At 40.9% G+C, this 461373-nt stretch carries 332 protein-coding genes, 5 tRNA genes, 3 rRNA genes, 2 other RNA genes, 2 pseudogenes, 1 CRISPR repeat array and 1 riboswitch (2 of these 346 running past the window's edge); of the genes and pseudogenes, 177 read left to right on the top strand and 167 right to left on the bottom strand.

Annotated features, from left to right (window positions below; all coding sequences use genetic code 11):
- From AC21OG_RS01905 to AC21OG_RS01885, 5 genes are all read left to right on the top strand, one after another.
- Positions 1-1307 carry the 3' portion of an OmpP1/FadL family transporter gene (locus AC21OG_RS01905; RefSeq protein ID WP_487377418.1) on the top strand. The gene continues 67 nt to the left of window position 1, outside the view, so the window shows 1307 of its 1374 coding nt (coding positions 68-1374); its start codon lies beyond the left edge, outside the window; its stop codon occupies positions 1305-1307.
- A gap of 269 nt (positions 1308-1576) precedes the next feature.
- Positions 1577-2977 carry an OmpP1/FadL family transporter gene (locus tag AC21OG_RS01900; protein WP_487377420.1) on the top strand — a complete coding sequence of 467 codons (1401 nt, stop codon included), beginning with the start codon at positions 1577-1579 and terminating at the stop codon, positions 2975-2977.
- 179 nt (positions 2978-3156) lie between these two features.
- Positions 3157-5127 carry a transferrin-binding protein-like solute binding protein gene (locus AC21OG_RS01895; RefSeq protein ID WP_487377422.1) on the top strand — a complete coding sequence of 657 codons (1971 nt, stop codon included), beginning with the start codon at positions 3157-3159 and terminating at the stop codon, positions 5125-5127.
- Between the two features lie 207 nt (positions 5128-5334).
- A complete protein-coding gene (locus tag AC21OG_RS01890) occupies positions 5335-14034 on the top strand; it encodes a transferrin-binding protein-like solute binding protein (RefSeq protein ID WP_491185054.1) in 8700 nt (2899 codons plus the stop codon).
- Positions 14035-14272: 238 nt separating this feature from the next.
- Positions 14273-15826: a surface lipoprotein assembly modifier gene (locus AC21OG_RS01885; protein WP_487377611.1), complete on the top strand. Its 1554-nt coding sequence runs from the start codon at positions 14273-14275 to the stop codon at positions 15824-15826.
- Between the two features lie 93 nt (positions 15827-15919).
- Here AC21OG_RS01885 and putP read toward each other — a convergent pair whose 3' ends face one another.
- The gene (putP, locus tag AC21OG_RS01880) at positions 15920-17416 is read right to left on the bottom strand and encodes a sodium/proline symporter PutP (protein ID WP_487377610.1); all 1497 of its coding nucleotides are present in this window, start codon (positions 17414-17416) and stop codon (positions 15920-15922) included.
- Positions 17417-17818: 402 nt separating this feature from the next.
- Positions 17819-18691 (bottom strand): LysR family transcriptional regulator, encoded by an 873-nt coding sequence (locus AC21OG_RS01875; RefSeq protein ID WP_487377609.1) that lies wholly within the window; start codon positions 18689-18691, stop codon positions 17819-17821.
- A 237-nt stretch (positions 18692-18928) separates the two neighbouring features.
- Here AC21OG_RS01875 and leuC point away from each other — a divergent pair, with 237 nt between their 5' ends.
- From leuC to AC21OG_RS01850, 5 genes are all read left to right on the top strand, one after another.
- The gene (leuC, locus tag AC21OG_RS01870) at positions 18929-20365 is read left to right on the top strand and encodes a 3-isopropylmalate dehydratase large subunit (RefSeq protein ID WP_487377608.1); all 1437 of its coding nucleotides are present in this window, start codon (positions 18929-18931) and stop codon (positions 20363-20365) included.
- 10 nt (positions 20366-20375) lie between these two features.
- The gene (locus AC21OG_RS01865) at positions 20376-20717 is read left to right on the top strand and encodes a hypothetical protein (protein ID WP_487377607.1); all 342 of its coding nucleotides are present in this window, start codon (positions 20376-20378) and stop codon (positions 20715-20717) included.
- A gap of 58 nt (positions 20718-20775) precedes the next feature.
- Positions 20776-21426 (top strand): 3-isopropylmalate dehydratase small subunit, encoded by a 651-nt coding sequence (gene leuD / locus AC21OG_RS01860; RefSeq protein ID WP_487377606.1) that lies wholly within the window; start codon positions 20776-20778, stop codon positions 21424-21426.
- A 127-nt stretch (positions 21427-21553) separates the two neighbouring features.
- Complete coding sequence (gene leuB / locus AC21OG_RS01855; RefSeq protein WP_487377605.1) at positions 21554-22657, top strand: 3-isopropylmalate dehydrogenase; 1104 nt, start codon at positions 21554-21556, stop codon at positions 22655-22657.
- A 40-nt stretch (positions 22658-22697) separates the two neighbouring features.
- Positions 22698-23879 carry a L,D-transpeptidase family protein gene (locus AC21OG_RS01850; protein WP_487377604.1) on the top strand — a complete coding sequence of 394 codons (1182 nt, stop codon included), beginning with the start codon at positions 22698-22700 and terminating at the stop codon, positions 23877-23879.
- Positions 23880-24082: 203 nt separating this feature from the next.
- Here the strand turns inward: AC21OG_RS01850 and infA are convergent, their stop codons facing one another.
- From infA to AC21OG_RS01830, 4 genes are all read right to left on the bottom strand, one after another.
- Positions 24083-24307, bottom strand: coding sequence for a translation initiation factor IF-1 (infA, locus tag AC21OG_RS01845; protein ID WP_350558979.1), 225 nt, complete (start codon positions 24305-24307; stop codon positions 24083-24085).
- Positions 24308-24513: 206 nt separating this feature from the next.
- Positions 24514-25329 (bottom strand): tRNA pseudouridine(38-40) synthase TruA, encoded by an 816-nt coding sequence (gene truA / locus AC21OG_RS01840; RefSeq protein WP_487377620.1) that lies wholly within the window; start codon positions 25327-25329, stop codon positions 24514-24516.
- Between the two features lie 191 nt (positions 25330-25520).
- Entirely contained in the window at positions 25521-26627 is a 1107-nt protein-coding gene (locus AC21OG_RS01835; protein WP_487377603.1) for an asparaginase, read from the bottom strand.
- Positions 26628-26718: 91 nt separating this feature from the next.
- A complete protein-coding gene (locus AC21OG_RS01830) occupies positions 26719-28740 on the bottom strand; it encodes a FimV/HubP family polar landmark protein (protein WP_487377602.1) in 2022 nt (673 codons plus the stop codon).
- A 437-nt stretch (positions 28741-29177) separates the two neighbouring features.
- Here AC21OG_RS01830 and tgt point away from each other — a divergent pair, with 437 nt between their 5' ends.
- Positions 29178-30329 (top strand): tRNA guanosine(34) transglycosylase Tgt, encoded by a 1152-nt coding sequence (gene tgt, locus AC21OG_RS01825; RefSeq protein WP_487377601.1) that lies wholly within the window; start codon positions 29178-29180, stop codon positions 30327-30329.
- 291 nt (positions 30330-30620) lie between these two features.
- Here the strand turns inward: tgt and AC21OG_RS01820 are convergent, their stop codons facing one another.
- Positions 30621-31760 carry a hypothetical protein gene (locus AC21OG_RS01820; protein ID WP_487377600.1) on the bottom strand — a complete coding sequence of 380 codons (1140 nt, stop codon included), beginning with the start codon at positions 31758-31760 and terminating at the stop codon, positions 30621-30623.
- Between the two features lie 574 nt (positions 31761-32334).
- Here AC21OG_RS01820 and AC21OG_RS01815 point away from each other — a divergent pair.
- Positions 32335-33141: a M48 family metallopeptidase gene (locus tag AC21OG_RS01815; protein ID WP_487377599.1), complete on the top strand. Its 807-nt coding sequence runs from the start codon at positions 32335-32337 to the stop codon at positions 33139-33141.
- Positions 33142-33222: 81 nt separating this feature from the next.
- Here AC21OG_RS01815 and AC21OG_RS01810 read toward each other — a convergent pair whose 3' ends face one another.
- From AC21OG_RS01810 to AC21OG_RS01800, 3 genes are all read right to left on the bottom strand, one after another.
- Positions 33223-33396 carry a peptidoglycan-binding protein gene (locus tag AC21OG_RS01810; protein ID WP_487377598.1) on the bottom strand — a complete coding sequence of 58 codons (174 nt, stop codon included), beginning with the start codon at positions 33394-33396 and terminating at the stop codon, positions 33223-33225.
- Between the two features lie 185 nt (positions 33397-33581).
- Positions 33582-34331 (bottom strand): DUF3800 domain-containing protein, encoded by a 750-nt coding sequence (locus tag AC21OG_RS01805; protein ID WP_487377597.1) that lies wholly within the window; start codon positions 34329-34331, stop codon positions 33582-33584.
- A gap of 651 nt (positions 34332-34982) precedes the next feature.
- Entirely contained in the window at positions 34983-35870 is an 888-nt protein-coding gene (locus tag AC21OG_RS01800; RefSeq protein WP_487377596.1) for an N-acetylmuramoyl-L-alanine amidase, read from the bottom strand.
- Positions 35871-36273: 403 nt separating this feature from the next.
- Here AC21OG_RS01800 and AC21OG_RS01795 point away from each other — a divergent pair, with 403 nt between their 5' ends.
- Entirely contained in the window at positions 36274-36720 is a 447-nt protein-coding gene (locus tag AC21OG_RS01795) for a DUF2147 domain-containing protein (RefSeq protein ID WP_487377595.1), read from the top strand.
- A 425-nt stretch (positions 36721-37145) separates the two neighbouring features.
- Here AC21OG_RS01795 and AC21OG_RS01790 read toward each other — a convergent pair whose 3' ends face one another.
- From AC21OG_RS01790 to map, 7 genes are all read right to left on the bottom strand, one after another.
- The gene (locus AC21OG_RS01790) at positions 37146-37688 is read right to left on the bottom strand and encodes a DUF421 domain-containing protein (RefSeq protein ID WP_487377594.1); all 543 of its coding nucleotides are present in this window, start codon (positions 37686-37688) and stop codon (positions 37146-37148) included.
- 30 nt (positions 37689-37718) lie between these two features.
- Positions 37719-39803, bottom strand: a complete 2085-nt coding sequence (locus AC21OG_RS01785) for a D-alanyl-D-alanine carboxypeptidase/D-alanyl-D-alanine-endopeptidase (protein ID WP_487377593.1) — start codon at positions 39801-39803, stop codon at positions 37719-37721.
- A gap of 114 nt (positions 39804-39917) precedes the next feature.
- Positions 39918-40523 (bottom strand): 3'-5' exonuclease, encoded by a 606-nt coding sequence (locus AC21OG_RS01780; RefSeq protein WP_487377592.1) that lies wholly within the window; start codon positions 40521-40523, stop codon positions 39918-39920.
- A gap of 93 nt (positions 40524-40616) precedes the next feature.
- Positions 40617-42650, bottom strand: coding sequence for a DUF294 nucleotidyltransferase-like domain-containing protein (locus AC21OG_RS01775; protein WP_487377590.1), 2034 nt, complete (start codon positions 42648-42650; stop codon positions 40617-40619).
- Positions 42651-42906: 256 nt separating this feature from the next.
- Entirely contained in the window at positions 42907-44124 is a 1218-nt protein-coding gene (gene dapC / locus AC21OG_RS01770; protein ID WP_487377588.1) for a succinyldiaminopimelate transaminase, read from the bottom strand.
- Positions 44125-44180: 56 nt separating this feature from the next.
- A complete protein-coding gene (glnD, locus tag AC21OG_RS01765; protein WP_487377587.1) occupies positions 44181-46874 on the bottom strand; it encodes a [protein-PII] uridylyltransferase in 2694 nt (897 codons plus the stop codon).
- 106 nt (positions 46875-46980) lie between these two features.
- Positions 46981-47778 (bottom strand): type I methionyl aminopeptidase, encoded by a 798-nt coding sequence (gene map / locus AC21OG_RS01760; protein WP_487377585.1) that lies wholly within the window; start codon positions 47776-47778, stop codon positions 46981-46983.
- 617 nt (positions 47779-48395) lie between these two features.
- On the opposite strand from map, the gene rpsB reads away from it, so the two are divergent.
- Both rpsB and tsf read left to right on the top strand, forming a co-directional pair.
- Complete coding sequence (rpsB, locus tag AC21OG_RS01755; RefSeq protein WP_486547346.1) at positions 48396-49232, top strand: 30S ribosomal protein S2; 837 nt, start codon at positions 48396-48398, stop codon at positions 49230-49232.
- Positions 49233-49458: 226 nt separating this feature from the next.
- The gene (tsf, locus tag AC21OG_RS01750; protein WP_486547345.1) at positions 49459-50337 is read left to right on the top strand and encodes a translation elongation factor Ts; all 879 of its coding nucleotides are present in this window, start codon (positions 49459-49461) and stop codon (positions 50335-50337) included.
- A 268-nt stretch (positions 50338-50605) separates the two neighbouring features.
- On the opposite strand, the gene ppc is transcribed toward tsf, so the two are convergent.
- Entirely contained in the window at positions 50606-53446 is a 2841-nt protein-coding gene (gene ppc / locus AC21OG_RS01745; RefSeq protein ID WP_487377583.1) for a phosphoenolpyruvate carboxylase, read from the bottom strand.
- A gap of 234 nt (positions 53447-53680) precedes the next feature.
- Between ppc and AC21OG_RS01740 the strand changes: the two genes are divergently transcribed.
- Positions 53681-54643, top strand: a complete 963-nt coding sequence (locus AC21OG_RS01740) for a DMT family transporter (protein ID WP_487377582.1) — start codon at positions 53681-53683, stop codon at positions 54641-54643.
- Between the two features lie 110 nt (positions 54644-54753).
- Here AC21OG_RS01740 and AC21OG_RS01735 read toward each other — a convergent pair whose 3' ends face one another.
- Positions 54754-56136, bottom strand: a complete 1383-nt coding sequence (locus tag AC21OG_RS01735) for a solute carrier family 23 protein (protein WP_487377580.1) — start codon at positions 56134-56136, stop codon at positions 54754-54756.
- Between the two features lie 433 nt (positions 56137-56569).
- Here AC21OG_RS01735 and AC21OG_RS01730 point away from each other — a divergent pair, with 433 nt between their 5' ends.
- Positions 56570-57859: an oxygenase MpaB family protein gene (locus AC21OG_RS01730; RefSeq protein ID WP_487377578.1), complete on the top strand. Its 1290-nt coding sequence runs from the start codon at positions 56570-56572 to the stop codon at positions 57857-57859.
- A 63-nt stretch (positions 57860-57922) separates the two neighbouring features.
- On the opposite strand, the gene AC21OG_RS01725 is transcribed toward AC21OG_RS01730, so the two are convergent.
- Complete coding sequence (locus AC21OG_RS01725) at positions 57923-58531, bottom strand: protein disulfide oxidoreductase (RefSeq protein WP_487377577.1); 609 nt, start codon at positions 58529-58531, stop codon at positions 57923-57925.
- 17 nt (positions 58532-58548) lie between these two features.
- Positions 58549-60186 (bottom strand): GNAT family N-acetyltransferase, encoded by a 1638-nt coding sequence (locus tag AC21OG_RS01720; protein ID WP_486547339.1) that lies wholly within the window; start codon positions 60184-60186, stop codon positions 58549-58551.
- A 264-nt stretch (positions 60187-60450) separates the two neighbouring features.
- Here AC21OG_RS01720 and AC21OG_RS01715 point away from each other — a divergent pair, with 264 nt between their 5' ends.
- The gene (locus tag AC21OG_RS01715) at positions 60451-61089 is read left to right on the top strand and encodes a BLUF domain-containing protein (RefSeq protein ID WP_487377575.1); all 639 of its coding nucleotides are present in this window, start codon (positions 60451-60453) and stop codon (positions 61087-61089) included.
- A 459-nt stretch (positions 61090-61548) separates the two neighbouring features.
- Here the strand turns inward: AC21OG_RS01715 and AC21OG_RS01710 are convergent, their stop codons facing one another.
- Entirely contained in the window at positions 61549-62964 is a 1416-nt protein-coding gene (locus tag AC21OG_RS01710; protein ID WP_487377619.1) for a D-2-hydroxyglutarate dehydrogenase, read from the bottom strand.
- 922 nt (positions 62965-63886) lie between these two features.
- Between AC21OG_RS01710 and serA the strand changes: the two genes are divergently transcribed.
- Together serA and AC21OG_RS01700 are read left to right on the top strand one after the other, a co-directional pair.
- A complete protein-coding gene (serA, locus tag AC21OG_RS01705) occupies positions 63887-65113 on the top strand; it encodes a phosphoglycerate dehydrogenase (RefSeq protein WP_487377574.1) in 1227 nt (408 codons plus the stop codon).
- A 358-nt stretch (positions 65114-65471) separates the two neighbouring features.
- Positions 65472-66011: a hypothetical protein gene (locus AC21OG_RS01700; RefSeq protein ID WP_487377572.1), complete on the top strand. Its 540-nt coding sequence runs from the start codon at positions 65472-65474 to the stop codon at positions 66009-66011.
- A gap of 339 nt (positions 66012-66350) precedes the next feature.
- Here AC21OG_RS01700 and AC21OG_RS01695 read toward each other — a convergent pair whose 3' ends face one another.
- From AC21OG_RS01695 to gmk, 6 genes are all read right to left on the bottom strand, one after another.
- Positions 66351-67520 carry a cation diffusion facilitator family transporter gene (locus AC21OG_RS01695; protein ID WP_487377571.1) on the bottom strand — a complete coding sequence of 390 codons (1170 nt, stop codon included), beginning with the start codon at positions 67518-67520 and terminating at the stop codon, positions 66351-66353.
- Positions 67521-67613: 93 nt separating this feature from the next.
- A complete protein-coding gene (locus AC21OG_RS01690) occupies positions 67614-70019 on the bottom strand; it encodes a primosomal protein N' (RefSeq protein WP_487377569.1) in 2406 nt (801 codons plus the stop codon).
- 90 nt (positions 70020-70109) lie between these two features.
- Positions 70110-70505 carry a Rid family detoxifying hydrolase gene (locus AC21OG_RS01685; protein WP_486547332.1) on the bottom strand — a complete coding sequence of 132 codons (396 nt, stop codon included), beginning with the start codon at positions 70503-70505 and terminating at the stop codon, positions 70110-70112.
- A 251-nt stretch (positions 70506-70756) separates the two neighbouring features.
- Entirely contained in the window at positions 70757-72940 is a 2184-nt protein-coding gene (locus tag AC21OG_RS01680; RefSeq protein ID WP_487377618.1) for a RelA/SpoT family protein, read from the bottom strand.
- 717 nt (positions 72941-73657) lie between these two features.
- The gene (gene rpoZ / locus AC21OG_RS01675; protein ID WP_486547331.1) at positions 73658-73918 is read right to left on the bottom strand and encodes a DNA-directed RNA polymerase subunit omega; all 261 of its coding nucleotides are present in this window, start codon (positions 73916-73918) and stop codon (positions 73658-73660) included.
- A gap of 135 nt (positions 73919-74053) precedes the next feature.
- The gene (gene gmk, locus AC21OG_RS01670) at positions 74054-74668 is read right to left on the bottom strand and encodes a guanylate kinase (RefSeq protein WP_486547330.1); all 615 of its coding nucleotides are present in this window, start codon (positions 74666-74668) and stop codon (positions 74054-74056) included.
- A 467-nt stretch (positions 74669-75135) separates the two neighbouring features.
- Here gmk and ispH point away from each other — a divergent pair, with 467 nt between their 5' ends.
- The 4 genes from ispH (at position 75136) to AC21OG_RS01650 (ending at position 80547) form a co-directional block, all read left to right on the top strand.
- Positions 75136-76092 carry a 4-hydroxy-3-methylbut-2-enyl diphosphate reductase gene (gene ispH, locus AC21OG_RS01665; protein ID WP_486547329.1) on the top strand — a complete coding sequence of 319 codons (957 nt, stop codon included), beginning with the start codon at positions 75136-75138 and terminating at the stop codon, positions 76090-76092.
- A gap of 129 nt (positions 76093-76221) precedes the next feature.
- Positions 76222-77040: a thioesterase family protein gene (locus AC21OG_RS01660; protein ID WP_487377568.1), complete on the top strand. Its 819-nt coding sequence runs from the start codon at positions 76222-76224 to the stop codon at positions 77038-77040.
- A gap of 394 nt (positions 77041-77434) precedes the next feature.
- Positions 77435-79405, top strand: coding sequence for a molecular chaperone HtpG (gene htpG / locus AC21OG_RS01655; RefSeq protein WP_487377617.1), 1971 nt, complete (start codon positions 77435-77437; stop codon positions 79403-79405).
- Between the two features lie 581 nt (positions 79406-79986).
- A complete protein-coding gene (locus AC21OG_RS01650) occupies positions 79987-80547 on the top strand; it encodes an NADPH-dependent FMN reductase (protein ID WP_487377567.1) in 561 nt (186 codons plus the stop codon).
- Between the two features lie 277 nt (positions 80548-80824).
- Here AC21OG_RS01650 and AC21OG_RS01645 read toward each other — a convergent pair whose 3' ends face one another.
- Positions 80825-81469 carry a DsbA family oxidoreductase gene (locus tag AC21OG_RS01645; RefSeq protein WP_487377566.1) on the bottom strand — a complete coding sequence of 215 codons (645 nt, stop codon included), beginning with the start codon at positions 81467-81469 and terminating at the stop codon, positions 80825-80827.
- 452 nt (positions 81470-81921) lie between these two features.
- On the opposite strand from AC21OG_RS01645, the gene aqpZ reads away from it, so the two are divergent.
- The gene (gene aqpZ / locus AC21OG_RS01640; protein ID WP_487377565.1) at positions 81922-82659 is read left to right on the top strand and encodes an aquaporin Z; all 738 of its coding nucleotides are present in this window, start codon (positions 81922-81924) and stop codon (positions 82657-82659) included.
- A 486-nt stretch (positions 82660-83145) separates the two neighbouring features.
- The gene (locus AC21OG_RS01635) at positions 83146-84846 is read left to right on the top strand and encodes an AMP-binding protein (RefSeq protein WP_487377616.1); all 1701 of its coding nucleotides are present in this window, start codon (positions 83146-83148) and stop codon (positions 84844-84846) included.
- Between the two features lie 268 nt (positions 84847-85114).
- Here AC21OG_RS01635 and AC21OG_RS01630 read toward each other — a convergent pair whose 3' ends face one another.
- The 8 genes from AC21OG_RS01630 to AC21OG_RS01595 all read right to left on the bottom strand — a co-directional run bounded on the left by AC21OG_RS01630 (position 85115) and on the right by AC21OG_RS01595 (position 92955).
- Positions 85115-85633 carry an AmiS/UreI family transporter gene (locus tag AC21OG_RS01630; RefSeq protein WP_486547323.1) on the bottom strand — a complete coding sequence of 173 codons (519 nt, stop codon included), beginning with the start codon at positions 85631-85633 and terminating at the stop codon, positions 85115-85117.
- 354 nt (positions 85634-85987) lie between these two features.
- Complete coding sequence (locus AC21OG_RS01625) at positions 85988-86668, bottom strand: HupE/UreJ family protein (protein WP_487377564.1); 681 nt, start codon at positions 86666-86668, stop codon at positions 85988-85990.
- Positions 86669-86761: 93 nt separating this feature from the next.
- Positions 86762-87415, bottom strand: a complete 654-nt coding sequence (ureG, locus tag AC21OG_RS01620) for an urease accessory protein UreG (protein ID WP_487377563.1) — start codon at positions 87413-87415, stop codon at positions 86762-86764.
- Between the two features lie 187 nt (positions 87416-87602).
- Positions 87603-88457, bottom strand: a complete 855-nt coding sequence (locus AC21OG_RS01615; RefSeq protein ID WP_487377561.1) for an urease accessory protein UreF — start codon at positions 88455-88457, stop codon at positions 87603-87605.
- The gene (gene ureE, locus AC21OG_RS01610; protein ID WP_487377560.1) at positions 88450-89010 is read right to left on the bottom strand and encodes an urease accessory protein UreE; all 561 of its coding nucleotides are present in this window, start codon (positions 89008-89010) and stop codon (positions 88450-88452) included. The genes AC21OG_RS01615 and ureE overlap by 8 nt, the downstream gene beginning before the upstream one ends.
- Before the next feature lie 66 nt (positions 89011-89076).
- On the bottom strand, positions 89077-91353 hold the full coding sequence (gene ureC, locus AC21OG_RS01605; protein ID WP_487377558.1) for an urease subunit alpha: 2277 nt from the start codon (positions 91351-91353) through the stop codon (positions 89077-89079).
- 69 nt (positions 91354-91422) lie between these two features.
- Complete coding sequence (ureA, locus tag AC21OG_RS01600) at positions 91423-91725, bottom strand: urease subunit gamma (RefSeq protein ID WP_486547318.1); 303 nt, start codon at positions 91723-91725, stop codon at positions 91423-91425.
- A 207-nt stretch (positions 91726-91932) separates the two neighbouring features.
- Positions 91933-92955, bottom strand: a complete 1023-nt coding sequence (locus AC21OG_RS01595) for an urease accessory protein UreD (RefSeq protein WP_487377556.1) — start codon at positions 92953-92955, stop codon at positions 91933-91935.
- A 703-nt stretch (positions 92956-93658) separates the two neighbouring features.
- On the opposite strand from AC21OG_RS01595, the gene fghA reads away from it, so the two are divergent.
- The 5 genes from fghA to AC21OG_RS01570 all read left to right on the top strand — a co-directional run bounded on the left by fghA (position 93659) and on the right by AC21OG_RS01570 (position 96853).
- Positions 93659-94522, top strand: coding sequence for an S-formylglutathione hydrolase (gene fghA / locus AC21OG_RS01590; protein WP_487377555.1), 864 nt, complete (start codon positions 93659-93661; stop codon positions 94520-94522).
- 110 nt (positions 94523-94632) lie between these two features.
- On the top strand, positions 94633-95340 hold the full coding sequence (rpe, locus tag AC21OG_RS01585) for a ribulose-phosphate 3-epimerase (protein WP_487377553.1): 708 nt from the start codon (positions 94633-94635) through the stop codon (positions 95338-95340).
- A 42-nt stretch (positions 95341-95382) separates the two neighbouring features.
- Complete coding sequence (locus AC21OG_RS01580) at positions 95383-95892, top strand: hypothetical protein (RefSeq protein ID WP_487377551.1); 510 nt, start codon at positions 95383-95385, stop codon at positions 95890-95892.
- Between the two features lie 181 nt (positions 95893-96073).
- On the top strand, positions 96074-96385 hold the full coding sequence (locus AC21OG_RS01575; protein ID WP_487377549.1) for a hypothetical protein: 312 nt from the start codon (positions 96074-96076) through the stop codon (positions 96383-96385).
- Between the two features lie 135 nt (positions 96386-96520).
- The gene (locus AC21OG_RS01570; RefSeq protein WP_486547312.1) at positions 96521-96853 is read left to right on the top strand and encodes a hypothetical protein; all 333 of its coding nucleotides are present in this window, start codon (positions 96521-96523) and stop codon (positions 96851-96853) included.
- A 133-nt stretch (positions 96854-96986) separates the two neighbouring features.
- Here the strand turns inward: AC21OG_RS01570 and rpmG are convergent, their stop codons facing one another.
- Complete coding sequence (gene rpmG, locus AC21OG_RS01565; RefSeq protein WP_019671862.1) at positions 96987-97142, bottom strand: 50S ribosomal protein L33; 156 nt, start codon at positions 97140-97142, stop codon at positions 96987-96989.
- A 47-nt stretch (positions 97143-97189) separates the two neighbouring features.
- The gene (gene rpmB / locus AC21OG_RS01560) at positions 97190-97426 is read right to left on the bottom strand and encodes a 50S ribosomal protein L28 (protein ID WP_486547311.1); all 237 of its coding nucleotides are present in this window, start codon (positions 97424-97426) and stop codon (positions 97190-97192) included.
- A gap of 676 nt (positions 97427-98102) precedes the next feature.
- Between rpmB and AC21OG_RS01555 the strand changes: the two genes are divergently transcribed.
- Positions 98103-99929: an MFS transporter gene (locus tag AC21OG_RS01555; protein WP_487377547.1), complete on the top strand. Its 1827-nt coding sequence runs from the start codon at positions 98103-98105 to the stop codon at positions 99927-99929.
- A 34-nt stretch (positions 99930-99963) separates the two neighbouring features.
- Here the strand turns inward: AC21OG_RS01555 and AC21OG_RS01550 are convergent, their stop codons facing one another.
- On the bottom strand, positions 99964-100755 hold the full coding sequence (locus AC21OG_RS01550; protein ID WP_487377546.1) for a cytochrome C assembly family protein: 792 nt from the start codon (positions 100753-100755) through the stop codon (positions 99964-99966).
- Between the two features lie 662 nt (positions 100756-101417).
- Here AC21OG_RS01550 and ffh point away from each other — a divergent pair.
- The 3 genes from ffh to AC21OG_RS01535 all read left to right on the top strand — a co-directional run bounded on the left by ffh (position 101418) and on the right by AC21OG_RS01535 (position 103476).
- On the top strand, positions 101418-102971 hold the full coding sequence (gene ffh, locus AC21OG_RS01545) for a signal recognition particle protein (protein WP_487377544.1): 1554 nt from the start codon (positions 101418-101420) through the stop codon (positions 102969-102971).
- 165 nt (positions 102972-103136) lie between these two features.
- Positions 103137-103298 (top strand): DUF2256 domain-containing protein, encoded by a 162-nt coding sequence (locus AC21OG_RS01540; RefSeq protein WP_486543458.1) that lies wholly within the window; start codon positions 103137-103139, stop codon positions 103296-103298.
- A gap of 7 nt (positions 103299-103305) precedes the next feature.
- A complete protein-coding gene (locus AC21OG_RS01535; RefSeq protein WP_487377543.1) occupies positions 103306-103476 on the top strand; it encodes a hypothetical protein in 171 nt (56 codons plus the stop codon).
- Between the two features lie 257 nt (positions 103477-103733).
- On the opposite strand, the gene AC21OG_RS01530 is transcribed toward AC21OG_RS01535, so the two are convergent.
- Positions 103734-104669, bottom strand: a complete 936-nt coding sequence (locus AC21OG_RS01530; protein ID WP_487377542.1) for a bile acid:sodium symporter family protein — start codon at positions 104667-104669, stop codon at positions 103734-103736.
- Positions 104670-105002: 333 nt separating this feature from the next.
- On the opposite strand from AC21OG_RS01530, the gene AC21OG_RS01525 reads away from it, so the two are divergent.
- The 5 genes and pseudogenes from AC21OG_RS01525 (at position 105003) to AC21OG_RS01505 (ending at position 110711) form a co-directional block, all read left to right on the top strand.
- Positions 105003-106184 (top strand): tetratricopeptide repeat protein, encoded by a 1182-nt coding sequence (locus AC21OG_RS01525; RefSeq protein WP_487377540.1) that lies wholly within the window; start codon positions 105003-105005, stop codon positions 106182-106184.
- A gap of 62 nt (positions 106185-106246) precedes the next feature.
- Positions 106247-106747: a hypothetical protein gene (locus tag AC21OG_RS01520; RefSeq protein ID WP_487377539.1), complete on the top strand. Its 501-nt coding sequence runs from the start codon at positions 106247-106249 to the stop codon at positions 106745-106747.
- 182 nt (positions 106748-106929) lie between these two features.
- Complete coding sequence (locus tag AC21OG_RS01515) at positions 106930-107205, top strand: Fic family protein (protein ID WP_487377537.1); 276 nt, start codon at positions 106930-106932, stop codon at positions 107203-107205.
- Positions 107206-107511: 306 nt separating this feature from the next.
- A pseudogene (locus AC21OG_RS01510) lies at positions 107512-108664 on the top strand (IS3 family transposase).
- A 253-nt stretch (positions 108665-108917) separates the two neighbouring features.
- Positions 108918-110711 carry a WG repeat-containing protein gene (locus AC21OG_RS01505; RefSeq protein WP_487377536.1) on the top strand — a complete coding sequence of 598 codons (1794 nt, stop codon included), beginning with the start codon at positions 108918-108920 and terminating at the stop codon, positions 110709-110711.
- Between the two features lie 130 nt (positions 110712-110841).
- Here the strand turns inward: AC21OG_RS01505 and AC21OG_RS01500 are convergent, their stop codons facing one another.
- A complete protein-coding gene (locus tag AC21OG_RS01500; RefSeq protein WP_487377534.1) occupies positions 110842-111033 on the bottom strand; it encodes a hypothetical protein in 192 nt (63 codons plus the stop codon).
- A gap of 277 nt (positions 111034-111310) precedes the next feature.
- Here AC21OG_RS01500 and AC21OG_RS01495 point away from each other — a divergent pair, with 277 nt between their 5' ends.
- Both AC21OG_RS01495 and AC21OG_RS01490 read left to right on the top strand, forming a co-directional pair.
- Entirely contained in the window at positions 111311-113404 is a 2094-nt protein-coding gene (locus AC21OG_RS01495) for a type I restriction-modification system subunit M (RefSeq protein WP_487377533.1), read from the top strand.
- Positions 113405-113436: 32 nt separating this feature from the next.
- Positions 113437-114840, top strand: coding sequence for a restriction endonuclease subunit S (locus AC21OG_RS01490; protein ID WP_487377531.1), 1404 nt, complete (start codon positions 113437-113439; stop codon positions 114838-114840).
- Positions 114841-115108: 268 nt separating this feature from the next.
- Here AC21OG_RS01490 and metH read toward each other — a convergent pair whose 3' ends face one another.
- Positions 115109-118951, bottom strand: a complete 3843-nt coding sequence (gene metH / locus AC21OG_RS01485) for a methionine synthase (RefSeq protein WP_487377529.1) — start codon at positions 118949-118951, stop codon at positions 115109-115111.
- Between the two features lie 636 nt (positions 118952-119587).
- On the bottom strand, positions 119588-121135 hold the full coding sequence (locus AC21OG_RS01480; RefSeq protein ID WP_486547300.1) for an alanine/glycine:cation symporter family protein: 1548 nt from the start codon (positions 121133-121135) through the stop codon (positions 119588-119590).
- Between the two features lie 700 nt (positions 121136-121835).
- Here AC21OG_RS01480 and AC21OG_RS01475 point away from each other — a divergent pair.
- The 4 genes from AC21OG_RS01475 to AC21OG_RS01460 all read left to right on the top strand — a co-directional run bounded on the left by AC21OG_RS01475 (position 121836) and on the right by AC21OG_RS01460 (position 125234).
- Positions 121836-122447: a LemA family protein gene (locus AC21OG_RS01475; protein WP_487377527.1), complete on the top strand. Its 612-nt coding sequence runs from the start codon at positions 121836-121838 to the stop codon at positions 122445-122447.
- An 89-nt stretch (positions 122448-122536) separates the two neighbouring features.
- Positions 122537-123124, top strand: a complete 588-nt coding sequence (locus AC21OG_RS01470; protein WP_487377526.1) for a TPM domain-containing protein — start codon at positions 122537-122539, stop codon at positions 123122-123124.
- A gap of 125 nt (positions 123125-123249) precedes the next feature.
- Positions 123250-124470: a TPM domain-containing protein gene (locus AC21OG_RS01465; protein ID WP_487377524.1), complete on the top strand. Its 1221-nt coding sequence runs from the start codon at positions 123250-123252 to the stop codon at positions 124468-124470.
- A gap of 152 nt (positions 124471-124622) precedes the next feature.
- Complete coding sequence (locus AC21OG_RS01460) at positions 124623-125234, top strand: TPM domain-containing protein (protein ID WP_487377523.1); 612 nt, start codon at positions 124623-124625, stop codon at positions 125232-125234.
- A gap of 244 nt (positions 125235-125478) precedes the next feature.
- Here the strand turns inward: AC21OG_RS01460 and AC21OG_RS01455 are convergent, their stop codons facing one another.
- On the bottom strand, positions 125479-126276 hold the full coding sequence (locus AC21OG_RS01455; RefSeq protein WP_487377521.1) for an SIR2 family NAD-dependent protein deacylase: 798 nt from the start codon (positions 126274-126276) through the stop codon (positions 125479-125481).
- Between the two features lie 308 nt (positions 126277-126584).
- Here AC21OG_RS01455 and AC21OG_RS01450 point away from each other — a divergent pair, with 308 nt between their 5' ends.
- A complete protein-coding gene (locus AC21OG_RS01450; protein ID WP_487377519.1) occupies positions 126585-127064 on the top strand; it encodes a hypothetical protein in 480 nt (159 codons plus the stop codon).
- 6653 nt (positions 127065-133717) lie between these two features.
- Here AC21OG_RS01450 and cas6f read toward each other — a convergent pair.
- The 5 genes from cas6f to AC21OG_RS01425 form a co-directional block, all read right to left on the bottom strand.
- Positions 133718-134335: a type I-F CRISPR-associated endoribonuclease Cas6/Csy4 gene (cas6f, locus tag AC21OG_RS01445; RefSeq protein WP_487377517.1), complete on the bottom strand. Its 618-nt coding sequence runs from the start codon at positions 134333-134335 to the stop codon at positions 133718-133720.
- 3 nt (positions 134336-134338) lie between these two features.
- Complete coding sequence (csy3, locus tag AC21OG_RS01440; RefSeq protein ID WP_487377515.1) at positions 134339-135364, bottom strand: type I-F CRISPR-associated protein Csy3; 1026 nt, start codon at positions 135362-135364, stop codon at positions 134339-134341.
- Positions 135365-135444: 80 nt separating this feature from the next.
- The gene (csy2, locus tag AC21OG_RS01435) at positions 135445-136464 is read right to left on the bottom strand and encodes a type I-F CRISPR-associated protein Csy2 (protein WP_487377513.1); all 1020 of its coding nucleotides are present in this window, start codon (positions 136462-136464) and stop codon (positions 135445-135447) included.
- Positions 136461-137846, bottom strand: a complete 1386-nt coding sequence (gene csy1, locus AC21OG_RS01430; protein WP_487377512.1) for a type I-F CRISPR-associated protein Csy1 — start codon at positions 137844-137846, stop codon at positions 136461-136463. The genes csy2 and csy1 overlap by 4 nt, the downstream gene beginning before the upstream one ends.
- Before the next feature lie 32 nt (positions 137847-137878).
- On the bottom strand, positions 137879-138112 hold the full coding sequence (locus AC21OG_RS01425; RefSeq protein ID WP_487377511.1) for a DUF2188 domain-containing protein: 234 nt from the start codon (positions 138110-138112) through the stop codon (positions 137879-137881).
- 227 nt (positions 138113-138339) lie between these two features.
- Here AC21OG_RS01425 and AC21OG_RS01420 point away from each other — a divergent pair, with 227 nt between their 5' ends.
- Positions 138340-138645 carry a BrnT family toxin gene (locus AC21OG_RS01420; RefSeq protein ID WP_487377510.1) on the top strand — a complete coding sequence of 102 codons (306 nt, stop codon included), beginning with the start codon at positions 138340-138342 and terminating at the stop codon, positions 138643-138645.
- The gene (locus tag AC21OG_RS01415) at positions 138617-138907 is read left to right on the top strand and encodes a hypothetical protein (RefSeq protein WP_487377509.1); all 291 of its coding nucleotides are present in this window, start codon (positions 138617-138619) and stop codon (positions 138905-138907) included. The genes AC21OG_RS01420 and AC21OG_RS01415 overlap by 29 nt, the downstream gene beginning before the upstream one ends.
- A 6-nt stretch (positions 138908-138913) precedes the next feature.
- On the opposite strand, the gene cas3f is transcribed toward AC21OG_RS01415, so the two are convergent.
- The 4 genes from cas3f to AC21OG_RS01395 all read right to left on the bottom strand — a co-directional run bounded on the left by cas3f (position 138914) and on the right by AC21OG_RS01395 (position 145994).
- Positions 138914-142450 (bottom strand): type I-F CRISPR-associated helicase Cas3f, encoded by a 3537-nt coding sequence (gene cas3f, locus AC21OG_RS01410; protein ID WP_487377508.1) that lies wholly within the window; start codon positions 142448-142450, stop codon positions 138914-138916.
- Positions 142451-142459: 9 nt separating this feature from the next.
- Complete coding sequence (locus tag AC21OG_RS01405; protein ID WP_487377507.1) at positions 142460-144268, bottom strand: DUF262 domain-containing protein; 1809 nt, start codon at positions 144266-144268, stop codon at positions 142460-142462.
- 138 nt (positions 144269-144406) lie between these two features.
- Entirely contained in the window at positions 144407-145396 is a 990-nt protein-coding gene (gene cas1f, locus AC21OG_RS01400; RefSeq protein ID WP_487377505.1) for a type I-F CRISPR-associated endonuclease Cas1f, read from the bottom strand.
- A 521-nt stretch (positions 145397-145917) separates the two neighbouring features.
- Positions 145918-145994, bottom strand: a tRNA-Arg gene (locus tag AC21OG_RS01395).
- Between the two features lie 575 nt (positions 145995-146569).
- On the opposite strand from AC21OG_RS01395, the gene AC21OG_RS01390 reads away from it, so the two are divergent.
- From AC21OG_RS01390 to AC21OG_RS01335, 12 genes are all read left to right on the top strand, one after another.
- Positions 146570-147238, top strand: coding sequence for a c-type cytochrome (locus tag AC21OG_RS01390; protein WP_487377503.1), 669 nt, complete (start codon positions 146570-146572; stop codon positions 147236-147238).
- 310 nt (positions 147239-147548) lie between these two features.
- Positions 147549-148526: an ABC transporter ATP-binding protein gene (locus AC21OG_RS01385; protein WP_486547292.1), complete on the top strand. Its 978-nt coding sequence runs from the start codon at positions 147549-147551 to the stop codon at positions 148524-148526.
- A 71-nt stretch (positions 148527-148597) separates the two neighbouring features.
- Positions 148598-149353 carry an ABC transporter permease gene (locus tag AC21OG_RS01380; protein WP_487377615.1) on the top strand — a complete coding sequence of 252 codons (756 nt, stop codon included), beginning with the start codon at positions 148598-148600 and terminating at the stop codon, positions 149351-149353.
- 40 nt (positions 149354-149393) lie between these two features.
- Positions 149394-150362 (top strand): NADPH-dependent 7-cyano-7-deazaguanine reductase, encoded by a 969-nt coding sequence (locus AC21OG_RS01375; RefSeq protein WP_487377501.1) that lies wholly within the window; start codon positions 149394-149396, stop codon positions 150360-150362.
- 1376 nt (positions 150363-151738) lie between these two features.
- The gene (locus tag AC21OG_RS01370) at positions 151739-153454 is read left to right on the top strand and encodes an acetolactate synthase 3 large subunit (protein WP_487377614.1); all 1716 of its coding nucleotides are present in this window, start codon (positions 151739-151741) and stop codon (positions 153452-153454) included.
- Positions 153454-153948, top strand: a complete 495-nt coding sequence (ilvN, locus tag AC21OG_RS01365) for an acetolactate synthase small subunit (RefSeq protein ID WP_486547290.1) — start codon at positions 153454-153456, stop codon at positions 153946-153948. Before AC21OG_RS01370 ends, ilvN begins: the two co-directional genes overlap by 1 nt.
- A 185-nt stretch (positions 153949-154133) precedes the next feature.
- Entirely contained in the window at positions 154134-155150 is a 1017-nt protein-coding gene (gene ilvC, locus AC21OG_RS01360; RefSeq protein ID WP_487377500.1) for a ketol-acid reductoisomerase, read from the top strand.
- Between the two features lie 55 nt (positions 155151-155205).
- The gene (locus AC21OG_RS01355) at positions 155206-155763 is read left to right on the top strand and encodes a hypothetical protein (RefSeq protein ID WP_487377499.1); all 558 of its coding nucleotides are present in this window, start codon (positions 155206-155208) and stop codon (positions 155761-155763) included.
- A gap of 494 nt (positions 155764-156257) precedes the next feature.
- A complete protein-coding gene (locus tag AC21OG_RS01350) occupies positions 156258-156473 on the top strand; it encodes a cold-shock protein (RefSeq protein WP_007394029.1) in 216 nt (71 codons plus the stop codon).
- 619 nt (positions 156474-157092) lie between these two features.
- Complete coding sequence (locus AC21OG_RS01345; RefSeq protein WP_486547287.1) at positions 157093-157842, top strand: electron transfer flavoprotein subunit beta/FixA family protein; 750 nt, start codon at positions 157093-157095, stop codon at positions 157840-157842.
- A gap of 115 nt (positions 157843-157957) precedes the next feature.
- A complete protein-coding gene (locus tag AC21OG_RS01340) occupies positions 157958-158890 on the top strand; it encodes an electron transfer flavoprotein subunit alpha/FixB family protein (RefSeq protein WP_487377498.1) in 933 nt (310 codons plus the stop codon).
- 153 nt (positions 158891-159043) lie between these two features.
- Entirely contained in the window at positions 159044-159649 is a 606-nt protein-coding gene (locus AC21OG_RS01335; protein WP_487377497.1) for a GNAT family N-acetyltransferase, read from the top strand.
- A gap of 109 nt (positions 159650-159758) precedes the next feature.
- On the opposite strand, the gene AC21OG_RS01330 is transcribed toward AC21OG_RS01335, so the two are convergent.
- From AC21OG_RS01330 to trxB, 3 genes are all read right to left on the bottom strand, one after another.
- Positions 159759-160580, bottom strand: a complete 822-nt coding sequence (locus AC21OG_RS01330) for an arginyltransferase (RefSeq protein ID WP_487377496.1) — start codon at positions 160578-160580, stop codon at positions 159759-159761.
- Positions 160581-161414 carry a leucyl/phenylalanyl-tRNA--protein transferase gene (aat, locus tag AC21OG_RS01325; RefSeq protein WP_487377495.1) on the bottom strand — a complete coding sequence of 278 codons (834 nt, stop codon included), beginning with the start codon at positions 161412-161414 and terminating at the stop codon, positions 160581-160583.
- 235 nt (positions 161415-161649) lie between these two features.
- Complete coding sequence (gene trxB, locus AC21OG_RS01320; protein ID WP_487377494.1) at positions 161650-162672, bottom strand: thioredoxin-disulfide reductase; 1023 nt, start codon at positions 162670-162672, stop codon at positions 161650-161652.
- A gap of 418 nt (positions 162673-163090) precedes the next feature.
- Here trxB and AC21OG_RS01315 point away from each other — a divergent pair, with 418 nt between their 5' ends.
- The 3 genes from AC21OG_RS01315 (at position 163091) to AC21OG_RS01305 (ending at position 169216) form a co-directional block, all read left to right on the top strand.
- Positions 163091-166534 (top strand): DNA translocase FtsK, encoded by a 3444-nt coding sequence (locus AC21OG_RS01315; protein ID WP_487377493.1) that lies wholly within the window; start codon positions 163091-163093, stop codon positions 166532-166534.
- A gap of 187 nt (positions 166535-166721) precedes the next feature.
- Complete coding sequence (locus tag AC21OG_RS01310) at positions 166722-167435, top strand: pirin family protein (RefSeq protein WP_486547280.1); 714 nt, start codon at positions 166722-166724, stop codon at positions 167433-167435.
- A gap of 293 nt (positions 167436-167728) precedes the next feature.
- Entirely contained in the window at positions 167729-169216 is a 1488-nt protein-coding gene (locus AC21OG_RS01305) for an amidase (protein ID WP_487377492.1), read from the top strand.
- A 537-nt stretch (positions 169217-169753) separates the two neighbouring features.
- Here the strand turns inward: AC21OG_RS01305 and AC21OG_RS01300 are convergent.
- The 8 genes from AC21OG_RS01300 to AC21OG_RS01265 form a co-directional block, all read right to left on the bottom strand.
- Entirely contained in the window at positions 169754-170302 is a 549-nt protein-coding gene (locus tag AC21OG_RS01300; protein ID WP_487377490.1) for an RNA 2'-phosphotransferase, read from the bottom strand.
- 41 nt (positions 170303-170343) lie between these two features.
- Positions 170344-170784, bottom strand: coding sequence for a DUF6559 family protein (locus tag AC21OG_RS01295; RefSeq protein WP_487377488.1), 441 nt, complete (start codon positions 170782-170784; stop codon positions 170344-170346).
- A 275-nt stretch (positions 170785-171059) separates the two neighbouring features.
- The gene (rtcA, locus tag AC21OG_RS01290) at positions 171060-172214 is read right to left on the bottom strand and encodes an RNA 3'-terminal phosphate cyclase (protein WP_487377487.1); all 1155 of its coding nucleotides are present in this window, start codon (positions 172212-172214) and stop codon (positions 171060-171062) included.
- A gap of 21 nt (positions 172215-172235) precedes the next feature.
- Complete coding sequence (locus AC21OG_RS01285) at positions 172236-173558, bottom strand: AAA family ATPase (RefSeq protein ID WP_487377486.1); 1323 nt, start codon at positions 173556-173558, stop codon at positions 172236-172238.
- A 221-nt stretch (positions 173559-173779) separates the two neighbouring features.
- Positions 173780-174196, bottom strand: a complete 417-nt coding sequence (locus tag AC21OG_RS01280; protein ID WP_487377485.1) for a hypothetical protein — start codon at positions 174194-174196, stop codon at positions 173780-173782.
- A gap of 167 nt (positions 174197-174363) precedes the next feature.
- On the bottom strand, positions 174364-174807 hold the full coding sequence (locus tag AC21OG_RS01275) for a hypothetical protein (protein WP_487377484.1): 444 nt from the start codon (positions 174805-174807) through the stop codon (positions 174364-174366).
- A gap of 367 nt (positions 174808-175174) precedes the next feature.
- Positions 175175-175762 carry a hypothetical protein gene (locus tag AC21OG_RS01270; protein ID WP_487377483.1) on the bottom strand — a complete coding sequence of 196 codons (588 nt, stop codon included), beginning with the start codon at positions 175760-175762 and terminating at the stop codon, positions 175175-175177.
- A 34-nt stretch (positions 175763-175796) separates the two neighbouring features.
- Positions 175797-177032, bottom strand: coding sequence for an RtcB family protein (locus AC21OG_RS01265; protein ID WP_487377481.1), 1236 nt, complete (start codon positions 177030-177032; stop codon positions 175797-175799).
- Between the two features lie 626 nt (positions 177033-177658).
- Between AC21OG_RS01265 and rtcR the strand changes: the two genes are divergently transcribed.
- On the top strand, positions 177659-179359 hold the full coding sequence (gene rtcR, locus AC21OG_RS01260; protein ID WP_487377480.1) for an RNA repair transcriptional activator RtcR: 1701 nt from the start codon (positions 177659-177661) through the stop codon (positions 179357-179359).
- 318 nt (positions 179360-179677) lie between these two features.
- Here the strand turns inward: rtcR and AC21OG_RS01255 are convergent, their stop codons facing one another.
- The 3 genes from AC21OG_RS01255 to AC21OG_RS01245 all read right to left on the bottom strand — a co-directional run bounded on the left by AC21OG_RS01255 (position 179678) and on the right by AC21OG_RS01245 (position 187186).
- A complete protein-coding gene (locus AC21OG_RS01255) occupies positions 179678-180055 on the bottom strand; it encodes a VOC family protein (RefSeq protein ID WP_487377479.1) in 378 nt (125 codons plus the stop codon).
- Between the two features lie 1214 nt (positions 180056-181269).
- Complete coding sequence (locus AC21OG_RS01250; protein WP_487377477.1) at positions 181270-181926, bottom strand: hypothetical protein; 657 nt, start codon at positions 181924-181926, stop codon at positions 181270-181272.
- A 1920-nt stretch (positions 181927-183846) separates the two neighbouring features.
- Positions 183847-185316: a CRISPR direct-repeat array (repeat unit 28 nt; unit sequence TTTCTAAGTCACCTATGCGGTGAGTAAG).
- A gap of 577 nt (positions 185317-185893) precedes the next feature.
- The gene (locus AC21OG_RS01245) at positions 185894-187186 is read right to left on the bottom strand and encodes a BaiN/RdsA family NAD(P)/FAD-dependent oxidoreductase (RefSeq protein WP_487377476.1); all 1293 of its coding nucleotides are present in this window, start codon (positions 187184-187186) and stop codon (positions 185894-185896) included.
- A gap of 586 nt (positions 187187-187772) precedes the next feature.
- Between AC21OG_RS01245 and acs the strand changes: the two genes are divergently transcribed.
- Positions 187773-189719: an acetate--CoA ligase gene (gene acs / locus AC21OG_RS01240; RefSeq protein ID WP_487377475.1), complete on the top strand. Its 1947-nt coding sequence runs from the start codon at positions 187773-187775 to the stop codon at positions 189717-189719.
- Between the two features lie 430 nt (positions 189720-190149).
- Complete coding sequence (locus AC21OG_RS01235; RefSeq protein ID WP_487377473.1) at positions 190150-191391, top strand: NAD(P)/FAD-dependent oxidoreductase; 1242 nt, start codon at positions 190150-190152, stop codon at positions 191389-191391.
- Positions 191392-191463: 72 nt separating this feature from the next.
- On the opposite strand, the gene ribF is transcribed toward AC21OG_RS01235, so the two are convergent.
- On the bottom strand, positions 191464-192636 hold the full coding sequence (gene ribF / locus AC21OG_RS01230) for a bifunctional riboflavin kinase/FMN adenylyltransferase (RefSeq protein WP_487377471.1): 1173 nt from the start codon (positions 192634-192636) through the stop codon (positions 191464-191466).
- A gap of 228 nt (positions 192637-192864) precedes the next feature.
- Between ribF and AC21OG_RS01225 the strand changes: the two genes are divergently transcribed.
- Entirely contained in the window at positions 192865-193461 is a 597-nt protein-coding gene (locus AC21OG_RS01225) for a GNAT family N-acetyltransferase (protein WP_487377470.1), read from the top strand.
- Between the two features lie 124 nt (positions 193462-193585).
- Here AC21OG_RS01225 and AC21OG_RS01220 read toward each other — a convergent pair whose 3' ends face one another.
- Positions 193586-194878 carry a cation:proton antiporter gene (locus AC21OG_RS01220; RefSeq protein ID WP_487377468.1) on the bottom strand — a complete coding sequence of 431 codons (1293 nt, stop codon included), beginning with the start codon at positions 194876-194878 and terminating at the stop codon, positions 193586-193588.
- A gap of 172 nt (positions 194879-195050) precedes the next feature.
- Entirely contained in the window at positions 195051-196757 is a 1707-nt protein-coding gene (locus AC21OG_RS01215) for a YihY/virulence factor BrkB family protein (protein ID WP_487377466.1), read from the bottom strand.
- A 416-nt stretch (positions 196758-197173) separates the two neighbouring features.
- On the opposite strand from AC21OG_RS01215, the gene wrbA reads away from it, so the two are divergent.
- The 4 genes from wrbA to AC21OG_RS01195 all read left to right on the top strand — a co-directional run bounded on the left by wrbA (position 197174) and on the right by AC21OG_RS01195 (position 201933).
- Complete coding sequence (wrbA, locus tag AC21OG_RS01210; RefSeq protein ID WP_487377464.1) at positions 197174-197812, top strand: NAD(P)H:quinone oxidoreductase; 639 nt, start codon at positions 197174-197176, stop codon at positions 197810-197812.
- Positions 197813-197815: 3 nt separating this feature from the next.
- Complete coding sequence (locus AC21OG_RS01205; protein ID WP_487377462.1) at positions 197816-198274, top strand: hypothetical protein; 459 nt, start codon at positions 197816-197818, stop codon at positions 198272-198274.
- A gap of 153 nt (positions 198275-198427) precedes the next feature.
- Entirely contained in the window at positions 198428-199441 is a 1014-nt protein-coding gene (locus tag AC21OG_RS01200; RefSeq protein ID WP_487377461.1) for a TAXI family TRAP transporter solute-binding subunit, read from the top strand.
- A gap of 320 nt (positions 199442-199761) precedes the next feature.
- Complete coding sequence (locus tag AC21OG_RS01195; RefSeq protein ID WP_487377459.1) at positions 199762-201933, top strand: TRAP transporter permease; 2172 nt, start codon at positions 199762-199764, stop codon at positions 201931-201933.
- Between the two features lie 269 nt (positions 201934-202202).
- On the opposite strand, the gene AC21OG_RS01190 is transcribed toward AC21OG_RS01195, so the two are convergent.
- From AC21OG_RS01190 to AC21OG_RS01175, 4 genes are all read right to left on the bottom strand, one after another.
- Positions 202203-202934: a DUF3108 domain-containing protein gene (locus AC21OG_RS01190; protein ID WP_487377457.1), complete on the bottom strand. Its 732-nt coding sequence runs from the start codon at positions 202932-202934 to the stop codon at positions 202203-202205.
- A 429-nt stretch (positions 202935-203363) separates the two neighbouring features.
- Positions 203364-204752, bottom strand: a complete 1389-nt coding sequence (locus tag AC21OG_RS01185; RefSeq protein WP_487377613.1) for an NAD(P)(+) transhydrogenase (Re/Si-specific) subunit beta — start codon at positions 204750-204752, stop codon at positions 203364-203366.
- Between the two features lie 23 nt (positions 204753-204775).
- Positions 204776-205096, bottom strand: a complete 321-nt coding sequence (locus tag AC21OG_RS01180) for a proton-translocating transhydrogenase family protein (RefSeq protein WP_486547372.1) — start codon at positions 205094-205096, stop codon at positions 204776-204778.
- Between the two features lie 143 nt (positions 205097-205239).
- Positions 205240-206373, bottom strand: coding sequence for a Re/Si-specific NAD(P)(+) transhydrogenase subunit alpha (locus AC21OG_RS01175; protein WP_487377455.1), 1134 nt, complete (start codon positions 206371-206373; stop codon positions 205240-205242).
- A 436-nt stretch (positions 206374-206809) separates the two neighbouring features.
- Between AC21OG_RS01175 and yaaA the strand changes: the two genes are divergently transcribed.
- A complete protein-coding gene (gene yaaA / locus AC21OG_RS01170; protein WP_487377453.1) occupies positions 206810-207622 on the top strand; it encodes a peroxide stress protein YaaA in 813 nt (270 codons plus the stop codon).
- A 481-nt stretch (positions 207623-208103) separates the two neighbouring features.
- Here yaaA and groL read toward each other — a convergent pair whose 3' ends face one another.
- On the bottom strand, positions 208104-209753 hold the full coding sequence (gene groL, locus AC21OG_RS01165) for a chaperonin GroEL (protein WP_487377451.1): 1650 nt from the start codon (positions 209751-209753) through the stop codon (positions 208104-208106).
- A 56-nt stretch (positions 209754-209809) separates the two neighbouring features.
- Complete coding sequence (locus tag AC21OG_RS01160) at positions 209810-210100, bottom strand: co-chaperone GroES (protein WP_486547253.1); 291 nt, start codon at positions 210098-210100, stop codon at positions 209810-209812.
- 301 nt (positions 210101-210401) lie between these two features.
- Between AC21OG_RS01160 and AC21OG_RS01155 the strand changes: the two genes are divergently transcribed.
- From AC21OG_RS01155 to AC21OG_RS01140, 4 genes are all read left to right on the top strand, one after another.
- Entirely contained in the window at positions 210402-210995 is a 594-nt protein-coding gene (locus AC21OG_RS01155) for an acyl-CoA thioesterase (protein WP_486547252.1), read from the top strand.
- Positions 210996-211329: 334 nt separating this feature from the next.
- Complete coding sequence (iscX, locus tag AC21OG_RS01150; RefSeq protein WP_007393996.1) at positions 211330-211536, top strand: Fe-S cluster assembly protein IscX; 207 nt, start codon at positions 211330-211332, stop codon at positions 211534-211536.
- A 28-nt stretch (positions 211537-211564) separates the two neighbouring features.
- Positions 211565-212056, top strand: a complete 492-nt coding sequence (locus AC21OG_RS01145; protein WP_487377450.1) for a hypothetical protein — start codon at positions 211565-211567, stop codon at positions 212054-212056.
- A 17-nt stretch (positions 212057-212073) separates the two neighbouring features.
- The gene (locus tag AC21OG_RS01140) at positions 212074-212541 is read left to right on the top strand and encodes a GyrI-like domain-containing protein (RefSeq protein WP_487377448.1); all 468 of its coding nucleotides are present in this window, start codon (positions 212074-212076) and stop codon (positions 212539-212541) included.
- 389 nt (positions 212542-212930) lie between these two features.
- Here AC21OG_RS01140 and AC21OG_RS01135 read toward each other — a convergent pair.
- The 3 genes and pseudogenes from AC21OG_RS01135 to AC21OG_RS01125 all read right to left on the bottom strand — a co-directional run.
- Positions 212931-213086 (bottom strand): annotated as a pseudogene (locus AC21OG_RS01135) (succinyl-diaminopimelate desuccinylase); the annotation flags it as partial.
- A 372-nt stretch (positions 213087-213458) separates the two neighbouring features.
- Positions 213459-214667, bottom strand: coding sequence for a succinyl-diaminopimelate desuccinylase (gene dapE, locus AC21OG_RS01130; RefSeq protein WP_487377445.1), 1209 nt, complete (start codon positions 214665-214667; stop codon positions 213459-213461).
- Between the two features lie 127 nt (positions 214668-214794).
- The gene (locus AC21OG_RS01125) at positions 214795-215643 is read right to left on the bottom strand and encodes a 2OG-Fe(II) oxygenase (RefSeq protein ID WP_487377444.1); all 849 of its coding nucleotides are present in this window, start codon (positions 215641-215643) and stop codon (positions 214795-214797) included.
- A gap of 389 nt (positions 215644-216032) precedes the next feature.
- Between AC21OG_RS01125 and AC21OG_RS01120 the strand changes: the two genes are divergently transcribed.
- From AC21OG_RS01120 to AC21OG_RS01070, 11 genes are all read left to right on the top strand, one after another.
- The gene (locus AC21OG_RS01120) at positions 216033-216908 is read left to right on the top strand and encodes a 23S rRNA (adenine(2030)-N(6))-methyltransferase RlmJ (RefSeq protein WP_487377443.1); all 876 of its coding nucleotides are present in this window, start codon (positions 216033-216035) and stop codon (positions 216906-216908) included.
- A gap of 168 nt (positions 216909-217076) precedes the next feature.
- Complete coding sequence (gene pssA, locus AC21OG_RS01115) at positions 217077-217985, top strand: CDP-diacylglycerol--serine O-phosphatidyltransferase (protein WP_487377441.1); 909 nt, start codon at positions 217077-217079, stop codon at positions 217983-217985.
- Between the two features lie 49 nt (positions 217986-218034).
- Positions 218035-219003: a 1,4-dihydroxy-2-naphthoate octaprenyltransferase gene (gene menA / locus AC21OG_RS01110; RefSeq protein WP_487377439.1), complete on the top strand. Its 969-nt coding sequence runs from the start codon at positions 218035-218037 to the stop codon at positions 219001-219003.
- Between the two features lie 563 nt (positions 219004-219566).
- Positions 219567-221102, top strand: a 16S ribosomal RNA gene (locus AC21OG_RS01105).
- A 254-nt stretch (positions 221103-221356) separates the two neighbouring features.
- Positions 221357-221433 (top strand) — tRNA-Ile (locus tag AC21OG_RS01100).
- A 178-nt stretch (positions 221434-221611) separates the two neighbouring features.
- A tRNA-Ala gene (locus tag AC21OG_RS01095) sits at positions 221612-221687 on the top strand.
- A gap of 376 nt (positions 221688-222063) precedes the next feature.
- Positions 222064-224917 (top strand): 23S ribosomal RNA (locus tag AC21OG_RS01090).
- A gap of 152 nt (positions 224918-225069) precedes the next feature.
- Positions 225070-225183, top strand: a 5S ribosomal RNA gene (gene rrf, locus AC21OG_RS01085).
- The 16S, 23S and 5S rRNA genes sit together here with 2 tRNA genes alongside, the layout of an rRNA operon.
- Positions 225184-226210: 1027 nt before the next feature.
- Complete coding sequence (locus AC21OG_RS01080; protein ID WP_491185053.1) at positions 226211-234184, top strand: YadA-like family protein; 7974 nt, start codon at positions 226211-226213, stop codon at positions 234182-234184.
- A gap of 210 nt (positions 234185-234394) precedes the next feature.
- Positions 234395-235150 carry an OmpA family protein gene (locus AC21OG_RS01075; RefSeq protein ID WP_486547883.1) on the top strand — a complete coding sequence of 252 codons (756 nt, stop codon included), beginning with the start codon at positions 234395-234397 and terminating at the stop codon, positions 235148-235150.
- Between the two features lie 821 nt (positions 235151-235971).
- Positions 235972-236406 (top strand): hypothetical protein, encoded by a 435-nt coding sequence (locus tag AC21OG_RS01070; protein WP_487377139.1) that lies wholly within the window; start codon positions 235972-235974, stop codon positions 236404-236406.
- A gap of 155 nt (positions 236407-236561) precedes the next feature.
- Here AC21OG_RS01070 and AC21OG_RS01065 read toward each other — a convergent pair whose 3' ends face one another.
- Positions 236562-237383, bottom strand: a complete 822-nt coding sequence (locus AC21OG_RS01065; RefSeq protein ID WP_487377138.1) for a carbonic anhydrase — start codon at positions 237381-237383, stop codon at positions 236562-236564.
- A 126-nt stretch (positions 237384-237509) separates the two neighbouring features.
- Between AC21OG_RS01065 and AC21OG_RS01060 the strand changes: the two genes are divergently transcribed.
- Both AC21OG_RS01060 and AC21OG_RS01055 read left to right on the top strand, forming a co-directional pair.
- The gene (locus AC21OG_RS01060; RefSeq protein WP_487377137.1) at positions 237510-237953 is read left to right on the top strand and encodes a GNAT family N-acetyltransferase; all 444 of its coding nucleotides are present in this window, start codon (positions 237510-237512) and stop codon (positions 237951-237953) included.
- 165 nt (positions 237954-238118) lie between these two features.
- The gene (locus AC21OG_RS01055; protein WP_487377135.1) at positions 238119-238529 is read left to right on the top strand and encodes an OsmC family protein; all 411 of its coding nucleotides are present in this window, start codon (positions 238119-238121) and stop codon (positions 238527-238529) included.
- Between the two features lie 196 nt (positions 238530-238725).
- Here AC21OG_RS01055 and AC21OG_RS01050 read toward each other — a convergent pair whose 3' ends face one another.
- The 4 genes from AC21OG_RS01050 to AC21OG_RS01035 all read right to left on the bottom strand — a co-directional run bounded on the left by AC21OG_RS01050 (position 238726) and on the right by AC21OG_RS01035 (position 243612).
- On the bottom strand, positions 238726-240483 hold the full coding sequence (locus AC21OG_RS01050; protein ID WP_487377133.1) for a sugar phosphorylase: 1758 nt from the start codon (positions 240481-240483) through the stop codon (positions 238726-238728).
- Positions 240484-240488: 5 nt separating this feature from the next.
- A complete protein-coding gene (locus AC21OG_RS01045) occupies positions 240489-241712 on the bottom strand; it encodes a glycosyltransferase family protein (RefSeq protein ID WP_487377131.1) in 1224 nt (407 codons plus the stop codon).
- A 168-nt stretch (positions 241713-241880) separates the two neighbouring features.
- The gene (locus AC21OG_RS01040) at positions 241881-242690 is read right to left on the bottom strand and encodes an HAD-IIB family hydrolase (protein ID WP_487377130.1); all 810 of its coding nucleotides are present in this window, start codon (positions 242688-242690) and stop codon (positions 241881-241883) included.
- Positions 242691-242712: 22 nt separating this feature from the next.
- Complete coding sequence (locus AC21OG_RS01035; protein WP_487377128.1) at positions 242713-243612, bottom strand: P-loop NTPase fold protein; 900 nt, start codon at positions 243610-243612, stop codon at positions 242713-242715.
- Positions 243613-244109: 497 nt separating this feature from the next.
- On the opposite strand from AC21OG_RS01035, the gene AC21OG_RS01030 reads away from it, so the two are divergent.
- The 4 genes from AC21OG_RS01030 (at position 244110) to AC21OG_RS01015 (ending at position 246570) form a co-directional block, all read left to right on the top strand.
- Entirely contained in the window at positions 244110-244706 is a 597-nt protein-coding gene (locus AC21OG_RS01030) for a hypothetical protein (protein ID WP_487377126.1), read from the top strand.
- A 39-nt stretch (positions 244707-244745) separates the two neighbouring features.
- Entirely contained in the window at positions 244746-245210 is a 465-nt protein-coding gene (locus AC21OG_RS01025) for a flavodoxin family protein (protein WP_487377124.1), read from the top strand.
- A gap of 35 nt (positions 245211-245245) precedes the next feature.
- Complete coding sequence (locus AC21OG_RS01020) at positions 245246-245896, top strand: DUF938 domain-containing protein (protein ID WP_487377122.1); 651 nt, start codon at positions 245246-245248, stop codon at positions 245894-245896.
- A 428-nt stretch (positions 245897-246324) separates the two neighbouring features.
- Positions 246325-246570: a hypothetical protein gene (locus tag AC21OG_RS01015; RefSeq protein WP_487377120.1), complete on the top strand. Its 246-nt coding sequence runs from the start codon at positions 246325-246327 to the stop codon at positions 246568-246570.
- Here the strand turns inward: AC21OG_RS01015 and creD are convergent.
- Together creD and AC21OG_RS01005 are read right to left on the bottom strand one after the other, a co-directional pair.
- Positions 246567-248186 carry a cell envelope integrity protein CreD gene (gene creD, locus AC21OG_RS01010; RefSeq protein ID WP_487377118.1) on the bottom strand — a complete coding sequence of 540 codons (1620 nt, stop codon included), beginning with the start codon at positions 248184-248186 and terminating at the stop codon, positions 246567-246569. The genes AC21OG_RS01015 and creD overlap by 4 nt on opposite strands.
- Before the next feature lie 248 nt (positions 248187-248434).
- Positions 248435-252631, bottom strand: coding sequence for a two-partner secretion domain-containing protein (locus tag AC21OG_RS01005; RefSeq protein WP_487377116.1), 4197 nt, complete (start codon positions 252629-252631; stop codon positions 248435-248437).
- Between the two features lie 679 nt (positions 252632-253310).
- Between AC21OG_RS01005 and ttcA the strand changes: the two genes are divergently transcribed.
- A complete protein-coding gene (gene ttcA / locus AC21OG_RS01000; protein ID WP_487377114.1) occupies positions 253311-254381 on the top strand; it encodes a tRNA 2-thiocytidine(32) synthetase TtcA in 1071 nt (356 codons plus the stop codon).
- A gap of 82 nt (positions 254382-254463) precedes the next feature.
- On the opposite strand, the gene AC21OG_RS00995 is transcribed toward ttcA, so the two are convergent.
- The 6 genes from AC21OG_RS00995 to ccoN form a co-directional block, all read right to left on the bottom strand.
- Entirely contained in the window at positions 254464-255051 is a 588-nt protein-coding gene (locus tag AC21OG_RS00995; protein ID WP_487377112.1) for a FixH family protein, read from the bottom strand.
- A gap of 116 nt (positions 255052-255167) precedes the next feature.
- Positions 255168-256571, bottom strand: coding sequence for a cytochrome c oxidase accessory protein CcoG (gene ccoG, locus AC21OG_RS00990; protein ID WP_487377110.1), 1404 nt, complete (start codon positions 256569-256571; stop codon positions 255168-255170).
- Between the two features lie 389 nt (positions 256572-256960).
- Positions 256961-258079 (bottom strand): cytochrome-c oxidase, cbb3-type subunit III, encoded by a 1119-nt coding sequence (gene ccoP, locus AC21OG_RS00985; protein ID WP_487377108.1) that lies wholly within the window; start codon positions 258077-258079, stop codon positions 256961-256963.
- On the bottom strand, positions 258076-258258 hold the full coding sequence (locus tag AC21OG_RS00980) for a cbb3-type cytochrome oxidase subunit 3 (protein ID WP_486547866.1): 183 nt from the start codon (positions 258256-258258) through the stop codon (positions 258076-258078). The genes ccoP and AC21OG_RS00980 overlap by 4 nt, the downstream gene beginning before the upstream one ends.
- A complete protein-coding gene (gene ccoO, locus AC21OG_RS00975) occupies positions 258258-258896 on the bottom strand; it encodes a cytochrome-c oxidase, cbb3-type subunit II (protein ID WP_486547865.1) in 639 nt (212 codons plus the stop codon). The genes AC21OG_RS00980 and ccoO overlap by 1 nt, the downstream gene beginning before the upstream one ends.
- 25 nt (positions 258897-258921) lie before the next feature.
- Positions 258922-260412, bottom strand: a complete 1491-nt coding sequence (ccoN, locus tag AC21OG_RS00970; RefSeq protein WP_486547864.1) for a cytochrome-c oxidase, cbb3-type subunit I — start codon at positions 260410-260412, stop codon at positions 258922-258924.
- A gap of 661 nt (positions 260413-261073) precedes the next feature.
- On the opposite strand from ccoN, the gene AC21OG_RS00965 reads away from it, so the two are divergent.
- Positions 261074-261463: an SCP2 sterol-binding domain-containing protein gene (locus AC21OG_RS00965; protein WP_487377105.1), complete on the top strand. Its 390-nt coding sequence runs from the start codon at positions 261074-261076 to the stop codon at positions 261461-261463.
- 246 nt (positions 261464-261709) lie between these two features.
- Here the strand turns inward: AC21OG_RS00965 and AC21OG_RS00960 are convergent, their stop codons facing one another.
- Positions 261710-262267 (bottom strand): hypothetical protein, encoded by a 558-nt coding sequence (locus AC21OG_RS00960; RefSeq protein WP_487377103.1) that lies wholly within the window; start codon positions 262265-262267, stop codon positions 261710-261712.
- Between the two features lie 655 nt (positions 262268-262922).
- Positions 262923-263879 (bottom strand): hypothetical protein, encoded by a 957-nt coding sequence (locus AC21OG_RS00955; RefSeq protein ID WP_486547861.1) that lies wholly within the window; start codon positions 263877-263879, stop codon positions 262923-262925.
- A gap of 802 nt (positions 263880-264681) precedes the next feature.
- Between AC21OG_RS00955 and AC21OG_RS00950 the strand changes: the two genes are divergently transcribed.
- The 6 genes from AC21OG_RS00950 to AC21OG_RS00925 all read left to right on the top strand — a co-directional run bounded on the left by AC21OG_RS00950 (position 264682) and on the right by AC21OG_RS00925 (position 273699).
- Positions 264682-265917, top strand: coding sequence for a lipoprotein-releasing ABC transporter permease subunit (locus AC21OG_RS00950; RefSeq protein WP_486547860.1), 1236 nt, complete (start codon positions 264682-264684; stop codon positions 265915-265917).
- A gap of 186 nt (positions 265918-266103) precedes the next feature.
- Positions 266104-266790 carry a lipoprotein-releasing ABC transporter ATP-binding protein LolD gene (gene lolD, locus AC21OG_RS00945; RefSeq protein ID WP_487377100.1) on the top strand — a complete coding sequence of 229 codons (687 nt, stop codon included), beginning with the start codon at positions 266104-266106 and terminating at the stop codon, positions 266788-266790.
- Between the two features lie 68 nt (positions 266791-266858).
- Entirely contained in the window at positions 266859-270140 is a 3282-nt protein-coding gene (locus AC21OG_RS00940; RefSeq protein ID WP_487377098.1) for a ComEC/Rec2 family competence protein, read from the top strand.
- Positions 270141-270638: 498 nt separating this feature from the next.
- Complete coding sequence (gene sppA, locus AC21OG_RS00935) at positions 270639-271712, top strand: signal peptide peptidase SppA (protein ID WP_487377096.1); 1074 nt, start codon at positions 270639-270641, stop codon at positions 271710-271712.
- Between the two features lie 112 nt (positions 271713-271824).
- Positions 271825-272700, top strand: a complete 876-nt coding sequence (locus AC21OG_RS00930; protein ID WP_487377095.1) for an alpha/beta fold hydrolase — start codon at positions 271825-271827, stop codon at positions 272698-272700.
- Positions 272701-272928: 228 nt separating this feature from the next.
- Positions 272929-273699 carry a CPBP family intramembrane glutamic endopeptidase gene (locus AC21OG_RS00925; RefSeq protein WP_487377094.1) on the top strand — a complete coding sequence of 257 codons (771 nt, stop codon included), beginning with the start codon at positions 272929-272931 and terminating at the stop codon, positions 273697-273699.
- Positions 273700-273855: 156 nt separating this feature from the next.
- On the opposite strand, the gene dusA is transcribed toward AC21OG_RS00925, so the two are convergent.
- The 4 genes from dusA to AC21OG_RS00905 all read right to left on the bottom strand — a co-directional run bounded on the left by dusA (position 273856) and on the right by AC21OG_RS00905 (position 279581).
- Positions 273856-274881, bottom strand: a complete 1026-nt coding sequence (gene dusA / locus AC21OG_RS00920) for a tRNA dihydrouridine(20/20a) synthase DusA (protein WP_487377092.1) — start codon at positions 274879-274881, stop codon at positions 273856-273858.
- Positions 274882-274965: 84 nt separating this feature from the next.
- Positions 274966-276273 carry an MFS transporter gene (locus AC21OG_RS00915; protein WP_486547853.1) on the bottom strand — a complete coding sequence of 436 codons (1308 nt, stop codon included), beginning with the start codon at positions 276271-276273 and terminating at the stop codon, positions 274966-274968.
- A 93-nt stretch (positions 276274-276366) separates the two neighbouring features.
- A complete protein-coding gene (locus tag AC21OG_RS00910; protein WP_487377090.1) occupies positions 276367-278463 on the bottom strand; it encodes a phospholipase D family protein in 2097 nt (698 codons plus the stop codon).
- A 176-nt stretch (positions 278464-278639) separates the two neighbouring features.
- Positions 278640-279581 (bottom strand): NAD(P)-dependent oxidoreductase, encoded by a 942-nt coding sequence (locus tag AC21OG_RS00905; protein ID WP_491185052.1) that lies wholly within the window; start codon positions 279579-279581, stop codon positions 278640-278642.
- A 724-nt stretch (positions 279582-280305) separates the two neighbouring features.
- On the opposite strand from AC21OG_RS00905, the gene AC21OG_RS00900 reads away from it, so the two are divergent.
- The 5 genes from AC21OG_RS00900 (at position 280306) to AC21OG_RS00880 (ending at position 284839) form a co-directional block, all read left to right on the top strand.
- Positions 280306-281490, top strand: a complete 1185-nt coding sequence (locus tag AC21OG_RS00900; protein ID WP_487377155.1) for an O-succinylhomoserine sulfhydrylase — start codon at positions 280306-280308, stop codon at positions 281488-281490.
- A 483-nt stretch (positions 281491-281973) separates the two neighbouring features.
- Complete coding sequence (locus AC21OG_RS00895; protein WP_491185051.1) at positions 281974-282306, top strand: YbaB/EbfC family nucleoid-associated protein; 333 nt, start codon at positions 281974-281976, stop codon at positions 282304-282306.
- Positions 282307-282543: 237 nt separating this feature from the next.
- Positions 282544-283131, top strand: coding sequence for a recombination mediator RecR (recR, locus tag AC21OG_RS00890; RefSeq protein WP_486547850.1), 588 nt, complete (start codon positions 282544-282546; stop codon positions 283129-283131).
- A gap of 106 nt (positions 283132-283237) precedes the next feature.
- On the top strand, positions 283238-284587 hold the full coding sequence (locus tag AC21OG_RS00885; RefSeq protein WP_487377087.1) for a ribonuclease D: 1350 nt from the start codon (positions 283238-283240) through the stop codon (positions 284585-284587).
- Positions 284588-284713: 126 nt separating this feature from the next.
- Positions 284714-284839, top strand: coding sequence for a hypothetical protein (locus AC21OG_RS00880; protein ID WP_486547848.1), 126 nt, complete (start codon positions 284714-284716; stop codon positions 284837-284839).
- Between the two features lie 2 nt (positions 284840-284841).
- Here AC21OG_RS00880 and AC21OG_RS00875 read toward each other — a convergent pair whose 3' ends face one another.
- From AC21OG_RS00875 to gcvT, 5 genes are all read right to left on the bottom strand, one after another.
- On the bottom strand, positions 284842-285447 hold the full coding sequence (locus AC21OG_RS00875; protein WP_491185065.1) for an esterase/lipase family protein: 606 nt from the start codon (positions 285445-285447) through the stop codon (positions 284842-284844).
- Positions 285448-285712: 265 nt separating this feature from the next.
- Positions 285713-288604, bottom strand: a complete 2892-nt coding sequence (gene gcvP, locus AC21OG_RS00870; RefSeq protein ID WP_487377083.1) for an aminomethyl-transferring glycine dehydrogenase — start codon at positions 288602-288604, stop codon at positions 285713-285715.
- Positions 288605-288943: 339 nt separating this feature from the next.
- Positions 288944-289762 (bottom strand): nitroreductase family protein, encoded by an 819-nt coding sequence (locus AC21OG_RS00865; RefSeq protein WP_487377081.1) that lies wholly within the window; start codon positions 289760-289762, stop codon positions 288944-288946.
- Between the two features lie 224 nt (positions 289763-289986).
- Positions 289987-290367, bottom strand: coding sequence for a glycine cleavage system protein GcvH (gene gcvH, locus AC21OG_RS00860; RefSeq protein ID WP_486547844.1), 381 nt, complete (start codon positions 290365-290367; stop codon positions 289987-289989).
- A 179-nt stretch (positions 290368-290546) separates the two neighbouring features.
- Complete coding sequence (gene gcvT, locus AC21OG_RS00855; protein WP_487377080.1) at positions 290547-291692, bottom strand: glycine cleavage system aminomethyltransferase GcvT; 1146 nt, start codon at positions 291690-291692, stop codon at positions 290547-290549.
- Positions 291693-292180: 488 nt separating this feature from the next.
- A riboswitch (glycine riboswitch) is annotated at positions 292181-292352 on the bottom strand.
- 384 nt (positions 292353-292736) lie between these two features.
- Between gcvT and AC21OG_RS00850 the strand changes: the two genes are divergently transcribed.
- From AC21OG_RS00850 to AC21OG_RS00820, 7 genes are all read left to right on the top strand, one after another.
- Positions 292737-293057: a YcgL domain-containing protein gene (locus AC21OG_RS00850; RefSeq protein WP_486547842.1), complete on the top strand. Its 321-nt coding sequence runs from the start codon at positions 292737-292739 to the stop codon at positions 293055-293057.
- A 287-nt stretch (positions 293058-293344) separates the two neighbouring features.
- A complete protein-coding gene (locus AC21OG_RS00845; RefSeq protein WP_486547841.1) occupies positions 293345-293929 on the top strand; it encodes a hypothetical protein in 585 nt (194 codons plus the stop codon).
- Between the two features lie 581 nt (positions 293930-294510).
- Positions 294511-295398, top strand: a complete 888-nt coding sequence (locus tag AC21OG_RS00840; RefSeq protein ID WP_487377079.1) for an AAA family ATPase — start codon at positions 294511-294513, stop codon at positions 295396-295398.
- A gap of 90 nt (positions 295399-295488) precedes the next feature.
- Complete coding sequence (locus AC21OG_RS00835; RefSeq protein WP_486547839.1) at positions 295489-296745, top strand: vWA domain-containing protein; 1257 nt, start codon at positions 295489-295491, stop codon at positions 296743-296745.
- A gap of 207 nt (positions 296746-296952) precedes the next feature.
- Positions 296953-297468: a septum formation family protein gene (locus AC21OG_RS00830; protein ID WP_487377078.1), complete on the top strand. Its 516-nt coding sequence runs from the start codon at positions 296953-296955 to the stop codon at positions 297466-297468.
- A 62-nt stretch (positions 297469-297530) separates the two neighbouring features.
- Positions 297531-298697, top strand: a complete 1167-nt coding sequence (gene nspC, locus AC21OG_RS00825; protein WP_487377077.1) for a carboxynorspermidine decarboxylase — start codon at positions 297531-297533, stop codon at positions 298695-298697.
- 495 nt (positions 298698-299192) lie between these two features.
- Positions 299193-300464 carry a saccharopine dehydrogenase family protein gene (locus AC21OG_RS00820; RefSeq protein ID WP_487377076.1) on the top strand — a complete coding sequence of 424 codons (1272 nt, stop codon included), beginning with the start codon at positions 299193-299195 and terminating at the stop codon, positions 300462-300464.
- Between the two features lie 126 nt (positions 300465-300590).
- On the opposite strand, the gene AC21OG_RS00815 is transcribed toward AC21OG_RS00820, so the two are convergent.
- The 5 genes from AC21OG_RS00815 to metG form a co-directional block, all read right to left on the bottom strand.
- Positions 300591-301385: an ABC transporter ATP-binding protein gene (locus AC21OG_RS00815; protein WP_486547835.1), complete on the bottom strand. Its 795-nt coding sequence runs from the start codon at positions 301383-301385 to the stop codon at positions 300591-300593.
- A gap of 63 nt (positions 301386-301448) precedes the next feature.
- Positions 301449-302348 carry an ABC transporter permease gene (locus tag AC21OG_RS00810; protein WP_487377074.1) on the bottom strand — a complete coding sequence of 300 codons (900 nt, stop codon included), beginning with the start codon at positions 302346-302348 and terminating at the stop codon, positions 301449-301451.
- A 445-nt stretch (positions 302349-302793) separates the two neighbouring features.
- Positions 302794-303822: an ABC transporter substrate-binding protein gene (locus AC21OG_RS00805; RefSeq protein WP_487377073.1), complete on the bottom strand. Its 1029-nt coding sequence runs from the start codon at positions 303820-303822 to the stop codon at positions 302794-302796.
- Between the two features lie 120 nt (positions 303823-303942).
- A complete protein-coding gene (locus tag AC21OG_RS00800; RefSeq protein WP_487377071.1) occupies positions 303943-304962 on the bottom strand; it encodes an ABC transporter substrate-binding protein in 1020 nt (339 codons plus the stop codon).
- Positions 304963-305402: 440 nt separating this feature from the next.
- A complete protein-coding gene (metG, locus tag AC21OG_RS00795) occupies positions 305403-307505 on the bottom strand; it encodes a methionine--tRNA ligase (protein ID WP_487377070.1) in 2103 nt (700 codons plus the stop codon).
- A 309-nt stretch (positions 307506-307814) separates the two neighbouring features.
- Between metG and AC21OG_RS00790 the strand changes: the two genes are divergently transcribed.
- Positions 307815-307937, top strand: a complete 123-nt coding sequence (locus AC21OG_RS00790; protein ID WP_487377068.1) for a hypothetical protein — start codon at positions 307815-307817, stop codon at positions 307935-307937.
- Positions 307938-308163: 226 nt separating this feature from the next.
- Here AC21OG_RS00790 and AC21OG_RS00785 read toward each other — a convergent pair whose 3' ends face one another.
- Positions 308164-310722 carry a TonB-dependent receptor gene (locus tag AC21OG_RS00785; protein ID WP_487377067.1) on the bottom strand — a complete coding sequence of 853 codons (2559 nt, stop codon included), beginning with the start codon at positions 310720-310722 and terminating at the stop codon, positions 308164-308166.
- Between the two features lie 287 nt (positions 310723-311009).
- Between AC21OG_RS00785 and AC21OG_RS00780 the strand changes: the two genes are divergently transcribed.
- Positions 311010-311930, top strand: a complete 921-nt coding sequence (locus tag AC21OG_RS00780) for a hypothetical protein (RefSeq protein ID WP_487377066.1) — start codon at positions 311010-311012, stop codon at positions 311928-311930.
- 128 nt (positions 311931-312058) lie between these two features.
- Here the strand turns inward: AC21OG_RS00780 and AC21OG_RS00775 are convergent, their stop codons facing one another.
- The 4 genes from AC21OG_RS00775 to AC21OG_RS00760 form a co-directional block, all read right to left on the bottom strand.
- Positions 312059-313282, bottom strand: coding sequence for a glycosyltransferase family 2 protein (locus tag AC21OG_RS00775; RefSeq protein ID WP_487377065.1), 1224 nt, complete (start codon positions 313280-313282; stop codon positions 312059-312061).
- Positions 313283-313387: 105 nt separating this feature from the next.
- Positions 313388-314824, bottom strand: coding sequence for a hypothetical protein (locus tag AC21OG_RS00770; RefSeq protein WP_487377064.1), 1437 nt, complete (start codon positions 314822-314824; stop codon positions 313388-313390).
- A gap of 5 nt (positions 314825-314829) precedes the next feature.
- Positions 314830-316245, bottom strand: a complete 1416-nt coding sequence (locus AC21OG_RS00765) for a glycosyltransferase (protein WP_487377063.1) — start codon at positions 316243-316245, stop codon at positions 314830-314832.
- 138 nt (positions 316246-316383) lie between these two features.
- Positions 316384-318405 (bottom strand): glycosyltransferase family 2 protein, encoded by a 2022-nt coding sequence (locus AC21OG_RS00760; RefSeq protein WP_487377062.1) that lies wholly within the window; start codon positions 318403-318405, stop codon positions 316384-316386.
- Positions 318406-319262: 857 nt separating this feature from the next.
- On the opposite strand from AC21OG_RS00760, the gene umuD reads away from it, so the two are divergent.
- From umuD to AC21OG_RS00745, 3 genes are all read left to right on the top strand, one after another.
- Positions 319263-319721, top strand: a complete 459-nt coding sequence (gene umuD / locus AC21OG_RS00755; RefSeq protein WP_487377061.1) for a translesion error-prone DNA polymerase V autoproteolytic subunit — start codon at positions 319263-319265, stop codon at positions 319719-319721.
- 349 nt (positions 319722-320070) lie between these two features.
- A complete protein-coding gene (gene umuC / locus AC21OG_RS00750) occupies positions 320071-321375 on the top strand; it encodes a translesion error-prone DNA polymerase V subunit UmuC (RefSeq protein ID WP_487377060.1) in 1305 nt (434 codons plus the stop codon).
- A gap of 736 nt (positions 321376-322111) precedes the next feature.
- Positions 322112-322465, top strand: coding sequence for a hypothetical protein (locus tag AC21OG_RS00745; protein WP_487377058.1), 354 nt, complete (start codon positions 322112-322114; stop codon positions 322463-322465).
- A gap of 355 nt (positions 322466-322820) precedes the next feature.
- On the opposite strand, the gene AC21OG_RS00740 is transcribed toward AC21OG_RS00745, so the two are convergent.
- Together AC21OG_RS00740 and AC21OG_RS00735 are read right to left on the bottom strand one after the other, a co-directional pair.
- Entirely contained in the window at positions 322821-323642 is an 822-nt protein-coding gene (locus AC21OG_RS00740) for a leucine-rich repeat domain-containing protein (protein WP_487377057.1), read from the bottom strand.
- Between the two features lie 501 nt (positions 323643-324143).
- Positions 324144-324545, bottom strand: coding sequence for a DUF3293 domain-containing protein (locus AC21OG_RS00735; protein ID WP_487377055.1), 402 nt, complete (start codon positions 324543-324545; stop codon positions 324144-324146).
- 466 nt (positions 324546-325011) lie between these two features.
- On the opposite strand from AC21OG_RS00735, the gene AC21OG_RS00730 reads away from it, so the two are divergent.
- Together AC21OG_RS00730 and AC21OG_RS00725 are read left to right on the top strand one after the other, a co-directional pair.
- A complete protein-coding gene (locus AC21OG_RS00730) occupies positions 325012-325848 on the top strand; it encodes a PP2C family protein-serine/threonine phosphatase (protein ID WP_487377054.1) in 837 nt (278 codons plus the stop codon).
- Positions 325849-326052: 204 nt separating this feature from the next.
- Positions 326053-327078 carry a PD-(D/E)XK nuclease family protein gene (locus AC21OG_RS00725; protein WP_487377052.1) on the top strand — a complete coding sequence of 342 codons (1026 nt, stop codon included), beginning with the start codon at positions 326053-326055 and terminating at the stop codon, positions 327076-327078.
- A gap of 693 nt (positions 327079-327771) precedes the next feature.
- Here AC21OG_RS00725 and AC21OG_RS00720 read toward each other — a convergent pair.
- The 6 genes from AC21OG_RS00720 to AC21OG_RS00695 all read right to left on the bottom strand — a co-directional run bounded on the left by AC21OG_RS00720 (position 327772) and on the right by AC21OG_RS00695 (position 334952).
- Positions 327772-329040, bottom strand: a complete 1269-nt coding sequence (locus AC21OG_RS00720; protein WP_487377050.1) for an ABC transporter substrate-binding protein — start codon at positions 329038-329040, stop codon at positions 327772-327774.
- A gap of 236 nt (positions 329041-329276) precedes the next feature.
- Positions 329277-331268: an AMP-dependent synthetase/ligase gene (locus tag AC21OG_RS00715; RefSeq protein ID WP_487377048.1), complete on the bottom strand. Its 1992-nt coding sequence runs from the start codon at positions 331266-331268 to the stop codon at positions 329277-329279.
- Between the two features lie 5 nt (positions 331269-331273).
- Positions 331274-332122: an ABC transporter ATP-binding protein gene (locus AC21OG_RS00710; protein WP_487377046.1), complete on the bottom strand. Its 849-nt coding sequence runs from the start codon at positions 332120-332122 to the stop codon at positions 331274-331276.
- Positions 332122-332889, bottom strand: coding sequence for an ABC transporter ATP-binding protein (locus AC21OG_RS00705; protein WP_486547976.1), 768 nt, complete (start codon positions 332887-332889; stop codon positions 332122-332124). Before AC21OG_RS00705 ends, AC21OG_RS00710 begins: the two co-directional genes overlap by 1 nt.
- Positions 332886-333983: a branched-chain amino acid ABC transporter permease gene (locus tag AC21OG_RS00700; RefSeq protein ID WP_487377044.1), complete on the bottom strand. Its 1098-nt coding sequence runs from the start codon at positions 333981-333983 to the stop codon at positions 332886-332888. The genes AC21OG_RS00705 and AC21OG_RS00700 overlap by 4 nt, the downstream gene beginning before the upstream one ends.
- A gap of 90 nt (positions 333984-334073) precedes the next feature.
- On the bottom strand, positions 334074-334952 hold the full coding sequence (locus AC21OG_RS00695; RefSeq protein ID WP_486547978.1) for a branched-chain amino acid ABC transporter permease: 879 nt from the start codon (positions 334950-334952) through the stop codon (positions 334074-334076).
- 351 nt (positions 334953-335303) lie between these two features.
- Between AC21OG_RS00695 and AC21OG_RS00690 the strand changes: the two genes are divergently transcribed.
- Entirely contained in the window at positions 335304-335396 is a 93-nt protein-coding gene (locus AC21OG_RS00690; protein ID WP_491185064.1) for a helix-turn-helix domain-containing protein, read from the top strand.
- A 236-nt stretch (positions 335397-335632) separates the two neighbouring features.
- On the opposite strand, the gene AC21OG_RS00685 is transcribed toward AC21OG_RS00690, so the two are convergent.
- Positions 335633-335709: transfer RNA gene (locus AC21OG_RS00685), tRNA-Val, on the bottom strand.
- Between the two features lie 388 nt (positions 335710-336097).
- On the opposite strand from AC21OG_RS00685, the gene AC21OG_RS00680 reads away from it, so the two are divergent.
- The 21 genes from AC21OG_RS00680 to AC21OG_RS00580 all read left to right on the top strand — a co-directional run bounded on the left by AC21OG_RS00680 (position 336098) and on the right by AC21OG_RS00580 (position 362318).
- A complete protein-coding gene (locus AC21OG_RS00680; RefSeq protein ID WP_487377042.1) occupies positions 336098-337438 on the top strand; it encodes a short-chain fatty acid transporter in 1341 nt (446 codons plus the stop codon).
- Between the two features lie 310 nt (positions 337439-337748).
- Positions 337749-338450, top strand: a complete 702-nt coding sequence (locus AC21OG_RS00675; protein ID WP_487377041.1) for a CoA transferase subunit A — start codon at positions 337749-337751, stop codon at positions 338448-338450.
- A gap of 168 nt (positions 338451-338618) precedes the next feature.
- On the top strand, positions 338619-339263 hold the full coding sequence (locus tag AC21OG_RS00670) for a CoA transferase subunit B (RefSeq protein WP_487377039.1): 645 nt from the start codon (positions 338619-338621) through the stop codon (positions 339261-339263).
- A 317-nt stretch (positions 339264-339580) separates the two neighbouring features.
- The gene (locus AC21OG_RS00665; protein WP_487377154.1) at positions 339581-340381 is read left to right on the top strand and encodes a 3-hydroxybutyrate dehydrogenase; all 801 of its coding nucleotides are present in this window, start codon (positions 339581-339583) and stop codon (positions 340379-340381) included.
- 296 nt (positions 340382-340677) lie between these two features.
- Positions 340678-341970: an iron-sulfur cluster carrier protein ApbC gene (gene apbC / locus AC21OG_RS00660; protein ID WP_487377038.1), complete on the top strand. Its 1293-nt coding sequence runs from the start codon at positions 340678-340680 to the stop codon at positions 341968-341970.
- A gap of 577 nt (positions 341971-342547) precedes the next feature.
- On the top strand, positions 342548-343123 hold the full coding sequence (gene dcd / locus AC21OG_RS00655; RefSeq protein WP_486546371.1) for a dCTP deaminase: 576 nt from the start codon (positions 342548-342550) through the stop codon (positions 343121-343123).
- 439 nt (positions 343124-343562) lie between these two features.
- Positions 343563-344243 carry an NADH-quinone oxidoreductase subunit A gene (locus AC21OG_RS00650; RefSeq protein ID WP_487377037.1) on the top strand — a complete coding sequence of 227 codons (681 nt, stop codon included), beginning with the start codon at positions 343563-343565 and terminating at the stop codon, positions 344241-344243.
- A gap of 10 nt (positions 344244-344253) precedes the next feature.
- Entirely contained in the window at positions 344254-344922 is a 669-nt protein-coding gene (locus tag AC21OG_RS00645) for a NuoB/complex I 20 kDa subunit family protein (protein ID WP_486546373.1), read from the top strand.
- A 180-nt stretch (positions 344923-345102) separates the two neighbouring features.
- A complete protein-coding gene (nuoC, locus tag AC21OG_RS00640) occupies positions 345103-346893 on the top strand; it encodes an NADH-quinone oxidoreductase subunit C/D (protein WP_486546374.1) in 1791 nt (596 codons plus the stop codon).
- 63 nt (positions 346894-346956) lie between these two features.
- A complete protein-coding gene (locus AC21OG_RS00635) occupies positions 346957-347712 on the top strand; it encodes a hypothetical protein (protein WP_487377035.1) in 756 nt (251 codons plus the stop codon).
- Between the two features lie 150 nt (positions 347713-347862).
- Positions 347863-348372: an NADH-quinone oxidoreductase subunit NuoE gene (gene nuoE, locus AC21OG_RS00630; RefSeq protein ID WP_487377033.1), complete on the top strand. Its 510-nt coding sequence runs from the start codon at positions 347863-347865 to the stop codon at positions 348370-348372.
- Positions 348369-349979: an NADH-quinone oxidoreductase subunit NuoF gene (gene nuoF, locus AC21OG_RS00625; RefSeq protein WP_487377032.1), complete on the top strand. Its 1611-nt coding sequence runs from the start codon at positions 348369-348371 to the stop codon at positions 349977-349979. Before nuoE ends, nuoF begins: the two co-directional genes overlap by 4 nt.
- 16 nt (positions 349980-349995) lie before the next feature.
- On the top strand, positions 349996-353112 hold the full coding sequence (gene nuoG / locus AC21OG_RS00620; protein WP_487377030.1) for an NADH-quinone oxidoreductase subunit NuoG: 3117 nt from the start codon (positions 349996-349998) through the stop codon (positions 353110-353112).
- A 1-nt stretch (position 353113) separates the two neighbouring features.
- Positions 353114-354154, top strand: a complete 1041-nt coding sequence (gene nuoH, locus AC21OG_RS00615; RefSeq protein ID WP_486546377.1) for an NADH-quinone oxidoreductase subunit NuoH — start codon at positions 353114-353116, stop codon at positions 354152-354154.
- 230 nt (positions 354155-354384) lie between these two features.
- The gene (gene nuoI, locus AC21OG_RS00610) at positions 354385-354933 is read left to right on the top strand and encodes an NADH-quinone oxidoreductase subunit NuoI (RefSeq protein WP_486546378.1); all 549 of its coding nucleotides are present in this window, start codon (positions 354385-354387) and stop codon (positions 354931-354933) included.
- Positions 354930-355685, top strand: a complete 756-nt coding sequence (nuoJ, locus tag AC21OG_RS00605; protein ID WP_487377028.1) for an NADH-quinone oxidoreductase subunit J — start codon at positions 354930-354932, stop codon at positions 355683-355685. Before nuoI ends, nuoJ begins: the two co-directional genes overlap by 4 nt.
- Positions 355686-355807: 122 nt before the next feature.
- The gene (gene nuoK, locus AC21OG_RS00600) at positions 355808-356161 is read left to right on the top strand and encodes an NADH-quinone oxidoreductase subunit NuoK (protein ID WP_486546583.1); all 354 of its coding nucleotides are present in this window, start codon (positions 355808-355810) and stop codon (positions 356159-356161) included.
- A 4-nt stretch (positions 356162-356165) separates the two neighbouring features.
- Positions 356166-358040, top strand: a complete 1875-nt coding sequence (gene nuoL / locus AC21OG_RS00595) for an NADH-quinone oxidoreductase subunit L (RefSeq protein WP_487377026.1) — start codon at positions 356166-356168, stop codon at positions 358038-358040.
- Between the two features lies 1 nt (position 358041).
- A complete protein-coding gene (gene nuoM, locus AC21OG_RS00590; protein ID WP_487377025.1) occupies positions 358042-359844 on the top strand; it encodes an NADH-quinone oxidoreductase subunit M in 1803 nt (600 codons plus the stop codon).
- Positions 359844-361319: an NADH-quinone oxidoreductase subunit N gene (locus AC21OG_RS00585; RefSeq protein ID WP_487377024.1), complete on the top strand. Its 1476-nt coding sequence runs from the start codon at positions 359844-359846 to the stop codon at positions 361317-361319. The genes nuoM and AC21OG_RS00585 overlap by 1 nt, the downstream gene beginning before the upstream one ends.
- Positions 361320-361499: 180 nt before the next feature.
- Positions 361500-362318 (top strand): ferredoxin--NADP reductase, encoded by an 819-nt coding sequence (locus AC21OG_RS00580; protein ID WP_487377022.1) that lies wholly within the window; start codon positions 361500-361502, stop codon positions 362316-362318.
- Between the two features lie 253 nt (positions 362319-362571).
- On the opposite strand, the gene AC21OG_RS00575 is transcribed toward AC21OG_RS00580, so the two are convergent.
- From AC21OG_RS00575 to AC21OG_RS00550, 6 genes are all read right to left on the bottom strand, one after another.
- Positions 362572-363348: a hypothetical protein gene (locus AC21OG_RS00575; RefSeq protein WP_487377020.1), complete on the bottom strand. Its 777-nt coding sequence runs from the start codon at positions 363346-363348 to the stop codon at positions 362572-362574.
- A gap of 243 nt (positions 363349-363591) precedes the next feature.
- Positions 363592-364407 (bottom strand): MipA/OmpV family protein, encoded by an 816-nt coding sequence (locus tag AC21OG_RS00570; protein WP_487377019.1) that lies wholly within the window; start codon positions 364405-364407, stop codon positions 363592-363594.
- A gap of 71 nt (positions 364408-364478) precedes the next feature.
- Positions 364479-365225 carry a rhomboid family intramembrane serine protease gene (locus tag AC21OG_RS00565; RefSeq protein WP_487377017.1) on the bottom strand — a complete coding sequence of 249 codons (747 nt, stop codon included), beginning with the start codon at positions 365223-365225 and terminating at the stop codon, positions 364479-364481.
- A 315-nt stretch (positions 365226-365540) separates the two neighbouring features.
- Positions 365541-366752, bottom strand: coding sequence for an alpha-hydroxy acid oxidase (locus AC21OG_RS00560; RefSeq protein WP_487377015.1), 1212 nt, complete (start codon positions 366750-366752; stop codon positions 365541-365543).
- A gap of 321 nt (positions 366753-367073) precedes the next feature.
- On the bottom strand, positions 367074-368837 hold the full coding sequence (locus tag AC21OG_RS00555) for an L-lactate permease (RefSeq protein WP_487377013.1): 1764 nt from the start codon (positions 368835-368837) through the stop codon (positions 367074-367076).
- Positions 368838-369360: 523 nt separating this feature from the next.
- Positions 369361-369699 carry a glutaredoxin family protein gene (locus AC21OG_RS00550; protein ID WP_487377011.1) on the bottom strand — a complete coding sequence of 113 codons (339 nt, stop codon included), beginning with the start codon at positions 369697-369699 and terminating at the stop codon, positions 369361-369363.
- Between the two features lie 327 nt (positions 369700-370026).
- Here AC21OG_RS00550 and mtgA point away from each other — a divergent pair, with 327 nt between their 5' ends.
- From mtgA to AC21OG_RS00525, 5 genes are all read left to right on the top strand, one after another.
- Positions 370027-370704: a monofunctional biosynthetic peptidoglycan transglycosylase gene (gene mtgA / locus AC21OG_RS00545; protein WP_487377009.1), complete on the top strand. Its 678-nt coding sequence runs from the start codon at positions 370027-370029 to the stop codon at positions 370702-370704.
- Between the two features lie 629 nt (positions 370705-371333).
- The gene (ppk1, locus tag AC21OG_RS00540; RefSeq protein ID WP_487377007.1) at positions 371334-373571 is read left to right on the top strand and encodes a polyphosphate kinase 1; all 2238 of its coding nucleotides are present in this window, start codon (positions 371334-371336) and stop codon (positions 373569-373571) included.
- A gap of 364 nt (positions 373572-373935) precedes the next feature.
- The gene (locus tag AC21OG_RS00535; RefSeq protein WP_486546392.1) at positions 373936-374106 is read left to right on the top strand and encodes a hypothetical protein; all 171 of its coding nucleotides are present in this window, start codon (positions 373936-373938) and stop codon (positions 374104-374106) included.
- 202 nt (positions 374107-374308) lie between these two features.
- Complete coding sequence (locus AC21OG_RS00530; RefSeq protein WP_486546393.1) at positions 374309-374635, top strand: hypothetical protein; 327 nt, start codon at positions 374309-374311, stop codon at positions 374633-374635.
- 105 nt (positions 374636-374740) lie between these two features.
- Positions 374741-375091 carry a hypothetical protein gene (locus AC21OG_RS00525; protein ID WP_486546394.1) on the top strand — a complete coding sequence of 117 codons (351 nt, stop codon included), beginning with the start codon at positions 374741-374743 and terminating at the stop codon, positions 375089-375091.
- Positions 375092-375220: 129 nt separating this feature from the next.
- On the opposite strand, the gene AC21OG_RS00520 is transcribed toward AC21OG_RS00525, so the two are convergent.
- Complete coding sequence (locus AC21OG_RS00520) at positions 375221-376030, bottom strand: MiaE family protein (protein WP_487377005.1); 810 nt, start codon at positions 376028-376030, stop codon at positions 375221-375223.
- Between the two features lie 656 nt (positions 376031-376686).
- Between AC21OG_RS00520 and AC21OG_RS00515 the strand changes: the two genes are divergently transcribed.
- The 11 genes from AC21OG_RS00515 (at position 376687) to ispD (ending at position 391704) form a co-directional block, all read left to right on the top strand.
- Positions 376687-378885, top strand: coding sequence for a malate synthase G (locus tag AC21OG_RS00515; RefSeq protein ID WP_487377003.1), 2199 nt, complete (start codon positions 376687-376689; stop codon positions 378883-378885).
- 508 nt (positions 378886-379393) lie between these two features.
- Positions 379394-380431 carry a porin gene (locus AC21OG_RS00510; RefSeq protein ID WP_487377001.1) on the top strand — a complete coding sequence of 346 codons (1038 nt, stop codon included), beginning with the start codon at positions 379394-379396 and terminating at the stop codon, positions 380429-380431.
- Positions 380432-380902: 471 nt separating this feature from the next.
- The gene (locus tag AC21OG_RS00505) at positions 380903-381940 is read left to right on the top strand and encodes a porin (RefSeq protein ID WP_487376999.1); all 1038 of its coding nucleotides are present in this window, start codon (positions 380903-380905) and stop codon (positions 381938-381940) included.
- A gap of 194 nt (positions 381941-382134) precedes the next feature.
- Complete coding sequence (gene pyrG, locus AC21OG_RS00500) at positions 382135-383766, top strand: CTP synthase (RefSeq protein ID WP_487376997.1); 1632 nt, start codon at positions 382135-382137, stop codon at positions 383764-383766.
- A 336-nt stretch (positions 383767-384102) separates the two neighbouring features.
- Positions 384103-384963 (top strand): 3-deoxy-8-phosphooctulonate synthase, encoded by an 861-nt coding sequence (kdsA, locus tag AC21OG_RS00495; RefSeq protein ID WP_487376995.1) that lies wholly within the window; start codon positions 384103-384105, stop codon positions 384961-384963.
- A 164-nt stretch (positions 384964-385127) separates the two neighbouring features.
- Positions 385128-385379 (top strand): hypothetical protein, encoded by a 252-nt coding sequence (locus AC21OG_RS00490; RefSeq protein WP_487376993.1) that lies wholly within the window; start codon positions 385128-385130, stop codon positions 385377-385379.
- A gap of 49 nt (positions 385380-385428) precedes the next feature.
- Positions 385429-385653 carry a heavy-metal-associated domain-containing protein gene (locus tag AC21OG_RS00485; RefSeq protein ID WP_486546402.1) on the top strand — a complete coding sequence of 75 codons (225 nt, stop codon included), beginning with the start codon at positions 385429-385431 and terminating at the stop codon, positions 385651-385653.
- Positions 385654-385991: 338 nt separating this feature from the next.
- On the top strand, positions 385992-388268 hold the full coding sequence (locus AC21OG_RS00480) for a heavy metal translocating P-type ATPase (RefSeq protein WP_487377152.1): 2277 nt from the start codon (positions 385992-385994) through the stop codon (positions 388266-388268).
- Between the two features lie 681 nt (positions 388269-388949).
- On the top strand, positions 388950-390266 hold the full coding sequence (gene eno / locus AC21OG_RS00475) for a phosphopyruvate hydratase (protein WP_487376991.1): 1317 nt from the start codon (positions 388950-388952) through the stop codon (positions 390264-390266).
- 188 nt (positions 390267-390454) lie between these two features.
- Complete coding sequence (locus AC21OG_RS00470; protein ID WP_486546404.1) at positions 390455-390808, top strand: FtsB family cell division protein; 354 nt, start codon at positions 390455-390457, stop codon at positions 390806-390808.
- A 101-nt stretch (positions 390809-390909) separates the two neighbouring features.
- Entirely contained in the window at positions 390910-391704 is a 795-nt protein-coding gene (gene ispD, locus AC21OG_RS00465; RefSeq protein WP_487376989.1) for a 2-C-methyl-D-erythritol 4-phosphate cytidylyltransferase, read from the top strand.
- Between the two features lie 223 nt (positions 391705-391927).
- Here the strand turns inward: ispD and AC21OG_RS00460 are convergent.
- The 3 genes from AC21OG_RS00460 to pyrC all read right to left on the bottom strand — a co-directional run bounded on the left by AC21OG_RS00460 (position 391928) and on the right by pyrC (position 394383).
- Positions 391928-392003 (bottom strand) — tRNA-Glu (locus AC21OG_RS00460).
- A gap of 229 nt (positions 392004-392232) precedes the next feature.
- The gene (gene rnt / locus AC21OG_RS00455) at positions 392233-392940 is read right to left on the bottom strand and encodes a ribonuclease T (RefSeq protein WP_487377151.1); all 708 of its coding nucleotides are present in this window, start codon (positions 392938-392940) and stop codon (positions 392233-392235) included.
- A 360-nt stretch (positions 392941-393300) separates the two neighbouring features.
- Complete coding sequence (gene pyrC, locus AC21OG_RS00450; protein ID WP_487377149.1) at positions 393301-394383, bottom strand: dihydroorotase; 1083 nt, start codon at positions 394381-394383, stop codon at positions 393301-393303.
- A gap of 465 nt (positions 394384-394848) precedes the next feature.
- On the opposite strand from pyrC, the gene AC21OG_RS00445 reads away from it, so the two are divergent.
- Positions 394849-396084 (top strand): argininosuccinate synthase, encoded by a 1236-nt coding sequence (locus AC21OG_RS00445; protein WP_487376987.1) that lies wholly within the window; start codon positions 394849-394851, stop codon positions 396082-396084.
- A 221-nt stretch (positions 396085-396305) separates the two neighbouring features.
- Here the strand turns inward: AC21OG_RS00445 and accC are convergent, their stop codons facing one another.
- The 3 genes from accC to AC21OG_RS00430 all read right to left on the bottom strand — a co-directional run bounded on the left by accC (position 396306) and on the right by AC21OG_RS00430 (position 399679).
- Positions 396306-397655, bottom strand: coding sequence for an acetyl-CoA carboxylase biotin carboxylase subunit (gene accC, locus AC21OG_RS00440; protein WP_486546407.1), 1350 nt, complete (start codon positions 397653-397655; stop codon positions 396306-396308).
- Between the two features lie 15 nt (positions 397656-397670).
- The gene (gene accB, locus AC21OG_RS00435) at positions 397671-398090 is read right to left on the bottom strand and encodes an acetyl-CoA carboxylase biotin carboxyl carrier protein (RefSeq protein WP_486546408.1); all 420 of its coding nucleotides are present in this window, start codon (positions 398088-398090) and stop codon (positions 397671-397673) included.
- A 230-nt stretch (positions 398091-398320) separates the two neighbouring features.
- On the bottom strand, positions 398321-399679 hold the full coding sequence (locus tag AC21OG_RS00430; protein ID WP_487376985.1) for an MATE family efflux transporter: 1359 nt from the start codon (positions 399677-399679) through the stop codon (positions 398321-398323).
- A gap of 223 nt (positions 399680-399902) precedes the next feature.
- Here AC21OG_RS00430 and hemW point away from each other — a divergent pair, with 223 nt between their 5' ends.
- The 4 genes from hemW to AC21OG_RS00410 all read left to right on the top strand — a co-directional run bounded on the left by hemW (position 399903) and on the right by AC21OG_RS00410 (position 405173).
- Entirely contained in the window at positions 399903-401243 is a 1341-nt protein-coding gene (gene hemW / locus AC21OG_RS00425; protein WP_487376983.1) for a radical SAM family heme chaperone HemW, read from the top strand.
- A gap of 60 nt (positions 401244-401303) precedes the next feature.
- Positions 401304-402893 carry a glycerol kinase GlpK gene (glpK, locus tag AC21OG_RS00420; RefSeq protein WP_487376981.1) on the top strand — a complete coding sequence of 530 codons (1590 nt, stop codon included), beginning with the start codon at positions 401304-401306 and terminating at the stop codon, positions 402891-402893.
- A 347-nt stretch (positions 402894-403240) separates the two neighbouring features.
- Positions 403241-404266 (top strand): endonuclease/exonuclease/phosphatase family protein, encoded by a 1026-nt coding sequence (locus AC21OG_RS00415; protein WP_487376979.1) that lies wholly within the window; start codon positions 403241-403243, stop codon positions 404264-404266.
- 217 nt (positions 404267-404483) lie between these two features.
- A complete protein-coding gene (locus AC21OG_RS00410) occupies positions 404484-405173 on the top strand; it encodes a TetR/AcrR family transcriptional regulator (protein ID WP_486546413.1) in 690 nt (229 codons plus the stop codon).
- A 140-nt stretch (positions 405174-405313) separates the two neighbouring features.
- On the opposite strand, the gene AC21OG_RS00405 is transcribed toward AC21OG_RS00410, so the two are convergent.
- The gene (locus tag AC21OG_RS00405) at positions 405314-407287 is read right to left on the bottom strand and encodes a TonB-dependent receptor plug domain-containing protein (RefSeq protein WP_487376977.1); all 1974 of its coding nucleotides are present in this window, start codon (positions 407285-407287) and stop codon (positions 405314-405316) included.
- A 402-nt stretch (positions 407288-407689) separates the two neighbouring features.
- Here AC21OG_RS00405 and AC21OG_RS00400 point away from each other — a divergent pair, with 402 nt between their 5' ends.
- Complete coding sequence (locus tag AC21OG_RS00400; protein ID WP_487376975.1) at positions 407690-409390, top strand: mechanosensitive ion channel family protein; 1701 nt, start codon at positions 407690-407692, stop codon at positions 409388-409390.
- Between the two features lie 133 nt (positions 409391-409523).
- Here AC21OG_RS00400 and AC21OG_RS00395 read toward each other — a convergent pair whose 3' ends face one another.
- From AC21OG_RS00395 to AC21OG_RS00380, 4 genes are all read right to left on the bottom strand, one after another.
- A complete protein-coding gene (locus AC21OG_RS00395) occupies positions 409524-410255 on the bottom strand; it encodes a Smr/MutS family protein (protein ID WP_486546416.1) in 732 nt (243 codons plus the stop codon).
- A gap of 73 nt (positions 410256-410328) precedes the next feature.
- Positions 410329-411183 carry an indole-3-glycerol phosphate synthase TrpC gene (gene trpC / locus AC21OG_RS00390; protein WP_487376973.1) on the bottom strand — a complete coding sequence of 285 codons (855 nt, stop codon included), beginning with the start codon at positions 411181-411183 and terminating at the stop codon, positions 410329-410331.
- Between the two features lie 127 nt (positions 411184-411310).
- Positions 411311-412432: an anthranilate phosphoribosyltransferase gene (gene trpD / locus AC21OG_RS00385; RefSeq protein ID WP_487376971.1), complete on the bottom strand. Its 1122-nt coding sequence runs from the start codon at positions 412430-412432 to the stop codon at positions 411311-411313.
- Positions 412433-412654: 222 nt separating this feature from the next.
- Positions 412655-413410 carry an anthranilate synthase component II gene (locus tag AC21OG_RS00380; protein WP_487376969.1) on the bottom strand — a complete coding sequence of 252 codons (756 nt, stop codon included), beginning with the start codon at positions 413408-413410 and terminating at the stop codon, positions 412655-412657.
- 648 nt (positions 413411-414058) lie between these two features.
- Between AC21OG_RS00380 and glnA the strand changes: the two genes are divergently transcribed.
- Positions 414059-415468, top strand: coding sequence for a type I glutamate--ammonia ligase (glnA, locus tag AC21OG_RS00375; RefSeq protein WP_486546420.1), 1410 nt, complete (start codon positions 414059-414061; stop codon positions 415466-415468).
- A gap of 236 nt (positions 415469-415704) precedes the next feature.
- Here the strand turns inward: glnA and AC21OG_RS00370 are convergent, their stop codons facing one another.
- Entirely contained in the window at positions 415705-416436 is a 732-nt protein-coding gene (locus AC21OG_RS00370) for an SIMPL domain-containing protein (protein ID WP_486546421.1), read from the bottom strand.
- 422 nt (positions 416437-416858) lie between these two features.
- Here AC21OG_RS00370 and ffs point away from each other — a divergent pair.
- Positions 416859-416955, top strand: an RNA gene (ffs, locus tag AC21OG_RS00365) — signal recognition particle sRNA small type.
- A 981-nt stretch (positions 416956-417936) separates the two neighbouring features.
- Here ffs and ssrA read toward each other — a convergent pair.
- The 4 genes from ssrA to rpsF all read right to left on the bottom strand — a co-directional run bounded on the left by ssrA (position 417937) and on the right by rpsF (position 419632).
- Positions 417937-418294: a transfer-messenger RNA gene (gene ssrA / locus AC21OG_RS00360) on the bottom strand.
- Between the two features lie 156 nt (positions 418295-418450).
- Positions 418451-418954, bottom strand: a complete 504-nt coding sequence (rplI, locus tag AC21OG_RS00355) for a 50S ribosomal protein L9 (protein ID WP_487376967.1) — start codon at positions 418952-418954, stop codon at positions 418451-418453.
- 19 nt (positions 418955-418973) lie between these two features.
- Positions 418974-419201 carry a 30S ribosomal protein S18 gene (gene rpsR / locus AC21OG_RS00350; RefSeq protein WP_007395263.1) on the bottom strand — a complete coding sequence of 76 codons (228 nt, stop codon included), beginning with the start codon at positions 419199-419201 and terminating at the stop codon, positions 418974-418976.
- Between the two features lie 26 nt (positions 419202-419227).
- A complete protein-coding gene (gene rpsF / locus AC21OG_RS00345; RefSeq protein WP_486546423.1) occupies positions 419228-419632 on the bottom strand; it encodes a 30S ribosomal protein S6 in 405 nt (134 codons plus the stop codon).
- A 427-nt stretch (positions 419633-420059) separates the two neighbouring features.
- Here rpsF and AC21OG_RS00340 point away from each other — a divergent pair, with 427 nt between their 5' ends.
- Complete coding sequence (locus AC21OG_RS00340; protein ID WP_487376965.1) at positions 420060-420764, top strand: NAD(P)H-binding protein; 705 nt, start codon at positions 420060-420062, stop codon at positions 420762-420764.
- A 126-nt stretch (positions 420765-420890) separates the two neighbouring features.
- Entirely contained in the window at positions 420891-421406 is a 516-nt protein-coding gene (gene rraA, locus AC21OG_RS00335; protein WP_486546587.1) for a ribonuclease E activity regulator RraA, read from the top strand.
- A 178-nt stretch (positions 421407-421584) separates the two neighbouring features.
- On the opposite strand, the gene AC21OG_RS00330 is transcribed toward rraA, so the two are convergent.
- Entirely contained in the window at positions 421585-421722 is a 138-nt protein-coding gene (locus tag AC21OG_RS00330; protein ID WP_487376964.1) for a hypothetical protein, read from the bottom strand.
- Positions 421723-422065: 343 nt separating this feature from the next.
- Between AC21OG_RS00330 and mfd the strand changes: the two genes are divergently transcribed.
- Together mfd and AC21OG_RS00320 are read left to right on the top strand one after the other, a co-directional pair.
- Positions 422066-425788, top strand: a complete 3723-nt coding sequence (gene mfd, locus AC21OG_RS00325) for a transcription-repair coupling factor (RefSeq protein WP_487376962.1) — start codon at positions 422066-422068, stop codon at positions 425786-425788.
- A 620-nt stretch (positions 425789-426408) separates the two neighbouring features.
- Positions 426409-426843 carry an HIT domain-containing protein gene (locus AC21OG_RS00320; RefSeq protein ID WP_487376961.1) on the top strand — a complete coding sequence of 145 codons (435 nt, stop codon included), beginning with the start codon at positions 426409-426411 and terminating at the stop codon, positions 426841-426843.
- 184 nt (positions 426844-427027) lie between these two features.
- Here the strand turns inward: AC21OG_RS00320 and fdx are convergent, their stop codons facing one another.
- From fdx to AC21OG_RS00280, 8 genes are all read right to left on the bottom strand, one after another.
- The gene (gene fdx / locus AC21OG_RS00315; protein WP_486546428.1) at positions 427028-427366 is read right to left on the bottom strand and encodes an ISC system 2Fe-2S type ferredoxin; all 339 of its coding nucleotides are present in this window, start codon (positions 427364-427366) and stop codon (positions 427028-427030) included.
- Between the two features lie 43 nt (positions 427367-427409).
- The gene (gene hscA, locus AC21OG_RS00310; RefSeq protein WP_487376959.1) at positions 427410-429386 is read right to left on the bottom strand and encodes a Fe-S protein assembly chaperone HscA; all 1977 of its coding nucleotides are present in this window, start codon (positions 429384-429386) and stop codon (positions 427410-427412) included.
- 56 nt (positions 429387-429442) lie between these two features.
- The gene (hscB, locus tag AC21OG_RS00305; RefSeq protein ID WP_487376958.1) at positions 429443-430003 is read right to left on the bottom strand and encodes a Fe-S protein assembly co-chaperone HscB; all 561 of its coding nucleotides are present in this window, start codon (positions 430001-430003) and stop codon (positions 429443-429445) included.
- 216 nt (positions 430004-430219) lie between these two features.
- Complete coding sequence (gene iscA, locus AC21OG_RS00300) at positions 430220-430540, bottom strand: iron-sulfur cluster assembly protein IscA (protein ID WP_486546431.1); 321 nt, start codon at positions 430538-430540, stop codon at positions 430220-430222.
- A 241-nt stretch (positions 430541-430781) separates the two neighbouring features.
- Entirely contained in the window at positions 430782-431180 is a 399-nt protein-coding gene (gene iscU, locus AC21OG_RS00295) for a Fe-S cluster assembly scaffold IscU (RefSeq protein WP_486546432.1), read from the bottom strand.
- A 465-nt stretch (positions 431181-431645) separates the two neighbouring features.
- Positions 431646-432863 (bottom strand): IscS subfamily cysteine desulfurase, encoded by a 1218-nt coding sequence (locus AC21OG_RS00290; RefSeq protein ID WP_487377148.1) that lies wholly within the window; start codon positions 432861-432863, stop codon positions 431646-431648.
- Positions 432864-432868: 5 nt separating this feature from the next.
- A complete protein-coding gene (locus AC21OG_RS00285; protein WP_486546433.1) occupies positions 432869-433378 on the bottom strand; it encodes an Rrf2 family transcriptional regulator in 510 nt (169 codons plus the stop codon).
- Positions 433379-434066: 688 nt separating this feature from the next.
- The gene (locus AC21OG_RS00280; protein WP_487376956.1) at positions 434067-434699 is read right to left on the bottom strand and encodes a hypothetical protein; all 633 of its coding nucleotides are present in this window, start codon (positions 434697-434699) and stop codon (positions 434067-434069) included.
- A gap of 701 nt (positions 434700-435400) precedes the next feature.
- Between AC21OG_RS00280 and AC21OG_RS00275 the strand changes: the two genes are divergently transcribed.
- Both AC21OG_RS00275 and AC21OG_RS00270 read left to right on the top strand, forming a co-directional pair.
- Positions 435401-435673: an HU family DNA-binding protein gene (locus AC21OG_RS00275; protein ID WP_486546435.1), complete on the top strand. Its 273-nt coding sequence runs from the start codon at positions 435401-435403 to the stop codon at positions 435671-435673.
- Positions 435674-435866: 193 nt separating this feature from the next.
- Positions 435867-437690 carry a SurA N-terminal domain-containing protein gene (locus AC21OG_RS00270; protein ID WP_491185050.1) on the top strand — a complete coding sequence of 608 codons (1824 nt, stop codon included), beginning with the start codon at positions 435867-435869 and terminating at the stop codon, positions 437688-437690.
- A gap of 285 nt (positions 437691-437975) precedes the next feature.
- On the opposite strand, the gene purH is transcribed toward AC21OG_RS00270, so the two are convergent.
- The 5 genes from purH to mrcB form a co-directional block, all read right to left on the bottom strand.
- Positions 437976-439550 (bottom strand): bifunctional phosphoribosylaminoimidazolecarboxamide formyltransferase/IMP cyclohydrolase, encoded by a 1575-nt coding sequence (gene purH / locus AC21OG_RS00265; RefSeq protein ID WP_486546437.1) that lies wholly within the window; start codon positions 439548-439550, stop codon positions 437976-437978.
- A gap of 68 nt (positions 439551-439618) precedes the next feature.
- The gene (gene fis, locus AC21OG_RS00260) at positions 439619-439930 is read right to left on the bottom strand and encodes a DNA-binding transcriptional regulator Fis (RefSeq protein WP_486546438.1); all 312 of its coding nucleotides are present in this window, start codon (positions 439928-439930) and stop codon (positions 439619-439621) included.
- 180 nt (positions 439931-440110) lie between these two features.
- Entirely contained in the window at positions 440111-441028 is a 918-nt protein-coding gene (gene prmA / locus AC21OG_RS00255) for a 50S ribosomal protein L11 methyltransferase (RefSeq protein WP_487376955.1), read from the bottom strand.
- Positions 441029-441072: 44 nt separating this feature from the next.
- Positions 441073-442014 (bottom strand): tetratricopeptide repeat protein, encoded by a 942-nt coding sequence (locus tag AC21OG_RS00250; RefSeq protein ID WP_487376954.1) that lies wholly within the window; start codon positions 442012-442014, stop codon positions 441073-441075.
- Positions 442015-442363: 349 nt separating this feature from the next.
- Positions 442364-444778 (bottom strand): penicillin-binding protein 1B, encoded by a 2415-nt coding sequence (mrcB, locus tag AC21OG_RS00245; RefSeq protein WP_487377146.1) that lies wholly within the window; start codon positions 444776-444778, stop codon positions 442364-442366.
- Between the two features lie 1037 nt (positions 444779-445815).
- On the opposite strand from mrcB, the gene AC21OG_RS00240 reads away from it, so the two are divergent.
- Positions 445816-448710, top strand: a complete 2895-nt coding sequence (locus AC21OG_RS00240; protein ID WP_487377145.1) for a heavy metal translocating P-type ATPase — start codon at positions 445816-445818, stop codon at positions 448708-448710.
- 293 nt (positions 448711-449003) lie between these two features.
- On the opposite strand, the gene AC21OG_RS00235 is transcribed toward AC21OG_RS00240, so the two are convergent.
- Entirely contained in the window at positions 449004-449726 is a 723-nt protein-coding gene (locus AC21OG_RS00235) for a Bax inhibitor-1/YccA family protein (RefSeq protein ID WP_487376953.1), read from the bottom strand.
- A gap of 818 nt (positions 449727-450544) precedes the next feature.
- Between AC21OG_RS00235 and AC21OG_RS00230 the strand changes: the two genes are divergently transcribed.
- Positions 450545-451438, top strand: a complete 894-nt coding sequence (locus tag AC21OG_RS00230) for an NAD(+) kinase (protein WP_491185092.1) — start codon at positions 450545-450547, stop codon at positions 451436-451438.
- Positions 451439-451691: 253 nt separating this feature from the next.
- A complete protein-coding gene (locus AC21OG_RS00225) occupies positions 451692-451997 on the top strand; it encodes a YeaC family protein (RefSeq protein ID WP_487376951.1) in 306 nt (101 codons plus the stop codon).
- Between the two features lie 305 nt (positions 451998-452302).
- On the opposite strand, the gene AC21OG_RS00220 is transcribed toward AC21OG_RS00225, so the two are convergent.
- The 5 genes from AC21OG_RS00220 to AC21OG_RS00200 all read right to left on the bottom strand — a co-directional run bounded on the left by AC21OG_RS00220 (position 452303) and on the right by AC21OG_RS00200 (position 460392).
- A complete protein-coding gene (locus AC21OG_RS00220; RefSeq protein WP_486546445.1) occupies positions 452303-452677 on the bottom strand; it encodes a HopJ type III effector protein in 375 nt (124 codons plus the stop codon).
- Positions 452678-452763: 86 nt separating this feature from the next.
- Positions 452764-453009: a carbon storage regulator CsrA gene (gene csrA / locus AC21OG_RS00215; RefSeq protein ID WP_486546446.1), complete on the bottom strand. Its 246-nt coding sequence runs from the start codon at positions 453007-453009 to the stop codon at positions 452764-452766.
- A gap of 609 nt (positions 453010-453618) precedes the next feature.
- Positions 453619-454902, bottom strand: a complete 1284-nt coding sequence (locus AC21OG_RS00210; RefSeq protein WP_487376950.1) for an aspartate kinase — start codon at positions 454900-454902, stop codon at positions 453619-453621.
- A 282-nt stretch (positions 454903-455184) separates the two neighbouring features.
- The gene (alaS, locus tag AC21OG_RS00205; protein WP_487376948.1) at positions 455185-457914 is read right to left on the bottom strand and encodes an alanine--tRNA ligase; all 2730 of its coding nucleotides are present in this window, start codon (positions 457912-457914) and stop codon (positions 455185-455187) included.
- 429 nt (positions 457915-458343) lie between these two features.
- On the bottom strand, positions 458344-460392 hold the full coding sequence (locus tag AC21OG_RS00200; RefSeq protein WP_487376947.1) for a DUF389 domain-containing protein: 2049 nt from the start codon (positions 460390-460392) through the stop codon (positions 458344-458346).
- Between the two features lie 366 nt (positions 460393-460758).
- Here AC21OG_RS00200 and AC21OG_RS00195 point away from each other — a divergent pair, with 366 nt between their 5' ends.
- Positions 460759-460947, top strand: a complete 189-nt coding sequence (locus AC21OG_RS00195) for a hypothetical protein (RefSeq protein ID WP_487376945.1) — start codon at positions 460759-460761, stop codon at positions 460945-460947.
- A gap of 386 nt (positions 460948-461333) precedes the next feature.
- Here the strand turns inward: AC21OG_RS00195 and AC21OG_RS00190 are convergent, their stop codons facing one another.
- Positions 461334-461373, bottom strand: the end of a protein-coding gene (locus AC21OG_RS00190) for an MFS transporter (protein ID WP_487376943.1). Its footprint extends 1280 nt past the window's final position; only the last 40 of its 1320 coding nucleotides appear in the window; its start codon lies off the right edge, out of view; it ends in the stop codon at positions 461334-461336.

Raw genomic sequence — 461373 nt, 5'->3', positions numbered from 1 at the left:
CTTCTGCGGCGGGTCTTGATCGCTCTGGTCAAACTATATCTGCCTTCTTACAAGATGGTACTTATGCTGAGACCGTATATACTTATATCGATGCAGATGTAACGGGTAAAGATAAATACGGTAATAAAATTGATGATATTGCTGAAGACTATGATTTTTTCCGCTATGGCGTTAAAACTGATATTAATGACACGTTTAGTGTTGGTGTATTGTATGACGAGCCATGGGGCGCTTCTGCGGACTACGAAGGTGACAATATCTTTGTGGCTAAAGGTGATGCAGATGCTACCGTCAAACATATTTCAGGCGGTAAAATTCCGAGCGTTGCGGCTGGTCAAGCTGCCTATAACAATGTTAGAAACCAAATTGGACAGATCCTCCAAAATGGAGGAACGCCACCAAAAGAATTAATGGATCAAGCCACTCAAATTGGTGCGGTTTTAGGCGCTGCCCAAGTAGAAGCGTCTACCATTGGTCAAGAAACTAAGGTGGAAGTCCGTAGTGAAAGCTTGACCGGTTTACTAGGTGTAAAACTGGGACAAAATAAAAACTTTCAAGTTTACGGTGGCCCTGTTGCACAACGTCTTAAAGCAGATGTTAAATTAAGAGGAATGGGGTATGAAACGGCAAACGGTTATAACCTTAATGTAAACCGTGATACCGATTACGGCTGGATTGCAGGTATACAATATAGCAAACCTGAAATTGCTCTAAAAGCCGCTTTAACGTACCGTTCTGAGATCGATCATGATGTCACAGCAGCTGAAACTATGCCGTTATTAGCCAGAATTAATCAAGAGCCTAATCAAACCACTGATATGAAGATTACAACCCCAGAATCAGTAAACTTTGATTTCCAAACCGGCGTTAACCCAACGACGCTAGCAACAGCAAAAGTACGCTGGGTACCTTGGAGCGATTTTGCTATTACACCACCACTATATAATGAATCAACCAAGCGCGTTTATCCTAAAGGTTTAAATTTAGTTGATTATAAAGATGATCAATGGCAAGTTGAGTTAGGACTTGGCAAGCGTTTAGCTGATAATTTAGCGGTTTCGGGTACCGTTGGATGGGACAGTGGAGCGGGTGATCCTGCAACTTCTTTAGGACCTATTGAAGGTTATTATAGTGTTGGTCTTGGTGCTAAGTATAATTTCGATAAGAACTGGGCGATCTCAGCTGGTGGAAAATACTTAATGTTTGGTGATGCGAAAGGTAAAATTCCTAATGATAATATCGTCAGTGATTTTAAAGATAATGATGGTTATGCACTAGGTTTACAAATTTCTTATCAGGATAATTAGTCTTTTAGAAAGTATTACCCTTTTTTTTAAAAAAACAGCCATTTGGCTGTTTTTTTATTTATTTAAGAAAAACTTAAAACAGTAGTTGCTATAACTAGCGACTTTATTTATGCTTATTACAAGAATTAACATATCATACATATTTGTAATTTAATTTATAAATATTTTAACGTATTAACTCATTTGGTAATGGACTGCCAGATACTCTCGTCATTAAATCTGTTTTAGGACGGATTTTCGGGAGAAATTATATTCATGGAGGATTCCACATGTCGCAAAATTTCCCTATTTCTAGGCTCACCTTAGCACTACTAACTCTTCCCATTGCTTCATTATCGTACGCTTCAGGCATTGATCGCTCGGGTCAAGATATTAAAGGCTTCTTTAATCCAGGGACTTACGCAGAAATTGACTATGCCTATATTGATACCGATGTTTCTGGCCATGACAACGGCGCTAACCCTTATGGTATTACCTCAGATGAAGCAAGCTATAAAAAAGGTGATCCCACTGGAAATGTTACAGATGACCCATATACTTTTATGCGTTATGGTGTAAAAACTGACGTTAATGATAATATAAGTGTCGGTGTATTTTATGACGAGCCTTATGGTGCGGAAGCTGAATATAAGGGCGAGAGTAAGTTTACCTCTCAGCCAGGCACTCAAAGTCTAATCAGTGCTACTGGTGGTCCTAATGGTGGTCCTCTGGTTGTACCGACTGATATTCTTAACTCAGCCACTGCCGACGACCCTGATTATAGTACACATACAAAGGTTCGTTTACATACTGAGTCATGGACAGGCTTAATTGGGTTTAAAACAGATAGTGGTCTCCAGGTATTTGGTGGTCCAGTCCTACAAAAAGCAGAAGCACAAGTGAATCTGCGTGGTCAGGCTTATGGTCCCTTAACCGGATATGAAGCTAATGCTAATAATGATGATGCGTGGGGCTGGGTTGCAGGTTTAGGATATAGTAAGCCTGAGATTGCTTTAAAAGCGAACTTAACTTATCGCTCAGAAATTGATCATGAGACGTCACTATCAGAATTAATGCCTGCACTTGATAATTCCCTTATTAAAAATGTTTATGTTGGTCAGTATAATAACTTACATCCTGATAACCCCATTTCACCTACTCTTGCCGCTAATATTGGGCCTGAAGCTATTACTGAAGCGACGGTTACAACACCAGAGTCCGTTAACTTTAATTTTCAAACTGGCCTAAGTGCGAAGCATCAGTTATTAGGTACTTTGGATGTTCGTTGGATACCTTGGAGCGATTTCAGAATTGATTTACCTCTCTACAATGCTTATTCGAAAGGGGCAGTTGCAGAGGGTTTACCTTTAATAGAATATAAAGATGATCAATGGAGAGTTGATATAGGGTTAGCAAAACGTTTTAATGACAAGCTAGCCGGATCTGTGGTTGTCGGATGGGATTCTGGTACTGGAGATCCAGCAAGCTCTTTAGGTACTGTTGATGGATATTATAGTATTGGCGGCGGTTTAAAATACAATGTCACGCCTGAATGGGCTGTTTCAGCTGGCGGTAAGTATCTTAAGTTTGGTGATGCTACAGGGCAGTTGCCAAATGGTAGTGTTGTGAGTAAGTTTGAAGATAATGATGGTTTTATTGCTGGTGTTAAGCTCTCATATCAAAGCCTGTAATCTCTAATTGATTTGATTTTAAACTTTCAAAAGTTAAGGGCATTAATTAATGTTCTTAATAGCTAAATCTGAAAATATAAAGTTTAGATTGATATGATTTAAGCTTTGTATAGGCAGTTATCATTTAATAATACTTACGTAAATAATGGATTATTCACATCTTTCATGGAGGAAGTCTAATGTTGTCTAATGACAATTCAGTCAATACCAACTCATCTATTCAAAAATTAAATACCCCCTTAAAAGCCAGCGTTGTACTTTTAACATCGGTTATCCTTGCATCTTGTGCCTCTAGCGGCTCTACTTCATATGATATGTCTGATGTGTTTGGTAACTCTGAAACGGTTGGGGATTCAAATCCGACACCAAGTCCTGAACCGAGCCCTGAACCGAATCCTGAGCCAGAACCTGAGCTAGAACCTGAGCCAGAACCTGAGCCAGAACCTGAGCCAGAACCTGAGCCAGAACCTGAGCCAGAACCTGAGCCAGAACCTAATAAAACTGGCGTACAGACCTTAAACGTTAACGCAGGGCTACTTGGTACCTTCAACACGACAACACGTGACTTTGCAGCGGATGACACTAGTGTTCAAGCAAGATCAGATGTGGCATCAGACAACCTACTACCCGCAGTAGAGATCACCACCTCATCAGACAATGATGCCGAAGTAAGTAACGGCTTCAAGCAATACGACGGTGAAGCCCTTATATCAATCACCAGTCCAATCAAAGCAGACTTACCACTAACCTATAGCTCAATCTACAAAGACTATAGCGATGACATGCGTATTGGTCACATTGATGGTTCAGCAGCTTTAGGAGACAGTGCACTACCCGTAAACGGAGCAGCCGTAATAGGTAACGCCACAGTCGCTGAGAACGTACCAACAGAAGGTACAGCAGGATACACAGGTGATGCGACGTATCGCAAGATGGGGATTGGCAATGCCATTGAATTTGGTAGCTCAGTATTCACCGCAGACTTCGTACAAAAGCAAGTTGATGGTAAATTATCATTTGATACAGTTGGAGACATTAATCTAAAAGCGAATATCAATGATAATGAGTTTTCAGGCGCAGCTGCAGATAATGCAGGGTACAATACTGAAGGTTCATTCTATGGTGCAGACGCTAACTTCATAGGCGGCGTTTATGCTGGTAATGGTGCTCAAGGTACTTATGGCGCAGAAAAAGATAATGATGGGCCAACTGATCCAGTACAACCAGTTGATCCAGCAGAGCCGACTGATCCAAATGAACCTGTTAATCCTGATGTAGCACCAGATTCTGAATTAACGGGTTTCCAATCTACCTCATTAAGTAGTGTGGCAAAGAATATTGCAATTGCCAATGTAGTTCTAGATGATGCTATAGGATATGTTGCCATCCGTGATGATAAATCAGACTATACAGAAACCAAGACAGAAAATGGTTCTGAAGTACCAGTTGACAATCGTCAAGGAGATAACTTCCAAAGTTTCGATAATGGTGTCGTTCGAGGAGATATGGTACAACCGACCAGTGTACAAAAACCACTTGAAGTTTCATTGAAGGATGAAGGGAGTGTCACTGTTGAAGCAGGTAAAGAAGCTCTGAACCCGAACTTTAACTATAAGACGGTTTATGAAAGCTTTGATACTCAAGTGCAATTAGGTCATGTTTATGGCGTGATTAATTCAGGTTTCGTCGGTGACTTATCTCGTGTTGCCAACGTGTATGTACAAGGTCACTTAACCAATCAAGCAGATATTGACTACTTAAAGCAAGTAAATGAAGGTAAGGCGCAATACATAGGTAAAGCGACTTATATTGAGAACATTCATTTAGGTGACGGTGTAGGATTTGAACCCGTTAATGGTACTTCAAGTTTTGACGTTGACTTCGTGAATAACTCAGTAGCTGGTGAGCTTGCCTTTGATGGTAACTTCAAATATATGCCTGAAGGTAATAAGATTGTTATTATAGCGACCATTGATGGCAATACATTTGCTGGTAATGTAAATGGTATCGATACTGCCGGTGCCTTCTATGGCGAAGATGCCGCTTTCTTAGGTGGTATTTACCAAGATGCGTCCGTTGAAGGTGGTAAAGGTACAATACCAGGTACTGGCACCACCTTCCAAGGTACCTTTGGCGCTGAAAAGCAGTAATATTATCCAAAGTCCATTAAGTTCTAAATAAAAAGCGCTTTAAAGCGCTTTTTACTATTTGAACCATAACTATTATGTTAGTAAATATTTTTGACTTGTTGACTTTTATAATAATATTTGTAATTATCTAAACCTATTATTAAGATAAGCTTTTTTTATAAATGTTGTCATAATGGATTATCTCATACGCTTCATGGAGGAAGACAAATGTCGTCTCATCATAAAATTATTTCATCAAATTCTATATCTAAATCAAATCAATTAAAAACCCCGTTAAAAGCCAGTGTTGTGCTCTTAACGTCTGTCATTTTGGCCGCTTGTGGAACGAATGGCTCTACAACTAAATCCTATAATGCACCGACTACTGACATACCTAATAGTGGTGACACAGGAGGTGGCGATACAGGCGGCGGTGATACAGGAGGTGGCGATACAGGAGGTGGTGATACAGGCGGCGGTGATACAGGCGGCGGTGATACAGGCGGTGGTGACACAGGCGGTGGCGATACAGGAGGTGGCGATACAGGAGGTGGCGATACAGGAGGTGGCGATACAGGAGGTGGTGACAACAGTGCTGAACTTGAGCAAGCCAAAGCTGAAGCCGCTGCTGCAAAAGCTGAAGCCGCTGCTGCCAAAGAACAAGCCGCTGCTGAAAAAGCAAAAGCTGAGAGTGCACAAGCCGAAGCAGAGAAGGCTAAGTCTGACTTAGCAGACGCACAAGCGGCATTAGCAGAAGCTGAGCAAGCATTAGCAGACGCCTTAGCCGCTGGTGGTGGCAATACAGAAGCATTACAAGCAGAAGTAGATCGCAGAGCCGCCGCCCTTGAAGCCGCACAGAGCTCAGCAACCCAAGCCCAACAAGCCGCAGAAGCAGCAGAAGCCGCAGCCCAAGCTGAAGAAGAGGCCACCCAAGCTGCATTACAAGCAGCAACAGACACAGCAGAAGCGGCAGCGATCAAGAACGCTCCAGAAGCAGACAAATCTGGCGTACAGACCTTAAACGTTAACGCAGGGCCACTTGGTACCTTCAACACAACAACACGTGACTTTGCAGCGGATGACACCAGTGTTCAAGCAAGATCAGATGTGGCATCAGACAATCTACTACCCGCAGTAGAGATTACCACCTCATCAGACAATGATGCCGAAGTAAGTAACGGCTTCAAGCAATACGACGGTGAAGCCCTTATATCAATCACCGCTCCAATCAAAGCAGACTTACCACTAACCTATAGCTCAATCTACAAAGACTATAGCGATGACATGCGTATTGGTCACATTGATGGTTCAGCAGCTTTAGGAGACAGTGCACTACCCGTAAACGGAGCAGCCGTAATAGGTAACGCCACAGTTGCTGAGAACGTACCAACAGAAGGTACAGCAGGATACACAGGTGATGCGACGTATCGCAAGATGGGGATTGGCAATGCCATTGAATTTGGTAGCTCAGTATTCACCGCAGACTTTGTTGCTAAGACACTAGACGGCACCTTAAGCTTTAACCAAGCAGGTAGTATTGGCTTAACCGCAGGTATTAACGGCAACCAATTCTCAGGCAGTGCCGATGACAATGCAGGCTACGCAACCGAAGGTGGATTCTACGGTGGCGATGCCCAGTACCTAGGCGGTGTCTACGAAGGCAATGGCGCTCAAGGAACCTATGGCGCCAAATCTGACACTCAAACCGCAGCAGAGCAAGCAGCAGCAGAAGCGGCAGCGGCAGCAGAGGCCAGTCAAGCAGCACTAGCAGCAGAACAAGCGAGAGCAGAAGAAGCCAAAGCGGCAGCGGACAAAGCCCAAGAAGAAGCAGTCAAAGCACAAGAAGCCTTAGCAAAAGCAGAAGAAGCCTTAGCGAATGCAGGTGAAGGTGGCGACGGTGGACTAGCAGCGGCACTAGCCAGAGCCGCCGCCGCAGAAGAAGCGCAAGCCGCAGCCGAAGAGGCAGCCGCAAAAGCGCAAGAAGCAGAAGCTGCAGCGAAGTCTGCTCAACAATCAGCGGAAGCCGCACTAGTTGCCGCACAAGAAGCTGCAGACAAAGCCATTGGAGAAGCCAAAGCCGAAGCTGACGCCGCTGTAGAAGCTGCACAAGCTGAGGCCGATGCTGCAAAACAGCAAGCCGCAGACGCACAAGCGCAAGTGAGCGCTGCCAAAGCAGAAGCTGAAAAAGCTAAGGAAGACGCTGAGACAGCCATAGCGCAAGCGAACACCAAAGCGGAACAAGCCGAAGCACAAGCTACCGCTGCCCAGCAAGCAGCTCAGACAGCACAAGCACAAGTCGCTGCTGAAAAAGAAAAAGCTGAGAATGCACAGGCCGAAGCAGATCAAGCTAAAGCGGACTTAGCCGACGCACAAGCGGCATTAGCAGAAGCTGAGCAAGCACTAGCAGACGCCTTAGCCGCTGGTGGTGGCAATACAGAAGCATTACAAGCAGAAGTAGATCGCAGAGCCGCCGCCCTTGAAGCCGCACAAAGCTCAGCAACCCAAGCCCAACAAGCCGCAGAAGCAGCAGAAGCCGCAGCCCAAGCTGAAGAAGAGGCCACCCAAGCTGCATTACAAGCAGCAACAGACACAGCAGAAGCGGCAGCGATCAAGAACGCTCCAGAAGCAGACAAATCTGGCGTACAGACCTTAAACGTTAACGCAGGGCCACTTGGTACCTTCAACACAACAACACGTGACTTTGCAGCGGATGACACCAGTGTTCAAGCAAGATCAGATGTGGCATCAGACAATCTACTACCCGCAGTAGAGATTACCACCTCATCAGACAATGATGCCGAAGTAAGTAACGGCTTCAAGCAATACGACGGTGAAGCCCTTATATCAATCACCGCTCCAATCAAAGCAGACTTACCACTAACCTATAGCTCAATCTACAAAGACTATAGCGATGACATGCGTATTGGTCACATTGATGGTTCAGCAGCTTTAGGAGACAGTGCACTACCCGTAAACGGAGCAGCCGTAATAGGTAACGCCACAGTTGCTGAGAACGTACCAACAGAAGGTACAGCAGGATACACAGGTGATGCGACGTATCGCAAGATGGGGATTGGCAATGCCATTGAATTTGGTAGCTCAGTATTCACCGCAGACTTTGTTGCTAAGACACTAGACGGCACCTTAAGCTTTAACCAAGCAGGTAGTATTGGCTTAACCGCAGGTATTAACGGCAACCAATTCTCAGGCAGTGCCGATGACAATGCAGGCTACGCAACCGAAGGTGGATTCTACGGTGGCGATGCCCAGTACCTAGGCGGTGTCTACGAAGGCAATGGCGCTCAAGGAACCTATGGCGCCAAATCTGACACTCAAACCGCAGCAGAGCAAGCAGCAGCAGAAGCGGCAGCGGCAGCAGAGGCCAGTCAAGCAGCACTAGCAGCAGAACAAGCGAGAGCAGAAGAAGCCAAAGCGGCAGCGGACAAAGCCCAAGAAGAAGCAGTCAAAGCACAAGAAGCCTTAGCAAAAGCAGAAGAAGCCTTAGCGAATGCAGGTGAAGGTGGCGACGGTGGACTAGCAGCGGCACTAGCCAGAGCCGCCGCCGCAGAAGAAGCGCAAGCCGCAGCCGAAGAGGCAGCCGCAAAAGCGCAAGAAGCAGAAGCTGCAGCGAAGTCTGCTCAACAATCAGCGGAAGCCGCACTAGTTGCCGCACAAGAAGCTGCAGACAAAGCCATTGGAGAAGCCAAAGCCGAAGCTGACGCCGCTGTAGAAGCTGCACAAGCTGAGGCCGATGCTGCAAAACAGCAAGCCGCAGACGCACAAGCGCAAGTGAGCGCTGCCAAAGCAGAAGCTGAAAAAGCTAAGGAAGACGCTGAGACAGCCATAGCGCAAGCGAACACCAAAGCGGAACAAGCCGAAGCACAAGCTACCGCTGCCCAGCAAGCAGCTCAGACAGCACAAGCACAAGTCGCTGCTGAAAAAGAAAAAGCTGAGAATGCACAGGCCGAAGCAGATCAAGCTAAAGCGGACTTAGCCGACGCACAAGCGGCATTAGCAGAAGCTGAGCAAGCACTAGCAGACGCCTTAGCCGCTGGTGGTGGCAATACAGAAGCATTACAAGCAGAAGTAGATCGCAGAGCCGCCGCCCTTGAAGCCGCACAAAGCTCAGCAACCCAAGCCCAACAAGCCGCAGAAGCAGCAGAAGCCGCAGCCCAAGCTGAAGAAGAAGCAACCCAAGCTGCATTACAAGCAGCAACAGACACAGCAGAAGCGGCAGCGATCAAGAACGCTCCAGAAGCAGACAAATCTGGCGTACAGACCTTAAACGTTAACGCAGGGCCACTTGGTACCTTCAACACAACAACACGTGACTTTGCAGCGGATGACACCAGTGTTCAAGCAAGATCAGATGTGGCATCAGACAATCTACTACCCGCAGTAGAGATTACCACCTCATCAGACAATGATGCCGAAGTAAGTAACGGCTTCAAGCAATACGACGGTGAAGCCCTTATATCAATCACCGCTCCAATCAAAGCAGACTTACCACTAACCTATAGCTCAATCTACAAAGACTATAGCGATGACATGCGTATTGGTCATATTGATGGTTCAGCAGCTTTAGGAGACAGTGCACTACCCGTAAACGGAGCAGCCGTAATAGGTAACGCCACAGTTGCTGAGAACGTACCAACAGAAGGTACAGCAGGATACACAGGTGATGCGACGTATCGCAAGATGGGGATTGGCAATGCCATTGAATTTGGTAGCTCAGTATTCACCGCAGACTTTGTTGCTAAGACACTAGACGGCACCTTAAGCTTTAACCAAGCAGGTAGTATTGGCTTAACCGCAGGTATTAACGGCAACCAATTCTCAGGCAGTGCCGATGACAATGCAGGCTACGCAACCGAAGGTGGATTCTACGGTGGCGATGCCCAGTACCTAGGCGGTGTCTACGAAGGCAATGGCGCTCAAGGAACCTATGGCGCCAAATCTGACACTCAAACCGCAGCAGAGCAAGCAGCAGCAGAAGCGGCAGCGGCAGCAGAGGCCAGTCAAGCAGCACTAGCAGCAGAACAAGCGAGAGCAGAAGAAGCCAAAGCGGCAGCGGACAAAGCCCAAGAAGAAGCAGTCAAAGCACAAGAAGCCTTAGCAAAAGCAGAAGAAGCCTTAGCGAATGCAGGTGAAGGTGGCGACGGTGGACTAGCAGCGGCACTAGCCAGAGCCGCCGCCGCAGAAGAAGCGCAAGCCGCAGCCGAAGAGGCAGCCGCAAAAGCGCAAGAAGCAGAAGCTGCAGCGAAGTCTGCTCAACAATCAGCGGAAGCCGCACTAGTTGCCGCACAAGAAGCTGCAGACAAAGCCATTGGAGAAGCCAAAGCCGAAGCTGATGCCGCTGTAGAAGCCGCACAAGCTGAAGTTGACGATGCTAAAGCTGAAGCAGAGGCCGCTAAAAATGAAGCAGCAGCAGCAAAAGCTGAAGCAGACGCTGCTATAGCCCAAGCCAATGCAAGTGCTGAACAAGCACAGCAACAAGCAGCTGCAGCCCAAGCTGAAGCAGAAGCTGCCAAACAACAAGCCGCTTCTGAAAAAGAAAAAGCTGAGAATGCACAAGCTGAAGCAGACCAAGCTAAAGCGGACTTAGCAGCCGCACAAGCGGCATTAGCAGAAGCTGAGCAGGAGCTGGCTGATGCATTAGCTGCAGGCGGTGGTAATACAGATGCCTTAGAAGCGGCAGTAGCCCGCAAAGAGGAGGCATTACAAGAAGCACTTGCCCAAGTGAGCGCAGCAGAACAAGCATCACAGGAGGCTATAGCAGCAGCAGAAGCCTTAGTTGTCGAAACAGAGCAAGCCGAAGCCGAAGCCGCTACAACAGCAGAAGCGGCCGCTATTAAGAATGCGCCTGAAGCTGATAAATCTGGTGTGCAGACTATCAATGTAGGCGCATCAGTAACAGGTCTCTTAGGTGACTTTATTACAACTACACGTGATTTTGAGATAGCTGACGATAGCCTTCAAGCGCGAGCTGATATAGCTTCTGATGATCTACTACCTGTCGTTGATGTGGTTATAACTGGAGAGGGTGATACCGAACTGGCTAATGGCTTTATGAGTCATGAAGATAATACTGAAATCGCTACAGACTTAGGTGTATTGCCACTGGTGTATACATCAATTTATAAAAACTATAGTGATGATATGCTTATTGGTCATATTGACGGTACTGCTAGTCTAAGCGATACAAAGATTCCTGTTGATGGTACTGCGGTTGTCGGTAACGCCACCGTCGCTGCAAACGTACCAACAGAAGGTACAGCAGGATACACAGGTGATGCGACCTATCGTGAGCTAGGCATAGGTAATGACATAGAATTCGGAACCTCAGTATTCACCGCAGACTTTGTCGCTAAGACACTAGACGGCAGCCTAAGCTTTAACCAAGCAGGTAACATTGGTTTAACCGCAGGTATAGAGGGCAACCAATTCTCAGGCAGTGCCGATGACAATGCAGGCTACGCAACCGAAGGTGGATTCTACGGTGGTGACTCCCAGTACCTAGGCGGTGTCTACGAAGGCAACGGTGCTCAAGGAACCTATGGTGCCAAATCTGACACTCAAACCGCAGCAGAGCAAGCAGCATCAGAAGCGGCAGCGGCAGCAGAGGCCAGTCAAGCAGCACTAGCAGCAGAACAAGCGAGAGTAGAAGAGGCACAAGCTGCGGTAACCAAAGCCCAAGCAGATGCTGATCAAGCCCAAGCGGCCTTAGAAGCTGCACAAGAAGCACTAGCCAATGCAGGTGAAGGTGGAGACGGTGGTCTAGCGGCCGCTATTGAAAGAGCCGAAGCAGCCGAAGCTGCAGAAGCCGCTGCAATAGAAGCCGCTGCGACAGCCAAAGCTGCACAAGAAGCTGCAGAACAAGCACAAGAAGCTGCCGAGCAGGCACAGGTAGCAGCTGAACAAGCTCTTGCAGCTGAGAAGGTTGCAGCTGCTCAAGCTATTGGTGAAGCAAAAGCTGAAGCTGATGCCGCTGTAGAAGCTGCTCAAGCTGAAGTTGACGCCGCTAAAGCTGAAGCTGAAGCTGCTAAAACTGAAGCAGCAGCAGCTCAAGTAGCCACAACTGAGGCCGAGCAAGCTAGAGATGAAGCTATACTTGCTAAGGAAGAAGCAGAAGCTAGGGCTAAAGCTGCAGAAGAAGCTCTTGCAGCTGAGTTAGAGACTCCACCAGCGCCAGTTAATCCTGATACTGCTGCTTCAAATACTATTACTGGTGTTCAGAGTAATAATATTGACGGATATAATGCAGCCAAACGAGGGGACATTGTTAACAATGCTTCAAGTAGCTTTGATGTTCTTACCAGTCGTGTTGATGAACTCGATACTAATTATGCCACTGAACCAGTTGATTTAATTATCCGCAATGAAGCTTCTGATAGTAATTATGGAACAAGTGACAGTGGCTTTAAGTCTCATTCTGGAGAAGTTGTTGTTAAGGGTAAAGGTGAGGCAGGTATAGACTATGATCGTGACATGAGCTATACCTCAGTTTATAACAACTTTAATGAAGAGCTTCAAATTGGTCATGTTTACGGAACTATTGATAGAGCTTTGTATGCTGATGGAAAGCTTTCAACGGTCTATGCACAAGGTAAGTCAACCAGTTCAGCTGATATGGCTTATATGAAAGAGTTGTCCCAATACAATATTGATAATAATATCAATGATGGAAAGGTCAAATATGAAGGTGTTGCTACGTATCTTGAGAATTCAAACATAGATGGTCCTCTTTTAGGTAAGTCTGAGTTTGATGTTGATTTTGTAGATCAGCAGGTAGATGGTGAGTTAACTTTCTCAGGTGCTAGTACTAAAGATATTAAAGCTGAGATATCTGGCAATAAATTTTCTGGCAGTTGGAATGGTGTAGATACTAAAGGTGGATTCTATGGTGATGACGCCGCACTATTAGGTGGTGTGTATAGTGATGATACTGGTAAAGGAACTTATGGTGCTGAAAAATCAACACCGGATCCTGTAGACCCGGTTGATCCTGTAGACCCAGTCGACCCAACAAACCCAACTGATCCAGTTAATCCAGTCGTAGCTCCTGATGAAGAAATGACAGGTTTCCAATCAACTACGTTAAGTAGTAAAGAGAAGACCCTACCCTTTGGTCTTGGTGAGCTTGATAATGCAATAGGCTATGTCGCAATTCGAGATGATAAGTCTGAATTTACGTCAACCACTGTTGAAAATGGAGCAGAAGTTCCAGTAGATAATCGTCAAGGCGATAATTTCAAGAGCTTTAGTGATGGGGTTGTTCGAGGCGATATGGTTCAACCTTCAAGTGTACTTGAACCTATAAAAGTGTCCTTACAAAGATCTGGAGAAATTAAAGTAGATGCTGGTAAAGGGAGTTCTAACCCAACATATGAGTATACTTCAGTGTATGAAAACTTTGACCAGCAGATGCAGATTGGACACGTATATGGAAACTTTAACTCCCTTGTTGGAGATGTTTCTAGAGCGACAAATGTCTATGTTGAAGGGTATCTGACCAATCAAGCTGATATTGACTATTTAAAACAAGTGAATGAGGGTAAAGCACAGTACACCGGTGTAGCAACTTATATCGAGAATATTCATTTGGATGACAATACTAGTACTGCTCCAGTTAATGGTACCTCTAGTTTTGACGTTGACTTTGTCAATAACTCGGTAGCTGGTGAGCTTGCCTTTGATGGTAACTTCAAATATATGCCTGAAGGTAATAAGATTGGCATTGAAGCGACCATTGATGGCAATACATTTGCAGGTAATGTAAATGGTATCGATGCTGCCGGTGGTTTCTATGGTGAAGATGCCGCCTTCTTAGGGGGAATTTACCAAGATGCATCCGTTGAAGGTGGTAAAGGTACTGTTGCAGGTACTGGTACCAAGTTCCAAGGTACCTTTGGCGCTGAAAAGCAGTAATAGCATCCAAAGTTGATTAAGTTTTAAATAAAAAAGCGCCTTAGGGCGCTTTTTTTAAACAATAAAGTTAATATTACTTTATAGTTAATCCGTAATTATTAATAATATATGTTTAAATAAATAAACATATTATTTTAATAACTTAAATGCTAGTTTATAATCACTGACAACTTTTTTAGCATTTCAATCAGTTATAAATACGGAATATTTGACTCAAGTTACCATGTTAAGGATAACCATGACCCAATCTTTTTTTCTTAAAACCCTTAATGCCTCAATTTTAACGGCAGCCGCAGTTTATGCTCCCATGATATATGCTGCTGAACTTAATCCAGAAGAGGTTGAGGAGCTTGCGCAGAATGAAAACGATCTTTCTGAAGAGCTTATCAAACAAGAACGACAAAATATAAACTTAGGCAACACAGTTCCAACCGCTAATGTTTCAAATGCTGAAGCTCAAGAGGCTATTAATGAGCGTAAGCCTTTGCAATCGGCTCAGAGATATAACCTAGAGGCTCTAAAAGCAGATCCTATTTCGTTTACCAAGTTTTTAAATGCAGCCATAGCTGCTCAAGATATGACAACGGTAAAAGAGTTATTACCGCATTATAAAGCGCTCCAGACAAACGATCCTATGTTGATCAGTTTTGCCGATGCGTTGGTATATCGAGGTAATGGTCAACATAAACAGGCCATTGCCATTTATAAGGGTATGTTGGCTGATAATCCAGATTTTCACCCAGTACGCTTAAATCTAGCACAAGCTTTATATGCTGATAAACAGTACGCTGCTGCACATGACCAGCTTCTTAAGCTTCGAGGGGCAGACATACCCGAGCCTGTTATGGCCAATGTTAATAAGTTAATCGAACGTATTCAAATGCAAGAGCAGTGGCGTTTTAATGCATCAATAAGTTATATTCAAGATGATAACTTAAATGGTGTCCCTGAAAAGCCTATCGTCAATGGTCAATTTGGAACAACGAATAAGCCCGAGTCAGGCAAAGGTCTCTTGATATCTACCAGTTCCAATAAGCGTATAAATTTACCACAGAATTACTATGCAGAAGTAGGTGGCAATGCTTCGCTTAAAGGGTACTGGGATAATAGTGATTATAATGATTATCTAGTTACGGCATCTGTAGGACTAGGTTATGATGACGCTAAGAATGATATTTCAATCAGTCCATTTGTTACCAAACGATTCTATAGTGAGGAACCATACAGCTGGCGTAAAGGGGTAACAGTGAGTGGTTCACGTTGGGTGAAACCAAAGTTGAAATTAACAGCAACGGGAATGCTTTCGAATGAAACCATTGACGATGATGAGAAAAACCTTCGTGAAGCAGACGGTGTATTTTTAGGTTTAAATGGGCTATATATCAAAGATGCCAACGAGTACTTCTATGGGGGTATCGGTCATAATATAAACGATGTCGATAAGACAAGCTTTTTAAGCTATGATCGTAATTCAGTTAATGTCGGTTGGGGTAAGGAGTGGAATCAAGGTATTTCAACATTGACTTCCCTAAGTTATGCGGTTAAAGACTATGACAAACCATCTGATGATATCGCTGATTTCTTCTACAGTACTTACAGAATTGAAGGCAGTGATACAAGCCGAGAAGACAAAACAAGGTCAATTGGGTTACAAGTTTGGAAACGTGACTTAACGGTATTAGGCTTAACCCCGCGTCTGGTATTTGATTATGAAAAAACCTCTAGTAACTTCAAATACTATGATGATCGTGATGATAAATCAGCCACTATTTTATTTACCAAGACTTTTTAACGGGTTATTGGTCTGGTTTATCAATTATCAAAAAACCCTCGCATAAGTCATGCGAGGGTTTTTACTAAGCTGTATTATTAGAAACAATATAAACTAGAGATTAGTTTCCATTTCTTCAAACTTAGCTTTAATATGATCATTAGGCTCTGCAGTAGCCAGACTACCAATAACGATAGCAATTGAACTTAAGATAAAGCCTGGAATAATGGCATATAACCAATCGTTTAATGCAACGCCATTAGATGTTTCAAAATCACCATAAATCCAAACGATAACCGTTAAGGCACCTACAATCATACCGGCAAGGGCGCCATTACGGTTCATACGTTTCCACATTAAGCTAATAACCACTAGCGGACCAAACGCGGCACCAAAGCCTGCCCAAGCATTAGACACTAAATCCAAAACTGAGCTGTCAGGGTCTCTTGCTAAGAAAATAGCAATAATAGCAACGAGCACTACTGAAATACGACCGACTAATACCTGACGGGCCTCAGGCGCATCTCTATCAAAAAATAGCTTATAGACATCACGAGTGAGTGAGCTTGAAACCACCAGTAACTGCGAAGAAATAGTACTCATTATGGCTGCTAAAATAGCCGCTAACAAGAAGCCTGATACTAAAGGATGGAATAAGAAATTAGTAAATACTAAGAAAATAGTCTCAGGATCATCTAATGTCATTGCCGTCTTTTGAACATAAGCACGGCCTGCAAAACCTGTCATTAACGCACCGATTAAGCTGACAATCATCCAGCTCATACCAATATTACGAGCAGTAGGCACATCCTTAACAGAGCGAATGGCCATAAAGCGAACAATGATATGCGGTTGACCAAAATAACCTAACCCCCATGCCATAAGCGAGATAATGCCAATAAACGACATACCGCTAAAGATGTTAAGTAATTCTGGGTCGATATTGCGGATTGCAGTTGTCGTTGCACCCACACCACCAAGGTCTGTAAAAGCGACTATCGGTACAATAATCATAGCAAATAACATGATGACACCTTGCACGAAGTCAGTTGTAGATACGGCAAGGAAACCACCAAATAAGGTATAAATCACCACAACGCCGGCAGTTATCCATAAGCCTGAGCTATACGTCATACCTAAAGCACTATCAAATAATTTACCACCACCTGCTAAACTTGCAGCAGTATAAACGGTGAAGAATAAGATAATGACGATCGCTGAGATAACTCTGAGTAGATGAGATTTGTCCTCAAAGCGATTGGCAAAGTAGTCAGGTAAGGTAATCGCGTTATCTGCAATCTCAGTATAGACCCTTAGTCTAGGCGCAACCATTAAATAGTTAGCAAAAGCACCTAACGTCAATCCTAAAGCAATCCATATACTAACCACACCTGAGCTGTACATATAACCTGGTAAACCAAGTAATAACCAACCTGACATATCTGATGCACCTGCAGATAAAGCAGCGACACCTGGACTGAGATTACGACCCCCAAGCATGTAGCCAGATGAGTCGTTTTCAGCTTTAAAGTATGCCCAAATCCCGATTCCAATCATCAATAGGAAGTATAGGCCGAGCGATATAAGCACGCCTGTTGACACTCCATTCATAACAAAATCCTTATATGATTAAAATTTATAAGCACAAAAAAACCATTATGTGACTAATATCATAATGGTTCGTTATTTAGAGCTAAATGTAGAGCTAAAAGATTATTAACAAAAGATAATAGAATGTTTTTATGAACTTATGCTGATATATGTTTCATAAAACAATACAATCTGCATAAAATAATATTGAAAAATTTGAATGCTAATTGAGTTACATACTATTAACTTTTGGCAATATGAGGGCATTATAAAGCATAATCGGGGGAATTACGAATTAGATTATCAATAGTATCTAATGACACCATTAACGTAGAAAAAAGAGGAGTAAAAAGATCACCAATTTAACGGCTTCAGTTAAAAAAGTAACGGTTAAACTAATTAAGTTATCTTTAATGGAATAATCTATATGATGGGCGCTAGCATTTGCATCAATGCGTCGACACTTGCCGAACGGGTCAAACTAGGGTTGATAACCACACCTAAATAACGCTGTAACTCTAAATCTTTAGCCATATCTATGCACGCAAGCTCCTGATTAATCAAGGTTTGGGGCAATACAGACCAGCCTAGTCCGACCGATACTAACATTCTTATAGATTCAAGCGGGTTAGTGGTCATAGTGGCATAAGGCTTTAAGTTTTGTTTGGCAAATTCAGCCAATGTTATTTGACTGGTAAACGTATTTGCCGCTGGTAAAATAGCGGAATAATGTGCCAGTTGCTCTAATGTCACGTTGGTTTTTTGAGCCAATGGTGATAGGGTGCCAGTGACAAAATAAAGAGGATCAGACCATAACGTGTGATAGGTGAGACGCTTATCATACACTGGCGGTAATGTTAAAAATGCAAGCGATAACTCACCATCTAATACTGCCTTATGGGCCGCTTCTGAATCGACGAAATGGACTTCTAATTGTACAGAAGGGTAAGTTTGGATAAACTGCTTTAAAACAGGCGGTAGGTGGTGGAGGCCGATATGGTGACTGGTACCAATAACCAGTTTGCCAGAGATGGTTTGTTGTGAGTTTTGAATATTGATTTTGAAATTATCATAGTCGTCTAGCCACCGCTTAGCATGGGGCAACAGCTCATTTGCGGCAGCAGTCGGCACAATACCGCGACCAAGGGTGTCAAATAAGGTCACCTTGAACTCATCTTCTAGGTTTTTGATACGCTTACTCACCGCTGGCTGAGTAATAAAAAGTTTTTCAGCCGCACCTGAGATACTGCCTGTTTGCATTACAGTGATAAAAGTTGTCAAATTTGTCGTATTCATGGGTAGCCTAAAACTTTATGTTAGTAAAGAGGTGAATTAACATATTATAATTAATAGTTTGCTATATGATAAAAATCATCAATTATTATTATATAACTAAAATGTTATAATCTCAATAAAGAAAATAAAGCAAAAATATTTTTATTAAATATTCGTTATTACTAATATTAGCCCATACGATTTGATTAAGATATGACTTTATTTTATTAACTTTTCTAGCCAGCAAGGGACTATTCCATGTCAGCAACACCATTAAAATCTGCAAAAACTCTATATGACAAACTTTGGGATGCGCATCTCGTGAGTAAACGTGATGATGGTTCAAGCTTAATTTATATTGATCGTCATCTGCTCCATGAGGTCACCAGTCCTCAGGCGTTTGAAGGTCTGGCATTGGCCAATCGCGAGCCATGGCGATTGTCTGCAAATATTGCGACACCGGATCATAATGTACCGACAGTCCGTAAAGAAAGGTTAGAGGGCGTAAGTGGCATTAAAGATGAAGTATCGCGCTTACAGGTAAAAACCTTGGACGATAACTGTGAAAAGTTCAATATCGCAGAATTTACGATTAATGATGCTCGTCAAGGTATTGTGCATGTGGTAGGACCTGAGCAAGGCCTTGTATTGCCCGGTATGACCGTGGTGTGTGGCGACTCACATACTGCAACACATGGTGCATTAGGCTGTTTAGCACATGGTATCGGTACCTCTGAAGTAGAGCATGTATTAGCCACCCAATGCTTGGTACAGAAGAAATCCAAAAATATGTTGATTCGTGTCAATGGCGAGCTTGGTGAAGGGGTGACTGCGAAAGACGTCGTATTGGCCATTATCGCAAAAATAGGTACGGCAGGTGGTACAGGTTATGCGATAGAGTTTGCTGGAGATGTATTTGAGAATATGAGCATGGAAGGTCGTATGACCGTTTGTAATATGGCCATTGAAGCTGGTGCTCGAGTCGGTATGGTGGCGGTTGATCAGACGACTATTGATTATGTTAAAGGTCGCCCATTTGCGCCAACAGGTGAGCAGTGGGAGCAAGCAGTTGCCTATTGGCAAACGCTGCGTTCAGATGAAGACGCTGAGTTTGATGCGATTGTTGAGTTAGATGGCAGTGACATTGCACCGCAAGTATCTTGGGGCACCTCTCCTGAGATGGTAGTTGATGTGACGCAACATGTACCAACTTTGGCCCAAGCAAAAGATGAGGTTCAGGCTGAGGCGTGGGAACGTGCTTATCAGTATATGGGTATTAATGGAGGTCAGCCGATTACAGATATCAAGCTTGACCGTATTTTTATTGGGTCGTGTACTAACTCTCGTATTGAAGATTTGCGTTCAGCAGCGTCCGTTATTAAAGGACGTAAAGTTGCCGATAATGTTAAAGAGGCCATAGTGGTAGCTGGATCTGGACAAGTCAAACAACAGGCTGAAGAAGAGGGCTTGGATAAGGTGTTTATTGAGGCAGGATTTGAATGGCGTGAGCCGGGGTGCTCAATGTGTTTGGCAATGAATGCCGATAAGCTTGAACCACAAGAGCACTGCGCCTCAACGTCAAACCGTAACTTTGAAGGACGTCAAGGTAATGGCGGACGCACGCATTTGGTTAGTCCTGCAATGGCGGCTGCCGCAGCTTTAGCCGGTCACTTTGTGGATGTACGAAGTTTTTAAGAGATAAGAAATGTTAAAAAAAATACTATTTTTACTGACAGCTAACCTTATTTTCATTAGTGTAGCTAATGCCGCTGAGGTTGAAGAGGTATGTATCAAGTATAGAAGTAACTTTGAATGGTCTAAAGCATATCAAGTTAAGGCTACTTTGATAGATGGGTATGAGCTAAACAAGGCTATTGGAGGATACAAATACTCCTCAATTGATAATTTTGCTGTAGTTTTCTGGGGTGAAGGGCAAGCTACAACATTAAAGCTTAGAAATAGTTGGCTGTCCTATTCGTATCAAGATACAGAAGATCAAAATGGAAAAAAATGGCAAATTAAAGAAAGCTCAGGATATTGCTACTAAATTTTTTAACATTATCTAAAATGTTTCAATCTAATGTAATCTATTTTAAGGAATTACGATGCAAGCTTATAACACCCAAACAGGCATTGTCTGTCCACTTGATCGCTCCAATGTCGATACCGACCAAATTATCCCTAAGCAGTTTTTAAAATCCATTAAACGGACAGGTTTTGGCGTTAATTTATTCGATGAATGGCGTTATCTGGATGAAGGTTATCCGGGTCAGGACAACAGTAAACGTCCATTAAACCCAGACTTTGTACTCAATCAGCCACAATATAAAGGCGCAACTATATTGTTAGCACGTGATAACTTCGGTTGTGGTTCGAGTCGAGAACATGCCCCTTGGGCATTATCAGAGTATGGGTTCCGTACTGTGATCGCCCCAAGTTTTGCAGATATCTTTTATAACAACTGTTTTAAAAATGGCATGTTGCCCATTGTATTGCCAGAGGCGCAAATTGATAGTTTATTTGACGCCTGTTTTGCCAATGAAGGCTATGAGCTTACCGCTGATCTTGAGCGTCAAGTGGTCGTAACGCCTGATGGTACTGAATATCCCTTTGAGATTGATGAATTTCGTAAGCATTGCTTGCTCAATGGGTTAGATGATATCGGTCTTACGCTTCAGCAAGAAGAGGCGATCAAGACCTATGAGGAAAAAAGGCGTCAACAAACCCCTTGGATATTTAATGAGGTTAACGCTTAGCTCTTGAACCTTGCATAGTAGCTCCTTAGATAATAGTTAATCAATAAGTAAGTAACTAAGAGTGACTAATTAAAAGTGACTTATTAAAACAATAACTACCTTAAAAACAACTTAGGAAATTGAAAGTATGGCAACTGTATTAACGCTCGCAGGCGATGGCATTGGACCAGAAATTATGACGCAAGCCGTCAATGTGCTTAAAGCGGTTAATGAGAAATTTGATTTAGGACTAACTTTAGAAGAGGGCGATTTAGGCGGTGCCGCTATCGATAGGGCAGGAGTACCGTTACCCGATGATACTTTAGAAAAAGCACGTGCTGCCGATGCCGTCTTGCTAGGTGCGGTGGGTGGCCCTAAGTGGGATGGTATAGAGCGTAGCATTCGCCCTGAACGTGGTCTATTGAAGATCCGCAGTGAATTAGGTTTGTTTGCTAATTTACGCGTTGCAAAGCTGTATCCTCAGCTTGCCAATGCCTCAAGTCTAAAACCTGAGATTATCAAGGGGCTTGATTTACTGATTGTGCGTGAGCTCACGGGGGGCATTTACTTTGGTGAGCCTAGAGGTATTCGCACGTTGGATAATGGCGAGCAACAAGGCTATAACACCATGGTTTATAAGACATCCGAGATTGAGCGCATTGGTAAAGTTGCCTTCGATCTGGCGCAAGTACGTGCCAAAGCCCATGGAACCGCTGCTAAGGTCTGTTCAGTGGATAAAGCTAATGTCCTTGAAGTGACAGAGCTTTGGAAACAGACGATGATTAAGCTACAACAATCCGACTATACTGATGTTGTATTAAGTCATATGTATGCCGATAACGCTTGTATGCAGCTGGTAAAAGACCCTAAGCAATTTGATGTGATGGTCACAGGAAATATGTTTGGGGATATTTTATCTGACGAAGCCGCCATGCTGACCGGCTCTATAGGTATGCTACCGTCGGCCAGCTTAGATGAAAATGGTAAAGGAATGTATGAGCCGTGCCATGGTAGTGCGCCTGATATCGCTGGTCAAGACAAAGCCAATCCCTTAGCCACAATATTGTCTGTCGCAATGATGCTGCGTTATACCTTTAAGCATGAAACGTCTGCGGCAGCTATTGAGCAAGCAGTCAGTTACGTGCTGGATGATGGTCTGCGAACAGGTGATATTATGGATTCGGATGAGTCTGATCTTACCTTAGTAGGATGTCAGCAAATGGGCGCCGCTGTACTTGACAAACTTAGTTAATTTGAAAGGATAAATCATGTATAGTCAGTTGCACTGTCATATGTCGAAAAATAAATTAACAGGACTTGCTGTGGCAATATTGCTGACAGCGACATCGTGTTCAAATTCGTCCTCTACCGAAAATTCAACCAGTGGTTCGAAAACTGAAGCCACACAAACCGCTGCGGAACAAACTGATGTCAATCAGACCGATAATAACTTCGATAATGAATCCAATACGAACAATGGTGAACATACTAAAGTAGCAGACAGTGAAGATCAGGCCAATCAATCTAGCACAGGTAAAATAAATACGACGTCAAACGATGTATTACCAACGCTTCAATACTCAGTGAATAACTTATCTGAAAATGCGAAGAAGGTAAATAATAGTGACTGGCGGTCTGGAAGTGAGATAAACCAAGCCATAGGGACTAAATTACAAGCCTTGCTAAACTGGCACAGTCATGGCGTTGGTGCAGTAGATGGTAAGTGGGGCAAAAATACTCGCAAAGCCATGCAAGCCTTCCAAAAAGCCAAGGGCTTGACTGTGACAAATGACTTAAATCAAGAGACGTGGGATGCACTGAATGAAGACAGATCACTTGTTAATCAGCCTGTGTTGGTGAACTACACGCTGACTGATGACGATGTTAATATTAATATGACAACCATCCCTGCACGTGCTGAGTCGAAGGGCAAGCTTGAGGGTATGTATTATGAAAGTGTGGGGGAGGCCATTGCTGAGAAGTTCCATATGGACTTACAGTATTTAAAACAGTTGAATCCTAATATCAGCTTTGCAGCGGGTGAGACCATTACGGTTTATAACCCTGGTAATCCTAATACCACGCCTGTGAGTCGGGTAGTTGCCGATAAAAATACGCAAACCTTATTTGTTTATGACGCTGATGACAATTTGATCGCAAGTTATCCGACAACAGTGGGTAGCACAGCAACCCCTTCACCCAGTGGTACGCATCAAGTAAAAGTTAAAGTACATGAGCCAAATTATACTTATACCGCAGAGGATGGTAGCCAAACCATAATCCCACCAGGTCCTAATAATCCTGTCGGCTTAGTATGGATTGGACTCACCAAACCATCTTACGGGATACACGGATCGCCAGATCCAGAGCGTATTAGCCGTCAAGCGTCTTCGGGCTGTGTGCGCTTAACTAATTGGGATGCATTGGCATTGTTTGAGGTCATTGATGATGATGCTACTGTGGAGTTCAAATAATAACTTTTGTATTCTAGAACCTATTTTTTTCGGGATAACGGTTTTTGTAAGCTATAGTTTTATAAGACTAAAAAAACCGCTAGCTCAAAGGAGCAGCGGTTTTTTGGCTTAAAAGGTCATAGTTAAAATAATATATGATACTAAGTTATTAGAATATCATAGACTCTATAACAAGCCTGCGTTAACGAGAGGATAAGTATGGGTTAGGTCTTGCCACGATAAGTAATACGACCTTTAGATAAATCATAAGGTGTCATTTCAACTTTAACTTTATCACCCGTTAAGATACGGATATAGTGTTTACGCATCTTACCAGAAATATGGGCAATGATTTCATGACCATTTTCTAGGCGTACTTTAAAAAGTGTGTTAGGAAGGGTGTCGATGACTTCACCTTCGAATTCAATAATCTCGTCTTTTTTTGCCATAAGTATTTAGGTTAACCCTTTGAATAGAATTGTAGTAGGACATAATTATACGCTAACAAAGGGCTTATAGCAAATATAGCCACACTATCACTTGATAAGTTGCACATAGTTTGTTAAGGGTCAAAAGTTGACGGAGTGTTCAAAACGTTTTAATCAAGCCCCTTGCATAACGAGGCATTTATCCATAGAGGTTTAGCCATAGATATCTAGTCAGGTAGGTTTAACCACTGCGGCGTTAATGGTACTGATGGCAGCAAGGCTTGCAAGTGCTCAGGATAATAGGCATTGACAAAGTACAGTCCATCAGGAGAAGCAGTTGGAGGTGCAATCGTGCGATCTTTGGCCTGTAAGATACGAAGATAGTCATCCGGTTGCAGTTCACCTTTACCGATAGCAAACAAGGTTCCCATGAGATTCCTAACCATATGATGCAAAAAACCATCAGCCTGAATATCAAACACAATAAATTGACCGTATTCAAATAAATTAGCATGGTGAATGTTGCGTACAGGCTGTTTAGATTGACAAGCTGCTGCTCTGAAACTGCTAAAGTCATGTTGCCCAACAATATGGCGAGCGGCTTGTTGCATTAAGTCCAATGCCAATGGCTCATGGATATGAGTGACCAAATGATTGAGCATGGCAGGGCGCTGTGGCTGATTTAAAGTAATATAGCGATAGCGCCGGGCAATCGCCCCGAAGCGGGCATGAAACTCGTCAGGCATTGGCTCTATCCAGCGAACCGCAATGTCATCTGGCAAAATGCTATTGGCACCCCGAAGCCAATTATAGACCCCACGCTTTGCCGCCGTTTTGAAGTGAGCCACCATATTTCCGCCATGAACACCGGCGTCCGTCCGTCCAGCCGCCACCACCTCAACGGGCTCGTTGGCTATTTTACTCAGCGCTTCTTCCACGACCTGCTGCACACATAGCACTTCTTGCTGACGTTGCCAACCGCGGTAATTTGCCCCATTAAACTCAATACCCAGTGCAAAAGTTTGTAAAGACTGTTTAGCCATCTGATTAGGCGCCGTTGCCGAGGTCGGCATAGCGTCAGTGTCTAGGATAGAATCATTATCTGTGAGTTTTTCATCCGCTTTGATATCAGGCACCGTTTTTCTCTTTAGATAAGGGTAGTTTTTGTTAAATGGTCTTTAGATAAGGATAGTTTTGTTAAATAGTTTTCAGTTAAGGACAGTCTTTACTCATACTATTTACTGACACTATAACTCCAGCGTTGGCGTCGCCGTGCAGGACTATCATAGGCTAAGCATAACCACAGTAGACGGGCGTAAACCGCAGAAATGGTCAGTCTACCAGCGGACAGCACATGGTGTTCATATTGCCAGCTACCAGCCGCATAGGCATCGCTGACACCGCCAAACGGGCATTGAGTGGTACAGACAATAAGATGCCCATGCTGATAAAGCTGATCTAGTGTTGTCGCTAAGTGCTCATTGTAAGGAATATTACCCGCCCCAAAGCCGATGAGTATGATGCCTGTTGGGGGTAGCGTTAATAAGCTAGATAATTGAGTCGCCAGCCAATCACCCTCGTTCGGCACACAATAGACAGTCGCAACGATCGCTGCTTGAGCATTAGCGACAATGCTTTCTACCTTGGCCTGTGCGTCTTCAATCCATACCTTACGGCGGGCAGGATGCAGCAGTTTGTCATAACTATTTGCAGGATATCCTGCTCGGTGATGACCGGTAAAAGCCATTAAATCATGGCTGTGAATTTTTTGCACGGTTTGCGCCGGCCAAGACTCTCCTGCGAAAGCAATAGAGACACCAGGGTCGCCATGTGCCGCCAGACCAAGGGCATCTGATAAATTCTGCCAAGCATCACTATGCGCATCTAGCCTATAATCGTGAATATCATTGGGGTCAAACAAAGGTTTCATACTGGCCGTCAGTACCAGACACAGATCAGAGCCTGCAAATGCCTCAGCCAAAAATGAACCCAGATAGCTAAGCGTATCGGTCCCAGTAATTAATAGGAACTGCCTATTACCATCGGCATAAGACTCTACAATCAGTTTAAAAAAATGTGCTAGATCTGACGGGGTGAGCTGGCTGCTGTCTTTGACGCACGAGTTAGGAAGTACCGCTACATTAGGCGAAATATTTTGATGAATGTTATCGATAAGTAGGGGTAAAAAGGTTTGCGGTGGTAAAGCTGCTAAAGGTTTGCCATAGCTCCCAAAAGTCCCCCCCGCATAAATGAGTTGCACTTTGCGAGGGGAAGCTTGATCAGAGTTATTAAGTGAGTTTCTAAGAGGTTTGGCTGTGCTAGGTGTTTGCGATGAAGTCATGATAAGTAATTTACAACGTATTATTGCGGACTATGAAAGGGCAGGAAGTCTAAAACCGATCCCTACCTTAACCCTTTCTGGAGCGCATAGTTTAATACAAGCGACTTAATATGTCTTTAGCAATCGACTTTTGTTTATCACTACCATCACCTTCGATAACTTCTTGCACCAAGCGTTTGGCACTGTCGTATTCACCCACTTCTAAATATTGATGAGCTAAGTCCAAAGTCAGCTGAGTGCTGTCTAATTCTTTAACGAAATCAAACGCCTGCATATCATCAGTCAAGGTGGCGTCTTCTTCCATATCCGCGACGACAGGTGCAATCGAGCTGTCTGACTCTGCGCTATCGGCAACTTTTTCTTGTTCTTGTTCCGGTTCACCCCGATCTTCTGAAACGGGGCTGACATCGCTTGCATCTGCAAGATGACTATCCTCAGGCTTAAGTTGCTCAGATATGTCATCTAACTGGCTATTATCAGTATCATTATCTATATCGTCTTTAATATCATTACCTTTTGACTGGCTTAGCTCCTGATCTTTATTAATGGTGTCTTCTTCAACCGTTTTAGCTTTATTAGCCTCTTCATTAGCTAGGTCTTCATTAACAGTATCTTGCATACTGATGTCTTCATTAGCTATGTCTTCTTTAACAGTATCTTGCTTAACTGTTTGCTGACTAAAATCTTCATTGGCAGTATGTTCGGCAGGTTGTTCATCAGTAGCTTTATCTTCTTGATCCGCCTTTGTAATAGCATCATCTTGTGTGCTAGGTTTCGCAGGGACGGATTCCTCTTTGACTGCCTCTAATGTCACACCATTGGACGTATCAGATCTATTGTCTTCGACTATGACTTTAGTTTTTGGTCCACTGGTTTTAAAATCCGTTTCTGTCACTTTAAGGGTTTTGGTTTGAGACGTGGGGTCGGTCTCTGGATTTACTACCGTATCAGCAGTATTAGCCACTTTGTTAGTATCAGTAGTATCAGGCGATTTAGCAGGTAAAACAGGGGTAGAGTCTAAGTTGTCTACCGCTGCTAACGTTTTATACAAAGGGTCTTCAGAGTGACTAGCGGAGGTATTGCTTGTTTCAAGACTATTAGGGTCTTTTATGGTGACGGCACTCTCTGGATCTGCTATTGCAGGTTCAGAAGACTGAGCAGAAGAGGGATGTGATGCGTCCGAGTCTTCCTTGTTGTCCGGGCTGTTAAGGGTGTTTAAATGTTCAGTTTTATCTTTCAGATCATTATTTTTTAGATCATTGTCTTTAAGATCATTGTCTTTAAGATCATTCTCGGGATGCTGAACTTTTTGTTGTAGCGTGACTTCTTTTTCTGGGTCTTCTTTTTCAGGGTCTTCTTGCTTAGAGTCTTCTTTAATAAGCTCTTCTTTCTGAAGGTCTTCTTTTTTAGACTCTACTATGTTTGGTTCTAGTATTTGAGTGTCTTCTTCTTGAGCGTCTTTTTCATGAGTTTTTTCTTTCTCAGCTTGTTCTTCGGTTTCTAGGTTCTTAGCGTCTTCTTTATCTTGTAAAATATCAGCAAGTTCACTCTCACTGATTAGAGGTTGTTCGGCTATTGAGTGCTCAGAGCGAGGCGTAACAGGCTGGCTAGATATCTCTTTCACTTCAGGTGAATCAGAAGCGTCAGTAGTCGGGGCTTCAATTGAAGCCTTGTTATCTAATTCTTTGTTAGCTATGTCTTTATCGACTAAGTCTTTTTTAGGTACCGTTTTAGATAACTCTTTTTCATATAAGTCGTTTTTAGCCAACTCTTTTTTAGATAAATCGTTGGGAACGTCAACGGAATCAGTAGCTGAGACTGACACAGGGGCGTCGTTTGCAAACTGTGCATCCACTATCTCATCGTCATCAAATTCGCTACTATAATGAGTGTCTCGCTCATATTTAGCCTGTGATTCTGCGAGGTTTGACTCTTCAGGCACAGCAAGCTCATCGAGTGCATCTTGCTTATTTAGTCCGTCTGGCGCATCAGGATTAGCCTCTTGCTCAAGACCTTTGCGCTTAACTTGCGACGAGTCACCTCGAAATGCAATATAAAACAACGCAATTAATAGTAGGATAAATATAACGACAATAATAATTCTTAAGCTCATAAACGTATCCTCGCCTGACACCTTGGCTCTTGGCAATGAGTAGATAGACGATGTTATAGAAGTAAAAAAGAAGATAAAAAGTAATGCAACTTGTGACAGGTCACTCTGCTTTTATATCAAAGTAAACTAACGATTACTAGTAAATTTTCAAATAAGCAGCGTTTAGCTTTGATACACAGTGTTATTGTTTTGAGTTATCGGTCTTTTAAGCAAGTACAAATCAAACTCTGTCTCAAAATCCAATAGCCCCCCGATAAGGCGCTGTGAGTGTTATAATTGCTCGCATGTACGACCTAATATAATTGAAATACTCTTTAATTCATAGCGCTTTTACGCTGTGATGTTAAGCAATGCTTTCAATATATGCGTTTGACCCCATTTTATAGTCTAAACCCATTATCTTAAGTCTCTACTTACACAATTTTTGAGTCAATGTTATGCAATTTACCTTACACAAAACCGCAGTGGGCGAATCACGCGCACGTCGCGGCACGGTTAGCTTAGCCCATGGTGAGATCCGAACGCCTGCCTTTATGCCAGTGGGCACTTATGGCACAGTCAAAGGCATGTTACCGCGTGATATCGAGGCCATTGGCGCTGATATCATCTTAGGCAACACCTTTCATTTATGGCTGCGTCCGGGCACTGAGGTTATCGACAAATTTGGCGGTCTACATCAATTTATGAACTGGGATAAACCAATCCTCACTGACTCAGGAGGTTTTCAGGTCTTTAGTCTTGGCGCCATGCGAAAAATCAGCGAAGAAGGGGTTGCTTTCAAATCACCCATTGATGGCGCAAAGGTATTCTTATCGCCCGAAAAGTCTATGCAAATTCAATACTCCTTAAACTCCGATATCGTGATGCAATTTGATGAATGTACCCCCTATCCAGCGACGTATTCTGAAGCACAAAAATCACTGGAGTTATCCTTACGTTGGGGGCAACGCTGCGTCGATGAGCACAGCAAACTCGGCAATAGCAACGCCTTATTTGGTATCGTGCAAGGCAGCATGTATAAGGACTTACGCCAACAGTCGATGCAAGGCTTGCTTGATATTGGCTTTAATGGCTATGCCATAGGTGGTCTATCCGTCGGAGAGCCTAAAGAGGAGATGATCAGCGTCCTCAACTATATGCCAGAGCTGATGCCTGCGGACAAACCCCGTTATTTGATGGGTGTCGGCAAGCCAGAAGACATTTTAGAAGCGGTGCGCCGTGGTGTCGATATGTTTGACTGTGTAATGCCAACTCGCAACGCGCGAAATGGTCATTACTTCGTCACTGGCAACCTTGATAACCAAGGCATCGTGCGTATTCGTAACAGTCAATACCGTGAAGATGTCGGACCTCTAGATCCAGAATGTGATTGCTATTGCTGTAAAAACTTCAGTCGTGCCTATTTATATCACCTCAATAAATGCAAAGAAATGCTCGGCGCGCAGCTCGCTACCATTCATAACTTACGCTACTATCAGCGCTTAATGCAGGGTATTCGTGATGCGATTGATAACGATACCTTTGATGAATTTGTGGCTGATTTTTATCACAAACGCGGTCAAGAAGTGCCCCCTTTAGCGCTTGAGTAATCGTGTAGAGTTAGCCTGATTGTTTTCGAATAAGTCTATAACAGTGGTTTAGTTGTTGGAGCCAATCCCGCTTTCGCTATTATCTTGGTTTACACTGTGGCGTGCGCTACTGGCAAGTGCCGTTCCTGCTGCCACGATACCGCCACTTACCAAGCGCACGCACCACAGTGTTTCACCAAGGATATCCGCTACAATCGGGGCTAAAAAACCTTGTTAAGGCAATGCTCATTACTTTAAAAATATTTAAATGACCGTCTTTCAAATATATGGATGATTTTTATAATACTCTTATTAATCTATCTTGATGGTGCTATCTAAATAACGGGCATCTTTTAATTGACCAGTAAATAGACTTAATTTACCATCTTTGAAGGTATATAAAACATCCATCGAACTGTCAGAAATAATATAACCTTTGTCCCAAGGATTCTTTATCACATCGCCATAGGACGTAAATATATTTTCACCTTTTTTGTTTTGTGGTCTGCATAAGGACGTGTTTGTATAGTAAGTAAATGAGCTACACTGAATTTGATAGATTACTTTGGTCTTATTATTTGGTTTTAACTCAAGTATCCTTCCAGAGTCACTGTCAACCACTATAGCCTGTTGACCATCGAATGCAATGCCTTCGAGATTGTAAAATTGCTGATGAGCAGAAAGGTTACTATTATGCCAATGCGAGACTATCGTTGCAGATTTATTTTTAGGGTTGAAATCAATTTGATAAACATCCTGTTCACCAAGTAAGTACAACATCCCCTCATTTTCTCGAATTGTTGTAATTCGGTCTGCTTCAGCCAAGCGCTCCAACCCTGTTACCTTCGTAATAGTACCTTCTCTATCAATAAATCTGAGTACGTTTTCGAACATACCATCTATAAGAATCCAGCCTTTAACGTCTATAGGCGTAATACTTAACGGGATATCGAAGTCTGCTTGAGATAATTTTACTGACTGGGGTATTTCTATCTGATCTCCGAATGCGTAATTCATTATTCTCAAATCTTGTTCCGCAACCGTCAAACGCTTTCCAGCAAACAAATAAGGCGTGTAATCAGGAGTGACTTGAAGGAGTATTTGATTAGAACCGTCGGCAAGAAGCATATTGCCCGTTTTATATTCCCTTAAATCATTTTTTGGATATACATTCAATTCAACTTTGGTGGTTGTTACTGTGCCATTTTTATCGACTAAGCGCATGCCATATCCATTATTATCGAAAAGTAATAAATGTGCATTATCGGGCGATAGTAACAAGTCTCTAGGGGTATCTAAAACGGCTGTTTTATTATCACCATCGATAGTGTTATCAAAAAAAGCAGTCACAGAAGAGTAACCTTCCTCAAGCGCATCGTTTTGTTTTATTACGGCAAAAGTTGTGGTAGACAGTACCGTTAGTACTAACAGAGTAATGAAACGTTGTAGCATGTTTATTCCTCATTAATTTAAGGTTGTTGTTGCCGAGGGACGAGGCGCGCGCCACTGTATAGAGAAACAGGACGTATGAAGTTGCATATTTGGTAGGGTGGCAAGATTCCAGATGTTGCGGCCAGTTTTTGTTTGTTAGGTCTGTGTATTTAGTTTTGTTTTTAGCTTTGTTTTAAGGTTATGACGGTTTACTGCTTCAATTTTAACTGCTTTCTTGTAGAAACTTCACAATGTTGTTTTATTAACGTTTCGAACTACCATTTAATCACTGTATCCAATCTTGTACCCGATATTTAAATATTTACCTTGTATTTTAAGGGTTGCAAATTTAGACGTAGCTTTAGCTCTATTAAATTGATTATAAAGATTATTTTTGAATAGACAGCTTTAAACTTATATGATAAATTCAGTTTAGTAATTATTTAGATACATTATTTACATATAGGTTACATTTATCGTCAATAAACTTAAACTATTAAATAGTAGTTTTGAAGTCAGTGTCAGTTGCTAAATCGTCTTAATGAGATCGGCATGACTTCAATTGACCACCGCCACAGTTGTATAAGGAAATATGATGACTACGTTTTTTAAACTAAAAAATGCACTTTTATTGTCAGCAGTGATGACGTTAGCAGGCTGTACAACCGTTGCAGATATGGCAGGATATGATACAGCCACGCTAAACAGAAGCGCTGCTAAAAGCTACAGTCAGGTCGTCGCTCAGGCCAGTAATGAAGGGGTTGTTGATAATACTTCACCCACAGCAGTTCGCGTAAAAAAGGTTTTTAATCGCCTAAAACCCTATGCGGAGCGTGCTAATACGACAGGAGTTCCGTTCACTTGGGAGATGACCGTCATCCGCTCACCTGAGTTAAACGCCTGGGCAATGCCAGGTGGAAAAATGGTGGTGTATACCGGTATCGTAGAGAAGTTAAATCTGACGGATGCTGAGATTGCGGCTATTGTAGGGCATGAAATGACCCATGCCTTAGAGGAACACAGTAAAAAAGATGCAGGACAGAAAATCTTAACGAGTTTGGCGGTTCAATTAGGCGGGGCGGCTATCCAACAAAAAACAGGTCTAGATCAACAGTCAGTGGGCTTACTGAGTGACTTAGGTATTGATAAGCCTTTTTCTCGTAGTCAAGAGTCAGAAGCGGATGCCGGTGGTATACGCCTCATGGCACAAGCGGGTTATAACCCAGAAGCAGGCGTGTCTGTGTGGAAGAAAATGGAAGCAGTCAATGGGCGTAGTAATGCCGTGGTGACGTTAATGTCCACCCATCCAAATTCTCAACAGCGTATTGCAAAAATACAAGCACAACTGCCCGAAGTGATGCCCATTTATCAAGCTGCTTCAAAAGCACCTAATGGAAATTAATCTTCAATATCGTAGATAAAATAGTAGTGAGTGACTATAGAAAAAAACAAGGGTCTGTTGATTTATCAATAGACCCTTGTTTTATTTATCATACTTTTTATTGAGTGCGCTTAAGATAGCGTAAGTTTCTAAGTCCAATACTCCATCCGTTTTTTGCAGTCGAAAGTGTAGCTGAAAGGCATAAATAACATCGCGGCTTGGCTTATCCCATTCGTCAGTCGTGTTGATTGCATATCCGTAGTATCGTAGATACAAGGGTGCGTCCCATGTACCCTTTAGAACAGTCTACATTTATTGGTGCGCGGGGCGCACCCTACTGACCGGATCTAAAGTATATTGTCTTAATACTATTAATAGTCTATAATTCATTCATGGACCGGGAGTTCCCAGTCGGTAAAAGGTGCTAACTTAGGTTAGTGCCTTTTATTTTGGAGAACTGTTTAAGGGAAGACCTTAAGTCCATACCCTACATATGCCTTACCTGTATTTTCTCTACCATATTTACAATATAACTTATGCTTGATGACATCAAAAGCCCTGTTATTCTGTTGTGGATTTAAAACATGGTTACCAATAGGGCGAGCTATTAAATCTGCAAATTGTAATCCAGTAGAGTTCACTTTTTTTGAAGCCATTACTAATTCAAAAGGGTAGCACTTATTATGGTGGTTATTACCCTGACAGTAGTCAAAGAAAGCTTGCCTAACCTCATTATCTTCCTTTAAACCGCGTTGTTCAAAAACGATGTGCGTCTTTTTATCCAGTTGACTCTTCTCTCCTAAGAAATTGTACAACCGCTCTAAACCGAACTTAATACCTAAATGATAGGGGTTATGTGGGGTTTCATATCGCTTCGATAACTTAGGTTTATCAATAACACAGGATATGACAATAAAGTTAGTTTGATTTATCAAGGCGGTTAAATCATTCAATAATGACTGCTGCTGCTGACGAGTGATTTTATTAAATTGACCTGTATTTTTTAGAATCTCTCTTTCATGCAATATAATCATATCGTGACCAAAATGCTTGAATTTTAAGTTTTGAACCTCTTTGACAACTGTATTTGTATAGTGTCTTTTATGAAAAATACAGAAGGCTAAAATAAATATTGGGTACTTAGGATTGTAACCTGTCAATCTTGGGTCGCCACTTTCGTCCACGTAAACAATATAGTCACTAAAATCCATTAATCTCTCAAAACTATCTATAAAGGTTTATTATAGTATATTTCTATATTATTAAGTTAAAGAGATTAAATAATGAAAAGCAGATTCATAAGAAAGGAATATTACTCTTAATTGAAAATTATCAAAGCGTCAAAACTCAAATAAAACCTGCCTTAAAAGAACTATTACTGTCAGATATAGAACGTACCGATGGAATAGTACTACCTAACAGAGACAGGCAAAAACCATACGTCGGGACATTTCACAACTTGGCTAAATCTAAATGGTTATTTTTCGAACGGAACAACGATTGCTCTACAGTTGTATAGTGATTCATTTAAAGTGGTGGTGGTTGCCGAGGGACGAGGCGCGCGTCACTGTTTAGAAAAACAAGACGTATGACACTGCATATTTGGTAGGGTGGCAAGATTCCAGATGTTGCGGCCAGTTTTTAGGTTTTTAGCACCTTATCTTTAAGTTTTTGGCCTTTAAGTTTTTTGAAATCTCACGTCCTATTTATTTCCTTTTTTATTTAGCATTTACATGAAGTTATGCCTATTTAGCAAGCTGCTTCAAAGGCTAATAAAGCTTATTAATGAATGAATAGCGATCAAATATCTCTAGATATGACGAACCATACGATCACCCATAAATCTATTCACAAGATTGAGTTTAATGCTCTTTGATATACTTTTTATTGAGTGCCCTTAATATAGCGTAAGTTTCTAAGTCCATTTCTCCATCTATTTTTTGCGGTCGAAAGTGTAGCTGAAAGGCATAAATAACATCGCGGCTCGGCTTATCCCATTCGTCAGTCGTGTTGATTGCATATCCGTAGTCTCTAAATAACTGTTTTATCTGTGGAATAGTTAGGGTGGCAAAAGAACCATCGCTCATAAACTGCTGTTTATCAATTTCGTCATACCAAGCACCGATACCATATTCTTTATATAAGCGCTCCCAAGGAAATTTGGCACCCGGGTCAATCTTGCGTGACGGTGCCATATCTGAGTGACCGATGATGTGGGTCGGCTCTATCTCATATTTATCGCTTAAGTCTTTAATCAATTGAGCCAATTTTTGCACTTGAGTATCGGTAAACGCGACAAAATGCTCAGGCGGATGGTAGCCGTTGTTGTCAGTATTTGTGGCCCGTCGAAATTCTTTTTTGATGCCTTCATTGACAATTTCTATACCGATAGAGGTATCGTTCAACACGCGTCTCCCTGCAAAGGCACCCTTGCCAGCATGCCAAGCACGCTCATGATCGGGGACTAGCTGATAAATGGTATTGTTTTCAGTCAAAGGAATTAAATAATGGGCGCTGACATTTGCAGTGGTGAGCAAGCGAATGGATTCCGCTTCATTCTCAGCAGTGTAATGCAGGACGATAGATGAGATGCGTTGGTTTTTGCCTTGCGCCTGATAAGTTTGGCTATCGATAGCATAGTGCGGTGTGGTGATAGCGGCACAGCTTGTTAACACTAAGCTGAGGCTAAGCCCCGCTAACGCTAATAGAGGTACGGACGGCTTTGGTATTGATTGATATTTTTGGGTCATGTGAAATACTAATTTTACAAGTGAGTGAGGTGAAATAAGGATAGTGAAAGGGTGTATTTTAAGGGTAGAAGGCTGACTAAAATGAGGTAATAAATAAACGACTAGCATTAAATACATAACGGTAATAATAATGCCTTAATGTTACGCAAATGCGTAAATATAATGGATAAACAGTATTTTAAGACCTATTGCATAATAGAGTGTCGACATCCTGAAATTTAAATTGTATGATTAGGCTGTTCGTTGCTACACAAGCTTTGAACCCTGATAAGATCAGGTTGAGTGTTTGGTAAGTCTTAGGACACGTCAAATATTTTAGCCAAGCTTATCAAATCATATTTAGCGATATGGTCACGTTGAATACCTTAAATGGATTTACTTATTTTTTCGATTGGAGTCGATTATGAAACGTTTTACTACTTTACTTGCAACTGCTACCTTAACAGGTTTACTATCTACTGCCGCTATGGCAGCCTCTTTAAACAATACCCAGTGGCAATCAATTGATGACAAAACGGGTGAGAAAAAAGCCGTTATCAAGATGACTGAAAAAAATGGGGTCGTCACGGGTACCATCATTAAAGTGAATGACGCGTCTAAAGCGAAAGAAGTCTGCTCAAAATGCTCAGGGTCCTTAAAAAACAAACCAATCGTCGGCCTGCCAATTCTTACGGGTCTGAAAGCAGACGGTAATAACAAATGGTCAGGTGGTAACTTGGTAGATCCAGAAACTGGTAAAGTGTATGGCGGCAAAGTAACATTGGCATCGAATGGTCAAAGTTTGAAGCTAACTGGTAATATTAAATATACCCCATTAAAGCGTAGCCAAACTTGGACCCGTATTAAATAATGAATGTTTTGATTACTATGATTTAATTATGGTAAATTGATTACCCTAATTACGATAAAAGGTTAGAGAGCTTAAGTTCTCTAACCTTTTTTTGCGCGTTATGTTTAAGATTGGTCTTATGAAGCAATGATAAAACAAGTTAGGTTTTTAAATAACCTGAATTCGGGATAAGATTTTTTGTCAGCCATTGTTTTTATTTGGGTTAAAAAATCCATCCCCAACCCTTCTTTTGGAAAAGGAAGGGAGCTAACCTTTCCAAAGTGAAAAAGGGATGAAGATCATTTGTCTTAAAGGTAAGAAGCATTCCTTTGCAACAGAGCGGTGCCTATTACCTTAAATTTGATGAGTTGATTATCCCGAATTCAGGTTGAAAAGCTAAATCAGTTGAATAGTCTGAGTGCTTAACGGACTAACGAGTTAACAGATTAGGATAAGGCATCAAGGGTATCAGAAGGTTTTAAATTGCCATCTTCGTCAAAGCGATCGTCTGCATCGCGAATAGGCACAACAGTCAGCTTGGCATCACTCTCAAAGATAACAGCGGCAACCTGATCAAAATCATGAATACCTTCACTACGCATGGCGCATTCAATTTCTTGACGGGTCAGGCGCTCTTTGCGCATGGCATCAGGTAAAAATTGGCCTTGATAAAATACCACGCGAGGCTCTGCAATAATAACGTTTGCAAATTCAGCCGAAATAGAAGAGTATTTTGTCACGATATATTGTAAGAACAGTAGTGTCGCAATAGAGGCCATCCCTTCAATGACAGGCACGTTTTTTAATACAATGGTACTGGCGCCGATAGACCCGATCATAACGGTCACTACCCAATCAAAATTATTGAGCTGCGAGGTTGAGCGCTTACCAGAGACTTTGTGAAAGGCGACAATGCACACATAGACAAACACCGCTGTGATGACAATGCGGCTTAAGGTCTCCCAACTGTCAAAAAAAATCATATCCATTAACACATGCCTTTTAAAATAAATGAATATTTATTGCTGAGCTGTCCAGTCTAACATGGTATCAAGCACGTAGCGGGCTTCATACGTATTTAAAGGCTGAGCATTGTCTGAGTTATTGATAATGCCTACCACCACATAGTCTTGACCAGAGTTGCCATGTACATACCCTGCCATCGACGTGACATTATCAAGTGTCCCTGTTTTAATCCAAGCACGACCTATCGCTGCTGAGTTTGGCAAACGATCGGCATGCTGGGCGATTGTACCATCTATACCTGCGACACCCAATGAGTTCACGTAGGTCTGAAAGTCTGGATGTTGATACGCAAACTGGAGTAATTCAGCCAGATTGTCCGCAGTAACGCTACAGTCTCGGCACAGTCCTGAGCCGTTCGTCATAACAGGCGGCTGGGTTTGTAAGTTTTTTTGCCACCAGTGGTTGAGAGTCGCTAAGGCTTTGGTATAGTCTGAATGTGTCTCTTTAATGGGTTTGATGGCGGTGGTATTGTCATAACTACCAGCTTCAAGTGTCTTGACATCAATATATAAGGGTAGCGTTAAGGTCACTTGTTCAGTCATAACGTTATTTGAATAATGGTTAATGTCGTAAATCTGCTGTGATAACGGCAGTGAGGGGTAGCTTATGAACGGTATCGGCGATGACGGTAAACTTGAAAGTGAGTAAACGGTCGGGGTAGTGTCTTGCTCGGTACTCATGTCTAAATAGCTTCCAAACTCAGTCTTTAGGGGGTATTCAGTATTAATAACCCCACCAGATAAGGTGTGGCCTAAGTTTAAAAACTTAACATTACCCGTAATAGAATTGTCTAAATTTAGCCATTTATTCTTCACCACGCCCTTAGCGAATTGCTTGGCATCAGGATAAGCAATATAAAAAGAGTGTGTACCACAAGAGCGTGGTAATTGTTTTCTAAGGCTGAGGCCTTCGTTTTGCCATACAGGCGCTAAAGTGGAACGAATACTTGAACATCTTCCTAAGTTTGTAAGACCAACACTGTTTGGTAGCTGGTAATCAGCAAGCAATGGCTTATAGATAAGCTGAGCCGTATCATTTTGACCAGCATTCAGTAAGGGTATGGCGGTCATCTCTATACTACTAAAGTTGATCAGTAGGCCATCAGGACTGGCATTGTAGGGTCGAAGGGGGTCGTTATCAAACGCAGCAGGATCTTTACTAACGCCTTGAAATACAGAGCTATCCAATATAATGTCGCCTTCTATATGACGAATACCAGCCTTACTAACCTCATACAGTAGTTTGTTTAAACGTTGATGGGTCAGTTTAGGATCGCCACTGCCTCTAATAATCAAGTCGCCATACAAGGTATTACCAGAGATATAGCCTGTATGATATATCTTGGTAAACCATACAAAATCAGGTCCTAGCAAATCCAATGCGATAAAGGTGGGAATCAATTTCATGGTGCTGGCAGGGGTGCGCGGCACATCAGCAAGATGCCGAAAAGGAAAGTCGGCGGCAGCAACACCGCTTAAAGTATTCGTTGACTCGTTAATGTCTAATGAATTTTCTGCTAGGACGGGCTGCGTATCGGTTGATGTTGAGCCTGATGTTTTCGAGCCTGTTGTCTCAGTATCTTGATTAGATATAGATTTGCCAGAAACTGAGGAAGGCGTTGGTTTTACGAGTATTTTAGGCACTTGGCTTGGCGGCTGCTCAGGTGGAATGGCATCTGGATCAGTGATGACATTCTGTTTTTCCTTAGCTACCGCTGGATTGACGATAGCAGACAAGCGGCTAGTAGGGGGACGGTCAATGGTTTGTCCCTTATTAGCTTGATTCGGATTAGCTTGATTAGCGTTGTTGTTCTGGTTGGGCTTGTTTAGATTAGGCTGTGTGCTAACAGGCAGTATCACCAAACTGATATCATCTTGACTAATATGAGCTCGATTCAGGGCATGCTCGATGGGTTCAGGCAGTTGCGAATGAGCCTGTGAGAGAGCACTAAGACTAATACCCAATCCAATAGCGATACGAGTGGTGAGTTGAGATACTTTTTGTAGACGTTTTTTATTAATAGTAAAGGTGTCTTTTGCAATATTGGGGTCAAAAGAATTTAAAAGAGGCGACATCATAGGATTAGCAGTATGGTGATTGAGTTAAAAGGTTGAGGGACCAAATAGAAGCGTTAGATAGACATATTGTAGGATAATACTAAAATTTTACAATCTTTAGATGCAGTTGTTTGATTATTTTAGATGTAAAAACGCCATGGCGGTCATGAGTGCATCATTATAGGCATCGTGGGTGCCAAGATTTGGTATCCTTAACTGATGGCAGATATTGGTAAGATGTTGCGATTGATGGGACACGCCTTGGGTACGATTGCCACTATAGCGGTTGTAAAGATGACGAATATCAATGACATGATTGGGAAGGGGGACGCCCATATAGGTTTTTGCTAAAAGATTTAAAAACTGCATATCCAACTGCGGACAGAACCCGACAATGGGACGATTGCCTATGTAAGGCAATAGAGTATTGAGCATTTGCTCATAGCTTAATCCATTTTCAACATCTATAGGCCGTAATCCATGAATGATAATCGTATCCTTTTTTGGCATCACAGGAGGACGGCAGATGAGATGTTGCGCACTACCAGTATTGATAACGTTACCATTAATATGGACTGCGGCAACAGATAGGATATGGTTTTTCTTCGCATTAAGCCCAGTCATTTCACAATCTATAGCTACCCACTGATTTGGGGGTGGACTTTCAAACATACCCTTGTGCTCAGGGCGGGTTAAGCGTTGAAGATACCAAGCTGACTTTAGCTGATGCACAAGGTTCATAATGTTGGCTCTATAAATAATGACAAGAGATAGTTTGGGTCAGATGGTCAAAATATTACGCCCTACCTTAACACCCAAGCTTATCCTAACCGATCAGGCAACTTCAAGCTGATAACGGTGGCGCAGCTCATTTTTAAAGCTTTTAACCACATTTAAGCACTCCTTAAGTATATCCCGTTCTAGTGCCGATAACGTGGTCGGATCCACTTGTCGAGCTTGCTTATCTTCTGTGGCTAGAGCGATATCGAGACGGCGCGCCATAAAGAATTCAAGTGCTTCATTAAGCGTCTCAGCCCGTTTCTTTGACAGTACATCGGCCCGCACTAAGTGCTCAAGTCGAGCCTTGGTACTTGTTACCTCTACAATATCATTTTCTAATGCCAAGGCACGAATACCATGGACCAAAGGAAATATCCCTGCTTTTTTAAGATCTATGTCTTGTGGCAATGGTTTGCCAATCAGAGGCATAAACTTCTTCCACCACTGATTGACATCGCCAAACTGCAAAGCGGCCTTTGCAAAGCTGCGAATAAACATGGGGTCCGTGCTACGGTGGGCGATCTGTAAATGGCTGCGAAGACTGTCAAGTAGCCGTTCATCTCCGCACACGTAGGCGGCATCGAGTAGTGACGCCAGCCAAATAGCATGCTCTGGTTGCTCTTGTTTAAACCAAGAAGTGACTTGAGCTTTAAAGCGATTTAACGATTGGCGCCACATAGGGTTGGTCATCATAATATTGCCATCGCAAAGCGGATAGCCCATTTCAGCGAGGGTTTGATTAAACGTATCGGCATAGGTGGCCAACTCAGGGTGACTAAAGCCATTTCTGATAATTAAGGCATTATCCTGATCAGTACGCATGATTTGCTCACCTCGACCTTCAGAGCCCATGACGATAATACAGGTATTTTCAAATACCATGTTTGGGACGATAATGCGCCAAAGTTTTGCAAATACTTGAGCATTTAGTGCCTGAACCATGCGGCTTATCACACTGATCTTTATGCCGTTTTTATGTTGCTCGCGGATATATCGCCCAATCTGCTCAACGGGCTCTTTAAGTCTCTCAATGGTATCAGCTTGTTCGATCTGTAGTGTAATTAAATGAGAGTGGTGACTGATAAAAGCCAGTAAATCCGTTTGACCAAGAACGCCAATAACCTGTTGATTGTCATCGATCACGGGCAACCGGTGGACACGGTGGCGAATCATAGTTAATAACGCTTCGCTGACATCTTGGTGATGGTCAATGGTATGCAGCTTAAATTTGGCATAATCACGGCATAGCGTCGTACTCATATCTACCTGATCACTGACAGCACGGCATATATCAGCGTCAGTTAAAATACCCATATTGCTTTGATGCGAGCGGGTAGGGTGACGCTCTATTGTCGGTAGACGCTTCACCAAAACATGCTTTAAGCCTGCCTGAGTCATGGTGGAGGCGGCATCAAATAAGGTTGCATTCTCAGAGACAGTATGAACCTGTAACATACGAATGGCGGATACGGGTTGCAGCATCAACTGCTGAGATTCTGCTTGCGGGTTGCTTAATGCGCCCTTTGAATGGGTGGCGCGTTCTTGCCATGGTGAATAAGTGTGTCCCCGCTTACTATAGGCATGCATTCGCTCAGCAAGTTCACCGCTCAGCAGGTTTTTGATGTCTGGATTTTTAACAATTAATTCATCGATAGCTTCAGGATTAATTTGCAGTAACAAGCTGTCTTCAATGGCTTGATAGTGGTAAGTCGGATTAACATCCTGATTTAAATTAGGCGCTGTATCGTCATTCGATACAGCATGATTGGCGTGATACAGATCATCAATTTGGGGAATGGCAATCCGTTGTGGTAGATAGCTAGCTTGAGAGCTTGATGAATCCAGAGGGGTTTTACGACCATCAAACCAGTCATTGCTATACATGGTAGAGTTAAAGTCGTCTGCCTTATTGCCTTTTAAACTTTGCTGAATACCGCCCTTTAATATCACATAAAAATAGTTAATATCTTCAGGACTTATGACCTCATCTTTAGGCAAATAGCGGATCTGGGTTTGTTTTTTTAGCATCTCTCGCTCATTGGCGCTTAAAACGTCAAAAGGAGGTTGCGTAAAGTCTAGCCTTGTCATAAACCGCTCCATGGTTATGTCATATTGTTTGGGTTAATATAGTTGTAGACAAACTATGGTCAGCGAACTACTAAATGGTTACGGCGCTAACCTCGTTAAGCCTACTCCCGTATTACTTGCTACTTGAACTCGGTTGCCTTGTAACCATTTTAGACTTCTTTGACTATATATTTACAAGCGATAGTTATGCAATTTAAGGCAAAAAAATCCATTTAAAGGTTGTGAATGCCGGTTCTTAAATAGTTCTATAACGCCGTTAATTTAACAAGTCTTTTATTCGTTCAATAGCTTCACGACTTTCCTCAACACTGGCGACTAATGCCAAGCGCACAAAGCCTTTACCAGGATTAAAAGCATTGACGTCTCTTGATAAATAGCGACCTGCCAACGCATTGATATTAAGCTTTTCGTACAAGGCTTTGACAAAAGCTTCATCATCGCGCTCGCCTTGTGCGTCACTAAACTGTTCTGGGGCTTGTACCCATAGATAAAACCCAGCATCAGGCCTGCGTAGCTGTAGGATATCTCCTAATTCACTCATCCACAGATCAAATTTTTGAGCATATAACTCACGATTGTGCGCCACATGATCTTCATCTTGCCAAGCTGCGATAGAGGCTAATTGGTGATGGATCGGCATGGCACAACCTTGATAGGTACGGTACTGCAAATAAGGGGCAAGCAGCTGTGCATCCCCAGCGATAAACCCTGAACGCAGTCCGGGTAGGTTTGAACGCTTTGACAGCGAATGAAAGACAACGCAGTTTTTATAGTCATCACGGCCCATATTGGCACAGGCTTCAAGCAATCCCATTGGCGGCTGATCGAAATACAATTCGCTATAGCATTCATCACTGGCAATAATAAAATCATGCTTATCAGATAGCTCAATTAACGCCTGCCAGTCAGATTCACTAAACACGGCGCCGGTCGGGTTATTGGGACTACACACAAAGACAAGTTGAGTACGCGCCCATACCGCCTCAGGAACAGATTGATAATCACCCTTAAAGTCATTATCCTGCGTACAAGGGACAAAGTAAGGCTCTGCGCCCGCTAGTAGTGCCGCCCCCTCATAAATTTGATAAAAAGGATTGGGCATGACAATTAACGGCTTATTATCTGATGCAGCTGCAGGTTCTATAGCCGCTTGTACAAAACTGAAGATAGCTTCTCGAGTCCCCATGACGGGGAGCACCTGAGTGTCCGCACTGATTTTATTTAGCGAAAAGCGGTTATGTAACCAGGTTGCAATCGCTTGGCGTAGCTCGGGTAGGCCATTCGTACTTGGATAGTTTTGCACCCTACTTAAGTTTCCTGCAAGCTCCTCAAGCACAAAAGCAGGCGGCTCATGCTTAGGCTCACCTATGCCAAGCTTAATAGTCTCATACTTGCTGGCAGGCACTGAGTCAGCCAAAAGTTTGGCCATCTTGGCAAAGGGATAGGGATGGAGAAGCTCTAATTTTGGATTCATAGTGTGCCTATTCAGTGTTTTATTTGTTGTTATGTTTTTTATTAAATATCAATGCCCTAACTCGGCGTGGTCAATATCTGTATCAACGCCTTTTGTAAACGCTCGAGCTTTTCATCGCTGAGCATGCCATCTCCGATATCACTGATATAGAACATATCTTCAGCGCGCTCACCTAAGGTGGTAATGCGAGCCGCATGAACCTCAATGTGTTCATTCAAAAACACTTGTCCAATGCGCGCAAGCAAACCCGGTTGATCCAGCGTGGTTAGGCTCATAACATGCTGTCTACTGGCTTCATTATAGTTAAAATCAATGGTCGTTGGTACATGAAAGTTCTTAAGCTGTCGGGGCAATCGTTTTTGTACCAATTTAGGCGCTTCAGGATTTTTGAAGGCATCGATTAAACGATGCGTCAATTCTTTACGAGATTCCGAGTCAGTGAGCAAAGTTCCATGACGGTCTAGTAGCACATAAGAGTCTAAGGCAAAATCACGAGTGGCAGTAATGATTCGTGCATCAAGGACATCAAGGTTCATTTGGTCAAACACTGCCATAGTGACAGCAAACAGATTGGCTTGGTTTTGGGTATAAATAAAGATTTGTACCGCATCAAGTGTCAACTCACGGTGTTCCCGTAGCACTACCAAAGGTTCACTACTCGCGTCAGAGGCTTTACCGATAGGTGGGTGGTTCAAGATGGCTTCGGTATGCCACATAATCGCTTCTGGAATCTCACGTAAGAAGTACTCGTCGCCAAGCTCATCCCATAACGCCAATACTTCATCACGGTTCATGTGTTGATTGTCCACTTTATCTAGCATCGCAATGGCCTGCTTACGCGTGGTCTCAATCATTTCTTGACGGTTGGTCGGGGCATCTAAGTCAGCTCTTAAAATACGACGCGTCTGAGTGTAGAGCTGTCGCATTAAGCTGGCACGCCAACTGTTCCATAGTTGCGGGTTGGTCGCATTCATGTCCGCCACTGTCAGCACATATAAATGGTTAAGATGAGTGACATTACCCACTAGATTTGCAAATCGAGTTACCACTTCAGGATCAGAGATATCCTGCTTTTGTGCGGTCATTGACATTAATAAATGATAACGCGTCAGCCAACCGATAAGCTTAGCGTCGGCTTCACTCATACCATGAGCTAGACAAAACTCAATCGCATCCTCTTCGCCAAGCAAGCTATGGTCTCCCCCTCGTCCTTTCGCAATATCATGGAAAATGGCCGCCAATACGATGATCTCTTTACGCTCAATACGCTGATAAATAGAGCTTACTAAGGCAAATTCATCTTGATACTTTGGATCGGTAAAGCGGTGCAACATACGTATTAATAATAGAATATGCTCATCGACCGTATAGCGATGGAATAAATCGTATTGCATGAGTCCTATAAGATTGACAAACTGCGGCATATAGTTAGCCAGTACCCCATAGCGTTTCATAATTCGCAAACGATGGAATAAGTAGTTTTGCTCTTTTAAATTATCCAAAAATAGCTTTTTATGCACAGGGTTGTCACGGTAAGGTTGATCGATACCCCGCGCCGCTATTTTTAGAGCACGTAGCGTACGAGTGCGAATCTGTTTGATACCATGCTGACCCATCAATAAAAACATCTCAAGAATCGCCTCAGGATGCTGAGCAAACACATGATGGTGAGCAATGGCGATTTGATCATCACCTATTTTATTAAAGCGGGCGTTGAGTACGGATTTATTCGGTTTTTCAGATTCAGGTAGTCTTGCTTCAATCACCGTTTCATAATAGTGAGAGGTCAACATTTCTGATAACGTCGAAATTTTCATGGCACAACGATAATAATCGCGCATAAATCTTTCTACAGCTGCATTGGGTTCATCGTCAGGCTCTTCGGTATAGCCCATCCGTTCTCCGATATCTCGCTGATAGTCGAACAGTAGCTTATTTTCATTTCGACCAGTTAAATGGTGCAAGTGATGACGGATTTGCCATAAGAACCCTTCAGAATATCTGAGCTCATCGTATTCTTTTTCTGTTAAAAAGTCTTGGGGCACCAGATCATATAGTTTGCTAATTCTAAAATAGCGTTTGGTAATCCAGCCAATGGTATGAATATCCCGTAGTCCACCGGGTGATATTTTTATGTCAGGCTCAAGGTTGTACTCAGTATCATTTTGATGAGTGTGACGCGCTCTTGATTCCGCAATTTTAGCGTCATAGAAGTCTTTTTGTGACCACACTTCTTTGACAATATTATTGGGTATTGTAGACAGTGCTTCATTACCAACCAATAACCGTGCTTCTAATATATTGGTAGCGACCGTGATATCCTCAGCCATTTTTAAGCAGTCAGCCACGCTGCGTACAGCAAGTCCAGGCTCGATGCCGACATCCCATAAGCTTGCGACAAAACTGTCCACCTTTTGCGCGTCACTATCATTAATAGCGTCTTGTGCGAGCAGTAAAATATCAACATCAGAATAAGGGGAGAGTTCGCCTCGTCCATAGCCACCGACAGCAAATAAAGCCAGACCTGTCTCATTCAATCCATGTAGATCAAAAAGCTCAGTCAATAAGCTGTCTATGGCAAAAGATCGAGCGCTAACCAACTGTCGTATATCCACCCCTCTATCAAGCGCTTTAGAGATATCGGCTTCTACTTCTTTCAGCCAGTCAGGAATGCCTAAATTGCGTGAAGGGTTGTTTTTTAAGTCTGGAAGGGGTGGTATTAAAGAGTCGGTGGGGTCATTAATAAACATATTTGGTTCCAAGATATGTAGGATAGTATAGGGTCAAGACTCGCTTACTATAATAGGCGTTTATTTTGCCAAAAAAAAGACTGCCAAGGCAGTCTTTAAATGTGTACTAAGTCGATAAAAAACTTAAATCTTCTTCCGGACGGACTGTAAACACTTCACAGCCATTATCAGTCACCATTAAGGTATGCTCCCACTGTGCCGATAGCTTACGATCTTTTGTGATGGCAGTCCACTGATCAGGTAAGATTTTAGTTTTCCAAGTACCTTGATTGATCATAGGCTCAATGGTAAAGGTCATACCCGACTTAAGCTCTATACCAGTACCCTTGCGTCCATAGTGTAATACTTGTGGCTCATGATGGAAGGTATTACTTATGCCATGTCCACAAAATTCACGAACGATGCTAAAGCGCTCTGGCTCAACCACTTCTTGAATGGCAGCACCAATATCGCCTAGGTGCGCCCCATTTTTGACCACTTTCATACCAGCGTATAAGGCTTTTTGAGCCACATCACAAATACGCTGCGCCATAATTGAGCCTTCACCAATGATCCACATTTTAGAGGTATCACCATAATAGCCGTCTTTAATCACTGTCACATCAATGTTAATAATATCGCCATCTTTTAAGATTTTATTTTCAGATGGAATACCATGACAGACCACATGATTTACCGAGGTACAAATAGATTTAGGAAAGGGGGGTTGTCCATAGTTTAATGGGGCGGGGATAGCGCCGTGATCTAACGTAAACTCATGAGCAATTTGGTTAAGCGTTTCTGTACTGATGCCTTCTTTAACATGGTCATCAAGCATTACCAATAGATCGCTGGCAAGTTTTCCGGCGACACGCATTTTTTCAATGGCCTCTGGGGCCAGTATTAAGTCATTAGTATTCGTCATAAGATATTATTTTATAAGTTAATATTGATAGGTTCAGGGTTAACAAACAAGGGCCTGATACCGTCTGTTTGAATGAATATAGTTAGTAAAGAGCAAGCGTTTAAAAGATTGAGTTAATAGTCGATTAGTATAACATACGCTTCGCTTACTTTTATTTATGGCTATGTTACCGCCTTGTATTTATTATCAATTTATTCTAACGTATGTCAGATTATTTTAAGCATTTTCAAGGAGTTTAATCGAAAATCGATAGCCTTATAAATACTTCACCTCAGGCTTTAATTATGGTAAAATATGTGCCTTATTTTGTTTCTATAACATTCTGTGTAATTAGTGCTTGATTTATGGCGTATTTTTAATAAATCACACTTATAAAAGTAACACATAAGAATCAAAGTAAATATTAACTTAGTTTTTAAACCCATCTTTAACCAATGACACACACATTGCGTCTAAAAATTGCTGGGTGTCCGTCGGCTTGACTAATTTGTTGTCTCAGATTTAGCCTTAACGAGTTTTAATCGTTGTTTAGGCTTTTGAAATAAAGCAAATGCGTGTCGATGGATCGGTAATTTTTGCAGTGTGGAGGCATAACCCAACTTTCAAAGGAAATTTACATGTCAAACAGTCCAACTAAAATGCCAATGCGCGACCTTCTACAAGCTGGCGCTCACTTTGGTCACCAAACCCGTTTTTGGAACCCAAAAATGAACCAATACATTTTTGGCGCCCGTAATAAAATCCATATCATCAACCTTGAGCACACTGTAAAAGCGTTCAACGAAGCGTTAACTTACGTAAACGGCCTAGCCGCTAAAGGCAACAAAGTATTATTTGTTGGTACTAAGCGTGCGGCAAGCGAAGTCATTCGTGAACAAGCGCTACGTGCTGGTCAGCCATACGTTGATCACCGCTGGTTAGGTGGTATGTTGACAAACTGGAAAACACTACGCCAGTCAATCAACCGCTTAAAAGAGCTAGAAAAACAAGCTGAAGACGGTACTTTCGCTAAGCTGACTAAGCGTGAAGCTTTAGAACGTACACGTGCTATGGAAAAGCTTGAGCGCTCTTTAGGTGGTATTAAAAACATGGGTGGCTTACCTGACGCTATCTTTGTAGTGGACGTTGACCACGAAGCGATTGCTATTAAAGAAGCTAAAAACTTAGGTATCCCAGTGATCGGTATCGTTGATACCAACTCAAACCCAGATAATGTTGATTACGTTATCCCCGCTAATGATGATGCTATTCGTGCCGTAACTTTATACGTAACCCGTATGGCAGATGCCATTATCGCGGGTAAAGAATACGCGAAAACTCAAGCGGGTGGCGCGGCTGCTCCAGCTGAAGAAACGCCTGCTACCCAAGACGCTCCTGTTGCGGAAGCTCAAACTGCTGAAACGCAAACAGAAGAAGCGGCTGCCCCTGAAGCACCAGCTGATTCAGCTGAGTAATTAAAGTATTGAATAGTTAAAAGTTATGTGACGTTCCTGAATTAGGTATTTATTTATAGTCATGATTGTTTATATTGAAATAGACTACTTACCTAATTTCACGCGTATTACTTGACTCATAGCGGCATGATGTGGAATCCCTCGTCATGCCCTTGTCATTTTATATCCTTACACTGTTCCATATCTAAATTCTATATCCCATAACAACTCAAATAGAGGAAAAAAAATGTCTAAGATTTCTGCAAAATTAGTAAAAGAACTTCGTGACCGTACTGGCCTTGGTATGATGGAATGTAAAAAAGCATTAGAAGAAACCGCTGGCGATGTAGAAACTGCCATTGATAACCTTCGCAAATCAGGTCAAGCTAAAGCCGCTAAGAAAGCAGGTAATATCGCTGCTGATGGTGCCATTATCATCGCTCAAGAAGGCAATAAAGCCATTCTTTTAGAAGTGAACTGCCAAACTGATTTCGTTGCTAAAGACGACAACTTCACCGCATTTGCTAATAAAGTAGCTGAGCTTGCGCTTGCGAACAACGAAACGGATCCTGCCAACATTGCTGAGCTTGACTATGGTAATGGTCAAACGGTTGAAGAAGCACGTGTATCTTTGGTTCAAAAAATCGGTGAAAACATTCAAGTCCGTCGTGCAAAAATCGTTGAAGGCGACAATCTATCATCTTACCGTCATGGTCTACGTATCGGTGTTGTGGTTTCAACGGAAGGCGGCAACGATGACAGTGGTAAGAACTTAGCAATGCATATCGCAGCGTTCAATCCAGTAGCTGTGAATGACACAGATGTACCAGCCGATATCCTAGCTCGTGAAAAAGATATCGCTGAAGCAAAAGCACGTGAGTCTGGCAAGCCTGACAACATCATTGAAAAAATGATTGAAGGTAGCTTACGTAAATACTTAGACGAAGTGGTATTGGTTCGTCAAGCTTACGTCATGGATAACGACCAAAAAGTGGGTGATGCAATGAAAGCTGACGGCGTTACGGTTAAAGAATTCGTTCGCTTTGAAGTAGGCGAAGGTATCGAGAAAAAACAAGAAGACTTCGCTGCTGAAGTCGCTGCTGCTCAAGCGGCTGCTTCAAAGTAATTGATTAATGTTTAACTCTTAATACTAATTCTAAGCGCTCAATACACTGTTATTTAAGTTATTTAAGTTATTTAAGTTATTTAAGTTATTTAAGTTATTTAAGTTATTTAAGTTATTTAAGTGTTTAGAGCTTTAGACTTTTAAGCGGTTAAAGCCAATCATTAAAAGCCCATCGTTAAATCATTAACGTTGGGCTTTTTGATGTCTTTAATTTGGCTATTTGTTTATTTAGCTATTAATTTATTGAAACGAGACTTAACTTATACACTTAGCCTGTATTACGCAGCCCTGCGGCCAAGGCATTAATACTGCGAATGAGTGGGTCTGTAACATTGATATCGTTATCTTTATTAATAGAATGATCATTATCAGGACGATCACTAATAACAGTACTGTCACGGTTAACCACATTTTCAGAAGCGGTAGCATTATGATGTCGCAGCCGCTTCAACAGCTCAATTTGAATATAGTTAATAGGATCTAAGTAGCCATTTCGCCACTCAAGTGATTCCGCTAAGTCTTGCTGATTGGACAATAAAGTCTGTTGCTCCAGCAATGAATTCAGACCATCGTGGGTTAATTGATGCTCTTTTAAAACAGCGTGCATAATCTTGTCGCGTAAGCTGTCATCATCGCACAAGAAACTATAGGCTTTTGCGATACTCATCTCTGACTTGGTAAATGACATCTCGATATTACTAATAAAAGCCCGGAAAAATGGCCAATGGGCGTTCATTTCTTTCATCATTGCCTCATCCTCTTTGACACTGCTCAGCGCACTACCGACGCCATACCAAGCAGGTAAGGTAAAGCGAGCGAGTGACCAGCCAAATACCCAAGGGATGGCGCGGATGGTGGATTTACTCGGCAGACCTTTTTTGCGATGAGAAGGACGTGAGCCAATATTGAGTAAAGATATTTCTTGCACTGGTGTTGCTTCAGAATAAAACTGGTAAAAGCCTGGCGTATGGTCTGTCAGCGCTCGGTATTGTGTTTCTCCTGCCTCAGCAAGCTTAGCAAATAATTCCTCATACTTTGTTAGCGCATCAGGCTGTTTAACAAATCTTGATGAACTGGCTTTTAATGCACCGGTAATGCCCATGGTCAGCTCATAGACGGCGGTGTCAGGATTGGCATACTTGGCGTACAGCACTTCACCTTGTTCGGTAAACTTGATTTGACCATCAAGCGTACCTGCTGGCTGCGCTGCAATGGATTGATGGGTTGGACCACCACCACGACTGACAGAGCCACCACGGCCATGGAACAAGCGGGTTTTGATGCCATACTTTTTCGCTATGCCAGCAATGGTCTGTTGAGCCTTATAGAGCTGCCAAGCTGAGGTGATAATACCGCCATCTTTTGAGGAGTCGGAATACCCAAGCATAATCTCTTGCAGGTTTCCAGAGTGCGCAAGCATGTCTCTATAGAGCGGGTTGTCTAATACAGTAGGGAGGGTTTTATTGATATTTTTTAGATCTTCAATGGTCTCAAATAAAGGTGCTATCGGTAAAGCTGAGGTTAGATAACCCTCGTCACTAATACCGGATAGACCTGAGAAGCGCATCAGCAATAGGACTTCTAACAGCTGACTGGCATTGTTGGTCATGGAGATAACATAGCTACCAAATGTGTCTTCGCCGATAAGCTTTCGCAGTGTCGCTACGGAGTTCATTAATGCAAGCTGTTCACGTGCTTGATCGCTTAGATTGTCGACATAGATCAGCGGTGTCCCAGTTTTTTGTAGCAGCAGCGTTAGCCAGTGCTGGCGTTCACTTTCATTAAGTGATTTATAATCAGGTAAGTTTGGCGCATTAGCGAAAATCTCAGCAACGACATCACCGTGATACTCGGAATCTTGACGGATATCTAGGGAGGCCAAATGGAAGCCACACGTTTTTACTAAACGTATGGCGTCTAGGAGCAATCCATTAGCATGGGCACTGTCATGTTTTTCAACACTTTGTCGAATGATGCGTAAATCTTCTAGCAGCTGCTTCGGTGACTGGTAAGCAAATGGTTGTGCGTCAGTATCTGAGCCTTTACTTTGGATAAAGTCATTGGTTGCTTTGGTCTTGGCTAGAATAATTGACAATAATCTGCGATAAGGCTCGTTATTATAATCATTAGGATTGTAGTAGAATACTTTTTTATCAAGCTCACTATACTCTTCTATTTTTTGGTAGACTTCAGAAGATATATCGATAATAGTATTACTATGGATCAGCTCACGACGTAGCTTCTTGATCATAACTTGATAATGGCGTAATACCGTATCGGCATGCATGAGAACTGCCATTTCAGTGGTCTCATGCGTGACAAAGGGGTTGCCATCTCTATCACCGCCGATCCAAGAACCAAAGGTCAAAAAAGTAGGTAGCGGATAGTCGCTTAACTCGGGATAGATATGATCAATGGCTTTTTTAAGATTGCGATAAACCTGTGGAATGGCAGTAAATAAGCTGGCATTAAAATAATGCAGACCATTATTAATTTCATCAAATACCAAAGGTTTGCGGGTGCGTATTTCATCCGATGACCATAACAGATCTATAGTTTGTGCCGTTTTTTGTTTGGCTTGCTCGTAGGCGACACTGTCTTCTGGCAGCTGCTTTAGATCATAGGTATATTTATACAGGGTTTGCAGGATATTCATGGTGGTGCGTCGACGCGCTTCTGTCGGATGGGCAGTAAATACCGGTATGAACTTAAGCTGATCTATCAGCTCTTTTATTTGTTCAGGGCTGACGTTGCGCTCACGGCACTCTTGTAAGGTATTACGAAATGAGCCTTCCCAGTATAGTTTTGACTGCTCTCGTAAAACACGGCGCTGATCACGTAAGTAGTTTTCTTCTGTGAGGTTAGCTAAAAAGAAATAGATAGAGAACGCACGAATGACATTCTTCAAAGTTTGGTTGTCCAGCGAGGCGATAAGATCTATCAGTTGTTGCTTATTTTGTTCATTAGGATCGCGTCGTTCTTGTATAAACCCCTGACGCAAGGTTTCAATAGTACGTAACGTTTCCACCCCAGATTGGCGAGAAATGGTCTCTCCCAACAATGAGCCTAATAGTCTAATCTTTGCACGTAAAACATCATTTTTTGGCATAATCGGCTTCCTTGACATCTCTTTAGCTGTTTTGAAAATCAAATCTATCATTTAAAAACCTGTATGGAAATAATACACTAACACATGAACAATTAATGGTCTAAATTTGCACTGATTAACCAAAAGGGCAGTCCGATAAAATAGGGCAGTCTAATAAAGAAAGCCTTTATTTATTTCAACCAATTAAAAAGCTAAGTTCTCTATAGCCTCTTATTAAAAGCGCTAGGTCGTCATATGATAAAAATTAAGGACAACGCCCAATTACCTGCGATAGGGCTGATTATTGGGTGTATTATTTTTGGGCTAGGAAGTCTTATTGTCGCCCATGTGGATGTCGGCGGCTATGCTATGTCATTTTGGCGACTGGCGATATCAGGTATTGTGTTTACCGTATTGGCAATGATTTTTAATCAACGCATGCCAAAGGCAGAGACGCACAAAAAGTCTCAAAAAGCCTTGTTTTATGCGCTACTGTCTGGTGCATTTTTAGGAATAGATTTGGCATTATGGCATGAAAGTATTTATGCAGTAGGGCCAGGTATTTCGACGTTGCTCAATAGTTTGCAGATATTTTTCTTAGCAGCGTTGGGTTTTTTGATGTTCAAAGAGCGTCAAACCATCTTGCAACTTATCAGCCTGGTCATTGCTTTACTAGGCGTGGTATTCATTGCCAGCCCCGAGTTTGCCAATAACAACCATGCGGCTTACGGATTTGTTACGGGCATCGTATCCGCCAGTATGTTGGCGGCCTCAATGACTTTTATTCGCTTGACCCACCAAACCGTTGCCACGCCGATTTTTATTCTAATGCGGCGTATTAGTATTGGCGGTAGTCTTGCGATGTTGATACCCATGCTGATATTTGATGGTGGAAAAATACTACCCAACTCGTTAAGTGAACTTGGCTGGATTATTATATATGGTACGGTGATGCAGTGTTTAGCATGGGGACTAATCGCTTATTCGATTCCGAAGTTGTCTTTAGCGTTAACGGGATTACTGCTGTTAAGTGAGCCGGTCGCCGCTTTAGTAATCGATTACTTTTGGCTAGATAAACCCATCAATACGCTACAATGGACAGGCGCAGCTTTGACTATGTTTGCCATATATTTAGGGTCGCTCAAACCAAAACCGCTGAATCAAACGGCTAAACTGCGCCGCTATCGTTTCTTTGCCCGTTTTTACCGTCGTCGTTAGCGTGCTATGTGGAAATAAATAAAGCCCATTTCAATCAAAATGGGCTTTGTTATTTAGACCCAAAACTTTAATTTGAAACAACGCCCAGAATTAGAGTTTCGATGTTAAGTTTAAGAAACGAGTTTATTACTAGCGATCTCACGATTAAACAGCAGATTTAGAACAATAGCCGCAAGCGTTGCGGTTCCGATACCGCCTAAGTCAAAGCCGCCGATATGTAGACTGAAATTACCCGCCCCCATTATGACAGTAACGGCAGCGATGATGAGATTGCTATTTTTACTAAAGTCAATTTTATTGTCGATCCAGATTTTAACCCCAGCAATGGCAATTAATCCAAATACCACGATAGACGCGCCCCCCAATAAGGCTGCTGGAATACTTTGAATCACTGCCCCAAACTTAGGCGATAGACCAAGGAATATAGCCACCACACCTGCCATAACAAAGATAGTAGTACTGTAGATTTTGGTGACGGCCATTACCCCAATATTTTCAGCATAGGTAGTGACGCCCGTACCGCCAAAACCAGCTGAAAATGTGGTGGCGACACCGTCAGCAAAGAAGGAGCGACCAATATAAGGGGTGACATGAGATTTAGTCATTCCTTCAACGGCTTTGAAGTGGCCTAAGTTTTCAGCGATTAAGATAAAGGCAATGGGCGCAATTAAAATAATAGCATCTAAGCTAAATTCTGGCGTGTGCGTCGTAGGCAAGCCAAACCAAGCCGCTTGTTGTACGGTAGTGAAGTCAATAGGTGTGCCGTAACCCATTATATTTGCGACCATGTAGTAAATAATGTAAGACAGCAAAAGGCCGACAAGTAACAGCAGACGGCGCAGCATACCTCGGGTAAAGATAGCCACACTACTGATCAGCACCACGGTTAAAGTGGCCATCCACGCATCAAATTGGTCAGCAGATATGCCTTGTACCGTAACAGGGGCTAAGTTTAAACCGATTATCATCACGATTGCACCGGTAACAATAGGTGGCATCAGCTTTTCTATCCAATCAGTACCGACTTTCATCACCAAAAGCCCTACCAAAGCGTAAAGCATACCGCACACCATAATAGCGCCAAGAGCAACATTTAAGTTGGTGTTTGGGCCACTGCCTGCATAGGCCGTGACTGCGATTACTGGACCGATGAACGCAAAGCTAGAGCCAAGATAGCTTGGCATACGACCGCCCGTTATTACAAAGAACAGTATGGTACAGATGCCTGACATCAAAATTGCTAAGTTAACATCAAACCCCATCAACAACGGGGCTAACACCGTCGCGCCAAACATCGCAAAGGTATGTTGAATCCCTAGCATGACACTTTTGACAGGCGGTAAATATTCATTGATAGCGACTGGATGGCGATCTAAATCACCCTGAAAAGGCTTCCAGTTTGGAAACCACTTTCCATTACTAAAGTCTGGGTTATACTCATATAAAGGGAGGGGTTCTTTTGCAGAGGGGGTATCGGTATTGTGAGGGTCCATATACTGTCCTTAAGTGTAGGGAGTGAAATATAGTCAGAACATAATAAAATTATTATATGACTATCAGTGAGAGTGGATACCCTCGTTCATGGTATAACTTATTCAAACGTATTATAGACGAATTTATCCGTTTATATGAAGACCGTTGTTAGCTTAACCTGAAAATGTGTCAGTCATAAAATTTATGCTGTGTTTAACCTGACTCGATCTAACTCAAACTAACCTAGTCATATTCAACTGGAGTTACGTGAAGCGTGTAACGTGCTTTAAACCAATGTGAAACCCACGACTTAAAATCAACTGTCATGCAGGCGTGTTATAATTTTTAATCATATTATTCTATACAGACCCAAACATCTCGCTAATATTTATTGAGGATTTATTGAGGGTTTATTGAGATTTATTGGGCCTAGACACCATTAAGAGTACTCCTATGATCAGACACCATGGTCGTACCACGGCGATAGACCACCACGCCGACCTACAGGTTTTAAAGCGTATACGCCAGTTTTTATTGCCAAAAGATTTCACGGTTTCAGAAGACTTATTGAATGAAATGGCTCAAGGGTACGATAGGGGAGACCCTGTTGCAGACAGACTGCTTGCCGCCAATTATAAGTTTGCCAAACCGCTGCAAGCTCATATTATGTCCGAGCACTCACTAGCAGATACTACCAAACCCTTATCAGCGTCATTCAAGACTGAATCTGACATTGTTATAAATGGCGAGGTGATAGACGACAATGCTTTAAACGGCAATGCGTTAGACGATAATGCCAATTATCAACAGCTTGTCGAGCAGTTCTCCTCCCACCCTGAGTGGTTTGATGCAGATTTGGCAGAAATTGGTGCGATTGCTTACCGCCGCTATCCATTGATGCTGATTTGGTTACTTCGAAATGTGGCCTTAATGGCAGGGTATAGTATCCCTGCGTTATCGCTCCCTTTAACCCAGACTGGTGCATTGGTTCACGATGCACTACCTAGGCTGATGCGAACCTATTCTTATATTTTAGCAGTCTCAGAGCATCCTCAGATTAATGGGGCAGATAGTGTGCTAGCGATAGGCAGTGAAGGGTGGCGACAAAGTATTAGCGTCCGCCAGATACATGCCATCGTCCGTCAAAAGCTGCTCAAGCAAGGCTGGGATACTGCCTATTGGGGCACACCAATCAATCAAACTGACATGGTCGCCACCCATTTACAGTTCTCTTTACTAATTATGCGAGGGTTAAGGCTGCTGGGTGCTAGAATTACTCAACAAGAAGCCAAAGGTATCCTGCACTTATGGCATTTAGCCAGTTGGTGGATGGGTATTGATTTAAAGCGGCTGCCCGACACTGAAACCCAGTGCTGGGAGTGGATCTATACTTATTTGGCCACGCAGCATTTAGACTTTGAGGTCGGTAAACCGTTAGCAGATGCGCTGCACAGGTTGCCATCAGAGATTATGGGCGAGGACAATAAAAAAGGCAGATTTGTTGAATTGGTCAATGCCAGTGTCACAAGGACGTTAGTTGGTGATGATATTGGCGATGGACTTGGGCTGCCTAAGTCCAAATTGCGTCATGGGGTATTGGTGAGTGTGCCGATCTTATTTGGTATTGATACATTAAGACGTCATAATGCAAAAGCGGCCATCAAGCTTGAAGCGTTTAGAGCGAAACGTCAAAATAATATGAATTGGTGGTTAAGAGAACACGATAGCTACTATCGTAAATAGCAGACATTACTCATTTGCATAACCCCTGCATTACACCTAAATTCCCCTTGTATGACAGCTACATTACATCAAAGAGGATAACCACAATCTTAGTCTTAAAGACCATTGGGGTTGAATACCTGTTAATCCTTGGGTCATTTCACCCTTTTTTAAGATGACGTATGACGGCGTCACTTGTCCTTGCCAATGACGAAACAGCTCACCGGATTGATCATTGATCGTGGTGAAAGTATACTGATGCTCGGACAAATATCGATGAAGCTCATCATTACTACCCGATTGGATGGCAATGGTGACAATCGGATAATGACCAGACTGTGCCAGCGTATTGATCATAGGTGAGGTCACTTTGCAAACCCCGCACCATGTTCCCCAGAAATAGACCAATACTGGGGAGCGCTGACTCAACTTATCGATATCGACAGGTTGTCCTTGATAGTCTTTAAGCTGTAGGGTAGGGCTGGCGGGCATCACCGGTTGACGCCACCAGTTTATCACCGTATAAATAACCAAAAATAAAACCAGATACTTAAAGACTGAGCCTAACCAAGTCCATGCCCATGCCCATGCCTTTTTTGAGGTTGCAAGCTTTGACGTAGAATTGGGCATAGAATTAGGTTTAGAATTAGGTTTAGAATTAGACTCAAGTTTTTCAACATCACGGTGTGACATAAAATTCAACTATAATATTACATAGGTTTGGTCGCTCTATCATGTAGAGGCACCCCATCTCTCACACTATGAGAGTTGTCTTTAAGCTCTTTTGGCGTACTGTGTTTAACCGACTGTTTGGCTTTTTTCTTCCACTTTAAGGTGAAGATATCCTCACGACGGTCTTTAAGATTATTCACTGAGCCCTCATTGCGCACATGTATTAACTTGTCTAAATCCAAGTCCGAGAAGAACACCATCTCCGTATTGGCAGTGGTTTCAGCCATAATGGCATCATGGGGAAACGCAAAGTCAGAAGGGGAGAATACGGACGATTGGGCGTACTGAATATCTAAGCTTTCTACTTGCGGTAAGTTGCCGACTGAACCACAAATCATGACATAGCACTCGTTTTCAATGGCGCGTGCTTGGGCGCAATGGCGCACGCGTAAGTAGCCATTTTTGGTATCTGTCCAGAAAGGCACGAACAAGATGTCCATGTCTTCTAGCGCTAATAGACGCGCAAGCTCAGGGAATTCAACATCATAGCAAATTAATATACCAATTCGTCCCGCATCGGTATCAAACACCTGTACCTTATTACCGCCTTCAATCACCCATGCACTGCGCTCATGAGGGGTAATATGAATTTTGCGCTGCTCTTCAACGGTGCCATCTCGTCGGCAAAGATAGCTAACGTTATACAATATTTCTTCTTCTTCATCAAATAACGGCATAGATCCGGCAATCACATTGACGTTATAACTGACCGCAAGGTTCGAGATTTCATTTTTAAACCATTCGGTGTAGTCCGCTAAGAAGCGAATGGCAATATTTTGATCAGTTGACTCACACAGACCCATTAATGGCGCGTTAAAAAACTCAGGCAGGCAGGCAAAGTCAGCATTATAATCCGCCATAACATCGACGAAGAATTCGACTTGCTGTAGTAGCTCTTCAGGCGACTCGACCTCGCGCATCTGCCATTGGATACCACCAATACGCACATCGGTTTTACGGGCATTAGGTTTGTAGTCTTGTGGCTCATAATAGATATTTGCCCACTCAAGCAGGGTAGCAAAGCCTTTAGACTGTTTGTCATCAGGTAGGTAGCCGGTCAAAATACGTTTAACGATAAACCCATTGGATAACTGAAAAGACAAAGTAGGATCATAGATTTCACGGGCCTCAACAGCATCGATATATTCGCCGGGCGTCAAGTCCTGATGGTTATAGTATTTAGGGATACGACCACCGGCCAAGATAGCCCGAAAGTTCATTTGGCGGCACAGCTCTTTTCGCGCATCATATAGGCGGCGTCCCAATCGATAGCCTCTATAATCAGGATCTATGAGCGCATCAATACCATATAACGCATCGCCTTCTGGGTCATCTTTGATGATTTCGCTTTGACCGAGTAGGTCATCATAAGTGTGTGGATTTGAAAAGCGTTGATAATTGACCCGCATGGTCAGCACCATACCAATCAGCTTATCGTGGTCAAACAGAGCGATTTGTCCTTCAGGAAAAGAGTCAATTAACGTATTTACGGTGTTTTTTGACCACGCCCCGCCCAAGTTTGCGTACACACGATCCATTAACTGCTTTAGTTGGGGATAGTCTTTTTTTCTAATCTCTGCAATTTTTAAATGAAAGTCTTCGATTTTATCTGTCATATAGTTACCTTTTAATTTGTCTGATGTCACTTAAGCTGCTTTTTTTTCACAAGGTTATTTTTATTAATAAGTTTAGTTTTTCCTAAATTGAATTACTTTTAAACTGATTTACACAAGGTATGGACGGTTACAAGCGTTAAACTATGTAATACAAAGTTACTAAATTTATGCTAGATTGGTAAGACGAATTAGTAAATTCATACTTTGCCTTATCAGTCGTCTACAAATTCACATAAATTACGACCTGTTTTAAGGATTATAACAATGCCTCTATACGAGCATTCCACCGTTGAAACCTTAAGTAAAATCGATGATGATGATTTTATGAGGTTAGTTTATGTGAGTAGTTTAACCTTCAAAAGTCGTATAGATACTAAGATATTTGCACTGGTTGAACAACAAGCACGTCGATACAATCATCAAAATGCGGTAACCGGTATTCTTTGTTATGGTAATGGTCACTTTTTACAATGTATAGAAGGCAAGAAGAAGGTATTGATTCCTTTATTAAGTAATATCTTTGAGGACAAACGTCACAAGCACATTAAGGTAATAATGGTGCAACCAATTAAAGTGCCAAAGTTTGATAATTGGGCATTTCGGATGTTATTCCTTGAGCGCTGGTTATGGTCGCCGACCACCAAAAAGCAAGCCAATAGTCTATCTGAGTTTCTTCCCTTTAAGCCTAATTCATGGAGCCCTGAATATACGGAGAAATTTCTAAACGCAGTGCAAAAAATTGAGACACCACCGTATATCAGAAAATCAGGCATTACTTTAAATGCGATGGGTAATATGATTCAACACGTAGTCGGCCCCCATCAGACCTTTTTATTAGTTCAAGGAATATTAGGAATATTTGTACTATTAGCGCTCGTATATTTACTTCCTATCATTTTTTAAGCCACTCATTTTAGACTGAACGGTTTATTTTTCCTAATCACTTATGTTCTATTTACTTTCTTAGAATGTAACCGTAGTAGCCAATCTCGCTTTACACTTGTATCTGCCAATTTGAGCGAGACGTTGGCTACACCTTGGGGTGTCGCTTGCTTCGCGTCGCCACCCCAAGCCTAGCCACGCCATTCGCTCAACTTAGCAGGATACCGCTGCAATCGAGGCTAAACCGCTCTTTCTTTTCACTATCAGTGTGCTCTCAAGTCAATTGACGACAGGTCAGATCATCTGACAAAAATGCTTAGGTACCTAGGTCTTATTTGAATAGAATAAGCACTTTTAAAATGAGCACTTTTAAAATGAGCACTTTTATAATGAGCACTTTTATAATGACACGGCTTTTTCTAAAGTGTTCTAAAGGAGCTTAAGTCTACCTTAAGTCTGAAAGGCTAAAAGAGACGTCGCTTAAAGATCAAAGATTTTACCACGGTTCATAATTGCATTCGGATCAAACACTTTTTTAAGCTGTTTTAAGTACTCAATCTCAGTCTCGCTACGGGTGTATTGTAAATAGGGCTTTTTGGTCATACCCACCCCATGCTCAGCCGACACCGAGCCGCCGTATTTCTGTACCGTGGCAAACACTAAGTCATTAACGCTTTGGCACTTCTCAAAAAACTCATCTTTCGATAGGTTAGCAGGCTTCAAAATATTGAGGTGCAAATTACCATCACCAATATGACCAAACCAACAAATCTCGAAGTCAGGATAGTGGCTATTGACCACCGCCTCAATGTCTTTTATAAACTCAGGCACGTAGCTGATTAATACCGATACGTCATTTTTATAAGGGGTGAACACGGAAATCGTTTCTGAGATGTATTCGCGTAGCTTCCAAAGCTCAGTGGCTTGAGCAATGCTTTGGCTCATCACCCCGTCCACTATCCAGCCGTTGTCCATACACTGCTCGAACATCGCCATCGCTTTGTCCATAATAGGCTCATATGGAGCTTCAAACTCAAGTAGTGCATAGTATTTAGTCCGCGCCTCAAAAGGCTGCTGTACATGACCCGTGGCCATGAGCTTTTCAATGGCTACCTCATCAAAGAACTCGAATGCCGTCAGATCGATTTGGGATTGAAACGCCGATAGGACATTCATCACATGCTCAAACTCATCCATACCGAATACCATCACCGTTAAGTCTTGTGGCGCACGTTCAAGCTTAATTTGTGCTTTGGTAACGATGCCAAGCGTACCTTCAGCGCCAATAAACAAATGGCGTAGATCATAGCCTGTGGCATTTTTGATCATGCCTCGGTTGAGCTCCAGTATATCGCCTCTACCGGTGACGACGGTTAAGCCCAATACCCAGTTACGGGTCATGCCATATCGAATGACTTTAATACCGCCAGCATTGGTACCGATATTACCACCAATTTGACTTGAGCCTGCAGAAGCAAAGTCAACGGGGTAGTATAAACCTTGTTTTTCAGCAAACTGTTGCAGTTGTTCAGTGACGACGCCAGCTTCGATGTCAACCAGTCTATCAGCAGGATAAAACGTGCCAATCTTATTCATTTTATCTAGGCTAACGACGATTTCCCCATTACTGGCGACAGCACCGGCAGATAGACCAGTACGGCCACCGCTTGGTGTAACTACAATGTTATGTTCATTGGCAAGCTTGATAATGGCCTGAACTTGCTCGGTTGATTTCGGGAACACAATAGCACTAGGCGCTGGCGCAAAGTGTTTGGTCCAGTCTTTGCCCCAATGCGCTAAGCTTTCTGAGTCTGTTTTGATTTGCGTACTATCGAATTGATGCTCAGAGGTTAGGGTGTTGAGTAACGTGTTCAATGCCGCCGGATCTGTCGGCATATCAGCAAGCTTTGGGCTATCAACCTCAGATTGATGAGCGCCATGTGTCCGTTCATGAGCAGTCGCATCAGTAGTTTCAGCCGCGTTAGGGTTCATTTCTGTCATATCGGTCTCTGGATAAGTTAGGTGTACAATGGGGTAAAAAGGGTATTGTATTGCAAAGTGTACTAAGAAATGTTATTAGTCAGATGTTTAAGCCAGTTGATCTATGATAAACGTTCGTCAATATATCTTCAAAGTAAGCGGCTACTAGTTATCAGCTAGAAAAAATCGTCAGTTAAAAAATCGTTAAGTTAAAAAGTCGTCAGGTTGAATAAAAGCTCTTAAGCTAAAAAAAGCGACGTTGAACTAATACCATAACTTTATTTTTGCCAATATAGTCTTAATTGGCAAGGATTTATTCGTAATTTGATCTGACAAGTGCGAACAATATGTTATAAGATAGTCATATTATGACACACCGATAATAGGGAATGTAAGAACCTTTATTCACAACCTATCATTGGCTCTTTTTGCCTAAAATAAGTCACTACTTCGTTAAAATTTGGATTAAATAGAAAGACTATTTAACCAAATGATTCCTCGTATTGACTCATTTTATGCTAAAAATACCATAACTGTAGCTTATGAATACAGGTTCTAATTCAGATTCTACTGTTACATTAGATTATGTTTTTTAGTTTTATTAAAATTTTCAGATGGGTTATTTATTGACGTGATGTTTTGAGTCTTGGTGTTTTGAGAATTGATGTTTTCAGCACGGTTATTAGCACATATTAAGGATTAATCATCTAAACGAACCAAATTGTTTTATAATCTAGCCTTGAACTGGCATTCCTCTACTACCATAAATAGTAATAATACATTTTCATTTTAATGAGTGTCATTTAAATACGCATTCAGAATACATAAGGGTTACGACATGGCATTATCGCTTGATAAAGATAAAATTAAATTTCTTTTGTTAGAAGGGTTGCATGACAATGCCCTCAAAGTACTAAACGATGCAGGCTATACCAATATTGAATATCTATCACATGCTCTTGATCCAGAAGAGTTGGCTGAAAAGATTAAAGATGCGCACTTCATCGGTATTCGCTCGCGTACTCAGTTGACGCGCGATATCCTTGAACAAGCCGATAAATTGATCGCTATTGGTTGTTTCTGTATTGGTACCAATCAAGTCGATCTTGAGGCTGCACGTGAATTTGGTATCCCAGTCTTTAATGCGCCTTATTCAAACACCCGCTCAGTAGCAGAATTGGTATTGGCAGAAGCGATTATGCTATATCGTGGTATTCCTGAGAAAAACGCCGTGGTTCATCGTGGTGGCTGGGGTAAGTCAGCTAAGAACTCGCATGAAGTGCGCGGTAAAGTCATGGGTATCGTTGGATATGGCTCTATCGGCTCACAGCTTTCAGTACTTGCCGAAAGTCTTGGTATGAAAGTCATCTATCATGATGTGGTGACCAAGTTGCCACTGGGTAATGCTGAGCAAGTGGGTAGTTTAGAAGAGCTTCTTAATAAAGCGGATATAGTGACGTTACATGTCCCCGATGTGCCTAGCACCCGCTACATGATGAAAAAAGAGCAGTTTGAGCAGATGAAAGAGGGCAGCTACTTTATTAATGCTGCTCGCGGTACCTGTGTTGAGATTGATGACTTAGCAGCGGCGCTGGAGTCTGGCAAAATATTGGGTGCTGCGGTAGACGTATTCCCGAAAGAGCCAAAATCAGCGGATCAAGAGTTTGAGTCACCATTACGTAAGTTTGATAACGTTATTTTGACGCCACATATCGGTGGTTCAACACAAGAAGCACAGGCCAATATCGGTCTTGAAGTCGCTGAGAAATTTGTTAAATACTCGGATGCCGGTGATACCACGACAGCAGTGAATTTCCCAGAGGTTAGTATCCCTGTGAAAGAAGATTCGCATCGTCTATTACATATTCACAAAAACGTACCCGGTGTGTTATCACAAATTAACACCTCTTTTGCGTCAGCGGGTATCAATATCTTAGCGCAAAGCTTAATGACAGAAGACGATGTGGGCTACTTAGTGATGGATGTGGACAATCGCAACTCGCAAGAAGCCCTTGATAAGCTGCGTGATATTAAAGAAACCATTCGCGTACGTGTATTGTTCTAGAGCCAAGCTTAATAACTTAAACTCTAAAATTTTAACCTAAAAAAAACTGGTAATTTATTTGCCAGTTTTTTTAGGTTTAGTATTTGAGTATATGGGATTCCTGAAGAGGTCTAATAGACTATAAGGGTTATGCAAACGGCAAATATAGGGCCTATTATTTATTCATCCACAAGTTTGTGATATTATAGCGGGCATTATCGTGGGTTTAACTGCTTTTGTTTCAGTCAATATTGAAACATTATCGCATTGCAACTTCCAGCACGATATAAAATAACTCTGGTAAAGCGCATGAGCCTCTTCTCCGACAAGGTTATCTGTGCCGTATAAGATTCTATTTGTCGGAGTTTTGGAGTCTGATATGTCTGTATTACCCCCCTCTACTTCTGATTGTCAAGGCGTACCCGTGCTGGGTTCAAGTGGCGATTCTCAGTCAAAGTCTCAGTCAAAGTCTCAGTCAAATTCTCACTCAATTTCGCTAGCAAAGTCACAAACAAAATCGCAATCCAAGTCTGAGTCAACTTCGTTAGCAAAATCGCAATCAGAATCGCAATCAGAATCGCAATCAGAATCGCAGCCAAATGCTCAGCCGAATTCTAGATTAGTAACCCGCCGTTATACCCCTCGTTGCGCCCTTGCTGAGCATGCTCTCCATCAAATGGTTGCTTTAGACTTAAATGCCAGTCTGATTATTAAAGCAATGGGCTATCCTCGTCAACATACTATTGCTGCCTCTGAGCGCTTGCGTTATGTGTTATCTAGTCCTTATATGGGTTTGGATGGAAGTTATATTGATGCCTATTACGACGCCAAAGGTTTCTTAGAAAAGTTATGTGAGTTGCTTCAGATTGAGTCTGACGTTGTTGATGCTGAAATAGCGTTGCTTTATAAAAGACTATAACCACTTTCTAAAGTGTTTGAGTATATAGACGTTGTCTTTAATTTGGCGTAAATCTGGTGTTAACATGAGTAGAGAGCAACAATCTTCACGTAGTCGATATTCCCTTAACATAGCTATTAAAAGTCTGATCAGAATAGTTATGTCTGGGCTAGGCGGTCTTATTGGTTTTTATCTGATGTTTATATCGACTATGGGACCTTCTTACGCGCCAAATATTTGGGAGGGTCGCTGGGACCTTATTATTAGACTCTCTGAGCTAGTATTAGGCGCAGGTATGATTATTGGTGCTTTTGTCTGGCTGATTTGGCCTTTATTACGATTTATTTATAATAAGCTAAGTTAGTGGTGGTGTGAATGGTCATGATGATGCCCATGATCATGTCCATGATAAGGCTTCGTATCAGAACTGTTTGCAGGCTCGTCTATGGCGCAAACCATAGCATCAAGTCGATTATGAGGATGTTCTACTGACTCCACTTGAATGGTGGTATGGCTAATTCCTAAAGCCTCAAGACTGTGTTCAAGGTCATGAATGAGCTCGCTTGCTTCAGTAATTCGCATATCTCCATCAACGACGACATGACACGAGAGCGCATGTAGACCACTGGTAATAGTCCAAACATGAAGGTCATGCACAGCAATAATTTTGGCATGAGATTCGATGCTACGGGCTACTTCATCGATGGAGATCTCTTCTGGCGTACCTTCCATAAGAATATGAGTAGACGCCTTAACCACCCGAAAACCACTTATTAATATTAAAATAGCGACGATAATTGAGGCTACCGGATCAGCCCACCACCAGTCCATCCACATCATGGCTAAAGCGGCGATTATAGCCGCAACAGATCCTAGCAAATCTCCCAATACGTGCAGATAGGCACTGTGCATATTGAGGTTTTTTTCTGCAGGCTTTGCATGATTCTCAGAATGTTGATGCGACTGGTGGGGTTTAGGATCATGTTCATTATGGTGTGGGTGTGCATGTCCATGGGATGCACCGCTTCGGTGTAACATCCAAGCGACGATTAAGTTCACCATGAGACCCATACTGGCAATGATTAACATGCCCTTTGACGCAATGTCTGGAGGGGAGGTAAAGCGACCGACTGCTTCCCATAATATCATTACTGCAATGATAATTAAGGTTGCCCCATTGGCCCCAGCGACCAATATTTCAAAGCGTTTATAGCCATACGTTTTCTGTTTACTGGCTTGCTTTTCTCCAATTTTAAAAGCCAATAAGGTTGCCCCTAACGCTGCAGCATCCGACAGCATGTGACCTGCATCAGATAATAAAGCCAAGCTATGTGTTAGTACCCCGCCAATGGCTTCCACTAGCATAAATCCAGTAATAATCAGGAAACTAAACATCAGGGTACGACGCTGTTTACTTAGGTCTCTGGCGGTTGGGTCATCATGGAAGTGTGGCGGGTCATGCGCTATCCTTGACCCTTCGTGGTGGTGAGGGTTAAAGCTATTGTTTGAATGTTGCGGTTCTTGAGTCACCTTAATCTCCCTATGTTAGACCATCAAAACACTCGTCCTTTATGACCTAAGACAAGCAAAAGACTTATTTGCTAGTCACTATAGACCACTGACCTACCATCCAATAGGATCAATATCTAACGTTAATTTTAGATATTTGGCCGAAGGCAGTTGTATCACTTGTGGCCACCAAATGTTAAGCACATGATGTAAATCAGGGCGTTGTTTGGCCAATAGTAAAAGCTGACTATGATAGCGGCTGTTTTTCATTTTCATTGGAGCGTCTATAGGCCCTAAAATAGCCAAGTTATGTTGAGGCAGTATGGCGATGGCATCTTGTAATGCCTTGGTGGCGCGCTCTAACGTTTTACCTTCACACCGTATTAATGCGCTATAGGTATAAGGCGGCAGACCCAACATTTTTCGCTCCTTCAACAGCTCTTGAGCAAAAGGTTGGTAGCCTTCACGCACCAATTTTCGCAGTAATGGATTCTCAGGTTGGACCGTTTGGATCAATACCCTACCAGGTTTAGTGCCGCGACCTGAACGTCCCGCAACTTGAACAATGAGCTGAGCTGTATGCTCAGGGGAGCGAAAGTCTGGGGATAAAAATCCTCTATCCGCATTGGGTAAGCAGACTAAGGTCACATTTGGAAAATGATGCCCTTTGGCTACCATCTGCGTACCTACTAATATAGCAGGATCTCCGGTATGAATACGCCGATAAATGTCCTCCCAACTGTCTTTGCGTCGCGTGGTATCCCGATCTATTTGGATAATAGGATAGGTCTTTTTGCTGGTTTGCGGGTTTGCAAACAAGGCATGCAAACTTTCGGTAAGGCGGGTGGTGCCCATACCTACCGCACTTAGATTGACGCTAGCACAGTCGGGACAAATCTTAGGAATGGCGGCTTGCCAGTCACAGTGATGACACTTTAAGTAGCTTGGTTGATAGGTATTTAAGTGACTGTGGTGAACGGTTAGGTGAGCCTCACAGCGGACACAGTCAGCTTGCCAACCACATGCTTCGCATAGCAATATCGGGGCGTAGCCTCGGCGATTCAAAAACACCAACACTTGCTCACCTGCCTCCAAGGTCTCACGAATCTCGCTGATAATACTGTCGGTCAACCCGGTATTTTGTGAACTCTTTAAGTTAGGCAACAGTGAGGGTTGTTTGCCACCACTTGAGGCAGTATTGGTATCCTGAGCCTGAACGGGCAGATCACTGAACTTAGTCGGGTTGTCTCGGGCGTCTACCAGCTGCATTTTAGCAGGCAAAGCTTTGCCGGCACGTTCTGTTAACCTCAGCTCAGTGAGCTTGCCATCTTCTACAAGTTTAAGATGTTCTAATGAAGGCGTTGCCGTTCCTAAAACCACCGGTATGCCGAGTTGAAAACCACGGTATAACGCCACATCGGCGGCATGGTACCGAAGCGTATCTTGCTGCTTATAAGACTGATCATGCGACTCATCAACGATAATCAAACCTAAATCAGCAAATGGATGCAGTATCGAGGATCGTGTACCAATGATGATCTGGGCTCTACCTTGACGGCAATCTTCCCATCCATGTAAGCGCTGAGTATTATTAAGGCCGGAATGAAGGAGCAGAATATTTGCCGCAAAGCGCTCTGCAAATCTTGCTCTGGTTTGAGGGGTCAGCCCAATCTCAGGTACGAGCACCAACACCTGTTTACCTGCCTGCAGTACTGGAAACATGGCCTGTAAATAAACTTCAGTCTTGCCACTACCTGTAACCCCGTTAAGTAAATAGCCTGTATACTTACCCTCTGTTGTGGTAGATACGATGGCATCAACCGCCTGTTGTTGCTGCTTATTTAAGGTAAGCGGCATTTTGGCGATGGTCACCGGTTTTGGGGCAGGCTGTTCTTCTAAAAAGTGCTCGATTACGCCTTTGTCTTCTAACCGCTTTAAAAAGGGCCGCTCCATACCCTCTAATAATAAAGCCTCTTCACTGGCCCCACTAGCCCCATAAAGTTTAAGCATCGCAAACTGTTTCTTTTGCTTATGTGCATTAGCAGGGAAGTCTGAGTCATTGATATGAGGCAGGATGCGCCAATGCGTGATCAATAAATCTAATGGTTTGCCTTGGCGAATCAGTGTTGGCAACATGACAGAAATCACATCACCATAAGGATAATGATAATAACGGGCTAACCACCGTGCTAACGACAGCATTTGTTCGTCCAAAATAGCAGAGCTATCAAGGCTGGATTTTATAGATTTAAGCTTATTGATAGGGACATCGCTGTCATTCATATCAATATGATCGACCACAATACCGATTAAAGTTTGCCGTCCAAAAGGTACTTGAACCCGCCCACCGATTGGCGGTAAATCGGTAGTTAATAGGCTGATATTTTGCTGGGTTTGACTGCTATTAGTAAGACTGCTAATGTGCTTCGCATTAGAGGGTAGGGAGGCACTAGAAGTTTTAGGCGGGAGATAATCAAACTCACGATAGAGAGGAACCGGTAATGCAACACGAATAAGCATCTTGGGGTAACCTCTCTATGACTATAGGATTATAGATAAAATAATACGTATCTAGACGTTTACTTGTTATCTAGCAGTTTTATATGGCCCCTAGTCTTCAATAAATAAAATTGACTCGATTTCAACGACACCGCCTTTGGGTAGTGCAGCCACTTGTACGGCAGCACGAGCAGGGTAGGGTTCAACGAGACGCTCACTGAAAATGTTATTAAGTGCCGCAAAGTCATTTAAGTCGGTTAATGAGACATTGAATTTAATCACATCACTCAGTTTACCACCGGCTGCTTCACAAATCGCTTCAATATTGTCCATAACTTGTGCGGCTTGAGCCTCAAAGCCGTCACGTAGTTGCATGGTATCAGGATCAAAGCCTAATTGACCTGATATATAAACTAAGCTACCCCCATTGGAAGGGATTTTTACCGCTTGTGAATAGGCGCCTACCGCGGCTGGGGCTTTATCGGTATGAATAATTTGCTTTGACATATTGATTTCCTTAATTGTCATTATTTTGCTTTTATTTTTACGATTACTTTTAAAGAATAGTTAAAGGATAGGCATAACCAATATAGTGTTTAACTTTTAAACAATCATTTCTTAAGCACTACTCTCTAAACGCTAATCCTTAACTTATAAATTAAACTCTAACTACTGACTACTAATTTTAAACCGCTAATTGAAAAAACACTATTCAAAAAACACTAATTGAAAAAATTATAATCAGGCCACCTCAAAAGTTATAACCGGTAAAGACGTCTAATACTACCAAAACCAACATGTGGACGTAACGCCTCAATACCTTCTAAAATATGGCTTCGACTACGCACTATGACATGAATTACGGTGGAGTCTGAGCGTATATCAATTTTCTCAATGCCAATACTGAGCTGACGAAGCGTATAAAGTACGTGGGAGACTTGCTCATCGTTTAACGCCAAGTTGATTTTTAAATAGGCCGTAAAATGAGGTCGATCACTCGGATGCTTAATATGCTTTTCAATCTGATCTTCACTGTACCAATTGAGCTGGACTAATTCATAAGGCTTTTCGACATATTTATTGATAATAGAGTAACAGCGATGGCGATGCAGTACCAGTCCATGCATGGTTAAATGACCAATAATCGGATCGCCAAATATAGGTCGACAACAGCCTGCAAAGTGGACTTCAACACCATTGGCATTTGATAACAACTGATTGGGACGATCAAAGCCCGTCTGATGCGCACGTTGGTGAGATTTGGTCACATCATCACTAAATAAGCGTGAGACCACTAATTGAGGCAGGAGTGCCCCAACACTCATATTTTCATACAGTTCATTTATACTGCTGACATTTTGCCATTTTAATAAGTCGTCCCAGTCCGCTTCAGTGACATCATTGAGTGATTTGCCATAAGTTTTTAAGGCACGATCTAACGCTTGTTTGCCATGCTGTTGTTGTTCGGCTTTTGGTAAGTTACTAAACCAACGTTTTAGGGTACGCTGCGCTTTACTAGTCACCACAATACCTAGCCATTCGGCTTTAGGTTTGGCGTCTTGATCCACCTCAATTTCAACCGTTTGTCCAGCCTTTAGGGTGGAGCCAAGCTTAGAGTCTTTACCATTGATTTTTGCGCCAACTGCCACGTTGCCAACTTTTGGACCAACTGCATAGGCAAAGTCTAATGCAGTCGCTCCACGCGGTAGCTCATAAGCACGACCTTTCGGACTGTAACACAAGATTTTTCGTGAGTTTAAGTAAGAAATCAGCTCATCGATGGTTTGAACCAAATCATCAAAATCAGTACCGTTCGTATTATTTTCCTGATTTAAATCAATCAACTCCTTCATATTTCGTAAGGATGCTTTGATGACCGAGCGACTCAGCTCAGAGGCCTGTTCAGCACCAATGACGCCTAAACGAGAAGCTGCCTGCATTTTGCGAGTCAATAAGGTCACTTTAATCGTATCATTGTCCCGCTTATAGGTTAGTGTTAAAGATTGATTGCCTCCAGGTAAGGGATGGCGGATATTATCTTCGACAAAGCTGTCTTGAATTTTATATTTATTAATTAGATATTCCGCCAATAAGTCACAGTCCTCAATAGTATTTGTGACAATTTCAAACGAATAATGACGTAGCAAATCATCAATTTCACCGCGGTTACGGAAGAATTGCCGATACATAATAACTTGATTGTCTAAGACGCGCACGTGACCTGAAATTTTATGCTTATCTAATACATAATTTAGATACTGCTGGATGCTTTCTTTTTGATACTTTCTGCCAAGTCCGTGCTGTAACAGTTTATCCGACATTTTGGTATACATGACGGGATCAAGATTTCGATAACACAAGATCTCCATATAATCGGCAATGTCATTAAGTCCCATTAATCGGGCAAAAGGCACATAAAACTGCAAGGTTTCAGTAGCAGTAGCGCGCTGTTTTTCAGGACGAACCGAGTCTAGGGTCGACATGTTATGCAAACGATCGGCCAACTTTATGATCAAGACTCGCGGGTCATCAAGTGTGGCAGACATAATCTTATGGAAGGTGGCGGCTTTATTTTGTTGCTTGTTATGATGTGACGATTTTAGTTTAGTTACGCCATCGACCAAGTGAGCTACTGTACTGCCAAACCGCTTAGTAATCTCATCAGAGGTGACTTCGGTATCTTCTACGGTATCATGCAAAATGGCGGCGATTATAGTGTCTCGGTCTAGTCTAAAACCCGCTAAAATTTCCGCGACGGCAATAGGGTGAGTGATGTAGGGCTCACCTGATTTTCGTTTGTCTTTAATATGCGCTAAATCGCCATAGGCACAAGCTTCGAGCACATCCTTTTTTTCATTATCATTTAAGTAAGCAACGGCACGCATCAGATTGCGCTGTGCCTCGTCGACTAAATGATGACTGAGTTTTGGTAAATTCTGCATATAGGTGGTTTGATTCAAATGCTCATCATCATGTGAATCTGGGAGGGTAATATAGGGGCTTGAGACAGGGTCTATAATATTATCAGAGTTAGCAATATTATTAATGACATTACCATCTATGTCAGTATTAAAGGGTTTTATCATATTATTTTCAGGGTCGAATGAGGTAACGCTAGCATCTAAGAGAGTTGTCGAATTTTCAATAAAAGGCGGCATAGTTTCATCCTTCAGCTAGCAAACATTAATACATTAAAAAGTAAATTAAATTAGTTGTAAAAACAATCGATTAATAGCCGTTAATCTTAAATTAATTATGAGGCTTATATTTAACTTAATAAAGCAAGAAATTTTAAAGGCAGTCATTTAATTAATCGCAAATATAGTGTGGTGTCAACTCTAAAGATGAGGAAACTGTAACTAAATTTTGAAATGAACCCTTTTTTATGAATACCCCATCCTTTTTAGACTCGATTAGACTCATTAAATGGACTATTAATAACGTTTGTAGTAACGTTTGCACACGTCTTAGATGATAGGTTACCTTAAGAGGTTAATTCTAGATTGGATGTCAATCCTGTTTTAAGTGTGCTGATCATCAAATCAAAGCCTTAGAATAAAAAAACCACGATTTGCAAAATGCTTATCGTGGTCTTTTTGATGAGTTGTTTATTAAGCAAAAAATTCACTTTTTGTCGAAATAACGCTGCTCAACACGTGTTAGAAACCTTGACCGCCACTTAATGCTAAGTCTAATGAATTTGTGGCAAAATGATGCTCTGGTTGATCTAAAATATCTTTAGTTACTAAACCGGCAGCAATTTCACGTAAAGCCAAAACCGTTGGCTTGTCGTTTTCTACCTCTACTAAAGGCTCAGAAACACCTTTAGCCAATTGATGGGCGCGCTTACTGGCAACCAATACCAGCTCAAAGCGGTTGTCTACTGCATGTAAGCAGTCTTCTACGGTTACACGGGCCATAAAATCCTCTTGTTATCACTAAGTGATATGTAATATAAATGACATTTAAAAATTAATAATAGATAGTCAATCGGTCATTATAACAAGGTTAGTCAATAATTTGTTAATTTTATTGAAGGTTAAACGGCCAGCAGTTTAATCTTCAATCAGATCTGCAATGGTGTCGCCGTAGCGGGCTTGTTGACGAGCAAGGGTTTGACGTTTTGCGACAATGATTGCTTTGAGCTCAGATAATGCCGCTTCAAACTGATCATTAATGACTAAATAATCAAAATGGACATGCTGCTTCATTTCGGTCACTGCTCCAGCCAGACGCTTTTCTATCACCTCTTGAGAGTCTTGACCACGTGATGATAGACGTTGGCGAAGAGTGGCTTTATTAGGGGGTAAAATGAAGATCATAGTGACATCGTCATAGCGCTCCTTCACTTGTAACGCCCCTTGCCAGTCAATCTCTAAGATGACATCAATGCCTGACTCTAGCTGTTTATTGACACTTTGCTGTGAGGTGCCATAGTAGTTGTCGAATACTTGTGCGTGCTCTAAAAACTCACCTGCCTGAATGCCTTCTACAAATTGAGCGGTATTAATAAAATGGTAATGCTGACCATCAATTTCTCCTGGGCGAGGCTGGCGGGTAGTGTGCGAAATACTGACAGCCAAGTCATTAGTCGTCGCTATAAGTTGTTTTACCAACGATGTCTTACCAGTGCCTGATGCAGCGGTAATAATAAAAAGTGAACCTTTCATACGGGAAGTTCCTTAACAATAAGGTAATATAAAGATTATGGCGGTCATTAGGGCGTGTCCCTAATTGGTACTTTGAAGATTGATGGGCTAAAAAATGGCTAAATTTCCGCTAATCTTTGCAAATTTTTAGACAATATATCTATATTCTCTGCAAAATTTACTTTGATTAACTAAAATCTATCACATTTTTAGCCTCACCAACCAAATAGGGACACGCCCTAAGAATGATGAAAAAACAATGTTTATTTCGATAAAATAGCCCGTGATTTGCCTGCTATTTTACTAGATATGTTAAAGTAGTTACTAAACAGTTTGACGGTAATTTTAAGTTAGCCAGTTATACCAGTAAGCAAACTATGTCAGCTAAGTGTTGAGTCAGCTAAGTGTTGAGTCAGCTAAGTGTTGAAAGTTAATCAGTGTCATCTGCCCCCTCTTATTTATTCGATTATCTATTGTGAAGGTCTGTTATGCAAATTTATCTTGCCAATCCACGTGGTTTTTGTGCGGGTGTCGATCGAGCTATTGCTATTGTCAATGAAGCATTAGCTCGTTTTGAGCCGCCTATCTATGTCCGTCACGAAGTCGTTCATAACAAGTTTGTGGTATCAGATTTAGCCAATCGTGGTGCGGTCTTTGTTGAAGAGCTTGATGAAGTACCTGATGGGTCAATTGTCATTTTTTCAGCGCATGGCGTATCAAAAGCGGTACAGGATGAAGCTGAGCGCCGCGACTTAACCGTATTTGATGCCACCTGTCCTTTGGTCACTAAAGTACATATCGAAGTGTCTAAATTTGCCCGTGACAAAATGGATGCTATTTTGATTGGGCATCAAGGTCATCCTGAAGTAGAAGGCACAATGGGACGTTTTAGCGCTCAGTATGGTGGTGAGATTCATTTGGTAGAAAATGAGTCAGACGTTGCTAAGCTTGAAGTTAGTGATCCAGATCGTCTGGCTTTCGTTACTCAAACAACCTTATCAATGGATGACACGGCTGTCGTTATTGATGCTCTACGTAAAAAGTTTCCAAATATTCAAGGGCCTCGCAAAGATGATATTTGCTATGCCACTCAAAACCGTCAAGATGCGGTAAAAGATCTCGCCAGTCGTTGTGAAGTCGTGTTGGTCGTCGGATCGCCAAACTCTTCGAACTCAAACCGACTACGAGAGCTTGCAGAACGGATGAATTGTAAAGCTTATTTGATAGACAATGCGGGTGAAATGCAAAAAGAATGGTTTGAAGGGGTTAACGCGGTAGGGGTTACTGCTGGCGCTTCAGCGCCTGAGGTCTTAATCCAAGAGGTGCTGGAACAATTGCAACAGTGGGGCGGTGATTTGCCAGATGAGCTGAAGGGTATAGAAGAGAATGTCACCTTTAGTTTGCCCAAGGAGTTACGCATCCCTGTAAAGCAAGTCAGGTTATGATGCCTTTTTTATGTAATAACCCACAAGACCCTAATAAGATTTTAATAATGATATTTTAATTTGTTAAGATAAAAAAATAAAATTAATCAATCATTTATGAGTGACAAAAGGTAATTTTAAGGATAATTTATGACGGCATACTATCAGTTCATTAGCCGCGAGATTCAGCCAGATAATAGTTGTATTGCACATTATAAACCGACCCCGCATGCAAAAGGCGCTTGGAATGATAATGAGCAACACATGGCGCCAGCGACCGGTATTTTGACTAAAGAAATTATTGCTTATTCTCCACACGATAATTTACGTTTGGCGCGATTGAGCTTGGATATATTGGGAGTGATTCCGTTCCAAGAGTTTACGGTAACCACGCGATGCATACGCCCAGGACGTACTATTGAGCTAATAGAGTCGGTTCTCAGTAGTGGTGGCTGTGATAGTATCGTTGCAAGAGCATGGCGATTATGCACAGGTGATACCTCTGAAGTGGCAGGATTAGAGGATCAAGTGCCCAGTTCTGATCCGAATACTTTGCCGTCGTGGGACGGAATGAGTGGTTGGCCAGGAGGCTTTATTGAAAGCCTGCGTCTAGCCGCCGACCCAAATCGACGAGCGGGTAAAGGCTTGGTATGGTTAACAAATGACTTAGATATGGTCGAAGGTGAGGTGACATCGGACGTTGTACGCCTCATGGGTCTGGTGGACACTGCAAATGGTGTCGTGCCACGAATAGCGCCTAATTTAGATGAGATGCAATGGATATTTCCCAATACAGATTTGCAAATTCATATGCACCGTTTACCTCATGGTAAATGGTTGGGTATTGAAGCGGTTCAGCAATATGGCGCTGATGGTGTTGGTTTGACTAGTGCGGTACTACATGATCTGCAAGGTCCTTTTGGACGTAGTGAGCAGATATTGACGATTCGTCCTATGCCTAAGAAGTAGTCACCACTAGTGTCATATAAGCCTATTATACAGAATTAAAGAGTTTGCATAGATGCTACACATACTAGTATTTTTATACAACGCTGGCTATATTACCGCCGGCGTTTTTTATTACCCTTTTAGCAACTACTATGTCATAAAAATAGTGGCTATCACATAGGGTTTTTTGAACATTTGTCTGAGAGGTAGAGCTAGACATTCAATAAATAACCACCATTCGCCTATAAAGTGTTTAAAGATTGTCATTTGTCTAAGTCCTAAAGTTTTATTCTCCAATAGTGATTTATTGTCTTGAAAAAATAGTGGACTGACCCTATTAGTTAGTTAACCCATTGGTAAGTTAACGCCATAATAATTATGTGAAATTTAAGAGGTTAATATGAGCGATGATAATATGAACAATAAGAACAACCCTACACAGCATGTTTTTGAGGCGGAAGTTGCCCAACTATTGCATCTCGTCACACACTCCCTGTATTCAAATTCAGATATTTTTGTGCGTGAGCTGGTTTCAAATGCATCGGATGCTTGTGACAAATTACGCTTTGAAGCGACCAGTGACGACAGCCTGTATGAAGATGATGGCGAGTTAAAAGTCCGTATTGATATTGATGAAGAGGCGAAAACCATTACCTTTATCGATAACGGTATCGGTATGAATGAAGCAGATACGATTGAAAACTTAGGTACTATCGCTAAGTCTGGTACCAAAGCATTTTTGGAACAGCTATCAGAATCGCAAAAACAAGATGGTCAGTTGATTGGTCAGTTTGGTGTTGGTTTCTATTCAGGATTTATCGTTGCTGATACCATCACCGTAGAGTCTCGTAAAGCGGGCACGCCAGCTGACCAAGGCGTGCGCTGGGTATCAGATGGTACGGGTAAATTTACCACCGAAACCATCACCAAAGACACCCGTGGCACCTCAATCACGCTTCATCTAAAAGAAGAGTTTACCGAAGGCGAGGATAACTATCTTGATCGCAATAAGATCAAACGCTTAGTCAATAAATACTCTGATCATATCAGCCTGCCTATTCAAATGCGAAAAGAAGTCTGGCAAGAAGATGTGGTAGAAGAGGGCGAAGACGATAACGATAAAGTTGACGAGTTTGGCGCGCCAGTGAGCAGTGGCGGTGAAATGGTATTGACCGATGAGTGGGAAACCATTAACAAAGCCAGCGCTCTATGGACCCGTTCGAGCTCAGAGATTGACGATGAAGAGTACATCGATTTTTATAAAAACATCACTTATGACTTTGACGACCCATTAGCTTGGACACATAACCGTGTCGAAGGGCGGGTTCAATATACGCAGCTGTTATATATTCCAAAAAAAGCACCGTTTGATTTATATGCTCGCGAGCAACAGCACGGTCTTAAGCTGTATGTGAAGCGTGTGTTTATCATGGACGATGCTGAGCAGTTATTGCCCATGTACTTACGCTTTGTGAAGGGTGTGATTGATTCGCAAGACCTACCATTAAACGTCTGCCGTGAGATTCTTCAAGAATCACGTGATGTGAAGTCTATCCGTGATGGTAACGCGCGTCGTGTGTTGACGCTTCTTGGCAGTCTTGCTAATAGTGAAGATGCCGACAAGCAAGACAAGTTCAAGCAATTTTACGCTGAGTTTGGTGATGTGATAAAAGAAGGTCTTGGTGAAGATATGGGTAACCAAGAGCGCATTGCTAAGTTGCTGCGTTATACCACCAGTACTCATGAGGGTCTTGAGACCAGCTTTGCTGACTATAAAGAGCGCATGATTGAGGGTCAAAAAGCCATTTATTACCTCACCGCTGACAATTTAGCGGCCGCTAAGAATAGCCCACAGCTTGAGCTGTTTAAGAAAAAAGGCATTGAGGTTATCCTAATGACCAGCCGTGTCGATGAGTGGGCGATGAACTTCCTGACTCAGTTTGATGGAACGCCATTACAGAATATCGCCAAAGGGGCGGTTGACTTAGGTGACTTGCAAGACGAGGAAGAAAAAGAAGAGGCCAAAAAAGCAGAAGAAAGCTTAAAGCCTGTTGTCGATAAGTTAAAAACAACGCTCGGCGGCCGTGCTAAAGATGTTCGGGTGTCCAATCGATTAGTGGATAGTCCTGCTGTCTTAGTAACGCCAGAAGGCGAGCTGTCACCTCAGATGATCCAAATGCTTAAGCAGATGGGTCAAGAAGTGCCAGATACTCAGCCCATTTTAGAGGTCAATCCAAACCATCCTTTGATTCAAAAACTTGAATCTAGTGAGCAGTTTGATGACCTTGCGCAAGTCATTTTCGACCAAGCCTTACTTGCAGACGGCGGTCAACTTGATGACCCTGCGGCTTATCTAAAACGTGTCAATGAGTTATTGTTGAAATAGACTCTTGTTTTAAACAAGGGTAGGGTGCGCCCCGCGCACCAAACATAACAATCTATATTAAAATAAAAGGACTCATAGTTGAGTCCTTTTTTTATGCAATGAATAATACCAATTCTGAAGAAAGTTATGAATCAATGGTGGATGTTGCCGAGGAGCGATTATAGAATGAGTGTTATTTTTACCATAAATTAAAAAGGTGGGTTACGTTCTTTTTGCTCCTTTATGAGTCTTAAAAAATCCAACTACACCCTTGTACATGGGCTATATGTGTCATTAATGTTATATTTTACATATATCTCAAATATAGAGGTAAATTTTGGATTTTTATACACATATAGTATTACATTTTATTATCCAGCTTTAGGTTGGATACGTTTTTTCTGCATCCTTTCCCCAAACGTATTCAAACCTAAAAACCAAAGAACATCACAACAACGCTTTGTATCATTTCATATAATTAATTCTTGGTAATATAACTAAATAGAAATTTTGCTTAGACCTCATGATTGAATTAGGCCATAGGGTTTAAACCGCATTAATTTAAACACTAACAATTAAAAAAAATAAAATAAGGAGTTATGATGCAAGACGTGAAACCTTTGAATATTGCTTTAATAATAGGTAGCTTACGTAAAGAGTCAATAAACCGAGCCTTTGCTGAATACATGGTATCGCAAATGCCTGAGCAGGTTACTGTAACCGAATGTCAAATCGATGATTTACCTTTATACAATGAAAACATTGATACGGATACACCACCAGAAAGTTATACCCGTATTCGCAACCAAGTGGGAGATGCTGATGGATTATTGATTGTCTCGCCAGAGTACAATCGCACTATCCCAGGCGGATTAAAAAATGCGATTGATATTTTATCGCGTCCAAAAGAGGGCTCTGTACTTAACAATATTAAAGTAGCCTTTGTCACTGCTTCACCTGGGACGTATGGTGGTAGAAGTTGCGGCTTTGATTTACGCAAAACCATGCTACCTTTTGCAGCACAAGTTTTATTAGCGCCAGAAATATATCTGAGTCATGCTGGTGATGCCTTAGATGAAAATAACAAGGTTAGCAGTGAACGTACACAAAAGTATTTACAAAAATTTGTTAACGCTTTTGTTGAGTTCTTGGAAGATAAATAGAGCAACTTGCTTTTATTATTACTTAGCTATTATTACTTAGCTATTCTTACTTACCTATTCTTACTTAACTATTCTTAATAGTTACCGGCAATACAGGGTATCTATCGGTAATTAAAACTATAGCCGCGCTTCGCTCTTAGCTGAGAGACAAGGCGCGACCATAGTTTTGTAAGAAATACGCCTTAAAACTGACATATTTATCCCCGTCTAAAGGGCTTCGATATTAAAGCTCATATTTTGCTTTTTTTAATGGTTTAGTAGCTCCTGTTTTAACTATTCACTGTTTTAATTCCTCAATTACCCCAACAAAGTTATCCACGCCTTGAGCACCGGTCACCAAATGACGATTATTAAAGATAATCGCAGGGACGCCCTGTATGCCTTGCTGGGTAAAATATGCCTCCTCCTCACGAACCTCATTTGCATACCGCTGGTCTGTTAGCACTGTTAAAGCCTCATCTTTATCAAGACCAACAGACTCTGCAATTTCAGCCAATATAGCATGATCAGACACATCACGATGTTGGGTAAAGTGAGCAGTAAACAATGCCATTTTCAACTCATGTTGCCGACCTTTATTTGCCGCCCAGTGTAATAATTGATGCGAAGCAAATGTATTGTACATTCGCATATCATCACTAAAGTTCATATCAAATCCCAAGTCTTTAGCGGTTTGGGTGATATGAGCTCGGTTTTGCTGTGACTGCTCAACAGTAATACCGTATTTTTCCATTAAGTGCTCTCGTACATTTTGCCCTTCGCTTGGCATATCTGGATTTAACTCAAACGGATGCCATTGTATCTCACATGAGGTATTAGTCTTATCTAAAGCTTGTTGTAGTTGTAAATATCCAATAAGGCACCAAGGGCACATCACATCAGAGACCATATCGATGCGAAGTGGTTGTTTAACGTCTGTCATAGTGTTTCTCCTCTCTTTCTATTTTTATGTTTATAACCTTTTTGTTTTTTGCTTCATGGTTTGTTTCTAGCTTCATGGGAAAGTTACTTTATTAAAGTCATTTTTAGCCATTGATAATTTCATGGACTAAAATAATTACCTTAATTGTACAAATCAATGTACAATAAGTCGTTTTAAAATAACTTAACTCACTTTAAATAGTTATTAACCAGCATAAGTTTTCAGGTGGTTATTATTTAAAGAGACTTTTTTTGCTTATTTATCATTATCTGCCAAGTTAGATATATTAACTACAGGGAACGTTTATGGTAGGTAATTTTATGGCAAATGGTTTTTATAGCACTTCTTTATGCTATAGGTAAGTTAGTTGATGATAACTGTACGAGTTTCAACGGACAGTATTTAATATAATTTATAAAAGACGCATAGCGTCTTATTATAGGGAAAGTAATATGACAACTTCAAAAAAATTAGCGGCCGAGTTTTTAGGCACAATGTGGTTAGTCCTTGGCGGCTGTGGTAGTGCCGTATTTGCGGCAAACTTTGGGGGTGATGGTAACCCACTCGGTATAGGATTTGTGGGTGTGGCATTAGCCTTCGGTCTGACAGTTTTAACCGGTGCTTATGCGTTTGGGCACATCTCTGGTGGTCATTTTAACCCAGCCGTTAGCATTGGTTTAATGGTCGGTAGGCGTTTTCCGGCCGCACAATTACCAGGCTATATCATTGCTCAAGTACTGGGTGGGGCACTGGGTGCGTTCATTATTTATCTAATCGCAACGGGTCAATCAGGATTTGCCATTGATGCCAGTAGTGCAGGTGCATTTGCGACCAATGGTTTTGGTGATTTTTCTCCAGGTGGCTATAGTATGATGTCAGCCTTGATTGCTGAAGTTGTCTTAACCGCTGTATTCCTTATCATTATTATGGGATCAACCCATCACCGTGCACCCGTTGGTTTTGCGCCAATTGCCATTGGTCTTGGTTTAACCTTGATTCATCTCATCAGTATTCCAATTACCAATACCTCAGTCAACCCAGCCCGTTCAACAGCTGTTGCCATATTCGTTGGCGGTGGCGCGTTGTCACAGCTATGGATGTTTTGGGTAGCTCCGATAATTGGTGCTGCGATTGGCGGTGGTATTTATGCTTGGTTAGGTCATGATGGTCCTGATATCGTCGGTGAATAGTTGTAAATTTGTAAATAGTTAGATATTCACACAGTCTAATATTAAAAAACCTAAGAAAAAGGAGCCTAAATAGGCTCCTTTTTCTATGTGTATTAATTTTATGCGTATTCAACCTAAATTAAATCCTAATGACAGCGCTATTTTAATAAAAGGAATAGGTTAACTCTTCTAACTGACCTAGCTATTTTAACAAGTCTAACTATTCTAATAAGCATAATGAGAGCAAATCAAAATACTAGAGTTTATAGAAGTCTAAAACTAAAATGATATATTTAGTTTCATTTTAGTCTAAATTGTGATTATATATGAATGGCATATCAAGCGTTAGGAATCAAGCGTTCGGTATGGGATTACTCATCATACAATTGAAATAACCACCGCGATAACAAGGATGCGTTAACGCTGAATCATAGAACCTGTATTCACAAGATAACAAGGAGAGTTTAGATGTTTAGAGACCTATTAGAACAACGCTACCCACAAGCCATGTCAAAAAATGCCCCATTGAGCATGAGTCACGATATTGGACCAACAGATACGCCATTAATTGAAGCAACAATAGGCGATTATTTCGATGAGGTCGTTGAGAAATTTCCAGATAAAGAGGCGCTCGTCTCTTGCCATCAAAATAGACGTCTGACTTACAAACAACTGCAACAGCAGTCCAATCAGCTGGCCAGCAGTATGATAAGAATGGGTCTACAAAAGGGCGATCGAGTAGGGATTTGGTCACACAATAATAGCGAGTGGCTGTTAATGCAGTTGGCCACTGCCAAAGCCGGTATTATATTAGTCAATATCAATCCTGCTTACCGTATAACGGAGCTAGAGTATGCGCTCAATAAAGTGGACTGCAAAGTACTCGTCTTTATGCGTCATTTTAAGACCAGTGATTATGTACAAATGGTGCAAGAAATGGCACCAGAGATGTATCATCAACAGTATGAGTGCCTTGAGTTAATTGAGTTGCCCAATTTAAAGCGTCTCATTTGGATAGATGAGCCTGATAGCCAAGAACACTTTGGGTTTATGCAAAAGTTCTCCGACTGGATAGCAGAAGGCGATGCCGATGACCCAAAGTTGTCAGAACGTCAAAGACAGTTGGATGCCAATGACCCGATTAATATTCAGTTTACGAGTGGCACTACAGGCACCCCAAAAGGGGCGACTTTAACGCATAGAAACCTACTGAATAACGCGTATCATTTAGGGGAAGCACTGTGTCTGTCGCCTAAAGATAAACTATGCTTGCCACTGCCTTTATACCACTGTTTTGCGATGGTGCTAGGTAATCTTACGGTATTGTCGCATGCGGGTACTCTCGTATATCCCAGTACCAGCTTTGATCCCTTAAGCGTATTGCAAGCAGTAAGCGAAGAGCGTTGTACCTTGTTACACGGGGTGCCCAGTATGTTTTTGGCTATTTTAAATCATCCAAAATTTTCAGAGTTTGATTTGACCACTCTGCGAAGTGGGGTAACCGGTGGAGCAAGCTGTCCACGAGAGCTGATGCAGCGTATTATAAAAGATATGCATATGCATGAGCTTACCATTGCTTATGGAATGACCGAAACCAGTCCTAAGTCTACGCAAACTCTACCAACCACTGACTTTGAAAAACGCATCTCGACAGTGGGACTGGTACAACCTCATTTGGAGGTGAAAATTGTAGACACGCAGAGTGGAGACACCCTACCGATCGGTGAAGTGGGTGAGGTGATGACTAAAGGCTATGCGGTCATGCAAGGCTACTGGAATGACAACGTCAAAACAGCCGAAGCAATCGTCGATGGCTGGATGCATACCGGTGACCTTGGTAGTATGGATGAGCAGGGTTATATTTCGATAGTAGGTCGCAGCAAGGATATGGTGATACGTGGCGGTGAAAATATTTATCCCATCGAAGTTGAAAACTTCTTATATCGTCATCCTAAAATTGCGGATGTCCAAATAGTCGGCATACCCGATGATCATTACGGAGAGGTATTGGCCGCTTGGATAATTCCGAAAGCTGGTGAAACCATGACTGCAAAAGAGGTCAAAAACTTTTGTTATAATCAAATAGCGCATTTTAAGATTCCCACTTATATCCGTTTTGTTGATCAATATCCTATGACGGTGACGGGCAAAATTCAAAAATACAAAATTGTTGAGACCATGAAAGAAGAGCTTGGACTGTCGGATTAAATTAACAAGGTATAGGCAAGATTAAGGGAACATAAAGGGAAGTCAATTAACGTGTATGGGGAAGGCTAGTGCCATAACTTTACTTCTACTTTTTTATTTCTCTTTTATAAACAGTTCATTAATTTATGAGTAGAGCCCATGCACCTTATAGACATTGGTAATGTAAATAAGGGACATGGGTTTTTTTAGTCGATGTATTTAAGTATCCTTTATTTATTATTATTTTTAGTTATTGTTCTTCTAATAAATTGAATCTAATAAATTGAATCTAATAAATAACGTACAACTCTTGTAGAATGAGTAGCCCCGGTATCCATCCTGTCGCTATGGCACAAAATATAGCGTACATACCCACTTGCTTTTCTATATTCTTAGATAAGCTGAGCATTACGAAGTCTAAAAACCATAGAAGTGCCCAAGCGTACCAGTTGAAGATGCTCCAGCCACTAAAGTTTAGAGTTATTTTAAACGTGGCATTTAATGCGACTGATAACGCCGTAAGACTAACAAACAGACAAAACCAGCCTAATCCTTTTGAATTTGTGTTTAAAAACTGATTGATACCCGTCCATATATAGGTAAAGGCGAACAGGAAAGTAAACGCGCCAGTACTTATTAAATGTAGATCATGAGTATTGTTAAAAACCATATAGGTGGCAATTAGAAAACTTAGTATCCCCACTAGAAAATTAATGACGGGTACTTCTTTATCTTGAATTTTTCCGAGTAGCCAGAGTCCGTTAATCAATAAAACGGCACCCACATAAAGTAAGGTTAAACCTAACATATCAAAGATTCTCCTAATAAAAATAGGATCACTTTATATCCGAATCAGGTCTGCCTATTTATCGCTGTTTAATTTGTGCATTACCATTAGTGAAATACAGCTATGAGATAAAGCTATCAGGCAAAAGCACCTCTAACCAATAGGCTTATCAGCCCACTAGGAAGTCTAAGGTTTGGATAAAATTCACACGTTTAAATTAAACAAATATCATGTCTGTAAGTTTGACAGGTAAGCACAAGCTAAGAAAATAAGTCGATAAGTGTCATACATTGGGATATAAAGCAGTCCTAAAGCATAAAATCAGGACATGTTAATTAAACATGTCCTGATTTTTAAGCGAGCATCCGTAAAATATTAACTAAATAAAACGGCGCATAATCCTACAACGGCCATGAAACGCTGAACGATTAAGCTGTTTTGCACATGAGTACTCAGATAGTTTGCAATGACGTTTCCAAAGGAGTAAAGCGCTAACATAGCGGCGATCATACCGACAAAGAAACCCGTAGTTCCACCGTTAGTAGGGGCTTCAAGCGCATGTGCTGCCCCATGAAACATGGCTAACGCACCAAAACCAACAATAGCCGCATTATATACAGTCTTGAAAGAAGCGTTGCTGTGTCCGCTAAGGGCAGGATTAAAGTAGCGGCTCATAAGGGCTATCGTCAATAACACAATGGATACCACAATACCCGCTTCGACAAATTGACTGTTTAAACTCACACTTAAACTAAGCGCAAATCCCGCTATTAAACCAATAGTTAAGGAGGCAAACCCTTTTTTAAAGCTCTGCATTTGGGTAAATAGCAACCCCATTCCTAGTGCTAACATCAGATGGTCAATGCCGGTCAATGGGTGAATTAAACCTGCCAATAACGATGAGAAAAATGAACCATCTGATACGAATAAACCGTGCCCAGGGTGTGCAAAAGCGAGTGTCGGTAGTAATGAGAGTAGCGTTAATACACTTAAGGTTGCGGATTTAGTCGTTTTATTGGAAAGTTTAATTAAGTTAGCGTTTTTTGTTATCATCATAAATTCCTTAATTAATGAAGTAAGTCGATTTTCTTACTATTAAATATTGACACTAAAATTAATATCATTGTTTACTTATATAGCTACAGCACCCTATGCTGTGCCTATCATGCCTTTGTCTTTGATAAAAGCCACGATCTCATCTAGGCCTTCGCCGGTTTTCATATTGCTAAATACTACAGGTTTATCGCCTCGCATTTTTTTGGCATCACGCGCCATTACCTCAAGAGACGCGCCCACTAAAGGCGCTAAATCTGTCTTGTTAATAATCAGTAAATCAGATTTCATAATACCTGGGCCGCCTTTGCGCGGTATCTTATCGCCTGCTGAGACATCTATCACATATAAGGTTAAGTCTGACAATTCAGGACTGAAAGTTGCGGCTAGATTATCACCTCCCGACTCAATGATAATTAATTCAAGGCCAGAGAATTGGTTTTGTAATTCTGCAATTGCCGATAGGTTAATAGAGGCATCTTCACGAATGGCAGTATGAGGACAGCCACCAGTTTCCACACCGCGAATACGTTCTGCTGGCATGGCGTTATTGCGCGTTAGGAACTCAGAGTCCTCTTTGGTATAAATATCATTGGTAACCACCGCCATATTGATTTCATCTCGTAGGCGTTGGCATAGTCTTAACGTTAATGCCGTCTTACCTGACCCAACAGGACCACCAATGCCAAGACGAAGGGGAGATAAAGTAGTAGTATTGTCAGTATTTTCAGTTTTGGGCGTAAGCGCCATAGTAAGTATCCTTATTCTTCATTTGTATAGTCAGCGAACTACTAAACGGTTAGAGCGTTAACCTCGTTAAGCCTACTCCTGTAGTACTAGCACTTGGTTGCCTTGTAACCATTTTAGACTTCTTTGACTATATTTATAAACAAAATTTTAAGAGTTGTCATAGTAGACAGCTTCAATTATTTTAAGATTACGAGCGAAATAAACGGCTATATTGTCGTTCGTGCTGACAAGACAACATGGCTAAATTCGGTAAATTCGCCGACATATTTAGCTGTTGATAAAAAATGCCTAGTGACCGCTGTGCAAGACCGGTTTTCGAGCCTTTAGTGTCCGAGCCTTCAGTGTTATAACATTGATAAAAGATATTCCGATCACTTGATTGCTTTGAATCATCTATATATTGATGGTAAACGTGACGCACTTCGGCGGCAATGTTAGGACTATATTGGCTCAACTGCTGTTGTAATTGCCAAATAATACGTTGTCCTGCCATTTGTCCAAGGGGTACCGTTTTTACCGCAGCCAATACCATATTTTCAATTTGACCAAAGGCATAAGTAGTCATCGCCTGTTCTGGACTGATTTGCCAATGCGCACTGATGTTCGCAAACAGGGGTAAAAATCCATTGATCACCAGCTGATTAGGAACGTTTAGATCCAATACCTCATCCAGCCATGAGGATAATGAAAGCGCTAACTGGCTCGACTCATACACAAACTCTTTACTCTCACGGCTGGCATGATAGTCCGCGGCTAAGGCATTGGCCAAGTCTTCATCCTCATCGGTTAGGGCAGTCACCATTAACGCCAATAACGGAAGCTCATAACCTAATAAAGCCAGTTCTAGATAGTCCGTCATAAACGATAACGTACTGTCTTCATCATCAATAAGGCCAGCCTCTATAGCAGGCTCAATTCCTTGCGAATAGGTATAGCTACCAATAGGCAAGTTACTCGATGCCAGCATCAGTAGCCGACCGGTGACATCATTTGTGCTATGGTTGTTGTTAACGATATTTTGGTCAATTTCAGGGTCAGTCATGGGAGTGGCTTTCACTATGCGAATGACTATGGGCATCATGTGAATGACTGCCGTGAGAGTGACTGCCATGTGATTGACTGCCATGAGAGTGACCACTCTTATAAGCGCCCGTTTCAGGCTCAAATGGAGCTTGTACTTGCTCTGTCTGTAAACCCAAGTTTTGTAGCATGGACTCGAGAACATGGTCAGGTTCAAAGTAGAGGGCAGTCGGCGTTATCATAAGAGGGACATGGCGATTGCCTAAATGATAAGCGCCTTTCATTAGGTTAAATCCATCGTTAGCGGTGACGCAGACCAACGTTTGGTTGGCCGCTTTTATCTGAATAAGCTTTCCATCAGCGGTAGATAGTATGCAGCCATCTTTTAAGGTTTCAGTACGAGGTAGGTCAATACCTACAGATTCTTGACGTTCAGTCTCTGCTTTAAAACGGCTACGCTGACGGCTGTCAAAGTCTAAACATAGATAATGTTTATCCTGTTTCTGCTCTTCAATTAAAGACCATTGTTCAGGCGTTAAATCATTATCATTAAGGCGTTGCGAATAAATTTTCATAAGGCTTGTTGTCTTTTTGAATTTATTAAGGTCACTAAATTAAGGTATTAAAATAATAAGATGTCATTAAAATAAGAAATAACGCTGTGCCATAGGCAATTGATCGACAGGCTCACAAGTCAATAGCTCACCATCGGCATGCACTTCATAGGTTTCAGGGTTAATTTCCATAACTGGGCAATGGCTATTGAGCTTCATATCACTCTTGCGCACTCGACGAATATTGTGAACCGGTTTAATGACTTTATTAAGCTCAAGCTCGGTAGCAACGCCCTTATCAATTGCAGATTGAGACATAAAGGTAATGCAGGTCTGAGCCACTGTTTTGGGGAAGCTGCCAAACATACTACGATAATGAACGGGCTGCGGCGTCGGAATAGAGGCATTAATATCACCCATTGGCGCTGCCGCTATTAAACCGCCTTTAATAATGCAATCTGGTTTAACGCCAAAAAAAGCAGGAGACCAAAGAATCAGATCTGCCCATTTTCCCACTTCAACCGACCCGACCATATCGGCAATGCCATGCGTGATAGCAGGATTGATAGTGTATTTAGCTATATAGCGCTTAATACGGAAATTATCATTATCCTCACTAAAGTCAGTTTGGGATAGGTTGATATGACCTGCGTCTTGTTCGGTTTGCGCAGAGGCATCTGGTGCCAGATGACCGCGTTGAGCTTTCATTTTATTGGCAGTCTGCCAAGTACGAATAATCACTTCACCCACACGCCCCATTGCTTGAGAGTCACTACTCATCATAGAGATTGCACCCGTATCATGCAAGATATCTTCGGCAGCGATGGTTTCTTTACGAATACGACTTTCGGCAAAGGCCACATCCTCTGCAATCGCTGGGCTCAAATGATGACAAACCATTAACATGTCCAAATGCTCATCAATGGTATTGACGGTAAAAGGACGCGTTGGATTGGTCGAAGATGGCAGAACATGCGGTTGCCCAATGGCTTTTAGGATATCAGGAGCATGTCCACCACCTGCACCTTCGGTATGGAAGGTATGGATGCAGCGGTCTTTAAAGGCGCCAAGTGTGCTTTCTAAATAGCCACTTTCATTTAAGGTATCAGTATGAATGGCGACTTGTACATCGTAGTTATCAGCAACACTTAAGCAGTTATCGATGGCTTGAGGTGTGGTGCCCCAATCTTCATGTAGTTTTAGACCAATGGCACCCGCTTCAATTTGTTCGACAACGGGGTCAGGCAAGCTCACATTACCTTTGCCCAGTAGCCCTATATTCATCGGTATATAATCAGTTGATTTAAGCATACTTTGGATATGGTAAGCACCGGGTGTACACGTAGTGGCAAGCGTACCTTGAGCAGGCCCTGTTCCCCCGCCAAGCATGGTCGTCACACCCGACATCAGCGCTGTTTCGCATTGTTGAGGTGCAATGAAATGTATGTGACTGTCGATACCACCGGCGGTAAGTATTTTACCTTCCCCAGCGATAATCTCAGTTGATGCGCCAATGGGCAGGGTTACATCGGGCTGAATGTCTGGATTACCGGCTTTACCAATGCCGCTGATACGCCCATCTTTAAGCGCCACGTCCGCTTTATAAATACCAGTATAATCAACGATAAGCGCATTGGTGATAACCGTCTCAGCGACGTCAACAGCCATTAATTGAGACTGTCCCATACCATCTCGAATGACTTTACCACCGCCAAATTTGACCTCTTCACCGATATTAATGCTGGAGTCTGAATGTATTGGATTATCATTTGCCAACGTCTTGGCGTCTTCTTCAGAATGTTCTGAGCCACTAATTAATATTGATTCGTCTGTTGAAGATAAAGAGGTGTGTGTAGAGGGGGAGTTGGATGGGTCTCCTGACTTGTTATCTCTTTGTGAGTTTTGATTGCCGTCTATTTGATTGGTCAAATCGTACTCTACTTCAAGCCATAAATCGGTGTCGGCTAACCTTACTTTATCCCCTGTACTTGGACCAAAATGTTCTGCGTAGATGCGGCGGTCGATACGTTTTTGAGAGGTTTTTTGAGTGTGTTCAAGCTTAGCTTCCCCCATTACCTTACCAGCAAAGCCGTATATTTCTTGCTTACCTCCGATAGCGACCAACTCGACTTCGCGCGCTTGTCCTGGCTCAAATCTGACTGCTGTACCGGATAAGATGTTTAGACGATAGCCTTTTGTCGCCTCTCTATCAAAGCTCAAAGCATCGTTTACTTCATAAAAGTGATAGTGAGAACCGATTTGAATAGGGCGGTCACCCGTATTGACAACCTCTATCGTTTGCACGCTACGGCCTGCATTTAAGGCCATCTCTCCTGCTTTTATTTTATATTCGCCCGCTTTCATAATAATCCTTAGTTGTTAATTTATTAAAACCATCATGTATTATGTCTTAGCTATTGTGAGTCTCGTCAGCTACACGATAGGATTATGCACGGTTACCAATTTGGTGCCATCAGGAAACGTTGCTTCAATCTGAACGTCTGGTATCATATCTGGCACGCCTTCCATAACATCATCTGCGGATAGATATGTCGTGCCTTCACTCATAAGCTGTGCCACACTTTTACCATCTCGTGCGCCTTCCATAAGCAGCATACTAATATAGGCTACCGCTTCAGGATAATTGAGCTTAACACCTCGATTTTTACGGCGTTCAGCAACCATACCAGCAGTAAATAGCAATAATTTATCTTTCTCAGTCGGGTTTAGTTGCATGGGTTGATTCCTTGCTTAATTGTTTTTATCAATGTTAGACCCTGTATTTACACCCCAAAATTGGCTATTTTTTCAAAATATCCTAACTTTAGCGGTTAATAACAGGTTCTTAGGTTTAAGAACATAGTTAATGGTATTTGCCATGTGTATATGATTCATTTTATGACATTATTTAACTGCCTACACGTGAATACACAAACTTTTAACTTAAGTATCCCATATTCTCGGTCGATGTGGTTCAAGTTGGTACCAGTTTTTTCGGAGCACTTCACGTACTTTATAAAACGCTTCAAAGCAGGCACGTACATCCACACCCAGATAGCGACAATTAATAGCTTGATAGTTATGGGTACATTCAATAGGAAGGTTGTGCTCATCGATTAACTGTCGTAATTCAGATAGGGTCTCATCCAAATATTGACCGAGCTTTAGGGGATTGGATTGTTGAATGGTAGAAATTACACTTTTGCTGGGTACTGCCCACAATGAACCATGAACATGCTGATTATTTAGACCAAGTGGAGATTGAAACCAACGTGATGCAGCTTGCTGTTGGGTGTTTTCACTGATTAACAAAGACTTATCACGCCATACCTCTAACCGATTGTTATATTGACCATGAGCAAAGGTCTCGTTGTAGGCTTGGCGACCAAATACCGCAATATCCCATGTTATTAAGCTGGCGGTAGGCGCAAGATAAAAGCGGTTACAAGCATGACTGACCGAATAATCGAAGTAGATGCTTTCTTGAGGGAGCCATTCGAGTATCGCATTATCCTCAAGCGTCGCTGTGATATGTTGTTCAGCTTGCACAGAACTCGAGATTGGCAGAGTTTTATTTGGACGGTATTCAACTGGCATGGTTTTTAGCATAGATTGATCAGCAGCAACCGAATCTCGTATGGACTGCCGTTGTCCATACCACTTACCGGCGCCAGGTGTGGTGATAACCGCGTGACTGTTTGATTTTAAGTCAAAATTTAGGCTTAATTTATCCCCATCAGCAATACCAGCAGGGGGATACAGAACGTAGACATGACAAATACCAGACTGATGCCTTGAAGTTAAATCTTTTAAAGTCGATGAATGAGTCTGTTGTACAGTCTCAGGTTCTGGATACAATGGTCGCTGAACCATTAACGCACCTGAATGTAAACGATGGAATAGTCGTGTTTTCTGACGATGCGCTATTGAGTCAAAGCTTAATTGTAATGTGGATTGCCAAGTCAAAAGGAGTCCTAAGCGCCGAACTTATGCGGCGACCATGAGTAAATAATTAATCATTGAATTTAATAATGGGGTACATACTCAATAAACTTATGTGTTAAACATTATATAAAGGCCAAATAAATGATAGTTAAGCCTTGCAAAAATTAGGCCAAATCATCTAAGAATATTGAATTATTGGTATTATTTTATTCCCTTTTATATCTCAATAATTTAACGTACGGGTAGCAAAATTATTCAATAAGTAATCTATCGTAAAAAAAAGCAAAGTTTTGTGAATATTAACATCATTAAAAATAATAACTTATGATAACCCTAAATCTGGTTTTAAGCTAAGATATTGTTTTAAGTTAAGATAATAATGTTTAATAGGTTATTACTTATCTTCTGTTTGAATAAAAATAGCGTATTAAATAACTATTAGCTTATGAGAGCAGATTATTGCGAGAAAAGTGTATTGAATGATGAGGTTTTACTTTTAAAAGTTCAGCCCTATGTTAATCAGCGCTATGTTAAAATTAAGGTCACTAGATTAAGGTCACTAAATTAAGGTCACTAAATTAAGACCACTAGTCTATAAAAAATAATCTACAAAAACTAATCAATATAGCCCCTAGAAAAGTGGCGACTGAAAATAACGCACTACTTAACCTTCAAATTAACCTTCAAACTTGAACCTTAACCAAAAAAATAAAAGGACTAAATTATGTCAAATCTCAAACTTATTAGTAATAACCGCTGCTTTAATGGTGAACAACACTATTACACCCATTATTCTGAAACCACTAAATCTGAGATGCGTTTTAGCATTTATTTGCCCGATGAGGCGTTAGCTCGTAAGACCTGTCCTGCTATTTTATTTCTATCAGGTCTGACCACTAGCCCAGATAATGCAACGCAAAAAGCCCATTACCAAAAGAAGTGTAGTGAGCTTGGCATGATCTTTATAGTGCCGGATACCTCTCCTAAAGGGGACGATATCTCAGATGACGAGCGTTATTATGTTGGTCAGGGAGCAAGCTATTATGTCGATGCCACGCAGTCGCCTTGGGCTGAGAACTTTAAAATGCACACCTATATCATTGAAGAACTTTATGATCTAATCCGCCATAAGTTTCCGATAAGTAGCATTGGTATTTCAGGTCACTCTATGGGTGGTCATGGCTCTATTATGTTTGGATTTAAATATCCTAGTAAGTTTATCAGTGTATCAGCGATTGCTCCTATCAGTGCGAGTAGCCAGTCTGATTGGGGTAAGCCTGCCTTTGCCGAGTACTTTGGTAAAGACTCAAATCAGGGCGAGGGCGCATGGTCTCAATATGATGCGGTCACCGCCGTTGAAAAGGCCGGTAAACAATATCCCAACATCTTGGTAGATCAAGGGGCTGATGATGAGTATTATCAAGATGGCTATCTACGTCCAGAATTGTTACAACAGGCGTGTCAAAAAGTGGGTCAACAGATGACGTTACGCTATCACGGAAACTTTGATCACAGTTATTATTTCGTTCAAACCGTGATTGACGACCACATCGAACACCATTATTACGCCGCTTTAACTAATGGATAACAGGTTAAGTTTTCTAAAAATTTAAAATATAGACCCGTGACCATGGGGTGTTATGCACCTCTTAACGTATCATACATTCTATTTAAATAAGCTTTTCAGACGAGAAATATATGAGCTCACAGCCAACTTTAACGCCTTCTAATTATCTAATTGCACCTTCTATCCTCTCGGCCGACTTTGCGCGTCTTGGTGAAGAGGTCGAAACCGTATTAAAAGCTGGTGCAGATGTCATTCATTTTGATGTGATGGATAATCATTATGTGCCAAACTTGACATTTGGTAGTATGATTTGTAAGGCGCTACGTGATTATGGTATTGACGCCCCAATCGATGTGCATTTAATGGTGACGCCGGTTGACAGTATGATTGAGCAGTTTTTGGAAGCTGGAGCGAACATTATTACCTTTCATCCTGAAGCTACTCGCCATGTGGATAGATCTTTACAGATGATAAAAGATGGCGGTGCGGAGTGTGGATTGGTGCTCAATCCTGCGACGCCGCTACACCACCTCGACTATGTCATGGATAAAGTTGATCAAATATTATTGATGAGCGTTAACCCAGGCTTCGGTGGACAATCATTTATTGAGGGCACACTCGATAAGGTCAAACAAGTACGTCAGCGTATCGATGCCAGTGGTCGCGATATTCGGTTAGAAGTCGACGGTGGGGTGAAGACCAACAATATCAGAGCTATTGCTGAAGCAGGTGCTGATATGTTCGTTGCTGGTTCTGCAATTTTTAATCAGTCAGACTATAAGCAAGTAATTGACCAGATGCGTCATGAGCTAAGCCTGGTGGGTTCAACGCAAGTTTAGCGTTGCCGCCCTTTTTTATAGCGTGCCTATATGAGACACATCATGACCAATAATACTGAAAGCTCCCCTAAGCATGGAACTGGAACCAATGGTACTTTAAACAATGGTACTTTAAACAATAGCACTGTAAATAACGGTACTGCAAACAATAGCATTGATAATAATAGCGCCATACAAGACACCCACTTGCACCACACTAACTTAGACTCTAATAGCTTTAATCTAAATAAGCTTGACCCTGATGAGCTTGACAAAAGTGAGCCAAGTTTAGTACCCAAAAGCCTAACCATTGGCTTGGCGATATTTGCGTTAATATTGAGTCTAGCAGGCTATGTGTTTAGGATTATTGCAGGTCATCCTGTGCAAGAAGTGTTACGTCATGCGGCCGTATTAGTACCACTTTTTGTGATTGTCATACCGTTTGGGTTTTGGGTGGGCGCACTGATTATGAACAGAGTCAAAGGTTTAGCTATCCAGCGCCGTAATGCACTGACACTAGGATGGCTAATATCTTGTGTTACGATGCTGTGGTTTATGGGGACTTATAGTTAGTGGAGTTTAATACGCACTGCTTTAAAAGACGATAGCCAAACCTTTAAAAGAGCTTGCGTAGGATGTTCAATAATTATTCAGACCTAAACATAGGCACCTTTGTTTAAAATATTGACGGGTGCCTTTTAATCCAAAAATTCCCTAATGCTAGCCTATAAATATAGATTCTAAGGAAGTCAACGTGTCACTATTTGATCCCAATTCGTTTTATTATCCTTATCCTAAGGGTATCCCTAAAGGCTTGATTAAGACCTTAGTCATTGGCTGTTTGCTACTTGGACTGGCAGGTCTGAGTAAAGGGGAGGGCTGGCAAGGTTGGTTAATCGTATTTGAAAACTGGCTAATGATGCTGATTATTATACCGACGGCAGTAGCTGTTGTGGCATTGCCCTTTAAATATCGCGACCCAACTTTTGAGCTAAAAAATGCCTATTGGATGGGCATGTTTGTTGCCCTGCTATTCACCCTAGGCAAGCTGCGTTATTTACGTTAACGTCACTGAATTTATCCTGCTCTTAACCATGGTTTGAAACCTCTTGCAACGCATTGCTACAAATTAACCTTGAAATTTGTGCTCAAAGCGTCCATTGTTATTAAATACACAGATGCTAAATGAGGTGAATTAAGCATGGTATTTAATACTGAAAAAGAAAACGTTGAAGTCGACATTGATGTCGAGACTGGCGAGCGTTCTACACGCCGTCGCAAAGGATTTGCTCAAGAAACGGTGCTAGAGCTGATTGAAAATGAAAAAGGTCAAATTATCTTAAGAGATTCCTCAGATGTGGAAGATCCGTTAGTGACCATTAACTTCTCGGAAAAAGTAAAAGATATTTTGGGTAATGAAGCGCAATTCATCGGTCACCGAATGATTCATGCTGCCATTCAAGAAGTGATGCAAAAGCAAGTCAGTCAATGGCATGCCAATGTATATGACGAAGAGCCAGAGCATTACAGTTAATTAATCACAAATAATTAAACACAAATCGCAGAGACAAAAAAAGCGGGTTATCATCAGATAACCCGTTTTTTTTGCTAACTATTCAAATAATTTATTTATAAAATACTGTTTTTAAACAACTGCTTTCAAATAATTATTTGATTTTAGCTTCTTTAAAGATAACGTGCTTACGGACTTTAGGATCAAACTTTTTGATTTCCATTTTGCCAGGCATAGTACGTTTGTTTTTGGTAGTGGTGTAGAAATAACCAGTACCTGCAGTCGATACTAACTTAATCTTGTCTCTCATGATGGTTTCCTATTTGTTTATAAAAAGCGTATTAGTCGGTTAAATGACTATACTTTTTCACCTTTGGCGCGTAAATCAGCAAGCACTTTGTCGATACCGTGCTTATCAATGATACGCATACCTTTAGCAGAAACACGAAGACGGACAAAACGGTTTTCAGATTCTACCCAAAAACGATGGTTATGTAGATTTGGCAAAAAGCGACGACGGGTTCTGTTAAGCGCATGCGAAACATTGTTACCCACCTGAGGGCGCTTTCCTGTCACTTGACATACTCGAGACATGACGGACTCCTAATAAAGTTGTAAGACATTGGTTTGACATGCTAATCATGTTCAAATATAAAATGTCTATACTACTCAAGATAACGAATCACAATGCGGCTATGGACACATAGGACTGCAACTTGAATAAAATGTTAACAGAAAGTTAGCGGTCACACCCTTTAATCGCCACAACAAATAAAGGAAGACCCACACTAAATAATAAAATTCGGTAGCTGAAACGTGATAAATTTTTAAGGGCGTATTTATACCACATAACCGCTTTTTTTTCAAATAAATATTCAGCTATTATCGCACATTTGGTACAAAGTTTTAAGCGAAAAGCAGTCTATTTGTGTACTATTTGATCATTCTACCTCGTTCTCAACTTATTTAAACTCATTGTAGGCTGGTGCTTTTAGCCCAGCAAATTAAAACCTTTAATCAAAAATGCTGGGCTAAAGCCACAGCCTACATTAAGAGTTGAGAATGGGGTGATTCTATAACGCCAAATCAGGAACATGGAAGCGCAGTACCAATCACCTCAAGACTTAGAGCAGTTCAATTTTAAATAGCTACTTTAAACTGCCACCTAAAATATCTACTTTAAATATCTATTATAAACAGCTACTTTTAAATGTTCTTAAGTTAACCCCAATAAGACGAAAAAACGACTCTAATATTCAGGAATAAAGCCATGCAATTCCCCCATCAAAAGACCGAAAATGCAAAACCCGTATCTGGGGAAGGGGTTATTCCAGATACTAAGGATACTGAAGGTACTGAGGGTACTGAGAATATACCTTATACATTGCTTGGGGTATTGTTGACGCTGTATTTTGCCCAAGGTATGCCGTCAGGGTTTATCACTCAAGCGTTACCTGCCATCCTTCGTGACTATGATGTGTCACTGGAAATGATTGGGTTGTCTGGGCTTTTATTGGCACCGTGGGCGCTAAAGTTTTTGTGGGCGCCAGTTGTCGATCGCTATTTCTCGCCTAAATGGGGACGCTCCCGCAGTTGGATAATACCGCTACAGTTATTTTCAGCGGTCATTATGGTGATTGTCGGATTATTTAATCCGTACCAGTTAAGCTCACCTATGATGTTATGGATGATGTATGGCTTGTTGTTTTTATTAGGGTTAACGGGAGCGACTCACGATGTGGCTGCCGATGGTCTAGCGACGCGCTCATTAAGCAGCTTTCGTTATCACTTTCATCATAACTCTGACAATGATTCTCACAATGTCCCTCACAATAATTGCCACAATGACCCTCACTCAGCGCAAAAGGCTAATACAACTCAACTTGATAAAGGGTTAGAGGAAACCAGCAAGTCTAAAGTATCTGACCCAATAGATGTACCGAGTCAGAGTTTTCGTAAACCCGATTCTCCTGATCCCGATTTGCATCCTCAATCCATTTATTGTGAACCCTCACACCCTCAAACTTTTCATCCTCAATCGATGGGTGAGAACGATGACTTCGTTGAAGTGTCACAAAACATTGCACTTGATCAACGACAACAAGACTCAGTACACGCCAATATGTCAGAAGTGCCTAAGCACCCTTATCGGGGCATGGGCAACGCTGTCCAAGTCATTGGCTACCGTTTGGGACTTATTGTTGGCGGGGGTGTATTTTTAATGGTGCTTGGCAGTTGGTCGTGGCGCTACAGCTTTTTTGCTTTGGCAGGACTGATCCTGTTAAACACCTTACCGATTTGGCGTTATGCAGAGAACAAGCGCATTCCTATTAACGTGATTCCTTTAAATAATGGTTTGTCAGAAAACCCAACGCAAACTGCGAAGATTTATGATGATGTAAAGACTGATACCGCAAACGTACCTGAAACTAGGAAATCGGTGAAGCAATACTTGCAGGATCAGTATGGCTACTTTTGGCATAACACCGAGATGCGGGGATGGCTCATGGTGCTGCTAACGTTTAAAGTGGTCGATGGTATCTCTAGTGGCATGGTCAAGCCGATGATGGTAGATATGGGGATATCGACTGCCAGTATCGGGCTGTGGGCGAGTGTACTGGGATCGGTAGCAGCCTTACTAGGGGCAGCAGTGGCAGCTTGGGTACTAAAGCGGTGGCGACATCATACAGCGTTGCTCGCATTTTATGTGTTTCAGGTGTTTACCACTGCGTTATATGTATTAGTCGCCATAGGTTATGAGTACCCAAAGTGGTTAGGGATATTGGCAGTAGAACATACAGTGCCATTTTGGTGGGCGTATGCAGCCAATGGTATTGAACATTTTTCAGCAGCATTGGCGTTGGTAGCGATGCTGACTATGGTGATGCATTATGCCCGTCATGATAAGGCGGGTAGCGACTTTACCACGCAGGTGTGTTTGTTGACTATTTTTAGCGGTGGCAGTCACTTATTAAGTGGCTTTATTGCAGGTCAATTGGGATATACGCTGCATTTCATGCTAAGTGTGGGATTAGGGGTGATTTGTTTGTTGCCCTTATGGTATTGGCGTCAGTGCTTTATTAAAAAGTATAGATAGAATACGGGTGTTTATTGTCTTAAATTATTATGCGTTATAGAATCATCTCTAGCACAAACTTACTACCAATAAAGCCGACTGCTAATAAAATAAAGGCTAGAATTGCCATATTAGCGGCACGACGACCTCGCCATCCTGATCTCCAGTGACCGATGAGTAGGCCGCCAAATAGCAACCAAGACAACAGGCTAAGCACTGTTTTATGGGCGATATGCTGCGCCATTAAGTCATCGACATAGACAAAGCCAACCGCTAAGGCAACCGTTAAGAGACTAAAACCAACCAGTATCATATCAAACAATAGCGATTCCATACTTTGCAAAGAGGGCAGCTTATTGACCCAAAAGCGTTGTTTGGTTTTATGCTTAAGCTCACGAATTTGAAACCGTAATATAATCGCCTGTACCGCCGCCATTAACAGCACACAATAAGCGGCAATGGATAGAATGATATGTAGCTCAAGACCCGTGCTAATATCAGTCAAGGGGGCATAAGGAGCGACGCCAAAGAAGCCTAAGGTTAGCCCAATAATGGCCGTAGGCGCTGCAATGACCCCCAAGCTTAAGATAGGGCGGTATAGACAGAACAGAATATAAAATAGGATAAAATAAAAGCTGGTTAAACTCGCGGTGTTAAACAGGTTGAAATTGAGACCATAAATGGTGAATATATTGGGATATAAAGTGATTCCATGTGCTATAAGGCCCACAAATAGCATCCCTAACGTGAAGCCTTTAGCAATAGGTTTGATACGCACCAGCGCCCAAACCAAGTGACAGCTTACTAGGGTATAGAGGATAAGGGCGATGATGTAAGCGAGAAACACGGTCGGTTGATCCCCAAATATCAAGTAAACAAAAAAACAATACGATGAGTCATACAATCAGACGATACAATTTGCCAGTGCAATGTTTGTTATACTAACTATGTTATTCTATGCGATTATAAATGAATACGTTAGATTGATAGCCCAGTCGTAGCTATTAGTACTGTTATTAGTATAGACACGGTAAGCATTCGGTGATACGCAATTCGATTGCATAGGCATATTAAGATAATACCCTAATTTAACATAGAATGACTCTTATTTGCGATTGCAAAGCGGTAAAAGTTAGTAGTCATTTTATTTAATGACCCTTTTAGCAAGACTTATCCGATTTACTAGCGGTACGACTGTACTATTGCACTAAGTTTAACGCCGTTTTGGCATGTCACTATCCCTTATTGGTATGCCCCCTTAATTGGCATGCCACTTGAAATACGCTATATTAAGCCAAATATTTAAATTATAACCCCTTATTTTATAACCAGTGTTTTAATGAGATACGTTTTATCCGTTAATAAGACAGAATTTAACCATTAATAAGAGCCGTTTTAACAACACAGATGTTAATAAGACAGCTTTAGTTAAACGACAGTTTTAAAACAGTTTTAAAAAAGAAAGCATGTTAGACAAGAATTTCACCAACGTTTTATCGAGACCACTTTATGTTTGATACCTTAACCGAACGACTCTCTGGCAGCCTACGCAAAATCTCAGGATCAGGTCAGCTGACCGAAGACAATATTAAAGATACGCTGCGTGAAGTACGTATGGCGTTACTTGAGGCTGATGTTGCCTTACCGATTACCCGTGATTTCGTCAAGCGGGTCAAAGAGAAGGCATTGGGTCAAGAGGTTCTAAAAGAGTTGGCTCCGGGTCAAGCATTCGTCAAGATTGTCTATGATGAATTAACCGAAATGATGGGCAGTGCCAATCAGCAGCTAGAGATGACAGGTAAGCCGCCTGTGGTTTATTTGCTGGCAGGTCTACAAGGTGCGGGTAAGACCACTACTGCGGGTAAACTTGCTAAGTACTTACAAGAGCGCCATAAGAAAAAAGTCATGCTGGTGTCTGCTGACGTCTATCGTCCCGCTGCGATCAAACAGCTTGAGCAAGTCGCTGGTCAGGTGAATGCTAAATTTGTAAACTCAAGCGCCGATGAAAACCCTATCGACATTGCCAAGCGTGCGATAGAAGAGGCAAAACTACAATATCAAGACATCCTTATCATCGATACCGCCGGTCGTTTGCATATCGATGAGAGGATGATGGAGGAGATCAAAGCGTTAACGGCGGCGGCCAATCCGTCAGAGACACTGTTTGTGGTCGATGCAATGACCGGTCAAGACGCGGCCAATACTGCCAAAGCCTTTAACGATGCGCTACCGCTAACCGGTGTTATCTTAACAAAGACCGATGGTGATGCCCGCGGGGGTGCTGCGCTCTCAGTCCGTGCGATTACTGAAAAGCCAATTAAGTTCCTAGGTCGTGGTGAAAAACTTGATGCCTTAGAAGCGTTCCACCCAGAGCGTATTGCCCAGCGTATTCTAGGCATGGGTGACGTCTTAAGTCTGGTTGAAGAAGTCGAACAAAAGATTGACCGTGATAAAGCGGAAAAAATGGCGAAGAAAATCCAAAAAGGCGGCGACTTTGACCTTGAGGATTTATTAACCCAGTTCCAGCAAATGAAAAATATGGGTGGCATGACTGGCTTCTTGGACAAGCTTCCGGGTATGAGTGGTGCCGGGGTCAAAGAGGCGCTTGAAGAAGCTAAGCCAGAAGAGAAAGTCAAAGAAATGGAGGCGCTCATTAACTCCATGACGCCCTTTGAACGTAAAAATCCTGACAAAATTAACCCAAGTCGTAAGCGTCGTATTGCCGCTGGGTCTGGTAAGCAAATTCAAGACCTAAACCGTCTGCTTAAGCAGCACAAGCAGATGGCGAAGATGATGAAAATGATGTCGAAACCTGAAGGTCTCGGCAAGATGATGAAAGCGGTGCAAGGCTTGACTGGCATGGGCGGCGGCGCATCCGGTGGAGGTGGCCCTCTATTTGGTGGCGGTGGTGCTGCTAAAGGCACAGCTGGCAACAAAGGTGGTATGGGTGGTATGCCACCGTTTGGTTTAGATCCTAACAATATGCCAAGCAAAGAGGATATGGAAAAGCAGTTAAAAGACGTGCAGCAAAGCCTACCTCCAGAGTTTAAGAAGCGCTTTTAAGGTTAGAAGTGACTATATGAACACGATGTAAACCTGATAAAAAGCTAAGTCAGCAATGGCTTAGCTTTTTTTATTATTTAGATAGCGATACTATGGTGACAGTTTTAATCAGCAGTCAGAAAACAGAAAACAGAAGTTAGAAAATAGAGATAGGTAGGAGACGGTATGGCACATAAGAAAAAGAACGTCCGTAAAAAAGAATGTCCCATTTGCCAGCGTGAATTTAGCTGGAGCAAAAAGCTAGATAAAAACTGGGACAGTATGGTGTATTGCTCGGATAGATGCCGACGGGTAAAAACCTATGAGGGTGTTGAGAAGCCAGAGTAGGGGTGTTTTGAAGCTAATCCTGCTATCCGCTTCTATCTTGGCTGACACGGCGGCAGTCGCTAAAGTAAGTGTCATTCCTGCGTTACGATACTGTCACTTACTAAGCGCCTGCATCGCCGTGCTACACCAAGTATATCCGCTACTATCAGGGCTAAACCGCATCTCAAGGCGACGTTAGGCTATAACCGTTTAGCTGTATGGTTTGCTCTTATAAATGGATAAAAAAATGGTGCGCGAGGCGCACCCTACATAAAACAACCTAACATCAGGCTATAATGATTTAGCTTTAAAGAGCGTTGTACAAGCCTTTCTTAAGTTAAGAATTCATCGAGTATGATTCCCCGTAGGGTGCGCCGTGCGCACCAATTCATATAAAACAGTAGTCACAAAATATGCGACAACTTAAACGCTTAAAGACCATTAAATACTAGCCAATCAATCCTTGCCTCTATCTTGACGCACAAAGAAGTTTGCCACCAGCGCACCACTAAAGTTATGCCAAACGCTAAATAGCGCACTTGGTAGGCTAGCCGCAGGATTAAAGTAAGTGGCTGCTAGTGCCGCGCCAAGTCCAGAATTTTGCATACCCACTTCTACCATAATAGCGCGTCTTTGCGCTTCGCTAAAGCCACTTATGCGTGCGATCAAATAGCCTAAGGCGTAACCAATACAGTTATGCAGTGCCACTACAATAAAGACCAAAACGCCGCTGGTTAAGATCGTGTCTCTAGACACCGCTACTACTGCCGCAATAATTATCGCAATACCAACGACTGACACTGTTGGCAAGATATCATTTGCCATTTTAGCCTTGTTACCCAGTAACTTATGAAACAATAACCCCAGTATTATAGGAATAATAACCATCTTAGTGATAGATATCATCATGCTGGCTAGCTCTATCTCGATCAATTGTCCAGCAAAGATTTTAAGTAAAATAGGGGTAAGTATCGGGGCTAGCAGAGTAGAGATTGAAGTAATAGAGACGCTTAAAGCCACATCGCCCTTCGCCAAAAAGGTAATGACATTACTCGACGTACCCCCTGAACAACAACCGACCAGTATCACACCAACGGCAATTAAAGGGTCGAGATTAAAAGCGATGGTTAATAGATATGCGATTAACGGCATTAAAGTAAACTGAGCCAATAAGCCAACCAATACCAGCTTAGGACGTTTAACTATTTCAACGAAGTCGTCTGTCTTAAGCGTCGTTCCCATACCAAACATAATTATGCCCAAAATTGGCACTATGAATTTGGCTAATGATGCAAAAAACTCAGGGAGTATAAAACCTAACACAGCACTAACCAGAGCCCATATTGCAAAGGTTTTCCCTATCCACTGCGAGGCTGCGGCAATTTTACTCAAAATCGACTCCTTTCAAAGTATCAGTCATTATTTTAATCATCGTCTCGTTAAATATAGATAAAATTACCATATATTCAAAGCATAAGTAATAAAATATAGTTATATACAAAGTGAAGGTTGGCTTATTAGTTGCATACAGAGTAGATTTATTTGTTAAGCTATACAAAGACGATAAAGTAACTATCCTAAAAATGCCTAAAAAGGTTTTAAGCAGATCTCGTTTGTCAAAAACACAACGTTTGCATACTTCGCGATAGTTCAATTTTGACTCAGTAACTTAATAAAATCTCCTTGCTTAATAGGTCTAAATAGCCGCATAACCAGAGATAAAGTATGCCCTTTAAAAAAACCTCATCAAACATCAAATCGAATAAAAAGGTATATAAAAGAAAGACTAAAACGTTTAACTATAAAAAAAAGACCCTCTCTGATTTCAAAAAGAAAGCATCATTTAAACCATGGTCTAATTCTTTATCTCAATCGCTATCTCAATCGTTATCTAGGTCGCTATCAAAGCCACTATCAGGTCGCCGGTCTAAAAAGGATCAGGTTGCTAGCGATTTAAACGGCAATCACTTAAAAGCGATTAGCCAAAAGGCAAACGTTAATCCTCAATCGTATTTGTTAATTTTAATGGTTATTTTTGCGTTGTCAGGAGTGGCCTACAAGGCTTATGAAGACTGCGACTGTTTTATAACAGACGATAGAACGGCTGAACCGTTAGACACCCAAGGCAAGTTAAATCTACAGGGCAATAACGGTGAAAAGGTTCACAACGAAGTACACGCATCAATACGAAAACCTACTGAGAGGGATCCTGTACTTGCTCAACAGCACGTGGCGACCCAGCGAATATTCCATTCAGACAGCACAACCGATGTTGATACAGGTGTCGCAACCTTTACAAAGCTTGCCAATGAAGGCGATGTGGGTATGCAATTTGCCCTTGGCATGATGTACAAATCGGGTAGTGGGGTCGAGCAAGACTATGACAAAGCGCTAAACTGGCTGAACAAAGCTGCCGATCAAGGCGATGCAGGTGCGCAACATTTTCTTGGTGTAATGTATGAAGAAGGGAAGGGCGTTCCTCAGGACTATAGTAAGGCAAGGGAGTGGTACTACAAAGCGGCTATGCAAAACGAAGGCATCTCTTTATACAACCTTGGTTTGATGTATTTAGAGGGTAAAGGGGTCGCCCAAAATTATAACCATGCCATTGACTGGTTTGAAAAATCAGACAAGATAGGTTATGTCGGTGCCCAATATAAATTGGGTGAGTTATATGAGCAAGGGTTAGGCGTCCCTCAAAATTATGAGACGGCTATTCACTATTATCAAAAAGCTGCCGATGATGACTACCCAGAAGCCGTCAACAGATTAGCCGAAATGCATGAGAAGGGTATCGGCGTCGCGCAAGATTATACCCTTGCCAAAAAGATGTATCAGAAAACGTGCGATATTCAATATGAAGCAGGATGCGCCAAGGTTGAAGCATTGGTTAATAAGGGATATTAGCGTCTTATCTGTCCGATAGGTTATGAGACCTAATACCAAAAGAAGAATTGGTGATAACTATTATGAGAAAACATTTCATTCATTCCGGCTTTCGAGAAAAGCTTATCGAGCATGTCTTTGTTAGTGAGATGCTGAAACTGTCTTGGAAACAGGGCGATTGTGCGCTAGAGGTTCTAAAACCAGAAGTGGATAACGCAGGCTGTGATATCGTGTTAGAGAACAACAACGTTATGCGCCATATTCAGCTTAAAGCTTCCAAGTTCGGCGCTAAAACATCCCGACAAAAGATACACACCAAGCTTGCCTCTAAACCGTCAGGATGTGTCGTTTGGATTGTATTTGATGAAGACACACTCGAGTTTACTTCGTTTTACTTTTTGGGAAGTGCGGCAGGCAAGCCGTTACTGGATTTGGGCGATGCCAAAATTGCCAAACATACCAAAGGCAATAGTGAGGGCATCAAGAACGAGCGACCCAATATCCGTACTGTAAGTAAAGGGCAATTCACCAAAATCGATTCTATTGAGGCGTTGTATCAAGTGTTGTTTTTTAGTGATCTGTAAGGTGCGGTACTGGCTTTAAATGAAGTGTCTTACTGTATAAACTTGCTTTAAGTGTCATTTATTCCAATATCGAGGAATACAACTCGGTAGTTCGTTTCATTATTTATCGTCAAGTTATCGCAGATATTGCGACAACTGATTTATAAAAGCGGATGTTAAGTAAACAAGGTCTTGTTATTTATATGCTCATGGTGCTTAGTACGCAACCCTCGCAAATTTTGCGACAGTTCAAAAAGTACAAAAACCACCCCTTTACTGATGGTAATAAGCGCAGTGGTGCTTTTTTATTCGTCGATTTTTTGCATCGTAATGGGCGCTTGCTCAATAGCCAAGGTGACATGGTCATTAATAATACAGGGCTTGCGGCATTAACTTTACTGGTGGCGGAGTCTAACCCCGACCAAAAAGAAACCCTGATTAAGCTGATTATCAATATGTTGGCATTGGATGAAGGGTAGGCGTGGTTTTATAAGTAGCTATTCCTGCTATCCGCTACTATCTTGGTTGACACGGCGGCAGTCGCTAAAGTAAGTGTCATTCCTGCGTTACGATACTGTCACTTACTAAGCGCCTGCATCGCCGTGCTACACCAAGTATATCCGCTACTATCAGGGCTAAATCGCACCTAAGGCAAAGTTTGAGTTTTTATAACATTTATCTGTAGGCTGCGTGGGGCGCACCAATTCATTAAGGTAATCACCCCAAAAAATAATAACACGTAAAAGTAGAAACTAACTGCTAAAATACTAGCAGGAGATTTCGACATGAAAAAATCAATATTTACCGACACTCAGATCGTTAATATACTCAAACAGGCAGAACAAGGCGTACCTGTCAGTGACATACTACGTGATGAGCGAGGATAAGTTACTGTCCAGTGGACAGTAACCCGAAGTGCAAGACGAAGAGCTATGCTCGTAGTAATATAAGTCAGAGCACCTTTTACAAATGGAGGAGCAAATACGGCGGTATGGACGCCTCACTGATTACCCGTCTTAAAGAATTAGAGGCTGAGAACGCTCGCTTGAAAAAGATGTACGCCGAAGAACGACTAAAATCAGACATCTTACAGGATGCCATGTCAAAAAAGTGGTAGCGCCCTCTAGGCTCAAAGAGCTTGCTGAGCATTACATCAAAGCCAGAGCCATTAGTGTACGCTTAGCCTGTCTGATATTTAACATTAGCATAACCTGCTATTACTATCAGCCAAAGACAGCGGATGAGAATGAGCAGATAGCCAAACTGTTGATTGAACTGACAAACAACCATAAAAACTGGGGCTTTAAGCTATGTTTTCTATACTTAAGAAATGTATTAGGGTTACCTTACAACCATAAGCGTGTTTATCGTATCTACTGTGAGCTTGAATTAAACCTGAGAATAAAGCCTAAACGTCGTATTAAACGAGACAAACCCAAAAAGCTTGCTGTGCCAACTGATGTCAATCAAAGCTGGAGCATGGACTTTATGCACGATGCTTTAACCGATGGTAGAGCTATTAGGCTCTTTAATGTCATTGATGACTTTAATCGTGAAGCATTAACCATAGAGGTAGACTTCTCATTACCTGCTCAAAGAGTGATACGCAGTTTAAATCAACTTATAGAGTGCCGTGGTAAGCCTAATCAAATCAGGTGTGATAATGGTCCTGAGTATATCAGTAATGACTTGAAAGACTGGGCAACTAAGCAAGGTATCGTTATTGAATATATTGAGCCTGGTAATCCTCAGCAAAACGCCTATGTTGAGCGCTTTAACAAGACAGTACGTTATGATTGGCTTAATCAAGAGTTGTTTGATAGTTTAGATCAAGTGAGACAGCAGGCTGAAGCTTGGCTCAATCACTATAATAACGAGAGACCCAATATGGGTAATGGTGGCTTTACGCCTATTCAGAAACTTAATATGGCAGCTTAGTTCTACTTATTTAGTGTTTTAAATTTGGGGGTATTTCCTAAGGATAATGTTGAATAGCACTTGCAACATAGTTAAACCAACGGGTTGCTTTATTAAAGTTGAAAATAGCACTGTATAGTTACCCAGATAAAAGGTGAAAATTATTAAATCAATAATTTAGATAAACTGATATAGTAAACTTTATCATTCAAACACAATATATTGAATATAACTCTAATTATTAATTCAAAAATACAAAAACTAAGCTGACAATATGATGCAACTTTTAAATAAACCTCTTTGCTTTATAAATAAAATTTATCGAAAAGCCCTTATTGTGCTAACTATTATGCTGCTACCGGAAGCGCAAGCTTTTATGGGTTGTCAGCTAAATAAAGGTTACGAGCTTCCTAAAAACGTATTTTTAACATGGTTTTGTACTTTTACTCATGAATTGGCTTCAGCAGTGCATGAACCCACAAACAAATATGGAGCAGTTAACCGTCAAGGTATTGCCGTAATACCTTTTGAATATGATTCGCCCGTAAGTTTTAGCCAAGGTAGATCGCTCGTTCAAAAAGGTGATAAATGGACAATTATTGACACCAATAACAATGAGATAGCTAAATTCAACTTTCAAGATGCCCAAAATTTTAGCTCCATTGGATTGGGGTTGTTCAAAGAAAATGGCAAGTGGGGCGTCATTAATACTAAAGGTGAAAAGATGGTAGAGCCAAAATTCGACAGCTTCATTTATGATTTTGGCTACCCGAGCCTGAATGAAGAAGTCGTTGCTGTATTCGAATTGGATGGTAAACAAGGTGTAATCAATAAAACGGGCAATATAATTATAGAACCTAAATTTGATGATATTCAGCTTCGTGAAAACGTTATGTTGGTTTATAAAAACGAAAAAATGGGTATTTATGGTTATGATGGACAAATGATTCAACCCGTTGAGTTTGAACCTGGTATAGGATTTTATTCAAACTCAATATGGCCAGATGAAAACGGAATGATTGTTGTCAGAGACGATAAAATGGGTGTCGTAAATCGAAAAGGTAGTATGGTTGTTCCTGTAGAGTTTGATAAGGTTGATGTCATAAGCCATGATCGATTTAAAGTTTCTAAAAATAATAAATATGGAATATACGCCAAGGGCGACCTAGAAGTTCCTATGATGTTCGATGATATCGCTCAAACCTCTAATTATATGACTAGAGTTAAATATCAGGATAAATGGGGGTATTTAGGTAATTTTAATTCACTTATAACTGTCGACTATGATGAGGCCAATGACTTCCACGAAGGACTTGCCGCAGTGGCTAACTCAACTTCCTCTCAAAGCAGTAACGATAACCTATTATGGGGATATATTAATACGTTAGGAGAAGAAGTAATCCCTTTAGAATATGAGGATGTTAGACCATTTAAGGAAGGTTTAGCGCCTGTCAGACTTAAAGGTAAATGGGGCGTTATAGACTTTCAAAATTATAACATCGTACCCTTTAAGTATGATGGTATAGGTCAGTTTGAAAACGGATACGCAATCGTTTCAGAAAGAAAGGTAGAAAAGGCGATGTGTCCAACGGAAACCAATCCTTCATTCTCTTTTGCAGAAGATGCTGAAGAAGAGATAATGCCTGAATTCGATAGTTTGATAGACACGCAGATAGACTGTGAACGCCCTCTTTATATAAATTCTTTAGATAATAGGGAACAGTCAAATATGAAATATGGACTGATAAATACCCAAGGTAAGGTGGTGCTTCCAATAAGGTTTGACAATATTACTCAAGTTTCTGAAGGGATGATAGGTATAAAAAATAAAAATAAGTGGGGATTTATGTCGCAAAATGATGACCTTGTGATGCCCTATCAATTTGATGAGATTTATCCACCTTATGAGAACGGTACCATTCCAACAAACATGTGCACTGATGATGAAAACAATACGATTTCTTGTAGAGCGGATGAGGTGAATACTTATACAAGGCGTATAGATAAGTTCGGTAATATCATCAGAGAAATTTGGGGTAGTAGTGGTGTAGCAGATGAGGTGGAATAGTAGGTTGAGTGCAATAGGCTCAATAAATATGATAAGTGAAATGATAGGTTATAAAAAAGCAGAGTCGCGTTATCAGTCTTTTAGGTAGCGCAGCCGAACCTTGATCAAATAGAGTTGCTGATTAAGCTGATTAGAATATGCTGGGTTTGGATGAATGGTAGGAGTGTGTAGCTAATCCTGGCTTTTCACTACTATCTTGGCTTGCACAGTAGCGGGCGCTAATGGCAGTTGTCGTTCCTGCAAAGCGATAACGCCACTTACTAAGCGCCTGCATCGCCGTGCTACACCAAGTATATCCGCTACTATCAGGGCTGAACCGCATCTCAAGGCAAAGTTATCAGTTCTTAAAAATAGCGGTTCGTCGGTTGTTTATTAAAGGTTTCGAATGACTTTCAGTAGCATGGATGGCAAACCACTATTTAATATTTAGGCTTGTGGGTTTTATTGCGTTACACGCACCTATAGATGGGCTTTGCTGAATTTGATATTGATTACTACTGGATTAATTAATGGTATTCAAAACGAAATCTAGAAACCGTTTATGCTAGAATAAAAATACAAATTTCACTTATATATTTTAACTAAAAGTCAGGTATACAATGAGTCATATAGCGACAATTTTAAAAGATTCACAATATAATCTTACTCAATTTAAAGACAGTCATATTGAGCAATTAGAAAGCAAAATATTTTTTAAAGAGACAAAAGGTGGGGAGAAACCTTATGTAGAGTGTTTAGTTCGCAAAACAGACATTCAGCTAAAACCTGAAGAAATAGTACGACAATTATATTTAATAACGTTACATGAAGATTTTGGCTATCCTTACGAGCGTATGCAAGCAGAGTATCCAGTTGCGTTTGGTCGTGAAACCAAACGTGCTGATATCGTTGTCTTTGATAAAGACCATACCACCTCGGTTTATATTATGGTCGAGATGAAAAAGCCGAAATTAAAAGACGGCAAAGAGCAGCTTAAATCTTACTGTCATGCGACAGGTGCGCCTATTGGCGTCTGGACAAATGGCGAGTCCATTTCTTTCTATAACCGCCGTGACCCTAACTATTTTAAAGATATCCCTCGTATACCAAAAGCAACCGAAACACTGCCAGACGTTTTGACAGAACGTTGGACAATCGAGACATTAGTAAAAGAAGACAAGTTGGTTAATGAACGTAAATCTTTAAAAGATATTATAAGAGAGATGGAAGATGAAGTATTAGCCAATGCTGGTGTAGATGTTTTCGAAGAAGTCTTCCAATTAATTTTTACTAAGTTATATGACGAGTTTACTAGTGCTTCAAGTAAAGAAAGATATTTAGAGTTTCGTAATTATGGAGAAACAGAAACTCAACTAAAAATGAAAATCCAGAGTCTTTTTGATGAAGCAAAAAATAAATGGGAAGGTGTTTTTAGCAAAAGTGCGAAAGTGACTCTTGCGCCCTCACACTTAGCTATCTGTGTGTCTTCGCTTGAACAAGTCAAGTTGTTTAATTCTAATCTAGAAGTGGTAGATGAAGCTTTTGAGTATTTAATTAGTAAATCAAGTAAAGGAGAGAAAGGGCAGTATTTCACCCCACGTTATGTGATTGATATGTGTATCAAAATGCTTGATCCCAAACCTGAAGAGACGATTATTGATACGGCAGCAGGCAGTTGTGGATTCCCTGTACACTCTATTTTCCATGTTTGGAGTAAGCAGTTAGCAGAAGCAGGTATAGAGAAAAGCCATTTATTTACGGCTGAAAAACCTACAGATGCTCAGCAAAAATATGTAAGAGATAAGGTGTTCGCGATTGACTTCGATGAAAAAGCCGTACGTGTAGCTAGAACCCTAAACCTTATTGCAGGCGATGGAGAAACTAACGTTCTACATCTAAATACTCTAGATTATGAGCGATGGGGAGATAAAACAAATGATGATGATTGGCGAGATGTATATAATGAAGGCTGGAAACGCCTAAAAAAATTGCGTGCTACCAAAAGCCAAGACAGAAATTTTAACTTTGATATTGTAATGGCTAACCCTCCTTTTGCAGGTGACATTAAAGAGAGCCGTATTTTATCCAAGTATGAACTTGGGCATAAAGCAGATGGTAAGCAACAAATTAAGGTTGGTCGAGACATTCTATTTATCGAACGCAACCTTGATTTTTTGAAGCCTGGTGGACGTATGGCAGTAGTACTACCACAAGGACGTTTTAATAACTCAAAAGACCAGCATATCCGTGAACTGATTGCTGACCGTTGCCGTATACTGGGTGTAGTAGGTCTACATGGCAATGTATTTAAACCTCATACAGGCGCAAAGACCAGCGTATTGCTAATCCAAAGATGGAATGATGACCCAAAGAAAGGGGCTTTGTGTCCTAAAGTTGATGACTATCCTATTTTCTTTGCGACGATGCAAGAGCCTAGCAAAGACAATAGCGGTGAAAAGATTTTTGTTAAAAAGTCTGATTACCCAAATGCGCCTACCGTTAATAAAGATGCTAGTGAAGACAGCGTTGCAGAGGCAGTCGACACTTATAACACTGGGGTAGAAGATTTAGACGAGTATCTGTTAGATAATCATGGTCATCTGATTGTAAAACACGACTTGTTTAATCATGAAGGATTAACACAAGACGGTATTGCTGAAGCGTTTATTGAGTTTGCGAAAAAGGAGCAATTATCTTTCGTGGGAAAGAACTAAGCCCTTTTGATAAAATTAAGTATGATACTTTATTGAAAGGGTTAGCTGTAGTTGAAAAAAAATTAAGTTATACGTTTGAGAACAAAGACTTCAGACTTGATAGTGCATTCTATACTAATGAACCTTTTATAAACCCTAATCTCCAATATATGAAAATAGGAGAATGCCTAAAGGTGTCGCAGTATGGTATATCTATAGCAATGAATGAGGATGATGTTGGTTATCCTATTTATAGAATGAATGAAATCCACAATATGCTTTGTGATTTTAATGTTAGTAAATGTGCTGATGTAACAGAAGCTGAAGCTGAACCGTTTATATTGAATGACAGGGATGTATTATTCAATCGTACAAATTCGTTTGAGTGGGTTGGAAGAACAGGTATTTATCGAAAGATGAGTAATGAGAAATTCATTTTCGCATCTTATCTAGTGCGTTTTGTACCTGATGAAGACTATCTAACTCCTGAATATTTAGCTACATTTTTGAGTTCTAAATATGGAGTTCAGGATATACGCAGACGCGCTAGACAGTCTATTAATCAAACGAATGTTAACCCTGAAGAAGTTAAACAAATTTATATACCTTTATTATCCTCTTACTTCCAGAAAGAAATAACTGATAGATTTATGACTGCATATGATCTTTTAGTTTTATCTGAGAAAATGTATACCGACGCAGAAAAATTGCTGAGTGTTGAAGTGGGGTTTAGTGACTTAATTATAGATTCTACTAACTATAATATAAAATCACTTAGTAACAGTTTTATTGATACAGGTCGTTTAGATGCAGAATATTACCAGCCAAAATATGAGGACTACATTAAACTAGTTAAGAACTATGACGGTGGTTATGAAATTCTCAATATAGCTTGCATTATAAAGGATAAGAACTTTACTCCTATTGAAGAGGAACTATATTCTTACATAGAATTATCTAATATTGGTAAAACAGGGGACATTAAAGGTGTTACTAAAGCCTTAGGTGAAGAATTACCTTCTAGAGCTAGACGCATAGTACATACTAATGATGTCATCATATCTAGTATTGAAGGTTCATTAGAAAGCTGTGCATTAGTTACTAAGGAATATAATAAATCTCTTTGTTCTACAGGTTTTTATGTTATTTCTTCGAAAGAAATAAACTCTGAAACTTTACTCATACTGTTCAAATCAGAATTAATGCAAAATATTTTAAAAATGAATTGTTCCGGTACTATTCTTCCAGCTATAAATAAACCAGAGTTTGTAAATATACCTATGCCTTTAATAGTAGAAGATATCCAACAAAAAATAGCCGGCCTAGTACAAGAAAGTTTTAAGCTTAAAGCAGAAAGCGAACAGTTACTAGAAGATGCAAAAAAGCTTGTTGAATATGCTATTGAAAATGGGGAAGATAAAGCATTGACTGATTATGGGTTGGGGTTGCTTAGCTAAATAATGTGCTTCACTATGCAGTCTCATTAAATAGTTTTTGTTTTTACAATAAGGTTGCTTCGGAGGAGCGGTTTAGCCCTGATAGTAGCGGGTATACTTGGTGCTGCATAGGGTTGCGGACGCTTAGGAAGGGGTGTTATCGCTGAGTCAGGAACACCCCTTGCTATTAGCGACCGCCCCTGTGCAAGCCAAGATATAAGCGGATAGCAGGATCAGCTACAAAAATCAATCCCGCTTCAAAAATAGGATATATAAATCTAACCAACACCTACGCCAAATTCGGATTTAACCACTTCTCAGCCGTCTTCATATCCCAATCTTTACGCTTGGCGTAGTCCTCTAACTGATCACGGTCAATTTTACCGACATTGAAATACACACTTTCAGGATGCGAGTAATAGAAGCCACTAACCGAAGATGCTGGCCACATCGCATAGCTCTCAGTCAGATAAGTGCCGATGGCGTTTTGGGTATCGAGCCAATCAAATAGCTTACCCTTTTCGGTGTGTTCAGGGCAGGCAGGATAGCCGGGGGCAGGGCGGATGCCGACGTATTTTTCTTTAATCAGCTCTTCATTGGTCAACTGCTCTTCTGGCTGATAGCCCCAGTATTGGGTACGAATCAATTCATGTAAATGCTCAGCAAAGGCTTCTGCAAGGCGGTCACATAATGCCTGAACCATAATGGCGTTGTAGTCATCACCCGCTTCCTTAAAGCTGTCAGATAGCTCTTGAGCACCTTCAATAGAGACGGTAAACCCACCCAAATAGTCGGTGTGATCATCCAAAGGAGAGATAAAGTCTGCCAAGCTAAAGTTCGGTTTGCCACTGGCCCCCTCCTTTGAACGATCAGACTGTTGGCGTAAGTGCTCGAACACATGGGTGGGCTTACCGCCCTCAGTAATGGGCTTATCATACACGGTCACTGTATCAGCTGCGGTACGCTTGGCCGGCATGATTTTAAACACCCCTTTTGCAGTAACTAATCCCTCATCAATAAAGCGTTGGAGTAATTCTTTGGCATTGCCAAATAAGTCTTTGGCCTCGGTGCCTACGACATCATCGTCAAAGATTTTGGGATATTTACCGACCAAGCCCCATGAGATAAAGAAGGGTGTCCAGTCGATATAAGACAGTAGGTTGTCGATAGGGTAGTCGTCTAGGATGACTTGCCCTTGCTGGTTTGGTGTAGGCGGCGTGTAGTCTGCCCAGTCAAACTGAAAGCCTTGTTCAATCGCTTCGGCATAGCTTAATTTGGCCGCTTTAGGTTTGCGGTTTGCCAGACGTTGACGTACTTTTTCATACTCTTCACGGGTCTCTTTAATCAGATCGACTCGGTGTTCTTTTGACAGCAGTTTGGTGACGACACCGACAGAGCGTGAGGCATCGGTGACATAAATCACCGCATCGTTTTGATAATGGGGTTCGATTTTGACCGCGGTATGGGCTTTAGAAGTGGTGGCGCCGCCAATCATTAGCGGCAGGGTCATGCCACGCTCTTGCATTTGTTTGGCGACATATACCATTTCATCAAGGCTCGGGGTAATCAGCCCAGATAAACCAATAATATCGGCTTTTTCCGCTATGGCCGTGTCGAGGATTTTATCGCAAGGCACCATCACCCCAAGGTCGACAACGTCATAGCCGTTACAGCCAAGTACCACGCCGACGATGTTTTTTCCGATATCGTGTACGTCGCCTTTGACGGTCGCCATGACCACCTTACCTTTGACCTCACCTTCCACTTTTTCAGCTTCGATGTAAGGGTTTAAGACCGCCACCGAGCGTTTCATAACACGGGCGGATTTGACCACCTGCGGTAGGAACATTTTACCGGCACCAAATAAGTCACCCACCACATTCATGCCGTCCATCAAGGGCCCTTCGATGACCTCTAACGGTTTGGCATATTTTTGTCGGGCTTCTTCCGTGTCTTCATCAATATAGGTGGTGATACCTTTGACTAAAGCATGCTCGATGCGTTTTTCAACTGACTGCTCACGCCACGATAAGTCAACGGTGCCATCATTCTTTTTGCCGCCAGCCACATAGCCTTCGGCGACGGTCATTAAGCGTTCAGTGGCATCTTGTCCGCTGTCACCTTGATTGCGGTTGAGCATCACATCTTCGATGGCATCACGGGCTTCTTTAGGAATCTCGTCATACACCTCAAGCATAGCAGGGTTGACGATACCCATGGTAAGGCCCGCCTTAATGGCGTGATATAAGAACACGGCATTGATGGCTTCACGAATTGGGTTGCCTCGGAAGCTAAACGAGACGTTTGACACACCCCCTGATACCATCGCATTAGGGAGGTTATCCGTGATCCATTTGGTGGCATTAATAAAGTCAGCACCATAGTTGTTGTGCTCAACGATACCGGTGGCGACCGCGAAAATATTGGGGTCAAAGATGATATCCTCGCTAGGGAACCCAACTTCATCGACTAAAATGTCATAACTGCGCTTACAAATATCGATTTTGCGCTCATACGTATCGGCCTGACCCTCTTCATCAAACGCCATAACAATAACCGCAGCACCATAGCGCATACATAGCTTGGCACGTTCGACAAACTCTTCATACCCTTCTTTTAAGGAGATTGAGTTGACGACCGCTTTACCCTGAGTACGTTTTAAACCTTCCTCTATGATGTCCCATTTTGAGGAGTCAATCATCAGTGGCACACGGCTAATATCAGGCTCGCCTGCGACTAAATTTAAGAAGTGAATCATCGCGCCTTTGGAGTCGAGCATGCCCTCATCCATGTTGATATCGACGATTTGCGCACCGCCTTCCACTTGGTTTAAAGCGACTTCTAATGCTTCGGTAAATTCGCCTGTTTTAATCAAGCGTAAAAACTTTTTAGAACCTGTCACGTTGGTACGCTCGCCAACGTTAACAAACAAGCTGTCTTGATTAATGGTAAAGGGCTCTAATCCAGACAAACGGCAGGCTGGGGGAATGGTTGGGATTTCACGCGGCTTATACTGCTGCATCACATCATGAATGGCTTTGATGTGCTCAGGGCGAGTACCACAACAGCCCCCAACGATATTTAGCAGTCCTGATTTACCGAAGCCATCAAGTAGGGCAGCGGTCTCCTCAGGCGTCTCATCATATTCACCAAATTCGTTTGGCAGACCCGCATTGGGGTGAGCAGAGACATAAGTGTCGGCAATATCCGATAAGGTTTGGATATGTGGCTTAAGGGCATCAGCACCTAGCGCACAGTTAAAACCGACGGATAAAGGCTTGGCATGGCGAATCGAGTTGTAAAACGCTTCAGCAGTCTGTCCTGATAATGTACGCCCAGACGCATCGGTAATGGTACCCGATATCATAATTGGCAACTCAAACCCGATGGTTTCAAAAACGCCTGTCACTGCAAATATAGCGGCTTTAGCATTTAAGGTATCAAAAATGGTCTCGATTAAAACCAAATCAATACCGCCCTCAATCAAGGCATATAATGCTTCGGTATAGTTATCGACCAGTTCATCAAAGGTCACATTTCGAAAGGCAGGATCATTGACATCAGGTGAAAGTGAGCAGGTACGCGATGTGGGGCCAATAACACCTGCCACAAATCTAGGTTTGTCAGGGTTTTCAGCCGTGAATTCATCGGCAACCGAGCGGGCAAGGCGAGCGGCTTCTCGGTTAATCTCTGGGACCAAGTGCTCCATGGCATAATCCGCCATAGAAATCTGGGTAGCATTGAAAGTATTGGTCTCTATAATATCGGCACCAGCAGTCAAATGATCACGGTGAATGCTTTTGATAATATCAGGCTGTGTTAGCACCAATAAGTCATTATTGCCCTGTACATCTTGCGCTATATCAGAAAATCGCTCGCCACGATAATCCGCCTCTTGTAGCTTAAAGGTTTGGATTTGCGTACCCATTGCGCCATCAAGCATCAGGATACGCTTTGCCAATTGCTCAGTAATACGGTCACGAACGGTGAGCTGTTGTTCTTTAAAAGGAAACTCTGAAGGTGGCACTAGATTAAAATTATCAGGATTGTGTTCTTTTTTTTCAGGTGCGTCTGAGTTGGCATTTTGGGTATTGGGCTTTTCGTTATGTTCGGGGTGTGAGCAGGTCGTCATAGCGCATTCTTATACAGTAGGTTAATAGGTCATGCTTAAATTGGTTACTTTAGAGTAGGGGTGATATTCCATTTATTAGGACTTACGTAATTTAAAGATGTTATATATTTGAATGTGTAATGCGACTAGTAAGTATTTATTGAGCCTCTTGAACCAATATAGTGCAAGCGAATAAATAATTAGCAGTCGGCATTATTCAAAATGATGCGTCGGCACTAGTTTAAATGAATCAGTTTAAATGAATCAGTTTAAATGAATAAGTGCTATTTCATTTAAGATTATTTAATTTAAAAACAGTTAGTGTAGCATAATGCTTTCTATAACCTAATGCTTAGCCGGCATAAATGAATCCCATTTCAAAAAATAACCTATCCTTGTTAAACGAGGTCAGGCTCATGGGATCTATTGCTCAAACATAACCCAATCTTAAGGTAATCAAAAAGCCCGATACTCAGTATCGGGCTTTTCTTATATCGAGTCTTATATCAAGGTTTTAACAAAGCCTTAATAAGAGGCTCTTAAAATAACATGGTTTTAAATATTAGGGTCTTAAATTCATAATAGAAACAAGGTCTATTAAATATGACGGATATTATATTTATACCGCATCATTTGAGCTCTATTATTTATAACCCATTATTTTACAACATCGTCACGTTTAACAGCTTCGGCATCACGATGACGCTCTTCCCAGTAAGTGGCACCTTTAATGCCAAACTTAGCAGGATTAAACACAAAGCGCTTAGCCGTAGTACCACCACCCGCTTTTAATTGAGCCTCGTAATCCTTAAGGATATCAAGTGCAGGACGAGCTACGAAGAACACAATGATAATACCAACGATGTTCAACCAAGCCATCAGACCAACACCCACATCGCCAAGTCCCCAGATATAACCTGAAGTGTTTAGCGCACCGTAGGCAACCATGATCATAATGACCACTTTAACGGCGAACAGACCCACTTTACTAATGCCACGTCCCATAAAACGCGTTAAGTACGAAATATTGACTTCGGCAATATAGTAGTAGGCTAGGATAGTCGTAAAGGCGAAGAAGAATACGGCGATAGCGATGAATGAATCACCGAATGTACCATACACTGATTCCATTGCCATTTGAGTGAATGAGGGAGAGCTAATTTCTGTATCAGCGGCAACATTCTGTACAATGAATTGACCATCAGGCAATGTGCCCTGAATGTTATACATACCTGTTGATAAGATCATAAACGCGGTTGCAGAACACACCAGTAAGGTATCGACATAGACTGAAAATGCTTGAACCAAACCTTGCTGAGCAGGGTGATCTACGGCGGCAGCTGAAGCGGCATGTGGGCCAGTACCTTGACCAGCTTCGTTAGAGTAAACACCACGTTTAACACCCCAACCGATAGCAGCACCAAAACCAGCTTGCGCGGTAAAGGCATCACTAATAATCATACCGAATACTTCAGGTACTTTACTAAAGTTGGTGAACATGATGAGTAGCGCTAAAACAATATAGCCTAACGCCATAAAGGGTACCGCGTATTCTGTGAATTTCGCAATACGCTTAATACCACCAAAGATGATGAAACCAAGCACGAGTAAAATAATCGCTAAAGCAATCAAACGCGTTGTACCCACGTCCATGCCCATTAGGGTCATCATTGAGCCTTCACCTGCGACCTGCGCGACAGCATTAACAACACCGTTGGCCTGTACACCGGGTAAGAAGACACCACACGCGATAATAGATGAAATAGCAAATAAAATGCCGTACCACTTTTGACCCAAGGCTTTTTCAAAGTAATAAGCGGGACCACCACGGTACTCACCCGTGAGAACATCACGCTCTTTATAAATCTGACCAAGCGTCGATTCTACATAAGCAGTCGATGCGCCCAGAAAAGCAACGATCCACATCCAGAATACAGCGCCAGGACCACCAAAACCGATGGCAGCCGCCACACCGGCAATGTTACCCATACCAACACGGCCAGCGAGTGAGACCGCTAAGGCCTGAAACGACGAAATACCATCATTATCAGGCTTACCTTTAAATAACAATCTGAACATTTCACCAAATAGGCGAACTTGAACGAAACGGGTTAGAATGGAATAGAATAAACCTGCCCCTAAGCAGAGATAAATGAGAGCGGGGCTCCAAATGATATTGTTTAAAGTACTAACAATGCCTTCCATAGTGTTTTTCCTAGTGTTAACAGATTGAGAGACCTACGTATCACTCAATAGCAATACTAAAATGAGTGTACAGTGGTTATGTCATAGAAAAATCAGAGCAAAAAATATGCCATTTAATCCAAGTAGTTAGATGATAAAACATCTGCACTATTACGAATCAGGAAAAGATGATTGTAAGTTAACTTGGCTAAATGTTACACAAACGTATATCTTAGTAACTGCAATTTGCCATAAAAATCTTTAAATTACCAGATTATTTTTTATCACAAATTAACTTTATTGTGGAAATTTGAGTGTTTGAAAATAAATTTAATAAAAAAAATGAATAAAATCGTGGGTACGATCAGTAATTTTTATAGTTTGGAGTTGTAATTAGGTAACAAAAAATTGTAAACATTGTGCTTTCACCCCATTCCACAGTAAAATCAAAAGCAACTTGCTATCTTTTTAGTATCTTTTTACTTTTCTCTCTTTAATGTCATTTACCTGTTAATGTGGTTTAGCTAAATGGTTTGGTATGGTTCATGTACTCATATCAAATATCCTATCTAGTCATGGGTAAATTGAACTCGTTATTTTGTAGAAAATGAGAGGTTTGCTAAACTCAAGGAATGGTTTGCTAAGCTTAAAGGTATAAAATAAAAGGATAGTGGCATTTTTAAACACATTAATATTTATCTTATGAAAATTTGGAGTAGTCATGTCTCGTAAATCAGTCTTAAAGCCTCTTGTATTATCAATGGTATTAGGTACATCAGCCGTGAGTTTGTCAGGCTGTGGGTATAATAATTTGCAAGCACAAGACGAGCAGGTTACTGCTGCATGGTCGGAAGTGGTTAACCAATATAAACGCCGTGATGATTTGGTGCCCAATTTAGTCGAAGTGGTCAAACAATACGCTGAACACGAACAAGATGTCTTTACTGATGTTGCACAAGCTCGTTCTAAAGCGGGAAGTATCCAATTGACACCTGAAGTATTAAATGATCCACAAGCGATGGAGAACTATCAAGCGGCTCAAGCTGAGATGACAGGGGCTTTGTCTCGGTTAATGGCAGTTTCTGAACGTTATCCAGAGCTTAAAGCCGATCAACGTTTTGCAGATTTGCAAGCACAATTGGAAGGTACTGAGAACCGTATTACTGTCGCTCGTAATCGTTATATTGAAGAAGTTCAAGGCTACAATACTACTGTGCGCCAGTTTCCCACCAATATTACCGCCAAAGTATTTGGTATGGACACTAAGCCTAACTTTAGCGTTGAGAATGAAGAGGCAATATCGACAGCGCCTAAAGTCGACTTTGGCGAATAGTTGCTAGTATTGAAGTTGATTTTGGTGAAGGGGTTTTAGTGTTTAAAAGGCAACGCAATAGGTCTGCTTTGGTTGTCACTGTCTTTATTATGACAGTGACAACACTTATTTTATCGAGTTGTTCTATCAGCAACAGTAACAGTGAATTAAAGGATAGGTTAAAAAGTGATTTAACTTATGAGCAGCTCGTAGACTCTGAGCAACGTGTTTCAACCAATCATTTAATTATACCTGCAAGCTTAGAAGGTCCATTAAGCCCGATAAGCATAGCTGCTAAACTTAAATATCCTGTCAATGACTTTACTGATACCTTAAGTGACAATGACATCAAGAGGCTGAACCATAAAATTCTCAGTATCGATAAAGAGGGTATATTGCAGATAGGCATTGTCATCGTACCTACGACAGGCAGTATAGATATATTTGATTATGCAATGTCAGTGGCGAATAGTTGGCAACTTGGCTCGCCTCAATACAATAATGGATTACTGATATTAGTCGCAAAAAATGATAAAAGACTACACCTATTAACAGGTCTCGATATTGAAGATACATTGACTGATCATAAAGTAAAAGGGGTAATCGACACTGAGATAACCCCTGCTTTTCGTCAGAATGACTACGCATTAGGACTAGAGAAGGGCATTGATACATTAGTCGCTCATATGATTCATTGATATATTTAATAGGTTCTAAGTTTAATAGGTTATAAGTTTATTAAGCCATAAGTTTATTAAGATAAATAATTTAGATCCTAAATGTTAAACACGAATGTTATAAAATTAAGGTGGTAAAAACGAACATGCAGACGTTAAAACACAGCTTGTCAGTACTCACAATATTAGGTGCCAGTCTCCTATCGGTCCCCATGAGTGTTGCTGAGACCAGTGATAATAGCAGTTCGTCATCACCGCAAGCTGTGCAACGCTTTGGCGACCAAAGTGTCGAAGATATGGTCGCCATTGCCAAAGCAGGTCAGCAAAATGAAGCGATAAACGATGCTGTATTGGGTAATGACGCCATTAGGGACAACCTACCCAACTTTGGCGAATCTGATATCGGTGAAGCGGTTGCTGAAGCCGATACCGAAGGAGGCCAGCAAGGATCAAGCGCCGCACCGACAGGTCAACCTCGTCAATCTACAGCGCAAAGTGTCGATAGCGATAAGCTCATTCTGAACTCTCCCGTGGTGGATCAGGCGAAGATTTTCACCCCTCAAGAAAAGCAAATGCTCAGTCAACGATTGCGTCATATCTATGAGCAAGGCTTGGCTCAAGCTGCCCTAGTTACTGTACCATCGACCAATGGCATGGATATTTTCCAATATAGCTTAGAGGTGGCCGATAAATGGAAGCTTGGTAATGCCGATACAGATGATGGTCTATTGATACTGGTCGCGGTTAATGATCGTAAAATGTATATCTTATCAGGATATGGCTTAGAAGGCGTGTTACCTGATGCGGTGTTAAATCGAGTGATTGATGACGAGATTATGCCGTCCTTTAAGCAAGGTGATTATACCGGTGGCCTGATTAAAGGGATCAATCGTATCGAAGAGCGACTGGTCGCTGACCCTGATATTTTAGCCCAGTCTGATGAGCTTGCCAAAGAGCGTAGTCAAGCGCAGTCTGCGGACTCACAAGCGCCTTCATTATTTGGCACATTTTTGATTGCCTTAATTTTTGGCTTATTTTTAACGGCCGTACTCGGTCGTATACTCGGCTCTTTAGTGTCAACTGGCGGCTTTGTCTTATTATCGCTTAGTGGTGGTAGTAGCTTGATAATGACCCTATTTTTAGCGGTATTTTTGTGGTTGTTTTTGATATCGCGCGGTTCTGGCGGTGGTAAAGGTGGCGGCAAAGGCGGTAGAGGGGGGCGTCGACGTGGCGGCGTGGTCTTCTTCCCAGGCGGCGGCTTTGGGGGAGGCGGCGGTGGCGGCTTCGGAGGCGGTGGTTTTGGTGGCGGCGGCTTCGGTGGAGGAGGTGGCGGCTTCGGCGGTGGCGGCGCTGGTGGGTCCTGGTAGTTTTCAATGTTTAATAACTAAATGTTTAATAACTAAATGTTTAATAACGAAATGTTTAATGACTAAATAGTGAGTTAAACGGTCTCTTAGGTAAGTCCAGTTTGGTTTTACGATAGCTAACATGATAAATAAAGGTTGAGGTAAGACGTCTTATGCAGCATACATCGCAAGATCCATCACAGCCACACGCTAAGTCACCTTTTAACACTGATTCTACAACTGCTCATCCCAATGTTGCTGAAGGTCATGATGTGGTGAGTACGCCAAGCTTTGCACGGTGGTGGCGTCAAGCCTTGTTTGTACCTCTCTTGCATAGCCGCTGGGTATCTAATGAGGCCTTAGATCGTTTAACTCAGAAAGTTGCAGATGCTGAAAAGGGACATCGCGGCGAGGTGTTTTTAGTTATAGAAAACCATATCCCGATACACATCGCCTATCATGTTGCCAGTCGCGAGCGTGCAGTCGATCTATTTAGTGCATACCGAGTATGGGATACCGAAGAAAATACGGGCGTATTGGTGTATGTCAATATCTGTGAGCATACCCTTGAGATCGTCGCTGATCGAGGTATTAACGCTCATGTTAGTCCCACTGTTTGGCGAGCCATGTGCGACAAAGCGATTGCTGGCATGGCTAAAGGTAACATTGAGCAAAGTCTGGCCGATCTATTAGATGAGATTGGACAACTCCTCAGACAGCATTATCATTTAGAACATGATCCAGAGGGCAATGAGCTGTCCGATACCGTGGTATTCTTAAAATAGTCATGCGTTAAGAAGGTGTTTACGGCATTGTCTCTATTACGCTAATCTCAACTTAAAGTACAAGCTTTAGATTTTGCAAGGTTTAGCTCCCTTCCTTTCTCAAAGGAAGGGTTGGGGATGGATTTTAGGTAAAAATCCCCCTAAATCCCCCTTTGAGAAAGGGGGACTTGCCACCCTTTTCAGTATTTTTCAATAGATGAACTAAAAGTACTGCTGATAATTCAGTTATTAATATTGCCAGCTATTAAGTTGAGAGTGGGGTATCTATTGTACTCTCAACCAGTCTTGGCAGGATAATGCCAGCTTTACCTGCCAATATCACATCTAGAATAGGGTTTTCAGTGGGGTTTAGATTGACCTCAATAAGACTGGCCCCATTATTTTTTGCCAATTGTGACAAACCTGCTGCGGGATACACCAAGCTTGACGTGCCAATACTGATAAACACATCGCATTGCGCTGTGGCCGTCTCTGCCAATTGCCACTCTTGTTGCGGTAGCATCTCTCCAAACCAGACAATATCTGGACGTACATAAGCGTCGCAGATAGGGCAGTTCAACAGCGCATCATTAGTATAGTCAACCTCTTGATCAAAGGCTGATCCGCAGTCGCTACATTTATTCTTCCATAGATGACCATGTAAGTGGGTCGCGGTACTGCCCGCTTGCTCATGTAAATCATCCACATTTTGGGTGATGAGGGTCACGGTTTTGCCGTGTGTTTCGCCCCATTGTTGAAGCTTTGCGAGTGCAAAATGTGCAGGATTGGGCTTTTTTTCTTTCACCAGATTGCGGCGCCACTGATACCAAGACCACACCATATTAGGGTTATGTTCAAACGCATCAATGCTCGCCAGATCTTCAGCGCGATAGTTCTCCCATAGCCCCGTTTGTTTGTCACGAAAGGTTGGGATGCCACTTTCAGCGGAGATACCAGCACCGGTCAAAATACAAATATTTTTTGACTGTTGCAGTATGGTCTTCGCGTGTTGTAATGCGGTCTCGTTCAAAGCTGTTAAGTTTTGTGTTAAATCATTACTCATAATTCACCTATCATCAAACAATGCTACTATTCTATTTACAAGATAACCCATGCAAAAATAACCTATGTTAAAACATAACCTATCGAAGTAGGCACGTCCAAACCCAATACTTAAATACGACAAATAAAAGCTTGAGTGCGCCTAATCGAGTCTAACAAAGATAGGTTATTTTATAAAAAAGGGTTAAAATCGTTACAAGGACTGTAGTAAGGTCATCAATCAGTGTCAATACCGACGCACATAAGTCGTTCGCTGACAACCATCCGTTTGGGTTCGCCTCTTACTACACATCACTATTTGGAGGATGTATGAATCAGATATTCAGTGGCAGTACATTGCTTGGGGTAGTGTTGCTCATCACTTTCGTGTTGTTTGCTATCGCCTTTTTTATCAAGCCAAAAGCAACAACTGCGAAACCCAATGCAGCCTATCCGAGCAAACCCAATTCTAAAAAGCCCAATCCTAAAAAGCAGAAGGCCAGTTATAAAAAGAACCAAAAAGGCGAGTCCAAAAGGTTCAAGTTTCAAAGCCAATCTGGCGCGTTTAGTAATGCGCCTAAGACGCAACTGGTCAAGCTAAAAAAACAAATTGCCAAGCACTTCCCAGACTTTAATGCCATCTTACGTGAGCAGCACTTAATACTAGAGCGTAATGCCAAAAAAGTTGCGATGCTGACCTTAGATGCCAATGCCGCTCTTGGGCGTCGACGTTTGGGGGAGGTGACCGTGATAAACTTCCACAAGCTACCCAGTATTGAAGAGCTAAGAATTGAGCTTAGCGGTGTTTAATGACAGCTGACTGACGAACAAATAATGAGTGCAACGCCTTAACTTTTGACGCCAATATAGTGAAGCAGTAGCAACTCTCGCTTTACGCTACTATCTGCGAGCGTTGGCAATGCGATTGCTAAGGTTTGCCGTGTCGCTTACTCCGTGCGCCACGTCAATACCTAGCATCGCAGTATGCCAACCCTAGCAGTATATCTGCTGCAATCGAGGCTAAACCGCCCCTCCCGACTCCTATCTCATTCTTAATACGAATGTTTTAAGTCGTCACACTTCCTTAAGTTGTCTTATTTCCTAAGCCGTCCTGTACTGTGATATATCTTTTAAAGCTCATAACAAAAGTATAACTTTAAAATAAGTATTTTTTTGAACCCAACAAAGCAGTGCTTTGTTTTAAGGGTTCTCACCTATTATGGGATTTTCTCTTGTGTGAGCGAGGGTGAGCAAGCGTGTGGGACACGCTTGCCCGAAGCGCAAGACGTAGAGGTATGCTCGAAGTATAAATTGCAGTGGCTGTTTAAATAATTGGTTTTAACGGCTCTCATAAGTCACCTATGCGGTGATGAAGAGCTACCTACCAACGGCATTGATAAAGTCGAATTTCTAAGTCACCTATGCGTTGATATATATTTTAAAACTCATTACGTAAGCATAACTCTCAGAAAATCCCTTTTAAGGGATTTTCTCTTGCGAGCCTAAAATTGCAGTGCAATTTTTTAACGGCTCTCATAAGTCACCTATGCGGTGATGAAGGGTGTGCGTAACTATGACCAAGCTAATGGCAATTTCTAAGTCACCTATGCGGTGATGAAGAATCACATTCTAAATACATTTACATCGTTGACTTTCTAAGTCACCTATGCGGTGATGAAGTTCTTTGTTGCCAGCATCACCCAACGTGGACTTTTCTAAGTCACCTATGCGGTGATATATATTTTAAAACTTATTACGTAAAGCATAACTCTCAGAAAATCCCCTTTAAGGGATTTTCTCTTGCGAGCCTAAAATTGCAGTGCAATTTTTTAACGGCTCTCATAAGTCACCTGTGCGGTGATGAAGGTGCCAACGTAAGCGAGTTATCGCAAACCCAATTTCTAAGTCACCTGTGCGGTGATGAAGATCACACGCTTCTTTGTAGTCAATAATTTGAGTTTCTAAGTCACCCTGTGCGGTGATGAAGCTACAGATAACTGACTTTAGCGACTTGTTGGCTTTCTAAGTCACCTGTGCGGTGATGAAGATGGCCTGCTTGACTGTCCGGCAAATGTTTAGTTTCTAAGTCACCTGTGCGGTGATGAAGGTGCGACCTTGGGTGACCTGACTAATGATGGGTTTCTAAGTCACCTATGCGGTGATGAAGTCATTAGACTACAGCGCATGGCTATCGGGTCATTTCTAAGTCACCTATGCGGTGATGAAGATCACCATTTTACGATTAAAAAAGATGTGAATTTTCTAAGTCACCTATGCGGTGATATATATTTTAAAACTTATTACGTAAAGCATAACTCTCAGAAAATCCCCTTTAAGGGATTTTCTCTTGCGAGCCTAAAATTGCAGTGCAATTTTTTAACGGCTCTCATAAGTCACCTGTGCGGTGATGAAGAGTGTTAATTTGCACCGCACTTACAGCAAACATTTCTAAGTCACCTATGCGGTGATGAAGGTACTAAAAATCTCTCCATTGGACATCAAGACTTTCTAAGTCACCTATGCGGTGATGAAGAAAGCCAGACAAATAGAGCAATCAAACTACCATTTTTAAGTCACCTATGCGGTGATGAAGTCTCAAGATAATGGACAAGTCACCGTGCAAATTTTCTAAGTCACCTATGCGGTGATGAAGGCCTTCATGCTTACACCATTGCGTGTAAGCATTTTCTAAGTCACCTATGCGGTGATGAAGGAGCATTTGCCGCTGTCTGGAACTATTTTAGTTTTCTAAGTCACCTATGCGGTGATGAAGTGTAGTAGTTATAAAACCGTCATTTAACGCTTTTTCTAAGTCACCTATGCGGTGATGAAGGCAGAACAAGCCAAACTTGAAGCAAAACGTAATTTCTAAGTCACCTATGCGGTGATGAAGTCGCGGCGTTTTTGATAACATCAAAGTCAAGATTTCTAAGTCACCTATGCGGTGATGAAGATCTATCGACTCAACATAACTGACCCAGTGCGTTTTCTAAGTCACCTATGCGGTGATGAAGTGGCAGATAGCTACTACTGCATCACCCCAAATTTTCTAAGTCACCTATGCGGTGATGAAGTAACGATCTTGCGCAAGCCGCAGGATTGGACGTTTTCTAAGTCACCTGTGCGGTGGGCAAGAAGCCCTTAGCACTTGCTAGGGGCTTTTTTATTTTCTAAGCCACCTGTGCGGTGGGCAAGTGGATGGCGTCACACCCGACGATAAGTAAAACTTTCTAAGCCACCTGTGCGGTGGGCAAGGTGAAGTTATTACTCTTGGCGTTGATGGTGGATTTCTAAGCCACCTGTGCGGTGGGCAAGTCTCGTCTATGTCATCATTGGCAGGGGCGCTATTTCTAAGCCACCTGTGCGGTGGGCAAGAGGGCACTTTTTCACCCTCAAGTTCGATTTTGTTTCTAAGCCACCTGTGCGGTGGGCAAGATTTATCAGAGGATATGTGCTAGTAGACCACGTTTCTAAGCCACCTGTGCGGTGGGCAAGTTGGTCTCTGTATCAAAATCATCTATTCTAGATTTCTAAGCCACCTGTGCGGTGTGAAAGTGAGACCAATCTTCGTTATCGATATTAAATCGATTTCTAAGCCACCTGTGCGGTGTGAAAGCGGTAATTGTGGCTCGCCGCGTTTCCTTTTGGGCTTTCTAAGCCACCTGTGCGGTGTGAAAGTCGGCGCTAGTCGACTTCTTTGCGGGGCTTTGTTTCTAAGCCACCTGTGCGGTGTGAAAGATTGTCGCGCCATGTGACAAGCTCGTCAAACTTTTCTAAGCCACCTGTGCGGTGTGAAAGTTATGGCAATAGCAGCGTTCACCGGGCCTATTTTTCTAAGCCACCTGTGCGGTGTGAAAGCGGAAATGGCCGAAATAGCCCCGCACGTACTATTTCTAAGCCACCTGTGCGGTGTGAAAGACATAAAAGACTTAACGCCCCAACCTGTACTGTTTCTAAGCCACCTGTGCGGTGTGAAAGACGACTAAGGTAGCACTGTCACGACTTAATGATTTTCTAAGCCACCTGTGCGGTGTGAAAGAAAGCTAGCAGCATCAGTGACGACTATTGACATTTCTAAGCCACCTGTGCGTTGTGAAAGGATCGATCAATCGTATGTCTTCTACCCAGATATTTCTAAGCCACCTGTGCGGTGTGAAAGTTTTGCCTTTAAGCAACCGATACTTTCTAACATTTCTAAGCCACCTGTGCGGTGATGAAGGTTATTACGATACCCGAAGCTAACAGCCTAGATTTCTAAGTCACCTATGCGGTGATGAAGCAGCGGCTTCACTGTGTCCGCCTGATTTGTCTTTTCTAAGTCACCTATGCGGTGATGAAGCAATCAAATAGAAAAGTATAAATCGGTTGAAATTTCTAAGTCACCTATGCGGTGATGAAGCTGTTGATTCTAATGTCGTATAACCGCCAATATTTCTAAGTCACCTATGCGGTGATGAAGTTGTTGTTTTTGATGTGGTTTGATTTGGGGCATTTCTAAGTCACCTATGCGGTGATGAAGTAAACACATCAACAACATCACTCGCTAATCTCTTTCTAAGTCACCTATGCGGTGATGAAGATGAATTTAAGACAATTAGCAGAATTGGACCTATTTCTAAGTCACCTATGCGGTGATGAAGTAGAGCTGCTAGACATTCGCAACATGAATATATTTCTAAGTCACCTATGCGGTGATGAAGGGCGTTTCTAGTGGTCGGCAAGTGCGCAGGTGTTTCTAAGTCACCTATGCGGTGATGAAGTTTACGCTCATCAGCTGTAGCGTCATCTAAATTTTCTAAGTCACCTATGCGGTGATGAAGTTTACGCTCATCAGCTGTAGCGTCATCTAAATTTTCTAAGTCACCTATGCGGTGATGAAGACACGGCAATGAGCTAGACCCTGCTATTGCTTTTTCTAAGTCACCTATGCGGTGATGAAGGCAATTTTATAAAGCTGCCAGTATCACTTGATTTTCTAAGTCACCTATGCGGTGGGCAAGAAGTACAGGACCATACAAAACAGCTTTCAATCATTTCTAAGCCACCTGTGCGGTGGGCAAGGCGACCCCATCGGCCAGAAAGTGGCCTTTTTGTTTCTAAGCCACCTGTGCGGTGGGCAAGAGGGGGTTGCCTGTCGGGTGGTAGAAAGTTACTTTCTAAGCCACCTGTGCGGTGGGCAAGTATTCGCGACGCGCATGTGCATAGAGGGCTTTTTTCTAAGCCACCTGTGCGGTGGGCAAGGTTACAAGGTGTGCAGAGTGTCAAGAGTTTGATTTCTAAGCCACCTGTGCGGTGGGCAAGCGTCTGGACTATTGGATATGGTCATACATCAATTTCTAAGCCACCTGTGCGGTGGGCAAGCAAATTTGCCGTTTGCGTAGTGTTGTATTAATTTTCTAAGCCACCTGTGCGGTGGGCAAGCGTCAAACTTAGCCCACAACGTCAGACTTTTATTTCTAAGCCACCTGTGCGGTGGGCAAGGTTATGGTCATCCTGCGATAACCGGTATCGGTTTTCTAAGCCACCTGTGCGGTGGGCAAGTTGATACCGTAGTTGACGGCGGTAAACCCTTTTTTCTAAGCCACCTGTGCGGTGGGCAAGAGTGCATCAGATCAAGTTTTAATTGAATTAAATTTCTAAGCCACCTGTGCGGTGGGCAAGGTTGAATGTATCGCCTCAAGCTATTACTAACTTTTCTAAGCCACCTGTGCGGTGGGCAAGAAGCTAAGTTTGATTTAGCTTATGACCACTGCTTTCTAAGCCACCTGTGCGGTGGGCAAGACTATAACTGCTGCTCTAATCGTCACGTTTTGTTTCTAAGCCACCTGTGCGGTGGGCAAGATTGGTGGGCAGGTAAAACGGTGAATTTTATTTTTCTAAGCCACCTGTGCGGTGGGCAAGTAATTGAGCTCATGAGTTAGAATCCTCAAAAATTTCTAAGCCACCTGTGCGGTGGGCAAGTCTTGCATGACGCTCAGTGTCCCTTTGAATAGTTTCTAAGCCACCTGTGCGGTGGGCAAGCGAGAATGGAAGTGGCTCAAAGACAATCCAATTTTCTAAGCCACCTGTGCGGTGGGCAAGAAGCGGCCATGATTTGCTGAGTAGAGTTAACATTTCTAAGCCACCTGTGCGGTGGGCAAGACTATGTGAATGATTTAGGTGTTAAACAAGGTTTTCTAAGCCACCTGTGCGGTGGGCAAGGAGTTAGAAGATTTTAAAGCAAATTTGGCTCTTTTCTAAGCCACCTGTGCGGTGGGCAAGTCAAAAAAGCACTTAAAGAAATGTTTGTAAATTTTCTAAGCCACCTGTGCGGTGGGCAAGTATCAAATATTATTCCGTCTATTAAGTTTGATTTTCTAAGCCACCTGTGCGGTGGGCAAGACTGGTGGGTAGGTAAAACGGTGAATTTTATTTTTCTAAGCCACCTGTGCGGTGGGCAAGGACCCCTTTTTGACTAAAGGCTTTAAGCCTCCTTTCTAAGCCACCTGTGCGGTGGGCAAGATGGTAACGAGATTGATGGCGCAGTGATCCAATTTCTAAGCCACCTGTGCGGTGGGCAAGTTTGCCCCTTTGCACCAGCTGAACAGGTGTAATTTCTAAGCCACCTGTGCGGTGGGCAAGTACGATTTGAAAAGAAAAGAGGTGATAGCACATTTCTAAGCCACCTGTGCGGTGGGCAAGGATAAGATATAAACTCTCCTATCTTCGGGTAGTTTCTAAGCCACCTGTGCGGTGGGCAAGAAATACATCGAAGAAGATGGCGGTATTGTCTTTTTCTAAGCCACCTGTGCGGTGGGCAAGTAGCGATCATGGCAACAGTAACTTTGATACTATTTCTAAGCCACCTGTGCGGTGGGCAAGTTTAAAGCGGTAAATGATAGTAGGGTAGCAGATTTCTAAGCCACCTGTGCGGTGGGCAAGTATTGTTGTATGGTATGGGCTTGCGGTGGACATTTCTAAGCCACCTGTGCGGTGGGCAAGCAAAAATAGCTCTACAGTTTTATGATTTTTTTTTTCTAAGCCACCTGTGCGGTGGGCAAGAGGGAGTCGGGGTAGTTACTCAGTATTATCTATTTCTAAGCCACCTGTGCGGTGGGCAAGTGCTAGACTCCCTTTTTGTTTGATAAGCCCAATTTCTAAGCCACCTGTGCGGTGGGCAAGCGTAAGCCTCTTTTGACTGCACCGTCCCCTGTTTTCTAAGCCACCTGTGCGGTGGGCAAGTCTCGTTCCATTTAAAAATTAACGTACCGTTTTTTCTAAGCCACCTGTGCGGTGGGCAAGAGGAATTATACCTCAAAAAAAGTAGTTATACCAAAGCTTAGAGGGCAAAAACCCTATTTTTACCCTCCATTTTTACCCCTGTTATAACTATTTGATTTTATTACAAGTTTTTAAGTAGTTCAAAAAAAGGGTTTTTACATCCTCTTTTTGGGTCACTCGTCATGACCAGTTTAATCACGATTTTACCAGTGCGGGACAGTCACTTTGTCACGCATGCCATTCATACCGTAAGTACTAAACTTTCCCGCTTTTGGTTTATCAGCAGGTTGTTGTAACACTTTAAGTAAGTAAGGTGATTTATTGGTTTCGCTCATTAACCTAATATAAGGCACTGACTTTTCAGGCGCGCGTTTAGCTACTGTTGCCATTGCGTCATCAAATCCAATACTTAGCTTCTCAGCTAGAGATTGCGCTTGTACTTCGACAGGTTTAAAGCGATAACGATGCACGCTGACGTAGCCTTTTATATCACTTGGCACATCTTTAATCGGCTTGATATGCACATAGTCGGTTAAGCGATCTAACCATTTATTCAAATCGAGCTTGGTTAAATCCTCTTTATTGGGTGCAAAAATACGTAGTTTGGTACCGAGCTTAGACGATTTACCATTTTTACTATCAAAATGATAATCAGGAAAACTCACGCCAATCGATTCAATACCGTGTGTATTTTTTACATCAGCTAATGCAATATGAAGCTGGTTATATAGCTTACTCCAAATGAAGTAAGCCGTTATTTCAGGGTCGGGTAGGATAGTGATTTCTTGGTAATGGGTAAGGCTTAACGTTGAATCACTCATCAGTTACTCCTTACCACTAGCACCAAACACGCCGCCACGGATGAGTACACCCATCACATAATGTTGATGATTAATCTCTGGCGCTTCGCCTTTTAATACCCAGTTATCAAATAGGCTATAAAAGTCCATTTTCTCTTTTGGTTGGCGGAATGCAGAGCCTAACGTAGTAACCGCACCATAGGGTTCGATAGCGATAGGAAACTCGTTATCGCCGTAGGCAGGATACCAGGTGTCAATGGTGCGAATGGCGTTGCCAATTTTCTGCGAATGCATACCCGCTTTACCGTTAATTTGATATAGCTCTTTAGATTTTCTCGTGCCTGTATCAAGTACCAATTCTTGAGAAGGATAGACCTCTTGACCGTAGCCCAATTTAGCTAAAGCTTTGATATATAAAATCACAAAAGCATTATCATTTAGGCCTTGTTCAATCAATTTGGCTAATTCTTTAATATCACTATTGTCTGTATCAAAGTTTTTGAGTGATAATGATTTGGCATCAAAGCTAAATTCATGAGATGTGCCATTAATTTCGCACTTAACCTGAACATCAATACTTTCTGAACCCACACGATTGCGCCATAACCAACGTGCATTGGCAATATTAATCGCATAACGACGTGCCAGCTCCCCAACACCATGTGCGTTTAAATAGTCCTGTACAGTAGCTTGCAAGGCTTGCTGATAATCCTGGTCATTACAAACAGATGGCTTACCTGTAAATGGCAATACCTTACAGCTCCAACTTACGACTAACGTATCGCAATCTTCATCAAGTGCGGCAGAGTCAACACGTTGTAGGTTGGCTTTTTCAATTTCTGCATCCAGTTTGGCAGGGTCATTGGTAATTGCATTTTTAAGACGATTACTGATTGTTCCTCGCACTGACTTTTCTTTAATATTCACGGGTTTGGTCTGGCTATTTTTAGAAGCGCTATCCATTTGAGAAAAGAAAGCATCAGAGATATCAAGGTTACGCTCAAATGCCAATACACTTGCGGTTTTTAGTTTAGAGGCTGTTTTACTCATGGTGTTGCTCCTTGCGATGGTGGTTAGTTATTAATTAAAGGTCGTTAAGTTAAATTTAATTTATGGGTGAAAACTCGACGCTAGTTGTCCCTTTGTTGAGTAACTAAGTAGAGGTTGTTGTCTTTGTCGTGCTTGTAGCGCCAAAACGCTTTGATAAGGTCGTATTCGCTTTGAGCACCGCCTAATCGTTGGGGATAGACCCATTTTCCCAGCCCATAAATGGCTTCCACATATTGGCTAGGATATTCAGGATTACGCACATTTTGCATCATGCTAGCGTCGTAAAGCTCTGATATGCCTTGATAGCCAACAGGCATGGGCACAAGCCAGCCATGACCTGTTTTACGTGAGGTGGTTATCCATTTAGTATCACCATTCGGCTTAATTTCAGGAATATGGTGTAGCGTAACCACATCAATTAGGGCATCTAATGGAGTAGCGTCAGGGTTATCTTGTTGTACGGCATCTATAATCTCACTAAATTCTCGCTTAGCTTCCATTAACACAAATGCAGGTAACAGATGCGGAACAACGGCATCAATATCATCAGAGTCAAAATATTGCACAGGGTTAAAGCGGTCAATACCAAACACGCTACCGCCCGCCATACGCTGTTGTTGAATCCATTGCTTGCTTTGCTTAGTTAATAATTCTATGGTCATTTCAGACAGTCGGCTGTCTGCAAAGACTTCAACCACAAAGCTCATGACCAGTCGGCATTTACCCTCTTCAATAATCGAAGCTGTTTTGCCGTCCTTTTTTATAGGATTGCGGGTTTGATTAAAAGTGTAGTTGCTATAGGGTTTGTCACGATAGGTATGCGGTGTGCATTCATAACAAGCGAGTAGTACACCGCCTAAAGACACCTCAGTCAATTCCTCAAAACTTGCCATTTTACGAGACATGGCATGAAAGCCTCCCAAAAATCCTGTAATGGCTGGAAAGCCATAGGTAATTGGACTAGATATCGCATTAGCGCCTTCAATGACCACCTTTTTAAACAATAAGTAGCCAATAGGCGATTTATTTTGGTGGCTATTGTCAATGCCCGTTTTTAGGCGAGAGGGTTGGGTTGGCATATCAAACGATGGTACATTCATAAAAATACTCCTTTTCCTGCTCGCTCATAGGCACTTTTCATAGCTTCAATCTCACGCTCCCACTCATTATGTTCAGGATCGGCAAAGTCTGTGCGTATATCATCAAATTTGGCTTGCATTAAAGCGTTAATCCATCGTGCAAACCTATGAATGATCTCTTTCTCCCATTCATTATTAGGGTCTTCACGTTTTGCCTTCCATTCTTCTTGCTCAGGCAAATCTGCACGTTTAGGATCAAGCCAAAACGCTTCAACATCATCAAGGGCATAATCTATTGTCCAGCCTGCTACTAGTTCGTTACGCATATAATCGGCAAATTCAAACAAGCGATTTAAAATTTCATCCATCGCTTTTTTACGAGCATCTCGAATGCTGACATTGTTTGGTATCGTATCGACTACTTTATACACGTCTTGCAAAATAGGGTTAACCTTATTGGCAAGGGATTTGGAGAATATACTTTCGGCGAACTTAGAGGGCTTAAAGGTGTGCTCAGTGAAATTAATTTGTGGAGGTAGGGAGGGTAGTAGATAATTACGTCCGCCTTGTTTGCTCATTAATAAGCTAACGTTTTGCGGTTTTGTACCGCCCAATTGAACGGTCGCTAAATTATTTAAACTGACATACGGCATTTGCTCGGCATTTTTTTTGAAGCGGTTGTCTCTTGCTAATTTGTTTTCATCTGAGAATTTTAGATGATTAATACGTTGATATATCTCATAAGTAAGTACAGAGGGGTAGAGCGGAATGATATTGATATAATCGATGCCGTCAATGCTATCCGAACTATAAGCATTTAACGCCCATAAGGTTTGTTTGTTGCGTTCATGAGTGGCAGGTTCAGTAATGACATTTTGAAGCGCATTCTTGAATGCTAAGTGGTAGCTTTTAGCTGTATCCTCATCGTCATCAAGCGACCTAATAAAGTCGCTATTATCCGACAAAATAAGATCACGAACTTTTAAACCATCAGAAACGTCAAAATCAAAAAATGACGCTAAGGGTAGGGCGGCTGCATTGCCATTAGCATCAATATAGCTACTATTTATTGAATGCGTGCCGACAAGCGTCTTAGATAAGTAGGTAGAATGCGTAAAGCTAACATTATCACCCTTGGCATCAGGATGAATGCCTTTAGAAATATGAGTGCCAAAGTTAAGCTGTTTAGCCATACGGCTTGAGGCATCTGTTAGCCAAGACGCTTTACTATATTTTTCTTTAGCAATCGATAACGCTTCGTTAAGTTGGCTAATTTTGTCACTGTCATTGTCTTCGATGGCCTTGGCTAGTTGCTTTTGTTCTTTTTCGGTTTTTTTGTCGTATAAACTGTTTAAAAATGCTTGAACAGCATTCTTTGCCAGTTCTGAGGGAATTCTATCCATAGTTAATCTCCTAATTTTATTAAAATATAAAGCTAACGCTTATCTCTAGGAGGACAAGGGTCATTACCATGGCTGTCAGAATTCTGAATTGTACCGTCTTTCTTATGAATGACTAATTCAGATTTTTGGTTATGGCTGATTTCACGAGTAAAACTTACAGCTTCAGCTTTTGTATCGTGATGCTTTATAGCCCGTTTACCACCCCCTTTTTTTGAGTCCCAACCACCCTTTGGGTTCGGTACAACGTGATGAGTTTTTCTGGTCATTTTGATAGTCCTTTCATTGATGATTAGATAAACTAATTTAATATTTTCTTCGAACTAAATACATTAAAACAGACTACTTAAAAGAATGCAACCATGATATAAATATTAATATATTTAAACTAATGATATAATAATAGTACTTCGCATAGAAGTCTTAGAAAATGATATAAATCTTATTCAGTACTCTTTATCACCGCATAGGTGACTTATAAACCACTAGGTAACTTATGTTATTTGAATGGGACGATGCTAAGAACCAATTAAATATTCAAAAACATAAGATTGCCTTTGAAGAGGTAACGGGGGTGTTTTTCGACCCACTATGCCTGAGAAAAATTGACTCTCGTTATGCCAATATTGTTGAAGAAGAGCGTTGGCAAGCATTGGGTACGGTTAACGGTGTAACAATCTTATTCGTAGCCTATACCCATCGTGATGACGACAACCAAGAAGTCATCCGCATTATCAGCGCACGTAAAGCAAATAAAACGGAAAAGAGGGCTTATGAGCATGCAAAAACACGAGGTTACTAACAAGCCGACCTTAACGGCTGAACAAATCGAACGCTTAGCCAAGCTCGACGCTATGCCTGACTCAGAAATTGATTACTCAGACATCCCTGAAAGTACAGATTGGTCAGGGGCTATTAGAGGGCCAGTCGTTTCATCGAGTCAGTCTTTACGCGATCAGATTTTAGAAGCCGATGTTGCTGAATGGTTATCGACTCAAGATGCCGAAACCAAGCGCCATATTAATGAAGTCATTCGACATATTATGGTGTTGCAACAAGTTTAAAATGACCTACAACCTCATGAATCCAAAAAAGGGATGAAATGCCCATCCTCGGTTATTATTCAGCGTATTTCTATCCAGTGATACGGACGAATAAGTAATCGCTAGTGAGCGTAGGCTTTTATCAGGCTGTTTGTCATGTAACTGTTGTAACTCTTCCTCAAGACTTGTCATTAGCCAAGGTTTTATATAGGGGTGAGAAAACTCAAAGTCCCTAACCTGTACCTCTTTATTATGTGGACTGGCGTACTTTAATCCTTTATCAAATACATCTTCACTTAGATACGCATCTATGCCCTCACTCGGAATACTTGTCTCCTCATTGTCATTGACCATTCTTGGAATCAGTAACCAATCGTCTTGCGGTGTACCCGCTCTAAAAGGCGTGATTTGTTGCAAGTGAGTGTGCGCCCGATGCGAATTGGCTTTACCATCCCAGTAAGCATTGACGTAGTTAAGTTCAGGACTATTTAACAATGACCGCATCACTTGATGTTCAAGCTCACTTAGCGTTTCAACCTCTTTATTACTCAACTCAGCTTTGTCAGCTATTTTGGTCTTGTCATGAGATCCAACGATACGAGGTCGAGCATCCACATGGGCGAGTTGCTCAGCCGTGATTAAATTTTCTAAGTTATAACCTTTAGGACCAATATCAGTGGTCTCAAAACCTGGGCGTGTGAATACCAGTGACTTATCGTTGTAGCGTTTGAAAAAGCGTAAGTTATATTGCATCAACAAAATATTGGGCGTGGTAGCGACTTTGTCAGGACGATGTCGCCATACTCGCCCTGCCAATTGAATGATAGAGCGCATGGATGAGGGTTCTACAATTGCCCAGTCGTAATCATGATCTCGCCCTACCTCTGCAACGGGCGTAGCAAGCACCATAAAAATATGGTTAATCGCAGGGTTCGGTTCTAATGTTTGTTTAATCTCAGGTTGGTCAAAAATAGTAACCGATTCATCCGTACGGTCTAGGATACGGTCAAGCTTATTCTCTAAGCTATTACGCAGTATTAATAGTTGCTTGGCGTGATAACAGGTGACATGAATGACAGTATCGTTAGGAACTTGAATACCGTTTGATTGCGATTTATTTGCTAAAAGTAGCTGTTTAGCGATAGAAGTAATGTTATTTACATTAGCAATCCGAACCAATCCTATGCTAACTTTTTGGCTGGAGTTATGATTTTGATTATTTGGGTTTATATTATGGTGATCTGAATGAAGTTTAATGGCCCCATCAACTATGCACTGAGCCAATTCACAGTAAAACTTATCTTCTTTATCTCGGCTGTAAGTTAAGTGTAAAGGTAAAATCTCAGCTTTACGCCGTACAGGTTGGCTCGCTAAATAAGTGGCTCGCTTTTCACTAAAGCCACTATGCCCCTTATAAAAACTTGAGATATCTGTACATTGCTGTGAAGTAATTGACTTCTCATTTTCATCAAACCAAGCACAGACGACTTGAGGTGTCGGTTTATTTTGACTGTAGTTAAATAACTGTCGTCCCGTTAAGTAAGCTTCAAATAACCCTGTAACCATGTCTGGTGTCAGAGTGGCAGAGGATAATAAGACTCTTGTGCCCATTAGCCCTGCTAAGTGCATCAATCGGCTCAGCGCTGGCAAGTCAGCTTGGTCAAAGTCGTCTGGCTCATCCAGTATTAAGTCACTACTTAACAGTCTAAGTAGTGGCGCTATATGTTTACCGCCCCGTTTGCACTCACTAGCCTGAATAATATGGTCAACGGTACAAGTGACGATGGGTGCAAATAGCAAGTCACGGGCTTTGGGACTGGCAATGACAGTACCAAGGTTTAAGTCATCATAATCTTGATAATCGATATCGCTATCGACTATTTCATCTAGCAACTCCTCACTAGACTCACTACCAAAGGCTTGAGAGTCATAACGAGTGTCAAGCTCAGCGTTTATAGCAGTAGCTTGTTTAGTTTCGCTATCAAAATTCATCTCAAATAGCTTTTTATGTGCTGAGCCACCCACTAAAATAGCAAGGTTGTCACCCTTAAGCTTTAAGTTTTTACGAAAGCTTAATCCTGTTTGAAGAGTCAGCACCCGTAATCCTAGGGCAATAGTAAAGCGTGCCCCCTTTTTTGGGTCAGCAAGGGCATACATAATTCGAGCATTACCGATAGTTTTACCTGCGCCAGTTGATGCCATATTCACCCCAAAGAATCCATGCTCTTTGGTAGTATCGGCAAGCACATACGCCATCTTAAAGGCGGTATTTTGCCATTTAAAACGCTTGTGACCTGTAGGTTTGGCGAGCGGATCGTGATTCTTTAAACGGGGCATCTCGCTAGCAATAATAGGCATAATGCGTGCAAAATGAGCGGTAAATGACCCCACGCCTAACAAGTGCTCTTCTAATGATTGCTTGACAGTAGGAGTGTTAGAAGTGCGGTCAGTATTGGCGGCAAGGTGTTTAAACGTGCTATTGATATTAAGACAACGCTTATCATCTGTTTTTAGACTAGAGTAGTTATGATCGCCTACCATTAAACATAGACGTGATAAATGTAATAAAATAGGGTTGCTAATAGATTGGTTGTTTTGATGCCGATACTCGGCTAATGCCATTAAAGTGGTGTCATTAAGTGCTTTTTTGGACCAGCGTTTGATTGTCTTTTGCCAGACAGGGCTATGAATGACTAAGTTGTCGAATTGCCAAAAGTCCTGTAACTGCTTTCGGGTCATGCCACCTTCTTTTGGATCTTCAAAAGACTTAGGATTTTTCACCCAATAATTTATCGGTTTAAGTTGGGTATAAAACTTATTTAGATCGGTTTCAATATCTACTTTACGTTTTGCGCCTTTAAATCGTTCAATATTTTTTGGAGAATAATACACGCTATCAAGTGGAGGTAGTCGATGATGGGTAACGATCAGCCAAGCTACCCATTGAGCCAATGGTGGCATCTTGCCGACTATAGTAGTATCAGGATTTATAGATAGTAATTGCTTTTCGATATCATGATTATCAAACCATTCTGGTAAATTCATCAAGCGATTGAGCCAGTCGCTATCCGTTTCGCAATCTTGTACCATTAACTCGAATAATTTTAGCGATATCCATTCATGACGATAGGGGTCGCCAGATTTACTACCCTTTATAAGTTTATTTTGAAAGCCAATGGTAGATTTACCGATATCATGCAATAGTGCAGCAATAGTGGCAATTATTTGAATACTGCTAGCATAAGCCCAATCGTTTTCCCATTCACTATGTAGGATGTTACGTTTGGTACTATTTACCGCGACAATCCCCACCTCATTAAATTTCCGACGGTTACCCACGATCCAAACCAGTTCAGTCTTCTTACGAGTACGTATCCGATGACAACTTACTGCCGTTGACTTGGTTGCAGACGCCCTAAGCAGTTGCTTGACAGTCGCTAAGCCATCTTCGGTAATCGCTGTTTGCCAAACATTATCGCCAATGCGATTGGCAAAAGCATCCAATATGCGACGAGTACGCTTTAAAGCTTTTTTCTCACATTGAGAGACGAAAGTAACGAGCATGGCCTTGTCCTAAATCAAAGTATCAGCTTGTTTGGTAGTAAACTCTTGGTTTAAAACTTCTGCAATTTTCTGTGCGCGGAGTCGTAAGAACTCTTTACCTTCTTGTTCATTTGAAATAGATATAGCATGTTCTAGAACAATTAAGTTCTGTTGGCAGGCGAACCTTATCGTATCTCCTATCTTTGCTTGAAGTTCAGTCAAATAAGCTTTCGGCAATTGGTCTTTAAATACCTCTCTATTATCAAAATGACTGATAACCACATAGTTTGCAATAGAGTTAAACTCGCTTTTAGTTGTAAAGTTCGTTACTTTCGATTTTGGGTAGAAGTGATGCTTTTCCATATCTTCAAAGTCATGAGACTTAATACTTGTTCCAGTAATATCGCACGTGAATAAACCTCTAATTTTGTCAATGTAAAAAGCATTGATTATGGTTGAAAAACGTGAGCTTGAGGGCATGATTTGAAGAATATTCTCATCTGTAAGGTTTAAAGAATAACTTAAATCAGATGTGGGTAGGTTTTTAACAGCCTTTTTAGATATGTCAAAGATATGTTCTACGGTATCAAGGTTTGATTTATTGAATGGTGTTGAGCTAAGAGTTAAATAGAATGCATACTTTTTGATTTGGTTAGTAAAAGATTTGATTGTAAAAGATTTAGGGTTGGCTAGAAGTACCGCAACGATGTATTCAATGTAGGAGGTTTGACCAATATCATTTAATCCCTCCTTATGAACCCACTGTATAATATCTAGGAAAAGGTCAGAGTTTTCATTCCAGTTGTCAAACCAAAACTCTGGGTTTTTTTCAAGCATAGTAGATTTAAAAATAGCAGGTCTTTGACCTTTTTTTAATAAGTCAGCAACTTCAAATATTCTTACAATTTTACCTAGATTTTCGAAACTTGAGCTATTTTGGTTATAATTCAAGAACCTTTCAATAGCTTTGGAAGACAAATTATTTTGTGATATTTTAGATTGGATATCAAAAGTTAAGTAGTCAGCCAATCCTAGTGAATAGTTAGGATTGTTAGTCTGGAATGACTTGGCATTAATCAAGTCAAATAGGGTAAGTTTTTTGCCCGTTGAATTAACCTTTTCGAAAACACGGATAACAATACCTAATTCAGAGTCTCTTGAGATGACTGTTGCAGGAATGCTATATCCTCCGAGTGAGCCAAATACAGCACTCAAATAATCTGTGTACTTGTCAATATCTTCTTCATTCGCATTGCGAAATTCTCTTAAAAACTTATTAATCACAGAACCAAATCTATTTTCAATAATACTTCTTCCAGAAATAAATCTATTGTTCTGTCTAGTTGGCTTTTCACTTTTATCTTTCGAGATAGGGAAACTACGGCAGAAAATATCCGATGTTTTTGATTTGCTAAATACGTCTTTGACTCCAGCGTCGTTTTCAATATAGTCGTTAGGAAACTCAGCTATTAGTATAGATAGTAAATCAAAATAATACTCATTCTTTGAATCAAGATTTAAGAATAGCTTTGAGATAGACGTTAATCGCTGTTGTCCATCTAAAACATAATATTTAACTTCATCTTCAGGATTAATACTATCCCTATAGTTTGAATGTTCTTTTACCAGACTATGGGAGCCAACTTTTAATGAACCATTTTCAGCCATTATTAATAGTGAAGATATTGGATAACCTCGAATTATAGAATCTCCTAAATCTACAATGTCTTTGTTATTCCAAACGAAGTCACGTTGAAATTTTGGGATTAGATAACTATTTTTGGAGATATTTTTAACAATTTCTTGCAAGCTCACATCTATATTCTGTATGGCGTTCATTGATTAATCCTATAATAAAAGTTTGAATGTTATTTATCTTAATATTTACGCTAGCTAAATCTCAAATATAAGTTGTAATAGTGAAAGCGGGATTGGCTCTTTATTCTAAGTCTATGTTTTAGAGTTAACATTAAACGCCTAGTCCCAATCCGTCTTCAACGCCAACGCCTTAACCACCTCAAACATCTCATCAAGCGCTCCATACTGAGTGAAATAATTGAGGCATTCTTGTCGAAATTCCTGCTCGCTTAAGTTCTCACTGGCACAGATAAACGCCAGCGGTAACACCAACGCATCTTTGACAATATCGGCAATATCAAACACCAATGCGCCGCGGCGAGTCTTGCCATGCATGACCGCAAAGCCATGCGGAATACCGAGTACCCAAGCGGTGGTAGCGCCCAAGCCGTACGCCAAATAGTTGCCGTGATTTAGAAACCCATTGGCTTTATCAATACCCTCATGATCGCGTGTGAAACCACTATATTCTGTATTTTGTGCTGCCAATTTATACAGCGCTTTTGTTAAGCGAGCCTCCAGTTGCAGTAGATGCATAGCACTATCTTGCAACATGATTTGACGTTTATGCTCATCCAGCAAGCTTGCGATATGTGCGTTGTTACTGTCGAAGCCATGCTGTTTGAAGTCCTTGTCACGTCGCCATACTGAGCGTAAAAACTCTATACGAGCGACTTGCATGATTTGAGCCGCTTGTAAGCGTTTGTCATCATCCCACCACCATTGCATCCATCCTTGGATATATTCGGTGGGTCGGTACTCGCTTTGAGGCGTCATCAATTCGACAAACACTTCACGATCATTGCCCATAAATAAAGGCGTGCCACCACCACCGCAAAAGCCTACCAACACACCCGCTTGGGATAGTAGACGCATGGCGGCATTAGTAATGGAGGTGCCTGTACCGAGTAGGAGAGAGGTGGTATTGGCAATAGGGATATTAAAGTAAAGGTTGGCTTTGTCTTCTTCAGTAAGGTATAGCACACGTCCGTCTTTTTGCATCACACGGCAATGTGACAAGTAATAGATATTGGCCCGTTTTGAGTGCAGGATGGTCTTTAAATCGGAGGATGTAAAGCTGTTATCAGTGTAAGCATTGGTCTGTGGCATGTCTTTCCTTAACATAAGTATAGTCGTAGGCAAACTAAAGAGCGACAGCGTTAACCTCACTAAGCCTACTTGCGTAGTACTTGCGCTCGGTTGCCTTGTATCATATTTAGTTGCTGATGACGATAAAGCACGTTTTGGTCACGTTTTAGTGATGCTTTCATCATAAGGAATGCAGAATAAGTAAGCAATACTGAAGATACTGTTAAGCGACAATGAGTGTCGTTTTATGTAGGATTTTGAAAGGGTACTTTGTGAACGTGATGTTAGATAAGAGGGGGGTATAATAAAGGGAGACGAAAGCGAACAGATGAAAACTCTTGGATTCTATGTTTAAATAGATCTATCTTTTAAGTTGTTTGTTTAAACTTTAGATTAAGATATATACAACATTTTAGAAGGGTTACTCGGTAATGATGAGAGTATGCTAGGTAATGACAAGTTACTTTAGGATAATAAGATGCTGATAAATAAAGGCTTGAGAATCTTTGAGGTAATGAAGGGTAATGTTGAAAGTACGATGATGGTGCGCTTGGCGGGAATCGAACCCACGACCCTCGGCTTCGGAGGCCGATACTCTATCCAACTGAGCTACAAGCGCATGTTTATAAAGCTAAAAACGAGCTGATTTAACATGTAGACTACTTGAAATATCAAACTGCTGAACTTTTTTAATAGTACGTCAAAATAGAACGGCCTATTAAGCAAATTGATTAAGTATTCTATTCATCTAAAAAAGCTTGTTGATATTGCTCAATAGATCTATTGAATCAGTAACCTGTTTTAAGCAGGCTAGTTTAGCAAAAATGACCCAAAAAACCAATGGTATCGCTGATTATAAATGACAAGTAAGGAGTAAATTTGATACATTAGCGCCTGACAGATGAAAGATAAGCATAATATTGGTAACTATGACGACAATTATTGTGGCATATAAGAAAGCTGTATATAAGTACTGCAAACAATCATTTGTCGATATAGTCACTATTCAATCATGGCTTTTAGTCCCCTTTTACCCTTATAATATTAGGGAAAAGAATTTTATACTGTTTTAATTGTGATACGCTAAAATAATTCAATCAAACATACTCGACTATTTAAGCTTGCTTAGCCATTATTGCCAAATTAACAGCAACAGAAGCTTAAGTATGTCGCTCTAAAAAGAGATTGTGACGCATGAAAAAAATCGTGATGTTAACCGCCGCCGCTATTCTTGGTTTATCAGGTATATCTTTAAGCCAAGCTGAAGACGTCATTGATCCAGCCGCTGCTACTACTGAGGCAACAGCAGATGCGACCACGCAAGCCACCAGTGACACGAACACTATGGATGTGGCTGCCGGCGCAGAAGCAACAGATGCGGCTGCTGATGGTGCGACAAAAGCCACAGAAGCCACAGAAGATGGTGCCGAGGTAGCAGCTGCGCCAGCTAAGCCGGCTGAACCAGAACCAATCCCTGAAGACACGCCTCAGGTCAAAAAACTTGTCGCTTTATATCCACAACTTGTCGAACGTATCAGCCCCTATGCCAAAGTTTGTTTTGAAGGGGATGAGAACTGTGATATTACCTTAACAGCGTCTGCCGGTGCTTCTGCTGATGGTAAACCACGTGAGGGTAAAGCGGTATTTGATGCGATTTGTCATACCTGTCACGCAGCCGGTATTGCTGGTGCGCCTAAAGTGGGTGATGCTGGTGCTTGGGGTCCTCGTATCGCGAAAGGTAAAGAGACTCTTTATAACCATGCTATCAATGGCTTTAATGCGATGCCAGCTAGAGGTGGTGCCGATATCCCTGATGAAGAAGTTCATAACGCCGTAGACTATATGGTGAGTCAATCAAGCTAATACTTAAGATAGATTAGTATTTATTTTAAGCCATATCTTGACTAATATTGGCTAATAAATACAACCATCTATACCCATCTAGGTCTTACAATGTGATGTAATAAGCCTAGTAAAATAGAGACTAAGCTGTTGATTTTATTAAAACGCTTACCAACCGGTGAGCGTTTTTTTGTGATGTGAATGAAGTCTCGTATAAAGTGAATTCAACATCTCGTCAAACATCAAGATTAGGATAACTGGCTTTAAATATCTTGTTTTACACCCATATAAGGCTTATTGACTTTCATTCGACTAATTTATATGTGATTCTATGACTAATACAACGCCAACGGCAAGTCCTGCCTTACAAGTTCATAACCTCTCTAAAATATACGGCAACGGATTTGCCGCGCTAAAAAATGTCAATCTTACGGTACCTCAAGGGGGCTTCTTTGCACTACTAGGGCCAAATGGTGCCGGGAAATCGACCATGATTGGTATCATAAGCTCTTTGTTTAAGCCTACCGAGGGCAGTGTCAAGATTTTTGGTACTGATTTACTTGAAAATCCGTCTATTGCTAAGCAGTATCTGGGTGTCGTCCCGCAAGAGTTTAACTTTAATCAGTTTGAAAAAGTCGAAGATATTCTGATTACGCAGGCTGGTTACTTTGGGATACCTGCCAAAGACTCGAAGCCACGAGCTAAGAAGTTACTCACGTCATTGGGGCTTTGGGATAAACGTAACAATAAGGCACGTGAGCTATCAGGCGGGATGAAGCGACGATTAATGATTGCCAGAGCATTAATTCATAAGCCAAAGCTGTTAATACTTGATGAGCCGACAGCTGGGGTGGATATTGAGCTGCGCCGATCGATGTGGGAGTTTATGCAGCAAATAAATGAGGAAGAAAATACCACGATTATTTTAACCACTCATTATTTGGAAGAAGCAGAACAATTGTGTCGCTATATCGCTATTTTAGATCATGGCGAAATTCGTATTAATACTGAGATGAAAGAGTTATTGGGTCAATTGTCAATTGAAACCTTCGTATTAGATCTTGAAAAGCCCGTCAGTCATAACATTGAACTTACTGGCGTGACCGGTATAGTGCAAACAGATCCTCAAACTATCGAGGTGACGCTGACAGAAAGTGAGTCGCTAAATAAGGTGTTTGAGCAGTTAAATCAGATGGGTATCGAAGTGGCCAGTATGCGTAATAAAGCCAACCGTTTGGAGGAGCTGTTTATGCGTTTGGTAGAGCAAGGCGTGGCGAATAAAGACAGTATGAGGGAGGCTGGACTATGACTGATATCAATAATCAAACGACTAAGGCTGTTAGGCATCATCATAATGATGGCTTAACCGTCGCACAAAGAATGATCGCCTTTCGGACTATCGTTATTAAGGAAGTGCGTCGTATTCTACGAATTTGGCCACAGACCTTACTGCCCCCTGTCATTACCATGAGCTTGTACTTTGTGATATTTGGTAAGATGATCGGCTCACGAGTCGGGGACATGGGCGGTGTGCCTTATATGCAGTTTATTGTGCCGGGTCTTATCATGATGTCGGTCATTACCAATAGCTACTCGAATGTCGTATCGAGCTTTTTTAGTGCCAAATTCACCTCAAGTATTGAAGAGCTGTTGGTGTCACCAGTGTCCAAGCACTCCATCCTACTGGGCTATGTCAGCGGTGGGGTATTCCGTGGCTTGATGATTGCGCTGATTGTATCAATCGTGGCTCAGTTCTTTACCAGTCTTGGGGTAGAGCACATCTTCGTGATGTTATTTACGGTATTAGGGACGTCTATTTTATTTTCTTTGGGTGGCTTTATTAATGCGGTTTTTGCACGCTCTTTTGATGATATCTCTATTATTCCAAGCTTTGTGTTAACCCCTTTGACTTATTTGGGCGGGGTATTTTACTCATTAGAAAACCTATCGCCATTTTGGCAAAACGTGTCTTTATTAAATCCAATTGTGTATATGGTCAACTCGTTTCGCTTTGGTATTTTGGGCTATTCTGATGTCAATGTATGGTATTCGATGGCAGCAATATTTGTATTTTGTGTGATCTTTTACACTATTGCCTATCGCCTACTTGATAACGGGTCACGTTTACGTTTGTAGTTTAAGTCAGTATTTTGTCAAAATTTGAAAGGAAAATGTCATGAGTATCCATGGTGTCTTAGGGGAAACGACCAGCTATCCCAAAACCTACCAACCAGATACCTTATATGCGATTCCAAGGGCATTGGGTCGTCAACATATTGGATGGCAAGCTGATAAACTTGCCATCGGCGTAGACTGGTGGCATGCGTTTGAGGTATCGTGGTTAACGCCTCAAGGGTTGTCTCAAGTGGCGATTGCGCGCTTTGCTATTCCGGCAAGCTCACCTAACATTGTCGAATCCAAGTCGCTTAAGCTTTATTTAAATAGCTTAAATTTTACAGAGTTTGCCAGTTGGGAAAGTGTGCAGCAGACCATTGCAAAGGACTTATCGGACTGTGTGGGCGCAAAGGTCGATGTTGAGCTCTTCGAGGTAGCACCTTTAGACCAAGAGAGTCATCCATCATGTGATAGCGCCGATTCTGGCTTTCTCGTTTCTCAGCCGCTAGGTCAGTGTCTTGATAATGCCTTACAACATTCTACGGTCAAAATTGAGTTGGTCGAGCATCCTGATGCTACTTTATTAAAAGGTCAACAATTAAAAGACAGCTCATCAACAGGCAACCAATTAAAAGACAGCCCAGTTAAAGAAAGCCTGCAATCAAATATGAATAACCAAATTGAGAGTGCTGACAACATTGTGACGCATCATCAGTATTATTCCAACTTACTGCGCAGCAACTGTCCAGTGACCAATCAGCCCGATTGGGGGACACTTGCTATCGACATGACGACAGCTGAGCCAGTGCATGATGCCAATTTATTACACTATATTTTAAGTTTCCGTCAGCACAATGGCTTTCATGAGCAGTGTGTAGAGCAAATATTTGCGGACCTTAGTCAAGCTTTTAACCCCTCTAAGCTGATGGTCAGAGCATGGTATACGCGCCGTGGTGGCATCGATATTAATCCCTGCAGAGTCAGTGATCCAAGCTTGTTACCTGCGCCAAGCCGTTTGGTACGTCAGTAATAACGCTAACGGCTAATAGCTAGCGTATCTTTTCTATTTTTTGACAGCATGTTATTAAGGTTACGTCTATATTTAGCCTAAGTTTAGTCCACGTGTCGTATATGATTAGTTTACTTGAACAATGGCATTAATCGGTTATATTTTACCCGCTTATTGTCTTTTGTTAACAAGATAAAGCAAGATATATGAGCTGAAATTAGAAATGATGACTATTGGTTAGTTAGTTTATTAAATTTATTTTGTTGACAACGGCGCCAAAACATCCGATTATAGGACTTTGATTAGTCGGTTATCTCACTTACCGAGTTAGGTAGCTATAAAGTTGCCACTATCGCAGGATTACCATCCGCTTTAGGTTGGCCTCTTTAAATGTGATGAATTAGGCAGTATTTTTTATTAACTGCCAATAATTCTGGGACTTATCGGTCTACAGCGACTAAGTAATCAATCTGAAATATTTGTGCATGACAGTTTATGTCACAAGTGGATTCGGATTGCAGGGTATCAAAGTAAGAGTAAAAGGTATCAGATTGAGTCATTTGATCTGTCCCTTTTTTAACCCGATTTGGATGTTTAATGTGACGTTTTGGCGGTTATTTTAGCCAATCAATCCCACACATCGATCTTGTTAACGTCTTAATCCCTATTTTTACTTATCTATTTTCTATCTATTTGTCTAGTGTCCTACATTCTTACTCTTAGTAAGGTTTAGCTTAACTGGATTGACTCATAAAACTTTATATGACGTTACATGGTTAACTCATATTTGTATTTATAGTGAAGCAGTAGCAAAAATAGTATAGTCCTCAAATAGTATTAAAAGTCACTGTAACCGTAAGCGCTCATATCACATGGCTAATGCCTGATGGTATTTTTTGCCATGCCTGAAGGGTTATTAAAAAATATGGCATTAACGAATTAAAAATGTTTAAAATTAGAATTTGTGTGGCATTAAAAGTAGGTAATAACTTACTTATTTATTAATCTAACTGGTTGATGATTCAAGCAATTATCAACTTAATTAGTCATTAAATGAGTTAGTAACCGAGTCGCTACAGCGTTAAAGTCTGATAACGGCTACCTGTACTTTTAACACCACTCGATATATTAGGCGTATACACGAAGTATGCTTTGCTAACCCGCAATTTTTATTAATGTCTTTGGTTTATCAGATCTAAAAATGGTTTATCCGTTTTAAGGTCACACAAACACTAAAGATGAGATAAGAGCCTTAATAACATCCCGCAATACAAAAGGTGATGACAGTGACCCAAACAACCCAAAGCCCTAATATGACAGGGCATACTCAATCAGCGCACGCTGCCATTAATTTTGGTAAGAAGCGTGAACTTTTAGAAAATGGCGAGGGGCCAATAATGCTCTCTGGCGGCGAAATGCTTGTCCAGTCTTTAATTGATGAAGGCGTTGAGTATATTTTTGGTTACCCCGGTGGCGCCGTGTTGCATATATATGATGCAATTTTCAAACAAGACACTATTGAGCATTTGTTGGTGCGTCATGAGCAAGCTGCCGGTCACATGGCGGATGCTTATTCACGGAGAACGGGAAAGCCTGGTGTGGTACTTGCCACGTCAGGTCCAGGCGCGACCAATACAGTGACCGCCATCGCTACAGCATTTATGGACTCTATTCCGATGGTCGTCATTTCAGGTCAGGTACCAAGATACCTTATCGGTGATGATGCGTTTCAAGAGACAGATATGGTCGGGGTATCACGTCCAATCGTGAAACACAGTTTCCAAGTGCGTCATGCTAGTGAGATTCCATCGATAGTTAAAAAAGCGTTTTATATTGCACAGTCTGGTCGTCCAGGTCCGGTTGTGATCGATATTCCTAAAGACACCACAGCCCCGCATGAGAAGTTTGAATACAACTATCCTAAGTCGGTTAATATTCGCTCGTACCAGCCTTCGGTTAAAGGTCACAGTGGTCAGATTAAAAAAGCAGTAGAAGCCCTATTATCTGCTAAGCGTCCTATTTTATATTCAGGCGGTGGTGTTATTTTGGGTAATGCCCATGAAGAGCTGAGACAATTGGCACATCAGTTAAATCTGCCGGTGACCAATACGCTAATGGGATTGGGTGCTTTTCCAGGGTCAGACCGTCAGTTCTTAGGTATGCTAGGTATGCACGGTACTTATGAAGCCAATATGACGATGCACCATGCAGATGTCATTATGGCGGTTGGCGCACGCTTTGATGACCGCGTGACCAACAATGTGCAAAAGTTCTGTCCTAATGCCACTATTATTCATATTGATATTGATCCGGCGTCTATTTCAAAGACTATCATGGCGGATATCCCCATTGTCGGTGATGTCAAGTCCGTGTTGAGTGACATATTGGGCTTGCTTGATGGTGAAGATAAACAGCTCGATCAGCCAGCATTACTTGATTGGTGGTCACAAATTAATGAATGGCGTAAGCGTCATGGTCTACGATATGACACCAATACCGATGAAGGCATTAAGCCGCAAACCGTCGTTGAAAAATTGTATGAGATCACTGAAGGTAAAGCGATTATTACCAGCGATGTGGGACAGCATCAGATGTTTGCTGCCTTATATTACAAATATGATGAACCTCGCCAGTGGCTAAACTCTGGTGGTTTAGGAACAATGGGCGTTGGTCTGCCTTATGCGATGGCCGCCAAATTGGTTGAGCCTGAGCGTGATGTGGTCTGTATTACCGGTGAAGGCTCTATTCAGATGAATATCCAAGAGCTATCTACCTGTTTCCAATATGGGTTGCCGGTTAAGATTTTGTGCATAAATAATGCTCAGCTTGGTATGGTAAAACAATGGCAAGATATGTTGTATGATGGCCGTCATGCCTCGTCTTATATGGAGTCCTTGCCTGATTTTGTTAAGCTTGCTGAAAGTTATGGTCATGTGGGTGTCAAAATCACAGATCCTGACAAGTTAGAGGCGCAGCTTGCTGAAGCACTTGCTATGAAGGATAAGCTGGTATTTATTGACGTCTATGTTGATCGCCACGAGCATGTGTATCCTATGCAAGTAGCCGGTCAGTCTATGCGCGATATGTGGTTATCAAAAGGGGAGCGTACCTAATGCAACAACATCTAATCTCTGTACTAATGGAAAACGAAGCTGGGTCGCTATCACGCCTTGTTGGACTATTTTCACAACGTGGCTACAATATTGAGACGTTGAACGTTGCGCCAACAGAAGATCAGTCTATTTCTCGGTTAACATTGACGACCAATGCAAGCTCCGAAAAGATTGAGCAAATCACGAAACATTTGCACAAGCTTATCGAAGTCGTTAAAGTGATTAACTTAACGGACAATGGTCATGTTGAGCGTGAGTTGATGCTTATTAAAGTACGTGCCACAGGCAGTGCCCGTGATGAAGTGAAGCGCAGTGCAGACATCTTTCGGGCTCAAGTCGTTGACGTGACCTCCAATCTTTACACCATACAGATTGTGGGCGATCAAGAAAAGCTTGACGGGTTTATCGAGGTTATCGGTCGCGATCGTATTTTGGAAGTAGTCCGCTCTGGTGTTATCGGTATCCTTCGTGGAGAGCGTACGCTTAGCGTCTAAACTATAAAAGAGCTTATGTCATAGGTTAAAGCCAGTTTTTTTAACAGGCGACATCATAAAGCCAAGACACTGGATTTATAAAATAGTTTAATAATAAAGTATTTTTCATTAAATTTTTAAGTTAATTATCAACATATATTATTACTAACCACACTCATTAAGAGTATATAAAAAAGGACTAAATTATGAACGTTTATTACGATAAAGATTGTGACTTATCTATCATTCAAGGTAAAAAATTAGCCATTATTGGTTACGGTTCACAAGGTCATGCCCATGCGCTAAACCTAAAAGACTCTGGTGTTGACGTGACGGTTGGTCTACGTGCCGGTTCAGGCTCTTGGAAGAAAGCAGAAAATGCAGGCCTTAATGTGGCAGAAGTGGCAGATGCAGTACAAGCTGCTGATATTGTCATGATCTTAACGCCGGATGAGTTCCAAAAAGCGTTATACGAAGATGTGATTGAGCCAAATATTAAACAAGGTGCAACCCTTGCCTTCGCTCATGGCTTTGCTATCCACTATAACCAAGTGGTGCCGCGTAAAGATTTAGATGTGATCATGGTTGCACCAAAAGCGCCAGGTCATACTGTCCGCTCTGAATTTACCAAAGGCGGTGGTATTCCCGATTTAATCGCTATCTATCAAGATGCCTCTGGTCAAGCGAAGCAAGTTGCCTTATCTTATGCAGCCGGTGTCGGCGGTGGTCGTTCAGGTATTATTGAGACTACGTTCAAAGATGAGACAGAAACTGACTTATTTGGTGAGCAAGCTGTCCTGTGCGGTGGTGCTGTTGAGCTGGTTAAAATGGGCTTTGAGACCTTAACTGAAGCCGGCTATGCGCCAGAAATGGCTTACTTTGAGTGTTTACATGAGCTGAAGCTTATCGTTGACTTAATGTATGAGGGCGGTATCGCTGATATGAACTACTCTATCAGTAACAATGCTGAATATGGTGAATACGTCACTGGTCCTGAAGTGATCAATGAGCAGTCTCGAGAAGCCATGCGCAATGCGTTAAAACGTATCCAGTCTGGTGAATATGCTAAGATGTTTATCTCTGAGGGCGCGACAAATTATCCTTCAATGACAGCTCGTCGTCGTAATAATGCTGATCATGAGATTGAGAAGACAGGTGCTAAGCTTCGCGCAATGATGCCATGGATCGGTAGTAGCAAAATCATTGATAAAGATAAAAACTAATACTGTATAAGGCTCATATAGAGAATTGATAGGTTATACTTACTAAATAAGTTCAATGGCTATCAATAAAGGTCCATGTGTCAACAGACGTGTGGACCTTTTAATTTTGCTTTGTATGGATGCTTGGCATCTGTTCCGTCTTAAAATATACTCAATTGGAAAACGTTATACTATGGATACCCAGTGGCTTACTCAGATTAATCCGCAAACTACCTATGTTTTTTTAAGTGCTGTCGTTGCTGTATTAATAGGAATAGAAGGGCAGATCTTAAGAAGAAACCAAGGTAAAATGCCCACATCGAAATTCTTCAAAATATCGACTATTATCGGTACGATATGGGTTTTCATCTCAATATCAGTCATTTATTTTTACGATTTTAAGCCATTATATTTGGTGGTACCTGTGGTCTATCTCATTTATACAGTGTCAGGTTGGGTATATGGCAGTCGTTTATTAAAACGTCAAGGCCTGCCTGATAAACCCGACAACTTAGTGATTCCTAAGTCTTATATTGCTTTTAGTCAGTCTTTTTCTGTGGTCTACTTTGCCCTATGTGTGCTGGTATTAGCATCCTCTTATATACCTAATATAGCTTTTATATCAACGTCCTAGAAATATACAGGGTGAAAATAGTGGTCTTTTACTTTTAAAATAGGGTATTGCACCCTATGAAACTTAGTCAGTAAGAGAGTTATAAAATCCCACTATTTATGCTGAGGTAATGGCGTTTTTAAAGACTCAATTTTACGCCTAGTAAAATTAAATAATATAATGCTTCATAAATAACAATATAAGTTACATCAAAATAACTAAAAGATAAGATATTAGTATGACATGTGCTATAAAGCTGTTATACTAACCCATAGTAAGTAAGTTACTTTTTGATTAGCTAGCTCGTTAAATAATTAGCACGCTACTAATTCAAACATGACTGCAATTAATTGTAGATGTGTATTTAAAGTTTTTATTTATTAGAGTGAAGATTAGTCAACATTCTAATCGGTAATACTCGATTTACGCTTTCTACAGAAGCAACACACACAAAATAGTTGCCAAGTTAAAAGCATCATGACTAAAGTTAAATCAATTTTATATTAGGAAAAGTTATGTCAGAACGTGTTCAAGGTACTGTTAAGTGGTTCAACGAAGCTAAAGGTTTTGGTTTCATCGCACAAGACGATGGCGGTCAAGACGTATTTGCTCATTACAGTGCTATTCAAGGTAGTGGCTTCAAAACTCTAGCTGAAGGTCAAAAAGTTACTTTCGTTTTAGGTCAAGGCCAAAAAGGTCCACAAGCTGAACAAATCGAATCTGCTGAATAATTTGTTGTAGCTTAAATTCTACAATTGATGCTTATCTTCTATAAAGAAGATGGTATCTTAAAAAGACAACCTTTAGGTTGTCTTTTTTTTATCTTAAATTTTAGCTGCAATTTCTATTCAATGACTACTATTCAATGATTCGGTTAAATATTACTTACTGTAGAGTCACTAACCTCTTATTTTTATTTGAATGTCAAATGACTAAATTTGAGTTAAGTTATGTCTCTATCATTTGAAGAAAAAATTTATGACCCTTTATTCACGGCAATGGCTTGACCTAATTGGGTTGGTCACGCAATATAATAGACTTTAATAATTAATCTTTATTTATATTGGCAGCATTGCAAAAAAATGGTTGTTATAGATGTAGATGCGGTGTCTTTCTGAACTGGTAGACGGTGAGCTAGTGAAATATTAGCTAGTTTGATAAAGGCACTTTCATAAAAAAATAACCAGACGATAATCTGTTAATTAAATCCTACAAATTGTTATATATATTATCCATTATATTGGCTAAGATGTATAAGAATTAATTCCGACGTGTTTAGTAAGATTATTTATATTGCTAGCACTACATTGTTCATTTTAAAAATTCATAACATAAATAAACGAGGAACGTATGAAAGCATTAGTCGCTGTTAAGCGTGTGATTGACTATAACGTAAAAGTTCGCGTTAAAGCTGATAATTCTGGCGTTGATCTTAGCAACACTAAGATGTCTATCAACCCATTTTGTGAGATTGCTGTAGAAGAGGCGGTACGCTTAAAAGAAGCGGGCGTTGTGGATGAAGTTATCGTTGCCTCAATTGGACCTAAAGAAGCTCAAGAACAAATTCGTGCGGCATTAGCGTTGGGTGCAGACCGTGGCGTCTTGGTAGAAACGAGTGATAAGCCATATCCTCTACAAGTTGCTAAAATCCTTAAAGGGATTGTAGAGCAAGAAGGTACTGATATTATCCTATTGGGTAAACAAGCTATCGATGACGATAATAACCAGACTGGTCAAATGCTTGCTGCGTTAATGGGTATTGGTCAAGGTACGTTTGCTTCAGAAGTTAAGGTTGAAGGCGATAAAGTCAACGTGACTCGTGAAATCGATGGTGGTTTACAAACGGTCGAGTTACCTCTACCTGCGGTGATCACCACTGACTTACGTTTAAACGAACCACGTTATGCTAAGCTTCCTAACATCATGAAAGCTAAGAAGAAGCCTCTTGATACAAAGTCACCTGCTGACTTTGGTGTTGAGATGGGTTCTAAGCAAGAAATCATCAAAGTAACCCCACCACCTGAGCGTTCTGCCGGTGTGAAAGTAGGGTCGGTTGATGAGCTAATCGACAAATTAAGAAATGAAGCAAAAGTCATTTAATTGATGAATGGACTTCTTATAAATCTGAAAAAATATGATTAGTATTATGCGTGACAAGCTTGTAACCGTTACCAAATCATAATCTCATATAATTATTAGAAAGGATAATACTCTCATGGCAATTTTAGTATATGCAGAACATGACAATGCCGAATTAAAAAAGGCAACTTTAAGCACCGTTACCGCTGCATCAGAGATGGGTGGCGACATCCATGTGCTAGTCGCAGGTTCAGGTTGTCAGCCAGTGGCTGAACAAGCATCTAAAGTCGCTGGTGTTAGCAAAGTAATATGTGTGGATAGCCCAGCCTATGAATATCAACTTGCAGAAAATGTTGCTTTATTAGTAAAAGATTTAGCGGGCGACTATAGCCATATCGTTGCACCAGCGACCACTAACGGCAAAAACTTTATGCCTCGCGTAGCAGCACTGCTAGACGTTAGTATGCTAACCGACATCATGAAAGTTGAAGATGCACATACGTTCCAGCGTCCTATCTATGCTGGTAACGCTATCGCTACTGTTAAAACCTCAGAAGACAAAGTGTTAGTAACGGTTCGTACTACGGCATTTGACCCTGCTGCTGCTGAAGGGGGTTCTGCATCAATCGAAGAGCTTGATAATTCTCAAGATGCTGGCAAATCAAGCTTCGTTAGCGAAGAGCTTGCTAAATCAGACCGTCCAGAGTTAACGTCAGCTGAGATCGTTGTATCTGGTGGTCGTGCATTAGCGAATGGTGAAAACTTCACTAAATATATTGAGCCACTTGCTGATAAGATTGGGGCTGCTATTGGTGCATCTCGTGCAGCCGTTGACGCAGGTTATGTGCCAAACGATATGCAGGTAGGTCAAACAGGTAAAATCGTTGCACCAAACTTATATATTGCAGCCGGTATCTCAGGTGCTATCCAGCATTTAGCGGGTATGAAAGACTCTAAAGTTATTGTTGCAATCAACAATGATCCAGAAGCGCCAATTGCCTCTGTTGCTGATTATTTCTTAGAAGCTGATTTATTTGAAGCATTACCTGAATTAACCAGCAAGCTTTAAAGGTCAAATTAAGTTAGGTTAAATGGACAATTCGTCCGGATAGCTAAAAATTAAAAGCCTTCAATCTATTGATTGAAGGCTTTTTTTATAAAGCCCTTCCTATATAATAATGCTCGATCTTATAAAATAGGATATTGGATTGGAAACTAGGCGATGAATACCGATAAACCTTCTAGTAATAAAACAGCTATCAGTAAACCCACTATTAAGAAAACACCACTACTATGTAAGGTTACTAATGATAGCAGGGATAATACGCTAGTATCGAAAATTGCCGATATTGAACGTTTAATCCAGCCGCTAGACTATTGGGATGAGCAGAGTATTAACGACCTATTAAGTCAAGAAATAAACGAGTGCTGGGTGACATTAGATATTGACTCACCGTCATCTGATGATGGGAGTGATAAAGGTAATGAAGGTAATCTTGACGGTGAGGATCAAGTGATGGCCTATTGTATTTGGAGCCAGGTATTTGAGGTTGCTGAAATCTTACGAATAGGCACACATCCTAAGTTTCAGCGTCGAGGTCTTGCTGAAGGACTTATCAGACATAAAATCAAACAGATGCCAGATACAGGAGTTGAAAAAATATTGTTAGAGGTGCGTGAAGACAATATAGCCGCCATTACGCTGTATCAGAAAATTGGTTTTTCTATTATCCATAAGCGAAAAGGATATTACTCTTCATCAATAAACAACACCAATGAGCGATGTGATGCTTTAATTATGGAGTTTCGAGAGTCATCTGAGATTTAGCACTTAAAAAATACCTTTTCCATTAAATTGCTTATCTTGTTCAGGCTTGAATAAGCCTTCCTCGATAGGTTAATTTTTAGATAAGGTAGATAGAATCCTTAAAGACAAATTAAAACTTGATTTGCAGTTGTTTGGTATCTAATAAGGCCATTAGTTCGTTTAGATCTGGCATCTCTTCAAAGCGATGCCATTGACGATTAAAAAACAAATCCATTGGTAAATAGTCAGTTTTATAGCTCATCTTTTTGACACTAGGTATCCAATAACCAAGATACACGTAAGGGAGTGCAAAACTTTTGGCAGTCTCAATTTGCTTTAAGATGCAAAATACACCTAAACTACGCGAGTTAAACCTAGGATCAGGGTCAAAAAAAGTATAGATACTAGATAGGCCATCCAAGATTTTGTCGGTAACCGCTACAGCAATGAGCTGGCCTGAAGGCTCTCTAAACTCCATAAATACCGTATCAGCAGGGGACTGCATTAAAAACTGCTCAAAGGTTTGTAGGCTAGGTGGATACATATCGCCATCTTTATGACGCGCTGAAATATACCTTTGATATAAGCCATAATGTTCATGAGAGGATTCAGACGCTGGTATGAGGGTTAAACTTACATCCTTATTGCGGTTTAATATTTTGCGATAACGACGAGATGGACTAAAGTCATCCACCACCACACGGCAAGAAATACACTGTAGACAGTGTGAACAGCTTGGCTTATAAAATGCAGAGCCACTGCGCCGGAACCCTTGATGACTAAGCGCAGTGTATAAGTCAGATCCGATGACTTTATCCTCTGGCAATACCATAAATGTCAGCTGAGAGAGCCGATTTGGCATATAACTGCACAGTTCAACAGGGGATAGTCTGAGTGAACTTTGAACATCAAAGTTGGACAGACTCACTTCATTATCTAACGTATGTTGCATCTACTTCGCTCTAATAGATAGGGGCTTATGATCAGTAATCAAAGCGTTTACAGTGTAATGTTGATTGGAGAAGTCATGCCAATCAACGCTCTTTTGAGCGATAAGCTGATTTAAAATATTTAAAAAGGCGTCTCGGGGCATGATGCCAGCACCTAAGCTTTTAAGGTGATCGTTTGGAAGCTGACAGTCTATCAGTTGGACATTCGTATAGTGGCAAAAGTTATTTAAGGCCCAAAAAGCGACTTTTGAGGCATTACTGACATGATGGAACATGGATTCACCAAAATAGATTTGACCAATTTTTAGGCCATATAGACCTCCGATTAAGCGCTGCCCATCCCAAATTTCAATACTGTGAGCAAAGCCTAAGTCATGAAGCTGAGTATAAGCATCGATCATTTCATCATGAATCCAAGTATCTTCTGCATAACTACGTGGTAGGCTACAGGCTTGGATGACCGATTCAAACGCGCTATTAATAGACCATTGCCAGTTGCTTGATTTAACCAAACGCTTAAGCGATTTGCTTGGTGTAAAGGTCGTCGGGTCTAAGACACAACGAGGCTCAGGGCACCACCATGCAATGGGCTCATCTTCATTAAACCAAGGAAATAAACCTTGAGTGTAAGCGGACAAAAGCGTCTGCGGGGCAAGATCACCACCCATAGCCACCAGTCCTAATCCATCAGGGTCTACCTCAATCGGGTTTGGGAAGATAAAGCGACTGTTAAATAACGTATTGCTAGGTGTGATAGCCGAGTCTTCGTGTGGTAGATCACAGCTCTGAGAGCTATCAGGCTGCGTTTGGCTTTGGCAAAGATTCGTAGTCGGCACAAAAGCATCCATTATGATTAAAGGTAAGTTATGCTTAGTATATTTGAGTCTGTCTGTGTCTACTATAACAAGACCTAGTTATTATACCAAGTGCCTGACAAGGGCATATTGCTTAGCTAACTTAAGCTAAATAATTAAAAAAGGTGCTATTAAAAATTAAATAGCACCTTTGAAGAACGGGGTAAAATTAAAGCTGATCATAACCTATAATGGCCAAATCGAATAATGGCAAAAATTAAGCATTGGCATCTTGAGTCAAGGTTGAGTCATAGGTATGCTCTGTTGCCTGAGCGACGCCGATAGAGTCTAAATACTTTTCAGCATCTAAAGCGGCCATACAACCCGTACCTGCTGAGGTAATCGCCTGACGATAGACATTATCCGCCACATCACCTGCAGCAAACACGCCCTCAATACTGGTTTGAGTCGCATTGCCTTGGATGCCGCTGTTAACGATAATATAGCCATCTTTCATATCCAATTGGTCTTTAAACATATCGGTATTTGGTTTATGACCAATAGCGACAAACATACCGTGTACATCTATCTGTTTGGTGCTATCATCTTTGGTGGACTTGATCACAATACCATTGACGCCCATATCGTCGCCCAAGACTTCTTGGACTTGGTGGTTCCATTCGATGGTAATATTGCCGTTTTTGGCTTTTTCAAATAGCTTGTCTTGCAGGATTTTCTCAGCACGGAGGCTATCACGGCGATGTACCAATACCACTTCATTAGCAATATTTGACAGATACAAGGCTTCTTCCACCGCGGTGTTACCGCCACCGATAACGGCTACCTTTTGATCTTTATAGAAAAATCCATCACAAGTGGCACATGCTGAAACGCCTAGACCCTTGAACTTCTCTTCAGACTCAAGTTGTAGGTATTGAGCTGAAGCACCAGTGGCGATAATCAAGGCGTCACAGGTATAAGTACCGGCATTACCTTCAAGCTTAAATGGACGCTTCGATAAATCTACCGAGTTAATATGATCATTGACGATGTCTGTACCAAAACGCTCTGCATGTGCCTTCATGCGTATCATTAAATCTGGTCCGGTCAAACCATGCGCATCGCCTGGCCAGTTATCGACCTCAGTGGTGGTGGTTAATTGCCCACCAACTTGCATACCTGAGATGATAACGGGCTTTAAGTTTGCACGAGCGGCATAGACCGCTGCAGAATAGCCTGCAGGACCTGATCCTAGGATAATGAGTTTTTCGTGACGGGGTGATTTAGTGTCTTGTGGCATAAAGGTTCCTTAAAAAGGGTTAAACATAGTATTAAAGACTAAAATCTAGTATTTTATTTATTATGTTCTATAGAATGGGGTCAATGGTGCTTAATAGCAAATGAGTTTAAGTGATGATATTTATTAATATGATAAATAAGCCAACTGAAGCTCGAAAGTACATCGCAATTTGCTATTATAGAGGGTTATACAATCAAGGTTAAGTGTGTTTCTTTTAATAGGGTCTTTTCTATAGACCTTTGTCTATCATCGTAACAAATGATAAGACATAATATCGCAAAATAGCAGATTTAACGATTTTTACCTTTAATGATTTTTACCTTTAATAATTTGTACTCTAGATTGATAGTAGCAAGCTGAACATATTGGCTTTGTTTTAAAATTATTATTTATAAGTTTTAAATGTTAGGAATAATTAATGACAACGGCACACCTTCTTCACACCCTTAAAAGAATAACTTTCACGTTAATTGCCGTCGTATTTAGTGCATATGTGTTTGTTATTCTACTGACCTATACCCCTAATGACCCGAGCTGGTCACGCATTAGTAGTGATATGGGGCAAGTGAGTAATATGGGCGGAGCAACAGGGGCTTGGCTGTCTGACTTATTGTATACCTTTTTAGGGTGGTCAGCATGGTGGTTAATAGCGATTGTGGCCTATGAGGGTTTGTGTATCTGGTGGCAACGCCAGCTAGCTATCGGACCTTTAAGAGTTATCGGTTATGTCTTCTTACTTTTAGCCAGTAGTGGATTGGTTGCGGTCATTCCGCTGTTATTGGGCTATTCTGAAGTCGATAGTGCTCGTTTTGGCGGTATTTTAGGTTCTGAGGTTGCCATACGCTTGAGTTCATTACTCACCGTATATGGTGCAGGCTTATTCTTACTGGTGTTTGCTCTATTAACCGCAACATTTGCCTTTGATATTCATTGGCGACAAGTGTTTAAAGCCGTATTTAGCTTGTCATGGCTAGGTAACGGATTGCGAGGTCAATCTAAGCAAGATATGTTGCATGACAGCATGATGGATTCAAATGAAACAAATGACCTTCAAACAAATGACCTTGATCAGAATAGTGATGCCTTCGATGATAATGTGTCTATAGCTCACCGCTCCTCTGTCGCCGATGAGTCTGGTATAAGTCCCTCCAATAGCACTCAACAATCGCCAATATATGATCAACTAAAACTACAATTGCCAGATCCCTCTGATGAGGCAGCATTACAGGTGAATGAGTTTGAGGACGATGAGTCTGGACTGGGATTATCTGAGCAAGCCTTATCAGAGCAGGCCTTGTCAGAACAAGCAATCTCAGAACAAACAATCTCAGAACAAACAGTATCAGGACAAACACTATCTAATCAACGAACAGAATATAATAGTGCTCAAGAGAACTCAGGGTCATATGTGACTTCTAAAGGACAACAGCAGTTTGGTAACCCTGCTTTGAGTAATGTATTAGACGAATTCTTAGTAAACTCGGGATTGACAGAGAGTATTCTATCGCTGCGTGAACAAGAGGCTGAAGAAGCCCGTCTGCAAAAAGAACAGCAGTCTGCTTCGACGTCAAACATCTCAACATCAGACTCACCTATTAAAAAGCAAGAGCCGAGCTTTGCGTGGAATGATCAAAACGCTATTGATCAATTGCTTGATGAACAAGCATTGCCAGTGTCAGTTGCTAATAATAGCAGTCATGATCAGGTAGAGGAGAAGGCTGAGAGCAATCTACCAGACCAGACAAGTAGCGAAACGACGACGCATAACCCAACAGAGGAAGAGTCAAACAGTGTCTCAGTTACAGAAGAAAATGAGTCTGATAACTCTAATAATAACTATGATAACTACCATTATAGTAAAGATTCAACACTTCAGCCTGCCGATGAAAAGGATCCAGTAGCCAACGTGACACTAGACAGCCAATCAGATCATGCTGGTACTACTGTTGACGACACAACGTATATCAATCCTGTTAAAGATGCGTATCAGTTACGCAGCAATAAAGCCGAGGCAATGAGTGAAAAAGTAGGTAATGACTCAAATGTCGACAATCTAATTGAAGAAGAATTAACATCAGAGACTGTCACCAGCGCTGAGCCCTTTATTGATTTAACGCCGACCAATACACCACCTTCAAATCCCAAAAAGCCGCATGCTGTTGAAGTCGACAGTAAGTCCTCACAGCCTGTGACGCCAACCATTCGATTTGCAACGCCTGAGGGCGATGCAAGCAACCATATTGAAGACATGGTACCAGATGATGACAGTGATAATGACGATAATGATAAGGCAGACGTAATAGAGCCACTACCTGAGATCCATGATGACGCTGCCTTTGCGTCAGCGAGTCGTGCGATGCAAACGGCCAAGCATCGTGAAAGCTTAAGTCCCATACCTGAGCTGAGCATTTTAGATAAGCCTGACCCAGATCGTAAGCCTAGCTATACTCAACAAGAGCTTACTCAATTATCAGAGCTGTTAGAGATTAAGCTACAAGAGTTCAATGTTAAGGCTGAGGTTGTAAATGCAATCCCTGGTCCGGTCGTCACTCGCTTTGAAGTAGAATTAGCCGCAGGGGTGAAAGCCAGCAAGGTGACGGGTATTTCTCGCGATTTGGCACGCTCACTATCAATGGCATCTCTGCGTGTGGTGGAGGTGATACCGGGTAAGCCCTATATTGGTATTGAAGTGCCGAACAAGAAACGTGCCATGGTGCGATTGATTGAGCTGCTTGAAACGGACAAATACAAAGATCCGAAAGCTCAAATTAGCATGGCAATGGGCAAAGACATTGGGGGTAAGCCTATTATTACAGACCTTGCCCGAGCGCCACATATGCTGGTGGCAGGTACGACAGGATCGGGTAAATCAGTATTGGTCAACTCGATGCTACTGTCGATGTTATTAAAGTACAAGCCCTCTGAGCTACGATTAATTTTGATTGATCCCAAACAGCTTGAGCTTGCCAACTACAATGACATTCCGCATTTGCTCACTCCAGTTGTGACAGATATGAATGAAGCAGCAAGTGCCTTATCGTGGTGTGTGGCAGAGATGGAGCGCCGTTATCAGTTAATGAGCCTACTCAAGGTACGTAAACTAGGCGAATTTAATAAAAAAGTCATCGCTGCTGAAAAGGCGGGCAGACCAATGATAGATCCATTATGGCGCCCAAATGATAGCGTTAGTATTGATAAAGCGCCGAAGCTTAAGACCTTACCTATGATCGTCATTGTGGCAGACGAATTTGCGGATATGATTATGCAAGTCGGCAAGCAAGCTGAAGAGCTTATTACCCGATTGGCTCAGAAATCACGGGCGGCAGGTATTCACTTGATGTTGGCGACTCAACGTCCTTCAGTCGACGTCATTACCGGTCTTATTAAAGCCAACATCCCCGTACGAGCGGCATTACGTGTCAATTCAAAAGTAGATTCGCGTACTATTTTGGATGCTGGCGGGGCAGAGGATATGCTGGGTAATGGTGATATGCTGTTCTTAGGCCCCGGTCAGATTGAACCTGATCGAGTGCATGGCGCTTACGTGAGTGATGAAGAGGTCAACCGAGTGTGTGATGCTTGGCGTGAGCGCGGCGCCCCCGATTATATCGACAATATGGCAAGTAACTTCGAGCTGACAAGTCCGAGTGGTAGCAGTGGTGGCAATACATCAGGTGAAGATGATGCATTATATGATGAAGCCGTTGCGTTTGTTATGGAGACCCGTAAAGTATCGGCCTCCAGTATTCAACGTAAGTTTAGCATCGGCTATAACCGAGCAGCACGTATTGTAGATTCGATGGAAGAAGCGGGTCTCGTGAGCTCCATGGGCAAAAGTGGTAAGCGAGAGTTATTAATGTAATAGGGTGCGTTTTAATTTTACATTAGTGCCATAATTGCCTTTATTAATAAGGGTTTAACAATCAATTTAAATCTAAATGAATTATTTACACATTTAAACTAAAGTTAACGATTGCACCTATTAGTTAAGTATTTTTGCATGATATAATAGCCCCGTTAAATCGAAATAATAAAAATGAGGATACCCTATGAAAACTATCGTACATAAAGCAGATACTCGTGGTGATGCTAACCATGGTTGGCTAAAAAGCAAACATACTTTTAGCTTTGCAAACTATTACAACCCAGAGCGTATGGGCTTTGGTGCTTTACGTGTGATTAATGATGACCACGTTGAAGGCGGCAAAGGTTTCGGTACGCACCCACACCGTGATATGGAAATTATCTCTATCCCAACCTCTGGTAAATTGGCTCACAAAGACACCATAGGTACTAATGGTATTATCGAAAGCGGTGAGATCCAAGTGATGTCAGCGGGTACAGGTATTGCACACAGCGAGATGAATGGTCAAGCTGGCGAGCCGGTGAAGTTTTTCCAGATTTGGGTTATGCCAAATAAACAAGGCGTTGAGCCTCGTTATCAGCAGCTTAAAATCGCTGATATGTTGCAGCCAAACGAATTTGGTCAAATTTTATCACCAAACCCAGATGACGCAGGCGTCTGGATTCATCAAGATGCTTGGTTCTCTATGGGCAACCTTGACAAGGGTGTGACTGCAAAATACGATCTGAAAAATGACAAAAAAGATGGTGTTTATGCGTTCATCATTGAGGGTAAAGTTAAAATCGGTGATGAAGTTTTGGATACTCGTGACGGTATGGGTATTGTCGATACCTCAGGCTTTGATGTTGAAGCGCTAGAGGACTCTCGCGTATTGCTAATGGAAGTACCTATGCAATAAGTACCTATGCAATAAGTCCGTTTGCAATAAGTACCTATGCAATAAGTCCGTTTGCAATAAGTTGCTATTATGTAGTAAGTACCTATGTAATAAGTAATATAAGCCTTAGTTTTTAAATAGCACTGTAATCGTTATCAAATTAAGCACTTTTTGATAAAAAGCCAAACTTTAGAGTTTGGCTTTTTTATTGCACAACGTTTTATTGCACTAAGTTATTTATATCCTTTAACTCATTATGACTTTAATATATGCTATTAAAGTTCTTGACTACAATTAATAGAGCAGGGAACGCCATGTTTAAAGAATACCCACAGTATGATGCTATAGGATTAGCAAACTTAATCAAATCTGGTGAGATTAGTGCCAAAGAAGCTCTTGAAGCCGCTATCCACCTCGCTAATAAACTGAACCCTAAGCTTAACGCCATTATTCACCGATTTGATGAACGCGCTTTTAAGTCTGCCCAAGAGGGTTTGCCCCAAGGGATATTTACAGGTGTTCCTTATTTACTTAAAGACTTAAACTTCTTATTTGCCGATGAACCGATAAAGCTGGGCAGTCGTAGCGTCCATATTGTGCCACAAAACGACAATGAGATAGTCAGACGAATGCGGAAATCAGGGGTCAACACCTTTGGTAAAACCAACACTCCAGAGTTTGGTCTTATGATTACCACAGAACCAAAGTCCTTTGGTCCCACGCATAACCCCTTTAAAAAAGGATACAGCAGCGGCGGCTCATCAGGGGGAAGTGCAGCGGCCGTAAGCTCTGGCATCGTCCCCATAGCAGGCTCAGGAGATGGCGGTGGCTCAATACGTATCCCTGCAGCATGGTGCGGGGTGTTTGGATTTAAACCCAGCCGCGGCCGCAATCCTAGTGGGCCTTTATTTGGCGAAAGGTGGGAGGGGGCAGTGACTGATCATGTCATCACCCGTAGCGTACGTGATAGTGCCGCTATGCTAGATGCAACAGCAGGGGCAGAGATTGGCTCAGCATTTATTATCGAACCGCCTCAAGGTAGTTTCCTTCAAGCTGCTCAGACCCCGCCCAGACCTCTCAAAATTGCCATCATGACAGACCCATTATTCCCCGGTGCCAAGACCGAAAAGCAAGTACTGAGTGTCTTAAAAAGTACCGGTGAACAGCTTGAAAGCATGGGTCATCAGGTATCTTATGACAGTCCGATGATAGATATAGATACCATGTGGCGAGATTTTTTCACCGTTGTCTGTGCACATACCGCTTATATCGTAGAGGATTTAGGCCAGCGTCGGGGTAAGCATCAAGTCGCCAATCTCGAGCCACAGACCCGCAATATGGCCATGATAGGGCGGTCATTAAATGTCTTAGACTTGCTTAAGGCAAAGCAGGGCTGGCATGACGTTCAGTATCAGACAGGATTATTACTTGAGCGATATGACATGATTTTATGTCCGACCGTGCCCACCCCTGCAGTCAAGCATGGCATCTTGTATCCGAGCCGTATAGACGAGCTAATGATGAATGTCACTGGGCTGGTGGAAAAAGGCGTTAATCTTGGTAAATGGATTCACAACTCAAGCTTAATTGAGAAGCTCAGTGCCTCCGTCCTTAGCAAAATGTCTTTTACAATGCTAGGCAATATCACAGGACTGCCCGCTATGTCCGTCCCTCTGGGAATGAGTTCAAAAGGCTTACCGATTGGCATGCAATTTATCGGACGCATGAATGATGAAGTGACCTTGTTTTCATTGGCAGGCGAGCTTGAGCGGGCAGGTTTATTTACCGAGCCTGCGTTTTAAGCTTTTAGTAGTGGAATGTGGTTGTTAGAGGATGATTGTGAGAGGAGGATTGTGAGAGGAGGATTGTGAGAAGAGGATTGTTATCGTTAGAGCGTTGAAGTGTGATTGTCGTCGGTTGATTGAAATGTCTGTAAACGGAGCTAATCCCGCTTGTCGCTACTATCTGCCAGTCTCGGCAATGCGTTTGCTACGGTTGAGTCGTGTCGCTTGCTTCACGTCGCCACGACTCAACCAAGCAACGCAATATGCCAATCCTAGCAGTATATCCGCTGTAATCGGGGCTAAAAAGCCATGTTAGGGCAGGGTGCATAGTGTTTAAATAGATTTGCTTAAGTTTAAGGCTTTTGAAGTTTATCCCTAGCCCTGAGAAGATTAACTGAATAGAAAAAAGAAGATCATATTCTTTTTTAGATTAAAGGTGGGTTTTAATATCGTAAGCTCTAATATGTCTTTAAGTTAGCGTTATATTTGCAAAACGCTTAGATTCCCTATAAAAAGTAACGTACTTTTAAAAAATACGTGTAACTCCGGTCATTGCTATTCAATTACAGTGATATAGGTTGATGGGACGGTCAATGTCAGCCAAACATTATTTTCAGCTTGATAAAACTTATATCCATCTACCTGCATTTTTTGACTGTCAATATTTAATACTACAGGTTTTCCATAACGCATCCCTGTCAGCCTTGCGGTATTGATATCTTCGGTTAAATGTACATACTGTCGCTCTTTAGGGATAAGTCCTTGAGTGTTAATACTCTCAATAAAGCGCTTAGCTGTACCATGTAGTAAATGAGGAGGAGGCACGGCTTTAGTCAGCTTTAAGTCGACTGTTTTTAGTGAGTGACCCTGCACAGCTCGAATATATTGCCGATCCTCAGACAGCGAAAATCGTCCTTTGGCATCTTCTTTAACAATGACAAAAATGTCTTCTAAGTTTAGGGTCTGACCTGATTTATTGGCCAGTTTAATCAAATCACTTAGCTTCGCCCAACCTTGAGCGTCGAGTGTTAATCCAATGGAGTCTGGCTTATGACGTAATATATAGCTTAAAAATTTGCTCTGATTAACGTTGTCTATATTCATAGTTTTTGGCTTCTTATTAGGGGTAGCGAGTGTTCCGCATGTTATTTGCGAGCGTTCCTTGCATTATTGACTAGAGATTGAATTAAACCATCTTCTTTGCTATTTATATCTATCTCACCTTCAACATCGAAGTTATCAAACGGTATACTGGTATTATAAGAATCAGATAGGGCATCTATCATCTTTGGGGTAAATTCTGTATTACCATTGAAATAGCTATCTGCAATATCCGCTTTTACGGCATCATAATCCCATGGCTCTGACCCTTGAAGCTCATAATTAACTAGGTCGGTTCTATCACAATATAACACCATCGCATAGTATGTATAAAGACCCATTAATCCTGCTCGTTCTAAACTATTTTTTACTTGAGCGGGCGTGTAATATTCTGATTTGCCATAGTCCTTAGACAAAATCTTAGGTAGCTTGGTAATATACGTTTTTACTTCCTTGTTCTTTTTTAAATTCTCCAACAATCGCATAAGTATTCTATTCCTTGTTATATAGTCTGCAAACGACTAAGCGGTTAAGGTGTAAACCATTTTAGAGTTCTTCGACTATTCAAAGCAGTGACTGTTATCTTATTTTATCCATCATATCTTAATTGAGCATAAAGAAAAAATTAAATAGTTAAGCACAAGATTAATATTGAACATCACGCTGTCGCTTAAAATGAATATTTTAAAAGGTCGAATAGGTTGACAGAGCTTAAGTTTCTACCTAAAACGAATTAAAAGAGGATAACGTCACCCTGCAATCAACAAATAACCTTGACCAAATAGTTATCATCATCAATCCTTTCAAACTTAATGGCAACGGGAAGGAACTGTTCAATCATCCACGCTTGGGTTTTGCTGTGTTCGCTAATGGTACGGGCGCTAAACTGTCCGCCACCTGATAGCGCTAAGGGCAACAACAACTGATCGGTCAAAAACTCATCTACCAGTGCGTCTGTCTTCATCAAGTAGCGTTTTACCAGACCAGCGAATCGGTTAGCAACTTTCTCCGCAGGCAGGCGTTTTTCTCCAAGTAAAGTAAAGACTTCTTGATGGGTTTGCAGAGGATTTTGATGTTGCTTTTGATTTTGATGTTGCTTTCGTTGATCGCCACTCATTGAGTGATCAATCGCATGCGTCACAATGGCATAGCAACTATTGCCTTCACCGATGCCTTTTTGCTTATTTACCTGAGTGGTTAATAGAGCATCGTCTATCTCCAAATCTAACTTTAAAAGCCTATCTTTGGCATATTGAAGCTCACGTTGACAAATATCGCCTTCCAGATTCAAATGACTGGCAACCAGATGAATACCTAGCAATTCACCACGGGTGGTCAAGTTAAAAGGTGCCAAGTTTGCACGACTTAGAAAAGGCGTTATGGTCACCTTAATCTCACCACCACCGATTGGCGCATAGCCTGACTGTATCACCTCATACTTAACGTCCATGCCAAGCTTTGCCAAAACGGGCAAAAAGGCATGGATTAAAAAGTCAGCGGTGGGTGCCATCGGATTGTGCGTCCCGCCTTTAATAGACAGTGTCGATGGCGTCGTGCCACCTGCAAATAGCAGGGCAGGGAGTACGGTTTGCAGAACTAAGCTGGTGCTACCTGCCGATCCGATATCAAAGGTGTAATCGCCTGCCACCACGTTACTCGGTATAAACGTAAAGGCAGTGCTTTTCAGGTAAGCGCCAGTAACCCTAGCGTTCGATATCTGCTGTGAGGCTTGAAGGCACATCAAATGTTGTCGCATAAGTCCCGGCTTGGCACGACCCGCACGAATATTAGTGACCTCAATCGGTGTGCCCGTCAGCATTGACAAAGCTAAAGCGGTACGGATGATTTGACCGCCCCCTTCGCCCGTATTGCCATCGATCTTAAGGAACTCTATTTTGTTATGAGGTACTGCCATAATAGACCCTTTGCCTCTCAACTATCGAATAAACCCAATCTTCGCTGTCTTTTTCACAATTTCACGATAGGTCTTATCGTTTAAATTGACCAGTTCAGCGAGTGAAATAGGCGAATCAACAGTCATTGGTTCAGTTGGTTTTTCAGCTTGTTGTTCATTTGATTTTTCGATAACTTTTTCAATTGACGAGTCTGAAGATTGATCAGAATCTGACGAATCGGCTAACTCGCTGTCTTGTCCAGCCGTTTTGTTATCAGTCATTTCGTTATCAGGTGCTTCATTTTCGGCACCGTCTTGGTCTTTTTCAGCATACTTTGCCAAGTATGCATTGGCTTTATCCGTTTCGAGCTCAAGGAATTTATACTCAGCAATCAAGCGACCCTTACGAAGTAGGGCAGGATCAATCTCTGATAAATCTGAGTTAAACGTACAAATTAACTGACATTCGAGCACATCTGATAGCATACCATCGGCAATGTTTAAAATTGACGCGACCATATCGGTATTGCTATTTTCAGGCGTGCGTTCACCAATATAATTTTCACAGTCCTCAAGCACCAATACCGAGTTTTTATTATCAATTAACAAAGTAATAAAGCTTGGGTCAGCAAGCATATGAATCATGGTACTTGGCACGAAAATAAACTTTTTCTCAGTCACTTGACTGGTCAACCACTTGATATAATTTGACTTTCCTGACCCTGCAATGCCGTGAAGTAGCACAATACCCTTATTGGTGGTACTGAGCGACTTCACAATATGACGATGCACAGGCGGGAAATCATCGTTATACATTAACTCCAAATCAATCGGATACGGCGTAATCTTATGCGTCTTAAGCTCAAATCCGTCATTGGTCTTAATCAAAATAGAGACTTTGGGCTCATCGGGCTGATATTTTTCGACAAATGCCTTAAAGAACACATCCACATCTGCTTTTACGCCTTCACGACCCTTGTCAAAATACACACTTTCTAACTTTAGCAAGCCATTCTCAAACAATTCATTTTCATAATCGTTCGATAGATTGGTATTTAAAACCACAAAAATCTCAAAATCTGGGTGAAAGTAACAAAGCTCTTTTTCAAAAAATGAATGTGTCTTTTTAGAGAAATCTAAGTGGGTAAAGTCGGTACATTTCACCAAATCTTTGAGCTTATCCTTAGCAATCACCAAGTCAGCATTGGCGACATAGACGCCACCAAATAAATGGTCAAGCAAATCGCTATAAGGCTGATACTTAGTCGCCCAAATACGGTTGTCGACCACTATCCGATTATAATCTTGATGATCCGCCATTAAATATTGACGATCCACATAAAACTTTGATTCTAAAATCTTCATAACTCACCATAAATAAGCCTAAAACGTAGAACGTTTCGGCCAGTTATTACATTAATTAAACTGCGACATCATACCGTTTTACAGCGCTAAAGTCAGAATTAATCGATCAGACTTGATGCATTATATTGTTAAATAAATGCGGTTATTTAAAAACTCATTATTGGCCTACTCGCTTAATTACCAAACCACATTTTGCAATTTGACCTTAAGAAGCAATAGATCTAAAAATAGCCACCTTCAGCGTCTTGCCACATTTGATAGCCTTCAAGCTCATCATCAGTGACTGCTTCAAAGATATTTAACGGAATAGCATTCCAAGTCATAAAGCTATTAAAACTAATGGGTAAGTGCCCCATGCCCAGATCAATTTGATCATTTTGATCTTCGATCCCTGCTATATAAAGCGTTTTAATATCGAGATTGGATGGAATGCTAGAATATATATTGCTATATAACCTAATGTGTACGCCTATATCATCAGTCTCTAAGACTTTCAAAACGTTGTAGCCCCCTTTTTCGCGAGGGATAGCATAAAAGTAGCCTTTTTCAAGGGCTTCTATGGCGCGTATTGGTTGCTGAATTTGAGCCTGTTGTATGGTTTCTTTTGCTTGAAAAATTTGCATTAAAGATTCAAACATTTGATTTTCCTTAAGATTAACTTTGTTATTTATCGATGGGACTGTCTTAGTTGTTAAATTATTTAGTCTATTTTTAAATATGGTGGACATGACTGGGTGAGAAGCACAGCTTCGTAAAACCCGCATCAATGCAAACTTTTTAAGACTGTTAGCCTAACTCCCTTTTTTTATTTAACATAGTTAAAATACACGTTTTCAAATAACATGAATTCAGTTTTAACCACTTTATTCACATTGATAGTCATTGATTTTATAGGCGATAACTTTTCCTCACCATTCCAAACCGTATAACTATCAAACTGATAGCCTTTATTGACGATATTTTTTATCACTTGAAACAGAAACTTTGTATTTAAAATATCTCCGTCGTCTTTCTCTTCTTCAAGCCAGTCTTGTAAACCAACAAATTCGTAGTCAAAAGCATTACCGTCATATATTCTAAAACCACAACTGCAACAATTGACACCGTAAGTAGCAAGGCGATAAACATTGTCATATTTAAGGTGGACTTTATTTTCATCATCAACGGTTTGTTCAAAGTAAACATTGACTTGATTGAGTTTTGCCAAATCAATGGAATAGTCTGTACTTATCATGACTTCATAGCACATTTTAATCTCTCTATTTCTCTTTATATGTAGCTAAGATGGTGGACATGACTGGGTGAGAAGCACTGCTTCGTAAAACCCGCATTAATGCAATAACTGCCGTTTTTAGTCGAACTGCACAGAATGATATAGGCGACCGGCACGATGGAAGACTCTTTCACAAGCCAGCAAAGCGCTTATAACCATGCCATACAATCCAGTTATGCTAGTGCATAACTAACGCCTATTGCACCTTCATTTAAACATACTATCGATAATAACAAGTTTCGAGTAGCGGCAACTTTGCTATCGCTCTACCCTGTACTCTGTTAAGCGTATCCCATACAATTACTCAGAGTCATCCATATATCTACATCCATGCTCTTAATGATTACAAGTCACTAAATTTTCTACATTTGACACTAAACGCATAATCATCAGGTAGCCTTTGTGAGAAATAACTACATGTATGCTGGAAAGTTAAAATCAATTCTTTGTTAATCCATAACCTTCTATCTCCGATAAATAAACTTATATCATCTGCCTTTAAGTATAGTTCTTTAGATAAAATTGAATTGTTACTTGAGTTATTAAACCATGGAGATGAACCGTCATAATTTTCTCTGCAACAAGTTATGCGATATTTTACTTTATTACCCTTGCTTCTCCATGATTCTGAATGGCATAAACCGTCTCTAAAATATTTTATATGTTCGAGGATATTAAGTTGTTCAGTTGACAATGCATTCAATTCTTTTTGCCTTTGAAGCAAGCTTCTAGTAACAATGAGCATTTCAATAATTGCTGATAAAAACAATGGGTTTTGATCATCATTAAAAATACCGCACTCAACTAATGCTTCACCTCTTGATATTAATGAAATAGTGTCAAAAATAAACGATTCTCCCGCTTTACTTATATCTTCTTCACCTAACCACTTATCTATACCATAGGGTATTTTATTAATTTGATTTTTCATAAATACTCTCTTAGATTAGCTTTTAAAAATGATCTCAACCCTTCACACACACCACTTGCCGCAACGTATGTACCACTTCAACCAAATCACTCTGAGCCTGCATCACATCTTCAATGTCTTTGTAAGCGGCTGGAATTTCATCAATCACGTCTTTATCTTTACGACATTCCACGTCCTCAGTTTGAGCAATTTGGTCTTCAACCGTAAAGGTTTTTTTCGCCTCGGTACGGGACATAATTCGACCAGCACCATGTGAGCAAGAACAAAACGATTCTTCATTACCCTTACCCCGTACGATAAAGGATTTGGCACCCATCGAACCGGGAATAATACCGTATTCGCCCATTTTGGCACGTACCGCCCCTTTTCTAGTGACGAATACTTCTTCGCCATAATGCTCTTCTTTTGCCACATAGTTGTGGTGACAGTTGACGGCTTTGACTTTGGCATCAAAGGGTTTGGCTATTGCTTCGCGAAGTGCTTTAATGGCTTTTTCCATCATGATTTCACGGTTTTTAAAGGCAAAACGTTGTGCCCAACCCACCGCAAACCAATAATCTTCAAAATGCTCGGTACCCTCAGCAAAATAAGCCAAGTCTTTATCGGGCAAATTGATAAACCATTTACGCATATCCTCACGTGCCAACTCAATAAAGTAACGTCCGATAGCGTTACCGACACCGCGCGAGCCAGAGTGCAGCATAATCCATACCTGATTGGTCTCATCTAGGCACACCTCAACAAAGTGATTGCCGGTACCCAGCGTTCCCAAGTGGTTTAGGTTGTTGGTGTTTTTGAGGCGAGGGTGCTTTTGACAAATATAATCAAAGTCTGCTTTCAACGCACCCCAACCGTTGAGCACCGATTTATCAGGGTTTGACCATGCCCCTACATCTCGGCGTGAGCCCCGACCACGGGTTTTGCTACGACCGTGTGGAATGGCCTTTTCAAGCTCAACCCGTAGACCACGCAAGTTATCGGGCAAATCCTCAGCCATAAGGGTGGTTTGTACTGCCATCATCCCACAACCGATATCGACACCAACCGCCGCAGGGATGATGGCTTCTTTGGTCGGTAGTACTGTACCGATAGTTGCGCCAATACCGACATGCACATCAGGCATCACCGCAAGCCATTTATAGATAAAAGGCATTTGCGAGGCTTTGATCAGTTGCTCATGTGCTTTTGGATCGACAGGAACCCCTTTGGTCCAAAGCCGAATAGGCGCACCACCGTCTTGAATGACGTTATGGTTTGATGGTTGTGTCATTGTTTGAGTGGATTTTTGAGTGGCTGTTTGTATTGTTGGCTCCTTCGTAACTATAGCTATGTTTAAACACTTATTTTTAAAATTTGTTTTTACTGACAAGTCTAATATTGCGAAGGGCGTGCCAAGTTTTTATTAAGGTTAAATAAATTTATATAAGTTATTGAAATTATTAATAAAAATATTTATTTTGGAATTTCAGGTATTTGATGATTAAATGTTGGAGTGATATTAATTATAGTTCTAATTCTATTTTTATAGAAATATTTATATAATCACTTTTAATTATCGGTTATCTTAATTTCTAAGAATAACTAATATTAATAATTTTAAGACGTTCTCGACTATACAAATAGGACTTACGCAAAAATAGATAAGTGGTGACTAATAATGATTGATTTACGCAAGCTATAAGTTAGTTCCATAGGCTCAATAGACAGGCTTCAGTCATTAGTATAGTGAAACGAACATTAGGGTATGCACAATACGTAGCGTGTGGTGTAGCGAAGCGAAACCCACGGATTAAGCTTTGTCTATTATAATCAGAGCATTACTCTAATGGCTTAAATTGCGTCTATTGCTTAAGTCCTCACAACCCAAGACAAGTAATTAAACTCAAAGGTTAATAAATGACTAAAACGGCCGTTATCGGCTTTCTCGGCACGACTTTAGACAACGGTTTTAATGACAAGCGTTGGCAACGTTGGCGTCCCACTGTCAGTATCTGCTTACATGATGATTTGCTCGTTGATGAATTGCATATTCTGTATAGCCGTCAAGACAAACGCTTGCTAGACATCATTACAGAGGACGTAATGAGGGTCTCATCAAGCACTCAAGTCATCGCGCATCCCATGACATTACAGAATCCGTGGGACTTTGCTGACGTTTATGCCCAGCTCTATGATTTTGTAGCAGACTTTGCGTTTAACGATGATACCGATTATTTAGTACACCTCACCACGGGTACGCACGTCGCCCAAATATGCTGGTTTTTGTTGGTGGAAGCAGGGTTTATACCTGCCGATTTACTGCAAAGCTCTCCCTGTCCCAAGCCTGATAAAAATAACCCACAAGGGCGCTATCAAATCATCGATTTGGATGTGTCCCGCTACGATGGATTGCGTGAACGCTTTGAAGCCGAAAAAGCGCAACATTGGCAGACCCTGCAAGCCAATCTCATTACCCAAAATAAAGCCTACCAACAGCTGATTGAAGAGATTGAAAAAGTAGCGACTCGCTCAACCGCACCGATTTTATTGATGGGCGCCACAGGGGCAGGCAAGTCGCAACTAGCTAGCCAGATTTATGCGCTCAAAAAGACCAAGGCCAACACCCAGTCAAGCACCAAGTCAAACACTAAAACCACCCAGCAAACCGCTCAGCATACTCTAGGCAAATTCGTCGAGGTAAACTGTGCGACCTTGCGAGGTGATACCGCCATGAGTGTGCTGTTCGGTCATGTCAAAGGGGCGTTTACTGGGGCGCAAACCAACCGTGACGGGCTATTAAAATCCGCTGATGGTGGGGTATTATTTCTCGATGAAATCGGTGAGTTGGGGCTAGATGAACAAGCCATGCTACTGACAGCGTTAGAAGAACAGCGCTTCTATCCTGTGGGCAGTGATAGCCCAGTATCTGTCTCGTTTCAGCTAATGGCAGGCACGAATAAAGACCTGCGACAGGCAGTGGTAGATGGAGAATTTCGTGCTGATTTATTTGCCCGTCTTAATACGTGGACCTTCTTTTTACCCTCGCTTAAAGATCGATTAGAGGATTTACCCGCCAACATCGATTATGAGCTGGCACGATTGGGGAGTGAGGATCAACATCAATATCGGTTTGAGAAGAAGGCTCGCAAATTGTATGAAGATTTTGCCACCAGTGAGCAAGCGACATGGCAGGGCAACTTTCGTGATCTATCCGCGAGTATGATACGGCTCACCACGTTAGCGGATAGCAAGGTCATCAGGACTGAGGATGTACAGGCTGAGATTGAGCGGTTGAGTCACTTGTGGTCGTTACCAGAGGGTAGGGAGGCTACCAAAAATAGCCTAAGTAAAGGGGAATCTATAGATTCATTACAACTTGAAGCCTCAAGCGAGGTTCTGTTAAACGAGTTGTTAGGTTTAGACAGTATTGAGGAGATTGATCCCTTTGATAAAGTACAGCTAGCTTATGTGATTTCAGTATGTCGTCAACACAAAAATCAGGCCTCGGCAGGGCGTTATTTATTCGCCAACTCCCGAGATAAACTCAAAAATCCGAATGACAGTGACAGATTACGCAAGTATTTGATGAAGTTTGGGTTGAGGTTTGAAGACCTTTAAGGTTCATATTTACGGGCTATTATTCCAAAGCAATAATGCGGGTATCGGTTGGTTTATGGAGCATCTCTCGCTTTACGCTACTATCTTGGTTTGCCCAAGGCGAGTCGCTACACGTTACCCTGTTCCTGCTTCGCGATAACAGGTTAACGCTAGCGTCTCTGCCCAGTGCTTTACCAAGTATATCCGCTACAATCGAGGCTAGCGGTGACATCGTTATCTTACCCCTATCACTCGTGATTTGAATTTTATTAATTTAAAATGTTGGGTGTCGTCAACTTCAACCAGTCTACGGGTTATATACCTTAGCAATTCAAGCAATCATCCAAAATTTATTACGGCTAATATCACACCGAACCCATCTGGGTCAGTCAGTTCTATACCTTTATCATTCCAATAAGGGTTTTTCGAGGTTACAGGGTATATGTTCGCTTCTTTCGCTCTATTTAAAATATCGCTAACTTGTTGTTCACTATCTACATAGAGCACAATTAAATCGTCTTTATCAGGCTGATGCTTGGCAGTATCAGCAGACTGGGTAAACTCCAAGTGCCAATCTTGTTCAGGAAATCCTAAAAAGACGCCTGCATAACCATCATGCTCACTAAAACCTCCAAGCTTTTGAAGTCCAATAATATCGTGATAAAAGTTAACCAGAGCGGTTAGGTTATTAGTGTGCCTTGCGTAACGAAATTTCATAGCTTTGTATGCTCATTCACTTGTCAGGTCTTATTGAGAAATAATTAAAGTACCAGTTTTACTAAAATATTCTAAAAGAAGATTTATTTTTACTAATTCAAATATTTTATACGTATTGCCATATAATTTTTAGTAATGTATAGCACATAGGTACGATTGAATATAGAACATCTCAATGATTTAAATATAAACTTCTTGGGTTAAGGTTCATATTAAAGGGCTACTATCCCAAAGCATAATATTGGTATAGGAAATAGCGGTAGAATGTATCTCACGCACCAATATCATAGAAAGCATACAATATATTTTAATATGGGGTTAACTATAGACTATTGATATCATTGTTTGCTTTTAGTTCAGTAGAAAGTCTAAGTTCAGAAATTGAACGTTTGGTACTTATGGTATTAACTATAAAGAGTTGGGGGATAATTTATGAGTGACATAGTACATTGACAAGATAGAACGAAAACCATTAAACAGCTAATCAAAGAGTTACAAAGCTTTGAAGACCAAGATTTGATTGTTATGGTAACTAATGATGAAGGTAAAACATTTAATTCAATAAAGCTTGTTAGTAAAGGTTTCAAAGCTCAAGAGCAAACTGATGATGAAAAAGTTTATTGTGCCTTGCATATTTAACTCAATAACTTAAAGCATTAGCGTTCAATATCCTATTCTAATCCTTGTCAACTTGTATCTCACATCGTATTTCAGATTGTGTCGTTAGATTTTGCCAAACTCTTATTAAGCTGTTCAATCTATTTTTGAAAGTTTTCATCCAAGTGTTTGTGATGATTTAGTTGCTGGTATAGATGTATGTTTTGAGTTTTTTTATCTCTAGTTGGTGTTTTATCTGAAAGTTTTACTGTACAAAATCATTATTTACCTGTGTTCTTTGAAAGTTTTCATAAGCCTGTTCAGTACATTTTATATTTGGTGAGTTTCCAAATAGCCGTAACATCTCCGTAGTATCAAACTTCTTGTCTGAACTTTTTAAAAGCTCGCCCTAATTTATCTTCTTATGGTTTGTGGTTCATGATTCGCTCCATCTTTTTGTTGCTTCTGATTATGATATGTTAAGATTTTTGTCCACATGTAGAATTACGTTCACACTATAATATAACAGTAAAATTTGCAGTATATATCGTTATTAAAACGAACACAGCGATGCAAACCCAGGGATCCCTGGGTTTGCATCGCTCTGCTTGAAAGAATTAGGAATTTTTTACTCTTTTTTCAATCTCACTGTCCAGTATTTGTCTCTGCTTAAGACTTAATTGAACCATTGTCATTCGGAAGTTAGCGCCATCGTCAGTTAGTGATTTAAAATCTTTTGCTGATATGGCTTTAAAACCACTTTTAAAATCTTTTAATTTTTTAGAATACTTTTCATCTTCTTTACCACCGTATTCACTTTTAATTAAGTCCCCTGTCACAACTCCAGAAGCAACGAACCCAACACCACTTTGGTAGAGGTATACCTTATCACCCTCTTGTAAGTTACAGATATACTCTTTCCAACCTGTACAAAATGCAGCAGCTTCCTGGTTCTCTATCATTTTAAGGTGAGCAGATTTATCACGATTATAGTTAGTATTAAGCATAAAGCTCTTTTGGTTGAGGAAGTCAGATGTATCTCTAGTTTCCTCTAATTTAGGATCTTTAGCTCTCTCTTCTAAAAGAGCGTTCGTCTCACTAATTCCAGCTTTAATAAACTCTAATAGTAAGTAGCTTTTAGACTTGTCCAAGGTTAAGGTTAACTCCTCTAACTGGTTATTTAAATGATTAGGAAGTCTAATTGATAAGGGAGTTGTACTACTCTCGTCTGTTTGATCAAAAATTGCTTTTTCTAGCGTAGTTCTAATACTCATGGCATTTCCTCGACTAAATACATTTATTGTTGAATTTGTAATTTACATGTATTTATTTATGTAGTCAAGTATAAATACTACAAAATGTAGTTATTTACAAAAATTTCGCCTTTTTCCTGATATATTTGAGATTAACAAAGTCACAATAGATAAATTTGAAGGTATTGCTGAGAAATATGGAGTCACTAAATATTATTTTTTACTATCATGCAATGGTTTAAGTTGGTTATTAGACTGGACTCCACTCCACTATATTAAAGTACAGTGCTGATCATCAGTATGCTTTGCTAATGGATACTTTGAATCACAAAAGCAGTTACGAGAAGATATGTATAAATTGGGTATAAATTTAGAATTAATAGATAGAGTATATTTAAATAAATTTAGCTCAAGAAAGAATTCATAGATATATGAAGATGACTATACAAAATAATATAGTTAAAGACTATACTTTCGATAAAATTATCTTCGAGTTTCGTCCTTTGTTAATATAGGATTTTATTTATTAAGTTTAAATAAATTAAAAAGCCCCCGAAAGGGGCATTTTTGTAGATTAGTGCTTATAGTTATTGGCTTTATTTCACCATTTCACCTCAACGCAAGATACTATAATTACATTCTTATCACTTGGATTTCCATTCTTAACCATAGATTTAGCTTCGGCGGCGCTATGAGCTTTTACCTTTCGTGAAGTCTTAGCGGATGAGTTTGGTTTTTTGAACGTTACTTTGTAGAGAGTTTTGTTTGACATATTAAACCTTTGAATGATCTATAAATTAATAGTGAGTAAATGTGAAATAGTATAAAGTTAAGTATAAATGAAAAGGTCCAGAAGCTATAATTATATCTCTAGTAAAAGTAGCTAGTGCAATTAATGCTAAAGAATGTTGAGATTATGGAACAAAATTATGTAATTAAAGTAAATATGATATATTTAGTTTGAAGTTAAGAGTTACTTTGATCTTTTGTTAGCTTGTTAGCTTGTTAGCTTGTTAGTCATTTCGTCTAGTTTTGCTAGAATGGCTTTACAAAGGATGAATTAATGAATATTGAACAAAGACTTACTTAACGCCTGCGACAACTTTTCTTTTAAAGAATAGGCCTATTCAAAATCTTCGATATCCTACCCAACTGATATTTAGTTGCCTTTAGGTCACCTATGCGGTGAGTAAGTGTTGCAACCTCGTGAGTTGTTTAGAGCCCAGTTTCTAAGTCACCTGTGAGGTGATATATCTTTTAAAACTCATTACGTAAGTATAACTTTTAGAAAAGTATTTTTTTCGAACCCAACAAAGCAGTGCTTTGTTATAAGGGTTCGCACCTATTAAGGGATTTTCTCATGCGAGCCTAAAATTGCAGTGCAATTTTTTAACGGCTCTCATAAATCACCTGTGCGGTGAGTAAGTCTAGCTTGCCCAGTGCGTATAGCGTAGCCTTTTTCTAAGTCACCTGTGCGGTGAGTAAGTTTAGTCATAAGAGTTCTCTTTTATTTATTTTTTCTAAGTCACCTGTGCGGTGAGTAAGCACATTATGTGCCCTCTGAGCATCAGATAGGATTTCTAAGTCACCTGTGCGGTGAGTAAGATTCACCATCACTTATCATCTTATAAATTTGTTTTCTAAGTCACCTATGCGGTGAGTAAGCGGCGAACAAGGCGCCACCGGTACGAGTGACGTTTCTAAGTCACCTATGCGGTGAGTAAGATGGCGTTTATCACACAGTTGAGCGATTTCGCTTTCTAAGTCACCTATGCGGTGAGTAAGTCGAACGCAGCTCATCATATCGCTATGCGACATTTCTAAGTCACCTATGCGGTGATATATCTTTTAAAACTCATCACGTAAGTATAACTTTTAGAAAATCCCCTTTAAGGGATTTTCTCTTGCGAGCCTAAAATTGCAGTGCAATTTTTTAACGGCTCTCATAAGTCACCTATGCGGTGAGTAAGCAGCGCCCTACTGACAAGTTAACTCGCTTTATTTTCTAAGTCACCTATGCGGTGAGTAAGCTTATTTCGGACATTAAAAAACCGCCTTATTTTTTCTAAGTCACCTATGCGGTGAGTAAGTGGCGGTTTAATCAGCGGTGATAACTTTGGCATTTCTAAGTCACCTATGCGGTGAGTAAGGACCTAACACATACTAACTTTACATCGCTTTGTTTCTAAGTCACCTATGCGGTGAGTAAGTTGATTAAGTCAATATGCGTCTTAACTTCGTTTTTCTAAGTCACCTATGCGGTGAGTAAGGCTACAAACTTTAAGATAATCGAAAGCAAAGGTTTCTAAGTCACCTATGCGGTGAGTAAGAACGGGTCCGAACGGCTATGAAGAAACATCAATTTCTAAGTCACCTATGCGGTGAGTAAGAACCAACCTCAACCGCAACAGCAGTCACAATCATTTCTAAGTCACCTATGCGGTGAGTAAGTAAAAATAGCACCTCGGACGCTTTGGCTTTTTTTTCTAAGTCACCTATGCGGTGAGTAAGTTATTTGAAGGGTTTGGATACCCAACAAATCATTTCTAAGTCACCTATGCGGTGAGTAAGTCGAGAGTAGCGAGCTTAAAAAACAGATCATTTTTCTAAGTCACCTATGCGGTGAGTAAGAGAGAAGAGATAAACGCACCGATTGGCGATAATTTCTAAGACACCTATGCGGTGAGTAAGTTCTGACGCATAATCAATATGAGTTTGCTTTTTTTCTAAGTCACCTATGCGGTGAGTAAGTATAAAAAAGGGCCTAAAGGCTGGCTGAGAATTTTCTAAGTCACCTATGCGGTGAGTAAGGTCAAGCGCCGTTTGCACATCAGGATTAGCTATTTCTAAGTCACCTATGCGGTGAGTAAGAACCGTCAAATGAGTAAAACCTTTAGGTGTAATTTCTAAGTCACCTATGCGGTGAGTAAGGAGCACCACCCCACACGCAAAAAAATAGGCAATTTCTAAGTCACCTATGCGGTGAGTAAGTTGTTGCGTAGGCATTGGCTAATTAATTCGTCTTTCTAAGTCACCTATGCGGTGAGTAAGGATGAGTCAGAGCCTGAAACCGAGGATAGCGATTTCTAAGTCACCTATGCGGTGAGTAAGACTGCGTCTCATGTGATTGATGCCATTTAATTTTTCTAAGTCACCTATGCGGTGAGTAAGTGTGACGCCGCTCAAACCTTGCGGGTATCCCCTTTCTAAGTCACCTATGCGGTGAGTAAGTTGCCGCGCCAGCCACCGGCGGCTTTTAGTGGTTTCTAAGTCACCTATGCGGTGAGTAAGGCGTTAAATGCGACAACCACAGGTATAGAGTGTTTCTAAGTCACCTATGCGGTGAGTAAGGAAGTAGCAGAGGGTGTTAATTCGGCTCTACATTTCTAAGTCACCTATGCGGTGAGTAAGAGGAATTAATCCTTGAACAATTCAATTATAGCAAAGCCTAGAGGGCAAAAACCCAATTTTTACCCTCTATTTTAGGCCTGTTATAACCCATTGATTTTAAACTAAGTTTTTAAATAGCAAGAAAAAAGGGTTTTTATCCCAAATTTTTGATCTTTATTATTGATTCATTGAATGAAACTGAGCCGTTAGTGATTAGCTTCAAGTTTTAGAGTACGGTTAGATAACCTAATTCAAATCACGATAAATACTAGCAAGAATCCGATGTGACCGCTAGCCCTGATAGTAGCGGTATCCTGTCGTAGATAATGGCGTTGCGGACTGTGGCTAGAGGAGGTGTCGAGGCAACAGCAACTCATCTAGACACGTTAGTACGCACGCCATTAGCAAGGCAGATACAAGCGCAGAGCAGGATTAGCTTCCATTTTAATATCGTGAAAACTTTGAAAACATAGAAAGTTGGAATGATAGATAAGTTAAGTGTTGCGCTGATTATATCAGTCAAAATCCGTGGGTTTTATTTCATTGCACCCACGCTACACGTTGAGCATACTATAATGTAGGTTTGACGATTTCTTCGCTAAACCACCTCACCACATGCCTTACCACTGGCCCAAGCCCATTGAAAGTTATATCCACCCAGCCAGCCAGTGACGTCCAATACTTCGCCAATAAAGTATAAGTTCGGCTGAAGCTTGCTCTCAAAAGTCTTAGAAGACACCTCGTCAGTATTGACGCCACCACGGGTCACTTCTGCGGTGCGATAGCCTTCTGTGCCTGAGGGTTTGATCGTCCAGTTGTTGATTTTATCGCCAATGTCTTCTAACGTTTCATCTTTAATATTGGCAATTTCTTTGTCTTTGACGTCAGGCCAATGCAAGTCTTGTAATGCCATCAGTAGTTTCTTAGGGAAGTGCTCGGCTAAGGCACTGCGAATCAGCTGTTTGGGATGGGTAGATTTGGCTTCAATCAATAAGGCTCTGACATCAATATTGGGTAACAAATTAATGTGAATGGATTCGCCCACTTCCCAATAGTTTGATAGTTGTAACATCGCAGGCCCAGACAGCCCTCTATGTGTAAATAGCATAGGGCGTGGGAAGGCAATGCGCTCATTAAATGCCACCACATCTAAGCTAATACCAGATAGAGACGCAATTGTTTCGCCAATTTTTCCGGTAAAGGTAAAGGGCACTAAGCCTGCCGAAGTGGATAAGATATTATGCCCAAACTGAGTGGCAACCTCATAGCCAAATCCTGTGGCGCCCATCGTTGGAATGGACAATCCACCAGTGGCAATAACCAAAGAGGCACAGTGGATGGCTCCTTTTGAGGTTTCAACGAGAAAGCCTTGTCCTTGTGACGTCTCGTTTTGTTTTATAGGCTTGATAGCGGTGACGGTGGTTTTTAATTGCACTTTAGCCCCAGCTTGGGTGCACTCGTCCAGTAGCATATTTAAGATGTCTTTTGAGGAGTCGTCGCAAAACAGTTGTCCATGCTCGCGCTCGTGATAGGGGATGCCATGTTTTTCGACTAAGCCAATAAATTCCCACGGGTTGTATCGTGTTAGGGCAGATTTACAAAAATGAGCGTTGCTTCCGATAAAGTGTTCTGGCTCGACCACGTAATTGGTGAAGTTACAGCGTCCTCCGCCTGACATGAGTATTTTCTTTCCCGCTTTATTGGCATGGTCAATGACCATAACCGAGCGTCCGCGCTGACCTGCAGTAAAGGCGCAGTATAGCCCTGATGCGCCAGCCCCTATGATGAGGACATCTACGACGGTGGTTGTCGGTTGAGTGTTGGTACTGGTATTACGAGTTGTTTTCTGGCTATGTTTGGGAGCGTCTACGATAGTTTGGCTTGAGTTCATGAATTTGTCTTTTTTATAAAGTAAGGAGACTGTTTTAATAACGTGCTATGTTTAATAAGATTTCTAAAAGCGATGACAAATAGTGATAACCATACAAAGGCTATAAAAACCATAAACAATATAGGCAGTTAGAAAAAAATAACAGTTTACAACGGTAGCAAAATCTAGTAAAACTAGAAGGTACTAAAGTCACAGGGATAGGGCTTGGACAATTTAAATGGATGAAGGCGGTCAACGATACTTAAGCGCCTCCTTCAAGACCTTCAAGTTATTCTATTATCATAGACCTTATCAAACCCTCCCCAGACTGACTACAACGAACGCTTAACCCTTTTCTAATAAAAGCCTATTCTTGGTAGACTCGGTCAGGCGCATTAAACTTATTATTTGTCGCGTTTGATTTTTTACGTTTGGACTTGTCTTCTTTCACAGGTTAATTTGTAGATTGGGTGTTAGATCCGTCAGCAAAGATGATGAAACCTTTGCTATGGATCGCATTTTATCATGATAACACCGACACATTTTACACGGTGTTATGAAAGTTGCGTTATTTGAAATAATCGTTAATTAAAAAGGATTTTATAATATGAATAAATTTCCAGCTAGTGCTGAGTTTGCTGCTCAAGCCAATATCACCCCTGAAAAATATGCCGAGACCTATCAACAGTCCATAGAGTCGCCAGAAAGTAATGAAGCTTTTTGGGCGAAGCGGGCTGAGCTGGTTGATTGGATAAAAAAACCAACGAAGATCAAAGATGTTAATTTTGACTTAGAGGATTTCAGGATTAAATGGTATGAGGATGGGGTGCTGAATGTGTCGGTCAACTGTATCGACCGTCATTTAGCGGATAATCCTTACAAGCCCGCCATTATCTGGGAAGGGGATCATCCCTCACTGCATAAGATTATTTCATTTAAAGAGCTGCATTCTGAAGTGTGCCGATTGGGTAATGCCATGCGCAAAATGGGCGTTGGCAAGGGTGATAGAGTTGTTATCTATTTGCCAATGGTGCCAGAGGCGGTGGTATCGATGCTGGCGTGTGCGCGTATTGGTGCTATTCATACCGTTGTGTTTGGCGGCTTTTCCGCTGAAAGCTTAGCAAGCCGTATTATTGATAGTCAAGCTAAGCTTGTGATTACTGCCGATGAAGGCACACGCGGGGGTAAGCATACGCCACTAAAGACCAATGTGGACAAGGCTTTGGATGTGGATGGTACAGAGTGCATCGAAAAAGTCATCGTGGTACACCGCACGGGTAATTCAGTGCCTATGAGTGGACGCCGTGACGTCTGGTATCATACGGTGATTGATAATGCCAAAGAGGAATGCGAGCCTGAGCCAATGAACGCGGAAGATCCGCTGTTCTTATTGTATACCTCAGGGTCAACGGGTAAACCGAAAGGCGTGGTTCATACCACGGGTGGCTACCTGACGTATGCGCTGTCTACCTTTAGAGATGTGTTTGATATCAAAGAGGACGATGTGTTCTGGTGTACGGCAGATGTCGGCTGGATTACAGGGCACAGTTATGTCACGTATGGTCCGCTCGCAAATGGGACGACGACGGTTATGTTTGAAGGGGTGCCACAGTATCCGACGTGGGCGCGTATTGGGCAAATTATTGACAAGCATGATGTCAGTATCTTATATACGGCGCCGACCGCTATCCGGGCAATGATGAAGGAGGGCGATGCCTATGTCCGTGAATCAGACCGCTCAAGTTTACGTCTGCTAGGCTCGGTGGGAGAGCCCATTAACCCTGAAGCATGGGACTGGTATCATAGCGTCGTCGGTGAAGGTCGCTGTCCTATTGTGGATACGTGGTGGCAGACTGAAACAGGGGGGGTGTTAATGGCGCCTATTCCTAATTCGGTGGATATGAAGCCGGGCGCTGCGATGAATCCGCTATATGGTATTAAGCCTGCGGTCGTTAATGCAGAGGGTGTGGAAGTAGAAGGCTCTGGTGAGGGTAACTTAATTATTACCGACGGTTGGCCAGGTCAGATGCGGACCATCTATGGCGATCATAAACGCTTCTTAGAGACGTATTATAGTGCCTATCCAGGAAACTACTTTACGGGTGATGGGGTACTGCGTGATGAAGAGGGGCACTATTGGATTACGGGACGTGTTGATGATGTTCTTAACGTGTCAGGTCACCGCCTCGGTACCGCAGAAATTGAAAGTGCCTTAGTGTCGCATCCTGCTGCTGCCGAAACGGCCATTGTGGGTATGCCGCATGATCTTAAAGGTCAAGGTGTCTGTGCTTATATTGTCTTAAAACATGGCGAAGAGGACTCCGAGAGACTGCGTAGTGAGCTCAATCGCCATGTCCGTACTGAGATCGGCCCTATCGCAAACCTCGATGTGATATATATTGTTGACGCCCTACCAAAAACGCGCTCGGGTAAAATTATGCGCCGTATATTACGTAAACTGGCGACTGGCGAGTTTGAAGGTCTAGGAGACCTATCAACTTTGGCAGAAGCGAGTGTCGTTGAAGACTTAATTAATACGGTGAAATCCGCCTAAATCAGTTTAAACGTTAACGTATAGTCAAAGAAGTCTAAAATGGTTACGAGGCAACCGAGTGCAAGTACTACTGAAGTAGGCTTAACGAGGTTAACACTGTAACCGTTTAGTAGTTCGCTGACTATATATTAAAAACCATCGTCTACTCTAGCTAGGCGGTGGTTTTTTTTATAAATATAGTCAAAGAATTTTAAGGTATAGTCATAGTCAGATATTTGAGATACAAGGCAACCGAGTGCAAGTACTACTGAAGTAGGCATAACAAGTTAACGCCGTGACTCTTTATAAGTTCGCCAACTATACTGTTTTATTACAGTTTAAACGTTATGCATGACGCTTTTGTTTGCTATTCTTAGGGGTTATTTTTATACGCTCATATAATTATTATATTACCCCTAACCAGTACCTACACTGAACGACGACATTCATTATGACGATAACCTCACAAGACACCTCCATGATATACATACCAACATCAAATGATAGTGAAAATAATTCGACCCCAATTCAGATTGCTATTATTGGTGGTGGGCTGACGGGTTTAATGACGGCTCATCTATTGGAGCAGGCGTATCATCAAGCAGCGCAACCTATTCAAATTACAATCTTTGAAAAATCGGCTGGTGTAGGGCGTTTAGCGACTCGTTATAAAAAGCCAGATAGAATCAACCCTGAAATTAACAGTAAAGCTGAGGATACCCGTCAATGGCAGTTTGACTTTGGGGCACAGTTTTTTACTGCTAAAAGCCAAGCTTTTCAGTCTTATCTGTCTTACTGGCTAGAAGAGGGTGTGATTGAACCTTGGTTGGCGAACACCGCAGAAGTTAGCACACTGGATATTTCTCATTTAAATCCAACGGGTCAATGGCATGCTGATCAACCGCGCTATATTGGTAGCCCAAAGATGACCAGCTTTGGCCGCGCTATTGCCAGTCAATTAAAGCTCACCACTATTCACTATAAAACCAGAATAGCGCCTTTATCTGATGAACTATTAGCAAATTTGGCAAATGAGTGTATACAGGATGAAAGGGTGTCTGATAGATCTTATCAAGCACCAGCCACTCAGCTTGTAGATGATCAAGGCAATGGTCTAGGTCGTTATGATTGGCTAATATGTACGGCGCCTCAAGGCCAAGCCATTGAGCTATTTGAAGCGACAACGTTTGAGCACAATCAAGCCATGCGTCACCCTCAAATGTTGGCCTGCTATACGCTGATGTTGGGCTGGCTTGACGGTACTGAGGTGCCGCAAGCGTTAATAAATCCACAGTGGGATGTACTTGAAATCACAGATGATAGATTAGCTTTAGGTCGTGTGTTTATTGAGCATCATAAGCCTAACCGTACAGATATTTTGCCCAGTGTGACGATACATGCTAATAATGAGTGGGCTGAGGCGCATGTTGATGACGATATTGAGCAGGTGCAAAGAGAGTTGTTAAGAGAGGCCAAGCAGGTTTTTGGTTGGGATGATTCGTCGGCTCCTGAACACATAGATTGTCACCGTTGGCGCTATGCGGCGACCACACCTCAGCAGAGCAATACAGACTTGGTTTATTATGATGAAAAAAAACAGTGGATAGTAACGGGCGACTGGTGTGATGAAGGTCGTATTGAAAGTTGTTTTAAAGCGGCTAGTAGGGTCGTTGACTTAATTAAAGGCGAGTAGGTGTAAAATTCCCCTGATAAAAAGCAGTGCTTCTTACCTATTGAAAACTGGGGATTTTAACTTTTTCTATATTTAAGATTGTGCACTTTTACGCCAGGCGACTAAATCTATCACATCTTGCTGGATACCCGCTTTTAGCGCCTCAAGTCCGTCATATTTACGCTCTTCATGCAGATAGTGTAAAAATCTAACCTCTAACGTTTTTCCGTATAAGTTGCCTGAAAATTCCGGGAAAAATACCTCAAGTCGCCAATCATTTGGCTTGTCAACAGAAGGGCGTATGCCAATGTTGGCGGTGCCAAACAAGCTATGAGGTCGTAGACCCTCAATACCAGTTTGATGAGAGTTTGCTATATTTTTAAAAGCATCGCTTACCACCTTACCTGTATCATCCAAGACAACGACATCAACACCAAAAACCCCACGTAACGCAGGACGTAGACGGTTTAACTCAATATTGGCAGTTGGGAAGTCTAACGTACGACCTATTTTATCGCCGCTAACGACTTTGCCAATAATACTGTATGCGCGATTGAGTAACTGATTGGCAGTGTTTAAATCGCCTTTGTATAGCAGCTTACGAATTCTAGTCGAGCTGATACGATTATCTTCAGGGGCATAAGACTCTGTGGAGGCTTTGTCTTTATTAATATCAGTATCTTTATTATTTTGGCTATCTTCAATATTTTTGGTTTCTTTATTTAGGGCCTCAATATTTAGGGCATCAGTATTTAGTCCATCACTTTGGCTATCAGTAATGGTTTGCAGATTGGTCACTGGTAAGCCATAGTGACGCAAGAACTCACTATCACCGGTTCTATCATGGCCAAATTTAAAGTCATCCCCCAGTACTAAGGCCGTGACATTTAATTTATGGGTTAATATATCGGCAAACTCTGTCGCTGATAGAGAGCGGAATGTCTCATTAAACTGAGCGATGACGACAGTATCAATGCCAAACTGTGTCAACAAAGCAAGTTTTTCATATTGAGAGGTTAGCCGCGCAGGTGCCGACTGCGGGTCACCTTTTAGTTTAGCAAAATACTCACGGGGTTGTGGTTCAAATATCATCACCATTGTCGCAAGATTGTGCTTTTTCGCCGTCGTTTTTAGCTGCTCAAGCATCGCTTGATGACCGAGGTGAACACCGTCAAAATTACCAATAGTCAGCACACTGGCTTTTGGCAAGTTATCGCCACCAATAAGAGAGTCAATTTGGTCTAAGTCTAAAAAAATTGTATTCATAAAGCCTTATCGATTAACACAATGAGTATACTTTAACCCAGTGTATGAAGTTCAGAATAATAAATGTTGTGCCAATATATATCAAAAAAATAGGTCACATTATAATGTAAAATCTAACATAACGCTGTTGAAAACAACGCTAAAACGCTACTCAAAATAATGAAACTATTTATATCAGCCTGTTAGATGACCCTGTTTTATAACCTTAACTTTTAAAGACTAATGCTTATGTCTAATAACTCTAAAAGTTCTAAAAACTGTATAAGTTATAATAATGAGCCGCCGATCATATTATCAAAACAACACGATAAAAAAGGTGACTCGTTTACTATTTCACTTGCTGCGGCGACTGATTTACCGCAAATTGTGGATATTTATAACCAAAGTATCCTCACCAAACAATCAACCGCCGATCTTGAACCTATCACCGTGGCAGACAGACAAGTGTGGTTTGATGAGCATCGGTTACGTCCTGAGCGTCCGCTTTATGTTATCAAAAACGTACAGGGTGACGTACTGGCTTGGGGCAGCTTTAGTGATGTCAAAAGCCGCCCTGCCTATCGCATTAGTAGTGAAATTAGTATCTACGTGAGCAATCAATACCACCGCCGTGGTCTGGCTAGTTTGTTATTGCAGTGGATGCTATCGCAAGCGCCTAGTCTTGGTATTGAGCAGGTGCTTGCCCTAATATTTGCTCATAATACTAGTAGTATAGCCCTGTTCACTAAGTTTGGCTTTGAACACTGGGGCATATTGCCTAAAGTCTGTAATATGGGAGATTTTTTGGCAGATGTGACCATCATGGGCAAGTCTGTGGTTCGTTAAGAGCCTCATGCTCGTTATAATCTCAGATCATAACCTTCTATACGCTTAGTTTACTATAGTCTTAAAAGTATCTTTTGATTATAAAATCCTGAGAGTATTAAAAGCTAGTCTTTTAAAGCGCTTACTATTTGAGCACTTTAGTTTTTCGCTGTGTCGGTAGGTTTCGAGCCACTTTTCCTATGCTAAGCCCTTGTACTAAGATTGAGAAGATAACCACCGCATACGTTAAGGCTAGTAGGACATCTCTTTCAGGACCACTTGGCAACTGTAGAACCAAAGCAACCGAAATTCCGCCACGGAGACCGCCCCAGGTTAGCACTTTCCAAGCACCAACAGGAAGATCGAGCTGTTTTCTCAAGCTTTTTGTGGTTAAGCCAACCACCACAAAGCGAGCCCCCAAGGCGATGATAATGGCTAATATTGCCGCGACAAATATATTGAAAGAGTAGGCGATAATAACGACTTCTAAGCCAATTAACACAAATAGAATGGCGTTCAATATCTCGTCAATTAATTCCCAAAATAGATCGACATAATGACGTGTTTCATCACTCATGGCGTACGTACGTCCATGATTACCTAGCATTAGACCCATCATAACCATGGCTAAAGGTCCTGATAGATGGAAATGACTGGCCAATGCATAGCCTCCTAGCACGCCTGCTAAGGTCAGTAGCACTTCTTCTTGATAGCTATCAATACTTTTGAGTAAATAGTATAAAATGCCACCTAAGATTAAACCAAATAAAATGCCGCCACCCGCTTCAATAGCCAGAGTATGGACTACATAAGACACAGTGGGGATATCACCACTGGCCAAAATGCCTAGTAATAGCACAAATATCACCACGCCAATACCATCATTAAATAACGATTCACCAGCGATGACCGTCTCTAAACTTTTAGGTGCGCCAGCAGATGCCAATATTCCCATCACCGCTATAGGGTCTGTGGGAGAAATCAATGCGCCAAATAGTAAGCACCAAATAAAGCCCAACTCAAATCCAAGGAGTGGCATTATAAAATATACAGCAACCGCAATTAAAAAAGAGGAGACGATCGTACCAATACAGGCCAATACGCCAATAGGCAATTTATAGGTGCGTAAGTCAGTAATATTAACATGCAGGGCACCTGCAAATAACAACATGGACAGCATGCCATCTAGCAGAACTTCAGTAAAGTCTAATTCAGCCAATAAACCTTTTTCATAATCTATCAACTCGTCAAAGCCAAGCAATCCTAGAAATATTGCCGCGATTGACACGACTAAGGAGATAACCATCACCCCAATAGTGGTCGGTAGACCAATAAAGCGCTGATTGATATAAGCGAGTAAGGCGGTAATACTTAAAAATATTGCACTTATTTCTAATATGGTTAGTCCTGCAGCATGCTCCATGATGTCTATTCTCATCCTAAGTATTTTATTGAGTTGATGTGTTTACTGAGTTGTATAGTCAGCGAACTACTAAACGGTTACGGCGTTAACCTTGTTAAGCTTACTCCCGTATTACTTGCTACTTGCACTCGGTTGCCTTGTAACCATTTTAGACTTCTTTGACTATAGTATGTGGTAGTCTGTCTCGTTATTTATCGGGATTGTCCTCTTCGGTAATAATGGGTTGATCTTTTTCATGTCTTAACAAAGAGAATAAGCCAGATTTTTGTTTCTTTTTAGATGTCGGCTTTATATCCTGATTGTTTAGTGGCTGATTGCTTTTGACCTGGCTGCTACTAACCTGACTGTTATTTATCTGGCTGATTGTCACATCATTACTTTTAACTTGGCTATTTGTAACCTGACTATTTAATGCCGCTAAGTCAGCATCAGGTGGGCTCGCTGCTTGCTCATCATCAGTATCGGCGACGGCATCTGCATCGGGGTCAAAGGGTTGAGCCTCAAATTTATCTTTGGCATTATTTTTTAAAGCTGGTTCATTGAGAGGTTGCTGATTATGACTAACCTCATTATGACCAACCTTATGACTGATAATATCATCCTTTACCCCTTCACCCTCGGAAGGCTCAATTCTTTGACGAGGTGGACTTTGAGAAAAGACTTGAGATAACGGAATATCAAGCTCGCTTTTAGCGCAGTTCTCAGTTTTAATAAAGCGCTGTATCAACATCGTCAGCCAAGGATATTGCAGATGAGACGGCATTTCCTCAAGCTCATCTTTAATGGGTAAAGGATAGGGCAGAGTACGGTAAAAATCCCATAACGTTATGTTATCGAGATCCTTTTTTAGAACATAGCAGCCGTCATCAGTGATGGTAATTAAATTACTGTCAGCAAGATAGTTGAGGTAGGTAAACCATTTGGGCAGCTCTTTTCGACCTAACACATCTCGCAGTTCTTGTTCAGAGGTTGCATCGCCTTCTTGATAGCGGTCATATATCAAGTTGAGCATATCGAGTAGACTCAGAAGAGGATGGCGAGGGTACACTTCCCCTGTCGCAAAGATGGTTAAGCTATAGCTGATCTCTACCCCGATGAGTATCAAATTCCAAGACAAATAAACCCATAATAAGAAGATAGGCAGTGCGGCAAATGCCCCATAGATAGCTTCATAACTGGTAAAGTTTGTCATCACAATACCAAAGGTATATTTGAGTAGCTCAAAAGTAACCGCCACAAACACACCAGCAATTGCAGCATTTTTTAGCGGTACTTTCGCCTTAGGGATGAACCAATACATACCAATAAAGCCGCCGATAGTGACCGCGAAAGACACAATTTGTACCCAAAAGCCCCAGTCGATACCATAGCCTAGCACTTGTTGATTCAAGAAGCTTAAGCTTTGCACCGTACTTGACACAATAAATGCCGTTCCTAGAACCAATGGCCCTAAGGTAATAATAGTCCAGTATCGTAGGATGCTCTTTATGCCACCTGAGCGATTTTCAACACGCCAGATCTGATTGAAAGCACGTTCAATAGTTGTCAAAGTCATAATGGTAGTGATAAACAATGCCATTGCACCAATCGCAGTGAGATTGGTGGACTTTTCTGCAAAGTCGTCTATATACTGTGAGACTTGGATGCTTGATTGCGGCAACAAGTTACTATAGATTAAGTCTGATATTTGCTCTCGTACAGACTCTAAAGCGGGTATAGACGATAAAATCATCAACAGTACCGTTAAGATAGGCACAATTGATAATAACGTGGTATAGGTTAAAGAAGCTGCTTTTTGTTGGCAGTTATCTTTTAAAAAATTACGAACTAAAAAACGCAAAAAATTAAACCAGGTATGGTCATAAAAAGGCAGTTTCTTTAATAGTTTTTCCATAGCAATGTACTGAGTCTTATAAAATTGTGGCTAGTTTATCAAAATTTGGCTAAAGTCGGTTAAATATTCAAATATGTCCAAATCTATATCTGTTTGACAGACTTTATAAACCGTGAAAAGTATTTGTTTCATGAGGCGATGATAACGGATTATGACATAATAATGAGTGAACTAAACCGTCTAAATACCTCATTAAAAACATTTTTTGTGTAGACCTAGTGCTACTCATTTCTTAACTAAAGCCGTAGACAAAGAATGACATCTCATCTTTAGTTATATTTTAATCTTAATATAGTCATGTAACGCCAAAAGTCGATCTTCATATGACTATATGACTATATGACTATATGACTATATGACTATATGACTATTAAATGCTCAATAAATAAATACTAAATACGAGGAATGAAAAGAATATGACAGCTCAACTTGCCCCCACTGACACCGCGCCTGCCCATTATGTTCTGGTTTTATATTACTCACAGCATGGGACCACAAAAGAGATGGCCTATGCCATAGCGCAGGGTATCGAAGATGCGGGACTGACAGCGCGTATACGTACTGTACCTGCCGTCACTACCGAAATCAAAGTTGCTAAACCTGCCATTCCTGAGGAAGGCGATCTTTATTGCACCATGTCAGACTTAAAAAACTGTTCTGGACTGGCATTAGGCAGTCCCACGCACTTTGGGAATATGGCCGGGGCAATGAAGCACTTTTGGGATGAGACTGTGACCTTATGGTTGGCAGGCAATTTACAGAATAAGCCAGCCTGTGTATTTACCAGTACCGGATCATTGCATGGGGGTCAAGAGACGACCTTATTGACCATGATGATGCCACTTTTGCATCATGGCATGATGGTGTTAGGCCTGCCATATTCAAATCCAGAATTGGGACGTACCAATCGTGGAGGCACGCCTTACGGTGCCACTCATGTCAGTGGCAGCGCCCATGATCAGCCCGTGACTCAAGATGAGCGTAGTTTGGCGATTGCTCAAGGTAAGCGTTTGGCTCAAGCGACTCAAGCATTATCCAATGCCAAGTGGTCTTAGGTCATGGATAATAAGACCGAGAACAATGCGTCTGAGTCCAGCGGATCTAAAGGTAATTCAAGCGATTTGACGGGCATTGTTAAGATGCAAGCAAAATTGCGCGCAGGTTGGCTGGTATGGCTCATCTATCGAGGCTTAGCCCTTCCTATATTGCTTGGATTGTTGCTGAGCACTCAACCTAATATAATTGGGGGGATTGCTTGGCAATGGCTGTGGTTAATCCCCGCTCTCGTTATCTCCCCTTGGATAGTAAAGGGTAAATCCCCTTATGTCCTGTTGCTAAGTAGTATGTTAACTTTAGTGTATTTTGGCGCAAGTGGTGTCACTTTGTTTGAAAGGTTTTACGACATTAACTTTAGTGTGCTGTGGGTATATTTGATTGATCTCGTACTACTGATATTGGTTAATTTGTGGTTATTCAAACTTCTAAAGCGTTTACCTTCAATGAATGGGCAAATCTAATAATTTCAAATTTTTTATTATAAATTAAGAGTGCTAGACATTGTAATCAAATTATAATAGTATTAATGAATTGCAACATATTGTTATCAGTTTGTGTATATCAGGTTTGATAAGGATATTTTGAACGTTAATTAATCAAATTGGATGGTACCCATGAAAATATTTCCAACATTAACAGCTATGGCTCTAGGTATAACATTAATGTCTGGCTGTACTCAACCTGCTGATGAGACAAAGAGCAGTGGCGAGACGAGTAGCACTGAAGCGACAAAATTTATCACTATCGGCACGGGTGGTGTGACTGGCACCTACTACCCAACTGGAGGTGCCATTTGCCGTATGGTCAAAGCAGCAGAGTCTCCTATTCGTTGTTCTGTTGAGTCCACTGGCGGCTCGGTATATAACGTGAATACTATTAAAGCCGGCGAGCTTGATTTTGGTATTAGCCAAAGTGATACCGCATTTCAAGCGTTTAATGGTGAAGGTAAATTTGCAGATGCGCCGGTCAAAGAGCTCCGTAGTGTATTAGCTATTTATCCAGAGTTATTAGCACTAGTCGTACGTAAAGACGCAAATATTGCGACATTAGCAGACGTCAAAGGTAAGCGTATTAATATCGATGTACCAGGAAGTGGTACGCGGATGACAGCGGAAGCAGTATTTGATGCGAATGGCATTAGCCTAGATGATCTTGCTTTGGTCAATGAGTTGAAGTCTTCTGAAGGCCCAACGATGTTAAAAGACAAAAAGGTCGATGGTTATTTCGGTATGTTCGGTCACCCAACGGCAAATATTAAAGATGCCGCCAACTCCGTGGATATTGATCTAGTTCCTATTGATGGTCCTGCTATTGATAAACTTATTGCTGACAATCCTTATTATGCAAAAGGTGTCATTTCAGCCTCAGACTATCAGGGTGTTGAAAGTGATGTTCCTAGTTTAGGGGTTAAAGCCGTATTGGTAACCCGTGAAGATATTGGTGATGATGCTGTAACCGCGATTACTCAAGCTATATTGGACAACTTTGATGAGTTTAAAGAGTCACATCCAGCTTATAAAAACATTACAAAAGAATCATTACTTGATGGTTTAGCGGTACCTCAACATCCAGCAGCAGCAGCTGTGTTTGAAAAAGAAGGTATTGCCATCGCCAGCGCTGAGTCTTAAGCCATATTATGACTTATTACGTTTTATATAAGCACAGGTAGCCTTACCTGTGCTTATTTTTTTATATCCGTTTTGAAAACCAGAACCTTTATAAGCTTAAACTGATTATCAAAATGGTATAACGCTTGTTTTAATTTGGGAATGATATCACTACCACTACCCGATGTCTTAAAAGGTATAGCCAAAGAACGTATAGAACGCCACAGTGTTAGTCTTTTTTTACCAGTATGCGCGTACTGACACTCGGTTACCTTCTATCGACTTTAAAATCAATTTAACGTTCTATGACTGTACTACTTCAGATATCATTGGAGGATAGTATGAATAACAATCGCCACGACGGCGTATCTAATACAGACAGCACTACAACTTCTAATGGCATGGATGCATCCATTACAGACCATAATGAATTGTCCAATATTGACGCTATAGCCGAGAGCGATAGTGCGGATGTTCTAGAGGGAAAACGTGTATTACCGACTAATTCTTTAGGCTACATGATCATAGGGCTGATTGCATTTTGTTGGTCATTTTTTCAGCTTTATGTGGTGTTGCTACCCGTAAATGACGTATTCGTGCGCTCTATTCATTTAGCATTTGCATTAGCATTAACCTATTTAATGTATCCCATGTTCCGCACCAAAAAGACCATGACCAGTATTCCAATTTGGAACTATGCGCTGGCGATAGCGGCGGCGGGGACATCGTTATATATCTTTATATTTTATGATGATTTGAATGCCCGTTCTGGCGCTTGGTTACCTATAGATGTCTGGGCCGCTATCGCTGGTATAATTTTACTCTTAATGGCGTCGCGCCGGGCGTTAGGACCCGCATTAGCGGTTATCGCATTGGCATTTTTAGCCTACGTGAAGTTTGGCCAATTTATGCCAGAGATGATCTCGCACAAAGGTGCTAGCATAAATAAAATGATGGGCCAGATGTTTTTGACGACAGAAGGTATCTTTGGTGTGCCATTGGGCGTTAGTGCCAGTTATGTTTTCTTGTTCGTTTTATTTGGCGCCTTATTAGAGCGTGCTGGAGCAGGTAAGTATTTTATTGATTTGGCGTATGCTGCACTGGGAAGATATGATGGGGGACCCGCTAAGGCATCCGTAGCAGCCTCAGGTATGATGGGTATCATATCAGGCTCTTCTATTGCCAATACAGTAACGACAGGAACGTTCACTATTCCTCTTATGAAGCGTTTGGGGTTCCCAGCGCACAAAGCTGCGTCAGTAGAGGTTGCTGCCTCGACAAATGGTCAGTTGATGCCGCCTATCATGGGTGCCGCGGCATTTATCATCGCAGAGTTCTTGGGTATGGATTATGCTGGCGTGATAATGGCAGCCGCCATACCTGCTTTTGTGAGCTATATTGCGCTATTTTATATTGTGCATTTAGAGGCAAAAAAATTAGGCATTAAAGGGGAGGCGAAAGATAGACTGCCTAAAGTATGGACGGTGTTTGTCAGTGGTTTGCATTACTTGTTGCCTGTTTTTTATCTAATGTACACCTTAGTCGTATTAAGAATGTCACCTCAGCGCGCTGCCTTTAATGGTATCTTGGTATTAATGGCGATTATGGTGCTGCAGCCCTTTGTGAAGTCACTGTGGTCAAAGAATGGCTTACGATTGGTTGATAATGCCAAAACTGCATTTGTCGATATAGTGGCTGGCATGATTAATGGTGCTAAAAATATGGTGCCTATTGCCGTCGCTACTGGTGTGGCAGGGATAGTGGTCGGCTCAGTGACCATCACGGGTATTGGTCTGATATTGGCAGATGTCATTGAGGTATTATCAGGCGGCTATATACTGGCAGTATTGGCATTGACTGCAGTGGTCTCGCTCATCTTAGGCATGGGGCTTCCAACAACGGCTAACTATATTGTCATGGCGTCGTTGACTGCACCCGTGATTTTAGGATTAAGTGGCGATTTAGGGTACTTGGTACCGGCCATTGCGGCTCACTTATTTGTATTCTACTTTGGTATTTTGGCGGATGATACTCCGCCTGTGGGAATGGCGGCTTATGCGGCAGCGGGGATAGCAAAATCAGATCCAATAAAGACAGGGTTGCAGGGTTTTGCTTATGATATCCGTACCGCTATCTTACCCTTTATGTTCTTTTTCAACAGTAAGCTATTACTCATCGATGGTGTGGACCCTACCAATCCTAAAGATCCAGCAGGCTGGCAATGGATTACTAATCCATTTGAGATTGGGTTGATATTTGGTATGGCCGTATTAGGTATGTTGGCGTTTTCATCAGCGACTCAAAGGTGGATTAGGGTCAAAACTAACTGGTTAGAGGTCATTCTGCTGATAGCGATTACCATACTATTGATGATTCCAAATATGGTCCAAGGCTGGTTGGATTTACCTCATGAATATGTCAGTTATGGCATTGGCGTGAGCTTATATGCGGTTATTTATTTGCTGCAAGCCAGACGTCATAAAGTGCAGCTGGGCAATGTAAGTGCACTATAAAATGTGGACTTGGCTAAGTTAGGTAATCCTTATTTTTAAATCATTACCTGCAAGCTTTAGATGGTTATCTCTATAAACTTGCTCTAATGCTTAGTTTTAAATTAGTTTAGGCAGTAAAAAAGCACCACTAGATCATCTAGTGGTGCTTTTTTGTACTATCAACTTGTACTATTTATAACGTCATCAAAAACTTAGTTTAAAAATAGAAATAAAAAACCATCAAGATAAATAGAGCAAGATTAATAGAGCTCAAAAGGCAAAGGTTACAATTAACGAACTTTAGTCAGTTCCATTTCCATCTTCTTACCATCATTATTTTGCTGAACTTTCACGGGTAAGTAGTCTAAGCTTGGAGCAAGCCAAAAACTGGTTGAGCGATCACTGTCTTCATGGATACGATCGACTCGAACAGTATCAAACGTCCCGGCCGGCACTGTAATCTTGGTATTGCCTACTTTCTTAAAGGGTGTTTTCTCGATTTTATCTTTTTTAACCATATAATAGTTGCCCGTAAAATTCCCGTTTAACAGATCTTGTCTAATCTGGGCTTCAAGACTCAAATCATCAAAGGCTCTATTTGGGGCAGATAAGTTAGAAGTCTTACCGCGATAAGTACTGGCTATACTTTTTCCAGAGTTACTAAATTTCATGTTATGAGTACGGCCGACACCAAATACTTTATAGCTGGTACTGGCACTGGTTGGGATAATGCTGTTACCACTGATGGTAAAGGTGCTTTTTTGGTTGGCGGTTGCGACACCTGCGACGCGAGCATTGACTTTGTAAGTCCAAGTATTTCCAGATTTAGTAAGGCTACGTGTGGCCGTTCCTTTATATTTGCTTTCTGCAGTAAAGTTATAATCTGCAGTAGACGGCGTCAATGTCCCAGCTGCTATAGCGGCAGTGGATGCGACAGCTGTGGCAGTGGCCAAGCCAATACCCGCCACTAACTGTTTGGCTTTAGAATTTTTTGACAAGTGTTGTTTAAACTTATTTAACATAAGGGGTTTCCTTTAATATTAGGGTGCTTAAAACAGGGTCAGGTTTGAATACTACTATACCTTATATATGGTCATACTTTGTTACATTTCCAAGGTCGTTATTGGACAATATTAGGGGTGTTTTGTTAGTAATTCTTTCTCATCATTATTCTAAGACATATTCGTCACATTCTTAGCTTTAACAGACTGGCCGAGCTCACACAGTGTACTTATGCGCTCATCTTTTGTGATGGGTTAATTATCAGATTGGCTATCAGCAATGTGGATTAAGACACTAATCAGGATAGTGAGGTCATATCTAACACATAAAAAAAGACAGCTTTCGCTGTCTTTTGATGGTTAAAAAGGTGACTTCTGCTTAATTGCTACTTAGGACAATAGAATATTGAGACATTATTCTAATTGCAGTGTATATAGCAGTGCCTAATCCTAATGGCCACCGCCATTAATTGTACGTACCATCTCTTCCACCATCTTCTTAGCATCGCCGAAGATCATCATGGTCTTATCAAGATAGAACAAAGGATTATCAAGACCGGCATACCCTGTGCTCATTGAACGTTTGATCACCATAACGGTTTGTGCCTTTGATGCTTCTAAAATTGGCATACCAAAGATAGGGGAGTTTGGATCATCTTTGGCCGAAGGGTTAACCACGTCGTTTGCACCGATTACCAATACTACGTCAGTACTTGGGAAGTCAGAGTTGATCTCATCCATCTCCAAGATATCGTCATAAGGCACATCCGCTTCAGCAAGTAGTACGTTCATGTGACCAGGCATACGGCCGGCAACGGGGTGGATAGCAAAGCGAACGTTGACGCCTTCTTCTTTTAAGAGCTCATATAGCTCTTTTACTGCATTTTGAGCACGACCTTGCGCCATACCATAACCCGGTACAATAATAACATCGCTGGCATTACTCATTAAGAAGCCTGCATCTTCGGCTGAGCCTGACTTGTAGGTCTTAGGTGCACCATCACCTTCGTCAGCAACGGCAGCTGTTGTCCCCATACCACCAAATAATACATTTAGTAGTGAGCGGTTCATGGCTTTACACATGATGTATGACAGGATAGCCCCAGACGAGCCCACTAATGAGCCTGCAATGATCAGCATTGAGTTACCTAATGTAAATCCAATACCTGCCGCTGCCCAACCAGAGAATGAGTTTAATAGCGATACCACAACGGGCATATCACCACCACCGATCGGCGCAATCCACATCCAACCGAATACCACGGCAAAAGCAGTCATCGCGTAGAACGCAGGCATTGATTCAGTGACAAAGTAGATTCCACCGCACGCAATCATAGCCACAAACAAGATCAGTTGCACAGGCTTGACCCATGCGCCGCCTACCGTTTTGGCCCACTTTTTAGCGGCCAGTTTACCAAAGGCAAAGACTGACGCTGAGAATGTGATCGCACCGATGAAACAGCCAATGAACAGCTCAATACGCGCAATGGTACTGTGATCGTGGGTGGTATTTAACACGGTAGCAAGGGCAATCGCTACTGCCGCCAAACCAACGAAGGAGTGCATTAACGCAACTGTCTCTGGCATTTGGGTCATGGCAACTGTTTTTGCTTTCCACATACCAACCAAAGCACCTAATATCATGGCACCGATTATAAGCCATAATACAGGACCTTCCGCTAAGAAGAAGGTCGTAATGACGGCAATTGCCATCGCTACCATACCAAAACGATTACCACGGATGGCCGTCTTTGGGCTTGATAGACCACGTAAGGTCAAAATAAATAAGATTGCACCAACGAGATAAAACCAGTCAGCGTGAGCAGCAATCCAGTTCATATGGGTTAAGTCAGTCGCTGGATTCATGCATCACCTCCTTCAGAGTCTGTTACTGGTTTGGCTTTTTTCGCTTTTGGTTTAAACATTGCAAGCATACGCTCAGTAACCGCAAAGCCACCGAAGATATTGATACTGGCTAAAAAGACGGCGAAAGCACCTAGTATGCTCGTCACTGAAAACGGACTGCCGTCGATATGAATGGTTTGTAGCATGGCGCCAACGATTACAATACTAGATAATGCATTGGTCACCGCCATTAAAGGAGTGTGTAGAGCAGGGGTAACGCCCCAGACAACGTAGTAACCGACAAAAATGGCAAGCACGAAAATGGTAAATATCGCCACAAAAGGGGTACCCCCTGTAACAGCGACCCCCAGCGGTGCGGATGCTAATAGTGTAGCAAGCATAATCTTCTCCTAATTTCTTTCTAATATATAGTCAAGCAAGTGTGATCTGTCACACTTTAAGCGCTTAAATTCACAGTCCCTTATTTACGCTGCAAACGCACTTCACCATTATGAGTGACTGCCAATGCCCCTTGGATCTCATCGTCAAGATTGATCGTTAAGGCATTATTATTTTCTTTATCAAATAAGGTGGTGATAAAGTGAACTAAGTTGTTGGCATATAAGTCAGATGACTGGGCGGCTAGCGTTGCGGGTATATTAGCGGCGCCGATAATACGGACGCCATTGTCTGTAACCACAGTTTCACCAGAGACAGTGCCTTCAACATTCCCGCCAGAGCTCGCTGCCATATCGATTAACACTGAGCCAGCCTTCATCTTATCTAGCGTCGTCTTATGAATTAGACGTGGCGCATTACGACCAGGGATTTGAGCCGTAGTGATAACAATGTCGGCATTAGATACGGCTTTATCGACCACTTGTGCTTGATCTTTCATATACTGCTCAGAGGGCGTCCAGGCATAGCCACCTGTGGATTTCGCTTTCTCTTTTTCCTCATCGCTCATTGGCACATCTAGCCATTTACCGCCTAAGGATTCGACTTGTTCTTTGACTGACGGACGTAAATCACTGGCCTCTACCACAGCACCTAGGCGTTTGGCAGTAGCAATGGCCTGAAGACCAGCTACTCCCACCCCTAGTACCACGACTTTTGCAGGTTTAACCGTACCTGCTGAGGTCATAAACATTGGAAAGGGGCGCGAATACTCATTGGCTGCCATAAGGACGGCTTTATAGCCTGCAAGGTTGGCCTGTGAGGACAGCACATCCATGTTTTGAGCACGAGACAATGTCCGAGGCAATAACTCCATCGCAAAAGCGGTGGTGCCCTGTTTGGCATAGTTATCGAGTTGATCATTGCGGTAGGGATCGAGCATACCAATGACGATACTGTTACTAGTTAGCTGAGTAATTTGCTCTGCTGTCAGGTTTTGTACCACACAAATGATATCTGCTTGAGACAACACGTCCGCTTCACTCACGACTTTGGCACCTGCATTGGTATAAGCGGTATCATCGTAATAGGCATGCTGACCAGCACCAGACTCAATAATCACATCATGACCAAGTTTGGTCAGTTTTTTTACGGAATCGGGTGTGATAGCAACGCGACCTTCATATGCCTGCTTGGCTTGTATTGTGCCTATTATCATTTTCGCTCCTAGCTTGTTTAAGTGATCTAAACCTATCGTGAGTTTGTATTGTGTCTTTAGGCAGAACTTTATAACTGTTAAAAAACCTCTGGTTAGTCGAGCTAAAACCAAAGGTTATCAATTTAATAAATGGCAATTTCGAAACCATTCTGTGAATTTATTATAAGAATATAAATTGATAAAAATCATTGATGAAATATGACCGGTCAGTTACATTCTTTCACAAAAAGTAACCAATCATATTTTTATTTAAGGAAGAGTAACACATAACACAATGTTATCAATACACGATTTATATAAAAATATCAGAAACAGTTTAGCCGCTCTCTGCGACTGTCTCCGTTAGCCTATATATGGTAGTCTTACCTACTAAAACTCTTTTAATAAAGTATCGATACAAACCCAAATAAAACACTATTTATAAAAGGATGCGACTATGTATTTTGTGTTATCGCCTGCAAAGAGCCTCAATGAGAGTGATCCAGTCCCCGTAAAAGTAGGTAACTACTATAGCCAACCTGAGCTCATTGAACACTCTCAACAGTTAATGAAAATATTAAAGTCAAAAGAGCCTGTTGATTTACAAGAGTTAATGGGGATATCCGATGATTTAGCGCAATTAAATGCTGAACGTAATCAGCAATGGGCATGGAGTGAGAAGAAGCCCTTTAATGAGGACAATGCCAAACCCGCAGGTTATCTGTTTGACGGTGATGTGTACACAGGTCTTGATATGTATCACATGGACAAAGAGACAGTGGTTTATCTCAATGAGCATCTCGGTATCTTATCGGGATTATATGGTGTGCTGAAACCGCTAGATTTCATTCAGCCGTACCGTTTAGAGATGGGCACCAAGCTAAAAAATGAACAGGGCGATAACCTATATGACTTTTGGGGTATGCATATCTCGCAGGTAATTAATCAGCGTATGCAAGACACTGCCGAACAGGGCGAAGATAATGTGCTCATTAACCTAGCGTCCAATGAGTACTTTAAATCTGTTAAGAAAAAAGCAGTCGATGCAGATATCATCACGCCACGGTTTGAAGATGAGAAAAATGGCAAATTTAAGGTTATCAGCTTTTATGCTAAAAAAGCGCGAGGACTCATGGTGAAGTATGCAGCCGATAATAAAATCACCAAAGCTGAGGACTTAAAGAAGTTTGACTTGGCAGGATATTACTACGTTGAAGAAGCATCGGATGATAAAACATGGACATTTAGACGAAATGAGTCGGATCAGTGATCAGTAGTCGTAAATATTTAATATTAACTTAATTCGGGATATGAGCTTTTGTAAGCTATTGTTATTATTTGGGTTAAAAAATCCATCCCCAACCCTTCCTTTGGAAAAGTAAGGGAGCTAACCTTTCAAAGTTAAAAAGAGATCAATGACTGTTTCTTTAAAAGGTAAGATGCATTGCTTTGCAACAAAGGAATGCCTATCAACTTAACTTTTATGAATTAATTCTCCCGAATTCAGGTTAATATTAATTTAGCTATTTGACACTCTATCAACTATTGCAAGTAAAATTCCAACTTCTTATCAATAAATCACATAAAAAACCCCGACAAGCGATAGCTTATCGGGGTTTTAAATGCAGTCTTGAATGGCAAGTTTATGGGGTCTCTAACAAAGTAGGACTAGGAAGTCTAACGAAGATTGTATATATGATACCTCCAGTTAGACTGACAACGTCCTACAAAGTTAGCGGGCACATAAACAATTACATCATGCCGCCCATACCACCCATGCCGCCCATACCACCAGCACCGCCCATGCCAGCCATGCCGTCATTATCTTCAGGCTTGTCTGTGATCATCGCTTCAGTGGTCAGCATTAGACCAGCAACAGATGCCGCATGTTCAAGGGCAGAACGTGCTACTTTAGCAGGGTCAAGGATACCCATTTCTAGCATATCGCCATAAACGCCAGTTGCTGCGTTATAGCCATAGTTACCAGAGCCATTTTTCACTTCGTTTACTACCACAGAAGCTTCATCGCCAGCATTAGTGACGATTTGACGTAGAGGCGCTTCCATAGCACGGCGTAAAATATTGATACCTGCATTTTGGTCGTCGTTATCGCCAGTCAATTCGCTAATAGCGCTCATCGCACGAACGAGAGCAACACCACCACCAGGCACAACGCCTTCTTCAACTGCCGCGCGAGTGGCATGAAGCGCATCATCTACACGGTCTTTCTTCTCTTTCATAGCGGTTTCAGTAGCAGCGCCAACTTTAATTACCGCTACGCCGCCTGACAATTTAGCAACACGCTCTTGCAGTTTTTCTTTGTCGTAGTCAGAAGTAGACTCTTCGATTTGACGGTTAATTGAGTCAACACGCGCGCTGATATCTGCTTTATCACCAGCACCATCAACGATAACCGTGTTCTCTTTACCAACCGTTACTTTCTTAGCTGTACCTAAATGCTCAACAGTCGCAGTCTCTAAGCTTAAGCCCACTTCTTCAGAGATTACCGTACCACCTGTTAGCGTCGCGATGTCTTGTAGCATAGCTTTACGACGGTCACCGAAGCCTGGCGCTTTTACCGCACAAGTCTTCAATCCGCCACGCATGTTGTTCACTACTAACGTCGCTAACGCTTCGTTTTCAACGTCTTCAGCAATGATTAATAGTGGCTTGCTTTGCTGCATTACTTGCTCAAGTAACGGTACGATTTCGCGGATATTGCTGATTTTTTTGTCAACCAATAAGATGTATGGGTTTTCAAACTCAGCCGTTAAGCTGTCTTGCTTGTTAGCGAAGTATGGGCTGATATAACCACGGTCAAACTGCATACCTTCGACCACTTCTAAAGAGTCTTCAAAGCCTGAGCCTTCTTCAACAGTGATCACGCCTTTTTTACCGACTTTCTCCATTGCTTCAGAGATAAGCTCACCGATTTTGGTGTCAGAGTTAGCAGAGATTGAACCAACCTGTGCGATAGCTTTATGGTCGTCAGCAGGAGTGGCTAATTTATGAATCTCTTCAACAGAAGCTTTAACGGCTTTATCAATACCGCGTTTAAGATCCATTGGGTTCATGCCGGCTGCAACAGACTTCATACCTTCTTGCAAGATAGACTGAGCCAATACCGTTGCCGTAGTCGTACCATCACCAGCAACATCATTGGTTTTGCTCGCCACTTCACGTACCAGCTGAGCACCCATGTTTTCAAACTTATTCTCAAGTTCGATTTCTTTTGCGACTGACACACCATCTTTAGTGATGGCAGGTGCGCCGAAAGACTTGTCGATGACTACGTTACGGCCTTTAGGACCTAGAGTTACTTTAACAGCGTTTGCTAAAATATTAACGCCGTCCATCATTTGTTTACGGGCGTCAATGCCAAACTTTACGTCTTTTGCCATGAGATAATTCTCCAATTATTTTAATTTATAGGGGGTTGTTTATATTTTTAAATCAATTAACCTTCCAATACACCCAATACATCAGATTCTTTCATGATTAATAGCTCTTCGCCATTAACTTTCACAGTTTGACCCGCATATTGACCGAATAAAATAGTATCGCCAACTTTAACGTCTAAAGGACGGACATCACCATTTTCACGAAGTTGACCATTACCCACTGCTAAGATCTCTCCCTGAGATGGTTTTTCTTGAGCAGAACCCGGTAATAAAATACCACCAGCGGTTTTTTGTTCTTCTTCCACACGGCGGACTACGATGCGGTCATGCAAAGGGCGAATATTCATTTTTCACTCCATTAAAAAAGTTCAGTTAAGTTATAAAAAGTACCCATTCAACCCATAAAAATATTGTTATAGGACAGCATTTAAACCATAAAACTTAAATCCTGTTATGAGTCATGGGGCTGTCCTAAAAATGGGGTTGAGTGGCGAAAGTTTCAAGCCAAAAAATATAAATTTTTTTATTAATTATCACTCAACACAACTGACAACAACCGCATAGCTGTATAGACTAACGCTTGCCTTATTCTTATGCTTTATGTAACGTAGCGCCTAATTTCTAAACACTTAGCTAGGATACCCACCCATGAACATGTTAATCCGTTTTTTTATCTTGATGCGCCTATTAAAGCAACAAGGCAACACACCAGACTCTAATGATAGTCATCATAACGAACAAGGGTTAAACGAGACTCTTTATCAGGAGTTACTGTTTAAGCCGTTTACGAGGCGTTACCGCGTGTTGCCGCACGATATGGGTTTTCGCAAACACCTACCAAACTACCGTTATTTATCCTTTATCGAGTTAAATATCACAGGATGGCTATTGACCGTTAGCCGTCAAAATCAGCTCAGACATCAACACCAATCTACTCAACAAACCGGCGACGTACAGCTTGGCTGGATTATCTCAATGCAAGAGATGGTTTATCTAAAGGAAATCAAGTTTTTAGACAAAATGACGGTCACCAGCACCTTAGAGGGCTGGGATAACAAGTATATCTACTTTCAGCATCATTTTTATGTCAAAAACACCCTAATGGCGATAGGATTGACCAAATTTGTACTAGAAAGCGAGCAAGGTCTGCATCGCCCAGAGATACTTGACATGCAAGGCAAACACCTCACCAATGTCATCGATACTTGGAACGCCAACCAAACCGCTATAAAACAACAGTAGCACTGCTTTTGGCGCTAATAATTTTTGGAGCCACTCTCGCTTTGCGTTACTATCTTGGTGTGCACGAGGCGAGTCGCTACACGTTACCCCGTTCCTGCTTCGCGATAACAGGGTAACGCTAGCGTCTCAGCCCAGTGCTTTACCAAGTATATCCACTGCAATCGAGGCTAAACCGCCTTGTTAAAGCAACGCTTATCCTTCTTAACATGCACTAAATCAAACGCCGTATCTATGCTAAAATCTCAGCTATATAATCAATTTGTTTGACACACTTGTAACTTGAAACCATTGTCCCTTCATATTTCAACACTTATCTTTAAATAAGGACACGATCATGAACCAAAAACTAAAATGGACAGACAGCCTAGACATCGCCATCGAATTGGTCGAGAAGTTTCCAGAGACCGATCCACAGTATATTCGCTTTACCGATTTACACCGCTGGGTAACCGAATTAGAGAACTTCGATGATGACCCAAACAAATCAAACGAAGGTATCCTAGAAGCCATCCAAATGAACTGGATTGATGAGGCCGATTAGTCTGTTTCTTAACTCTATTAGGATAATTATGAAGAAAAATATACTATTATTTATGATCCTATTTTCATTATCAGGATGTTATGACCCGCCTCTGACGACTAGTGATATACGCTATGATATAGATGACAAAACTAATTTAAATGCACACATAGATGATACTGTTATTAATAGTATTAACCAAAATGAAGACGTAGAAATTCTAAGATATAAAGTAAGTAGTAATACGCCAGTTTTTGCAAGTGGTAGAAAATATGGGGTATTAGCTATTGAAAATAACTGTTTGGTTGTTCAGCAAGCTGAAACTATATGGGCTTTAGCTTTACCTATTAGTGATGACACAAGCCAATATCAAACACATTGGGATCAAGCAAAACAAGAGCTAGTTTTTGGGGAACGACGATACAAGTTAGGCAGTTATCTAGATTTAGGTGGTGGTGCGATGGGTCATGAGCGCGTTATTAAGTCTTCTATGGCTTGCGATACATACCCTGTTTTCGGAGCATTTAATTTGAGCCTGTAAGTCTAAAAGGAAATATTATGAGTACGAATATTTTAGAGCTTTCCGACAATATACCCTGCCAAGGCATATCCGTGCGCACCACCAACCAAGATGAGACAAATCCTGAAAGTGCTAAAATAGGTGAGATGTGGCAAAATTTTTATAAAAACTATTTCGCTAAACTTTCAGAGGATAGCGATATATATGGTATCTATCACAATTACGAAAGCGACGCCAATGGGGCTTTTGATGTGATGGCTGGTTGGCATCAAGTTGATGATGATTCAGCGTTTGATACTAACGATTTAATAACAGTCACTATTCCCACAGGTAAATATTTAGTCTTTAGTGAGCAGGGTGACATGCCAGATGCGGTTATCAATGCATGGCAAAATGTTTGGGCTTATTTCAATGATGCTGACTGTACGCATACTCGGTTATATGATGTCGATTTTGAGCACTATGTCAGTGAGTCGCAAGTTGATGTGTATATTGGTATCGAGTAACCGAAGCTTATAAAGTTCATTAGTATTCATTAAATTTAGATCTAAGAGCTATTTTTAAAAGATCGCCCCCTTCCTTTTTTAAAGGAAGGGTCGGGGATGGATTTATAGCTGGTCTATATTCAAGTAATTATTACTATTAAATCTAACCTACAACTGGTGGGTTACGTTTTTCATGCACTCTCTTCGAGAGTAATGCAAAACTAACCACACCCTACGCCTGTTAACCTGAAAAGATTACTTCTTTTCCATAGGAAGGGCTGGGGATGGATTTAAGTGAGGTTGTAAAGTTTCACAGACCAAATTGTAATGCTTCTCAGAACCGGGGTGGATTTCTTATATCAAAAAAGCCTTCATTAAATGAAGGCTTTTTAATTCAAAGCGTTAGACTTCTAACTCAACAATTCTTCTAGCATCTTCTCATAAATCTGCGCCAACTTATCGATATCATCAATTTCTACCTTTTTATCCACTTGATGAATGGTAGCGTTACGCATGCCTAGCTCAACCACTTGAGCACCCGTTGACGCAATAAAACGACTATTGGAAGCTTGCGTAGGGTGGGTTAGATTTTTCAAACCTCGAAGAGGTGCAGTAAAATCGTAACCCACCTATTAATTTATGATGTTTGAAGGTGGTTTGTTGGTTAAAATTGGTGGATCACGCTTCGCTAACCGCACCTGACGACTCTACCAGAAATCCTACCAGCTTTAACCACGATAAATATCTGCAAGAACACGATGTTACCGCTAGCCCTGATAGAAGCGGTAGCTTGGTGGGTTGTGGGGCATACAGCATCTTACACAGGAGTGGTCGCTTGAATAATGGAACACGCTTGTGTTTAGATGCTGTGCCCCACAGGCAACCAACTAATAGCGGATAGCAGGATTAGCTCCAAAAAATTAAACCAGAATTGCAAATTAATGCAGTAACAACTCCTCAAGCATCTTCTCATATATCTGCGCCAGTTTACCTAAGTCGTCTACCTCTACTTTTTCATCAACCTGATGAATGGTTGCATTACGCACGCCAAGCTCAACCACTTGCGCCCCCGTTGGCGCAATAAAACGCCCATCAGACGTGCCGCCCGAGGTCGATAGGGTAGTATCAATACCCGTCACTTCTTTCACGGCTATTTTACACGCATCCACCAACTTACCCTCAGCGGTCAAAAATGGATTGCCCGATAGTTTCCATTTAATATCGTAACTAGCCTCAGTATCTTTAAAATGCTTATCCAAAATCTCGTGAGTCTTGGCTCTTAAATCTTGTTCCGTAGTTTCGGTCGAAAAGCGAAAGTTAAATACCACCTCTACCGTTTCAGGAATGACATTATTAGCACCCGTGCCCCCATTGATATTCGAGATTTGCATCGAAGTTGCAGGGAAGAACTCATTACCTTTATCCCATTGGGTATGAGTAAATTCAGTTAACGCGGGCAGGAGGGCATGAATCGGATTTACCGCCAAATGAGGGTAGGCGACATGACCTTGTTTCCCAGTCACCGTCAGTATGCCACCCAGTGAACCACGGCGACCATTTTTGATAATGTCACCAAGCGTATCGGTACTCGATGGCTCGCCAACCAGGCAATAAGTGATTTTCTCATTGCGTGCTTCTAAGGCCTCAATGACTTTTACCGTTCCATTAATAGAAGGCCCTTCTTCATCGGAGGTTATCAACATCGCAATCGAACCCTTGTGATCAGGATGGTTTTTAACGAAGCTTTCAGTTGCCACTGTAAACGCGGCAATCGCTGTTTTCATATCTGCTGCGCCACGACCCCAAAGATAGCCATCTTTAACGGTTGGCTCAAAGGGTGGGATTTTCCAATTATCAGCATTGCCCGTTGGCACAACATCAGTATGCCCTGCAAAGCAGATGACTGGGTCTGTCTTGCCACGTCTTGCCCACAAGTTTTTGACCTCAGCATTGAGTCCAACAGCATTTTTATCGCCAAAATACATAAATTCACACTCAAATCCAAGCGGTTTAAGTCTATTAACCAATACGTCCTGAGCGCCCTTATCATGAGGGGTGACCGAATCACGACTCATTAAATCAATACTGAGTTCTAAAGTGGCTTGTTGATGGTCAATAGTGTGGTTTTTTGGGTCGTTTTTGTTCATAATCGTCTCAAAGTTGGTAGGGAAAGGGTGTATCGGTTTAAGGTCTGATTTAAGGGGTTTTTATTGATTTGGATTTGCTAAGTTGCTTATTTAAAGTTGCTTATTTCGTTTATTGACTATACGGCAATCATAATGGCTCAGCGATAATAATGGCATCATCACGACGTAACCAAGTGGCGATAGAATACCGTTGACGGTGCGCAATTTCTACCTGATGGCGTAAATTGCTATCAAACAATATTAATCGATTGGCTTTGGGTAATAGTTGGTGCTGTTTTCCATGATTGTCAATAATGGATAGTTCACCACCATCATCCGTCGTCCATTCATCATTTAAATAAAACACCGCAGAAATAACCCGCTCATTGCGCCCTATTGGATTGTCCTGATGCCACTGATAGCCGAAGCCAGGCGGGTAACAGGCATAATGTGCTTCACTGTGGCGAATACCTGCAAATAGCAACCGATTAAAAAACTGCGCCAATTGGTTTATGCTATGCAAATAATAAAATCCTGCGAAGAAGTTATGGGTAATCCAGCGTATTCGATCGCCGCGAATGTCAGTCTTACGTACCCCATCAGTGAGTAGCGCATCGCGATAGTCTACAAATCCACTCTCAGCTTGCAACGCCAGCAAAGCCTTAGCGTCATAAACATCATCTAATACCACGAAGCCATCATTAATAAAGCACTCAATCATAACCTCATCAAAACGTTGCGCCCAATTAACCTCAAAGTCTGATTGTTGCAACGTACTTTGAGTGTTCGTAAGATCAATTTTGTTATGGTGACTTAGTACTGTTGCTTTATCAGCATGTTGGGTTATCTCTTCTAACACCTCATAAGCCAGTTCTTTAGCAGTGTCAACCTCGCTAGGCGTTAGAGGGGGAGGTATAGGCACCGTTATCGGGTCATTATGTTGGCCTATAGACGGTGTTAAATTACTATTAACCTCAGTTTTATTCGTTTTAGTCATCAATAACACCTCTGACACCTTCATCTTCATAAACAGTAAAATTGCAATGGCATCTGCATTATAAAATGAATAACGCAGTTAATAGTAATAGTTAGAATAAAATTAAGCCGAAAATTAAGTTAAAGATACGTTAAACAGCCACATCAATTGATTGCTAACCATGATACTCTTTGAAGCTTTATGCCTAATAATTAGACTTAACACTCAATAGGCCCTAAACTTAACCGAAATTTAACCTAAATTGAATCAGTAAAGAGCGTTTTAATAGATTCATATCAGGGCAATTAACTATTAATATACTTATTTCAAACCCGCTTATGCTAACATAGAACCAATTTTTGATTCCCCAATTTTAATACGCAACTTTCTACAATTAAACAAGCTAACTTATGAACTATAAACATGCCTATCACGCAGGTAATTTTGCCGACGTTGTAAAACACATTTTACTCATCCAACTGCTCAATCAAATGAGCAAAAAAGATAAGTCTTATTATGTACTAGATGCTTATGGTGGACGAGGTCTTTATTCATTAAGTAGTGAAGAGTCTCGCAAGACTCGCGAAGCCCAAAATGGTGTCCAAAAGATATTAAATGCAGATCTAAGTGAGGCGCCAGCAGCCGTCAGCCAGTATGTTGACGATATCAAGAAAGCCCGCCAAACCTATGATAAGCATGTATACCCAGGCTCGCCTTGGTGGATTGCCAATCATGTTGAGAGGAGCCCTGAACCTCTTGTTAGAGCAGAAGCTTTCGAGCTTAAAAATAGCGAATATGATGCCCTTAATTATCAGTTGTATAAGCTGCCTATTGGCATTCATAACCGTGATGCATTTGAAGGTATAATGGCCGTCATTCCGCCTGAAGAGCGTCGCGGAGTTATCTTAATTGATCCTCCTTATGAACAAGAGCACAAAGACTTTACCCGTTTGGTTGAGCTGTTGGTAGCGACAATGACCAAGTGGCCGCAAGGGGTTTATGCGTTATGGTTCCCAATCAAAAATATTGATGCGGTTGAGCTTTTTTACAAAAAAATGAAGCGAACTGGGATTCGTAAGCAGCTACTTTGTGAGTTAAATATTTATCCAAATGACGTTGCAGTAGGCCTCAATGGCACCGGTATGTTAATTATTAATCCACCATGGCAATTTGACCAAAAAGCACGCGAAATCTTAAACTTTATCCAGCCGTTGCTACGACCTGAGGACGCACCAGATATCCCACAAAGCCAAGCGGTAAATGTGCGTTGGTTGGTGGGTGAGTAAGTAAAAAGGTAAGATAGGTATAAAGAAAGAAAGTATCAAGCTATATGGTTCGGATGTCGGATGTATAGTTACTAAATAAATAATAAGGCAGATTAAAATTCAGTTTATTCCGGCTTTCATTGCTTATAACAGTCACGTTTAAAATTTTCAACAATATTGAGAATGAGTATGACAACGCCCAATTCCTCGCATTCTAAAGAGACAAAATCTTCACACCCAGTTGACATTGAGCATAGTGCTTCCTCAGATGTGCCGTCTACAACTGGTGTTGAAGCTAATAGTGCTGATGCGACTAGCGGGGGTATAGACGGTTTGGATGGTTTGACCTTTGAAGTCATCGAACAGGAAGTATCCAATGGTAAGCCCGTGGTGAGTCGAGGTGTGTATTTGGCACCTAATTTAATCACCACACTGTCCTTACTGTCTGGATTTTTCTCCATCTTATCGAGTACTCAAGGCGAGTTTTATAAAGCCTCTTTAGCAATCTTTTTATCCGCCATTTTAGACGGAGCGGATGGGCGAGTGGCCCGGATGCTTAATGCTCAAAGTCCGTTTGGAGAGCAGTATGACTCTTTGGCAGATATGCTTGCGTTTGGAGTGGCTCCCGCAATATTGATTTATAGCTTTGCGTTACAGCCTTTAGGTCGTATCGGCGTCGCTTGTGCGTTTGTGTTCACTGCCTGTGCGGCATTTAGATTGGCTCGTTTTAATGTGCAAATTGGGGAAGTTGATAAGAAATTCTTTGTCGGTTTGGCCAGTCCTTTAGCAGCCATTTTAGTTACCAGTTCGGTGATGGTGGCTTTAGATCATAATCAGTGGGTAGGAGACTACGACACCCACATCATGATGCTATCAGCGGTATGGGTCGTGATTTGCGGACTTCTAATGGTCAGTAACCTTAAATACTATAGCTTTAAGGAATTTGATAAAAAGAAAGTGCCTTTTGTGGCGCTGATTATCGCTGTACTGGTGATGGGTATTGTTTTATATGATATTCCCGTTGGTATTTTAGCCATCGGTGTCCTCTATGCGTTATCTGGCATTGTGTCTACTTTAAAAGCCAAAGTTAAAGGTTAAATTAATAACTGTCAGTCCTCTATTATTTATTGTGAGCGATGGTTTAACAATGTCTACTGTCTCTATGTTTATTCAAGCCACTCGTCCTCGCACCTTTCCTTTAGCCGTAGCCAGTATCCTTTGTGGTACTGGCTTAGCTTTTTCTGAGATAGTCTCTTCTAATCAATCCCTTACCAGTCACAATTGGCTAGTCTTTGCATTAACACTTTGGGTCGCATTGGCTCTGCAAATATTATCCAATCTTGCCAATGATTATGGTGATGGCGTCAAAGGCACTGATGCCAATCGGGATTATAATAGTCCACAGCGAGTGATGGCCAGTGGTCAGATTAGCGCAAAACACTTGAAGCGATTAATAGTAGGTTGGGCGTTATTAACCTTTTGCTCAGGTGTTATATTAATTGCCATTGGCTTTGATAGCCTGCGCGACTTTCTGCTATTTCTAGGATTTGGTGTGCTCGCTATCATCGCTGCGATGGCGTATACCATGGGCAAACGTCCTTATGGATACCGCGCAATGGGGGAGTTGGCTGTACTGATATTCTTCGGTTGGCTAGGCGTTTTAGGAAGTGCTTATTTACAAACGGGTCAGTTTCAACGAAGTCATCTGTTACCTGCCACAGGATGCGGTGGGCTTGCTGCTTGTGTGCTATTTGTTAATAACATGCGAGATATCTATAGTGACAAACAAGCAGGCAAAATAACACTAGCAGTTTTGATAGGGGATAGAGGAATTCAAACGGCATATGGTTTACTGTTTATGGCTTCTTACCTGTGCTATCTAACGTATGCAATTAATTTTAATTGGTATACATTGTCTGTATTAATAGTTTACCCCTTAGCGATAAAGCATAGTAATGCTATACAGCTTACTCTACTAAGAAATTTAGCAGATGAAGATCAAGTAACACATGTTGATACAGTATCAATAGGTAAACAGCTTAAAAATATCGTCATGATAACGCTGATAACTAATCTATTGTTTGTCGCTGGCATAGCTATAAGCCACTGGGTGTAGGTATTAAATAGTAGCAGTAACTTAATACAATACCTGTATAACAAAAGATTCAAAAAATTGATGCTAATTAAAATATTGAAAAAACTTTTCGTCAAGGGTTGACACTAGAATTAAACCCTCTATAATACGCCCTCACTAAGACGGACATCGGGCAATAAATCGAAAGATTAGAAGCCTAACATCTTAAAAAGAAATAAAATTAAGTGTTGACAACGATATTCAAATCTATATAATAGTCAGCCTGCTAAGTGATACTGTTGTTACTTATTAATAACAGTAAAGCAAAGCAAAAGAACAAACTTACCTTGGACGACAAGATAAGTCAACTATTTAAAAGCTAGAATCAAAGAACAACTTGTGTGGATTTTTGCTGATTTAGGATGCTGAGAAATTAAAGTTGGGGTTTACTCTATTCGGGTAGACGACTAACTATAAAAATTATCATTCTTTAGAAGCAGAGAAACTCGAAGTTAATTCATTATATGAAACATACGAAAAGCAATTTGCTAGTAAAAGAATGAGCCAAGTTTAGAAGCTTCTTTAAAGAGCTTCATAGCAAGATTAAACTGAAGAGTTTGATCATGGCTCAGATTGAACGCTGGCGGCAGGCTTAACACATGCAAGTCGAGCGGAAACGATAGTAGCTTGCTACTAGGCGTCGAGCGGCGGACGGGTGAGTAACACTTAGGAATCTGCCCAGTAGTGGGGGATAGCACGGGGAAACTCGTATTAATACCGCATACACCCTACGGGGAAAAGGGGGCGCTTGCGCTCTCGCTATTGGATGAGCCTAAGTCGGATTAGCTAGTTGGTGGGGTAAAGGCCTACCAAGGCGACGATCTGTAGCTGGTCTGAGAGGATGATCAGCCACACCGGAACTGAGACACGGTCCGGACTCCTACGGGAGGCAGCAGTGGGGAATATTGGACAATGGGGGCAACCCTGATCCAGCCATGCCGCGTGTGTGAAGAAGGCCTTTTGGTTGTAAAGCACTTTAAGCAGTGAAGAAGACCATATGGTTAATACCCATATGCGATGACATTAGCTGCAGAATAAGCACCGGCTAACTCTGTGCCAGCAGCCGCGGTAATACAGAGGGTGCAAGCGTTAATCGGAATTACTGGGCGTAAAGCGAGCGTAGGTGGCTTAATAAGTCAGATGTGAAATCCCCGGGCTTAACCTGGGAACTGCATCTGATACTGTTGGGCTAGAGTAGGTGAGAGGGAGGTAGAATTTCAGGTGTAGCGGTGAAATGCGTAGAGATCTGAAGGAATACCGATGGCGAAGGCAGCCTCCTGGCATCATACTGACACTGAGGTTCGAAAGCGTGGGTAGCAAACAGGATTAGATACCCTGGTAGTCCACGCCGTAAACGATGTCTACTAGTCGTTGGGGGACTTGATCCCTTAGTGACGCAGCTAACGCAATAAGTAGACCGCCTGGGGAGTACGGCCGCAAGGTTAAAACTCAAATGAATTGACGGGGGCCCGCACAAGCGGTGGAGCATGTGGTTTAATTCGATGCAACGCGAAGAACCTTACCTGGTCTTGACATATCTAGAATCTTGTAGAGATACGAGAGTGCCTTCGGGAATTAGAATACAGGTGCTGCATGGCTGTCGTCAGCTCGTGTCGTGAGATGTTGGGTTAAGTCCCGCAACGAGCGCAACCCTTTTCCTTAGTTACCAGCGGTTAGGCCGGGGACTCTAAGGATACTGCCAGTGACAAACTGGAGGAAGGCGGGGACGACGTCAAGTCATCATGGCCCTTACGACCAGGGCTACACACGTGCTACAATGGTAGGTACAGAGGGTAGCTACACAGCGATGTGATGCGAATCTCAAAAAGCCTATCGTAGTCCGGATTGGAGTCTGCAACTCGACTCCATGAAGTCGGAATCGCTAGTAATCGCGGATCAGAATGCCGCGGTGAATACGTTCCCGGGCCTTGTACACACCGCCCGTCACACCATGGGAGTTGATTGCACCAGAAGTGGGTAGCCTAACCTTCGGGGAGGCGCTCACCACGGTGTGGTCGATGACTGGGGTGAAGTCGTAACAAGGTAGCCGTAGGGGAACCTGCGGCTGGATCACCTCCTTATTGACGCATCCGGTCAGCAAGAATTCACAACAAGTTGTTCTTTGGTTTTAGTAGAAACAAGCTTTAGCTGTAAACGAGCAGATGCTAGTAGGCAGAACGATTAGAAAATCCCCTTTAAGAGATTTTCTCTTGCGAGCCTAATATTGCACTTATTGTTTTATAGCTTACTGAGGTATTGAGTTATTTGAAAATTCTATTTAAAGAATTTTCCTTGCGCTCGGGATGAAGCAGTGCTTCATCTATATCCTCGCTCAGGGTCTGTAGCTCAGCTGGTTAGAGCACCGTGTTGATAACGCGGGGGTCATAAGTTCAAGTCTTATCAGACCCACCATATTATTAGCATGGTAGATACAACAGCTTATTGTAAAAACGCTCAATGCGTAAGCAATTTTCTCTTGCTAAGAGTTAATAAAAAGAGCTCAGAAAGTAATTTAAGCTTTTTGAAAATCCCCTTTAAGGGATTTTCCTTGCGAAGCTAAAATTGCGATGCAATTTTTTAACGCTTCTCAGGGGCCATAGCTCAGTTGGTAGAGCGCCTGCCTTGCACGCAGGAGGTCAGGAGTTCGACTCTCCTTGGCTCCACCATATTACAGACTAACAGAGTCAAATAAAGCATAGCAGTAAGGCAAAGCCATAAAATAGAACTAAGTGATTATAAGGTTATTCAATAACCGGTAAAAAACAATTACTTACTTCTGTTTTATACAGAACACATATGACGACTGGATGACAGCGTCATTACTATTTAAAAACATAGATATGAGTTGTAATAAACGGTTAGACGATGAATCATACACTGAGCCATTGTCTAACCAGTAATCAACCTTTTTAACGTCAATAGCTAGTAGAGTATTGCTGTTATCCCAAGAGGTTGGTTACAAAGTAAAGAGAACTGAATCAAGCGTAAATTATCAAGGTGATATCGTTATAATTGCTGACTAAAGACCCTTTGGGGTTGTATGGTCAAGTAATTAAGCGCACATGGTGGATGCCTTGGCAGTCAGAGGCGACGAAAGACGTGACAGCCTGCGATAAGCTTCGGGGAGATGGCAATAATCTGTGATCCGGAGATTTCTGAATGGGGAAACCCACCTAACGTAAGTTAGGTATCCTAATTTATTAGGAAGCGAACGAGGGGAAGTGAAACATCTCAGTACCCTTAGGAAAAGACATCAAACGAGATTCCCCTAGTAGCGGCGAGCGAACGGGGAGGAGCCGACTTAATTTTATGTAGAAGAACAGAGTGGGAAATCTGGCCATAGTGGGTGATAGCCCCGTATTCGAAACATAAATGCAAGCATATTAAGTAGTGCGGGACACGAGAAATCCTGTATGAAGATGGGGGGACCATCCTCCAAGGCTAAATACTCCTGACTGACCGATAGTGAACCAGTACCGTGAGGGAAAGGCGAAAAGAACCCCTGTGAGGGGAGTGAAATAGAACCTGAAACCGTGTGCGTACAAGCAGTGGGAGCGGACTTGATCCGTGACCGCGTACCTTTTGTATAATGGGTCAGCGACTTATATTCTGTAGCGAGGTTAACCGTTAGGGGAGCCGTAGGGAAACCGAGTCTTAATAGGGCGTTTAGTTGCAGGGTATAGACCCGAAACCGAGTGATCTATCCATGAGCAGGTTGAAAGTGCCGTAACAGGCACCGGAGGACCGAACCCACTGTCGTTGAAAAGCCAGGGGATGACTTGTGGATAGGGGTGAAAGGCTAATCAAACTCGGTGATAGCTGGTTCTCCCCGAAAGCTATTTAGGTAGCGCCTCGGACGAACACCATTGGGGGTAGAGCACTGTTTCGGCTAGGGGGTCATACCGACTTACCAAACCGATGCAAACTCCGAATACCGATGAGTGATATCCGGGAGACACACGGCGGGTGCTAACGTCCGTCGTGGAGAGGGAAACAACCCAGACCGCCAGCTAAGGCCCCAAATTCCTAGTTAAGTGGGAAACGAAGTGGGAAGGCATAGACAGCTAGGAGGTTGGCTTAGAAGCAGCCATCCTTTAAAGAAAGCGTAATAGCTCACTAGTCGAGTCGGCCCGCGCGGAAGATGTAACGGGGCTCAAACTAGGAGCCGAAGCTGCGGATTTGAACATGTTTCAAGTGGTAGGGGAGCGTTGTGTAAGCCTGTGAAGGTGTGTTGTAAGGCATGCTGGAGGTATCACAAGAGCGAATGCTGACGTGAGTAACGATAATGGGTGTGAAAAGCATCCACGCCGGAAGATCAAGGGTTCCAGTCCAACGTTAATCGGGGCTGGGTGAGTCGACCCCTAAGGCGAGGCCGAAAGGCGTAGTCGATGGGAAATCAGTTAATATTCTGATACTTGTTTATGATGTGATGGAGGGACGGAGAAGGTTATACCAGCCTGGCGATGGTTGTCCAGGTGAAAGGATGTAGGCAGACTACTTAGGTAAATCCGGGTGGTTATATGCTGAGATCTGATAGCAAGCCAGTTTACTGGCGAAGTGGTCTATACCATGCTTCCAGGAAAAGCTTCTAAACTTAAGTCATAAACGAATCGTACCCTAAACCGACACAGGTGATCAGGTAGAGAATACCAAGGCGCTTGAGAGAACTCTGCTGAAGGAACTAGGCAAAATGGTACCGTAACTTCGGGAGAAGGTACGCTGCTGGTGGTGAAGCCCTTTGCGGTGTAAGCTACTAGCAGTCGCAGATACCAGGCTGCTGCAACTGTTTATTAAAAACACAGCACTCTGCAAACACGAAAGTGGACGTATAGGGTGTGATGCCTGCCCGGTGCTGGAAGGTTAATTGATGGGGTAAGCCGTAAGGCGAAGCTCTTGATCGAAGCCCCAGTAAACGGCGGCCGTAACTATAACGGTCCTAAGGTAGCGAAATTCCTTGTCGGGTAAGTTCCGACCTGCACGAATGGCATAATGATGGCAGCGCTGTCTCCAGCAGAGACTCAGTGAAATCGAAATCGCAGTGAAGATGCTGTGTACCCGCGGCTAGACGGAAAGACCCCGTGAACCTTTACTACAGCTTTACATTGAACTTTGACCTGACTTGTGCAGGATAGGTGGGAGGCTTTGAAGCAGATACGCCAGTATTTGTGGAGCCACCCTTGAAATACCACCCTGGTCATGTTGGGGTTCTAACTCAGGTATAACAATACCGAGGACAATGTATGGTGGGTAGTTTGACTGGGGCGGTCTCCTCCTAAAGAGTAACGGAGGAGTACGAAGGTGCGCTCAGAACGGTCGGAAATCGTTCAAAGAGTATAAAGGCAAAAGCGCGCTTAACTGCGAGACCCACAAGTCGAGCAGGTACGAAAGTAGGTCTTAGTGATCCGGTGGTTCTGTATGGAAGGGCCATCGCTCAACGGATAAAAGGTACTCTGGGGATAACAGGCTGATACCGCCCAAGAGTTCATATCGACGGCGGTGTTTGGCACCTCGATGTCGGCTCATCTCATCCTAGGGCTGAAGCAGGTCCTAAGGGTATGGCTGTTCGCCATTTAAAGAGGTACGCGAGCTGGGTTTAGAACGTCGTGAGACAGTTCGGTCCCTATCTACCGTGGGCGTTGGAAATTTGAGAGGATCTGCTCCTAGTACGAGAGGACCAGAGTGGACGAACCGCTGGTGTTCGGGTTGTCATGCCAATGGCATTGCCCGGTAGCTACGTTCGGATTGGATAACCGCTGAAAGCATCTAAGCGGGAAGCCAACCTCAAGATTAGATTTCCCTTAAGAGCCGTTCAAGACTAGGACGTTGATAGGCAGGATGTGGAAGCGCAGTGATGCGTGTAGCTAACCTGTACTAATTGCTCGTTTGGCTTGACCATACAACACCCAAGTGGTTTTAGTATGTCGCCAATTATTTCGATATCACCCTGATGATTGCTTATAAATAGCAACCTTGATTCAGGTTCTTGATATATTTAGTCAATACAACGTTAAGTAAATAACTTAACCAACTCATATCTATACCCCCTTTGCTGACGACAATAGCACGATGGAACCACCTGATCCCTTCTCGAACTCAGAAGTGAAACATCGTCGCGCCAATGGTAGTGTGGTTCGCCCATGTGAGAGTAGGTCATCGTCAGCTCCCTATACTTAAAAGCCCCCGCAACTTACGTTGTGGGGGCTTTTTTTTGCATGTTGTTTGATGGTGAATATGTCGCTTAATAAAATAGCCGGCGTCTCTATATTGTGTAGTCAAAGAAGTCTGAATTGCTTATAAGTCAACCGAGTGTAAGCACTACTGGAGCAAGCTTAATAATGTAATCGCTTAATAGTTTGCGGACTATAGTTAAATGACTCTTACGAACTTAAGATTCCGCTGTAATTTTTCAATACTTTACAGGTTAGTATTAATTCTTTATACCTCTCGTCAACTATGAAGAAGCGAGGTTTCTTTATTTACAAACATTAGTTAAAAATGTCAGCGGTTTATAAACCTATTATTTTAAGAAAACTCTATGATTAGAATCAAAAAGAGTGATATTAAATTGTAATCACAATATACTTACACAATAGTATCTAATCCAGCCATTTTCATGAGACTAGAATAAATTATAAGATAGTCAATAGTTTCTATTATTAATATATCCTTCCTAAATCCTCAAATATTATCTAAAACTGAACTATTCAAAATTAGCTTCTATCAACTAGCTTGTTGCGATTTAACAATGATTGGTAAATCATAAATATAAATAATCAAACCTTAATATCTTGAAATCTTAAATTATTAAAATAACTAAAGTTTAGATAAACTAATATATTATTTTAATTTTAAAATTAAATATTCATATTTTGATTATAATATTTATGAAAGTATAAATCTATTTATGAAAGTATAAATCGTAAGAGTTTGAACAATATTTCAAAAAAATTAGTAAAATTTTCTAAATAGATGTATTATTAAATATACAATCATATATAGTTTGTTTATTAAAAGTTTAATGACATACCTTTTTTTTGTAATTAAATAATTGATGTTATTACTTAGTGTAATAACACAGTTTCTTTATATATTTGTATAGTTTTAAACCTATCAATATTAATCACCTTAATAAATTACTCTCAATCGTTTAAAAGCAAATTAGTTAAAATTACCTGTAAGGAAAGTGCTCATGAATCATATTTATAAAGTAGTGTTTAACAAGACTACAGGATCGTTTGTTGCGGTTGCAGAGTACGCAAAAGGACGAGGTAAAAAGAGTAATCGTTCTATTACTAAATCATCAAGCTTGCGTAAGGGCAGTGTCGGTATTTTAAAGTTTTTAAAATTAGGTTTACTCACATTAGGTATTTTAAGTGGATTAGGTATTAGTTCACAGACAATGGCAGCAAATGGTATATGTGTCGTTCCTGACGGGAATGGAACACCAACTAATGCTGCTTCAGGTGACGTTGATGAGTCTTTAGACGGTCAAGTGGCTTGTGGTGACGGCGCTGAGACAATTGCTAATAATGCTGTTGCAATCGGTAAAGATAGTAAAGCTTCTGCTACTAATGCCGTTGCTATCGGTAAAGATAGTAAAGCTTCTGCTACTAATGCCGTTGCAATCGGTAAGGAAAGTTCAGTAACTGGTGATAATAGTATGGCCATAGGTGTAGGTGCTAAAGTTTTACAACCGGATATTGGAGCCAATATAAAAAGTGCTACTAATACGCTGGTAATTGGCTCTGGTGCTCAATCTAACGACATAGATAATATTGTTATCGGACATGATGCTAAAGCCATCAGTGAGAATATTACTGAACAAAGAAAAAGAGTGTATAAAAGTGTTGTAATAGGCTTTGAGGCAGACTCTCAAGGACATAGTAGTGTGGTTATTGGTAGAAATGCTATAGCTGGAGAAGCGAGTAGCGTAGCAATTGGTAATAAAACGTTTACTAGTGGAGTCGATCTTCAAGGTAAAGTCAGCCCAGAACAAGTTGCCATCGGTTCAGAAGTTCATGTCATTGGTCAGCAAAGTGTAGGCATTGGTAATGATGTGACTGTCAATGGCGATTTTGCCATTGCAATTGGTACTCAAACCAACACAACTCGTTTAGATGGAAAGTCTGTTTCTGAAGGTAATTATTCGGTAGCTATTGGCGGTGGTTATAGAGAAAATAGACTAAATGCCGAGTCTGATGGTGACTCATCTATTGCAATTGGTAGTCACTCTAAAACTTATGAATATGCAGAGAACTCAGTCGCCCTAGGTTATGATTCGAGAGTTGGAAATACGGATGAAGATGCTACAAATTCGGTTGATACGGGTAAAAATGCTACAGCTTTGGGCACTGGCACCAGAGCAACCTCTAGTGATAGCGTTGCGCTAGGGTCAGCATCAGTAGCTAATAGAGATGCACCTGCTGATAGCGGATATGATGCTATTACAGGTACCAACTCTACAGATACCTCATCAACATGGCGAGCAACCACTAGTGCGGTGTCAGTAGGTGATGGTACAACTTTAACTCGTCAAATCACTAGTGTTGCAGCAGGGTCTGAAGATACCGATGCGGTAAATGTAGCACAGCTAAAATCTGCTCAAACGCATTATTACAGTGTGAATGATGGTGGAACTAATCTAGGTAACTTTAATAATGATGCAGCAAATAACGCAGGTTTAGGCGCTATTGCAGTAGGACCGAATGTTGAAGTTACCAATGCAGACTCTATTGTCGTAGGTAACAATGCCAGCTCAAACTTAGATTATATCTCGGGCGGTGTTACTAATTCTCAAACTGGTGACTTGGTCATCGGTGCAAATGCTTCGAGCTCAGTCACTTATTTGTGGGAACCAGGTACAGTACCGCCTGAATACAACAGCCCTAATGTAGTATTAGGGAATTCAGCAACAACGAACAGCCCTAGCGGCGGGGCAGTAGTCATAGGTGACGAAGCGAGTAACGAAACATTTTCCGGTATCGCTATCGGTAATAATGCGAAAGTATCTGGCGAAGATGGACCTAATACTTTCAATGGCACTGGTGTACAAGGTGGGGGCATTGCGATTGGTGCATTTGCGGAGTCTTTTTATACGGGTGAAACAAAACCAGATGGCTCAAACGCGACGCCAGTTGCAATCGGTGCGCTTGCTAAGGCAACGGCTGATGGTGCTGTCGCTTTTGGTGAAGGTTCTTCATCTACTGAAACGAGAGCGGTTGCTTTAGGTTCAAAAGCTGATGCGTCTGTGGACTATGGTGTTGCTTTAGGTGGGCAATCTGTTGCTGATAGAGAAGCTTTAGCAGAGGGTGCAGCAACTTCAAGCACTGCTACTGCAGCAAGTGATACAGTTTATGCGCCTGATGAAATCACGCAATCAGATAAAGATGCGATATCTGCAACTATTAAGGGTGCTTATGGTGCAGTATCAGTAGGCAATACTGATAACACACGTCAAATTACTAATTTAGCTGCAGGTTCAGAAGACAGTGATGCTGTCAACGTTGCTCAACTTAAGTCAGTAGCAAATTTAGCTAATTCACCGTTAACATTTACTGGCAACACCAATGCTGATACAGACGCTGATGGAACTCAGCAAAGCCTTGGCAGCACTTTGAATATAATAGGGTCCAATTCAGCTATTGCTTTGGCTGAAGATACCTCAAATACTGCAACTGAAGGTAATTATTCTGCTAAAAATTTACAAACCGTAGTGACCGATGGTCAGGTACAAGTACAATTTGCAGATAATCCAGAGTTCAATAGTGTGGTTATTGGTGATGGCAGTAATAACACCACACTAACCTCAACAGCTGATGGTCTAGATGTTGGTGGCGATAAAATCACCAATGTCGCTGCAGGTGAAGTCAGTTCCACTTCTACAGATGCCGTTAATGGTAGTCAGTTAAATGAACTGGCGAATACACCGCTAACATTCTCTGGTGACAGTGGTGCTGATTTTGATCGACAACTTGGTGAAACTGTTAATGTTGAGGGTGGTATCACCGACCCAACATTATTAACTGATAATAATATTGGTGTTGTATCGGACGAAACAGATACACTAGAGATTAAACTTGCTAAAAGCTTAAAGGATTTATCGGATGCTACATTTGTAGATGCTACTGGCAATGAGACTCAAATTACTGGAGATGGTATTGCAATAACGCCGCAAGATACTAGTAAAGATAGGGTTAGATTAAATACTGACGGACTAGATAATGGTAACAATACCATTGTTAATGTTGCCGAAGGTGTGGCTGATACTGATGCCGTAAATGTTAGTCAGTTAGAAAGTGCTGTTACAGGTCTTAGCGAAGAAGTTGTTTCAAGTAATAAGTCTATCAATGTTGATGACAGTGGTACAACGGCAGATGGCGCAACCATCTTTGATGTCTCTGTCAATACGGACAATGATACATTAGTAACCGACCCTAATACTGGTGTTATCAGTGTCAATACTGGTGACGTTACTCAAAATACCAGTACAGGTTTAGCAGAAACACCTAATGCAGATGCGATTGCCACTACTGGTGACGTAGTAGATGCCGTAAACAATTCTGGCTTTAATGCAATTGCTGGCAGTACAGGCACTGGTAGCACTACAGGGGTTGTGGCTTCAGAAAACATAAAGAACCAAGACACAGTGACGTTGCAAGCTGGCGACAATATGGTACTCGACCAAAATGGTTCAGTATTTACTTATTCAGTGAGCGATACGCCTGTCTTTGAAACAGTCACTGCAACAGACTCTGTGATTATTGGAGATACTGCAGGTGATAGTACAGAACTATCTTCCACAGCAGATGGTCTTAATGTTGGCGGCGATAAAATAACTAATGTTGCTGCGGGTACTGATCCCAATGACGCAGTCAATGTTAGTCAATTGACCGAGACCAATGACGCGGTTGCCGAAGGTTTTGATATAGCGGCAGACAACGGTACTAAGGACAATGTACAACTTAGTGAAACAGTCACCTATACCAGTACGGATGGCAACATCGTTACCACAGTGACTGACAACCAAATCGACTTTGGCCTAGCTAACAGCATCAGCGTCGGCACAGCCAATCCAGTTACTATTAATGGTGATCAAGGTACAGTAGGCGGACTCACCAACACCACCTATGACCCAGTAAACATTGTTAGCGGACAAGCCGCCACAGAAGACCAGTTGCAACAAGCGGCAGCTGCTTCTCAAGAAGAGTTTACCTCTGATGATGGGTCCATCACGGTTGATAGCTCAGGTAGCACCGCAGATGGTGCGACTATCTTTGATGTCTCTGTTAATACAGATGACACTACCATCATTAAAGATAATCAAGGGAACATCAAAGCCAACACCACAACCTTAACGCATAATACTGATGGCTCAATAGTTAATCCGACTGACGGTAACGAAAACACGCTAATCACTGCAGGTAGTGTGGCTGATGCCATTAACAACTCAGGGTTTAATGTTATCGCCGCAGGTAATGAGACGGGCGCCAGCACCACTTTAGTAACACCAGGGGATACAGTGACCTATGCTGCAGGCGACAACTTAACTGTTGTACAAGATGGCAGCAAGTTTACCTTTGCCACCGCCAAAGACGTTGCTTTTGACAGTGTCACAGTTGGTCCTGTCACCATCGATAATACAGATGGTATCGATGCAGGCGACACTGCAATCACGGGTGTTGCTGCAGGCACTAACCCGAATGACGCGGTCAATGTCAGTCAATTGACCGAGACCAATGACGCTGTAGCCCAAGGCTTTAACGTTGGCGATGGTGATACCGACAACAACTACCAGCTTGGTGATACCGTTAATTTCACCGAAGCAGATGGCAATGTCATCACCACAACCACCGCAGATGGGGTCGAGTTTGGTTTAGCCGATCAGATTACAGTTGGCACAGCCAACCCAGTTACTATTAATGGTGATCAAGGTACAGTGAACGATTTAACCAACACCACCTACGACCCCAATAACATCGTAACCGGACAAGCTGCCACAGAAGATCAGTTGCAACAAGCGGCTGCTGCTTCACAAGAAGAGGTCACCTCTGATGACGGGTCTATCACGGTTGATAGCTCAGCTACCAACGCAGATGGTGCGACCATCTTCGATGTATCCGTCAACACCGATGACACCACCATCACCAAAGATGCTGATGGTAAGATTACTGCAAACACCACGATCCTCAACACTAACACTGATGGTTCAGTATTCACCCCAACTGATGGCGATGAAAACAACCTAGTGACTGCAGGTAGTGTGGCTGACGCTATTAACCAATCCGGCTTTAATGTTATCGCCGCAGGTAATGAGACGGGCGCCAGCACCACTTTAGTAACACCAGGGGATACAGTGACCTATGCTGCAGGCGACAACTTAACTGTTGTACAAGATGGCAGCAAGTTTACCTTCGCCACCGCTAAAGATGTTACCTTTGACAGTGTGACGGTTGGTCCTGTCACCATCGATAATACAGATGGTATCGATGCAGGCGACACTGCAATCACGGGTGTTGCTGCAGGCACTAACCCGAATGACGCGGTCAATGTCAGTCAATTGACCGAGACCAATGACGCTGTAGCCCAAGGCTTTAACGTTGGCGATGGTGATACCGACAACAACTACCAGCTTGGTGATACCGTTAATTTCACCGAAGCAGATGGCAATGTCATCACCACAACCACCGCAGATGGGGTCGAGTTTGGTTTAGCCGATCAGATTACAGTTGGCACAGCCAACCCAGTTACTATTAATGGTGATCAAGGTACAGTGAACGGTTTAACCAACATCACCTACGACCCCAATAACATCGTAACCGGACAAGCTGCCACAGAAGATCAGTTGCAACAAGCGGCTGCTGCTTCACAAGAAGAGGTCACCTCTGATGACGGGTCTATCACGGTTGATAGCTCAGCTACCAACGCAGATGGTGCGACCATCTTCGATGTATCCGTCAACACCGATGACACCACCATCACCAAAGATGCTGATGGTAAGATTACTGCAAACACCACGATCCTCAACACTAACACTGATGGTTCAGTATTCACCCCAACTGATGGCGATGAAAACAACCTAGTGACTGCAGGCAGTGTTGCCGACGCTATTAACCAATCCGGCTTTAATGTTATCGCCGCAGGTAATGAGACGGGCGCCAGCACCACTTTAGTAACACCAGGGGATACAGTGACCTATGCTGCAGGCGACAACTTAACTGTTGTACAAGATGGCAGCAAGTTTACCTTTGCCACCGCTAAAGATGTTACCTTTGACAGTGTGACGGTTGGTCCTGTCACCATCGATAATACAGATGGTATCGATGCAGGCGACACTGCAATCACGGGTGTTGCTGCAGGCACTAACCCGAATGACGCGGTCAATGTCAGTCAATTAGAGCAGTCTATCGCTGCATCAAGAACGGAAGTTGAAGCAGGTACCAATATCGCCTCTGTTGAAATGTCAACTGGCGAGAATGGTCAGACTATCTATGAGGTGAATGCTGAAGGGTCTAAAGTGACAGCAAATCCTGGTTCTGGATTGGCAGTAACACCGGTAGAGGGAGAAAATAACGTCACTGATTATCAAGTCAGTTTGAATGACGAGACTAAAGATAGCTTAGATAAAGCGGACAGTGCTTTGCAAGCAGTCGTTACGCAAATTGACGGGCAGCAGGTTAAGACTGTCGATCAAAGTAATAATACTGCAAACTTCGTAACCGGCAATAATATCAACCTTGAAGATGATGGTAATGGCGGTATTAAGGTATCAACAAACGAAGAGGTCACCTTTACCACTGTAAATGCAGGAGATGTTAATGCAGATACTATGACGGTACAAAATGTTGGCGACGATCCTAATTCAGTTACCAATAAGGATTATGTTGACTCGGGTAGAACCAAGGTTGGTTCAGAAGATGGCACGGTAACCGTGGTGAAGACAAATAATGGTAATGATGGCTTTAATTATGATTTATCTATTGACACTTCTGCCATCGAAGCTGAAGCCGCTAAGCATACTTCGGTGTCAGGTGAAGGGCCAATCACAGTAACTAAGTCTGATTCGCCTAACGATAATGGTGGAGATAATTATGTCGTTTCAGTTGACACTGACGATACCATCCTTACTGATAATGGTCAGCTTAGTGTGAATACTGGTTCTATTGCCACGGCGCCAAATGGCATAGCTTCAGCGGAAAATCCAGGTTCTATTGCAACGACACAAAGTGTTGCTGATGCCATTAACAAATCTGGATTTACAGTTAAAGCCAATGGGGATGATGGCGAAATGGTGAACCCGGGTGATACTGTTGACTTAATTGATGGTAAGAATGTTGAGATTACGCGAGACGGAACGAACGTTACGGTTGCGACTAAAGATGATGTTACCTTTACCAATGTGACGTCAGATACTATTACAGTCAAAAATGCTGATAGTATCGCTCAAGGTGGTGATGTTGATTATATCAGCGAAGGCAATCAATCCGTCGTCAATGGTGGCGATGTTTATGAAGCCATTTCCAATACTATTGAGGCAACAGAACAGCAGTATACTGCGGATAATGGACAAGTCGTAACTCGAAATCCTAATCAAGTATTAACCATTCAAGGCGGCGCAACCACATCGACAGAAGACAATATTCAAACAGTTGCTAACACCAATGGTAGCATTGATGTTAAGTTAGCTCAGAATATTGATTTGGGAGATGCAGGTTCTGTTCAAATGGGCGATACGGTGGTTGATGGCAATGGAATTGTTATTAGTAATCCGAATGAGCCTAATACGTCAGTAAGCGTCACCAACCAAGGTTTGAATAATGGCGGCAATACCATTACTAACGTTGGCGCTGGCGTCGACGGTACTGACGCTGTAAATCTTAATCAGCTCAAAGACCTTGGTTATAGCATGAATAGTAAAATTAACAAAGTAGGTGACGAAGCCAATGCTGGTATCTCATCTGCGATGGCAATGGCATCGTTACCACAAGCTTATATACCCGGAAAGAGTATGGTGACAGGTGGTTTGTCTACATACAATGGTGAAGGCGCAGTAGCGGTCGGAGTGTCAAAGTTATCTGATAATGGTCGCTGGGTACTTAAAATTAGTGGTAGTGCAGATACTGAAGGTAATGCTGGTGGCGCTGTGGGTGCAGGCTTCCACTTCTAAACTTATATTAACGTAATCTAGGTGTCGCATCTCTATTTTTGAGGTATGACGCCTATGCATTATCAATAACAACTATTATGTATTTTACACAGTGTAATATCGTCATATTTTATTACTAATAACCAAGGGTAACTCATGAAAAATAACCGCTTAAAAAGATTGTTAGGAATAGGTGCGATTTCCCTTAGTCTGTTAACAATGACAGGATGTATGGGTACTAAGTACCTAAGCGAAGGAATCACGCAGGAAGGGCATGTTGAACATGAAAATATCGTTTTTCCACAATTGGAAGATGCATGGCAACGTGAAGGTCAGTTTCCAAACAGTGAAAACCTTCAAAAAATCAAACCAGGTGTTGCAAAAGATGAACTCTATCAACTGATTGGTCGACCGCACTTTAGCGAAGCACAACACGCTCGAGAATGGGACTACATTATGAAGTTTTATATGCCAGACGAGGCTGTCAAAATCTGTCAATATAAAGTTATCTTTGATGCCGATTATAGAGCTCAAGAGTTTTATTGGAAGCCTGTTGATTGTCCTCCTAGTGCTCCAACAGCTACCCCTGCACAAATTAAAGAGCGTATAAATCTAGGGGCAGATGCTTTATTTAAATTCGATAAATGGCAACCTGAAAATATGCTGCCGCAAGGCCGTCGTGAACTAGATGAATTAGCGAATAAGTTGAAAAGATACCAAGATAGTGGGGATACTCGCATCATAATTACAGGACATACGGACTATAAAGGGGATGATATTTATAATATGAATCTATCACAATTACGCGCTCAAACCGTCCGTACTTATTTAGTAAATAGCGGTGTAAAACCAGCTTCCATGATGGCTGTTGGCGCTGGAGAGTCACAACCTGTCAAGCATTGTCCAAGCAATCTATCTCGCCAGCAAGAGATCGAATGTTTACAGCCTAATCGCCGAGTTACGCTTGACGTGACGGTGACACAATAACGCTTTAAAGTGTTCGATAAAGCTTCATTAACCGTAGCGACCTATATAAATCTTGATTAGCTTTTATATACAATAAACCCCCCATAAGATAATTAATTATGGGGGTTTCGCAATTTGGGTTGTTAAGTTAACTTGGTGCCTTTACTTAAAAGGTGAATTAAACTATTTACCCCGCTTTTATGCCACAACCACGACAGTTGTATCATTAGGAAAGTGCGAAGAGGGTCTTATCTTTTAATTTAAACATGGTATAACTTAATAAATAGTTGTCAGAAGAATTATAATTAATAGAATGTTAGTTAATTAAGTGCTCTTAAGTATGCGTGGCAATGATATAAAGTTCAATTTCTTATATATTGTCAAAGAGGTCTAAAATGGTTACAAGGCAACCGAGTGCAAGTACTAATGGATTAGGCTCAATGAGGTTAACGCCGTAACCGTTTAGTAGTTCTCTGACTATATTAGAGTTGTAGACTATAATACAGACGATAAGACTTCATCTGGTGGTTACTCTATTCAAAATTCTGATGACGAATCTAACTAAAAATTATCTAAATATTTTTAGTTACATATTAAAGTGCAGCTGTAATTAGACTTGCCTGCCCATGTGAGAGTAGGTCATCGTCAGCTCCCTATATCTAAAAGCCCCCGCAACTTACGTTGTGGGGGCTTTTTTTAGGTCGGTATTTTAATATAGAAGTGGGTCTTTTATTAAGCTATTATAATCAGTAGAATTTTATAAAATATATTATTGATGAAGACGGTTGCTATGGGCTTTTATTTTTGCGATATTAATACTGGTAGATAGCTGATAGTAAACAATGGAATGGGATGCGATAATATTGACACCTATTGATAAGTTCACTCTACAAGAACACAGAGGTAAATATGAGGATTGGCCATTAAAAACTTCGTTGTTATATGGCGGAGAGGCCACTGTAACTAAAGTTCCGGGGTATTTTATTGAGAAACAATTCGAACTAACGCATTATTTCCTTTTATTAACAAGTTGGGACTGTCCATTTGAGGAAGCATGTGAGGTTGTTGTATTGAATAAACTTTTTAAAATTGTGGGTCGGTATAGTTTCAGTGCAGCTTATTGTAGTTATCTTTTACGTGATTTTGTTGAGATATCTAAAGATCGCTATGAGTTAACTTTTTATGGAACCTGTAAATATGAGTTAATAATTAATTATCCAAACAGGTATTTTTTCACCAAAGTTATTAAAGTAATTTCTGTTGAATCAGATTTATAATTTATGGATAAGTTTTGCATTGCTTAATAACGTTTTAAACTCAATATTAAATGCGCTTAAAGTTATCTACAAGCTTAAAAACGTAAAAGCCTCCTACATTAATTTTTAGGAGGCTTTTTACTTATAAGACTCTGGTCTTAAAGGGTTACTTAACTTTATTGAACTTGCTTAACCTTACGATCATTTATAGGTTGTATTGGCCTATTATTATGACTATAAAGTTGCTGCATAGTATTAATTTCTGCAGGGGTGACAGATAAAGGCTGAGGGTTTACAAACCATTTCACTTGTTCTGAACACGGCGGCGTAGTTAACGATCCTGTATAATTATAATAAACAGTACTTTGTGGTAATAACGTCGCTATTTCAACTGCTGGAACGAAAGCTGACGCATGTTGATTTGTCGCTGCTAAACTACTATCGAGAAGCTTGGTTAAGATAGTGTCAGTGGTAGCAGTTGGGTTAACCATTACACCAATAACTGCCAATTCACCTGCGGCATTAGCGTGAACGAAATGTAGCTCACCTGGATAGTTGGTTCCAGAGATTTGATGTTCACTTGGGGTGTGGTAGTGGAACTGTACAAGGTTATAAAGTTCCCCATCGATAGTGATCGTATTAAGGTTATTTTTTGGAGTATACACTAGAGTATGACCATTGTTAACAATTTCAATATCCGAACGAAGGTAGGTTGGTATTGGTGCAGTATCGTTTGTTTTTAAGACTCTTTTAATGTTAATAGGGGATTGCTCAGGGCCACTCTTACACAGTTCATTACCCTCAATATCTCCCCAGAAATCTGCTCCTGTATCGCCAGAATATGACCAGCTAGGATAGTTATTATTTGTGGGAATTGACTTAGCGTTAATTGTATTATTGGTCTTAGTAGACTCTAAAGGTTGTATATTATTACAAGCAGTCAAAGATAATGCTATGGCTAGAGTAAGTGATAGTTTTTTGAATGTTAAAGATGTCATTAAGGTAATACCTAAAAGTTTAGAGTTAAAATGCTTATATTATTCAAACTCAACTAATTAGTTGATTCTGTTGAATAAATATCCTATTCAATATAACCTTTTAAACTAGATTAAGCTAACAATCTTATGGATATAAAATTAAAATCTGTATTAGCATCGCAATTTGACGAGCTATTTATAACTGTTAAACAGGGTATATACCCCTATATAGAGAAAGTGTATGGTTGGGATGATGACCACCAAAGACGACGGCTAAAACAGGAATATGACTTTAGTTGGTTCTATTGGATTTATATTGATGATGTTCGTGTCGGTATGCTGTGTTATAAGCCTTATGAAAATAGCTTACATATTCACTTTTTAATCATATCACCCGAGTTTCAAAACCAGCGGATTGGTGAGATAGTTATGAAGAATATCCATAATTTGGCAAAGATTGAGAATCGTGATTATATTACTTTATCTAGTTTTATTTTAAATACTGGTGCTATAAAATTTTATAAAAGATTGGGGTACGAATTGGCTAAAACGGAAGATGATTTCCAATCATTTATGTTCAGAGTCTCTTAATCTGCCGCTTTTTATTAAATTACCTTTTAACATATCATTACAGGGTTATTTTTATAATAGTCCAGGGTAGAAAAAGGATCATATAATTTATCATTATGTCCAAATAAGCTAGTATGATGGCTATAAACTTCTAACTTCCACAAGCTTCAACTAGAGAGAGTTCATATGACTACTTCAACCGTTGTATACCAAGGTAATCTACGCACCCAAGCGGTTCATCTGCAATCAAATAACGAGATTATCACGGATGCCCCAATAGATAATCATGGCAAAGGAGAAGCGTTTTCTCCAACTGATCTGTTAGCGACCAGTTTAGCCAGTTGTATGTTGACTATAATTGGGATTAAGGCCACTGGTATGGACGTGGATGTTATCGGTACTAAAGCTGAATTGACCAAGGTAATGGCGGCTGACCCGCGCCGTGTAAGTGAAGTGAAAGTCACCATTGAGTTTAAACAGCATTTTGATGAGCGTACTCGTAAGGTGCTAGAAGCGGCAGCTTTGACTTGTCCAGTAGCAAAGAGCTTACACCCTGATATCCATCAAGATATCACGTTTAGTTATCCGAATAATTAATGCAATGGGCAGTAGAACTTGACGTACTAGCAAACTTTAATAGAGTCATTTATACAAATGATTAAGTTATTAAGACATAACCCAGCCTAATGAATGGGCATAAGCAACTTATAAGGGCGCCAAGCCTACAAACCAGAATGCTTAATGCGCTATTCCTTTAAAGCATGCTGAGTGACTTAATAGGTTATAAATTAGGTTATAAATGACTTATCCATACTGTTTGATAAGGTTGTAGAGTTAAAAAGTCATTCGATAACTCGATTTTCTCATTTTTGATAAGATCTACCCAAACCTCCGTATCAAGCAAATTGATATCCGATATTAATAGGGATTGTTCTTGATCACTAATGTTGCTAATACAAAAGATGCTTTGCTTACCTTGCAAGCATTGACGCCAATATCCAAAAATTTGTTGTCCTAATTGTAAGGTATATTGCGACGCATTAGGATGAAATGCGGGCTGTGTTTTCCTTATTTTTAAAATTTTGGTAAGCGTATTTAATACAATGTAATTATTAGATTCTGGGTTCTCAAGTAAAGATTCTAACTCACCATAATCCCAGCAGTGACGATTGATAGAGCGATTGTGTCCCGTAAGCGCTACTTTATCGTAATCATTAGAAGTGGCAAGTAAGCTATGAATATATATGCCGGGTATGCCCTCCATACCTAGCATAATGGTTTGGGCACATATAAACCGTTCGATTTGATAATGGTCAGGCCCCTTAAAAGTACCTAGTAGCGCATCAAACAGAGTAATGTTTATCTCATAAGGTTTCTGATTTCCATTTTCTAAAGTGCGGCATGAAACCTCCCCGCCAAACTCTTTCATCTTATTGACAAGCTTATCAATCTCTTCCTCCTCTAGTAAGCCTTCAGCAGGGCGCAGCCCGATACCATCATGAGAGGCGATAAAGTTAAAATAAAACGTACCATTTTGAGTAGGTGGCATGCTGAGCAACCAACTATTCAAATAGGTGCAGTCCCCTGAGGCTAATGTATATAATAATAAGGGCGGTAATGAGAAATTATAGATGCCATGTGCTTCGTTGGCATTACCGAAATAGGTCAGGTTCTCATGGTTCGGTATGTTGGTTTCAGTAATGATAATAATAGACGGATCGACATGTTCAATTAAGGTCCGAATTAAACGAACCACTTCATGGGTTTGTGGTAAGTTAATGCATTTTGTTCCTACCACTTTCCATAAAAATGCGACGGCATCGATTCGAAATAATTTAGCTTCTTTATCAATATAAAATCGAATGATCTCAATAAACTTAAGCAGAACTTTTGGGTTTCTAAAATCAAAGTCTACTTGATCGTGGCTGAATGTACACCAAACATACTTAGTCCCCTTTGCTGTTTGAGTTTTCCGTAGCAAAGGTGACACTCTGGGACGCGTCACTTCAGATAAGTCATCCGCTGGTTTTGCTGTAAAGAAAAAGTCAGAGCCATCTCCTTTACCCGCGATAAAGTTCTGAAACCAATGGCTCTGCACTGAGCAGTGGTTAATGACCAAGTCGACCATTAGTCCATAATCCTTGCCCAAGCAAACGATATCATCCCAAGTGCCTAATTCAGGGTTAACAGCTGCGTAGTCAATAACCGAAAATCCGTCGTCAGAACTGTAAGGATAAAAGGGTAGGATGTGAACAGTGGTAATAGTGTCTTCAAAGTAACTATCTAAAAGCTTATGCAAGGTAACTAAAGGCTTTTCACCTTTCTTAACCACACTATTGCCATAGGTAATCATAACAATATCGCTTTGATCCCAGTAGTTGTGATGAGATTGCGGAGAGACGATATCAGCTTCTGACTCGATGCCGATGGTTGCAAGCAAGTCAGTGGCTAAGGAGCGATAATTTATGTCGCTATTATCGTCACTATTAACATCTGTATAGATATTTTCTAAATGGTATATGACCTTTTCATGGAGCGTTTGCCATACCATATTGATTACTCCATAAACTCTTTTGTATCGGCTTCGACGGCCGCCAGTAAACGCTGTTGAATATCAGGTATGGCACTGGTCACTCGGTTCCAACTAGGAATAAACGGGGTTTCCATAGGGTTATCAAGGAAGCTTTCACCGGCTTTCATAATATTGCTAGCGAACATTTCGACAGCCTTTTCTTCTACGTGAATATCCAAAGTCAGACCATTCATAACCGCATCATTATGATAAGTCTCAATAAAATCTAAGGCAATCCGGTAGTAAGTGGCTTTGATAGATCGGAAGGTTTCGGTGCTAAATATGTGACCTTGTGTCGCCAATTTCCTAAATAGTGCTTTGGTGATATCGATCGACATTTTAGATAAGCCTCCTTGGTCATTATGTAGCGATAAATCCTGGTGCTTATGGTCGTAATTGTCACAAATATCTACCTGACATAGGCGGTTACGGGAGTAGTTACGATGCATTTCAGATAGAACACCAATCTCCAAACCCCAGTCACTAGGAATGCGAATATCGTTTAACACATCCCGTCTAAACGAAAATTCCCCCGCCAAAGGATAACGGAAACTGTCCATAAATTCTAAGTAGTCATTGTCTCCCAAAATTCGCTTTAAAGCACGAATCAGAGGCGTAACCAATAGACGAGACACTCGGCCATTTATTTTGCCATTAGCGACACGGGCGTAGTAGCCTTTGGAGAACTCATAGTTAAACATAGGGTTAGCGACGGGATAAATGAGCTTAGCGAGCAGATCTTTTTCATAGGTAGTAATATCACAGTCGTGTAGGGCAATAGACTCCGAGCGTTCTGATGCTAAGATATAACCCATGCAATACCAGACGTTACGCCCTTTACCTAACTCTTTAGGGGCGAGACCTTTCGCCTCAAGCTCTTGATCAAGCGCTTTTAAACGCGGTCCATCATTCCATAACACTCGGTGATGTTGGGGCAGTTTGCTAAAAAACTTTAAAGCGTGGCGATATTGATCTTCAGTCGCTCTATCTAAACCTATAACGATTTCAGATAAATAAGGTACAGTTTCAAGCTCACTCACGATATGAGGCAGTGCTTCGCCTTCAAGCTCTGAAAATAAAGAGGGCAGTATAAGCCCCATAGGACGTTTCTTAGAAAATTGTACCAGCTCAGCTTCAATCTCATCGCTAGGACGGCGCGTTAAGTTATGCAAGGTTGTTACCACACCATTTTGGAAAAAGTCGGCCATTAGTCTTCCTAATTAATTATTGTTAAGTTATTGTTATTAAAGTGATTAATATTGAGTACTTAGTTTTAAAGTGGCTATTATAGTTACATTACTATGTGTCAAAGCAATTAATGATAAAGCGATTAGTATTAAAGCCAATAATGTTAAGTCAGTAGGGAACGCTAGTATTTAGAGTTCTAACAGTTTCGTTAACATCTCGCTCCAGCCTTCAGGACCCATAAGTGTACTGGTATAGACCGCTTCTTTTTGCAAGATAGGAGGTGGATTAGCAGGCGATAAAATTCTTATTGACACATCAGCGGCCTCTAACATCGCAATATCATTTTTACCATCACCAAGGGCGATCGTTTTAACATCGGTTTTATATTGATTTTGATATTCATTGGCAAGCCACTGTAGCGCTTGTCCCTTATCGCAGTTGCCTGATACATGGATGAAGCGGCCACCCTCTAAGGGAGTTGCGCCTTTTTCTTTTAAGGACACAATAAACCTCGCTTTATCTTCCTCGCTCCCTAACCATAAAACAGGCTCACCAAACTGACGTCTAGCAGCCAGTGAGGCAGATTGTTCATCTAACCCTGTGCAATCTTGAATGTCTGAAACACTCATTTTGGAAAACTGTTGGTATTGTCCCGTGTAGTCATCGCCTATTTGTGCTAGTAGGTCTATCCAGTGGTCTTTTCCCGCACTAAATGCTTTACACCAAAAGCCATTTACTGTAACCGTGTCGATGGGCTTATGCTTTAAAAAGCTAGGCGGTATAAATACACCAGCACCATTTTCAATAATAAAGGGGCCGCCAAGACCGATTTGCTCACGAAGGAGTTGCATCTCAGCATAGGTTTTACTGGTGGTTGGTATGACAGGAATATCTTGGTTAGCAAGTTTTGCCAGAGTTGGTTTTGCGGCTGTAAAAGAATAAGTATTATGATCGAGCAGTGTTGCGTCCATGTCAGTGAAAATAAGTGTTTTAGTCATGTTTTTAAATCAGTTTTTTAAGTTATTTAGCCACTTTTTGATGAGTTATGGATCGTGTTTCGTCGAGAAAAAATACCGTGTCGGATACATTAGGAAGGGTTTCTAAAGCGTGTTCTGTCAGTCTTTGATAATGCTGAATAAATGTAACTATCTGACTCTTCGTCATAATGACGTTTTGTTGACTGTCGTTACGAGAAGCCGCCGCTGCTTTGGCTAACTTCTGCTCTTGCTCCAAGCGCCAATTAAAGACGCAATCGAACGACGGCGCTTTTAACATTACTTGGTAGTCAATCTTATCAAATAGGGTCTGGTACTCACCAGCTAGCCTTGTATTGACATATGAACGCCATATAGCTTGTGGGTCATGCGATTTTTCCAAAGCATTGATAGGGTGCTGTAATGCTGCCTCTGGCTGAGGCTTCAAGCCAACACACCAACCTTCAAATATAATAAAGTCAGGTGAATAATCAATGGATTGCCATTGATCTATAGGGTAGGGGTTATCGGTCGCTTTGTCAAAGCGGGGTAGCTTTGAACAAGTTCCATTTTGTAATTGACGAATGGTTTTGAGGGCCAACTCAATATCATGCGTTCCGGGGACACCGCGTGTCTTTAATAGTGGATGAATCGTGTTCGCCAAAGCCAATCTAGCAGTTTGATCCAGATAGAAGTCATCTATCGATAGTGACACGACGGTCTTACCATGCACTGATGTTAAATAGGTGTCGATAAAACTGCTTAAAGTAGTTTTACCAGAGCCTTGGCACCCTGTAATTCCAATGATAAATGGCTTTGAAGAATTACGTTGATGCTCTATTATTCGGTCACATAAAGGTTCGAACCATTGTTGTGCTATAGCTTTATAACTATCTGGTAGTTGATGAGTCGATAAAAAGTGCTGCATATTCATAGTATCGTCCATAGCATTATTCCCATTGAGTCTGTATGGCTACACTATCTATGCCAAATTTTGCAACCTAGTCTATATAATTATCAAACTCGCTAGCATGATAATTTAAATGCAATTTAACAGTAATAGTGCTTACGTTGTTTTTGTACTAGTCTATTGAAAATTATACAATTGAATAAATCCAAACCAATTCCAACAAAATCAAACTCAGCCAAGGTAGTAGCTAATCCCGCTTTTCACTCCTATCTTGGCTTGTGCGGCGGTGTGCGCTATAGCCAGTGTCGTTCCTGCGCCACGATAACGCCACTGGCCGAGCGCCCACAACGCCTTACTTCACCAAGTATATTCGCTACAATCGGGGCTAAACCGCATCCAAAGGTAACGTTTATTGCAATTTTATAAATCAATCACAATAAACTATCCTTTCAAAAAAATAAATGAAGCATTGTTGATTATACAAACAATTGAATATAAGTTTAATTTATAAACTATATGGTAGGACTATCCTTATGTCGTGCAGAACACCCTTGAGATCTCAAAGCTGCAATGGTACTGATAAAACTTTATTAAGCTCATTTAATGAAATTGTAGCTCATTACATAGATAACCATCGTCAAAACGCATCTGATGAGATGCAATTCTATAGACAACAGGATAGTTTAGAGACGGTTATTTCGAAAGCAGGATTAGCTTTAACAGTTGATGATAAAAAACATCCCCATCAATATCGTATATCAAATGAAACGTTGAAAGAACTATCGAAGACTCTAAAATATATAGACTATTCAGTTATAAATAGTTTTACAGAATTATTAATGGTTTTGGAAGATGAGATACGTCCAATTTGGGGAGTCGGGGATTTGCTTATTTATGATACTGCATTACGTATAGGTGCTTTTTTGGGTTATGAACCGGAGTATGTATATTTACATGCCGGTACTATGCAAGGTGCGAAAAGTCTAGATTTAGACTATTCTAAAGGTTATTTGAAGGTTGAAGAGCTACCTAAACAGTTTCATAGATTGCAACCTCTAGAGATAGAAGATTGTCTCTGTATATATAAAGATTCATTAGCGTCTATAAGTTTTAATAAAGCTAAAGGTTAACTAAATATTCATAATTTTTATATCAAATCGGTAATCACTATGCCAACAAAAACCCTACTAATAATAGCCCACGCCCCGTCACCGAACACCCAAAAGTTAGCACAAGCCGCTTTTAAAGGTGCTAATCATCCTGACATAGACATCAGTGTCATTCTTAAATCTCCTCAAGACACGCAACCTCAAGATGTGCTGGCGGCCGATGCTATTTTGATAGGAACTACTGAAAACTTAGCCTATATGGCAGGGCTCACCAAAGACTTCTTTGATCGTTGTTATTACTCTGTACTAGATAAAAAGCAAGGTTTACCACTGGCGGTATATATCCGAGCAGGGCAAGATGGCACGGGTACAAAACGAGCTTTAAAGACGATTACTACAGGTCTTCGTTGGGAGTGGGTGCAAGATGCGCTAATATTAAAAGGCGATTGGCAGGAAGCATTTACAGATCAAGTAGAAGAGCTTGCTATGACGTTGGCTGCTGGCGTAGAAGCGGGCATCTATTAATCCAAATTTTATCAATTGATCGGAGAAGTGGTGTTATGAGTCAAGCGAGTTTAGGAAACACAGATGTCAATCATACGGCCAGACCGCCTTGTTCTCAGGCTTGTGAGAACAATAAAGATCCTATTCTAAAGGTACTTCAAAAAGAACTGCAAGACTATTATCATGTGTTAGAGATTGGGTCAGGTACTGGTCAGCATAGTGTTTACTTTGCGCCAAGATTGCCACATCTTGATTGGCAAACCAGCGATATCAGTCATAATCACTCTGTCATTCAAGCTTGGCACGATCGTCATCCTGCACCGAATTTACATGCTCCTTTGGCATTTGATTTAACGACAGATACAATACCACTATCATCGACTGGTAAACAGTATGATGCTGTGTTTACCGCCAATACGTTACATATCATTGCTTGGGAATTGGTTCAGAGGCTGTTTGAGTTGGTGGGGGATGCGCTACCAGCAAACGGTAAGCTGATTATTTATGGGCCATTTAATGAAAATGGACATTATAGTAGTGATAGTAATAGACAGTTTGATAGGCATTTGCGTCAGCGCGATTCAAAGAGTGGTATTCGCAATAAAGAGGATGTTGTTAGCCTAGCAACAACGCATCATTTGACCTTATATTCGCAGTATCAGATGCCAGCGAACAATCAAATATTGGTTTTTAAAAAACAAGGCTAGTTATCTAATTACTGACCAAGCAAATCCATTGAATTTTATCCTAGGTCTATGAGTCTATAAAAACCTGAATTCGGGATAAGAATGTTTGTAAGCCATTGTTTTTATTTAAGCTAAAAATCCATCCCCAACCCTTCCTTTGAAAAGGAAGGGAGCTAACGTTTCCAACGTTAAAAAGAGATGAATGACCGTTTCTTTAAATGGTGAGATGCATTGTTTTGCAACAAAGGAGTGCCGATAACCTTAACTTTTATGAATTGATTATCCCGAATTCAGGTTATAGAAAGAAACTATTGGTAATCATTTGATAGCTTATGCCTAGTATTCAACATTTAGAATTAAAGACCTAGAATTGAAGAGCTAGCTAGACTTCAATAATGAAATGTTGAGGTGAGTGAATAATTAACACAACTGGGAATGATAAACGTCGTGTGAAAAGTGAAAGCGGTTTAGCCTCGATTGCAGTGGATATACTTGGTGACACACAGGGGTGCGGGCGCTTAACAAGAGGCGGTATCGAGATAACAGGAACGTCACTTGTTTTAGCGACCGCCCCTGTGTTAACCAAGATAGTAACGAAAGCGAGACTGGCTGCTTATCGCTACTTTATATATCAGAACTTTAAATATCGGTACTTTAAATGTGGTTACTTTAATTATTTTGATAATGTGCGTTAAGCGACTTTGTACCAGTCGATTTTTCGAGTCATTATCATCACACTGGCGAGTAGGGCAAAACAGAAGGCGGCGCCGAGTAATAGGTTTAAATCTTCCATGGTTAATATGCCGTAAAATGAGGCGTAGAGCCCGCCCAATATAGCGGTAAACAGTACGGCGCGTTTGGCACTACCGAGCAAATAGTATGAATACCAGCCGATTAAACCGACGCAGGCACAGGCGGCAATGGCATATGCTAACCAAAATGCGATTTGTTCGGCAAGCGGTAATAATAATACGTAGAAGACCAATAAGGCGCTGCCTACGAGCAAGTATTGGATGGGATGGATGCGACTTGCTTTGATGATTTCAAATAAGAAGAAGGTTCCGAAAGAGACGAGTATCAATAGTAGCGCATACTTCATGGTGCGTTCTGTTTGTAGGTAAACGTCGTTCGGTTCGGCAAAACTGACGCCAAAGCTGCTTAGACCTGAGCTATTAAAACCTAATCCCTTACCCTCGCTCGCTTCTAAAGCTGACCTTTCTGCATAATACTCATCGTATTGTGAGTCGTTTGTGGTAAAAGACGTGGTGTCTGCAAATGAACAAGAACTGCTTGATTTGCTGAGACAGTCGTTCAGATATTGGTTATTTGCAATGGTTAGATATTGGTTTTGCCAGTTTGCCTCAAAGCCTTCTTTGGAAAATGTTTTGGCATTGGGGAGTGCTTTGCCAATAAAATTGGGTGCATGCCAATTGCTGGTCATGGCAAGCTCGAAGTTTTGTCCTGTTGGTACAGTGTTTAAGGTGCTGATGCCAGATAAGGGTAGCGTGACTAAGGCATTAAAAGAGACAGTAGAGTTTGCTTTGGACTTATCTGAGTCAGCTATATTTGATTGAGTAGACTGAGAAACTTGCTTTGTTGACTGCTTTGAGGCTGATGCTAATTGATTTGCTATAGAGCTGGGAAGGGGCGCCTCTACATAACTCAGTTGCGATGAGTTGCCAAGAGTGTTTGACTCAGGGTACGTGGCTTTGATGTGCTGTTTATTGATGGTAATGGTGGGCAGTGTATTGACACCACGTAGGTCTGATACCGGTATTATGATGCGGGCTTTATCCCACTGAATCGTTTTACGATAGGACTGATTAGCCGTTGCAGCTTTGGCGGTAGAAGCGCTTGTATTGGGTGTGACATTGGGTGTAGCGACGGTCAGCTCGGATTGTTGAGAGTCAGGTGAGGGTTTGATTTTAAACGTTTGATCAAATAATAAGTCTCCATTGTAACTGGTGGCATTATAGATGCCGCGCTGGTAGGTATCGGTGCTGACATCAAGATCTTGGGTAGCCGTGGTTTGGGACGCGAAAAAAGTGTCTATCACAGTATAGGGTTTGGCACATTTGACATTAATATCCGTAGGTTGAGCTGAACAACTTGGGGTAATGAGCGCTGGGACGGTGATAAACGGGGTGATGACTTGTTGTGGGTTGACATGTTGTTCAGCGATTTCTTTGATAACGGCTTCTGAATAGTGTTGCCGTTCATAGATTAAAGCACTGATCATATTTAGACCAATCCCAAATATCATGCACAGTCCGGCGATGATCGATAATTTGATAATGAGGGTTTTTTGCATAAGACGACCTTTGTATTGTTTGTTTAGGTGAGGCGTAAAAACAAGTTAAGGTTATCTTAGAGATGTCATAAGGAAGGGTGATGCAACAAAGATGGAAAGATAGTGGAAATTAAAAAACGCGATAAGGTGACTTATCGCGTTTTAGTTTTCTTTTAAGTTAAGGCTATTTCAAGGATTTAATTTAATTCCTTAAATATAGCCCCTGAAATATAACCGCTTTACAACTTATCGATTGGTAGGAATTATAGTTATCTTTTAATAAAACCTTCAAGATACGCCATTGGGTCATAGTTGGCACTTGGATTGAAAGTAAAATCAAAACCACTTTGGCTATCAAGTGCACCAACGCCAATAGTATTCGTATTACCACCTACATTAAGTTGACCATTATCGGTTTTGATACCAACCGGCGTGGTTTGAGTAGTGGTGGCATCACTATGATGAATGTCAATATCCGCTATAGGTTTTACCCCTGCAATCGTGCCGTTTTTAATATCTGAAGCAAGCTGAGACGCTGCATTTTCAGGCGTATATTTAACAGGAGAACCTTCTGTTCCTAATGCAATATCGACCTTAGTTTCATTACTATGGCTTTGTAATATCTCATTATTAACGTTGCCACTAACATTGCCTTGCAAGGTACCCGCATTGACACTGCTGCCTGATACATTGACATCACCACCAACGTTAACATTGGCATTTTGACCTATGTTCACGCTGGCAGGGGTATAAGACTGACTGTCTCCAGTGTCAACGCCGACATGGATATTGCCAGCTTTTGGCACAAGAGCGTCATTTTCTTTTTTGGTTTCAATATTGCCACCAAGATCTACTGAGGTGTGTTGACCATGGTTTGATCCTGCTGAAACATTAAAGTCGCCATCAGTATTAATAGTAGCATTGTCAGCTGTAACGTTGGCATGGCTCACATTGACGCCCTTATCGGCATTGATAGTTAGCTCGCCTGCGTTGACATCGCTGGTACCAGTACTTTGGCTTTGGCTAGTGCCTGCGCTGATATTACCGCCAAGATCTAAACTGCTACCTCCTGAACCAACTGCGACATTGACACCAACCGCACCTGAACCACTATGCGCGGTACTGGTTGTACCAGCGATAGTAGCAGTGTTGGTATCAATGTTAAGCTTGTCAGTGGTAAGGTTAGTGCCTTGTACGTTGACCGTACCGTTAGTACCGCTTGTTGACAGGTTAACATTCCCTGCGGTTACGGTATTATTGACGCCCTCAACTGATGATCCGTTATGACCATTAGCCCCAACTGACACACCAAAGGAAGGTTGAGGAGTCGGTTTATCTAATGCCAGACCACCAACATTGACGCTAACATCAAAGCCACCGCCAGTGGCGTTGCTGGTATTTTCAGATTGAACAAGGCTAACCTCTTTACCGGCATCTACATTTAAGCTACCAGGCGTAGTGATATTGCTTTGAGAAACGACCGTATCATCGCCATGAATGTTAACGTTTGCGCCTTCAATTGTGGCAGGTTTGGCAGTGGTGGTACCGGCTTGCTCATGCTGGAAATTGGCTGATACGCCAACTGAACCTGTAGGGCTAGCGCCTTCAAGACCGCCAAGTCCGAGATTAATGCTAGCTCCACCAGTGTTACTGGTGTCTTTTGTGCTGTCATAGCCTGAAGCAAGTGTTACATCTTTACCAGACAGGTTCACATCGCCTGTTGCCTTGTAATGGGTGCCTTCATCGTTAAGGGCGTTTGTAGCTTGTTCGTTGATAGTGCCTGCGGTAATGGTTGTGCCTGAACCTTGAGTTTGTACGTTATTGTTACCAGAACCACTTGCACCAATATTAAGGCCAGCACTTAACCCTCCTTTATAATCTGCAGAAGCTGAAAGACCAATATTAACATCAACATTTGTATCAGATTTGGTCTGAGTCGCATGGGCTTGGTCATGGGTAATATTGGTCGCCTGCTCATTGACAGTATCTTGGGCAGTAATATTTGTGCCTGAATGATGAATGTCACTGTCTGCTTTGATAGTAACGTTTTGGCCGCTTAATTGACTCGCCACTGGGGTAGTTGTTTGATCAGATTTCTTCTGATTATTGATATCAATGCCAAGTCCGGCGGTTACACCTTTGGTATCGATTGAACCTTTTGCCCCTAAAAATACATCAGTATGGTCGCTTGCTACAGTATGGCTATCGTTCTGCGCGCTAGTGGAGACTGTGTTCCCACTAACATTAAGATCGCCGTCCGCTTTGACTTTACTACCTGCAATATTAACATCACCGCCTTTAAGGTTAGTTGTGCCGCCTGAGACTAAAGAACCCGCCACTTTTTGAGTGTCATCGCTATCAACATTGTGTTGAATGTCTAAGCCAAAACGCCAATCGGTCGCAAGATTATAAAGCGTTGGTTTGGTTGAGTCTGCGACAAAGCCTATGGAGTCATGCACTGTTGTCACATTGTGACCATCACTAACGCCGACAATATTTAGTTCTTTGCCTGCTTCTAAATCAAGTAGACCAGCTGCTTTGACTTGGCTACCGACAATATTGATGTTTTGGTCAGTGACTAAGGCTAAATTGGTATAGGATTCTAAAACTGATTCATGATTTGTCTGATCAGTTGTGGTCGTAGTAAGGACATCGATAGGAATATCAAAAATAGTACCGGTACGATGCAGGTCTACATTTGTGGTGGTTTCGGTTGCGCCTTTGATATTAAAATCACCGTGCGGAGAGTTTAGGTAGGCGTTTTTAACGGCCAATACGCGGCTGCCCGTCAGGTTTAGCCCTTCGCCTGCATCAATGTATAACAAGTTGCTGGCTTGCACATCGGCACCGTTTTGAGTAATGATAGTGGTGTCATTATTGTCGGTTTGTGAGCCAAATAATCCGCCCCAATAAGTTACTTTATGATCGATATTATGGGTGGCCTTGCTGGTTTCGGCACTAAAAGATACGGTGCCTGGCGTTTTAAATTCCATATCTTTTGCGACAATTTGCGCCCCTGCATATTCTTGATCACCGCCGCTGGTCATCGCCGCTTTGTTCGCCAAAATGGCGGTTGGAATATAGTAATCTCTACTCGCTGATTCAGAATCAACTACGCGTTTTAATGCAATAGTACCTAGTCTATTTTCAAAGGTAATATCGTGAAACTCATTGGCATTACCACCGCTTAACGCAATGCCATTGCCTGCGTTTAGACGTACCACAGGGGCAACAATTTGTGAGGAATTGCCGGAGATATTGCCTGTTTTGGCGTCTATATTGACATTATTACTGCGAATATTGGAGCCATATAGCGCCGTAACTTTATCCGTATGAAATAAGGTTTCTTCTTTTAATCCGCCTTTTTGAGTATTGGTAGAGCGGTAAATCGTGTTTATCGTTTTCTCACCATTTAAAGCGATATTATCGCCTTCAAGGTTGACTTTATTACCCAAAATTTGAGTACCGTTAAGCGATAAATTTTTTGTGGTTTGAATATCTACATTGTCGGCATTAATGCGTGTTGGTAAATAGTGTTGACCGATTTGCAACGTGGTCGAGGTAATCAGCGGAGAGTCTTTTTGACTGTATTGTTGTTCGAAGTTCTTAATGTTACCGTGCATATTAAGATTACCGGCACGGGCATTGAAATCTTTAGTATTAAACTCGACACCTTTCACATCCATAGTGGCACGATCATCGGTACTATGAAGCGTAATACGACCTGCTTGCATACTACCTAAAAGATTACCATCTAGTACACTATCGCTTTTCGTCGCGATAGAGGTTGCGCTTAAGCTACCGTCTGGATTAATACCAACTTTGTTGCGTCCCATCAGCACATTGACATTATCAGCATTTTTTATCGTTGCATCGGCATAAATTTGTGGGGCAATTAAATCAACCACTTTGGTATCGTCAAATTGAACGCCACCGTAAATACGTAATCCGCGATCGTTTTTGGTATTGTAGCCTGTCAGTTTGCCATTGGTAATTTCAGGCTTGGCGACCGCTAGGCTTACTCTTGGAGCATTTATAAACCCACAGCCTTCACAGCTAATGCCGTTGGGGTTGGCGAGTACATAGTCTGCTGCCATCCCAAAGACTTCTTGTTTACCCAGTAACAAAGAGGGTTTACGGCTAACCACTTCATTTAAAATGACGGTCGCTGCTTGATTTTTTAAATTAGCATTGGCACCTAAATTGCCCGCTAAGACAGATTGCCCGCTTCGAGTGGCATTATTAATAACAGCACCTGACTTTGAAACGTTAAATTGATCATATTGGTTATGTGACAACCCTTGCGCATTTGGTGCATTAATATTGACCACTTCTACACCATTGGCCTGTTTTTGGACATTGACATTGCCCAGTGCTCGAATATCCGCCATCGCTGTACTTGATAGTGATGCGATTGCCATAAATGCAGATATGCGACCTACAACAGATAATTTCATTGATTTCATTCTTCGCCCCTAAAGAATTAATGTTCTAAAGAATGTGATATCTAAAGAATAGGTTTGCTTATAACATATTGTTATTGCAAAGAATATTATAAGCGAAACGCTTTATTTACATATGAAACCTTTGTGACATATTTGCAAAATAGGTGAGCTTTAGGTAACGCTCCTTCTTTGGTCATTGTGTGCATAAATTATACAAAATCTAAAAATCAACCTATCGGGGAAGAAAAGTGTAAACGCTACAAATAATTGGTTTATTAAACCGTAAAAAGATAGGTTTTTTAAAAGTGTGATGAAAAGTGTAATTTAAAAGGTGTTAGCCGCTCTTCTATAAAATAATGATAAAAGTTTTAGTACGAATTAACTTGTAATAAATTTTATAGTAACGTGGGTCATTAATAAGATTTAAAACCTTAATAAGGATAAAGACTGAAGAGAGTATCGTTATGTGGAGGTACACCAATCTTTTATAGGTCTTACGACAATATAGGTCTTACGACAATATAGTCAAAGAACTTTAAAGTAGTCACAAGGCAAACGAGTGCAAGTAGCAAGTAATACGGGAGTAGGCTTAACTAGGTTAACGCCGTGACTCTTTATAAGTTCGCCGACTATACAAGCTAAAAAACTTGCAATTTGTTATAATTCATCAATATTTTAAGCCATAAAATAGCGAATGATTATGCAAACCGATTTATCCAAACCGCAAGTTTTTAAACCAGTAGATATCAGCATAGATGCCATTGATAATAATACTGGAGACAATCTGTCTATCATATACAGGCCAAATAGTGAACAATCAGTAGATCATAAAGGCACTAAATCTGCCCGCTTTAAAAAGCTGCAAAAAAAGTTACGTAAGCAGGTATCCCATGCTATTCGTGACTTTAATATGATTGAGGACGGTGATGTGGTCATGGTCTGTGTGTCGGGTGGCAAAGACAGCTATACTTTATTGGATATATTATTGTTTTTGAAACGAATTGCGCCGATAACGTTTGATGTCGTTGCGGTGAATTTAGACCAAAAACAGCCTGGATATCCTGAAGATATCTTACCAAACTATCTTAAAGAGCAGGGCATCCCCCATTATATCTTAGAAAAAGACACTTACAGCGTGGTGAAAAGTGTGGTACCTGAGGGGAAGACGTACTGTTCAGCGTGTTCCCGACTGCGCCGTGGCTCATTGTATGGATTTGCCAAACAAATCGGAGCGACCAAGATTGCGCTAGGACATCATCGAGATGATATATTAGCAACGTTTTTCCTAAACTTATTTCATGGAGGCTCTCTTAAAGCTATGCCACCTAAGCTACTCAGCGATGATAAACAAAATGTCTTAATTCGTCCACTGGCATATGTTGAAGAAAAGGACATCATAAAATATGCACGTTATAAAGAGTTCCCCATTATTCCTTGTAATCTTTGTGGGTCGCAGGAAAATCTGCAGCGCGCGATGATTAATGATATGTTACGAGAATGGGATGATGCCCACCCACAGCGACTTGCCTCAATCTTTAAGGCAATGCAAAATGTTGCTCCATCTCAATTGGCAGATAGAACTTTATTCGATTTCGAAAGCTTGAGCCTAGACCGTGATGACAGCGAACGTGCTTTTGAGGGGGTTAATATCCAGGTAGGAGGAGCATCAGAGTTGTCTGATATGGGATTACCGACTCAACCAGAAATGCAGCCTTTTGAAGGCTCTAATAAAAGTAGTAAAATACCTGTTATTAATCCTGTCATTGACTAATTTGATAGTTTTAAAAAAAGAGAGCCCTAAGGGCTCTCTTTTTTATTGTTCCACCTCAGCTAAGGGTAGGGTCTTACAAAAACTACTTTTCGTCAAATGAATGAAGGGGTTCAAACCTGATATGATCTTTAGGTAATAGTCCGACTTCTCGCAATCGCCAGTTTAGCTTACCTTCGTTACTCACTTGTACATAGTATTTAGACTCTAACGCATCAAGCTTAATATTGGCAGTATATTGATTGTCTTTAGAGTGTTTTAGCGTGGCATCCCGATCTTTGTTAATATCAGTCGCATGGGAAATAGACAGGGTTAACTCATCAGGATAGTATATTGGCGTCCCGTCATTAAGCTTACCAGATTGCAAGCTTGGCTCCGGATAATTAAGGGTGAAAACAATGTCACCGTTTTGTGAGAAGGTCATGTCACCCGTTAAACCTAAATCATGCGCCAGCTTATCGCGTGACACGTCTTGGTAAAGCGTTTTGCCATCCATATACCAGTCATCGCGAACAACCGTATCTTTGATTTGTACCGAATAGAAAACAAACCATAAACAAGCGATGACAACAAATAATGGCAGACCGATGACAAAGATTATGACCATATAATTTTTGTACCAAGGTTGGGTATCTTGATGCCCAAAATTAGTCCGTGACGTGGTCTTATTCATACGATAACCCTAATCTTAATGAAGTAGTAACTGACTAAAAAAAGCCAGTTTACATGAATTCGTGCACCTAAGCTGGCAATTTTAGACGTTGGTTTTTATTACTAACGATCTAGATATTAACGACCTTGGGTATTAAAGACATTTGTCTTAGTCGCATGATATTTGCCATCTTTACTATCAACGTTAAAGTCAATTGATATTTCACCTTGATCAGCCAAACTAGGATCAGCAACCACACTGACAGGTAAGTCATAGCTTTGACCCGCAGGCAGTGGTAAGCTTTCGAAACGAGTTTGCAAAGTCAGTCCTTTTGGACCAGAAATAGACAACACATACTCATGACGTTGCTGAGTCTTATTGGTTACTTTAATAATGTAACTATTGACGATTTGACCTTCAGCATTAGTTGATGACAGCTGGTTACGATCTCCTCGAACATCAATTTGTAAAGGCACACGGTCAAATAAAGCATAACCTACTATACTCACTAATACAGTTAAAAGTAGCAAATAGGCAAACAGTCTAGGCCGCAAATAGTGACTTTTCTCTTTTTCAACCAATTGACGCTCAGTAGTGTATCGAATAAGGCCACGAGGGTAGCCGACTTTATCCATAACCTCGTTACAAGCATCCAAACAAGCCGCACATTGAATACATTCAACTTGCAAACCATCTCGTATATCAATACCAGTTGGACATACTTGTACGCACATCGTACATTGGACACAGTCACCTAAGTCTTCAGGATGCGTGCCTTTCTTACGTGGACCACGGGGTTCACCACGATTGTAATCATATGAGACAATCAGCGTATCTTTGTCAAACATCACACTTTGGAATCTACCATAAGGACAGATATGAATGCACATGAACTCACGCATATAAGCGGCATTAGCATAAGTGGCAAAGGTAAAAATAAACATAGATACCCATACCCAAGTCGGCCAATCAGGGATAGGTATTCCTGAGAGGCTTTGCCAACTGTTGTACATGAGCTCTGTACCCGCCACATAACTGACAAACGTAGTGGCTGTGATGATAGCCATTAATAGCCAAATAAACCAAATCAGTAGTCTCTTAGCAAACTTACCGGCTGAATTTGGCTCTTTATCAAACTTGATACGTTTGTTTCTATCGCCAATAACCCATTTTTCAACATGCTGGAATAAGTGTGTCCAGATAGTTTGAGGACAGGCGTACCCGCACCACACACGACCGGCATAAACTGTAACCATAAACAAAGTAAATGCGGCAATAATAAAAAAGGAGGCCACAAAGAAAAAGTCTTGAGGGAATAAGGTTAAGCCAAAGATATAATAATGCTGGCTGGGTACATCGAACCAAATTGCTTGTCGACCATCATATTTCAGCCAAGGTAAAATCAAAAATAAAGCTAAGAGAATATACATACTAAACAGACGGATGCGTTGATAAAAACCATCTGTAAAACGAGGGTGAATGCGCTTCTTAGTAGCATCTACCTCATGTACAGGAATTTGATTGGGGGAGGGGGCTGACATAAATGTACCTCTAAAAATTAGAACCATTATGCTGGCAGTAGAGTCAGTAAGGTGCTATTAACCGTTACTTATCATCCTATTTTAACATTGATTCCAGTTAGGAAGTGAAAGAGGATATAACTTTGTAGTTAGTTGAATGACCTAGGAGGGGTTGTAAAATATATTCGAGAGTAAGTCTGATTTTCATTAAATATATTATTATAGCCCCTAGTGGATGTGGTAGATAATATATGGGGTTAATACTAGGAAAAACAATGAGGTATAAGTTCAATTAACTCATTTAGCTTCACTATGATATAAAAAAGGGGCTGGTTGGACAGCCCCTTTTATGAACTAAATAAGTTTTAAATGAGTGAGTTGTAAAAGCATAGTTCTAAGTTAAGAACTAATTATTGAGCAGTCACGTCATTAGCAGTACTTGATACAACATTATTGTGTGATAAGGAATATACATAAGAGGCTAACAGCATAATACGCTCATTACCCAGCTTAGTTTCCCACTCTGGCATCACACCACCACGTCCATGACGAATAGTCTCTTGCACAGTTTCGCGGTCGCCATCATATAACCAAATACCATCTGTTAAATTAGGCGCACCCGTAGCGATTTGACCTTTTGCGTCTTCACCATGACAGATAAAGCATTTTTCATTAAAGATGGCTTTACCTTGAGCGGCTAATTCGGTATCAATTTCTGGATTTGAAGGATGTTTAGAAATTGATAATACATATTCAGCAGCAGCGCGAACCCCTTGCTCTCCAATGTCATTACGTTGGGCAGGCATAGGTAGTGGATCTTCAGGGTTAAGATTGGTATGCCAACCATTATGTAACGTGACCAAAATATTTTCAGGCTTGCCACCATGTAACCAATCGTTATCGGTCAAATTAGGATAACCTTCAGCGCCCTGAGCGGTGGCACCATGGCATACTGCACAGTTCTGCAAGAATAAACGCTCTCCGGCCATTACCGCTTCTTGATTCTGTGACAAATCTTTAACATAAGGAGCAAGTGCCTGAATTTGGCTGTCAATTTGTTTATTCAGATCACTGGAGCGTTTAGATTTTGCAGGTTCTTGTGCTTGGAGTGAAGCTAAGGTCGCTAACTGTTTATTCGCTTCAGGACTCTTTAATAAGTTATTTTGAAAGTTTTCAATAAAGATCTTATTGTTACTTTCAAGGTCACTATAAAGCTCGTTTTTAGAAGACCAGGGTACAGTCTTACCATCCACGTCAACCGTAGCCAAACCTTTAAAGCTATGGGGGAACAATGCTGGGAACAGTAACCAGTAACCGATCGCCCAAACGATACTGCCAAAGAAGATAACTAACCACCACTTTGGTAATGGTTTATCGTACTCTTGAATAACGTCATCATAAGTATGACCCGTTGTACCGTCTTCGGCGAGATCTGGTTTTTTACGAAGTACGAATAGGAGCACGCCAAGAATGCCAAGCCAACAGGCCAAACTCAAGATGGTGATCCAGGAACTCCAAAATATACTCATCTTATATCCTTACTGCGTGAATTTACAGATGATGAGCTTTGCAACTCATCATCTAACGCAAGCTGTGCATCTTCTTCAAAGCGCTTCTTATTTTTGGGAGAATACGCCCACCATGCAATACCAATGAAGGCCACTAGGGCTGCGACGGTAGCAATCACTTGTAAGTCACTAATACTCATTAGCGTTGCCCCTCCATCGCTGTACCAAGCTGCTGTAGATACGCAACGACCGCATCAAGCTCTGTCGCGCCTAAAACTTGGTCTGGAGCTTTTTCAATGTCCTCATCAGTATAAGGAACACCGAAGCGATCACGGAATAAGCGCATTTTTTCTTGCACTTTTATACCGTCAACTTCCTGCTCAGCTAACCAAGGGAAGCCTGGCATAACAGATTCTGGTACTAATGAGCGAGGTGCTATTAAATGCTTTCTCTGCCAATCATCAGAATAACGACCGCCCACGCGTGCTAAATCTGGACCAGTTCGTTTTGAGCCCCATAAGAAGGGGTGATCCCATACCGATTCAGCGGCGCGAGAATAGGGTCCATAGCGTTCAACTTCTGCACGCAGTGGACGAATCATTTGAGTATGGCACACATGACAACCTTCACGGATATATATATCACGTCCTTCAAACTCTAGCGCTGTCCATGGTTCCATAGTCGGAAGAGGTTGGTTAACACCACCTTCATCTCCAGGCTTGGTATCAAAAATCAATGGAACAATCTCTACTAATGTTGCAAAACTAATTGCAATCACAATAAAGATGACCAGCAAGCCTGTGTTTTTTTCAATTATTTCATGAGCTGTACCTGCCATGATATCTCCTTAAGCGATTGCTGGTTTACACGTTAACAGGCTGAGTGTCTTCGTCATCATTAACGATAGTGTGATGATTGGTTGGGTCTGCTTCATCGACTGGACGAGCACTTGGCATTTTAATAGTTTTTAGTACGTTATAGGCCATTACAAACATGCCGCTAACATATAACAAACCACCAAAGGCACGACCGATGTACGGATAGTGCGAGAATGCCACTGTTTCAATGAAGTTATAAGCAAGCGTACCGTCTGGATTCGTTTGACGCCACATCATGCCTTGACCAATACCTGATATCCACATAGATACGATGTAGAAAATAGTACCCGCTGTCGCTAACCAGAAGTGAGTGGTAATCAAACTAATTGAATACATTTTAGGTTTATTATAGATACGTGGAATCAATACGTATAAAGAACCCATAGTAATCATACCTACCCAGCCTAATGCGCCTGAGTGAACGTGACCCACTGTCCAATCGGTATTATGAGATAATGCATTAACCGTTTTAATAGACATCATTGGGCCTTCAAAGGTTGACATCGCATAGAACGATAAGGCAACAATTAAGAAGCGAATAATGGGATCGGTACGTAATTTATCCCAGCTACCTGATAAGGTTAGAACACCGTTAATCATACCACCCCATGATGGAGCAAATAGGATAATTGAGAAGACCATACCTAGTGACTGTGCCCAATCTGGTAGAGCAGAGTAATGTAAATGGTGTCCACCAGCCCACATATAGGAAGCGATTAACGCCCAGAAATGCACGATGGAAAGGCGATATGAATAAATTGGACGTCCAATCTGTACCGGCACGAAGTAATACATCATACCTAAGAAGGCAGCGGTTAAGTAGAAACCAACCGCATTATGACCATACCACCACTGAACCATAGCATCTGTGGCACCGCCAAACAATGAGTAAGACTTAAATAAGCCTACAGGAATGGCGAGGCTGTTTACGATATGAAGCAGTGCAATCGTAATAATAAAAGCTGCAAAGAACCAGTTAGCCACGTATATGTGCGATGTTTTACGCTTAATCAACGTGCCGAAGAATACAATGGCATAAGACACCCATACAACGGCAATTAAAATGTCGATTGGCCATTCAAGCTCAGCATACTCTTTGGCTGAGGTAATACCTAATGGCAGCGTGATAATGGCAGACAAAATAACTGCCTGCCATCCCCAAAAGGTAAACCAAGCTAAATAGGGTGCAAACAGTCGAGTCTTACAAGTACGTTGAACAATATAATAAGAGGTTGCAAATAATGCAGAGCCGCCAAAGGCGAAAATTACCGCATTTGTATGCAGTGGTCTTAATCGGCTAAACGTTAGCCATGGGATATCAAAGTTAAGAGCAGGCCAAGCAAGTTGAGAGGCAATAAATACCCCTACGGCCATGCCCACGATCCCCCAGATGATCGCCATTGTTGAGAAATATCTCACAAGTGTGATCTCATAATCACGATCGACCGGAGAGACTGCTGTGTTATTTATACTCATTGGAATATTTCCTTTACAGCCTTAAGTACAGGAGGGTATGCCAAATAAGAAGAACCAAAAGAACTTAATTCAGGAAAGTAAGGTGATATTGCGAACCTACCTTATCGTGGAGAGCATAAAATGAATAGAGTTAGATTGGCTCACTCTTGATAAGAAGGAGTTTTTTCTTATCAATTGTTTGGCTTATATACCTTATGTTATCTAAATATAGGGCTATTGTAACGCATAGGATACAAAATATCATCTGACGAAACAGTCAAAAATGAAAAAATCCGTAGAAAAATTAAGGATAAGCCTATTTTAGACGTTTAGATTAAGATTTGAAAACATAAATAACTTATGTAGCCGCCTAAATCATGGGCTAAAATTTGATTGATAACAATATATGACTCATTAATCCAAAAATTTACTGTACATGAAGTGAATTTTGGTACAATCTATAATTGAAGCTAACTTGTTTTAACTAAATCTTTATTTTTAGCGACTATAAGTTATTTTTAGCCACTATAAGTCAGTTGTTAATAATCCTACAGGTTCAATTGAGCCACTAATCAAGTGTCGTAATAAATTATGGTGTTTGGTTTTTGAGTTTTATTTGAATGCGTAGTATTTTAACTCTATTTTTAACGTAACACTATTTAAAATTTAACAGGGAATTCTTATGGCAGTTTTTTTAACAGACGAATGGTTTAATGAAGTTGATCGTTTAACTGAAGAAGCAGGTTCTTTGAACCTTCCTCCGTCGTTAGCTAGTATGAAGTTGAATCTAAATATCACCGATACCGCAAATGGTGATATACAAGCCTACTTGGAAAATGGTGTATTAAAGAAAGGGGCGACAGCCGCTGATAGTACTATTCATATCGATGAAGATACTTTAAAAACGATTGCTTTTAAAGGTGATATGAATGAAGCAATGAATGCGTTTATGTCAGGTAAAATTCGCATCGACGGAGATATGAGTCAAATCATGGCACTTCAAACTGCCAAACCTTCTGCTGAGCAAAAAGAGTTATTTAAAAAGATTTATGCAATGACAGAGCAGGCTTAAACGGTTAATTAACCTTTGTAGCGTTTCAATAAAAAAAGGGCGTTTGGTTTAACCAAGCGTCCTTTTTTATATTTGATCAGACTCACCAATCTCTTATTATACCTTTTCTATAAAATATTGCGTTTCCTATAAACCAACTCATCGTTGTCAAGCTGGCTTAATGAGCCTAATACTTGTCACGTTTATACTCAAGTTGCTCGATAGGCTAATGTCTAGATTTGATAATAACTTAGACCATATTAAATCTTAGACCATATGAATCAGAAATATCATTAACATCATACCGCTTATAAAAAAACTAACAGACATGAAGTCTATAGAAGTCAGCTTTCTATTGTATATTGAAGCCATAAGGCTATCCATAAAGCCTTGATTATTATCTACAAAATCAGAGCTTGAGGATAGAATAGTTGAAGAGTGTGTTGAAGCTTCGGCTGAAGAAAGCTGTCTACTAGAGGCGTCTGTTGAGTTCAATGGAGTCAATGCCTCGTTTGTTGACGATAAGGACTTCGAATTAGATTCGAAACCAGCGTTAACTGGTTGGCTTATGCTTGAAGCATTAAGCTTGGTGTTAAGTGTCAGGGCGCTAACAGCAGATGTGGTAGACAGTATAGAGAATGAATTAAGCCTCGTTTTCTTACTAATCAGCGTATTTCTGGAAAGAGAAATCTCTTTTGAGCGAGAGTCTTTCGTTAAAGAGGAGTTATTCAAGGAGTCACCATCCACGAAGTTAGGAATTATATCAGTAGGCGTATCAGCAATATTACTAGTAGCTTTAGCAGCAGAAACAGTTTTAGGAATCATTATTTTTTATAAAATATTATTTGATTCGCTATTCGCTTAATAGCTGTTCTGTCAGTTGTTGAATGCCATTAACTGATTTATTTGTATTACAATTAATTATTAAATTCTTTCTAAAAGTACGTTTACCAGATTGCAGTATCGAACTATTTAAATGACTACTATTTAAAAGGCTACTATTTAAAAGCCTTCTATATAAATGACGGCTATTTAAATACTGCTCGACTCAGTCTTTACCTTTATTTCATTTATCAACACCGTTGATCTTGGGAATAGTGTAAACATACTCTTAGACAACGAATAATTCATAAACACAAGCTTATGAATTATATAAGACAATTGCTCTTATTTATCCGTCATTAAGGATTTTACTAATCTTAACCTGATTTAATAGCGTTTGTAAACACCGTAATTGAGATTTTTAGTGTAAAGTCAACTATTTTTAGTACATTCACCAGTAAAATTTTAATATAAGTTTAAAATAATGAACATATGTCAATTTTTAGGTGTATAAATGCTATCGAGAACTATAAAAGTGTGACTCTTACAGCGTTTTGTCGACTTAGCTCTCATAGTCCGAAATTAATAATTAATTTTAATAGTATAAAGATATGAAGATAAAAGGTCACTTTGAATAAAATAGGAGTAATTTTAAGCCTTATTGATTTTCATAATAAATAGCGGCCTGAAGCCAAATATTAGCCTGTATATAGTCATTGACTTCAATTTTTTGCACCGCTTCTGTCGTTGGTGTTGCGACTCTAACCACAAAAGGATCTGCATCGGGTTCACGTAATATGGCAACGTCAAACAGGGTCAGTTGACGATCATACAGTGTCTGTGGCTGCTTACCGAGCACTTGACCTTGACACCAAGCTTCGTCTTCTTGACCCAGTGTTTCACCAAAAAGATACGCACACATATTACCAAGATTAATTTCAACGGGTGCTAAGTCTTCTTCACTATCAGACTGCCACTCATCAATTTGTTTGTCTAAATCTTTAGGGATAATACCATTATTTTTAGCCACGATATCATTATAGGCGCGGTGATAATGAATGGCTTCAGGATCCTCTACTAAAATGACCTCTTCTTTATTACTTGGCTCGATAGCATAAGCCCAGGCACTAAAATTAACAAAATAGGGTTGGTTTTGACGATATAACTTGTGATTAACGGTATAAGTTTGGTCAAAAGCATAGATAATACTGCCATCTTCACTGATGAGTCTTAAGACCGCATCTTTAGTATCATCATTGGCTATGATGCGGTCAATTTTACACGTTAATCCATAGGGACTATTGACACAAGGAAAGGCATTAATAAAGCTTTGGGGTTTACCGTCTTGCATAGCCAGCACTTGTTTAATATGGCACATATCATCGCAAGAGAGGAGTAAGTGTGGGAGAGAGTCTTTGGTTAAAGTGGGGTGTAAGCCTGCCGCAATCGTCGCGTCATCAATAGAGTTTCTTAGCCATGTCGGCACATCCTCTTCAATCTGATCGGTTAAAATACGCCAATGATCGCCATGTCCAGCAGTTTGTTCATTGGTCAACGATAGGGTTGTTGGAAGTGAGTCAGTGTTTTGGCTATATTTATAAACTTGAGTTGTCATAATATGGGCACTTTTTTTAGGGTTGGCTTTAAAACGAACGCAAACTTAAAGAGTAAGACTATTTTGTCGCTATTTTTGGAACCATGTTTTGTACCAAATTTAGTTAACACTTAGGGCGTGTGGAACATTCGCAAATTAGCACTGCTGATAGCTAAAATCGTTCCAGACTAGGCGCAAACTGACGCTAATATCTAGACCTTGGCTAGGTTTGTAACAACGTCTGGGGCGATTTTAGTATCAGCCCGAAGGGGCGGGACTCTTTTTTGCCAATATATGGCGAAATTTTCTAACTTAGAATGACTAAGCGTCAAAAATTTCACTGCATATTGACTAAAAAATAGTCTCCGCCAGTGCCATGGTCGAATGTTCCACACGCCCTAGTTATTATTATTGAATTAAGAACCTAGTTGTTTAGTATTTGATTTCAAGTAACTGGATTTTAGTAGCTAGATTTTAGTAGCTAGCTTTCTAGTACTTAAATAGGGACGAGTTGTCTGAATACAAGCTCATATCCTTATTATGATTGTGTTATTGGTTAAATTAAGCAATTATATTATTGAAAAGTCAGCAGGTTAAGATAATTGTCCCAATCAAACATAGCCAAAAGGTTACTATTTGTGTCAAACTATGCGTTTTATAATGACATCATCTTATAAAAATAATCAGTTGCAGGCTAATAAGCGTCTATTAGGTCATCATAATATAGCCTAAGCAATACCTAAACAGTAGATGTCATCATTATTATCTATCATATTATTTTTCGTTATATTCATTAATACCGAATTGGTTAAGAGCTTGTATTATGTTTCGTCCGCTAGCTTTATTTTTAGGGTTACGCTATACGCGCGCTGAGCGCAGTAACCGATTTATTTCCTTAATTTCGTTCATCTCAATGATAGGGTTGACACTGGGTGTCGCTGTATTAATTACCGTGTTATCAGTTATGAACGGTTTTGATCGAGAATTGAAGACCCGTATCTTAGGGATGGTGCCTCAAGCCACTGTGATTTCGTCTCAAATACTGCCAGATTGGAAAGACTATGCCGCTGAGATTGAAAAAGACCCTGAAGTAGTTGCTGTGGCGCCTTTTATTGAGCTTCAAGGTATGCTGACCTCCAATGGCCAAGTCGCTGGTATTATGGTGACAGGGGTAGAGCCTGATTATGAAAAGAATGTCTCTATTATCAATCAACACATGGTAGAGGGCAGTATTGATACCCTTGAAGATGGAGAGTTTAATATCGTGCTGGGTGAAAGCATGGTGGATGCCCTTGGGATTCACATCGGGGACAAGGTTACATTAGTTTTGCCAGAAGCGTCGCCTTCTCCTGCAGGGGTTATTCCTCGCTTTAAGCGTTTTACATTAACCGGTGTCTTTAGTATTAGTCGTGAAGTGGATAATCTAGTTGCTTTTATTCCCATGGGAGATGCAGCCACATTATTACGCTTACCGAATGGTGCGCAGGGTATAAGAATGAAGCTTAATGATATCTTCTTAGCGCCGCAAGTGGCACAACGTGCTGCAAATATTGACTCAACTAATCTATATCCTAATGACTGGACGCGTACGCATGGCAATCTATTTGGTGCCATTCAAATGGAAAAAGCCATGGTAGGCTTGCTGTTACTTTTAATTATTATTGTAGCGGCGTTTAATATTGTCTCAAGTCTGGTCATGCTTGTCACAGATAAAAAAGCGGATATCGCTATTTTGAAGACATTTGGTGCTTCCCCTAAGTTGATAACTCAGGTGTTTATGGTACAAGGCTTAGTTATTGGGGTGATTGGAACCGTATCGGGCACTATATTAGGCGTGATATTAGCGCTGACAGTCGGTGATATATTAGGGTGGGTCAATCAGGCATTCAACCTACATTTATTCGATGCTTATTTTATCAATTACTTGCCAACTCAGTTACGTTTGACTGATGTGTTGCTTATTACGACCACATCGTTTTTACTTAGCTTTTTAGCAACTATTTATCCTGCGCGTCGTGCTGCCAGAATTCAACCTGCTCAGACGTTACGGTATGAGTAATAGAGGTTTATTGAAACCACTTTCAAAGCCGTGTGGTTAGTGCAGAGAGATAAACGGTTATACATAGTTCTGCCGAGAACAGTGCATTCAATAAAAGGGCTATAAAAGAGCTGAGCAATGCTTGCCACTGTATTGAAATGTATATAAACGAGTATTTTAAAGAAGATCCGTCACCGAGAAAAAATTATGTCAGAAATTTTAGTCGCTAAAAATATCAATAAAATTTATGATGAAGGTAATATCCGTACTCAAGTTTTGACAGGGCTTGATTTAACTGTCCGAGCAGGCGAGCGTATTGCTATCGTTGGCGCTAGTGGGTCAGGTAAAAGTACTTTGCTGCATCTACTTGGTGGTTTAGACGTACCGACCTCAGGGGAAGTATGGCTACATGGAAAATGCCTAAATCACATGAATGAGACAGAACGCGGCGATATGCGGAATAAATATCTAGGGTTTATTTATCAGTTTCATCACTTATTACCAGAGTTTAGTGCGATTGAAAACGTGGCTATGCCTTTATTGCTCCGTAAAGATTTACCGGTTAAAGAGGCTCGTCAACAGGCGGTAGACTTGTTAGAGAGAGTCGGCTTGTCACATCGGCTTGAGCACCGTCCAGGGGAGCTTTCAGGTGGGGAGCGTCAACGAGTCGCTATTGCTCGTGCATTGGTGACTAAGCCTTCTTTGATCTTGGCAGATGAGCCAACGGGTAACTTAGACTATGACAATGCCCAGAGCGTTTTTGCCTTACTCGCTGAGTTACAAGCCACTATGCAAACGGCTTTATTAATGGTGACTCATGATAGAGTACTGGCAGATATGGCTGATAGACAGATGTTACTTAAAAATGGTAAATGGGAAAACTTTTCCAATTAGGTAGTCTATAGACTCTACTCTAAATTTTCTTAATCATTATCTGATAATGCAGAACTAAGGACTTATATTTGATTTGGCTAACAGGGAGTGTTGCATTTGCATTAATGTTAGCCATTTTAGAGTTGCATCCTAATCAACTTGCCGCTATAAGTCTCTCTGTTGGAAGTCGAGCAGATAATGAACGTTGGCAGGATGCCGCCAATTTATTAATTGCCTTGCTTATGGTGATGGCAGTGTTGCCTTATTTATTTAGGCGTCGTCTAATAAGCTTTAATCTATTTGGCTTTAAGCAATTAAAAGTTAACCAAATAAAGAGGCAATTAAGATTTTGGCATCGTCGAACACCTCCTTCCTCACCTATATCTCAAGACCAACGTCACGCTATCACCTCGACAAAGCCTGTCATACCCTTAGCATTCTTAATGAAACTTACAATGGTTATAACCTTCTGGGCTGCTGTATTGTGCAATACGGTAGCCCAGCGTCTATACGCCATTGAACATTCTCCATCCAAAATGCACTATGTTGAGGCTTTGGTCACCCCGATAGGCTTAAGTGATAAACGTTTAGACATACAGCAAGATGAAGTAGAGCAAGGCTATCGGCAACTGGTAACGCTTAGCGATATCAAAACCTACTCTCAGCAACACTCACACTATGATAGCTTTGGGCAAGCATATAATAAACAAAGCCGCACTCATGAAACGAATCAGCTCAACAATCCCTTCAAGTCTCAAAACAGCCTAAATACCAGTTTGGCCCCTTATTCCAGATTAACGGAGCAAGGGCAGCAAAGCGTTAAAGATTTAAAGATAGATATCGACACTACAATAAAAACCAAAGCAGACAAATATGTAGATAAAGACAGTAATGTTGATGACCCATTCCCACCAACTATGATCGTTATGTTGCAGTCCTTTGAGTCGGAAAATAAAGCCCTCAATGAATTGGCGGTCAATCAAAGTCGGCGTATGAGACTGGTACTAAGTCCTTTAAAAGTTTTAGAGCGTCACCGTGGCAATAATCAGTCTAACCGTACAGAAGAGTTTGATGAGTATCGTTGGTTGGGTAGTCGACATGCTACGGCCAAAGCAATTCCTTTAAAAGTTGACTTTAATCAGCTAACAGAATCACCAAACCTAACAGTAAGGCAAAAGATAGATCTCAAGCGCCTCACGTTTCGCAGCCATTTTCTTAAACTACAGGCATCTCATTCAAAGTTATCTGCAGATACCGCTCAAACTGAAACTGAATTAATAAGTGATGAAAAATCTGCCTTAAATTCAAGTTTTAACTCTCATCTTAAGTCAGAGTCTGAACTCAAATCAGAATCTATTTTACCGTTCGCAACAGATGATAAAGAGAAAGCAGAACCTAAAAGTCATGATCACAATCAGTCGATTGCCATTACCTTAAGTTTATTGACCGGTGATCGTAGTTTGATTACAACAGAGATGACAGATTTATATCGCTTTGCAGGAATATCACATTTGTTGGCGATCTCCGGTACTCATGTATTGTTTTTAGCAATGTTATGCGCAACCGCTTTTACATTTTTAATTTCAAAGGTTGCGCCCAGCATTTATAGAGGGATACCGCGCTGGCAATGTGCCTTTGTCATCGCGGTAGTGGCTGCTTTGTTATACGCCGTTTTTGCAGGTTTTGATGTACCTGCGGCTAGAACGGCGTTTATGTTAATACTGGTTGGCTCTGTTAGGATGTTGTTGGCGGTGGCTTCGGTATTTAAAGTGTTGTTGGTGTTGGCACTTGGGATGGTGTGGGTTGATGTGTTTGTATTATGGCAGGCAGGATTTTGGTTATCGTTTATTGCAGTAGCAGTATTGGTCGCTTACAGTAAGCGTTGGGAGCGGCATGATCATCATATCGCCCATAGTGAAACCCGGCCAATCAATCGAACAATAAGTAGCCTTCAAAGCTTTAAAAAGGCCTTATTTAACTTGTTAAAGCTACAAATGTGGATGTCTTTGTCTTTATTACCCCTTAGTCTATGGCTATTTGGCAAGGTGTCTTTATGGGGTTTTGTTGTCAATTTATTTGCCATAGGATTGTTTGGATGGATTATTGTCCCTTTAAATTTACTGGCTGGTGTGTTGTATAGCTTAGCGCCATTATCACCTTTATTATCCTTTACATCGTCCATTGCTGATAAGATATGGCAGATAGACTTTTGGATATTGGATAATTTCCATGACGTGTTGATTAATTTGCAGTCTATATTCCAGCAATCAGGTTGGATATATAGTGACATAAGCTTACCGATACTGATTTTGATATTTTTAGCGGCATTACCCCTGATGCTTCCTAAAGGCGTATTAAATCGTGTTGTCAGTATTGCACCATTAAGCTTGATTGGGGTTATTGTATTCGCAAATGCAAAAACGCTTGAAGGCTCTGTCCAAATCCGAGTCATAGATTCTAAAATATCTTTAGACTCTCATACTATCTCATCCACCTTGATTCAGTATAATCATCAAGCATGGTTGCTAATGTCCGCTTACACTAAGGGCTATAATGCCAATGATAACTCTGTAGATAGGCTATCAGATGAAGATATTCTACATCTAACGCAAAATTTTTACGATGCACTTAAATATCAAAAGATCAATGGACTAACGGGAGTGATTGTACAAACGTCAACTCCTGAGCTAGCTTCTGTCGTTGCCAGCTTACGTAAGGTGCTGCCGATATCCCAATACTGGCAAGCAGGGTTATCTGCAAATAGGGCAAAGGTAAGTAGGTTACTAGGTGATTCAAATATAGCCGCACAAAGCTGTCAGGAAGGTAGAGCTTGGCAAACACCCAAAAAATCGCAGATAAAGAACGATACTCTATCTTCATTCAGTCTTACTGCAATCACAGGGTGGGAGGATATAAATGATCCTTTAGTGTGGGACTGTGCAATCGAGATTACTAGCACAGAGGCTGTTGAGTTACTGCATAATACTCAAGTAAATAAGAATCAACTTAGTAGGACAACTCTCGCATCAAAAATAGAGAGCAGTACTGATTTGCATAAAGATGATATACATATTGAAAAGTTTAAACACCTAACACCTAAAAAGGGTGAGACTGATGAAACCAACTATGTGATACTATCTAGCAGTGCCAGCAAGTCCCTAATTCAGCTTTGGAATTTAATATGTTCAGGGAATGAGAGTGCTGAAAGACCACACTTGCTGACGCCTTCACAAGCCTATATGGATGACAATATGATTAATAACTTACGTCCATATACATGGCATATCTTAGATCAAGATATAGAGGCTGCAAACTCTAAATTAAAACAATCACACCTATATTGGGCGCAACATTTTGGCATAAATGATTAAAAATCTACTATTCATTAGTATTAGACTGCTAATAAACTCTAATGACTAGTACTGAGTGCTTAAATATTTCCCCATTAAACCATTTAACAATTGGAAATAATTCACCTTAATTATTTACAGAATTACTCCTGACAAACAAGCGTCGTGTCAGGTAGAGTTGTATTTTGCAAATAAATTATGGTTATACCTAAAAAGAATAGTATTTATAATAATTTCATAGTTGATTTTCTATGACTATTGATGTATATGCTTAATACCTGTTTAGTTTTAATACGTAAAATAATTAAAAATTACTTTAATTAATTTACTATTGAAAATGGGCTTTAATTAATAAGCTCATTCTTAAACTAAGCACTAGACCTGTTTTATTAAATTAAGTTGTTAAAATTCAAACGCAGTTAATTTGTAATCATTCATTAACAGTTAGAATAAATTTATCCAAATATTTTTAATTTATTTTAACTTCATTTTCTAATTTAAGTAGGACGTACTTTTTATATGTCAAACTGGCCACCAGATCCTGATAAGGTTCCTGATAATAATCAAACCCCAAAAAATCCTGAAAAAATGACGCCCCAATCTCCCCGTATTCCCGTCTCAGCTGGCGGTAGGGAATGGCATCTACTCGAAAAAACCCTATTGGCTAGTATAGAAGAGCAGCGCCGATCGCGTCGATGGCGTATGATATCTAAGCTACTAACGTTGGGTTTTTTACTGTTAATTACCTTTTTATTAGTGAAAGGTTGCACACCCAATGATAGTAATATGACCACGGTCGATGTGAGCAAGCCTCATATTGCTGTTGTCGATCTGCAAGGGGTGATTAGCGCCGATGACCCGGCAAATGCCTATGACGTGAGCACGGCTCTAACCGAAGCTTTTGAAGCGAAGGGCTCTAAAGCGGTCGTGTTAAATATAAACTCACCGGGTGGCTCGCCTGTGCAGTCTGATGAAATATGGCAGACAATGATGACATTGCGCAAAGAGCACCCTAATAAGAAATTGTATGCTGTCATTGGCGATATGGGAGCGTCAGGCGCCTATTATATAGCCTCAGCCGCTGATGAAATATATGTCAATCCGTCGAGTCTTGTAGGCTCAATAGGTGTGATAATGCCAAGTTATAATGTTGAAGGTCTGATGGATAAGATTGGCGTAAAAGATGCTACCTTAACGGCGGGCGAGTATAAAGATATTCTAAGCGTCAGCCGCGACTTAAGCGAGTTTGAAAAAGCGCATGTTAAGAGTGTCTTGGATAATACGCACAAACATTTCATAGATGCGGTGAAACAAGGTCGGGGTAATCGATTAAAGAATCCTGAAGAAAACAATCTATTTTCTGGATTATTTTGGACAGGAGAGCAGTCAATCAAATTAGGCTTAGCCGATAAAGAGGGTAGTCTGATGACCCTTGAGAAAGAGCTAAAAATCGATGAGGTTATTAATTATACGCCTGTAGATCCCTTACAAATGTTCCTCGAGAATTTTGCTGTAAAAATGGGTGCAGGGATTGGCTCTTCGATTGAAATGAAGCTTCTACCTCAAGAACAATCAACTGCTGAGATGAGATAAGTCCAATCAAGTTGACCTCATAAGATTGGGTGTCAGCTTTTTTGTTTTTTCGTTCATTATCGTTAACAGTTGCATGGCTGGTAGCGTCAGAATTTAAGAGGATCATATTAGGATGAACAGCACTAACCTTAATGTAGATCTATCAAGTTTGCCTGTCTCTAAATTAACTGGCAAGCCAGTCATTCACTTTGCCCATGCTAATGGTATGCCTAGTCAGGTATACCAGACTTTATTTAACGCTTTAGAAGCGGACTTTACCATCGAATATATTCCAACTTTAGGGTTCGATGAAGCAGGAAATGTTGCTTATCACATAGACAATCATTGGAAAAGTCTTACCCAGCAGGTGATAGACAGCGTTCAGGCGGTTTATAAAAAGCATCAAGTCGCGGTCATCGGGCTTGGACATTCATTAGGTGCTCTATGTACCTTAAAGGCGATGTACCGTAAGCCGAAGCTCTTTTTGCAGTCGGTACTTATGGACCCACCCATTATCTATGGGCGAGATAATTTGCTTTGGCATTTATCCAAACTTGTCTCTCCCAAAACAGTCGATAAGATGTCACCGGCAGGTATTTCAAAAAGAAGACGGGATATATGGGACAGTCGTAAGCAGGCGAAAGACTTATTACGTCCAAAAGGTTTCTTTAAAAACTTTGACCCTCGTACTTTCGATGATTATATTGAACATGGCTTAAAGCAATTACCGAATGGTTCTATCACGTTAACCATTCCCAAGGATACTGAAGTTGCTGTATTTAGAACCAATCCGTCATTGTTTTGGCTTTCACCAAATAAACCCCCTAAGAGACCTGTAACACTAATCATAGGGGATAAGAGCCAGTTTTATGAACGTAGATTTCCACAAAAAATAAGAAAGCGGCTTTCTATCCCTTTCAAATTACATCCTGGTGGACATATGTTTCCCTTAGAGCATCCTGATTCTGTTGTTCAAATGATAGTAGCAACGATTGCTGAACAAGCATAATATAGCTTTTAAAGCATCTTTTAATTTTGAGCATCTTTTAATTTAAGCACTGTATTATTTAAGCACTATATTATTTAAGCATAGTTCAATTCGCTTTTGGTCTATGATTAGACTGGCTTGATAAATCTTGACGTCAGCTAATATCGTCCTTCTGTATTGATTTGATAGGTAGTTATTCTTTTTATAATGAACAAAATTCAACCCAACAAGCCAGATTCTATAGAGTATATGACAAACCAAACGTCGAAGCTGTTTTCAAAGGCAGGTGCAGTTGCGTTAATTATTGGCTTCGTAGGGTTGTTTTTTATTCTTCAATTAACGGGGGTCTATTTATTTGCCCCTTATGTGTTAAACGATCCCTCTTTAACACCCTTGCAGCGATTTGGTATGGGAGGTATTAATGGTACGGTGACAAGCTACACCATGTCATTGACGTTTGCAGGGATTGTGACTATTACTTATCTCATCGTTAAATTGCGTTTAAATCACTTACGCTCGAAATATCACTCTATTGGAGAGAATCTCAAGGTCAGAGACTATTTGGCAATACGCTCTTTTCCTCTTCATATCGGTGTGGGCGTAATGGGTCTATGGCTCTTATTTATTATCGCCACTGAGTCTGCTAACTATGTGTTAGATCAAGATCCGACAGACTTTGTGGACGCGTTGTACTTTAGTGCTGATCCCAAATGGCTGCTCATCGTGACGATGGTAGTAATTGCCCCGATTTATGAAGAAGTCATATTTAGAGGTATACTGTGGTCTGCGATTAAAGAACAATTTGCCGATAAAAAAGGGGTGTGGATTGCTACTATTATAACCAGTCTCATATTTGCAGTGATTCATTTGCAATATGACTTATATGAGATGAGTGCCATTTTTATTCTTTCTTTGTTACTAGGCTTTGCTCGCGCTAAATCACGCTCTCTTTTACTGCCTATCCTCATTCATATTGTAAATAATGCAGTTGCTATGTGGCTGTACTTGATAGTCAATTAACCTCATCAATAATTTTAGAGTGTGTGTTTGGCAGTTGAGGAGAGCTCAACGTTCAATTCTTAAATTCCTAAATTCTTAAATTCCTAAATTCTTATATGACGAACCTTATATGTACTAAATTGTCTATGTACTAAATGGTCTATATATAGGCACAATTTATGTTTTGGCATTCTCAATATAGCGCAAGGTTTGCTCGCCAGCCTCACGTATTTGCTCCACACTAAGGGTTTGTTTACCACTTAATGCCTGTCGCCACTTGCGCGCTCCTGGCAACCCTTGGAATAAGCCAAGAAAATGTCGGGCAATAGAGGTTAAGGGCTCACCTTTGATGACCTCCTGTTCTAAGTAGGGATATAGCTGTTGTAATATCTGCTTTCGAGTAGGTGGTGTCTCACCCCATAATTGTCTAGCTTCTGCTAATAAGTATGGATTTTGATAAGCGGCACGACCAATCATGACGCCATCCACCTGTTGAAGATGAGCTTTTATTTGATCAATGGTAGTAATGCCGCCATTAATTTCAATATTGAGACTCGGGAACTCTTGCTTTAGGCGGTAAACATCCTCGTAACGAAGTGGCGGAATTTCGCGGTTTTCTTTCGGACTCAATCCTTTTAACCATGCAATACGGGCATGTACGATAAATCTCTGGCAACCCGCCTCAGCACTTGCTGTCACAAAATCACGCATAAATTCATAATCATCATAGTCGTCTATTCCGATACGGTGTTTAACGGTTACTGGAATATCCACTTCTGCCTGCATGTGACGCACTAAACTTGCTACAGTGTGCGGTTCTGCCATCAAACAAGCGCCTATTTTATTATGCTGAACCCTATCAGATGGACACCCTACATTGATGTTTACTTCATCAAAGCCACGTTTTTGCGCCTCAATCGCACCATGAGTCATCTCTTTTATATCCGCACCACCCAGTTGTAGCACCAAAGGGTGTTCGCTGGGATCAAAGCGCAGTAGTCGATCGGTATTTCCATGAATGATAGCACCCGTAGAAATCATTTCTGTGTAGAGATAGACATGAGGATTGAATAGACGGGCAAAATAACGATAGTCGCTTGTCGTCCAGTCAATCATGGGCGCAACCGATAAGCGCTTATCTCTCATATTGAAGAGCGTCGTGTTGGCGGACTGAGGGTCGATCGCATTATTCTGATAAGTCATAGTTTTTTTGAGCTATTTAAGTAAAGGGTAGGTGCGTTTTTTGTAATAGGTTTAGCCATTAGCTATAGTTAACCGTAAATTGTTTTATAACTTAAGAGAGTCATCTAAGTTTCGAAACTTCGGTAAACGATAAATATACAGCCCAATGATAAAAATTAATAATCCAACAAAGGTGATGTATAAAGCAGGCGAGAAGCTAATAATATTGGTGGCATATGCCAGACTAAATGGCAAAACTGTGCCGACAATGGCATACATGAAATTGTAAGTTAACGACACAGCAGTAACTCTAATCTCAGTTGGAAATAACTGTATTAAGATAACCGTACATAAACTCATCACACCGGTGCAAAATCCTAAGATTGCATACATAAATAAGATATAGGCGCCGCCGCCATTTTCTAAATGATAATAAAAGGCTAACGCTTGAAATATGAGTGCGAAAGAACCGATCATAAGCGCTTTACCCGCACTGCTTTTGTCAGCTAATAAGCCAAAGAAAACACATCCTAATATCAAGAAAAATAAGCCTAAGTTTTTTGAGAAGCTTAGCATTGACTCATCGATACTAAACTTCATTGAAATGAGTTCAGGTAATAGCAGGGCAACAACGATCGTTAAGCTTGCAAAAATAAAGGTTAGTATTAGCGCTAAGAATATAGCATTAAATCGTTTAAATATTGGGGCTAATTCAACAAGCTTGGGTATAAAATGATGTTTATTTTTTTGGTTAAGATATATCGGAGTTTCCTCCAATGTGTGCCAGAGCAGCAGGCTGATAAAACTTAACATAGCGCCCCAAACAAAGGGGATTCTCCAACCACTTTCAATGAGTTGGGCTTGAGTATGGGTGCTATTGATAATCTCAAAAATAAAAATGGATCCTAGCTCACCAAATACAAAACTTGCAGTAACGATGCTAAGATACGTCGCCAAATTGCCTTTAGGCACATGCTCGGCAATAAATACCCAACCTAACGGAGTATGGGCCCCAAAGGCCATACCTTGAATCATCCTTGCACCAAAGAATAATATAGGGGCAAGCATGCCAACTTGTGCATAGGTTGGTAGGCAGGCAGTAATTAAAGCCATAATGGCAATGCCAGATGAACTCATCAATAATGCTGGCTTGCGGCCCCTAACATCCGCATAACGTCCTACCAGCATGGCGCCTATAGGACGGGTAAGATACCCTGCCATAAATAAGCTTAATGCTTGTAATTTCATCAAAAGCGGATCTTCATTTACCGGAAAAAAGGCGGCGCTAATAATATCTGCCATAAAAAGGTAAATTAAAAAATCAAAAAAAGAAACAGCATTTCCAAAGCAAATGACCATGACTTGCTTAGTGGATACTGTGCTTTTATCATTCGATAGGGCTACAAAAGGCATAATATTATCTAATAGTAAAAAAACATGTGAAAATGATGTTAGTGCTATTTTAGTATTTCAGTCTGATAAGCATTCGAAGATCTAAAACTAAGGTTACAAAAGCCAGTCAATAGGCATATACGATAGAATTTTAATCCAAAAGGTATCTGAAAAATCAGTAAATGGCTCTTTGTCATAAATAATGAGTTGATTATTTTCAATAGTTTGCCATTGAAGACGGCCTTTATCCGTTAGCACTAGCTTATAAGCATTAGAAAGTATGTCATCGCTAATAGCATCATGTAATTTAGCGGTCAGTGCGGCATCTTCAATGACAACGCCCAACTCAGTATTTATATTGGCAGATCGTGGATCAATATTATAGGATCCGATAAAGGTATGCGTGTCATCAACCGCAAATACTTTAGCATGTAAGCTGGTCGAGGACTGTGTGCTTGTCCGCCAAACCTTGTTTTCTCTATCTTCTTCTGCATTGGCTTTTAACTCATATAGCTGAATACCGGCTTTTATCAAGGGAATACGCCATTGTGCGTACCCCGAATGCACCGCAGCGACATCCGTGGCATTAAAAGAGTTGGTCAATATAGTCACTTGTACCCCTTGTTGAGACAGCTTTATTAAAGTGTCTACCCCTTCTTTGGTAGGTACAAAATAAGACGAAACAATCGTTAATTTATGGACTGGTGTGCCAAGTAAGTTTCTGAGTTGAGTGACAAGATGGGTCTGCGGGTTATCATCGTTAATTAATTTATCAACCTCATCACTCATAAAAGTTATAGGAACCCAACGAAACGGCACCTTTTTATTAATAAGATCGATACCCACTGTCGATTCTTTAAGGGCCTGATTATAATTGGACAAATCAACAATGTCATCTAAATCCTCTAATTTGGTAGGCGTTATTTTATTTAATAAACGAATAAAGTCTATTTTATTAATTGAACCATCTTCCATTAAGAGCGAGGAGCTACTCACTAAGATGTCATTGACTGAAGCGCTATTGACTGAGGAGCTATTTAACGAGGGGTTATTAATTAATAAGGGGTTATGAACTAAGGTCTCAATATCATATGAGACATCAGAGCGCCAATACTGCTCAAAGCTTGCGTTAATATCAGTCACAACGTCACCAATGAGTAACACGTCAAGATCAGCAAAATGACTGCTGCCTCGGTTAACTTCGGCGTTCACATTGCGACTAAGGGTAGGATGACTTAGATACTCATCACCCACATTACGACCCCCAATGATGCTTAACTGCCTATCAAACGTCATGCTTTTATTGTGCATACGATGATTAATACGGCGCAGATCCGTCAAGTAGTTTAAAGCGTGTAACTTGCGATGTGCCATTGGGTTGATAAACCGTACCGCTATATTAGGGTGACTGGCAAAACTTAAAAGGAGCTGGTCTAATTCAGCATTACTATTAAAGTCATCTAGCAGTAAGCGAACGATAACGCCGCGTTCAGCAGCTAACCATAGCTGCTTTAATAATAATTGTCCTGCTTGATCGTTATGCCAAATATAATATTGAACATCAATACTGTTACTTGCCATATCCGTCAAAATACTACGTGCAGCAAAGGCATTGGCCCTAGTGACTATCGGGTGATAGCCTGATAAATTAGGATGAGATTGATTTTGCTCGTCTATAGACTGTGATAGCTGACTATTGTTTGCATTGCGCGTGGTAGAAGCGATCGCTATATTATTCTTATAAACTGTGTTAGATAATAATTGCGGTGGTCGATCAGAAGTCGTCGATGCAGTATCGTCAGTTTTAAAAATGCGAGTATCTTTAGTGCTATCAGTATTATGAGTGGTATCTGTATCAGTAGTGATCTGTGTATTACTGTTATTGTCTAAGCTATGATGCTCAAAGTTAGTGTATTGGTCGGTTGGCGCTAACTCTTGTGTCAGCGGTTGTATCTCTAACGGTTCATTTGATAGTTGTTCTTTTTCAAACAACTGATTTTGAGCATAGCGATTGTCTATTAGCTTAGTAAGTTCAATACTTTGTGGAACATGAGGCTCTTTTGGTAAGGTACTACAAGCGCTAATCCATATTGAGATCAAACAAAATACGCTAAATTTAAATATGCGTATGACACTTGATAAAGTGTTAATGCAAGCGTTCATGCCGCTGTCAGAAAGATCAGATAGACAGTCAATTCTCTTATTAGCCATAACAGTATTTCTAGTCATTTAATGGGGTCTTCTGTTCTTAATACTGTCTATTGATGATTTAATTAAAACCCTAATATATTCGAAAGGTGACTCACAGTAATATTACCCTAACAAGGTTTATATCAATGTTTAGTCAGTTTTTCAGTCGGGTCTATATTCAGGACTTCACTAGGAACTTAAGTACGGTCATTAGTCAGGTCAGCAGTCAGATGGTCTTCAATAGTGACGCCACTCATCATTTCATAAAATTTTGCAAATTCTGAGAAGTCGGCTTCACCGGGTTGGTGCTGATTGCTAGCTGCTCGAATTAAGCTTGCAACTTGTGCCATTACGGGCGTCGGTACTTGTTTAGCAGTTTGTAGATCAATCGCTATACCGCAGTCCTTGGCCATTAAATCTATAGTGAAGGTTTTTGGAAAGGCACGATTGACAATGCGGTCTGGGAGGGTAGCTGATGTGGCAAAGCTTTGACCACTTGCTTTATTAATACAGGCCAAAGCGTTGGTTGGATTGACCCCGTGTGCTTTGAGTACGGACAATCCTTCTGCCGCTGCCCATGCGTTAATGGCAAAAAGCGTATTATTAACTGCCTTGACGGCGAAGCCAGCGCCGCACTCCCCAACATGGACAATGAAACCTGCAAAACATTCGATAGCAGGCTTAGCGTAGTTTAACGCGGCTTCATTACCGCCAACCATGACGGTTAAAGTCCCGTTATCTGCGCCAACCGTTTGTCCTGACACTGGGGCATCTAAGAAGTCGCAACCAACGTTTTGCAACATATCTTGACTGGCCTTAGCCTGATGAGGAACGCCACTGGTGCAGTCAACCCATACACTATTTTCAGTTAGATGAGGCAGCGCTTCTTTAATGACCTGATCGACGACATCACTGGTTGGTAGACAGGAGACTATAACATCAGCAGTGACCGCCTTTTCTAGAGGCACTGCAATTGTACCGAATTGCTGAGCATGATCTTGAGCTTTATCAAAAGATCGGTTCCACACCATCACAGTCTCAAAGCTGTTGACTAAGTGTTTCGCCATGTGATGACCCATCGCACCAAGTCCGATAAAGCTGACTGATTTGGGGGACGAACTTTCATATTTAGGGGTCATGGTGCGCTCCTGATTGTATAGTGAAGGGTATCGTGTCTTAGTGTGTCTCATCAAACCTAAATTAAAATAGACACTATAATTTGACTAAAAATTTTAACGCGGGTTTCGCTATAAGGCACCACACGTTAAACAATGTGCAAGCTATAATATGACTATATCATTTAATAATAAAGTTAATGTATATTGTAATTTAAAATGGCGACACTTGCGATTAAAAGGTTAGTCCGTATTCTCGGTAGATACTCTTGCGTAGGACTTATGACGCATTTGTTGCTACTTGCACTCGGTTGCCTTGTAACCATTTTAGACTTCTTTGACTATAAATAAATCCTTAATAAATAACCGTCTAATAAATAACCGTCAGTTGCCGATCAAAGCTTAGATACTTGTTATATTTGAGTAAGTCCTATGGCGTTTAAATGAGTCAAAAAGGCTAAATCTTGTTATCTTGTTATACAGACCCTAATTAAAATCAAATAAATCATTAATTTATTGTTAAAATAGCGTATTTTATATCGTATATCATTTATTAATGACTAAAACCTATTTTTAACCCCTAAGACTTATTAGCTGAAAAACTATGACAAACACCTCACAAACCCATACTGATACCCATAACTCTGATTTAAAACCTACGAGTAGCGCTATAGACAACAATCAAGTAGATAACCAATTAGACAAAAACTGGTCTGATGATGCGCTCGATTTAAGTCTCGATTATGCAATGCAAACCATGGCAGTGCGAGCGGGTCAACATCGGACGGATGAAGGTGAGCATGGTGAGCCAATATTTACCACAAGCTCATATGTCTATGACTCTGCCGCTGATGCCGCCGCTCACTTCAATGGGGAAAAAACCGGCAACGTCTATTCGCGCCATACCAATCCGACAGTACGTACCTTTGAGCGTCGTTTGGCGGCTTTAGAAGGGGGCACACGGGCTGTAGCGACCGCGTCAGGCATGGGTGCAATCATCACCATGTGTTTGGCTTATTTAAAACAGGGTGATCATATTATCGCCGCCAAACAGCTTTTTGGATCTTCAGTAGGCCTGTTTAATAACTTCATGGGTAAGTTTGGGGTGAGTATTACTTATGTGGATTGCTTTGATAATGACGCCTGGGCCAATGCAGTTCAGGCTAATACGAAATTATTTTTTTGTGAGACACCAAGCAATCCTTTAGGGCAAATTGCAGATTTAAAAGCCATTAGTGACATTGCGCATGCTCATAATGCCATCTTTGCGGTGGACAACTGCTTTGCCACCCCTGCCATTCAGCGCCCACTCGAGTTTGGCGCGGATGTGGTCGTACACTCTGCGACTAAGTATATTGATGGTCAAGGACGCGTCTTAGGCGGTGCCTTGGTCGGAAGTGAGGAGCTCATGCAACAAGCATTCGTCGTGGTAAGATCTTGTGGTATCAGCATGAGTCCATTTAATGCTTGGGTGTTTGTTAAAGGGCTTGAAACCCTCAATTTACGTATGCAAGCGCACTGCGATAATGCCAACAAAATTGCAGCGTTTTTGGAGGCGCATCCAAATATAGAGAAGGTGCATTTTTCAGGTTTAAAAAGCCACCCGATGCATGAGTTGGTTAAAAAACAACATCACCGTGCAAACTGTTATGGTGCTATTATGGGCTTTGAAGTCAAAGCGGTCGGCGAGCATAGTATGCAGTCTGCTGCGTGGCATGTTATCGATAATACAAAGATGGTGTCTATTACCAACAACTTAGGCGATGCAAAAACCACCGTCACTCATCCCGCGACGACGACTCATTTTAGAATTTCAGCGGAAGCCAGAGCTGAAGCAGGGGTGACGGATGCGTTGATTCGACTCTCTGTTGGCTTAGAAGATGTGGATGATATTATAAAAGACTTGGCTCGAGGGTTAGACAGTCTGGCATAATGTGTCACAACTGTAATGGGTTCACACACTTTTTATTAGGAGTTACGCAAAATCTAAATAGGGTGGCGACTTGTGATCATTTATATGCGCTGGCTGTACAGTGGTTCCAGAGGCGCTATAAATAATCCCCAGTCGCCTGTAACTAGCTGAAATAGTCGCTACTGCGTAAGTCCTATTTGTAAAAAATAACTTATCGAAAAGCGGTTTATTGAATAGCATCCTTATTAAACTTAAGGCTGGCGTTGTGACACACAGCTAAACCATAAGTCCTTAGACAGCTTGTCCGGTTATCAGTATAATGTGACACTTACACTATCGTTATTGATACTTTTAAGCCTAAAACCATCACACATTAAGTTGGGATAAAAGCCGCAGGTCTCATCCCTTAATTTAACAATACTTATTTAACAAAATTTTTATTTAACCAATCTATTAGTCAAGATTAGTCAAAATTTAATTCATCGATAATTTAAAGAGGGTATTATGAATATTCAAGCATTGATGCAACAAGCACAAACCATGCAAAAGCAAGTCGAAGCCAATGTTGAAAAGGCAAAAAAAGAGCTTGCTGATAAAGAAGTTCAAGCTGAAGCGGGTAATGGTTTGGTAAAGGTCACGATGACTGGCCGTCATGTGGTCAAGCGTCTTACCATTGACCCAAGCTTGTTAGAAGATGAGCCGGATATGATTGAAGACTTAATCGCTGCCGCTATTAACGCTGCTGTGACCAAGGCGGATGAGTTATCAGAAACCACGCTAGCAAATGCCACCAGCGGCATGGGTCTACCACCAGGTATGCAAGGTTTGTTCGGTTAACTAACTGTTTGGCTAGCTTTTGATCAGCTAGTTAAATAGTGATACGAAGATAGGTTGTTATATTAGATTAAGTGTAGAATGGGGTGGTAATATTTAAATTACGCCCCATTTTTTATAGTGTCGTCTATTATTACGTTACCTTTAATAGAGTTCTCTATTATAGAGTTGTCTATTATTGTGAAAAACTGAGTTGAAGCTGAGTTAAATTGAATGAGTTAAATTTAAAAAGGTGATTGATTGTTAACCGAAAAATTTGATAATTTGGTTAAGCAGCTGCGTGTACTACCCGGTGTTGGTCAAAAAACGGCCCAACGTATGGCATTGCACTTGCTTAATGGTAAACGGCCACAAGGTGCAGCATTGGCTCAAGCGCTAGATGTTGCCATGCACGATATTATCGAATGTCGTCAATGTCACTCCTTTAGCGACCACGAAATCTGTCCGATCTGTCTTGATCCTCGGCGTGATGATAGTGTGTTATGCGTGGTTGAAACGGCTGCTGATGTCATGGCGATAGAGCAAACGGCGGGTTATAGGGGTCGCTATTTTGTATTGGGGGGACATTTATCGCCTTTAGATGGTATCAATGCCGATGATCTGAATATAGATCAGCTGGTCAATCTGGTCAAAACAACGCCAGTTGAAGAAATTATTCTAGCCACCAGCACCACGGTAGAAGGGCAAACCACGGCTCATTTTATAAGTGAAGCCGTACGTCGTCATGTGGGCAAGGTGACCCGTATCGCGCAAGGGATACCAATGGGCGGAGAGCTCGAATACTTAGACAGTATGACCTTATCGCAAGCTCTACAAAATCGCTCGTAAGCTATTTTAGTAACCTAAACTTCTTTAATAATCCAACCTTCTTTAATAACCTAATCTTCGAACCTATAAAAAAACAAAACCGTTGACTCAGTCAGAGCAAACTTATATGTCAAATCAAGCAACCCAGTCTTTTCAATCTCAAAGCGCTTCTAACCCTCAAAGCACAGCAAACCAAACATCGTCTCCTTTAGATGATAAAAGTGCCAAAGAACCCAAAACAGCCACTATTAATGACCCCAGTCAACTGCTCGATGTTAATGTCATTAAGAAACAGCTTGAGTTAGCGGAAAACTTGCCTGTCAAATGGGTAACTGACTTTGATTCGTTAGAGAAGTGCCTTGATGATTTGGAAACCCATGAGCGAATTGCATTAGATACTGAGTTTATTAAACGCAATACCTATTTCCCTATATTGGCATTGATTCAAATAAATACAGGGGAGACGATATACTTAATTGATGCGCCTAAGCTTGACCTTACGGAGTTTTGGGTCGTATTAGAGGATATGCCCACTATGATTTGGCATGCTTGCGGCGAAGATTTGGGGATATTCTACCTGCTATCAGAAAGTCCGGCGTTAACCAATGTGTTTGATACTCAGATTGCTTTATCTTATCTCACCGGTCAACTACAGATGGGCTATCAGCAAGCCTTGGGTCAGCAGCTTGATATTCGGGTTGAAAAGGGCGAGAGTCAATCAGACTGGCTGGCCCGACCTTTGACTCATGATCAAGAAAGTTATGCCATCGATGATGTGCGTTACCTGTTAGCGCTATATGATATTTTGCAACAACAACTGCAAAAAAAGAACTTACTAGACAAGGTGGTAGAGGACTGTCAGCTCTATACCAAAGAGCTATTTGAGTCCGCCAATATTGAGGATGATGCCACCTATTTAGCGATGGCAGATTTCCGCTATACGGGTGAGCAGCTGGCAGTATTGCAAGCCGTATCAAGCTGGCGTGAATCGTTAGCGCGAGCGACTAATCAGCCTAAAACCTTTATCTTAAAAAAACAAGCCGTGCGAGATGTGGTGGTTGAGCTGCCAACGACGATGAAACAGCTGACACAAAAGACCACCATTCATCGCAGTATAGCGCGGTTATATGGGGAAGAGTTACTCGCTGTGATTAATCAGGCGCGACAGTTACCGGTTGCGGAGCAGCCTGGGCGTATATTGCCCCCTTATCGCTCAAAGGATAAGACGGTTTCAAAAGCTGTGAATCAAGCGGTTAAAGCCTATGAAGCAGAAACGGGCGTGCCTGCGAATGTGCTGATGCGCAAAAAATGGCTGACCCAATTGTATGAAATGGTCGCCTATGATCTGCCTATTGAGACGTTGCCAGAAGGCTTAAAAGGCTGGCGTAATCAGTGGGTGATGCAGACACTTATTCCGTTGATTGAGTCTCATAAGGTCGCTTTACAGCAAGGCATGCAGGCGCAAGATGAAGAGTAATATCAAATCGTAGAAAGGGTTTTAATGTGTCCTTTATTGAACTTTTTAAGGTTCATAAATTTGGAGCTATTCCTGCTTTTCGCTGCTATCTCCTTGACTGAGTAAGGCAGATGGCTAGGCTCATTAGTGTCTCTTGCTTCGCGAGCCACCTATGAGCAAGCCCCTGCATCTTACTCAGCCAAGCAGTATATCCGCTTCAATCAGGGCTATGTCACCCTACGTGTTTATAGTCACACTATCATTGAGGTTTAAACTCAATCTCTTTTAAACTTTCCATGATTTAAAAAGTAAATCGCCTGCTGAGCCACCTCTTTATTGACTAACATACCCGTGTGTGACACAGGCAACACGATATGATCTTTTGCGTTAGGTAGATAGGTTTCATACACATACACTGAGCCGTCGTGCTCACCTTTATTATCGGGTAATTTTGATTTTGTCTTGTGGTAGTTTAAGACCAGTTGCCCTAAGCCATAAGGCGAATTGCCGGCTATAACGCCCAAGCTAATCTCTTCTTTTAAAGGCGCAGTCTGACCATCTAAAGCATTTTCAAACGCATTACCGATTAAAGGGGCGGCGAGCTTTTTGGCATAATTTGCCGTGACGCTACCGGCGTGGGGCGTGCCTAGTGTGACACAACGTCCGATTTTCCATTGAGGAAATCTGGCGATAAAATCACGAATAACCAGACCCCCTAAGCTATGCCCGACAAGGTTAATCGGCACCTCAGGATTATGATTGTCCGTTAACCACTTATTTAAGCTATCACTGTGCAGATCGATACTGTCCCGCAGACTATGATAGTTATGCAGGTGCGTCTCAAAGCCATTCTTTTTAAACGCTTTGGCCATTAACGTCATGATCCATCCCGTTTGATGCAGACCATGAATTAATACGACGAAGGGGCGGGGATTGGGGGATGACTTTGACACGCGGGTTATCCTGTCTTACTAATGAAATAATTGATTATCATACACTATAGTTGTATCTAAACTAAAGCGGTACGGTATTAGCATCAATAAACGTCATTAGCATAAATGTAATTTAAAAACCATCCAAAAAAAACACCTCCGAACTTTTCATTCGGAGGTGTTTAACAGTGCTATTGTCAGATTAGCTATTCGATTACATATAATTTTCGATGCTTGGGCAACTACACATTAAGTTTTTATCGCCATACACATCATCAATTCGGCCTACAGATGGCCAGAACTTGTGTTCACGGATATAGTCTAATGGGAATGCTGCAGTATCGCGACTGTAGGGATGTGACCAGTCAGAACCTGTGATAACAAAGGCAGTATGCGGTGCGTTTACTAATGGGTTATCATCCACTGTCCAGCCGTCTGTACCCGCTTTCACTTTCATGGCTTCTTGTCTAATTGACTTTAGCGCTGAGATAAAGCGATCAAGCTCATGCTTAGCTTCTGACTCAGTAGGCTCAATCATTAGCGTGCCAGCGACAGGGAAGCTCATTGTAGGCGCATGGAAACCATAATCCATTAAGCGCTTGGCGATATCCGCCTCACTAATACCAGTCTCTTCTTTCAAAGGACGAATGTCGATAATACACTCGTGAGCCACACGGCCGTTTTTACCTGTATACAGAATCGGGTAGTCATCTTTAAGCTGGCTGGCAACATAGTTTGCATTTAATAATGCAGTCTTAGTGGCTGCAAGCAGACCATCACGGCCCATCATAGTGATGTACATCCATGAGATAGGTAGAATGCTCGCTGAACCATAAGGCGCAGCAGAGACAGCAGACGTATTATTTGGCGCATTGAATACCGGAGTCACACTGTGGTTGGCTTTAAAGGGCGCAAGATGCGACTTCATACCGATAGGACCCATGCCTGGACCACCACCACCATGTGGAATACAGAAGGTTTTATGCAGGTTCATATGCAGAACGTCAGCACCCACTTCAGCAGGCTGCATAATACCAACTTGAGCATTCATGTTGGCACCATCCATATAGACTTGTCCACCATGATCATGGATAAGCTGACACATATCACGGATACCGGGCTCAAACACACCATGTGTCGATGGGTAAGTGATCATTAGGGCGCCAAGGTTATCACTGTGTTCTTCACATTTGGCTTTTAAGTCAGCCATGTCAACGTTACCGTTTTCATCGGTATTGACCACCACCACTTGCATTCCCATCATTTGTGCCGTCGCAGGGTTGGTGCCGTGTGCTGATTTTGGAATCAGACAGACAGTGCGATTAGACTGTCCCAGTGATTCGTGATAACGGCGAATGGCGAGAAGGCCAGCGTATTCACCAGAAGCGCCAGAGTTTGGCTGCATAGAGATATCATCAAAGCCAGTGATTGCTTTTAATTGCTCTTGTAAGCTTTCAATCATCGCCAGATAACCGGTCACTTGATCTTGAGGTGCAAAAGGATGCACATTGGCAAACTCATTCCAAGTAATCGGCAACATCTCACTGGTGGCATTAAGCTTCATGGTACAGCTGCCCAGTGAAATCATACTGCGGTTCATCGCCAAATCTTTGTCTTCAAGCTTTTTCAAGTAACGCAGCATCTCGTGTTCAGTATGATGCGAATTAAAGACAGGATGAGTCAGAATATCATCTGTACGCAGGACTGCTGCATCAAGGGACATTTCAGCGTCATGTGAAAGTGACTGCGCTTTGTTATTAAACAACTGAGTTAATACTTCAAAATCAGCCGCGTCACTGGTCTCTGAAAAAGAGACAGATAGTTTAGTGTCGCCTTCACGCCATAAGTTGTAGCCAACATTGTCCGCATTTTCGAAAATCTGTGATGCCAGCTTCTCTGAGCCACAGTCAACCAATACCGTATCAAAGATATTGTCGTGAACCACCTTTAACTCATTGTTTGCAGACTTAATGGCGTTACTAAATGCCGTTGCCATCGCATGAATACGAGTTGCGATGCGCTTTAGACCCTCTGGACCATGGTAGACCGCATACATACCTGCTAGGTTGGCAAGTAAAACTTGCGAGGTACAAATATTTGAATTGGCTTTTTCACGGCGAATATGCTGTTCACGAGTTTGTAGCGCCATACGTAAGGCGACATTGCCTTGAGCGTCCTTGGATACACCAATGATGCGACCAGGCGCTGAGCGTTTTGCTTTATCAGTAAAGGCAAAGTAGGCTGCATGTGGTCCACCAAAGCCCATCGGAATACCGAAGCGCTGGGTGCTACCTAATGCCACATCTGCACCCATATCGGCAGGAGACTTAAGGAGTACCAAGCTCATGATATCACTGACCACCAACGCATAGGTTTTATTTTCTTTAACAGCAGCAATGACGTCCGTTAAATCTACCACATCACCTTCACGTCCAACATATTGGAAGATCGCCCCAAAGAAGTCACCTGATTTTGCGGTTTCAAAATCACCGACCACAACCTCCCAGCCAAAGTATTTAGCACGGGTTTTAATCACGTCTAGAGTCTGCGGATAAATACGCTCATCGACGAAAAACTGGTTGGATTTGCTTTTGCTAACGCGCTTGGCCATTGCCATACCTTCCGCCGCCGCTGTGGCTTCATCAAGTAACGACGCACCTGCCATCTCAAGGCCGGTCAAATCAATACAAACTTGCTGGAAGTTTAACAAGGCTTCAAGACGACCTTGTGATATCTCAGCTTGATAAGGCGTGTAAGCGGTGTACCAACCTGGATTTTCCAACACATTTCGCTGAATGACGGCTGGCATGCGCACAGGAGAGTAGCCTTGACCGATATAGCTTTTGTTGACGGTTATGTTATCCGCCATAGTACGTAGCTTGGCTAACGCATTATGCTCGCTCATAGCTGACGGTAAATCAAGCGCCCGGTTCATACGGATCGCTTCAGGCACAGTATCTGCAATAAAGCTGTCCATGTCATCATAGCCCACTGCTTTTAGCATGGCTTGTTGATCATTAGCACCCGAACCAAGATGTCTGGATACAAAGCGGGCATCATCAAATAAACTGTCAAATGATAAGTTAGAGTTAGTTGGTGAAGTCATTGCAGTCCTTAATATTCAATATAACGAGGGGCTGAGGTTTGCAGGAAGGCAAACGTTAACGATAGTTACGGTACTTATTTATAGTGCTTAATTACCGTACTTACTTATCGTGCTTACTTACAGTACTTAATTATGTTACTTACTTAAAGTAATTGGAATTATTGAAGCGGTTGACAGTACTCATAGTAGTGGCATTGCTTAATAGCGGTATTGGTTCAAAGCTTAATAGCGGTATTGATTCATATTTAGGTTTTGACATTAGGTTTTGCTGTTAGGCATTGCAAGATATAGACCTTGCAAGTTGCCTATATAACAAGACGTTGCCAATACTGCTTTGGGTTATACTTGTTTGACAAACTGATCATAATCAAATCTATACTGATCACTATAGATGCCTCTTTCCGCACGCTCACCGGCACCGATAATCATAACGACATGGTGATCCGGCGATAGATTTAATAGTTTTTTTAGTGCAGGCTCATCAAACCCACCCATTGGGCAGCTATCAAAACCATGTGCACGTAGGGCGAGCATTAAGTTCTCTGCTGCTAACGCCGTATTGTTTGTCGCCCAGTTTTTAATATCTTCAAAAGTATAATAAGGCGTTTTAACGGGGCCTTTAAACTGTCGTACCGCTTTAGTGAGCCCACGCTTGGCAATAGAGATAACGCCAGCTGGACCACGTAAGAAGTCAAGAGGAACAATTTGGCTGTAGTATTTTTTAACCTTTTCCGGAACAGGCGAGTGTGGAAACTCATCAAGATTTTGTTTTGCATGCTGTTTCCATGTATCCGTACGTGCCACAACAGCAATCAATTTATTTGCCGTTTTAGCACCATTTTGATTCATACAAATACGATTGGCCTGTTGACGGATACTTGGGGTGTCAATAATGTAAAATTCCCAAGGTTGCAAGTTACTAGAGTTTGGCGCAAGCATTGCCAACCGCAAACAATCTGCCAAAACGTCATCTGGTATCGGCGTATCGGTAAACTTCCTTACTGAGCGGCGAGACTCCACCACTTCAGTAAATGCTGCTAAATGGGGTGCTGATGGCTGAGTAGCGTTTTTTTTGCGCTTATTATGATGCTGATTGTCATTCTGATTATCATGGTTTTGAAAGTTGCTGGGTGTACTATTTTGAGGCTGAGTAGACATAACAAATATCCCTAAGTGTCCGTTAAGTGTTGAGTTTAAGATGTCTCCATATAGTCATGGATGTACTAAATAGGCATGCTTAACACACCGAAGTCGCCAATTTGTGAATAGTGAGCGTCACCCCATCCATGACATGACGCTCGCAATACATCTTTAAAATTATTCAGTCTTTAAAGTATTCAGCTGTTAAGTATCAATTAGATAGCTTAAAACCATTAGAGAGATTATAGCTCTGCTTGATACTCTTCAGCGCTCAATAAGGCCTCATAATCGTCGACATTGTCAGGCTTAATACGATACATCCAGCCGTCACCATAAGGATCGGTGTTGATGACTTCTGGATCATCCTCAAGCGCTTCGTTAATTTCAACAACTTCACCTGTGATAGGGGCATAGACATCTGAAGCCGCTTTTACAGATTCAACAACCGCCACTTCATCATCGACAGCAACAGTATCACCGACATCAGGAAGCTCGACATAAACGATATCTCCAAGGGCTTCTTGGGCATGGTCTGTAATACCGACCGTGATAGTACCGTCATCTTCTAAACGTAACCACTCATGGCTGGCAACATATTTTAGTTCGCTTGGTACATTACTCATACTATTCTCCAAAAAAGGTAGTGGGTTGGCTAAGGGGTAACTCTAAAACTACGGCATCAAAACTATCGGGTTAAGTTTAAATGACGGACTCACTATAGCAAAGTCAGGGGCTATTTTTTAGTCATGTTTTAGTCATGAAATTTTATTGATGTTCGTTTTATACAAGCTCTTAAATTTGGTTAAACAAACTGCTTTTTACCATTACGGACGAAAGGCAGTTTTAAAACACGTACTGCCACGTATTTACCTTTACCGCGTAGATCAACTTCTACGGTATCGTCATCACTAACTGAAGCTGGAATACGGGCAATCGCAATAGATTGTTTTAGAGTAGGGGAGAAGGTACCACTAGTGATAATACCCGTTTGTTCGTTATCAGACCCTTGATTGATCATTACGGTCATACCTTCACGAAGTACACCGCGAGACTCTAATAACAATCCAACTTGCTTCATCGCCGTACCATTGTCTTTCGCCTGTTGACGCTTTGCCGTCATTGCCTCACGACCAACGAAGTCCCGATCATCTTTTAGGGCCAACGTCCATCCCATGTTACACTCATAAGGGCTAGTGGTTTCATCCATATCATGGCCGTATAAGTTCATGCCCGCTTCCATACGTAGCGTATCACGAGCGCCAAGACCAGCTGGTTTGATACCTTTATCTAGCAATAAAGCAAAAAAGGTATTCGCATTATCACCATGCAATATCACTTCAACGCCATCTTCACCGGTATATCCTGTGCGAGCGACAAACCAGTTCTCACCTTCTACATCTGTTAGGTCAGCACCCACAAAAGGTTTTAACCCATCTAAAGTATCTGCCCAATTTGGCTTGGCTTGCTTAAGCTTTTCAATCGCATTTGGACCTTGTACCGCTAGCATAGCAAGTTCAGGACGTTCGGTTAACGTCACATCAAACCCTTCGGCTACTTTATTGAAGTTCGCTAAGTCTTTGTCACGCGTTGCAGCGTTGGACACAATGCGATATGTCGTTTCATCTTCATTGGTTAAATAAACGATTAGGTCATCGATGACACCGCCATCTTCATTAAGCATACCTGAATATAACGCTTTACCAACGGTTTTTAGCTTAGCGACGTCATTGGCCAATAGTTTCTGTAGCCATGCTTTGGCGTCACTACCTTTGACGTCAGTGACGACCATATGCGACACGTCAAACATACCGGCATCAGTACGTACCGCTTCATGTTCATCAATCTGCGACCCATAATGAATAGGGAGTTCCCATCCAGAGAAATCAACCAATTTACCATTATTATCGAGGTGAGACTGATAAAAAGGGGTGCGTTGCAATGTTGTCATGACAAATCCTTAAGATCGAATAGTTAACAAATCGATTAGTTATAAATAGTGCGGAACAAAAAAGGGGCAAATAAGTTACAAAGTCCATTTTATCAATAAAACCAAAGCGATGTTGTTTCGCTCTTGTTCAGTTACACTGATAAGATGTCTCGATTAACTTATTTGCCCCATCTGTCCTGTTACCTGAGATTTTCGACATCAGTACTATTGAGTTTACATTAATTAAAATACAATAATAAGATGTCTTTTCCCCTTCGGTGGGTACATTTTTATAGGTCTATTAACGATGAGTAATGACAACTAAACGCTAGTTATAAAAAATATGCTTTATTGACTAGATAGGTTATTGTCTTAGTCGTTCGTTTCAAACGCCTGTATGTACCACTCTCCAGATTTGTCATTACGATGACAACGCGTAAAAAGATGTTTAATTCGCGATGACATCAATCCTACTTTTAACCGATCCTACATTAATAGGCGGCAAGTAAATGAGTTATTCAGTCCGGTTACCTGAGCGATTGGCAGGGTGCTTACGCCTTCGGTGACAGCCATACTTGTCGCAACATATATTCAAGTTAATTAATATGATTACTTAATGTAATCATAATTTAAAACAAATATGTGACGAAAAAAGATACTGTGCTCTCCTGAAAAACGCCCTTATTATGAAAGGTGTTCGCTTTTTTTACAAGAGATAAGTTTATGAGACTCATTTAATCTTAATAATCGTTAAAAAAACGGTTACGTATAATAGTAACGGTATGTATTGAGTTTATTATTTTTTTAATCATGAAAAGTCATACTATAAAGATATTAGGGTATTATAAAGGGGTACAAAAGGTAAATAATAAAGGAAAAAAATATCAGTATTGATGAGATTAGAATTTAACTTAAAGATTTATTCACTTATGAATCACTATTAATTTTAAGTCATTCAAAGAAACTTCCTCAGCAATCTTTTAATCAATTTTAAATAATTTTTATTCACTAACCATTTTTATTCACTAACCATTTTTATTCACTAACTAATAAAGAGCCGATGTAATGCACTGCGATATCTATAAATTCCCAAAGCATAGTGAAATGTATGTTTATATAGCCCGTCCAGATTATCCGAATGATACCGATGAGATTAAAGATTGGCTTGGGGTATTGCCTAAAGAATTACGTCAAAGCTTAGGCGAGAGCAAGTTTTTAATGCATTTGGACTTATCAGAGACTAAGAAATTAGCGCGAGTAGATAAAGATGAGGTTATTGAAAAGCTAAAGTCACAAGGCTATTTTGTTCAAGCCCCGCCTTCAGATGTATTGTTGGCACAAGCGCAGGCTCGCATGAAAGACTCTCAAGATAAGAAATATGACTAACTTTCGTTGCTGTATTAATACACTTTTATCAATATCTTAATCCTCACTATCGATTTTTGCATGGATACTAATGTTCATTAGACCCTAAAGTCATGTTAAAATGAGTGTTGTTCAAACTGTATTCTTGAAAAGTATTTTTATATACAACTAGGCGGCTATTGATATTACTGTAGCAATAGAAATATGGATAAAGTTGCTAAGGTTGATTAATAGTTATTTTGTTATTGACCAAATCTGCTAGAGTAGTTAGATTTTTAACCTTAATTAATTTATAGACTGAGCATTGCATGGACTGGTTACGCAATATTATTTCTAAATTACCGATGGATGCCATCAGCGAATCCGCTAGTCGGATTACGATTTGGTGGAGTCATCTTGTGGCAGATGTGCCACCAGATATGCTGCCTATTTATGCCTATGTGGGATTTTCAATTATTGTTCTATTGCTGTGGTTGTTTATTGTCAGAATACTTCCTCGCCCAATTGGAGGAATGAGTTGGCTTGCTGTTTTTGCCATACTATTGACACCAAGCACTGCAGCGGGTAACTCTGGTGATATTGCCCCAGCAATTATTGGTGTGGTTTATGGTATTTTGATGAAAGAACCTGGTACCGCCTTGCGAAGCTTACTGCCTATATTGGTCGTTTTTGGATTAGGACTGGTATTAGGCTTTATATGGCAGATGATTAGAAATCTAATTGAATCTAATGCAGAACGTTCACGTCAACAAGCTATTAAAGATGAAAAATCAAACCTCCAGTTGGCTTCTGCAAATTATATCGACTTAATAGACAGTAATGATGAAGCTAATGAGCATCAGTTAATTAAGACGAAAAAACCAGTACCTACCTCTAAACATAATGATTCATAGATAGTAGGTTTTATATACTCGAAGTAACCCTTAACTAGGTTAATGTTTATTAATATTTTTTAATATATAGATGTCAATTATCATCAGGTGTCGACTCGTATAAAGTGTCAATTAAATTCAAAATATTCATATTAAAGTCATTTAAGGTAATGTTGACGTTTAAGACAACGTCGATGCTCGATTCAAAACATGATGGAGTCAAAAAACTACAAAAGAATAATAAAAATTACCTATGCTACCTATGCTTAAGTCCTATCCCTATAAATTATCAATGCTCGGGTCACTTCAATTAACAGATTTCTATTTTCTTGAAGACCCACTCAACACCAAGCACTACTCTTATATCACAAAGTTTACCCCATAACGTCTTATGTCACAGAATTTGTGTGATAAGGATTTAGTGAATTAGATTTTAGGGCATAAAGCTTGTTAGAGAGTAACCTTTTATTTAAAAATGAGTTAGTGAGTAACCAGCTATTTAACAAACAGCTATTTAACGAACAGTTAGTGAGCTAGTACTAAATAATTAAAAATATATTGAGCATCATTTCAATTTTAATTTACTCGAAGAGAACCCCCTTATGACTCAAAATATAAATGATCAACCCACAGATCTAACGACTAAGAATACTACGTTTTCTGGTACCCAAAGTTATATTGCGACTGATGATTTGCAATTGGCAGTCAATGCCGCTATTACCCTTCAAAAGCCTTTGTTGATTAAAGGCGAGCCGGGGACAGGTAAGACCTTACTCGCTGAAGAAGTTGCTCAAAGTTTGGGTATGCCTTTGATTACTTGGCATATTAAATCGACGACTAAAGCTGAGCAGGGCTTATACGAATATGATGCGGTATCTCGCCTTCGTGACTCACAGTTGGGTGATGATAAGGTTTATGATATTAATAACTATATTAAGCCGGGAAAGCTATGGGAAGCATTTACGTCACAAGAGCGTAGTGTGCTGTTAATTGATGAAATTGATAAAGCCGATATCGAATTTCCGAATGATTTGCTGCATGAGTTGGATCAGATGTCGTTTTATGTCTATGAAACGGGGGAGACCATTAAAGCCGAACAGCGTCCAGTAGTTATCATCACCTCAAATAATGAAAAAGAGTTACCTGATGCCTTCTTGCGTCGTTGCTTCTTCCATTACATTGATTTTCCTAATGAGCAGACCATGCGCCAGATTGTCGATGTGCATTTCCCAAATATTCAACAAAAGCTTGTGAGTGATGCGTTAGATATATTTTATAAACTGCGTAATATTCAAGGTTTAAAAAAACCACCTTCGACTTCAGAATTAGTGGATTGGTTGACGCTGCTTCTGGCTGATGATATGGCACAGCAAGAATTAGAAGAGAACTTGCGTGGAGAGAAGTCAATACCGCCTTTATATGGCGCTCTGCTTAAAAATGAAGCGGACGTTACGTTATTACAGCGTTTTGCCAATATGATGCGTCGTTAATTCTAGTCTATTATCTACTTTGGACTACTTTAGATAGTAAATAATGAATGAGACGTCGTATTTTGATGTAGGTTTGAGGGTAAGGCGATTATGTTTGTAAAACTATTCTATACGCTACGGGCTTATGGCATACCAGTAAGCACACGTGAGCTACTGGATTTAAATGCCGCGCTCGATAAGGGATTAATGCGTCAGCCACATCCTGAGTTATCGAATGATGACCTTGATGATGCTGGGGACAAGGAAGACTTATGGACTTTTGCCAGTCGTGACGATATGTATCGCCTTATAAAGCTTTGCATGATCAAGGACGAGCGACATTTTGATAAGTTTGACCGAGCCATGGCAGACTACTTTGATGGTGTAGATAGCTTAGATATTGATGAGCTAATGGCGAAGCTGACCGATATTCCTAAAGAGTGGCTAGACTTAAAGCTTGATCCCAAAAACTTAACTGAAGAACAACGCCGATTGTTAAAAAAATATGGCTCGCTTGAAGCGCTTATGAAAGCCCTAGAGGAACGTTTAAAAGAGCAAAAAGAGCGACATCAAGGGGGCAGTAAATGGGTCGGCACTGGTGGCACGTCACCTTTTGGAGCCTATGGCGATCACCCTGAAGGAGTGCGCGTTGGCGGTGAATCGCGTAAACGCAGTGCGGTCAAAGTATGGGAACAGCGTAAGTATCGTGATTTAGACGATGACAGGCAGCTGGGTACTCGCCAATTACAAATGGCACTTCGTAACTTGCGTCAGTTTGCGCGCACCGGTAGCGCGGATGAGCTTGATATCAAAGAGACGATCAAGCGAACGGCCAACAAGGGGGTGCTTGATATTCATATGCAGCCTGAGCGCCGTAACCGGGTGAAAGTTTTAATGCTGTTTGATATTGGCGGTAGTATGGATATGCACATTGAAGCATTGGAAAAGTTATTTTCTGCCGCTAAAAATGAATTTAAAACGTTAGAGTTCTTTTATTTTCATAACTGTTTATATGACTATGTTTGGAAAAACAACCAACGTCGACACTCAGAACGTACCCCGACGATGGAGCTATTGCAGAAATATGGACGAGAGTATCGAGTGATATTTGTCGGTGATGCTTCGATGTCACCGTATGAGTTATTTTCTATTGGGGGCAGTGTCGAGTATATGAACGCAGAGGCTGGAGTCGTATGGCTCAAACGTGTGCTTGACCACTTTGATAAAGTAGCATGGCTTAATCCAGAAGAGCAGGCTCACTGGCACTATACTCATACCATAGGCGAGATTGAAAAATTAATGGAAGGTCATATGTATCCGATGACATTGCATGGTGTGGAAGAGATGACTGAATATTTGGCAAGGTAGCTAAGTAGCTATGAAAGACTAAGACAAGCTCGTTTAACCAAATAAATTAAATCACAGACAATAAACACGTTAAGATTCTGTATTTCAGGCGATGACATCCAGTGACCGCCAATGATAGCCAATGATAGGTCATTAAGATTGATTCTATTAAATTCTGCATAGTATTGGGTTAGGTTTGATCATATCGAGTGGTCCAAAAGTGGAGTAATGGTATTGAAAAAGTGTAAAGCTCACACGCAAAGCGTTTCAGTCGGACTGCTAACGTCTGTTTTGATAGGTACATTGTGGCTCAGTGGATGCTCTCACGAACAGTCTCAGCAGGAAATGACTGGAAATGAAGCAAGTTCAATGCACGTTGGCATGTGTTTTGACGATCCTAGTGAAGAAAATACTATAAAAGATGATAAGGATAATATTGCGTCAAATAATTTTCCGATTATTGATTGTAAGTCACCGCATGATAATGAAGTATATTATAAATTCAACTTACCAGACGCCAAAGCGTATGTTGAGACAGACAGCTTATTAAATACTATGCTTGATATTTGTGAGGATAAATTTAAAGGCTATATTGGACGTCCTTATCAAAAATCCTATTATGAAATGTCGGTACTGACACCAACCGTTGATAGCTGGCAAGATGGAGATAGGGAAGTGATCTGTTATGCGTTTCACCCTGATGCTGAGAAGCTAAATCGCTCCTTAAAAGCCATTAAAGAGTAAAATGGGTGAGTTACCGTAGATAATTAATAGACTTTTGTCCTTTGTTTGTTTTAGGAAGAAATATGCTAAAAACCCCTTATTATCAAATTGATATCGCCGATTTACAGCAAAACTTAGAAATCGTTAAGCGTTTGTGCGACTTATCAGGCGCAAAAGCACTGTTGGCGCTCAAATGTTTTGCGACTTGGGGCGTGTTTGATGAGATGAAGCCTTACTTGCATGGCACAACCTCCTCCTCGCTTAATGAGGTACGTTTAGGAAAAGAAGAATTTGGAGATTGGGTTAAAGCTGACGGTAGCCGTGAAAACAAAGAGACTCATGCTTATAGTGTTGCCTATAGTGCCGATGAGATCGATGAGGTGTTATCTTACGCCGATAAGATTATCTTTAACTCATTTAATCAGCTCCATGCTTTTAAAGACAAGGCCAAAACACAAGGTGTTCCTGTCGGATTACGCATTAATCCAAAAACCAGTAATTCGTCTTTCATCATTGCCGATCCAGCGCGTCCCTTTAGCCGTCTAGGGGAGCATGATATCGATAAAATCAAACCTGTCATCTCCGAGATTACAGGTGTTATGATTCATAATAATTGTGAAAATGACAGCTTCGAGGCCTTTAGTGCCAGCCTTGATGATATTGAAAGTAAGTTTGGAGATATTTTTTATGAGCTTGAATGGGTCAGTCTTGGCGGCGGCATTCATTTCATTGCCCCAGAGTATCCATTGGAGAAGTTGGCAAATCGACTAAAAGCCTTCAGTGACGAATATGGCGTCCAAATCTATTTAGAACCCGGTGAAGCCTGTATTCATAATGCCGCTAAGCTTGTGACGACGGTGGTCGATACCTTACATAATGGGAAGTCACTTGCCGTAGTCGATGCCTCGATCGAAGCTCACATGCTCGATTTATTAATATATCGTGAGACTGCACCATTAGTTCAGATTAATAAACAAAACTGCAATATCAACTCAAAAGAGGGTGAAACCAGTACGATTATTTATGGTAAGTCCTGCTTAGCTGGGGATATATTTGGAGAGTATGCATTAGAGAGCTCCTTAAGCATCGGCGATACTGTTGCATTTGGCAATGCGGCAGGATATACCATGGTTAAGAAAAACTGGTTTAATGGCGTGGCAATGCCCTCTATTGTCATCTGTGATGAAAATGGCGAGTTAAAGGTACAAAAAACGTTTGGTTATCATGATTTTAAAGCCAGCTTGTCCTAAGCCGGATAGCACATCATAAGCTTAACCCCTTATATGTCATTAGAGCTTAAATAACCTATGAATGCTCTTATATATGATGGTATTGATTTTAAAGTAGCCAATATTTAAGAGTAATCTTGCTAAAATAGCATCTTAGACGGTTAATAGTTAAGTTTGATCAATAAAATTCAGTCGCAAAATCAGTCATAAATCACTATAATGCTGCCCTTTGAATTTATTTGATTCATTAAGTATATCAAATCTAGACATTTATCTATCGAAGAAGGCAATTACAGATGCAACTAATCTAACCCTACAAATAGTAGGTTTTATGATTTTGACAAATTCTATTTTAATCTAACAACGATAGATCAATGTCTAGTAAATTTAATATTTCGGGTGCGTGGGTTTTCCTAATTCTTCCTTTTTAATTCACGCACATCATTCACGGCGTCAACTCATAACCTAGATGGTAATCGATTTAGGTAGGTTGACCCACTAAGGAGGATTTCCAGATTGACTACTACTCACACTCAAAACCCTAAACGAGATGTTTTAATCATCGGTGCCGGCGGTGTTGCCCAAGTGGTTGCCCACAAATGTGCTATGAATAACGACGTGTTGGGGGAGTTGCATATCGCGTCACGTACCAAGGCTAAGTGCGATGCCATCGCTGCCAGTATTGTAGAGAAGGGCAGCTTTAAGCAAGAGGCTGTATTGCATACCCATACCGTGGATGCGATGGATTCAGACGCTGTCGCCCAATTAATCAAAGACACCGGCGTACAAATCGTTATCAATGTCGGTTCAGCATTCGTCAATATGACAGTGCTTGAAGCGTGTATTAATACAGGCACTGCGTATATCGATACGGCAATTCACGAAGATCCACGCAAAATTTGTGAAACACCGCCTTGGTATGGTAACTATGAGTGGAAACGCAAAGAGCGCTGTGCTGATAACAATATCACTGCCATTTTAGGGGCAGGCTTCGATCCTGGCGTGGTCAATGCGTATGCGCGTGTCGGCTATGACATGATGGATAAAGGCACTGTGACCGATATTGACATTATCGATATTAATGCCGGTAGTCATGGCAAATATTTTGCCACCAACTTTGACCCAGAGATTAACTTCCGTGAGTTTACCGGAACCGTTTACTCTTGGCAAAACAGTCAATGGCAATCGAACAAAATGTTTGAAGTGAAGCGCACCGACGACCTACCGGTTGTTGGTGAGCAAAACAGCTATCTTAGCGGCCATGATGAAATTCACTCATTATCAGCTAACCTTGATGTACCGAATATTCGCTTTTGGATGGGCTTTGGTGAGCACTACATCAATGTCTTTACCGTACTGCAAAATCTTGGACTGCTTTCAGAGCAACCAGTCACTACCGCAGAAGGTCAAGAAGTCGTGCCTCTTAAAGTGATTAAAGCAGTCTTACCAGACCCAAGCTCATTGGCGCCAGACTACACGGGCAAAACCTGTATCGGTGATAAGGTCAAAGGTAAAATTAACGGCGTAGATAGCGAAGTCTTTATCTACAACGTCTCTGATCATAAAGACGCTTATAATGAAGTGGGCAGCCAAGGTATTTCGTACACCGCTGGCGTGCCACCGGTTGCCGCGGCGATGCTTATCGCGACTGGCGAGTGGGATGTAGGCCACATGGCAAACGTTGAAGAGCTCGACGTCAGACCTTTTATTAACTTGCTAAACGATATTGGCTTGCCGACCCGTATTCAAGACAGCGAAGGTGACCGTCCTTTAGAGTTTGAACTTTAATACTTAGTCTTAAGTTATACAAAAAAGCCTAACTGAATTCAGTTAGGCTTTTTGATTTTGAGCTTTATACTATTTCTTACCAAAACAACTATAGTCTGGCTATGACTATATCTTAGCAAACCCATGTTAACTTAATATCAAACTGTCATCTTCGACTTTCTCACCACGGGTTTGTTCAAACATATCAAGTAAGTCATGGACCGTCATACCTTGACGCTCATTACCTGAAACATCAAGCACTACTTGACCTTGATGCAACATAACCGTTCGGTCGCCATGCGCTAATGCTTGCTGCATCGAGTGGGTGACCATCATCGTTGTCAAATTATTCTCTGTCACAATCTTATCTGTTAGTTCTAACACAAACGAGGCTGTTTTTGGATCTAAAGCAGCGGTATGCTCATCAAGCAATAATATCTTTGACGGTTGTAAAGATGCCATTAGAAGACTGACGGCTTGACGTTGACCGCCAGATAATAGTCCCATTCTATCAGATAAGCGATTTTCAAGACCAAGCTTTAAGATAGACAGCTTCTCTCGAAATAAGTCACGGTTGCTGTTATTAAGCGCGAATTTTAAACCACGTTTTTCACCCCGTTTATAAGCCAGTGCTAAGTTTTCTTCAATCGTTAATGCTTCACAAGTGCCGGCCATAGGGTCTTGGAAAACACGGGCAACCCAATGCGCTCTTTGATGAGCATTCTTTTTAGTGACATCAATACCATTAAGTAATATAGAGCCACTATCAACTCGGATAGTACCGCTGACGGCATTTAAGAAGGTAGACTTGCCCGCACCATTGGTACCAATAACGGTGACAAACTCGCCCTCTGCAATATTTAGGCTGATGCCACGTAAAGCAGGATTCTCAATAGGTGTGCCTCGATTAAAAGTCAATCGAAGGTCATTGGCTTGCATCATAAACTGATATCCTTTTTATTCCAGCTTATTCCAAATAAGTTTTAATAAACTGACAGTCGTTATTTACGACGTTCGATGACCAGATAATAATTTAGATTTTATCGATGGTAACTGTAGGGCTATCACTACCAGTAACGCAGTAATTAAATTTAAATCTTGTGAGCCAAAGCCAATACTTCTTAGCATATCACTCGACAGTGCCACTTGAATAAATAACTTATAGATCACAGCCCCTAATATCACAGCAAAGGTAATTAACCAGATACGTTTGGCAGGAATAATGGTCTCACCAATAATAACAGCGGCTAAACCAATGACGATTGTACCAATACCAATTGAGATATCTGCACTGCCTTGGGTCTGTACAAATAACGCACCTCCCAATGCGATCAGCGCATTAGATATTGCCATACCAACCACAGTCATAATAGAGGTGTTGATGCCTTGAGCTTGAGCCATTTTAAGGTTAGAACCGGTAGCACGCATGGACAATCCTGATTCAGTACTAAAGAACCAGTCCAAAAATAACTTAGCGAGAATGACGACACCGCCAATAATGAGACAGCGCATCCAATAGCCATTCTCATTGGTCACTAGCGTACTAAACACAGTGTTTTCGCCAAGTAGTGGGAGGTTTGGTGCACCCATGATGCGAAGATTGACTGAGTATAAAGCTACCATCACCAAAATACTGGCAAGCAGTTGCAATATGCCTAATTTGACATGTAGCCAAGCAGTGACCATGCCAGCGACTGCACCAGCGAGCATTCCTAGACCGCAGGCAATCCAAGGATCTATGCCAGAGACAATAGAGACACCGGCGATTGCTCCTCCTAAAGGAAAGCTACCATCAGCCGTTAAGTCTGGAAAATCTAACGTTCTAAATGAAATAAGGACGCCTAAAGCCACTAAGGCATAGATGAGACCACTTTCAAGGGCACCAAAAAAAGCGATGATAGACATAATGGATAAACACCACAATGGTTTGACTTACGCAGCATATAACTTAGTTAACCCAATGAGTCGTTCAGTGCTAGTAGTTAATCCCTAAAAACTAATAACGAATGATATATTGAGCTAACTAAGTGTTGTAAGCCAAAATGAATTTTACAGAATATACCCCATTCTCAACTCTTAACGTAGGCTGTGGCTTTAGCCCAGCATTTTTGATTAAAGGTTTTAATATTCTGGGCTAAAAGCACCAGCCTACAATGAGTTTTCATAAGTTGAGAACGAGGTACAATATAACTCTGCACTCAAGTTAGGGTCGGTTGAACATTCAAAAATAGTCTAAGCCCGTACCATGGTCGAATGTCCCACACACCTTATGGACCTAATTTAAAATGGCATATGATATAAATCCTATGCCATCTTTTTTGTAGATTGTCTATTAATTATGAAGTATGGTCTATTTTAAAACCTCTTTCGCACTATCAATAACAGATTGTGGCAATTCAATACCTTGCTCAGTGGCATGGGTGGGGTTAACATATAAGTCCAAATCGCTCGGCGTATAGACAGGAATACTACCAGCATCTTCACCTTTAAGGATACGCGCCACGATTTTACCTGTTTCAATACCCAGATCATGATAGTTCACCCCAAGCGCGGCAATAGCGCCCCGCTCAACGGAGCTTGTATCAGCTGCGATTAAAGGGATTTTACTCTCTTTAGCCACTTGATACAGTGATTCGTAAGCGGAAACCACATTATTATCTGTTGTGGTGTAGATCATGTCTACTTTGTCAGCAATACTGCGCGCTGCCATCGCAATGTCATTGCTCTTTTGTGCAGGGGCAGAGTGTACCGTAATGCCCATAGGCTGCAACTGTGCCTCAAGATTCTTTAAGACAACGGTCGAATTGACTTCACCAGGACTATAGACATAGCCTACATTTTTAAGGCTTGGAATAATTTGTTTCATCAAGTCAATCTGAGGGGCATAGGGCAGGGCATCTGACGCACCCGTTACGTTTGTACCCGAGCCATCTAGACTTTTTAGCAACTTGGCTTCTACCGGATCAGTAACCGCTGAGAAAACCAATGGTATGGTATTGGTCGCTGCTGCAACTGATTGCGCAGAAGGGGTAGCAATTGCGACGATGACATCTGGATTGTCACCCACAAATTGCTTAGCGATTTGACCAGCAGTGGCAGTATTACCCTGAGCACTTTGGAAGTTGATTTTAAGGTTTTTACCTTCTATAAACCCCTCATCGGCTAATTCGGCTATAACCCCTTGACGTACTGCATCAAGAGAGGGATGTTCTACAATGGCAGTAATCGCTACTTCTTTTACTTCGGTTGTGGCAGCAGTCTTGGTGTTATCCGTCGTCGCTGTATCATTGGTAGTTGGCTGTTGATTACAACCTGCTAAAATAGCTGTGGCGACACCGCTCCACATTAGGGTTTTTACAAATCGATTTGGGTTAAACATAGCGTATCTCCTTAGGCATTAATAACATATAAACTTCCGTTTTTAAGCGCTTATTGAGTCGTATAATGATGAAATAGACTCGAATAGTTAATAAAGTCTATTGACTGCGAAGCTTAGTTGTTACTGCGACGCTTCGTTACTAGGTTTTGTGTCATCCACATTGATGCCATCTGCTATCAGGCTTTTATCCAGTGTAACGCCTTGTTCTTTGGCATGCTTTGGGCTGATATACAACGTCAATTCGTTCATGACTTCAGGTTTGATATCGGTGATGGCTTCCCCGTTTAATACGCGATATACCATTTTTCCGGTGACCCGGCCAAAGTCATAATCATTGACACCAAGGGCAGCAGTAGCACCGCGGCGTACACTAAACTCATCTGACGTAATGACAGGTATATCCATCTCATTTGCGGCACTGGCCATGGCTTCAAATGCGGTAATGACATTATTATCAAGTGAGGTGTAAATAACATCCGCTCGACCTTGTAAGCTACGGGTTGCCATTGCCACATCATTTGGGCGATTGGCAGCCACATCAAGTATTTTAAGCCCACGTGCAGGTGCCGCGGCTTGTAATTGCTTTAATACGGCAACGGAATTGGCCTCTCCCGGGCTGTAAACATAACCGATAGTCTTGGCATCTGGTACAATTTTTTGAATTAAGTCCAAAGGGGGCTCAATCGGTAATTGACTTGATAAGCCGGTGACATTGGATTGAGTTGGGACGTTATTAGCCGTAATAAGCTTAGCGGCGACGGGGTCAGAAATAGCGGTATAGATAACAGGGATGGTGGTCGTAGAAGCAACGACAGTTTGGGCAGAAGGGGTTGAAATGGCTACGATAGCATCCGGCATATCACCCGCAAACTGTTTGGCAATTTGTCCAGCAGTCGCCGTATTGCCTTGCGCACTTTGAAAATTAATCGTAAGATTTTGTCCTTTGACATAGCCATCTTGTGCCAACTGCTCGATCATGCCGCGACGGATCTCATCTAAAGAAGGATGCTCTACAATTTGTGTTACCGCTACTGTTTTGGCTTCTTTAGTCGGTGCAGTACCACCCGCACTTTGTGTGTCAGGTTTATCTGTACAGCCAGTAACCGTCGCAATACCGACACTCATGCTTAATGCAATCATACAGCGCCAAATTCTTTTTTTGTTGAATTTTGTTGTTATGAGGTTAGATGTCTCAAAGAGATTGAATAATGATGATGAATCTGGCTGCATTAGTGGTTACTCACTTAAAATGAACAATGTAAAACAAAACTATGGAATACTATTCTCTTAATTCTCTTAAAGTGTCACAGCTGTAGGGTGCTATCCTAACCACAGTATTCACTGAGATCGATTGCCTTGTAACATTTATAAGGGAATTTGACTATAATGTAACATAACTGTGAAATAAAAAAAGATGCTAACTAAAAAAAGCCGATGTTAATTAACATCGGCTTATATTTGATCAACACCACCATTATAAAGGTATTTTCAGATATCCCCTATAAAAAGTTTAGGGCGTGTCCTCATATATAAAAGTGATATAAAAATGGGCACACGCCTTAGTCGTTAGACAGAATATATTACGCTAATTTATCTCCGACTTGACACTCGTCTGGTAAGGTGATGACAACCAATCCTGTTTTAGGGTCGCCAGACGATAAAATCATACCTTCTGATACCCCAAACTTCATCTTACGTGGGGCAAGGTTAGTAACGCAAATAACTTTTTTATTCGCTAATTGTTCTGGCTCGTAAAATTTACGAATACCACTAAAGACATTGATTGGCTTATCTTTACCCACATCCAATGTAAACTGTAGCAGTTTATCGGCCCCTTCTACATAATTGCACTCAAGGACGTGAGCAACTGTCATTTCGACCTTCATAAAGTCATCAAACTCAATAAAGCTTTCTACAGAAGTAGCATCAGGCGCCGTACCTTCATTTGGCTGAACGCTGCTCTTAGAATTAGCACTGTTATTAGCATCGACTGACGCTAAGTCCTGCTTTGATTCTTCAATCAAGGCATCAATTTGCGATTGCTCAATACGCTGCATCAATGGCTTGAACTTATTGATTTTATGACCAAGCAATAGCGTGTTACGGCTTTCAAAACTTAAGTCATCGATATTTAAGAAAGTCTTGGCATTGTCAGTAAGCTCAGGTAACACCGGCGCTAAATACACCATAAGCTGACGGAAAATATTGATGGCAACTGAGCAAACCTCTTGTACTTCTTGCTCACGACCTTCTTCTTTAGCCATTGCCCATGGTTTTTTGCTGTCAATATACTCGTTTGCTTTATCCGCACATTGCATAATTAGGCGCATCGCACGGCTAAACTCACGATTTTCATATGCAGCCGCAATTTCTTCACCAGTGCGCATAACATCATTTAATAGCTCAGGCTCTGCACAGTTTTCAGACAGTATGCCATCATATTTTTTGACGATAAAGCCGGCACTACGACTGGCAATATTGACCACTTTGCCGACCATGTCAGAGTTTACCTTCTGCATAAAGTCAGCAAAATCTAAATTCAGATCTTCCACTTTATCCGACAACTTGGTCGCAAAGTAATAGCGTAGATACTCTGGGTGTAAATGCTTAGCAAAGGTCTCGGCTTGAATGAAGGTACCTCGCGATTTACTCATTTTCTCGCCATTGACCATCAAAAATCCATGAGCAAAAACACCGGTTGGCGTGCGATATTCAGCCCCAGCTAACATTGCTGGCCAAAATAATGCATGGAAGTAGACAATATCTTTACCAATAAAATGATACAGCTCAGTTTTGTGTTGATTTTCCTCTAACCAATAATCATCAAAATTCAGCTCTGGTTTTAGAGGATCAGTTGAGCCTTGGCGCTGTTTGCATAGGTTTTTAAAACTGGCCATATAACCAATCGGCGCATCGAGCCAAACATAGAAATATTTATCAGGTTCACCTTCAGGGGTGTCTGGGATTTTAAAGCCAAAATAGGGCCCATCACGGGAGATATCCCAGCTGGCTAGACCTGCCTCAAACCACTCTTGAAGCTTATTGGATACTGAAGGTTGCAGACGGTTTTTATCATTGGTCCACTGCTTTAGAAAGTCTTCAAACTCAGGTAAATTAAAGAAATAATGCTTAGAAGTCTTTAAAACAGGTGTGGCGCCAGATAATGTTGAATAAGGGTTTTTAAGTTCAGTCGCATTATAGGTAGTACCACAGACTTCACAGTTATCGCCATATTGGTCTTTTGCGGCGCACTGAGGACATTCACCTTTTACAAAACGGTCAGCTAAAAACAGTCCTTTTTCAGGATCAAATAGCTGTTCAACATCTTTGGTTGAGATGTGACCTTCACCGTTTAAGCGACGATAAATTAACTCAGAAAATTCACGATTTTCATCTGAATGAGTAGAGTGGTAGTTATCAAAGTTTACTAAGAATTTGCTGAAGTCAGCTTCATGCGATGCTTTTACTTTTGCAATCTGCTCTTCGGGTGTCACGCCATTGGCTTCTGCCTTTAACATAATGGCAGTACCATGCGCGTCATCGGCACATACGTAGGTTACTTGATGGCCTTGAGCCTTCATTGCTCGCACCCAGATATCGGTTTGGATGTATTCTACCAAGTGACCTAAATGAATAGGACCATTGGCATAGGGAAGAGCACTGGTAACAAGAATTTGACGCACAAAATCACCTATTAAGTTTATTGATTTTAATTAAATTTTCAGGATTTATAATATCTGCCTATGATACCGCAAATGGCTTAGAAATGGGAGCTTACCTTAGAACCTATATTCACAACCTTGGACTATTTCTACCCAAAATAAGCCACTACTTGGTTACAATTCGGGTTTAATAGAATCACTCTTCAACCCAAGCTTTTAACTTAATAGTGCATTGTATTGACGCATTTTATGCTAAAAATTTTCTAACTTTAGCTTATGAATACAGCTTTTTAAATAGAAAGGAGTTGAGTATCTAAAAACCGTCCCATTGTGGTAACCGATAAGGGGGCGGTGTTATGTCGTCCGTTGGAGCGTGTCTTTGAGGTACTGGCAAATCCTGTCAGTGAGTTCACTAAAGAGAATGGTAATGTGATTCAGAGCCCTCAGGGTTAAACAGTACTAGCCCCGATTGCAGCGGATATACTTGGTAAGGCACAGAGGGCAGAAACGCTAGCTTTAGACCGGTATCGCGGTAGCAGGAACGGACTAAAGCGGAGCGTTTCGCTCTGTGCGAGCCAAGATAGAAGTGCAAAGCGGGATGGGCTATATAGTTTATTTAAAACCTTAGTAGAAATATGCTAAAGCCCCGCATTGATTCATTTAAATGAAGACTATTACTTTAGAATTGTACATTTAAGCCCAAAGAAATATTACGCCCCATTTGCGGTACAAATGATAAAAATGAGTTGTGTACATAAATCTCTTCGTCCAGTATGTTGTTGGCGCGTAAGGATAGGGTGTAGTCTAAGGGGTGTTTTGAGTTGCCCCATGTGTTTTTGTAATCTAGCCCTAGGTTTAATAATGAGTAGCCTTTGGTGGCGTTTTCAGGGACTTTGGTGACTTTGAGTAAGTCTTCATCTTTGGGTATTCTGGCAACTGTCGCTGTCGAGGTTTTGTTTTGGGTAAAGACGCGGGTGAAGTCAAGCGAGGTTGACCAGTTGTCATTGTACTCGTTGTTTAAGCGAAAGCCTAAGCGTAGTGGCGACATACGCGGCGCGTTACGCTCTGGACGCTCTACCTTGTCGATTCCAATCACTTCATAGTCAGTATAAGCACATCTTTCTTCATAATCTGCATCACCAGGGGTTGCACCACAGAACTCTGGTGGATCGTATTTAGTGATTTCTTTATAGATTTTGTTGCCATAAATGGGGGCAAAGCCATAGAGCTTGCCACGCACATAGTCACCAAATAATGTGGCGCTATGCCCAGGTAGATATTCATAACCTACTTCTGCTTCTAAGCCTTGGATTTTGGCTTTGGATTGGGTCATGCGGCGAAGATATAAGTTGCCGTCTTTATGTAGGTTTTCGGCATGGACATAGTTGTCAAAGTGATTGCTGTAAGCGCTGGCTTTGTAGTGCCATTTGTCATTATCAAACTGAATGCCTAGCTCAATGTTATCTGACTTTTCTTTATCTAAGTCTTTATTACCATACAAAAACGAGTTGGTGGCTAAGTTTTTGCCGTGATAGTAAAGCTCCATAGGCGTGGGCAAACGCTCATTATGTGAGTACGAGAGGTCCAAACGATATTCTGGGGTAATGTCCCAGATAGTGCCTAGTGCATAAGAAAAAGCAGACTCTTCATAAGGGGTTAAGTCTGGCATTTCTGGTTCGGATAGCTGACTATGCAGCTTGTTTTGGGATTCTATTGCTTCTATGTCATAAGTGATAGGTATCTTTGATTTTTCATAACGCAGACCGGCTTCAAACAGCCAGTCATTAAGCTTATACTGCTCAACACCAAACAGGCTAAATTGACGCTGAGTATTTTCAACCAAAAGGCGACGATTTTCAGCACGTTCTTCTTTAGAAGGTATCAATGCACTGCTTTTGTGAGATTGGCTTTGAATACCCCAGACCCCTTGCAAATGCTCGGTCGGTGTATGATAAGCCTCTAACTTGGCATTGTAGCCTTGGTTGTCAAAATAAGAGGGGTTGGCCTTAACAAACACGCTACCTTGGGCGGGGTCTGGGATGGTTTTGCCGTGGTCATGCTCTTCATGGTGGTAGTTGTGATACGCAACATCCAATCGGACTTTTTCAATGGCGCTAATTGGGTCTAGCAGCTCACCTTGTAGGTAGTAGCTTTTACTTTTCATATCCACCCAAGGTCCCGCTTGTGTATGATCGTGGTTATGCCCAAACGGATGATCATGGCTATGCTCAGGGTCCATTTCGTGATCGGTACCACAATGGAAGTGGAAAGAGTCCACTAAATCATCATCCCCCATTAAATGAGGATAGACATTGAGATAAGGGCGATTTTTACCGATACCTAGGAAGTTGAGCACATGGCCACCACATGAATCGTATTTATGGTTGTGACCGACTAAGCCATAGTCGTCATGGCGCTCACTATAGGCAACGCCAATATGACCTCGATCACCGATATAAGATAACCCTACTGTCCCCACGTTAGATTTGTTATGTGAGTCGGGTAGGTAGTTGAGCTTTTCAGCAAGATTAATCTCAGGTACTTCATAGTTGTTGGCCTTACGTGACAGCCCCTCGACACGTAGTGCGACATTGTCTGTTAATCCAAAGGTCACTCCTGCTGTTGCCACCTTTTCATCATTATTATCATTAAAGCGTAGCGCCGCTTCTCCTTCATAATTTTCTGGCACGTAACCCGGAATCCGCCCATCGACAACGTTAATCACCCCAGCAGGCGAGGCGGTGCTATACAGAAGGGTAGAGGCGCCCCGTATTAATTCTACTCTATCAGCCAATAAGGTATCGACACCGACCGCATGATCTGGTGATAGGGTCGACATATCGATCGCATCCATACCGTTTTCTAATATTTTGACACGTACCCCTTCTTGACCTCTTACCACAGGGGCAGACGCACCACCACCAAAGGGATTGCTATGCACACCAAGCTCATCCGCTAGGGCGTTACCAAGTGTCGCAGAACGGTGGCGTAATTTCTCATTGCTGATAACGACATCACTGGCTTTTTTCGCATTATCAAAAGCTAAGCTGCTCGGTACTTTGTTTGAGGTAGCAGTAACGGTAATGGCTTCAAAGGTGGCCTGAGGCATGAACTCAGTATCGGACTGTAAGTCATCGTCCGTTAAGGTGTCGGTGGGCTCAGTATTGGCGAGGGCGTTTTGAGTCGCTACAGAAACAAGGAGGGTATAAATCGCAATAGTAAGTGGTTTTCTTTTCATAAAACGTAACCTTAATAAGCGGCATTAAGCGGCCTTGATTGGTTTTAATGAGATCTAATCGTTAAATAAAATAATATGTTATAACATAACAATAATAAACGAAATGATATGATAACGTTTTTTTAAAATGTTGCAATATTTTTAAGCAAAATGACACTCAATTCGTTTAAAATCGGTAGCTATTTCAATCGGATATGGTTAGGGTGTGTGGAACATTCGACCATAGCACTGGCGGAGACTAGTTTTTAGTCAATTAACACTATTTCTTAGGGTAATGATAAATCAATATGACAATGCTGAATATAGATATTATGGTCTCGTATAGTGATGATGTTTCTCTTGATGACAGTATCCCAAGTTCATCAAGCTTTGCACAAACGACTACTGAGGCGTCTATTAATAAGATGAGTTCCTTTAAGAGTTTGAGAGCTGATAGTTTAAAAGAGGATAGTTTAAAAGGTGATGTTTTTGAAAATAATAGCTCAGCTTTTGAAAGCTTGCCCAGTATTATTCAAAAGGCATTGTTCGATGCTAAGCGGGTGGTGCTTATCGCCAATAACCCAGCAATCAGCAAAGAGAAACTCGAGGAGATGTTAAACCCTGATGATGTTTTGGTGTTATTTAATTACTTTATTCATGCTGAGTTTTTGACCACGCATCCTATGATAAAAGCATTGCCTAAGTTGATATTTTTCCGTCAAATTGGCGACAGTCAATTGCATTTTGGTCTACCACCTAGAAGTAATAATATTGGCTATATAGCGCAGATGGCAAAAGACGCCCCTCTTGGTTTGCTACTCAGTAATATAGGCTATCAATTTCCTACACCAGATGATGACCCAAAGCCTGAAGATGATCCGATAGAGGATAGCCGTATTTTGGTCGTTCCTGAGAAGGTTAAAGCCTTGTTCGACAGTGACAGTCATCATAAGGTGCTGCCTGAAAACCATGATGTTGTGGCCGATTATCCCCGCTTTGAAGATATTCATTCCTCAGCGCCTTCATCGGGATTTTTGTTATATCGCTTAATGTTAGCGGTGCGGGCGCATTTACAATCAACTTATCCTGACACCGATCCTTTAGAGCTATTGATGATAGGCTTTAATCATAATGAGGAGACCAACCACTTTTGGCATGGTCATAATTGGGAGTTTGAGAGGCAAGAGATCAACGCAGCGCCATCGAGGGTGACGGTGATACGTCAGTAGATTGATAAAAGTTTGAGTTAGGGTTCTATCTATCCTGTCTATAAGCTTTGCAGTTATGATTCTATATACCTTGCTGTTGTCTATTAAAGGTGCCTATTAATTTTTACGCATTTTAGACAAACACTGCCTCAAACAAACGGCGCATCAGGACAATGGGCTGATTGTAATTCATCCTCTAAGGGTTCCCTAATCACAGTGATAGGCTTGTCTTGTTGATCAATCCACTCAATCAGACCCATATCAACAAATTGCTGAAGCCAGCCGCCCATTGGCCAATGCTGCCATTTGTCATAAAAGCGATTGGCATTAATGACAATACTGTCAAGGTGGTTGAGGGGCGGCCGATACACGCCATGCTGCTGGTGATACACCACATCGGCACTGAGATAAAAGTCAATACTCATGGCACGCGCGGTAAACGCAAAGTCAGTGTCTTCTGCCCCATAACCGATATATTGAGTATCAAAGCCCCCTATATTTTGAAACTGTTGGCGTGTTATGGCAAAGCATAAGCTCCAAAAGGCGCCATAGTCATCGGTCTTCATCATTGGCGTTGAGGTCTGTTCTGGTAGCGAAGGATTTGCTTGAGAGGTTTCTGTTAATAGGGTATTTGCGACATTAACATGAGCGGCTTTATCTGAACCTATTTCGATCTTGTCGCTCTGAATATTATTTAACTTGTCGTCAGCCTTATCATCATCTAAGTTATCTTCGTTGTTTGAAAAACCAGAATCGCTAGGCTCAAAGTTGTAACGGTAAGGGTTATACACCGATAAGGCGTTCAACGTCTGAACAGGAAAGTTGCCATCTTTTAGCAGCGTGCTTTCATCAACCGTTAAAGGACGAGTTAAGTATCTGGGCTGTCCCATAATTAAGCTGTCAGGCTGTTCTTGTAACTTTACACTCATCTGCTTAATAAAATCTGGTGAAACGATGCAATCGACATCCAGAAATATCAGAGCCTCACGATGAGCTTTAGCCGCACCAAGATTACGATTGTGACCAATATCAAATTTAGGTTTGGCGCTGCTAGTAGAGGCTGTATTCAAGCCTGTAGTAGCGTCTGCATTTGAGCCTGAATCAGAGCTTGAAACGGTAGTCGGGATCTGGATAATATTTAGCGAAAACTCTGCTAAACGCTCCGGATCAGCATCATCATTCACAATAATGACTTCTTCAGGTTGAGCGCTTCCTTGCTCAAGACTACTTAGCAGATTATACAAATGCCGATTTCGCCCATAGCAAGTGGTAATGACGCTAACAGGGACTTGGCTATTAGAAAGTTGATTGTTCAAAGGCTGATTATCCTTCTGATTAAAGGGTTGCGTTAAATCTGTATTTGAGTCATTCATCAAGTCACGCCACGTTTGAAGTGTTTGAAAAAGAGTTAATTGGCAATAGGATTAATAGGTAATAGGGTTAATTGATAATGGGTTTAAATGGCTGGCAAAGATAGTTTAGTGTCTAGAAAAGCTATCAGGTTTTAAGTCAAGCTGAGGCAGTAACCAGTTTTCAAACCAGCTTTTGCAGGTTGTATACTCAACCATGCTTTGCATAAAAGCTTTCGCAGCCGATGGTTCTAAACGGGTTTGATGATGATTAGAAGAGTTGGACTGCCTGTATTGAGCGACTACGCTATATGACGGTTCTGTTTTTAGAGTTTGTTTAAGCGCTTGAGTCAAAGTAGTCTTTTCTTGCTTTGCATTAACCGTCATCTTCTCAGTAAACTGAGCCCAACTCAATGCGCGACCTTCTGATATTAATGCTTCCGCCATGATTTCTTGCTCACGATGCGGTCTATTATCGGGTAGTACCACCAGCGGTGTATTAGAGGCATATACTTGAGCAATCGCATTCAGCCCGCATGCCATGATTACACAATCACTATGCTCAATAAAAGGCATGACGTCATCGACATGGGTCGCAATATCAACGTTATGACGTACATTCTCATTGATAGGACCAAGCGATATGATTATGGCCTCTGGTAACAGACTACGTAACTCAGGCAGCTTGATGTCAATTGCCTCATGCCCTCCATAACCTTTAATAACGGTTACAATAGGATGGTGGCTTGAATGATAGTGGCTTGAAAAAGAGTGGCTTGAATTGACATTGTTGTCGTTGATGTCGTTGATGTCGTTGATGTTATTTTCATCCGGCAATATATCTAATGGAAATGTATCTAATGTCGTTGAGTCGGCATCTGACAATGTTGCCGCTTTTTGGCTGATACTATTTAATAACGGGTTAGATGATCTGCTTTTATCTAGACTGTGAGCGGTCTGTTTTACATGGTTGGACAACTGGGAAATAAATTCTGGATATGATACAGAGGACTGTTTAAAAAAGTTGATAAAGTCAAGATAGAGTGTTTTTTGACCCACCCAATCAGGGGTAATGCCCGCCTCCAAAGAGGGCGGATAAGGAGCGAGTAAGGCTAAAGCGCCAGCAAAGGCATTGATATGTGGTGTGTCGTCACGGCTCCCTGGCAGTCTCACATATAAGTAGGGGATACTTGAGACACGGCAGAGCATAGCAACTTCCACACTGACATCAATGATCATCAGATCTATCTGACGCTGATAGATGGTATCTAAAAGTTGGTGACTACGCTTTAAAATATCGGTATTGCCGATAGGCGAGTAGTGAAGGCAGCTTGGTTGCCAGTAGTCGCCAGCACGGCCTGGTAGCACGTCGTCTTTTCGCTCATGCTCATTACTCAAGCGAATGATTTGTGACTCTGGCAGTGATGTAAAGCGGTAAGTATCCAAACTTAGGCTGGTAAAAACAGTCATCTGTAGTCTATCAACATCAGTGAGAAGTGCGGCAAGCTTATCGGCCTGACGGCAATGTCCCGATCCATGATGATGGGCGTAGTAACCAATACGCATCTAACTTACTCCTCAATCGTATTCACTGGCGAGACAGAATTCAATGGCTTAGGAGTAGCACTCTTATGAATAGGAAGTTGATATCTACCCTCGGGGTCGTTATGAGATGCCATAATTTGTGTTGAGTCTGTTCTTAAGTCTGCTCTTGAGCCTTGCGTTAAGTCTGAGCCATGAGAAGTTGAGAGCGGTTCGCGTTTTAATGACGCCTCACAGTCAGTGAATGCCTGCAAATCATTTGAGCTATCTAATGTTTGATAATATAAGTTTAGGTAGCCCTCTACCATTGCGGACGCGGAACAGAACTGTACTGCCCGATCACGACACGCTTGACGGGAGATGTTTTTGATATTATCAAAGCCCTGTATAAAAGCCTGCTTGTCCTCTTTGGCGACAATGATACCCGTCGTCGGGGTGACTATTTCGGCACTAGCACCAACATCAAATCCTAAAACGGGCGTACCACAGGCTAAGCTCTCAGCCAAGGTTAAGCCGTAAGGCTCATCCCATGTACTGGTAAATAGTAGAGCGGTCGCTTGAGTAAGATAGTCATTGATTTCAGATTTGGTCAAGTGACCGACATACTCAAAGCGTTTTGCAGACCCATCTTCCTCATCCTGACGAAGCAACGGGGCGACTTGCTCATCAAAATAACCTTGATTGCTCTTAGGTCCAGCAATGATTAATTTTTTATTGGCTTCTTTACAATATTGCATCGCCAAATGGGTGCCTTTTTCTGGACATATACGGCCATACCAAAAATACACCTCATCTTTAATAGGGGCTACGTTTGCCTTAAATTCATCTACTTCAATGCCGTTATACACCACTTTTGACGGTACAAACTCAGAGAATAGGCGTTGTTGATAATGACTGACTGACGTAAATTGAGTGGAGGTGCCTCGGCTTAAGGTCAGTAGCGCAATATTTAGATCAGGGAAGATTGGCGTATGGAACGTGGTAAAAAAACGAGATCCAAAGGCTTGGCCGGTCATCATCGGGATATGGTGCAAGCTATGATTGTGTACAATATCAATCTCGCCGCGTTCATAGCGGGCAATGATATCGCGAAGCGCCAGTTGATACGTCAAATATTGGAATAACTCATTTCTACCCATGGATAAGGCTTTATGTCCATTTTCACTAACTAGGGTGTCGAACTCTTCACGGGTCAGTAGTGGTATTAAGGTTGCCTTAGTATTACTGTCTTTATGGGCATATAGCAGAACTTCGTGACCGAGATCTACCAACTCATCACAGATTAAGTGTGTCATCTTTTCAAGACCCCCGGCATAAGGCTGAGCGATCGGATATAGCGAATGGGCGATAACCGCAATACGTAACCTTTTGGCTGATGACAATGTGGTTTTAGAGGGGGTAGATTGAGAGGATGTGGTATGAGTATGATGTGCTAACGATGACATAAGTGCCCCAATGTGTGCGATAAAAATGTGCGATAAAAAATGTAGATGTTTAGAAGGTATTGACTAATGCAGGCTTTAAATACTTTTAATGCTTTGTAACATGAATACTATTTGTTTTGGCCTCAGTAACACGATGCTTTAGTTATACGAAGCTTTAGGAGTTTTGATAGTGGGTTTAGTGTTGATACAGGCCCTATCATTGGTACCGGTTTTGTCATCCAGTCTTTTGTTAAATCTATTACCATCGCTTACTCTGTCACTAAGTCTTTTTCGGGTATCCTTTTTTATACGGCCATGAATAGCAAGATACGTTTTATTTATCGGTTGTGTTATTGCTGACTCTTCTGTAATGCTGGCAAAGTTATCGACGGCTACTTTTAAAGCTGCGAGTTTTAATGCACAGACGCTAAGCGCACTGGTTAATAATAACGGTGAATAAAATGGGCTGGGGGGAGATACCACAGCTGCTGTTGATAGGTTTAATACAAACACCAGCTTTGGGGTTGTCCTGAGGTTATTCATCCAAGCGGATCGACTAATAGATTTGATTTTATTTTTAGGGGTGCAAACGAAAGGCTTATTTTGACCCCATAATACGGGTAGCCAAGATAAAGCGCCCAACTCCCAAAAGTTTAGATGCATTAGCCAAGCACGTAACTTTCTATTAAAGTGATTTCTATTAAGATGATTTCTATTAAGTTGATTTCTATTAAGATGATTTCTATTAAGAAGCCCGCCATTAAGGAGCTGACCTTTCAGAAGCTTTTCGTTTGTAGAGCCAATGTTAATAGAGCCAATGTTAATAGAGCCAATGTTAATAGAGCCAATGTCGTTCGTACTGTTATTAATAAGTTGTTTATTTAGAGGTGATTGGTCTTGCAAATACGCCCATAAGCGTCTTAATAAAAATACCGAATAGCCTGTATAAACGATAGAAAGAGACGTCACTATTGACGCTTTGCTAATGGGGTAAAAAACTGTACCCGTTGCGACCAACAAGCTACCGATGTGAAGCCCAATAAAGGGACCGGTAAAATTTATCCAAGCAGTCAACTGTGAAAGATGTGCGCGTAGATAAGCCACACGCTCAAACATAGATTGCTTTTGGGGTATGACCGATTCTTTTTTAATAAGATTCGGGTCTGAATAACGGAACGCTATATAGTCATCGTTTATCGCGCAAGTATCGATAGAGCCATTGGTTATTCGGCCTTTTTCTAAAAAGCTTGAGTTTGAAAAGCTTGAATGAGAAGGTTGTGAGTCGTAAGGTTTTGAATTAAATGAGCCAGATTTCCGAGAACGTCTATTAAAAAACCCAAATAAAACTGAAGAGACGTTTTTGAGTACCTGCATATTGCCGTAAATCCAGCGGCGGCGCTGGGCAGCAAGATCTTTTAGTGAATTAGGCAATAAGCCAGTCGCAATAACTTCAGGGATAAATTGACTGCGATATCCATTTCGATGCATGAGCACACCCATCTGCGCATCTTCCGTAATCGAAGCACCAGACCAACCCCCTAAATTTACCAAATCCTGACGGCGTATTACCGCAAAGGTACCTGTCGATAACGCCTTATTGCGATTAAAAGGGCGATATAAGTGATAATTAAAATAGTGATTTAACTCACTATGCACATCTTGTTGGCCCTCGTTACGATAAAACTGTGGGAACTGAAGTAGAGTATGATCAGGATAACGTTGCAAAGCATTGGCAATAGATAGCCTTGCATGAGGCAGCGCTTGATAGTCACTGTCAACCACGACAATGTGTGAACAATTGGACGCCATCATCTCCAAAGCAAGATTGAGAGCGCCCGCTTTATATCCTTCAATAGCATCCACATGATAGAAGCGAACCCTTAAGTCAGGATCTAGGCGGTTACAGAATGCTGCAAGGGGAGCATACTTTTCGATTTGTGTATTATTATTATCAATAATAAGGATTTCGTCACGCGCCTCTTTAATTGCCAATAAAGATTCGATGGTATTGATGACTAATTCAGGCGGTTCAGCACATGTCATTATTTGAAAGCTAATCGCCTCAAGGTATTGACCATGGGCCTTATCCTCTATACTAGCAGACTTTTTAGAATAATTATCTGTAGTGTCTGATGTCGTATCTAGCGCTATATCGGGAGAATTAAGCTTGTCTAAGGTCATGTATTATCCTGAGGAAAATAGTTATTAAGTCTTATATTTATTTAGGATTGATTAAGTCTTATCGAGCCGTCTTATCGTTAAAAGTTAGGCGTATGTATAGGGTTTACATGGTGTAAAGAGGAACGGTAATAAATCACATGGGATAAAATTATAATAAGGCATCAAAGGTCATAACTTAATTTCACAAATAGACTCACTTACTGAATAGTATTAACTGGATATTAATGGTCTCAAGTGCCTTTTATTCCCTTTCGTCTTTTCCTTCAGGATAAGGTTCCTATACCTGCTACTATCTACTAATAACTTACTGCCAATAATAATATAAAGCTTTGTAATGTAAGTATTATTAAGGAGTAGCAAATATTTAAAAATGTATTTTTAAGTAATGTTTTTATAAGTTGTAACCTAATATTTAAACATGATAATTACGTTGTAATGATTTGTTACTTTTTAGATCGCACTAGCTTCCAAAAATAGCTAAATATGGTTTATCGGGATAGTCTCTATATTCTGAGTAGTAGCTATATGATGAGGCTATGCTATAAGGCACTATCATAAGGTGCTCAATATCTTTGATTATCCTGCCTGACTGTCCTGCTTAACTATACTTATATTGCTCTATACTTACATTGCTCTACTTGCTTGACTACACTAGCTTGACTAGGTTAGTTCGTTACTCCTCTAAAAAATGTCGTTACTTGTCAATAGTTTGCTCGTCTCAAATTGCTGTTAGATTTAAAATGAGGTTATTAGGTCATAAATGAGGTTATTATGTGTAAAATGAGATAAGGTGTTTAAAATCGGTAATAAGTTAAAATTCGTGGTCTAGGTCGTTTTGAATTGGGTTGTATATCTTTATGAAAACAAAAGTACTTGGTAAGCTTCATCCTGCAAGTTTCAGTCCACTACCTTATTTTATTGAAAAAGTGCCAGCAGGGTTTCCGTCACCCGCTGCAGGTTATGTTGAAGCCAGCATTGACCTTAATGAGCTGTGCATCAGCCATCCCAATGCGACATTTTTGGTACGGGCAGGCGGGCTATCTATGATCGACGCCGGTATTTACCCTGAAGATTTATTGGTGGTGGATCGCAGTTTAGAGCCTCAGCACTGTGACATTATTGTCTGTGCTCTCAATGGCGAATTTACGGTGAAGGAGCTTTGCTTGGAGCCAACCCCAAAGTTGGTGGCGTACAACAAAGACTTTCACGATATCCTCCTAGATGACGACACTGACTTTGAAGTGTTTGGCGTTGTCATCAATATTATCCGAGAGGTGAAACGTGGTCGGGGTCAAAGCCGTCGCCCAAATTTTTAAGTTGCCCACGCCTCTTTTACTAGTTAGCTAGATACTTTTTCATTCTACAGGCTTTCTATTTTAAGGCTTTCTAATTAAGAAACACTGTTATAACAAACAATACAATGACTAACGTTAGACACTCATTTGTCTTTATTGTGATAACACGGTTTATAACCCTTTTGACTAAAACTAAGCCCAAAACTAAAATTAAAGCGACATCAAACGTCGTCAATTCGCTTTAAAGACTATTATTTTATAACCTCTCTCTGTTATCTTTAACCTGTGCTTACAGCGCTTAGTAGTGAGCGTAGTGAGCATCGTCTTTCCAATTCACCTTAACCTGAACGAGATATACTGGGATATTCCCATGTACGCCTTAATAGATTGCAACAGTTTTTACGCCTCCTGTGAAAAGCTTTTTCGCCCCGATCTAAAACATAAGCCAGTGGTTGTATTGTCTAATAATGATGGCTGCGTTGTCGCTCGATCAGCAGAAGCGAAAGCACTAGGTATCAAGATGGGAGTGCCCTTCTTTAAGGTCGAAGACTTCTGCAAGCAACATAACATTGAAGTATTTAGCTCAAACTACGCCTTGTATGCCGATATGTCGCATCGGGTCATGAGTACCTTAGAATCGCTGTGTCCCACGGTAGAGGTTTACTCAATCGACGAGGCTTTTTTGTACCTTGCCGATTATCCAGTAGCCATGCAGGATTTAGACGCTTATGCCAAAAAGATTAAACAAATTGTTGAAATGTATACAGGTATCCCTGTCGGTGTTGGGATAGGGGAGACCAAGACACTGGCAAAACTGGCCAATCATGCCACCAAGCAATATCCAGCTACCGAGGGTGTTTGTGTGTTAACCAACCCAAGGTGGATGCGCAGATTAATGCAAATTACCGATGTCAGCGAAGTATGGGGGGTCGGGCGCCGCTATAAAAAGCGACTGAATGCGCTCGGTATCGACACCGTCTATCAACTGGCAATTTGTGAACCGGGTAAAATTCGCCAGCATTTTGGCGTAGTACTGGAGCGTACCTGTCTAGAGCTCAATGGGCAGTCATGTCTCGGTATCGAGCAGGTCGAACCTAAGCAACAAATTCTCTCCTCACGCTCCTTTTCGAATCGAGTTACCTGCCAGCAAGACTTAGAGCAGGCCATATGCGGTCATGCGTCCAAGGCCGCCAGTAAGCTGCGCGCGCAACAAAGTGTCTGTAGCTTTATGACCGTCTTTGCCAAAAATAGCCCCTTTAATACCACAGAGCGCTACACCCCAATATCCGGTCAATATCAATTTATCACGCCCACTGCTGATACTCGAGTGATGGTGGCTGCTGCGCGTAAGGTGCTCAATCATATCTACAAACAAGATGTTCGGTATGCCAAGGCTGGCGTGATGCTATCGGGTATTTGCCAGCACGATGAGGTGCAGCTTGATTTGTTCACCGCTTCTGGGCAAGATAATGATGGCCAACTTGAGCAAAAACAAACCGCATTAATGGCCGTTATGGATGAGCTGAACCACAAGTTCAAACAGGATCATTATCAGCAAAATACCTTATTTATCGCCAGTGAGGGTATTAAAAAGGAACAGACGTGGCAGATGAATCGCAAACTATTAAGCCCGTGTTATACGACACGAGTAAAAGATTTAGTAGTGGTGAAGTAGGTGGTGAAGTAGGGGGTTTTATTTGTAGAAGAGCATCACTCAAAGACTAAACGGCATACCATACAAGCTGAGTAGCTCAACCCGCTTTGCGCTACTATCTTGGGTGGCACAAGGGTGACGCTAATAGCCACTGCCGTTCCTGCTATCGCGATACCGGCATTGGCTAAGCGCCCCCACCTTGTGCTGCCCCAAGTATAACCGCTGCAATCGGGGCTAAACCGCTCATCACATAAGCCCTAGCAATAATATCAAAGCTTAAACAAACATCTGTCATTTGACACACGTTGATTGATAGTATTAATTTATAAGTATTACCTGTCACGTTCTACCAAATCTAGCCCAAATCTAGAAAGCTACCTATAGCCATTAAGACTAGGGCGTGTGGAACATTCGCAAATTAGCACTGCTGATAGCTAAAATCGTTCCAGACTAGGCGCAAACTGACGCTAATGTCTAGACCTTGGGTAGGTTTGTAACAACGTCTGGGGCAATTTTAGTATCAGCCCTGAGAACGGATTAAGAAAAGCACTGCTTTGGCCGTTCGCAAGGCGAGAGCTATGCCCGAGTAAGGGCGGGACTCTTTTTTGCCAATATATGGCGGCTTTTAAAAATTTAGGGTTCTAACTTAGAATGACTAAGCGTCATAAATTTCACTGCATATTGACTAAAAATAGTCTCCGCCAGTGCCATGGTCGAATGTTCCACACGCCCTAATAACTAATAAAGAGAGGACGATATGGGAGTTGTCAATGACCGCTATAAAAGCCAAATTGAACATAGTGTGCTACTAAACGGCGATCCACTCGACAATCATGAGATAGTGGGGGATAGATTAGTTATTAAGCCGCAAAGTTACTCTAGGCCTACCATTAGTGACTCTGAAAAAGAAACGATACTCAAGGAGTTGGCAGAAGACCTAAAACATTATGGTCTTAATGTTATACATTTAGACGAAAAGCTCATCAAGGTAGAAGCAGGTGACTTTGAGCTAACGGTACCAAAAAGCCTTGTGGTGCCCTACGATGATGCGATTTTCGCCAGTATTTTAAAGCATCAGCAAGCGCATTATAGTCGAAAAGCGGGTAGGTAATGGGTTGGGAGGTTAATTAGTCATTTTTATTAAGTGGTAATTTTATATGTATGCATGTTTTTGTCCACATCTGATGACGTCCGGTGATCCATATAATTCCTAGTTGGTGTTGGAATTTGCAATAAATGGACCTTTTTAATTAGCTCTTTGCTTAACCTTTATTTTTAGACCAAGACTGTAATAAAGAGACAAAGGAATCGGCCGTCTGTATTTATTTTCTCCAATTCTTTGATTTACCGTGATATGAATAGAACGTTCACCCTGCATGCCCATATTAATAAAGAAAGCTCCTAGTTATAAGAAGCTTTCTTTATTAAAAGTATTATATGCAACTGTTAATCAATATTAGATGCTCTTATTCATCATAATGACTAATAAACCCTTTAACGGCAGGGGATACCTCTAGTAACGAGCTTTCTTGAACTTTTAAATGCTCTAATGAATTCAATTTAGCCAAACTGTCTGGTAAGGATTTCAAACCATTTTCATATAATGTTAAGCTAGTTAATGCTGGCAGGTTGCCGAAGGACTCGGGTAGTCTATCAAATAGTGAAGCTCTTATATCAATATGCTCAAGGTTAGATAGTTTATCGAAATCCTCAGGAAGATATTTCAATGGATTCACACAAAAGGTGATACTTCTAAGCTGTTTTAACTGAGTAAATGATTCAGGTAATTCTTTAACCTGAGTACCTCTCATATCAATCAGTCTTAGAGACGATAACTGACCTATATCGTCTGGTAGTTTTTTAAGCGTACTCGACATTATATAAAGCTCTTTAAGGTTTTTTAATTTACAGACGGAATCAGGTATAACTTCAAATGATGTTTTAAGAAATACCAATGTTTTTAAACCATCTAATTCTTCAAAACCTTGTGGAAGGTTATTAGCACCGATTAATCTTAAATATCTTAAGTTTTTAAGGTTTTTAATTGCTTCAGGTAGGGAGGTTAAAGCCTTACGAGACTCTGTTTCAATAAAACCACCGTTACCGTCCGATACGTATGTAGAAGAGCTACAAAATGAGATATCAAGCTCTTTAAGCTCGATTAGTGATTTAGCATCTCGAGGAATCTGAGATTCAGGTATATTATTGACGTCAGCCCACTCCCATATTTCTTTCATCCAAGTTTGAGTTTTGGTGTTATCAATGTCATTTGTGATGTTCGTATTCATAAGATTACCTTTGACGTTTTAAATGAGGTGATTGTATTTAGAGTGCCAATGTATTTATTGATGCGGAATCATGTTAAATACAGTAATAAAAAGAAAGGTAAGCCAAGCAGATTTTATGGTTTAGGAATTTAATTAGATATTGTTGATAAAGTTTGGTTTGTTTTAGAAAGGCATGCGTGTGCATATGTCCTGCCACTCTAGGATAAAAGTGGTTTGACAATAAGTTGGATTGCGTACTTACAGATTGGATGATAAAGGGGAGTGGACGAAATTTAGACATAAAAAATCTCCTAGTGCTCTGTCTGTGCCAAATTGAAACGACACAGTCACCTTACAGAGCAAAAAGGAGTTGTGCGTTTTACCAGTCTTTGTTTTACATCGCGCTGGAAGTAGCCATAAACCCACGATGTATTCTTAAATTATCAGATGTATTGATTTGTGTCAAAGTTATTTTTTATAAATTTTTTTGTAGCTTAAGACAATTTTAATATTTTTAGATGTTTAATCTGAAAATACTAATTCAGCTAGACCATTATGATTGACGTACACTACTGCATTTTGTTTAAATCGATTGCATAATGCTAAACAAGTAGTCTTATCGACAGGATAAGCAAAATAACTCTCTTCTCTCCATTTACCATCAAGGCTTTCACCATACCCATCAATTACTTTCAATCCTAAACTTAATAGATAGGATTTTAATGACTCATTGGCTTGATTGTTTTCCGTATGGCTTCTTACTTTCCCATATGGATTCCATGCAGTGATAAATATTCCCCCTAGAGCATTATAGGGCGAAAATAACTCTGTGGCATCTTTAGATATCTTACCTATATTTAAGGTAACGTCAGGAAAGCAGTAATTTGTCTGTTCATAAGCTTGTAAAAGTGATTGATTTAGCATAATTTATTTATCAGTTTAAGTGATGGTTAGTCCTATTGAGTATAATATAAAATTAAGAAGTAATAAAAATTTTTCAGCAATAATAATTTTGTTCATAATAATTCCTAAATACGATTAATATCTGCTATAGATTAAGATAGTTAAAGCTTTCTACTATAAAATATTCAACCCTTCATCATTCCGATCATCTCTTAGATCAGAATTAATCCAAGAGTCATACTAGATAGTACACCCAATACGAAGCTGATTCAAAACCTCAAGCAAACGCGCCTCACTCATATCACAAAAAGAGCGGACGTTGTCATATGTCCGCTCCTCTACAAAAGCTGAAAAAAAGTATGGCTAAGTTATTAAAGGGAATTATCAATTGAGGTTATGAGAGAATTAAATATCAACACCAACCTAGAAAATATTCTTAGAGGCAGCAGGCTATAATTGAAGTCATAGACATTAGATGGGTGCTTTTATGAAAGCTCATTCGGGTTGCACACAAATTGTAGGTCAGGCTTGTGCTTTATCGTTTCAGGGTAATGCCAGTAATAACCGTCAACAAGATGCGTTCTTCTTTGTTGACGACTATTATCAAGAAACCCTGGGCATGACAGAAGTAACGCCTGTTCGGCTACCTTTATATTTGGCTGTATCTGATGGCGTTTCTAGCTCTAATTATTCGCAATATTGTTCTAAAGCCGTCGTAAAAGCTATCAAAACCTTGATTGATAGACTACAACCACTTACTACTGCCAATATACATAACGTGATTAACGAGACTAAGCACAGTGTTAAACGTTACGGCGCTGCGTCAACGCTGGCGCTGCTTGAAGTGAGTAATGAGAAAGGAATAACTGAAGGCAAAATAACGCATGTTGGTGATAGCCGTGTATATAGACTTGCAAAAGGGTCGACACGTTGGGAGTGTCTAACTCGAGATCAAAATCTACTCAATGAGTTGATCGATGAGCAAATGCAAGCAAAAGGTAGGCAAGCCCAGATGTCAGATTATAATAAAACCGGTATGGCTGTCATGTTATATAGCATCACTGAATATTTTAGCTTATCTACCAAAGATGAGTTTAATGCTGAGGCACCACAGAGTGAAGTGAGCACAATAAATATTGAGTCGGGCGATAGCTTAGTCATTTGCACAGATGGTATCCATGACTTAGTGCCCAGTAGTGACTGGACGTTAATTGATGAACATACAGATTTGCAGGATTGGTTAAAGGTTTTAAAGACGCAAGTTTACCAGTCAGAGGGAAATGCTTATGACAATGCTACTGCAATAGTAGTGCGTTTTGAGTAAATCCATTATTCATCAATACTATTTAAAGATTCAAGGCTATTTAAAGACTAATGACACTTTATTTTCCTGTAAAGCGAGCATGAAATGCCCATACACCCCATCGCGAATTATAACAAATCCGAACGCCTATTTGCTTTATATCAATGTCTGCCACGTAGTAAAGAGCAGGCCATATCACTGACAGAGTTATAAGGAAATTATATTGTGAACACACCTAACTTATTTACATTCGCAACATCAGAGCTATCACAAGATGCTTTTATTTGCTGGCTATTATCTTGGGCCAAACATGAATACAAAGCGAGCACTGATACGCATAAAGCGCTTCATAATATCGCAATAGATGTTTTAACAATGTTTTTTAAAAAAGCAGGTATAAAAATGCCTAGTAGCATTGATACTATCGAAATAAAACGTCAAGTAAAACACATTGATGTTTTATGTGTTATTAACGATTCCTATGCGGTACTTATCGAAGATAAGGTAGGCACAATTCAGCATTCAGATCAGCTCATTAGGTATAAAAAATATCTTATGACGAATCATTCCAAAATATTTACAGAAGATAAAATAATTGCAATTTATTTACAAACACATGATCAAAGTAACTACAACAACGCAATTAAGGATGGCTTTCATCCTATTTTAAGAAAAGATTTTCTTCAAGTATTTGATAAAGCCAATAATGATATTGCAAGACAAAGTGATATCTATGCTAATTATTACGACTACCTTCAATCAATAGAAACAGCCGTACAAAGCTTTAGAACAACACCAGTTGCTCAATGGAAACGTCGAGGATGGATAGGTTTTTTTCAATATCTTCAAAATCAATTAGGAGAAGGTAGTTGGAAGTATGTCGCTAATCCAACTGGTGGATTTATGGGGTTTTGGGGATTAGGTCGCACAGTCAATGGTATAAGAGTTTATCTTCAATTAGAACAAAGTAATGTCTGTTTTAAAATGACTGTGCTAGAAGACAGTAACTATAAGAAGGTTAGAAACAAGCTACATAAAATTTTTATTAATGAAGCTGAGAGTTTTGGTCTAAAAGTTAAAAAACCCCAAAAATTTGGTAGTGGTAAGACGATGACTTTCGCTGTGCTCGAAACGGATTTTTTTAACAGTATTGATGAGCCTATAGACTTAGAGTTGGCTGTTGAGTTAATGAATCAACTGCGTACTTTTATTAGTCATTGTACTGACGTTTATGAAGCAAGTATCGTTTAAATAGATAATTTATATTTTTTAGTGGTAGTCGTGGTATCGCTCATGATTATATTAAGTTATTTGAGCCTGAAATGAAAAAAATCTTTGATAACTATATTAAAGAGCGTGGTTTCGATACTCCATCAAATTAGGTTTTTTATGAAAATCTGTTGCTATAAAAAGTTGTTCAAACAATCATATTGATAATTGATCGTCTTTAATATGCCAAAACATTAAGAAATCATGTCGTTTAGTCCAAGCTTTTGAGGTTTAGATAATAAAATAAAGTCTCTATCCAAAAGATAAAGACTTTAGTAACGGTATACGCTTTAGGGCGTGTGGAACATTCGCAAATTAGCACTGCTGATAGCTAAAATTGTTCCAGACTAGGCGCAAACCGACGCTAATGTCTAGACCTTAGCTAGGGTTGCAATAACGTCTGGGGCGATTTTAGCATCAGCCCTGAGAACGGATTAAGCAAAGCACTGCTTTGCCCGTTCGCAAGGTGAGAGCTATGCTCGAGTGAGGGCGGGACTCTTTTTTGCCAATATATTGCCTAGCATTTTAAAAGCTGTTCTAGCTTAGAATGACTAAGCGTCCAAAATTTCACTGCATATTGCCTAAAAAATAGTCTCCGCCAGTGCCATGGTCGAATGTTCCACACGCCCTAGTATGATCATATAAAAGACCATTCGTTAATGGGCTTTCCCCAAATTATTGGATAACTTTTGCAATGGTATTCCATTGACCGTTTTGTACTTGAGATAAGTAGGTATCTTTGGTCGCAACATGATTGTCAGGACTCATTTTAAACGTAACACCTGTCACATCATCGGTAAAATTAACAGTTTCAAGCCCAGCGTTTAAGCTATCGGCATTGAGATCAGGTCCAGCAGCTTCTAACCCCTCTACCAATGAACGAGCCGCTAAATAGCCTAGCATTGAGCCTGAAGAGGGTGCTTCCCCATTGACTTTGGTGTAATTATCTACCCAAGCTTTAGTAGCAGGGTTATCCATACGGGTATTTATATCCTCCCAATAAGAAACGGTATATAATCCTTCTGAAGCTCCGCCTGGTGCTGCGGCTACTGTCGAATGAAAACTTGAGACTGGAGCGATAAAGTCAACATTGTCCCAGCCCATTGCTTTTGCTTTACCAACCACACCTATCGTTGAGCGAACACCTAAAGCAGTTGCCACAAGACCACATTCTGCATCTTTTAATCGTGCTAAAGTGCCGGAGAAGTCTGTCTCATCAGGACGATGCGAGGTCGCTTCTAACATCGTGACATCTGGGTTCTCAGTGGCAATATCGATGACAGCTTGATGGGTCTCTTCACCAAAGTCAGAAGGTATATACATGACGCATAATTTGGTAATATTATCTTTATCAATGAGGTGATTCATACCTGCTTTCATAGAGTCATAATAGGTAGAGCCTATCGTATAGCGCCGATTGAAAGGGCCTTCAGTTTGCATCGATTTGGCAAAGGTAAGCGGTAACACATTTGGCACATTAGCTCGATCCATAATAGGTAAGGCGGCTAGATTCTGCGGCGTACCTAAGCTCATTAACATGGCAAAAACCTTATCACGGTTTACCAGTTTATTGGTAGCTTGTACCGCTTTTGGTACTTGATAGCCATGGTCTTCTACCACGTAGCGAATTTTTCGACCATGCACGCCGCCTTTGGCGTTAATCTCTTCAAAATATTGATTGGCGCTAGTGACCGCTGGGGCAGAAAACACGGCGAAGATGCCTGATAAATCATGTACTCCACCAATAACGATTTCATCATCAGTTACCCCTTGAACGGGCATATCACTGGTCGTAGCCAATGTCTTGTTTCCGGCTTCGGCCGTTTTATTGGTTTCAGTAGTGGCACTGGTTTCTGTTGAATTACTTTCAGGTTGCGAGCACCCTGAAAGTCCAGCCATAGTGATAGCCAATGTAATTAGTGTAACTTTAAAGCGTCCTTTCATGGTAACTCTCCTTGCGATCCTATCGCTTAGTAAATAATGTAAATACTACAAACTGTTAGTACTACAAAAACTATATTAGTCATTTTAGGGGTATATTTTGACTCTTATACATGTACTATGGTGTCCTCCTTACTAACCATACAAATAAATAATCTTTACTTGGTTTCATTGTCTTACAAAAAATTGTCGTACAACTATATGAGACTGATTATAAAACCGATGACTTCATAAACAGACTAATACATGGCGTCAATTAAGGCATGATGCCTCTTTTCGACAAAACTGCGTTTGAGCTTCATAGTGGCTGTAAGCTCCTCATCTTCAGCCGTCAATAGAACATCTATAAGACGGAAATATTTAATTTGTTCTACTGTGGCAAAGGACTGATTGGTATTTTGAACGATGTCATTTATCAAGTCCACGACTTCAGGGGCATGGCATAGTGACTTAAAATCAGAGAACGCCACTTGATTGTCTTGAGCGAACTTTTCAACATTTTCTTGATCAATCATGATAAGACAAGTCAGATATTTGCGCTTATCGCCAATGACAACTGCATCTGATATATAAGGTGAAAACTTAAGCTTGCTCTCAATGACGGCAGGGGTTATGTTTTTACCGCCAGCGGTAATAATAATGTCTTTAATACGACCTGTAATATAGAGATAACCCTCTTTTAGTTCTCCCATATCGCCAGTATGCAACCAATCGTCTCGTATATCTTCGGCAGTTTTTTCAGGGTTATTCCAGTATCCACCAAAGACAAGCGGGCCTTTGATTAATATCTCACCATCGTCAGCGATAACCACGTCACAGCCAGGAATGACTTGTCCCACACTACCAAGTCGAATGTTATCTTTATTATTCAAAGAGACTACGCCTGTACTCTCGGTCATCCCATAGCCTTCATAAATAGGTACGCCGATGGCATGAAACCATAAGATAATCTCAGGAGATATAGGTGCAGCACCAGTAACTGCACGGCGAATATTGGACATACCAATGAGTTCACGTATATTTTTTAGAACTAATGTATCCCAGAATTTATATTGCATCGCTAGCGCTAAAGGGGGCGTGTCGCCCGCTATTGTGATGGCAGCATATTTCTGACCAATTGCAATGGCTTTATCAAATGCCCAACCGTTAAATCCACTGGCATCACTTCGCATATTAGTAACGGTAGCGTATATTTTTTCCCACAGTCTAGGTACGGCAGTAAAGGTATGCGGTGAAACCTCTTTTAGGTTATCAAATACCGTTTCGGTACTCTCAGCAAAGTTAACGATACAGCCCCTATGAATAGGGATATCTACCGATACAAGACGCTCTAGAATATGACATAGAGGCAAAAAACAAAGCTGCTCATCAGTAGGGTAAACGGACAGTATAGACTTGGTCGCTTCCATCTCAAAGAGACAATTAGCATGTGTGATAACAGCCCCCTTAGGATTGCCTGTCGTGCCTGAGGTATAAATTAACGTGCGAATGTCACTCGGTACGCTCTGGTCTATCAGCGCATTAAAGCGTGCCTCAGCATTGGGCGCTTGTTGACCCAGTTCAATAAGCGAATCTAAAAACAATACCTTGTCGTCATCTAATGTGCGGAGTCCTTTTTTATCAAATACGATAACTTTTTTAAGGGTAGGCGTCTGTTCACGTACATGTAAGTATTTATGCAATTGCTCGTCATTCTCAACAATTAAAAATTCAGATTTGCTATCATTGATTAGATAAACCAATTGTTCAGGGCTGTCAGTCGTATAAATACCATTTGGGATGCCACCAACCGCGCAAATACCAAGGTCGCAATAGAGCCATTCTTTATTATCTTCACTGAGTATTGAGACCGCGGCGCCTTTAGTAAGGCCTAGTTCAATCAGACCCATGCCGATATCACGAGCGCCGATAAAGTAATCCATCCAACTGCTACTTTGCCAAATACCGAAGGACTTTTCACGATGTGCAGTTTGGGTGTTACGCTCTAAGCAAACCTGTCGCCAAAGCTTAACGACAGTATCACAACCGTTTATAACCGTATCTGAACTATCGTTTGCAAATGAATCGGGTGATATCGTAGCTTTAGCAATGTTTTTTTTAATCCGTACATCTCGGTCGTCTTTTGATAAAGTTGACTGCGATAATGGCTGCTCATTGAAAGCGTTAGACAGTGACATAATTCGTTTAGACGTTTTCAATGTTTTAGGCGGGGGAGTGGTGAGTGTATTCATAATGATTATCGCCAAGTCTTTTTACGTTTAAAACGGACAGCCTGCTCTATCGATTGCTGAGTCTGACCAAGATAGAACTCTTTAATGTCATCTGAGTTCATTAGCTCTGAACTGCTACCCGCCATTACAATGCGACCTGTTTCTAGTACATAGCCAAAATCCGCTGCTTTGAGCGCTACTCGTGCATTCTGCTCTACTAATAAAATAGTCACGCCTTGCTCTTTATTAAGCCTTCTAATAATAGTGAAAATCTCTTGAACCAATAGCGGTGATAATCCAAGTGATGGCTCGTCAAGTAACATGAGCGCAGGCCGAGACATCAAGCCACGTCCAATAGCCAACATCTGCTGTTGACCCCCTGACATAGTGCCAGCAGTTTGAGAACGGCGCTCATATAAAATCGGAAAGTATTCATATATCATCTCGAGATCACGGGCAATCTCATCTTTATCTCGGCGAGTATAAGCGCCCATAATAAGGTTGTCAGCCACACTCAAAAAAGGAAACACTTCACGTCCTTCAGGCACATGGGCAAGACCTCTTTTTACCAAGCGATCAGGCTGAATGCCATCAATACGCTCACCTTGAAACCAGACTGCACCTTTACGTGGGTTTAGAACACCAGATACCGTTTTCATTAAGGTGGTTTTACCCGCCCCATTAGCCCCTAAAATCGTGACAATTTTGCCTTCAGGCACTTCAATATTGACCCCTCTTAAAGCCATCACAGGGCCATACAAGGCTTCAAGATTACGAACCTCAAGCACGTTATTCTTGATTGGCGCATCAATTAAAGGCAACGGTGGTTCAGGTAAATTCGGTGACGTGGCAGATTTGGCTAGCGGTTTTTGCATTAGATATCCTCCGTGCCAAGATATGCTTCAATGACGACGGGATCGGCTTGTACTTCAGCAGCAGTCCCCTGTGATAAGGGTTTACCTTCTGCTACTGCCAAGACTCTATCAGAAACTCGATTTACCAAGCTCATGTCATGCTCTACCATTAAAATTGTTAATCCTAAATCTTTTTGCATATCCTCAATCCACCACGCCATCTCACTTGTTTCCTCAACACTAAGTCCTGAGGCAGGTTCATCCAATAAGATAACCTTAGGATTTGAAGCGAGTGCCCGTGCAATCTCAACCACTTTGCGGATTCCATAAGGCAAGCCTGCAATAAGCTTATCTCGGTATGCCTCTAAACCCAAAAAGTCGATAACTTCTTCAACTGCACGGCGATGGGCCCGTTCGCTACGACGCACACTAGGCAAAAACAATAACTCTTGTAACCAATGGGTGTCTCGGCGTGAGTGACGACCGATCAATAAGTTCTGCAAAACGCTGGAATGGTCAAAAAGTTCAATATTTTGAAAGGTTCTGGCAATGCCAAGCTTAGCAATATCATGAGCGGGTAGTTTGGTAATATCAGTACCGTCGAATATAATGCGGCCCGCGCTAGGCTCATATAACCGACTAATCAAGTTAAAGATAGTAGACTTGCCCGCCCCATTAGGGCCAACTATGGTAAATACTTCGCCCTCTTGTACTTCAAAACTAACATTGTCGACTGCTTTAACACCGCCAAAAGCGATAGAAAGTGACTCTACTTGTAATAGGCTCATCGCATCCGCTCCGTTTTTAGATAGGTCTTAGTACGTCGGAACAAACCTTTACGGTACAAAGGAAACATCTCAAGCCACGTGCGAATCTTGACCCAAATACCATATATGCCTCGAGGCTCATAAATAATAATTACGACAATGACTAAGGCGAATAGGGCAATATCGATACCAGGATACTGCGATAGGTTAATACCTGTTGTTTGGTTAAGAAAATCGCCAGAAATTGAGATAACTTGTGGAAGCAAGACAATGACGATAGCACCAAATATAGCCCCGTGAATGGAGCCAAGACCGCCAATAACCACTTGAAGAAGGAGGGTAATTGATATAAGTACTAAAAAGCTCTCATAGTTAACAGCCTGAACAAAGTGACCATACATAGCGCCTGCGACACCTGTAATGGCACACGATAAGCTAAAGGCAAGGGTCTTAGATCGGGTGACGTTGACGCCAAGGGCTTTGGCTGACACTTCACTATCTCTAATGGCCAAAAATGATCGACCAGTAGGGCTGCGTAGCAAATTAATATAAGCGAAGGTAATGAGAACCACTATGATAAGGCATAGATAATAAAAAGCTCGAGGGGTCGCATAACGGTCAATTTGATAGTCGAAGAATAGGATAGGAGAGGCATATAATCCTGCGACACCCCCTGTTATAGGCTCAGCAATAATAGCCACATCTTCAATAATTATGCTAAGCGCAAGGGTGGCAATCGCTAAATAAATGCCACTCGTTCGCAAAATGGGTCTAGCGATTATTGCACCAATTATTCCTGTAATAAGTGCACAGGCGATCAAGGCAGGTATAAAGTGCCAACCTCGAAGCATTAAGGCCATATGACTAAAGACACCAATGGCCATAAATGCAGCATGGCCTAAGCTTACTTGACCGGTATGACCGATAAGAAGCATTAAACCAAGACCTGCGATAGACCATATAAGAATGGCACTAAGCTCGCTAATATAATAGCTACTGAGCAACCAAGGTGCTGCCATTAGCAATAATAGAAGCGCTATATACTTGAGTCGATGCGCATTGTCTTTAAAGACATTGATGTCTTGATCGTAACTATGCTTAAACTGGGCTTTCATCTAAAATTATCATCCTTGATAATGGGTAGAAATATCCTATGTCTAACTGAACTTTAATAACTATAAGGGTTCAAAAATAACTATACGGGTTCAAACCTTTTTCTGTTTAATTTGCGCGAATATACCACCAGGCCGGAGAATCAATACAATCAGCATAAGCACATAAGGCGCCACTTGACCAAAACCCATAGGCAAATAGCGACTAGCAAAGGGTTCGATAATACCAACCAATAGACCACCAGCTAAAGCGCCGGGTAGCGAGCCAAGCCCGCCAATAACAGCCGCTGCAAAAGCTTTAATGCCAAATAACAGACCAACAGATGGCTCAATAGCTCCTTTTGCCGCAAATAAAACGCCAGCGATAGCCGCAACAATACCGGACAGCGCCCAAACAATACCGTTAATTCGTTTTACAGGAATGCCCATATAGTATGCCGCCATTTGGTTTTGGCTACTGGCTTGCATAGCGATACCTAAGCGGGTATGGGCAAAAAAGAAGTAGAGGACGCTAGTAAGCGCTACCGTTGAGATAATAATGATGACATCGACATAGGCGATAGTTAGTCCCATAAAGCCTAGCATCTTGCCTGAAAAAGGTGTTTCAAGAGAAAGCGGATTATGGCCCCAAATGATGCTGGCTGCAAAGCGCATCAAAAAGCCTAAAGCGATGGTCAGAATAATCATGGCAAATTGCGGCTGACCAAAAATACCACGAAGTATAAAGCGGTCTAATAAGTAGCCGAACAATCCCATAATGAGGGAGGCAAGAGTGATGCCGAGCAAGAAGGGTAAGTTAGCTTCTGAAGCGTTAATAAGAGAGATACCTAAAAAAGCACCTAACATCATCATGTCGCCTTGAGCGAAATTAACAGCTTCTGATGCTTTATAAATGAGTACGAAGCCTAATGCTAATAGCCCATAAATACAGCCGTTAGCAATACCGCTTATAAGCAGTTGCAGGATATCCATAAAATCCCTTTATGTGTTAAGCCGATTACCAATAATCGACCTATATTTGTAACCAACCAGTATCATTGGTTTCTATACCGCAATCCATTTGCTGGCACACTACTACGAAAGTTACGTTATAGTTATTAAACACTATGATATTTTGTTAAATACGACGTTATTTTCTTAACAACTGGTGAATTTGAGTCAACATACCTAAATGTCATCGTTAATATATTTTAATCATAGTAATAAATAGTAACTTTTCGTAGTTTGTATTTACATTACATTAATAAATTAAGGTTGTCCACTAATTGATAGATATCAAATTTCTGTTCAGTAATTACCTAATGGGAACGGGAGTCATCAAGAATCGACTTCGATACTATTGATAGGCTTTGCGCATTTTTAGGGGTGGAAGTAGGTGATATATTTGAGTACGTTGCTGATACTGATGAACAATAATTGAAGTTCTAGAGTAGAGGTCAAAGTTGAGATCTTTATGAGTCACATAATTTAAGGCAGGCACAGCTTGGGCACAATTTGGGCACAAGGACTGTTTGACAATAAATCACATAGACTAGAAGAAGAGGTTGGCATGAATAGAGCAAGAATTGAGCAATGGGTGTAAGCCCTTATAATACGGGCACAAAAAAAGCCCCAATCATAAAGATTGGGGCTTTCTTGTTCTTGCTAAATGCTGGTAGGCGTAACTAGATTCGAACTAGCGACCTCTACCATGTCAAGGTAGCGCTCTAACCAACTGAGCTATACGCCTATTGAGGTGAGGTATTTTAGCAAAATTATGCGGTATTGCAAGCCTTTTTATTGATAAATATAATAATTATAGGCAACTGGCTTGAAATAGCAGTAAATACGTCAGTTGTCACTCACTAAATTATACTTTTTCAATAATTCAAATGGCATGACTGATTGCCGGTACTATAATTTGGTCATTTACGATACCATAGACATTCAAACACTCATAATACCTTTTCTACAAATTAACGTATTCTTCTTAGTCTCGGTTAGGCTCACTAAACCTACTATTGATAGCGTTTGATTTTTTGCATTTGGATCTGCCTTTCTCGATAGGTTAATTTCTAGATTTGGTGTAACTTTACAGTTTGATGGACCAAACATTTCGTAATAATAAGGATGTTATTATGTTTCAATTTATCACGAATGCCAGTGTACAACTGGTCAATCGCTTTTTACCCTCACCTTTCGTCTTCTCAATTGTACTAACCTTTATCGCCTTTGCAGCCGGTATTATTATGACCGGTCAAGATGTCCTGACTATGGCGGGCCATTGGGGCAATGGACTGTGGTCTTTGCACAGTTTTGCGATGCAAATGGCGCTTATATTGGTGACTGGCTACGCGCTTGCTAACGCCCCTATTGTTCAACGGGTGTTAGACGGTATAGCATCAAAGGTAACTTCACCAACCATGGCCATTATGATTTCAACCCTAGTTGGTCTAACTGGCTCATGGATTAACTGGGGTTTTGGCTTGGTCGTGGGCGCGGTATTTGCAAAGTCTTTAGCCAGAAAAGTCCCTAATGTGGATTATCCGCTATTGGTGGCCGCTGCTTATTCAGGATTTGTCATTTGGCATGGCGGCTTTTCCGGATCTATACCTTTGACCCTAAGCACGGGCGGTGAAAATTTGACCACGCTGTCAGGTGGAGTCTTAACAGAAGCGGTGCCCTTGTCACAAACCATATTTGCCTCTTATAACTTAATTATCCTGGCAGCCTTATTTGTCATATTGCCGCTATTAAATCGCTTTATGCATCCCAAAAATCCTACCACGGTAGATCCTGCGTTAATACGGCTTGAAACGTATGAGCTGCCTGAGAGAAATACCCCGGCAAAAAAATTAGACGACAGCCGTATTATAGCGATTGCTTTACTGATATTGGCACTGTTGTATTACATCAATTATGTTAATACTAACGGCTTTGATTTGGGTTTAAATATCGTCATTGGTCTATTCTTATTTATAGGTTTAATGGCACATGGAACGTTGGAGCGCTATTACCGCGCGGTTAAAACTGGGATTAGTGGTATCGCAGGTATTGTACTGTTGTTCCCTTTTTATAGCGGTATCATGGGGATCATGACGGGTGCAAATGCTGATGGTATCTCTATCAGTACTCAAGTGACTCAGTTTTTTGTGAATAATGCGTCAGCCGATAGCTTTCCTATCTTAGCCTTCTTAAGTGCCGGACTGGTGAATATTTTCGTACCATCAGGTGGGGGACAATTTGCCGTACAAGGTCCTGTTATGATGCCAGCAGGTGTCGCACTAGGGGTAAGCCCCAGTATTACGGCGATGGCAATTGCTTGGGGTGATGCTTGGACCAATATGATTCAGCCGTTTTGGGCGTTGCCTTTATTAGGGATCGCAGGGTTAGATGCTAGAGCAATTATGGGCTACTGCTTGATTGTATTAGCCGTCTCAGGGGTCATTATTACCGGTGGCTTTTGGTTATTGGTCTAGCTTGCTAAGCCATGTTAATAATCCAAGCTTAAACGGCCTTCTGATTAAGACACTATACCTCATTCTCAACTCTTAACCTAGGCTATGGCTTTAGCCTAGCATGTTTGATTAAATATCTTTATTTGCTGGGCTAAAAGCACCAGCCTACATTGAATTTTAATAAGTTGAGAGCGGGGTTATTTTTTTAACTACCCATTTAATGATTCAAACAAGTATTGAAAGTTATGTTTGATAAGTTTTCAACACATGCCATAATTAAAAAGGTAGATAAAATATACTCATTCACATTGATTCGAACAGGGAGATTAATATGAGTCAATCAAAAGTTTATGATAGCGCAGCGTCTGCATTAAAGGATATTGTTAAGGACGGCCAAACTTTAGCCATAGGTGGTTTTGGATTGTGCGGAATACCCGAAGCCTTAATTATCGCGTTAAGAGATAGTGGAGCCAAAGAGCTGACCTGTATTAGTAATAACGCTGGCGTCGATGACTTTGGATTAGGATTACTGCTACAAACCCGTCAAATCAAAAAAATGATTTCATCTTATGTGGGTGAGAACAAAGAGTTTGAACGTCAGTATTTGGGCGGTGAACTGGAAGTCGAGTTGACGCCTCAAGGGACACTAGCCGAGAAGTTGCGGGCAGGAGGTGCCGGTATTCCAGCCTTTTATACTGCGACAGGCGTTGGGACGCAAGTGGCCGAAGGCAAAGAAATCCGTGATTTTGAGGGACGAACCTATGTGTTAGAACACTCCCTTACTGCCGATATTGCCCTAGTTAAAGCGCAAAAAGCAGATAAAGCCGGTAATCTAATTTTTAATAAAACTGCCCGTAACTTTAATCCCGACTGTGCGATGGCAGGCAAGATTACGGTGGCAGAAGTGGAAGAGATAGTGGAGATTGGCGAGCTAGATGCTGATGACATTCACTTGCCGGGTATCTTTGTCCAGCGTTTGATTTTAAATACCCATCCTGAAAAGCGTATCGAAAAAGTAACGGTCAAAAAATAGCCAGTTTAAATCAGCAGTCGTTTATATAACTGAGCTTAACTTTTCGTCATTAACTGAAGATAATAATTTACGCCAACAATATAATTTAGTAATTAATGCAACGCCCACAATTTTCGCACGCTGATAATTAATACGAATATAAAGACTAAAAAAATAAGGAGTAATCTCATGGCATGGACAAGAGAGCAAATGGCCCAACGAGCGGCGCAAGAATTACAAGATGGATATTATGTCAATCTAGGTATTGGACTTCCCACATTGGTTGCCAATTATATCCCAAAGGGTATGGACGTTTGGTTGCAATCAGAGAATGGTTTACTGGGCATCGGTGAATTTCCTACGGAAGACAAGGTTGACCCTGATTTAATCAATGCGGGTAAACAAACCGTGACCGCTAAGCCGGGCGCCAGTTTTTTTGGGAGTTCAGATTCCTTTGCCATGATCCGTGGTGGTCATGTCAATTTGGCCATACTTGGGGCGATGGAAGTCTCTGAAACGGGAGATTTAGCCAACTGGATGATACCCGGCAAGATGGTCAAAGGCATGGGCGGTGCGATGGATTTGGTAGCGGGTGTCCAGCGTGTCATTGTGTTGATGGAGCAAATTAATAAACATGGCGAACCAAAAATATTGGCAGAATGTCAGTTGCCTCTGACAGGCAAACAAGTTGTCGATCGTATCATTACCGAAATGGCGGTATTAGATATCACAGATACGGGTCATGGAAAGCGGGTTCTTAAACTGGTGGAGCTTGCAGACGGCGTGAGCTTTGAAGAGCTACAGCGCAACACTCCTGTCACTATTACCCAATAGAATGAGATTCATATAAGTAAGGGAAGTTCACAACATTCCTTAATTTTAACGTTTACTTGAGCTTTTACCTTTACTTGAGCCCTAAAAGGTAGAGCGGTTTAGCCCTGACATGAGCGGTATCCTGCCGAGGACAATGGCGATGCAGACTGTGGCTTGTGGCAGTGTCGAGAATACAGAAATGACTCAAGTCACGGTAGTCTGCACGCCATTGACTCGGTAGATACAAGCGGTTGGCAGGATAAGCTACAAACTCTAAGCTATAAAAAGCCTGATGTGTTACAAATACGGCTACTATAACTATAATAAAGGAAGCAGCGATAATGACTCAATTAAATCAGGATTTGAGCGGTAAAGTAGCGTTAGTAACGGGTTCAGCAAGTGGTATTGGAAGGGATATTGCCGAGATTTACGCAAAGGCCGGTGCAGCAGTGGGTATCGCTGACATCAGCCTTTACGCCGCGCAAAAGGCGGTCGAAGCGATTGAAGCGGCAGGCGGTAAAGCTTTGGCAATTGAGATGGATGTATCGTCTGAGTCAGCGGTCAATGAGGGCGTTAAGGCACTGGTCGATCACTTCGGTGGCATTGATATCTTGGTGTCAAATGCTGGTATTCAGATTATTAATCCCATTCATAAGTTAAGCTTTGAGGATTGGAAAAAGATGCAAGCCATCCATTTGGATGGGGCATTTTTAACCACCAAAGCCGCTCTGCAATATATGTACAAAAATGACAAAGTCGGGACGGTTATCTATACCGGTTCGGTGCATTCTCATGAAGCGTCTTTGTATAAAGCGCCTTATGTCACCGCCAAGCATGGATTGTTAGGACTGTGTAGAGTGCTTGCTAAAGAAGGGGCGGAGCATAATGTGCGTGCTCATGTGATTTGTCCAGGCTTTGTAAAAACACCGTTGGTTGAAAAACAGATACCAGAACAGGCAAAAGAAAAAGGGATATCAGAGGAGGAAGTGGTCAATGATATTATGCTGGTTAATACCGTCGATAAAGAGTTTACCACGACCCAAGATATCGCACAATTGGCCTTGTTTTTAGCGGCATTTCCAACCAATGTGTTTACAGGACAGTCTATTGTGGCCAGCCATGGCTGGTTTATGAATTAATGGCATAGATAAGATTGGTTTAGACCGCTATAAGCGTTCAGTTTATTAGAAGGTTGAGTTGTCAGAATTTGTGGGATATGTGACATAAAGTATCACCGTTAATGTGGTTTTTTTAAAGTCATAAGTCAGTTACACTAGCCTAAGCAATGTTATACATCAGTGAACAACCGATCCCTGACATAAATAAAAAAGATGATATTGAAACCTATGCGCCTATTATCTGGATAGGGTGTTATTGATTGGTGTTATAACAATAAGAAATTAGGTCGTCATGTTTTAGGGTAACAAGGGCTAATATGTTTAACTTTATAAAAAAATCAAACCGTCATAACGATAACAACAGCACCATAAATGCTGATTTAGACCAACTAAAAACAACGATTACGCAAGTATTGGCTAAAAGTAGTCATGGCAATCAACAAAATACTCTGACTGATTTTAAGCGTGCTGGCGAGTCGATAACGATTGATTTGCGATTAAGTGCTGACGCAAATCCTGAGGATATCCATAGACAGCTGGGTCAGTCATTACAACCTTATGGCATTAATGAGGTCAATCTCAATGTTAGTTTGCCACCAAAATCATCTGCAAAAACCATATCCCAGCATGACATGCCAGCGGTCTCCACAAAAGGCTCAGGCAGTAAGCTACCTAAGACCATAGATGCTGCTTCCAAATCTCAAGCTAACCCTCAAGCGAGCTCTCAAGCCAGATCTCAAGCCAGCTCTCAGGCCAAGCCAGAGCCACCAATTACTAAACGAGCACCGACCCAAGCAAGCTTGCAGCCGCATCCGCGTATTAAACACATTATAGTTGTGGCTTCGGGTAAAGGCGGCGTTGGCAAATCAACCACTACGGTTAATATTGCTTTAGCCTTACAAAAGCTCGGTAATCGTGTGGGTGTATTAGATGCTGATATTTATGGTCCCTCTATGCCTAGTATGCTGGGCGTTGAAGGCGTTAAACCACAACTTGAAAACGAGCAGTTTGTACCGATTAACGCACACGGTTTAGCAATGCTCTCTATCGGCAGTTTGTTAGATGGTGATAATACGCCCGTCGCATGGCGTGGACCTAAGGCAACGGGTGCCTTGATGCAGTTATTTAATCAAACCAATTGGCCGATGCTGGATTATCTTGTGATCGATATGCCACCCGGTACCGGTGATATTCAGCTAACGTTGGCTCAGAGAATACCTGTCACAGGGGCAGTCATTGTCACTACGCCGCAGCATATAGCCTTGATGGATGCGCAGAAGGGTATTGAGATGTTTAACAAAACCAGCATTCCTGTTATTGGCGTGGTTGAAAACATGGCGTTACATACCTGCTCTAACTGTGGTCATACCGAAGCCATATTTGGGGAAGGGGGCGGAGATTATATAGCCAAAGAATATCAAGTTCCGCTACTCGGTCAGTTGCCACTAGCGAGTGCCATCCGTGCTCAAGCCGATAAAGGTGAGCCGAGTGTCATTGCCAATAATGGCGCAGGGGACGACTATGCAAGCTTCTATATTGACATTGCTAAAAGAATTGAGGCGAATATCGCCAAGTTTGCCAAAGAACGGGATGATGGACGTATTTTTTAAAAGGTTTAATGATATGTCTTAGCCCTTATCTTTGCTCTTATTCTAGATCTTAATTTAGTTCATCATTTGGTACTTAATTTGGTATTTAATTTGGTAGTTAATTTGGTTATCGGAGTTAACCCCAATGTTTAGTCCGATAACTGTATACCTAAAGACCATAATGCCTAAAGACCATAACTCCGAGTTTATTGCCAGTTTGAGCAATGGATTGGACTATATTCAGGATATATTAAAATTGGAGAGCATACCGTCGTGCTGGATAAGGTAATGGGACTCGCAGAAGACCTCATTGCTAAATGGTAGCATGGTAGCGTTGAAGATAATAACGACCGCTTAATCCAATTCGATAAACACGCTATAAATTAGCGAATTAATCTTCTATAATGTTCTAATTTTCAAACATCGTTGAGATGATTTGTATTCATATAAAATAGTCATATTTTAATTTGCTAAAAAACTTTAAACTAGCAGGCATTATTAATTGAAGCACTCGTTATTTCATTACCACTAGTTTTAATCATCATTAAAAAGATACATTTTTAAACAATAGTTTGAATCTAAATATTAAGGGTATAAAATGTCTATAAAATCTGACCGTTGGATCCGTAAAATGGCTGAAGAGCACGGTATGATCGAACCATTCGAAGCCGGTCAAGTGCGTTTTAATCAGGCAGGTGAAAAGCTGGTCAGTTATGGGACATCAAGCTACGGTTACGATGTACGTTGTGCCCGCGAATTTAAAGTATTTACCAATGTGCATTCTGCTATAGTTGATCCTAAAAACTTTGATGACAATAGCTTCATTGATATTGTTGGTGATGAGTGTATTATCCCTCCCAACTCTTTTGCGTTAGCACGGACGGTTGAGTATTTCAGAATCCCACGTGATGTGTTGACCATCTGCTTAGGTAAGTCAACCTATGCCCGCTGTGGTATAATCGTAAATGTTACCCCGCTAGAGCCGGAGTGGGAAGGACATGTCACTTTAGAGTTTAGTAATACCACTACGTTACCTGCTCGTATTTATGCCGGTGAAGGGGTCGCTCAAATGTTATTCTTCCAAAGTGACGCGGATGATATTTGTGAAACCAGTTATAAAGATCGTGGCGGTAAATATCAAGGTCAAAAAGGGGTCACCTTACCACGTACATAGCATGGTCATTATGCTCTTAACGCCCTTTAAAATAAAACGTATATTAACCGTTTATCTAAAGAGCGATTTGTCTAAAGAGCGATTTGTCTAAAGAGCGATTTGTCTAAAGAGCGATTTGTCTAAAGAGCGATTTGTCTAAAGAGCGATTTGTCTTAAGAGCGATTTGTCTTAAGAGCGATTTGTCTTAAGAGCTATGACTTAGAAACACTTGTATATCAGGTGTTGCCTCAAGAAAATTAAAATGTCAATAAAAAGGTTGAGGGGTATAATGCAGAATAATGACCCTCTCATTCAGTTTTAAACTGGCATTTAATGTTTAAAAAAAGTATAGTAACACCTCGATTTTCCAGCCAATGTATCTTATAAAAAAGCTGCTTTTATCATATTAATAGATATTAATATTGCATCAGCGGGTACTAGCCAGTGAGGAGATTTATAAATGACATCCGCCTTTAATTGGTCAGCGTTAGCCTTCATCTTGGCTGCTATTGGTTTGGTGATATTTATGTTAGCCGTCCCACGCCTATTAGGGGGACGCTCGCAAGGTACAGAAAAAGAAGAAGTATTTGAATCGGGCGTTGTCGGAGCTGGCAATGCCCGAATTCGTTTGTCTGCAAAATTCTATTTAGTGGCTATTTTCTTTGTCATTTTCGATCTTGAAGCTTTATATTTATATGCCTATTCGGTCTCTGTTAGAGAAGTTGGTTGGATTGGGTTTGCCACGGCAGCCGTGTTTATCGGTATTTTATTCGTGGGCTTAGTATATGAGCTTAGCGTCGGTGCTATGAATTGGGCACCTTCTGATAAACGCCGTAAAAAAGAGCGATTAACACAAGCGCCAGCTGGGTTTAATCTGGCCAGTATTACTAAATTTGACGGCATTGACGAGTTGCACACTGACCCTACCGGTAAAGTACCGGCTCAATCATCGGGTCAAGTTAATGTATCTAATGATATCGAAGTCAACAAACGCCAACTTGCTAAAATTGATCACAATATCAATATTTCTGGTAATGTGACGACGGTCGATTTTGCAAATGATTCGCCAGGCTTACCCTCTGACAACCATTCTTACAACTTATCAAAACAATCATCTACCCATAATAAATCGTCATCTTAAGGGTTAAATCATGAAATATACGCTAACCCGTGCAAATCCTGATGCGGATACTTTCCCAGCACAGACTCACCAGACCGTGAACGATCCTCTTGAAGATGAGGTAAATCGCAATGTGTTCATGGGTAAGCTTGAGGATATGGTGCATGCCTCAGCCAACTGGGGACGTAAAAATTCATTGTGGCCATTTAACTTTGGTACATCATGCTGCTATGTAGAATATGCGACGACGTTGACTGCGGTGCATGACTTGTCGCGATTCGGGGCGGAAGTTATTCGCGCCTCACCTCGTCAGGCGGATGTGATGATCGTTGCAGGGACTTGTTTCATTAAGATGGCACCGGTTATTCAGCGTCTTTATGAGCAAATGCTTGAACCAAAATGGGTCATCTCTATGGGCTCTTGTGCGAACTCTGGCGGTATGTATGATATCTACTCTGTGGTACAGGGTGTGGATAAAATTATCCCAGTAGATGTGTATGTGCCCGGTTGTCCGCCGCGTCCAGAAGCTTTAATTCAAGGCTTGATGTTATTACAAGAGTCGATTACAAAAGAGCGCCGTCCTTTAGGTGCTTATGTCAATGACCAAGGAGTCTATAAGCCTCAGATGCTTCCAGAAAGGGATCGCAAACAAGCAGACCGTATCGCTGTTAAAAACTTGCGCAGTCCAGATAGCATCTAACTAAAATATAGCCTTTTTTTAAGTATTGTATTTTTAGCTGTCACAGTTTCTTTAGGTTTGAGCAAATATAAGCGTTTTAGTTGGTTTTCAGCCAAAATGCTAATTAAATAGATGATTCAATATAGGATACTTTCTTCCGTATTCGCAATAAATGCAATGACTCTGAGGTAAGCGGTAACCATGGTAACGGATAATAGCAAAATGGCTAATAGCACTAGTGCCGATGCATCTAAAACTCAGCCTGCGGTGCTGCGCGAGCTTGGGCATAAATTTTCAGGTAAGTTTACTGAGCAATTTACCTTTGATGGCATTCCGACCATCTGGGTTGCACGCTCAGACCTACTTGATGTTCTCATGTTCTTACGCACCTTACCCAAGCCCTTTGTGATGTTGCTTGATTTATCGGCAATAGATGAGCGCTTGCGTCAACATAGAGATGGCTTACCTGCCAGTGACTTTACGGTCTTTTATCACCTTATGTCACTTGAGAGAAATAGTGACATCCGTGTCAAGGTTGCACTATCTGAGGATGATTTAAACGTGCCCACTGCGACCAAGATTTGGCCAAATGCCAACTGGTATGAGCGTGAAGTATGGGATATGTTTGGTATTGTCTTTGAAGGGCACCCACATTTAACGCGGATTTTACTGCCTAAATACTGGGAAGGGCATCCGTTACGCAAAGAGTATCATGCCCGTGCCACAGAATTTACGCCGTATTTTTTAAACGCGGCCAAGCAGCAATTTGAGCAAGAAAACCTACGTTTTATTCCTGAAGAGTGGGGTATGAAGCGTTCGGGCCGAGATGAGGACTTTATGTTCCTAAACTTGGGTCCAAACCACCCTTCAGCGCATGGTGCATTCCGAGTCGTATTGCAGCTCGACGGTGAAGAGATTATTGATTGTATTCCTGATATTGGCTATCACCACCGTGGTGCAGAAAAGATGGCTGAGCGTCAGACTTGGCATTCTTTCATTCCCTATACCGACCGTATCGACTACCTAGGCGGTGTGATGAATGAATTGCCTTATGTGATGGCAGTTGAACAGCTAGCGGGTATTACCGTACCAGAACGTGCTCAGACCATTCGCGTCATGATGAGTGAGTTTTTCCGTATTACCAATAACTTGCTGTATTTTGGTACCTTTGTTCAGGATGCGGGTGGTATGACTCCTGTATTCTATATGTTTACCGACCGTCAAAAAGCGTATGACGTTATCGAAGCGGTTACCGGCTATCGTATGCACCCCGCTTGGTTCCGTATTGGCGGTACAGCTGCTGATCTTCCTCGAGGCTGGCAGCGTTTAGTTCGCGAGTTTTTGGATTGGATGCCGAAGCGTCTTGATGAGTATGTAAAAGCTACCATGCAAAACTCTGTACTAAAAGGTCGTACTCAAAATGTGGCTCAATATGATGCGAAGCATGCATTAGCATGGGGTACTACTGGTGCGGGTTTACGTGCTACAGGTGTAGAGTTTGATGTGCGTAAAGCGCGTCCTTATATGGGGTATGAGAATTACGACTTTGAAGTGCCTGTATTCCATAATGGTGATGCGTATGACCGCTGCTTGATCAAAATTGAAGAGATACGTCAGTCGCTACGCATTATCAGACAGTGTATGGATAATATGCCATCGGGTCCATACAAAGCAGATCATCCTTTGGCAGTGCCACCCCCAAAAGATCGTACGCTAAATGACATTGAAACCTTGATTAATCACTTTATATCCGTATCATGGGGTCCGGTCATGCCGGCAGGTGAAGCCTCTATGATGGTAGAAGCGACCAAAGGTATTAATAGCTACTACATCACGTCTGATAAAGCCACAATGAGTTATCGTACACGTATTCGGACTCCTACATTCGCCCATTTGCAGCAAATGCCATCGGTTATTAATGGTAGCTTGGTTTCGGATCTTATTATTTATCTGGCATCAATTGATATCGTGATGGCGGACTCTGATAGATAGTCGTAAACTGAGTGCCCTTAATTTAGGGTATACTTTATTAGCTTTACCCATTGAGAGTTCAATATGTTAATTAAAGCATTTTGTTTAACGTTATTAACATTAACAATGTCATCTTGTGCCAGTATGACCTCAGCTAATGACAGGAATAAAAGCAATAATGCAACTAGTCATAAAAACGACTATAACTTACAGCAAGCGATTAAAAATATTGCATTAGCACCAAGACACATTAAATTAACATTACTAAGCCCAGAAGTGATTAATCAAAGCAGTTTAGAAATCACTGGGGACTATTCAACGTTAGATATTAAGCAGTCAGTTAAAAAATTTCATAATCATAATGTATATACCAAAAAATATGCTATTACACGTTGGGTTAATGGTTTTGCAAACAAAGAAACTCAAGGTTATGAGTTTCATGATGTTGAGAGTTATCGCTTAATCGGTTCGAAAAATCTTGAAAACAATACCGAAACTGTATTAACCAAACTATATGATGTCCCAAAAGTATCGAGTGCTGATGCAGAAGGCAAAATGGGTACAGGATATATGCAACTAAAATTATCAAATCAAAGTGATCTAATGGGAAAAGCAAAAATAGCTTTGGATTGGTCATTGTCGAAGATTGATGATCATAAAGCACAGTTTTGTGAAATATCAACGGTGTATTATGATGTCGCTCAATTTGGCGTAGACAAGTCAGATAAGACGAGTGATTGTTATTTGATTAATCAGCAAGGCGATATCTTGGGCTTTGAATCAACTATGGTTATATCGCCGATGAATGATATTCCGAAGTTAACGTTTATCACCAGATAAGATTTCAGCGTTCAAATTTTTATAAATCTTGAGATAAATAAAGATAGTTAAAAGCGTTAAATTGACGACTAGTAAATTGTCATAAACAAAGTTAAGTATTGTAATCCCAGCGACAGCTAAGTAAATCAACTAAAGTAAAGGATTGGCACTGTGAGAATTGTGACCGATAAAGCCCCAACAGTAGATGTGGAAAGCATCTTAACTGCCCAAGAGATTGAGGGGATACACGAATACATCCATCATTACCCTCATGCGCGTGCCGCTTCTCTTGACGCTTTGAAACTCGTGCAAAAGCGCAACGGCTGGGTAGATGACGCGCAAGTAAACGCCATCGCAAATTTATTGGATGTACCGGTAACAGATATTGAGGGTGTGGCCACCTTCTTTAACCGGATTTATCGCGCGCCTGTGGGTCGTCATGTGATTTTAGTCTGTGATTCAATTGCCTGTTATTTAACCGGCTATGAAGCACTGTCTGCAAAATTTAAAGAACATTTAGGTATTGAGTACGGACAAACCACCGCAGACGGTCGGTTTACGCTATTGCCTATTTGTTGTTTAGGAAACTGTGATAAAGGCCCTTCTGTGTTAATCGATGAAGATACCTTTGGTCCCGTTTCACCTTCTGAGGTTGCTGAATTGTTGGAGTACTATCCATGAGTCAAACTGTTGACACCTTGACCCCTGTAAATGCTGAAACCCAAAAATTAAGCATCGCAGAACAATTCGCACGTCGAAAAGAAGGTCAAGCACCTAGCCAATTAAATAACCAGCGTGTCCCTATTTATGGGGATAAAGAAACAGCGACGATTGAAACAAAACCATTAACGTGGCGTCTTGCTCATCATGATGCTATTTTAGATCTGGCAACCTATCAATCTTTAAGAGGTTTTGAAGGCCTTGAAAATGCCCTGAATAAATCACCTAAAGAAGTAGGTGATATGGTTAAAACGGCTAATGTGCGGGGCCGCGGTGGTGCAGGCTTTAATGCGGGTCTGAAATGGTCATTTATGACGCCACCTGATGGGGGCCCTCGTTATCTGATTTGTAATGCCGATGAGATGGAGCCGGGTACTTTCAAAGACCGTTTATTAATGGAGCGTTTACCGTTTCTATTAATTGAAGGTATGTTAATTACCGCTCATGCGATCGGTGCAACTGACGGTTATATCTTTATTCGTGGAGAATATATTGTTGCTGCCCAGCGTCTAATGGCGGCTATCGATGAGTGTATCGCTAATAATTTATTAGGCGATAACATTAAGGGTACTGATTTTAGTTTTCATCTTCATGTTCATACCGGAGCAGGTCGATATATTTGTGGTGAAGAAACGGCGTTAATTAATTGTTTAGAAGGGCGTCGTGCCAATCCAAGAACGAAACCGCCATTCCCACAAGTTTCTGGTGCATGGGGTAGACCAACGGTGGTTAACAACGTTGAAACCTTATGTAATATGCCTGCTATTTTAGTGAATGGTGCGGAATGGTATCAGTCACTGAGCAAAATTAAAGACAATAGTGACACACCAGGAACCAAACTATTTGGTTGCTCAGGGCTGGTGAAAGATCCTGGACTTTGGGAATTGCCTTTTGGCTATACAGCTCGCGAAATTATCGAAGATTTAGCAGGCGGTATGATTGAGGGTAAAACGCTGAAAGCCTGGTTACCAGGCGGTGCATCTACTGACTTTTTAACACCTGATCATCTCGATTTGCCGATGGACTTTGTAACTATTCAAAATGCGGGTAGCCGTATGGGTACGGGTCTGATCATGGTGGTTGATGAATCACAAGATATGGTAGCACTCTTAAAAAATCTTGAGATTTTCTTCCAGCGTGAGTCTTGTGGATTCTGCACGCCTTGTCGTGACGGTTTGCCTTGGGGCGTGAAACTTCTGACTGCTATCGATAGCGGCGAAGGTCAAGTGGGCGATGTTGAAAAGTTAGAAGGGTTGACCAAAGATTTATGGCTTGGTAAAACCTTCTGCGCCCATGCGCCAGGGGCGATGGAGCCTTTAATGAGTGCTCTTAAATATTTCCGACATGAGTTTGACAATAAAATTATAGTAGAAGCACCCACCGAGGTAGATTCAGAAACCTCACAATGGGCTGAGTCAGAAATAAAAAAAGTAATGTCAACTATGGTAAAAAGCAAACCTGCGGCATCATCTAGCGCAGATACCGATACCACCAAACATTCGGATTCAAATGCAGGTAAAGGTGCTGGGAATCATACCCTAGCTTCTAAACCTAGTGATGTGAAGTAGAGGAGTAGAAACAGGCATGGCGGTCATACATATTGACGGTAAGCAGGTCGAGGTAAACGGGGCAGACAACCTGTTAGAAGCATGTTTGTCACTGGGTATCGATGTGCCTTATTTCTGCTATCACCCGGCACTTGGTTCAGTCGGCTCATGTCGTCAGTGCGCGGTAAAGCAGTTTAATAATGCAGAAGATGCAGCAGCAGGTAAAGGTCGATTGGTCATGTCTTGCATGGTCGCACCTACCGATGACATGTATATTTCGGTTGACGATGCAGAAGCCAAAGCATTTAGAAAGTCGATTGTTGAGTTTCTAATGACCAACCACCCCCACGATTGCCCAACTTGTGAGGAAGGGGGTCATTGTCATTTACAAGATATGACTTATATGTCTGGTCATAGTAGACGTCGTTACCGCTTTACCAAACGCACCCATCACAATCAAGAACTAGGTCCTTTTATAGCGCATGAGATGAATCGCTGTATCGCTTGCTATCGCTGTGTTCGTTATTATAAAGACTATGCAGGTGGTAAAGATTTAGGCGTTTATGCCTCTAACAACCGAGTTTATTTCGGTCGTGACAAAGATGGTCAGTTTGAAAGTGAATTTTCTGGTAACTTAACTGAAGTTTGTCCAACGGGTGTATTCACTGATAAGACACATTCAGAACGTTATAACCGTAAATGGGATATGCAATATGGCCCAAGCATCTGTCATGGCTGTTCAGCAGGCTGTAATATTTCAGCGGGTGAGCGTTATGGAGAGTTACGCCGCGTTGAAAACCGCTATAACGGAGAAGTTAACCGCTATTTCTTATGTGATCTAGGCCGTTTCAGCTACGGTTATATCAACCGTGAAGACCGTCCTGTACAAGCGGTTGAGCGTATTAACGACAAACAAGTTAAAATAAATATTGACTATGCTTTAGACGAAACGGTTAAGCGTATTAAAGGTAAAAAAGTAGTCGGTATTGGCTCACCGCGTGCCAGTTTAGAGACGAACTTTGCGCTCAAAAAACTGGTGGGCTTTGATAATTTTTCAACAGGTTTGAATAGTCATCAGCAGTCGTTGGTTGAAAAGTGCATTGAGCTATTAAACACTCAAGGTATTTATAATCCGACGATGGCCGAGATTGAAGAGCACGATGCGGTATTTATCTTAGGTGAAGATATCACCCAGACCAGTCCGCGTATTGCTTTGGCTGTACGTCAGGCTGCTAAAAATAAAAAAATTAAGATGGCAGAGGCGCTTAAGACTCAAGAATGGTTGGCTGAGCCTGTGCTTCGTATTGGTCAAAAAGAGCTTAGTCCAGTATACATTGCCGACACTGTGCAAACAAAACTGGATGACATTAGTAAAGTAAGCTGTGTTGCCAAACCTGAGGACATCGCAAGTTTAGGCTTTGCGGTAGCAGAAGCGGTAAAAGCACTTTCAAATGATATCGAGCAGATTAAAAAGCAGGCGACTCAAGGCTCTGATTTTAATGGGGCTCATATTGATGCGCAAGACGATGCGCATAAAGTTGAACAAGATGTAGTCCAAGATGCCGTCTATGGTGAGAATCAACAGTCTAATTTGGATCCAGTGCAGCAACTGGCAAAACAAATTGCCTTTGATTTAGTCACTGCTGATAAGCCATTAGTTGTTTCTGGAACAGGACAGTTTAATGTTGCTATTATCGAAGCGGCTGCACAAATAGCTCAGGTTTTAACCGATAAACGTGATGAAATAAAAGCCTATGAGCTTGAAAAAGTTGACATTCATAATGCAAAAGTTCGAGCGCAAGCTGCTGAAGATCAGCCGAATGAAGATAAAGAGTTAGATGCCAAAACCGCTGAGAAAACGGCTAAAGACAATGTAGAGCGAGATCCAAAAGAAGAAGAGTTGGATCTAAAACAGGTTAATGAGAATTATCGCAAACAAGCTGGCTTATATCTATCTGTACCAAGTGCAAATAGCATTGGCGTCTGCCTATTAGGCGGAAAGTCGGTTGAAGAGATTCTTGCCACAGATTTTGATGCAGTCATTGTGGTTGAAAACCAATTAACTGACGCGTTAGATATTGAAAAACTTGCCAAGTTATTGACAGACAAAACGGTCATTGCACTGGATCATCAAAATCTACACTGGCATAAGTTTGTTGATATCGTGTTACCGGCGGCCAGCTTTGCTGAAGCAGATGGGACATTGGTGTCTGCAGAAGGCCGTGCCCAGCGATTCTTCCAAGTTTATGACCCTGGTTATTACAATAATAAAAATTGTATCAAAGAGGGATGGCGCTGGTTACACGCCGTCGAAACCAGTCTTAATGCGTTGCCACTAGACTGGACGCAGCTTGATGATGTGATTAATGAGCTTATCAAGACGCATCCTAATCTCACAGGTATAAAACAGGCGGCACCAGAATCAGATTTTCGTATTTCAGGCCTTAAAATTGCCCGTGAACCAAGACGTTATTCTGGGCGTACTGCCATGCGCGCTAACCTGTCAGTGCATGAGCCAATGCAGCCCAAAGATTTAGATACGGCTTTAACCTTTTCGATGGAAGGTTATACCGGCACGCAAACCCCAAGTTCTATGATACCTTTTGCACATTCTCCAGGTTGGAACTCACCACAAGCTTGGAATAAGTATCAAGATAAAATTGGCGGTAGCCTAAAACAAGGTGATCCAGGGGTTCGCTTATTTGATTTAATAGATGAGGATAACAAACTGGCTAAACGCGATTATGTACAGCCAGAACCTTATCAGCCTATTAAAACCAGTATTTTCCAAGGGCAGGCCAAATTAGTGCCCATTCATAATTTATACGGCAGCTCTGCAATGGCTCAGCGTAGCCCAGTAGTGGCTTCGCAGTTACAAGTGCCAGCATTTTCAGTGAGTAAAGAAGATGCTGATAATTGGCAAGTGAGTGACAAAGACTGGTTGGCTATTACGGTTGATGGACAGCGCGTGGAATTGCCCGTCAAAGTGGTACCTTATCTTGCCGAAGGCTGTATCGGGTATCCAGTGGGACAAGTACCTATTTTACATGGACATTTACCGGCTTCTGTCATTAAAATTGATCCCCCAAAAATACAAATAGAACCATCCAATGTCGATAATAATCAACCAAACTTAGAGGGTCAGGGAGGTTAATATGGAATCAATTCGAATCATCCCTGAGGTGCCAAGCTTCTTAAGTCTATCAACAGACGCTTGGACGGTGTTATTCTTAGTTGCCCAAGCCTTAATGATATTTTTGGTCGTGGTAATGGTTGCAGCCTTAATGATCATCTATGAGCGTCGTATGTTGGCGCTTTGGCAAGATCGTTATGGTCCAAACCGGGTAGGGCCTTGGGGTTCACTCCAGTTAATTGCAGATATGCTAAAAATCTTCTTTAAAGAAGACTGGACGCCAAAGTTTGCCGATAAATTCATGTTTGTGTTAGCGCCTGGCGTGGCGATGTTTACGGCGATTGCTTCATTTGCGATTATTCCTATCTCTCCAACATTAGGGGTAGCGGATTGGAATATTGGTATTCTATTCTTTTTCGCAATGGCAGGTATGGCAGTGTATGCTGTGATGTTTGGTGGCTGGGCATCTAGAAATAAATTCTCATTACTCGGCGGTCTACGTTCAGCCGCACAAACCATCAGTTATGAAGTTTTCCTAGGTTTGTCATTAATGGGTATAGTCGCGATGACAGGCTCATTTAACCTACGTGATATTGTTGTGGCTCAGACAGGCGGCTTTTGGAACTGGAATATCTTCCCTCAGTTTTTTGGGTTCTTAACCTTTGTTGTGGCAGGGGTAGCGGTGACACATAGACACCCCTTCGATCAGCCAGAAGCTGAACAAGAGTTGGCTGAAGGTTACCATGTTGAATACTCCGGTATGAAGTTTGGTATGTTCTTCATTGGTGAGTATGTCAATGTGGTCCTCATTTCGGCTTTAATGACTTGTTTGTTCTTTGGTGGTTGGGATGCGCCAATGAATCTTGGATTCACCATTCTACCGCCAGCATTTTGGTTCATGATCAAAACCTTGTTTTTTATGACCATGTTCGTATTGGCTCGTGGTTCGCTGATGCGTCCAAGATACGACCAAGTTATGAACTTCGGTTGGAAGATTTGTTTGCCAGTTACTTTGATTAATTTATTAGTAACCGCTGCTTTGATATTGATTTCAGCAAGTTAATTTCAAGGCAAAATATCCTTCAAACTCTACACCCTTAAAAAAGTTATTTAAATAGGGTATAGATCGATATTTGGCAAAGAAATTTACTTATAAAAAAGAAATTTACCTATACAAGAGTTATTTGGTTTAAAACCTTCTATTTATTAGTTAGAAATAACGACCCGACTGACGTTAAAAGCTATTTTTATCGTTGTCAGGTTCTTCACTAGTAAGCAATTAGAGAAGTTAACATGTTTAAAACGTTGAAAAAGACAGTCGTGGGCATGTTTACCATTGTGCGCACCATGTGGATGGTTAACAGTCATGCTTTTAGACCTCGAGATACCATATTGTATCCAGAAGAGCCTGTGCCAGTGCCGCCACGCTTTCGCGGTCGTATCGTGTTAACCCGTGATCCTGATGGAGATGAGCGTTGTGTCGCCTGCAACCTATGTGCGGTGGCGTGTCCTGTTGCCTGTATCTCCTTACAGAAAGCGGAGCGTGAAGATGGGCGTTGGTATCCTGAGTTTTTCCGTATTAACTTCTCACGTTGTATATTTTGTGGTATGTGCGAGGAAGCTTGTCCGACCACAGCGATTCAACTTACACCAGACTTTGAGTTGGGTGAATACGTTCGTCAAAACTTAGTATATGAAAAAGAGCATCTATTGATCTCAGGTCCAGGTAAATATCCTGATTATAACTATTACCGTGTTAGCGGTATGGCGATTAAAGACAAACCAAAAGGGGCTGCCCAAAATGAGGCGGATCCTGTCGATTTAAGGAGTCTATTGCCATGAGTTGGCTACACTGGTTTGATAATACTGCATTGGTAGGTTTTTATGCCCTAGGGTTAGTTGCAATTATCGCAAGCCTTAGGGTTATTATGTTAGCAAATCCCGTCCATGCCATCCTTTCTATGATTGTATCGTTATTGGCATTAGCAGGAATCTTCATTATATTGGGTGCGCCATTCGCTGGGGCCTTACAGGTTATCGTCTATGCAGGCGCAATTCTCGTGCTCTTTGTATTCGTTATTATGATGCTCAATTTGGGCTCTGAAAATGATAGCCGAGAAAGCCTATGGTTGTCATCAGATGTCTGGGCCGTACCTACTGCATTAAGTGTCATCGTCGGCATTGTCCTCATGTATATTATTTCAATGGGTAATAGTGTTCAAGGTGTGACAACCGCTGCGACAATAGGGGCTCAAACAATATCTGCCAAACAAGTAGGTATTGCATTATTCACAGAGTATTTATTATTGGTTGAAGTCGGTGCGATGCTGTTATTGGCTGCCCTAGTTGCCGCCTATCATTTAGGTAAAAAAGCGCTTGACGATGAAAACGTCAGCCACAGTAGCCGTCAAGTAGCCCATTCAAATGGTCTATTTACAAATGATACGGACAGAGTAACTCATGCCAAGGGTGATAATTCTCTGGGTTTAGATGAGGCTGATACGGCTTACGAATATCAGAAACTAGATGCCAACCGCTTCAAACAAGGTCATAGACATGACAGCGCTCATCTGCACAATAGGGAGGATAGTTAATGGCAGCTGCAACCTCTGAAACCGTTAACCAAACTGATGTGAAATCTTTAAGTCATGTCGATACTGTCAGTAATGCTGATACTGTAGCAACCACCCAATCAATGGAAATTAAACCTGTTGAGATGGTGCAAGCGCCTCACGTCAATGTTGTTGCTGATACAAGCGTATTAGGTCCTATTCCGATGGAACATGGTCTTATATTAGCGAGCATTATTTTCGTAATAGGGCTATGTGGCGTAATGGTTCGCCGAAACTTCCTATTTATGCTAATGAGTCTGGAAATTATGATGAGCGCCGCTGGCCTTGCATTTATAGTCGCTGGCAGTCATTGGTTAAGTGCAGATGGTCAAGTTATGTTTATCTTTATCCTAACTTTAGCAGCTGCTGAGGCTTCATTAGGATTAGCAATCTTATTGCAGTTCTACCATCGCCGTGGTCATTTAGATATTGATTCCGCCAATGAGATGAGAGGTTAATATTATGAGTTTATTACCATTGACCTTTATCTTTCCGGCTATCAGCTTCTTGATCTTAGCGGCAATGCGAGATCATTTATCTGAATATTCGGCAAAATGGCTTGGCGTGGGAAGTTTAGGTTTATCTGCTCTATGTGCTCTGATTGCGTCATACAGCTACCTGTCTCAAAACGATCCTAGTACGGTTATTAACTTACCGTTATGGACGTGGATGCAAGTAGGCGATTTTGCCCCTGCATTCGGGTTAAGCTTCGATGGCTTAGCCTTAACCATGACAGGCGTTATTACGGGTGTCGGTTTTTTAATTCATCTATTCGCCTCATGGTACATGAAAGGTGATGTTGGCTTCGCAAGGTTTTTCAGCTATATGAATTTATTCGTCGCCAGCATGTTGTTATTGGTGTTAGCGGATAACTTATTATTGCTTTATCTCGGCTGGGAAGGCGTGGGTATTTGCTCGTACTTATTGATTGGTTTTTATTATCAAAATAGAGCAAATGGCCGGGCAGCAATGAAAGCATTTACCGTCACTCGTATTGGTGATGTGTTTTTGGCATTCGGGCTATTCTTACTGTTCCGTGAATTTGGCACCTTAAATATTCAAGATATCATTACCCGTGCCCCACAAATGTTTGAAGCCAATAACCCAACATTGATATTGGCAACCATGATGTTAGTGGGCGGGGCAATGGGTAAATCTGCACAAATTCCTTTGCACAGTTGGCTTGCTGATGCGATGGCAGGACCGACACCGGTTTCTGCATTGATTCACGCCGCAACCATGGTTACCGCTGGTGTGTATCTAATAGCACGACTGCACCCTCTATTTATGTTAACACCGGGCATTTTACTATATTGGGTAGGTGCTGTTGGTGCGATAACCTTAGTGGTGGCAGGATTCTGTGCATTAGCACAGACTGATATCAAGCGCATTTTAGCGTACTCAACCATGAGTCAAATTGGTTATATGTTTTTGGCGCTTGGTGTGGGTGCTTGGCAAGGTGCTATCTTTCATTTAATGACTCACGCATTTTTTAAAGCTTTACTGTTCTTATCAGCCGGTGCGGTAATTACCGCGGTGCATCATGAACAAAATATATTTAAGATGGGCGGATTACGCAATAAGATACCTTTAGTATTTTGGTGCTTTATTGTCGGTGGAGGCGCATTAGCAGCCATACCATGGATAACTGTCGGCTTCTATTCTAAAGAAGCGATCTTATGGGAAAGCTATGCAACGGGTCATCAAATTCTGTTTTATATGGGCGTGTTTGGGGCATTCTTAACGTCGTTATATACCTTCCGTATGATTTGGTTCACCTTCTTTGGTGAAGAGAAAACCCATGCACATAAGCTGTCAGGTTTATCTTATCAGCTACCTTTAATTATTCTATTAATCTTGTCAACAGCAGTAGGTGCATTGATAACACCACCACTACACGGTGTCTTACCAGAAAGTGTGGGTCATATGCTTGAAATGAGTGGTGATGCCCATGCTAAGCACTTGGCTGAATATATCGCTATGGGTGCGATGGCATCTGGATTAGTACTCGCATTTTTATTGTATGTTGCTAATAAAGGCAAGCTTTTAACCCGTTTCAAATCAACAAGTTTGGGTGGTGCGATATATTATTGGTGCCTAAATGGACTTGGTTTTGATGCTTTGTATGATTTGATTTTTGTGAAACCATTTTTATTCATCGGCAAATTACTCAAAGTCGACCCTGTTGACAAAACATGGAACATCTTACCCGCTATCGCTGCAGCGGGTAATAAGGTGATGACCATGACTCAATCAGGATCGCTAAGAGGATATGCTGCAAGTTTTGGACTGGGGATGGCAGTGTTGTTGATACTAGTCATGACGACGGTGATTTAAGATGACAGAACTTCAATTAGCTTGGATATTGCCAGCATTAATTGCTACCCCGTTTATTGCGGGTACGCTGTGTTGGTTAGTAGAAAAAATTGACAAACGTCTGCCTCGATGGATTGCCTTACTTGGTATGATTATCACCTTTGCGATGACGGTCGTGTTATGGCGTGAAGGTGGTTTTGCAGGTATGAGTAAGCAGGTGATTGCACCTGATGCACAGCTGCCCTGGTTTGCTGAGTTTGTGGTACCTTGGATCGATTCATTTGGTATTAGCTTCCATTTAGCTTTAGATGGTATGTCATTACTGATGGTATCGTTAACCGCTTTCTTAGGTATTATGGCGGTAGGTTGTTCTTGGGGTGAGATTCAACGCCGTGTTGGATTTTTCCATCTTAATCTACTGTGGAGCTTAGGTGGGGTAATCGGGGTATTCTTAGCCATCGATTTATTCTTATTCTTCTTCTTCTGGGAGATGATGTTAGTCCCTATCTATTTCCTAATTGCCATTTGGGGACACAATGCCACCAATGGTAAAACCAAAGAATATGCGGCTACTAAATTCTTTATTTATACTCAAGCGTCAGGCTTGATTATGCTGGTGGGCATTTTATTATTAGTCATCATAAATTACCAAAACTCAGGTGTATTTAGCTTTAACTACAATGATCTTTTGGGCACGCCTCTTGGTGGTTGGGAATATCCCATCATGCTGTGCTTCTTTATCGGCTTTGCGGTTAAATTACCGATCATGCCCTTTCATGGCTGGTTACCCGACGCTCATGCTCAAGCACCAACTGCAGGTTCCGTTGACTTAGCAGGTATCCTGATTAAAACGGCAGCTTATGGTTTGATTCGTTTCGTATTGCCATTTTTCCCAGAGGCCTCTCAACAGTTTGCGCCAATAGCGATGACACTTGGAGCTATCGGTATCTTCTACGGTGCATGGATGGCCTTTGTGCAAACGGATATTAAACGCTTGCTTGCCTATACTAGTATTTCACATATGGGATTTGTGGTATTGGCGATTTACGCAGGTACCTTACTCAGCCTACAAGGTCTGATGATACAAATGTTAGCGCATGGTCTATCATCAGCGGCGCTATTTATTATGGCAGGGCAGTTATACGAGCGTATGCACACCCGTGAATTACCATTAATGGGCGGCATGTGGGGACAATTCCGGTATTATGCGCCATTCTTAATGTTTTTCTGTGCGGCACTGTTAGGTATTCCTGGTACAGGAAACTTTATCGGTGAGTTTCTAATATTATTAGGATCGTTTGAACAGTATCCGGTATTCGTTGTTATTGCAACATTTAGTTTAGTATGGGCAGGACTCTATTCATTGATTATTATTTACCGTGCGCTATTTGGGGAAGAAACTGTCCCTAAGTATGCTGTGGTTGCCAATCATTCGAATACGTCAGTAGCAACTCATGATGACAGTGTTGATAGTATGCCAAAACATCATGTGACTAATGAACAACACCCTCACCATCTGCAACCTGCATTAGCCACTTCACTAGATACCGGTGCGGTAAATTCTCATACCTTAAACCCGAGCTATGAGGGTGAAGAGATCCATGATAAGCCAATCAATCTATATGACTTAAATAAACGAGAACTTCTATTACTTTTATTACTAGCCATTGGCTTGGTTTGGCTAGGTTTATTTCCACAGTCAGTGTTGGATACGTCTAGTCATGCGATGCAGTGGATTAATAATGCCTATACCTATCATGAGGTTGTCAATTTTGATGCCACTCAGGTCATACAGTCCGCAGTTGTCACAGGGGAGGTTCGTTAATGAATAACGTTATTGAAACGACTTGGCCTGTGTTAATGCCTTTTGCGCCTATTCTGATTGTGGTCGTCACGCTACTGGTCGTTATGCTAGCAATCGCCGTTAAGCGTTCACATTTTTTAACCGGTACATTATCAGTACTCGGATTAAATATCGGCTTATTGGTATTAATAGGTCAGATGCTGGGTTGGTTCGGTGTGCCTGAACAGGTCATAGTCAGCCGCATGTTTATCGTAGATCCTTTTGCCCAGTTTAATATGGTGGTCATCTTTTTATCTTCTTTAGCCTGTTGTACCTTGGCTTATCCATATTTTAGAACCTTTAAAGATCATAAAGAAGAGCTGTACCTGCTGTTATTGTTATCCACTGTCGGTGCGTTATTGATGGTATGTGCGCATAATCTAGCCTCATTCTTTATGAGTCTTGAGCTACTTTCAGTGCCTTTATACGGTATGTTGGCTTATGCCTTTATGCGTGATCGTTCACTAGAATCAGGACTAAAGTATCTCGTCTTATCGGCGACTGCTTCAGCGACCTTACTAATGGGTATGGCGTTCATATATGCTTCAACCGGTACGCTAGAATTTAAAGAAATTGCCTACGTATTATCAGATGTGTTTGAGTCGCCACTGATGATTTTAGGTGCGGCAATGATGACGTTTGCTATTGCTTTTAAATTATCAGCAGCGCCTTTTCATATGTGGACACCCGATGTTTATCACGGTGCGCCTGCACCTGTTGCCACTTATTTGGCCTCAGTCTCAAAAGTGGCAATGATGGCGTTGGCAATTCGATTCTTATTAGACGGTGCCGTGCTTGCGCTGCCTACCGTTAATACGTTACTCATGGTAATTGCCACCTTATCTATCTTATTTGGTAACTTACTGGCTTTACGTCAGACCAATTTGAAACGTCTATTGGGTTATTCTTCTATCGCACACATGGGCTATGTATTAGTCGTTGCTGTTAGTATTGGACCTGGTGCCTACTCAATTACCAATATGTATATGGCGGTATATGCGTTTACTTCTTTAGGTTTGTTTGGTGTGATTACTTTAATGTCTAGCACCTATAAAGAAGCAGGTGAAGCCTCTGAATTAATACATTACCAAGGCCTATTTTGGCGTCGTCCTGTATTAACTGGAGTAATGACAGTGATGCTGCTTTCTATGGCAGGTATTCCGTTAACCGCCGGATTTATCACTAAATTCTTCGCCATCGTAGCGTCTGTCGATGGAAATGAGTGGTTTTTAGCGGCCATGATTATATTAGGTAGTGCGATTGGACTTTATTACTATCTACGGGTTATGTTAACGCTATTTAAACGTCCAACTAAGACCATTGAATTTGATGCGTTGTGGCATTGGGGTATTCAAGTTGGCGGCTTGATGGTCATACTAGTGACCCTGATCGTATTATATGTCGGTGTATTACCTAACGACTTTATTAATATGGCAACACGAGCTATTATCTGGTAATTTAGACAATTTAATTTGCTAGATACAGTTTTCTAAATACAGTTCTTTAAGTTCAGTTCGTTAAAGACAGTAAGATGAGTTACTTAGTGTGATATGTTATGCTTGTAAGGCTAATGCTTTACAAGCATTTTTTAATTCTTATAGAAATGTATTAAACCATTATTGGGCGGATTATTATTTATGACGGACAATTCTGACACTATTCAAAAGGTACGGGTACTAGATAAAAAGACGTGGACGCCCACTTTATTTAGCTTTATTGTCACGCGTCCAGAAAGCTTTAAATTTACAGCAGGTCAATTTGTACGTTTAGGGGTTAATCCAAGTCGATTAAAATATTATGAAGACCGTACTTCAGAGGTACATGATGAGGATATTTTCAGAGCATATTCTATCGTATCGTCACCCTATGATGAGACCTTAGAGTTTTTCTCAATTGTCATCCCTGATGGTGCATTCACATCGCAGTTGCAACATCTGCAACAAGGTGATGAATTATTATTAAATACGACGCCCTTCGGTTTTTTAACCTTAGCGCGTTATCAAGAGCCATTGCCTAAAGACTTATGGTTACTGGCAACAGGCACAGGTCTGGCGCCTTTCTTATCCATGCTCCAAGATTTAAAAACTTGGGAGGACTATAAGCATATCATTTTGGCTTATAGTGCCCGCAATCAGCAAGAGCTTGCTTATGTCGAACGAATTAAAGCGTTGGAAGTAGACTTTGGCAGTCTAGTGGATAACCCTGCGAGACTGACCTTTATACCCATCATTACCCGTGAGGCAATTGAGGGCACCTTAAATCAACGATTGCCTAAATTATTATTAAACGGTGAGTTAGAACGTGTGGCCGGTAAGGTACTAGATGTCAATCACTCGCATGTCATGCTATGCGGCAATCCAGATATGGTAGAGGACACCAAAGAGGCTCTTAAACAAATGGGCTTGGTTATGAATAGGCGCGGGGTAGGCAATATTGCGGTCGAAAACTACTGGTAGCCTGTTGTATAGTCAAAACTGTATTTTAATGAGTAATAGTGGTAGCGTGTGGTGAAATCAAACGTAACCCACGGATTTTTAGATGCTGTTAGTTTAGTTCAGGACACATAACCAAAAAAAGCCCCAAAATTAAGGGGCTTTTTCGTTAAAATGATCTTAATTTTGAACTTATGTGTTAACTCTTTATCCGCTTAAAATAGCTAATGATACTAGCCAGTTCTAGCTAGTTTTAACCAGTTATAACAATTAAGTGCTATTCCTGACTGGGGTTGATCGCATCGCTAATTGGATTGGTCGGACCTTTCATTAACTCAGGAACATCATCTGGTGTAATAATGTCTTCTACACCACTATTGTTTAGTAAATCACGCACATTAACCTTAGTTTTTAAAACCATTAGTTCTTCTTCTACTAAGCCATAGTTTACCTGCACCTTGTGTAAGGTGCTGATAATCTTTTTATTACGCTTTAACCAACGGTTTATATCCAAGTAGATAATATTGTCTTTCGGACGTGCAATATTGATTTTACTTAAAATAAAGCCTAAAGGGTCTTTATGTAAAACACTATGATAAAACCAAATGGCAAGCTTAACACCTTGACGCTTTAAAAAAGACTCACAATGAAGCTTAAGTACATCGGTATTGGTTTGCTGAGCAAAGACGAAGCGTTGAACATCTCTATCAATTTGAACATGAACTAAACCAAAGTTACTGGCAACTTCAGCATAGATACCGGCAGCTTCTATGGTACAAAACAGCCGAAACCAATCATCATGAAGCTCGACTCTAATCTCAAGTATCTGACTGACATTATCAGTGACAAACTTCTTTAAGGCCGCATTTACCTGATCCTGACTGACGGGTATCGAAAATTCATCATCCACCGAGTCTGCCGTTTTATTATATACAGACTTTATTTTACCAGTGATGTTAGACCATAAATCGGTGATACTAAAAGTAGAATTATCATCAATATCTGAATAAGAGGGTTCTGCTGTATCACTTAAAGATTGTTGAGTTGATTGCACACATATTCCTCGAATTATCAAAGTTCAAATATAAGCCAAAGATTTAAAAGTATCGAACTTAAAATATTAGACTTAAAAGTATTATACTTAAAAGCGGGAAAGCGACTAGATTAGCAGTTTTTGGCAAATAGTATATAGGGGATGCCTAGCGCTTATCCATTATAAAATTTGCCCTTTTAAACGCTACCTTTTTTAAAGGGTATCAGCCTGTCTTAGAGCTAAACAGTATTAAACTAAATAGTGTTAAAACTTATATAGCACGCCTAAAGTCGTCCGATAATCAACATCATCATCAACCATAGGACTGTCTTTTTGTTCATCAGATAAGAAGTTAACACTTTGTCCTAAAAATACATCCCAATCATTATTGATGGTATAAGTACCATTGACACTGATGTAAGGACTTACACTTGAGTCAGGTTTATATTGAGCGACACCTGATTTAGCGGCTTCTTTTTGGCTAACCCCATAATAATATTCATTATAATTCTTATCTACCCATTCAAGTCCAACACTTGGGTAAATCGTCCATTTACCGGGTGTTAAACGACCTATATAGGTTAATTTAGCAACGGTTCCGTCACTACGCCCAGAAATATCAGTTGCGATCTGTCCCCTAAAGCCACCAACAGAGGTACGACGTAAATAACTGGCACCAATAAGGGCTGACCACTTTCTTTCGTCTAATAGTTCTAAATTACCCTCGGCATCATCTGGATCAAAGTCTCTACCGGCAGGCTGTATAAAACCTGCTATCTCATTGGTGTTATCATTGACAAGGTAACCGCCTAGTTGGCTACCACGGGCGTATACCTTGTTATTGTCATAAAATAAACTTGGCATCACCGTAACGTCATCGTCAATATCATAAGCACTTTTGTTAGCAATAACATTAATACCTAAGCTAAGGCCAGTTTTATCAACAGCACTGTGGTTAGCAATACCAGTTTCAGGGGCAACGGTGCTTTGAGCATGGGCAACGGGAGAGAAAATAGTGATCATTCCCAATATAGGGCTTAACAGCACAGTCCGTTTTATAGCGTGGTTAAATAGGTTCATAATAAACTCGATAGTTAGTTAAAAGGGGTTAAAGGTATTTTGCCATTAAAAATCATTAAAAATCATTAAATTCAATATAGCCCTATTTGCAGATGTAAGTCTAGCCATAATTTATAAAATAACCCTGCGACGATAGCAAAGAGTAGCCAAGGTATCGTTTTGAACAAAGGTTTGTCCGATGTAGAAAAGCGGTACCTTAAACTGATCCCAATTGCCAATATACCACCGGTTATCGCACCACCAATATGCCCGGCGTTATCTATACCGGGTACTGCAAAGCCATATATTAACGTTAACGCTAAGACAAAAGCTAAACGTTTTAATTGAAGCTGAACCCCTTTAACAGGCAGGCGGTGAACATAAATTCTTAACAGCTCCGTTACTAATAGCGCCATACCAATGCCCATGATGCCACCAGAAGCCCCAGCTGATATACCAGGTGCTCCATTATGGTGAAAGACTTGCCACCATGTCACATAATTATTTAATAAATTACCGCCTATTGCGGATAACAAAAATAATAGCAAAAAATTAAGAGAACCTAAATTTCTTTCAGCCACTTGTCCGAAGAAATACATCGCAAAACAATTAAATAATAGGTGCATCAAGCCGATATGTAAAAAGGCACTGCTAACCAACCGCCACGGTTCGTAGCCTAAACTAAAAGGTAGCGCATTCGCTCCCCATTTAAGGAGGGAGTCTACACTGGGCTGGTTGACATCGACACCGGTGGCAACTTGGATTACAAATAGCCCAATAAAGCTAAATAGCAATAAGGTTGTCACGGGCGCAACTCGGAACAAATTTTGAATAGTCATAGTGTCGTTAAGTGGCACAAAGTAGCGCTATTTTAACATAGGAAGGGTCTGGTTTAATGTAGAGGCGTATAAATGAGACAATTAAAGGAACATACAAGAGGCTAAAAAAAGGATAGGTCTAATACTTTTTAGGATATAGACATAATAATAATTAAAAATAGACCTAAAAAAGTCTCAAATTAATAAGGGTTTCAGAACTCATCTAAAACCCTTATTAGCTATCGTTAGGGATACCGTGGTTACTAATACGGTTAATACTGTCGCCTTATAATTTGTCGGCAATTAAATTTATTAAAGTGCCAGCGTTTTAAAGTATTAGCCCCAGCGTATGGCTGGTGTATAGGGTAATGATGATTTTAAATTTTCAAAAGTTCCCTTGACTAAGATGTCATCCGTCACGTCATTAATATTGGTATGACCGCAAAACGCCATAGTAACATCACACTCTTTATAAAGAATTTCTAGGGCACGCCGCACCCCATCCTCACCATAAGCACCAAGGCCATATAAAAAGGCACGACCTATCATAGTGCCTTTAGCACCTAGCGCCATGGCCTTTAATACATCTTGACCCGATCGAATACCGCTATCAAGCCAGATTTCGATGTTACTATTCTCACTTTTAACGGCTTGAACGATATCGGCTAAACAAGCAATAGAGGAGGGGGCGCCATCTAGTTGACGACCACCGTGGTTTGATATCACCATAGCGTCTGCACCACTTCGAGCCGCTAAAATGGCATCTTCAGGTTCCATAATGCCTTTAATAATGAGCTTACCGCCCCACAAATCTTTGATGTCGGCAACGTCGTTCCAGCTTAAGCTGGGATCAAACTGTTCAGCGGTCCACGACGATAAGGAGGAAAGATCACCCACACCTTTTGCATGACCAACAATATTGCCAAAAGTGCGACGTTTTGCGCCCAGCATATTAAAGCACCATTCAGGTTTGGTCATTAAATTCAAAATGTTGGCGAGCGTCGGCTTTGGCGGCGCCGATAGACCGTTTTTAATGTCTTTATGTCGCTGTCCAAGTACTTGAAGATCAGCGGTTAATATAAGCGCAGAACAATTGGCCTGTTTGGCACGGGTGATAAGATTTACCATAAATTCTTTGTCACGCATGACATATAGCTGAAACCAAAAAGGGTGATTGGTATATTCTGCGACGTCTTCTATTGAGTTAATGCTCATTGTCGACAAAGAGAAGGGAATACCGAAATCTTTAGCGGCTTTAGCAGCGTGCATCTCGCCATTAGCCCACATCATACCGGTGAATCCCGTAGGGGCTATGGCAACAGGCATACGTACGTCTTCACCGATCATTTTAGTCGCTAAACTTCGATTGTCCATATCGACTAATACACGTTGACGTAGCTTAACACGATCGAAGTCCGTTTCATTGTTGCGATAAGTGGTTTGAGTCCATGAGCCTGAGTCCACATAGTCATAAAACATACGCGGTACTTTACGCTCCGCTACCACTCTTAAGTCTTCAATTTCGGTAATTTTCGTTAAGTCTTTCATCTCATTACTCATATTATAGAATGTACACAATAGGAATGATTACTTACCAAGGCGGTATACTATTAAATAATTTTATTTTAACAATCTTATTTAAAAAACCTTTTTAAACAGTATTATTTAAACCGTATTATTTAAAAAGGATTATTTAAACCATCCCATTGGAATAGGTCTTAGAAGCGGTATTAACAAGCTACAATTGACTATTTTCGCCAAAAACTAGGATTAAATAATATGACTATTTAACCCAATGTTGTCCCGTATTGACTTATTCAAACTAAAAACCTTCTAACTTTATCTTATTAATACAGCGTCTGCTTCAGACTAAGCTCTAGGGAGTGCTGGTTTGCTGGTTAAAGACATCGTCAACAAAAATAATAGCGGCCACGCAATCGCCAATATCCACCACATCAATCCACCAAATATAACTGCCATACCTAGGAAGCCGGCTTGCACCACATAATAGATCATAGCGACCAGTGTCTTTCGAATGACAAAGCCTTCTTTATTAATCAAACCAACGACCGCACAAGCTGCGACCACGTTATGCACAGATATCATATTACCCGCCGCACCACCAATGGCTTGTAAAGCCACAACTTGAGCAGCCAAATCTGGACCAAGCCCAATTTGACTGGCTGTTGACCATTGAAAATATGAAAACATCATATTACTAACGGTATTTGAGCCCGCTATAAACGCACCCATAGCCCCAATCCAAGGCGATACTAGAGGCCAAGTTTGTGCAAAAGCGTCACCCGCACTTTCAGCTAATAGGATGGGCATAGCAGGTAAGCTAGTCGCTAAATCTGTGGCAGAACCTGAATTGATAAATACTTGTACCATCGGTACAGAAAGAAGTAGCGCAGGGGCAGCTGCGACCATTGTCTTAGCGGAACTCGACCAGCTACGTTTGATAGAGCTTTTATCCATTTTATAGATAAAAATACAAAGTAGGGAGGTAATGATTAAAATAGTACCTGGCGAGTATAAAAGCTGTATCTTACTTGAAATACTACTGCCATAAAGATTCGCAAAGTTAATGGTAGCCATATCACCAACCAAAAAGTCTTTTAATGGTGCAATGACACGACTAAGAATGAGTAAGACAATGACAATGGCATAGGGAGCAAAAGCTCTTAGCGTTGAGAATCTAGGGGCAATACTATCATCAAAGGTTTCTTTCGCCAATGTACCGAGCCATTCTTTATCCCAGTGCTCTCTCGGACCAAAGTCAAAAATCTCTTTTGGCATTAAGAAACCACGTTTGGTCAAGGGCACGACGATCAGTAGTCCAATGAAGCCGCCGACCAAGGAGGGAAATTCAGGACCTAAATATTTTGCCACTAAAAAGTAGGGGACTGTAAAGCAAATACCGGCAAATAGGGCGAAAGGCCAGATTTTAAGACCTTCAATAAATGAGCGTTTTTCACCAAAGAAACGGGTTAGAAAAGCACTAAGAATAAGTGGAATTAGCACACCTATTAGGGCATGAAACAGACCGACATTAGCGGTAATCTGCAATAAATAATCAGCCACAGAAGTGGGCTCAATAGATTGGGCTAAGTCTTGTTTATTATCAATACCAGACCAAACACCGACTAATAAGGGCGTACCTACTGCTCCGAAAGACACAGGCGTCGATTGTATGATCAGCACGACCATCACACAAGCCATCGCGGGAAAACCAAGCGCTAATAGCAGTGGCGCGCCTACCGCAGAAGGTGTACCAAACCCAGATGAACCTTCAACTAATGAACAAAATAGCCAAGCGACAATGATAGCTTGCACCCGCCTATCAGGTGATATATCCATAAAGCCGCGACGTATGGCAATGACAGCACCGCTCTCTTTTAGGGTATTGAGGAGTAATATTGCTGAAAAGACAATAAACAAAATAGTGAGTGCGACTATGATGCCATTTGTCGTTGCTGCTGCCACTTGAGCGAAGTCAGTGTTCCAAACAAATAATGCCAGTAGGGCGGTTACAATATAGGAGGCTGCCATCGCATATTTGGCAGGTAGTCTCATGACTATTAATAATATAAATACCACCAGAATTGGTGTTAATGCTAGAAAAGTGAACATAAATATCCTTATTACGAGTTAACACCCTTATAACATCCATGTATAAGGTCAAAAAACAGTCTTAAATTTTAATTAATAGGATTAACGCAAAATTAAAGATGCGCGACAAGGACACCTTAATTTCTTGAATTTGCATGAGATACGGCTGTTGTAAAGACTTTCTAATTTATCCACAGTTATGCTAAGCCCAGTTGCTTTTAATCTAGTTGTTTCTAATAATGAATACTAGTTTTTATAAAAAGTTTGCTTTCATTAAATTATAGCTATGCGTCATTCCTTTAATACCGACTTAAAACCTATACATGCATTTTAGGGCTAACTCTATTATGTACTTCTGATTTAAAATTTAAGTCCGCATTATACTTATAAGATTTAAGAATATATACAAAAACTTTTAGTTTGTATTAAATTGTTTAATGAAATATATAAAAATGACTTTAAAATCATACAGTTTTTCATGTATATAATTATCTAAATTTATTTTAAATTTAAATATTATGAATAATAAAATCCATAAACATCGCTATTGCTCGGCTAACTTCTGTAAATCTAGCATAGAAAAAGGATAGTTAAGTTGCTGAGTAGGTGTCAATATGACGGGTATAACGGTGGCAAACTGTGCCATAAGACTATCATCGAAATCTGCAATATCAATGTGCTGCACGGATACAGGACAAACCCTTAAAAATAGCCTAAGCATTTTGTCAACATCATCGCAAAGATGGCAGCCAGACGTACCCAATAACCACCAAGCTTGTGGATCAATATCTTTATATTTCGAAGGTGTCGAAGAGGTAAAATGCTGTGATGTCGATTGCAGTTGATGCTTAATCAATTGTCGAATCGTTTTGATATCTGTCACTAATGCCATCCTAAATTGGTCTATAAGTTGTTTATCATTTAAGAACTGAGGTTAGGGGCTGCTGAAGGCTCTAAAAAAACCAAATATATACCCTGTTCTCAACTCATTAAAACTCATTGTGGGCTGGTACTTTTAGCCCAGCAAATCAAGACCTTTAATCAAAAAATGCTGGGAAGAAGCCACAGCCTACGTTTAGCGTTGAGAAAGGGGTAATTTATCGATCAAATTTAGGGGAAAAGTAAGCCCTAGTTCAAAAGAGCGCTACCAGTCGCCTGTAAGTTAGTTTATCATTGATTTAATTTAAAACTCTAGCTAGGTCTCAATATTATGGCAGTATTAACAACCCTACTTAAGCGTTTAATATTTTCTCTTATCATCCTTGTGGTTATGTTTTATTTGACTGTCGCAGGCTTATTAGTGGTTTGGAAAACACAGCCTATCGAAAACAGTATGTTTATGGTAGCGCATCGTCTAGGTGGCGGCACTGTGACGCAAACTTGGGTTGAATACGGTGATATTGCTAAGTCAGCTAAGCAGGCAGCTATTGCTAGTGAAGATGCAGCATTTATCAGTCACAATGGATTTGATATGAAAGGTATCGAAGCGGCTATGGAGAAAAATGAGACTTCAGGTAGTGTCTCCGCTGGCGGATCGACCATCACTCAGCAACTCGCAAAAAATTTATTTTTAACCTCACACCGCTCTTATGTGCGAAAAGGCATCGAAGCCACTATTACCTTAAAAATAGAAGCGATGTGGGATAAGCAGCGTATCTTAACGGCTTATCTTAATGTGGCAGAGTTTGGAGACGGTATATACGGCATTGAGGCTGCCGCTGAACATTATTTTAATAAGCCTGCCAGTAAGCTTAATCGTAATGAATCTGCTCTTCTGATCAGCATGCTAACCAATCCAAAATATTATGAAGATCATATGGGCGCAAAGCGGTTACGCAATAAGCAGCATATTATTATGCGCCGAATGAGCAGTGCGGTTATACCTTAGGGGTTGTTGATAGTTTATTCACCCTAATGTTGCACTATTAGCCTTTTAAATTCATTAAAATTAGAGTCTGATTGAGCCCATCAGTGACCTCATCATCACAGCATTACCGCATTCTTTTAATTTTATAGAAAGCTTTTGGATCGACCATGATTGCCTTATTTATATTTACTTTATGTAGTGAACAATCAAAAGATCCTGACCATTTTAACTAAATCAACTAATTTCTAGCAAATTTCATGGAAATGAAAGCTTTATGAGTTATAACAGAGTATGACGGAAACTTTCAGTACTTAATATCGCAGGCGTTAAAAAGATCAACTTGATTTAAAGACTTAACATCAAAAGACAAATGAATCAATTAATAGATAATGAGAAAATAGCTAATGTGAAGTTGTTGATTAAAGGTCAACAATTTTGAGGTATTTAATTATAGGATAATTATTTTAAGGATATTAATAAAACGTTGCTCACTAAAACAGACGCAACGAATGATTCATAGTTTAATCGCGTTATTTAGGCGACACCCTTTTGTGACTTGAACCGATATCACGTTAGTTCAGTTTTAAAACATCTATAAATTCTTAATCTATCTACTCTATTATCAGCATAATAAGGATCTAAACATAATTATGGCTAATACAACAACCCCCTCTAAATCGACTACTAAAGCTTCGCAAAAAGACCAACAACAATCTAATGATAGCCCAAACCAGAGTAGTACGAATAAAGAATCAAATAATGCTGAGGGTCAGCTCACTACTATCGATTGGCAACGTTATGATGACGGCACTTATTCATCAAATAGCTATATTAATCGCGAATTATCTTGGCTACAGTTTCACATCAGAGTCTTGTCTCAAGCTACCAACCCCATTCATCCCTTATTAGAAAGATTGTTCTTTTTAATTATATTTTCCTCTAATATGGATGAATTTTTTGAGATACGTGTCGCAGGAGTAATGCAACACTTAAATCACGGCAATATCTCTGATAAACCTGACAAAATGCGTCCCAGTGAGGTGTTGCAAGAGATATCAGATGTGGCGCATAAGGCCATTGATGAGCAATACCGTATCTTAAATGAAGACATTCTACCGGCGCTAGCGAAAGAAGATATCCGCTATTTAAAACGCAGTGAGCTAAATGCAAAACAGGCTCAGTGGATGAAAGAGTACTTCATCGATCAAGTCATGCCAGTACTGACCCCAATCAGTATTGACCCTGCTCATCCCTTTCCACGACTGGTCAATAAAAGCCTAAATTTCATTGTCAGCTTAGAGGGTAAAGATGCCTTTGGTCGTGATATTAACTTGGCTATTGTGCCCGCACCTCGAAGCCTACCTCGTGTGATTCGCTTACCCGATGAGCTAACGGGTGGTAAAAATCATCATATTATGTTGTCTGCAGTGATACATGAGCATGTCGGCAAGCTATTCCCAGGTATGTCAGTGACCGGTTGCCATCAGTTCCGATTAACCCGCAATGCCGATCTTGAGTTAGCAGATGATGTCGAAGATATAGCAAAAGCATTAGAGGGAGAGCTAGACAATCGCCGTTTTGGTGACAAGGTGCGTCTCGAAGTCACGACCAATTGTCCACCTGACATAAGTAAGTATCTACTAGAAGAGTTCGAGCTACATGACAACCAGCTTTATCGAGTCAATGGACCTGTCAATTTAACACGTCTATTGTTTGATTTTGATATACCGAAGCTTCGCTATCAGCCCTTTAATCATGTTGTTCCAAAACCCTTTAGACGAGAATCGTTCGAAAATGGCGAGAGTATGTTCTCCGTGATTCGTCGTGGAGATGTCTTAGTTCATCATCCTTTTGAGTCGTTTAATCCTGTTGTCAATATCATCTGGCAAGCGGCTAATGATCCTAAAGTACTGGCGATTAAACAAACCTTGTACCGTTCAGGCAAAAACTCTGAAATTGTCAAAGCGCTTGCAGAAGCAGCACGAAATGGTAAAGAGGTAACTGCTATTATTGAGCTACGTGCTCGTTTTGATGAGGCGTCCAATATAGAAGTGGCCAACTTCTTGCAGGAGGCTGGAGCAGTAGTGGTATACGGTATTGTTGGCTATAAGACTCATGCCAAGTTGATGCTTATCGTGCGTCGTGAAGACAATAAGATTCGTCGTTATGTACACTTAGGTACAGGAAACTATCATGAAGGTAATGCCAAAGCCTATACGGATTATGGTTTGTTTACGGCAGATCCTGATATCTCTGAGGATGTGCATAAGATTTTCCAAGAGCTTACAGGGATGGGTAAAGCGGCAAATGTGAATAAGCTTCTTCATGCGCCTTTTACCTTACATAACCAATTAATGAGCTTTATTGATGATGAAATTAAGCACGCTAAAGCAGGCAGAAAAGCGCATATCATTGTAAAATGTAACGCTTTAACTGAGCGTCACTTGATAGACAAGTTATATGATGCTTCGCAAGCTGGTGTCAAAATTGAATTAATTTTACGCTCTATGAGCTGTCTTCGTCCTCAAGTAAAAGGGTTATCAGAAAATATCACGGTACGATCGGTGGTGGGTCGATTTTTAGAACATACCCGTGTTTACTACTTCTTTAATGACGGTGAGGAACGGCTGTATTGTGGTAGTGCCGACTGGATGAGTCGTAACTTATTCCACCGGGTTGAAGTTGCCTTCCCTGTTGAAGATCCTAAGCTTTTTAAACGGGTATATAAAGATGGTTTAATCAGCTATCTTAAAGATAATGTTCAAGCTTGGGAGCTACGTGGGGATGGTAATTGGGACCCAGTCAAGCCAAAAGAAGGCGAAGCACCCTTTATCGCTCAAGATTATCTACTACAAAAGATAAATGGCGTATCTGACTTAAAATCTTAGTACTATCCTCAAATTACTAACTAATTTATTCATTAAAAAAGCAACTTTGATTTACAAAGTTGCTTTTTTTTCAACATTTTTAAACACAACGCTACGAGTCAATAATACTTTAAGCCGTATTAAGCCGTTACTATAAGATAAACATCTCAGAACGACTGTTAATAAAACGGCTATTAATAAAACGGTTAAAACAAATAAGGCGATTAAATGGTGTTTGAATAAAAATTTGAATTAATTGACAATCAACATCTATGAATTATAGTTGTTTTTATTACTGTTGGGTTTATTACTATAAATCTAATGACATTAAATATTACTTTAATAGTCATAAAAACTTAATATCACCGAATATAAGGAGTCAATAATGAGTACTAATAAATCTGAAGTTGAACAAGCCGCCGAAGAGGTTAATCCAAGTGAAGTGAATGAAAACTTACAGCAAAATAATGTGAATACTAAAGATACACAAGCTGAAAATCTTTCAGAGGACGAAAAGACGCCTTTTATTGACAATGATTTACGTACAGATAAATAGCTTAAGCTAAAAAGAATAACCACCAGCTTGTTTAAACAGCCATGAGCTAACATAAACAGCCATGTGAAGATATGATCTGGTAGATTTAATTAAAATAATTGGTTTAGTCAAAAGATTATAATTAAATTCTTAGTCCTTAGCTTTTAGTCATTTAATTTATAGTCATGGTTTGAATTCTTAGGATAATTAATAGGGAATAAGTATGTCGATTAATAAAACAATAAAAGTAGAAAATGCTCGCGAACAAGTCGTGGCTGATGATCGTAATCAATCTGTGGGAAGAGTTGAAGATGACAATATTCCCTCTATTGATAAAAGTCATTCAACACAAAGTGATGAAGGCGAGAAAGGAGATTACGAAGGTCGCAAACATCAACCGGACATTGATGGTCCCCAACAGGACTCTCAAGAAACGGATGATGTCTATGCAGATAACCGTGAGTCAGACAGCGAGCTACCTCCTGCTGGAAAAAATGTTGGCGATTTAAATGCATTTGATCTAGGCCGTCATGATAAAGAGTCAAAATAAAGAATAGTTATATATATTTACCTGATTAACTCTCTGATTTATTTGCGATAAAACGGTTTGTTTGATCATAAATGAATATCACTAAATTTAGCTTAAGGACAATGTATGCAAACCAAAGATCCTAATCTTAAGAAAACCCCTAAACACACAACGGCTGATAACACGGTCGGTCATGATAAAATGACTGAGACTGTCGATACGCACACTTATGAAAATAAAGGGACAACTACTTTAGATAAAGAGGTGATGGATTCTAAGCATGTCAAAGACGGTGATAATCCTGCACGCCAACCTGATAGACGAGATCAGCAAGGTGAAACTCCCTTTGATGGGAATGTGAATGCTGCTAATGCAGAAACGAATGAAAACCCTCAAAGTGATGAAATTACTGATATGAATCGCTATGCAACCGTTGATAATGCTCAAACGAGAGTCTTAAATGAAGATTTGAAGTAGTTGTCCTTCATTTGCTGCAACTGACTCTTTATAAGTTCAATATACTATTGATAAAATAAGGTCTACTGGGTCAGTAGACCTTATTTTATTAGTTAACGTAAAACTATAATAATAATATAATGGCTGAAATTACATGGCGGGCACGCCACTATGAAAACGGAGTTCTGTATCAGGACTGGTTATCAACTCAGCTTCTACTTCTCTAAAAAAGGCAATTCGCTCGTCGACATTCAGCGTTTCTGGATTGTGATTGATACTGCCGTTAGTCGCTTGACGTAATGACTCAAAGTCTAGAGGGATAATTTTACCGTTATCAGGGTTCTCTTTATTAGGCTGATTATCAAGACTCCGATCATTATCATGACTGTGGTTTGGTTCTAAAGAGCGGGCGAGAGCGATATAGTCCTCATAGTGTCTGCTTTCAGATTTTAAAAGATAGCGGTAGTATTTAGCAAGACGCTCATCGTCTATCACCTCACTTAATGCGGCAAATCTCTCACAGGATCGTGCTTCAATAAACGCACCGATAATGAGTATATCTATCATGGCAGCGGGCTCATAAGTCCGTTTATGTTTTATCATACCTTTTGCATAGCGGCTCGCCGTTAAGTGACGCCATTGCTGTCCTCGCTCTTGCATAATTTCGACCACTTGCTCGTAATGAAGCATCTCTTCCCGAATCAGCTGTGCCAGTTTTAACTGTAAATCTTGATGAAACTCATAGCGAAAAATTAAATTCATCGCAGTACCTGCCGCTTTTTTCTCACAGTTGGCATGATCTTGAAGAAGGGTAGGGATATCCTTGATCGCAGCATCTACCCAGCTTTTTGGCGTCTTAGCGCCCAAAAACGCCAAAATGTGGGAGATGTCAGTTTTAGCCGGTGCGCTTATGGTATTGGTTTTATCGTGGAATAAGTCATCATTCATGGCGGTACTCATGGTTATCTATAAGTTATAGAGTGCATTAATAGCATTACTTTAAAACTGCTTAAGTTATCGAATAAGCCTTAAAACACAAAATAGTATGTATTAATTCAAAACAGCTAAAATAAAACAGCTCAGTTAAAACAAGTATTTTAACAAAACTAGAGCCAAAGCAGGATTTAGTTATCCTACTAAGACCATTATCATGGTAATACGTTTACGAGCTTGGACGTGACCCATAATCATGACGAATTGGTGTTAATGCTAAAGTTTAGGTCTTTTATTTTAAATATTGGCTTTCCAAATAATAAATGTTTATCAACAACATCAAGTGATAAAAGACCAAACATTTTTTTATGAAATGGCAGTTTCTTGTTTATTTTTATCATTGATAGTAGTATGAACGGTGCTAATCCAAACGTGAATTATCAGTTAGTTGTCACTCATCAATTTAGTGATAATATTGACTTAATTCAAAAGGAAATACTTTTCAATACATCACTTTATTCTAATAACAACTTATTTCATTTAAAGCGTTTTAAATTTCTTTTACATTTGATAGCCATTAGTTGGGCTATTAATATCTATGACTAAATTAATAATAATGTCATTTATACTTTATCAACCTTCATTAACCCTTATTAACCCTTATTAAAAAAGGAACATATGATATGAGTAATAATATTAATAACAATCAAAACCGCGTTGAAAAAGGCATCCTTGCTATTGATAGCCAGTTGTATAATTTTATTGAAAATGAGGTATTACCTCGTGTTGGCGTAGAGTCTGATACCTATTGGTCAAACTTTGCGGATATCGTTAAAAAGTTTACACCACGTAATAAAGCATTATTGGCTAAGCGTGATGAATTACAAGCTAAAATCGACCAGTGGCATTTAGACAATCCTGCCAAAGACGGCGAGATCGACTATCCCAAATATAAGCAATTTTTAAAAGATATCGGCTATCTATTGCCAGAAGGCGATGATTTCGAAGTATCTACCGAAAATGTCGATGCTGAAATTGCCAGTATCCCAGGCCCACAGCTAGTAGTCCCAGTACGTAATGCGCGCTATGCATTAAATGCTGCTAATGCCCGTTGGGGTAGCTTTTATGATGCCTTATATGGTACTGATATGATTGATACCGCTGATGGCAAAGATAAGGGCAGTAGCTACAATCCTAAACGGGGTGCCGAAGTTGTTGCTTATGCAAAAGCGTTCTTAGATGAGCATTTTGGATTAGAGCAGGGCAGTTTCACCGATGTCACTGGCTTTAGTGTAGAAGAGGGGGCTCTTAAGGTCGCTCAGGGTGATAAGTCGACGTCATTAGCTAACACGGAGCAGTTCGTTGGCTATGTGGGTGAAGCGTCAAATCCCACGGGTATTTTGCTTAAAAATAACAACCTACATGTCGAAATCCAAATTGATGCCAGTCATCCTGTCGGTAAAGATGACCCTGCCCACATTAAAGACGTGTTATTAGAGTCTGCTATAACGGCGATTCAGGACAATGAAGATTCTGTTGCCGCTGTTGATGCTGAAGAGAAGGTTGAAGCTTATCATAACTGGTTTGGGTTGATGAATGGTGATTTAACAGAGACTTTCTACAAAGGGGATAAAAAACTAACGCGTAAGCTTAACCCAGACCGTGAATATACTACCCCAGAAGGTGGTAAGCTTGTATTACCTGGCCGCGCGCTGTTGTTGACGCGTAATGTGGGTCATTTGATGCAAAATCCTGCAATCTTAGTTGATTTAGGTGAGGGTCAAGAAGAGATTTTTGAGGGTATTATGGATGCGTTAATCACGCCGCTATTAACCCTAAATGATATTAAAGGCAACAACGAGCTATCAAACTCTCGTGAAGGCTCTATGTATATCGTTAAGCCTAAGATGCATGGCCCAGAAGAGGTTAAATTTGCCGATGACTTATTTGCTGCGGTGGAAGATGCCCTAAGCTTACCGCGTAATACGCTTAAAATCGGTATTATGGATGAAGAGCGTCGCACGACCATTAATTTAAAAGAGAGTATCCGTCAAGCCAAAGAGCGCGTTATCTTTATCAATACAGGTTTCTTAGACCGTACAGGTGATGAAATTCACACCAGTATGAATGCTGGACCTTTCGTCCGTAAAGGCGATATGAAGTCGCAAGCTTGGCAGCCTGCCTACGAGCAATGGAACGTCGATATCGGTATTGAAACAGGTCTTATTGGACGTGCTCAAATCGGTAAAGGTATGTGGGCAAAACCGGATGAAATGAAAGAGATGGTAGAAACGAAAGCCAATCACCCTAAGGCTGGGGCCACCACAGCTTGGGTACCATCACCAACGGGAGCAACGCTTCATAGTATCCACTACCATCAAGTCAACGTGCCTGAAGTGCAAGAAAGCTTTAAAGGGCGTACTCGTGCCAGCTTGGATGACATACTAACGATTCCATTAGCGAAAGATACTAACTGGAGTGATGAAGAGAAGCGTCAAGAGCTTGAGAACAATGCTCAAGGTATTTTGGGGTATGTGGTACGCTGGGTCGATCAAGGGGTTGGCTGTTCTAAAGTACCCGATATCAATAATGTTGGTCTAATGGAAGATAGAGCCACGCTACGTATATCTAGTCAACACATTGCAAACTGGTTACATCACGGTGTGGTGACAGAAGAGCAGGTTATGGAGGCCTTAAAACGCATGGCTAAAGTAGTCGATGAGCAAAATGCGGGTGATCCAAATTATATGCCGATGGCGACTAACTTCGAGCACTCTATCGCTTTCCAAGCCGCTAAAGATCTAATCTTCAAAGGTCGAGAACAGCCAAGTGGTTATACTGAACCCTTGTTGCACCAGGCTCGTTTAAAATTAAAGGCATAAAGTTATAACTTTATCATTTGAAGATGACTGGTGATTTTTATTGCCAGTTAATCGCTATTCGAATGATAGTTAATCTTAATTATTAACCTAAAATTACGATTTATTTCGCCCTGCTAAATATTAAATTTAGCAGGGCTTTTATCTGCCTGTTCAAGAAGATAACTCATATTAAACATGAAGCATTCAATGTGATGACCTAAATAAGTGTTGCAAATTATTTCATAGTTGTTATGATAATTTTCATAGTATGAATTTAGTAACACTATTTTTCTAAAAAGTAATCAATTATATCTAAATGTAATAATTCATTTATAAAAATAGTTTGACGAGAGTCGACGGTCTAATGTTACACAAAATATATATTTATTCCGTTTATTAAGCATGCTAAGGATAGATGAGTTTTAATGGTCTCAAGCATAGAGCTTTATATGCTAGAGAGTATTAAAATTTAATCATTGAAGATCGTTAGGACAACGATTAATAACTTAATAGTAAAAGGATTATTACTATGAAAAAACTACTGTTAGCATCTGCTATAGCAGCTGTTTCTATTACTGCGACTCATGCTGCACCGACAATTTATGGTAAAGCGTATGTGACTACTGACTATGTCGATGCAGAAGACACCAATGGTGATGACTCAGACTCATTACAGATAAACTCTAATTATTCTCGTATTGGCTTCAAGGGTTCTGAAGCTATGACCGATAGTACAGATGTTATTTACCAATTAGAGTATCAAATTGACATTGACAACGACGCTGGATTTGGGTTTAAAAATCGCGATACTTATCTAGGTCTTAGTAATGATAATTACGGTCAGCTGCGCTTAGGTCATCAACATTCGACGCTTCAGTACATAAATAATGTAACCGTTGGGACGGGTTTCTGGGACAGAGCATTTACAATGATGGCAGATAGTCGCCGAGTTAAAAACTCTGCTATGTGGCATTCGCCAGAATTACAGACTCTTCCAGTAAAAGTTTATGCCATGTACGGTGCCGATGAGAATTTTGTTGATAGCAATGGCGATCGTAACAACGGTTATGGCGTCGCAGCAATGTATAATGCGGGCAGCGGCTTTACCTTAGGTCTAGCTTACGATAAAGACTTAAATATTAATGCGGATATTGCGACTGGTATAGACCCCATAACAGGTGATCCTTTGGTAGCTGGATTTTATGGTGGAGAGGTAATGCGAGGTACAGCTACCTATGATATGTCTAATATGTCAGGCTTACCGCTCAAACTTGGAGGCTTATATCAAGTCTCAGATTATGATGGTCAAGATGACGATGAAAAGGCATTTGCGATAAGTGCTACGATGGGTTTAATGGGTTTTGCAAAACCAGCTGAAGTATATGCGCAGTATATCAATACTACGGACTATAAAGGCTATAACGATGTGGATGGCGATCAAATAGTTGTCGGTGGTAAATACAAGTATCAACCAAACATGATTATGCACCTATATGCAGGTAAAGAAGATATTGATGAAGTTAGAGATATCACTGCTATTGGCGGCGGGTTAGAATATTTATTCTAAACTTTAGAATTGATCGAGTATCAAAAACCCACTTCATAAGTGGGTTTTTTTATACAAGAATGAAATTTATTAGAAAATGTAATAATAATAGTATATGTAGCTAATCATGAAGCCTAGTTTGATTCATTAATTAAGAAAAAATAAATATAAAGTATTAAATAAATGTTGCAAATTATTTCAAAGTTGATATCCTTATTAATGAGGTATGAGTTTGGTGAATTGTGTAACAGATTTCTATACATTGTTGTAGTATATAATTTCTTTTAAAAAAGAGTTGTTATATAAAATTCAGAAAGTTTGTTTTAAACAATTTAATAGAACTGTAACAATAAATTGCCATACTGCAATCAAATCTGATTGATAGTTAAATCAGGAAATTCTCAACGAAAACTGGTCTTTTGACTAATCATCCAATGGGCGTTAGCTTTTTAGGGCAGCCCATAACTAAAATTGTAAAGTGGAGAACCACCCATGAAAAAACTACTTTTAGCATCAGCCATCGCTGCTCTATCTGTATCAGCTGCTAACGCTGCACCGACCGTATACGGTAAAATCTTTATGACTGCTGATTATGTCGATGAAGAAGCTGATGACGTTAACTATGATGAAGATGGTGTTCAAATCAACTCTAATGGTTCACGTATCGGCTTTAAAGGCTCTGAGCCAATGACTGCTAATACTGACGTTGTTTATAAGCTTGAGTATGGTATCGACGTAGATGCTGATGACAACAAATCGTTTAAAAACCGTGATACATATCTTGGTGTTAGAAACAATACCTTTGGTGAGTTCCGTGCCGGTAACAACCAGTCAACTACTGACTACATTAACAACGTTATCGTAAATGAAGGTTTCTGGGATAACTTAGGCTCAACTAAGCTTGATGAAGAGCAAAAAGTTGCTGCTTTAAATATGGCTGACAGTGGTCGTATCGAAAACTCTATCGTTTGGATTGCGCCTAAATTTGATGGTGTTCCTTTAGAAATAGCCGCTATGTACGGTAATGATGACGACATCGCTGGTGATGACGAAAGTGGTTGGGGTATTTCAGCAATGTTTGATCAAGGCGCTGGTTACACATTAGGTCTTGCTTATGATGATGACTTAAACATTCCAGGAGAAATCATTCGCGGTACTGCTACCGTTGATCTTGCTAAATTTAACACTGGTTTACCATTGACATTAGGCGCATTATATCAAGAAGCAGACTATGAAGGTAAAGATGAAAAAGAAAAAGGCTATGTCGTAAGCGCTTCTATGGGCTTAACTAACTTCAATAAGCCAACTACCGTGTATGCTCAGTACAATAACACTTCTAACCTTGATGGTGTTGACGATTTTGATTCTAGCCAAATCGTTGTCGGTGGTAAATATTACTACCAGAAAAACTTGATTGCTCATGCATATATTGGTCAGAACGATGCTGACAATATTCAAGACGATGATGGCGTTGAATATGGCGATGGCAAAGTATTTGCTGTTGGTGGTGGTCTAGAATACAAATTCTAATTTGAATTAGAATTAGAACATTATTCTCAAAAAGCTCATTCCTTCGGGGATGAGCTTTTTTTATTGACTGTTAATTAATTTTACCCAATAAGCTCAAATATGACTTAATAGAAAGTCAACCCTATAAATTTACACTCAAATTTAGTAAAATCTCTTTTTACCAACTGGCGATAGCCACATTAAGATAAAAAATTATGACTAAATTTATATTTGTGACCGGTGGGGTAGTGTCCTCACTTGGAAAAGGTATTACTGCAGCCTCATTAGCAGCCATATTAGAAGCCCGTGGCTTAAATGTCACCATGACTAAAATGGATCCATATATCAACGTTGATCCAGGGACGATGAGTCCTTTCCAACATGGGGAAGTATTCGTTACAGAAGACGGCGCTGAAACAGATTTAGACCTCGGTTATTATGAGCGTTTTTTACGCCATTCTAAAATGAGTAAAACCAATAATTTTACCAGTGGTCGTATCTATCAAACAGTCCTTAATAAAGAACGTCGTGGTGATTATCTAGGGGGTACAGTACAGGTTATCCCTCATATTACTGATGAAATCAAATATCGTATACGCACCAGTGGCGAAGGCTATGATATTGCTATTATTGAAATCGGTGGTACCGTTGGCGACATCGAATCACTCCCCTTTATGGAAGCGGTGCGTCAATTGCAAGTAGAGCTTGGTCGTAAGCAGGCGATGCTCATACATTTGACTTTAGTGCCTTATATCTCAAGTGCCGGTGAGACAAAGACTAAGCCTACACAGCACTCAGTTAAAGAGCTTCGCTCCATTGGATTGCAACCCGATGTGTTAATTTGTCGCTCAGAACACGCCATTGGTGAAGACAACCGCCGAAAAATTGCTTTATTTACCAATGTCGAAGAGCGTGCCGTAATTACCTGTGAAGATGCTGAAACGATTTATCAGATACCTCGTACCTTATATGAGCAAGATTTGGATGACATCGTTTGTGAGCGATTTGGCATCGATGCGCCAGAAGCGGATTTAAGTGATTGGGATGCTGTCGTTGACAGCTTACTCAATGCGGAGGGTAACGTTACTGTAGCCCTTGTCGGTAAATATGTTGAGCTTCCAGATGCGTATAAATCAATTAATGAGGCGTTGCTTCATGCCGGTATCACTCACAAAACGCATGTTGAAATAGATTATATCGATGCCGAAGCATTAGAAACGGATGACCGCTTAATGGACCGCGTGCAACAAGCGGATGCCATATTGGTCCCAGGTGGATTTGGGGAACGCGGTAAACTAGGTAAGATGCGTGCCATTACCTATGCCCGTGAACAAAAAGTACCCTACTTAGGTATTTGCTTGGGAATGCAATTGGCGGTGATTGAGTATGCGACGAATGTATTAGGTCTAGAAGCGAACTCGACGGAGTTTGATCGTAAGGCAGCTGAGCCTATCATTGGTCTGATTACTGAATGGTTAGATGAAAGAGGCGAGCTGCAAATACGTAGCGATGAGTCGGACTTAGGTGGCACTATGCGCTTAGGCAGTCAAAAAGCAGAGCTGGTACAAGGCACTAAATTGCACCATATCTATGGTTCTACCCTAATAAAGGAACGTCATCGGCACCGTTATGAGATGAATAATCGCTATATAGAGCCTTTAGAGTCAGCAGGTATGATGATTTCTGGATATTCTGCGAAGCAGCACTTAGTTGAGTCTGTTGAGTTACCAGAGCATCCTTGGTTTATTGCGGTACAGTTCCATCCTGAATTTACCAGCTCACCACGTGCCGGTCATCCTTTGTTTGCAAGCTTTGTCAAAGCAGCAATCGATAAGAAAAACGTTTAATAAGTAGCTTTTATAGTATTGACTTACCTATTCAAAATTTTTTGAGTATTAAATATGAAGCGTTTTAAAAGAGGTTGGGTTATCCCAACCTTTTTTGTATTATTAATAGATACTTACGGTGTTTTATTTAATTAAAAACATAGTTAGTTACAATTATTCAAGCCAGTTTGTATCATTTGTCGTTTAAAAATTAAGTATAGTTTTTCATGTGTTAACAGAATAAAGCCTAAACATCTTCAGGGCTTCTTCATAAATTCAATATTTCAATGTCGATGACAACTCGATATAATTTTGAAGATGCATCGATCCCAATATTAAAACAACTAAGAGAAAAGTATGAGTGAATTCATCAAAGCACAATCTCATTTAAAACTTAACGATTTACACATCGGTAATGATAAGCCATTTGTATTGTTTGGTGGCATGAATGTCTTAGAGTCCAAGGAGTTGGCCTTTGAGATTGCAGAGCAATATATTGATATTTGTGAACGACTGGGCATTGGCTATGTGTTTAAGGCCAGCTTTGATAAAGCCAACCGCTCAAGCCTGCACTCTTATCGTGGCCCCGGTCTTGAAAAAGGGGTGGACTGGTTGGGTCAAATTAAAGAGAAATTCAATGTACCCATCATTACAGACGTCCACGAACCCTATCAAGCACAACCTGTAGCAGAAGTGGCCGATATTATTCAATTACCCGCGTTTTTAAGTCGTCAAACGGACTTAGTACAAGCTATGGCAAAAACAGGCGCTATTATCAATATTAAAAAAGCTCAGTTTTTGGCGCCGCATGAGATGCATCATATTATCAATAAATGCCTAGAGGCGGGTAATGACAAACTGATATTGTGTGAGCGAGGAACGGCGTTTGGTTACAATAATTTAATAGTAGATATGCTGGGCTTTGATACTATGAAGAAAATGGAAGTTCCTGTTTTCTTTGATGTTACTCATAGTTTACAGCAGCCTGGGGCACGAAGTGATAGCGCTGGCGGCAGACGAGAACAAATTACGACGCTTGCACGTGCAGGTATGGCTACGGGACTTGCCGGACTATTCTTAGAGGCGCATCCTAATCCAGATCAAGCCAAATGTGATGGCCCATGTGCACTAAGAACTAGTCAACTAGAGCCTTTCTTAGCACAGTTAAAACAAATTGATGACCTAGTGAAGGGCTTTAGTGAACTCGATACTCATTAAATGAGATAGTTACTAACAGTTAGGTTTAAAAGTTAGGATTAAACGTTAGGAGTAGAAGAGAGAATGAAAAATAGGGGCTATTGAATACTCGAACGACTGCCTTAAAACTTAAAACATACAAGGTAAAAAAACATACAAGGTAAAAAACATAAAGGGTAACAGGTATGGCGGTACAACAGGTTCAGTTTAATTTTGAAAATATTGATGATCAGCAGGGTATAGAAAGTATTATGACCGCTTTACTTAATATTGATGGAGTGAGCAGTGTTGAACTTATGACAGATGAAAACATCGGTCTGGTCGAGTATGAAGATACTGATACCTCCTTCCATGCGATCAAAGCGGCAGTGAATACGGTAGATTATGTAACACAGCCCTTTCCAGAAGATGCGCCACAAAACCCAGATAACGATTAACAACTAAAGCGTTAGATTTCATAAATTTAAAATAAACAAGGAGGATAGAATGACCACTGAAACGCGTACTATTAGTGTATTAGGCATGACATGCGGAGGCTGTGTTAAAAGTGTCGATAATGCCGTCTCGCAGCTCAATGGTGTCCAAAGCATTGACGTTGATCTTAACGGCAATAAAGCAACTGTTACCTATGATACTGACGCTACCTCAATAGAGAGTATTATGGAAGCTATTGAAGATGCCGGTTTTGACGCTAGCGCAGATCAGCTTTAATAAACGGCTAATCTGGATTAACGAATAAGCTTAACCCATAAACGTGTCTCAATTAATTAATCTTTAAGTTAATATATCAACCGAAAGCCAGCTTGCAAGCTGGTTTTTTGTTATATTAATCTTCAAATATCAGCTAAAACGCATTATTTATATAGGCTGGAAATCCCTATCTCCTGTCCCCATAGACATAATATAAATAACATTATCTAAAATTATTAGTATTCTCATGCCAATCTAAACTAGGTGATCCTATGTCAGCGCAGCACGCTCCAACCCACAATGACAAACCTAAAATAGCACCTGACGCATTAAAAACAACCCAATTTCAAATTGAAGGGATGTCTTGTCAAGCGTGTGCTACGCGTATAGAAAAAGTGCTGAACAAAAAACCAGCTATCGATTCGGCTAGCGTGAGTTTCGCAGGAGAAACGCTAAATGTCGCCTATGATGGGACACAGGTCAATGAAGATCAAATTAGTGAGTGGGTAACCAAAACCGGATTTACCGCGCTACCTTTGTTAGATAACCAAATACCCCAGCCTCAAGATAAAGCCATGGATTGGCGTTTATTGCTGATTTGGCTGTGTTTAATTCCTTTTTTGATTGGGATGGCGGGTATGTTGTTTGGACAAGGTATGCACTGGATGCCACCATTGTGGATACAGTTTATTTTGGCTACCATCGTACAGTTTGGATTGGCAGGGCCTTTTTATCGCAGTGCTTGGGCATCGGTAAAAGGTGGCTTGGCCAATATGGACGTATTGGTGGTCATCGGTACGTTTACCATTTGGGCATACTCTACCTTCGTATGGTTACAAAGTTTAGGGGTTAATTTTGCTGATAGCAGCACCTTTGCATTAAGTCTCACTAATATCGTCAATCATCATGGTGTCCATGTCCCCGTCTACTTTGAAGCTGGGGTTATGATTATTGGCTTTGTGAAACTGGGTAAGTACCTCGAGCACCGTACTAAAAAACATAGTCTAAACAGTATCAATATGCTGCTTGAGCTGACACCAACCACCGTTGAACGACTCATCAGTAGCCCTAAAGTTAGTAGCTCTGATAGTAACCAAAAAGTAAGTGATCTTAAAACGAACGGTCATAAAGAGAAGGCTTCTAAGTCAAAACAGAAGTCTCTCAATAACGTTGAGCAAGTTAACTTAGAAGATGTTCATAAAGGTGACATCTTGCGGGCTAAGCAAGGATCTCGTATCGCAACCGATGGGGTAGTGATATCAGGTGAAGGCTGGTGTGATGAAAGTCACTTAACAGGCGAGTCGGTACCTGTCAGTAAGGCAGTGGGTGATATCGTATTGGCGGGTGCCATGGTGGATAATGGCAGCTTAAATTATAAAGTGACCGCTACCGGAAGTGAAACGCAGCTTAGTGATATGGTCAAAGCACTGAGTGAGGCGCAAGGTAGTAAGGCTAACTTAGCACGCTTAGCGGATAAGGTTGCAGCCGTATTCGTACCGGTTGTCGTTACGATTGCGCTGATAACTTTTGGTTTGACTTGGTGGATAACCGGTGATACAGATGCCGCTATATTGCATGCGGTTTCTGTATTGGTCATCGCTTGTCCTTGTGCGCTTGGGTTAGCCACACCCGCTGCAATTATGGCGGGCATGGGAGTAGCTGCGCGTCACGGGGTATGGTTTAAAGATGCCCAAAGCCTCGAGGTCGCAGGGAGTGTCGATACGGTTGTATTTGATAAAACAGGAACATTAACCAAAGGTAAACCGCATATTGTCGATGAAATGATGGTCAATAAAACCATCATTAATGATGATGTGTTGCAATTAGCGGCCAGTGTAGAAGCACATGTCAGTCATCCTCTTGCGACAGCAGTGGTTAATGAGGCGAAGGCCAAAGGACTGACATTACTAGAGGCCACAAAAGTGGACGTCGTTGCGGGTATGGGTATCCAAGCAGAGGTGGCGGACTTTGGGACAGTCAAGGTTGGGACACCAGAATTCGTTGGCCTGAACCTTCCGAAAAAGTTACCTAAAGTTTGGAAAATAGCCAGTACTATTGCTGTCAGTGTAGAGGGTATCCCCCTTGGTATATTTGCTTTAGCAGATGAGCTAAAAGAAGAAAGTCCGCAAGCCGTTCAAGCGCTTCAAGACGATGGCTTGGAAGTCGTATTACTTAGTGGTGACAAACCTTCTGTGGTTGAGCAAGTGGCAAAGCAGTTGAATATCGATGTGGCAGATGGTCATTTAAAACCTCGGGATAAAGCACAGTGGATTGAGGCTCATCAAGCGGTAGGTCACAAAGTGGCTATGGTGGGCGATGGTGTCAATGATGCCCCAGCAATGGCGACTGCTTATGCCAGCTTTGCGATGCTTGATGGCACAGAGGTTGCTAAGCATAGTGCCTCTGCTCGCTTAATGGGTGATTCGATCATGCAGGTTCATTCGGGGGTAGATATAGCCCGCGCCACTGTACGTAATATTAAACAAAATCTATTTTTTGCATTTATTTATAACTGTTTGGGTATTCCATTAGCAGCGTTTGGTTTCTTAAATCCGATGTTAGCTGCTGCCGCTATGGCATTAAGCTCAATTTCAGTCCTTATGAATGCATTACGTTTAACCCGTTATAAAGTATAATAGATTGACGCTGTATCAAATAACGTGATGTTTAATTATTTAGGATTTAATTTTTAAGAGGTAGCCTCAAAATTTATACTGAGATTCATTACTTAGACTCATTACTTAGACTGGTCATCTAGAAATAGTACAGAGGCTTACTACAATAGAGAACTTTGATTAACGATTACGAAGTTAATTTTTTAACGTTTCAGTACAAGGTGATAAGTTTTTAATAGAGACTTTTAAAATTTAAATCAATAGAGCACAAGCTCCCAAGAAATTGCCAAAATATGCTATGATTATGCTCTGATTCAATTGGCGGTATCTGTCATTTTTGTCACATCATAGGCTCTATTAATTAGACCCTATATTAAGATCCTATTTATAATTTCCATACTAGGGTCTGTTGAACATTCAAATATTAGGACTGCTGATAGCTAAAATTGTTCCAAACTAGGCGTAAACCGACGATAATGTCTAGACCTTAGCTAGGTTTATAACGACGTTTGGGGCAATTTTAGCATCAGCCCTGCGGGGCAGAGCTGTTTTTTGTCAATATATTGCGAAATTTTTTAACTTAGGATGACTAAGCGTCAAAAATTTCCCTGCATATTGCCTAAAAAACAGCCTCTGCCAGTTCCACATTTGAATGTTCAATAGACCCTAAAGACTACTCATCCAAAGAGGCTTGTAGACGCTATGTACGCAGAAGAATTTAATAATGCAACTGAAATTCAAGACATCCGTGCTCGTGAGATTTTAGACTCACGTGGTAACCCTACCATTGAAGCAGATGTGGTATTAGCGGATGGCTCTATGGGTCGTGCCGCCGCACCTAGTGGCGCTTCTACAGGCTCTCGTGAAGCATTAGAATTACGCGATGGCGACAAATCACGCTATATGGGTAAAGGGGTCAAAAAAGCGGTTGCAAATGTCAACAGTCAGATTAGGACTGCTTTAATTGAAAGCGATGCCATTGATCAACAGACAATTGATGATAAATTAATTGAATTAGACGGTACTGAGAATAAAGATAACCTAGGTGCAAATGCGATGCTAGCAGTATCATTAGCAACCGCAAAAGCTGCGGCAGTATCGCAAAATATCCCATTACACCAGTATATCGCCAATCTACGTAATCAAACCTCTTTAACCATGCCAGTACCCATGATGAACATCTTAAATGGTGGCGAACATGCGGATAATACGGTTGACATTCAAGAGTTTATGATTGAACCAACGGGCTTTAGTAGTTTCTCTGAAGCCTTACGGGCCGGTGTCGAGATTTTCCACAGTTTAAAATCTGTCTTAAAATCTCAAGGTCTAAATACAGCAGTGGGTGATGAGGGCGGCTTTGCCCCCAACCTTCGTAGTAATGAAGAAGCCATTACTGTGATACTACAGGCTATCGAGAAAGTAGGCTACACAGCAGGTAAAGATATTCATCTTGCATTAGACTGTGCTGCTAGTGAGTTTTATAACAATGGTCAGTATATTCTAGCGGGTGAGGGGAATAAGACCTTTGATAGCCAAGGATTTTCTGATTACCTCGTTAAGCTAACTGAGCAGTATCCCATTATCTCTATTGAAGATGGTTTAGATGAATCAGATTGGGAGGGTTGGGCTTATTTGACCAGTAAGATCGGCAAAAGAGTTCAGTTAGTGGGTGATGATCTGTTTGTTACTAATCCTGCTATTTTACAAGAAGGTATTGATAAAAATATAGCCAATGCCATCTTAATTAAGTTCAACCAAATTGGTACGTTATCAGAGACTTTGGATGCCATCTATTTGGCTAAAAAGAATGGGTATGCCACCGTTATCTCACACCGTTCAGGTGAGACTGAGGACAGCACCATTGCAGATTTGGCAGTAGGAACAGCAGCGGGTCAAATCAAAACTGGATCTTTGTGTCGCTCAGACCGTGTTGCTAAATACAACCAACTATTACGCATTGAACAACAAGTTCGTGCCAGCTACCGTGGTGGTGACGAGTTTATCGGACTGCGCGGTTAATAGCGTTTAGTCAATAAAAACACTGAGCTGATTGCTTGGCTCAGTGTTTTTTATGTTTTTAAGGTATATTATTATTGTTGAGATTGGCATAATATATTTTAAAATGCTAGTTATAAAGATCTCTTTATCTGAATAGAAAAAGTCATTATCTTAGCCCATACTCATTCGTCATTATCATAAGTCTTACTATGAAATATTTTAGCCAATTCATGTTGTTTTTAATTGCAATTTCCATTTTGCTGGGATTGCAATATCAATATTGGATGGGCAAAAGTGGACGTGCTAGCTTGGATGCGTTGCATGCTCAGATTGATGCTCAACAGCAGCTTAATGATAAAAAACTTAATGATAATAAGGTACTCCGTGCCGATGTCAATGATCTTAAAACAGGGTTAGAGGCAGTAGAAGAGCATGCACGTTTGGACTTAGGACTAATAAAACCGGGTGAGACATTTGTCCAATTATCTACCGCCCCTGTGACTCATACGACTCAATCAGAAGCTCCTATCAATCCTGATGATGCCATTGAAAGTGTGCCATAGTCTAAAAAATCAGTTTTATTCCTCTTTTAATAATTCCTTGAACGAATTGGATAGTAGCAATATCCAAACTTTAACCTGATAATTCATTCATTAAGTAATTTATGGTTTCTATAGCTAGCAATCTCAACGGTTTAAGTAAAGATCTAAGTAAAGATCACAGTACTGAAAATCTTACAAAAGACGTCTCTGATAATGCCCTAAATCATTTTCCGCATGTCTATAGCATGGTAGTGGCAGCCGGAAAGGGTAGTCGCTTTGGTGCATCGATACCTAAACAATATACTCAAATTCATAATAAAACTATCTTAGAGTGGACTGTCTCAGCATTGAGTCAAAGTTGCCATATCAATGACTTGTTTTTAGTCATTGCAAAAGAGGATAGCTATGCAAAGGGTCTAAGCTTTACATTACCGATTCATTTTGTAGAAGGGGGTGAGGAACGCTGGCATTCGGTGCGGGCAGGTGTCGAGGCTATCCTAAGTGCAGGTGCTAAAGCTGATGACTTGATACTGATTCACGACGCGGCTCGACCTTGTGTGCTCAGGCCACATATCGATGCCGTTATTGAGTTAGCTAAACAGACTGAGTTTGGGGCTATCTTAGGTGTACCTGTGGCGGATACTCTAAAAAAGGTAGATGAAAACCTAACTATTCATACCACGGTGGATAGAAGTGGGCTGTGGCAGGCACAAACACCACAGGTATTTAGAACGGGCAAGCTTTATAACGTGTTGCAACAAATTGCAGAACAAGGGCTGATGATAACCGATGAAGCCAGCGCTTTTGAGATGCTAGGCTATCCTATCCAAATGGTACAAAGTAGCCGTCTAAATTTAAAACTCACTTATGCTGAAGATTTGTCATTGATTCACACTATTTTAAGTAGTCGCGACTGACATCCTAAGCAAAACTAACCCAAAAAATATAATAAAAAAAAGCCTGATTCGTTAGAATCAGGCTTTTTTAATATAAGCAGTATCAACTGGATAACGCTTAAAATACCTTTTCTATAAAATAACCTATCTTTGTCAGTCTCGCTGGACCTACTTTTTGTAGGGTTTGCAGTCGTCTTCTTCGATAGGTTAATTTCTAGATTTGGTAAAAGATATCACAAATTAGTGGTATCCCGTAGGGGATTCGAACCCCTGTTACCGCCGTGAAAGGGCGGGGTCCTAGGCCTCTAGACGAACGGGACACAGACCACTTCGACCGCTTTCACCGTTAATGTCGAAGTGGTGCGTATTCTAATAATAAAGGATAGACGTGTCAACCTTTTTATTAAAATTATGCGAAATAAATTAAGAAACTAGCAACAGATTTATAATTAGTGCTATTCGGAAAATAATTTAACCTCATACTAAGCGTAAAATGAGAGTTAAGATGGATAACAACTTGATCTCGTTCTGATAATGCTTCACTCAAGATTATTCTGCAATCGCATTAGCTTCTGAGTTTTGCTCTTGGCTTTCTAATAACGAGCTTTTTAACATAGGGTAATTGTTTAGAATATGGCAGAATAACTCAGCAGTCTTTTGGGTATCATACAGTGCGGAATGAGCTTCTGAACCACTAAAGTCAATACCCGCTTCTTTGCAAGCACGTGCCAGTACAGTTTGTCCAAACGCTAGGGCGGATAAGCTGACCGTATCAAGTACTGAGAACTGATGGAAGGGATTGTGGTTCTTGCTGTTGGTTCGCTCGATAGCGGCATTTAAGAATGATAAATCAAAATGCGCATTATGACCGACCAAAATACATTTTTGGCAGCCATTGTCCTTACGCACTTCTTTTAGTGCTTTAAATATACGGCGAAGGGCTGGTTTTTCTTCTTCAGCTATGGCTTTTCTTAATGGGTTGTTCGGATCAATGCCAGTAAATTCTAACGCACGCGGTTCAAGATTGGCACCTTCAAAAGGTTGAAGATGCGCGTTTAGTGGCTCACCTGGATAAAACGTGCCGTGTGCATCCATTAAAATAGGAATACAGGCAATTTCCAATAGTGCATCGGTTGCCGCATTAAAGCCTGCGGTTTCTACATCGACGACGACAGGTAAGAATTTACGAAATCGATCGACCAGTTTTATAATAGGTTGTTCGGCAAATCCATCGGCTGGTGTGTCAGCTTTTGAAATACTAGACTCAGTGTTAGCTTCATTCGCTTTAGGCGTATTTAATAAATCAGTTCTCGACTTAATTTCTTTATCATCAGAGACTAGAATAGTGGAATCGCCTACTTTTGTGTCGATTTCAGAGGTATGATTAGGGTTCATATCATAGTTCGCATCAGCGTTCTCTTTATTATTTAGATCACTATCTTTTATATTTTTATTACTAGGAGTCATTTTAGAGTCAGGCATAGATCAGATATCGCATTATAAAAATAAGTGAGAACTAAGATAGGTTAGAGTATTAGTACTCACTCGTTTAAACCAAAGTTAGAAAATTAGCATTCAACTAATATTTTAGTATATCAATAGTTGTTCCATTTAAAGCTACTGTGTTATAGACCAAGGAATCGTTTCTCCAGCCATTAAAGGCGTTAAAGTTTGATCAGTCATATAGCGATAGCTTTCAGGGACTTGCATCGGTTCATTAACCAAAGTAATGGTGTCTTCATTAATAGGTAAGCCATAAAACTTAGCCCCAAAATGACTGGCAAACCCTTCAAGTTTCTCAATCTTACCCACACTATCAAAAGCGGTTGCATATAGAGGAAGGGCGATTGATGCAGAATAACACCCCGCACAGCCGCAAGCATTTTCTTTGGCATGAGTGGCATGGGGCGCTGAGTCGGTGCCTAAGAAGAATTTAGGATTACCACTGGTAGCAACATCCAACAGTACTTTTTGATGTTGCTGACGTTTCAAAATAGGTAAACAATAAAAATGAGGTTTTATACCACCTACCAGTAAGTCATTTCGATTAAATAGTAAATGTTGAGGGGTAATAGTGGCCGCTACCAACTCATTTTGAGACAGTACAAAGTCAGCGGCGTCCCCTGTAGTAATGTGCTCGACCACAATCTTAAGTTCAGGAAATTGTCGAACCATATTATTGAGCGTGGTATCAATAAACTGCTTCTCACGATCAAATATATCAATATGAGAGTCTGTCACCTCACCATGGATGAGTAACGGCAATCCATGCTTCTGTAGCGCATCAAAGACGTCAGCTCGTGAGGCTAAATTGGTAACGCCATCATCTGAGTTAGTAGTCGCTCCAGCAGGGTAGAGTTTCACAGCTTGCACAATACCAGTTTCGGCAGCTAGTTTGATATCTTCGGCAGTGGTAGTGTCTGTCAAATACAAAGTCATACGTGGATTGAACGCGTCTTTATATTTATTCTCAATATTGGAGTGTTGCAACGCATCCAAAATACGCTGGCGGTAGGCAAGTGCCTCAGTCGCATTTTTAACAGGAGGAACCAAATTTGGCATACATATAACACGGCTAAAGCTTTTAGCAGCATGTGCCACAGTCGTACTTAAAGAGGCACCATCTCGCAGATGAATATGCCAGTCATCAGGACGAGAAATGGTGATCTGCTTAACGGGGCTTGATTGTTGAGTCGTCATTGGCATAGTTGATTTTGTAAGATTTGGAGTGTTATCAGTCATAGTGAACAGCCATTATTTAAAAATTTTTTAGTTGGTACTTTATTAATGTCTGGCAAAATTAAGGTGTTGTGATTAAAGGATTATTTTTAAAAAATTAAGTATGCTAATAATAACAGGTTTTAGTACTTAAATCGGTTATTCAACCCCATATTTGCTAAAATGACGATACAAAACGACAACGGGTGACTTGTTCAGCGAATAAGATGCTATCATTTGATAAGAGCCATAATGAAACGACCTGTAATAGGCTTTTGTTGCAACTTTAAATAGTGTAAACTGAAATGTTTAATGCTAAATGTCATTAAGATTGTCATTTGTGCTTTATATTAGCCACAATAATACATTTAATTAATTATAAAAGATCCTAAACCGTTTTATTTTATACACTAATTGACTCACTCATATATTAATAAAGGATGTACTATGTCGATAGAGAATAAAGACAATATTAACAAAATTGTTTTGGCATACTCAGGCGGTCTAGATACCTCAATTATCGCTAAATGGTTGCAAGATACCTATGATGCTGAGATCATTACCTTCACCGCAGATATTGGTCAAGGTGAAGAGGTTGAGCCTGCACGCGCTAAGGCACAGGCTATGGGTATCAAACATATTCATATTGAAGATTTACGTGCTGAATTTGCGCGTGATTATGTATTCCCAATGTTCCGTGCAAATGCCATCTATGAAGGTGAGTATCTACTAGGCACCTCTATTGCTCGTCCTTTGATTGCAAAACGGTTAGTAGAGATTGCAAAAGAGCACAATGCAGATGCTATCAGTCATGGAGCCACTGGTAAAGGAAATGATCAAGTTAGATTTGAGTTAGGTTCTATTGCCTTAGCGCCAGAGGTTAAGACAATTGCGCCTTGGCGTGAATGGGACTTATCAAGCCGTGAAAGCTTAATGCAATATGCCAAAGAGCATAATATCCCCATTGATTTTGCCGCCAATAAGAAGAAATCTCCTTACTCAATGGATGCCAACTTACTGCACATATCTTATGAGGGTGATATTCTAGAAGATCCTTATACTGAAGCGGAAGAGGATATGTGGCGCTGGACGGTCAGTCCTGAACAAGCACCAGATACGCCAGAGTATATTGAATTAGAATACGAAAAAGGTGATATTGTTGCTATTGATGGCGAAAAGCTTGAGCCATATGAAGTGATGATTAAGCTCAATGAACTGGGTGGTAAGCATGGTATTGGCCGGTTGGATATTGTAGAAAACCGCTATGTCGGCATGAAGTCTCGTGGCTGTTATGAAACACCAGCGGGTACAATAATGTTAAAAGCTCACAGAGGTATTGAGTCCTTAACGCTAGATCGTGAAGCGGCGCATCTAAAAGATGAGCTCATGCCACGCTATGCCAAAATTATCTATAATGGTTACTGGTTTAGTCCAGAGCGTCAAATGCTACAAGCTCTTATCGATAAGTCTCAAGAGTACGTGACAGGTACGGTACGTCTAAAATTGTACAAAGGTAATGTCAGCGTGGTGGGTCGTAAGTCTACTTACTCGCTATTTGATGAAAAAATTGCGACCTTTGAAGATGATGCAGGTGCCTATGATCAAAAAGACGCCGAAGGTTTCATTCGCTTAAACGGTTTACGTCTTTCTATTGAAGCCAGTAGAGGTCGTGATTTGTCATAATCGTGATCTGTCATAATGTTATCATGAATCTATTATCATTAATTATAATGGATAGATGATATATGATAGATGATTGATTCTAGAAATTGTTTTTATGATATTAAACCTGTTTTAGGTTATCACTCAGACTTTACTTTATTAAACAAAACAGATCCTAATAAAAAAAAGCAGACGTTTACATAACGTCTGCTTTTTTATGAAGCTTTTAATAGCATCAGCTATCACTTGTCTTCTATATTAAGTAAGCACTGCTCTAGATAGTGTATGTTTTGAGCTTGGGAGGCAAACTCTGGGTCTTTTAAAATGACGTCTCGATGCAATGGTATGTTAGTTTTGATGCCCTCAATAATGAGCTCATCTAAGGCATGTAACGTTTTTGCAATTGCTTGTTCACGTGTCTGACCATGACAAATCAGCTTGCCCACTAATGAATCATAGTATGAGGGAATGACATAACCTGGATACAAATGAGAGTCAAAACGTACCCCAGAGCCACTTGGAATAAAATACTGAGTAATTTTACCAGGGGAGGGCGCAAACGTTTTTGGATCTTCAGCATTGATACGGCACTCAATGGCATGTCCATGCACACTAATCTCATTTTGACGATAAGATAGGCCATAGCCGGCTGCAATTTTAAGTTGTTCAACGACAACGTCAATGCCAGTAACCATCTCCGTAATGGGATGTTCAACTTGTACTCGAGTGTTCATCTCGATAAAGAAGAACTCTCCATCTTCAAATAAGAATTCGAAAGTACCTGCACCCCTATAGCCTATATCTTCGCAAGCTTTCACGCAGGCTTGCAAGATAGGTTCACGAATGTCGTCGGGAATATCAGCAGCAGGCGCTTCTTCCAATACCTTTTGATGACGGCGTTGTAAAGAGCAGTCACGGTCGAACAAATGAATAGCGTTACCGTTTCCATCGCCTAGAACTTGTACCTCAATATGACGTGGATTTTGTAAATAGCGTTCCATATACACGCTATCATCCCCAAACCACAACTCAGCTTCTTGTTTAGCGGCTTGAACTTGTTCGTTTAACTGATCAAAACGATCGACAATCCGCATACCACGACCGCCACCACCGGCAGCCGCTTTAATCAATAAGGGAAAACCGATATTTTTGGCTTGCTCTTCGGCATTGTTTAAAGTCACTGTACCCACTGAACCAGGTACAGTGGGAACACCAGCTTGTTTCATCGCATTAATCGCTGAAACTTTATTGCCCATCAGGCGAATATGATCAGGGTGGGGACCGATAAACGTAATACCTGCTTCTTCAATATTCTCAGCAAATTCAGCATTTTCAGCCAAAAACCCATAACCAGGATGGATGGCATCACTACCTGTGATTTCAGCCGCAGTAATAATAGCGCCGATATTTAAATAACTTTGATTGGCGTTCGGTTTGCCAATACACACAGCTTCATCCACGAAACGTAAGTGCATCAGATCTTCATCCGCTGTCGAGTAGACACCGACTGTCTGGATGCCTAACTGTTTACAGGCACGTACTATGCGAAGAGCAATTTCGCCACGGTTGGCAATAAGCAATTTTTTTATCATTTAGTTGCCTTTGCCTCAGCTTTTGTAACGAATGACTGGTTGACCAAATTGAACGACGTCACCATTTTCAACTAAGATAGCATCAACAATGCCACTTTGAGTCGCTTCCAGGGGGTTCATGATTTTCATGGCCTCTATGATACCTAAGGTATCACCAGCCTGAACTTTTTGACCTGGTGTGACAAAAGGGGGATCATTTGGACTAGGTGCTGCATAAAATACCCCGACCATAGGCGAATTTTCGATACTTCCTGGGTGCACTGCTTCTACAGGGGGTTCAGTGATATATGCTGGATTAGCAGCCATCATTGAAGGTATTGGGGTGTTGTAGTGTCTCGTTAGACTTACACTGTCATCCCCAGTTTTAACTTCAAGATTAACAAGGTCTTTTTCTTCCATTAGCTCAATGAGCGTACGAATTTTTTCAATGTCCATACGGTTGCCTACCGGTATTCTTATAATATTGCCCATATTGTAACAAATTTTGTCACCTCTGATGAGTAACAAATGATGTATTTAGGTTTAAATAACTTATTCATACCTTAAATTTTATACATTATGCCCTGTTTTATACCAGCGCTTAACTTAATTGGGTAAAGACTAACTACTTTATACTTTCAGTTTATAAAGGTTTCGATAGATCAATAAGGTCGAGGTCATCATGCCTAGTTAAAAAGCTGACGTTGGCGATGGATGAGTCGCCAGGTTAATAACACCGAAGATAAAGTCAATCCAGCAACTAACGCAATCCAAAAGCCTTTGGCGCCAGTATCTGTATAGCGAACCAAATAAACCCCTAATGGTAGGGCTACTAGCCAATAGCAGAATAAAGTAATCCACATCGTAAATTGAGTGTCTTGCATTCCCCTTAAAATACCTGCCATGTTAACTTGCCAGCCATCGACCAGTTGATAAGCAATTGCAAATAATAATAAAAGAATGGCCTGAGTTTTGACGGCTGGATTATCAGTAAATGCGTTAGCCAAGTTTTCTCTAAATATCCAAACCCCAAGCATACTACATAAGGCAATACAAACCGTCCAAAATAAACCTGTTCGCTGAACTTGTTTTAAAGCGAGCCAATTTTGTTCACCATATCTATTAGAAACCATGATAGTCAATGCCATGGCAACTGATAATGGAATCATAAATAATTGGGAGGTAACTGCCAGAGCTACCTGATGAGAAGCGACGGCAACTGCCCCTAATGGGCTAATGACGATCGAGGCTAAGCTAAATAAACTGGCTTCAAAAAATATTGAGATACCGATGGGGATACCTAAGCGGAATAATTTACCGATTTGTTTACGATCGGGTCGTGAGAAATTGTAAAAGAAGCGGGTCTCATCAAATGTCTGATGATTCGACAGTTTCAAATAAAGGGATAGTAGGAGTACATTACTCCACAGTACACAAGCGGTTGCAAGCCCGCATCCCGCACCACCTAGAGCAGGCATGCCAAATAAGCCGTGGATAAAAATATAATTAATAGGTATATTGATTAATAGACCAATCAAACTGATAACAGTGACAGGCTCTGGTCGACCTAATGCCTCACAATAGCTGCGCAGTACGGCGTAACACGCAATGGCTGGGAACCCCCAAGCTACAAAACGTAAGTATTGTCCTGCCTTAGGTTGTATGTCATCAGGGACACCCATTATGCCTAGAATATTGGGCATTATAGAGACAACAATCAATCCAATAGACCCAATTAAAAGAGCTGCCCATAACGATTGCTGAGTGATATGGGGGATATGGTGATGTGATCTTTGACCTATTTTCTCACCAATTAAAGGTGTGGTAGCGATCAAAATCCCGGTTGCTAATAAAAATAAAGGCAACCAAATACCAGAGCCAATAGAGACCGCTGCTAAATCTAGTGCGGATACTGCGCCTGCCATGATAGCGTCTACTACGCCTAATGCAGCTTGGCAAAATTGAGTTATTAAAATGGGTAATACTAAGGTACTAAGCCGCTTACTGTGTTGTTTAAATTCATTGAATGATAAATCTGGCAACATAAGGAAACTTCTAAATAGGGTTTTAGGACTTTGGGGTTATCATGAGAAACGATAAAATATGATTTGGCTAATAGGGCTATTAAGCTAATAGGGCTATTAACTAGACAATGAATACGTATAATAAGCCCAACATTGGCTGCAAAATATGCTTACATACCGAATACGACTTATCTAAGGTCGAGACTATATCACTATCTGTAAAAGAGTTTAATACTATATCCTTATGTCCTCATTAATTAATGTAAATGAAATCCCTTTGGCGCTATACATTCATATCCCTTGGTGTGTTAAAAAATGCCCTTATTGCGATTTTAACTCCCATACCTTACCCCTGTCTATTGAGAGTAAAAATAATGCTACAGACAATAATAAGTTTAATGAAAACAAAAATTTAACTGGAAATAACACTTTAACAGGACAAGAAAAAATCAGTCAAATAAACAGTAATCACTTTGACGTTTACGTGGATGCGTTAATCGATGACATAGACTCTCAGCTTGCGTTAATACAAAATCGTCAGATAACTTCAATTTTTATAGGAGGAGGTACGCCATCCTTACTGCCGATTAATCAATATCAACGCCTGTTTAAACATTTAAAAGCAGTCTTGCCATTTGCCTCAGATATCGAAGTCACTATGGAGGCAAATCCTGGTACCCTAGAACATGCCCCGTTTGAAGAATATTTGGCAGTAGGGATAAATAGATTGTCCATCGGGGTACAAACTTTTTCAGATAGTAAACTTAAGGCTTTAGGCCGTATTCATAACGCTGAACAAGCCAAAAAGGCAACTCAAGCGGCTAAAAAAGCAGGATTTACCCGCTTAAATATTGACCTTATGCACGGTCTACCACAGCAAACAGTAGCGGATGCTTTATATGATATTACGATGGCAGATGAGGTGGGGGCAACCCACATATCTTGGTATCAGTTGACCATAGAGCCTAATACGGTTTTTTTTAGAGACACCCCAATCTTACCTGATGATGAGCACTTAGCGGATATCGAAGAGCAGGGTAGTCTGCTATTGAATAAATTAGGCTATACAAATTATGAGATATCCGCTTGGGTAAGCCCTAACGATACTGGCTGTCGACATAATATAAACTATTGGCAATTTGGAGATTATCTAGCCATTGGAGCGGGAGCACATGGCAAAATAACACTTGTAGAAGATATAAAGAATATTCCTTCTGAAGGTGGACACAGTGACTTGACGAGTTGTCATAATTCTTGCTATTTAGAGAACTCAGGTATTTATCGGTTTAGCAAAAGCCGAATGCCAAAAGATTATATCAACTATACGGATTATCCAAAAATGGTTGGATTTAATAGCATTGCGAAAAATGAGCTAACGAGTGAGTTTATGCTTAATGCGCTGCGTCTAACCGCAGGCGTGCCGTTAGATATGTATTGCTCAAGAACAGGTCTTAGCGTCTCTGAGATAAAACCCATCCTTAATAAGCTTAAGAAGCAAGGTCTACTGGTCAATCAAGAGGATTTAATCCAACCAACGTCACTTGGACGCCGTTATCTAAACCAAGTGTTGCAAGCTTTTTTATAACAAAGTGAATTATTGTTTAAATATCTTCATCGTTAAGTGTCATTTCAGGGAGAATATATTATGGCAGGTTATGTATTAGCTTTAGATCAAGGTACCACTTCAAGCCGAGCCATTATTTATGATGAGAAAGCCAGACCTATTCAAATATCCCAAAAACCAACCACTTTGCTAACCCCAAAAGCTGGATATGTTGAACAAGATGCGATGCAGATATGGCACACACAAATAAGTTGTGCACATGATGCGATTAACCAAGCCGGACTACTGGCAACTGACATCTCAAGCCTTGCGATCACCAATCAACGAGAGACCATTGTCATTTGGGATAAACGAACGGGCAAGCCTTTGGCACCTGCCATAGTGTGGCAAGATAGACGATCAGACAGTTGGTGTCAGAGCCTGCAACAACAGCGTGTGCCAGAGTCTGACGTCAGTATGCAACACTACGTGCAATCTATAACAGGGCTACGTATAGATCCCTATTTTAGCGCCAGTAAAATAGTATGGATGTTAGACAATCATCCAAATCTAAGAGATAAGGCGCAACGAGGTGAGGTGGCTGTAGGAACCATTGATAGTTGGCTTCTGTTTAAACTAACGGGCGGTGAGCATGTGATAGACATCACCAATGCGTCACGAACGTTAATCTATGATATTAACAAGCTTGAATGGTCTGAGGATCTCCTCAACCACTTTGATATTAGTAAACAAATACTGCCTAAAGTCGTGCCATCAGATGGGGACTTTGGTAAAACTAAAAAAGGGCTGTTTGCTAAGCAAATACCCATTCAAGCGGTCTTAGGAGATCAGCAGGCCGCTTTATTTGGGCAAGGGTGTGTCTCGATAGGTATGGCTAAAAATACTTATGGCACAGGATGTTTTATGCTCATGAATATCGGTCATGAGGTGCAGCTCAGTCAACATCAGTTACTCAGCACTGTCAGCTGGCAACGCCGCTCAAATGCATCACTGTTAAGATCAGCGACGAGCGAACATAAATCACTTTCTCAGTTAATGAAGTCTGGTAAACGTATCTTAAACCCGTCCAAGCGCGAAGTAACGTATGCTCTTGAAGGCAGTGTGTTCATGGCGGGTGCAATTGTACAATGGCTAAGAGATAACCTTGGCCTGTTTTATAAGTCTGAAGATATTGAGCAGTTAGCCAATGAGGTTAAAAGTAGTGAAGGGGTTGTCTTAGTTCCTGCCTTTACAGGTCTAGGGGCGCCTTATTGGCGTTCTGATATTACTGCCAGTATATCAGGCATGACCCGCGGTACTACAAAGGCCCATGTCGCTCGTGCGGCGCTTGAATCTATTGCCTTTCAAACCTATGATGTATTGTCAGCGATGCAAAAAGACAGTCCAAGTCCTTTGACAGAGCTTCGGGTAGATGGCGGTGCGTCCAATAATAACTTACTCATGCAATTTCAAGCTGATATGCTTGGCGTACCAGTTTTGAGACCCAAAGATACTGAAATTACCGCCAAAGGGGTGGCTATTATGGCGGGTATAAATTCAGGGCTATATGACGAGTCTACTATTGAAGACTCCTGGCATCTAGACCACTGCTTTGAGCCTAAGATGTCTGAAGATGAGCGGGAACACTATTTGCATCATTGGCATCAAGCCATTGGCAAAACGCTGCAATAAGGGCTCGTTTTTTACTAGAGTCATTAAAAGGAGCTGAGCGTTTTAAAGCGTTTTATATCTTGTCTATAAAATAACTTACCCTTGTCTATAAAATAACCTATCCTTATCAGACTCGTTCATGTTCAACAAATCTGCTAATCATAGCGATTGATTTGTTGCTTTAGGACTTGCCTTCCTCGATAGATTCTCTTCAATATATGGCATTCAATACATACCGCTAAAATTGAAACTCGCACTTAAGTAAAATTATCAATAGCTTCTTTTTAAGTAATTTAAGATATTCAACAGACCCTAAGATAAATAATTAAATCAAATTAAATCAATGTCAATAAGTAAGGATAAACCAAATGTCAAATAATCATAAAAAACATGACGAAAAACAATTCTATATTGCGACCAATAACACCTTAAACTTAGCACTACCCAATCGGCACTATTATTCAAACATGGGGCCTTATAGTAATAGTGAATACGAGCGTAAAGTCAATGGCTTATACCAGCTATTAAACAATGCCAAATCAGATATATATGCCTTCCAAGAAATATGGGATGAAAAAGCTTTACAAGACTTAGCACATAGGCTTGGATTTGAACCTTCTCAAGTTTTAGCGCCTTTGGCCAGTAACGATGTCTCAAGCACACTAACTTTAGGTCAAGGTGCACAACAGACTCCGGCTATGGGCATTGTCTCAAAATTTAAAATTATAAACTGGGAGTTACTGACCAAGTTTAATCCTTTAGCGGTGGTGGATGTACCAGATCAGGGGTTGTATCAGCAATTTAATAGACCACCATTAGTCGCCACTTTAGATATTTATGGTCAGCCCATTACAATTATAACCGCACACTTAAAAAGTAAACGACCTCATTACCTACGTGATGCTCAGGGCAATCGTCTTGAAGATTACGATGACCCTCAATTAAGAGTCCGTGCTAAACTAAGAAGCTTGTGTATGCGGGCGGCAGAGGCAACCGCATTAAGGGTATATATTATAGATATTTTAAAAAGTACTCGACATCCGGTGATTCTGTTAGGCGATATGAATGATGTGACCGATAGTGTGACCACCCAGCTTTTAGCAGAAACGAGTGAAGTGAATTATGATAAGGGGATGCGTGATATTGCTTTGTTCGATGCTGCTCGTGTACAGACTAGCTATGGGTGGATGAAAGGCGTTGCTTATACTCATTTATATCAAGGAATGCCTGAAGTCATTGATCAACTATTTGTGTCAGAGGAGTTTATTGTAGACGGTAAGTACTCTTTAGGAGAAGTAGTGCGTGTTGACTATTTCAATGATCATCTTAAAAAAGAGTATGAGGAGAGGGTTACCGATCACGGTGTTGTGAGAGCTAAGATTAAATTAATATAATTTAATAATATTGACAAATTAAATATTAAGCTTTAAATTATAAGTAATGATTAATTTTATTAAATAATGTTATCATTATATACCCCTTACTTTTTAACTAATTTTAAAGTATTTATTACCAACCAATTAATTTATTTTTAATAGAATTTTAGTGAGTGTATAACCAATTAATTTCTTTATTCAGACCAATTTACGTAAGTAGTTTAAGAGGACATTAATGTTATCCAATCCAGATGATTTAATTCAAGATATATTAGTTGATTCAGAGCTTGCTAAAACTCTTGTTCCCAATAAATTTAAGCACACCAGTAAACAGGGACGTGTTCGCCGTCAAAAGCTACTATTAAGCGCTCAAAAGCTTGGTAAGTCTCGTGATATTACTACCATAAGTCTTGCAGAAGTCTGTAAGGAGGCTGGCATACCACGGGCGTCTGCCTACCATTTCTTTCCCAATGTAGAGTCTATTTTTTTAGCCTTACGGTTTCTAAATTATATGGAAACTTATCAGAGCCTTGAGAAAATAGACGTAGCAGAACTGGATACGTGGCATGATTATATCGCTGAGATAATCTTACAGTCTGTAGAATTGTTCAATCTTGACCCTATTAAATTGAAACTTATGTACAGTGCAAATTTGCCAGATTTTGACGTTAGTGAGTTTGAGGATCTAGTCGATATTAACATTATCGAAACGATTGTCGAAAAAATTTCAAATTATTACGATGTATCTGAATATAAAGATATTCATGAACATGTATTAATTACTTATGTGATGATACATAGTATTTTCTCTTTATCATTTAAGAAATATAATAAAATTACTGAAAAAATGGCAAAGGAAGCATTACTCGTGTCTAAGGTCTATCTACGTTGTCATTTACCTGAGCATTTACCCCGTAAACTATAAATTTAAATTAAAGCTTTAACATAGATTTGAATCTATTTCATATAGGTCTTTTTTGGACTGAGAGATTAATACCAAAAAGCCACTCATTTAATGAGTGGCTTATATTGTTAGACCTCAATACTACATTTCAAATGATAAACTTATTGCCAAGTGTAGGTAAAAGAGGTAAAGAAGTTGGTACCATCATCTGAGCTATAACGAGTGCCGTAGGAGTCATTGGTTGAATAATCCTCATTCAAAAGATTATCAATTCTAGTCGTCATTGATAAATTAGGGGTTAGGTTATAATTAGCAGATAAATTCAAGAGTTGGTAGTCTTTAAGCTTATCGGTATTATTTGCACTAACAAAGCGACTACCTACATATTGAAGTTCGCCTCTTACATCAAACCTATCAGTTTGATAGCCAGCATAGACTAGTCCAGAGTTTTCAGGTCGATTTGGTAACTGATTGCCCTTGTTAGTATCGGATTTAATTTCAGTATCAGTATAAGAATACTGACCACCAAATATATAGTTATCTAAATACCAATCCGTCGTTAAGCTTATCCCTTGCAATTTAACGTCTTCAACGTTTTTTGCAACATATTTGCCACTAGTCTTTTCATATTCATTTTGAATAAGGTCTTTAACATCAGAGTGATAAGCTGTTAATCGAGTGTCATTAGTAAGAGTATTAAACTCTATAAAAACCTCACTGTTATCACTAGTCTCTACGTCTAAATTTGGGTTAGGAACATAGTAATTACTCTGAACATATAAGTCATTTAATGAAGGTGCACGAAATCCAGTAGCATAACTCGAACCTATTCTTAAATTGTCGGTAAGATTTAAAGCGCCACCTATACCATAAGTAGTTTCTGAATCAAACTGTGAATTATCGTCATGTCTTAAATTAGCTTGCAAATCAAATTTATTAGTACTTAACTGATATCCTAAATAGCCACTTTTTATAGTTCTATCATCCTCCAAAAAACCTTGGTAATTTGGTTCGGTTTTATTCGGTGTGACATCGACATCTTGTTTAAGCCATTCTACTCCAGCGATAGCTTTGCCTAAAGGTAAGGAGTATGTACCTGTTAGATTAGCTTGAGTTTGGTTGGTTTCAAAAGCATCACCTATATTGTTATCTAACTCATCCAAACTTTGGCCAACAGTTAGTTTCAAGCCTAGATCATTCTTATTGTAATCGGCAAATAACGAATAAGCTCCATTTTTTTGGTCTATATAAGCTCCTTTTACATTATTATAGTTATCAAAATCAGTAGTAGAATCACTATATAACGCATTTACACCCAGCATGATATTTTCAGATGGACTTGAACTCACTGAAATAGAACCATTATTGCTTTTAAAGCCGTCATCGTCTTTATTGTTGCCTGTTTGGTGAGTAATTGCACTAAAACCATCAGTTTCATTACGGCTTGCAGAGACACTCACAACTGTTGGATTTAGTCCATTATCAGTATTCGAAACCCATTGACCGGTGGCACCAACGATATAATGATTATTAGAACCATAGCCTATTGTTGCTGAGGCATTTGATTTTGTAGCATTGGAGCCTTTTGTGAAAATTTGAATAACACCGCCCATAGCATCTGAACCATAGATACTAGAACCTGATGCTCCATAAAGCACTTCAATACGTTCAACTTGATCTGATGGTAACAAGCTCAAAGCAGGTTGACCAGTTGTCATTGAGCCATAACGAATTCCATCTATCAAAACCAATACTCGTTTGCTATCGTAGCCTCGTACATAAAAGTTACTACTTTGACCCATCCCACCATCTTGCTTAAATGTAATACCTGGCTGATGTTTAAGAACATCGAGTACAGTTTGACCTTGATAGTGTTTTAACGCCTCATTATCGATTACACGTACTTGCGCAATGGTGTTATTTATCGCAGTAGGCGTACGCGTTGCTGTAACCGTTATAGCAGGGAATTCTGCAGTTGGATAGTCAGCTTCAGCCTCAATATCAGAGGTGGCCGCAAAAACTGAAGTACAGGCCAAAGAGCTGGTTAATATAGCGATGGCTTTTATATTTAGTGACACTGTATGTATTGAATAACAAACAAGGCTTTTGTATAAGTTGTTGTACGAGGTTTTCATAATCAGACCCAAAAAGTAAATAAGTTAACCATTAAGTAATAATGGCGTTATTATCTCTTATTAAAGCTAGAAATAAACCTTAATTAGAAGAATTTTACTCATGGTTTGTTAAATTCCACTCACCTAGAGTTATTTTTAGAGTATTTATGCATTATTGATAGTTTTAAAGTGATAGATTGATAGTTTTAAAGTAATAGTTTTAAAGCTATTTTCAAACAATCCAAGATTGTGCGAATTTAGAAGAATATTTTACTAAACCATTTTATAAGCTTGTCAGGTATTAAACTCATGCTAAAATTGTCGTTCTGAATATGTATCTGATTTTAGTACCCTATCAGTATATTTCGATTATTCTTATCATTCTTATTCTTATCTCTAAAACAAAAGCATTAGGTTGCCAAAATGTCTTTTATTAATAGCGCGACTGGACAGCACAGTGTCAAAAACGGTACTCCAAATCTAATATTTAAAATACTTATTTTAGTATTGTGCCTTGTTATTTCGTTAATTTCTTCCATAAGTGCTTTAGCAGCAGACCCTGATGCATCAACACAAAATAACTCAGTTACTGAAGAGATTGTAGATCCTTTTGGCAGGCAAACACCAAGGAGCACTATTCAAGGATTTATCAAAGCGTTAGGGGAAAATAATACGACATTAGCCTCTAATTACTTAAGTCTTAATCCGGGAGAGAACTCTGTTGAAGTGGTTCGTCAGGTTAAGTTGGCGCTTGATAAAGGCGGTAGACTAGATGCTGAATTACAAATTAACAATACACCAACAGGTAATTTAGCGGATCAATTACCTCCTGAACTTGAAAAAGTAGGCACAATAACCACACAAAACCAAATTATAGATATTGTTCTTGTTCGTAAAACAGCAGAGCATGGTAACTCTTATTGGCAGATGTCAGCGCAGACTTTACAGTCTATTAAAAATGCTAACTTATCGACTAACTCGACTATTATTGATAAATATACCTTAGATCCCTTAAAAAATAAGATGCTAGGGGGTTATAATCTTGCCGATATATTTGCGGTTTTTTTGCTGGCTCTATTTTGTATCTCGGTGTCTTATATTTTCTTTGGAATTTTATATTTATTCTTAAAAAACTACTATCCAAAAGTTCGTCATAGACCGCTACCTATTAATGCCAAATTCATTCTCCCTTTAGCCTTGGTAACCACCTCGATCATACTTTATGAAGTTATGGTCTATGCGGGAGTATCCGTGACGGTTCGAGAGCCAGTTAACCGTATAAAAGATATTGTTGGTTGGTTTGCTTCCACTTGGCTGCTATTAAGAATTGTGGATGCCATTTTCAACCGCGCAGAACGCCAGAGTTATAAACGCAATCTGACGGAAAGAGTATCGATACTAAGCTTAATGCATAAAATAGTTAAAGCGCTATTATTGATACTGGCATCGATATTTATTTTTGGGAATTTAGGCTTTGATCTAACAACAGGTATTGCAGCTTTAGGTGTGGGTGGTTTGGCACTGGCCCTAGGTGCGCAAAAGATGATCGAAAACTTAGTCGGTAGTGTGGTTGTCGTTGCAGATCAGCCAGTTAGAGTAGGGGATTACTGTAAGTTTGGACAGCTTGAAGGCACGGTGATAGATATCGGTATACGCTCAACTCGTCTGCGGACTTTAAACCGTACTGTGGTGACCGTGCCAAATGGCGACTTCTCATCTATGTCGATTGAGAATTTTGCGTCACGTGATATGTTCCATTTTTTACATAATATTTATATAAAAAGAGATGTTGATGCCGCTACTATTGAACAGTTTTTGAAAGGAATGAATCAATTTATTATTGATCATGAATATACAAACTCTGAATGGAATCAGGTCAGAATAGCAGAGCTACGTCAAGACTCTATGATGATTGAGATTCGTGCTTATGTTTATGCCAGTGGCGGACTAATGGAGTTTTATGAAATGCAGTCACAGCTTATCATTGAGATATTAAAAGAAGTAGAAAAGTATCCAGTTGAGCATGCATTAGCGACTTCAAGGGTAGTGGTAGAACCTACAGATTCGAATAAGCCAATTTCTAATGACCATCCTGATAGCGTTAATACAACGCCATTAAATTAAGCAGTCTACTTAATTCAGACTACTTAATTCAGACTACAAGGTTTAGAACGCTAAAAAGCAGCGATTTAAAAAGCCATTACGTCCTACAGTTAAAAGGACATAATGGCTTTTTAATACTCGTATCAAACATGTATTAGCTAAGATCAGGCTTTTTCTTTTTTAACAAAACCAGTACCGCGCCATTGCCGCCATCTTTAGGAGGTGCGGAACAAAATCCTAATACTTCAGGTAATTGACGTAGCCAGCCATTGACACATGTTTTTAAGACGGCGTCAGCACCCTTACCGTGAACAATTTTAACCACATTCTCATTGTTTTTCTTAGCTTGTGAGATTAATGATGTCATCGCCTCACGCGCTTCATCAATGGTACAACCATGAATATCTACTGCATCATACCAACGTAATTTACCCTGCTTAAGTTGGGTAAAAACTTTATTTTGGAGGGTAGGCGTTTTGTAAAGAAGATATGAATCTCCACTAACGGGATTAAGTAGTGCCTGCATATCTGACAAGCCAGCTTCAAGAGTATCAGACTCAGCCCCTTGTGCAGCTGCACGTTTTGATAATGTAGCAACATCAGGCTTAGTGCCTTTGGGTTTAGTCACATCTGATATGGTGTTATTGTCCTTTATAGGTTCAACCCCTGCCATCGCTTGCATAAACAGAACCTTGTCATCATCGATATGGGCACTGTCTAGTTGCTTGACTGTTTTTTCGACTTGTTTTTTAGTTGGTAGGGGAACTGGATCCGTTGGTTTTTCGTTCTCTGGATCAGACGGAGACGTGGCTCGACCTTTACTTAGCTCACTTTTTAGTGACTTGAGTTGTTCTTGAACTTCTTTTGAAAATAATGAGTTTGCCATAGTATGTACCGCTTAGATTAAATATGTGAATAAGTGGACTTTGCCTTAAAGTAAATAGTGTAAAGTCATAAATTTAAAGTGATTGTAGTAGTGTCGCTAAAGTCTGACCCGGGTTATCTGTTTTCATAAATTGTTCACCGATTAAAAAGCAGTTTATTTGATTATTCAACATCAGCTGCATATCCTCAGTATTATGAATGCCACTTTCAGTGACTAACAGACGTGGTCGTGAGTGAGTTGACACGTAATTATCAATAATGTCTTTTAGTTTAATGGACGTTTGCAGATCAGTATGAAAAGTATTCAAGTCTCGGTTATTGATACCGTAAATATTGTGCTCAGACTCTGGTAACTTTAACGCCCGCTTTAGCTCAGCTTGAGTATGTACTTCAATTAACACATCCATACCAAGACCAGTTGCAACTTGATGTAACTCCAGTAACGTCGCATCATCTAAACAGGCTACAATTAACAATATACAGTCTGCACCCATTAGATAAGACTCATATATTTGATAAACATCGATCATAAAGTCTTTACGTAGTACAGGAAGTTGGCAGGCCTCTTTGGCTTCCTTTAAATAGTGTGGGTGACCTTGGAAATACTGCTCATCGGTTAACACTGAGAGACAAGCCGCCCCTGCGTTTTCATATTGTTCGGCAATCAAGCTTGGGTCAAAGTTTTTTGAAATAACCCCTTTTGACGGTGAGGCTTTTTTAATTTCAGCAATAATGCCCGGCTTTCCCTCAGTTTGTTTACTAAGTAGCGCTTTTGCAAAGCCGCGTGTAGGACTAGTATTAGAGGCAAACAACTGTTTTGCCTCCGCCTCAATAGTGTCACTGTCTTTACTTGCTTTAGACGCCTTAATTTCAGCTTGTTTGGTAATGACAATCTTCTTTAGTATAGAAGGAATAACATCCTGTGTCATATTTTTGCTCGTTATCTGTCAATAAAATTAAAATAAAAAAAGTATTTTCAATAGTGATAAACGTAGGGGGTTTAAGAGTACGTAGTCGCTGTAAACGTAACGTGCACAACTCCAAACGTAGATAAACCTATGCTTTAAATGAGTGGGTATATTCAGCCAATTCTTGCATCTTCTCTAATGCTTTACCGCTATTGATAATGTTTTGAGCTTGATTGACCCCATTTGGAAAATTGCTGGCTAAACCTGCTACATATATAGCAGCGCCGGCATTTAGGGCAATCATATCGCGGGCTTTATTAATTTTGTTTTGATGAATACCGAATTCATTAGTGTCTTTTCCTGATAATGCCGATTGGATAAGCTGAAGGCTCTGTGTAGAAGAGTCGACACTGAGTCCTACTAATGTTTGAGATTCAATTCCTGCATCTTCAGGGAATATATCATAGACAGTGACTTCACCATCTTTTAATTCTGCCACTTTGGTACTTGTTGCTAAGCTAATCTCATCAAGACGGTCTTTTGAACCCACAACCATAACATGGTTCGCACCAAGGTTTTTTAGGACATGCGCAAGTGGCTCACACATGGCATCGGTAAAGACACCGACCACTAAGTTTTCAACACCCGCTGGATTGGTTAAAGGACCTAATATATTAAAAATAGTGCGTACTTTTAAAGCGCGTCGTACCGGAATCGCATATTTCATCGCGGTATGATGATTCGGTGCAAATAAAAAGCCAATTCCTTTGTCTTCAATACATTGACGGGTTTGATCTAAGCTGATATTTAAGTCAATGCCCGCTTGTTCCAATAAGTCAGAACTTCCCGATTTAGAAGAAACGCCACGGTTACCATGTTTGGCAACGGTTGCGCCGGCGGCAGCGGCCACAAAAGAGGAGGCAGTTGATACGTTAAATAAGTTACTACCATCCCCGCCAGTACCGACAATATCAACCATATTGCTACGGCCGTTAATCTTAAGTTTATTAGCAAAGTCGAGCATGACGCTGGCTGAAGCGGTTATCTCATCAATAGACTCACTTTTCATATTAAGGCCAGTGAGTAGGGCGCCCAACATAGCCTCAGAGCATCGACCATCCATAATGATTGTCATAACTTGACGCATTTCGGCTTGGGTTAAGTCGATACGTCTTAGAATACGAGACAGTGCGGTAGTTAAAATGTCGTGAACTTGATCATCCGTCATATTAGATGTGGAGTAGGGTGTAGTAGGGGTTGTTATCGTCATAATTTTATTTCAGTCATGGTTTAATGGAATGGAAGGCTATGTATTTATTGTTTTCTATTACGGTTTTCTATTAATGGTTTTCTATTATACATACTCAGGAACCGTCATGTTTTATCGCAAGTGTATTTATGAGTCTAAAAGGTCTAAATTACACCTATTTGTTTAAGAAGCTTATTTTAGGAGTTTGCCCAACATACCGTATTAAAGGCTAATACAAAAAACTTATAATAAGTTATGGTGAGTTAAAAAGTTATTAAATAACTGTAACCCAGCTGTGCTTAGTATAGATTCAGGATGAAATTGCACGCTTTCAATAGGGAGGTATTTATGCCGAAGGGCCATAATTTCCACTTGATCCATTGGCTGCTCATGAAAACTTCTAATATAACTGCTCATACTGTCAGTTGATGTATTATTGTTAGAAATATCTTTAATTAATAACCCATCAACTAATGCTGCATTTTTAAAAGCTTTAATATTTTGGTGATTTTGTTGAAGTTTATACTCTGTCGTTTTATTAGTATTTTGATTCACAGTCGTCCAGGCTGTCACAACGATATCATCTGGTACGGTATTGTTATCGACAATTAAGGAATGGTATCGGGTAAAAGGTGTCGGATTGTCTAACCCCTTAAATACCCCAAAATGGTCATGATAAATGAGAGAAGTACGGCCGTGCATGACTTTTTGAGCACGAATGATACTCGCTCCAAACACTTGAGCAATGGCTTGATGTCCTAGACATACTCCTAATAAAGGCAGCTTATCGGCAAAGTATTCGATACACTGGAGCGTGATGCCGGCGTCATTTGGTGTTCCGGGACCTGGACCAAGTACAATGGCTGTAGGCTGTAAACTGATAATATCTGTCAACTTAATTCTATCATTTTGATAGACGACTACTTCTGCGCCCAATTTCTGTAAATACTGCACTATATTGTAGGTGAAGCTGTCGTAATTATCTAAAAGTAGAATCATAAAATAGGGTCGCAATAATTATAGCAAGTGAGCAGTATGGCACATTGTGACTTTTGCAAAGACCTCAAAAATGCACTATAAAGTTTTATAGTTATGTAAATTGAACCAAAATAGTGCGTTAATTAAAGATTCGCACTATTCTGTTATGCACTATTTATGTACACTGTACCTAAATGGGTGCTAATACAAAAGCCTAATGAATGTGCTCATATGATAGAGATTTTTCTTATTAGCTAAGTTTTATAAGGGTACACCAACGCACTGACTGTGACTGGCTATAATTTATAATTATCTATTAACTAACTGGCTGACCAACTAACTAAAGAACGAACACTCTTACCAAATCACTAAAAGTTAAATCTGCTGATTTAAAAATGGCACGTCTATTGCATTACTATAATATATCAAAGTAGTGCGTGGATGAGAAACGTGTTTTAGGATGATGGGTAGATTTTTTAATGCTACTATTATTTTTGGACACTGTCACCTATACTGATTTTTGATAAAATGAAGATGATGTGCAAGCTTCCATAACTTATAAGCCTAAGTATAAGCCTAAGTACAGCATATTAATTTTACTTTGGTTGATAACTATCAACCTCATTATCAAGTTTTCTTGTTACTAATAAATAAATGGAGAGACATACAATGTCGAACAAACTATTTGACCTAATCAAAGAGTCTAATGCTAAATGGGTAGATTTTCGTTTTACGGATACCCGTGGTAAAGAACAACATATCAGCTACCCTGCAGACACCATCGATGAAGATGTCCTTGAAGATGGCAAAATGTTTGACGGTTCTTCAGTAGCAGGCTGGAAAGGCATTGAAGCGTCAGACATGATATTGCGTCCAGACCCTGAAACGGCATTTATTGATCCATTTTTTGATGCAACTACTGTGGTCGTTACCTGCGATATCATTGAGCCAACGACCATGCAAGGCTATGAGCGCGACCCACGTTCAATCGCTCGCCGTGCCGAAGAATATTTAAAATCAACAGGTATTGGCGATACCGCATTCTTTGGTCCAGAACCTGAGTTTTTCATTTTTGATGATGTGAAGTGGTCAATCGATATGTCAGGTGCTCGTCACCGTATCACTGCTGAAGAAGCCGCTTGGTCGACTGATAATGACTATGAGTGGGGCAATATGGCTCATCGTCCACGTGTTAAAGGCGGTTATTTCCCAGTACCTCCCGTTGATAGCTCACAAGACTTGCGTTCAGTCATGTGTCAGCGTATCGAAGATATCATGGGCCCAGACCGTGTAGAAGTGCATCACCATGAAGTAGCATCTTGTCAGTCAGAGATTGGTGTCTCTTTTAATACAATGGTTCGTAAAGCTGATGAAGTTCAACAATTCAAATACGTGGTTCATAATGTCGCGCATCAGTTTGGCAAAACAGCAACCTTTATGCCAAAACCCATCGTTGGTGATAATGGCTCAGGTATGCACGTCCATATGTCAATCTCAAAAGATGGCGTCAACACTTTTGCTGGTGATGAATATGCTGGACTTTCTGAAACAGCGTTATACTATATTGGTGGTATTATTAAGCACGCACGTGCACTTAATGCGATTGTTAATCCATCAACAAACAGTTATAAGCGCTTAGTGCCTCATTACGAAGCGCCTATTATGTTGGCTTATTCAGCGCGTAACCGTTCAGCGTCTATTCGTATCCCATACGTGAGCTCGCCAAAAGGCGTTCGTGTTGAAGCTCGCTTCCCAGATCCAACCGCTAACCCTTACTTAGCATTTGCTGCCCTATTAATGGCAGGCCTTGACGGTATTCAAAATAAAATACATCCAGGCGATGCAGCAGATAAGAACTTATATGACTTACCTCCAGAAGAAGAGGGTTCAATCCCAACGGTTGCTGAAAGCTTAGATGTTGCTCTTCAAGCCCTTAAAGATGACCATGAGTTCCTACTTAAAGGCGATGTATTCACTAAGAGTATGTTAGATGCCTTTATTGCTTTGAAAGAAGAAGAGTGTCAACGTTTGAATACCACGGTCCATCCTGTCGAATTTGATATGTACTACAGCTGCTAATTGTAATTAAAAATCACTTTAGATTATCTGCATTGTTATGTTTTGATGTAGGCAATGGTTTAATTTAAAAAGTGACTTTAAAAGTTAAAGATACTAAAAAACAAAACCCAGATCTCTTAGAGGTCTGGGTTTTTGAGGTATTAGGTTTAAAACCTTCAAAAGCTTACCGAACAGCTTTTAAGTTGGCAAAATTCTTAGAATAGGATTGAATAAAACTTATACGCTATGTCATTTCTCTATTTCAGCCAAGGTATTAGCTCAATAGTACCATTAGCAGTGACACTCAAACGGCTATTGCCCGCTTCAAAGTTTTGGGCAGGCACATTATTATTTGAACGTTCCATAGCTGTGGCAGATACCGCTAACATAGGCGGGTTATAATGGTTATTATTATTGATTGAGACATTTATAATTTTATAACCACTCATATCCCACGTTTGAGCTAATGATGACGCTTGTGCCTTAAATTCTAATGAAGCCTGTTTAATTAACTCCTTTTCGAGCTCTTTTTGTTTTTTCTCTGAGACGCCAAAATTAATATTTTGAATAACTAGGGTGTCTTGTAGCTTAGCAACCAGCTCGCTGGTCTTGGCAAAGTCATTACTCTTTAAGTTAATATTAACCGTACCTGTCCAGCCAGTAATCTTTCCCTCATCATTATATTGGGGGTAAGTATTTTGAGAACCTGTAGTAGCAGTAACTGTGGGATAGCGCTTAGCTATATTAAGCGCATTATTGATCGCTTTATTAAGCTCTGTTGCAAGCTGATTAGGGGTTGTCGCCTGAGCGTTTTTAGATAAGGTGGCAGTTACCTCGTCATTTTCAACGTCTTGTTCAGCATCAACGCTAAAACTTATTTGATTATAGCCTGTAGGCTCTGCATGAGCCGTGAGGCTGAAACACACTGTAGAGGCAAGAACCGCTAACAGTCCTAAACGTAATATGGGTTGTACGGGTGAATGTATCATCGTTAAACTCCTTTTAATATAAAAATAACACTATGAATGTCATTATAGGCAACTTTAAAGTAGACTTTTTTAAAGTATCTCTCTATTAACGACTAACGACATCATATCAATTACTTTTTATACAATAAGTGCAATCATTGTGAATAATGTTGCTAGCAAATATGCTTAATATATTCGACCTTAATATTAACTACAACTTCCGCAAATAACTGAATTTAAGCGCTTATAGTTGATTTAGGAGTGTTTATTAAACGTCTGGCGCCACCTTGCAAACAGGGATAATAAATATACCCCAGTTGCTTTAAATCTTAGTGCTGTGAAAGTCCTAATAAAGGTCATCTCAGCGTTAACTATCATAGGTTAATTTGATGAATAAACTTGATAAAAATGCGAGCTAATGTATAATACGTGCTTGGTGACTCTATTGGTAGCCTCGCAACATTGTACTATGAACCCCGCCAGGACCGGAAGGTAGCAACGGTAGTAGATACAATGTGTGCCGAGGATGTGCTGATGGGGTCATCTTTTTTTTGCCTAAAATTTGTCGTACCTATTATCATAAAGCTTGTCACTGCAGTAGTGACAAGCTTTTTTTATTAAAAATGATAAATGATATAAAAAACCAGGCATTAAGAATTTTTGCTTATTGTTAGACGATAATACGACCCGAGACAAAGAGGTGTTAAGGATAGCAAGTGCTCATTCGGATTTTGTTGATTGTTGTTCCCTTTTAGTCAAAAGTATCATACCTTTAAGTTGAAATGCACTAAATGTAGCTCAACCGTAACGTCTTGTCCAGCTTATAGTAAGTGGCAGTGCCAACCGCACTACTTAGTCCAGCCATTAAATAATAGATGATGGGCGCAACATGGGTGATAAAAAAATAAAATATTGAAAAGCCATAAACAAAACCAAATAAAGCGACTAAAGCTAACGTGTAATACTGAGTTTGTTTGAGAAAAGCCAGTGGTATAAGTGAGAAAAAATAAGAGGCTAAAGAAAAGAGATACCCAATACCTAGCATTTCGATATATACGTGAAACCAATTGGGTCCAAGCTATGGATACAAAGGTTGTGAGTGAATAATATAGTTGGAAAACATAAAAAATAGGGTAAAGAATAAGATGCCGACAAAAGGAGGTGTAACAATCTTAATGATCGCAATAAGTAATGTACTGAACGCCTTATAGCTCGCTGACAAGAATATAGCCTTATTGTATTGGTAATTTAATGGTTAAGAGTTCAAATATTTGGTTAGATGTTCAGCTTGTTTAGAAATTTTTTTTGTTTTAAATTTATAATAAGTATAGTGTCATTCATCATGACTATACTATTAATACTGACAAGCTAACAAATATACCATCAAATTAGAATATACTATCAAATATATATATCGAACTACTAAAAAGTTACGGTGTTAGCCTCGCTAAGCTTAATTCTGTCAAAATCCTGTCAAAAAAAAGCCCCTCGAATGAGGGGCTTTATTTTAATACTAGTATTTGGTGGAGATGGCGGGAGTCGAACCCGCGTCCGCCAGCACTACGCTCATGAATCTACATGTTTAGGGTCTGTCTTTGGCTTTAACCCGCACCGAACCGACAGTCAGGTTGGATAGGGCGATCCTTTAAGTTTGAACCTAAGTGACTAAGGCAGTCACTTAAGCGAACCCATATGCGTGCGCTTCAACTCATCTAACCCACTATGGGTAAAGGGCAGAGGAGTAAGCAGGGTTTAAGCTGCTAGAGCGTAAGTTTCGTCGTTTGCGACTATAACAATATATGTTTGATTAACGAGAGGACATATACTCTCGACATGCATCATTGAGTTTCATCACCAGCGTCGAAGCCAGAACATCCCCAATAGAACGAGATATTATACAGTGGAATAATAGGTAGAACAAGTCAATAGCCAGAGCTATTACACTAAATAACATATCTTTAACTATTAAAAAAGCCAGCCGAAGCTGACTTTTATTTTTAGAATCTTAACAAGCTAAATAGCTTGCTAATACAATTTACTCTTCTTCTTCAGTTTCCTGAGCGTCAGATGATGGTGCAGCTTGGACGTTACCATCTTCAGATAAGATAGTTACTAAGATATTAGCAAAGATATCATGATGAAGCTGGATATCAACGTTATATTCGCCCACTTGACGTAGTGTACCAGATGGTAACTTAACTTCAGAACGGTCAACTTCGATACCAGATTTGGTTAAGGCATCAGCGATATCGCGAGTACCAATAGAACCAAATAACTTACCATCTTCACCTGATTTAGCACGCATAATGACGTTAACGTCAGTAAGCGCATCTGCACGTTTTTGTGCAGCAGCTAATTCTTCAGCTTCAATCGCTTCAAGTTCAGCACGACGTGCTTCAAATTTTTCAAGGTTTGCTGGTGTAGCAGGTAAAGCCTTACCTTGCGGGATAAGAAAATTACGACCATATCCAGCTTTTACATCTACAGTTTCGCCAAGCTTACCAAGGTTGACGATACGCTGTAATAAAATAACTTGCATGAGTCACTCCTAAGTTGGCTTACTGATGATTGTCAGTGTATGGTAGCAATGCTAAATAACGAGCTTGTTTGATAGCAGTTGCTAGTTGACGCTGATATTTGTTTGATGTACCAGTGATACGGCTTGGTACAATTTTACCATTGTCACTGATGTATTGTTTTAGTAGCTCAACATCTTTATAGTCGATGTGAGTGATACCTTCAGCGGTGAAACGGCAAAATTTGCGACGGCGATAAAAACGTGCCATGGATGTTCTCCTTAAATGAGCTTAAATTAATCGTCAGAATAGTCGTTAGACTCATCATCATGATCGTTGCTAGAGTCTTCGCTGCGTGGCGTCTTACGAGCGCGTTTCTCATCAGCAGTTTTAGCTAGTTGAGAAGGCTCAGTAATCGCGTCGTCACGACGAACAATCAGACTACGAATAATCGCGTCGTTGTAACGGAATAGCTCTTCAAGCTCTTCTAAAGTTTTACCATCACACTCAATATTGAATAAGACATAGTGAGCTTTATGGATTTTATTAATTGGGTAAGCCAATTGACGGCGGCCCCAATCTTCAAGACGATGTACAAGACCACTGTTGTCTTGAACTAATTTGATATATCGCTCAACCATTCCGACAACTTGGTCGCTTTGGTCAGGGTGTACGATAAGCACCACTTCGTAATGTCGCATTTAAGACTCCTTACGGATTAGTAGCCATTGACCCCATGTCAACAGCAAGGAGATTTATAACAGATACCAATGTTATTACAAATTAATAAAACAGTAGGTATCTTAGTGAACTAAATAACTATTTGTCTGTATTTATGTCTATATTTGTCCATATTTAAAGGATAAATAGTCAAATGACAAACAAACCATTTACTTATTGCTATAAAGCGGCGGATTATATCAGTAATTAGTCATTTTAACAAGCTTTGTATCAAATGATTTCAAGAGTAAATTATCGATTGAGCCCTTAACTAAAAGGGTTTACAGTAACAGAAAGAAATTGTCTTTAGAAAGGATATATTTAGATATAATCAAGAGCTTTCTTATAAGTATTATTCAAGCGTCATCAAAGCGTCAATGAAGTATCGAAAAATAGGTAACCATAGATATGCAACGTAAAGCCATAATAATAGGCGCAACTGGTCTAGTCGGACGAAACTTAGTCAATCAGCTGAGCTTAATGTATGACAGTTTGATTATTATCGCCAGAAAACCACCCAAACAAATTTCGGCAAAGATGCAGTTTTATCAATTGGGGGATTTTACAAACCTCGATGAGATGATTACTAACATATCGATAGGTACTGATACCGATGCGTTTACATGCTTAGGAACCACAAAAAAACAAGCAGGTAGTGACGACAATTTTAAAAATATAGATTATAACTATAATTTAAATTTTGCTAAGATGTGTCGTAACAAAGGCGTAGAGCGTTTCTTTTTATTGTCTGCTTTAGGGGCTGATACACAAAGCCGGTTTTTTTATAATCGTGTCAAAGGTGAGCTTGAAAACGCAATCATAGAACTGGGGTTTAATGAATTGGTCATATTTAGACCGTCTTTATTACTCGGCAAACATAAAGGGCGAATACTAGAAAACAGTGCCCAAAGAGCCTATAAGCTGATATCACCACTTGTACCAAAAACGATGAAGGCACGACCTATTGAGGCCCAAAGGGTTGCTGCTGCGATAGCGCTGAGCGCTCAAAATATTCATGAGCGACATAAGTATATGCCGCGAGATAAGACGATTAACACTGTTACCGTGATTGAGAATAAAGAACTCCTTATGATGACTCAATTAAAGTCTTAAGCAAAAAATTTGAACGTGGGTACAACATAACTGATTCATACGATTTTAGAGGTTTAAATTCATAAACGAGCTTTTTATGCCCCTATCACTTAAGCCATAGCCTATAAGGAAATAACAATGACCGAGATGACCAAAACAAACTTTGTAACCTGCGACTTACTAGATGCCAATCCTGAAAGCCAAGTGTGCTTGCCCAATATAGAAGGTAAGTCATTTTACAGCTTTGGCGGTAAAGATAAGTTTTGCGGCGAGATCGTAACCGTCAAATGCTTTGAAGACAACAGCCGAGTTAAAGAGCTATTAAATAGCGATGGAAAAGATGCCAATGGGGAAGGCAAAGTGCTGGTGGTAGACGGTGGTGGCTCAATGCGCTGCGCGTTATTGGGGGATATGATTGCTGAATCTGCCATTAAAAACGGCTGGGCAGGGGTTATCGTTTACGGTTGTGTTCGTGATGTTGATGACATGGCGCAAATGGATATTGGCGTAATGGCGCTAGGGTGTATTCCTCGCAAATCAACGCGCCGCGGTGAAGGACAGACCGATATCGAAATCAATTTTGGTGACTTGAGTTTAAATTCTGGCATGTTTGTTTACGCCGATAACAACGGTATTATCGCCAGTGACAAGCCCCTTATTTAGGTCGTTTTGGCGAGATCTTAAACAAATAGATTTTGATAATTAAGGCGACTGGAGAGTATATATGACGCCTTTACACCCGTAAAAACTTATTGAGTTAAAATCTAATAAGCCAACATAGCTCAGCACTTGCTATGTTGGTTTTCTCTATGCCATCTATTATAGACTACTTAATGTAGAGCTATTCATGCTTTTCGCTACTATCTTGACTCGCACTGTGGCGTGCGCTAAAGGCATGTGCCGTTCCTGCTGCCACGATACCGTCACTTGCCAAGCGCACGCACCACAGTGCATTGCCAAGTATATCCGCTTCAATCATGGCTAAACCGCGTTTGTGGTCAAACCATTCATGCAAGTTAGAATTTTGCCTATGAAGATGACTCTTGCAGAATACTTTTTCAGACTACCAAACTATAGTCGTAGTCAGATAAATGAGGTACAAGGCAATCGAGTGTAAGTACTACTGGTGTAGGCTAAGCAAGATTAACACCGTAACTTTTTTATATGGCTATGACTATAATGAACAATTACCACGCCAATTTGAATTGGTACTTATTACTTTTATTCGTATAATAGACACCCTAAAAAGCGCTTTACTATAAGCCCCTAAACGTTACTTTATTTGACAAACTGGCCTTTCACAAGGATAAAAACCACCCGTTATGCCGAACCTAATTGAGCATCCCTTAACTGATATCTTTACCCCAACTAATGAAAAGATTTTCCCAATTGATAAAAATCAAAAACGTTGGCTGTATCCAGCTCATGCGGCGGCAGGCAGCCTATGGTTAGCCAGTCTCACAGATTGTCCTGTGGCCAATGTAGAAAACCGCCTAAAGGTGGTAGTAACGAAGGATCAAAACCAGCTCAATCAAATAGAAACTGAATTGGCGTTCTGCGGTGTGGATGCCTATGTTTTCCCTGATTGGGAAACATTGACTTATGATGAGCTCTCGCCGCATCAGGATATTGTCAGCGAGCGTATTAATCTACTGACCGATATGCCCAAAAGCGGCATATTACTCATTAGCATTCAAACGTTAATGCAACGTGTCGCACCACCAAGTTGGTTAATCGGGCAACATTTTGACTTAAGCGTGGGCGAAATTTTTGACATCGACGTTCAACGGTCTTTATTGGCATCGGCAGGCTATCGTGCGGTTGATAATGTCTTTGAACCGGGCGAGTTTGCGGTTCGGGGTAGTGTGGTTGATATCTTTGCGATGGGTCAGCCGTTTCCACTGCGATTAGATCTGTTTGATAATGAAATTGAGACCATACGCTTTTTTAACCCGCAAACACAGCGCACACTATCGACCCAAACACTGATGGATTTAGTCGCTGGCAAATCAGATTCGGATAGTGCCAATCAACATGATCTGACAGTAGAGTCGCTGTCTTTATTACATAAGCTACCTGATGTCTCAAAACCTATTACCCAGTTTCAGGTGCTCCCTGCCAAAGAGTTTCCTTTAGAAGAAGGACGTGAAATATTTCGGAATAACTTCGCTGCTATGTATCCTAAAGCCAGTAGTCGCAAAGTCGAAGTCCACAAAGATGTTATGGCAGGTATTGCCAGCAGTGGCCTTGAATATTATCAACCCTTGTTTTTCGACTTAGATGACTGGTCGCAAACCGGGCATTTATTTTCCTATTTTCCAAAAGATGCGTTATTTATCATTGATGAAAATACGACTGAATTACAAGCCGATTACTGGTCACAGATTCAACGCCGTTATGAAGAGCGTCGTCATGATATTGATAAGCCGATCGTTGAGCCTAAGCTGCTGTATTTACCGAGCAATGAGCTTCATGAGAAGCTAAATGCGTATCCGCGAATTATTTTGAGTCAAACTGACTTATCAAAAGCAGACTCCGATTCAGATTCAGAAGACAACACCCAAAGCGGTAAGGTACGCCTACCGGTGTCACTGCCACCTGAGCTTCCCGTACAACATCAAAAAGCAGAGCCACTTCAAGAGCTTCTTACTTATGCAAACGGAACATGGCAGGAAGACAACTCAAAGCGACGTCCTATATTGGTCGTTGCAGAAACGGCAGGACGTCGAGAGATCTTGTTAGAAGTATTCAAGGGTAAGCTTACGGTTCAGACGTTTGAGAACTTACAGCAGTTTTTAACCAGTGAATTGTATCAACATCCTGACTCACTACAGAGCGAAACAAGACCAACGGTGGGCTTGACCATTGCGCCTATTGAGCGTGGTGCTGTAATCGACCAACACCTGTCTATTGTCAGTGAAACTCAGCTATTCGGCAGACAGGTGTTACAGACTCGTCGGCGCCGTCAAAGCGATGTCTCAGAAGAGTTTTTGGTAAAAAGCGTCACAGAATTGACTGAAGGTAGTCCGGTTGTGCATATCGATCAAGGTATTGGACGTTATCATGGTTTGATTACCTTAGATGCCGGGGAGGGTGAACAAGAGTTTATTCATTTAAAATATGCTGACGACGCCAGTATCTATGTACCGGTAGCCAATTTACAGTTAATCAGTCGTTATAGTGGCGGAGACCCAGCTTTGGCACCACTGCACAAGATTGGTAGTGGTAAATGGGATAAGGCCAAACAAAAGGCGATGGAACAAATCCACGATGTCGCCGCTGAGCTATTAAATATCCAAGCCCGTAGACAAGCCAAAGAGGGCATCCACTTTACGGTTGATACCGCCCAATATGAGTTATTTGCCAGTCAGTTTGCCTTCGAAGAGACACCAGACCAGGCCAATGCTATCGATGCGGTGATGCACGATATGAAACAAAACAAACCTATGGACAGGCTAATCTGTGGCGATGTGGGGTTTGGTAAGACTGAAGTGGCGATGCGAGCCGCTTTTATTGCGGTTAACAGTGGTTATCAAGTCGCTGTACTAGTGCCCACTACGCTACTTGCCGGCCAACATGAAGACAACTTTAAGGATCGGTTTGCAGATTGGCCGATTCGGGTTGAGACCTTATCGAGATTTGGCGGTAAAAAATATCAAGATAAAGTGTTACAGGAGCTCGCAGAGGGCAAAGTAGATATCGTGATTGGTACTCATAAGCTGCTGCAAAAAGACGTTAAGTTTGCCAACTTAGGCTTGATGATTGTCGATGAGGAGCATCGCTTTGGGGTACGTCATAAAGAGCGTATTAAGGCTATTCAAAGTGACGTAGATAGCTTATCAATGACGGCAACACCGATTCCGCGGACACTAAATATGGCGCTTACTGGTATGCGTGATATGTCTATTATCGCAACCCCACCCGCACGTCGTTTAGCGATTAAGACTTTTGTCATGCAAAAGTCTAATCAGCTGTTGAAGGAGGCGATATTACGTGAGCTATTGCGCGGCGGGCAAGTCTACTTACTGCACAACGATGTCGCCAGTATTGAACGCATGGCAGAAAATATTCGTGAGCTGGTACCAGAGGCTCGGGTTGGGGTGGCGCACGGCCAAATGAATGAGCGTGGTCTTGAACAAGTCATGCAGCAGTTTTATCACAAAAAGTTTAATGTCCTAGTGTGTACCACGATTATTGAAACGGGTATTGACGTACCAAATGCAAACACCATCATTATTGAACGTGCTGATAAGTTTGGTTTGGCGCAGCTGCATCAGCTTAGAGGCCGTGTGGGACGCAGTCACCATCAGGCATATTGCTATCTGTTAGTGCCATCCGTAAAAGGGCTTAAAGGCGATGCTAAAAAGCGTCTAACTGCCATTGAGCGCGCCAATACACTGGGTGCAGGCTTTATGCTGGCAAGTGAAGATTTAGAAATTCGAGGCGCTGGTGAGATCTTAGGCAAACAGCAAAGTGGCAACATGCAGGCCATTGGTTTTAGTCTGTATATGGATATGCTAGAGCGTGCGACTAAGGCCATTAAAGCAGGTAAAGAGCCTGATTTAAACACACCCTTGTCCTTGACCAGTGATATTAATTTACATTGTTCAGCGCTTATACCAGAGGACTATGTCAATGATGTGCCGCAGCGTCTTTTATTCTACAAACGTATTAGTAATGCCGATGATAAAGAGATGCTAACCGACATTCGTACGGAAATGATCGACCGCTTTGGTGGATTACCCGATCAAGCCAAGCAGCTGTTTGCGATACATCAATTAAGAGTGCAGGCTGAGCCGCTGGCTATCTTTAAGATTGATGCAACGTCTAACAGTGTGGTTTTAGAGTTTGCACCGGATACCCCAGTAGATGCGCTGGCCATCATTCAATTGATTCAATCAGATGGTAACCGCTATCGTATGAACGGGGCATCAGGGATACGCTATACTAATCCTGACAAGTTAGATACCCCGCAAAAACGAGTCGAAGTCGTTCGTGAATTATTGACTCACTTTGCTAAGCATGTCTCAAAAGATAACCCCTAATGTTGTCGTCTAAATATGTCAAAGTGTGAGCTATATCATAAAAGCGTCATGTTTGTTTAATACAGGTGTCATCAAATACACGTATCGTATACCCATCCAATAGAGGAGAATAAAAATAAAGAGGAGAGGACATGATGACAACAATGAGTAATAATAACGTTTATTTGGCGGTAGATCTTGAGGACTTACAAGTACCAGAGTGGTTTGATGACGAGGCTGAAGACGCCGTTGAAATGTAAATCAATCGGGTACTCGATATTGATAATGAAGTAGCTTTTAATAATAAGGTCACGATTAATAATAATAAATTTTTTAATAATAAAAAAATTGTTTAAATAATTAGGGATGATGAGTAAAACAACAGGAAGAGAATAATAATAAAATAGTGCGTTTGCTATATACATAACTATTTGAGTCTGTGCAGACTAAATAGTAAGACAGCCTTAAGAGATTAAGGCTGTTTTTTTATGTGCAACGCTTTCATTTAATACCGACAACCAAATCTTTAATAAGGGCAAATGTACAAAAAAGATTAAACATGACTTAGCATCTATAATATCTATGCAATACCTGATAAAATATTGGATTGCAGAAATATTAAAATAACTAAGAGAGCCAATATGTTTCAACTTCATCCAACCCTAGCTAAAGATTCATTTTTAGTTGGAGATTTTCCGTTATCAACGTGTCGTCTTATTAACGACTGTCAGTTTCCTTGGTTGATTTTGGTGCCTAGAGTGGCTGGTGTACAAGAAATTTATGAGCTGTCCGCTGCGGATCAAGCACAGTTTTTACGTGAGTCAAGTTGGTTATCGAGTCAAATGGCTAAAACCTTCAATGCTGACAAAATGAATGTGGCAGCCCTCGGTAATCAAGTGCCCCAGTTACACTTTCATCATATTGTGCGCTACAAAAACGATTTGGCATGGCCTAATCCTGTTTGGGGAACGCCTACCGTGCCCTATACTCAAGAAGTATATCTCGCCATGCAGCAGACTTTGATGATGGCACTACGAGGTCACAATCAGATGCCGTTTGACTGGCAGATGCAGTAAGCTAACAAATTATCGGATTAAATAGGGTTTCAAGCTCAGAAATAGGGTAGTTTATGACTTTTTAATATCATAACTTATCTTTGTTAGCTTCATTAAAAAAGGCGCCATTAGAGGCGCCTTTAATTATGTGTTTGTTATTCCTGATTAGGTATTAAATTCCAAACGTACTTCTATACCACCCTGTTTAATGGTTTTCTTTTGCATGATTTAGTGTATATTTAGGAATCTCTACCACCAAGTCTGTGTCTTCGATGTCAACTTGACAAGATAGTCGAGAGTCAGGCTCAAGCCCCCAAGCTCTGTCAAGCAAATCTGCTTCGATATCGTCCATCTCCTCTAAGCTATCAAAGCCCTTACGGACGATTACGTGACAGGTAGTACAGGCTTTGGACATTTCGCAAGCATGTTCAATTTTATAGCCTTTTTCAAGCAAACCTTTACATAGGTTTTCACCGCTTTCAAGTTCAACTTCGGCCCCTTCTGGGCATATTTCATGATGAGGCAATAATGTAATTTTTGGCATATGGCATTCTCGTTATAAATTTTTTAAAAGGTATTAGTTTGGTTTATTCAGACCAAGTATCGGTGCTAGTGCCCGCCATAGATTGTTTAACGCTTAGATCCATAATTCGAGCAGCAAAGGAGTCACTCAAGGGTTTAAGCAGAGCTTGTTTGGCTTCAACATCTGCTTTTAAGGCCATCAAGTCTTGCTCTTCTAGATTTGATACTTGTGATGTTGAGACTTCATTTAAGACCTTACCCAGCTGATTCATTGCGAGTTGTAAGTCTGATTGTTCGGAAGTTGAGAGTAACGCATTAAACTCTTCCATAGCAGATTGTAATGCTAGGATTTCGCGTTCAGCTTCAACTTTAGCTTCCAGCAGACTACGAGAGAGTTTGTCTTTTTCAGCATTATCAAATCCAGCTCGTAGCAGCTGCTCTTGTTGCTCATCACTTAAACCGTATGATGGCTTAATTTTAATGTCACTTTGTAAGCCTGAAGTAGCTTCATAAGCACTCACAGAGAGCTGACCATTGGCATCAATCTCAAAAGTGACTTCAATGCGAGCAAGTCCAGCTTTCATAGGTGGGATGCCATATAGCTCAAACTGCCCTAAAGAACGGTTATTGGCGACGGTATCACGCTCACCTTGTACTACGTGAATGACCATACCTGTCTGACCATCTTGATAAGTAGTGAAGGTTTGTTTTTTCGCTACTGGGATAGGGGTATTACGAGGGATGATGACTTCGACGAGTCCTCCCATTGTCTCTAGACCTAATGACAGAGGTGTGACATCTAGCAACAACACATTGTTGGATTTATCTTGTTTAATAAGTTGTTCAGCAACCTGAGCGGCTCCTAAGGCCACAACCTGATCAGGGTCTAGATGTGACAGGGGCGCCTTATTAAAAAAGGCGGTAACGGCTTCTTGAATCACAGGCATTCGTGTAGAGCCACCAACCAGTATGATTTCATCCAGTTGTGATATTTCGACATTGGCATCTCGCATCACTTGCTCACAAGCGGCTAAAGTACGACGCGTTATGGGCTCAATAATCTGACGTAAATCGGTAGTCGTTAACGTTCCTTGCCACGGCTTATCACCAATAGATAAAGAGACTTCTACGCTGTCTTTATGGGTCAAGGCTCGTTTATAGGATTCAGCTTGACGAGCAATATGGGTGCGCTGTTGGGCGGTCATATCGGCTGGTTTTAAGCCCGCTTGCTTTAATATCCAACCCATAATTTGACGGTCGATATCATCACCCCCCAATGCACTGTTACCGCCCGTGGCTAATACTTCAAACACCCCTTCTGTCATCTTTAATAAAGACACATCAAAAGTACCGCCACCCAGATCATATATCAAATAGATATGCTCGTTTTTCTCGCTGTTATCATTATTATTTTCTTGATGATCGAGTCCATAAGCGACAGCCGCCGCTGTAGGCTCATTTAATAGCCTAAGTACGGTTAAACCTGCTAAGTTAGCCGCATCTTTAGTTGCTTGTCGCTGAGCTTCATCAAAGTAGGCAGGCACCGTAATCACCGCACCTTGAATACTATCATCCGGTAACGCAGACTGAGCACGATGCGCAAGCGTCCGCAAGATATCGGCAGAAACTTCAACAGGCGAGAACTCTCCTGAAGCAGTGACAAATGACGGCATTGAGTCTGTCGTTTTATCGCTCGACTTTAGCTGATAAGGATGCGAAAATTTAATATCTTTTAGGCTACGACCCATAAAACGTTTTGCAGAAATAATGGTATTTTCAGGGTCGGTTTCAAAATAGGCGAGTGCGTCACTACCCACTAAAGGTAAGTTGTCATTTTCTTTAATACCGTAGTACACGACGGAAGGTAGGAGTGTGTCGATAGCATTTGACTCATCAGAAGCTGAATTTTCGATGAGTGAAGCTTTACCTGAGCGTACAACCGCCACCATAGATCTGGTAGTGCCTAAATCTATACCAAGGGCATACTGATGTTCATGAGGGTTGGCGCTTTGATTGGGTTCAGCAATTTGTAATAGAGACATAACACACTCAATTGGTTGTAGAGGTTAAAATGGCGATAATATAATGTTATAAAGACTTATAGATAGAGGTCGTCATCGTGGTCTTGTTGCTGACTATTGTCGATAGAGGTATCCATATCTTTTTTGAGTTTAACGAGAAACTTAAGCTTCTGAGTCGCATCCATCGCTACTGGCCAGTCTTGATTGAGATAGGCATCATTAAAGCGTGTCGAGTGAGCCTCTATGCGCTGGTCTACTTTTGTTTTTAATTGTTTTATGGTTGCTAAATCAGCCGATGACTCTGCATCATCTAATGCCATACGCATGTCCATCGCATCATCAAGAAAATCTAAATCTGCAATAGAGTGGTCAGTATTTAAGGATTGGCCGGATAGCTCGAGTAAGTAATTGGCGCGACTGTCTGGATTTACTAAAATATCGTAAGCATGGTTAATAACCGCAGAACTTTGCCTTGACGAAGGATCGTCCGTCTCAGAGGTTGAAGATAGCTTATCTGGATGATAGTGTTGCTGAAGTTGCCTTAACCGGTTACTTAGTTTTGTTTTGTCAACATCAAAAGCAACTGGTTGCTCAAAGAGAGCAAAAAAATTGGCAAAGGTAGGCGTATTTTCAGACATAGGCTTGGGGTGCTATTAATTGGCTAAAGGTATAAAACTTTTATTTATGCACTGTTAAAAGTCAGCATAGAATATCTAGGCATACTATAAGTACTAAAATGTACTAAAGTTAAAATATGCTAAAGTTAAAACTGACGAACAATGTCGTCAGCTAAAAGTAAAGTTGTGTATATTGAATGGCTAGGATTGCAAAGAAAAATTGTTTAATCGTTTATATTAAACGGTAAATGATTCTCCACATCCACATTCCCCTTTTTGATTAGGGTTACTGAATTTAAAGCCTTCGTTCAATCCTTCTACTACATAATCCATCAGTAAACCATCAAGATAAACCATGCTTTTGGGGTCAACAAAGATATTAACCCCTTGGCTTTCGAATTTTTGATCAGCAGCATCAGGTTGATCAACAAATTCTAACACATAGGCCAGTCCAGAACATCCAGCAGTACGAATACCAACTCGAATGCCTTCACCATGACCTCTGTTTGAAAGATAGTCAGAGACGTGTTTTGCTGCACGTTCGGTCAGTTCAATCATTTAGACTTTCCTATTTGTTAAAAATTACTTTAATTGATCTTTTGTTGATACAAGTAAGACCGTATACTCGGTGGACTTAAACTCGGTAATTACTAATAATCTAAATAGCTACTCATGTTAAAGTCTACTATTATTGCCCATCAAGTGGCCTTATTAATATACTCAGCTAATAAACGTAACGGATTAACTAATTAAATTTAACGGCTTCTAGTCAAACTTAACAGCTTGTGGTCAAACTAATTTATGCTTCCGTAGAGGTGCTGCCACTTTTAACACGATAGTCATTAATTGCCGCTTTGATCGCATCTTCTGCAAGCACTGAGCAATGAACTTTAACCGGTGGTAACGCTAATTCTTCAGCGATATGTTTATTCTTAATCTCTCCCGCTTGGTCTAAAGTTTTACCTTTAAGCCATTCAGTAACAAGAGAACTTGATGCAATTGCAGAGCCACAACCGTATGTTTTGAAACGAGCATCTTCGATGATACCGTCGTCATTAACCTGGATTTGTAGACGCATAACGTCACCACAAGCGGGTGCACCTACCATGCCTGTACCGACGTTTTTGGCATCCTTGTCCAAATTACCAACGTTGCGTGGATTTTCATAATGGTCAATTACTTGATTACTATAAGCCATGGTGTTACTCCTCGGGTTTAACCTAGATAAATTGTACTATTAAGCTTATTCGCTAAGCGTATTTCAATAAAAATAGTTTTAAAGTGTTTTTTAGTAGTGATATAAATGAATCAATGAGCTAATTATTCAATGACCTATTTATTGATCTATTTATTCTATGATCTATAAGTCTTTAATGAGGGTTGGAGGCTGGATAATCAATGATAATTAACCTTTTAACAACCAAATGATACCAGCCAACTAATAAATCAACCCAACTAATAAATCAAACCAGCCAATTCTTAAATCAGCACGGCAATGCTTCTATCAATCCTTCAATCAATACAGCTACCTAAATAAATGTCTAAAAAATAACTGTCTAACTAATTAAGAGACGTTATACCTGATTAATAGCTAATTAAAAATAAAGAACCTAAAAATAAAGAACTTTAGAATAAATGCCTGCTAAAATTAATCAGTTGTCAATTAGTGTTCCGCCCATTCGACTGAGTTAAGATCAACACCATCTTTATACATATCCCAAAGTGGCGATAAGTCTCTTAATTTATCGACAGCTTCGTGAATTTGAGTCAAGATAATGTCAATATCCTCTTCAGTGGTATAACGACCAAAGCTAAAACGTATAGAGCTGTGAGCTAACTCATCTGGACGACCAATGGCACGTAATACATAAGAAGGCTCTAAGGTAGCTGATGTACAAGCAGAGCCTGAAGATACCGCCATGTCTTTAAGTGACATCATTAATGATTCACCTTCAACAAAGTTAAAGCTAATATTGATAATATTAGGGATACTATGTTCTGAGTCTCCGTTCAGATAAATCTCTTCAATATCTTGAACGCCTGCCCAAAGCTTATCACGTAACTTTTGCGCATGAGCATGATCTTCTTCAAGACGTTTTGCGGCTATCGCAAACGCTTCGCCCATACCCACAATCTGGTGGGTAGCTAAAGTACCTGAACGCATCCCTCTTTCGTGACCGCCGCCATGCTGTTCTGCACGTAGGCGAATACGTGGCTTACGGCGTACAAATAAAGCACCAATCCCTTTAGGACCATATACTTTATGACCAGAGAAGCTCATTAAATCAATCTTTAATTGCTCAAGATCAATGGCTACCTTACCAGCAGCTTGAGCACCATCAACATGGAAGACAACACCTGCAGCGCGAGTAATTTCGCCAATTGCTTTCACATCGGTTAAAGTACCAAGCTCATTATTAACCATCATAAGAGACACTAAGATAGTATCTTCACGCATGGCTTCCTTCACTTGTTCAGGTAAAATAAGTCCTGTGCTCTTTTGGGGCTCGATGTAAGTAATCTCGAAGCCTTCTTGCTCTAATTGGCGACACGTGTCTAACACAGCTTTATGTTCAATTTTACTGGTGATAATGTGCTTACCACGACTTGAGTAGAAGTGAGCCGCACCCTTTATCGCTAAGTTATCCGATTCAGTAGCACCTGAGGTAAAAACGATTTCACGTGGATCGGCATTAATGAGATCTGCAATTTGCTGACGGGCATTTTCAACGGCTTCTTCTGCTTGCCACCCATAACCATGAGAACGTGATGCTGGATTACCAAACATCCCATCAAAGGTCATATAATCGGTCATTTTTTTTGCTACCTCAGGATCTACAGGGGTAGTGGCTGCATAATCAAGATAGATAGGACGGTTTATGTTACTCATGCTGGGTTAACCTCACTGGCTGAGAATATAATATTGGGATCAGATGACTCAGTGGCAACCTTATAAATAAGTTGTTGTCGATGAGAGACATCTTTTACATTTTCCATCTGTAATAATTGTTCTAATGAAATATTTTTTAAATATTGCTCGATGTGTTTAGATAGTGCACACCATAGATCATGCGTCAAGCACATGGCGCCACCTTGACAGTTACCTTTACCTTCACACTGCATCGCATTAACAGACTCATCAACGGCTGTAATAATAGCCATGACGTCGATTTCTGCAAGTGGTTTTGCTAAATGGTAGCCACCTGATGCGCCTCGAGTACTGGTTACCAATCCTGCTTTTCTTAATTTAGAAAACAACTGCTCTAAGTAAGAAATCGATATTGACTGGCGTTTGGCAATATCAGATAAGGAGACAGCACTTGATGATTCACTATCTTGGATAGCCAGATCAAGTAACGCCGTTACTGCGTATCTTCCTCGAGTTGTTAAGCGCATTCAAGCCTCCGCAAGATCACTAGTGGTTAATGTGAGTGCTATTATAGTTAATCCTGAGTAAAATAGTCAAGATTAATTAGTACCTAATTTGTAAGGCAGTAATATATAATTAAAACAATAAGTTGACGGTTAAAAAATTGCCTTTTTAGGGTGCTAAAAATATCGACAATAGGGTAGGTTAATACAAGGCTAGGATATCGATCCATAGTATTAGATTAAGTATATTGGCTATAAAGAATGATTAAGCGAGTCATGCGAGGTGAATAATGCAAGAAGATGAGTAATAAGTGACGATGTGCACAGTATGTTGTACTACAAAAATTTAGTCATTAGATGTTAAGAGCTTAAGATGTTAAGAGCTTAAATAGAGGGTCATTAATTTACTAGTAATGTCTTTATGGATTGGACAGATTTAGAATAATATGCTCTACAAACTAAGGTTAGTTGAACGCTTTAACCATAAAGCTCTATAACTATATAACGCTATAACTACAATAATTAAATTAGTTACCTCAATCTCAACTCTTAATGTAGGCTGCGGCTTTAGCCCAGCATTTTTTGATTAAAGGCCTTGATTAACTGGGCTAAAAGCACCAGCATACAGTGAATTTCAATCAGTTGAGAACAGGGTAATAGTTATAGCGTATAGCAAAGTAAACACACAATTCGGGCTTAAAAAGAATAATACTTAGGTCAACCAGCCTATAACCGCAGCAACTGCAATTATTGAAACGATGACTAAGGCGATCAACGTGGTTTTTTGCTTACTTTGTGCTTCTTTCAGGCTAACTTCTAGCGCCCGATTGCGAGTACTCAATACATTTAATTGCTTCTGCTGCTCTTCTATACGAGCTTTGTAGTCGGGTACCGGGGCGCTTGCTTCTTCTTTTTTTGAGTTGTCTTTACCCTTAAAAGTTTTAATAATACCTTGAATTAAGCTCGCTAAGCCAAGCTGTACCAAGAAGTGGCGGACTTCAGCAACCGTTTCAGTAGCACCGCGCATTGTGAGTTTATTAATTTGAGTGGCATCATTACTTATGAATGAATTAATAATTTGGTGGCTATAAGCATTAATGATGACATGAGGCTCTGAAACTTGTTGTGGCAAGTGAGTATCCAATAATATACCCTTGTTCGTAAAGGTGGCATAGAACTGGGTGTGGGGCAGATAACTCCGAACACAAACCACAGTATTTTTTTGTGCAAGAGGGTATACCGCTTTTCGAAGGTTAGGATCAAACCTCAATACAAGGGTAATGACGGACTCTGCAAGTACCAGTACAACATTAAGTAAAGAGTTAGAAATTGAATTTTGACTCATACTAAACCTATTTAAGAATTAAAATTAAGGGTTACTACTGGATTTACCCTAGTATAGAATTTATTTTTAAAAACCTATATTCGAAATATATATAGAGGTATTAACTATAAAAGAGCTTGTGTAACTACTATGAGAGTACTACCACATAAGCAGTCGTTTAAGGTGCTACTATAAAAGGTGTTACTAAATGAGGTGCTAAGATTGGGCACTATAAGTCTAAAAAGCCACTGATATTGAGCACTCTTTAATCGCTAAACGAGGTAAATAATAGCATAAAGAATCGCTTAGGCCATAGGTTCGATTGTCTTAAATGTGTGTGACTTAGTTTAATATCGGTGATAATGACCATAATTTATACTGATAATTTTGCTTATTATTAGCTTAATATAGGCAAAATATACAATAGCGCTTGAAAAAACATGATATTGAGGGTATAAAGTTATTATAAGTAGTGTCACGAGGTATGTTTAGTGCGTTTGTCGAAAATAAAGTGTAAATTTCTCTTGCACATTTCGAGTCCCCTTGTTATAACTGCATTTATGAACTACCTTGTCAAAAAATACTTTTGATTTAATAGGTGCATTTTTTTGCGCTATTGTGTAGTATTTAAAGGCTTGGTGATTGCTTAATAAATTATTGCTTAATGAGTAGTTAAGCGGTAAAATTTACCCCTGAATTTTTAAACTTTAAAGGAATTTTCTATGAATAAATCAGAATTGGTTGATAGCATTGCGGAAAAAAGCGGCCTAAACAAAACTCAAGCTTCAGATGCACTAAATGCTATGATGGAGAGTGTTGGCGAAGCTCTTGAAAATAATGACACTATTTCATTGGTCGGTTTCGGTACTTTTAGCGTAAAAGATCGTAAGGCGCGTACTGGCCGCAATCCAAAAACTGGTGAAGAGTTACAAATTCCAGCAAGCCGCGTACCACATTTTAAAGCAGGTAAAGGTCTTAAAGATCGTTTAAACTAAGCCTAAGCAATGCTATGTTAAGTGAATTAAGTTTCTAATAGTAGACCATAACGCACCTTAGGGTGCGTTTTTTTTGTGTCAGACCTTATTTTCACGTATGATATGGTGTTACCCATTAATTAACCAAAGACTGATATGTACTATGGAATCGATACGAAATTTTCTTAAAAGTTGGCCTGGAAGAATCTTTTTGATGCTTTGCTTATCACCCCTCGTGATTTTGGGGCTTGAGAGTTATTTTAGTGGTGGCGCTAGCGCAAATGAGGTGGCTAAGGTAGGTGATCAATCCATTAGCCGAATGGAATATCAAAACGGTATTAACGCACGTAGAACTCAGCTATTAGAAGAAGGTGTTGAACCTAGTGCGATCAATACGCATGTTTTGAATAAAGAGGTACTTGAAGGATTAATAAACCGGGCCTTATTAAGAAACCAAACCGAACAATTAGGTATGCACGTATCGGATGCTGAGATCAATAACCTGTTGTTAAAAGATCCTCAATATCAAGATCAAAATGGCAATTTCTCGAATGATCGGTTTGCCTTTGCACTGCAGCAGCAAAGAATTACTAAGGATCAATTGTTTGCAGATTATCGCCAACAGTTGAATCTCATGCAGTTATATGCCAGTGTGGCACAAACTGCCCTGTATCCTGAAAAGGAAATCAACGACTTACTTGCCTTGCAATTAGAAACGCGAGATGTATGGGTGTACCGACTACCATGGGAGCAGTATGCAGATAACGTTTCCGTATCAAAAGCTGAAATTGAAGACTATTATAATGAACACAAAAATGAGCTAAATAGTATGGCGATGGTTGATTTAGCTTATGTAAGACTCGATCCTACCAAAATACCAGTAGATGAGGTAACGGATGAGGAGCTAAAGGCTCAGTATGATGCCTATAAAGCCAGTTTTGTTGGCAATTACACCAAAAAAATAAGCCAAATTCTTCTTACAGGTAATAATGCACAAAATACTATTAATGATATACAGTCACGACTTAAAGCAGGTGAAAGTTTTGAAGCCTTGGCTAAGCAGTATTCTGAAGATCCAGTGAGTAAGTCAAAAGGTGGTGATATAGGTACTTTCAATCCTGAAGCTTTTGGAGCAGATGGACAAATAGTCGCCAAGGCCATTGAGGGACTAAGTAAGGGACAAGTTTCAGAACCTATTAAAACCAGCTTTGGTTATCAGATATTTAAAGTTAATGAGGTGTCTGGCGACGATATGCCAACGCTTGATAGCATCAGAGATGAGTTAGTCGAGCAAGTAAAGCGTCAAAAACGTGAGCAGATAATTGCTGATAAAATCACCCGAATTAATGATATGGCAACGGATGGTGTCAGTATTGAAGATATTGCTCAACAAGAAGAGCTGACAGTTCACCAGCTTAAAGACTACACTAAAGTTAACAATAAGACGGAGCTTAGTCAGCCTGCGGTCATCGAGGCGGCATTTGATGACTTTACGATTCAAAATGAATCTGTTAGTCCCAGTATAAAAGTCAATTCAGGAACACTTTGGGTACAGCCTAGTAACTATAGACCGGTAGCACCCTTGTCTTTACAACAATCAAGCCCACAAATTAAAAATATACTTACTAAGCAGAAGGCCACTGATATGGCACTGGCTGAAGCCAATCGTATTGCTGCTATTGGTAACAACAAAGGTATGCAAGCGACTAACGTATCATTCAAATCGCTTAAAAATGTCGATCGTCAAACTACGCAATTAGCGGCAGATGAAAAGGCGATTGCCTTTAGTTACGAAAGTAAGGGGGAGAAACCGGTTGCGGTAGCCACTGAGACTAATACAGGAGCGACAGTATTGATGTTAGGTCCTGTTTCAAAAGGATCTATAAAAGATGTGCCAGCGTCAGAGCTCTCCCAAGCGATGTTTGATATGAGAGATATTCGCGGAAAAGAGCAGTTTAGAGACTATTTAGAGTATTTAAAAATAGCCACACCTATTGAACAAAACGAATCAATTATCAATGAGGTAGGTGGGTTGTAAGGATGCTACCAATAGCTGTTTGCTCACACCTGTTTTACTAAGCTGAAAGATTAATAAGCATAAGCTTTAGTAAAATAGTAAAAAATAAATGACTGTTTTGCATGATTATCGTAAATCTCTAAAAAAACCGCTTCATATTGGTATGAAGCGGTTTTTTATGATCTAGCAATCAGTGACTATTTGATGCGTAAGCGGGTCTAGCTTAACATGTTTTATCCGCATACTAAGGCCTAGACTTAAACTTAAACTTGGACTTAAATTCACGTCTGGCCTTAGACTCAAAGTTTAATGACGGAAGTGACGCATACCGGTAAACACCATAGCGATACCATGCTCATTTGCAGCAGCAATAGTCTCGTCATCACGGATAGAGCCGCCAGGCTGTATGATAGCTTTGATGCCTACCTCAGCTGCGTTATCGATACCATCTCTAAATGGGAAAAAGGCATCCGAGGCCATTACTGCCCCCTCAGTTTGTAGATTGGCATGACCCGCTTTGATAGCAGCAATACGTGCCGAGTTGACACGGCTCATTTGACCTGCACCAATACCGATAGTACGTTGATCTTTACCATAGACAATCGCATTTGACTTAACATATTTTGCAACTGTCCAAGTGAACAATAAGTCGTTCATCTGCTGTGGCGTTGGCGTAAGCTCAGTGACTATTTTTAGATCGTCTGCGGTAATCAGTCCTAAATCTTGGTTTTGAACTAACAAGCCACCTGTGACACGTTTATAATCAAATTGTGGTGCTCTATTTTGTGGTGCAGGTAACTCACCACAGGTTAGAACGCGAACGTTCTTTTTCTTTGCAGTGATCTCAAGCACACCCTCTTCAAGACTGGGTGCGATAATCACTTCTGCAAATTGAGTATCAACGATAGCCTGTGCGGTCGCTTTTGTTAATGGCTTATTAAAAGCAATGATACCGCCAAATGAAGATTCTGGATCAGTACTAAAAGCCGTTTTATAAGCGTGAGTCTGATCACTATTGATTGCGACACCGCATGGGTTTGCATGTTTGACGATTACGCACGCAGACTCACTAAAAGACTTAACACACTCCAAGGCAGCATCAGTATCTGCAATGTTGTTATAAGAAAGCTCTTTACCTTGATGTTGCTGTGCAGTAGAAATGCTCCCTGTGGCAGAGTTATTAGCTTCAACATAAAAAGCGGCTTGCTGATGAGGGTTTTCACCATAGCGAAGGTCTTGAGCCTTTTGCAGCTGTATATTGAAGGTACGTGCGAAGCTATCAGGGGCATCAAATGACTTAAGTCGGCTACCTAAAAAGTTTGCGATCATACCATCGTATTGAGCAGTATGCTCGAATGCTTTCACCGCCAAATCAAAACGAGTATTTTGTGATAAGCTGCCAGATGATTTTAATTCGTCTAAAATGGCATCATAATCCTTAGGGCTGGTCACAATTGCTACGTGTTCATGGTTTTTAGCAGCAGAACGAACCATGGTAGGCCCACCGATATCGATATTTTCAATGGCCTCGGCTTTACTAACATCAGGCTTAGCAACGGTTTGTGCAAAGGGATATAGGTTTACTACGACTAAATCAATGGGTCGAATGCCATGTTCACTCATTACAGCGTCATCTTGACCGCGGCGACCTAAAATGCCGCCGTGAATTTTAGGATGTAAGGTCTTTACACGGCCGTCCATCATCTCGGCAAATCCAGTGTAATCAGCAACCTCGGTAACAGGGATGCCGTTTTCAGACAAAAGCCGATAAGTGCCACCAGTTGATAGAAGGTCGTATCCAGCCTCAACCAGACCTTTAGCGAAGCTTTCAATATTTGATTTGTCAGAAACAGAAATAAGAGCGTACGGCTTTTCAGACATAGTTTTTCCTATAGTTGGATAAAAAAGTTAAACAGATGGTGGTAGTAGATTTAAAGTCAAGTTGGGTATTACATTAAATTATACTGTTGCATCTTTTTTCTTAAAGTGCCTCGATTAAGCCCCAATATCTTTGCCGTTTTTGATTGATTACCTTCCGTTTGATTGAGAACAACTTGCAATAGGGGCTTTTCAATCTCTTGTAAGATAGTGTGATAAAGATTGGTTGGTACTTGACCTTCAAGCTCAATAAAGTATTGTTCAACAGCATGTTGGACATGATGGCGAAGCGGAGTACGACTATCAGATAGAGAATGACTTATCGCTTCTAATGAAGACGTATCAGGATCGTTACTAGGGAAAGAGGAGAGGTGGTTATTCATAATAAAAGTCAGTTTAGTGCGGATATAAAAGCAAGTGGTTTAAACCTCATTCTATCATTAGAATAGTGCCTAGAACCATGGTTTAATATAAAACGTTTAATATATAAAAGGCACTATTTATTCAATGTGAATGTTTGGTTAAGGTATAATTTACAAAGAGTTGCTAAGAATAATGCTCAATCATTCGCCATTAAATTTACCCGAAAGACGATGCCAGTGTGAGTCTTCCTGTTTTGAATAAGCATGATGACCGTCTATATCAAACCAAGGTTGGTAAGCAGTTTTGACATCGTCTAATTGTTCTGAGATTAAACCCGCCAGTACTATACGACCTTGAGGCTGGATTAAAGTTGCTAGATAAGGCGCTAGTTCCATCAAGGGTTTAGCAAGAATATTGGCCGTAATAATATCTGCTTTAGCAATCTTGCCTGTCTCAAATTCTCTAGCAAAATCTTCAGGTAAAAAAGCTTTCAAACAATTATCAACCTCATTTCGTTCAGCATTTTGATTGGTCGCTAATACCGCTTGTGGATCAATATCCACACTATAAACCTGCTTGGCGCCTAATAATAGGGCTGCAATACCCAATATACCTGAACCACAGCCATAGTCGATAATGACTTTGTTCTCTAACTCTTGATCGGTTAACCAATCAAGACAAAGCCGAGTTGTGGCATGATAGCCAGTACCAAAAGCCAACCCTGGATCCATCATAATATTAATTGCCTCTGGATTAGGCGGGGTCATCCACTTAGGAACAATCCACAAATTATTAATACATTCAATGGGAACATAATGTGACATCCATTCCCGTTCCCAGTCAGTATCAGCCAGCGCAGTTGTCCAAACCCGTCGTGCATTCACTTGAACGGCGATAATTTGTGCGACGGCTTCAAGATTTTGGGCATTATCTGCGGTAAATAACCCTGTTAATACAACCTCATCCCACAGTGGAGACTGTCCAGGTAGAGGCTCAAACAAGGGTTGATCCCCTGCGTCTTCAAGGCTAATGGATAATGCACCTTCTTCTAATAATAAGCTCTCTGCCAACTCAACGTCTTGTTTAGCGCATTGTAGATGTAGTTGTTGCCAATCCATAAAAATCCTTATTTCATTTAGGTCAAAAAACAAGCTATTTTAAGCTATTGTGCAAGTGCTGCGTTTGCTTCGTTTATAACACGGACATTACCTTGAGCTTGTGCCGCTTTCAAGATAACTTGCCAAAGAGCTCTCTTTCTGGATGGTGTAGTCGCGACGACTAAACCACGTCGTGCCATTGCCTCAGCTTTTAGCGGTTGGTTTTGCTTCAATGCGACTTGACCTAGATAAAAATAAACCGCTGAAGATTGAGGCGCTAAGCGTTGAGCACGGGTAAATGTACTTTCTGCAGCCGATATTTGACCTTGACGTAGTTGTGAAACCCCTGTATCCATAAGCTTTTGGAACGCTGGAATATTCGTACCATCTTGTAGAGTGGTATTTGAGGTATTGGTACGCCCTCCTTGTTGCGAATTTTGACGCGCTTGTTCTAAAAGCTGCTGTTGAGTTGTCCGGGCATCAGGTTTAGGTGGGGTGATTATAATGACAGGGGTAGGTCTTACTGGAGATGTGTCAGTATTTGTATTCGAAGAGGGGGACTGAGCATTTGATGTGCCAAATTGACTGTCATCATTTTGATTTACCGGTGCCTCAGCAGAGGGAGGGTTAGACTCAAAAGAGTCTGGTGTCTCTGGTTCATCGATAGGATAATTCAGATCGACGTCATCATCCATACTTTCATCATCACTATTAACACTATAACCACCATTATAGTCACCATTTTCAAGTGTTGTTGTCGATGAGGTGGTTACTGGCTCTGTCTGATTAATTTGCGTATTTTGATTGGGTGTTGATGGCAGTTTATCTTGAGTGGACTGGCCAGTTGCTGTCGATTGCGATTTAGGAGTATTTTGAGTAGGGTAGGGTAGGGTGCTGGTAGTTTGACAGCCATTTAAGCCCCCTAGCATGACTATCCCTAAAGTCGACGCCGTTAAAATCGATTTAAGTTGTAGGGATTTGGTTTGGGCAAAACTGTACATATTCATGGGTTAAGTCCGAGTGAGGTACTATTCATGTACTATAGTCAACGAACTACTAAACGGTTACAGTGTTAACCTCGTTAAGCCTACTCGAGTAGTACTTGCACTCGGTTGCCTTGTAACCATTTTAGGCTTCTTTGACTATAATGTCACTGTTAAGTACTGATAAATCTATCATTAGAGTGTGATAAGGCACGAACAAACTACTTAGACAAAATAGTAAGTCACTTAATAGTAAGTCACTTATAGTCAAACTCAAATAGTCAAACACTAATGGTAGTATGAAAATGCGTAGCGGCCGATGTAACACAGCTAAATCAATATTTTAGGGTCTAAGGCTAACAATAAGCGTTGTTTAAAACCATTCTAAAGCTTTGTCATACCAAGTATCGCCTTCATTAGCGTTACCTTGACCATTAGAAGGCTCTTCATCTGAAGGTTGACCGTTGTCTATAGCACCTTCAGGGCCTACTGGCGCAGTGGCACTTTGCTCGCCTTGTTCAGTGCTCTGTGCTGGGTCTTGGCGGCTTTGTTCAATGAGAGAATCGCGTTGATCATTAAACCACTGCAACTGTCGGCGGGCTTGTTCTCTTTGATAAACGTCAAGGGCACAAGCACTGGCTTCTTCGGGTAGATTCTTTGTTAATACCGGAAGATAACGGGCGCTTTCACAAGATTCATGAGACAATTTCCCAGTACCATTTTCAAGCCATAACCATTCGACTGAGTCTGGCTGCACCAGATCAACAGGACTTAAACGTAGGCGACTCATAAAGTCTTTCCAGATAGGTAAAGCACCACTACCTCCACTTAAGCCAATAGGTTTGTTGTCATCTCGACCGACCCAGACGACACTGACATAATTACCACTATAACCGGCAAACCATGCATCACGATAATCATTGGTAGTGCCTGTTTTTCCTGCTAAATTTAGGTTACTACCTAAAGACTTTAAGGAGCTGGCTGTGCCATTTTTTACAACTTCTTGCATGGCATAGTTTGTTAAATAATTGACATCAGGTGGTATACTACGCATGGTCTCAAGCCCAGAGCGTTGCAATATTTTACCACGGTTATCGACCACTGAGCGAATACTGAAGATAGGCGTACGAAACCCTCCAGCTGCGACTACTTGATACATACCAAGCATATCCATTGGACTAAGCTCAACAGAGCCTAAAAATAAAGAAGGGTAGTTTGGTATTTTTTCTTTTATACCTAACCGGTGAAGCTGATTTATAAAGGTGCCCACACCAAATTCTAAACCTGTATTAACGGCTGCAAGATTGTATGATTTTGCCAATGCAGTGGTTAAAGGCACATAACCATGATCTCGGCCATCATAGTTTTTTGGGCTCCAAGTCGTGTCATCCTTTAAGGTTACTGTCACTGGACTATCATTAACGGGGCTGGCAAGATTGTATTTGCCACTTTCAAGAGCCGTCATATATATAAAGGGCTTTAGCAAAGAGCCCACTTGACGTTTGGCATCCACGGCACGGTTAAATCCTGTAAATTCGCTACCACTACCAACTGCGGCAATCAATTCACCCGATGCAGGATCTGCACTCAGCAAGGCTGCTTGTAATGGCTTGGTTTTACTGCTGCGTTTGCGAAGCGTGCTCAGTTGCTTCTCCACTGCGGCATCTGCTGCAAACTGTGCAATAGGATCTAAAGTCGTGAATACCATCAAGCCTTCATTTTTCAAATCGTCTTGATGATAATTGGTTTGAAGCTCGCGTTTAACAATATCTAGAAAATCTGGGAAACGACTTTTACCAACGCTCGGCTTTTCAACGACATCTAAAGGCTGGGCAATGGCTTCTTCATAGGTTGCTTGATCAATTTTACCTGTGGCAAGCATATTGGCTAAGACGGTATTACGTCTTTCAAGAGCGCGTTCGGGATTACGACGAGGATTGTAGTAGCTGGTACCTTTAGCGAGACCAACTAGCAGAGCTTGTTGGTCAATGCGTAACTCTTTTAAAGGCTGATTAAAATAAAATTGTGAGGCTAATCCAAATCCATTAATAGAACGATTACCATTTTGTCCTAAGTTAATTTCATTAAGGTAAGTTTGCAATATTTCATCTTTATCGTAGTGTAGCTCTAACAGTAACGCCATAACCGCTTCATTAGCTTTGCGTTTTAGGGTCCGGTCAGAATTCAAATAAAAGTTTTTGATCAACTGCTGGGTAATCGTAGAGCCACCCTGCATTGAACCGCCTTTTAGGTTATTGTATATAGCACGACCAATCCCTTTAATAGACACCCCTTTATGCTCATAAAAGCCCCTGTCTTCAGTGGCTATTAATGCGTCGATAAGTGGCTGCGGAATATCTTTAAGAGGTAATACAATGCGGTCTTCGTTATTGTCAGGATATATACCACCAATCGTTACCGGCTCAATACGGACTATTCCAGTGTCATTGGGCTGGGTACTTTGAATGGTAACGACTTTAGAGTTGTCAATTTTAATCTTAATAACTTGTTCAGGATCTGTATCATTAGCACTATATTTAAAGCCACGGGTATGAATGGTATATTGACCTGCAGACTTGTTATAGGTGCCCGTTCGATCATAGTTAGAGCTGGATTTATAATTCAGCATCTCTAACCACGAGTCTAGATTTTTAGTGGTTAGCGTTGCCCCTTGGTATATCTCCAAGGGACGCGAAAATACTTTAGCGGGTATATTCCAGCGTTTCCCTTCAAACTTGGTGGTAATAACCTTGTCTTGTTTAACTAAATACATTGCCAGAACGAGCATACCAACAATGATAATAATCAGTAATATAAACCCAATAACAGAACCCTGCTGATGATGAGGGTTGGGTATTTTGCCAGATCTTAAATTAAAATCTGTACTTGAATTAGGGTTATTTACTTTAGGGTTGCTAAGAAATGAGCTTGAGTTAAAGGGCTTTTGTTGCACGATTGATTTACCAACATAAAAAAGACCTGATTATAATGACGTAAATTAGGTAAATTTTCAACGTTAATGGCGAGTAAAAGAGAACTTAACTGGTGTTTTAACCTTATTTTCATTCTTTTTCCATAACTTTTATAATTGATTAATCAATGAAACAATGAATTGGTATATTTAATTAATAAACTTAGAAACTCGTGTTCACAATCATTAATTGCTATTTTCGTATTAAATAAGACACTATTTCTTAAAAAGTAGGATTAAATAGAATGACTATTTAGCCTTATACCCCGTTCTCAACTTATTAACATTCACTGTAGGCTGGTGCTTTTAGCCGTGCAAATAAAGACCTTTAATTAAAAACGCTGGGCTAAAACCACCGCCTACGTTAAGAGTTGATAATGAGGTCCTTATATATCCTCGCAATGATCTATTTTATTCTAAAAATTTCAAAATTCAGCGTATGAATACAGATTCTTTGGTCAACACAGTCTTCAATTCCTAGCCTTCAATGTGTATTAAGCTATGGCGCCAAACTATCTTGTAAAACTATCATGTCAAACTATCGCGTCATAAAAATAAGCTCCACTATCCTTACAATAAACTGAAACGATGTATGGTTATGAAAGAATGACAGTTAGCAGAAGGTCTTAGGAGTGAGATTCCTGATACAATATAGGTGACTAAATAGTGACATTGCATAGGCTGCGGTAGTGCAATAATTTGTATGAGAACCTTTGCAGACACGAACGTTTAGTCACGAACTCTTAGGACTGACGCAAGTCCTAACAAAAGCAAGTAACAATAAGCAAGTAACAATGAGTAGGAAGCAATCAGTAGAAAACAGCCAGTAGGAAACAAACTTGAAGCAAAATAGTATAAAAGAACAGCCAGTTGATCAGTTACATCATAATTTCTCACATGATATTGATGAGTTGGTGTTACCGCCTGACGGACATTGCTTTCACTGTGGAGAGCCAGTTCCTATCCCTCCATTTACGGCTAAGGTGTTGGGTGAATCACGTTTAATGTGTTGTATGGGGTGTCAACTAGCGGCAGAAAGTATTGTAGATGCTGGTCTAGAACAATATTACCTAGATCGCTCAGAGATAAATCGTACTGCCAGTCTGCCTACCGAGCTTGAACGCTTGCAAGCCTATGATCATGATGATATTAAATCGCAATTTGTGTATACCTCTCAAGGTAAATCTGTTGCCGAGCTTTCTGTCAGTAACTTGCGGTGCGCTGCCTGTAGTTGGCTAATTGAAACTCGTTTGTATGAATTAGAGGGCGTAGATAAGTGCCAAGTTAACTTAACCAATCAACGTATGCGTGTGGTATGGGACGAAAATAAACTGCCCATTAGCGATATCTTGGCGACGGTCAATAAAATTGGCTACGAAGCCAAGCCTTATCGACAAGATACCCATGAAGCCATGCTTGAGCGTAATAACAAAAAAATGATGATACGCTTAGGTATTGCAGCATTGGGTGCCATGCAAGCGATGATGTTCGCCGTTGGTATGTACTTCGGTAATTATAGTAGCTATGGGGGCATGCTTTTAGAGCAACGTGACTTTTTACGTTGGGTCTCCTTATTTGTCAGCATTCCCGTATTTTTCTATTGCGCTGTGCCGTTTTTCTCATCTGCTTGGACGGCGATAAAACTGCGCCAAGTTAATATGGATGTACCCGTCAGTATTGCCTTGTTTGTAACCTTTTTTGCCAGTCTTTATGCCACACTTACTGGCAGTGGTGAGACTTACTACGACTCCGTCAGTATGTTTGTATTTTTCTTATTAGCGGGTCGTTATATAGAGCACAATGCCCGTCTAAAAGCCGCCAACATGGCCAATGATTTGGTAGTGGTGGAGCCAACCTTAGTACAAAAAATTACCAGTGTCCCAGAGCTTGTCGCACAGATAAATTCGTCCAGAATATCAGAACCCAACACAACACTCAGTGACTCTGAAACGAGCTACTTTCAAGCACGTACTAGTGATGAAAACGCAGTATTATTAACGCCCTCTCAAACAGAACACCTTAAGCAGCTAGGTCAATTAATACAGTTAGCTCAAAGATCTAAGCAGGCAGACGCTCATGCAAGTGATAGCGATCGTGACCTCGAAAAAGAAACTAAAAATATAATCAAAATTGCAACTAAAAAAGAAACTAAATCAGTCACTGCTAATGCGCTAAATATTGGCGATGTCATTATGATTGAGGCGGGTAGTGAGGTAGTGGCAGATGGCATATTGTGCAGTGAGACTGCCACCGTCTCTCAAAGCTTACTGACTGGTGAGAGTCTACTAATCGTAAAGCGCAGAGGTGATAAAATTATCGGCGGATCTCAAAATGACAGCCAGCCTTTTATAATGGTGGTCACAGAGCTACCAGAGAACAGTCAGATTGCCCTAATAGATCGCTTAATGAATCGGGCAATGAGTGAAAAGCCTCAAGTCGCAGAGCAAGCGGATAGATGGGCGCGGTGGTTTGTGGCTCGTATATTGTTGTTGTCCATCTTTGTCTTTATAGGCTGGTACTTTGTCGATCCGTCACAAGCCCTATGGTCGACAGTGGCAGTGTTAGTCGCCACTTGTCCTTGTGCATTATCCTTAGCCACACCGATAGCGCTAACCGTATCTACCAATAGGCTGGCAAGTTATGGGTTTTTGACGACCCGTGGTCATACTATCCAAACGTTAGCCGAAATAACCCATGTGGCCTTTGATAAAACGGGCACCTTAACCTATGGTAAACCAAATCTTCAATATATCGATAATCTAACAAGAGATACTAACGTCTATACAGGACGCGCAACTCAGGATTCTCAATCCCTTACATTGACTCATGACGAGGTACTATCCATTGCTGCTGCGTTAGAGATTGGTAGTCGGCATCCTATTGCCAGTGCCTTGTTAGATGCTGCCTATCAACTGCACCTGCCTGCTGTAACAGAGTTGCAACACCATGCAGCAGGAGGCGTTGAGGCAGTGGTAAGTGATATTGGCGGTGATTATAAGTATCGATTGGGTCATGTCGATTTTGCTTTGAATAAAGACATCAAAGATATTGACGAGAGTCTACATGTAGATGACGTTGGAAATATGACCTATCCCTTAGAGCTAGAGCAACATCAGGCGAGTACCGCGGTTATGTTAACTTGTCGCTTGACTACAAACCCTTGTGATGAAGAAGCTAGTAATGAAGAAGAATGGCAACCTATCGCCTTGTTTTATTTTAACGATAAGACCCGTGATGGTGTAGGGGAGATGATATCAGCTCTTCACGCTCAAGATATTAAAACAGTTGTCTTGACAGGTGACCCCAGTAAACATGCGCAAATAGTGGCGAAGCAACTGGGTATTTTTGATGTTCGTTATGGTCTATCTCCCTCAGACAAAGTAAATCATATTAAGCAGCTACAGCAGCAAGGTCACGTGGTAATGATGGTGGGTGATGGCATTAATGATGCACCGGTATTGGCAGCGGCAAATATTTCAACTGCAATAGCGGGTGCTGCTGATTTGGCACAAGTCTCCAGTGACAGTGTGATTTTAAATGGTAAAGTATCCTCTGTTTATGATGCCAAACGCATTGCAGATAAAGCGCATAACATTATCGGGCAAAACATACGCTGGGCCATTGGCTATAATGCATTGGTGTTATTACCGGCAGCTTTCGGCTATGTACCGCCTTGGTTGGCTGCTATAGGCATGTCCTTTAGCTCACTGGTAGTTGTGTTAAATGCCCTACGGTTAAAACGTGCTTAACTTCTATGTTTAAGTATTTAATTTCTATATTTAAGTACTTAATTTTTATGTTTAAGTATTTAATTTCTATGGTCACGTGGAGTAGTGACGCACTGGATAATAAGCAAATCTAGGGGGTAAAAAAAGTATGAAATTTTGACAGGCAGAATAATGAATAAAATAGATGACAAAGTGAATCAGCGTGAGCGTTTTTCATAAAAAAAAGGGGGCATTAAATGAATTAACGCCACCCTTTTGTATTAGCAACTTGTATTGGCAATAGATATAAAGCTTAAATCAAAGTCACATCAAGCTTAATCTTGGAAGTGACTTAATAGACGCATGAATTCAAAGTACATCCATACTAGTGTGGCTAAGATACCGATAGCAAATATCCATTCGTACTCTTCAGAAACACCTGCTGCAACACCACGTTCTATATTATCGAAGTCTAAAAGTAAGCTAAATGAGGCAATCACCACCACAAACAAGCTAAAGCCAATGGCGATGAGACCACCAGTTTGGAAAAGGAAAGGCAGAGTAGAACCAAATAAGATGAAGCCCCACTGAACGATGTAGATGAGCATAATAGCGAAAATAGCAGACATCATAATTGAGCGGAACTTTTCAGTGACTTTAATCATACCAGAGCGGTATAAGCCAAGCATGACTGCAGCCGTTACAAAGGTAGCCGCTAATGCATTGGCGGGTATACTAGGGTCAATACTCATAAATAATAAGGAGACACCGCCTAGAAATATACCCTCCAATATGGCATAGGGCGCTGCTAAAGATTTGGCCTTTTGTGGTCGAAAAGCCATGTACAATGCTAAGCCAACGGCAGCAAACATGCTACCGAAGGAAACCATGTGAGCTATGCCAAGACTCATGCCACCACTCATGATAAAAAAGAAAAAGCCTAATGCAGCGATGGCACTTAAACCTAACAAGAAACTGGTTTTGTGTACCACGCCTTTGACGGTCATCGCTCTACCGCCGACGGCAAGTTCAGTACGACTGACAATAGGATTTGCCATAATCTTGATTCCTTTAAAAGCTGATAATTATCTTAAATATGACACGAATACTATTTAAACCATAACTAAAATAGTTTTAAAAAATAAGTTAAAGTTTAATAAGCATATTTGTTGACTATAATAGCTTATATGGATAAGTCTAGTAAAGATATATTGAATCTGTCATATGTTGGGCTATTGCAGCACCATTATCTTATCTAAGCAAAGAGTTAAGTTTCAAAATTAAATAACCTCAAATCCATACTATTTTGCTATTAGTCAGTAAATATTCAATTGCTCATAGACTTGACTAAACATAACGGACATTTAACACAGGGCCATTTGGAATTAAATCGAGCGGCTGAAGATAGATACAACTTTACGATTCGGTTTAAAGGTGCTAAGTAGGTCTGATATTAGTGAAGTAAATCCAATAATGTGGTACGCTACGACCTAACATTAAGGAGACTGAATTAGGTTTTTAAAATCCTAGTGTGGATAACCAGTAAGGATAAAAAAACGTGATTCAAATATAGACTATGGTGCCGTCAAATATAGTGACGTAACGCGATTCTTTATGTCGGCAGATGCACCTAATAAGAACCTAACCTCTTTTTTTCGTTAACCGTATACTGCTGCTTTTAGCGACAGTTAATGATTAGGGTACGATTTATAGATGCCTGCTCGAAGAACGTTTAAACTCTATTGAAACTGTTAACGACCTATTTTATAAGCTGAATTCTATGGAAAGCTCTTTGCAGTCCGATATATCACCTAACTTATCTACTACACCTCATTCTCATTCTGTAAAAAATCCGGCCTTTAGGCAGATAGGTCTGATGGGGCGAGCTCGTAAACGCGGTGTCATCACCACCATTCATGAAATTAGTCAGCGAGTCAATGAAATGGGACTTAATCTCATGATTGATGCTGAAACCGCAGGATTACCAGACTTAGACATTGAAAAGCTAAATAATATTCAAATTGTGAAGCGCAGTTTATTAGGTCAAATATGTGATTTAGTCATCGTGGTGGGTGGGGATGGGTCCATATTGCAAGCGGCCCAAGCATTATCACGCTACAAAGTGCCTGTTTTAGGAGTGAACCGAGGACGTTTAGGGTTTTTAACGGATGTAAACCCAGATGAGGTGGATATAAAACTTCGCCAAGTTCTGATGGGCGACTATCAGTTGGATCAGCGGTTTTTATTAACTATGGAAGTGCGTAAAGATGGTGAAATCCTGCATCAAGATATGGCCTTAAATGATGTGGTGTTACATGCGGGAAAATCAGTTCATATGATTGATTTTCAGTTAAAAATTGATGGTTTAGATGTGTATCGCCAACACAGTGATGGGTTGATTGCTGCGACGCCAACCGGTTCCACTGCGTATGCGTTATCAGGAGGTGGACCTATTATTCATCCTAGTCTTGATGCCATATGTTTGGTGCCAATGCACCCTCATACCTTATCAAGTCGACCTATTGTCGTCAGTGATAAGAGTGAAATTATCATTCGTATTCATAAAGATAACCGAACGCAGCCTATGGTTAGTGCTGATGGTAAGCCAAGTATTCCCTTAGAGCAAGACCATCGGTTACATATTCGCAAACACCCTGACAAATTGACATTATTGCATCCACCTGGATTTGACTTTTATAAGGCATGTCGTACTAAGTTGAACTGGAATGTTCATGCAGAAGAGTTCACGTTAGATGGAGAAGATGATTAAAATCTGTTTGAATATCCAAAATGTCTGCTCAAAGTTGGATATATCGTTTCTACAAAATACTTCATCCTTGTTGGACTTATTTAGGCTATCTTAACTTGCTTATTGTAGTGTTCACATTTTGTAGCGTTGGAATAGGGCATTCTTGTTCGGTTTATTTTTAGATTTGGTATTCGTTTAAATTTTCAGCAAATGGTATTAAAAAAGCGTGTTTAAGTTCTATCATTTTTGCTCCTTTTTTGTAGAGAGGTTTATCATGAATAAAGAAGACGTTTTAGCGGCAATGACACCGGAGTTGGTAGAGTCATTTCGTGCTGCAATAGAATTAGGCAAGTGGCCTGATGGTCGCAAACTTACCGCTGAGCAACGTGAAACTTGCTTGCAAGCGGTGATGATTTGGGAACATGAAAACCTACCGCCTGAAGAGCGTATTGGCTATATTCATAAGCCTGTCAAAAAAGATGGCAGTGTGGTAGGCGAGGACTGTGATGTCGAACATGACCGACATTACCCTAATTTACCTAACCCATCTGGCAATATTCAGCCCGTTAAGTTTCGTTAGGTATGTGAAGCATTGTATAAGCGACTTAATAATATAGGGCGTGTGGAACATTTGACCATGGCACTGGCGGAGACTATTTTTTAGTCAATTTGCAGTGAAATTTTGACGCTTAGTCATTCTAAGTTAGAACCTTAAATTTTTAAAAGCCGCCATATATCGGCAAAAAAGAGTCCCGCCCTCACTCGATCATAGCTATCAGCAGTGCTAATTTGCGAATGTTCCACACGCCCTAATAAAAAAAGACTAACTTTATTTAAAGTTAGTCTTTTTTTGCGTGAATTGAAAACTAGTCGCTAAGTAAACGATTAGATATTTTTAACATCGACGCTAGGACGGAGGGTTAATGGATTTTTTTCCATTAAGAATGCCTGCCAACCCCAGTGAATAAAGTTTCTAATATTGGGATGATCGGTACCATTTGGGGACGCTAATACAGAATCGTAATGCTCACCAAAAAGCTTTAAGGTATCGAGCTGATTTAGATTATGCAGTTTAGCAAAGCCAAATACTTTAGCGCTACCTTCATTTTCCCCTATGTCATTATGAACATCACCATTGGTAAAGCTCACTGGGGTGTAACGGTAGAAGTCATCGATGAAATTTAGCACATCGTTAAAACTTATAGCCTTTTTACTTAGTCCATTTAATAGCGCAGACACATCAGAACTACGAATACTCATAATCGCCTCATTAACCATTTATTAACTAAGATGTAAATGACAATCCTTTAATATACTAACTTTTATTAAAAATATTAATAAAAATGCTATCTATTAAAAAAGTCATCATCATCAAATGACGTTGGAAAATTACCTTGCTCTAAATGTTTCATTTGCGATTGCATAGCACGTTCATGCTGAATACGCTGATAAATCTCTTCACGATGCACCGCAATGTCCTTGGGAGCATTGACGCCAATACGGACTTGATTGCCTTTTACGCCCAAAACAGTGACGCTTACTTCGTCACCAATCATTAATGTTTCACCCACACGACGAGTTAAAATTAACATGCGTCACACTCCTTATGTCGCAATAAAAAATATTGGCGAATGCCAAAAAATAAATTAGTCATAACGTTGCCCATTTAGTTTGCCCTTAATAGAGGCGACCTTTAACCTCAAAAGCCCTGTTGAAATATCAAAACGATAAAACACATGTTTTAAATACTATGACATTAATGTAAGTAGTAATTTCAAAGTGGCATTGAGGTTAATGAAGTATTTGCCCAAAGTAGAAGTTTATATTGGCAAAACAGCGAATTTAAACTTTACTTAAATACATCTATATAGGCCGTAATCAAACGGATTATTATAAGTCTTTAAATGCCATCTGTCATTTAGCTTTCTAAACTTGTAACATTATATATACGCTTAACTGAGATTAGCGATTTAAAACTGAGCATTTTAAACTAAGCTTTATTTTCCAAAAAAGTGATAAAGTTGTTTAAATGACAATAAAAATCCTTTAAATCTAGATAACGCATTAAATCTAACAGATAGCAAAAATATTATACCAGTTTATAACTGTTTAAACATTTGAATAGCTCATGGTTAAAACACTTAAACAATTGAATAGAATGGTATTTATTATATATTTTAAAGACTTTAATCAACAAGTAGCTAGATACCTGCTACTTTACTTTCCCCTTCTGCTCTATCTAATCCGAAGGCGGTGTGCAGTGACTTAACCGCTTTTTCAAGATGCTGCTCTTTAATCAGCACAGATATTTTGATTTCACTGGTTGAGATCATTTGAATATTGATGTTATTTTCTGCCAAAACTTGGAACATCTTACTGGCAACACCTGCATGAGAGCGCATGCCAACCCCTACCAATGATACTTTTACCACATCGCTATTACCATGAATTTCCTTAGCTTCAATATCTTGTTTGATATCTTCAAGAATATTAATCGCTTTTTCGAAATCTGGACGGTTGACCGTGAAGCTAAAATCTGTCATGCCTTGATCAGATAGATTTTGTAAAATCATATCTATTTCAATATTAGCGTTACTAATTGGGGTTAAAATAGACGATGCAACACCGGGGTGATCAGGGACGCCTCGCACTACAATTTTAGCTTCATCTCTATTAAATGCTATACCTGAAATAACGGGCTGTTCCATGTCGTCTCCTTCGTCTACTGTAATCAGTGTGCCAACGTTTTGGCGGAATGCTTCATCAAAGCTACCATCTTGACCTTCATCAAAGCTTGAAAGTACCCTCAACGGTACTTGGTATTTCCCAGCAAATTCCACAGCTCGAATTTGTAATACTTTTGAGCCAAGGCTTGCCATTTCAAGCATTTCTTCGAAAGTTATCTTATCTAATTTGCGCGCTTTAGAGGTAACTCTGGGATCAGTTGTGTACACCCCATCAACGTCGGTATAAATTTGACACTCATCGGCATCTAGAGCAGCTGCCAGAGCCACGCCTGTGGTATCAGAACCGCCACGACCTAGAGTCGTAATATTGCCCTCAGCATCGATACCTTGAAATCCTGCCACTACCACAACGTTACCGTCATCAAGCTGAGCTCTGATTTTCTTATCATCAATAGCTTCTATACGCGCTTTAGAGTGGGTGTTATCAGTACGGATAGCGACTTGACCACCTGTAAATGAACGGGCGCCGATTCCCAACTCTTGGATCGCCATAGATAATAGAGAAATAGAGACCTGTTCCCCAGTTGATACCATTTGATCATATTCTCGAGGATCAGGCATTCTACTAATTTGATTGGCGAGATCGATTAATCGGTTCGTTTCACCGCTCATGGCTGAAACGACGACAATAACCTGATGTCCATGGTCATGCCAGCGCTTTACTCGCTTAGCAACATTTTTGATGCGGTCGATACTTCCCATCGATGTACCGCCGTATTTTTGTACAATCAACGCCATGATAAACCCTTCAAATTAAATGTTGGTTGTCTTCACTTTACTATTAAGGTAGCTAATATTAATATCGCTATTGCCGTTAGCAAGAGGGATGACAAGTTCGTTAAAATAACGCACTATACCCAGTTATAAGAACTAGGGATAGAGCTAATATTAACATGATTAGTCAGTTTATATTTAACAACCTAAGACACTAAGACCACAGTAAAATGCCAATCACAGTAAATGATGAATTAAGCGATAGTCAATGTGGTAATAGATATTAACTGCTTTTACTAAGTTAGATTAGCTAAGCTGTGTAGCAAGCCATTCTGGTACCTTAGTCATAACTGACTCAAGATTGTCACTATTAGGCGCGCCACCTTGCGCATAGTCAGGCTTACCGCCACCTTTTCCGCCCAGTTCACTCGCTAAATGACGGATGATATCACCCGCTTTAATATCGCTTGTTAACGATTTGCTAACTGAGGCAGCTAATGCTAACTGATCGTCTTTTTCGCCAACGAGTATGATGATAGTGTCTTGTAACTTGGACTTGATATCATCCATAAGACCTCGTATAGCCTTGCCGTCAATACCCGCTACTTTGGCAATCAATACTTTTTTATCTGCAATCGTTTGCACGTCATCCACCAAAGTAGCAGCTTGGGCGCTGGCTATTTTTTGATTGAGACGTTCGATCTCTTTTTCAAGTTCGCGTTGTTTGTCCGCCATACTTTGCACACGATCAGCGACTTCAGGACGTTTGGCTTTAAGCTGGTTGGCAAGCGTTGTCAGTTGATTATCAGCTTGCTGTACATAACGTAGGGCGCCCATACCGGTTAACGCTTCAATACGTCTGATACCCGCAGCGATACCCGACTCTGAGGTGATTTTAAATAGACCAATATCGCCTGTACGCTTAACATGTAAGCCACCGCATAACTCGATAGAGAAGGGTTTATCTACTCCGTCTTGATAGTCATGGGTTCCCATTGTCAAGACACGGACGGTCTCACCATACTTCTCACCGAATAAAGCTGCCGCCCCTTTTTTCATCGCCTCATCAATGTTCATAAACTCAATTTGGGTTTCAACGTTGGCTTGAATCTGTTCATTAACCAACCGTTCAATGGTTCGCAGATCTTGCTGGCTGACGGCTTGATCATAAGAGAAGTCGAAACGAAGGACTTCACTTGAGACCAACGAGCCTTTTTGAGTCACGTCATTACCCAGTACTTTACGTAATGCGGCATGCAATAAGTGAGTTGCAGAATGGTTTCTTGCACTCGCCGATCGTATCGCTGAGACAACATGCGCTTCAGCAGATTGATTGGGTTTGATATCTCCCATATTCACGACGCCATGATGAATAATGGCTTGACCTGACTTTTTGGTATCCTCGACATGGAATACACCAGTACTGGTATGGATGTCACCCATTTCACCAACTTGACCACCCCCTTCGGCATAAAAGGGCGTGCGATCTAAGACAATAACACCTTCATCGCCTTCATGCAGCTCTGTGACTTCTTTACCCTCTTGATATAAGCCAATAATAGTGATGTCTTTGGCATCAAGACTTTCATAGCCGATAAATTCGGTAGGTTGTTCCACTTTAATTGCGGATGAATAATCGACATCAAATTTGCCCGCATCACGGGCACGTTGACGTTGGATATTCATTTGCTCATCAAAGCCTGCTACGTCAATGCTAATATCACGTTCACGTGTAATATCAGCCGTCAAATCAACCGGGAAGCCATATGTATCATAAAGTTTAAAAGCGGCTTCCCCAGACAGCACGTCACCTGCTTTCAAGCCTTCGAGTTCACTGTCTAATAAGCGCAGGCCTTGTGCCAGCGTTTTAGCAAACTGAACTTCTTCTTTTTCGATTGCTGACTCAATAAAAGACTGTTTTTCAACCAATTGCGGATAAGCATGTCCCATTTCTTCGACTAATGGTGCCACCATTTTGTAGAAAAAGCTGCTATCTGAGCTCATATCTGCACTGAGCTTATTGCCATGGCGAACCGCACGACGAATAATACGACGTAGCACGTAACCACGGCCCTCATTACTCGGTAATACACCATCTGCGATTAAGAAGCTCACTGCGCGGATGTGATCGGCAATGACTTTTAAAGAAGCTTGGTCCTTATTTTGAATACCTAAGATATCGGCTGCACTATTCATAAGATTTACGAATAGGTCAATCTCATAGTTACTATGGACACCTTGCAATATAGCACTGATGCGTTCAAGGCCCATACCTGTATCGACACTAGGGGCGGGTAGGGGTTCCATACTACCATCAGGCTGACGATTGAACTGCATAAATACACAGTTCCATACTTCGATATAACGGTCGCCATCTTCTTCAGGTGTGCCTGGTAGGCCACCTTCTACGTCTTCGCCATGGTCATAAAAAACTTCAGAACATGGACCACAAGGACCAGTATCTCCCATTGCCCAGAAGTTGTCCGAAGCATAAGGAGCACCCTTATTATCACCGATACGGATAATACGATCAGCGGCAAGACCAACATCTTTATGCCAGATATCGAAGGCTTCGTCATCACTTTCGTAAATGGTCACGTACAATCTATCAGGATCTAGCCCTAACCACTGCTTTGAGGTTAAAAACTCCCAAGCGTAACTTATGGCTGCTTTTTTGAAATAATCTCCAAAGGAGAAATTTCCTAACATCTCAAAGAACGTGTGATGGCGAGCGGTATAGCCGACATTATCTAAATCATTATGTTTACCGCCAGCACGGACACATTTTTGCGAGGTCACCGCACGGGTATAATCCCGTTTATCAATACCTAAAAAGCAGTCTTTAAATTGGTTCATCCCTGCATTGGTAAAGAGCAAGGTCGGGTCATTATAAGGAACCAAACTTGAGGAAGGCACATGGGTGTGTTGCTTACTGACAAAGAAGTCAATAAAAGATTGACGAATCTCTGCCGTACTAAGAAAGAGGTTAGAATTTGGCGATACAGAATTTGAGGGGTTAGACGCAGACTGAGTCACAAGAACTCCTTAAGGATTGGCTGATAGCTAAAGGTTTAATACTATAGTCAGCGAACTACTAAACGGTTACGGCGTTAACCTCGTTAAGCCTACTCCAGTAGCAGTTGCACTCGGTTGCCTTGTAACCATTTTAGACTTCTTTGACTATATAATAATAAATAATAATTCAGAAAATAGTTTTGAGACTGTTATATCGGACTTACCCAGCGTTAAAAAAGTATAAATTTAGCAATTTATGTCATTTTATTATTAAGATCGATATATTAAAACGCTAAACAAGGTCAGATTTTAAACATAGTTCTATCTAGTCCGTATTTTACCGTTAAAGTGGCAATAACAAACAAATTAATAGCGACAAAGTTTAGCATATTTAACACTAAAACATGACTATTGCCGCATTTTGTCGTTAAATTATTATCTTAATAAATTTTAATCGTTCGAAAGTATGGCAACGTCTGTCTGACTAATCTCTTCAGTTTGGTTAGGATCTGATTCAATGACAACAACGGGCATATAGCGTAATTGCAAACGTACAGGTTTATATTTAGGATAGTCATCATCAATCAACTTATTAATAGATTGCTCAATATTTCTAACATCAGAAGTAGAAGGACGAGTTTCTCCGCGCATGACAGCTCTTACTGTTTGATGGTTTTCGCGCGTTAAAAACTGAGTGGTGGTTAACGCATTCCCTTTATCGATGAAGTAGTCATTGATGGTTTCTTTGACCTCATTTTCAAATTGTTGTTTTTTGGTGATGGTATTAAAGTTATACGTCAAATAACCTGCAATACCAGCTAATAATACTAAGGGTACGGCATTACGACGAAAAAAGGTAATGATTGGACTAGTCTTGTAATCATCTTCCATTAGACGGCGAAATCCAGTAAACCAAAGCACTAGGGCGTTGGTAAATTGGATAGCAATAATGTTCGTCAATGCCAGCAAAAGCGCACCAAGTCCTAGACTTGCTTCACCATGAGCAAATAATATGCCACTAGCCGCCAACGGTGGCACTAATGCGGTAGCAACAGCCACCCCGACCACCGCCACGGACAAATGTGGCGAAATCATGGCGTATGCACCGGCAGTACCCCCTGCTAAAGCAACCATTAAGTCCATTGAGGTTGGCTGCGTGCGAGATAATATCTCATTTGATAATTGAGTATCCGAATGTAGCCATCCGACTATAAAGCCAATAGTGACGACCATCATTGCCCCAAGCATAACAGTTATCAAAGACTTACGTAAAAAGGGCATACGATAATCAATAATAGCCAAAGCGACACCACTAATAGGGCCAAGCATCATGGCAACTAACATAGCGCCAATTACTACTGCAGCTGAATTAATGACCAAACCATAACTGGCAATAATGGCAGACAGCGCATTCATAATGAAGTACATACGACTGGGCAGTGCGTTTGCTTCAATACTGACACGAATCCCTTGATAGTCTACATCGACTTTGCTTTGTTGTTCAGCCACAAACTGTTTATAGGACTCAAGTTTTTCTTCTTTTTCGATTTTAAGTTTTTCTTCTTCCGTTATTTCCTCATCTTTCTTGCCGTCTTTTTTGTCGTCTTTTTTGCGTTTGCTTTTATTAAGTTTCTGCTTGCTTTGGTTTTGTTCGTCATTCGCTTTTTCGACATCGCCTTTTTCGTCAAGATTTTCAGTTATGACCTCTTGATTATCTAAATAATGATCGTCACTTTGATATGACGTAATCGAGTTTTTATCAGAAGGGCTTGGCGAATGCTGAGTCGCTTTTTGATCATTTTCACATTTATGACCAGCCGGTTGACGGTCAAGTAAGTTTTCTTGTAATGGTTTATCAGACAAGTTATCAGGAACTGTTTCATGATGAGAATCACTAGGCTCAATGGTTTTGTTTGAGCTAACCTTCTTATTATTAGAGTCAGCACCCTTATTGGCAGTTGACCTCTCGCTTAAAATATTATCGTCAAAGTTATCTATTGAGCTGTTTGGTGTCGTCACTGTTTTAAAGGATGGGGCACTATCAGTCCTGTTTTCGGGCTTAGCCTCTTGACGTGCTAAATAATCGAGACGTTCTTTTTCCTTAGCCAGTTTTTCTAGATCCGTATCGTCATTTAAAGTGTCTGACGTCCCTTTATTTGAAAGCTCTTCTGTTTTGACTGCGGTACTTTCTTTATGTAGACGCACTGACTTCTCACCATTTTCGTGAGCAATAGTATTGTGTTCAGCCGTCTTTTGAGTAGCTATGCTCTCTTTAGTTAGGTCTTGAGTCAGGTCTCGGTCAGAGGCGTCTTCGGCAGTTGCAACGGCAATATCTTTTAACGGTTTATTGATAAGCTCTGCGTCAATAATTATAAAGGGACAGTGCCAGTGGATCTTCTCATTTGGAACAGGCTTGTAAATTTGAGACTTGTAATCATAGCCTTTAGCGTAAGGTGCGATTTGGTAGTAGGGTACAGGGATGTATGAATTTTCCGGCATTTAGCACCTATATAAAACACTTTAAACATTCTGGTTAACGATAGGTCAAGGTCAGTCGTATTGGTTAATGAGGCTCTGTTCTATAAAGTCTAATAAAAGCGACTTAAATTAGAGTCTGATAAGGGTCTTATACGCACTAAAGATAATTTAATGCTTCCCTTATTTAAAGACAGTCTGCTGAATTTAAAAAACAGCTAAAAAGTATAACATTTTATTTAAAAACCCTCTTCTATAAAACAAAACCTGCCAAGGCAACAAAAATTCGTAAAAACCCTTATAATTTATGTGGAATTATAGTATAACTATAATATAATAGTATTTAAGAAAGCCTAATTTGAAGAGTCAACCTAAAGCGAGGTAATGGACATGAACTGGCAATTACTCAGCATGATTTGGTCTATGACAGCAACCGTAATGATTGGCATTTTTATGATTGCCGCATTGGTCATTGGTTTTGATGGTATTCCGCATATTATTGGGACAGCGGTAGTCGGCGCACTCTTGGCCATTCCAGTGGCATTAGTCCTCACTAAGAGAATAAAAAATATTAAGTAGAATTAAGTAGGATGAATTTTATCGCCATGAACTTTAGTCTTTACTTACTATCACAGATAGTATTACCTAAGATGGTTTTACCTAAGTTAAGTAAAGGTGCTTTATATAGTGTGTAGGATATGTAGCCTGTGGTGAAGCAAAGAAATCCACGGCTTACCCTTTGACTATTAACTATCATAATAGCAGCATCACAGTAGAGGGTTGTCTGAGTTTATAATATAGTGTCGTCTACAGATATGAAAAAAGCCAACCTTTAGAGTTTTAAGGTTGGCTTTTGACGTTTAGAAGTCACTTAACTAAACAGAAAAATTAATCAAATAGAACGACTAGACAAAAGAGAAGGGTCAGTGCTTCAATTATAACAGGTTAGGTATTGAAAAATATGGCTAAAGTATAGCGTCCTCTTTAATAGTCATCGTACCTTGG

Source organism: Psychrobacter sp. CX5, assembly GCF_057621535.2.
This window is presented reverse-complemented; position numbering and strand designations above follow the sequence as displayed.

Coding starts and splice junctions, on each gene's coding strand:
- AC21OG_RS00520 (WP_487377005.1), bottom strand. CDS start 376,030: ATGAGTACCGCCATGAATGATGACTTATTCCACGATAAAACCAATACC.
- AC21OG_RS00480 (WP_487377152.1), top strand. CDS start 385,992: ATGTCTTGTCAAGCGTGTGCTACGCGTATAGAAAAAGTGCTGAACAAA.
- sppA (WP_487377096.1), top strand. CDS start 270,639: ATGTCAAACTGGCCACCAGATCCTGATAAGGTTCCTGATAATAATCAA.
- htpG (WP_487377617.1), top strand. CDS start 77,435: ATGAACAATAAGAACAACCCTACACAGCATGTTTTTGAGGCGGAAGTT.
- AC21OG_RS00370 (WP_486546421.1), bottom strand. CDS start 416,436: ATGATACATTCACCCGTACAACCCATATTACGTTTAGGACTGTTAGCG.
- ccoN (WP_486547864.1), bottom strand. CDS start 260,412: ATGAGTATAAATAACACAGCAGTCTCTCCGGTCGATCGTGATTATGAG.
- rpe (WP_487377553.1), top strand. CDS start 94,633: ATGAGCTCACAGCCAACTTTAACGCCTTCTAATTATCTAATTGCACCT.
- creD (WP_487377118.1), bottom strand. CDS start 248,186: ATGCAAAAAACCCTCATTATCAAATTATCGATCATCGCCGGACTGTGC.
- eno (WP_487376991.1), top strand. CDS start 388,950: ATGTACGCAGAAGAATTTAATAATGCAACTGAAATTCAAGACATCCGT.
- AC21OG_RS01455 (WP_487377521.1), bottom strand. CDS start 126,276: ATGAGTAATGATTTAACACAAAACTTAACAGCTTTGAACGAGACCGCA.
- AC21OG_RS01225 (WP_487377470.1), top strand. CDS start 192,865: ATGTCTAATAACTCTAAAAGTTCTAAAAACTGTATAAGTTATAATAAT.
- AC21OG_RS01270 (WP_487377483.1), bottom strand. CDS start 175,762: ATGAAAAATCAAATTAATAAAATACCCTATGGTATAGATAAGTGGTTA.
- tsf (WP_486547345.1), top strand. CDS start 49,459: ATGTCTAAGATTTCTGCAAAATTAGTAAAAGAACTTCGTGACCGTACT.
- AC21OG_RS00220 (WP_486546445.1), bottom strand. CDS start 452,677: ATGAGTATTCGTAGTTCTGATGTGTCTGCGCTATTAAATGGACTAAGT.
- AC21OG_RS00895 (WP_491185051.1), top strand. CDS start 281,974: ATGAATATTCAAGCATTGATGCAACAAGCACAAACCATGCAAAAGCAA.
- AC21OG_RS01060 (WP_487377137.1), top strand. CDS start 237,510: ATGGATATAAAATTAAAATCTGTATTAGCATCGCAATTTGACGAGCTA.
- AC21OG_RS01460 (WP_487377523.1), top strand. CDS start 124,623: ATGCAGCATACATCGCAAGATCCATCACAGCCACACGCTAAGTCACCT.
- AC21OG_RS01330 (WP_487377496.1), bottom strand. CDS start 160,580: ATGCAACATACGTTAGATAATGAAGTGAGTCTGTCCAACTTTGATGTT.
- AC21OG_RS00270 (WP_491185050.1), top strand. CDS start 435,867: ATGCTTTGCTTATCACCCCTCGTGATTTTGGGGCTTGAGAGTTATTTT.
- AC21OG_RS00530 (WP_486546393.1), top strand. CDS start 374,309: ATGTCGATTAATAAAACAATAAAAGTAGAAAATGCTCGCGAACAAGTC.
- AC21OG_RS01725 (WP_487377577.1), bottom strand. CDS start 58,531: ATGTCACACCGTGATGTTGAAAAACTTGAGTCTAATTCTAAACCTAAT.
- AC21OG_RS00680 (WP_487377042.1), top strand. CDS start 336,098: ATGTTTCAATTTATCACGAATGCCAGTGTACAACTGGTCAATCGCTTT.
- AC21OG_RS01065 (WP_487377138.1), bottom strand. CDS start 237,383: ATGACATCTTTAACATTCAAAAAACTATCACTTACTCTAGCCATAGCA.
- AC21OG_RS01120 (WP_487377443.1), top strand. CDS start 216,033: ATGAACTATAAACATGCCTATCACGCAGGTAATTTTGCCGACGTTGTA.
- AC21OG_RS00960 (WP_487377103.1), bottom strand. CDS start 262,267: ATGATTCCTAAAACTGTTTCTGCTGCTAAAGCTACTAGTAATATTGCT.
- AC21OG_RS00995 (WP_487377112.1), bottom strand. CDS start 255,051: ATGAATAAGACCACGTCACGGACTAATTTTGGGCATCAAGATACCCAA.
- AC21OG_RS01480 (WP_486547300.1), bottom strand. CDS start 121,135: ATGGAAGGCATTGTTAGTACTTTAAACAATATCATTTGGAGCCCCGCT.
- accC (WP_486546407.1), bottom strand. CDS start 397,655: ATGATAAAAAAATTGCTTATTGCCAACCGTGGCGAAATTGCTCTTCGC.
- nuoJ (WP_487377028.1), top strand. CDS start 354,930: ATGAGTTGGCTACACTGGTTTGATAATACTGCATTGGTAGGTTTTTAT.
- truA (WP_487377620.1), bottom strand. CDS start 25,329: ATGGCTAAACAGTCTTTACAAACTTTTGCACTGGGTATTGAGTTTAAT.
- AC21OG_RS01265 (WP_487377481.1), bottom strand. CDS start 177,032: ATGACACAACCATCAAACCATAACGTCATTCAAGACGGTGGTGCGCCT.
- AC21OG_RS00865 (WP_487377081.1), bottom strand. CDS start 289,762: ATGTCTACTCAGCCTCAAAATAGTACACCCAGCAACTTTCAAAACCAT.
- mtgA (WP_487377009.1), top strand. CDS start 370,027: ATGGCAGTATTAACAACCCTACTTAAGCGTTTAATATTTTCTCTTATC.
- AC21OG_RS01070 (WP_487377139.1), top strand. CDS start 235,972: ATGGAATGGGATGCGATAATATTGACACCTATTGATAAGTTCACTCTA.
- AC21OG_RS01470 (WP_487377526.1), top strand. CDS start 122,537: ATGACAGTGACAACACTTATTTTATCGAGTTGTTCTATCAGCAACAGT.
- AC21OG_RS00560 (WP_487377015.1), bottom strand. CDS start 366,752: ATGAAAGACTTAACGAAAATTACCGAAATTGAAGACTTAAGAGTGGTA.
- dcd (WP_486546371.1), top strand. CDS start 342,548: ATGTCTATAAAATCTGACCGTTGGATCCGTAAAATGGCTGAAGAGCAC.
- kdsA (WP_487376995.1), top strand. CDS start 384,103: ATGAGTGAATTCATCAAAGCACAATCTCATTTAAAACTTAACGATTTA.
- AC21OG_RS01785 (WP_487377593.1), bottom strand. CDS start 39,803: ATGATGTCGCCTCTTTTAAATTCTTTTGACCCCAATATTGCAAAAGAC.
- AC21OG_RS01075 (WP_486547883.1), top strand. CDS start 234,395: ATGGGTACTAAGTACCTAAGCGAAGGAATCACGCAGGAAGGGCATGTT.
- AC21OG_RS01155 (WP_486547252.1), top strand. CDS start 210,402: ATGAACATGTTAATCCGTTTTTTTATCTTGATGCGCCTATTAAAGCAA.
- AC21OG_RS00805 (WP_487377073.1), bottom strand. CDS start 303,822: ATGTTTAACCCAAATCGATTTGTAAAAACCCTAATGTGGAGCGGTGTC.
- groL (WP_487377451.1), bottom strand. CDS start 209,753: ATGGCAAAAGACGTAAAGTTTGGCATTGACGCCCGTAAACAAATGATG.
- AC21OG_RS01495 (WP_487377533.1), top strand. CDS start 111,311: ATGAGTCATATAGCGACAATTTTAAAAGATTCACAATATAATCTTACT.
- metH (WP_487377529.1), bottom strand. CDS start 118,951: ATGACGACCTGCTCACACCCCGAACATAACGAAAAGCCCAATACCCAA.
- AC21OG_RS01025 (WP_487377124.1), top strand. CDS start 244,746: ATGCCAACAAAAACCCTACTAATAATAGCCCACGCCCCGTCACCGAAC.
- ribF (WP_487377471.1), bottom strand. CDS start 192,636: ATGAATACAATTTTTTTAGACTTAGACCAAATTGACTCTCTTATTGGT.
- AC21OG_RS00470 (WP_486546404.1), top strand. CDS start 390,455: ATGAAATATTTTAGCCAATTCATGTTGTTTTTAATTGCAATTTCCATT.
- AC21OG_RS01505 (WP_487377536.1), top strand. CDS start 108,918: ATGATGCAACTTTTAAATAAACCTCTTTGCTTTATAAATAAAATTTAT.
- AC21OG_RS01190 (WP_487377457.1), bottom strand. CDS start 202,934: ATGTTAAATAAGTTTAAACAACACTTGTCAAAAAATTCTAAAGCCAAA.
- AC21OG_RS00340 (WP_487376965.1), top strand. CDS start 420,060: ATGCAACGTAAAGCCATAATAATAGGCGCAACTGGTCTAGTCGGACGA.
- dusA (WP_487377092.1), bottom strand. CDS start 274,881: ATGACTTATCAGAATAATGCGATCGACCCTCAGTCCGCCAACACGACG.
- AC21OG_RS00670 (WP_487377039.1), top strand. CDS start 338,619: ATGGCATGGACAAGAGAGCAAATGGCCCAACGAGCGGCGCAAGAATTA.
- AC21OG_RS01660 (WP_487377568.1), top strand. CDS start 76,222: ATGACGGCATACTATCAGTTCATTAGCCGCGAGATTCAGCCAGATAAT.
- AC21OG_RS00965 (WP_487377105.1), top strand. CDS start 261,074: ATGGCAGTTTTTTTAACAGACGAATGGTTTAATGAAGTTGATCGTTTA.
- rpoZ (WP_486547331.1), bottom strand. CDS start 73,918: ATGGCCCGTGTAACCGTAGAAGACTGCTTACATGCAGTAGACAACCGC.
- AC21OG_RS00740 (WP_487377057.1), bottom strand. CDS start 323,642: ATGAATACGAACATCACAAATGACATTGATAACACCAAAACTCAAACT.
- AC21OG_RS00835 (WP_486547839.1), top strand. CDS start 295,489: ATGTTTGTAAAACTATTCTATACGCTACGGGCTTATGGCATACCAGTA.
- AC21OG_RS00445 (WP_487376987.1), top strand. CDS start 394,849: ATGTCGATAGAGAATAAAGACAATATTAACAAAATTGTTTTGGCATAC.
- AC21OG_RS00285 (WP_486546433.1), bottom strand. CDS start 433,378: ATGCGCTTAACAACTCGAGGAAGATACGCAGTAACGGCGTTACTTGAT.
- AC21OG_RS00760 (WP_487377062.1), bottom strand. CDS start 318,405: ATGACCTTAGACAAGCTTAATTCTCCCGATATAGCGCTAGATACGACA.
- AC21OG_RS01465 (WP_487377524.1), top strand. CDS start 123,250: ATGCAGACGTTAAAACACAGCTTGTCAGTACTCACAATATTAGGTGCC.
- AC21OG_RS00580 (WP_487377022.1), top strand. CDS start 361,500: ATGACGGACAATTCTGACACTATTCAAAAGGTACGGGTACTAGATAAA.
- AC21OG_RS01580 (WP_487377551.1), top strand. CDS start 95,383: ATGACCAATAATACTGAAAGCTCCCCTAAGCATGGAACTGGAACCAAT.
- AC21OG_RS01350 (WP_007394029.1), top strand. CDS start 156,258: ATGTCAGAACGTGTTCAAGGTACTGTTAAGTGGTTCAACGAAGCTAAA.
- AC21OG_RS00815 (WP_486547835.1), bottom strand. CDS start 301,385: ATGATGCAAGCCAATGACCTTCGATTGACTTTTAATCGAGGCACACCT.
- ppk1 (WP_487377007.1), top strand. CDS start 371,334: ATGGCTAATACAACAACCCCCTCTAAATCGACTACTAAAGCTTCGCAA.
- nuoL (WP_487377026.1), top strand. CDS start 356,166: ATGAGTTTATTACCATTGACCTTTATCTTTCCGGCTATCAGCTTCTTG.
- AC21OG_RS01540 (WP_486543458.1), top strand. CDS start 103,137: ATGGCACATAAGAAAAAGAACGTCCGTAAAAAAGAATGTCCCATTTGC.
- gcvT (WP_487377080.1), bottom strand. CDS start 291,692: ATGACAACATTGCAACGCACCCCTTTTTATCAGTCTCACCTCGATAAT.
- AC21OG_RS00775 (WP_487377065.1), bottom strand. CDS start 313,282: ATGAATGACTCAAATACAGATTTAACGCAACCCTTTAATCAGAAGGAT.
- AC21OG_RS01730 (WP_487377578.1), top strand. CDS start 56,570: ATGATCAGACACCATGGTCGTACCACGGCGATAGACCACCACGCCGAC.
- rpsB (WP_486547346.1), top strand. CDS start 48,396: ATGTCAAACAGTCCAACTAAAATGCCAATGCGCGACCTTCTACAAGCT.
- AC21OG_RS01790 (WP_487377594.1), bottom strand. CDS start 37,688: ATGGATATGATTTTTTTTGACAGTTGGGAGACCTTAAGCCGCATTGTC.
- ffh (WP_487377544.1), top strand. CDS start 101,418: ATGTTTGATACCTTAACCGAACGACTCTCTGGCAGCCTACGCAAAATC.
- csy2 (WP_487377513.1), bottom strand. CDS start 136,464: ATGAATGTACCATCGTTTGATATGCCAACCCAACCCTCTCGCCTAAAA.
- AC21OG_RS01715 (WP_487377575.1), top strand. CDS start 60,451: ATGCCTCTATACGAGCATTCCACCGTTGAAACCTTAAGTAAAATCGAT.
- AC21OG_RS00765 (WP_487377063.1), bottom strand. CDS start 316,245: ATGTCATCGTTAGCACATCATACTCATACCACATCCTCTCAATCTACC.
- AC21OG_RS00570 (WP_487377019.1), bottom strand. CDS start 364,407: ATGAACCTATTTAACCACGCTATAAAACGGACTGTGCTGTTAAGCCCT.
- AC21OG_RS00515 (WP_487377003.1), top strand. CDS start 376,687: ATGAGTAATAATATTAATAACAATCAAAACCGCGTTGAAAAAGGCATC.
- AC21OG_RS00405 (WP_487376977.1), bottom strand. CDS start 407,287: ATGAAAACCTCGTACAACAACTTATACAAAAGCCTTGTTTGTTATTCA.
- infA (WP_350558979.1), bottom strand. CDS start 24,307: ATGGCAAAAAAAGACGAGATTATTGAATTCGAAGGTGAAGTCATCGAC.
- glnA (WP_486546420.1), top strand. CDS start 414,059: ATGTCGAACAAACTATTTGACCTAATCAAAGAGTCTAATGCTAAATGG.
- mfd (WP_487376962.1), top strand. CDS start 422,066: ATGCCGAACCTAATTGAGCATCCCTTAACTGATATCTTTACCCCAACT.
- AC21OG_RS01415 (WP_487377509.1), top strand. CDS start 138,617: ATGAGCATGCAAAAACACGAGGTTACTAACAAGCCGACCTTAACGGCT.
- AC21OG_RS01335 (WP_487377497.1), top strand. CDS start 159,044: ATGAATACCGATAAACCTTCTAGTAATAAAACAGCTATCAGTAAACCC.
- AC21OG_RS00250 (WP_487376954.1), bottom strand. CDS start 442,014: ATGAATATGTACAGTTTTGCCCAAACCAAATCCCTACAACTTAAATCG.
- AC21OG_RS01650 (WP_487377567.1), top strand. CDS start 79,987: ATGCAAGACGTGAAACCTTTGAATATTGCTTTAATAATAGGTAGCTTA.
- pyrG (WP_487376997.1), top strand. CDS start 382,135: ATGACTAAATTTATATTTGTGACCGGTGGGGTAGTGTCCTCACTTGGA.
- putP (WP_487377610.1), bottom strand. CDS start 17,416: ATGAATGGAGTGTCAACAGGCGTGCTTATATCGCTCGGCCTATACTTC.
- AC21OG_RS00555 (WP_487377013.1), bottom strand. CDS start 368,837: ATGTTCACTTTTCTAGCATTAACACCAATTCTGGTGGTATTTATATTA.
- dapC (WP_487377588.1), bottom strand. CDS start 44,124: ATGAATCCAAAATTAGAGCTTCTCCATCCCTATCCCTTTGCCAAGATG.
- AC21OG_RS00885 (WP_487377087.1), top strand. CDS start 283,238: ATGTCAAATCAAGCAACCCAGTCTTTTCAATCTCAAAGCGCTTCTAAC.
- AC21OG_RS01235 (WP_487377473.1), top strand. CDS start 190,150: ATGACGATAACCTCACAAGACACCTCCATGATATACATACCAACATCA.
- ureC (WP_487377558.1), bottom strand. CDS start 91,353: ATGAAAGCGGGCGAATATAAAATAAAAGCAGGAGAGATGGCCTTAAAT.
- leuD (WP_487377606.1), top strand. CDS start 20,776: ATGCAAGCTTATAACACCCAAACAGGCATTGTCTGTCCACTTGATCGC.
- hscA (WP_487376959.1), bottom strand. CDS start 429,386: ATGTCTCTATTACAAATTGCTGAACCCAATCAAAGCGCCAACCCTCAT.
- AC21OG_RS00330 (WP_487376964.1), bottom strand. CDS start 421,722: ATGATTGAAGCGGATATACTTGGCAATGCACTGTGGTGCGTGCGCTTG.
- AC21OG_RS00380 (WP_487376969.1), bottom strand. CDS start 413,410: ATGATTCTACTTTTAGATAATTACGACAGCTTCACCTACAATATAGTG.
- umuD (WP_487377061.1), top strand. CDS start 319,263: ATGAAAACAAAAGTACTTGGTAAGCTTCATCCTGCAAGTTTCAGTCCA.
- csrA (WP_486546446.1), bottom strand. CDS start 453,009: ATGTTAATTTTAACTCGTCGTGTGGGTGAAACATTAATGATTGGTGAC.
- AC21OG_RS01300 (WP_487377490.1), bottom strand. CDS start 170,302: ATGAATATAGACAACGTTAATCAGAGCAAATTTTTAAGCTATATATTA.
- rraA (WP_486546587.1), top strand. CDS start 420,891: ATGACCAAAACAAACTTTGTAACCTGCGACTTACTAGATGCCAATCCT.
- AC21OG_RS01890 (WP_491185054.1), top strand. CDS start 5,335: ATGTCGTCTCATCATAAAATTATTTCATCAAATTCTATATCTAAATCA.
- fdx (WP_486546428.1), bottom strand. CDS start 427,366: ATGCCAAAAATTACATTATTGCCTCATCATGAAATATGCCCAGAAGGG.
- trxB (WP_487377494.1), bottom strand. CDS start 162,672: ATGCCACAAGACACTAAATCACCCCGTCACGAAAAACTCATTATCCTA.
- AC21OG_RS01525 (WP_487377540.1), top strand. CDS start 105,003: ATGCCCTTTAAAAAAACCTCATCAAACATCAAATCGAATAAAAAGGTA.
- iscU (WP_486546432.1), bottom strand. CDS start 431,180: ATGGCTTATAGTAATCAAGTAATTGACCATTATGAAAATCCACGCAAC.
- AC21OG_RS01515 (WP_487377537.1), top strand. CDS start 106,930: ATGCTCATGGTGCTTAGTACGCAACCCTCGCAAATTTTGCGACAGTTC.
- AC21OG_RS01900 (WP_487377420.1), top strand. CDS start 1,577: ATGTCGCAAAATTTCCCTATTTCTAGGCTCACCTTAGCACTACTAACT.
- AC21OG_RS00230 (WP_491185092.1), top strand. CDS start 450,545: ATGGGGCGAGCTCGTAAACGCGGTGTCATCACCACCATTCATGAAATT.
- cas1f (WP_487377505.1), bottom strand. CDS start 145,396: ATGCCACAGACCAATGCTTACACTGATAACAGCTTTACATCCTCCGAT.
- AC21OG_RS00700 (WP_487377044.1), bottom strand. CDS start 333,983: ATGAAAGCCCAGTTTAAGCATAGTTACGATCAAGACATCAATGTCTTT.
- ccoG (WP_487377110.1), bottom strand. CDS start 256,571: ATGTCAGCCCCCTCCCCCAATCAAATTCCTGTACATGAGGTAGATGCT.
- AC21OG_RS00490 (WP_487376993.1), top strand. CDS start 385,128: ATGGCGGTACAACAGGTTCAGTTTAATTTTGAAAATATTGATGATCAG.
- AC21OG_RS01685 (WP_486547332.1), bottom strand. CDS start 70,505: ATGTCAAAGCAAATTATTCATACCGATAAAGCCCCAGCCGCGGTAGGC.
- AC21OG_RS00930 (WP_487377095.1), top strand. CDS start 271,825: ATGAACAGCACTAACCTTAATGTAGATCTATCAAGTTTGCCTGTCTCT.
- AC21OG_RS01005 (WP_487377116.1), bottom strand. CDS start 252,631: ATGAAATCAATGAAATTATCTGTTGTAGGTCGCATATCTGCATTTATG.
- tgt (WP_487377601.1), top strand. CDS start 29,178: ATGCAATTTACCTTACACAAAACCGCAGTGGGCGAATCACGCGCACGT.
- prmA (WP_487376955.1), bottom strand. CDS start 441,028: ATGGATTGGCAACAACTACATCTACAATGCGCTAAACAAGACGTTGAG.
- AC21OG_RS00810 (WP_487377074.1), bottom strand. CDS start 302,348: ATGTCTATCATCGCTTTTTTTGGTGCCCTTGAAAGTGGTCTCATCTAT.
- gcvH (WP_486547844.1), bottom strand. CDS start 290,367: ATGAGTAATGTACCAAGCGAACTAAAATATGTTGCCAGCCATGAGTGG.
- AC21OG_RS00525 (WP_486546394.1), top strand. CDS start 374,741: ATGCAAACCAAAGATCCTAATCTTAAGAAAACCCCTAAACACACAACG.
- AC21OG_RS00645 (WP_486546373.1), top strand. CDS start 344,254: ATGAAATATACGCTAACCCGTGCAAATCCTGATGCGGATACTTTCCCA.
- aqpZ (WP_487377565.1), top strand. CDS start 81,922: ATGACAACTTCAAAAAAATTAGCGGCCGAGTTTTTAGGCACAATGTGG.
- AC21OG_RS01450 (WP_487377519.1), top strand. CDS start 126,585: ATGAATCAGATATTCAGTGGCAGTACATTGCTTGGGGTAGTGTTGCTC.
- AC21OG_RS01710 (WP_487377619.1), bottom strand. CDS start 62,964: ATGCCGACAGATCCGGCGGCATTGAACACGTTACTCAACACCCTAACC.
- AC21OG_RS00710 (WP_487377046.1), bottom strand. CDS start 332,122: ATGCAAAAACCGCTAGCCAAATCTGCCACGTCACCGAATTTACCTGAA.
- AC21OG_RS01040 (WP_487377130.1), bottom strand. CDS start 242,690: ATGACTAAAACACTTATTTTCACTGACATGGACGCAACACTGCTCGAT.
- AC21OG_RS01220 (WP_487377468.1), bottom strand. CDS start 194,878: ATGAGAATAGACATCATGGAGCATGCTGCAGGACTAACCATATTAGAA.
- AC21OG_RS01160 (WP_486547253.1), bottom strand. CDS start 210,100: ATGAATATTCGCCCTTTGCATGACCGCATCGTAGTCCGCCGTGTGGAA.
- AC21OG_RS01425 (WP_487377511.1), bottom strand. CDS start 138,112: ATGACCAGAAAAACTCATCACGTTGTACCGAACCCAAAGGGTGGTTGG.
- ppc (WP_487377583.1), bottom strand. CDS start 53,446: ATGCCAAAAAATGATGTTTTACGTGCAAAGATTAGACTATTAGGCTCA.
- AC21OG_RS00410 (WP_486546413.1), top strand. CDS start 404,484: ATGTTATCCAATCCAGATGATTTAATTCAAGATATATTAGTTGATTCA.
- AC21OG_RS00395 (WP_486546416.1), bottom strand. CDS start 410,255: ATGGCAAACTCATTATTTTCAAAAGAAGTTCAAGAACAACTCAAGTCA.
- ccoP (WP_487377108.1), bottom strand. CDS start 258,079: ATGAGTATATTTTGGAGTTCCTGGATCACCATCTTGAGTTTGGCCTGT.
- AC21OG_RS01380 (WP_487377615.1), top strand. CDS start 148,598: ATGATCGCCTTTCGGACTATCGTTATTAAGGAAGTGCGTCGTATTCTA.
- purH (WP_486546437.1), bottom strand. CDS start 439,550: ATGTCTGAAAAGCCGTACGCTCTTATTTCTGTTTCTGACAAATCAAAT.
- AC21OG_RS01850 (WP_487377604.1), top strand. CDS start 22,698: ATGTCGAAAAATAAATTAACAGGACTTGCTGTGGCAATATTGCTGACA.
- AC21OG_RS00830 (WP_487377078.1), top strand. CDS start 296,953: ATGGTATTGAAAAAGTGTAAAGCTCACACGCAAAGCGTTTCAGTCGGA.
- AC21OG_RS01820 (WP_487377600.1), bottom strand. CDS start 31,760: ATGCTACAACGTTTCATTACTCTGTTAGTACTAACGGTACTGTCTACC.
- AC21OG_RS01315 (WP_487377493.1), top strand. CDS start 163,091: ATGACAACGGCACACCTTCTTCACACCCTTAAAAGAATAACTTTCACG.
- AC21OG_RS01050 (WP_487377133.1), bottom strand. CDS start 240,483: ATGGTATGGCAAACGCTCCATGAAAAGGTCATATACCATTTAGAAAAT.
- AC21OG_RS00635 (WP_487377035.1), top strand. CDS start 346,957: ATGTTAATTAAAGCATTTTGTTTAACGTTATTAACATTAACAATGTCA.
- AC21OG_RS00320 (WP_487376961.1), top strand. CDS start 426,409: ATGTTTCAACTTCATCCAACCCTAGCTAAAGATTCATTTTTAGTTGGA.
- AC21OG_RS00730 (WP_487377054.1), top strand. CDS start 325,012: ATGAAAGCTCATTCGGGTTGCACACAAATTGTAGGTCAGGCTTGTGCT.
- fghA (WP_487377555.1), top strand. CDS start 93,659: ATGTCAAATCTCAAACTTATTAGTAATAACCGCTGCTTTAATGGTGAA.
- AC21OG_RS01195 (WP_487377459.1), top strand. CDS start 199,762: ATGAATAACAATCGCCACGACGGCGTATCTAATACAGACAGCACTACA.
- AC21OG_RS00705 (WP_486547976.1), bottom strand. CDS start 332,889: ATGAGCCTATTACAAGTAGAGTCACTTTCTATCGCTTTTGGCGGTGTT.
- AC21OG_RS01700 (WP_487377572.1), top strand. CDS start 65,472: ATGTCTGTATTACCCCCCTCTACTTCTGATTGTCAAGGCGTACCCGTG.
- AC21OG_RS01310 (WP_486547280.1), top strand. CDS start 166,722: ATGAAAACTATCGTACATAAAGCAGATACTCGTGGTGATGCTAACCAT.
- pssA (WP_487377441.1), top strand. CDS start 217,077: ATGACAACGCCCAATTCCTCGCATTCTAAAGAGACAAAATCTTCACAC.
- csy1 (WP_487377512.1), bottom strand. CDS start 137,846: ATGGATAGAATTCCCTCAGAACTGGCAAAGAATGCTGTTCAAGCATTT.
- AC21OG_RS01205 (WP_487377462.1), top strand. CDS start 197,816: ATGGATAATAAGACCGAGAACAATGCGTCTGAGTCCAGCGGATCTAAA.
- AC21OG_RS00485 (WP_486546402.1), top strand. CDS start 385,429: ATGACCACTGAAACGCGTACTATTAGTGTATTAGGCATGACATGCGGA.
- AC21OG_RS01020 (WP_487377122.1), top strand. CDS start 245,246: ATGAGTCAAGCGAGTTTAGGAAACACAGATGTCAATCATACGGCCAGA.
- iscA (WP_486546431.1), bottom strand. CDS start 430,540: ATGATTGAACTGACCGAACGTGCAGCAAAACACGTCTCTGACTATCTT.
- AC21OG_RS01570 (WP_486547312.1), top strand. CDS start 96,521: ATGGTATTTAATACTGAAAAAGAAAACGTTGAAGTCGACATTGATGTC.
- AC21OG_RS00845 (WP_486547841.1), top strand. CDS start 293,345: ATGGACTGGTTACGCAATATTATTTCTAAATTACCGATGGATGCCATC.
- AC21OG_RS01175 (WP_487377455.1), bottom strand. CDS start 206,373: ATGATAATAGGCACAATACAAGCCAAGCAGGCATATGAAGGTCGCGTT.
- nuoM (WP_487377025.1), top strand. CDS start 358,042: ATGACAGAACTTCAATTAGCTTGGATATTGCCAGCATTAATTGCTACC.
- rpmB (WP_486547311.1), bottom strand. CDS start 97,426: ATGTCTCGAGTATGTCAAGTGACAGGAAAGCGCCCTCAGGTGGGTAAC.
- AC21OG_RS00195 (WP_487376945.1), top strand. CDS start 460,759: ATGAACTGGCAATTACTCAGCATGATTTGGTCTATGACAGCAACCGTA.
- AC21OG_RS01370 (WP_487377614.1), top strand. CDS start 151,739: ATGCTCTCTGGCGGCGAAATGCTTGTCCAGTCTTTAATTGATGAAGGC.
- trpD (WP_487376971.1), bottom strand. CDS start 412,432: ATGACGATAACAACCCCTACTACACCCTACTCCACATCTAATATGACG.
- AC21OG_RS00745 (WP_487377058.1), top strand. CDS start 322,112: ATGGGAGTTGTCAATGACCGCTATAAAAGCCAAATTGAACATAGTGTG.
- nuoI (WP_486546378.1), top strand. CDS start 354,385: ATGTTTAAAACGTTGAAAAAGACAGTCGTGGGCATGTTTACCATTGTG.
- AC21OG_RS00510 (WP_487377001.1), top strand. CDS start 379,394: ATGAAAAAACTACTGTTAGCATCTGCTATAGCAGCTGTTTCTATTACT.
- nuoK (WP_486546583.1), top strand. CDS start 355,808: ATGGTGCAAGCGCCTCACGTCAATGTTGTTGCTGATACAAGCGTATTA.
- AC21OG_RS00715 (WP_487377048.1), bottom strand. CDS start 331,268: ATGAATACACTCACCACTCCCCCGCCTAAAACATTGAAAACGTCTAAA.
- AC21OG_RS01420 (WP_487377510.1), top strand. CDS start 138,340: ATGTTATTTGAATGGGACGATGCTAAGAACCAATTAAATATTCAAAAA.
- AC21OG_RS01280 (WP_487377485.1), bottom strand. CDS start 174,196: ATGTTTGAATCTTTAATGCAAATTTTTCAAGCAAAAGAAACCATACAA.
- AC21OG_RS01520 (WP_487377539.1), top strand. CDS start 106,247: ATGAGAAAACATTTCATTCATTCCGGCTTTCGAGAAAAGCTTATCGAG.
- AC21OG_RS01895 (WP_487377422.1), top strand. CDS start 3,157: ATGTTGTCTAATGACAATTCAGTCAATACCAACTCATCTATTCAAAAA.
- apbC (WP_487377038.1), top strand. CDS start 340,678: ATGTTTAACTTTATAAAAAAATCAAACCGTCATAACGATAACAACAGC.
- AC21OG_RS01045 (WP_487377131.1), bottom strand. CDS start 241,712: ATGGCCGACTTTTTCCAAAATGGTGTGGTAACAACCTTGCATAACTTA.
- glpK (WP_487376981.1), top strand. CDS start 401,304: ATGGCAGGTTATGTATTAGCTTTAGATCAAGGTACCACTTCAAGCCGA.
- leuB (WP_487377605.1), top strand. CDS start 21,554: ATGGCAACTGTATTAACGCTCGCAGGCGATGGCATTGGACCAGAAATT.
- AC21OG_RS00280 (WP_487376956.1), bottom strand. CDS start 434,699: ATGAGTCAAAATTCAATTTCTAACTCTTTACTTAATGTTGTACTGGTA.
- AC21OG_RS01340 (WP_487377498.1), top strand. CDS start 157,958: ATGGCAATTTTAGTATATGCAGAACATGACAATGCCGAATTAAAAAAG.
- gmk (WP_486547330.1), bottom strand. CDS start 74,668: ATGAAAGGTTCACTTTTTATTATTACCGCTGCATCAGGCACTGGTAAG.
- AC21OG_RS01035 (WP_487377128.1), bottom strand. CDS start 243,612: ATGGACGATACTATGAATATGCAGCACTTTTTATCGACTCATCAACTA.
- AC21OG_RS00400 (WP_487376975.1), top strand. CDS start 407,690: ATGTCTTTTATTAATAGCGCGACTGGACAGCACAGTGTCAAAAACGGT.
- AC21OG_RS00955 (WP_486547861.1), bottom strand. CDS start 263,879: ATGACAACTCAAGTTTATAAATATAGCCAAAACACTGACTCACTTCCA.
- AC21OG_RS01390 (WP_487377503.1), top strand. CDS start 146,570: ATGAAAAAAATCGTGATGTTAACCGCCGCCGCTATTCTTGGTTTATCA.
- ispD (WP_487376989.1), top strand. CDS start 390,910: ATGGTTTCTATAGCTAGCAATCTCAACGGTTTAAGTAAAGATCTAAGT.
- AC21OG_RS00850 (WP_486547842.1), top strand. CDS start 292,737: ATGCACTGCGATATCTATAAATTCCCAAAGCATAGTGAAATGTATGTT.
- AC21OG_RS01775 (WP_487377590.1), bottom strand. CDS start 42,650: ATGACAAGGCTAGACTTTACGCAACCTCCTTTTGACGTTTTAAGCGCC.
- glnD (WP_487377587.1), bottom strand. CDS start 46,874: ATGTTTATTAATGACCCCACCGACTCTTTAATACCACCCCTTCCAGAC.
- dapE (WP_487377445.1), bottom strand. CDS start 214,667: ATGAACAAAAACGACCCAAAAAACCACACTATTGACCATCAACAAGCC.
- acs (WP_487377475.1), top strand. CDS start 187,773: ATGAATAAATTTCCAGCTAGTGCTGAGTTTGCTGCTCAAGCCAATATC.
- AC21OG_RS01805 (WP_487377597.1), bottom strand. CDS start 34,331: ATGGATTTTAGTGACTATATTGTTTACGTGGACGAAAGTGGCGACCCA.
- AC21OG_RS01780 (WP_487377592.1), bottom strand. CDS start 40,523: ATGAACCTTGTGCATCAGCTAAAGTCAGCTTGGTATCTTCAACGCTTA.
- AC21OG_RS01815 (WP_487377599.1), top strand. CDS start 32,335: ATGACTACGTTTTTTAAACTAAAAAATGCACTTTTATTGTCAGCAGTG.
- AC21OG_RS01185 (WP_487377613.1), bottom strand. CDS start 204,752: ATGAACTGGATTGCTGCTCACGCTGACTGGTTTTATCTCGTTGGTGCA.
- AC21OG_RS00780 (WP_487377066.1), top strand. CDS start 311,010: ATGACAATGCTGAATATAGATATTATGGTCTCGTATAGTGATGATGTT.
- AC21OG_RS01795 (WP_487377595.1), top strand. CDS start 36,274: ATGAAACGTTTTACTACTTTACTTGCAACTGCTACCTTAACAGGTTTA.
- ilvC (WP_487377500.1), top strand. CDS start 154,134: ATGAACGTTTATTACGATAAAGATTGTGACTTATCTATCATTCAAGGT.
- ccoO (WP_486547865.1), bottom strand. CDS start 258,896: ATGGCAGGTACAGCTCATGAAATAATTGAAAAAAACACAGGCTTGCTG.
- AC21OG_RS00565 (WP_487377017.1), bottom strand. CDS start 365,225: ATGACTATTCAAAATTTGTTCCGAGTTGCGCCCGTGACAACCTTATTG.
- AC21OG_RS01345 (WP_486547287.1), top strand. CDS start 157,093: ATGAAAGCATTAGTCGCTGTTAAGCGTGTGATTGACTATAACGTAAAA.
- ispH (WP_486547329.1), top strand. CDS start 75,136: ATGCAAATTTATCTTGCCAATCCACGTGGTTTTTGTGCGGGTGTCGAT.
- AC21OG_RS01720 (WP_486547339.1), bottom strand. CDS start 60,186: ATGACAGATAAAATCGAAGACTTTCATTTAAAAATTGCAGAGATTAGA.
- pyrC (WP_487377149.1), bottom strand. CDS start 394,383: ATGACGACTCAACAATCAAGCCCCGTTAAGCAGATCACCATTTCTCGT.
- ureG (WP_487377563.1), bottom strand. CDS start 87,415: ATGGCGCTTACGCCCAAAACTGAAAATACTGACAATACTACTACTTTA.
- AC21OG_RS01250 (WP_487377477.1), bottom strand. CDS start 181,926: ATGAGTATTAGAACTACGCTAGAAAAAGCAATTTTTGATCAAACAGAC.
- AC21OG_RS00225 (WP_487376951.1), top strand. CDS start 451,692: ATGAATAAAGAAGACGTTTTAGCGGCAATGACACCGGAGTTGGTAGAG.
- menA (WP_487377439.1), top strand. CDS start 218,035: ATGTCTACTGTCTCTATGTTTATTCAAGCCACTCGTCCTCGCACCTTT.
- nuoG (WP_487377030.1), top strand. CDS start 349,996: ATGGCGGTCATACATATTGACGGTAAGCAGGTCGAGGTAAACGGGGCA.
- csy3 (WP_487377515.1), bottom strand. CDS start 135,364: ATGAGTAAAACAGCCTCTAAACTAAAAACCGCAAGTGTATTGGCATTT.
- AC21OG_RS01145 (WP_487377450.1), top strand. CDS start 211,565: ATGAAGAAAAATATACTATTATTTATGATCCTATTTTCATTATCAGGA.
- hscB (WP_487376958.1), bottom strand. CDS start 430,003: ATGTCTGAAAATACGCCTACCTTTGCCAATTTTTTTGCTCTCTTTGAG.
- AC21OG_RS00650 (WP_487377037.1), top strand. CDS start 343,563: ATGACATCCGCCTTTAATTGGTCAGCGTTAGCCTTCATCTTGGCTGCT.
- yaaA (WP_487377453.1), top strand. CDS start 206,810: ATGTATTTTGTGTTATCGCCTGCAAAGAGCCTCAATGAGAGTGATCCA.
- AC21OG_RS00275 (WP_486546435.1), top strand. CDS start 435,401: ATGAATAAATCAGAATTGGTTGATAGCATTGCGGAAAAAAGCGGCCTA.
- iscX (WP_007393996.1), top strand. CDS start 211,330: ATGAACCAAAAACTAAAATGGACAGACAGCCTAGACATCGCCATCGAA.
- leuC (WP_487377608.1), top strand. CDS start 18,929: ATGTCAGCAACACCATTAAAATCTGCAAAAACTCTATATGACAAACTT.
- AC21OG_RS01735 (WP_487377580.1), bottom strand. CDS start 56,136: ATGGACCCTCACAATACCGATACCCCCTCTGCAAAAGAACCCCTCCCT.
- AC21OG_RS00235 (WP_487376953.1), bottom strand. CDS start 449,726: ATGGCAAATCCTATTGTCAGTCGTACTGAACTTGCCGTCGGCGGTAGA.
- AC21OG_RS01295 (WP_487377488.1), bottom strand. CDS start 170,784: ATGCGATTGTTGGAGAATTTAAAAAAGAACAAGGAAGTAAAAACGTAT.
- lolD (WP_487377100.1), top strand. CDS start 266,104: ATGTCAGAAATTTTAGTCGCTAAAAATATCAATAAAATTTATGATGAA.
- AC21OG_RS01140 (WP_487377448.1), top strand. CDS start 212,074: ATGAGTACGAATATTTTAGAGCTTTCCGACAATATACCCTGCCAAGGC.
- AC21OG_RS01030 (WP_487377126.1), top strand. CDS start 244,110: ATGTCGTGCAGAACACCCTTGAGATCTCAAAGCTGCAATGGTACTGAT.
- AC21OG_RS01645 (WP_487377566.1), bottom strand. CDS start 81,469: ATGACAGACGTTAAACAACCACTTCGCATCGATATGGTCTCTGATGTG.
- AC21OG_RS00785 (WP_487377067.1), bottom strand. CDS start 310,722: ATGAAAAGAAAACCACTTACTATTGCGATTTATACCCTCCTTGTTTCT.
- AC21OG_RS00505 (WP_487376999.1), top strand. CDS start 380,903: ATGAAAAAACTACTTTTAGCATCAGCCATCGCTGCTCTATCTGTATCA.
- AC21OG_RS01355 (WP_487377499.1), top strand. CDS start 155,206: ATGGCTATCAATAAAGGTCCATGTGTCAACAGACGTGTGGACCTTTTA.
- AC21OG_RS00925 (WP_487377094.1), top strand. CDS start 272,929: ATGACAAACCAAACGTCGAAGCTGTTTTCAAAGGCAGGTGCAGTTGCG.
- AC21OG_RS01475 (WP_487377527.1), top strand. CDS start 121,836: ATGTCTCGTAAATCAGTCTTAAAGCCTCTTGTATTATCAATGGTATTA.
- AC21OG_RS00905 (WP_491185052.1), bottom strand. CDS start 279,581: ATGACCCCTAAATATGAAAGTTCGTCCCCCAAATCAGTCAGCTTTATC.
- AC21OG_RS00915 (WP_486547853.1), bottom strand. CDS start 276,273: ATGCCTTTTGTAGCCCTATCGAATGATAAAAGCACAGTATCCACTAAG.
- trpC (WP_487376973.1), bottom strand. CDS start 411,183: ATGACACAGGATGTTATTCCTTCTATACTAAAGAAGATTGTCATTACC.
- wrbA (WP_487377464.1), top strand. CDS start 197,174: ATGACAGCTCAACTTGCCCCCACTGACACCGCGCCTGCCCATTATGTT.
- AC21OG_RS00535 (WP_486546392.1), top strand. CDS start 373,936: ATGAGTACTAATAAATCTGAAGTTGAACAAGCCGCCGAAGAGGTTAAT.
- ureE (WP_487377560.1), bottom strand. CDS start 89,010: ATGAAAATTTATTCGCAACGCCTTAATGATAATGATTTAACGCCTGAA.
- nuoH (WP_486546377.1), top strand. CDS start 353,114: ATGGAATCAATTCGAATCATCCCTGAGGTGCCAAGCTTCTTAAGTCTA.
- cas6f (WP_487377517.1), bottom strand. CDS start 134,335: ATGAGTGATTCAACGTTAAGCCTTACCCATTACCAAGAAATCACTATC.
- AC21OG_RS01630 (WP_486547323.1), bottom strand. CDS start 85,633: ATGTTAGGTTTAACCTTACTTTATGTGGGTGCCGTTTTATTGATTAAC.
- AC21OG_RS01285 (WP_487377486.1), bottom strand. CDS start 173,558: ATGAAGATTTTAGAATCAAAGTTTTATGTGGATCGTCAATATTTAATG.
- AC21OG_RS00720 (WP_487377050.1), bottom strand. CDS start 329,040: ATGAAAGGACGCTTTAAAGTTACACTAATTACATTGGCTATCACTATG.
- accB (WP_486546408.1), bottom strand. CDS start 398,090: ATGGACATTGAAAAAATTCGTACGCTCATTGAGCTAATGGAAGAAAAA.
- AC21OG_RS01375 (WP_487377501.1), top strand. CDS start 149,394: ATGAGTATCCATGGTGTCTTAGGGGAAACGACCAGCTATCCCAAAACC.
- AC21OG_RS00200 (WP_487376947.1), bottom strand. CDS start 460,392: ATGCCGGAAAATTCATACATCCCTGTACCCTACTACCAAATCGCACCT.
- AC21OG_RS01245 (WP_487377476.1), bottom strand. CDS start 187,186: ATGAACTCAAGCCAAACTATCGTAGACGCTCCCAAACATAGCCAGAAA.
- serA (WP_487377574.1), top strand. CDS start 63,887: ATGGCATTATCGCTTGATAAAGATAAAATTAAATTTCTTTTGTTAGAA.
- AC21OG_RS00840 (WP_487377079.1), top strand. CDS start 294,511: ATGACTCAAAATATAAATGATCAACCCACAGATCTAACGACTAAGAAT.
- AC21OG_RS00770 (WP_487377064.1), bottom strand. CDS start 314,824: ATGCGTATTGGTTACTACGCCCATCATCATGGATCGGGACATTGCCGT.
- AC21OG_RS00800 (WP_487377071.1), bottom strand. CDS start 304,962: ATGATTGCATTAAGCATGAGTGTCGGTATTGCGACGGTTACTGGCTGT.
- rpmG (WP_019671862.1), bottom strand. CDS start 97,142: ATGAGAGACAAGATTAAGTTAGTATCGACTGCAGGTACTGGTTATTTC.
- AC21OG_RS01875 (WP_487377609.1), bottom strand. CDS start 18,691: ATGAATACGACAAATTTGACAACTTTTATCACTGTAATGCAAACAGGC.
- AC21OG_RS01800 (WP_487377596.1), bottom strand. CDS start 35,870: ATGACCCAAAAATATCAATCAATACCAAAGCCGTCCGTACCTCTATTA.
- AC21OG_RS01885 (WP_487377611.1), top strand. CDS start 14,273: ATGACCCAATCTTTTTTTCTTAAAACCCTTAATGCCTCAATTTTAACG.
- nuoF (WP_487377032.1), top strand. CDS start 348,369: ATGAGTCAAACTGTTGACACCTTGACCCCTGTAAATGCTGAAACCCAA.
- AC21OG_RS01305 (WP_487377492.1), top strand. CDS start 167,729: ATGTTTAAAGAATACCCACAGTATGATGCTATAGGATTAGCAAACTTA.
- ilvN (WP_486547290.1), top strand. CDS start 153,454: ATGCAACAACATCTAATCTCTGTACTAATGGAAAACGAAGCTGGGTCG.
- rplI (WP_487376967.1), bottom strand. CDS start 418,954: ATGCAAGTTATTTTATTACAGCGTATCGTCAACCTTGGTAAGCTTGGC.
- AC21OG_RS01200 (WP_487377461.1), top strand. CDS start 198,428: ATGAAAATATTTCCAACATTAACAGCTATGGCTCTAGGTATAACATTA.
- nspC (WP_487377077.1), top strand. CDS start 297,531: ATGCTAAAAACCCCTTATTATCAAATTGATATCGCCGATTTACAGCAA.
- AC21OG_RS01385 (WP_486547292.1), top strand. CDS start 147,549: ATGACTAATACAACGCCAACGGCAAGTCCTGCCTTACAAGTTCATAAC.
- AC21OG_RS00900 (WP_487377155.1), top strand. CDS start 280,306: ATGCAAACCATGGCAGTGCGAGCGGGTCAACATCGGACGGATGAAGGT.
- AC21OG_RS00910 (WP_487377090.1), bottom strand. CDS start 278,463: ATGGCTAATAAGAGAATTGACTGTCTATCTGATCTTTCTGACAGCGGC.
- AC21OG_RS00210 (WP_487376950.1), bottom strand. CDS start 454,902: ATGGCGTTGATTGTACAAAAATACGGCGGTACATCGATGGGAAGTATC.
- AC21OG_RS01635 (WP_487377616.1), top strand. CDS start 83,146: ATGTCAAAAAATGCCCCATTGAGCATGAGTCACGATATTGGACCAACA.
- AC21OG_RS00430 (WP_487376985.1), bottom strand. CDS start 399,679: ATGTTGCCAGATTTATCATTCAATGAATTTAAACAACACAGTAAGCGG.
- AC21OG_RS01125 (WP_487377444.1), bottom strand. CDS start 215,643: ATGACTAAAACGAATAAAACTGAGGTTAATAGTAATTTAACACCGTCT.
- AC21OG_RS01625 (WP_487377564.1), bottom strand. CDS start 86,668: ATGATGATAACAAAAAACGCTAACTTAATTAAACTTTCCAATAAAACG.
- umuC (WP_487377060.1), top strand. CDS start 320,071: ATGTACGCCTTAATAGATTGCAACAGTTTTTACGCCTCCTGTGAAAAG.
- AC21OG_RS01830 (WP_487377602.1), bottom strand. CDS start 28,740: ATGAGCTTAAGAATTATTATTGTCGTTATATTTATCCTACTATTAATT.
- AC21OG_RS01055 (WP_487377135.1), top strand. CDS start 238,119: ATGACTACTTCAACCGTTGTATACCAAGGTAATCTACGCACCCAAGCG.
- rtcR (WP_487377480.1), top strand. CDS start 177,659: ATGACTAAAACGGCCGTTATCGGCTTTCTCGGCACGACTTTAGACAAC.
- AC21OG_RS01740 (WP_487377582.1), top strand. CDS start 53,681: ATGATAAAAATTAAGGACAACGCCCAATTACCTGCGATAGGGCTGATT.
- AC21OG_RS01690 (WP_487377569.1), bottom strand. CDS start 70,019: ATGCTTATTCGTGTTGCATTACCGGTTCCTCTCTATCGTGAGTTTGAT.
- AC21OG_RS01555 (WP_487377547.1), top strand. CDS start 98,103: ATGCAATTCCCCCATCAAAAGACCGAAAATGCAAAACCCGTATCTGGG.
- AC21OG_RS00695 (WP_486547978.1), bottom strand. CDS start 334,952: ATGGATATCCTGCAACTGCTTATAAGCGGTATTGCTAACGGCTGTATT.
- AC21OG_RS01275 (WP_487377484.1), bottom strand. CDS start 174,807: ATGTGCTATGAAGTCATGATAAGTACAGACTATTCCATTGATTTGGCA.
- AC21OG_RS01500 (WP_487377534.1), bottom strand. CDS start 111,033: ATGCGGTTCAGCCCTGATAGTAGCGGATATACTTGGTGTAGCACGGCG.
- hemW (WP_487376983.1), top strand. CDS start 399,903: ATGTCCTCATTAATTAATGTAAATGAAATCCCTTTGGCGCTATACATT.
- AC21OG_RS01080 (WP_491185053.1), top strand. CDS start 226,211: ATGAATCATATTTATAAAGTAGTGTTTAACAAGACTACAGGATCGTTT.
- map (WP_487377585.1), bottom strand. CDS start 47,778: ATGACGAATACTAATGACTTAATACTGGCCCCAGAGGCCATTGAAAAA.
- gcvP (WP_487377083.1), bottom strand. CDS start 288,604: ATGACTTCACCAACTAACTCTAACTTATCATTTGACAGTTTATTTGAT.
- AC21OG_RS01865 (WP_487377607.1), top strand. CDS start 20,376: ATGTTAAAAAAAATACTATTTTTACTGACAGCTAACCTTATTTTCATT.
- nuoC (WP_486546374.1), top strand. CDS start 345,103: ATGGTAACGGATAATAGCAAAATGGCTAATAGCACTAGTGCCGATGCA.
- AC21OG_RS01835 (WP_487377603.1), bottom strand. CDS start 26,627: ATGACTTCATCGCAAACACCTAGCACAGCCAAACCTCTTAGAAACTCA.
- rtcA (WP_487377487.1), bottom strand. CDS start 172,214: ATGGCAGTACCTCATAACAAAATAGAGTTCCTTAAGATCGATGGCAAT.
- AC21OG_RS01255 (WP_487377479.1), bottom strand. CDS start 180,055: ATGAAATTTCGTTACGCAAGGCACACTAATAACCTAACCGCTCTGGTT.
- cas3f (WP_487377508.1), bottom strand. CDS start 142,450: ATGCTCGTTACTTTCGTCTCTCAATGTGAGAAAAAAGCTTTAAAGCGT.
- rpsR (WP_007395263.1), bottom strand. CDS start 419,201: ATGGCACGTTTTTATCGCCGTCGCAAATTTTGCCGTTTCACCGCTGAA.
- ureA (WP_486547318.1), bottom strand. CDS start 91,725: ATGCAACTAAACCCGACTGAGAAAGATAAATTATTGCTATTTACTGCT.
- AC21OG_RS00875 (WP_491185065.1), bottom strand. CDS start 285,447: ATGACGTTAATGGCCAAAGCGTTTAAAAAGAATGGCTTTGAGACGCAC.
- fis (WP_486546438.1), bottom strand. CDS start 439,930: ATGAATAACCACCTCTCCTCTTTCCCTAGTAACGATCCTGATACGTCT.
- rpsF (WP_486546423.1), bottom strand. CDS start 419,632: ATGCGACATTACGAAGTGGTGCTTATCGTACACCCTGACCAAAGCGAC.
- AC21OG_RS01615 (WP_487377561.1), bottom strand. CDS start 88,457: ATGACTGACCCTGAAATTGACCAAAATATCGTTAACAACAACCATAGC.
- AC21OG_RS01405 (WP_487377507.1), bottom strand. CDS start 144,268: ATGAACGCCATACAGAATATAGATGTGAGCTTGCAAGAAATTGTTAAA.
- AC21OG_RS00675 (WP_487377041.1), top strand. CDS start 337,749: ATGAGTCAATCAAAAGTTTATGATAGCGCAGCGTCTGCATTAAAGGAT.
- AC21OG_RS00415 (WP_487376979.1), top strand. CDS start 403,241: ATGTCAAATAATCATAAAAAACATGACGAAAAACAATTCTATATTGCG.
- AC21OG_RS00585 (WP_487377024.1), top strand. CDS start 359,844: ATGAATAACGTTATTGAAACGACTTGGCCTGTGTTAATGCCTTTTGCG.
- ttcA (WP_487377114.1), top strand. CDS start 253,311: ATGCAAACCGATTTATCCAAACCGCAAGTTTTTAAACCAGTAGATATC.
- AC21OG_RS00735 (WP_487377055.1), bottom strand. CDS start 324,545: ATGCTAAATCAATCACTTTTACAAGCTTATGAACAGACAAATTACTGC.
- AC21OG_RS01215 (WP_487377466.1), bottom strand. CDS start 196,757: ATGGAAAAACTATTAAAGAAACTGCCTTTTTATGACCATACCTGGTTT.
- mrcB (WP_487377146.1), bottom strand. CDS start 444,778: ATGCTCGTTCTGGCAATGTATTTAGTTAAACAAGACAAGGTTATTACC.
- AC21OG_RS01680 (WP_487377618.1), bottom strand. CDS start 72,940: ATGCAGAATTTACCAAAACTCAGTCATCATTTAGTCGACGAGGCACAG.
- AC21OG_RS00950 (WP_486547860.1), top strand. CDS start 264,682: ATGTTTCGTCCGCTAGCTTTATTTTTAGGGTTACGCTATACGCGCGCT.
- AC21OG_RS00980 (WP_486547866.1), bottom strand. CDS start 258,258: ATGAGTATTAGTGACTTACAAGTGATTGCTACCGTCGCAGCCCTAGTG.